The 450469-nt window shown below is 67.3% G+C and carries 398 protein-coding genes, 2 tRNA genes, 1 other RNA gene, 10 pseudogenes, 1 riboswitch and 1 other annotated feature (2 of these 413 only partly in view); of the genes and pseudogenes, 187 read left to right on the forward strand and 224 right to left on the reverse strand.

The genetic code is table 11. The features are described from left to right. Together ACU4E7_RS09965 and ACU4E7_RS09970 are read left to right on the forward strand one after the other, a co-directional pair. Positions 1–386, forward strand: partial view of a CHAD domain-containing protein gene (locus ACU4E7_RS09965; RefSeq protein WP_447021415.1) — the 3' portion only. Its footprint begins 571 nt before the window's first position; 386 of the gene's 957 nt are visible here — the last part of the coding sequence; its start codon lies off the left edge, out of view; the stop codon is at positions 384–386. Positions 387–592: 206 nt separating this feature from the next. Further along, positions 593–2533 (forward strand): PHA/PHB synthase family protein, encoded by a 1941-nt coding sequence (locus ACU4E7_RS09970; protein WP_447021416.1) that lies wholly within the window; start codon positions 593–595, stop codon positions 2531–2533. A gap of 60 nt (positions 2534–2593) precedes the next feature. On the opposite strand, the gene ACU4E7_RS09975 is transcribed toward ACU4E7_RS09970, so the two are convergent. From ACU4E7_RS09975 to ACU4E7_RS09985, 3 genes are all read right to left on the reverse strand, one after another. After that, complete coding sequence (locus ACU4E7_RS09975; protein ID WP_447021417.1) at positions 2594–3583, reverse strand: zinc-dependent alcohol dehydrogenase family protein; 990 nt, start codon at positions 3581–3583, stop codon at positions 2594–2596. 104 nt (positions 3584–3687) lie between these two features. Next, positions 3688–4665 carry an iron exporter MbfA gene (mbfA, locus tag ACU4E7_RS09980; protein WP_238119322.1) on the reverse strand — a complete coding sequence of 326 codons (978 nt, stop codon included), beginning with the start codon at positions 4663–4665 and terminating at the stop codon, positions 3688–3690. A 194-nt stretch (positions 4666–4859) separates the two neighbouring features. Continuing rightward, on the reverse strand, positions 4860–6089 hold the full coding sequence (locus ACU4E7_RS09985) for an argininosuccinate synthase (protein ID WP_447021418.1): 1230 nt from the start codon (positions 6087–6089) through the stop codon (positions 4860–4862). A 270-nt stretch (positions 6090–6359) separates the two neighbouring features. Between ACU4E7_RS09985 and ACU4E7_RS09990 the strand changes: the two genes are divergently transcribed. Next, a complete protein-coding gene (locus tag ACU4E7_RS09990; protein ID WP_447021419.1) occupies positions 6360–8063 on the forward strand; it encodes an AAA family ATPase in 1704 nt (567 codons plus the stop codon). Positions 8064–8190: 127 nt separating this feature from the next. Here ACU4E7_RS09990 and ACU4E7_RS09995 read toward each other — a convergent pair whose 3' ends face one another. After that, positions 8191–9078 (reverse strand): substrate-binding domain-containing protein, encoded by an 888-nt coding sequence (locus ACU4E7_RS09995; protein ID WP_447021420.1) that lies wholly within the window; start codon positions 9076–9078, stop codon positions 8191–8193. Between the two features lie 205 nt (positions 9079–9283). On the opposite strand from ACU4E7_RS09995, the gene mog reads away from it, so the two are divergent. Continuing rightward, on the forward strand, positions 9284–9817 hold the full coding sequence (gene mog, locus ACU4E7_RS10000; protein WP_238119336.1) for a molybdopterin adenylyltransferase: 534 nt from the start codon (positions 9284–9286) through the stop codon (positions 9815–9817). Positions 9818–9838: 21 nt separating this feature from the next. On the opposite strand, the gene ACU4E7_RS10005 is transcribed toward mog, so the two are convergent. From ACU4E7_RS10005 to fabA, 5 genes are all read right to left on the reverse strand, one after another. Further along, a complete protein-coding gene (locus ACU4E7_RS10005) occupies positions 9839–10729 on the reverse strand; it encodes a cation diffusion facilitator family transporter (RefSeq protein ID WP_238119338.1) in 891 nt (296 codons plus the stop codon). Positions 10730–10829: 100 nt separating this feature from the next. After that, a complete protein-coding gene (locus ACU4E7_RS10010) occupies positions 10830–11591 on the reverse strand; it encodes a bestrophin-like domain (RefSeq protein WP_447021421.1) in 762 nt (253 codons plus the stop codon). A 134-nt stretch (positions 11592–11725) separates the two neighbouring features. After that, on the reverse strand, positions 11726–12574 hold the full coding sequence (fabI, locus tag ACU4E7_RS10015; RefSeq protein ID WP_238119348.1) for an enoyl-ACP reductase FabI: 849 nt from the start codon (positions 12572–12574) through the stop codon (positions 11726–11728). 241 nt (positions 12575–12815) lie between these two features. Beyond that, positions 12816–14033, reverse strand: a complete 1218-nt coding sequence (gene fabB, locus ACU4E7_RS10020) for a beta-ketoacyl-ACP synthase I (RefSeq protein WP_238119350.1) — start codon at positions 14031–14033, stop codon at positions 12816–12818. Between the two features lie 188 nt (positions 14034–14221). Then, the gene (gene fabA, locus ACU4E7_RS10025; RefSeq protein ID WP_238119352.1) at positions 14222–14755 is read right to left on the reverse strand and encodes a 3-hydroxyacyl-[acyl-carrier-protein] dehydratase FabA; all 534 of its coding nucleotides are present in this window, start codon (positions 14753–14755) and stop codon (positions 14222–14224) included. A 333-nt stretch (positions 14756–15088) separates the two neighbouring features. On the opposite strand from fabA, the gene mscL reads away from it, so the two are divergent. Beyond that, a complete protein-coding gene (gene mscL / locus ACU4E7_RS10030; protein ID WP_447021615.1) occupies positions 15089–15508 on the forward strand; it encodes a large conductance mechanosensitive channel protein MscL in 420 nt (139 codons plus the stop codon). 63 nt (positions 15509–15571) lie between these two features. On the opposite strand, the gene ACU4E7_RS10035 is transcribed toward mscL, so the two are convergent. The 3 genes from ACU4E7_RS10035 to ACU4E7_RS10045 all read right to left on the reverse strand — a co-directional run bounded on the left by ACU4E7_RS10035 (position 15572) and on the right by ACU4E7_RS10045 (position 18100). Then, a complete protein-coding gene (locus ACU4E7_RS10035) occupies positions 15572–16642 on the reverse strand; it encodes a quinone-dependent dihydroorotate dehydrogenase (protein WP_447021616.1) in 1071 nt (356 codons plus the stop codon). Positions 16643–16646: 4 nt separating this feature from the next. Beyond that, positions 16647–17345: an orotate phosphoribosyltransferase gene (locus tag ACU4E7_RS10040; protein ID WP_238119354.1), complete on the reverse strand. Its 699-nt coding sequence runs from the start codon at positions 17343–17345 to the stop codon at positions 16647–16649. A gap of 137 nt (positions 17346–17482) precedes the next feature. Further along, complete coding sequence (locus ACU4E7_RS10045; RefSeq protein ID WP_447021422.1) at positions 17483–18100, reverse strand: DsbA family protein; 618 nt, start codon at positions 18098–18100, stop codon at positions 17483–17485. Between the two features lie 155 nt (positions 18101–18255). Here ACU4E7_RS10045 and ACU4E7_RS10050 point away from each other — a divergent pair, with 155 nt between their 5' ends. Further along, the gene (locus ACU4E7_RS10050; protein ID WP_447021423.1) at positions 18256–19023 is read left to right on the forward strand and encodes a phosphatase PAP2 family protein; all 768 of its coding nucleotides are present in this window, start codon (positions 18256–18258) and stop codon (positions 19021–19023) included. 4 nt (positions 19024–19027) lie between these two features. On the opposite strand, the gene ACU4E7_RS10055 is transcribed toward ACU4E7_RS10050, so the two are convergent. Both ACU4E7_RS10055 and ACU4E7_RS10060 read right to left on the reverse strand, forming a co-directional pair. Further along, the gene (locus tag ACU4E7_RS10055; RefSeq protein WP_447021424.1) at positions 19028–20842 is read right to left on the reverse strand and encodes an ABC-F family ATP-binding cassette domain-containing protein; all 1815 of its coding nucleotides are present in this window, start codon (positions 20840–20842) and stop codon (positions 19028–19030) included. A 192-nt stretch (positions 20843–21034) separates the two neighbouring features. Then, a complete protein-coding gene (locus ACU4E7_RS10060) occupies positions 21035–21214 on the reverse strand; it encodes a YdcH family protein (RefSeq protein ID WP_447021425.1) in 180 nt (59 codons plus the stop codon). Between the two features lie 406 nt (positions 21215–21620). Between ACU4E7_RS10060 and ACU4E7_RS10065 the strand changes: the two genes are divergently transcribed. Beyond that, positions 21621–21827, forward strand: coding sequence for a YdcH family protein (locus tag ACU4E7_RS10065; RefSeq protein ID WP_238119379.1), 207 nt, complete (start codon positions 21621–21623; stop codon positions 21825–21827). A 44-nt stretch (positions 21828–21871) separates the two neighbouring features. Here ACU4E7_RS10065 and ACU4E7_RS10070 read toward each other — a convergent pair whose 3' ends face one another. Both ACU4E7_RS10070 and ACU4E7_RS10075 read right to left on the reverse strand, forming a co-directional pair. Then, positions 21872–22357 (reverse strand): peroxiredoxin, encoded by a 486-nt coding sequence (locus ACU4E7_RS10070; RefSeq protein WP_238119380.1) that lies wholly within the window; start codon positions 22355–22357, stop codon positions 21872–21874. 87 nt (positions 22358–22444) lie between these two features. Beyond that, positions 22445–23320, reverse strand: coding sequence for a protein-disulfide reductase DsbD domain-containing protein (locus tag ACU4E7_RS10075; protein ID WP_238119382.1), 876 nt, complete (start codon positions 23318–23320; stop codon positions 22445–22447). 156 nt (positions 23321–23476) lie between these two features. Here ACU4E7_RS10075 and ACU4E7_RS10080 point away from each other — a divergent pair, with 156 nt between their 5' ends. Then, positions 23477–24094, forward strand: a complete 618-nt coding sequence (locus ACU4E7_RS10080) for a YqgE/AlgH family protein (protein ID WP_447021426.1) — start codon at positions 23477–23479, stop codon at positions 24092–24094. Positions 24095–24143: 49 nt separating this feature from the next. On the opposite strand, the gene ACU4E7_RS10085 is transcribed toward ACU4E7_RS10080, so the two are convergent. Continuing rightward, a complete protein-coding gene (locus tag ACU4E7_RS10085) occupies positions 24144–27077 on the reverse strand; it encodes an EAL domain-containing protein (protein ID WP_238119386.1) in 2934 nt (977 codons plus the stop codon). Positions 27078–27307: 230 nt separating this feature from the next. Continuing rightward, positions 27308–28330 (reverse strand): NAD(P)H-quinone oxidoreductase, encoded by a 1023-nt coding sequence (locus ACU4E7_RS10090; protein ID WP_447021427.1) that lies wholly within the window; start codon positions 28328–28330, stop codon positions 27308–27310. Between the two features lie 135 nt (positions 28331–28465). Between ACU4E7_RS10090 and ACU4E7_RS10095 the strand changes: the two genes are divergently transcribed. Both ACU4E7_RS10095 and ACU4E7_RS10100 read left to right on the forward strand, forming a co-directional pair. Continuing rightward, a complete protein-coding gene (locus ACU4E7_RS10095) occupies positions 28466–28648 on the forward strand; it encodes a DUF1192 domain-containing protein (RefSeq protein ID WP_238119390.1) in 183 nt (60 codons plus the stop codon). Positions 28649–28964: 316 nt separating this feature from the next. Then, on the forward strand, positions 28965–29414 hold the full coding sequence (locus ACU4E7_RS10100) for a hypothetical protein (RefSeq protein WP_238119392.1): 450 nt from the start codon (positions 28965–28967) through the stop codon (positions 29412–29414). Between the two features lie 111 nt (positions 29415–29525). Here the strand turns inward: ACU4E7_RS10100 and rpmE are convergent, their stop codons facing one another. Beyond that, positions 29526–29750 carry a 50S ribosomal protein L31 gene (gene rpmE, locus ACU4E7_RS10105; protein WP_238119393.1) on the reverse strand — a complete coding sequence of 75 codons (225 nt, stop codon included), beginning with the start codon at positions 29748–29750 and terminating at the stop codon, positions 29526–29528. 109 nt (positions 29751–29859) lie between these two features. Between rpmE and ACU4E7_RS10110 the strand changes: the two genes are divergently transcribed. Beyond that, positions 29860–31683: an ABC transporter transmembrane domain-containing protein gene (locus ACU4E7_RS10110; RefSeq protein ID WP_447021428.1), complete on the forward strand. Its 1824-nt coding sequence runs from the start codon at positions 29860–29862 to the stop codon at positions 31681–31683. Positions 31684–31711: 28 nt separating this feature from the next. On the opposite strand, the gene ACU4E7_RS10115 is transcribed toward ACU4E7_RS10110, so the two are convergent. The 3 genes from ACU4E7_RS10115 to ACU4E7_RS10125 form a co-directional block, all read right to left on the reverse strand. Beyond that, complete coding sequence (locus tag ACU4E7_RS10115; protein WP_447021429.1) at positions 31712–32179, reverse strand: N-acetyltransferase family protein; 468 nt, start codon at positions 32177–32179, stop codon at positions 31712–31714. A gap of 348 nt (positions 32180–32527) precedes the next feature. Continuing rightward, complete coding sequence (locus ACU4E7_RS10120) at positions 32528–33547, reverse strand: peptidoglycan -binding protein (RefSeq protein ID WP_447021430.1); 1020 nt, start codon at positions 33545–33547, stop codon at positions 32528–32530. A gap of 3 nt (positions 33548–33550) precedes the next feature. Beyond that, a complete protein-coding gene (locus ACU4E7_RS10125; protein WP_447021431.1) occupies positions 33551–34594 on the reverse strand; it encodes a flagellar motor protein MotA in 1044 nt (347 codons plus the stop codon). A gap of 210 nt (positions 34595–34804) precedes the next feature. Here ACU4E7_RS10125 and ACU4E7_RS10130 point away from each other — a divergent pair, with 210 nt between their 5' ends. The 13 genes from ACU4E7_RS10130 (at position 34805) to ACU4E7_RS10190 (ending at position 46137) form a co-directional block, all read left to right on the forward strand. Continuing rightward, the gene (locus ACU4E7_RS10130) at positions 34805–35005 is read left to right on the forward strand and encodes a hypothetical protein (protein ID WP_447021432.1); all 201 of its coding nucleotides are present in this window, start codon (positions 34805–34807) and stop codon (positions 35003–35005) included. A gap of 101 nt (positions 35006–35106) precedes the next feature. Beyond that, positions 35107–36396 carry a UDP-N-acetylglucosamine 1-carboxyvinyltransferase gene (gene murA / locus ACU4E7_RS10135; protein ID WP_447021433.1) on the forward strand — a complete coding sequence of 430 codons (1290 nt, stop codon included), beginning with the start codon at positions 35107–35109 and terminating at the stop codon, positions 36394–36396. A gap of 412 nt (positions 36397–36808) precedes the next feature. After that, positions 36809–37678 carry a diguanylate cyclase domain-containing protein gene (locus tag ACU4E7_RS10140; protein ID WP_447021434.1) on the forward strand — a complete coding sequence of 290 codons (870 nt, stop codon included), beginning with the start codon at positions 36809–36811 and terminating at the stop codon, positions 37676–37678. A gap of 6 nt (positions 37679–37684) precedes the next feature. Next, the gene (locus tag ACU4E7_RS10145) at positions 37685–38371 is read left to right on the forward strand and encodes an EAL domain-containing protein (protein ID WP_447021435.1); all 687 of its coding nucleotides are present in this window, start codon (positions 37685–37687) and stop codon (positions 38369–38371) included. A gap of 168 nt (positions 38372–38539) precedes the next feature. Further along, positions 38540–39010, forward strand: coding sequence for a DUF2948 family protein (locus tag ACU4E7_RS10150; RefSeq protein ID WP_447021436.1), 471 nt, complete (start codon positions 38540–38542; stop codon positions 39008–39010). 93 nt (positions 39011–39103) lie between these two features. Then, positions 39104–40408 carry a histidinol dehydrogenase gene (hisD, locus tag ACU4E7_RS10155; protein ID WP_447021437.1) on the forward strand — a complete coding sequence of 435 codons (1305 nt, stop codon included), beginning with the start codon at positions 39104–39106 and terminating at the stop codon, positions 40406–40408. A 4-nt stretch (positions 40409–40412) separates the two neighbouring features. Further along, entirely contained in the window at positions 40413–40895 is a 483-nt protein-coding gene (locus tag ACU4E7_RS10160) for a UPF0262 family protein (protein WP_238119416.1), read from the forward strand. A gap of 4 nt (positions 40896–40899) precedes the next feature. After that, on the forward strand, positions 40900–41373 hold the full coding sequence (locus ACU4E7_RS10165; protein ID WP_238119418.1) for an arsenate-mycothiol transferase ArsC: 474 nt from the start codon (positions 40900–40902) through the stop codon (positions 41371–41373). 159 nt (positions 41374–41532) lie between these two features. Next, on the forward strand, positions 41533–42720 hold the full coding sequence (locus tag ACU4E7_RS10170; RefSeq protein ID WP_447021438.1) for an ABC transporter substrate-binding protein: 1188 nt from the start codon (positions 41533–41535) through the stop codon (positions 42718–42720). Positions 42721–42808: 88 nt separating this feature from the next. Then, on the forward strand, positions 42809–43729 hold the full coding sequence (locus tag ACU4E7_RS10175; RefSeq protein WP_447021439.1) for a branched-chain amino acid ABC transporter permease: 921 nt from the start codon (positions 42809–42811) through the stop codon (positions 43727–43729). An 11-nt stretch (positions 43730–43740) separates the two neighbouring features. Then, positions 43741–44685, forward strand: coding sequence for a branched-chain amino acid ABC transporter permease (locus tag ACU4E7_RS10180; protein ID WP_447021440.1), 945 nt, complete (start codon positions 43741–43743; stop codon positions 44683–44685). Next, complete coding sequence (locus tag ACU4E7_RS10185) at positions 44678–45427, forward strand: ABC transporter ATP-binding protein (RefSeq protein ID WP_447021441.1); 750 nt, start codon at positions 44678–44680, stop codon at positions 45425–45427. Before ACU4E7_RS10180 ends, ACU4E7_RS10185 begins: the two co-directional genes overlap by 8 nt. Next, complete coding sequence (locus ACU4E7_RS10190; RefSeq protein WP_447021442.1) at positions 45424–46137, forward strand: ABC transporter ATP-binding protein; 714 nt, start codon at positions 45424–45426, stop codon at positions 46135–46137. The genes ACU4E7_RS10185 and ACU4E7_RS10190 overlap by 4 nt, the downstream gene beginning before the upstream one ends. Positions 46138–46206: 69 nt before the next feature. Here ACU4E7_RS10190 and rpoD read toward each other — a convergent pair whose 3' ends face one another. Continuing rightward, positions 46207–48207, reverse strand: coding sequence for an RNA polymerase sigma factor RpoD (rpoD, locus tag ACU4E7_RS10195; RefSeq protein ID WP_238119444.1), 2001 nt, complete (start codon positions 48205–48207; stop codon positions 46207–46209). A gap of 188 nt (positions 48208–48395) precedes the next feature. Next, entirely contained in the window at positions 48396–50369 is a 1974-nt protein-coding gene (dnaG, locus tag ACU4E7_RS10200; RefSeq protein WP_447021443.1) for a DNA primase, read from the reverse strand. Positions 50370–50681: 312 nt separating this feature from the next. On the opposite strand from dnaG, the gene ACU4E7_RS10205 reads away from it, so the two are divergent. Then, complete coding sequence (locus ACU4E7_RS10205) at positions 50682–52130, forward strand: alanine/glycine:cation symporter family protein (protein ID WP_447021444.1); 1449 nt, start codon at positions 50682–50684, stop codon at positions 52128–52130. Positions 52131–52397: 267 nt separating this feature from the next. On the opposite strand, the gene ACU4E7_RS10210 is transcribed toward ACU4E7_RS10205, so the two are convergent. Further along, positions 52398–52859 (reverse strand): GatB/YqeY domain-containing protein, encoded by a 462-nt coding sequence (locus ACU4E7_RS10210; protein WP_238119447.1) that lies wholly within the window; start codon positions 52857–52859, stop codon positions 52398–52400. A 353-nt stretch (positions 52860–53212) separates the two neighbouring features. Between ACU4E7_RS10210 and carA the strand changes: the two genes are divergently transcribed. Both carA and ACU4E7_RS10220 read left to right on the forward strand, forming a co-directional pair. Next, complete coding sequence (gene carA / locus ACU4E7_RS10215) at positions 53213–54451, forward strand: glutamine-hydrolyzing carbamoyl-phosphate synthase small subunit (RefSeq protein ID WP_447021445.1); 1239 nt, start codon at positions 53213–53215, stop codon at positions 54449–54451. Between the two features lie 260 nt (positions 54452–54711). Further along, positions 54712–55182 (forward strand): CBS domain-containing protein, encoded by a 471-nt coding sequence (locus ACU4E7_RS10220; RefSeq protein WP_447021446.1) that lies wholly within the window; start codon positions 54712–54714, stop codon positions 55180–55182. A gap of 16 nt (positions 55183–55198) precedes the next feature. Here ACU4E7_RS10220 and pgi read toward each other — a convergent pair whose 3' ends face one another. From pgi to ypfJ, 13 genes are all read right to left on the reverse strand, one after another. Further along, the gene (gene pgi, locus ACU4E7_RS10225; protein ID WP_447021447.1) at positions 55199–56851 is read right to left on the reverse strand and encodes a glucose-6-phosphate isomerase; all 1653 of its coding nucleotides are present in this window, start codon (positions 56849–56851) and stop codon (positions 55199–55201) included. Between the two features lie 513 nt (positions 56852–57364). Beyond that, a complete protein-coding gene (rpsU, locus tag ACU4E7_RS10230) occupies positions 57365–57592 on the reverse strand; it encodes a 30S ribosomal protein S21 (protein WP_234052638.1) in 228 nt (75 codons plus the stop codon). Positions 57593–57912: 320 nt separating this feature from the next. Beyond that, entirely contained in the window at positions 57913–59022 is a 1110-nt protein-coding gene (locus tag ACU4E7_RS10235; RefSeq protein WP_447021448.1) for a 5-(carboxyamino)imidazole ribonucleotide synthase, read from the reverse strand. A gap of 4 nt (positions 59023–59026) precedes the next feature. Then, the gene (purE, locus tag ACU4E7_RS10240) at positions 59027–59509 is read right to left on the reverse strand and encodes a 5-(carboxyamino)imidazole ribonucleotide mutase (protein WP_447021449.1); all 483 of its coding nucleotides are present in this window, start codon (positions 59507–59509) and stop codon (positions 59027–59029) included. A gap of 846 nt (positions 59510–60355) precedes the next feature. After that, positions 60356–61291, reverse strand: a complete 936-nt coding sequence (locus ACU4E7_RS10245) for a lipid A biosynthesis lauroyl acyltransferase (RefSeq protein ID WP_447021450.1) — start codon at positions 61289–61291, stop codon at positions 60356–60358. Positions 61292–61312: 21 nt separating this feature from the next. Continuing rightward, entirely contained in the window at positions 61313–62335 is a 1023-nt protein-coding gene (locus tag ACU4E7_RS10250; protein WP_447021451.1) for a zinc-binding dehydrogenase, read from the reverse strand. A gap of 32 nt (positions 62336–62367) precedes the next feature. Next, the gene (locus ACU4E7_RS10255; RefSeq protein ID WP_447021452.1) at positions 62368–63117 is read right to left on the reverse strand and encodes an SDR family oxidoreductase; all 750 of its coding nucleotides are present in this window, start codon (positions 63115–63117) and stop codon (positions 62368–62370) included. A 31-nt stretch (positions 63118–63148) separates the two neighbouring features. Beyond that, positions 63149–64432 (reverse strand): beta-ketoacyl-ACP synthase, encoded by a 1284-nt coding sequence (locus ACU4E7_RS10260; RefSeq protein ID WP_447021453.1) that lies wholly within the window; start codon positions 64430–64432, stop codon positions 63149–63151. A gap of 262 nt (positions 64433–64694) precedes the next feature. Beyond that, the gene (locus tag ACU4E7_RS10265) at positions 64695–65882 is read right to left on the reverse strand and encodes a beta-ketoacyl-ACP synthase (protein WP_447021454.1); all 1188 of its coding nucleotides are present in this window, start codon (positions 65880–65882) and stop codon (positions 64695–64697) included. Then, positions 65875–66348, reverse strand: a complete 474-nt coding sequence (locus ACU4E7_RS10270) for a 3-hydroxyacyl-ACP dehydratase FabZ family protein (protein WP_238119501.1) — start codon at positions 66346–66348, stop codon at positions 65875–65877. The genes ACU4E7_RS10265 and ACU4E7_RS10270 overlap by 8 nt, the downstream gene beginning before the upstream one ends. 15 nt (positions 66349–66363) lie before the next feature. Then, positions 66364–66645, reverse strand: coding sequence for an acyl carrier protein (locus tag ACU4E7_RS10275; RefSeq protein ID WP_012113283.1), 282 nt, complete (start codon positions 66643–66645; stop codon positions 66364–66366). A 336-nt stretch (positions 66646–66981) separates the two neighbouring features. Further along, positions 66982–68598: an acyl-CoA dehydrogenase family protein gene (locus ACU4E7_RS10280; protein WP_447021455.1), complete on the reverse strand. Its 1617-nt coding sequence runs from the start codon at positions 68596–68598 to the stop codon at positions 66982–66984. A 182-nt stretch (positions 68599–68780) separates the two neighbouring features. Beyond that, entirely contained in the window at positions 68781–69704 is a 924-nt protein-coding gene (ypfJ, locus tag ACU4E7_RS10285) for a KPN_02809 family neutral zinc metallopeptidase (protein WP_238119505.1), read from the reverse strand. 284 nt (positions 69705–69988) lie between these two features. Between ypfJ and ACU4E7_RS10290 the strand changes: the two genes are divergently transcribed. Both ACU4E7_RS10290 and ACU4E7_RS10295 read left to right on the forward strand, forming a co-directional pair. Further along, the gene (locus tag ACU4E7_RS10290; RefSeq protein ID WP_447021617.1) at positions 69989–70594 is read left to right on the forward strand and encodes a ribonuclease HII; all 606 of its coding nucleotides are present in this window, start codon (positions 69989–69991) and stop codon (positions 70592–70594) included. 96 nt (positions 70595–70690) lie between these two features. Next, a complete protein-coding gene (locus ACU4E7_RS10295; RefSeq protein ID WP_447021456.1) occupies positions 70691–73264 on the forward strand; it encodes a sensor domain-containing diguanylate cyclase in 2574 nt (857 codons plus the stop codon). A 2-nt stretch (positions 73265–73266) separates the two neighbouring features. Here the strand turns inward: ACU4E7_RS10295 and ACU4E7_RS10300 are convergent, their stop codons facing one another. From ACU4E7_RS10300 to ACU4E7_RS10310, 3 genes are all read right to left on the reverse strand, one after another. Further along, on the reverse strand, positions 73267–74865 hold the full coding sequence (locus ACU4E7_RS10300; protein ID WP_447021457.1) for an AMP-binding protein: 1599 nt from the start codon (positions 74863–74865) through the stop codon (positions 73267–73269). 328 nt (positions 74866–75193) lie between these two features. Then, on the reverse strand, positions 75194–75724 hold the full coding sequence (locus ACU4E7_RS10305) for a CAP domain-containing protein (RefSeq protein ID WP_238119521.1): 531 nt from the start codon (positions 75722–75724) through the stop codon (positions 75194–75196). 116 nt (positions 75725–75840) lie between these two features. Beyond that, positions 75841–78426, reverse strand: a complete 2586-nt coding sequence (locus tag ACU4E7_RS10310) for a DUF3772 domain-containing protein (RefSeq protein ID WP_447021458.1) — start codon at positions 78424–78426, stop codon at positions 75841–75843. Between the two features lie 323 nt (positions 78427–78749). Between ACU4E7_RS10310 and dapE the strand changes: the two genes are divergently transcribed. Both dapE and ACU4E7_RS10320 read left to right on the forward strand, forming a co-directional pair. After that, the gene (dapE, locus tag ACU4E7_RS10315) at positions 78750–79940 is read left to right on the forward strand and encodes a succinyl-diaminopimelate desuccinylase (protein WP_447021459.1); all 1191 of its coding nucleotides are present in this window, start codon (positions 78750–78752) and stop codon (positions 79938–79940) included. A gap of 14 nt (positions 79941–79954) precedes the next feature. Continuing rightward, positions 79955–80716, forward strand: a complete 762-nt coding sequence (locus ACU4E7_RS10320; RefSeq protein WP_447021460.1) for an alpha/beta hydrolase — start codon at positions 79955–79957, stop codon at positions 80714–80716. 81 nt (positions 80717–80797) lie between these two features. Here the strand turns inward: ACU4E7_RS10320 and ACU4E7_RS10325 are convergent, their stop codons facing one another. The 4 genes from ACU4E7_RS10325 to ACU4E7_RS10340 form a co-directional block, all read right to left on the reverse strand. Continuing rightward, positions 80798–81313, reverse strand: coding sequence for a queuosine precursor transporter (locus ACU4E7_RS10325; protein WP_447021461.1), 516 nt, complete (start codon positions 81311–81313; stop codon positions 80798–80800). A gap of 62 nt (positions 81314–81375) precedes the next feature. After that, positions 81376–81675 carry a 50S ribosomal protein L28 gene (gene rpmB, locus ACU4E7_RS10330; RefSeq protein ID WP_238119558.1) on the reverse strand — a complete coding sequence of 100 codons (300 nt, stop codon included), beginning with the start codon at positions 81673–81675 and terminating at the stop codon, positions 81376–81378. Between the two features lie 157 nt (positions 81676–81832). Then, entirely contained in the window at positions 81833–82627 is a 795-nt protein-coding gene (locus ACU4E7_RS10335; RefSeq protein ID WP_447021462.1) for a DUF1217 domain-containing protein, read from the reverse strand. Positions 82628–82754: 127 nt separating this feature from the next. Further along, positions 82755–83696: a LysR family transcriptional regulator gene (locus tag ACU4E7_RS10340; RefSeq protein WP_447021463.1), complete on the reverse strand. Its 942-nt coding sequence runs from the start codon at positions 83694–83696 to the stop codon at positions 82755–82757. A 212-nt stretch (positions 83697–83908) separates the two neighbouring features. On the opposite strand from ACU4E7_RS10340, the gene ACU4E7_RS10345 reads away from it, so the two are divergent. The 5 genes from ACU4E7_RS10345 (at position 83909) to mmsB (ending at position 87908) form a co-directional block, all read left to right on the forward strand. Further along, complete coding sequence (locus tag ACU4E7_RS10345; RefSeq protein WP_238119564.1) at positions 83909–85405, forward strand: CoA-acylating methylmalonate-semialdehyde dehydrogenase; 1497 nt, start codon at positions 83909–83911, stop codon at positions 85403–85405. Positions 85406–85490: 85 nt separating this feature from the next. Beyond that, positions 85491–85640: a hypothetical protein gene (locus ACU4E7_RS10350; RefSeq protein WP_447021464.1), complete on the forward strand. Its 150-nt coding sequence runs from the start codon at positions 85491–85493 to the stop codon at positions 85638–85640. Further along, positions 85637–85810: a hypothetical protein gene (locus ACU4E7_RS10355; protein WP_447021465.1), complete on the forward strand. Its 174-nt coding sequence runs from the start codon at positions 85637–85639 to the stop codon at positions 85808–85810. Before ACU4E7_RS10350 ends, ACU4E7_RS10355 begins: the two co-directional genes overlap by 4 nt. A 1-nt stretch (position 85811) precedes the next feature. After that, positions 85812–86954 (forward strand): isobutyryl-CoA dehydrogenase, encoded by a 1143-nt coding sequence (locus ACU4E7_RS10360; RefSeq protein WP_447021466.1) that lies wholly within the window; start codon positions 85812–85814, stop codon positions 86952–86954. Between the two features lie 57 nt (positions 86955–87011). After that, positions 87012–87908, forward strand: a complete 897-nt coding sequence (mmsB, locus tag ACU4E7_RS10365; RefSeq protein ID WP_447021467.1) for a 3-hydroxyisobutyrate dehydrogenase — start codon at positions 87012–87014, stop codon at positions 87906–87908. A gap of 77 nt (positions 87909–87985) precedes the next feature. On the opposite strand, the gene ACU4E7_RS10370 is transcribed toward mmsB, so the two are convergent. From ACU4E7_RS10370 to ACU4E7_RS10400, 7 genes are all read right to left on the reverse strand, one after another. Next, on the reverse strand, positions 87986–88429 hold the full coding sequence (locus tag ACU4E7_RS10370) for a DUF805 domain-containing protein (protein WP_447021468.1): 444 nt from the start codon (positions 88427–88429) through the stop codon (positions 87986–87988). 267 nt (positions 88430–88696) lie between these two features. After that, positions 88697–88773 (reverse strand) — tRNA-Met (locus ACU4E7_RS10375). 172 nt (positions 88774–88945) lie between these two features. After that, positions 88946–89686, reverse strand: coding sequence for a DUF4336 domain-containing protein (locus ACU4E7_RS10380; protein ID WP_447021469.1), 741 nt, complete (start codon positions 89684–89686; stop codon positions 88946–88948). Between the two features lie 22 nt (positions 89687–89708). After that, a complete protein-coding gene (locus tag ACU4E7_RS10385) occupies positions 89709–90350 on the reverse strand; it encodes a class I SAM-dependent methyltransferase (protein WP_238119592.1) in 642 nt (213 codons plus the stop codon). A 52-nt stretch (positions 90351–90402) separates the two neighbouring features. After that, the gene (gene mnmA / locus ACU4E7_RS10390; RefSeq protein WP_238119594.1) at positions 90403–91575 is read right to left on the reverse strand and encodes a tRNA 2-thiouridine(34) synthase MnmA; all 1173 of its coding nucleotides are present in this window, start codon (positions 91573–91575) and stop codon (positions 90403–90405) included. 348 nt (positions 91576–91923) lie between these two features. Beyond that, positions 91924–94728, reverse strand: a complete 2805-nt coding sequence (locus ACU4E7_RS10395; protein WP_447021470.1) for a [protein-PII] uridylyltransferase — start codon at positions 94726–94728, stop codon at positions 91924–91926. Between the two features lie 120 nt (positions 94729–94848). Further along, positions 94849–95925 carry a c-type cytochrome gene (locus ACU4E7_RS10400; RefSeq protein WP_447021471.1) on the reverse strand — a complete coding sequence of 359 codons (1077 nt, stop codon included), beginning with the start codon at positions 95923–95925 and terminating at the stop codon, positions 94849–94851. 353 nt (positions 95926–96278) lie between these two features. On the opposite strand from ACU4E7_RS10400, the gene ACU4E7_RS10405 reads away from it, so the two are divergent. Both ACU4E7_RS10405 and yihA read left to right on the forward strand, forming a co-directional pair. Next, positions 96279–98660 (forward strand): transglycosylase domain-containing protein, encoded by a 2382-nt coding sequence (locus ACU4E7_RS10405; RefSeq protein WP_238119599.1) that lies wholly within the window; start codon positions 96279–96281, stop codon positions 98658–98660. Between the two features lie 258 nt (positions 98661–98918). Continuing rightward, a complete protein-coding gene (gene yihA / locus ACU4E7_RS10410; RefSeq protein ID WP_238119602.1) occupies positions 98919–99575 on the forward strand; it encodes a ribosome biogenesis GTP-binding protein YihA/YsxC in 657 nt (218 codons plus the stop codon). Positions 99576–99947: 372 nt separating this feature from the next. On the opposite strand, the gene ACU4E7_RS10415 is transcribed toward yihA, so the two are convergent. Beyond that, positions 99948–100139 (reverse strand): hypothetical protein, encoded by a 192-nt coding sequence (locus ACU4E7_RS10415; RefSeq protein WP_238119604.1) that lies wholly within the window; start codon positions 100137–100139, stop codon positions 99948–99950. A 383-nt stretch (positions 100140–100522) separates the two neighbouring features. Continuing rightward, positions 100523–101176: a cold-shock protein gene (locus ACU4E7_RS10420; protein ID WP_273546034.1), complete on the reverse strand. Its 654-nt coding sequence runs from the start codon at positions 101174–101176 to the stop codon at positions 100523–100525. Between the two features lie 637 nt (positions 101177–101813). On the opposite strand from ACU4E7_RS10420, the gene ACU4E7_RS10425 reads away from it, so the two are divergent. After that, a complete protein-coding gene (locus tag ACU4E7_RS10425; RefSeq protein WP_447021618.1) occupies positions 101814–102383 on the forward strand; it encodes a nitroreductase family protein in 570 nt (189 codons plus the stop codon). A 9-nt stretch (positions 102384–102392) separates the two neighbouring features. Here ACU4E7_RS10425 and ACU4E7_RS10430 read toward each other — a convergent pair whose 3' ends face one another. Continuing rightward, on the reverse strand, positions 102393–102635 hold the full coding sequence (locus ACU4E7_RS10430) for a hypothetical protein (protein WP_238119606.1): 243 nt from the start codon (positions 102633–102635) through the stop codon (positions 102393–102395). A gap of 145 nt (positions 102636–102780) precedes the next feature. Between ACU4E7_RS10430 and ACU4E7_RS10435 the strand changes: the two genes are divergently transcribed. Then, positions 102781–104388: a gamma-glutamyltransferase family protein gene (locus tag ACU4E7_RS10435; protein WP_447021472.1), complete on the forward strand. Its 1608-nt coding sequence runs from the start codon at positions 102781–102783 to the stop codon at positions 104386–104388. Between the two features lie 69 nt (positions 104389–104457). Here the strand turns inward: ACU4E7_RS10435 and ACU4E7_RS10440 are convergent, their stop codons facing one another. Both ACU4E7_RS10440 and ACU4E7_RS10445 read right to left on the reverse strand, forming a co-directional pair. Then, positions 104458–104643 carry a hypothetical protein gene (locus tag ACU4E7_RS10440; RefSeq protein ID WP_238119616.1) on the reverse strand — a complete coding sequence of 62 codons (186 nt, stop codon included), beginning with the start codon at positions 104641–104643 and terminating at the stop codon, positions 104458–104460. Between the two features lie 193 nt (positions 104644–104836). Beyond that, the gene (locus ACU4E7_RS10445) at positions 104837–105424 is read right to left on the reverse strand and encodes a CarD family transcriptional regulator (protein ID WP_238119618.1); all 588 of its coding nucleotides are present in this window, start codon (positions 105422–105424) and stop codon (positions 104837–104839) included. 543 nt (positions 105425–105967) lie between these two features. Here ACU4E7_RS10445 and ahcY point away from each other — a divergent pair. Continuing rightward, on the forward strand, positions 105968–107365 hold the full coding sequence (gene ahcY / locus ACU4E7_RS10450; protein ID WP_238119620.1) for an adenosylhomocysteinase: 1398 nt from the start codon (positions 105968–105970) through the stop codon (positions 107363–107365). A gap of 71 nt (positions 107366–107436) precedes the next feature. Here the strand turns inward: ahcY and rimM are convergent, their stop codons facing one another. From rimM to ACU4E7_RS10465, 3 genes are all read right to left on the reverse strand, one after another. Continuing rightward, positions 107437–107988 (reverse strand): ribosome maturation factor RimM, encoded by a 552-nt coding sequence (gene rimM / locus ACU4E7_RS10455; RefSeq protein ID WP_447021473.1) that lies wholly within the window; start codon positions 107986–107988, stop codon positions 107437–107439. Between the two features lie 73 nt (positions 107989–108061). Then, positions 108062–108487 carry an OsmC family protein gene (locus ACU4E7_RS10460; protein ID WP_447021474.1) on the reverse strand — a complete coding sequence of 142 codons (426 nt, stop codon included), beginning with the start codon at positions 108485–108487 and terminating at the stop codon, positions 108062–108064. Between the two features lie 80 nt (positions 108488–108567). Continuing rightward, positions 108568–109257, reverse strand: a complete 690-nt coding sequence (locus ACU4E7_RS10465) for a GntR family transcriptional regulator (RefSeq protein ID WP_238119626.1) — start codon at positions 109255–109257, stop codon at positions 108568–108570. A gap of 122 nt (positions 109258–109379) precedes the next feature. On the opposite strand from ACU4E7_RS10465, the gene ACU4E7_RS10470 reads away from it, so the two are divergent. The 5 genes from ACU4E7_RS10470 to ACU4E7_RS10490 all read left to right on the forward strand — a co-directional run bounded on the left by ACU4E7_RS10470 (position 109380) and on the right by ACU4E7_RS10490 (position 114895). Beyond that, a complete protein-coding gene (locus ACU4E7_RS10470) occupies positions 109380–110003 on the forward strand; it encodes a TRAP transporter small permease (protein WP_447021475.1) in 624 nt (207 codons plus the stop codon). A gap of 1 nt (position 110004) precedes the next feature. Next, entirely contained in the window at positions 110005–111270 is a 1266-nt protein-coding gene (locus ACU4E7_RS10475; RefSeq protein WP_447021476.1) for a TRAP transporter large permease, read from the forward strand. A gap of 43 nt (positions 111271–111313) precedes the next feature. Then, on the forward strand, positions 111314–112309 hold the full coding sequence (locus ACU4E7_RS10480) for a TRAP transporter substrate-binding protein (protein ID WP_238119632.1): 996 nt from the start codon (positions 111314–111316) through the stop codon (positions 112307–112309). Between the two features lie 83 nt (positions 112310–112392). Further along, positions 112393–113322, forward strand: a complete 930-nt coding sequence (locus ACU4E7_RS10485) for a dihydrodipicolinate synthase family protein (RefSeq protein WP_447021477.1) — start codon at positions 112393–112395, stop codon at positions 113320–113322. A 121-nt stretch (positions 113323–113443) separates the two neighbouring features. Continuing rightward, complete coding sequence (locus ACU4E7_RS10490; protein ID WP_447021619.1) at positions 113444–114895, forward strand: FAD-binding oxidoreductase; 1452 nt, start codon at positions 113444–113446, stop codon at positions 114893–114895. A 37-nt stretch (positions 114896–114932) separates the two neighbouring features. Here the strand turns inward: ACU4E7_RS10490 and ACU4E7_RS10495 are convergent, their stop codons facing one another. The 4 genes from ACU4E7_RS10495 to ACU4E7_RS10510 form a co-directional block, all read right to left on the reverse strand. Beyond that, a complete protein-coding gene (locus tag ACU4E7_RS10495; protein ID WP_447021478.1) occupies positions 114933–116147 on the reverse strand; it encodes an MFS transporter in 1215 nt (404 codons plus the stop codon). A gap of 79 nt (positions 116148–116226) precedes the next feature. Beyond that, complete coding sequence (locus ACU4E7_RS10500) at positions 116227–118284, reverse strand: SpoIIE family protein phosphatase (RefSeq protein ID WP_447021479.1); 2058 nt, start codon at positions 118282–118284, stop codon at positions 116227–116229. Continuing rightward, on the reverse strand, positions 118284–119099 hold the full coding sequence (locus ACU4E7_RS10505) for a hypothetical protein (protein WP_238119655.1): 816 nt from the start codon (positions 119097–119099) through the stop codon (positions 118284–118286). The genes ACU4E7_RS10500 and ACU4E7_RS10505 overlap by 1 nt, the downstream gene beginning before the upstream one ends. Then, positions 119089–119835: a hypothetical protein gene (locus tag ACU4E7_RS10510; protein WP_238125002.1), complete on the reverse strand. Its 747-nt coding sequence runs from the start codon at positions 119833–119835 to the stop codon at positions 119089–119091. Before ACU4E7_RS10510 ends, ACU4E7_RS10505 begins: the two co-directional genes overlap by 11 nt. A gap of 129 nt (positions 119836–119964) precedes the next feature. Here ACU4E7_RS10510 and ACU4E7_RS10515 point away from each other — a divergent pair, with 129 nt between their 5' ends. The 8 genes from ACU4E7_RS10515 (at position 119965) to ACU4E7_RS10550 (ending at position 127375) form a co-directional block, all read left to right on the forward strand. Further along, entirely contained in the window at positions 119965–120660 is a 696-nt protein-coding gene (locus tag ACU4E7_RS10515; RefSeq protein ID WP_447021480.1) for a hypothetical protein, read from the forward strand. Then, positions 120657–122645, forward strand: coding sequence for an MFS transporter (locus ACU4E7_RS10520; protein WP_447021481.1), 1989 nt, complete (start codon positions 120657–120659; stop codon positions 122643–122645). Before ACU4E7_RS10515 ends, ACU4E7_RS10520 begins: the two co-directional genes overlap by 4 nt. Next, positions 122645–123655, forward strand: coding sequence for an ABC transporter substrate-binding protein (locus ACU4E7_RS10525; protein ID WP_447021482.1), 1011 nt, complete (start codon positions 122645–122647; stop codon positions 123653–123655). Before ACU4E7_RS10520 ends, ACU4E7_RS10525 begins: the two co-directional genes overlap by 1 nt. Further along, entirely contained in the window at positions 123652–124323 is a 672-nt protein-coding gene (locus tag ACU4E7_RS10530) for a GNAT family N-acetyltransferase (RefSeq protein WP_238119662.1), read from the forward strand. The genes ACU4E7_RS10525 and ACU4E7_RS10530 overlap by 4 nt, the downstream gene beginning before the upstream one ends. A gap of 109 nt (positions 124324–124432) precedes the next feature. Next, positions 124433–124792, forward strand: coding sequence for an STAS domain-containing protein (locus tag ACU4E7_RS10535; protein WP_238119664.1), 360 nt, complete (start codon positions 124433–124435; stop codon positions 124790–124792). Between the two features lie 9 nt (positions 124793–124801). Beyond that, on the forward strand, positions 124802–125254 hold the full coding sequence (locus tag ACU4E7_RS10540) for an ATP-binding protein (RefSeq protein WP_238119666.1): 453 nt from the start codon (positions 124802–124804) through the stop codon (positions 125252–125254). Between the two features lie 188 nt (positions 125255–125442). After that, the gene (locus ACU4E7_RS10545) at positions 125443–127083 is read left to right on the forward strand and encodes a Na/Pi symporter (protein ID WP_447021483.1); all 1641 of its coding nucleotides are present in this window, start codon (positions 125443–125445) and stop codon (positions 127081–127083) included. Next, positions 127073–127375: an STAS domain-containing protein gene (locus tag ACU4E7_RS10550; protein WP_238119684.1), complete on the forward strand. Its 303-nt coding sequence runs from the start codon at positions 127073–127075 to the stop codon at positions 127373–127375. The genes ACU4E7_RS10545 and ACU4E7_RS10550 overlap by 11 nt, the downstream gene beginning before the upstream one ends. A 66-nt stretch (positions 127376–127441) precedes the next feature. On the opposite strand, the gene epmA is transcribed toward ACU4E7_RS10550, so the two are convergent. Continuing rightward, positions 127442–128509, reverse strand: a complete 1068-nt coding sequence (gene epmA / locus ACU4E7_RS10555; RefSeq protein WP_447021620.1) for an EF-P lysine aminoacylase EpmA — start codon at positions 128507–128509, stop codon at positions 127442–127444. Positions 128510–128653: 144 nt separating this feature from the next. On the opposite strand from epmA, the gene efp reads away from it, so the two are divergent. Further along, entirely contained in the window at positions 128654–129223 is a 570-nt protein-coding gene (efp, locus tag ACU4E7_RS10560; protein ID WP_238119687.1) for an elongation factor P, read from the forward strand. Positions 129224–129332: 109 nt separating this feature from the next. Continuing rightward, positions 129333–129764: a response regulator gene (locus tag ACU4E7_RS10565; RefSeq protein ID WP_447021484.1), complete on the forward strand. Its 432-nt coding sequence runs from the start codon at positions 129333–129335 to the stop codon at positions 129762–129764. A 164-nt stretch (positions 129765–129928) separates the two neighbouring features. On the opposite strand, the gene grpE is transcribed toward ACU4E7_RS10565, so the two are convergent. Continuing rightward, on the reverse strand, positions 129929–130549 hold the full coding sequence (gene grpE / locus ACU4E7_RS10570) for a nucleotide exchange factor GrpE (RefSeq protein WP_238119691.1): 621 nt from the start codon (positions 130547–130549) through the stop codon (positions 129929–129931). 108 nt (positions 130550–130657) lie between these two features. After that, a complete protein-coding gene (gene hrcA, locus ACU4E7_RS10575) occupies positions 130658–131752 on the reverse strand; it encodes a heat-inducible transcriptional repressor HrcA (RefSeq protein WP_238119693.1) in 1095 nt (364 codons plus the stop codon). Positions 131753–131969: 217 nt separating this feature from the next. Between hrcA and rph the strand changes: the two genes are divergently transcribed. The 4 genes from rph to mutL all read left to right on the forward strand — a co-directional run bounded on the left by rph (position 131970) and on the right by mutL (position 136650). Further along, the gene (rph, locus tag ACU4E7_RS10580) at positions 131970–132686 is read left to right on the forward strand and encodes a ribonuclease PH (RefSeq protein ID WP_238119695.1); all 717 of its coding nucleotides are present in this window, start codon (positions 131970–131972) and stop codon (positions 132684–132686) included. Next, on the forward strand, positions 132683–133318 hold the full coding sequence (rdgB, locus tag ACU4E7_RS10585; protein WP_447021485.1) for an RdgB/HAM1 family non-canonical purine NTP pyrophosphatase: 636 nt from the start codon (positions 132683–132685) through the stop codon (positions 133316–133318). The genes rph and rdgB overlap by 4 nt, the downstream gene beginning before the upstream one ends. A 221-nt stretch (positions 133319–133539) precedes the next feature. Then, on the forward strand, positions 133540–134661 hold the full coding sequence (gene hemW / locus ACU4E7_RS10590) for a radical SAM family heme chaperone HemW (protein ID WP_447021486.1): 1122 nt from the start codon (positions 133540–133542) through the stop codon (positions 134659–134661). A 99-nt stretch (positions 134662–134760) separates the two neighbouring features. Further along, positions 134761–136650: a DNA mismatch repair endonuclease MutL gene (gene mutL, locus ACU4E7_RS10595; RefSeq protein ID WP_447021487.1), complete on the forward strand. Its 1890-nt coding sequence runs from the start codon at positions 134761–134763 to the stop codon at positions 136648–136650. Positions 136651–136713: 63 nt separating this feature from the next. Here the strand turns inward: mutL and ACU4E7_RS10600 are convergent, their stop codons facing one another. The 7 genes from ACU4E7_RS10600 to tkt all read right to left on the reverse strand — a co-directional run bounded on the left by ACU4E7_RS10600 (position 136714) and on the right by tkt (position 145202). Next, on the reverse strand, positions 136714–137502 hold the full coding sequence (locus tag ACU4E7_RS10600; RefSeq protein ID WP_447021488.1) for an inositol monophosphatase family protein: 789 nt from the start codon (positions 137500–137502) through the stop codon (positions 136714–136716). A 169-nt stretch (positions 137503–137671) separates the two neighbouring features. After that, a complete protein-coding gene (locus ACU4E7_RS10605) occupies positions 137672–138835 on the reverse strand; it encodes a tetratricopeptide repeat protein (RefSeq protein WP_447021489.1) in 1164 nt (387 codons plus the stop codon). Between the two features lie 47 nt (positions 138836–138882). Next, positions 138883–139533 carry a thiamine phosphate synthase gene (locus ACU4E7_RS10610; RefSeq protein WP_447021490.1) on the reverse strand — a complete coding sequence of 217 codons (651 nt, stop codon included), beginning with the start codon at positions 139531–139533 and terminating at the stop codon, positions 138883–138885. Between the two features lie 172 nt (positions 139534–139705). Continuing rightward, on the reverse strand, positions 139706–140728 hold the full coding sequence (locus tag ACU4E7_RS10615) for a class I fructose-bisphosphate aldolase (RefSeq protein ID WP_447021491.1): 1023 nt from the start codon (positions 140726–140728) through the stop codon (positions 139706–139708). A 151-nt stretch (positions 140729–140879) separates the two neighbouring features. Further along, complete coding sequence (locus tag ACU4E7_RS10620) at positions 140880–142076, reverse strand: phosphoglycerate kinase (protein ID WP_238119711.1); 1197 nt, start codon at positions 142074–142076, stop codon at positions 140880–140882. A gap of 20 nt (positions 142077–142096) precedes the next feature. Next, on the reverse strand, positions 142097–143104 hold the full coding sequence (gene gap / locus ACU4E7_RS10625) for a type I glyceraldehyde-3-phosphate dehydrogenase (protein ID WP_238119713.1): 1008 nt from the start codon (positions 143102–143104) through the stop codon (positions 142097–142099). Between the two features lie 106 nt (positions 143105–143210). Then, positions 143211–145202, reverse strand: a complete 1992-nt coding sequence (gene tkt, locus ACU4E7_RS10630) for a transketolase (protein WP_447021492.1) — start codon at positions 145200–145202, stop codon at positions 143211–143213. A gap of 437 nt (positions 145203–145639) precedes the next feature. Between tkt and ACU4E7_RS10635 the strand changes: the two genes are divergently transcribed. From ACU4E7_RS10635 to ACU4E7_RS10660, 6 genes are all read left to right on the forward strand, one after another. Next, on the forward strand, positions 145640–145945 hold the full coding sequence (locus tag ACU4E7_RS10635) for a DUF4164 domain-containing protein (protein WP_238119717.1): 306 nt from the start codon (positions 145640–145642) through the stop codon (positions 145943–145945). A 5-nt stretch (positions 145946–145950) separates the two neighbouring features. Further along, a complete protein-coding gene (locus ACU4E7_RS10640) occupies positions 145951–146337 on the forward strand; it encodes a cell division protein ZapA (RefSeq protein ID WP_238119719.1) in 387 nt (128 codons plus the stop codon). Positions 146338–146406: 69 nt separating this feature from the next. Further along, positions 146407–146560, forward strand: a non-coding RNA gene (ssrS, locus tag ACU4E7_RS10645) — 6S RNA. A 73-nt stretch (positions 146561–146633) separates the two neighbouring features. Then, a complete protein-coding gene (locus tag ACU4E7_RS10650) occupies positions 146634–147272 on the forward strand; it encodes a 5-formyltetrahydrofolate cyclo-ligase (protein ID WP_447021493.1) in 639 nt (212 codons plus the stop codon). A gap of 10 nt (positions 147273–147282) precedes the next feature. After that, a complete protein-coding gene (locus ACU4E7_RS10655) occupies positions 147283–148107 on the forward strand; it encodes a TIGR00282 family metallophosphoesterase (protein WP_238119723.1) in 825 nt (274 codons plus the stop codon). A 176-nt stretch (positions 148108–148283) separates the two neighbouring features. Next, positions 148284–149030: a YebC/PmpR family DNA-binding transcriptional regulator gene (locus ACU4E7_RS10660; protein ID WP_447021494.1), complete on the forward strand. Its 747-nt coding sequence runs from the start codon at positions 148284–148286 to the stop codon at positions 149028–149030. Positions 149031–149111: 81 nt separating this feature from the next. Here ACU4E7_RS10660 and ACU4E7_RS10665 read toward each other — a convergent pair whose 3' ends face one another. After that, positions 149112–149519 carry a MerR family transcriptional regulator gene (locus ACU4E7_RS10665; protein ID WP_443266059.1) on the reverse strand — a complete coding sequence of 136 codons (408 nt, stop codon included), beginning with the start codon at positions 149517–149519 and terminating at the stop codon, positions 149112–149114. A 618-nt stretch (positions 149520–150137) separates the two neighbouring features. Here ACU4E7_RS10665 and ACU4E7_RS10670 point away from each other — a divergent pair. The 14 genes from ACU4E7_RS10670 to ftsH all read left to right on the forward strand — a co-directional run bounded on the left by ACU4E7_RS10670 (position 150138) and on the right by ftsH (position 165916). Next, entirely contained in the window at positions 150138–152975 is a 2838-nt protein-coding gene (locus ACU4E7_RS10670; protein WP_447021495.1) for a hypothetical protein, read from the forward strand. A 236-nt stretch (positions 152976–153211) separates the two neighbouring features. Then, positions 153212–153739 carry a crossover junction endodeoxyribonuclease RuvC gene (gene ruvC / locus ACU4E7_RS10675; RefSeq protein ID WP_238119734.1) on the forward strand — a complete coding sequence of 176 codons (528 nt, stop codon included), beginning with the start codon at positions 153212–153214 and terminating at the stop codon, positions 153737–153739. A 37-nt stretch (positions 153740–153776) separates the two neighbouring features. Next, complete coding sequence (locus ACU4E7_RS10680) at positions 153777–154229, forward strand: DUF1772 domain-containing protein (RefSeq protein ID WP_447021496.1); 453 nt, start codon at positions 153777–153779, stop codon at positions 154227–154229. A 28-nt stretch (positions 154230–154257) separates the two neighbouring features. After that, positions 154258–154875 carry a Holliday junction branch migration protein RuvA gene (gene ruvA, locus ACU4E7_RS10685; RefSeq protein WP_447021497.1) on the forward strand — a complete coding sequence of 206 codons (618 nt, stop codon included), beginning with the start codon at positions 154258–154260 and terminating at the stop codon, positions 154873–154875. A gap of 108 nt (positions 154876–154983) precedes the next feature. Beyond that, entirely contained in the window at positions 154984–156027 is a 1044-nt protein-coding gene (gene ruvB, locus ACU4E7_RS10690) for a Holliday junction branch migration DNA helicase RuvB (RefSeq protein WP_447021498.1), read from the forward strand. Positions 156028–156068: 41 nt separating this feature from the next. Continuing rightward, positions 156069–156590 carry a tol-pal system-associated acyl-CoA thioesterase gene (ybgC, locus tag ACU4E7_RS10695; protein WP_238119738.1) on the forward strand — a complete coding sequence of 174 codons (522 nt, stop codon included), beginning with the start codon at positions 156069–156071 and terminating at the stop codon, positions 156588–156590. 273 nt (positions 156591–156863) lie between these two features. Further along, on the forward strand, positions 156864–157682 hold the full coding sequence (gene tolQ, locus ACU4E7_RS10700) for a protein TolQ (RefSeq protein ID WP_238119739.1): 819 nt from the start codon (positions 156864–156866) through the stop codon (positions 157680–157682). A gap of 4 nt (positions 157683–157686) precedes the next feature. Next, positions 157687–158145 carry a protein TolR gene (tolR, locus tag ACU4E7_RS10705; RefSeq protein ID WP_238119740.1) on the forward strand — a complete coding sequence of 153 codons (459 nt, stop codon included), beginning with the start codon at positions 157687–157689 and terminating at the stop codon, positions 158143–158145. A gap of 8 nt (positions 158146–158153) precedes the next feature. After that, on the forward strand, positions 158154–159140 hold the full coding sequence (locus tag ACU4E7_RS10710) for a cell envelope biogenesis protein TolA (RefSeq protein WP_447021499.1): 987 nt from the start codon (positions 158154–158156) through the stop codon (positions 159138–159140). A 137-nt stretch (positions 159141–159277) separates the two neighbouring features. After that, on the forward strand, positions 159278–160615 hold the full coding sequence (gene tolB, locus ACU4E7_RS10715) for a Tol-Pal system beta propeller repeat protein TolB (RefSeq protein WP_447021621.1): 1338 nt from the start codon (positions 159278–159280) through the stop codon (positions 160613–160615). 377 nt (positions 160616–160992) lie between these two features. Continuing rightward, complete coding sequence (pal, locus tag ACU4E7_RS10720; protein WP_238119742.1) at positions 160993–161490, forward strand: peptidoglycan-associated lipoprotein Pal; 498 nt, start codon at positions 160993–160995, stop codon at positions 161488–161490. Positions 161491–161878: 388 nt separating this feature from the next. Next, positions 161879–162802, forward strand: coding sequence for a tol-pal system protein YbgF (gene ybgF / locus ACU4E7_RS10725; RefSeq protein ID WP_447021500.1), 924 nt, complete (start codon positions 161879–161881; stop codon positions 162800–162802). Beyond that, entirely contained in the window at positions 162789–163805 is a 1017-nt protein-coding gene (gene tilS, locus ACU4E7_RS10730; protein WP_238119744.1) for a tRNA lysidine(34) synthetase TilS, read from the forward strand. Before ybgF ends, tilS begins: the two co-directional genes overlap by 14 nt. 188 nt (positions 163806–163993) lie before the next feature. Beyond that, on the forward strand, positions 163994–165916 hold the full coding sequence (gene ftsH, locus ACU4E7_RS10735) for an ATP-dependent zinc metalloprotease FtsH (RefSeq protein WP_447021501.1): 1923 nt from the start codon (positions 163994–163996) through the stop codon (positions 165914–165916). A 57-nt stretch (positions 165917–165973) separates the two neighbouring features. On the opposite strand, the gene ACU4E7_RS10740 is transcribed toward ftsH, so the two are convergent. Further along, a complete protein-coding gene (locus ACU4E7_RS10740) occupies positions 165974–166102 on the reverse strand; it encodes a hypothetical protein (protein WP_447021502.1) in 129 nt (42 codons plus the stop codon). A 1383-nt stretch (positions 166103–167485) separates the two neighbouring features. Between ACU4E7_RS10740 and murJ the strand changes: the two genes are divergently transcribed. The 12 genes from murJ (at position 167486) to ACU4E7_RS10800 (ending at position 182391) form a co-directional block, all read left to right on the forward strand. Beyond that, positions 167486–169189, forward strand: coding sequence for a murein biosynthesis integral membrane protein MurJ (murJ, locus tag ACU4E7_RS10745; RefSeq protein WP_447021503.1), 1704 nt, complete (start codon positions 167486–167488; stop codon positions 169187–169189). Between the two features lie 423 nt (positions 169190–169612). Next, on the forward strand, positions 169613–170650 hold the full coding sequence (gene trpS / locus ACU4E7_RS10750) for a tryptophan--tRNA ligase (protein WP_447021504.1): 1038 nt from the start codon (positions 169613–169615) through the stop codon (positions 170648–170650). 398 nt (positions 170651–171048) lie between these two features. Next, a complete protein-coding gene (gene ccoN, locus ACU4E7_RS10755; protein ID WP_443265978.1) occupies positions 171049–172713 on the forward strand; it encodes a cytochrome-c oxidase, cbb3-type subunit I in 1665 nt (554 codons plus the stop codon). A gap of 12 nt (positions 172714–172725) precedes the next feature. Further along, entirely contained in the window at positions 172726–173472 is a 747-nt protein-coding gene (gene ccoO / locus ACU4E7_RS10760; protein WP_238119749.1) for a cytochrome-c oxidase, cbb3-type subunit II, read from the forward strand. Positions 173473–173475: 3 nt separating this feature from the next. Then, the gene (locus tag ACU4E7_RS10765) at positions 173476–173640 is read left to right on the forward strand and encodes a cbb3-type cytochrome c oxidase subunit 3 (protein WP_238119750.1); all 165 of its coding nucleotides are present in this window, start codon (positions 173476–173478) and stop codon (positions 173638–173640) included. 4 nt (positions 173641–173644) lie between these two features. Beyond that, positions 173645–174529 (forward strand): cytochrome-c oxidase, cbb3-type subunit III, encoded by an 885-nt coding sequence (ccoP, locus tag ACU4E7_RS10770; RefSeq protein ID WP_238119751.1) that lies wholly within the window; start codon positions 173645–173647, stop codon positions 174527–174529. A 1099-nt stretch (positions 174530–175628) separates the two neighbouring features. Continuing rightward, positions 175629–177107, forward strand: coding sequence for a cytochrome c oxidase accessory protein CcoG (gene ccoG / locus ACU4E7_RS10775; protein ID WP_238119752.1), 1479 nt, complete (start codon positions 175629–175631; stop codon positions 177105–177107). Positions 177108–177166: 59 nt separating this feature from the next. Continuing rightward, complete coding sequence (locus tag ACU4E7_RS10780; protein WP_238119753.1) at positions 177167–177673, forward strand: FixH family protein; 507 nt, start codon at positions 177167–177169, stop codon at positions 177671–177673. A gap of 394 nt (positions 177674–178067) precedes the next feature. Next, positions 178068–180275 carry a heavy metal translocating P-type ATPase gene (locus ACU4E7_RS10785; protein ID WP_447021505.1) on the forward strand — a complete coding sequence of 736 codons (2208 nt, stop codon included), beginning with the start codon at positions 178068–178070 and terminating at the stop codon, positions 180273–180275. Then, positions 180272–180421: a cbb3-type cytochrome oxidase assembly protein CcoS gene (gene ccoS / locus ACU4E7_RS10790; RefSeq protein WP_238119755.1), complete on the forward strand. Its 150-nt coding sequence runs from the start codon at positions 180272–180274 to the stop codon at positions 180419–180421. Before ACU4E7_RS10785 ends, ccoS begins: the two co-directional genes overlap by 4 nt. Continuing rightward, positions 180418–181542: an MFS transporter gene (locus ACU4E7_RS10795; RefSeq protein ID WP_238119756.1), complete on the forward strand. Its 1125-nt coding sequence runs from the start codon at positions 180418–180420 to the stop codon at positions 181540–181542. The genes ccoS and ACU4E7_RS10795 overlap by 4 nt, the downstream gene beginning before the upstream one ends. Positions 181543–181635: 93 nt before the next feature. Further along, entirely contained in the window at positions 181636–182391 is a 756-nt protein-coding gene (locus ACU4E7_RS10800) for an SDR family oxidoreductase (RefSeq protein ID WP_447021506.1), read from the forward strand. Positions 182392–182397: 6 nt separating this feature from the next. On the opposite strand, the gene ACU4E7_RS10805 is transcribed toward ACU4E7_RS10800, so the two are convergent. The 3 genes from ACU4E7_RS10805 to ACU4E7_RS10815 form a co-directional block, all read right to left on the reverse strand. Then, complete coding sequence (locus ACU4E7_RS10805; RefSeq protein ID WP_238119758.1) at positions 182398–183894, reverse strand: TrkH family potassium uptake protein; 1497 nt, start codon at positions 183892–183894, stop codon at positions 182398–182400. Between the two features lie 201 nt (positions 183895–184095). Continuing rightward, a complete protein-coding gene (gene apaG, locus ACU4E7_RS10810; protein WP_238119759.1) occupies positions 184096–184488 on the reverse strand; it encodes a Co2+/Mg2+ efflux protein ApaG in 393 nt (130 codons plus the stop codon). A 131-nt stretch (positions 184489–184619) separates the two neighbouring features. After that, on the reverse strand, positions 184620–185846 hold the full coding sequence (locus ACU4E7_RS10815; RefSeq protein WP_238119760.1) for an O-succinylhomoserine sulfhydrylase: 1227 nt from the start codon (positions 185844–185846) through the stop codon (positions 184620–184622). A gap of 79 nt (positions 185847–185925) precedes the next feature. Beyond that, positions 185926–186007, reverse strand: a riboswitch (SAM riboswitch). Between the two features lie 85 nt (positions 186008–186092). Between ACU4E7_RS10815 and ACU4E7_RS10820 the strand changes: the two genes are divergently transcribed. Next, positions 186093–187211 (forward strand): 2'-deoxycytidine 5'-triphosphate deaminase, encoded by a 1119-nt coding sequence (locus ACU4E7_RS10820; protein ID WP_238119761.1) that lies wholly within the window; start codon positions 186093–186095, stop codon positions 187209–187211. Positions 187212–187222: 11 nt separating this feature from the next. Here the strand turns inward: ACU4E7_RS10820 and ACU4E7_RS10825 are convergent, their stop codons facing one another. Continuing rightward, positions 187223–189451 (reverse strand): FUSC family protein, encoded by a 2229-nt coding sequence (locus ACU4E7_RS10825; protein WP_447021507.1) that lies wholly within the window; start codon positions 189449–189451, stop codon positions 187223–187225. A gap of 149 nt (positions 189452–189600) precedes the next feature. Here ACU4E7_RS10825 and ACU4E7_RS10830 point away from each other — a divergent pair, with 149 nt between their 5' ends. From ACU4E7_RS10830 to ACU4E7_RS10840, 3 genes are all read left to right on the forward strand, one after another. Continuing rightward, on the forward strand, positions 189601–190242 hold the full coding sequence (locus ACU4E7_RS10830; RefSeq protein ID WP_238119763.1) for a glutathione S-transferase family protein: 642 nt from the start codon (positions 189601–189603) through the stop codon (positions 190240–190242). Between the two features lie 131 nt (positions 190243–190373). After that, a complete protein-coding gene (gene zapE / locus ACU4E7_RS10835) occupies positions 190374–191561 on the forward strand; it encodes a cell division protein ZapE (RefSeq protein WP_447021508.1) in 1188 nt (395 codons plus the stop codon). A gap of 221 nt (positions 191562–191782) precedes the next feature. Further along, positions 191783–192331, forward strand: a complete 549-nt coding sequence (locus ACU4E7_RS10840; RefSeq protein WP_447021509.1) for a superoxide dismutase family protein — start codon at positions 191783–191785, stop codon at positions 192329–192331. A gap of 36 nt (positions 192332–192367) precedes the next feature. Here ACU4E7_RS10840 and ACU4E7_RS10845 read toward each other — a convergent pair whose 3' ends face one another. Then, positions 192368–193789: a glutamate synthase subunit beta gene (locus ACU4E7_RS10845; RefSeq protein ID WP_447021510.1), complete on the reverse strand. Its 1422-nt coding sequence runs from the start codon at positions 193787–193789 to the stop codon at positions 192368–192370. Between the two features lie 276 nt (positions 193790–194065). After that, positions 194066–198769: a glutamate synthase large subunit gene (gltB, locus tag ACU4E7_RS10850; protein ID WP_447021511.1), complete on the reverse strand. Its 4704-nt coding sequence runs from the start codon at positions 198767–198769 to the stop codon at positions 194066–194068. Positions 198770–199367: 598 nt separating this feature from the next. Here gltB and ACU4E7_RS10855 point away from each other — a divergent pair. Further along, on the forward strand, positions 199368–200204 hold the full coding sequence (locus ACU4E7_RS10855; protein WP_447021512.1) for a hypothetical protein: 837 nt from the start codon (positions 199368–199370) through the stop codon (positions 200202–200204). A 12-nt stretch (positions 200205–200216) separates the two neighbouring features. On the opposite strand, the gene ACU4E7_RS10860 is transcribed toward ACU4E7_RS10855, so the two are convergent. Next, a complete protein-coding gene (locus ACU4E7_RS10860) occupies positions 200217–200798 on the reverse strand; it encodes a YqaA family protein (RefSeq protein WP_238119769.1) in 582 nt (193 codons plus the stop codon). Positions 200799–201313: 515 nt separating this feature from the next. Between ACU4E7_RS10860 and ACU4E7_RS10865 the strand changes: the two genes are divergently transcribed. Further along, on the forward strand, positions 201314–202579 hold the full coding sequence (locus ACU4E7_RS10865) for an SAM-dependent methyltransferase (RefSeq protein ID WP_238119770.1): 1266 nt from the start codon (positions 201314–201316) through the stop codon (positions 202577–202579). A gap of 111 nt (positions 202580–202690) precedes the next feature. Here the strand turns inward: ACU4E7_RS10865 and ACU4E7_RS10870 are convergent, their stop codons facing one another. After that, positions 202691–204160 (reverse strand): sodium:proton antiporter, encoded by a 1470-nt coding sequence (locus tag ACU4E7_RS10870; protein WP_447021513.1) that lies wholly within the window; start codon positions 204158–204160, stop codon positions 202691–202693. A gap of 199 nt (positions 204161–204359) precedes the next feature. Between ACU4E7_RS10870 and leuS the strand changes: the two genes are divergently transcribed. From leuS to ACU4E7_RS10910, 8 genes are all read left to right on the forward strand, one after another. Next, positions 204360–207008: a leucine--tRNA ligase gene (gene leuS / locus ACU4E7_RS10875; RefSeq protein WP_447021514.1), complete on the forward strand. Its 2649-nt coding sequence runs from the start codon at positions 204360–204362 to the stop codon at positions 207006–207008. Continuing rightward, positions 206995–207630, forward strand: coding sequence for an LPS assembly lipoprotein LptE (lptE, locus tag ACU4E7_RS10880; protein ID WP_447021515.1), 636 nt, complete (start codon positions 206995–206997; stop codon positions 207628–207630). Before leuS ends, lptE begins: the two co-directional genes overlap by 14 nt. Positions 207631–207634: 4 nt before the next feature. Next, positions 207635–208660 (forward strand): DNA polymerase III subunit delta, encoded by a 1026-nt coding sequence (gene holA, locus ACU4E7_RS10885; RefSeq protein WP_238119774.1) that lies wholly within the window; start codon positions 207635–207637, stop codon positions 208658–208660. Between the two features lie 250 nt (positions 208661–208910). Next, on the forward strand, positions 208911–209354 hold the full coding sequence (rpsF, locus tag ACU4E7_RS10890) for a 30S ribosomal protein S6 (protein WP_238119775.1): 444 nt from the start codon (positions 208911–208913) through the stop codon (positions 209352–209354). Next, positions 209354–209605 (forward strand): 30S ribosomal protein S18, encoded by a 252-nt coding sequence (gene rpsR, locus ACU4E7_RS10895; RefSeq protein WP_238119776.1) that lies wholly within the window; start codon positions 209354–209356, stop codon positions 209603–209605. Before rpsF ends, rpsR begins: the two co-directional genes overlap by 1 nt. A 139-nt stretch (positions 209606–209744) precedes the next feature. Beyond that, entirely contained in the window at positions 209745–210692 is a 948-nt protein-coding gene (locus ACU4E7_RS10900) for a DUF2232 domain-containing protein (RefSeq protein WP_447021516.1), read from the forward strand. A 46-nt stretch (positions 210693–210738) separates the two neighbouring features. After that, the gene (gene rplI / locus ACU4E7_RS10905; protein WP_238119778.1) at positions 210739–211320 is read left to right on the forward strand and encodes a 50S ribosomal protein L9; all 582 of its coding nucleotides are present in this window, start codon (positions 210739–210741) and stop codon (positions 211318–211320) included. A 148-nt stretch (positions 211321–211468) separates the two neighbouring features. Continuing rightward, positions 211469–211594, forward strand: coding sequence for a hypothetical protein (locus tag ACU4E7_RS10910; RefSeq protein WP_273546037.1), 126 nt, complete (start codon positions 211469–211471; stop codon positions 211592–211594). A 233-nt stretch (positions 211595–211827) separates the two neighbouring features. Here the strand turns inward: ACU4E7_RS10910 and ACU4E7_RS10915 are convergent, their stop codons facing one another. From ACU4E7_RS10915 to ACU4E7_RS10925, 3 genes are all read right to left on the reverse strand, one after another. Beyond that, a complete protein-coding gene (locus ACU4E7_RS10915) occupies positions 211828–212418 on the reverse strand; it encodes a hypothetical protein (protein ID WP_447021517.1) in 591 nt (196 codons plus the stop codon). 70 nt (positions 212419–212488) lie between these two features. Further along, positions 212489–215158 carry a pyruvate, phosphate dikinase gene (ppdK, locus tag ACU4E7_RS10920; RefSeq protein ID WP_447021518.1) on the reverse strand — a complete coding sequence of 890 codons (2670 nt, stop codon included), beginning with the start codon at positions 215156–215158 and terminating at the stop codon, positions 212489–212491. Between the two features lie 129 nt (positions 215159–215287). After that, positions 215288–215428, reverse strand: a complete 141-nt coding sequence (locus tag ACU4E7_RS10925; RefSeq protein ID WP_238119781.1) for a DUF3096 domain-containing protein — start codon at positions 215426–215428, stop codon at positions 215288–215290. Positions 215429–215641: 213 nt separating this feature from the next. On the opposite strand from ACU4E7_RS10925, the gene ACU4E7_RS10930 reads away from it, so the two are divergent. Continuing rightward, positions 215642–216541 (forward strand): MBL fold metallo-hydrolase, encoded by a 900-nt coding sequence (locus ACU4E7_RS10930; RefSeq protein ID WP_447021519.1) that lies wholly within the window; start codon positions 215642–215644, stop codon positions 216539–216541. Here the strand turns inward: ACU4E7_RS10930 and ACU4E7_RS10935 are convergent. Both ACU4E7_RS10935 and ACU4E7_RS10940 read right to left on the reverse strand, forming a co-directional pair. Then, positions 216538–218316, reverse strand: coding sequence for a mechanosensitive ion channel family protein (locus tag ACU4E7_RS10935; protein WP_447021520.1), 1779 nt, complete (start codon positions 218314–218316; stop codon positions 216538–216540). The two genes, ACU4E7_RS10930 and ACU4E7_RS10935, sit on opposite strands and share 4 nt — an antisense overlap. Before the next feature lie 114 nt (positions 218317–218430). After that, entirely contained in the window at positions 218431–218931 is a 501-nt protein-coding gene (locus ACU4E7_RS10940) for a TIGR00645 family protein (protein WP_447021521.1), read from the reverse strand. A 266-nt stretch (positions 218932–219197) separates the two neighbouring features. Here ACU4E7_RS10940 and ACU4E7_RS10945 point away from each other — a divergent pair, with 266 nt between their 5' ends. The 3 genes from ACU4E7_RS10945 to ACU4E7_RS10955 all read left to right on the forward strand — a co-directional run bounded on the left by ACU4E7_RS10945 (position 219198) and on the right by ACU4E7_RS10955 (position 222116). Continuing rightward, positions 219198–220190, forward strand: coding sequence for a 2-hydroxyacid dehydrogenase (locus ACU4E7_RS10945; RefSeq protein ID WP_238119785.1), 993 nt, complete (start codon positions 219198–219200; stop codon positions 220188–220190). A 233-nt stretch (positions 220191–220423) separates the two neighbouring features. Next, positions 220424–221089, forward strand: coding sequence for an AprI/Inh family metalloprotease inhibitor (locus tag ACU4E7_RS10950; RefSeq protein WP_447021522.1), 666 nt, complete (start codon positions 220424–220426; stop codon positions 221087–221089). A 199-nt stretch (positions 221090–221288) separates the two neighbouring features. Further along, entirely contained in the window at positions 221289–222116 is an 828-nt protein-coding gene (locus ACU4E7_RS10955) for a TorF family putative porin (RefSeq protein WP_238119787.1), read from the forward strand. 419 nt (positions 222117–222535) lie between these two features. Here the strand turns inward: ACU4E7_RS10955 and ACU4E7_RS10960 are convergent. From ACU4E7_RS10960 to ACU4E7_RS10970, 3 genes and pseudogenes are all read right to left on the reverse strand, one after another. Further along, positions 222536–222697 (reverse strand): annotated as a pseudogene (locus ACU4E7_RS10960) (JAB domain-containing protein); the annotation flags it as partial. A 106-nt stretch (positions 222698–222803) separates the two neighbouring features. After that, the gene (locus tag ACU4E7_RS10965; RefSeq protein WP_447021523.1) at positions 222804–223034 is read right to left on the reverse strand and encodes a helix-turn-helix transcriptional regulator; all 231 of its coding nucleotides are present in this window, start codon (positions 223032–223034) and stop codon (positions 222804–222806) included. A gap of 806 nt (positions 223035–223840) precedes the next feature. Next, positions 223841–224743 carry a LysR family transcriptional regulator gene (locus ACU4E7_RS10970; protein ID WP_447021524.1) on the reverse strand — a complete coding sequence of 301 codons (903 nt, stop codon included), beginning with the start codon at positions 224741–224743 and terminating at the stop codon, positions 223841–223843. A 296-nt stretch (positions 224744–225039) separates the two neighbouring features. Between ACU4E7_RS10970 and ACU4E7_RS10975 the strand changes: the two genes are divergently transcribed. From ACU4E7_RS10975 to ACU4E7_RS10985, 3 genes are all read left to right on the forward strand, one after another. Continuing rightward, on the forward strand, positions 225040–226092 hold the full coding sequence (locus tag ACU4E7_RS10975) for an enoyl-CoA hydratase/isomerase family protein (RefSeq protein ID WP_447021525.1): 1053 nt from the start codon (positions 225040–225042) through the stop codon (positions 226090–226092). A 43-nt stretch (positions 226093–226135) separates the two neighbouring features. Next, positions 226136–226918 carry an enoyl-CoA hydratase gene (locus ACU4E7_RS10980; RefSeq protein WP_447021526.1) on the forward strand — a complete coding sequence of 261 codons (783 nt, stop codon included), beginning with the start codon at positions 226136–226138 and terminating at the stop codon, positions 226916–226918. A gap of 227 nt (positions 226919–227145) precedes the next feature. Further along, a complete protein-coding gene (locus ACU4E7_RS10985; RefSeq protein WP_447021527.1) occupies positions 227146–227991 on the forward strand; it encodes a fumarylacetoacetate hydrolase family protein in 846 nt (281 codons plus the stop codon). A gap of 166 nt (positions 227992–228157) precedes the next feature. Here ACU4E7_RS10985 and ACU4E7_RS10990 read toward each other — a convergent pair whose 3' ends face one another. The 10 genes from ACU4E7_RS10990 to ACU4E7_RS11035 form a co-directional block, all read right to left on the reverse strand. Next, the gene (locus tag ACU4E7_RS10990) at positions 228158–228997 is read right to left on the reverse strand and encodes a universal stress protein (protein ID WP_447021528.1); all 840 of its coding nucleotides are present in this window, start codon (positions 228995–228997) and stop codon (positions 228158–228160) included. A 44-nt stretch (positions 228998–229041) separates the two neighbouring features. Next, positions 229042–230265 carry a multidrug effflux MFS transporter gene (locus ACU4E7_RS10995; RefSeq protein WP_447021529.1) on the reverse strand — a complete coding sequence of 408 codons (1224 nt, stop codon included), beginning with the start codon at positions 230263–230265 and terminating at the stop codon, positions 229042–229044. A gap of 76 nt (positions 230266–230341) precedes the next feature. Further along, positions 230342–231289: an efflux RND transporter periplasmic adaptor subunit gene (locus tag ACU4E7_RS11000; RefSeq protein ID WP_447021530.1), complete on the reverse strand. Its 948-nt coding sequence runs from the start codon at positions 231287–231289 to the stop codon at positions 230342–230344. Continuing rightward, complete coding sequence (locus tag ACU4E7_RS11005; RefSeq protein WP_447021531.1) at positions 231286–231492, reverse strand: DUF1656 domain-containing protein; 207 nt, start codon at positions 231490–231492, stop codon at positions 231286–231288. The genes ACU4E7_RS11000 and ACU4E7_RS11005 overlap by 4 nt, the downstream gene beginning before the upstream one ends. A 19-nt stretch (positions 231493–231511) precedes the next feature. Next, positions 231512–233575, reverse strand: a complete 2064-nt coding sequence (locus ACU4E7_RS11010; protein WP_447021532.1) for an FUSC family protein — start codon at positions 233573–233575, stop codon at positions 231512–231514. Next, positions 233572–234057 (reverse strand): MarR family winged helix-turn-helix transcriptional regulator, encoded by a 486-nt coding sequence (locus ACU4E7_RS11015; RefSeq protein WP_447021533.1) that lies wholly within the window; start codon positions 234055–234057, stop codon positions 233572–233574. Before ACU4E7_RS11015 ends, ACU4E7_RS11010 begins: the two co-directional genes overlap by 4 nt. A 364-nt stretch (positions 234058–234421) precedes the next feature. Further along, entirely contained in the window at positions 234422–236563 is a 2142-nt protein-coding gene (locus tag ACU4E7_RS11020) for a gamma-glutamyl-gamma-aminobutyrate hydrolase family protein (protein WP_447021534.1), read from the reverse strand. 23 nt (positions 236564–236586) lie between these two features. Beyond that, entirely contained in the window at positions 236587–237633 is a 1047-nt protein-coding gene (locus ACU4E7_RS11025) for an AI-2E family transporter (RefSeq protein WP_447021535.1), read from the reverse strand. Between the two features lie 67 nt (positions 237634–237700). Next, positions 237701–241024: an efflux RND transporter permease subunit gene (locus ACU4E7_RS11030; protein ID WP_447021536.1), complete on the reverse strand. Its 3324-nt coding sequence runs from the start codon at positions 241022–241024 to the stop codon at positions 237701–237703. Further along, positions 241021–242241, reverse strand: a complete 1221-nt coding sequence (locus ACU4E7_RS11035; RefSeq protein ID WP_447021537.1) for an efflux RND transporter periplasmic adaptor subunit — start codon at positions 242239–242241, stop codon at positions 241021–241023. Before ACU4E7_RS11035 ends, ACU4E7_RS11030 begins: the two co-directional genes overlap by 4 nt. Positions 242242–242361: 120 nt before the next feature. Between ACU4E7_RS11035 and ACU4E7_RS11040 the strand changes: the two genes are divergently transcribed. The 3 genes from ACU4E7_RS11040 to ACU4E7_RS11050 all read left to right on the forward strand — a co-directional run bounded on the left by ACU4E7_RS11040 (position 242362) and on the right by ACU4E7_RS11050 (position 244492). Continuing rightward, entirely contained in the window at positions 242362–243036 is a 675-nt protein-coding gene (locus ACU4E7_RS11040; RefSeq protein WP_447021538.1) for a CerR family C-terminal domain-containing protein, read from the forward strand. A gap of 72 nt (positions 243037–243108) precedes the next feature. Next, positions 243109–243717: a hypothetical protein gene (locus ACU4E7_RS11045; RefSeq protein WP_447021539.1), complete on the forward strand. Its 609-nt coding sequence runs from the start codon at positions 243109–243111 to the stop codon at positions 243715–243717. A gap of 52 nt (positions 243718–243769) precedes the next feature. Then, entirely contained in the window at positions 243770–244492 is a 723-nt protein-coding gene (locus ACU4E7_RS11050; RefSeq protein WP_447021540.1) for a hypothetical protein, read from the forward strand. Between the two features lie 90 nt (positions 244493–244582). On the opposite strand, the gene styC is transcribed toward ACU4E7_RS11050, so the two are convergent. Then, a complete protein-coding gene (gene styC, locus ACU4E7_RS11055) occupies positions 244583–245185 on the reverse strand; it encodes a styrene-oxide isomerase StyC (protein WP_447021541.1) in 603 nt (200 codons plus the stop codon). A 60-nt stretch (positions 245186–245245) separates the two neighbouring features. Continuing rightward, positions 245246–245953, reverse strand: a complete 708-nt coding sequence (locus tag ACU4E7_RS11060) for an OmpW/AlkL family protein (RefSeq protein ID WP_447021542.1) — start codon at positions 245951–245953, stop codon at positions 245246–245248. Between the two features lie 408 nt (positions 245954–246361). Between ACU4E7_RS11060 and ACU4E7_RS11065 the strand changes: the two genes are divergently transcribed. Both ACU4E7_RS11065 and ACU4E7_RS11070 read left to right on the forward strand, forming a co-directional pair. After that, the gene (locus ACU4E7_RS11065; RefSeq protein ID WP_447021543.1) at positions 246362–247474 is read left to right on the forward strand and encodes an alkane 1-monooxygenase; all 1113 of its coding nucleotides are present in this window, start codon (positions 246362–246364) and stop codon (positions 247472–247474) included. A gap of 145 nt (positions 247475–247619) precedes the next feature. Next, positions 247620–248378, forward strand: coding sequence for an SDR family NAD(P)-dependent oxidoreductase (locus tag ACU4E7_RS11070; RefSeq protein ID WP_447021544.1), 759 nt, complete (start codon positions 247620–247622; stop codon positions 248376–248378). Between the two features lie 183 nt (positions 248379–248561). On the opposite strand, the gene ACU4E7_RS11075 is transcribed toward ACU4E7_RS11070, so the two are convergent. The 7 genes from ACU4E7_RS11075 to ACU4E7_RS11105 form a co-directional block, all read right to left on the reverse strand. Continuing rightward, positions 248562–251357, reverse strand: a complete 2796-nt coding sequence (locus ACU4E7_RS11075; RefSeq protein WP_447021545.1) for a LuxR C-terminal-related transcriptional regulator — start codon at positions 251355–251357, stop codon at positions 248562–248564. Positions 251358–251585: 228 nt separating this feature from the next. Beyond that, on the reverse strand, positions 251586–252890 hold the full coding sequence (locus ACU4E7_RS11080; RefSeq protein ID WP_447021546.1) for a protoporphyrinogen/coproporphyrinogen oxidase: 1305 nt from the start codon (positions 252888–252890) through the stop codon (positions 251586–251588). A gap of 18 nt (positions 252891–252908) precedes the next feature. Continuing rightward, positions 252909–254210, reverse strand: coding sequence for a phytoene desaturase family protein (locus ACU4E7_RS11085; protein ID WP_447021547.1), 1302 nt, complete (start codon positions 254208–254210; stop codon positions 252909–252911). A gap of 127 nt (positions 254211–254337) precedes the next feature. Continuing rightward, entirely contained in the window at positions 254338–255441 is a 1104-nt protein-coding gene (locus ACU4E7_RS11090) for a 2Fe-2S iron-sulfur cluster-binding protein (protein ID WP_447021548.1), read from the reverse strand. 86 nt (positions 255442–255527) lie between these two features. Continuing rightward, a complete protein-coding gene (locus ACU4E7_RS11095; RefSeq protein WP_447021549.1) occupies positions 255528–256919 on the reverse strand; it encodes a coniferyl aldehyde dehydrogenase in 1392 nt (463 codons plus the stop codon). A gap of 407 nt (positions 256920–257326) precedes the next feature. Further along, positions 257327–257674 carry a hypothetical protein gene (locus ACU4E7_RS11100; RefSeq protein WP_447021550.1) on the reverse strand — a complete coding sequence of 116 codons (348 nt, stop codon included), beginning with the start codon at positions 257672–257674 and terminating at the stop codon, positions 257327–257329. A 128-nt stretch (positions 257675–257802) separates the two neighbouring features. Beyond that, the gene (locus tag ACU4E7_RS11105) at positions 257803–258186 is read right to left on the reverse strand and encodes a hypothetical protein (protein WP_447021551.1); all 384 of its coding nucleotides are present in this window, start codon (positions 258184–258186) and stop codon (positions 257803–257805) included. A 507-nt stretch (positions 258187–258693) separates the two neighbouring features. Between ACU4E7_RS11105 and ACU4E7_RS11110 the strand changes: the two genes are divergently transcribed. From ACU4E7_RS11110 to ACU4E7_RS11180, 15 genes are all read left to right on the forward strand, one after another. Next, the gene (locus ACU4E7_RS11110) at positions 258694–259920 is read left to right on the forward strand and encodes an NAD(P)/FAD-dependent oxidoreductase (RefSeq protein ID WP_447021552.1); all 1227 of its coding nucleotides are present in this window, start codon (positions 258694–258696) and stop codon (positions 259918–259920) included. 44 nt (positions 259921–259964) lie between these two features. After that, positions 259965–261206, forward strand: coding sequence for an aromatic ring-hydroxylating oxygenase subunit alpha (locus ACU4E7_RS11115; protein WP_447021553.1), 1242 nt, complete (start codon positions 259965–259967; stop codon positions 261204–261206). Beyond that, the gene (locus tag ACU4E7_RS11120) at positions 261203–261736 is read left to right on the forward strand and encodes an aromatic-ring-hydroxylating dioxygenase subunit beta (protein WP_447021554.1); all 534 of its coding nucleotides are present in this window, start codon (positions 261203–261205) and stop codon (positions 261734–261736) included. The genes ACU4E7_RS11115 and ACU4E7_RS11120 overlap by 4 nt, the downstream gene beginning before the upstream one ends. Before the next feature lie 28 nt (positions 261737–261764). Next, positions 261765–262526: an SDR family NAD(P)-dependent oxidoreductase gene (locus ACU4E7_RS11125; RefSeq protein WP_447021555.1), complete on the forward strand. Its 762-nt coding sequence runs from the start codon at positions 261765–261767 to the stop codon at positions 262524–262526. Between the two features lie 22 nt (positions 262527–262548). Next, positions 262549–262863, forward strand: a complete 315-nt coding sequence (locus ACU4E7_RS11130; RefSeq protein ID WP_447021556.1) for a non-heme iron oxygenase ferredoxin subunit — start codon at positions 262549–262551, stop codon at positions 262861–262863. A 4-nt stretch (positions 262864–262867) separates the two neighbouring features. Continuing rightward, positions 262868–263590, forward strand: a complete 723-nt coding sequence (locus ACU4E7_RS11135) for a TetR/AcrR family transcriptional regulator (RefSeq protein ID WP_447021557.1) — start codon at positions 262868–262870, stop codon at positions 263588–263590. Then, complete coding sequence (locus tag ACU4E7_RS11140) at positions 263587–264483, forward strand: VOC family protein (RefSeq protein WP_447021558.1); 897 nt, start codon at positions 263587–263589, stop codon at positions 264481–264483. Before ACU4E7_RS11135 ends, ACU4E7_RS11140 begins: the two co-directional genes overlap by 4 nt. Continuing rightward, the gene (locus ACU4E7_RS11145) at positions 264480–265337 is read left to right on the forward strand and encodes a VOC family protein (protein WP_447021559.1); all 858 of its coding nucleotides are present in this window, start codon (positions 264480–264482) and stop codon (positions 265335–265337) included. Before ACU4E7_RS11140 ends, ACU4E7_RS11145 begins: the two co-directional genes overlap by 4 nt. A 161-nt stretch (positions 265338–265498) precedes the next feature. Next, positions 265499–266323 (forward strand): alpha/beta fold hydrolase, encoded by an 825-nt coding sequence (locus ACU4E7_RS11150; RefSeq protein ID WP_447021560.1) that lies wholly within the window; start codon positions 265499–265501, stop codon positions 266321–266323. Beyond that, entirely contained in the window at positions 266320–267132 is an 813-nt protein-coding gene (locus ACU4E7_RS11155; protein ID WP_447021561.1) for a 2-keto-4-pentenoate hydratase, read from the forward strand. The genes ACU4E7_RS11150 and ACU4E7_RS11155 overlap by 4 nt, the downstream gene beginning before the upstream one ends. Beyond that, the gene (locus ACU4E7_RS11160) at positions 267129–268070 is read left to right on the forward strand and encodes an acetaldehyde dehydrogenase (acetylating) (RefSeq protein ID WP_447021562.1); all 942 of its coding nucleotides are present in this window, start codon (positions 267129–267131) and stop codon (positions 268068–268070) included. Before ACU4E7_RS11155 ends, ACU4E7_RS11160 begins: the two co-directional genes overlap by 4 nt. Then, positions 268070–269098, forward strand: coding sequence for a 4-hydroxy-2-oxovalerate aldolase (dmpG, locus tag ACU4E7_RS11165; RefSeq protein WP_447021563.1), 1029 nt, complete (start codon positions 268070–268072; stop codon positions 269096–269098). Before ACU4E7_RS11160 ends, dmpG begins: the two co-directional genes overlap by 1 nt. Next, positions 269095–270096, forward strand: a complete 1002-nt coding sequence (locus tag ACU4E7_RS11170) for an amidohydrolase family protein (RefSeq protein ID WP_447021564.1) — start codon at positions 269095–269097, stop codon at positions 270094–270096. Before dmpG ends, ACU4E7_RS11170 begins: the two co-directional genes overlap by 4 nt. 36 nt (positions 270097–270132) lie before the next feature. Then, positions 270133–272040 (forward strand): propionyl-CoA synthetase, encoded by a 1908-nt coding sequence (locus tag ACU4E7_RS11175; protein WP_447021565.1) that lies wholly within the window; start codon positions 270133–270135, stop codon positions 272038–272040. Between the two features lie 255 nt (positions 272041–272295). Then, on the forward strand, positions 272296–273213 hold the full coding sequence (locus ACU4E7_RS11180; protein WP_447021566.1) for a LysR family transcriptional regulator: 918 nt from the start codon (positions 272296–272298) through the stop codon (positions 273211–273213). Here the strand turns inward: ACU4E7_RS11180 and ACU4E7_RS11185 are convergent. The 12 genes and pseudogenes from ACU4E7_RS11185 to ACU4E7_RS11240 form a co-directional block, all read right to left on the reverse strand. Continuing rightward, a complete protein-coding gene (locus ACU4E7_RS11185; protein WP_447021567.1) occupies positions 273177–273434 on the reverse strand; it encodes a DUF2274 domain-containing protein in 258 nt (85 codons plus the stop codon). The genes ACU4E7_RS11180 and ACU4E7_RS11185 overlap by 37 nt on opposite strands. A 2-nt stretch (positions 273435–273436) precedes the next feature. After that, positions 273437–274609 (reverse strand): TrbI/VirB10 family protein, encoded by a 1173-nt coding sequence (locus tag ACU4E7_RS11190; RefSeq protein ID WP_447021568.1) that lies wholly within the window; start codon positions 274607–274609, stop codon positions 273437–273439. Then, positions 274609–275586 carry a P-type conjugative transfer protein TrbG gene (gene trbG / locus ACU4E7_RS11195; RefSeq protein WP_447021569.1) on the reverse strand — a complete coding sequence of 326 codons (978 nt, stop codon included), beginning with the start codon at positions 275584–275586 and terminating at the stop codon, positions 274609–274611. Before trbG ends, ACU4E7_RS11190 begins: the two co-directional genes overlap by 1 nt. Beyond that, positions 275583–276272, reverse strand: a complete 690-nt coding sequence (gene trbF / locus ACU4E7_RS11200; RefSeq protein WP_447021570.1) for a conjugal transfer protein TrbF — start codon at positions 276270–276272, stop codon at positions 275583–275585. The genes trbG and trbF overlap by 4 nt, the downstream gene beginning before the upstream one ends. Before the next feature lie 2 nt (positions 276273–276274). Next, positions 276275–277627: a P-type conjugative transfer protein TrbL gene (gene trbL, locus ACU4E7_RS11205; RefSeq protein ID WP_447021571.1), complete on the reverse strand. Its 1353-nt coding sequence runs from the start codon at positions 277625–277627 to the stop codon at positions 276275–276277. Position 277628: 1 nt separating this feature from the next. Then, positions 277629–277907 carry a putative entry exclusion protein TrbK-alt gene (gene trbK-alt, locus ACU4E7_RS11210; protein WP_447021572.1) on the reverse strand — a complete coding sequence of 93 codons (279 nt, stop codon included), beginning with the start codon at positions 277905–277907 and terminating at the stop codon, positions 277629–277631. Between the two features lie 9 nt (positions 277908–277916). After that, positions 277917–278681: a P-type conjugative transfer protein TrbJ gene (gene trbJ / locus ACU4E7_RS11215; protein WP_447021573.1), complete on the reverse strand. Its 765-nt coding sequence runs from the start codon at positions 278679–278681 to the stop codon at positions 277917–277919. Then, entirely contained in the window at positions 278678–281128 is a 2451-nt protein-coding gene (gene trbE, locus ACU4E7_RS11220) for a conjugal transfer protein TrbE (protein ID WP_447021574.1), read from the reverse strand. Before trbE ends, trbJ begins: the two co-directional genes overlap by 4 nt. 9 nt (positions 281129–281137) lie before the next feature. Then, a complete protein-coding gene (locus ACU4E7_RS11225; protein WP_394020791.1) occupies positions 281138–281419 on the reverse strand; it encodes a VirB3 family type IV secretion system protein in 282 nt (93 codons plus the stop codon). Then, positions 281419–281748 (reverse strand): TrbC/VirB2 family protein, encoded by a 330-nt coding sequence (locus tag ACU4E7_RS11230; RefSeq protein WP_447018888.1) that lies wholly within the window; start codon positions 281746–281748, stop codon positions 281419–281421. The genes ACU4E7_RS11225 and ACU4E7_RS11230 overlap by 1 nt, the downstream gene beginning before the upstream one ends. Continuing rightward, positions 281748–282731, reverse strand: coding sequence for a P-type conjugative transfer ATPase TrbB (trbB, locus tag ACU4E7_RS11235; protein ID WP_447018889.1), 984 nt, complete (start codon positions 282729–282731; stop codon positions 281748–281750). Before trbB ends, ACU4E7_RS11230 begins: the two co-directional genes overlap by 1 nt. Before the next feature lie 225 nt (positions 282732–282956). Then, a pseudogene (locus tag ACU4E7_RS11240) lies at positions 282957–283661 on the reverse strand (DUF1214 domain-containing protein); the annotation flags it as partial. Positions 283662–283729: 68 nt separating this feature from the next. Between ACU4E7_RS11240 and ACU4E7_RS11245 the strand changes: the two are divergent. Together ACU4E7_RS11245 and ACU4E7_RS11250 are read left to right on the forward strand one after the other, a co-directional pair. Next, positions 283730–284877 (forward strand): IS3 family transposase gene (locus tag ACU4E7_RS11245; RefSeq protein ID WP_447018890.1). Its coding sequence is split into 2 segments (ribosomal slippage): positions 283730–283994 and positions 283994–284877, totalling 1149 coding nucleotides; the frame shifts between segments, so codons are not numbered across the junction. Next, positions 284849–285562, forward strand: a complete 714-nt coding sequence (locus tag ACU4E7_RS11250) for a helix-turn-helix domain-containing protein (protein ID WP_447018891.1) — start codon at positions 284849–284851, stop codon at positions 285560–285562. Before ACU4E7_RS11245 ends, ACU4E7_RS11250 begins: the two co-directional genes overlap by 29 nt. Positions 285563–285725: 163 nt before the next feature. On the opposite strand, the gene ACU4E7_RS11255 is transcribed toward ACU4E7_RS11250, so the two are convergent. The 14 genes from ACU4E7_RS11255 to ACU4E7_RS11320 all read right to left on the reverse strand — a co-directional run bounded on the left by ACU4E7_RS11255 (position 285726) and on the right by ACU4E7_RS11320 (position 296179). Beyond that, positions 285726–286163 carry a ribbon-helix-helix protein, CopG family gene (locus ACU4E7_RS11255; RefSeq protein ID WP_447018892.1) on the reverse strand — a complete coding sequence of 146 codons (438 nt, stop codon included), beginning with the start codon at positions 286161–286163 and terminating at the stop codon, positions 285726–285728. Between the two features lie 10 nt (positions 286164–286173). Then, complete coding sequence (locus ACU4E7_RS11260) at positions 286174–288162, reverse strand: conjugal transfer protein TraG (protein WP_447018893.1); 1989 nt, start codon at positions 288160–288162, stop codon at positions 286174–286176. Positions 288163–288193: 31 nt separating this feature from the next. Further along, on the reverse strand, positions 288194–289957 hold the full coding sequence (locus tag ACU4E7_RS11265) for a relaxase/mobilization nuclease domain-containing protein (RefSeq protein ID WP_447018894.1): 1764 nt from the start codon (positions 289955–289957) through the stop codon (positions 288194–288196). Between the two features lie 382 nt (positions 289958–290339). Beyond that, positions 290340–291101: a lytic transglycosylase domain-containing protein gene (locus ACU4E7_RS11270; RefSeq protein WP_447018895.1), complete on the reverse strand. Its 762-nt coding sequence runs from the start codon at positions 291099–291101 to the stop codon at positions 290340–290342. Between the two features lie 3 nt (positions 291102–291104). Beyond that, a complete protein-coding gene (locus ACU4E7_RS11275) occupies positions 291105–291440 on the reverse strand; it encodes a DUF736 domain-containing protein (RefSeq protein WP_394020801.1) in 336 nt (111 codons plus the stop codon). A 45-nt stretch (positions 291441–291485) separates the two neighbouring features. Continuing rightward, on the reverse strand, positions 291486–292031 hold the full coding sequence (locus tag ACU4E7_RS11280; protein ID WP_447018896.1) for a S26 family signal peptidase: 546 nt from the start codon (positions 292029–292031) through the stop codon (positions 291486–291488). Then, positions 292028–292546, reverse strand: a complete 519-nt coding sequence (locus ACU4E7_RS11285; protein WP_447018897.1) for a DUF2840 domain-containing protein — start codon at positions 292544–292546, stop codon at positions 292028–292030. The genes ACU4E7_RS11280 and ACU4E7_RS11285 overlap by 4 nt, the downstream gene beginning before the upstream one ends. Further along, positions 292543–292788 (reverse strand): ribbon-helix-helix protein, encoded by a 246-nt coding sequence (locus ACU4E7_RS11290; protein WP_447018898.1) that lies wholly within the window; start codon positions 292786–292788, stop codon positions 292543–292545. Before ACU4E7_RS11290 ends, ACU4E7_RS11285 begins: the two co-directional genes overlap by 4 nt. After that, on the reverse strand, positions 292785–293438 hold the full coding sequence (parA, locus tag ACU4E7_RS11295; RefSeq protein WP_447018899.1) for a ParA family partition ATPase: 654 nt from the start codon (positions 293436–293438) through the stop codon (positions 292785–292787). Before parA ends, ACU4E7_RS11290 begins: the two co-directional genes overlap by 4 nt. Then, on the reverse strand, positions 293435–294586 hold the full coding sequence (locus ACU4E7_RS11300) for a replication initiator protein A (RefSeq protein WP_447018900.1): 1152 nt from the start codon (positions 294584–294586) through the stop codon (positions 293435–293437). The genes parA and ACU4E7_RS11300 overlap by 4 nt, the downstream gene beginning before the upstream one ends. Before the next feature lie 14 nt (positions 294587–294600). Beyond that, positions 294601–294882, reverse strand: coding sequence for a helix-turn-helix transcriptional regulator (locus ACU4E7_RS11305; protein ID WP_394072803.1), 282 nt, complete (start codon positions 294880–294882; stop codon positions 294601–294603). Between the two features lie 140 nt (positions 294883–295022). Then, a complete protein-coding gene (locus ACU4E7_RS11310) occupies positions 295023–295631 on the reverse strand; it encodes a DUF2285 domain-containing protein (protein ID WP_447018901.1) in 609 nt (202 codons plus the stop codon). Continuing rightward, the gene (locus ACU4E7_RS11315; protein ID WP_447018902.1) at positions 295582–295797 is read right to left on the reverse strand and encodes a transcriptional regulator domain-containing protein; all 216 of its coding nucleotides are present in this window, start codon (positions 295795–295797) and stop codon (positions 295582–295584) included. Before ACU4E7_RS11315 ends, ACU4E7_RS11310 begins: the two co-directional genes overlap by 50 nt. Before the next feature lie 106 nt (positions 295798–295903). After that, positions 295904–296179: a DNA -binding domain-containing protein gene (locus ACU4E7_RS11320; RefSeq protein ID WP_447018903.1), complete on the reverse strand. Its 276-nt coding sequence runs from the start codon at positions 296177–296179 to the stop codon at positions 295904–295906. 288 nt (positions 296180–296467) lie between these two features. Between ACU4E7_RS11320 and ACU4E7_RS11325 the strand changes: the two genes are divergently transcribed. From ACU4E7_RS11325 to ACU4E7_RS11335, 3 genes are all read left to right on the forward strand, one after another. Next, positions 296468–296686 (forward strand): helix-turn-helix domain-containing protein, encoded by a 219-nt coding sequence (locus ACU4E7_RS11325; protein WP_447018904.1) that lies wholly within the window; start codon positions 296468–296470, stop codon positions 296684–296686. Positions 296687–296778: 92 nt separating this feature from the next. Beyond that, on the forward strand, positions 296779–297423 hold the full coding sequence (locus tag ACU4E7_RS11330; RefSeq protein ID WP_447018905.1) for a DUF433 domain-containing protein: 645 nt from the start codon (positions 296779–296781) through the stop codon (positions 297421–297423). After that, positions 297420–297794: a DUF5615 family PIN-like protein gene (locus tag ACU4E7_RS11335; RefSeq protein ID WP_447018906.1), complete on the forward strand. Its 375-nt coding sequence runs from the start codon at positions 297420–297422 to the stop codon at positions 297792–297794. The genes ACU4E7_RS11330 and ACU4E7_RS11335 overlap by 4 nt, the downstream gene beginning before the upstream one ends. 35 nt (positions 297795–297829) lie before the next feature. Here ACU4E7_RS11335 and ACU4E7_RS11340 read toward each other — a convergent pair whose 3' ends face one another. From ACU4E7_RS11340 to ACU4E7_RS11355, 4 genes are all read right to left on the reverse strand, one after another. Continuing rightward, entirely contained in the window at positions 297830–297988 is a 159-nt protein-coding gene (locus ACU4E7_RS11340; protein ID WP_447018907.1) for a hypothetical protein, read from the reverse strand. Between the two features lie 359 nt (positions 297989–298347). Continuing rightward, a complete protein-coding gene (locus tag ACU4E7_RS11345; RefSeq protein WP_394113084.1) occupies positions 298348–298677 on the reverse strand; it encodes a DUF736 domain-containing protein in 330 nt (109 codons plus the stop codon). 611 nt (positions 298678–299288) lie between these two features. After that, on the reverse strand, positions 299289–299729 hold the full coding sequence (locus ACU4E7_RS11350) for a hypothetical protein (RefSeq protein WP_447018908.1): 441 nt from the start codon (positions 299727–299729) through the stop codon (positions 299289–299291). A 144-nt stretch (positions 299730–299873) separates the two neighbouring features. Further along, the gene (locus ACU4E7_RS11355; RefSeq protein WP_447018909.1) at positions 299874–300047 is read right to left on the reverse strand and encodes a hypothetical protein; all 174 of its coding nucleotides are present in this window, start codon (positions 300045–300047) and stop codon (positions 299874–299876) included. 313 nt (positions 300048–300360) lie between these two features. On the opposite strand from ACU4E7_RS11355, the gene ACU4E7_RS11360 reads away from it, so the two are divergent. Further along, the gene (locus tag ACU4E7_RS11360) at positions 300361–300570 is read left to right on the forward strand and encodes a hypothetical protein (protein WP_447018910.1); all 210 of its coding nucleotides are present in this window, start codon (positions 300361–300363) and stop codon (positions 300568–300570) included. A 71-nt stretch (positions 300571–300641) separates the two neighbouring features. On the opposite strand, the gene ACU4E7_RS11365 is transcribed toward ACU4E7_RS11360, so the two are convergent. The 3 genes from ACU4E7_RS11365 to ACU4E7_RS11375 all read right to left on the reverse strand — a co-directional run bounded on the left by ACU4E7_RS11365 (position 300642) and on the right by ACU4E7_RS11375 (position 307271). Beyond that, positions 300642–301604: an SLOG family protein gene (locus tag ACU4E7_RS11365; protein WP_447021622.1), complete on the reverse strand. Its 963-nt coding sequence runs from the start codon at positions 301602–301604 to the stop codon at positions 300642–300644. A gap of 265 nt (positions 301605–301869) precedes the next feature. Further along, positions 301870–302925 (reverse strand): DUF7146 domain-containing protein, encoded by a 1056-nt coding sequence (locus ACU4E7_RS11370; protein WP_447018911.1) that lies wholly within the window; start codon positions 302923–302925, stop codon positions 301870–301872. Then, positions 302925–307271 (reverse strand): strawberry notch-like NTP hydrolase domain-containing protein, encoded by a 4347-nt coding sequence (locus ACU4E7_RS11375; protein WP_447018912.1) that lies wholly within the window; start codon positions 307269–307271, stop codon positions 302925–302927. The genes ACU4E7_RS11370 and ACU4E7_RS11375 overlap by 1 nt, the downstream gene beginning before the upstream one ends. Positions 307272–307455: 184 nt before the next feature. Between ACU4E7_RS11375 and ACU4E7_RS11380 the strand changes: the two genes are divergently transcribed. Further along, positions 307456–307713, forward strand: coding sequence for a type II toxin-antitoxin system Phd/YefM family antitoxin (locus tag ACU4E7_RS11380; RefSeq protein WP_447018913.1), 258 nt, complete (start codon positions 307456–307458; stop codon positions 307711–307713). Then, positions 307710–308099, forward strand: a complete 390-nt coding sequence (locus tag ACU4E7_RS11385; protein WP_447018914.1) for a type II toxin-antitoxin system VapC family toxin — start codon at positions 307710–307712, stop codon at positions 308097–308099. The genes ACU4E7_RS11380 and ACU4E7_RS11385 overlap by 4 nt, the downstream gene beginning before the upstream one ends. 42 nt (positions 308100–308141) lie before the next feature. On the opposite strand, the pseudogene ACU4E7_RS11390 reads toward ACU4E7_RS11385, so the two are convergent. The 11 genes and pseudogenes from ACU4E7_RS11390 to ACU4E7_RS11440 form a co-directional block, all read right to left on the reverse strand. After that, a pseudogene (locus ACU4E7_RS11390) lies at positions 308142–308312 on the reverse strand (antitoxin of toxin-antitoxin stability system); the annotation flags it as partial. Between the two features lie 127 nt (positions 308313–308439). After that, positions 308440–310563: a DNA-binding protein gene (locus ACU4E7_RS11395; RefSeq protein WP_447018915.1), complete on the reverse strand. Its 2124-nt coding sequence runs from the start codon at positions 310561–310563 to the stop codon at positions 308440–308442. 219 nt (positions 310564–310782) lie between these two features. Then, entirely contained in the window at positions 310783–311154 is a 372-nt protein-coding gene (locus tag ACU4E7_RS11400) for a DUF2958 domain-containing protein (RefSeq protein ID WP_447018916.1), read from the reverse strand. Continuing rightward, positions 311151–311381 (reverse strand): annotated as a pseudogene (locus ACU4E7_RS11405) (zincin-like metallopeptidase domain-containing protein); the annotation flags it as partial. The gene ACU4E7_RS11400 and the pseudogene ACU4E7_RS11405, both read right to left, overlap by 4 nt. A gap of 56 nt (positions 311382–311437) precedes the next feature. After that, entirely contained in the window at positions 311438–312340 is a 903-nt protein-coding gene (locus ACU4E7_RS11410; RefSeq protein WP_447018917.1) for an ArdC family protein, read from the reverse strand. Positions 312341–312658: 318 nt separating this feature from the next. Next, positions 312659–314833 carry an integrase gene (locus ACU4E7_RS11415; protein ID WP_447018918.1) on the reverse strand — a complete coding sequence of 725 codons (2175 nt, stop codon included), beginning with the start codon at positions 314831–314833 and terminating at the stop codon, positions 312659–312661. Continuing rightward, positions 314830–316617, reverse strand: a complete 1788-nt coding sequence (locus ACU4E7_RS11420; protein WP_447018919.1) for a hypothetical protein — start codon at positions 316615–316617, stop codon at positions 314830–314832. Before ACU4E7_RS11420 ends, ACU4E7_RS11415 begins: the two co-directional genes overlap by 4 nt. Further along, on the reverse strand, positions 316614–318038 hold the full coding sequence (locus ACU4E7_RS11425) for a tyrosine-type recombinase/integrase (protein ID WP_447018920.1): 1425 nt from the start codon (positions 318036–318038) through the stop codon (positions 316614–316616). Before ACU4E7_RS11425 ends, ACU4E7_RS11420 begins: the two co-directional genes overlap by 4 nt. Positions 318039–318204: 166 nt before the next feature. After that, positions 318205–318942, reverse strand: a pseudogene (locus ACU4E7_RS11430) (ArdC family protein); the annotation flags it as partial. Between the two features lie 321 nt (positions 318943–319263). After that, positions 319264–319743 carry a MucR family transcriptional regulator gene (locus ACU4E7_RS11435; protein ID WP_447018921.1) on the reverse strand — a complete coding sequence of 160 codons (480 nt, stop codon included), beginning with the start codon at positions 319741–319743 and terminating at the stop codon, positions 319264–319266. Positions 319744–320051: 308 nt separating this feature from the next. Then, positions 320052–320330 (reverse strand): hypothetical protein, encoded by a 279-nt coding sequence (locus ACU4E7_RS11440; RefSeq protein WP_447018922.1) that lies wholly within the window; start codon positions 320328–320330, stop codon positions 320052–320054. 331 nt (positions 320331–320661) lie between these two features. On the opposite strand from ACU4E7_RS11440, the gene ACU4E7_RS11445 reads away from it, so the two are divergent. Genes ACU4E7_RS11445 through ACU4E7_RS11465 form a run of 5 tightly spaced genes read left to right on the forward strand, consistent with a single transcriptional unit; the run spans position 320662 to position 325740 of the window. Continuing rightward, positions 320662–320964, forward strand: coding sequence for a type II toxin-antitoxin system TacA family antitoxin (locus tag ACU4E7_RS11445; protein WP_447018923.1), 303 nt, complete (start codon positions 320662–320664; stop codon positions 320962–320964). A 2-nt stretch (positions 320965–320966) separates the two neighbouring features. Next, positions 320967–321479, forward strand: coding sequence for a GNAT family N-acetyltransferase (locus tag ACU4E7_RS11450; protein ID WP_447018924.1), 513 nt, complete (start codon positions 320967–320969; stop codon positions 321477–321479). A gap of 12 nt (positions 321480–321491) precedes the next feature. Then, positions 321492–322820 (forward strand): SIR2 family protein, encoded by a 1329-nt coding sequence (locus ACU4E7_RS11455; protein WP_447018925.1) that lies wholly within the window; start codon positions 321492–321494, stop codon positions 322818–322820. Next, entirely contained in the window at positions 322817–324841 is a 2025-nt protein-coding gene (locus ACU4E7_RS11460; protein ID WP_447018926.1) for an ATP-binding protein, read from the forward strand. Before ACU4E7_RS11455 ends, ACU4E7_RS11460 begins: the two co-directional genes overlap by 4 nt. Beyond that, on the forward strand, positions 324838–325740 hold the full coding sequence (locus ACU4E7_RS11465) for a 3'-5' exonuclease (RefSeq protein WP_447018927.1): 903 nt from the start codon (positions 324838–324840) through the stop codon (positions 325738–325740). Before ACU4E7_RS11460 ends, ACU4E7_RS11465 begins: the two co-directional genes overlap by 4 nt. 455 nt (positions 325741–326195) lie before the next feature. Here the strand turns inward: ACU4E7_RS11465 and ACU4E7_RS11470 are convergent, their stop codons facing one another. From ACU4E7_RS11470 to ACU4E7_RS11485, 4 genes are all read right to left on the reverse strand, one after another. Continuing rightward, entirely contained in the window at positions 326196–327950 is a 1755-nt protein-coding gene (locus ACU4E7_RS11470) for a hypothetical protein (protein ID WP_447018928.1), read from the reverse strand. After that, on the reverse strand, positions 327947–331375 hold the full coding sequence (locus ACU4E7_RS11475; RefSeq protein WP_447018929.1) for a DEAD/DEAH box helicase: 3429 nt from the start codon (positions 331373–331375) through the stop codon (positions 327947–327949). Before ACU4E7_RS11475 ends, ACU4E7_RS11470 begins: the two co-directional genes overlap by 4 nt. A 515-nt stretch (positions 331376–331890) precedes the next feature. Next, positions 331891–333483, reverse strand: coding sequence for a hypothetical protein (locus tag ACU4E7_RS11480; RefSeq protein WP_447018930.1), 1593 nt, complete (start codon positions 333481–333483; stop codon positions 331891–331893). Positions 333484–333842: 359 nt separating this feature from the next. Further along, positions 333843–335495, reverse strand: a complete 1653-nt coding sequence (locus tag ACU4E7_RS11485; protein WP_447018931.1) for a hypothetical protein — start codon at positions 335493–335495, stop codon at positions 333843–333845. Between the two features lie 79 nt (positions 335496–335574). Between ACU4E7_RS11485 and ACU4E7_RS11490 the strand changes: the two are divergent. Both ACU4E7_RS11490 and ACU4E7_RS11495 read left to right on the forward strand, forming a co-directional pair. After that, a pseudogene (locus ACU4E7_RS11490) lies at positions 335575–336326 on the forward strand (IS5 family transposase). A gap of 244 nt (positions 336327–336570) precedes the next feature. Then, entirely contained in the window at positions 336571–339036 is a 2466-nt protein-coding gene (locus tag ACU4E7_RS11495; RefSeq protein WP_447018932.1) for an HD domain-containing phosphohydrolase, read from the forward strand. Positions 339037–339509: 473 nt separating this feature from the next. On the opposite strand, the gene ACU4E7_RS11500 is transcribed toward ACU4E7_RS11495, so the two are convergent. Beyond that, entirely contained in the window at positions 339510–340151 is a 642-nt protein-coding gene (locus ACU4E7_RS11500; RefSeq protein ID WP_447018933.1) for a TetR/AcrR family transcriptional regulator, read from the reverse strand. A 333-nt stretch (positions 340152–340484) separates the two neighbouring features. Here ACU4E7_RS11500 and ACU4E7_RS11505 point away from each other — a divergent pair, with 333 nt between their 5' ends. The 10 genes and pseudogenes from ACU4E7_RS11505 to ACU4E7_RS11550 form a co-directional block, all read left to right on the forward strand. Next, on the forward strand, positions 340485–341660 hold the full coding sequence (locus ACU4E7_RS11505; protein ID WP_447018934.1) for an aromatic ring-hydroxylating oxygenase subunit alpha: 1176 nt from the start codon (positions 340485–340487) through the stop codon (positions 341658–341660). A gap of 92 nt (positions 341661–341752) precedes the next feature. Continuing rightward, positions 341753–343108, forward strand: coding sequence for a type III glutamate--ammonia ligase (gene glnT, locus ACU4E7_RS11510; RefSeq protein ID WP_447018935.1), 1356 nt, complete (start codon positions 341753–341755; stop codon positions 343106–343108). Positions 343109–343128: 20 nt separating this feature from the next. Further along, the gene (locus tag ACU4E7_RS11515; RefSeq protein WP_447018936.1) at positions 343129–343968 is read left to right on the forward strand and encodes a ferredoxin--NADP reductase; all 840 of its coding nucleotides are present in this window, start codon (positions 343129–343131) and stop codon (positions 343966–343968) included. A 64-nt stretch (positions 343969–344032) separates the two neighbouring features. Then, positions 344033–345037, forward strand: coding sequence for an ABC transporter substrate-binding protein (locus ACU4E7_RS11520; protein WP_447018937.1), 1005 nt, complete (start codon positions 344033–344035; stop codon positions 345035–345037). Positions 345038–345252: 215 nt separating this feature from the next. After that, on the forward strand, positions 345253–346074 hold the full coding sequence (locus ACU4E7_RS11525) for an ABC transporter permease (RefSeq protein WP_447018938.1): 822 nt from the start codon (positions 345253–345255) through the stop codon (positions 346072–346074). A gap of 44 nt (positions 346075–346118) precedes the next feature. Continuing rightward, the gene (locus tag ACU4E7_RS11530; RefSeq protein ID WP_447018939.1) at positions 346119–346973 is read left to right on the forward strand and encodes an ABC transporter ATP-binding protein; all 855 of its coding nucleotides are present in this window, start codon (positions 346119–346121) and stop codon (positions 346971–346973) included. Between the two features lie 71 nt (positions 346974–347044). Beyond that, positions 347045–347485, forward strand: coding sequence for a VOC family protein (locus tag ACU4E7_RS11535; protein ID WP_447018940.1), 441 nt, complete (start codon positions 347045–347047; stop codon positions 347483–347485). Positions 347486–347650: 165 nt separating this feature from the next. Next, a complete protein-coding gene (locus ACU4E7_RS11540) occupies positions 347651–348685 on the forward strand; it encodes an alpha/beta fold hydrolase (protein WP_447018941.1) in 1035 nt (344 codons plus the stop codon). Between the two features lie 136 nt (positions 348686–348821). Continuing rightward, a complete protein-coding gene (locus ACU4E7_RS11545; protein WP_447018942.1) occupies positions 348822–349586 on the forward strand; it encodes an SDR family NAD(P)-dependent oxidoreductase in 765 nt (254 codons plus the stop codon). A gap of 341 nt (positions 349587–349927) precedes the next feature. Then, positions 349928–350487 (forward strand): annotated as a pseudogene (locus tag ACU4E7_RS11550) (transposase); the annotation flags it as partial. Then, positions 350212–350328, forward strand: a sequence feature (AL1L pseudoknot). Its footprint overlaps the pseudogene before it by 117 nt. Positions 350488–350515: 28 nt before the next feature. Here the strand turns inward: ACU4E7_RS11550 and ACU4E7_RS11555 are convergent. Then, positions 350516–351409: pseudogene (locus tag ACU4E7_RS11555) on the reverse strand (IS3 family transposase); the annotation flags it as partial. Between the two features lie 63 nt (positions 351410–351472). Between ACU4E7_RS11555 and ACU4E7_RS11560 the strand changes: the two are divergent. Then, positions 351473–352507 (forward strand): IS110 family transposase, encoded by a 1035-nt coding sequence (locus ACU4E7_RS11560; protein WP_447018943.1) that lies wholly within the window; start codon positions 351473–351475, stop codon positions 352505–352507. 255 nt (positions 352508–352762) lie between these two features. On the opposite strand, the pseudogene ACU4E7_RS11565 reads toward ACU4E7_RS11560, so the two are convergent. After that, a pseudogene (locus tag ACU4E7_RS11565) lies at positions 352763–353041 on the reverse strand (transposase); the annotation flags it as partial. 107 nt (positions 353042–353148) lie between these two features. On the opposite strand from ACU4E7_RS11565, the pseudogene ACU4E7_RS11570 reads away from it, so the two are divergent. Continuing rightward, positions 353149–353900 (forward strand): annotated as a pseudogene (locus ACU4E7_RS11570) (IS5 family transposase). Positions 353901–354177: 277 nt separating this feature from the next. Here ACU4E7_RS11570 and ACU4E7_RS11575 read toward each other — a convergent pair. Both ACU4E7_RS11575 and ACU4E7_RS11580 read right to left on the reverse strand, forming a co-directional pair. After that, positions 354178–354978 carry a PP2C family serine/threonine-protein phosphatase gene (locus ACU4E7_RS11575; protein WP_447018944.1) on the reverse strand — a complete coding sequence of 267 codons (801 nt, stop codon included), beginning with the start codon at positions 354976–354978 and terminating at the stop codon, positions 354178–354180. 3 nt (positions 354979–354981) lie between these two features. Continuing rightward, positions 354982–355656: a vWA domain-containing protein gene (locus tag ACU4E7_RS11580; RefSeq protein ID WP_447018945.1), complete on the reverse strand. Its 675-nt coding sequence runs from the start codon at positions 355654–355656 to the stop codon at positions 354982–354984. A gap of 471 nt (positions 355657–356127) precedes the next feature. Between ACU4E7_RS11580 and ACU4E7_RS11585 the strand changes: the two genes are divergently transcribed. After that, positions 356128–356616 (forward strand): thermonuclease family protein, encoded by a 489-nt coding sequence (locus ACU4E7_RS11585; protein ID WP_447018946.1) that lies wholly within the window; start codon positions 356128–356130, stop codon positions 356614–356616. A 170-nt stretch (positions 356617–356786) separates the two neighbouring features. Here the strand turns inward: ACU4E7_RS11585 and ACU4E7_RS11590 are convergent, their stop codons facing one another. From ACU4E7_RS11590 to ACU4E7_RS11615, 6 genes are all read right to left on the reverse strand, one after another. Continuing rightward, positions 356787–358028 (reverse strand): tyrosine-type recombinase/integrase, encoded by a 1242-nt coding sequence (locus ACU4E7_RS11590; RefSeq protein WP_447018947.1) that lies wholly within the window; start codon positions 358026–358028, stop codon positions 356787–356789. A 183-nt stretch (positions 358029–358211) separates the two neighbouring features. Beyond that, entirely contained in the window at positions 358212–358784 is a 573-nt protein-coding gene (locus tag ACU4E7_RS11595; protein ID WP_447018948.1) for a JAB domain-containing protein, read from the reverse strand. Positions 358785–358941: 157 nt separating this feature from the next. Then, positions 358942–359769 (reverse strand): type I methionyl aminopeptidase, encoded by an 828-nt coding sequence (gene map / locus ACU4E7_RS11600; RefSeq protein WP_238119788.1) that lies wholly within the window; start codon positions 359767–359769, stop codon positions 358942–358944. Between the two features lie 106 nt (positions 359770–359875). Beyond that, on the reverse strand, positions 359876–360589 hold the full coding sequence (gene sfsA / locus ACU4E7_RS11605; protein ID WP_447018949.1) for a DNA/RNA nuclease SfsA: 714 nt from the start codon (positions 360587–360589) through the stop codon (positions 359876–359878). Further along, positions 360589–361056, reverse strand: a complete 468-nt coding sequence (locus ACU4E7_RS11610) for a PaaI family thioesterase (RefSeq protein ID WP_238119790.1) — start codon at positions 361054–361056, stop codon at positions 360589–360591. Before ACU4E7_RS11610 ends, sfsA begins: the two co-directional genes overlap by 1 nt. 82 nt (positions 361057–361138) lie before the next feature. After that, positions 361139–362053 carry a diacylglycerol/lipid kinase family protein gene (locus ACU4E7_RS11615; protein WP_238119791.1) on the reverse strand — a complete coding sequence of 305 codons (915 nt, stop codon included), beginning with the start codon at positions 362051–362053 and terminating at the stop codon, positions 361139–361141. Positions 362054–362130: 77 nt separating this feature from the next. Here ACU4E7_RS11615 and ACU4E7_RS11620 point away from each other — a divergent pair, with 77 nt between their 5' ends. Beyond that, on the forward strand, positions 362131–362532 hold the full coding sequence (locus tag ACU4E7_RS11620) for a hypothetical protein (protein ID WP_238119792.1): 402 nt from the start codon (positions 362131–362133) through the stop codon (positions 362530–362532). Positions 362533–362679: 147 nt separating this feature from the next. Continuing rightward, entirely contained in the window at positions 362680–363885 is a 1206-nt protein-coding gene (locus ACU4E7_RS11625) for a diguanylate cyclase (protein ID WP_447018950.1), read from the forward strand. Positions 363886–363894: 9 nt separating this feature from the next. Here ACU4E7_RS11625 and ACU4E7_RS11630 read toward each other — a convergent pair whose 3' ends face one another. The 7 genes from ACU4E7_RS11630 to ACU4E7_RS11660 form a co-directional block, all read right to left on the reverse strand. Then, positions 363895–364782: a transporter gene (locus ACU4E7_RS11630; RefSeq protein WP_447018951.1), complete on the reverse strand. Its 888-nt coding sequence runs from the start codon at positions 364780–364782 to the stop codon at positions 363895–363897. 124 nt (positions 364783–364906) lie between these two features. Next, complete coding sequence (locus ACU4E7_RS11635; protein ID WP_447018952.1) at positions 364907–365758, reverse strand: hypothetical protein; 852 nt, start codon at positions 365756–365758, stop codon at positions 364907–364909. Continuing rightward, positions 365755–368031: a hydantoinase B/oxoprolinase family protein gene (locus ACU4E7_RS11640; RefSeq protein ID WP_447018953.1), complete on the reverse strand. Its 2277-nt coding sequence runs from the start codon at positions 368029–368031 to the stop codon at positions 365755–365757. The genes ACU4E7_RS11635 and ACU4E7_RS11640 overlap by 4 nt, the downstream gene beginning before the upstream one ends. Positions 368032–368107: 76 nt before the next feature. Next, on the reverse strand, positions 368108–370264 hold the full coding sequence (locus ACU4E7_RS11645) for a hydantoinase/oxoprolinase family protein (RefSeq protein WP_447018954.1): 2157 nt from the start codon (positions 370262–370264) through the stop codon (positions 368108–368110). 91 nt (positions 370265–370355) lie between these two features. Continuing rightward, a complete protein-coding gene (locus ACU4E7_RS11650; RefSeq protein WP_238119798.1) occupies positions 370356–370754 on the reverse strand; it encodes an acetone carboxylase subunit gamma in 399 nt (132 codons plus the stop codon). Between the two features lie 5 nt (positions 370755–370759). Continuing rightward, the gene (locus ACU4E7_RS11655; protein WP_447018955.1) at positions 370760–372691 is read right to left on the reverse strand and encodes a hydantoinase/oxoprolinase family protein; all 1932 of its coding nucleotides are present in this window, start codon (positions 372689–372691) and stop codon (positions 370760–370762) included. Positions 372692–373186: 495 nt separating this feature from the next. Further along, positions 373187–375160 (reverse strand): sigma-54-dependent Fis family transcriptional regulator, encoded by a 1974-nt coding sequence (locus tag ACU4E7_RS11660; RefSeq protein ID WP_447018956.1) that lies wholly within the window; start codon positions 375158–375160, stop codon positions 373187–373189. A 522-nt stretch (positions 375161–375682) separates the two neighbouring features. Here ACU4E7_RS11660 and ACU4E7_RS11665 point away from each other — a divergent pair. From ACU4E7_RS11665 to ACU4E7_RS11675, 3 genes are all read left to right on the forward strand, one after another. Continuing rightward, positions 375683–376906, forward strand: coding sequence for a CobW family GTP-binding protein (locus ACU4E7_RS11665; protein WP_447018957.1), 1224 nt, complete (start codon positions 375683–375685; stop codon positions 376904–376906). A 328-nt stretch (positions 376907–377234) separates the two neighbouring features. Then, a complete protein-coding gene (locus ACU4E7_RS11670; protein WP_238119802.1) occupies positions 377235–378113 on the forward strand; it encodes an MBL fold metallo-hydrolase in 879 nt (292 codons plus the stop codon). 57 nt (positions 378114–378170) lie between these two features. Next, positions 378171–378959 carry a sulfite exporter TauE/SafE family protein gene (locus tag ACU4E7_RS11675; RefSeq protein WP_238119803.1) on the forward strand — a complete coding sequence of 263 codons (789 nt, stop codon included), beginning with the start codon at positions 378171–378173 and terminating at the stop codon, positions 378957–378959. Positions 378960–378962: 3 nt separating this feature from the next. Here the strand turns inward: ACU4E7_RS11675 and ACU4E7_RS11680 are convergent, their stop codons facing one another. The 7 genes from ACU4E7_RS11680 to ACU4E7_RS11710 form a co-directional block, all read right to left on the reverse strand. Further along, a complete protein-coding gene (locus tag ACU4E7_RS11680) occupies positions 378963–379667 on the reverse strand; it encodes a Crp/Fnr family transcriptional regulator (RefSeq protein WP_238119804.1) in 705 nt (234 codons plus the stop codon). Continuing rightward, positions 379664–381385 carry a thiol reductant ABC exporter subunit CydC gene (cydC, locus tag ACU4E7_RS11685; RefSeq protein WP_447018958.1) on the reverse strand — a complete coding sequence of 574 codons (1722 nt, stop codon included), beginning with the start codon at positions 381383–381385 and terminating at the stop codon, positions 379664–379666. The genes ACU4E7_RS11680 and cydC overlap by 4 nt, the downstream gene beginning before the upstream one ends. Beyond that, the gene (gene cydD, locus ACU4E7_RS11690; RefSeq protein ID WP_447021623.1) at positions 381382–383157 is read right to left on the reverse strand and encodes a thiol reductant ABC exporter subunit CydD; all 1776 of its coding nucleotides are present in this window, start codon (positions 383155–383157) and stop codon (positions 381382–381384) included. The genes cydC and cydD overlap by 4 nt, the downstream gene beginning before the upstream one ends. A gap of 29 nt (positions 383158–383186) precedes the next feature. After that, on the reverse strand, positions 383187–383309 hold the full coding sequence (cydX, locus tag ACU4E7_RS11695; RefSeq protein WP_447018959.1) for a cytochrome bd-I oxidase subunit CydX: 123 nt from the start codon (positions 383307–383309) through the stop codon (positions 383187–383189). 99 nt (positions 383310–383408) lie between these two features. Then, complete coding sequence (gene cydB, locus ACU4E7_RS11700; RefSeq protein ID WP_238119808.1) at positions 383409–384560, reverse strand: cytochrome d ubiquinol oxidase subunit II; 1152 nt, start codon at positions 384558–384560, stop codon at positions 383409–383411. 27 nt (positions 384561–384587) lie between these two features. Further along, complete coding sequence (locus ACU4E7_RS11705) at positions 384588–386165, reverse strand: cytochrome ubiquinol oxidase subunit I (RefSeq protein WP_238120288.1); 1578 nt, start codon at positions 386163–386165, stop codon at positions 384588–384590. A gap of 367 nt (positions 386166–386532) precedes the next feature. After that, positions 386533–386922 (reverse strand): YARHG domain-containing protein, encoded by a 390-nt coding sequence (locus ACU4E7_RS11710; protein ID WP_447018960.1) that lies wholly within the window; start codon positions 386920–386922, stop codon positions 386533–386535. Positions 386923–387002: 80 nt separating this feature from the next. Here ACU4E7_RS11710 and hyi point away from each other — a divergent pair, with 80 nt between their 5' ends. The 3 genes from hyi to ACU4E7_RS11725 all read left to right on the forward strand — a co-directional run bounded on the left by hyi (position 387003) and on the right by ACU4E7_RS11725 (position 390245). Then, positions 387003–387782 carry a hydroxypyruvate isomerase gene (gene hyi / locus ACU4E7_RS11715; RefSeq protein ID WP_447018961.1) on the forward strand — a complete coding sequence of 260 codons (780 nt, stop codon included), beginning with the start codon at positions 387003–387005 and terminating at the stop codon, positions 387780–387782. Between the two features lie 141 nt (positions 387783–387923). Further along, the gene (gene pyk, locus ACU4E7_RS11720) at positions 387924–389438 is read left to right on the forward strand and encodes a pyruvate kinase (protein ID WP_447018962.1); all 1515 of its coding nucleotides are present in this window, start codon (positions 387924–387926) and stop codon (positions 389436–389438) included. A 279-nt stretch (positions 389439–389717) separates the two neighbouring features. Continuing rightward, positions 389718–390245 carry a CYTH domain-containing protein gene (locus ACU4E7_RS11725; RefSeq protein ID WP_447018963.1) on the forward strand — a complete coding sequence of 176 codons (528 nt, stop codon included), beginning with the start codon at positions 389718–389720 and terminating at the stop codon, positions 390243–390245. Positions 390246–390334: 89 nt separating this feature from the next. Here the strand turns inward: ACU4E7_RS11725 and ACU4E7_RS11730 are convergent, their stop codons facing one another. Then, the gene (locus tag ACU4E7_RS11730; RefSeq protein WP_238119813.1) at positions 390335–391234 is read right to left on the reverse strand and encodes a uracil-DNA glycosylase; all 900 of its coding nucleotides are present in this window, start codon (positions 391232–391234) and stop codon (positions 390335–390337) included. 247 nt (positions 391235–391481) lie between these two features. Between ACU4E7_RS11730 and ACU4E7_RS11735 the strand changes: the two genes are divergently transcribed. Further along, positions 391482–393155 carry an electron transfer flavoprotein-ubiquinone oxidoreductase gene (locus ACU4E7_RS11735; protein WP_238119814.1) on the forward strand — a complete coding sequence of 558 codons (1674 nt, stop codon included), beginning with the start codon at positions 391482–391484 and terminating at the stop codon, positions 393153–393155. Between the two features lie 126 nt (positions 393156–393281). Here the strand turns inward: ACU4E7_RS11735 and ACU4E7_RS11740 are convergent, their stop codons facing one another. The 6 genes from ACU4E7_RS11740 to ACU4E7_RS11765 all read right to left on the reverse strand — a co-directional run bounded on the left by ACU4E7_RS11740 (position 393282) and on the right by ACU4E7_RS11765 (position 401368). After that, complete coding sequence (locus ACU4E7_RS11740) at positions 393282–394124, reverse strand: FkbM family methyltransferase (RefSeq protein ID WP_238119815.1); 843 nt, start codon at positions 394122–394124, stop codon at positions 393282–393284. 36 nt (positions 394125–394160) lie between these two features. Further along, complete coding sequence (locus tag ACU4E7_RS11745) at positions 394161–395555, reverse strand: hypothetical protein (protein ID WP_447018964.1); 1395 nt, start codon at positions 395553–395555, stop codon at positions 394161–394163. Positions 395556–395568: 13 nt separating this feature from the next. Then, the gene (locus tag ACU4E7_RS11750) at positions 395569–396405 is read right to left on the reverse strand and encodes a WecB/TagA/CpsF family glycosyltransferase (protein WP_447018965.1); all 837 of its coding nucleotides are present in this window, start codon (positions 396403–396405) and stop codon (positions 395569–395571) included. A gap of 95 nt (positions 396406–396500) precedes the next feature. Continuing rightward, positions 396501–397337 (reverse strand): polysaccharide biosynthesis/export family protein, encoded by an 837-nt coding sequence (locus ACU4E7_RS11755; protein ID WP_238119818.1) that lies wholly within the window; start codon positions 397335–397337, stop codon positions 396501–396503. A gap of 424 nt (positions 397338–397761) precedes the next feature. After that, positions 397762–399885, reverse strand: coding sequence for an exopolysaccharide transport family protein (locus ACU4E7_RS11760; protein WP_447018966.1), 2124 nt, complete (start codon positions 399883–399885; stop codon positions 397762–397764). A gap of 187 nt (positions 399886–400072) precedes the next feature. Then, complete coding sequence (locus tag ACU4E7_RS11765) at positions 400073–401368, reverse strand: oligosaccharide flippase family protein (RefSeq protein WP_447018967.1); 1296 nt, start codon at positions 401366–401368, stop codon at positions 400073–400075. 316 nt (positions 401369–401684) lie between these two features. Between ACU4E7_RS11765 and ACU4E7_RS11770 the strand changes: the two genes are divergently transcribed. Beyond that, entirely contained in the window at positions 401685–402041 is a 357-nt protein-coding gene (locus ACU4E7_RS11770; RefSeq protein ID WP_238125001.1) for a hypothetical protein, read from the forward strand. Positions 402042–403010: 969 nt separating this feature from the next. Here ACU4E7_RS11770 and ACU4E7_RS11775 read toward each other — a convergent pair. The 6 genes from ACU4E7_RS11775 to ACU4E7_RS11800 all read right to left on the reverse strand — a co-directional run bounded on the left by ACU4E7_RS11775 (position 403011) and on the right by ACU4E7_RS11800 (position 407992). Next, on the reverse strand, positions 403011–403256 hold the full coding sequence (locus ACU4E7_RS11775; protein ID WP_238119822.1) for a hypothetical protein: 246 nt from the start codon (positions 403254–403256) through the stop codon (positions 403011–403013). A gap of 207 nt (positions 403257–403463) precedes the next feature. After that, a complete protein-coding gene (locus tag ACU4E7_RS11780) occupies positions 403464–404249 on the reverse strand; it encodes a succinate dehydrogenase iron-sulfur subunit (protein ID WP_238119823.1) in 786 nt (261 codons plus the stop codon). A gap of 93 nt (positions 404250–404342) precedes the next feature. Then, a complete protein-coding gene (sdhA, locus tag ACU4E7_RS11785) occupies positions 404343–406178 on the reverse strand; it encodes a succinate dehydrogenase flavoprotein subunit (RefSeq protein WP_238119824.1) in 1836 nt (611 codons plus the stop codon). Positions 406179–406181: 3 nt separating this feature from the next. Beyond that, complete coding sequence (gene sdhD / locus ACU4E7_RS11790; RefSeq protein WP_238119825.1) at positions 406182–406580, reverse strand: succinate dehydrogenase, hydrophobic membrane anchor protein; 399 nt, start codon at positions 406578–406580, stop codon at positions 406182–406184. 10 nt (positions 406581–406590) lie between these two features. Further along, on the reverse strand, positions 406591–406992 hold the full coding sequence (gene sdhC, locus ACU4E7_RS11795; protein WP_238119826.1) for a succinate dehydrogenase, cytochrome b556 subunit: 402 nt from the start codon (positions 406990–406992) through the stop codon (positions 406591–406593). 310 nt (positions 406993–407302) lie between these two features. After that, positions 407303–407992, reverse strand: coding sequence for an OmpW/AlkL family protein (locus tag ACU4E7_RS11800; RefSeq protein WP_238119827.1), 690 nt, complete (start codon positions 407990–407992; stop codon positions 407303–407305). A 321-nt stretch (positions 407993–408313) separates the two neighbouring features. Between ACU4E7_RS11800 and ACU4E7_RS11805 the strand changes: the two genes are divergently transcribed. Further along, positions 408314–409435, forward strand: coding sequence for an alpha/beta hydrolase family esterase (locus ACU4E7_RS11805; RefSeq protein WP_447018968.1), 1122 nt, complete (start codon positions 408314–408316; stop codon positions 409433–409435). On the opposite strand, the gene ACU4E7_RS11810 is transcribed toward ACU4E7_RS11805, so the two are convergent. Then, positions 409411–410460, reverse strand: a complete 1050-nt coding sequence (locus ACU4E7_RS11810; protein ID WP_447018969.1) for a MaoC family dehydratase — start codon at positions 410458–410460, stop codon at positions 409411–409413. The two genes, ACU4E7_RS11805 and ACU4E7_RS11810, sit on opposite strands and share 25 nt — an antisense overlap. Positions 410461–410640: 180 nt before the next feature. On the opposite strand from ACU4E7_RS11810, the gene ACU4E7_RS11815 reads away from it, so the two are divergent. Further along, the gene (locus tag ACU4E7_RS11815; RefSeq protein WP_238119830.1) at positions 410641–411540 is read left to right on the forward strand and encodes a cation diffusion facilitator family transporter; all 900 of its coding nucleotides are present in this window, start codon (positions 410641–410643) and stop codon (positions 411538–411540) included. Between the two features lie 9 nt (positions 411541–411549). Here the strand turns inward: ACU4E7_RS11815 and ACU4E7_RS11820 are convergent, their stop codons facing one another. The 10 genes from ACU4E7_RS11820 to smc form a co-directional block, all read right to left on the reverse strand. Then, the gene (locus ACU4E7_RS11820) at positions 411550–411753 is read right to left on the reverse strand and encodes a DUF1737 domain-containing protein (protein ID WP_238119831.1); all 204 of its coding nucleotides are present in this window, start codon (positions 411751–411753) and stop codon (positions 411550–411552) included. Between the two features lie 109 nt (positions 411754–411862). Beyond that, positions 411863–412573 (reverse strand): DJ-1/PfpI family protein, encoded by a 711-nt coding sequence (locus ACU4E7_RS11825; protein WP_238119832.1) that lies wholly within the window; start codon positions 412571–412573, stop codon positions 411863–411865. Between the two features lie 4 nt (positions 412574–412577). Continuing rightward, on the reverse strand, positions 412578–413456 hold the full coding sequence (locus ACU4E7_RS11830) for an HpcH/HpaI aldolase/citrate lyase family protein (protein WP_447018970.1): 879 nt from the start codon (positions 413454–413456) through the stop codon (positions 412578–412580). A 126-nt stretch (positions 413457–413582) separates the two neighbouring features. Beyond that, a complete protein-coding gene (locus ACU4E7_RS11835; protein WP_447018971.1) occupies positions 413583–414785 on the reverse strand; it encodes an SGNH/GDSL hydrolase family protein in 1203 nt (400 codons plus the stop codon). A gap of 517 nt (positions 414786–415302) precedes the next feature. Then, entirely contained in the window at positions 415303–415794 is a 492-nt protein-coding gene (locus ACU4E7_RS11840) for a F0F1 ATP synthase subunit B family protein (protein WP_238119835.1), read from the reverse strand. Positions 415795–415939: 145 nt separating this feature from the next. Then, complete coding sequence (locus tag ACU4E7_RS11845) at positions 415940–416581, reverse strand: F0F1 ATP synthase subunit B (protein WP_238120290.1); 642 nt, start codon at positions 416579–416581, stop codon at positions 415940–415942. Positions 416582–416708: 127 nt separating this feature from the next. Next, the gene (locus ACU4E7_RS11850; protein WP_238119836.1) at positions 416709–416936 is read right to left on the reverse strand and encodes a F0F1 ATP synthase subunit C; all 228 of its coding nucleotides are present in this window, start codon (positions 416934–416936) and stop codon (positions 416709–416711) included. Positions 416937–417017: 81 nt separating this feature from the next. Beyond that, positions 417018–417770 (reverse strand): F0F1 ATP synthase subunit A, encoded by a 753-nt coding sequence (locus tag ACU4E7_RS11855; RefSeq protein WP_238119837.1) that lies wholly within the window; start codon positions 417768–417770, stop codon positions 417018–417020. Positions 417771–417970: 200 nt separating this feature from the next. Beyond that, the gene (locus ACU4E7_RS11860; RefSeq protein ID WP_238119838.1) at positions 417971–418408 is read right to left on the reverse strand and encodes an AtpZ/AtpI family protein; all 438 of its coding nucleotides are present in this window, start codon (positions 418406–418408) and stop codon (positions 417971–417973) included. Between the two features lie 158 nt (positions 418409–418566). Beyond that, positions 418567–422019, reverse strand: a complete 3453-nt coding sequence (smc, locus tag ACU4E7_RS11865; protein WP_447018972.1) for a chromosome segregation protein SMC — start codon at positions 422017–422019, stop codon at positions 418567–418569. Between the two features lie 256 nt (positions 422020–422275). Between smc and ACU4E7_RS11870 the strand changes: the two genes are divergently transcribed. Together ACU4E7_RS11870 and ACU4E7_RS11875 are read left to right on the forward strand one after the other, a co-directional pair. After that, positions 422276–423232 carry a thioredoxin family protein gene (locus ACU4E7_RS11870; RefSeq protein ID WP_238119840.1) on the forward strand — a complete coding sequence of 319 codons (957 nt, stop codon included), beginning with the start codon at positions 422276–422278 and terminating at the stop codon, positions 423230–423232. 10 nt (positions 423233–423242) lie between these two features. Continuing rightward, a complete protein-coding gene (locus tag ACU4E7_RS11875; protein ID WP_238119841.1) occupies positions 423243–423911 on the forward strand; it encodes an LON peptidase substrate-binding domain-containing protein in 669 nt (222 codons plus the stop codon). A gap of 28 nt (positions 423912–423939) precedes the next feature. On the opposite strand, the gene ACU4E7_RS11880 is transcribed toward ACU4E7_RS11875, so the two are convergent. Then, positions 423940–424287, reverse strand: coding sequence for a DUF6476 family protein (locus ACU4E7_RS11880; RefSeq protein WP_238119842.1), 348 nt, complete (start codon positions 424285–424287; stop codon positions 423940–423942). Positions 424288–424328: 41 nt separating this feature from the next. Between ACU4E7_RS11880 and ACU4E7_RS11885 the strand changes: the two genes are divergently transcribed. Further along, the gene (locus ACU4E7_RS11885) at positions 424329–425390 is read left to right on the forward strand and encodes an RluA family pseudouridine synthase (protein WP_447018973.1); all 1062 of its coding nucleotides are present in this window, start codon (positions 424329–424331) and stop codon (positions 425388–425390) included. Positions 425391–425499: 109 nt separating this feature from the next. Further along, entirely contained in the window at positions 425500–426453 is a 954-nt protein-coding gene (rpoH, locus tag ACU4E7_RS11890) for an RNA polymerase sigma factor RpoH (RefSeq protein ID WP_238119843.1), read from the forward strand. A 69-nt stretch (positions 426454–426522) separates the two neighbouring features. Here rpoH and ACU4E7_RS11895 read toward each other — a convergent pair whose 3' ends face one another. The 5 genes from ACU4E7_RS11895 to ACU4E7_RS11915 all read right to left on the reverse strand — a co-directional run bounded on the left by ACU4E7_RS11895 (position 426523) and on the right by ACU4E7_RS11915 (position 432305). After that, entirely contained in the window at positions 426523–427005 is a 483-nt protein-coding gene (locus ACU4E7_RS11895) for a DUF1178 family protein (protein WP_447018974.1), read from the reverse strand. Continuing rightward, positions 427005–427886, reverse strand: a complete 882-nt coding sequence (locus ACU4E7_RS11900) for a carbon-nitrogen hydrolase family protein (RefSeq protein ID WP_447018975.1) — start codon at positions 427884–427886, stop codon at positions 427005–427007. The genes ACU4E7_RS11895 and ACU4E7_RS11900 overlap by 1 nt, the downstream gene beginning before the upstream one ends. A gap of 181 nt (positions 427887–428067) precedes the next feature. Beyond that, entirely contained in the window at positions 428068–428322 is a 255-nt protein-coding gene (grxC, locus tag ACU4E7_RS11905) for a glutaredoxin 3 (protein ID WP_447018976.1), read from the reverse strand. Between the two features lie 67 nt (positions 428323–428389). Beyond that, positions 428390–429187, reverse strand: coding sequence for a ComF family protein (locus ACU4E7_RS11910; RefSeq protein WP_447018977.1), 798 nt, complete (start codon positions 429185–429187; stop codon positions 428390–428392). Positions 429188–429347: 160 nt separating this feature from the next. Continuing rightward, complete coding sequence (locus ACU4E7_RS11915) at positions 429348–432305, reverse strand: heavy metal translocating P-type ATPase (RefSeq protein WP_447018978.1); 2958 nt, start codon at positions 432303–432305, stop codon at positions 429348–429350. A 146-nt stretch (positions 432306–432451) separates the two neighbouring features. Between ACU4E7_RS11915 and ACU4E7_RS11920 the strand changes: the two genes are divergently transcribed. Further along, complete coding sequence (locus tag ACU4E7_RS11920; protein WP_238119849.1) at positions 432452–432727, forward strand: metal-sensitive transcriptional regulator; 276 nt, start codon at positions 432452–432454, stop codon at positions 432725–432727. A 128-nt stretch (positions 432728–432855) separates the two neighbouring features. Here the strand turns inward: ACU4E7_RS11920 and ACU4E7_RS11925 are convergent, their stop codons facing one another. The 3 genes from ACU4E7_RS11925 to ACU4E7_RS11935 form a co-directional block, all read right to left on the reverse strand. Beyond that, complete coding sequence (locus tag ACU4E7_RS11925; RefSeq protein ID WP_238119850.1) at positions 432856–433032, reverse strand: hypothetical protein; 177 nt, start codon at positions 433030–433032, stop codon at positions 432856–432858. Positions 433033–433250: 218 nt separating this feature from the next. Next, positions 433251–433727 carry a hypothetical protein gene (locus ACU4E7_RS11930; RefSeq protein ID WP_447018979.1) on the reverse strand — a complete coding sequence of 159 codons (477 nt, stop codon included), beginning with the start codon at positions 433725–433727 and terminating at the stop codon, positions 433251–433253. 257 nt (positions 433728–433984) lie between these two features. Next, the gene (locus ACU4E7_RS11935; protein WP_447018980.1) at positions 433985–434734 is read right to left on the reverse strand and encodes an SDR family oxidoreductase; all 750 of its coding nucleotides are present in this window, start codon (positions 434732–434734) and stop codon (positions 433985–433987) included. Between the two features lie 322 nt (positions 434735–435056). On the opposite strand from ACU4E7_RS11935, the gene ACU4E7_RS11940 reads away from it, so the two are divergent. Beyond that, positions 435057–435641 (forward strand): TetR/AcrR family transcriptional regulator, encoded by a 585-nt coding sequence (locus ACU4E7_RS11940; RefSeq protein ID WP_447018981.1) that lies wholly within the window; start codon positions 435057–435059, stop codon positions 435639–435641. A gap of 106 nt (positions 435642–435747) precedes the next feature. On the opposite strand, the gene ACU4E7_RS11945 is transcribed toward ACU4E7_RS11940, so the two are convergent. The 4 genes from ACU4E7_RS11945 to ACU4E7_RS11960 form a co-directional block, all read right to left on the reverse strand. Continuing rightward, a tRNA-Leu gene (locus ACU4E7_RS11945) sits at positions 435748–435834 on the reverse strand. A gap of 136 nt (positions 435835–435970) precedes the next feature. Beyond that, the gene (locus ACU4E7_RS11950) at positions 435971–436741 is read right to left on the reverse strand and encodes an enoyl-CoA hydratase (protein WP_447018982.1); all 771 of its coding nucleotides are present in this window, start codon (positions 436739–436741) and stop codon (positions 435971–435973) included. A gap of 108 nt (positions 436742–436849) precedes the next feature. Continuing rightward, positions 436850–437731, reverse strand: a complete 882-nt coding sequence (gene mutM, locus ACU4E7_RS11955; RefSeq protein ID WP_238119855.1) for a bifunctional DNA-formamidopyrimidine glycosylase/DNA-(apurinic or apyrimidinic site) lyase — start codon at positions 437729–437731, stop codon at positions 436850–436852. A gap of 128 nt (positions 437732–437859) precedes the next feature. Beyond that, positions 437860–438999, reverse strand: coding sequence for a DNA recombination protein RmuC (locus ACU4E7_RS11960; protein WP_447018983.1), 1140 nt, complete (start codon positions 438997–438999; stop codon positions 437860–437862). Between the two features lie 80 nt (positions 439000–439079). On the opposite strand from ACU4E7_RS11960, the gene def reads away from it, so the two are divergent. From def to recN, 5 genes are all read left to right on the forward strand, one after another. Next, positions 439080–439598 (forward strand): peptide deformylase, encoded by a 519-nt coding sequence (gene def, locus ACU4E7_RS11965; RefSeq protein WP_238119857.1) that lies wholly within the window; start codon positions 439080–439082, stop codon positions 439596–439598. A gap of 24 nt (positions 439599–439622) precedes the next feature. After that, the gene (gene fmt / locus ACU4E7_RS11970) at positions 439623–440546 is read left to right on the forward strand and encodes a methionyl-tRNA formyltransferase (RefSeq protein ID WP_447018984.1); all 924 of its coding nucleotides are present in this window, start codon (positions 439623–439625) and stop codon (positions 440544–440546) included. Positions 440547–440567: 21 nt separating this feature from the next. Further along, positions 440568–441305 (forward strand): tRNA pseudouridine(38-40) synthase TruA, encoded by a 738-nt coding sequence (truA, locus tag ACU4E7_RS11975; RefSeq protein ID WP_238119859.1) that lies wholly within the window; start codon positions 440568–440570, stop codon positions 441303–441305. A 408-nt stretch (positions 441306–441713) separates the two neighbouring features. After that, positions 441714–442580 carry an outer membrane protein assembly factor BamD gene (locus tag ACU4E7_RS11980; protein WP_443265941.1) on the forward strand — a complete coding sequence of 289 codons (867 nt, stop codon included), beginning with the start codon at positions 441714–441716 and terminating at the stop codon, positions 442578–442580. Positions 442581–442586: 6 nt separating this feature from the next. After that, positions 442587–444281 carry a DNA repair protein RecN gene (gene recN, locus ACU4E7_RS11985; RefSeq protein ID WP_447018985.1) on the forward strand — a complete coding sequence of 565 codons (1695 nt, stop codon included), beginning with the start codon at positions 442587–442589 and terminating at the stop codon, positions 444279–444281. Between the two features lie 21 nt (positions 444282–444302). Here the strand turns inward: recN and arfB are convergent, their stop codons facing one another. Then, positions 444303–444725, reverse strand: coding sequence for an alternative ribosome rescue aminoacyl-tRNA hydrolase ArfB (arfB, locus tag ACU4E7_RS11990; RefSeq protein ID WP_447018986.1), 423 nt, complete (start codon positions 444723–444725; stop codon positions 444303–444305). Positions 444726–444804: 79 nt separating this feature from the next. Further along, the gene (locus tag ACU4E7_RS11995; protein ID WP_447018987.1) at positions 444805–445923 is read right to left on the reverse strand and encodes a GNAT family N-acyltransferase; all 1119 of its coding nucleotides are present in this window, start codon (positions 445921–445923) and stop codon (positions 444805–444807) included. A 348-nt stretch (positions 445924–446271) separates the two neighbouring features. Between ACU4E7_RS11995 and ACU4E7_RS12000 the strand changes: the two genes are divergently transcribed. Next, positions 446272–446862 carry a hypothetical protein gene (locus ACU4E7_RS12000; RefSeq protein WP_447018988.1) on the forward strand — a complete coding sequence of 197 codons (591 nt, stop codon included), beginning with the start codon at positions 446272–446274 and terminating at the stop codon, positions 446860–446862. 106 nt (positions 446863–446968) lie between these two features. Here ACU4E7_RS12000 and ACU4E7_RS12005 read toward each other — a convergent pair whose 3' ends face one another. Beyond that, positions 446969–448501, reverse strand: coding sequence for a YifB family Mg chelatase-like AAA ATPase (locus tag ACU4E7_RS12005; protein ID WP_447018989.1), 1533 nt, complete (start codon positions 448499–448501; stop codon positions 446969–446971). Positions 448502–448704: 203 nt separating this feature from the next. Here ACU4E7_RS12005 and ACU4E7_RS12010 point away from each other — a divergent pair, with 203 nt between their 5' ends. Together ACU4E7_RS12010 and ACU4E7_RS12015 are read left to right on the forward strand one after the other, a co-directional pair. Continuing rightward, positions 448705–449970 carry an MFS transporter gene (locus tag ACU4E7_RS12010; protein ID WP_447018990.1) on the forward strand — a complete coding sequence of 422 codons (1266 nt, stop codon included), beginning with the start codon at positions 448705–448707 and terminating at the stop codon, positions 449968–449970. Positions 449971–450037: 67 nt separating this feature from the next. After that, on the forward strand, positions 450038–450469 hold the 5' portion of the coding sequence (locus ACU4E7_RS12015; RefSeq protein ID WP_447018991.1) for a class I SAM-dependent methyltransferase. It continues 351 nt past the right edge of the window; the window shows 432 of its 783 coding nt (coding positions 1–432); the start codon lies at positions 450038–450040; its stop codon lies beyond the right edge, outside the window.

Here is a 450469-nt window from a genome sequence, read left to right on the forward strand (position 1 = left end):
CCGCCATGCATGAGGCGCGCAAGCGCGTGGTGACCCATCGCTACCAGATGAGCTTCATCGCCAGCCAGTTCGGCGGGCGCGGCGCCAAGCGGGCCGGCCGGGCGCAGCGGCTGCGCGACGTGCTCGGAGCGTATCAGGACGTGGAGACCCTGCGGCCCATGCTGCGGGCGGCGTCCGTCTTGCCGCCGAGCACCCTGGACCGGCTGGAGCTGAGCATGGCCCGCCTGCAGAAGCGCCTGAAGCGGGAGGCGGTGCGCCAGCACCGGGCGCTCTTCCAGCGGGCGCCGGCCGCGTTCGAGCGCAAATTCTCCGATCTTCACCCCGGCCCCGGTCGACGCGCCGATGTGGCGGATGCCGAGCTGGAGCCGGTGGACCGCGACGACTGAGCGCACCCCTGCGGAACCGCGCCGGGCGCAAGACATGACGCCATCTTGCCGGTTCTCGGTGCGCCCTCACATTGTTTCGCCATCATCCGCGGTTGCGGTAGCATGGGGTTCGATTGGTGGTCGCTCGTGTTCCGGGATTGCGGCTGGCGCGGTGTTGACCGGCGCCAGACCCGGAAGGGCGCGGCGCCCGAAAGGCAGGAAGACCGATGTCCGTGGAAACTCCCGTCGCCCGTCCCTCCGAGACGGTGGCTGCCGCGCCGGAACTGGCGCCCGAGCCGAAACTGCCGGCGGTTCAGACCCCTGCCGCGGCGCCGGCCGCTGCCGCGGCGCAGACCTCGGCTCTGTCTTTGGCCCATCCCGGCCAACTGCTGGCGGAAGCGCTGGCGAGCCTGAGCCGGGTGGACGACAGCGATTTCGACCGGGGCAGCGGCCAGGAGGCCTTGCGCGCGGTGGATCGCGCGGCTGCCGCTTATGTGGCCCACCTCACGTCAGGCTTCTCGCCCACGGCGCTCACCTTGGCGTTCCTGGACTGGTGGATGCACCTGTCCGCCGCGCCTGGAAAGCGGGCGGAACTGGCGGTGAAGGCGGCCCGCAAGATGGCCCGCTTCGGCACCGGCGTGCTGGCTGCCGCCCTCGATCGCGAGGCCCAGCCCTGTATCACGCCGCTGGCGGGTGATGATCGCTTCCGGGCGCCGGAATGGCAGGCATGGCCCTATTGCCTCTGGTCGCAGGCGTTCCTGCTGAACCAGCAGTGGTGGCACAATGCCACCCATGACGTCCCCGGTGTCGATCCGCACAATGAGGCGGTGGTGGCATTCGTGGCGCGCCAGCTGCTCGACATGTTCTCGCCATCCAACAACCCCTTCACCAATCCGGAAGTGGTGCGGCGGACGCGCGAGACCCACGGCATGAACTTCGTGCAGGGCTGGCGGAATTTCCTCGATGACATGGCCCGCAAGGCCACCAACCAGCCGCCGCCCGGAGCCGAGGCCTATACGCCCGGCAAGAACGTGGCGGTGACCCCGGGCGAGGTGATCTTCCGCAACCACCTGATCGAGGTGATCCAGTATCGCGCCACCACGGCGGACGTGGCGGCGGAGCCGGTGCTGATCGTGCCGGCCTGGATCATGAAATATTACATTCTCGATCTGTCGCCCCACAATTCCCTGGTGCGCTATCTGGTCGAGAAGGGACACACCGTGTTCTGCATCTCCTGGCGCAATGTGTGGGAGGAGGACCGCGACCTCGGTTTCGACGATTATCGCCGGCTGGGGGTGATGGCGGCACTCGATGCGGTGAGCGCGGTGGTGCCGGGTCGCAAGGTGCATGCGGTGGGCTATTGCCTGGGCGGCACCATCCTGTCGGTCGCTGCTGCGGCCATGGCCCGCGCCAACGACGACCGCCTCGCCTCGGTGACCCTGTTCGCCGCCCAGACCGATTTCAGCGAGCCGGGCGAGCTGCAGCTGTTCGTGGATCCGAGCGAGCTCTACGTGCTGGAAAGCATGATGTGGAACCAGGGTTATCTGTCCGCCGGGCAGATGGCCGGGGCGTTCCAGATGCTGCGCTCCAACGATCTCGTGTGGTCGCGCATGGTGCACGAGTACATGATGGGCGAGCGCACGCCCATGAACGACCTCATGGCCTGGAACGCCGACGCCACCCGCATGCCCTATCGCATGCATTCGGACTATCTGCGCAAGCTGTTCCTGGACAATGACCTGGCGGCGGGCCGCTACCAGGTGGACGGGCGGCCGGTGTCGCTGCTGAACCTGCGGGTGCCGCTGTTCGTGGTGGGCACCGAGCGCGACCACGTGGCGCCGTGGAAGTCGGTCTACAAGATCCACCAATTGACCGACACCGACGTGACCTTCGTGCTCACCTCCGGCGGGCACAATGCCGGCATCGTCAGCGAGCCCGGCCACAAGCACCGCCACTACCGCATCCACGACACCAAGCTCGGCGAGCTGCATCTCGGTCCCGACGAGTGGGTGGAGGCGAATGCCCCCATCGAGGGCTCGTGGTGGCCGGCCTGGGAAGAGTGGCTCACCGCCCATTCCGCGCCGGGGCGTTTCTCGCTGCCGCCCATCGGCGCCCCCGGCTTCGCCCCCATCTGCCCGGCGCCGGGCACCTATGTGATGGAGCGCTGAGGGGTATTGCGAACACGAAAGGCCGGCGCTCCAGGGCGCCGGCCTTTTTCGTGGGGCGGATCAGGGCTCAGGCACCAGCACCGCAGCGCCGGTGAGGCGGCCGGTGCGCAAATCGTCCAGGGCTTCATTGGCCTTGGTGAGGGGATAGGGCGTCACATGGGTGGTGACGCCCACCTGGGGCGCCAGGGCCAGGAATTCGTGGGCATCCTCGCGGGTGAGGTTGGCCACCGACATGATTTTCCGCTCCTCCCACAGCCAGCGATAGGGGAAGGAGGGGATGTCGCTCATATGGATGCCGCCGCACACCACCCGGCCGCCCTTCCGCACCGCCTGGAGCGCCTGCGGCACCAGCTCGCCGGCGGGGGCGAAGATCAGCGCGGCATCCAGCGGCACGGGCGCCGGTGCGTCGGACGGGCCGGCATAGATGGCGCCGAGGCTTCTGGCGAAGTCCTGGGCCTTGGTGTCGCCGGGGCGGGTGAAGGCGTAGATCTCGCGGCCCTGGTGGCGGGCCACCTGGGCGATGATGTGGGCGGCGGCGCCGAAGCCATATATGCCGATGCGCCGGCCTTCCCCCGCCATCTTCAGGGTGCGCCAGCCGATGAGCCCGGCGCACAGGAGCGGCGCCAGGGCCACATCCTCGCCGATCTCACCGAGGGGATAGGTGAAGGAGGCGTCCGCCACCGTGTGGGTAGCGAAGCCGCCGTTGCGGGTGCATCCGGTAAACTCCGGCGTGTCGCAGAGATTTTCCTCGTGCGCCGCGCAATAGGGGCAGGTGCCGCAGGCATGGCCGAGCCAGCCCACCCCCACCCGCTCGCCGAGCTTCAGGTGGGAGACGCCGGCCCCCAGCCCCGCCACCCGGCCGACGATCTCATGGCCGGGAATGATGGGCAGGCGGGTTTCCGGCAGTTCGCCATCCACCACATGCAGGTCGGTGCGGCACACCCCGCAGGCGGTGATCTGGATCAGCACTTCGCCCGGGCCGGGCACCGGATCGGGCCGGGTCTCGCCCACCAGCGGGGTGCCGGTGTGGTTGAGAACCATCGCGAACATGGGCGGCCTCCTTCATTGGGACGCGCCCATGTTAGCGCGGACGCACGCGCAACGGGGCCGCGACGCGCGCCATGCGGGCATCTGTCGCCCGCCCCGCTGGCCGCCTAGCTGCCGCCGATGAAGATGCCGGCGGCCAGCACCAAAGCGCCGCCGAGCACCACCTGCATCACCGAGCGCCAGAACGGGGTTTCCATGTAGCGGTTCTGGATGAAGGCGATGGCCCACAATTCCACGAACACCACGGCAATGGCGATGGCGGTGGCGGTCCAGAATTCCGGGATGATGTAGGGCAGGGCATGGCCGAGGCCGCCCAGCGCCGTCATGGTGCCGGAGGCGATGCCGCGCTTGATGGGCGAGCCGCGGCCGGAGATGACGCCATCGTCATGCACCGCCTCGGTGAAGCCCATGGAGATGCCGGCGCCCACCGCCGCCGCAAGGCCCACCAGCAAGGTGGTGTGGGAATTCTGGGTGGCGAAGGCGGTGGCGAAGATGGGGGCGAGAGTGGAGACCGAGCCATCCATCAGGCCGGCAAGGCCCGGCTGCACCCAGGTGAGCACGAACTGGCGGCGAGCCTTCTCGTTCTCCTCCTCCTTCTTGTCCACGGGCAGGTAGCGGGCGGCGAGCTCGCTGGCGATCTCCTCGTGCTTGGTCTCCTCGCCATAGAGACGCTGCAGCAGGGCCCGGGTCTCGGGATCCTTCGCGTGCTCCTTGGCGTGCAGGTAGAAATTGGCGGATTCATCCTCCATCAGGCCCACTTCCTGACGGATCCGCTCGATGCCGAGGTTGCACACGTACCAGACAGGCCGACGATTATAGTAGCCGGCGATGCTCTCGCGGCGGATCAGCGGCACATGGGGGCCGAAGCGGCGTTCATAGTCGCGGGTGAGCGCTTTCTGGTGGCCGCGCTCCTGGCTGGCCATGGCCTCGAACACTTTCGCGGTGTCGGGAAAGTCCTTGCGCAGGTGCTCCGCATAGTCGACGTAGACCCGCGCATCGTCCTCCTCGGAGGAGATGGCGAGGGCGAGCACCTCCTGTTCGGAGAGGTCGGAAAACCGGCGGCGATTGGGAAACAGGGATTTCATCGCGATTTCCAGTTTAGAATTACTCTAAATATGATCATAGCCCTTGGGGCATTTTTGCAAATAGGTTGCAATGTCGCAGGGTAATCCGGGGTGGCGGCGCCTGCGACCCCGGAATGTTCCGGACACAAAAAAGCCGGTGCGCGGGGGCGCACCGGCGGGTCGTTGTCGAACCGGCCACCCTGAGGTGGCATGGCTCACTCGGAGATCTTGCGGGCCCGGTTGCCCAGGGTGCGCAGGCGCAAAGCGTTGAGCTTGATGAAGCCCGCCGCGTCGCGGTGGTCATAGGCGACCGCGCCTTCCTCGAACGTCACCAGTTCCTGGTTATAGAGCGAGTAGGGGCTCTTGCGGCCGATGACGGTGGCGTTGCCCTTATAGAGCTTCACCGTCACTTCACCGGTCACATAGGTCTGCGAGTGGTCGATGGCGGCCTGCAGCATCTCCCGCTCGGGGGAGAACCAGAAGCCGTTATAGATGAGCTCCGCATAGCGGGGCATCAGCTCGTCCTTGAGGTGGGCGGCGCCACGGTCAAGGGTGATGCTTTCCATGCCGCGGTGGGCGGCGAGCAGGATGGTGCCGCCGGGGGTCTCGTAGACACCGCGGCTCTTCATGCCCACGAAGCGGTTCTCGACGAGATCGAGCCGGCCGATGCCGTTGGCCTTGCCCAGCGCATTGAGGCGGGTGAGCAGCGTGGCGGGGGAAAGGGCCTCGCCATTGATGGCCACCGCATCCCCCTTCTCGAAGGAAATGGTGATGAGGGTGGGCTCGTCCGGCGCCGCTTCCGGGGAAATGGTGCGCTGGTAGACGTATTCGGGCGCATCCTCGGCCGGATCTTCCAGCACCTTGCCTTCGGAGGAGGAGTGCAGGAGGTTCGCGTCCACGGAGAACGGGGCCTCGCCGCGCTTGTCCTTGGAAATCGGAATCTGGTGCTGCTCGGCGAACTCCAGCAGCCGGGTGCGGGAGGCGAGATCCCATTCGCGCCAGGGCGCGATGACGGTGATCTCGGGTTCGAGCGCATAATAAGCGAGCTCGAAGCGCACCTGGTCGTTGCCCTTGCCGGTGGCGCCGTGGGACACCGCGTCCGCCCCCATCTTGCGGGCGATCTCGATCTGCTTCTTGGCGATCAGCGGGCGGGCGATGGAGGTGCCGAGCAGGTACAGACCCTCATAGACCGCATTGGCGCGGAACATGGGGAACACATACTGCGAGACGAATTCCTCGCGCACGTCCTCGATGAAGATGTTCTCGGGCTTGATGCCCAGAAGCTCGGCCTTCTTGCGCGCCGGCTCCAGCTCCTCACCCTGGCCGAGATCGGCGGTGAAGGTGATCACCTCGCAATTGTAGGTGGTCTGCAGCCATTTCAGGATCACGGAGGTGTCGAGCCCGCCGGAATAGGCCAGCACCACCTTCTTCACGTCACGCGCCATCAGGTCTCTCGAAGCGTCTGAGGAAAGGGAAAACCGGCGCGGACTATAGGCCGGCGCGCCGCCGTGGCAAGGCCGCCGACGCAAGGCAGCGGGCCGGCGGCACCTGTTCCGGCGGCGCTCTTGCCCGTGAATTTGATCGAGATCAAGAGCGGCCCGCTTCTTGCTGCGGTGCGGCGGTCCGCGCCGCCCGGCGGTTGAAGCCGTCGCGCCCTGTGGCGGGACCGACAAATTGTCCGGGCCCGGACATCGCTTGCGACTATGGGGTGATCCATGAAACTGATCGTCGAACGGCTGGTGATCGAATCCCTGGTGGACACCTTTCCCGATCAGGCCCACCTCCTGGCGCAGCCGCGCTTTTCCAACCGGGTGGAGGTGGGGCTCGACACCTTGAAACCCGATGCCCTCGCCCATCTGCACGATTTGGTGTTGAAGACCGGCGGCACGGTCATTCGCGGCCAGGAGGAGCAGCTTTCCAATCTGGTGAGGGTGTTCCAGGACGACGGGCCGAAATTCGCCCCCGACGATCTGGAAGAGCTGGCCGGCGCGCTGGCCATCTTCCTGGTGGACCACTGCATCCGCGGCTGGCTGTTCCGCATGAACCCCGGCGGCAAGCCGGAGCCCTATCTCGTCACCCGTCTCGATTATACCCCGCCGGGGGACGAGGAGGCGGGGCGCGTCATCATCGAGCTCAAGGCCAACAACCGCGGCAAGACCCATGTGGAGAACCTGTTGATCCGCTCCAAGGATCTGCGCGGGCTCACCATCCTCGGCACCCTGGCCGCCAAGGGCTGGCTGATGGAGGACGAGGCGCTCCTGAAGTCGTTCGACCAGGAGATGGTGCTCTATTTCGATTGGCGCAGCCGCTACGGCCAGCAATTCTCCGCCACCGGTACCGGCATCTTCGCCGAGGACCCCACCGCCAACCGCCGCGATACCGATTGGGCCCGAAAATCAGTCATCGTGTTGTCTTCCACGGGCTCGGCGGCGCGCCTCGTCAATGACGAGGAGCTGCTGGGCGACCGGGTGCTGGGGGCGGAAACCTCCGGCTTCTTCCTCGACAAGCTGGTGAAGAAGGCGGAGAAGCAGAATTGCTTCGACATGGCGGTGGACGAGGCCCTGAAGACCGCCAAGTCGCGCATCCCCAAGGGGGCCTTCACCGAAATGCCGGTGCACCCCCTGATCCTGATGTTCCACCTGGAACTGCATCACCACGTGTGGGTGCATGTGGATGACATCAAGCCCTATCAATACCATCCGGAACTGAAGCAGAAGCTGGTTTTGCCGCCGGAGCAGACCGACCTCATCGACATTCTCACCGCCGAGATGAACACGCTCATGGCGGACATTGTCGAGGGCAAGTCCGGCGGTACCACGGTGATGTGCGCCGGCCCGCCCGGCGTCGGCAAGACGCTGACCGCCGAGGTCTATTCAGAGATCATCCAGCGGCCGCTCTACCGGGTGCATTCGGGCCAGCTTGGCCTCGACGTCGCCACCATGGAGACGGCGCTAAAGGACGCGCTCACCCGCGCCCAGCGCTGGGGGGCAGTGATGCTGATCGACGAGGCCGACGTCTATATCAAGCGGCGGCAGGACAATCTCACCATGAATGCGGTGGTGGGCGTGTTCCTGCGGGTGCTGGAATATTTCAACGGCCTGCTGTTCCTCACCACCAACCGCGTGGACGATATCGACGAGGCCATTGTCTCGCGCTGCATCGCCCTCATCAAATACCACTCGCCCAGCGCCGATGATCGCCGCAAGATCTGGGGCGTGATGGCCGAGCAGTTCGCGCTGGATCTGGAGCCGGGCCTCATCGACATGCTGGTGACCCAGTTCCCGGACACTTCGGGGCGCGACATCAAGGGGCTCGCCAAGCTGGTCTCGAAATTCTGCTCGCAGAAGAACATGCCGCCCTCCATCGAGATCTTCCGCCGCTGCGCCATCTTCCGCGCGCTCGACGTGCCGCCCATGTGATGAAGCGGCGTGATGCAAGGGGCGTGATGAAGGGGCGTGATGAAGGGGCGTGATGAAGGGGCGTGATGAAGGGGCGTGATGAAGGGGCGTGATGAATGCGCTCTGTGAGGGCGCCCACGCGCGAGGCTCAGTGTCCGTTGAAATGCACGGTTCCGAAGCCGGAGACATCATAGCCGCCCAGGGCGTCGGCCCGGGCGGCAAGGGCGGGGGCCCGGCAGAAGGTGACGAATTTCTGGAAGGACGGCTCGAAATAGGCCTGCCGCCAGACCAGCAGATCGAAGCGTTCCTCCTGCAGGGGCACGAAATCGAGATTGAACTGGCGCGCCGCCGCCTCGATGCCGAGCCCCACATCGGCCCGCCCGGTGGCGATGGCCATGGCGAGGTCGGTTTCGGAGCGCTCCACCGTGTCCACCGGCAGGAGGTCGGCGCGGCTCAGTCCTTCCCGCTGCAGCAGCCGGTCCAAGACCAGCTCGCTGCCTGCTTCCGGCTGGCGCAGCTGAAAGCGCAGGCCGCGGGCCTCCTTGAGGCGGCTGGGCGGGCGGCGCAGATCGGCGCGGCAGATCAGGCCGCGGCTGCGCCGCGTCCATTCCAGCAGAACCCACGGCTCGTGGCCGAACTGATGTTCCACCTGGGAAATGTTCCAGCCGTCGCCATCGGGCATGTGCAGGCCGGCGGCGATGCAGGTCCCCGCCGCCGCCCGGGCGAGGCCATCCAGCGTGCCGTCGAGAAAGGCGGCGATCCCCGAGCGGGACTCGCGCAGCGCCCATTCCAGAAGCGGGTCGTGGCCGCCGGCAACGACCAGCGGGCGGCTGGCCTCCACCGCCTCGCCCGCCTCCTCGGCGGCGCTGCCGCGGGTGCCGGCGCCCAGCCAGGCCTCGATTTCCTTGCGCGGAAACAGCAGCTTGCCGGTGACACGGCGCACCGGGAGGGTGTGCGAGGCCACCAGGTCATAAACCTTGCGTTCCTTGACGCGCAGCAGCGCGGCCAGCTCGCGTGTGGTGAGAAACTCCGACATGGAGATGTCCGGATGGGAAAAGGAGCGGAAAAAACGACACAGAAAAGCTATATCCGCATAAATACGGTGTCATCGGCCAGACGCAATTAAAATGCGCGGCGGCATCCGCCGGATCGCTGCCCGGACGCACGGGGGGCGCCAGGGTGGAGGTGGCCAGACAAGCGTGGCATATGTCTCCCCAAGCTGCGGAAAGAGGATCGCCTGCATGGCAACGGCACGCATCGGCATCGTCACCATCTCGGATCGGGCCAGCCAGGGCACCTATGAGGACAAGAGCGGACCGGCCATCGAAGCGTGGTTGCGGGCGGCGCTGACCAGCCCGTGGAGCGTCGATTACCGCATCATTCCCGATGGGTTTGAAAGCGTGCGCGACACCCTGATCGACATGTGCGACGGGGAGGGGCTGGACCTCATCTGCACCACCGGCGGCACCGGCCCCAGCCCGCGCGACCTGACTCCCGAAGCCATGGCGGCGGTGATCCACAAGCCGCTGGCCGGCTTCGGCGAGCAGATGCGGCGGATCTCCCTCAATGAGGTGCCCACCGCCATTCTGTCGCGGCAGGAAGCCGGGGTGCGGGGCAAGACGCTGATCGTCAATCTGCCCGGCAAGCCGGCCTCCATCGCCGTGTGCCTGGCGGCGGTGTTTCCCGCCATCCCCTATTGCCTGGATCTCATCGGTGCCGCGCGGCTGGAGACGGATCCGCAGGTGGTTACGGCATTCCGCCCCAAGGGCGCTTGAGACGGCAGGCCGGCGGCGCGTTCAGAGCACCACCACGCCGTGCAGCTTGGCTTCCGCCTCCGGCTCCACGTGAATGGTGAGCAGCGCGTCCTTCATGTCCTCGGCGAAGGCGGTCTCGATCCGGTCGCAGATGGCATGGGCGGCCGCCACCGTCATGTCGCCGGGCACAACAAGGTGGAATTCCACGAAGGTCATGCGGCCGGCATGCCGGGTGCGCAGGTCGTGCACCTCCAGCGCCCCCTGGGCGTGGCTGGAGACCAGCTCGCGGATGCGGGCCACCACATCCGCCGGCGCCGCCTCGTCCATCAGTCCGCCCACGGATTCGCGCATCAGGCCCCAGCCCATCCAGAGCACATTCAGGGCCACCAGGGCGGCGATGGCCGGATCGAGCCGCGGCCAGCCGGTGAGCGGCACCAGCACGAAGCCCGCCAGCACGCCCACCGAGGTGATCACGTCCGACAGCAGGTGCTTGCCGTCCGCGATCAGGGCCGGTGAGCGATGCGCCTTGCCCTCACGCAGCAGCACCCAGCACCAGATGGCATTGAGCACCGTGGCGAGGCCGTTGAACACCATGCCGAGGAACGGCTGATCCGGCAGGCGGGGGTTCATGAAGCCGCCGTAGGCCTCACGCAGGATGGTGAAGGCCGCCAGCATGACCAGCACGCCTTCGGCCACCGCCGAGAAATACTCCGCCTTGTAATGCCCGAATTGATGGTTGTCGTCGGCAGGCCGCGCCGAGATCTGGAGCGCGACGAGCGCGCCGAGCGAGGCGGCCACGTTGATGATGCTCTCGAGCGCATCGGACAGCAGCGCCACCGAGCCGGTGACCCACCAGGCCAGGGTCTTGAGGCCCAGCACCACGATGCCGACGAGCACGCTGGTCGCGGCCACCCAAAGGGTCCTGCGGCTCATGCCTCTACTCCTGTGGTGGCGCCGGTGGCGCGAGCGACGTGTTTGTATCTATTCTAAAGTTGCGCTGCAACATTCCCATGGCCGAATGCCCACCACCGGGTCAGCCGCTCATGTGGGCAAGGGCCGTCCGCATGGCGGTGGCCGGCACCTTGATGACGCCCTCAAACGGCCCGCCCAGTTCCAGGATCAGGAACAGGGCGCCCGCCAGCGAGGCCGAGCACAGCACGAACATCACCAGCGAGACCCGGTTGATGGGGGCGAACAGCCCGAAGCTCACAAAGATGAGGGTGAGCCAGGCGATCAGGACGGCGATGAAGACGGGCGGAACCACCGTCTCGCTTTCGGCGATGACGTTCCAGCGCAGCGCGGAAATGGTCTGAAAGCCGGTGATCGCCTCCGCCTTGAGCTCCGTCTGGTCCGCGTCGGTGGGGGTGAGCGCCCGCACCCGCCGGCCAAGGTCCAGCATCAGCTGCTCCGAGGTGCCGCTCTGCACCTGGCTGCGCACGCCGGGGTCATCCGGCCAGGTCTCTTCGAGCGCGTGGCGGGTATAGGCGCGCAGCGCCTGGCGCGCGTCGCCGGCGCCGGGACCATAGGCCCGCAGGGAAACATCAAGGGTGATGAGGGTGGTGGCGAACTGCTGGACGTCGCGGCTGGTGGCGTCGAAATTGCCCTTCACAGAGGCTGTCATCAGCCCCAGGATGAGCGAGGACATGGCCGCCACCATGCCCACCCCCAGCTTGACCGCCTCCTGGGTCTCCTTGGACAGATGCTCGGCCCGTAGCCGCCGCGCGCCCCACATGCCGAGGCCGGCGCCGGCCAAGAGGCTGATGAAGACCAGCGCCGATACCGCCAGTGAAGGCATGCCATTCCCCGCCGCAGGTCCTGACATGGTCATGAACCAGGTTCAGGTACCAAAGTCATGCGCACTCAGCATCGCCGGCGCCCGGCCGGTGGGTCAAGATCGCGGGCGGGGCGCTCCAGGGCGGAAAGCACCGCCTATTCGGCCGCCTTCACCGGTTCTTCGGCGGCGAGCTTGGCCTCGGCGTCTTCCTGGGTCTTGAGCACGTCGGGATGGGGCATGGAGATGATGTTGTAGCCCGAATCCACGAAATGCACCTCGCCGGTGACGCCGGTGGAGAGGTCGGAGAGCAGATACAGGGCGGAGTTGCCCACTTCCTCGATGGTCACCGTGCGGCGCAGCGGCGCGTGGCGCTTCTGATAGTTGAACATCAGCCGCGCATCGGCGATGCCGGCGCCCGCCAGGGTCCGCACCGGGCCGGCGGAGATGGCGTTCACGCGGATGCCCGCCGGGCCGTAATCGGCGGCGAGATAGCGCACGGAGGCTTCCAGCGCCGCCTTAGCCACACCCATCACATTGTAATTGGGCATCACCCGGGTGGAGCCACCATAGGTGAGGGTGATGATGGAGCCGCCATGGGGCATCAGCGCTGATGCGCGCTTGGCGATCTCGGTGAGGGAGAAGCAGGAGATCACCATGGTGCGCGAGAAATTCTCGCGGCTGGTGTCCGCATAGCGGCCCTTGAGCTCAGACTTGTCGGAGAAGGCCACCGCATGCACCAGGAAGTCGATCGACCCCCATTTTTCCTTCAGCGTGTCGAAAACCGCGTCCACGCTGGCGAGGTCTTCCACGTCGCAGGGCAGCAGGATCGACGAGCCGAGGCTCTCGGCCAGGGGCCGGACCCGCTTGGCCATGCCTTCACCCTGATAGGTGAAGGCGAGTTCCGCGCCCTGTGTCGCCAGCGCCTTGGCGATGCCCCAGGCGATGGAGTGATCGTTGGCGACACCCATCACGAGGCCGCGCTTGCCTGTCATCAGCTCCTGCATCACCCACCCTTGAGCGTGATCATTCCTGTTCGCGGCGACCCGCGCACCGCGTTATCGCCGGCGATGTCCCTCCCGCGCATGCCGCAAGGGCATTCGGGAAAGCGGACACTGCGGCGGCGTGCCGCGGTTGCCGCGCGATTGTTCTGGTCAGCCGATAACAGACCTTCGGCCGCCGCGCCACGCCCTTCAACTCACCGTTCACGACCAATCATGACAAAGCGTGTGCGGGCAACGGCCACGCTCAGGCATCCACGTGCTTGATGACGAGGCTCGCATTGGTGCCGCCGAAGCCGAAGCCGTTGGAGAGCACATGGCCGAGGTTCACATTGTCGATCCGCTTGCGCACGATGGGCATGTCCGCGAAGGCCGGATCGATCTCCTCGATATTGGCGCTCTCGCAGATGAAGCCGTTCTGCATCATCAGGATGGAATAGATGGCCTCGTGCACGCCGGTGGCGCCCTGGGAATGGCCCGTCAGCGACTTGGTGGCCGAGATGGGCGGGCAGGTGTCGCCAAACACCGCGCGGATGGCCTCGATCTCCTTCAGATCGCCGATCGGGGTCGAGGTGGCGTGCGGGTTGATATAGTCGATGGGCGCCTTGATGGAGCTCATGGCCAGCTTCATGGCGCGCTCGGCGCCCTCGCCGGAGGGCGCCACCATGTCGGCGCCGTCGGAGGACGCGCCATAGCCGGCGATTTCCGCATAGATGCGGGCGCCGCGCGCCTTGGCGTGCTCCAGTTCTTCCAGCACCAGCACCCCGGCGCCGCCGGAGATGACGAAGCCGTCGCGATTCTTGTCATAGGCGCGCGAGGCCACCTGCGGCCGGTCGTTATAGGCCGAGGACATGGCGCCCATGCCGTCGAACAGCACCGACAAGGTCCAGTGCAGGTCCTCGCAGCCACCGGCAAAAACGATGTCCTGCTTGCCGTACTGGATCATCTCGTAGGCGTTGCCGATGCAGATGTTGGTGGTGGCGCAGGCGGCGGAGATGGAATAGCTCGGGCCCTTGATCTTGAACCAGGTGGAGAGCGTCGCCGAGGCGGTGGAGGCCATGGCCTTGGGCACCGCGAACGGGCCCACCCGCTTGGGGCCCTTCTCACGGGCGATGTCGGCGGCATCCACGATGGTCTTGGTGGAGGAGCCACCCGAGCCCATGATGAGGCCGGTGCGCTCGTTGGAAATCTCGTTCGCTTCAAGGCCGGCGTCACGGATGGCCTGATCCATGGCCACGTGATTCCAGGCGGTGCCGCCGCCGTGGAAGCGCATGGCGCGGCGGTCCACCACCTCTTCGGCGTTCAGGGTCGGGGCGCCCTGCACCTGGGAGCGGAAGCCGAGCTTGGCATAGTCTTCCGCGAAGGTGATGCCGCTCTTGGCCTCGCGCAGGCTGGCGAGCACCTCCTGCGTGGTGTTGCCGATGGACGAGACGATGCCCATCCCGGTGACGACGACGCGGCGCATGTCATATCCCCATTGGAACGCTCGAAACAGACCCTCTCCCCCGCCGTGACCGGCGCCGGCCAGCCTGCGCTGTGGCGTCGTGCGGGGAGCGCAGAGGGCCCGGCTCCACCCGTGAATGGCGGGTCCCGCCTTGCATCAAGGCGCCCGCCGTCACCGGCACTGTGACATCGGATCGTGGCAGCGCCTTGTCAGGCGCCGGCCGCTCCCGGTGCTGCTTCGGCCTGGAACAGGCCCACTTTCAGATCCTTGGCGCGATAGATGATCTCGCCATCGGCGGCCAGCCAACCGTCGGCGATGCCGAGCACCAGCTTCGAGCGCATCACGCGCTTGAAATCGACGCCGTAGACCACCTTCTTGACGCCGGGCAGAACCTGCCCGGTGAACTTCAGCTCACCCAGGCCCAGGGCGCGGCCGCGACCGGACGAGCCGAGCCAGCCGAGGAAAAAGCCCACCAGCTGCCACATGGCATCGAGGCCGAGGCAGCCGGGCATCACCGGGTCGCCCTTGAAGTGGCAGTCGAAGAACCACAGGTCGGGGTTCACGTCGAGCTCGGCGCGCACCATGCCCTTGCCGAATTCACCGCCGGTCTCGGAAATCTCGGAAATGCGGTCGAACATGAGCATGGGCGGCAGCGGCAGTTGCGCGTTCCCTGGCCCGAACAGCTCGCCACGTCCACATGCGAGGAGATCCTCATACCCGAAGCTGGTCTGCCGTTCTGCCATTTTCAGAGCTTAATCGCCTTGCTGCCCGTGAGGGTCGTTTCCACCGGGCCCTGCGGCCCGCCCCCGAAGCCGAGTTCGAGATCGGGGGCGGGCACTCCCTAACATACGCACGGGCGCACTCAAAGTCATGAAAGCGTCACGGCCGCGAAGAAGGCGCAACGCAAGGCGGCCATCGGCGTCATCGAGGCGCGGTGCAGCGCGGGGAACGGGTGGCCAGCACCCGCACGGGGGCCATTCTTGTCCCCTGGGGGCGGTTGAGGTCAGATGTCGCGACGCGGTGATTCTCCACCGCGAACGCCATTCGGGGCGCATGCTGGGAGTTGGTCCATGGGGATTTTGAAGGAATTTCAGGAATTCGCCGTCCGGGGCAATGTGGTGGATCTCGCCGTCGGCGTGATCATCGGTGCCGCCTTCGGCAATATCGTCAGCTCGCTGGTGGGTGATGTCTTCATGCCGGTGATCGGCGCGGTCACCGGCGGCCTCGATTTTTCCAACTACTTCATTCCACTGGCGAAATCGGTCACGGCCGAGAATCTGGCGGACGCCAAGAAACAGGGCGCGGTGCTGGCCTACGGCGCCTTCATCACCATCGCCATCAATTTCGTGATCGTGGCGGCCGTGCTCTTCCTGGTGGTGCGCACCCTCAACGGCCTGCGCCGCAAGCACGAGGCGGCGCCGGCGGCGCCGACCAAGACCGAGGTGCTGCTCACGGAAATCCGTGATCTGCTCGCCAAGCGCGCGCCGGGGGCGTGAGGCGCTACGGCCGGTCCTTCGGGACCGGCTGCCGCGGATGGACCCGCGAGGGCGGCGCGGTGTTCAACGCACGTCTGCGCCCACGGCATCGCTCACATGCGCAAAGCCGTCGGCCTTCAGGCACGCGGCAAGCTCGGCCTTCACCCGGTTGACGAGGCCGGGACCGTGGAACACCAGCGACGAATAGAGCTGCACCAGGCTCGCGCCGGCGCGGATCTTGGCATAGGCATCGGCGCCGGAAGCGACCCCGCCCGCGCCGATCAGCGGCAGGCGGCCGTCCACCAGTCGGGCGAGCGCCGCCAGACGCTCGGTGGAAAGCGCCATCAGCGGCTTGCCGGAGAGGCCGCCGGTCTCGCCCTTGTCCGGGCTCTTGAGGCTGGCCGGGCGCGACAGGGTGGTGTTGCCCATGACGATGCCGTCGACGCCGGTGGTGAGCGCCACTTCGGCCACGTCGGCCAAGCCTGCGTCGTCGAGATCGGGCGCCACCTTCACCAGCAGCGGGGGCCGCCCGGCGGGGTCGGGCATGGAGGCATCGCGCACCGACAGCACCTGGCTCAGCAGGGCCGACATCTCGCTGCGCGCCTGCAGGGAGCGCAGACCCGGGGTGTTGGGCGAGGAGATGTTGCACACCAGGTAGTCGGCCAGCCGGCAGGTGGCGGAGACGCCGAGCACATAGTCCTCGATGGCGTCCTCGCTCTCCTTGTTCTTCCCCACATTGGCGCCGACGATGCCGGTGGCGCCCGCCGCCCGCCGCTGCCCCAGGCGCGACACGAACGGGGCGAGGCCCTGGCTATTGAAGCCGAACCGGTTGATGACCCCTTCATCCGCATCGAGCCGGAACAGGCGGGGCTTGGGATTGCCCGGCTGCGGCCGCGGCGTCACTGTGCCCGCCTCCACGAAGCCGAAGCCGAGCTTCAGCACCTGGTCCGCTACCTCGGCATCCTTGTCGAAGCCGGCGGCGAGGCCGATGGGGTTGGGAAAGTCGATGCCCCACAGCCGCGTGGCCAGCACCGGATCGTCCGGCCGGGCCAGCCGGGGCGCGAGGCCGCGCCGCAGCGCCTTGATGGCGAGGCCGTGCGCCTGCTCCGGCGTGATGAAACGCAGCAGCGGCCGCGCGAGGGCATAAAGGTCCATCATCTCATTCGCCGCTGACGGCGGTGCCTCCGTGGGCCTTGGACCAGCTGTGGGGATCGTGCAGGAACGCCTCGATCTGGCCCACCTGGGCGTTCTCGAAGCGGTTGGAGCGCTTCACTTCCGCCAGGATGTCCCACCAGGTGGCGAGCCGGTGCAGGCTGAGGCCAGCCTCGTCCAGGATGCCGGCGGCCTCCGAGAAGATGTCGTAATAGAAGAAGACAAAGCAGTGATTGCAGTCGGCGCCCGCGGTGCGCAGGGCGTTGACGAAATTCACCTTGCTGCGGCCGTCGGTGGTGAGGTCCTCCACCAGGAGGATGCGCTGGCCGGGGGCGAGGTGGCCCTCGATCTGGGCGTTGCGGCCGAAGCCCTTGGGCTTCTTGCGCACATACTGCATGGGCAGCATCATCCGGTCCGCCACCCAGGCGGCGAACGGAATGCCCGCGGTCTCGCCGCCGGCCACCGCGTCGATCTGCTCATAGCCGATGTCGCGATAGATGGTGGAGATGCCGAAATCCACCAGGGTCTGGCGCACGCGGGGGAAGGAGATGAGGCGGCGGCAGTCGATATAGACCGGGCTCGCCCAGCCGGAGGTGAAGATGAACGGCTCGCCGGACGAAAAGCGCACGGCCTCCACTTCGAGGAGCATCCGCGCGGTCTGCTCGGCAATGGTGGCCTTGTCCGGAAAAGCGGTAACATTCGCCATGGTCGGCTGAGCCTCTCGGGTCGCGGGAAAGAAGGCGGGCGGACACGGGCGGCCCGCCGCGCGGCATATAGCAGAGCCGGCGGCCGCAAACACCCCGCCTGCGACGTCGAAGCCGGCAAAAGATGTGCGCGCGGACCTCAGGCGGCCGCAGCCAGGGTGTGGGCGTGCTCCAGCGCCATCTCCAGTCGGTCATTGCCCCAGAACAGCTCTCCGTCGGCGGTGACGAAGCTGGGGGCGCCGAAGATGCCGCGGGCCCTGGCTTCCTCGGTTTGGGCGCGCAGCCGCTCCTTGGCGGCCGGGGACTGCGCCTCGTCGATCAGCTGCCCGTCACAGAAGTGGCCGAGCCCGCCCAGCACCTGGCTGATGGTGGCGCGATCGGAGATGTCGCGGCCCTCGGCGAACTCGGCATGGAAGACGCCGCGGGTGAAGGCCGGCCGCGAGGCCTCGTTGAGATAGAGCGCCACCCGGGCCGCCAGCAGGCCGTTGGCGGGAAACGGCTGGGGCCGTGTGATGGGCGGCAGGCCGGCGCGGGCGGCCAGGCGATCCATGTCGCGCCACATGTGCGCACCCTTGATGGGATAGACGTTGAAGGGCGAGGTCGTGTACCCCTGGGCGGCGAAGATGGGGCCCAGCAGGAACGGCTTCCAGTGCACCACCACCCCATGCGCCTCGGCCAGAGCGGCGATGCGGGCCGCGGTGAGATAGGAATATGGCGAGGCGAACTCGTAATAGAAATCGAGTGTGGCCCTGGCCATGACATGATCCTCCTTGTACATCGCGCGGCCAAATGTGCGGCCGCCGACCCGGGTGGGGCAAGGGTGTGAATCAAGCATGCACGGAAAACGCGGCTCTCACGCGCGATCCGGCGAGCGTTGCGGAGAGATGACGTGCGGGTGATGCGGTGAGGTGGGTGCTGTTCTTCATGCTGGTGATCGGCGCCGCGGTGGCGATTTTGTTCACCGTGTTCCCGCAATGGGATCTCGCCATCACCGAGTTGTTCTGGGATGCGTCGCGGCGCCATTTCGCCCTGGCGCGCCAGCCCTGGGCCCTGACCTTGCGCGCGTGGGGCAACTATATTCCCTGGATCTTCGCCGTGCCGGCGTTCGCCGCGCTGGTGCTGAAGCTGCTGTTTCCCGACCAGCGCATGTTCATGCCGGCGCGGGCGGCGGTGCTGCTGGCGCTGACCATGGCGCTCGGTCCCGGCCTCGTGGTCAACGGCATCCTCAAGCAGGAGTGGGGTCGGCCGCGGCCCGTGCATGTGGACGATTTCGGGGGCAAGGACACCTTCATGCCCTGGTATGACAATTCCGGCGCCTGCCCGGGCAATTGCTCCTTCGTTTCCGGCGAAGGTGCGCTGGGCTTCTGGATGACGGCGCCGGCCAGCCTGGTGCCCGGTCCGCTCGGGGCGGTGGCGCTGGGCGCGGCGGTGCTGTTCGGGGCGGCGGCCGGCGGCCTGCGCATCGGCTTCGGCGGCCACTTCTTTACTGATGTGGTGTTTTCCGGTGTGCTGGTGGTGTTGATCGTGGTGCTGGCGCGCCTGTGGCTCTACGATCGTCCCCGCGCGCCCACCGATGCCGCCGTGGAGGCGGCCATCGGCCGGGTCGGCTTCGCCTTGCGGCATGGGGTTCTCGCCCTCTGGCGGGGCGCCGCCCGCCTGTTGGCGCGGCGGGCGGGCTGACGCCTCAGCCTTCCAGTTCCTCGCGCAGGATCTCCAGCCGCAGCCATTCCTCCTCGGCCGCATCGAGCTGGCCCTGGGTCTTGGCGAGGGCGGCGGAGGTGGCCTCGAACTTGGCCGGATCGCGGGCATAGAGCTGTGGATCGGTCAGCGCCGCGGCCAGCTTCTCCAGCTCCTTCTTCAGCTTCTCCATGGTCTCCGGCAGCGTCTTGAGGGCGTGCTGCTCATGGAAGGATAGGCGCTTCTTGGCCTGCGGCTTGGCGGCCGCCTCGCCTTTCGCAGAGCTGTCGGCCTTGCCCACAGGGGCCGATGCCTTGGCCTTCGCCTCCACGCCACGGCCGCGCTGGGCCAGCATGTCGGAATAGCCGCCGGCATACTCGCGGAACACCCCGGCGCCCTCGGCCATGATCACGCTGGTGACGGTGCGGTCCAGGAAGTCGCGGTCATGGCTGACCAGGATCACCGTGCCGGGATAATCGGCCACCATCTCCTGCAGCAGGTCGAGGGTTTCGAGGTCGAGGTCGTTGGTGGGCTCGTCCAGCACCAGCACGTTGGAGGGCAGGGCCAGCGCCCGGGCCAGCATGAGCCGGCCGCGCTCGCCGCCGGAGAGAACGGACAGGGGCGTGTTGGCCTGCTCCGGGCTGAACAGGAAGTCCTTGAGATAGCCCATGACGTGCTTGGGGGTGCCGCCCACCATCACGGTGTCGGAGCCGCCTCCGGTCAGGGCATCGCGCAAAGTGGTGGTGGGGGCCAGCGCCGCCCTTTTCTGGTCGAGCGAGGCGATCTCGAGGTTGGTGCCGAGCTTGACGGTGCCGGAATCCGGCCGGATCTCGCCGGTGAGCAGCTTGATGAGGGTGGTCTTGCCGGCGCCATTGGGGCCGACGATGCCGATGCGGTCGCCGCGCAGGATGCGGGTGGAAAAGTCCGTCACCACCGGCGTGCCGTCATAGGCCTTGCTGATGCCCTTGGCCTCGATCACCACCTTGCCGGAGGTTTCCGCCTCGGTGACGGTGATCTTGACGTTGCCCTGGGCCTTGCGCTCCTCGCGCCGGTCCTTGCGCATGGATTGCAAGAGGCCAAGCCGGCGCACGTTGCGCTTGCGGCGGGCGGTGACGCCATAGCGCAGCCAGTCCAGCTCGGCGACGATCTTGCGGTCGAGCTTGTGGCGCTCGGTCTCTTCCTGCTCCAGCACGCTGTCGCGCCAGGCCTCGAAGCCGGCGAAGCCCTGGTCGAGCCGGCGGGTCTGGCCGCGATCGAGCCAGATGGTGGCGCGGGAGAGGTTTTCCAGGAAGCGCCGGTCATGGCTGATAAGCACGATGGCGGACTTGAGCCCCCTCAGCTCGCTTTCCAGCCATTCGATGGCTGGCAGATCGAGATGGTTGGTGGGCTCGTCGAGCAGCAGCACGTCCGGTTCGGGGGCGATGACGCGCGCCAGCGCCGCCCGCCGCGCCTCACCGCCCGAAAGGTGGGCGGGATCTTCCTGGCCGCTCAGGCCGAGCTGCTCCAGGAGATATTGGGCGCGGTAGGCGTCGTCACCGGGCCCGAGGCCGGCCTCGACATAGGCGAGGGTGGTCGCGAAGCCAGCAAAATCCGGCTCCTGCGGCAGATAGCGCACGGTGGCGCCGGGCTGAAAGAAGCGTGTCCCGTCATCGGGCGCCATCAGACCCGCCGCAACCTTCAGCAGCGTGGACTTGCCCGAGCCATTGCGGCCGACCAGGCACACGCGGTCACCCGCCGAGACGGACAGGTCCGCCCCGTCGAGAAGAGGGGTGGCGCCGAAGCGCAGGTGGATGTCTTGCAGCAGGATCAGCGGAGGGGCCATGACGCCCGATTAAAGCCACCGGCGCCGGAACGCAAAGGGTGTGCGTTCCGAAGCCGCAGATCAGGAACGGCATTGTCGTAAATACGACAAATCGAACCGCCGCCGAAGCTGCGTCACGCGCCAGGCTTCAGCCGCATCCCTACTTCCGCCGCCGGGACATTCCCGACGTCGGTCACAGGCCCTGCGGGCGCATCAATGGAGGGTGGTTACGCCGCCCAGGCGGCTCATTTGGTCTTTGAGAACAAGCTTCTTGCGCTTGATTTCCGCCACTCGGACAGAGTCCTTGGCGGGGGAGGCGAGTTCGCGGGCAAGCTCCTGATCGAGAGCCGCGTGGCGACGCTTCAACTCCGAAAGGTGCGACTGGATGGACATGCTGAGCCACTCCCTGTCTGCATCACGCCAGGAAGTGTGTCACGGAGTTGACACTGAGTCGACCACCTTTCTTGCGAGCGGCGCGGCAACTTATCTTGCAGCGCAAAAAGCCCGTGCCATAGTCGACGATGAAGGAAGGGGCTTGCGGCAGGCGGTCCCACGGGGAACTCTAGTGGTGTGAACGGGGGCGGCGCCGGGCGCCGCGGCGTGGACCCGCGGCGGCCGGGCGACTGGCGCGGCCGACGGCTGGAGGACACAGCTGCGTGAGGTGCGGCGCGGTCAGCGCCGGAGTGGGGCGGAAATGGTGAAGGCTTGGCGAGGCGCGCGGCCGCGGCCATGAGGCTGCGGCTCCAACCCTTCAGGGGCGTGTCGCGTTCGTGGGGGCCGTGTTGCGACGGATGGGTGCATGACCAGTGACGAGGAACGGGACCTCAAGCTTCTTCTGGAGCGCTTGAGACAGGAGCATCGCGACCTTGACGCGGCCATCGAGGCCCTGACCGGCGTGACCGGGTCCGATGTGCTCCAGGTGCAGCGGCTGAAGAAGCGCAAGCTGCAGCTCAAGGATCGCATCACGCATATCGAGGATCAGCTGTTCCCCGACATCATCGCTTGAAAAAGCGGGCCGCCCGTCTGGCGGCCCGCATGGTTCGGTGCGGCTCAGAGCTGGGCGAGCATCGCCGCGGCGCTGGAGACGTCCGCCTTGCCGGGGGTCTCCTCGATGTTCAGCGTCTTCACGACGCCATCCTCGACGATCATGGAATAGCGCTTGGAGCGCACGCCGAGGCCGGCGCCCGATCCGTCGAAGGTGAGGTCCAGGGCCTTGGCGAAGCTGGCGTCGGCATCGGCCAGAAACACGATCTTGCCCGCCGCGCCGGAGGCGTTTTCCCAGGCGCCCATCACGAACGGATCGTTCACCGCCACCACCGCGATGGTGTCGATGCCCTTGGCCTTGATGGCCTCCGCCTCGGCCACGTAGCCGGGCAGGTGATTCTTGTGGCAGGTGGGGGTGAAGGCGCCCGGCACCGCGAACAGCACCACGCGCTTGCCCTTGAAGATCTCGTCGGTGGTCTTCTGCACCGGCCCATCGGTGGTCATCACACGAAAGGTGGCAGAAGGCAGCTTATCGCCGACCGAAATGGTCATGGCATTCTCCGCGGCAAAGCGGCCCCAAGCGACCGCGTGCGGACAATACGTGGTTTTACGGAGGAGAAAAGCGCCTTTGGCGCCCCTTCACGGCGCAGGAATCGTCCAGGGCGCGGTGACCGAGCGCGGCATGTCCACCAGCGTGAGGGTGAGGACCGCGCCCGGCAGCGCGGCGTCCGGCGGCACGCCTTCCAGCGGCAGGGTGAAGCGCACCAGCCCATCGGCGAGGGCGACCTTCTGTGGCAGCGGCAGCGCCCAATGATGGTCCGGCCCCTCCGCGAACAGGTCGGCCTTGGGGGTGACGTCGCGCGCATCCACCACCAGCTGCGGCGGCGTCGCGCCCGTGTCCAGGCGCGCCGAGACGATCTGCGGCGTGCCCGCCACACCCACCGCCTGCGGCTCGGGGATCCTGGCGCGGGCGGCGGCGATGCGCGCGGCGGCGCCCGGGTCGGGCTCGGCGGCCAGGTCGAGGGTCAGATCGGCGGTGGCCGGCATGCACAGGGCCTCGCAGACAGCGAAATCCAATCCCAACACCAGCTTTGCCGGCTGGCTGGGGTCCTTGAGGGTCACCGTCAGCGGCAGCACCACCGTGCCCTTGTAGCCGATGGAAAAGCCGCCGGCGCCATCGGCGAAGCGGCGCGGTGCCGGCCAGCCCACCGCCACGTCGGCCACGTTTTCCGATTGCTCGAAGGCCAGCATCGGCGGCACGCCGCTGTCGCCCGGGTAGCGCCAATAGGTCTTCCAATGGGTTTGCAGCTGTAGCTCCAGCCCCACGTCGCGGGTGTCGGCAGTGCCCCCCCCATTGAAGAGGCGGACGGTGACGCCCGGCAGGGTCACGCTGCTTGGCTCGGCCTGCGCCACCGATAGCGCCGCGCCCATCAGCAGCGCGGAAAGCGCCAGCAGGGCGGTGGTCCAGGGCGCTTTCGGCCGCCGGCGGGCACGAGTGGAATGCGGAGCGATCATGTCTCTGCCGGTACCGGTTTTGCCGCTGCGGTGCAAAGCCGGGGCGCGCACAAGGGCGTGAGCCATTGGGACCAGGGCTGCCGCGGCGCGGCTGTGAGGGCGCTGCCCGGCGTCCGCTCCATTCCCAAACGCCACGAGGCGCGGTACCCTCGACCCATGATCGCGACCGATACCCCCATCCCCCCGACTGGCGGCTCGCGCTTCCTCGACGGGCAAATGCTGATCGCCATGCCGACCTTGCGGGACGATCAGTTCGCGCGCAGCCTCGTCTATGTCTGTGCTCATTCGGCGGAAGGCGCCATGGGCATCATCGTCAATCAGCTGGCCAGCCACATCGATTTCGGCGACCTTCTGGTGCAGCTCGATGTGGTGCCGGCGGCCGAGCGCATCCTGCTGCCCAAGAGCGCCGGTGCCGTCAAGGTGCTGAAGGGCGGGCCGGTGGAGACCGGCCGCGGCTTCGTGCTGCATTCGGCGGATTATTTCGTCGAGAATTCCACTTTGCCCATTGATGACGGCATCTGCCTCACCGCCACCCTGGACATCCTCAAGGCCATCGCCGGCGGCAGCGGGCCACGCAGCGCGGTGCTGGCGCTGGGCTATGCCGGTTGGGCGCCGGGGCAGCTGGAAGCCGAGATCCAGGCCAATGGCTGGCTGAACTGCCCGGCGGATCAGGACCTGATCTTCGGACGGGCCATCGAGGGGCGCTATGACGCCGCCCTGAAAAAGCTGGGCATCGACCCCGCCATGCTCTCCAGCGAGGCCGGGCACGCCTGAGGTCGAGGACCCGTGATTGCAGCGCGTGGCGGGTGGGCCGTGCCGACCCTCACTCGCCGGAGGCGCGCTTCTTCTTCTTGGGCTCGGCCGGGGCGGGTTCGATCAGCACCCGGCATTCATCGGCGGTGAGCGGCTCGCCGAACACCACGCCCTGAGCGTATTCGCAGCCGAAATGCGCCATCTCGGCGATCTCGCTCTCGCGCTCGATGCCCTCGGCGATCACGTCCATGCCCAATTGGTGGGCGAGCTCCACCATGGAATTGACGATCACCGGGCGGGCCGCCCGGGCCGGCCCCTTGGCGGTGTCGCGCACGAACCGCTGGTCGATCTTGATGGTGTCGAAGGGGAAACGCTGCAGATAGGCGAGGGAGGAATAGCCGGTGCCGAAATCGTCCAGGATCAGACCGGCCCCCAGTTCGCGCACGCGGCCCAGCAGCACCGCGGCATATTCCGGATTCTCCATCACCAGGGTCTCGGTGATCTCCAGCTTGAGCGAGCTCGGGGCCAGCTGATTGCGGGTGAGCACCGATTTGAGGTCCTGGATGAGATCGTGCCGCAAGAGCTGCCGCGACGACACGTTCACCTGCACGAACAGCGGCGGGTCCACCCGCAGCATGCGCTGCCAGAGGGCGAGCTGGCTCGCCGCCCGCTCCAGCACGAACAGGCCGAGATCGAGGATGAGGCCGCTGTCTTCCGCCAGTGTCAGGAATTCGGAGGCGGCCAGCTCGCCCAGGCGCGGATGGTTCCAGCGCATATAGGCCTCGAAGCCGCCGATGGCACGATCGCCCAGCCGCACCACCGGCTGATAGCGCACGAAGATCTCGCCCTTGTCGAGGGCCTCGCGCAGCTCGGTCTCCAGCGCCACGCGGTCGATCTTCTGCTGGCGCATGGCCGGGCGGAACACCTCGATGCGGTCGCCGCCGATGCGCTTGCCGTAATACATGGCGAGCTCCGCATCTTTCAGCACGTCATCGCGCTTGCCGAGCTCCGGTCCCGACAGCACCAGTCCGATGGACGCGGTGACGAACACTTCCTTCTCGGCGAACGAGATGGGCGCGCGCAGGGAGCGGCGCAGGGTGTCGGCGAAGGTGGTGATGCGCTCGGCGTCGCGCTCCGACATCAGGATGAGGCCGAACTGGTCGCCGGCGATGCGGGCCAGGGTGTCCTGCGGCTTCAGCAGCCGCATCAGCCGGCGCGAGACGGTGAGCAGGATGGAATCCGCCACCGCCATGCCCACCTGCATGTTGATCTGCTTGAAGCGATCGAGGTCGATCACCATCACCGTCGGCTTCACCTTGGAATCGAGGCGGGCGAGGGTGAGGGCCTGGTCCAGCCGGTCGAGGAACAGTTCGCGGTTGGGCAGGCCGGTGAGATTGTCGCGCACCGCGTCGTGCAGCAGCCGTTCGGCGGCGATGCGCTCGCCGGTGACGTCGAACAGGGTGCCGACGCAGCGCACCACCTCGCCATCGGCCCCCACCACCGGGCGGGCCTTCAGGTTGAAGGTGAGGTAATGGCCGTCGATGGCCTTGAGGCGGAAGTCCTGGTCGATGCGGCCGCGACGCTGGTCGATGATGCCGTCGAGGGTGGCGCGGAAGCGGTCGCGGTCGGCGGGGTGCAGCACCTCCAGCCAGCCGGCGGCCTCGGTCTCCAGGGAATGACGCTTCAGGCCCAGGGCTTCTTCCGCCTCGGGCGAGGTGTAGATGCGGTCGGTGTCCACATCCCAATCCCAGACGATGAGGCCCGAGCCGGCCAGCGCCAGGGCACGGCGCTCCAGTTCCGAGGTGGAGCCCTGGATGCCGCCGATGCCGGCGAAGGCGTGCTGCATCACGGTGAAGCCGATCAGCATCACGATCAGCACCAGGCCACCGGAGAGGGCCGGGGCGGCGAGCTCGTTGGAAATCACACCGGCGATGGTGAGCCCGGCCATGAGCACCCACACCAGCAGCAGGCCCCAGGTGGGGATGATGAGCACAGCCCGGTCATAGCCATGCTGGGACAGCCACAGCACGATGCCGAAGCCGGCCACCGCCACCGCCAGCAGCGACAGGCGCGCCACGCCGGCGGCCACCGGCGCATCCAGGAGCGCTACCACCACCAGCGCGGCGAGGAAGGTGAGCCAGCCGGCCGCCACATGCACATAGCGCACGTGCCAGCGGTTGAGATTGAGATAGGCGAACAGGAACACCAGCAGGGTGGCGGTGAGGATCGCCTCACCGGCGGCGCGCCAGAATTGCTCGGCCACCGGGGACAGCCCGAACACCTTGGACCAGAAGGCGAAATCGAGGCCGATATAGCCCAGCACCGCCCACGCCAGCGCCGCCGCAGCCGGGAACATCACCGAACCCTTCACCACGAACAGGATGGTGAGGAACAGGGCCAACAGGCCGGCGATGCCGATGACGATGCCGTGGTAGAGGGTGAAGGCGTTCACCCGGTCCTTGTAGGCATCGGGCTCCCACAGATAGAGCTGCGGCACCGTGGAGCTGCCCAGTTCGGCGATGAAGGTGACAGTGGAACCGGGATCGAGCGTCACCAGGAAGACGTCGGCGTCAGGCGCGTTCTGCCGCTCGGGCTTGAAGCCCTGGCTGGGGGTGAGCGAGACGATGCGGCGGTTGCCGAGATCCGGCCAGAACAGGCCCGAACCCACCATGCGGTAATGGGGGGCGACGATGAGGCGGTCCACCTGCTCGTCGGTATTGTTGGTGAGGGCGAAGGCGATCCATTCGGCGTGCTGGCGCCCGTCGGTGGTCTGCACCTCGATCCGCCGCACCACGCCTTCGGAATCCGGCGCCGTGGAGAGCTGGAAGCGGCCGTTCTCGGTGGTCTCGCGTTCCACCGCCGGGGCGAGGTCCGTCACTTTCGCGTCGAGCCGGATGGCGACGGGCTCCAGGGCCTGGGCGCGCTCCACGGGCAGGAGCAGCGCCGCCAGGATCAAGGCGACCGCGACAGTGCAAAAAGCGGCGAGAAAGGGACGCAACGGCATGTCTCCGGCCCGGCGGCGGCCGGGCGACGATTCGTTCACTAACGAAGCCATACGGCTGGAGCAAGGCGCTCCGGCTGTAACATGGTAGTGTTTTGCGGATCGGGATCCGACGCCGTGCCGGATCGTGCGGAACTTTGGTCGAAGGTTAGAGCACCTCGTCTGCGCGGGGGAAACGGAAAGTCGCCTCTGCCCTTGGGTGAATGGGTACTTCTACACAGATCCACCGGGGTTCAGCGAAGGGTGAGCACGATCTTGCCCACGTGGGCGCTGGCATCCATGCGGGCGTGGGCGGCCGCGGCCTCGGCGAGGGGGAAGGCCTGATCCATCACCGGCCGCATTTTCCCGGAGGTCACCAGCGGCCACACCTGGGCGGTGACGGCAGCGGCGAGGGCGGCCTTCTCGGCGAGCGGGCGGGCGCGCAGGGTGGAGCCGGTGTGGGTGAGGCGCTTCAGCATCAGCCGCATGAAGTCCACTTCCGCCTTGGAGCCCTTCTGGAAGGCGATCTGCACGATGCGCCCGTCCACGGCCGCGGCCTCGTAATTCTTCTGGATGTAGGGGCCGCCGATGATGTCGAGGATCACATTGGCGCCCTTGCCGCCGGTGGCGCTCTTCACCTCCGGCACGAAATCGGTGGTGGTATAGTTGATCGCCACATCAGCGCCGAGGGCCAGGCAGGCGGCGCATTTCTCGTCGGAACCGACGGTGACGATGACGCGGGCACCGAACGCCTTGGCGAGTTGGATGGCCGTGGTGCCGATGCCGCTGGCACCGCCGTGCACCAGCAGCCACTCGCCGGCCTTGAGGGTGCCGCGCTCGAACACGTTGCTCCACACGGTGAAGACCGTTTCCGGCAAGGCGGCGGCCTCGGCGGCGCTGAGCCCTTCGGGCACGGGCAGGGCGGTGGCTTCCGGCGCCGGGCAGTATTGCGCATAGCCGCCACCGGAGACCAGCGCGCAGATGCGGTCGCCCAGCTTGAAGCGGCTGGTGTCGGCGCCCAGCGCCACCACCGTGCCGGACATCTCCAGGCCGGGAATGTCGGAGGCGCCGGGCGGCGGCGGATAAAGCCCCTTGCGCTGCATCACATCCGGCCGGTTGACGCCGGCCGCTTCCACCTTCACCAGCACCTCGCCGGGCCCCGGCCGCGGCACCGGGCGCTGCTCGGGCTGGAGCACCTCCGGCCCGCCAGGCGCGGTGATGGCGATGGCGGTCATGGTCGCGGGCAAAGCGGGCTCTGTCTGCGCGGGCTCTTTCATGGCGAAGCTCCAGTACGGCCGGGCTCTGCTGTATAGCTCCACCATCGTGGTGGACCAAATCCAAAGCGCGCGCCCGCCCATTCCCAGGCCGGTTGCGGGTGGCTACCATCGCCTCGCAAACGCACGGAGGATGTCATGGAGGAGGAGCAACCCGCCCCGCGACCGGACCCGCTGGTGGGGATCGACGTGTCGCGTCTCTCGGTGGCCGAGATCGAGGCGCGGATCGCCGCCCTGAAGGCGGAGGTGCTCCGGCTGGAGGCGGCCCTGGTCTCCAAGCAGGCGTCCCGGGCGGCGGCCGATGCGGCCTTCAAGTTGTGACGCCGGCGGGCGGCGTGCCGCGAGGAGCAAGAAAACACGACCGTTGATTGCAGGGGCGCGGGTTTGTTAACCTTTCGTTAACGATCGAGGCAGACACTCGATCGTGTCCGACGGGTTTCGATTCCTCCCCCGGACTCCTGGCAACTCCCTGTCAGACTGCGAGCCGCCGCGAGGCGGCTCTTCTTTGCAGCGGCCGGCGTGTGCCCGTTATCCCCAGAGCGGCGGCGGCGATCACCCTTTACCTTTGCGCGCCCCCCCGTCTTCATGCCGGCTCGGCTGGGGAGGGTCTGGCGTGGCGCGCAAGCGGGAGGGGACGATGGACGGTCTCGATCCGGTCGTCGAAGGCGGCATGGCGCTGCTGGCGCAGGTGCGCGCGCGGCTGGCCGATCCCACCCTCACCGAAGGCCTGGACGGCGCGGCGCTCGCCGCACTGTCGGCCTTGTCCCTCGATCTGTCCTCGGCCCTGCTGCTGCTGCGCGCCGCCGGCGAGGGCGACCTCGTCGCCAGCCATGCGGTGGGTGAGGCCGCGCGGCTCGATCTGCCGGGGCAGGTGGCCCGCGCCCTGGCGCCGGCGCTGCTCAAGGCGCGCGCGCCTGCCTTGCAGGTGGTGCTGCTGCAGGTCAACGGCCTCGCGGCGCAGGTGCTGGCGCTGCTCGATGGGCTGGCGGAAGCCGCAGATGAGCCGGATGGCCACCCCCAACAGGAAAAGCCGCGACGGCGCCCCACCGGGCGCCCGCGGCTTCATGTGGTTCCATCAGAGGACTGAACGGAACTTTGGACTGAACGGAACTTCTGCGGTGACATCCGCGTGAGGGAAGCTGCGGCCGAGGCGCGCAGCTTTCCCAGAGGCAGGGCCGCCGCCGTCCGGCCTTGGGCCTCAGCCCTTCAGCAGCGCGCCGAACTTGTTCTTGAAGCGGGACACGCGGCCGCCGCGGTCCATGAGCTGCTGGGTGCCGCCGGTCCACGCCGGATGGGTGCGGGGATCGATGTCGAGCTGAAGGGTGTCACCCTCCTTGCCGTAGGTCGACCGGGTCGTGTACTCGGAGCCGTCCGTCATGACCACCTTGATGAAATGGTAGTCGGGATGGATGTCGCTTTTCATTGCTTCAATCCTTTCGCCTCGCCGGGCTCATGAGACGATCCCATAAGACCCCGACGCGCTGAAATTCGTTTCCTGCCGGAAGTGGCGGGTCTATAGCCGAGAGCCTCCGTTGACACAAGCCGACCTCGCAACCGAACTTCCGCCCACCGATGCCGAGCCCGAAACCGCGGGCCGTCCGGGCAAGCGCCGGCGCAACCTGAAACCCTTAAAGGCGCTGTGGCCGCATTTGGTGCGCTATCGCGGCCGGCTGCTGGCGGCGCTGGCGGCCATCCTGGTGGCAGCGCTGGCCACCCTCGCTTTGCCGCTGGCGGTGCGGCGCATGATCGATTTCGGCTTTGCGGCCGAGCATGCGGACCTCATCAATCGCTATTTCGAGCTGCTGGTGGCTGTGGTGGCGGTGCTGGCTGCCGCCTCCGCCGCCCGCTACTACCTCGTCACAACCTTGGGCGAGCGGGTGGTGTCCGATCTGCGCACGGCGGTGTTCAAGCGCTTGGTGACCCTGGACGGCGCCTTCTATGACGGCGCCCGTTCCGGCGAGCTCACCTCACGCCTCACCGCCGATACCACCCAGATCAAGGCGGCGGTGGGCGCCTCGGCCTCCACCGCCTTGCGCAATCTGGTGCTGTGCATCGGCTCCATCATCATGATGGTGGTCACCTCGGCCCATCTGTCGGGCCTGGTGCTCATCGCCATTCCCATCATCGTGCTGCCGCTGGTGGCGGCGGGGCGCAAGGTGCGCTCGCGCTCGCGGCTGGCGCAGGACACCTTGGCCGATGCCTCCGCTTATGCCGCCGAGGCGCTCACCGCCATGCGCTCGCTCCAGGCCTCCACCGCCGAGGATGCGGCGCTGGGGCGCTTCTCCGGCGCGGTCGAACGGGCCTTCGGTGCCGCCCAGGAGGCGAGCCGGGCGCGGGCGCTGCTCACCGGCGTCGCCATCTTCCTGGTGTTCGCCTCCATCGTGGTGGTGCTGTGGGTGGGCGCCCAATCGGTGCTCACCGGCACCATGAGCCCCGGGGCCCTGAGCCAGTTCGTGCTCTATGCCGTGCTGGCCGCCACCTCGCTCGGGGATCTCTCCCAGACCTGGGGCGAGGCGGCGGCCGCTGCGGGCGCCGCCGAGCGCATCGGCGAGCTGCTGCGGGCCGAGCCCGCGGTGAAGGCGCCGGCCCGGCCGGCGGTGCTGCCAGCCCGCATCGCCGGCGCCATCCGCTTCGACGAGGTGAGCTTCGCCTATCCGCGCCGCCCCGGCAGCGCCGCCTTGCACAATATCTCGTTCGAGATCCGGCCCGGCGAGCGGGTGGCCCTGGTGGGCCCCTCCGGCGCCGGCAAGAGCACCGTGTTCCAGCTGCTGGAGCGCTTCTACGATCCCCAGGCCGGGCGCATCCTGTTCGATGGCACCGACATCCACGCCTGTGATCCGGTGGCAGTGCGCCGCCAGATGGCGCTGGTGCCGCAGGAGGTGGCCATCTTCGCCGATACCGTGCGCGGCAACATCCGCCTCGGTCGGCCGGACGCCACCGATGCCGAGGTGGAGGCCGCCGGCCGCGCCGCGCTGGTGGATGAGTTCGTGGCCCGGCTGCCGGAAGGCTGGGAGACCCAGGTGGGCGAGCGGGGCGTGACCCTTTCAGGCGGCCAGCGCCAGCGCATCGTCATCGCCCGGGCCATCCTGCGGGCCGCGCCCATCCTGCTTTTGGACGAAGCCACCAGCGCCCTCGATGCCGAGAGCGAAACCCTGGTGCAGACGGCGCTGGAGCGCTCCATGGAGGGGCGCACCACCCTGGTCATCGCCCACCGGCTCGCCACCGTGCTCTCCGCCGACCGCATCCTGGTGATGGAGGCCGGCCGTATCGTCGACGAGGGCAGCCACGCCGAGCTGGTGGCCAAGGGCGGCCTCTACGCCCGTCTCGCCGCGCTGCAGTTCCAGGGCGCGGCGTGAGCGCCCGTGCCCTGTTGGTGGGGGCCGTTCAGGGCCGCCATTCCATGCGGAAGGTGCGCCGGCCGGACAGGGAGTTCTCGCCCTCGCCGGTGATGGCGAGACCCATCTTCTCATAGAAGCGCACCGCGCGCGGGTTCTCCTGGTTCACGTCGAGGGCGACCAGGGAGGGGGAGATGGCTTTGGCCTCGGCCATCAGCGCTTCCGCCGCGCCCCGGCCCCAGAAGGTGGGGCCGACGGCGATCTGGTCCAGATAGCCGGTGCCCGGGTGGATCACCACGAAGCCCGCCAGCTGACCTTCCGCCGCCGCCACGCGGATCAGCGCGCCGCCGGCGGCCAGTTCGTCGAGATGGCTGTCGAGCCAGGGCCGGCGCGCCTCGAAATCGATCTCCGGCAGGGTCTTCACCCAGCTCGCCACCCACAGATCCGCCATGGCCGGCCGGTCGCCCGCAGTGGCGGGGCGCAGGCTGTAGGCGGGTGAGGGAGAGGTGGCGGACATGGGATGGGCCTGTAGCCGGTCGAGTGCACCCGCGGGGAGAGTGGTGGCGTGGAGGCGCCGCAGAGTACACAGGGAATCACGCCCCCGCATTCTCTCACGCTACGCCCTCCGCAGCCCGCCGACGACCCCGATGCGCGGCGGGGCCCGCCAACCCCCATCGGGGCTCTACAACGCGGCTCCCTCTCCCGCTTGCGGGGGAGGGCCGGGGAGGGGGCAGGCGCTTTCCGTTAGAGCCGCCGCCGGGCACGAGACCACGTGGAGCGCTGGATGCCGAAGGCGGAGAGTTCCCCCTCCCAACCCGCCCCCGCAGGCGGGAGAGAGCTTTCGCCCCTCTGCCATCCCCGCCGCTCAGCGCTCGGTGAGCTTCAGCTCGATGCGGCGGTTGCGGGCGCGGGCCTCGTCGGTGTCGGCGGTGTCGATGGGTTGATATTCGCCGAACCCGGCCGCGATCAGGTGCTTGGGGCTCACCCCCTTGGCGATGAGATATTGCACCACGGCGATGGCGCGGGCCGCCGACAATTCCCAGTTGGAAGGGAACTGGCTGGTGGCGATGGGCCGGTTGTCGGTGTGGCCGTCGATGCGCAGGGTCCAGTTCACGTCCGGCGGGATCTCCCGCTCGAGATCGACGATGGCGGCGGCAAGCTTGTCCAGCTCCGTCAGAGCCTCGGGCCGCAAAGTGGCGGAGCCGGGATCGAAGAACACTTCCGACTGGAACACGAAGCGGTCGCCCACCATCCGCACGTCCGGCCGGTTGCCGAGGATCTGCCGCAGGCGGCCGAAGAATTCGGAGCGGTATTGGGTGAGCTCCTGCACCCGCTGGGCCAGGGCCACGTTCAGTCGTCGTCCAAGATCGGCGATCTTGGACTGGCTCTCCGCATCCTTCTTCTCGGAAGCCGCAAGGGCCTCCTCCAGCGCCGCCATCTGCCGGCGCAGGGCGGCCAGCTGCTGGTTGAGCAGCTCGATCTGCGACAAAGCGCGGGCGGCCACGTCCTTCTGGGCGTCGAGGTCGCGGGCCAGGGACTGGGCGCGGCTGTCGTCCGGGGCGGCGGGCACGGCGGCGAGCTGGCTGCGCAGCTGGTCACGCTCCGCCTCGGTGGCGGCGAGACTGGCCTTCATGGCGGCGAGCTCGCCCTCGGTGGTCTGGCCGGAGGCCCGCTCCAGGGAGAGCAGCTCGGTCAGCTGGCGGATCTGCGCCTGCAGCCGCTGCAGCACGTTATCCTTGCCGGTAATCTCCTGGGTCAGGAAGAACTGCGTCAGCATGAACACCGACAACAGGAAGATGAAGACCAGGAGCAGGGTCGACAGCGCGTCGACGAAGCCCGGCCAATAGTCCACATGGCGGTCGCGGCCGCGCTTGCCGAGGGCCATGGCTCACCCCCGCCCGGCGTCGTCGGTGAGCTGTTCCAGCCGCTGCACCAGTGCGCGCAGCTGCTCGTGCTGGCGGCCCTGGGCCTCCACCATCTGCTTCAGCAGCGCCTGCTCGGAACGCATGTGGGTGACGAGGCCCTGCAGGCTTTCGGCAAGATGCGACATGGCGGTGGTGACGCGCTGGGAGCTCGCCTCCGTCATGGTCTTCTCCAGCCGGCCCATGGCGCCCACCAGCGGCTCGAGATCGAGCTTCGGCGCCGGCAGGGCGAGGGGCGCCGTGGTCGTCACCCCGTGGGCCGAGGCGGCTTCCGCCTCCTCACGCGGGCGGTCGAGATCGCGCACGGTGGTGGAGAGCCAGTCTTCGAGATCGGTATAGAAGCGGTTCTGTGCCTGGGCCGCCTGCAGGTCCAGAAAGCCCAGCACCAGCGACCCGGCGAGGCCGAACAGCGACGAGGAAAAGGCGATGCCCATGCCGCCCAGCGGCGCGGCAAGTCCGGTCTTGAGATCCTCGAACACGGAGCCGGAATCGGATCCCACCTGCAGCGTGCCGATCACCGAGCCGATGGAGGAGACGGTTTCCAGAAGGCCCCAGAAGGTGCCGAGCAGGCCAAGGAACACCAGGAGGCCGGTGAGGTAGCGCGCCATGTCCCGGCTTTCGTCCAGTCGGGTGCCGATGGAATCGAGAATGGAGCGCATGGTGGTCTGGGAAATGGCCATGCGGCCCACCCGATCCCCCAGCAGCGCCGCCATGGGGGCGAGTAGGGTGGGGGACTGGGAGACCGCCAGGCCGGGGTCGGCGAGGCGGAAGGAGTTCACCCATTCCACCTCGGGGAACAGCCGCGCCACCTGGCGGATGGCCAGGATGATGCCCACCGCCAGCACGCCGAAGATGACGCCGTTGAGCCCGGGATTGTTGAGGAAGGCAGCCCAGATCTGCCGGTACAGCACGGCAGCGAGGGCGGCGCATAGGGCCAGGAAGACGAGGATGCGCACCAGGAAGATGCGCGGCGACGACACTTTCAGGAATGGATCGACGACGCGCGCCATGGCTGCTCCAACGTGCTCCTGTTCGGGCGGCTCCGGAACACCGGAAACGGGCGCACGATGGACCGCGCCCCCGCAGGTTCCATTGGTGGCCGAATATGGCACAGCGGGCGGCAAATGAAACCGCATTGCGCGTGCCGATCATGACGCAGGGACCGTCGGGGGACTGTCGCGCCCCTTGCGCCGCCGGGCGCGCGGGATTACTCCGCCGGCATGTCGTCCGATCCGGCCAAGTCCGAACGCCTCGCCGCGGCCCTGCGTGCCAATCTGGCCCGCCGCAAGGCACAGGCGCGCGCCCGCAAGGATGTGCCGGCGGCGGATGCCGCCGATGCCGGCAGCGTCGACGCACGCGAAGGTAGTGGTGCCGCGCCCTCGGGAAATGTCACGATTGTGTCGAAGGACGAGGCGGGCTAGAGCTAGCGTCTTCGGTCGGGCGGTCCGGGAGTGGGTCCGGTGCGACCTCGGCTGCGCGCACGGTGCCGGCTTTGGCAACGGGCCTCTGGGACAGGACCAGCATGGATAAGATTCGGATCGTCGGCGGGAACGAACTCAAGGGCACCATTCCCATCTCCGGTGCCAAGAACGCAGCCCTCCCGTTGATGATCGCGAGCCTCCTCACCGAGGACAAGCTGATTCTGGACAATGTGCCCCGGTTGGCGGACGTGGCGCTGCTGCAGCGCATCCTCGGCAACCACGGGGTGGACATCACCACCAATGGCAAGCGCAACGGGGATGATCCCAATGCCGGCCAGACCCTGGAGATCGACGCCCGGGTGATCGTCGATACCACCGCGCCCTATGACCTCGTTTCGCGCATGCGGGCGTCGTTCTGGGTGGTCGGTCCGCTGCTGGCGCGCATGGGCGAAGCCCGGGTGTCGCTGCCCGGCGGCTGCGCCATCGGCACCCGGCCGGTGGATTTCCACCTGGATGCCCTGCGGGCGCTGGGCGCCGATCTGGAGATCGACGCCGGCTATGTGCGGGCCCGCGCGCCCAAGGGGCTGAAGGGCGCCCGCATCGTCTTCCCGAAGGTCTCGGTGGGCGCCACCCACACGGCGCTGATGGCGGCGACCCTGGCCGACGGCGAAACCGTGATCGAGAACGCCGCCCGCGAGCCGGAGGTGACGGACCTCGCCGAGTGCCTCATGAAGATGGGCGCGCAGATCAGCGGGGCGGGCAGCTCCACCATCCATATTCAGGGCGTGCCGCGGCTGCGCGGTGCCCGCCACGCGGTGCTGCCGGATCGCATCGAGACCGGCACCTATGCCATGGCCACCGCCATGACCGGTGGCGACGTGCTGCTGGCCGGCGCCCGGCCGGACCTTCTGGAGAGCACCATCGACATCCTGCGCCAGGCCGGGGTGGAAGTGGACGCGACCAATGAGGGCATCCGGGTGCGCCGCAATGGCGCCGGCATCCTGCCGGTGGAGGTGAGTACGGCGCCCCATCCGGGCTTCCCCACCGACCTGCAGGCCCAGCTCATGGCGCTGATGACCAAGGCCAAGGGGCGTTCGCGCATCACCGAGACCATCTTCGAGAACCGCTTCATGCACGTGCAGGAGTTGGCGCGGCTCGGGGCGAAGATCCAGCTGGATGGCGATACCGCCACCATCGAGGGCGCCGAGCGCCTCACCGGCGCGCCGGTGATGGCCACGGATCTCAGGGCCTCCGTCTCGCTGGTCATCGCCGGCCTTGCGGCGGAGGGCGAGACCCTGGTGCAGCGGGTCTATCACCTGGACCGGGGCTTCGAGCGGCTGGAAGAGAAGCTGTCCCGCTGCGGCGCCGAGATCGAGCGCATTTCCGGCTGATCCCGCCTTTCGGCTGCCCCGATGGAACCCTGGGGCGCGGCGCCGCGTTGCTCAAGCGACGGAATGTGACACTGTACGTGACGGCGGGCTTTGGTCCGGCGCGCGGCGGGTCATGCGCCCAGCGGGTCATGCGCCGAGCGGGTCATGCACCCATGAGCTCGGATCCTCGAGGTCTTCGCCACGGTGCGGCCGGCTGCTGCCGGTCAGCTTCGGGACAGGTTCGTGTGGCCAGATGACGTCCGTCTTTGTCCGCATTGACAGCTTCCAGCTGCTGTGTGGACATGCGGCGAGATGGCGCTGAAGGTATGCGGTTGCGCGGTTTGCTTGACTGCATCTGGACGTTGCATCCAAAATTGCCTCGACGGCACGTCGGGGTGGGGTCGGAAACAGCGGGGCCGGAGGGCGGTCCAAAATGGTGCGCGCGGATTTTTTTCCGAAGTCCAGGCGGGTCTACTGGAAGATCTATCTTCTCATCGCCGTCGTTTCGGCATGCGCGTTCGCGCTGCTCTACGGCAGCGACGCTTTCGAGAGGATCTATGCGCTGTCACGGCAATACGAGGCCTGGCAGCTGGATGAGCTGTTCTCGTTCTTCGTCATCGCTACGTTTGCGTTGATCGCCACCCTTGTGGTGCACGAGCGCCACTTGCGGGCGGCTCTGGTGGAGCGCAAGCAGGCCGAGCAGCAGGCAGAGAACGCCTCCCGCTACGACGGCCTGACGGGTATTCCCAACCGCATGATGTTCCAGGAAGAGTTCGCTCGGGGCCTGGAGCGGGCCAAGGCCACGCGCACGCGGCTGGCGGTGCTGGTGATCGACATCGACGGCTTCTTCGCGGTCAACGATGCCTGGGGGCATACGGTGGGCGACGGGGTGCTGCGTGAGGTGGCGGAGCGCCTGCGCGGAGTCCTGCGCAAGGGCGATCTGGTGGCGCGGCTCGGCAGCGACGAATTCGTGGTGCTGTTTCCCATGGTGACCGAGCAGACCGACGACCTGTTCCGTCTGGCCACCCGGATCCTTGCCGTTCTGCGCGAGCCTTTCGTGTGTGACGACCGGGAGGTGGACCTGACCGGCAGCATCGGCATCGCCAAGTTTCCGCGTGACGGGGACCAGGACACCGTGCTGCTGCAACGCGCGGAAAACGCCATGATGCAGGCCAAGAGCAGCGGCAAGAACCGCTATGCGCTCTATGACGCGGGTCTGGAGGCGTGCCGGCGCCAGCGCCTGGCTGCGGAAAGCGACCTGCGCGATGGCCTGGAGCGGGGCGAGATCGTTGCCCATTACTAGCCCCTGGTGGATCTCGCGACCATGCGTCCGCGCGGCTTCGAGGCGCTGGCCCGCTGGCAGCATCCCACCCGTGGCCTTCTGGGCGCGCCGGAATTCATCCCCATCGTCGAGGATGCGGGGCTGAGCGAGCGCCTGTTCACCGCCATGCTGCAGCGGGTGTGCCAGGATACGAAGGATTGGGCGCCGGACCTCACCGTCGCCATCAACCTGTCGCCTCCCCAACTGCTGGACAGCCGGTTGGCGGACCACATCCTCGCCCTCCTGGCCGACATGGGTGTGCCGCCTCAAAGGATCGAGATCGAGATCACCGAGACCGCGCTGCTGCTGGATTTCGACACGGCGCGGCGCACCATGTCCGCCTTGCGCGAGGCCGGCGTCCGCATGTCGCTGGATGATTTCGGCACCGGCTATTCCGGGCTGCGCCACCTGCGGGAACTGCCCATCGACAAGATCAAGGTGGATCGCTCCTTCACCCAGCGCATCGTCGGTGATCCGCAATGCCGCAAGATCATCACCTCCATGCTGCATCTGGGCTCGGCACTGGGCATGACCACGGTGGCGGAGGGGGTGGAGACGCCGCAGGAGGCCGATTGGCTGCGCTCCCAGGGCTGCCACCTGGGGCAGGGCTATCTGTTCGCGCGGCCGCTGCCGCCCGAGGAGGCGCTCGGTCTCGGCGGCCTGGTGGCGTTATGACGGAACGGGCGCCCGATGCCCGGTTCGCACTGCGCTGAAGCTCACGCTCCCCCGTGGCGGCATTGGAGGCATGTGTCGCTGACGCATTGAAACCGGGGTCGGCGCTGTCTATCTCGAAAGGGCCGCAAGACGGCGCACGAGCAAGAAGGCAGCGAGAAGGCGAGAGCCATGACCGATCTGAAACTCCTGGCCCTGGACGAGGAGGACCTCGCCGTCGTGTCCGCCCATCTGCAGGATGCGGTGGTGAAGATCGTCGACATGGGCTTTCTGCCCACCGCGCAGCGCTTCGCCCTGCTGTTGAACCGGTTCGACTGGGATCAGCAGGTGGTCGCGGGGGAGAGCGTGCGCCGTCGCACGGGGCTGCATTTCGAGCGCGTGCGTGCCGCCCAGTGCCGGGGCATGGCTGCGGCCGCGCGGGATGGCGTGCTCAATCTTCTGGCCGTCACCTTCCTGCCCACCGATGCGCCGTCCGGCTATGTGCTGCTGACCTTTTCCGGCGGCGCCGAGGTGCGGCTGGAGGTGGAATGCATTGAGGCCGGCCTGAAGGATCTCGGGCCTGCCTGGGGCTGCGCCCACGCGCCCAAGCATGACGGACGCCCGCAGGAGGCGCCGGGTGGCGCCGGTATGCATCCGGCCTGACCGCAAGAAAAGGGCGTTTCCGAAGGCGTCACGGCGGCGCATCCGGTGCGCCGGGGCTTCCCTCCGCCGCCGACCTGATCTAGCAAGACGCCCATGCCCATCCGTCTCGATACAGAAACTTCCGATTTCCCCCAGCGGTTCGCTGATTTCCTCGGCTCCAAGCGCGAGGCCTCGGTGGATGTGCAGGACCAGGTGTCCGCCATCATCGCCGAGGTGCGCGCCCGCGGCGACGCGGCGCTGATCGACCTGTCGCGCAAGTTCGACCGGGTGGACCTCGCCGCCCTCGGCCTGCGCGTGACCGATGCCGAGCTTGATGCCGCCCTCGCCTCCATTCCCGCCGAGACCCGCGCGGCGCTCGAATTCGCCAAGGGGCGCATCGAGAGCCATCACGCCCGCCAGCGGCCCCACGACGAGACCTATACGGATGCGGCCGGCGTCACCCTCGGCCAGCGCTGGACCAGCGTCGATGCGGTGGGGCTCTATGTGCCCGGCGGCACCGCCGCCTATCCTTCCTCGGTGCTGATGAACGCGGTGCCGGCGCAGGTGGCCGGCGTGCCCCGCATCGTCATGGTGGTGCCGGCGCCCGACGGGCAGATCGCTCCGCTGGTGCTGGCGGCGGCCCGGCTCGCCGGGGTGCATGAGGTCTATCGGGTGGGCGGCGCCCAGGCGGTGGCGGCGCTGGCCTTCGGCACGGAAACCATCCGGCCGGTGGACAAGATCGTCGGCCCCGGCAACGCTTATGTGGCCCAGGCCAAGCGGCAGGTGTTCGGCAAGGTGGGCATCGACATGGTGGCCGGCCCGTCCGAGGTGCTGATCCTCGCCGACGGCAATGCCAATGCCGACTGGATCGCTGCTGATCTTCTGGCCCAGGCGGAGCACGACACCGCGGCCCAGTCCATCCTCGTCACCGACAGCGCCGATCTCCTGGCGCGGGTGGACGCGGCGGTGGACGGCATGCTCGCCACCCTGCCGCGGGCCGAGATCGCCCGTGCCTCCTGGCGCGACCATGGCGCCCTCATCAAGGTGAAGAGCCTCGACGAGGCGCCGGCGCTGGTGGATCGGGTCGCGCCTGAGCATCTGGAGATCCAGACCGAGGCCCCCGACACCTTGGCCGAGCGCATCCGCCATGCGGGGGCGATCTTCGTCGGCGCCTATACGCCCGAGGCCATCGGCGACTATGTGGGCGGCACCAACCACGTTTTGCCCACCGCCCGCTCGGCCCGCTTCTCCTCGGGCCTTGGCGTGCTCGATTTCATGAAGCGCACCTCCATCCTGAAGCTGAATGCCGAGGCGCTGGGTGCGCTGGGCCCGGCGGCGGTGCGCCTGGCCGAGGTGGAGCGCCTGCAGGCGCACGGGCGCTCGGTGTCGATCCGCACCAATGCCGGAGGAGGCCAGTGACCCCATGAGCGAGACGTCGCCCGCGCGGCTGTGCGCCGTGACCCTGGACGAAGGCTCCATCGGCCATGCCGGCGCCGATGTGGAGCACGAGCGCGCCACCGCCATCTGGGATCTGATCGAGGACAATGCGTTCCATCCCTGTGGCGATCCCGGGCAGGGGCCCTACAAGCTCCACATCTCGCTCATGGACAACCGCCTGGTGCTGGACATCAAGCGGGAGAATGACGAGCAGGTGGTGCAGCACCACCTTTCCCTCACCCCCTTCCGCAAGGTGGTGAAAGACTATTTTCTGATCTGCGAGAGCTATTACGCCGCCATCCGCACCGCCTCGCCGACCCAGATCGAGGCCATCGACATGGGCCGCCGGGGGGCGCACAACGACGGGTCCGAACTGCTGCGCGAGCGCCTTCAGGGCAAGATCGACGTGGATTTCGATACCGCCCGCCGGCTCTTCACGCTGATCTGCGCGCTGCACTGGAAGGGCTGAGCCCATGGCCTCCGCGCCGGACCCTTCCGTAGCGCATCCGCGTTCGGCTCGGCCCCAGTCGGTGCTTTTCATCTGTGGGCAGAACGCGGTGCGGTCCGTCATGGCGGCCGCGCTGCTGCGCCACCTCTATGGCAAGTCCATTTATGTGGGCTCCGCCGGCGTCATGGCCGGCGAGGCGGATCCGTTCGTCACCGCTGTGATGGAGGAGATCGGCCTCGACGTGCACCGCCATCGCCCGCAGAGCGTGGAGGATCTAGAGGAATATGAGGGGCTTGGCTTCGATCTCGCCATCTCCCTGTGCCCCAGCGCCCATCACCGCGCCCTGGAGCTGACGCGCACCAACGCGCTGGAGGTGGAATACTGGCCGACGCCGGATCCCACCCGCGAAGGCGGCAACCGCGAGCAGCGGCTGGAGGCCTATCGCGCCGTGCGCGACGAGCTCGAAGCCCGCATCCGCGAGCGCTTCCGCCACCTGTGAGCCCACCGATCGGGTCTTCGAGCGGCGCCCGCGCCCGCTTGAGCGTGGGCCGGCTGTCCACCGGACAAGCGGCCGCGGCCTGTTCTTTGACCTTGTGATCGTGTTGGCGCTCTGCAACGGTGCCGAAACGTCATCGCGCCAATCGAGGACCGGGGAACCATGTCGCTGAAGGGACTTCTCGCCGCCACCGCTCTCACCGGAACGCTCCTTGCGGGGGCGCTGGCCAGCTCCGGCGCGGCGCTTGCCGATCCGGTGAAGGTGGGCCTCGTCTCCACCTTGTCCGGCCCCTCGGCGGTGCTGGGCCAGCACATGCGCGACGGCTTCCTGCTGGCGGTGAAGGAGCTGGGCGGCAAGCTCGGCGGCCAGGAGACCGACGTCATCGTGGTGGATGACGAGCTGAAGCCCGACGTGGCGGTGCAGAAGGTGAAGGGCCTCATCGAGCGCGACCACGTGGATTTCGTCGCCGGCGTGGTGTTCTCCAATGTCATGGGCGCGGTGGTGAAGCCGGTGACCGCCAATGACGTGTTCCTGATCTCCGGCAATGCCGGGCCCTCGCCCATCGCCGGGGCGGGCTGCAGCCCGTTCTTCTTCTCCGCCTCCTACCAGAACGATCAGGTCCACGAGGTGCTGGGCCAGTACGCCCAGAACAAGGGCTACAAGAAGGTTGTGCTGATGGCCCCCAATTATCAGGCGGGCAAGGATTCACTGGCCGGCTTCAAGCGCCACTACAAGGGCGAGGTGCTGGACGAGATCTACACGCCACTGGGCCAGCTGGATTTCTCCGCCGAGCTTGCCAAGATCGCCGCCGCCAAGCCCGACGCCATCTTCACCTTCATGCCCGGTGGCATGGGTGTGAACCTCGTCAAGCAGTATCGCCAGGCGGGCCTTGCCGACACCATTCCCTTCCTCTCCGCCTTCACCGTGGACGAGACCACTTTGCCGGCCACCGGCGAGGCGGCGGCGGGCTTCTATTCCGGCGCGCCGTGGGCGCCGAACCTCGACGTGCCGGCCAATAAGGCGTTCGTGGCGGCGTTCGAGAAGGAATACGGCTACGTGCCCGCGCTCTATGCCGCCCAGGGCTATGACGCGGCCAAGCTCATCGATTCCGCGCTGAAGGCCGCCGGCGGCAAGACCGCCGACAAGGAGGCCCTGCGCGCCGCCCTGAAGAAGGCCGACTTCGCTTCCGTGCGCGGCAATTTCAAGTTCAACACCAACCAGTTCCCCATCCAGGATTTCTACCTGGTGGAGGCGACCAAGCGGCCCGATGGCAAGTTCCAGACGCAGGTGGTGGAGAAGATCTTCTCCGACTATGGCGATGCTTATGCCGAGAAGTGCAAGATGAAGTGAGGGCCGGCGCCCTCACCGTGTCGGGACGGGCCGCACAGCGCCCGCCCGTGCTTTTCGTCCCCGCTGTTCCTGGTTCACCGCTCCCCCAATGTCCCTTGCCCTGTTCCTGGTCCAGATCCTCAACGGGCTCCAGCTCGGCATCCTGCTGTTCCTGGTGGCGGCGGGGCTGACCCTGGTGTTCGGGGTGATGGATGTCATCAACCTCGCCCACGGCGTGCAATACATGCTGGGGGCTTATCTGATGGTCACCGCCACGGCGCTCACCGGCAGCTTCTGGCTGGGCCTGCCGCTGGCGCTGGTGGCGGCGCTGGTGCTGGGGCTGCTGCTGGAGCGTCTCGTCATCCGCCAGCTCTATGGGCGCGATCACCTGGAGCAGGTGCTGGCCACCTTCGGCATCATCCTGTTTGTCAATGAAGCGGTGCGGATGATCTGGGGCGCCTCGCCCCTTTCCATTCCCATGCCGCAGGCGCTGTCCGGTTCGGTGCCGCTGCTCGACGGGCTCAATTACCCGGTCTACCGGCTGGCGCTGATCGCCGTCGGGCTGGCGCTGGCGGGCGGTCTTTATCTCCTGGTCACCCGCACCCGCTCCGGCATGCTGCTGCGGGCGGGAGCCTCCAACGCCCCCATGGTTTCGGCGCTGGGGGTGGATATCACCGCCCTGTTCGCCAAGGTGTTCGCCTTCGGCGCCATGCTGGCGGCCTTCGCCGGGGCCATGGCCGGGCCCATCCTCTCGGTGGAGCCGGGCATGGGCGACAGCCTGCTCATCCTCGCCTTCGTCGTCATCGTCATCGGCGGCATCGGCTCCATGCGCGGCGCCTTCATTGCCGCTCTGCTGGTGGGGCTCATCGACACCTTGGGCCGGTCCTTCATCACCGATCTCCTGAAGCTGGTGATGCCCGCCGCCGATGCCAACCAGGCCGGCCCGGCCCTCGCGTCCATGAGCGTCTATCTGCTCATGGCGCTGGTGCTGTTCTTCCGCCCGCGCGGCCTGTTTCCGGTGCCCGCATGAGACCGGCGAGCATGAACCCGAGCAGCGTGAGACGCGCCGCCATTCCCCTCATCCTGTTCGCGCTGCTGGCCGTCGCGCCGCTGGCGAGCGACGGCTACACCTTGTCCCTGCTGGCGCGGGCCATGATCTTCGCGCTGGCGGCGGTGAGCCTTGATTTCATCCTGGGCTATGGGGCGCTGGTGTCGTTCGGCCATGCCGCCACCATGGGCATCGGCGCCTATGCGGTGGGAATCCTGGCGGAGGAGGGCATCGGTGATGCCCTTGTCGCCTTCCCCGCGGCCATGGCGGCAGCCGGCCTGTTCGCCCTGGTCACCGGCGCCATCTCGCTGAAGACCCGCGGCGTCTATTTCATCATGATCACCCTGGCGTTCGGCCAGATGGCCTATTTCGTCACCCAGAGCCTCTCCGCTTATGGGGGCGACGATGGCCTGTCGCTGGCGGTGCGCTCCACCATCGCCGGCCACCGCTGGCTGCGCGATCCGCTCATCTTCCATTATGTGATCCTCGGTCTTCTGGCCCTCACGTTCCTGTTCTGCCGCATGCTGGTGCGGGCGCCGTTCGGCCGGGTGCTGGAGGGGGCGAAGGAGAACGAGCGGCGGATGCGGGCGCTGGGGGTGAACCCCTATCCCTATCGGCTCATCGCCTTCACCTTGGCCGGCGCGCTGGCGGGGCTGGCCGGCGCGCTGTTCGCCAACCTCACCGAGTTCGTGAGCCCGGCCTATCTCTCCTGGTACCGTTCCGGCGAGCTGATCGTGATGGTGGTGGCGGGCGGTGTCGGCACCCTTTATGGCGCCATCCTGGGGGCGCTCGGCGTGGTGCTGGCGGAAGAGGGCTTGTCCCTCATCACCGAGCACTGGCGCATCCTGTTCGGACCGCTGCTGGTGCTGATCGTGCTGTTCACCCGCGGTGGCCTCGCCGCAGTGCTGGGCGGCAAGGGAGGGGCGGATCGTGGCTGAGCCGCTCCTGTCCATCCGCCATCTGCGCAAGGCCTATGGCGCCCTGCAGGTCACCGACGGAGTGAGCCTCGACGTGCGGCCGGGCGAGATCCATGCGGTGATCGGCCCCAATGGCGCCGGCAAGACCACCTTGGTGTCGCAGATCGCCGGCGAGGTGGTGCCCGATGGCGGGCAGATCCTGTTCGCCGGCGCCGACATCACCCGCCTGCCGGTGCACAAGAGGGCGCGGCGCGGGCTCGCCCGCTCGTTCCAGATCACCTCGGTCCTCGCCGGTTTCACGGCGCTGGAGAATGTGGCGCTCGCGGCGGCGGCGGCGCAGGGGCACACCTTCCGCGTCATCCGTCCCGCCCGCAGCGATCGCACCGCCCATGAGGCGGCCGCCGCTTTGCTGGAGCAGGTGGGGCTCGGGGCGCGGGCGCAGGTGCCGGCGGCCGATCTCAGCCACGGGGAAAAGCGCGCGCTGGAGCTGGCCATGGCTTTGGCGGGGCGGCCGCGCCTGCTGCTGCTGGACGAGCCCATGGCCGGCACCGGCCATGAGGAATCCGCCGCCATGGTGCGGCTTCTGGAGCAGGTGCGCGGGGCGGCGGGCATTCTCCTGGTGGAGCACGACATGGATGCGGTGTTCCGCCTGGCCGACCGCATCAGCGTGCTGGTGGCGGGCCGCGTCATCGCCTGCGGCCGCGCCGATGAGGTGAAGGCCGATGCCGGCGTGCGCGCCGCCTATCTCGGGGATGAGGCATGAGCGCCCCGCTGCTCACCGTGCGCGGGCTCAAGGCCGGCTATAGCGGGGCGCCGGTGCTGTTCGGCGTCGACCTTTGCGTGCCCCGGCACGGTGCTCTGGCCTTGCTGGGCCGTAATGGCATGGGCAAGACCACGACCATCCGCACCCTCATGGGCCTTCTGTCCGCCAGTGCCGGCGCGGCGGATCTGGATGGGGCGCGGCTGACCGGCCTGCCGCCGCACAAGGTGGCGCGGGCGGGGCTCGGCCTCGTGCCCGAAGGCCGGCAGATCTTCCCCACGCTGACGGTGGCGGAAAACCTCGTCGCCACCGCCATGGCGCCCCGCGCCGGACTGCCGGCCTGGACCCTGGAGCGGGTTTATGGGCTGTTTCCCCGCCTTGGCGAGCGGCGCCGCCACTATGGCAACCGCCTCTCCGGTGGCGAGCAGCAGATGCTGGCCATCGGCCGGGCATTGATGACCAACCCGCGCCTGCTGATCCTCGACGAGGCGACGGAGGGCCTCGCCCCGCTGATCCGCGAGGAGATCTGGTCGGTCATCAACACCCTGAAGGGCGAAGGGCTGTCGCTGATCGTCATCGACAAGCACATCGGTGCTCTGACCCGCATCTGCGACACGGTGGTGGTGATGGAGAAGGGCCGCGTGATCCACGCCGGCCCCGCCACCGACTTCGCTGCCGATCCCGAACTGGCTGGGCGGTTGCTCGGAGTTTGAGGATGGGCGCGGAAAAGAAAAAGGCGGCCGAAGCCGCCTTTTTGCAGTCTGATTGCGCAGAACGTTCGCTCAATTGTCCAGGAACGAGCGCAGCTTGCGCGAGCGGCTGGGGTGCTTGAGCTTGCGCAGGGCCTTGGCCTCGATCTGGCGGATGCGCTCGCGGGTCACCGAGAACTGCTGTCCCACCTCTTCCAAGGTGTGGTCGGTGTTCATGCCGATGCCGAACCGCATGCGCAGCACCCGCTCTTCGCGCGGGGTCAGCGAGGCGAGAACACGGGTGGTCGTCTCGCGCAGGTTGCTCTGGATGGCCGCATCGATGGGCAGGATGGCGTTCTTGTCCTCGATGAAGTCGCCCAGGTGGGAATCTTCCTCGTCGCCGATGGGGGTTTCGAGGGAGATGGGCTCCTTGGCAATCTTCAGCACCTTGCGGACCTTCTCCAGCGGCATGCCGAGCTTTTCCGCCAGCTCTTCCGGGGTCGGCTCGCGGCCGATCTCATGGAGCATCTGCCGCGAGGTGCGCACGATCTTGTTGATGGTCTCGATCATGTGCACCGGAATGCGGATGGTGCGGGCCTGGTCGGCGATGGAGCGGGTGATGGCCTGCCGGATCCACCAGGTGGCATAGGTGGAGAACTTATAGCCGCGGCGATACTCGAACTTGTCCACCGCCTTCATGAGGCCGATGTTGCCCTCCTGGATGAGATCAAGGAACTGCAGGCCGCGGTTGGTGTATTTCTTGGCGATGGAGATGACGAGGCGCAGGTTCGCCTCCACCATTTCCTTCTTGGCCTGGCGGGCTTCCTTCTCGCCCTTCTGCACCATCTGGACGATCTTGCGGAACTCGGCGATCTCGAGCCCCGTCTCGGTGGCGAGGGCGTGAATCTCGCCGCGCAGGTCCTTGATGCCGTCCTTCTCGTGGGCGACGAAGCCCTTCCAACCGCGCGAGCCCAGCTTGGACACCCGCAGCACCCACTTGGGGTCGAGCTCCGAGCCTTGGTAGTTCTTCAGGAAGTCGTCGCGGCCCACGCCATAGCTGTCGGCCAGCCGCATCAGCCGGCCTTCCAGGGACACGAGACGCTTGTTGATCTCGTAGAGCTGCTCCACCAGGGCGTCGATGCGCGCCTGGTTGAGGGAGAGGCTCTTCACGTCGAGAACGAGATCTTCCTTGAGCTTCTTGGCCTTGCGCTCCTGCGCCGGGGACAAGGTCTCATTCTTGAGCTTCGATTCGACGTTCTGGTCCTGCAGGCGGCGCAGCTTCACGTAAGAGCCGGCGATGCGGTCGAAGGTTTCCAGCACCTTCGGCTTGATCTCCGCCTCCATGGCCGCCAGCGACATGGAATTCTCCATGTCGTCCTCGTCGCCCTCCGGCCCGGCGCCGTCGCCGAGCATGCCGTCCTCGCCGGCTTCCGGGGCGAGCGCGGCCTCGTCACCCAGCGCCGCCGGCGGGTTCTTGCCTTCCGGGCCGGCATAGGTGGCTTCGAGGTCGATGATGTCGCGCAGCAGAACCTTGCCTTCCACCAGCTCATCACGCCAGATGATGATGGCCTGGAAGGTCAGCGGGCTCTCGCACAGGCCGGCGATCATCGCCTCGCGGCCCGCCTCGATGCGCTTGGCGATGGCGATCTCGCCCTCGCGGGAGAGCAGCTCCACCGAGCCCATCTCTCGGAGGTACATTCTTACCGGGTCGTCGGTGCGCTCCGCGGGCTCCGACTTGGTCTCGGAGCGGGCGACGGCGCGCGACGAGGTCTCGGCGATCTCGCCGCCTTCGGCCTCCTCGGGCTCGTCGGGTGATTCGGCCTCCTCGGCGTTCTCCTCGCTCTCGGCCTCTTCCGCCTCGATGACGTTGATGCCCATGTCGTTGAGCATGGCGAGGGTGTCCTCGATCTGCTCGGAGGTGACTTCCTCGGAAGGCATCACCTCATTGAGCTGCTCGTAGGTCACATAGCCCCGGCGCTTGGCGTTCTTGATCATCTTCCGGACGGCCGCGTCCGAGAGGTCGAGCAACGGCCCGTCGGGGGCGTCGGTCTCCTTCTCTGGCGCTTCGGTCGTCTCGGCAGATTGCTTCGCCATGGACATCTCCTGATGGTCTCGCCGGTATACAACGGCGAAGCGGCGACGCAGCCAAAGGGCTCCGCCGCCTGTCGTTCTCATGCTCCGGGCGCGCCTGTTGTTGACGCATCCCCGTTAAGCCCGCCTGAACGGCGGTGCGCCCCGAAGGGCTTATCCCCATTCCGCCGGCCGCCCGGATGCCGCGCCGCTCACATGGAGCGCACCGCGCGGCGGCCCGAGAGGGCGCCGAAGCCTTCCACCAGCGCATCCATCCCCTCCACCGTGGAGAGACGCTCGCGGACATCGCGCAGCCAAGCAAAATTCGCCTCGCTCGGGTCCTCCCCCAGCGACCGCTCGGCTTCCTTCAACTCCCTAGATAGCGCGTAAGCCTTGTGATGCAAGGCCGTCCGCTGCTGCCACCAGAGCCGGACATCCTCTTTTGCGGTATCTGGATAAGCTGGCCAGTCCATTTTTGGATTGGCGAGGGTGCTCACCCGCCGCGAAAGGTCGTCGAGGTCCCCCTGGCCGAGGGCGCCGAGGAGGGTCGCGAAGCCGTCCCGACTCCAGTCGAGCCCCTCCAGATGGGCGCCGATGAGGGCCTGACGCAGCCGGTCCGCCTCGGGATTGGCGAACGGAAGCCGCGCCACCTCCTCGGCCGCCTCGTCGAGCAGGAAAGGGTGGTTGATGAGGCAGAACAGCAGCAGCGCCTCATTGCGCGGCAAGCTCGCCAGCGGCCCGCGCACGGCCGAGCTCTTGGCGATCTCCGAGCCGGGCAGGGGAAACCCGCCATCCCGGGGGGACCCGCCGCGGCCGTTCCGCCGGCCGTTGGTCCAGCCGCCGCCCTGCCATCCCCCGCCTTGCCAGCCGCCCTGCGGACGACCGCCGCCGTCGCGCCAGCCGCCGCGGCCGCTGGCGGGGGCGAGCAGGGCGCGCAGGCGCTCGTTCATGTCCTGACGGTAGTGTTTGCGGACCGTTTCGTCGGCGATGACGCCCACCACCTCATTGAGGCGGGCCTCCAGGGCGGCGCGGCGTTCCGGGGTGTCGATGGCGGCTGTCTCGCTCTCCCGCGCCCACAGTTCGGCGGCGAGCGGGCGGGCGCCGGCCAGCACCTGCTCCATGGCGTCGCGGCCGGAACGGCGGATGAGATCGTCCGGGTCCTGGCCTTCGGGCAGCGCAGCAAAGGCCAGGCTGCGGCCGGCCTTGAGGTGGGGCAAAGCGATGTCCATGGCTCGATGGGCGGCGCGGCGGCCGGCCTTGTCGCCGTCGAACAGCAGCAGCGGCTCCTCGGACATGCGCCAGAGCAGTTGCAGCTGATCCTCGGTGAGGGCGGTGCCGAGCGGCGCCACGGCGCCGGTGAAGCCGGCCTCCACCATGGCGATGACGTCCACATAGCCTTCCACCAGGATCACCCGGGCGCCAGTGTGGGCGGCCGCGCGGGCGCCGAAGCCGTTGTAGAGCAGGCTGCCCTTGTGGAAGAGCGGGGTTTCCGGCGAATTCAGATACTTGGCCGGAACGTCCTTCTCCAGCGCCCGGCCGCCGAAGGCCACCACCCGGCCCTTGAGATCGGTGATGGGGAACATGACCCGGTCGCGGAACCGGTCGTAGGGCACCGGGATGTCGTCGCCGGAGATCAGTAGGCCGGCCTCGATCATGGCCTCCACGCTCACCCCCTGCTTACCCAGCGCCTCCTTGAGGTGGAAGCGCTCACCGGCGGCATAGCCCAGGTGGAAGCGCTGCTGGGTGGCGGGGCCGAGCTCGCGATCGGCCAGATAGCCTCGGGCCTTGGCGCCGGCGCGCGATTGCAGGGTGTCCTCGAAATGCCGGGCAGCCAGCGCCATGACCTCATGGAGCGAGCGCCGGCGCTCCTCCCGGGCGGCGGCCTCGGGGGTGACTTCCGGCAGCGGCAGGCCGGCCATGCCGGCGAGCCGCTCCACCGCCTCGCCGAACGGCACGCCTTCCGTCTCCATCAGGAAGTCGAACACGTCGCCATGCTTGCCGGACGAGAAGCAGTGATAGAACCCCTTCTGATCGTTGACGAAAAAAGAGGGTGTTTTTTCCGGGTTGAAGGGCGACAGGCCGGCGAACTCGCGGCCCTGCTTCCTCAGCTTGACGCGCCGACCCACCACCTCCGACACGGGAAGGCGGGCGCGGATCTCGTCCAGGAACGCCGGTGGGAAGCGCATGCGCGAATCAACTCGATCAAAGGTCTGGCCGGCTATGGTAAGGCGTCCGTCTTGCACAGGATCTGGGCTTTCGTGAGGACGGGGCCGCAGGCGGGCGCGCCGTTCCCGTTGCGCCCGCAATCCCCCTTATCCACACCTGCTGATCGATGCCCGCGCCGCTCGATCCGCCCGGCCTTGCGCGCCGCTCCGCGCCCGCGAACTGCGACTTGCGTGCAACGGAACTCCCGGACACGCGAAACGGCCACGCTTGATCGTGGACCGCAGGGGAAGGCGCGGCTAGCCTGTTGAAAAATCCAGCGTGGGGCCGGGCTGATGGATGCGATCATCGATTTTCTGAACACGGTGTTCTGGGGCTATGTGCTCATCTATGGCCTTCTGGCCGTGGGCATTTATTTCACGCTGCGGCTGAAATTCATCCAGATCCTGCATTTTCCCGAGATGCTGCGCTCGGTGTTGCGCTCCGACGCCAATGACCGCTCCGGCATCACCCCGTTCCAGGCCCTGTGCACCTCGCTGGCCTCGCGGGTGGGCACCGGCAACATCGCCGGCGTGGCGGTGGCGCTCTATCTGGGCGGGCCGGGCTCCATCTTCTGGATGTGGGTGGTGGCGGCCCTGGGCATGGCCACCGCCTTCGCCGAGAGCACCCTCGCCCAACTCTATAAGGTGAAGGACGACGAGGGCCGCTATCGCGGCGGGCCGGCCTTCTACATCGCCAAGGGGCTGAAGGCGCCGTGGGCCGGGGCCATCTTCTCGGTCTGCCTCATTCTGTCGTTCGGCCTGGTGTTCAACGCGGTGCAGGCCAATTCCATCGCCGATGCCATGGATGGCGCGTTCGGCGTGCCCAAGATCGGCACCGGCGTGGTGGTGGCGGCGCTGGCCGGCATCATCATCTTCGGCGGCATCGCCGCCATCGCCCGCACCGCCGAGCTGGTGGTGCCGTTCATGGCCGGCATCTATGTGCTGTTCGCGCTCTATGCGGTGGCCACCAACATCACCGAAGTGCCGGCCATGCTGTATCACATCGTCGCCAGCGCCTTCGGCCTGGAACCGGCGGTGGGCGGGGTGAGCGGCGCGGTGGCCGCGGCCATGATGAACGGGGTGAAGCGCGGCCTGTTCTCCAACGAGGCGGGCATGGGCAGCGCCCCGAACATCGCCGCTGTGGCGACCCCCGATCCGCACCACCCGGTGAGCCAAGGCTTCGTGCAGTCGCTGGGCGTTTTCGTGGATACCATCGTGATCTGCACCGCCACCGCTCTGCTGATCCTGCTGGCGGATGTGCTGGTGCCGGGCAATGGCGTCACCGGCACCCAGCTCACCCAGGCGGCCATGGAAGTGCATGTGGGCTCGGCGGGGCGCTATTTCGTGGCCATCGCCATCTTCTTTTTCGCCTTCACCTCCATCATCGGCAACTATTCATATGCGGAGAATGCGCTGGTGTTCCTCGGCCACGGCCATGTGGGGGGCATCATCGTGCTGCGGCTGGCGCTGCTGGCCATGGTGATCTGGGGCGCGCTCCAAAGCGTCGCCACCGTGTTCAACACGGCGGATGCCGCCATGGGGCTGATGGCCTCCATCAACCTCATCGCCATCGTGCTGCTGTCGGGCCTGGTGTCAAAGCTCGCCGCCGACTATCTCGCCAAGCGCCGGGCCGGCCAGGAGCCGACGTTCGTGGCCAGCGAGATGCCGGAGCTGGAAGGCCAGATCGATCCGCAGATCTGGAGCCGCCGCGAGGGCGCGCCCGATCCGGCCGCCCGCGGCTAGGGCGATCGGCGCTCGAAGAGACGATTGTGGCGCGCGTACCCTCCTCCGCGTGCCGGGGGAGGGGCAGGGCCGCCTGAGTGGCGCGCTTGACCGCGCTGCCCGGTCCGCTTCGCCAACGCCTTGCCCCCGCCCCAACCCTCCCCCGCAAGCGGGAGAGGGAGAGCGCCGGGACGAGGGGCATCGGCTGAGGCCGCGCGCGGCGTCTTCCACGAAGCGTCTTCCACGAAGCGTCTTCTGGGCGGCGTGTTCTGGTGCCGCGGGTGCGCCTCAGCCGGCGGCGGTGAGGGCGTCCTTCACCCACTGGGAAGCCTTGCCGAAGTCGATGGCGCCCACATAGCGCTCCTTCAGCACCGCCATGGTGCGGCCCATGTCCTTGATGCCCTTGGCCTCGATCTCGGCGATCACCGTGGCGATGGCGGCGCGGGTATCCGCCTCGCTCATCTGCTGCGGCAGGAACACCTGGATATAGCCGATCTCTTCCCGCTCCTGGGCGGCGAGCTCGGGGCGGCCGCCCTCGTCATAGATCTTGGCGCTTTCCTCGCGCTGCTTCACCATCTTGGCGAGCAGGGCGCGCAGCTCGTCGTCGGTCAAGGGGTCCTTGCCATGGCCGCGCTGTTCGATGTCGCGATCCTTCAGCGCGGCATTGATGAGGCGCAGGGTGGAGGTGCGGCGCTTGTCCTGGGCCTTCAGCGCCTCCTTGAGGGCGGCATTGATGTCGTCACGAAGCACGGATCGGATTCCTTAAGGGTAGAGAAAAGCCAGTGGGTGGCATCGGGCAGCATCGCTGCCATCGGCGATCCCGTTTCGGGTCGCGACCATCGCTCAGCACATGAGAGTTCTGCAGAACACGAGGGTCTCGAGAGGTCTCACCCGCATCGGCTCGAATGGTTCAGCGTCGGCATGTGCATCCCGCAGATGGCCACATCCCCTTGAAAGGCCCGTCATCGCTGCATTCCGGAAACGGAACACTGGCAGCCGGGTGGACCTTCACGCAGCAGGACCTCCATGCGACCGCATGGACGCACACAAATTCGCGCGCGGACGCTGGAAACGCGGCGCGTGACGCTCTATCTAGGCGATCCATGACGAACGAACAAGACCAGACCCCCACCGATCCGGTTTCCGCCGGTTCCGGGCGCTCCCCCGCGGCTGACGGCTGGAGCGAACCCGTTCCCACCGCCGTCCTCGTCCTTGCCGACGGCACGGTGCTCGAAGGCTTCGGCATCGGTGCCGCGGCCACGCTGGCTGGCGAGGTGTGCTTCAACACCGCCATGACCGGCTATGAGGAGATCCTCACCGATCCGTCCTATTCCGGGCAGATCATCACCTTCACCTTCCCCCACATCGGCAATGTCGGCACCAATGAGGAGGACATCGAGACGGTGTCCATGGCGGCCGCTTCGGGTGTGCGCGGGGTGGTGCTGCGCACCGCCATCACCGAGCCCTCCAATTATCGCGCCACCCGGCATCTGGATGCCTGGCTGAAGGCGCGGGGCATCCCCGGCATCACCGGCATCGACACGCGGGCGCTGACCGCGCTGATCCGCGAGGCGGGCATGCCCAATGCGGTGATCGCCTATTCCCCCGACGGCCAGTTCGATCTCGCCGCCCTCAAGGCGGAAGCCCGCGCCTGGCCGGGCCTGGTGGGCATGGACCTCGTCCCCTCCGTCACCTCCGCCCAGCGCTTCGACTGGGACGAGACCCCCTGGCAGTGGCCGGAGGGCTTCGGCCATGAAGGGGCGCCGCAGCACCATGTGGTGGCGGTGGACTACGGGGTGAAGCGCAACATCCTGCGCCTGCTCGCCGGCGCTGGCTGCAAGGTCACCGTGGTGCCCGCCACCACTTCGGCCGAGGACATCCTGGCGCTGAAGCCCGATGGCGTGTTCCTCTCCAACGGCCCGGGTGATCCGGCGGCGACCGGGGAATATGCGGTGCCGGTGATCCAGAAGGTGATCGAGAGCGGCGTGCCCACCTTCGGCATCTGCCTCGGCCATCAGATGATCGGCCTCGCGGTGGGCGCCAAGACGGTGAAGATGCACCAGGGCCACCACGGCGCGAACCATCCGGTGAAGGACCTGACCACCGGCAAGGTGGAGATCACCTCCATGAACCATGGCTTCGCCGTGGATCGGGACACCCTGCCCAAGAATGCGGTGGAGACCCATGTCTCCCTGTTCGACGGGTCCAACGCCGGCATCGCTTTGGCCGACAAGCCGGTGTTCTCGGTGCAGTACCACCCGGAGGCGAGCCCCGGGCCGCAGGACAGCCACTATCTGTTCAACCGCTTCGTGGACCTGATCGCCAAAACCAAGGCGGCGTGAGACCAGCCGCGCCGCCCGCCGGCGCGCTCTTGCTCAAGAAAGCCGGCCCTCGGGCCGGCTTTTTCATGGGCGCATTTTCATGGGCGCAGCGGCGATGCCCGGGCTGGATTTGGTCTCGATGGGGTGATTTGTCGCAGTTTTCATTGACAGGATGAATTGTCGCACCCCAGCATAGGCGTGGGGTTTCACCGGGCCCGCGCCGCAGAGCGCCGTCGAGCCGCCCGGCCGGCCCCGCCGCAACCGGCGAGGAGGATGCGCCTGTGATCACCGTGAACGATATTCTGCGTGAGAAGCACGACACCCGGCTCATTGCCATCCGCATGACCGAGACGGTGGCGCGGGCGACCCTGCTGATGAAGCGGGAGAATGTTTCCTCCGTTCTGGTGATGGACGATTGCCGCTCCGAACATGGCACGCTGATCGGCGTATTCTCCGAGCGCGACGTGGCGCGGGCGGTGCTGGAGCATGGGCCGGCGACCCCGGGCATGGTGCTGGCCGAGTTCCTGGAGCGGGAGCTGATCTGCTGCGCGCCTTCCGATTCCATCGTCACGGCGCTGCGGCTGATGAACGAGCACCAGATCCGCCACCTGCCGGTGATGGAGGATTTCGCCTTGCAGGGGGTGATCAGCGCCACCGACCTGCTGCGCCATTATCTCAAGGAAGCCGAGAGCCGGGGCGCGGTGGATCCCATGCTCCACCCGACCTCGCCGGAACTCTCCGTGCTGAGTTGAGCGGTGCGGGCGGCGGCTAGCCGCCCGGCGCACGTTCTGCTTGCAGGTGGATCGCCCGCAGGTGGGTGATGAGGCCGGCGGTGGAGCACGAGGCGTCCGGCGGGACGGTGCCCTCGCGCACCGCCGGCAGCAAAGCGGTGGCCAGCTCCTTGCCGAGCTCCACCCCCCATTGGTCGAAGGCGTTGATGTTCCACACCGCCGCTTCCACAAACACGCGATGCTCATAGAGGGCGATGAGCCGGCCCAGGGTGAAGGGGTCGAGGCGGCGATAGGCCAAGGTGACCGAGGGGCGACCACCGGGAAAGACCCGGTGGGGGGCGAGCCGGGCCACCTCGGCCTCGGGCAGGCCCTTGGCCCGGAGCTGGTCCGCCGCTTCCGCCAGGGTGCGCCCGCGCATCAGCGCCTCGGACTGGGCCAGGCAATTGGCCACCAGCAGCTCATGGTGGTGGGCGAGGGCCGGTTCGTGGCTCTCGGCGGCGATGAGGAACTCCACCGGCACGATCTGCGTGCCCTGGTGCAGCAGCTGGAAGAAGGCATGCTGGGCGTTGGTGCCCGGTTCCCCCCAGACGATGGGGCCGGTGGGCTGCGTCACCGGTGATCCGTCCACGGTCACGCTCTTGCCGTTGCTCTCCATGTCGAGCTGCTGGAGATAGGCGGGAAAGCGCGCCAGGCGCTGGTCATAGGGCACCACGGCGCGGCTGGGATAACCGCACACATCGCGATGCCACAGGCCGATGAGGCCGAGCAGCACCGGCAGGTTGTCGGCCAGCGGGGTGGTGCGGAAATGGGCATCCATGGCGGCGGCGCCGGCCAGCAGCTCGCCGAAACGCACCGGACCGATGGCCAGCACCAGCGACAGGCCGATGGCCGACCACAGGGAATAGCGCCCGCCTACCCAATCCCAGAACCCGAACGTGCGCTCGGGGGGAATGCCGAACGCCCCCACCTTGTCGAGGGCGGTGGAGACCGCCGCGAAATGCCGCCCCACCGCGTCCTCGCCGAGGGCGGCGGTGATCCAGGCGCGGGCGGTGCCGGCGTTGCACATGGTCTCGACGGTGGTGAAGGTCTTCGAGGCGACGATGAACAGGGTGGTGGCGGGATCGAGCCCCTTCAGGGTGTCGGCGATGTGGGCGCTGTCCACATTGGAGACGAAGTGGCAGCGGGGCCCGTCGTGATAGGGGGCGAGGGCCAGGGTGGCCATCACCGGTCCGAGGTCCGAGCCGCCGATGCCGATGTTCACCACGTCGGTGAAGGCGGCCCCGGTGGCGCCGCGGGCGGTGCCCTGCCGGACGGAATCGGCGAAGGCCGACACCTGGGCCAGCACCTGGCGCACGTCGTCGCCGACGGCGACGCCATCCACGACGAAGGGCGCGTCGCCGGCGGCCCGCAGGGCCACATGCAGCACCGCGCGGCCCTCGCTGGCATTGATCCGGTCGCCGGCGAACATGGCGTCGCGCTTGCCGGCGACATCGGCGGCCTGCGCCAGCTGCAGCAGCAGCGCCAGGCTGTCGTCGGTGAGGGCGGTCTTCGAGAAATCCAGCAGCAGGTCATCCGCCCGGCGCGAGAAGGCGGGGAAGCGCGCGGGGTCTGCGCACAGGGCGCGCAGCGGCTGCTGGGTGGTGCCGTGGGCGGCGGCAAGAGCGCGCCAGACCGGCTTCAATTCGCTCATGGGCAGAGAAGTCCTCTTCCATCATCGCGCCAGTGTGGACCGGTGTGGGTGAGGATCACGCAGCCCGCCGCAGGCGCGGCGTCGTCCTGTTACGAATTGTCGGCAGCGGTGCGCCGCAACAAGACCTTTGCCTCAACTGTCGAAGGAAGGCAATCCGGCGGAAGGGCGCACGAAAATCTATGGGGACGGCCATACAATGGACGCGAAGACAGGGGTGCGTGCGCCGAATCCGGGAGGTATTCAATGCCGCGCAGAGGGCGGTGCCGGGGTGCGGTGCACGCGCTTCAGGTTGCTGCCATTCGGGCGGGCGCGTCGCGGATCGGATGGGGCCCATAAACGAAATCCGCGCAGGGGGCTGCGCGGATCAAATGAGGCCTGAGATCGCTCTGCGCGGATCGGCTTGGTCGATCAACAGTCGGCATGGCCCGAAGGCGGATCCGAAACCGCGGCGCCCAGGGCGGGCGGATGCCCGCCGGCGGATGCCGCGGCCGAAAAAGTCAGCGGCCGAAAAAGTCAGCGGCTGCGGGGCTTGGACGGCAGCAGGCCTTCGCGCTGGGCGCGCTTGCGGGCCAGCTTGCGGGCGCGGCGGATGGCTTCCGCCTGCTCGCGGGCGCGCTTCTCCGACGGCTTCTCGTAATGACCACGCAGCTTCATCTCGCGGAAGATCCCCTCGCGCTGCATCTTCTTCTTGAGCGCCTTGAGGGCCTGATCAACATTGTTGTCGCGGACGAGAACTTGCACGTGTTTGCCTCTTCGAGCTGTTGCGCCGATCCGGTGCGATCATGAATTGGGTGTCCGGATCCGGAAGCAAAACGCCAAGCGACGTCCCTGCCGTGGGTCCGAAGGAGGCGTTCTCTTATCAGAGCTGAAAAAGGTTGTCCACTCGTCTTCGCTCCCGGCGCGGCGTCGCGAACCCTTGTGCCGGCTCATAACAGCGCCGCCCGCGCCCGCGGGAAGGGGCGTTTCGACCCGGCCCCAGGGGCCAAACCACGTGGCTTGGCCGAAGGCCTCTCCGCGCGGGAATCGCTGCGGCACCCCCAGGCGTGACGGCGCGGTGGCGGTCAGCAGCCGTCTTGGGCGGCACCCGGGCAGCTGGAGCCGTCGGGCCAGATGCGGTTCACATGGCCCATCTTGCGGCCGGCGCGCACCTCGCTCTTGCCATAGAGGTGCAGTCGGGCACCGGGCTCGCTGAGCAGGCCATGCCAGGCGAGCGCGTCCTCGCCGATGAGATTGGTCATCTGCACCCGGCCGAGGCGATCCACCTCCCCCAGCGGCCAGCCGGCAATGGCGCGCACGTGCTGCTCGAACTGGGAGGTCGCCGCGCCATCCTGGGTCCAGTGGCCGGAATTGTGCACCCGCGGGGCGATCTCGTTGACGATCACCCGTTCCTCGCTGCCGCGGCCCACCACGAACAATTCCACCGCGAAGACGCCCACATAATCGAGCGCGCCGGCAATGGCATAGGCCAGGGCATGGGCCTGGCGGGCGGTGGCGGCATTCACTTCGGCCGGCACGGTGGAGGTGTGCAGAATATGGTCGCGATGGACGTTCTGCGTCACCTCATAGGCGACGAAGGCGTCATCGGCGCGGCGCGCGGCGACCACGGACACTTCCCGCTCGAATGGCACGAAGCCTTCCAGAATGGCGGGCTGGGCGCCGATGGCGGTCCAGGCGGCGGCGAGGTCATCGCCCGGCCGGAGCGTCACCTGGCCCTTGCCGTCATAACCGAAGCGGCGGGTCTTCAGCACCGCCGGCAGGCCGATCTGCGCCACCGCGTCATGGAGGGTGGCGAGATCCTCCACGGCGCGGAACGGCGCGGTCTCGATGCCGAGGCCGTTGACGAAGGTCTTCTCCGCCAGCCGGTCCTGGGTGAGCGCCAGGGCGCGGGCGCCGGGATGCAGCGGCACCCGGCCGGTGAGAAACTCGGCAGTGGCCAGCGGCACGTTCTCGAATTCGTAGGTCACCACCGCGACGGCATCGGCGAGGCGGGCGAGCGCCTCCTCGTCCTCATAGCCGGCGCAGATGACGCTGTCGCACACCTGGAAGGCGGGGCTGTCCGCCTCGGGACAGAGCACGACGCTCTTCAGGCCGAGCTGGGCGGCGGCGAGGGCGATCATGCGGCCGAGCTGGCCGCCGCCGAGGATGCCGATGGTGTCTCCGGGCTGCAGCATGGACCTAGGCCGGCTGCTCCGCCACGGCGGCGGTGCGCTCGGCCCGCCAGGCCTCCAGCCGGGCGGCGAGGGCGGCATCGCTGAGCGCCAGCACCGCGGCGGCGAGCAAGGCGGCATTGGTGGCGCCGGCCTTACCGATGGCGAGGGTGCCCACCGGCACGCCGCCGGGCATCTGGACGATGGAATAGAGGCTGTCGACGCCGGACAGGGCCTTGGATTCCACCGGCACGCCGAACACCGGCAGGGTGGTGAGCGCCGCCACCATGCCCGGCAGATGGGCCGCGCCGCCGGCGCCGGCGATGATGACCTTGGTGCCGGCCGCCTTGGCGCCGCGGGCGAAGTCATACATCCGCTCGGGCGTGCGATGGGCGGACACGATCCGCGCCTCGTGCGAGACGCCGAGCACCGCCAGCGTCTCGACGGCGTGACGCATGGTGTCCCAATCGGACTGGCTACCCATGATGACCGCCACGTCAGGCGCGCTCATCCCATTCCACCTCGTGAAAACGGAAAGCGCGGCTTTATCGGATCAGGGCGCGGCGGGCAAGGGGGAGAATGGGAGGGGCGCTTGCGCGACGGGCGCCTCGGGGCGGTCGGGCGAAGGCGGGCGGTGTTGCGGTCCGGGGGCGTCGCGCGGCGGCTGGTGTGGCATTCCCCCTCCCAACCCTCCCCCGCAAGCGGGAGAGGGCTTTCGCGCAGGGACGTGGAAAGGCCGGGCTTTTCTTCCCCGGGGTGGTCGCCGCGCGGCTGTTCTGCTGCACCGCGCTGTCCCCTCTCCCGCTTGCGGGGGAGGGCGAGGGAGGGGGCCGGCGGCGCTGGAGCGTTTGCTGCCGGTTGGCGGAAGGCGGGCGGTGTTGCGGTCCGGGGGCGTCGCGCGGCGGCTGGTGTGGCATTCCCCCTCCCAACCCTCCCCCGCAAGCGGGAGAGGGCTTTCGCGCAGGGACGTGGAAAGGCCGGGCTCTTCTTCCCCGGGGTGGTCGCCGCGCGGCTGTTCTGCTGCACCGCGCTATCCCCTCTCCCGCTTGCGGGGGAGGGCGAGGGAGGGGGCCGGCGGGGTTGGACCGTTTGCTGCCGGTTGGCCGATTGCGGGCGGTGTTGCGGTCCGGGGGCGTCGCGCGGCGGCTGGTGTGGCATTCCCCCTCCCAACCCTCCCCCGCAAGCGGGGGAGGGCTTTGGCGCAGGGACGTGGAAAGGCCGGGCTTTTCTTCGCTGGGTGGTTGGATCAGGGCTCTTCCTACCCGCCGCACTAGTCCCTCTCCCGCCTGCGGGGGAGGGAGGGGGCAGGTGGGACCGGGAAGGACCCGTGGCGGCGTTCAGGCGGGCCTGGGCCGTCTTACCGCCAGCGGCGGTGCAGCCAGAGCCATTGCTCGGGATATTCGCGGACCCAGCCCTCGATCACACTGGTGACCGCCTGCATGGCACCCTGCACGTCGATCTGGCCTTCGCCATCGCGGGGCAGCACCACCTCTTCGGTGATCTCCACCCGGAACCGGGCACCGGGCAGGCGGATGACGCGCATGCCGTGCACCGGGCAATCGAACTGGCGGGCGAGGCGGGCCAGCGTCGGGTTGGTGGCGCAGGGGCGGCCGAAGAAGGCCACCTGCGGCCCGCCGGTCCAATACTGGTCCACCAGCATGCCCAGATGCTGCCCGTCCGCCAGCATGTGGGCCATCATCACCCCCGCCTTGCGGCTGGCGCGGATGAGGCCGGGCATGTTGCCGGCGCGCATCTCCTCGATGAGGTCGGCGGCCTTCTTGTTGTTCGGCGCGCGATAGAGCACGCCGCCGGGCACCTGGAACTTGGCCCCCGCCACCGCGCACAATTCCCAATTGCCGGTGTGGGCAGTGAAAAACAGGGCCGGGCGGCCATCATCGCGCAGGCGCTCGAGGATGTCGGCGCCCTTCACCTCGATGCGGCCGGCATCGGGATGGGCCGGGTCGTAATCCCACAGCTGGTCCTGCTGGGCGAAATCGGCGGCGAGCCGGCCCATATTGGCCCACACCCCGCGCACCATGGCTTCGATTTCGGCCCGGTTCTTGTCCGGGAAGGCGGCGGCGAGATTGCGCCGCGCCACCTTGCTCACCGGGAAGAAGGGGCCGAGAAGGCGCGCCCAGAAGGCCATGCCGCCGGAGGAGAGCCACAGGGGCCACAGCCGCAGCCACCAGATGGAGAAGCGCACATAGCCGCCGACGATGGCCTCGACGACGGGCGCGAACACCGGCCGCAGGCGGTTGCGCCAGCGGCGGAGCTTCTGTTTCAAGGGGGGCACGGCGCGGCTCGGGCTCGCCCGTCAGAACTTCACGACGATCTTGCCGAACACCTTGCGGCTCTCCAGCCGCTCCAGGCCGTCGTTGAAATTCTCCAGCGGCACCACGGTGTCGATCACCGGCTTGATGCCGCGACCCATCTTCTCGAGGCCGTCGGCCACATTCTTGATGGTGGCGCCGAACGAGCCGAAAATCTTGTACTGGCGCTGGAACAGCTGCATCAGGTTCATCTGCACGGTGACGCCCGAGGTGGAGCCGCAGGTGACGAGCCGGGCGCCCGGCTTCATGGAGAGCAAAGAGGCGTTCCAGGTGTCGGCGCCCACATGCTCGAACACCACGTCCACGCCCACCTTCTTGGTGATCTTGCGGACTTCGTGCTCGAACCGGTCCTTGCGGTAGTTGATGACGTGATCGGCGCCGAGCGCCTTGGCCTTCTCGGCCTTCTCGTCATCGCCCACGGTGGTGATGACCGTGGCGCCCACATCCTTGGCGAGGCGGATGGCTGCGGAGCCGATGCCCGAGCCGCCCGCATGCACCAGCACCGTCTCGCCGTCTTCAAGCTTGGCATTGTCGAACAGCATGTGCTCGACGGTGGAGAAGGTGATGCCGGCGCAGCCCGCCTCCTCGAAGGAGACGCCGGCGGGGGCGGGGATCACCAGCCGCTCGGGCATGTTGATCACGTCGCGGGCGAAACCGTCGATGTGGAAGCCCAGCACGCCGCCCACGTTCTGGCACAGGTTGTCGCGGCCGGCGAGGCAGGCCTTGCAGTGGCCGCAGGTCATGGCGCCATACATGGCCACCGTCTGGCCCACCTTCAGGCCGCGCACGTCGGCGCCCAGGGCGACGATCTCGCCGGCGGCTTCCGCGCCCACCACCAGCGGCATCTTGCGCTTGGCGAAGGCCATGCCGCGCCAGCCCCACACGTCGATATGGTTGAGCGCCAGCGCCTTCACCCGGATCTGCACCTCTCCGGCGCCGGGGGCGGCGGGCTCGGGCATGTCGACGATTTCGAGCTTGCGATCGGAGACGAGCTGGAGGGCGCGCATTCTTATTCTCGCGGTTGTCTGATGGGTTCGGATCAGCGATGGGCCGGCAGGCTGGCGGAGAGGCCCCCATCCACCGGCAGGACGGCGCCGGTCATATAGCCCGCGCCGGGGGAGAAGAGAAAGGCCACCACCTGCGCCACATCATCGGGCTGCGCGAAGCGGCCGGCGGGGATCTGCGCCTCCATCTTCGCGCGGTAGTCGGCATATTTCTCCAGCATGGCGGTATCGATGAAGCCGGGCGCCACATAGTTCACCGTCACGCCGCGCCGGGCGCTCTCCACCGCCAGGCCCCGCACATGGGCCAGCAGGGCCGCCTTGGAGGCGGCATAAGCGGCGTTGCCGGGATTGGCCTGGAGCGCCGCCACCGAGCCGATGGCGACGATGCGCCCCGCGCGGGCCCGGGTCATCGGCCGGATGAGCGCCCGGGTGAGGCGCACGAAGGCGAAATGGTTCACCTGCATGACCGCCTCGGCCTTGTCCTGGTCGATCATGGCGGCCAGCGTGTCATAGGAGGCGCCGGCGTTGTGGCAGAAGCCGTACCAGGCCTCTCCTGCCTCCAGCTCCTCGGCGAAGGCGTCCACCGCCGCGCGGTCGGCAAGGTCCAGGGGGCGGGCGGCAATCTGCGCGGCTGGATCCGCAGCGCGGATCTCGGCCATCAGCGCCTCCGCCTCGGCGTGAGCGGAGCGATAGGTGAAGGTGACGGCGAAGCCCGCCGCCGCCAGGCGCCGCACGATGGCGGCGCCGAGGCCCCGCCCGCCGCCGGTGACCAGCACGGGCTTCATGTGAGGTTTCCCGCCGGGTGCGGGGCGCGGCTCACGCCGGCTCCCCGGTCAGCACCAGGCACACGTTCTGGCCACCGAAGCCGAACGAGTTGGAGATCACCCGCTTCACCGTCGCGTCGCGGGCGACGTTGGGCACCACGTCCAGCGGAATGGCCGGATCGGGGATGTTGTAATTGATGGTCGGCGGAATGCGGCCATTGGCGATGGTGAGCAGCGATACCACCGCCTCGATGGCGCCGGCCGCCGTCAGCGTGTGGCCGATCATGGACTTGTTGGAGGAGATGGGGGTGGCCGCCAGCTTCTCCTCGCTGAACACCGCCTTGAGGCCCACATATTCCATGCGGTCGTTCTCGGGGGTCGAGGTGCCGTGGGCGTTGATATAGTCCACGTCGTCGGCGGTGATGCCGGCATCGGCGAAGGCATTCTTCATGCAGCCGATGATGGGCCGGCCGTCCGGATTGGAGCGGGTGCGGTGGAAATTGTCGGCCATCTCGCCGCAGCCTTCCAGCACGCCGAGGATCTTGGCGCCGCGCGCCACCGCGTGGGCATAGCTTTCCAGCACCAGGGCGGCGGCGCCCTCCGCCATCACGAAGCCGTCGCGGTTCTTGGCGAACGGGCGGGCGGCTTCCTCGGGCTTGTCGTTGGCGGTGGTGAGCGCCGACAGGAGCGAGAAGCGGATGAGGGCTTCGGGATGCACCGAACCGTCGGTGCCGAGCGACAGCGCCACCTCGGTCTCGCCGCGGCGGATGGCCTCGACACCGAGCTGGATGGCGGTGGCGCCCGAGGCGCAGGCGGTGGAGAGGGAGATGGGCTGGCCGCGGGTGCCGAACTTGTCGGCCAGCCGGTCGGCCACCGAGCCGAACAGGAAGCGCTCGTGCCAGGGGCGGAACTTGCCGGAATCCGCCGCCGCCAGAAGGTCGTGATAGACGATGGGGTAATGGCCCACCGCGTCGGCCAGCTGGCGGCGCTCCGGCCATTCCAGCTCCACCGGCGGCACGGCGGCGAACAGCGGGCCGGGGAAATCGCCCGGGGTGCCGATGCCGGCCTCGGCGATGGCTTCTTCCACCGCCAGCGTGGCCAGCTTCTCGGAGAGGTCGGGCGCGGGCACCCGGCCGTCGAACAGGAAGTCGACGGTGCCGGCGATGGTGGTGCGCATGCCCTCGATGGGGAAGCGGGTGATGGTGTGGATGCCCGATTCGCCGGCGGTGAGGCGGCGCCAGTTGTCGGCCTTGCCCTGGCCCAGGGAGGTGATGAGGCCGATGCCGGTGACGACGACGACGGGCCGTCCGAACTTGTCCAAATGCGCCTGCGTCATGCCGCGGCTCCCCGATGTGAGGCGCGCCCGCCCCAGGCGCACGTGGATGGCGAAGATCGGCCCGGCGCGAATCGCTTGGGAAGCGCGCTGCCGGCGGCCGATGTCGCCGGAAAATACGCCGAAGCCGCACTCAAGGTAAATGAGGGGCCCGGCAGCGGTCGTTTCGCCCCGATCACCGCACAGCGGCGAGGGGGCTTGAACGGCAAAAGGCCCGGCGCGCATCGCCGGACCCCGGTTCAAGGGTTGCGCGGAGCGGGAAGGATCAGACCTTCTCGACCACGCCCGCGCCTTCGCCGCGCCAGTGGCCGACGCCGGTGACCACCACCCGGTTCACCGCATCGCCGCCGGTCTCGGCGGGATCGGTGGGAAGGGCGGGGAACAGGGCACCCTTGGAGACGCACAGCGCCGCGAGCGCCAGGCCGGCGATGAACTGGGCCTCGAAGCCGTGGCCGAGCCGGTTGGCGATGGAGCGCACCGGCAGGCCGGTGGCGGCCAGCACCTCGGCTTCCGGCGCGGTGGCGCCGCGCGCGCCCGAGGCGCCGGACATGATGGCGGTGCCGGCCGCGGTGCCCGCGGTGGTGAGGAGCGCGCGGACCTTGTCCTTGATGGCCCCTTCCACCTGGCGGCGGGCCCGTTCAGACCACACGCCGGAGATCTTGGCGATGGGGGTGGCGCCGCGCGCGGTGGCGTGCTCGGGCGATTCCAGCACCAGGAAGGCGCCCATGGAGCCGGCGGCAATGCCCGGCTCGGGGCTGCTGAACACCGGACGCGGCGCGCCCTTCATGCAGAAATCGTCGAGATCGTTGAGGAGCAGGGTGTCCTCACGCTCGGCATTGTAGGCGCCGCCGACGAGGCCGATCTCGCTCTGCCCGGAGGCGATGCGCGAATAGGCCACCCGCACCGCGTCCACGCCCGAGCTCTCCTCGCCCATGAAGGTGCGGGAGGAGCCGGTGACGCCGTGCACGATGGAGATGTTGCCGGCGAGCAGGTTGGAGAGCTGCGCCAGCGACAGGGTGGGGCGCAGGTCCGACAGCAGGCGCTCGTTGAGCAGCCGGCCGGCGTCGTTGGAGGTGGCCAGATCGTTGAGGATGGCCGCATCCACCGCGAAGTCGCGCTCGCCGCCGCCCGCCGCCACCACCATGTCGGTCTTCGACAGGATGTCGGCATTCTTGGCGATGCCGGCGGCATCGAGGGCGAGGCCGGCCGCATAGGTGCCGATGCGCTGCCACGGCTCCATCTGCCGCTGATCGCCCCTTTTGGGGATCTGGCTGTCGAAGCTGACCTTGACCAGGGGATGCACCACGTACGGCGCGAACGTGGTCGCGTCGGTGACGGGGGCCTGACCCTGCGTCAGAGCTTCCCAATGGGCCTCAAGGCCCTCACCGAGGGAGGATACGAGACCAATGCCCGTAATCCACACCTCACGCCGTTTGGCGCGCGCTTCAGGCATTGGCGATGTCCGTCAGGGGAAAGTTAACGTGCTCGGCCACCTTCAGGACCACCGCCTTCATCTTGCCTTCCGGCCAGGGGAGCACGCGGAAGGTGAGCTCGGCGTTGCAGATCAGCTTGCCTTCGATGAGGCCCTGGGTGCGGGCCACGACGAAGCCAGAGCCCTCGTGCAGCACCTCGGAATAAAGGTCGAGATTCTGTCCGGGCACCACGAAGGTGCGCAGCTTGCCTTCCTTCACGGTGGCGAGGAAAGGCATCTTCTCGAAGCGGTTGCGCGCCAGGATGAGCCATCCTGTGGTCTGCGCCATGGCCTCGATGAGGAGCACGCCGGGCATGATGGGATGACCGGGGAAGTGCCCCTCGAAGATGGAGCTTTCCTGCGGCACCAGGCCCTGGCAATGGATCTTATTGAGCGCCGGGTCGATAGCCACGACCCGGTCGATCATCTTGAAGACTTCAGGACGCATCAGCTCCGCCTGCCCTCACGCGGCTTTGGCAGCGACCAGCTCGTCGATGCGCGCGCAGAGGTTCTTGAGCACGAAATACTGCTCGGTCGTGGCCTTGCCGTCGTTGACTTCCTGCGTCCACTGCTCCAGCGGCAGCTTGATGCCGAAGGCCTTGTCGATGGCGAAGGCGATATCCAGGAAGTCGAGGCTGTCGATGCCCAGATCGTCGATGGCGTGGCTGTCCGGCGTGATGGTGTCCCGCGGGATATCACACGTTTCCGCGATGATGTTGGCCACCGTGTCGAACGTGGAAGACATGGACTGCTGCCTCTTCGTAAACTCGGCCGCTCCCGCCGCACCGGCTGCAGGCGATGCCGCCCACGGCCGCAGCCGAGGGTGCGGCCCGAGGGCCCTTCGGATGAGTTGACCGCCCCTATAGCGAACGCGCGAGATGGTTTCAATGGTCGGCTCCGCAGGTCCAGACCAAACCGCCAGTCTTCGCCGCGGGGGTGCGGCGATTCCTTCGCATGCCGCGCCGGTTGCCGCAAGTGCTTTGGCAAGTGCCTTGGCAAGTGCCTTGGCAAGTGCTTCGGCAAGGGCTTCAGCACGTGCGTTGGCGCGGACCTTTCGGCTGGCTCGGGCGGCCGCGGCGTCTTAGCTCGCCAGCGCCCGGTCGAGCAGCAGCGCCGCCACGGGGGCGACGTCGTTGGCGCCGAACAGCGCCCGCGACGCCTTCAGCCGGGTGCGGGCGAAGGTTTCGGCGATGGCGGCGGGGGCGGTCTGCACCAGGGCGGCGGTGGCCGCCAGGGTGGCCAGCAGATGGCAGGCGCGGCGGGCGTGGGCCTCCGCGGCGCTGCCGCGCACCAGGGCCGCGATCTCCTCCGCCGCGGCATCCGCGCCGGGCAGGCCGGCGGCCTCCTTCTTCAGCTCCGCCAGCACTTGTTGCAGGCTGTCCGGTTCGTGGGCGGTGGCGCGCAGCAGGTCGAGGGCCATGACGTTGCCGCTGCCCTCCCAGATGGCGTTGACCGGAGCCTCGCGATACAGGCGCGGCAGCATGCCGTCCTCGACATAGCCATTGCCGCCCAGCGCCTCCATGGCCTCGAACACGAAGCCGGGGGCGGCCTTGCATACGGCGAACTTGACCGCCGGAGTGAGCAGGCGGGCGCGGGCGCCCTCCTCGCCCTGGTGGGTGTCGAAGCTGCAGGCCAGCCGCAGGGTGAGCGCGGTCGCGGCCTCCGCCTCCAGGGCAAGATCGGCCAGCACCATGGTCATGGCCGGCTGGTCCACCAGCCGCTTCTGGAACACCGTGCGGTGGCGGGCATGGTGCAAAGCGAGGCTGAGGGCGATGCGCATGACACCGGCGGAGGACACCGCGCAGTCGAGCCGGGTGCGCTGGACCATCTCGATGATGGTGCGGATGCCGCGGCCCTCTTCGCCCACCCGCCAGGCGAAGGCGCGGTCGAATTCCACCTCGGAGGAGGCATTGGCGCGGTTGCCCAGCTTGCGCTTCAAACGCACCAGATGGATGGCGTTGACGCTGCCGTCCGGGCGGAAGCGGGGCATGAGGAAGCAGGTCAGCCCGCGCGGCGCCTGCGCCAGCACCAGGAAGGCGTCGCTCATGGGGGCGGAGAAGAACCATTTGTGGCCGGTGATGGCATATTCGTCTCCCGCCACCGGCTCCGCCCGGGTGATGTTGGCGCGCACGTCGGTGCCGCCCTGCTTCTCGGTCATGCCCATGCCGATGGTCACGCTGGCCTTTTCCCAGAACGGCAGGAAGCGGCCGTCATAGGAGCGCGAGCGGATGCGCGGCAGCCAGTCCCGCAGCAGATGGGGCGCGGCGGCGAGGGCGGCGGGTGCCGCATGGGTCATGGTCAGCGGGCAGACGTGGCCGGCCTCCACCTGGCTCACCAGATAGAGGTGGGCGGCGCGGCGCCCGTGGGCCGGCCCGCCAGCGATCTCCCAGCTGGAGCAGTGCAGCCCGGCGCTCATGCTCTGGGCCATCAGGGTGTGGTAGGCGGGATGAAACTCCACCATGTCGCACCGCCGCCCCTGGGCGTCGTGGGTGTGCAGGATGGGGGGATTCTCATTGGCAAGCCGGCCGAGGGCGAACTGGTCGGCGGCGCCCCATTCGGCCCCGAAGGTCACCAGGTCCTCGCCATTGCCCATGGCCGCCGCGCAGGCCATGAGCGGCAGATCCTGGCTGGCGAGATTAATGTTCTCGAACGGCGGCGACTGATTGAACACGATGTCAGTGGGCAGCTCTGCGGGCATGGCGTTCCCCTATCGCCGGCGCCGCGCGCGTCCCGCCTCGGCCCTGTGGCCCGTGGCGGAGGACACGGGCCGGGCGCGCCAGGCGGGATCGCGGCGGCGTCTTCTGCAACCAAAGATTGCTACAGGCGTCTCGCCTTTCGCAAGGCAGGATGTGCCCGACGCGATACAGCCATGCGTTCAGATCATATCCCGCCGTCAAAGGTATTGCACTGCTGCATGGAGCCGGTCTTGAGCCCGCGGGTGAACCAAGTGACCCGCTGGCGCGACGTGCCATGGGTGAAACTGTCGGGCACGGCATAGCCCTGGGCCTGCTTCTGCAGGCGATCATCACCGATGGCGCTGGCGGCGTTGAGGGCCTCTTCCACGTCACCCTGCTCGAGGATCTTGGCGCGGGCATCGGCGTGGTAGGCCCACACCCCGGCGAGGCAATCGGCCATCAGCTCCACCCGCACCGAGAGGTCATTGGCCTCCGCCTTCGAGGTGGCGCGGGCCTGCGCCTGCTGCACCTTGGGCAGGATGCCGATGAGGTTCTCCACGTGGTGGCCCACCTCATGGGCGATCACGTAGGCGGCGGCGAAATCACCCGGGGCGTTGAAGCGGGTCTTCATCTCCTGGAAGAAGGAGAGGTCGAGATAGACCTTCTGATCCAGCGGGCAATAGAACGGCCCCATGGCCGACTGCGCGCCGCCGCAGGCCGAGCGGGTGGCGCCGGAGAACAGCACCAGCTTGGGGTCCTGATAGGTCTTGCCCTGGGCGCGGAAGATGTCAGTCCACACGTCCTCGGTCTGCGCCAGCACGGTGGCGGCGAAGCGGCCGAGCTGATCCTTCGGCGCCGCCTGCGTGCCGTTGCCCTGGGCCGACGATTGCGGGGCCGATTGGCGCTGCTGCGGGGCATATTGCTGCTGTCCGCCCCCGCCGTTGATGGCTTCCAGCCCGCCGATGAGGATGGCGGGATTGATGCCCAGCGCCCAGCCGATCAGGCCGACCACGATGATGGTGCCGATGCCGAGGCCGCCGCGGCCGCCCGGCATGCGGAAGCCGCCGCCGCCGCCGCTGCCGCGCCGATCCTCCACATTGTCGCTGGAGCGGTAGTCTTCCCAACGCATCCTGAGATCTCCCGCGCGGCGAGCGCGCCCTTGCATGTCTGATCTGGAATTACACCCTGGCAACGCCGCTGCCCATCCCCCGCCACCCCTGCGGCAGGGGGGCGCGCCGGGCCCCTGCCTTTCGTGCTATCAGCCGCTGGCGGCGCAATTGCGCCGGGACCGGGAGCCGAGGGACGATGCGGGCGAAAAGCGCGGGAGCACAGCGCGGCACGGGCCGTGGGCGGGCCGGGCAACGGGGTGATGCGCTGTTTCCACCGCTGGATTTCAGCCACGAGCGGGCGCTGATGGTCCAGGGCCTGGTGCCGGTGGCCGGCGCCGACGAGGTGGGGCGCGGGCCGCTGGCCGGCCCGGTGGTGGCCGCCGCGGTGGTGCTCGATCCCGCGTGCATCCCCGCCGGGCTCAACGATTCCAAGAAGCTGACCGCGGCCCGCCGGGAGGCGCTTTATGCGCAGATCTGCGCCACCGCCGAGGTGGCGGTGAGCCTGGCGCCGCCGGCCCGGATCGACCGCGACAACATCCGCCAGGCCACCTTGTGGGCGCTGGCCAAGGCGGTGGAGGGGCTGCCGCGCCGTCCCGCTCTGCTGCTGGTGGACGGCAACGATCCGCCGCCGGCCCCCTGCGCGGTGGAGACCTTCGTGGGGGGCGACGGGCTGATCGCCTCCATCGCCGCCGCCTCCATCGTCGCCAAGGTGGTGCGCGACCGGCTGATGGCGCGGCTGGGGGCGGCGTTTCCCGCCTACGGCTTTGAACGCCACATGGGCTATGGTACCGCCCAGCACGCTGCCGCCCTGCGGGCGGAGGGGCCGTGCCCGCATCACCGGCAGTCGTTCGCTCCGGTGCGCGCGCAGCAGCTTGCGCTGTTCCCGCCACACCCCGACGCAACTGACTGAACGGGGGCGCCCCGCCTCTTCCGACAGGCGGCGGATTGATGGTATTCCACCGCGGCGAGAGTTGGGCGCCCGATGCGCGCGACAGGGAACCTGGGGATGGCAGATTTGTTTGCGCCGCTGCGGCACCGTGCCCTGCTGCTGTCGGCGGTGGTGCTGGCGGTGGGGGTTGGGGCCAGCGTCGCCGGCCAGCGGCTGGCGGAGCGGGTGATGCACGCCAACGCGCAGGCCCGCTTCGCTTCCGATGCCGCCGCCATGAGCACCGATGTGGGTGAGCGCCTGCGCACCCATTCGGAAGTCCTGGTGAGCATGCAGGGGCTGTATGCCACCGTCGGCCGCATCGATCGCGCCCAGTTCCAGCGTTATGTGGACACCCTGGACCTGATGCGGCGCCACCCCGGCTTCGACTCGCTGCAGGTGCTGCGCAAGGTGGCGCCGGCGGATCTCGACAGCTTCATCGCCGAGGTGCGGGCCGACCGCAGCCTGGCGGACCGCACCTATTTGGACTTCACCGTTCATCCGGCCGGCGCGCGGCCGGTCTATTTCCCCATCGAGTTCGTGGAGCCGCTGCGCGGCAACGAGATGGTGCTCGGCTTCGATCCCGGCTCCAAGCCGCAGGAGCTCGATTCCCTCGCCCGCGCCGCCGACAGCGGCCGCATCGTCGCCACCCCACCGGTGAAGCTGCTGCAGGACCAGAGCGGCGGCCTCGGCTTCATTCTGCGGGTGCCCATCTACCGCGCCGGCCTGACGGTGCAGAGCGTGGAGCAGCGGCGGGCGGCCCTGCGCGGCTACGCCGCCGCCGTCTATCGCATGAATGACCTCATGCGCGGCGTGCTCGACGTGCGGACCCTGCAGCAGATGATCGTTCGGGTGGTGGATCTCGGCTATGCCAAGCTCTCCGCCGAGGGCATCCCCATCTGGGAGCCGGCCGACCCCGACCTGCCGGGGTCACTGATGTTCGACAGCCGGGAGCCCAACCTGAGCCTGGTGACACCGGTGGCCTCGGTGCCCATCGGCATCAGCGCCGAGCGCTCGCTGGTAGTGGGGGATCGCCTGTGGCGGCTGCATTTCGCCGCCCGCGCCGGCTCCGTCTACGAGGTGGACCGCATGACCCCCCGGCTGGTGCTGGCCGGCGGCAGCGTCATCAGTCTCCTGCTGGCGCTGGTGACGTTCGTGTCGCTGCGGGCCAACCGGCTGTCCGGCAACCTCAGCGCCCTTGATGCGGAGCAGCGGGCGCTGGTGGAAAATCCCCTGGCCGGCATCCTGTTCCTGCGCGGCCGAACGGTGGTGCGCGGCAACCAGAGGTTGGCCGCTATGTGCGCCCGTGAGCGCGACAGCCTGGAAGGGCTGGACGTGGAGGCGCTGCTGGACGGCCCGGCCGATGTCGCCGCCTTCGAGAAGGTGCTGGCCACGGTCCAGGCCGGACATGCGAGCCACGCGGTGCTGCATCTCAAGGGGGCCGAGGGTCGCCCGGTGCCGGTGGATGCGTTCGCCCGGCCCCTGCGCGATGGCCGGTCCGGGGGTGGAACCACCCTCTGGGTGGTGCAGGACAAGACCGATGCGCTGAAGCACGAGGCCGAGCGGCAGGAGCACGAGCGCGCCCTCAAGGCAGCCAATGCCCGCCTGACCGGCCTGCTCGACGTGGCCGAGGCCCGTGCCGGGGAGATCACGCTGCTGACCGAGCTCAGCGGCGTTCTGCAATCCTGCCACAGCCTCGACGAGGTGTTCCGCTCTGTCACCACCTATGCCGCCCGGCTCTTCCCGGACGAGGCGGGGGCGCTTTACGTGCTGAACAAGGCCCGCGACCAGGCGGTGCGCGGCAGCCGCTGGGGCGCGCTGAAGGCGGATGTGACGGCTTTTGCGCCGGATGAGTGCTGGGGCCTGCGGCGCGGCCGGGTGTTTCCCGAATCCGAGGCCAGCCGCGGCCTGGTCTGCAATCATGTGTCCGGCTGCTGCGGCGAGGCGGCGCCCGACTATGTGTGCCAGCCGCTGTTCGCCCAGAACACGTTGCTCGGCCTGCTCTATCGCGAGACGCCGGCGGTGGGGGATGCCCATGCCCAGCAGCTCGCCACCATGCTGGCTGAGCAGGTCTCCCTCGCCATCGCCAATATCGAGCTGCGCGAGCAATTGCGCGGCCAGGCGCTGCGCGATCCGCTCACGGGCCTGGCCAATCGCCGTTTCCTGGAGGGCGCGCTGGCGCTGGAGGGGGCGGGCTCCCTGCGCAGCGGCCATCCGCTCGCTTTGGCGCTGCTCGATCTCGACCATTTCAAGCGGATCAACGACACCTACAGCCACGAGGCCGGCGACGCCGTGCTGCGGGCCATGGGCGATGTGCTGCGGGAGCAGACCCGGGCCACCGACATCGTCGGCCGCTACGGCGGCGAGGAATTCCTGGTGCTGCTGCCGGACACCGGGCTCGACGGCGCCATCGCGGTGGCCAATCACCTGCTGTCGGCGGTGCGCCGGCTGAAGGTGCTGTGGCCCGGCGGGGTGCTGGACGAGGTGACCGTGTCCATCGGCCTTGCGGTATTCCCGCAGCATGTGGAACGGGTGGAGGATCTGGTGGCCGCCGCCGATGCCGCCCTCTACCAGGCCAAGGCGGAGGGCCGTGACCGCATGGTGGTGGCCCGCGCCATGGCGCCGGATGCGGCGCCGCCGGCGGGCGGCGGCTGACCTCAGTCGCGCAGGGCGCGGCGGATCACCTTGCCGGTGGTGGTCAGCGGCAGCTCCGGGGCGAAGACGATCTCGCGCGGATATTCATAGGCGGCGAGGCGGGTGCGCACGAAGTCCTGGATCTCCGCCACCAGCGCGTCACTGGGCGCGTGGCCCGGCGCCAGCACCAGCACCGCCTTGACGATTTCCGTGCGCAGCGCATCGGGCTTGCCCACCACCGCCGCCAGCGCCACCGCCGGATGGCGCAGCAGCACATCCTCGATCTCCGCCGGGCCGATACGGTAGCCGGCCGAGGTGATGATGTCGTCGTCGCGACCGAGGAAATGGAAGTAGCCGTCGGCGTCCTGCCGGGCGAGATCGCCGGTCAGCAGCCAGTCGCCGGCATATTTCGCGGCGCTCGCCTCGGGCCGGTTCCAGTAATTGAGGAACATCACCGGATCAGGCGCGCGCACCGCGATCTGCCCCATCTCGTCCACCGCGCAGGCGGTACCGTCCTCGCGCAGCACCGCCACCTCATGGCCGGGAAGGGCCTTGCCGGTGGCGCCGGCGCGGGTGACGCCCAAGGCGGCGTTGGAGCCGATCACGTAATTGCACTCGGTCTGGCCATAGAATTCGTTCACCTGCAGCCCCAAGGCGGCGCGGCTCCATTCAAAGGTCTCCGCGCCGAGCGCCTCACCGGCTGATCCCACGGTGCGCAGATCGAAGCCGAAGCGTGCCTTCGGCTGGGGGACCGCGCGCATCATCTTGAGGGCGGTGGGGGGGATGAAGGCGTTGCGGATGCCGGCCCGCGCCATCAGCGCGAAGGCCGCCTCGGGATCGAACTTGCCCTTGGGCTGCACCACCACCGGCACGCCCAAAACCAGCGCCGGCAGCACCGTGTTGAGCAGGCCCCCGGCCCAGGCCCAGTCGGACGGCGTCCACATGCGATCGCCCGCATGGGGCATGAAATCATGGGTGAAGCGCACCCCGCTCACGTGCGGCAGCAGCACCCGGTGGCCGTGCAGCGCCCCCTTGGGCTGGCCGGTGGTGCCGGAGGTGTAGATCATCAGCGCCGGAGTTTCGGGACCGGTGGCGACGGCGGGCGGAGTGTCGGCGGCGCGCGCCGCCAGCCCGTGGAAATCCAGCACGTCCGCGCGCGCGCCATCCACGTTCACCACCAGCTCCAGCGTCTCGGGCCGGGGGCTGATCTTGGCGAGGCCGGCATCGTCGGTCACCAGGGCGCGGGCCCCGGAATCGGTCAGCCGATAGGCGATGGCGTCGACGCCGAAGGCGCCCGCCAGGGGCACGGCGATGGCGCCGAGCTTGTAGACCGCGAAATGGGTCGCGAGCACTTCCACCGACTGGGGCAGCAGGATGGCGACCCGATCGCCATGCCTGATGCCGTGGGCGGCGAGGGCATGGGCCAGCCGGTTGGAGAGGGCGCACAGGGCACCGTAGGAGACCGCCCGCAGGCCGCCGGCCTCGGGCACGAGCAGGGCCGGCCGGTCCGGGGCGCGCAGGGCCCACTGGTCGCAGGCGTCGGTGGCCATGTTGTAGGTGGCCGGCAGGTTCCAGCGGAAGGCGCGGGTCAGCGCATCATAATCGTGAATGTCCGGCAGCATTCCTCACACCCCGTTCGCCCCTCGCATGACGGGCGCTCGCCGGAGCGGTTGGGCGGTCACGGGACGGCCGGTCCGCTCTCGGTGCCGGGGGTGATGCGCCAAGGCCCCACGCCGGGTGCCGCCGCCGCGGCCAAGCGCTGAGGTGACCCGCCGAACTGCGCCGCTGAAGCGGTGGGCTGCCACGGCAGCTCTTCAACGCGGCATGCCGGTCTGGCGTGTGACGCGCCTTGACCCCGGTCGCCTCGCGTGACCAAGGGTTTAGGGCCTCAGGGGCGGCCGGTCCACGATTGTTTTGCCGCGACGCAACGGAACGTGCGGCGGCGCACCCTCAGCGTTCGTCGGGCTGCGCCAGCACCAGGGCCCAATACACCTTGTACTTGGAGTTCGGCGCGTTGGCGGTGGCGATCCCCATGCGGGTCATGCCGGGGGCAAGCATATTCTTGTTGTGCGAGGGGGAGTCGCGCCAGCCGGAGAACGCTTCCGCCAGGGTGTGGTAGCCGGCGCCCACATTCTCCACCGCCAGCTTGGCATCGTAGCCCGAGGCCTTCATGCGCTGCATGAAGCTGCGCCCGCCCACCTCGTGGGACAGGTTGTCGGCCCGGGCCATGGCATTGGCCTGGTCCTGGGCGATCTTGTTGAGGGCCGGGTCGACGCTGACCGGGGTCAGGCCGCGGGCGGTGCGGTAATCGGAGATGATGGAGGCGGCGGCCTCCGGATCCACCGGTTTCCCGGTCTTCGCCAGGTTGGTGTAGAAGGCCGGCTGGTCGGTGAGGCTGGTGTCGGTGGTGCCGCAGCCGGCGAGCAGCAGGGCGAGCAAGAGACCGAAGCCGGCATGACGACGGGCGAAGGGGGCGCGCATGGCGGCTCCGACTGGCTGAACGAACGGACGGTTGCGCCGGCGAAGGCCGGCTGGCCGGTTGGGCGTCGTTGTGCGCCCAGCCGGGTATAGGAGGCGTTAAAGCAGGACGGCGGGGCTCAGGCCTCGTCGCCCTGGGGTTCCTCGGCCGAAGGCGTCGCGGGGCGCGGCGGCACCAGATCGGCCGGGGCCCGCGCCAGTGATGCCCAGGGCTGGGAGGCCATGCCGATGCCGGCGGCGCGGAACTTGGCCAGCAACTGGAAGTGCAGGTCACTGCGTACGGTGAGGGAATAATCCACGTTCGCCACCACGCAGCGCAGCTCGAACACCATGCCCATTTCCGAGAATTTGGTGAGGAACACCCGCGGCGGCGGCGTCTGCAGCACCTGCGGATGGGTGCAGGCGCAGCCCACCAGGATGTCGCGCACCTCCTCGGGATCCGCGTCATAGGCCACCGAGACGGTGATGATGACGCGGCCGGTGGTGTTGGCATGGGTCCAGTTCTTCACCATGCCGGTGATGAGGTCGGAATTGGGCACGATCACCGAGGCCCGGTCGAAGGTCTCGATCTCGGTGGAGCGCACCGAGATGCGCCGCACATAGCCTTCCTCGCCCTTCACATTGATGGTGTCGCCCACCCGGATCGGCCGTTCCGCCAGCAGGATCAGCCCCGAGACGAAATTCGACACGATGGCCTGCAGGCCGAAGCCGATACCCACCGACAGGGCGCCGGCGAGCAGCGCCAGATTCTCGAGATTGAGCCCCAATTCGCTCATGGAGACCATGATGGCGATGATCACGCCCACATAGCCGACGATGGTGGAAATGGACGATTGCAGCGAGGGCTCGAGCCCGGTGCGGGGCAGGAAGGACACCGAGATCCAGCGCTGCAGGCCGCGCGCCACGGCCAGGCCCACCAGCAGCATGCCGGCGGCATAGAGCACGCCGGTGAGGGTGATGGTGGCGGTGCCGATGCGGATACCGAAGGACAGGCGCTCCACCGTGTCCAGCACGTCGGTGGACGAGGCCCCCCAGCTGCCGACGATGAGGAACACCGCCACCACGAACAGCAGCACCTTCAGCAGGCCGGCGACGATGATGCCCATCAGCTCCAGGTTGGCGGGCTTGAGGCCGAGGGTCTTCGACAGGTGGCGGGCGCGCGTAGTCTCGGACGAGAGGCCCTCGCCGAAGAAGGCATCGATGAGGCCGTAGAGCACGTAGAGCATGCCCAGGATGGCGCTGGCCACCACCACCCGGCCGGCCACGAAGGCGGCGAAGCTCACATAGCCCAGCACCAGTGCGGTGAAGAGCAGCAGCACCACCAGCCACACCAGGAAGCGCACCCAGTGGCGGCCCTCCATGGGGTGGCCGCCGGCCGCCGCGTCAACGGCCGGCGGCGCGGCATCCTCGTCTTCCTCGGAGCGGGCGAGGTGCAGCAGGAACCGGGCGATGAAGGCGCCGATCAGGAGCGCCATGACGGCGCTGGTCACCACTGTCAGATCGAGCGGGGCGAACAGCACCCGGTGCAGGGCATTGAGCACCACCGCCACCACCAGCGCCCACACCGCCCACGAGAAATAGCGGAAGGTGATCATGGCGGCGCGGTCGGAGATGGCCGGCATGCGGCGCCAGGCCTCCCCCGGCGCCAGCATGGCCCGGGCGGCGCCGGTGCCGATGGCCTTGATGAAGACCGCGGCGATGAGGCCGTGCACCAGGTCTTCCACCCGCGGTGGGATCAGCGAGAAGGCGTTGAGGATCATCACGGCGATGATGCTGGCCAGCGGCGCGACGGTGGCTTCCAGCACCAGCACCTTGATCGCCTCGCCCGCGGCGCGCAGGCGCGAGAAGCTGAGGCCATCGGCCGGCGGCGGGGTGCGCAGGCGGTTGCGGAGCCAGCGGCCGACGGCCACCACCAGGCCCACCAGCACCGCGGTGCCGCCGAGAATGCCGGAGAGCGCCAGTGGACCGTGGGTGCGGGTGGCGTAGGCGCTCCAATCGGTCATCAGGAACTGGGTGGCGCGCGCCTCGCCGGCGGTGGCCGCCAGCGCATTGGCCCACAAGGTGGGGTCGAGAATGGAGTCGGAGCGCTCGAACAGCTGGCTGGTGAACATCGCCCGGCGGCGGGTGCTGATGCGGTCGGCGGCCTGGCTGGTGCGCTCCGAGAGCGTGCGGATGGGCCCGAACACCGCATCGAGCTCGGCGACCTGCTTCTGCACCCGCTCGCGGTCGGCGGTGACAGTGGGGTCTTCGGTCGTGTCCTCGGTGGCCTTGGCGGGGATCGACTTCAGCCGCGCGCGGGCATCGGCCAGGCGGGGGGCGACGGTTTCCGACAATTGCTGGAGGTCTCGGCGGATGGGGTCGATCCGCCGGCGCAGGTCATCGAGATCATTGGGGCGCAGCCCCTCCACCGACAGCGCGGCTTCGAGAGCGTCGAGCGCGGCGCGGCTCGATTCGATCTTGTCGCGCGCGCCGGTGATCATGGGGTCCGGCACTGCAGCCGGTGGCTTGGGTGGCTCGGGCGCGGCCGCCGGCGCGGCGGGCTCCGGTGTCGCGGCGGGCGTGGCGGCCGGGGCCTTGTCGCTTGCCGCTGCGACCGGCGCGGCGGCCGGTTCAGCGCCCCCTTGAGCGAAGACCAGGTTCGGGCCACAGGCCAGGACGGCCCACAGGACCAGAAACGCGAGGAGCCCCTTCGACTGCGAACGCATACCTTCCACCTCCGGAGCGGCGTTCCTGTCGCGCGAACACGGCGGCGTCATGGCAGGGCCTTATGGCAAGGCGGCGTGATGGCAAGGCCCTGAGGCACGGCATCATGCCGCTGCGCCGGCTCGGCACCCCAGGGGGCAACCGGAGGGGAGGCGGGTCGCTGCACCCCCGGGATCCTGTCTGTCACCACATGGAACCTGTCACCAGACCAGACTTGCCACCAGACCAGACTTGCACTCGACCAGACTTGCCGCGACGCTGAACTTGCCGCTAATTCGGCCTGCATCCGGCGGGTTCGAGCCGGGTCCGCGCGAGGCATTCCTTGATGACACCCGAAGATTCCGTCAAGTCCGCATCCAGCGTCGTCCTGCCCGATACGCAAGATCCCGTCGCCATCGCCGCCGCCCTGATCCGGGCGCCGTCGGTCACGCCGGATGCGGAGCCGGCGATGGAGATCGTGGCGCGGCTGCTGGAACAGGCTGGCTATCGGGTGGAGCGGCTCACCTTCGCCACCGGCGGCACCCCCATCGTCAACCTCTATGCCCGCATCGGCGAGACGGGCCCCAACCTGTGCTTCGCCGGCCATGTGGACGTGGTGCCGGTGGGCGACGCCGGCCAGTGGACCCACGGCCCGTTCGCCGGCGAGGTGGCCGACGGGATGCTGTATGGCCGCGGCGCGGTGGACATGAAGGGGGCGGTGGCCGCCTTCCTCGCCGCGGCCCTGCGCCATGGCAAACCGGCCAAGGGGAGCCTCTCCTTCCTCATCACCGGTGACGAGGAGGGCCCCGCCCTCGACGGCACCGTGAAGGTGGTGGAATGGCTCGCCGCCAAGGGCGAGACCATCGACCATTGCGTGCTGGGCGAGCCCACCAATCCGGCGGCGCTGGGGGATGCCTTCAAGATCGGCCGGCGCGGCAGCCTCTCCGGCGTCATCACGGTGAAGGGGGTGCAGGGGCACGTGGCGTATCCGCACCTCGCCGACAATCCGGTGCCGCGGCTGGTGCACCTGCTCTCGGCGCTGATCACCGAGCCGCTGGACGCCGGCTCGGACTTCTTCCCGCCCTCCAATCTGGAGGTGGTGTCGGTGGACGTGGGCAATGCCGCCTTCAACGTCATTCCCGCCACCGCCACCGCGCGCTTCAACGTGCGCTTCAACGATCATTATTCCCTGGCGAGCCTGGAACAGGAGATCCGCCGCCGGCTGGATCGGGCCGGGACCGGTTATGCGCTCGCAATCCAGGCCGGCGCCTCGGAGAGCTTCATCACGGCGCCGGGCCCGTTCGTGGACATCGTCGCCGGGGCGGTGGAGGCGGTCACCGGCCGCCGGCCCCAGGCTTCCACCTCCGGCGGCACCTCGGATGCCCGCTTCATCAAGAACCTGTGCCCGGTGGTGGAGTTCGGCCTGGTGGGGCAGACCATGCACAAGGTGGACGAGGCGACGCCGGTGTCGGACGTCACCGACCTTACCGCCATCTACAGCCAGATCATCACCCACTATTTCGCGCAGTTCGCCTGAGCACGGGATCCATCATGAGCGCAGCCGAGACCTCTTTCCACCTCGACTTCGAGGATCGCGACATCGCCGTGCGGACCATTCCGGGCGAGGGCCCGGGCGTGTTCTGGCTGGGCGGCTTCAAGTCCGACATGACGGGCACCAAGGCCCAATATCTGGCCGATCTCGCCGCTGATCGGGGCAAGGCTTACACCCGCTTCGATTATTCCGGCCATGGCGCCTCCGGCGGCCTGTTCGAGGAAGGCACCATCTCCCGCTGGCTGGAGGAGGCGCTGGCGGTGTTCGACACCACCACCGAGGGCGAGCAGATCGTGGTGGGTTCCTCCATGGGCGGCTGGATCGCTCTGCTGCTGGCGCGGGCGCTCAAGGCGCGCGGCGACAGCCGGCTCAAGGCGCTGGTCCTGGTGGCCCCGGCCCCCGATTTCACCGAGGATCTCATGTGGGCCCGCTTCCCGCCACCGGTGCAGGAGCTGATTCTCGGCAGCGGGCAATTCCTCAAGCCCTCGCTTTATGGCGAGGAGCCCTATGTCATCACCCGCGCGCTGATCGAGGATGGTCGCAACCACCTGCTGCTCGGCGCGCCGCTGGCGGTGGGCTGCCCGGTGCGCATCCTGCAGGGGGCGAAGGATGAGGACGTACCGTGGGAGCACGCCATGGCGCTCGTCACCTGCCTCGCCGAGGACGACGTGGTGTTCTCGCTGATCAAGGACGGCGACCATCGCCTGTCGCGCCCCGAAGACCTGGAGCGGCTCGGCGTGGCGGTGGAAGAGTTCTTCTGACGACGCCGGATGCGCTGGGGCTTGAGCGCCCCCGCTTGAGCAACCCCACTTGGGGCCGGTCGAAGACCGGGACAGATGGGCTCAGGCCTCGGCGCGGGCGGGCGACCACATGGGCATGCGGGCGATGAGGTAGCGATAAGGCGCGAGGAACAGCGCCACCATGGCGAGCTTCACCAGGTAATCCACCATCGCCCAATTGGTCCACGGCAGGTCGGTGCCGGAAAAGGCGAGGGAGAAGAACACCACCGTATCGATGGCCGAGGAGACGACGCCCGAGAGGAACGGCGGCAGCCACCAGGCGCGCCGGCGCAGAGTGTTGAACACCGTGGCGTCAAGCAATTGGGCGACGATGAAGGCGGTGCCGGAGGCGAGCGCGATGCGCGGCGTGGCGAACAGCGCCGACAAAGCCAGCGCCAGAGCGAAGCCCGCATAGATCACCTGCCGCGTGCGTGTGAGCCCCAGCCGGCGATTGGTGAGGTCGTTCACCAGGAAGGTGAAGGGATAGGTGAAGGCGCCGAAGGTGAGGTAATCCTGCAGCCCGAACGGGGTGAACGGGAACTGCACCAGGACGTTGGCCGCCAGAACGGTGGCGCACATGGCAAAAACCGCGAGCGCGAACGCCCGCGGTTCGGACCGAACCAGACCAGAAAGGCCGGACATCAGGCGGCGGGCGCTTCCGCGCTCTGAGCCTTGGCAATCTTGCGCTTCAGCTCGAGGGCGCGCGGCGACAGCTCCTCGTCGCGGGCCTTCTTGAGGAACGCGTCGAGGCCACCGCGGTGGTCCACGCTCTTGAGCGCATTGGCAGACACGCGCAGGCGGATCGACTGGTTGAGGGTCTCGCTCTGCAGGGTCACGTTGCACAGGTTCGGCAGGAACCGGCGCTTGGTCTTGCGGTTCGAGTGGCTCACGAGGTGGCCGGTCAGAACCGCCTTACCGGTCAGATCACACCGCCGGGACATGGCAGAAGTCCTTCTAGTCTTGTTGCACGCAGGGAACGCTGAGAGCCTTCGGGCCCTGCCGCACTCACCCGCTGGATCGGGAAGCGGCTCCTATAGGGGCGAAGCGCGCGGGCGTCAAGGTCGCGGCGGTGTCCCGCAGGGGGCGAACAGGGTCCGCTCAGCCCCCATAACGCAGATTGAGCAGGCTCGCGCTCACATTATAGCCGAGGGTGCCGCCGGCGCCGCTGGTATCGAACAATTGCAGCACCGGGGCCGAGGCCGCGTTCTGGGTGGCATCCCAGATGGCGGTGAAGCGGGCCAGCAGCTTGTCGAGCTTGGCGGGGTCCTGCAGGTCGGCCACCTTGAGCTTGGCATCAACGATGGATTTCTGGGTCTTCACATCCACCTTGCCCATGTTCTCGGGCAGGCCAAAAGTGGTCTGCACCACCTTCCAGAGCGCCGAGTCGCCGAGCAGGCCATAGGCGCTCTTCACGCTCGGCGCCACGCGCTTGAAATAGAGCGCGAGCTGCACCCCCTGGTCGTTCTGCCCCAGGGTCTCCTCGATGGATTGCTGCAGATAGGCCTTCACCACGTCATCAGCGCTGGCGGGGGCATAGAGCGCGGCCGAGGCGTTCGGATTGAGATTGCTGAACGCCTTGGCGAAATTGACGAATCGATTGTCCGCCAGCTTGTTGGCGAAGCTCTTGGAATCGCTGAGATCGCTGGTGATCACCTTTTTCATGTAGGCCTTGGCGTGGGTCATGTCGCTGAGGCCGTAGGCGGTCATGGCATAATTGAACAGGCGGTAGTTGCCGATGAGGTCATCCACCGTCTTCACCTTGCCGATGTTGGCGCGGAAATAGGCGGTTTCCGTCTTCACCTGCGGATCCGCCGCCTGCTGCTTCAGGGCGGCGGCGCTGTTCTTGGCGTAATAATTATAGGTCGCGACGGTGGAGCCGAGATAGATGCTCATGGATAGATGCTCATGGATCGATGCTCATGGGACACCCGGTGGAGCGACCGGCGTCGCCCGTTCATCCCTCCACTCTAGGCACGGGGTGCTTTTCGCCTCAAGGGCACCAGCGTCGCCGCCGCAAGCCTCACGCCAGCTTCGCCGGCCCGCCCGGGGGCAGCAGAGTGGCACGGTCCCGGGCCACCGCATCGACAATGAAGTCCGCCGCCACCCGCACCCGGGCAAGGTCGCGCATGTCGGTGTGGCTGAGGAGCCAGAAGGTGCGGGTGAGACTCACCTCGTCGGCCAGCACCGGCACCAGATCGTCATCGCCGGGGCCGGCAAAAAGGTCGCCCATGAAGCAGGGCAGAACACACACGCCGGCACCGCCGCGGGTGGCGGTGAGCTGGGCCACCAGGCTGGAACTCTTCAGCCGCACCCTCAGATCCTTCGCCACCAAGGGCACGTAATCCAGCTCCGGCGTGTAGATGAGGTCATCCACATAGCCGATGAAGGCATGGCGGGAGAGGGCGGCGCGGCTGTCGATGGCGCCGGCGCGGGCGAGATAGCTCCGCGATGCATAGAGCCGCAGCCGGTAGTCGGTGAGCTTTCTGGCATGGAGCCGCCCGGCCTTGGGCCGGCTCAGGGAAATGGCGAGGTCGGCCTCGCGCTTCGATAGAGAGAACAGGCGCGGCATGGCCAGAAGCTGGATGTCGAGATCGGGATGGGTCTCGGCCAGCGCGGCGATACGCGGGGCCAGGAAGAAGGTGCCGAAGCCGTCCGGCGCGCCGATCCGCACCGTGCCGGCAACACCCAGATCCGCGCCGCCAATGGTGCCCTGGGCGGACAGCGCCAGGCTCTCCATGCCCTCCGCCGCCGCCAGCAGCCGCTCGCCGGCGGCGGTCAAGGCATAGCCATGGGGCTGGCGATCGAACAATTGGGCGCCCAGCGCGCCCTCCAGAGCCGCCAGGCGGCGGCTGACGGTGGAATGCTCCACTTTGAGCCGCGCCGCCGCCACCGTGAGGCGCCCGGCCCGCGCCACCGCCAGGAAGAACTTCAGGTCCGACCATTCAAAGTCGCTGGCGCGCACGGGACCTCCGGATGGGCAATGGCGCAATGGGCAATGGCGCATGTGAAAGGGCGCACAGGGATCGTGCAAGAATTGCCCTAGCTGTGCGCAAAAGGATAGGGCATCGTCACCGCAATCAAGGTCGCAGGCAGCGGCCGGAACAGTTTTGGAAACGCAAATGTCCCGGGCCAGACCCCGGGGCCACGGGCCAAGCCCAGGGAAGGACACGCACCATGCGCGACATCGGCCATTTCATCGGCGGCAAGCACGTGCCGGGCACCTCCGGCCGCAAGGCGGATGTGTTCGAGCCCATGACCGGCGAGGTGGTCGGTAAGGTGGCCCTCGCCTCCACCGAGGAGATGCGGGCGGCGGTGGAAAACGCCAAGGCGGCCCAGCCGGCCTGGGCCGCCACCAACCCGCAGCGCCGCGCCCGGGTGCTGATGAAGTTCCTGGAGCTGGTGCAGCGCGAGTATGACGCCCTGGCGGAACTGCTCGCCCGCGAGCACGGCAAGACCGTTCCCGATGCCAAGGGCGACATCCAGCGCGGCCTCGAGGTGATCGAGTTCGCCTGCGGCATTCCCCATCTCCTGAAGGGCGACTTCTCCGACGGCGCCGGCCCGGGCATCGACCTTTATTCCATGCGCCAGCCTCTCGGCGTGGTGGCGGGCATCACCCCGTTCAACTTCCCGGCCATGATCCCCATGTGGAAGTTCGGGCCGGCCATCGCCTGCGGCAACGCCTTCATCCTGAAGCCGTCCGAGCGCGACCCCGGGGTGCCCATGCGCCTCGCCGAGCTGATGATGGAGGCGGGCCTGCCGGCTGGCATCCTCAATGTGGTGAACGGTGACAAGGTGGCGGTGGACGCCATTCTCGATGATCCGGATATCCACGCCATCGGCTTCGTGGGCTCGTCCGCCATCGCCCAGTACATCTATGCCCGCGGCGCCGCCAACGGGAAACGGGTGCAGGGCTTCGGCGGCGCCAAGAACCACATGATCATCATGCCCGACGCCGACATGGACCAGGCGGTGGATGCCCTGATCGGCGCCGGCTACGGCTCCGCTGGCGAACGCTGCATGGCCATCTCGGTGGCGGTGCCGGTGGGGCAGGAGGCGGCCGACCGGCTGATCGAGAAGCTCATTCCCCGGGTCGAGAGCCTGAAGATCGGCCCCTCCACCGACCCCACCGCCGATTTCGGCCCGCTGGTGACCCGCGAGGCGGTGGAACGGGTGAAGGGCTATGTGGGTCTCGGCGTGCAGGAAGGCGCCAAGCTCCTGGTGGATGGCCGCAATTTCACCCTGCAGGGCTATGAGAACGGCTTCTACATGGGCGGCTGCCTGTTCGACAACGTGACGCCCGACATGCGCATCTACAAGGAAGAGATCTTCGGCCCGGTGCTCAGCGTGGTCCGCGCGCCGGACTATAAGGAAGCCCTGCGGCTGCCCACCGAGCATGAATATGGCAACGGCGTCGCCATCTTCACCCGCGACGGTGACGCGGCGCGCGATTTCGCCTCCAAGGTGAACGTGGGCATGGTGGGCATCAACGTGCCGATCCCGGTGCCGCTCGCCTACCACACCTTCGGCGGCTGGAAGCGCTCCGGCTTTGGCGATCTCAACCAGCACGGGCCGGATGGCGTGCGCTTCTACACCAAGACCAAAACCGTCACCGCCCGCTGGCCCTCGGGCATCAAGGACGGCGCCGACTTCAACATCCCCACCATGGGGTGAGACGCACCCGGTTGCGGCCCGCCGCTGGCTCAATTGAGAATGTGCTATCATTTTTGATAGCACATTTGAGAGCATGAGGCGGGCCATGGCCCAGGTGCTGATCCGCAATCTCCTGGAGCAGAGCCGGCCCTATACGCCGGAAGAGCGGGTGGCGATCTCGCGTTATTTCCATTCCAAGACCTTGAAGGTCTCGCCGCCGCTCACGCTCGATGACATCCGCGAAGGCCTCGAATGAGTGACCCCGTCGTCGTGGATGCCAGCGTTGCGGTGAAGGGGCTCGTGAAGGAGGAGGCTGCCCGGCAGCTGGATCTGCCGCTGATCACCGCTGACGCCCGCCTCATCCGCAAATTCGCGGCCTCGCCTTATGCGGCCTCCATCCTTCCCTTATCCGACTGGCGCCCCTGACATGTTCACCCTCACTGACGACCAGAGAGCCATCCGCGATATGGCGCGGGATTTCGCCGCCGCCGAGATCGCGCCGTTCGCCGTGGAGTGGGACGAGCGCAAGCATTTTCCGGTGGAGACCCTGCGGGCGGCGGCGGCGCTGGGCATGGGCGGCATCTATGTGGGCGAGGATGTGGGCGGCTCCGGCCTCAGCCGGCTCGATGCCGCGCTGATCTTCGAGCAGCTGGCCACCGGCTGCCCGGGCACCTCCGCTTATCTTTCCATCCACAACATGGCCACCTGGATGATCGACCGCTTCGGCGACGACGCCCAGCGGGCGGCCTTCGTGCCCCGGCTCACCACCATGGAGCACCTCGCTTCCTATTGCCTCACCGAGCCCGGGGCCGGTTCGGATGCGGCGGCGCTGAAGACCCGGGCGGTGCGCGACGGCGACCATTATGTGCTCGAGGGGCAGAAGCAGTTCATTTCCGGCGCCGGCGCTTCCGACATCTATGTGGTGATGGTGCGCACCGGCGGTGACGGGCCAAAAGGCATCTCCACCTTGGTGGTGCCCGCCGACACCCCCGGCCTGTCGTTCGGCGCCAATGAGAAGAAGATGGGCTGGAACGTGCAGCCCACCCGCGCGGTGATCTTCGAAGGCGCCCGGGTGCCGGTCGCCAACCGGCTCGGGGCGGAAGGCGAGGGCTTCAGGATCGCCATGGCGGGGCTTGATGGCGGCCGGCTCAACATCGGCGCCTGCTCCCTGGGGGGTGCCCAGGCGGCCCTGGACAAGACCCTCGCCTACATGCGCGAGCGCAAGGCGTTCGGCAAAAGGCTCGATGAATTCCAGGCCCTGCAATTCCGCCTGGCCGACATGGCCACCGAGCTGGAGGCGGCGCGCACCTTCCTGTGGCGGGCGGCCGCCGCCCTCGATGCCAAGCGCGCCGATGCCACCCGCCTGTGCGCCATGGCCAAGCGCTTCGCCACCGATGTGGGTTTCAAGGTGGCCAATGAGGCGCTGCAGCTGCACGGCGGTTACGGCTACCTCGCCGACTACGGCATCGAGAAGATCGTGCGCGACCTCCGGGTGCACCAGATCCTGGAAGGCACCAACGAGATCATGCGCCTCATCGTGTCACGATCGCTGATCGCCGAGGGCCATTAAGACGATCTCCCTTTCCCGCAAGGGGCGAGGGGAGGCAAACGATTGGGGAGGAGCCACATGACCACCATCGCATTCATCGGCCTCGGCAATATGGGCGGGCCCATGGCCGCCAATCTCATCAAGGCGGGCCATCAGGTGCTCGGCTTCGACCTCTCGGCGGCGGCCATCGAAGGGGCGAAGGCGCGGGGCGTCGCGGTGGTTTCCAGCGCCAAGGCGGCGGTGGCCGATGCGGACGTGGTGATCACCATGCTGCCGTCGGGCATGCATGTGGTGGGGGCCACCACCGGTGCCGAGGGCCTGTTCGCCCTGGCCAAGGCCGGCACCTTATTCATCGATTCTTCCACCATCGACGTGGAGTCCGCTCGCGCCTTCCACGCGGCGGCCCAGGCATCGGGCCATGAGAGCGTCGATGCGCCGGTGTCCGGCGGCGTCGGCGGGGCGGAGGCGGGCACCCTCACCTTCATGGTGGGCGGCACCGATGGCGCCTTCGCCAAGGCGCGGCCCTTTCTGGAGCTGATGGGCAAGAAGATCGTCCATTGCGGCGGTGCCGGCGCCGGGCAGGCGGCGAAGATCTGCAACAACATGATCCTCGGCATTTCCATGATCGCCGTCTCGGAAGCCTTCGTGCTGGGGGAGAAGCTGGGCCTCTCCCATGAGGCACTCTATGAGGTGGCCTCCACCTCCTCCGGCCAGTGCTGGTCGCTCACCACCTATTGCCCGGTGCCCGGGCCGGTGCCCACCAGCCCCGCCAATCGCGGCTATCAGCCGGGCTTTGCCGCGGCGCTGATGCTGAAAGACCTGCGCCTGTCCCAGGAGGCGGCGGGATCGGCCGGCGCGGTCACCGCGCTGGGCGCGGCGGCCACCGCCCTCTACACCGCCTTTGCCGAGGCGGGGAACGAGGGGCGTGACTTCTCCGGTATCGTGGAGTGGATCCGCACCCGCGACGATACTTGAGCGCATCTCTCCGTCAGGTCATGAAAAAGGGGGCGGATGACCCGGGTCATCCGCCCCCTTTTTATGGTGCCGGCGCCTCAGGGGCGCGGCAGCAGCGGCAGGGGCGAGGGCCCATAGGCATTGTCCCGCGGCTCGGAGGGCTGCACCCACCAGAACAGCAGCACCAGGAAGCCGATGAACGGCAGGAAGAGGATGAAAAACCACCAGCCGCTGCGCCCCACGTCATGCAGCCGCCGGACCATGACGGCGAGGGAGGGCAGGATCAGCAGCAGGTGGACGAGGCCGCTCAGCCAATTGGGGGCGGCATAGACATAAAAGGCGGACATGGACGACATGCCCGGGCCCATCACCACCGCATGCTCGCTGACGGAGCTGGTGAACAGCATGACGCCGATGATGGCCGCAACCACCTCCACCAGGATGGTGAACACCCAGAACCACCAGAACTCACTGCGCGGCGCGCGGCCGCGGAACACGGCATATTTCGACAGGCAGCTTTGAACTGCAGCTCCAAACGTCATCGCCCCCTCCTCACGACGCGGGCACGCCCGCTGTGCCTCAGCCTATAGCGGAGCGCGGCGGCGTTCGCCATGGAGGTCGCTTCACCGCCGAGGCCCGTGCACCCCAGACGGCGCGTGCCAAGGAGCTGACTCGTCAAGGAGCAGACGCGCCAAGGGGCAGACGCGCCAAGGGGCAGACGCGCCAAGGGACAGACGCGCCAAGGGACAGACGCGCTGAAAGGCGGTCTTGCTGAGGGCGGATGTGATGAAGGCGGAGCGCTCGCGAAGTGGTAGCAGCGGGCGGACTTGAACCGCCGACCTCCGGGTTATGAATCCGGCGCTCTCACCAACTGAGCTACGCTGCCTCGACCAACGCGACGGCGCGCCGTCGCTGCGAGAAGGCGCATATAGAAGTGTCGCCTTGCCCCTGTCAAGGAAGGCGCGGGGGCTTTCCCCCGTGGTGAAAAATCCCCTCGGGAACCCCGCCCGCAGCCTCGCGGCCGTGGCACGAAGCCGGTGTTGCGGAGCAAGGGCACGTCAGTCCTGGAGCCAGGCGAAGGCACGTCGCAGCTCGGCGGTGCCGTTCTGTGGATGCCAGCGGCCATGGGCGAGGATGATCCGATCGGGAGCCCAGCCGATCATGGTCTCCACCGCCGCCCGCAGCTCCGGCCGGGGGAAGGTGAGGCGCAGGTCGCGCGGGGTTCCGCCGTGGGGCGCCAGCACCCCGCCGAGCCGCGCCAGCAGCCGCAGCAGCGGCGAGCGCAGATGGCTCGCCTCGAAATTCTCGATGAGGTCGGTGAGGATCAGGGTGCGGCTGGCGCGGTGGAAGAACTCCACCTCGGTCATGTAGCGGCCGGCGATGGGCAAGGTGTCGAGCGCACCATCCCAGGGATAGCCCATCGCCGCCTCCAGCGGCTGCGACGGGCCGGTGATGCGCCCGTGGGCCTGCGCGAGGATGTGCGGGGCGACGTAGATCTGGGCGTCGGGATAGGCGGCGTGCCAATCGGGGATCCACCAATAGTGGATGCGGTTGGGCCCGACGATCCAGCGCGGCGTGCCGAGCGTCTCCACCGCCCGCCGCAGGATGGGCGGCAAGGGCGTGGGCGAATGCACGAACAGGTCGCGCCCCTTGAGGCGGACGATGGTCATGCGGGTGGGAAACGGCATCTTCGGCCAGGGCAGGCCGAAGCGCAGGGCCGGCCCATCGACGATCCACACGTCGTCGGCCACCGGCTTCAGGGTGTCGAGCGGGGGATAGGCGCCGTGATCCGCGTCCATGGCGCCTCCGCTGCCCTCAGCCTCAGGCCTGCTTCTTGATGCGCACCAGCTTGAAGAAGCCCACCGGGAACACGGGGGAGATCTCCACCACGTCCATGTCGGGATATTTGGCCGCCCAGTTGCGCAGCCGGCTCGCCTTGAAGGCGATGGACCAGCCCACCTTCTTCACCAGCGGCGCCAGCGCCTGCTCGATCTGGGCCACCGGGCCGTCATCGGCACCGAGCTTGGAGGCCACCACGATCTCGCCGCCGGGCTTCAGCACCCGGTACATCTCGTCGAGCGCGCCTTCCGGGTCCGGCACCAGGGTGATGACGAACGGCACGGTCACCGCGTCGAAGGTCTGGTCGGCAAAGCCGAGGTTGCAGGCGTCCATGGCGGCCAGCAGGCCGACCTGGGTGAGGTTGCGCCCCACCTTCTTTTCCACCGCCTTGCGCAGCATGTCAGCGGACAGGTCGATGCCGGTGACGTGGGCGCCCTTGGGGTAATAGGGCAGCACCAGGCCGGTGCCCACCCCCACCTCGAGGATGTTGGGGCCGCAGGCGGCGGCGGTGGTGGCCGCCTTGCGCTGGGCATCGGCCAACAGCTTCACATAGACCTTGTCATAGATGGGGGCCCACTTGGCATAAGCGCGCTTCTGGCCCTCAAGATCGTACTGAACCGCCATTCTCGCCCTCTTCCAGCCTGTTCCGCGCGCGGTTGTCTATGGCTGGTGGCCCTCAGGCCACCTCGGCCATGCTGCGCGCGTCCCGCTCCGCCTTCAAAATGGTTCCGCCACCCAGCAGGCGCGCCTGCGCCCCGGCCGCATCGTAAAACACGCAAGCCTGCCCCGGTGCAACGCCTTCTTCACCGAGCGCCAGATGCACCACCGGCTGGCCGGCCGCGTCCCGGCCCAGATGGCCGGGGGCGGGGGCGCGGGTGGAGCGCACCTTGACCTGCACCTCGGTACCGGCGGCGCAGGCCGCGTCAAACGGTGTGTCGCCCAGCCAGTTCACGTCGGCGATGGCGATGGTGCGCACTTTCAGCGCCGCGCGCGGGCCCACCACCACCTGATGCTGGCGCGCATCGATGCCCACCACGTAAAGCGGCTCGGGACTGGCAATGCCGAGGCCTTTGCGTTGGCCGATGGTGTAATGCATCACGCCCCGATGCCGGCCGAGCACCTGGCCGTCCAGGTGGACGATGTCGCCCGGCTCCGCCGCTTCCGGTCGCAGCCGCTCCACCACCTCGGCATAATTGCCGCCCGGCACGAAGCAGATGTCCTGGCTGTCGGGCTTGTCCGCCACCGGCAGGCCCAGCTCCGCCGCCAGCGCCCGCACGTCCGACTTGCGCCGGTCCCCCAGCGGAAAGCGCAGCTTCTTCAGCTGGGCCGCGGTGGTGGCATACAGGAAATAGCTCTGGTCGCGGGCCTCTTCCGCCGCCCGGTAGAGGGCGCGACGACCATCGGGCAGGGCCCGGCTGGAGACGTAATGGCCGGTGGCCAGCACCTGCGCGCCCAGCTCTTCGGCGGTGGCCAGCAGGTCGCGGAACTTGACGGTGCGGTTGCAGTCCACGCACGGAATGGGGGTGACCCCCGAGGCATAGCTGGCGGCGAAGCGGTCGATCACCTCCTCGCGGAACCGGCTTTCATAATCCAGCACGTAATGGGGAATGCCCAGGGTGCGGGCCACTTCGCTGGCGTCATAGATGTCCTGGCCGGCGCAGCAGGCGCCGCGGCGGTGGGCCGCCTCGCCGTGGTCGTAGAGCTGCAGGGTCACGCCCACCACGTCGTATCCGGCCCGGGCCAGCAGGCCGGCCACCACCGACGAATCGACGCCACCCGACATGGCCACCACCACGCGGATGGAAGCCGGATCGCCATCAATATCGAGGAGGGTGGAAGGCGCGTTCATGTCCGCTGTGGGTGTCGCAGGGAAAAGGGGGGTCGAAGCCAGGGGCCGGATCTCAGCTGCAACTTGCTCGCATCTCTCAGGCCATGGGAGCAAGGCGAAAAATGGGCCATCGGCCGGCGCGGGTCCATGGGACGGTCGCGCCGCGGCGGTTTCCGGCGCCGCCGGGTGACATAAAAATCCTCTGCGATCAACGCTCTGCGCCCCTCGGCGCCCCTCGGCGCCGACCCCGGCGCGTGCGGCGGTGGTCGTGATCGAATGTGCAATGCTGTCACGCATCGTGATCATGCGTGTCGTGATCATGCGTGCGGCGCGGGCGGCCGCGGCATCCGCGCTGGCGGTCGGAAGGACTCACGCCCGGGCGGCGCGGCGGGGCGTGTCCTCATCCTCCACGGGCCCCTCGAACACCGCCATGAGCGCCCGCCGAATGGCCGACTGGCGGGCGGCGGCGGTGATCTTCGCGCCCATCAGGTCGGTGACGTAGAACACGTCAACCGCCCGCTCGCCGAAGGTGGCCACATGGGCCGAGGCGATGTTGAGGTTGAGCTTCGACAGGGTGTTGGTGAGGGCGAACAGCAGGCCGGGCCGGTCGAGGCCGGAGACCTCCACCACCGTGTGGCGGTTGGACCAGGCGTTGTTCACCGTCACTTCCGGTTCCACCGAGAAGGTGCGCCGGCCGCTCTTGGGCAGCTTGCGGGCCATCACCTCCGGCAGCCGCACCTCCCCCTTCAGCGCCTGCTCCACCGCCTCGCGCACGCGGGTGGCGCGCCGCTCCTCGTCCTCGTTCATGTCGAAGCCGCGGCGAATGGCGATGGAATCGAGCGCGAGGCCATCGGTGGTGGTGGAAATATGGGCATCCATGATGTTGGCCCCCGCCGCCGCGCAGGCCCCGGCGATGATGGACAACAGCTTGGGATGGTCGGGCGCCAGCACCGTGAGGGTGGTCACGCCCCGCTCGGGCTCCAGGGTGATCTGGGTGGCGATGCTCTCCCCCGCCGCTTCCGTGGCGTCGATGAAGCGGGCGTGGCGCAGCTTGGTCTCCAGGTCCATGCGCAGCCAATAGGAGGGATAGTGGCGGGCCACATAGGCATCCACCTTGGCGTCGGACCAGTCGGTGAGGGCGTGGCGGAACTGCCCCTGGGCGGCGTTGACGCGCTTGCCGCGGTCCACCTCGGAGAAGCCGCCGGTGAGCACCGGCTCGGTCTCATAGTAAAGCGTGCGCAGCAGCTGCGCCTTCCAGCCGTTCCAGGTGCCCGGGCCCACCGCGCGGATGTCGGCGGTGGTGAGGATGGTGAGCAGCTTCAGCCGTTCCAGGCTCTGCACCACGGCGGCGAAATTCTCGATGGTCTTGCGGTCGGAGAGATCGCGGGACTGGGCGACGGTGGACATCACCAGGTGCTGCTCCACCAGCCAGGCCACGGTATCGGTTTCCACCGGGCTCATGCCGAGCCGCGGGCACAGGCGGCGGGCGATGCGGGCGCCGGCGATGGAATGATCCTCCGGCCGGCCCTTGGCGATGTCGTGCAGCAGCATCGCCACATAGAGCAGGGTGCGGTTCTTCAGCGTCGGCATCAGCTCGTTGGCGAGGCCGTTCTCGGGATTGGTCTTGTGCTCGATCTCCGAAAGCACGCCGATGCAGCGCAGCAGGTGCTCGTCCACCGTATAGTGGTGGTACATGTTGAACTGCATCATGGCGACGATCTTCCCGAAATCGGGAAGGAAGCGGCCCAGCACGCCCGCTTCGTTCATGCGCCGCAGCACCGTTTCCGGCGCGGTCTTGGAGGAGAGCACCTCCAGGAACAGGCGGTGGGCCTCCGGATTTTCCCGCAGCTTGGCGTCGATGAGCCCCAGCGAGCGGGCCGCGAGGCGCATGGCGTCCGGGTGGAGCGCCAGGTTGCGCTTGTCGGCCACGTGGAAGATGCGGATGAGGTTGACCGGATCGCGCTTGAACGCCTCGGCGTCGGACACGTTGAGCCGGTCGTGATCGAGGATGAAGTCGGGGCTGTCCTTCAGGGTGCTGCGGCGGTGGCCGCCGCGGAAGCGCTCCACCATGCCGCGCAGGCCCGGGACGGGCTTGGCCTGATGCTCTTCCAAAGCGGCGGACAGGATGGCGGTGAGGTCGCCCACGTCCTTGGCCACCAGGAAGTAGTGCTTCATGAAGCGTTCCACATCCCTCTGGCCGGGGTGCTCCGTATAGCCGAGCCGCTGCGCCATCTCCCGCTGCACGTCGAACGACAGGCGGTCCTCCGCCCGGCCGGTGAGGAAGTGGAGGTGGCAGCGCACCGACCACAGGAAGTCCTCGCAGCGGGTGAAGAGGCGGGCTTCCTCGCGGGTGAACACCTCCTTGGCCACCAATTGGCTGGCAGTCTGCACCCGGTAGACGTATTTGGCGATCCAGAACAGGGTGTGCAGGTCCCGAAGGCCGCCCTTGCTGTCCTTGACGTTGGGCTCCACCAGATAGCGCGACTGGCCGGCCCGGCGCAGGCGCTCCTCCCGCTCGGCCATCTTGGCGGCGACGAACTCGGCGGCGGTGCCGTCCACCACCTCCTTGTCGAAGCGGGTCTGCAGGTCGTCGAACAACGCGCGGTCGCCGGCGAGGTAGCGCGCTTCCAGGATCGAGGTGCGGATGGTGAAATCGGCGCGGGCCTGGCGCAGGCACTCGTCCACCGAACGGGTGGCGTGGCCCACCTTCAGGCCGAGATCCCACAGAATATAGAGAATGGCCTCGGCCACGCTCTCGCCCCAGGCGGTCTGCTTGTAGGGCAGCACGAACAGGATGTCGGTGTCGGAGCCCGGCGCCAGCATGCCGCGCCCGTAGCCGCCCACGGCGGCGATGGACATGCGCTCGGAGCGGGAGGGATTGTCCGCCGGATAGAGGATGGTGGTGGCCACCTCATGGGCGCTGGCGATCATGGCGTCCTGGAAGGCGGACAGGCGCATGGCGCAGCAGCGGCCGCAGCCATCCTCTTTCAAGAGCCGTTCGGCCTCGGTCCGCGCCTCCTGCATGGCGGTCTTCAGGTAGGCGACCACCGCATTGCGCAATTCGAGATCGCGGCCCTGGTGGGCGCGGGCGATCTCGCGGACGTCGGCACGCAGCTTCTGCCCCTCGAAGGGTTCGCCGATGGTGCGGGCTTTGGAGGTACGGACACTGGACATGCGCGGCGATCTGAAACCACTTGGAGAACAGCCGCCATCCTTACCGCAATCCGCGCGCCATCGCGAGCGGTGCATTGCGCGGGCTGGCGCCCCGACCGCACATGGCCGGGGCGCGTGGGCTCAGTTGGTGGTTTTGGGCGCCGCCTTGCTCTCGGCCGCCTTACCCTCGGCCGCCTTGGCCTTCAGCTTCTTGATCTCGTCGCGGATCGGCTGGAATGGCCCGTATTTGTGCTGGGCGGCCGGCAGGCTGTCGGCGAAGGGGCCATAGGCGGCATCCACCGGCTTCTCGGTGAGCTTGGGATAATCCTGGTCGATTCCCTCCCGCTGCGGCCGGTCCATGGCCTCCACATAGGCGGTGACGTCCCAGGCCTCCTCTTCGGTCAGCACCGGCGCGTCGTGGCTGGTGCCGAACGGCATGTTGGCACGCACGAAGCTGGCGGCGGTGATCAGCCGAGCCATGCCGGCCCCGTTGTTGAAGGTGTCGCTGCCGCGCAGGGGCGGGAATTCATAGCCCTTGCCATCGCCCACCGCGCCGACCCGCTTGCCGCGTCCCTCCGGACCATGACACGAGGCGCAGTGCTGCTCGAACACGATGGCGCCCTTTTCCGGGCTCGCCGGACGGTCGAGCTCGGCCAGCTTGGGGGTGCCGCGGCCCGGAGTGGGATGGCCGATGGGCCGGTCGGACGACAGGAACTTGATGTAGCTGACGAACGCCATCATCGGCTCGGAATCCACCGGCAGCGGCTGGCCATCCATGGAGCGGGTCATGCAGCCGTTGATGCGGTCCTCCAGGGAGGCGACCCGGCCCTCGCGCCCGCGATACATGGGAAAATCCGCGAACACGCCGACGAACGGCAGGCCGTATTCCTTGGTGCCGGCCTCCAGGTGGCAGCTCTGGCAGGCGAGATTGTTGCCGGCGAAGCGCATGGCGGGGTCCGCCACCTCCGGTCCCAGGTGGGCGAAGGTCCGCTGGGTCAGCTCGCGGCCTTTGCGCACCATGCGGCCATAGGCGTTGTCCGGCAGCGCATCCACGTCGGGCACGGTCCAGCCGGCCGGCTCTGCCGCCGGCGCGCTCTTCGCCGCCACCTGCTGCACCGGCGGGGCGGCCGGCGCCTGCCGCTGGCCATCGTGATAGGCGAAGTAGCCGAGGGCCACCGCGAAGGCGAATACATAGGAACCGACGACAGGGTAGTCCATTTTTCCTCCGGATTATGTCTTCGATCTTGGAAGGCGCTGAAAATGCCTTCGTCCTATCGAGAAATAAGCTGCCGACTGAAAGCTGTGAGATGCGCAATGCCACCCGTGCGCGGGCACAGGCTTGGACCACCCTGTGAACGGCCAACCTTAAGTGAACCTTAAGGAAGTTGTGCCGGGCTCGGGCGGCCGCTGCGTCGGTGCGCCTTAACGCCCCCTTCATGGCGGCATCGGCACAGTGAAGGTGGGGGCGATGGCCGCAAATGGGGGCGCACAGCCCAGCCACTGCCGTTTTCGCCCCATTTGAGTGGTGGAAGGGGATTCGGAGAGCCGCAGGCGAACGGACAGGACGACGGATGGCGACGCGAGGTTACGGCGAAGGGACAGGGCGCGAGCCCACCACCCCCAAGGGGGAGGCCCATGCGGACTCGCGCTTCGACATCCGGCTGTCGGCGGAGGATCGCCCGGTCGGCGGAACGCGGCCGGCGCGGAAGACGGCGCGGCCGGTCCACAAGGAACCGCCGGCGCTCGATCGCTTCGATCGTGTCCCCCCCTTGAATCCGCCGCCGGACGGGCGGGACACCCCACGGGCGGCGCGGGCCGCGGCGGCACCGGAGCGCGGGGCCCCCGCGCCGGAGGTGCCGGTGCCGGACGCCGCGGGGCGTGGAGCCAGAGGAGATGCGGAGCTGAGCGGTCGGGCGCACAAACGGAGCAGGGCAAAGGCCGAGAAGCCGGCGCGGGCGCGCCCCGTCCGGCGGCGGCGCTCGCTGCTGTGGGGCCTCGTCAAATGGGGCATGGTCCTGGCCGTGTGGGGGGTCATCGCGGTGGCCGGGGTCATCGCCTATGAGGCTTCCAAGCTGCCGCCCATGCAGACGCTGATGATCCCCAAGCGGCCGCCCACGGTCACCATCCAGGGCGCTGATGGAAAAACCTTGGCGACCCGTGGCGACATGGGCGGGGTGGCGGTGCCCATCGGCGAGCTGCCGCCCTATCTGCCCAAGGCGTTCGTGGCCATCGAAGACCAGCGCTTCTACAGCCATTTCGGTCTTGATCCGGAAGGCCTGGCGCGTGCCCTCGTCACCAACCTCACCTCCCGCCGGCTGCGGCAGGGCGGTTCCACCCTGACCCAGCAGCTGGCCAAGAACCTGTTCCTGACCCAGGAGCGCACCGCCTCCCGCAAGATCCAGGAACTGGTGCTGGCCCTGTGGCTGGAACAGAAGTTCAGCAAGAACGAGATTCTCGATCTCTACCTGAACCGCGTCTATTTCGGCGCCGGCGCCTATGGCGTGGAAGCGGCGGCCCAGCGCTATTTCGGCAAATCGGCGCGGCAGGTGACCCTGGCTGAGGCGGCGATGCTGGCCGGCCTTGTCAATTCACCCTCGCGGCTGGCGCCCACCCGCAATCTGAAGGGGGCCCAGGCGCGCGCGGCGCTGGTGCTCCATGCCATGAAGCAGCAGGGGCTCATCACCCCGCAGATGGCCGAGACCGCGCTCGCCCGCCCCGCCCAGCTGGCACCGCCGAAGGCGCCCGATTCCATGGGTTATGTGGCCGACTGGGTGATGGACCAGCTCGATTCCTTCGTCGGGCTCCTGAGCGGCGACGTGACCGTGCGCACCACCATCGACGGCACTCTGCAGCAGACCGCGGAGAAGGCGCTGGATGAGACCTTGGCCAAATCCGGCACCAAATATGGGGTGGAGCAGGGGGCGATGGTGTCCCTCGACACCGATGGCGCGGTGAAGGCCCTGCTGGGCGGGCGCTCCTATGAGAAGAGCCAGTACAATCGCGCCGTCACCGCCAAGCGTCAGCCGGGTTCGGCGTTCAAGCCGTTCATCTATCTCACCGCTTTGGAATCCGGCCTGACCCCGGACACCATTCGCGAGGATGCGCCGATCCAGCTCAAGGGCTGGCGGCCGGAGAACGCCAGCCACGACTATCGCGGGCCGGTCTCCCTCACCACCGCGCTGGCGCTGTCGCTGAACACGGTTTCCGTGCGTCTGGCGCTGGAGGTGGGGCCGAAGGCGGTGGTGGCGACCGCCCATCGGCTGGGCATCGTCTCCAACCTCGATCCCAACCCCTCCATCGCGCTGGGCACATCGGAAGTCTCGGTGCTGGAGCTGGCGGGCGCCTATGTGCCGTTTGCCAATGGCGGCATCGGCGTCATTCCCTATGTGATCGAGACGGTGAAGGATGCCCAGGGCCAGGTGCTGTACCAGCGCGCCGGCTCTGGTCCCGGGCGGGTGATGGACCCGGCCTACGCCGCCGAGATGAACCAGATGCTGACCCAGACCCTGATCATGGGCACCGCCCGGCGCGCCGATTTGCCCGGCTGGGAGGCGGCCGGCAAGACCGGCACATCGCAGGATTATCGCGACGCCTGGTTTGTCGGCTACACCGCCCGCTTCGTTACCGTGGTGTGGCTGGGCAATGACGATTCCTCCCCCACCAAGAGGGCCTCGGGCGCCAACCTGCCGGTGGAGATCTGGAGCCGCTACATGAAGGTGGCGCACAAGGGGCTGCCGGTGGCCGAGCTGCCGGGCGGCACCCGCACCGCCGGTTTCGGCGGTGTCGGCTATGGCGAGCCGGGCGGCTCCTATCTGCCGCCGGAGAACCTGCCGGACGACCGCCCGCCGGCGGTGGTGGGGCAGATCGGCGGTGGGCCGGCGCCGCAGCGTGAGCCACCCATGACCATTGATCGCTGGTTCGCTGAGACCTTCCTCGGCCAGGGCCGGCGCTGAAGCCACGGCGCCGCCCACCAGGATGCCTGTTGGCCCTTGCGTTGTCCGATCCCGGCTCCGGGTCGCTGACCGGGGATGACGCTGCCAGCGACGATACGGCGGAGAGCCCCACCCTCGGCGCTGCCGGCGGTGGTCGAAGTCAAGATATGAGCCCCGGATGGCCGGCGCCGTGCGGCCGGCCACCGGGACGCGCCAGCCGGCGCGGCGCGGGGGCCAGGGGAGGGTTGCGCTTCGCCGCGGGCTCTAGGATAAGGCGGGATGACCGCTTCCGATCCCGACGCCCCCAATCCCTTCATCGAAGCCGGACGGCTGCTGTTCGCCGGAGACTGGCAGTTTCTGGCGGCCGCGCCCACCATCGAGACGCTGCCCGCCATGCTGGGCATCGAGGTGGCGCTGGCGGGGCGCTCCAATGTGGGCAAGTCGTCGCTGGTCAATGCGCTGACCGGGCGCAAGGCGTTGGCGCGCACCTCGGTGACGCCGGGGCGGACGCAGGAGCTGATCTTCTTTCGCGTGGGGCCGCAGCTCTCGCTGGTGGACATGCCCGGCTATGGCTTCGCCAAGGCGCCGAAGGACAAGGTGGACGCCTGGACCCAGACCATCCGGTCCTATCTGCGCGGCCGGGTTAATCTCGCCCGGGTCTTCGTGCTCATCGATTCGCGGCACGGCATCAAGGCGGTGGACGAGGACATTCTCGATCTGCTCGACAAGGCGGCGGTGTCCTACGCCATCGTTCTGACCAAGGTGGATCAGGTGAAGCCGAGTGCGTTGCCGCAGGTGATCGCCGCCATCGAGGACAAGATCCGCAAGCGGCCGGCGGCCTATCCGCAGGTCTTTCCCACCTCCAGCACCACCGGTGCGGGCTTTGCCGAGTTGCGGGCCGCCATCGCCCAATTGATCGCCGAGCGCGCCGGCTGAGGCCACGAGGGCCTCACGCAAGCGGGACCCAAGACAGGCGCGCCTACCCAACGGCGGATGCGCGCGGGACCTGCGGAGCCACGCTGTCGCGGCGCCGGGCCGGCCGATACCGCGGCGTGACTCGATGATCTTGCTTTGGAAGATGGGCGTTAAGGCGCACCGGGATGGCGGTTCCGGCGGCGGCCGCATCATGCGGCATGTCGGCGCTGAAGCGCGCTTTGCGGCGGATCGCCGGGGTGGCCGGGAGGGGCCGCCAGCGCGTGGGCTGGGGGCAAGTTGGCCGCGGGTACGCACCGATGGGTGATCGGCATCCGGCGAGCCAAAATGTATACGTAAAGGGGTAGGGAGACGCGCCGGAAGGCGCGTCGCCAGTCACTGGCTGTCGTGCTCTTCCTGGAGCAGCGCTTCGGTGGCGGCGATGGCGCCTTCGAGTTCAGAGAGCTTCCTCAGCATCCCGTCGGACGGCAGGGTATCCGTCTTGGCGGCCAGGAGCAGCAGGTCGCGCTGGGCAGTCTTGAGACGATCGAGGAGGCGAGATAGGCCGGCCTCTACGGATTGCGTCATGTTGTTATGGAACTCCAAAATGCTTGTTCTGGAGACGGCGGCGCGGCCGCGGTCTCCCTCGTTTCGGCGGACACGGCGGTTGCCCTGAAACCGTCGCCCATGCCGATGATTGCGGAAGTGTCCGACCGGTCGGCGCAGGGGCCCGGGGTGCCAGCTGCCGGATGATCGGTCGTCGGATTATCGCTCACAAGAGCGCGCCGGCACGCCGTTGTTCCGCCCGATCCGCCGGATCGAGCCGCCGCGGCTGCCGGCGCTCATGCCCTTCAGCGCAGAAGGTGCCCCCCACACCGGACGGCGAAGGGCCGTCCGGGTGCGGATGAAGGGGGCTCAAAACAACTGCGCGCACCATCTTGGAGATGGTGCGCGCAGAATGGGAACTGGGATCAGTCCGCCAGCTCGATGCCGCGGGCCTCGGGACCCTTGGGGCCCTGGCCCACCTGGACCACCACCCGCTGGCCCTCGGCCAGGTCGGTGAGGCCGGAGCGGGAGATCACGGTCACATGGACGAACACATCCTTGCCACCGCCCTCAACGGCGATGAAGCCGAAGCCCTTGTCGGGGTTGTACCACTTGACGGTCCCGACGCGCTCCTCGGTGGGGCCGGTGGCTGCCCGGGGGGCAGCGCCGGCGCCGCCGCCCATGCGGGGCGCACCGAAGGCCCGGCGGGGGGCCGCAGCCTCGGCGGTGGAGGTGTCGACATCGAGCACCTCGGTCACCTGGCGGCCCTTCTGGCCCTGGCCGACGCGCACCGACAGCTTGGAGCCGGGAGGCACGCTTTCCTGGCCGGCGGCCTCGAGGGCGCGGGCGTGCAGGAACACGTCACCGGAACCGTCGGAAAGCTCCACGAAGCCGAAACCCTTCTCGGGGTTGAACCACTTCACAGTGGCGTCGATCGGCGGGCCGGACGGAGCGGGGGCGCTGAAGCTGCTCGGCGAAGAAAACGGACGGTCCCCTCCGAAGCCGCGATCACGCGGCGGCGCAAAGTCGTCGTCAAAGCCACGGCGGCGCGGCTCTCGGAAGTCTCGGTTACGGCTCATGTGTATTTCCGTTGAGGTCAATCGCCAATTTGGGCTTAGGGCCATCCACCACTGCTGAATTAAAATGCGTGTTTCGTGCGCTTAAAATGCACGCCTCGGGCGTATTGACTTCCGCCTTCGCACAACGCTCAACCCAGCCACCCGCTTCTTGCCTCGCAGCCTAATGGACAAGGCCGGATTTCGTGTCCAAACAACTCGCTTGAGCGCACTCGACCGGCCAGACGCGAGACTAACACACATTTGGTTCCATTTGGTACATGAATGTTGAAGACTCTTGCTCTCATCGTGATTTTTACCGGGGTGACCGGTTGGTCGGCGCGCCGCCGGCCCCATCGTGGCTTGGCCCGCCCGGTTGTAGCGGGGCGCGGGGCCGGCGCGAGACGGGGCTGTGGGTTGGTGTCATTTCGCGTCGTCTCAGATGCTTGGCGGGCGCGTGGGGTCGATCGCGCGACGACCGGCGCCGTCGCCAGCGCCGTTCACGCGGCTATTTTGCTCACCTCACGAAAAGGTGATCATGCGGGGCGGCGCCCTGGCGGGAGGGGACGTTATGCCTGACAAGATACAGCCCGATGCCGCGCCGCGGCACCACGAGGGGGCGGCCACCGCCTATCCGGAGCAGCCGCTGCCGCTGCGGGCGGTGCCGGCGGCGCTGGAACTGCTGGAGCGGCGGCGATCGGTGCCGCTGCGGGCGCTGCGCGGCCCGGGGCCGGCGCCGGACGAATTGGACCGCATGCTGACCATTGCCGCCCGCGTGCCGGACCATGGGGCGCTGGCGCCGTGGCGCTTCATCGTGCTGGAAGGGGCGGCGCGGGCGGCGGCGGGCGCGGCGCTCGATGCGCTCTACGCCCGGCAAAATCCCCGGCTGCCGGCGGACAAGGCCAGCATGTGGGGCACCTATCTGTCACATGCGCCGGTGACGGTGGTCCTGGTCAGCCGGCCGGACCCCGGCGCCAAGGTCCCGGTATTCAACCAGCTCTTGTCGGTGGGCGCGGCGGGCATGAATCTGGTGCTGGCGGCGGAGGCCATGGGCTATGCGGCCCAGTGGCTGCTCAAATGGCCGGGACGCGACCCGCAGGCCGCCGCGCTGCTCGGGGTGGGGCCGCAGGAGGCGGTGGCCGGCTTCATTCATATCGGCCGTCCGGCGATCCGGCGGGAGGATCGGGCGCGTCCCGCCCTCGATGCGGTGGTGACGCGCTGGCGTCCCTGAGGCGCTGCGTCAGCCGCGCAGCGGCTCGGCGGCGCTGGCTTTGCGGAAATAGGCGAGGCTGCCGTAAAGCGCCACCACGCCGAACACGACCATGAGGGCGTATTCGCCGATCTCGCCGAGGTTGAACAGACCCGCCAGCGCCCAGGCGGCCGCCACGGCGGTGGCCAGCGCCTCGGTGGCGATGAGAATGGTCGCGCTCCCCACGGTGAGCAGATTGTCCCAATGCACCGATCCACGGGGTGCAGGCTGCATCGTCATCTCTCCTCGGCGGCGGGATTTTCCATCGGCCGCGCCTTGCTCTATTGGGGCGGGACCTTGGCCCGCCGGTGCGCCAGGGTCAAGGTCCCGCCCCACGCACACGCCGCGCCGTTGCGCCCGGCGCCTTCGGAGTCGCCCCATGTTGTCCGCCCGCACCCATGAAAGCGTCCACGTTCGCCGCGGCCTCGTCGCCGCGCCCCACGCGCTCGCCGTGGAGGCCGGACGGCAGGTTCTGGCGGAAGGGGGCAACGCCATTGAGGCGGCAGTGGCCACCGCCGCCACCATCGCCGTGGTCTATCCGCACATGAACCATGTGGGCGGCGACGGCTTCTGGCTGATTCGCGAGCCCTCCGGGCGGGTGCGTTATATCGAGGCGTGCGGCTTCGCCGGCGCCGACGCCAGCATCGCCCACTACCATGACCGGGGATGCGAGAGCATTCCCTTCCGCGGTCCGCTCGCCGCCCTCACCGTGCCCGGCGCCGTGGGTGGCTGGCGTCTGGCGCTGGAGGCGGCGCGCGCCCATGGTGGCCGGCTGGATCTGCCGCGGCTACTGGAGCCCGCCATCCGCTATGCGCGCGAGGGCATCACGGTCAGCGGCTCCCAGGCGCGGCTGAGTGTGGAGAAGGCAGACGAGCTGCGCGATGTGCCGGGCTTCGCCGCGGTGTTCCTGCCGCAGGGGGCGCCGCCGAAGGCCGGCAGCCCGCTGCGCCAGGAGCGGCTGGCCGATACCCTCGAGCATCTGGCGCGGGCGGGGCTGGACGATCTCTATCGCGGCGACGTGGGGCGCGAACTGGCGCATGATCTTCAGGCCATGGGTAGCCCAATCCACCGGGCCGATCTGCAGGCCTTTCAGCCGCGCGAGCGGGCGCCGCTGCGGGTGAGCCTGCCGCAGGGCGAGGTGTTCAACGCGCCGCCGCCCACGCAGGGGCTCGCATCGCTGATGATTCTGGCGCTTTACGCGCGATTGGGGCCGGCCCAGGCGGAGAGCTTCGCCCATATTCACGGCCTGGTGGAGGCCACCAAGCAGGCCTTTCTGGTGCGCGACAAGGTGGTGTGCGATCCCGATCGCGTCACCGCCAATCTCGACCACTTGCTGTCGGCGCCGCAGCTCGATGCCCTGGCCGGCCGCATCCGGCCCGACCGGGCGCTGGACTGGCCGCGGCCGGCGCAGCCGGGCGACACCATCTGGCTGGGGGCGGCGGACAGTTCCGGGCTGGTGGTGTCCTACATCCAGTCTATCTTCTTCGAGTTCGGATCGGGGTGCGTCTCGCCGTCCACTGGCATCCTCATGCAGAATCGTGGCGCCAGCTTCGCGCTCGATCCCAAGGCGCTCAACGCGCTGGCGCCGGGCCGGCGGCCCTTCCACACCCTCAATCCGGCGCTGGCGCAGCTGAAGGATGGGCGGGTGATCGCCTATGGCACCATGGGTGGCGAGGGGCAGCCGCAGACCCAGGCGGCGGTCTTCACCCGGCATGTGCTGTATGGGGTGCCGCTGGGCGAGGCCATCGCCCGGCCACGCTGGCTCCTGGGGCGGACCTGGGGGGCGCCGGAGACCCGGCTGCAGCTGGAAAGCCGCTTCGAGGAGGGGCTGGTGGAGCGCCTGCGGGCCGCCGGGCACGATCTGGTGGTGCTGCCGGAAGCCTATTGCGACACCATGGGCCACGCCGGCGCGGTGGTGCTCCACCCCAAGGGCCAGGTGGAGGGCGCGCACGACCCGCGCGCCGATGGCGGCGCCGCCGGCGTGTGAGCGGACGCGCGGATGCGCCGGACAGGCCGGCGCATCCTTCTGGAAACGGGTGTTTAACCGGAGCCGGGCTCAGCGCTGGCCGGGATTGTGCTGGCCGGGACTGCGCTGGCCACCCTGCTGCTGCTGCCGGTCCTTCTGGCCGGGCGTCTGCGCCTGCTGCTGCTGGCGGTCCTGATCCCGACGGGGGTCGGGGTTCTGCGGTTTCTGGCTGGGGTTGGACGTCGAGGGACGCTGCTCCTGATCGCGCATGGTCATCTTCGCTTCTCCAACTTGAGCCCCCGGAGAAGAGAACGCCCCCCACCCGATGCGGTTCCATGGGCGGCAGTGATGGGGCGGCAGTGATGGAGCGGCGCGACTGGGCGGATGGGGCAGGGGGCGCGCCCGCGGCCAGGCCCAAAAATGCAAAAGGCCCGGCGGGTGCCGGGCCTTGCGCAGGGGGAGGGGAGGCTCAGGCGGCCTCTTCCGCCTCGATGTCGCTGTCGACGTCCGCCTCTTCCGCCGCCTTGGCGGCGCCGCGCCGCGGGCCCTTGAGCAGGTTCTGCTCGATGAGCTTCACGGACTCGGTCTCGGTGATGTTCTGCACCGCCGACAGCTCGCGCGCCATGCGATCGAGGGCCGCCTCATAGAGCTGACGCTCGGAATAGGACTGCTCGGGCTGGGTGTCGGAGCGATAGAGATCGCGCACCACCTCGGAGATGGCGACGAGATCACCGGAGTTGATCTTGGCTTCGTATTCCTGGGCCCGGCGGCTCCACATGGTGCGCTTGATGCGGGCGCGGCCCTGCAGGGTCTCGAGCGACTTCTCGACGATGTTGGTCTCGGAGAGCTTGCGCATGCCGACGCTGGCGATCTTGGGCACGGGGACCCGCAGCGTCATCTTGTCTTTTTCGAAGGAGATAACGAACAGTTCGAGCTTGAAACCGGCGACTTCCTGTTCCTCAATGGCCGTGATTCGGCCGACGCCATGCGAGGGGTAAACAATGTGCTCACCCGTCTTGAAGCCGAGACGGGTCTGCGCGTTCTTCTTGGGCGACATGCTTTTGACCACTCCCGATCCGGCCCGGGGGCCGGATCTGTTGGCGCGCGAAAACACTCCGGTCCGGTCACCGGGGGCGTGGCGCGCCGTGCGCTGTCGACATGGGCCGCGGCCGGAACGCCCGACGACCCGCTCTGTCAGCCGAAGGCCATATCAAACTGCCGCGTCACGCCGGTAAGACGGCTGACACGCAAATCTCGCCCCTGTGTCCCGAGAATGCGCGAAGGTGCACGCGCCTGCAGCATTGGTGGAAGCAATCGACTGTAAACGGCTGTATATCACAATTTTTGTAAGAATCAAAGCGCGGGTGTCGTCAATGCGACCAGTGGCTGTCGCATTGCGTGCGTTGCGATGACTCTGGCGGCCCCCTCTGGCGCCGGTTCCGCCGCCTGCCGGTGAGGTCCTTGCTTCAGCATATAAACATTTCTTTATATCCTGATTGCTGCCGTGCCTGCGCCGTGCTAATGCCCCTGCCGAACGTGGTATCGCGGCCGCGGCCATCCTGCGCCCTTTCGAGGCGGCTGATTTCGAGCGGAGAGAGCAATGAGCAACGATTACGTGGTGAAAGACATCAACCTTGCCGACTGGGGTCGCAAGGAGCTGGACATCGCCGAAATCGAGATGCCCGGCCTGATGGCCACCCGCGCCGAATACGGGCCCGCCCAGCCGCTCAAGGGCGCCCGCATCGCCGGCTCGCTGCACATGACCATTCAGACCGGCGTGCTGATCGAGACCCTGAAGGCGCTGGGCGCCGATGTCCGCTGGGCGTCCTGCAACATCTACTCGACCCAGGACCATGCGGCCGCCGCCATCGCCGCCGCCGGCACCCCGGTGTTTGCCGTGAAGGGCGAAAGCCTTGAGGATTACTGGGAGTATACCCATCGCATCTTCGAGTGGGCCGACGGCGGCCTGCCGAACATGATCCTCGACGACGGCGGCGACGCCACGCTGCTGGTCCACCTCGGCAAGCGCGCCGAAGAGGGCGACACCGCCTTTCTCGACGGCGCCACCAACGAGGAAGAAGAAGTGCTGTTCGCGGCCATCAAGCGCCGCCTGAAGCACAAGCCCGGCTGGTACAGCCAGCTCGCCGCCGCGATCCGCGGCGTGACGGAAGAGACCACCACGGGCGTGCATCGTCTCTATGAGATGCAGAAGAAGGGTACCCTGCTGTGGCCCGCCATCAACGTCAATGACAGCGTCACCAAGTCGAAGTTCGACAACCTCTATGGCTGCCGCGAGTCGCTGGTGGACGGCATCCGCCGCGGCACCGACGTGATGATGGCCGGCAAGGTGGCCATGGTTGCCGGCTTCGGCGACGTGGGTAAGGGCTCGGCGGCTTCGCTGCGCAATGCCGGCTGCCGCGTGCTGGTGTCCGAGGTCGATCCCATCTGCGCCCTGCAGGCGGCCATGGAAGGCTATGAGGTCACCACCATGGAAGATGCCGCGCCCCGCGCCGACATCTTCGTGACCTGCACCGGCAATGTGGACGTGATCACCGTGGAGCACATGCGCGAGATGAAGGATCGCGCCATCGTCTGCAACATCGGCCACTTCGACAGTGAGATCCAGGTCGCCGGCCTCAAGAACTTCAAGTGGCACAATGTGAAGCCGCAGGTGGACGAGGTGGAGTTCCCCACCGGCCGCCGCATCATCCTGTTGTCGGAAGGCCGCCTGGTGAATCTGGGCAATGCCACCGGCCACCCGAGCTTCGTGATGAGCGCCTCCTTCACCAACCAGACGCTGGCGCAGATCGAGCTGTTCACCAAGCCCGGCGTCTATGAGAAGAAGGTCTACACCCTGCCCAAGCACCTCGACGAGAAGGTGGCGACCCTCCATCTCGACAAGATCGGCGTGAAGCTCACCAAGCTCACCGAGCAGCAGGCCAAATATATCGACGTGCCCCAGGCCGGCCCGTTCAAGGCGGAACACTACCGCTACTGAGCCCGACATCTTCCAAGTGCAAACGCCGGCCTTTGGGCCGGCGTTTTTATTTGAGCCTCGCGATGGCAGGCTCAGGCGCCGGTATCCTCGCCCGGCTCGGGCTGCTCCTTGCCGGTGTCGATGAAGTCGGCGGCCAGCACCACCCGTCCGGCGGCCACATCCACCACCGGCACGGCAAGGCGGCTGAAGGGCACCATGAGGGTGCGGCCCTTGGTGGCGCCGGTGGGGGCATATTCGAGCACATCACCGGCGCCGAAATCGTGCAGCGCGATGACGGCGCCGAGGGTGGCTCCAGCCTCGTCCTCGACCCTCAGGCCGATCAGGTCCGCATGGTAGAAGGTGTCATCGTCCTCCGTCGCCGGGAGGGCGTCGCGGGGCACGAACAGGTCCATATTGGTCAGCGCCTCGGCGGCGGTGCGGTCGGGGACGCCCTCCAGCCGGGCGACGAAATGGTCCTTGGCCGGCCGCAGGGCGGTGATGCGGAAGGTGCGCCGGCCGCTGGCATCGGTGAGCGGGGCATAATCCAGCACCGCCTCCGGATCCTCCGCGAAGATGAACAGCCGCACCTCGCCCCTCACGCCATGGGGAGCGCCGATGCGGGCGATGAGGATGCGGTCGGTCACGGGAGACTCCAGGCACGGGGGATGGGCGCCCGTTCTTTCCCAATCGGCGACAAAAGGAAAGGCCGAACCGCGGTTAGGGCACCAAAGCGGCGTCGAGGCTGATGTCGGCCTTGAGCACGCGCGAGACCGGGCAGCCGGCTTCCGCCTTGGCCGCGAGCGCCTGGAAGGTCTCGGCCTCGATGCCCGGGATCTTCGCCCGCAGGGTCAGGTGCACGGCGGTGATTGTGAAGCCGTCAGTGCCTTTTTCCAGCGTCACCTCGGCCTTGGTCTCCATCTCCTCGGCGGTGAAGCCGGCGGCGCCGAGCATGCCGGACAGGGCCATGGTGAAGCAGCCCGCATGGGCGGCGCCGATCAGCTCCTCGGGATTGGTGCCAGGCTGGCCCTCGAAGCGGCTGGCGAAGCCATAGGGATAGGCGCTCAAGGCGCCGCTGGCGGTGGAGATGGCGCCCTTGCCGTCCTTGATGCCCCCGCTCCACACGGCCTTCCCGAAGGTCTTCATGATGTCCATCCTCTGGTTTCGGCGCCAACCTGTCGGCGCCTTTCAGGATAACGGTGCCGGAGTGGTGGCGGTTCCGCGCCTCAGGCCTCCGCCGGGGCCGGCCTGCCGGCGACGCCGCGCCGCGCGATCACCTGCAGCAGCTCGGTGTGCACGGTGCCGATATGGGCATCGAGCAGGTGGCAGGCCTCCTCCGCCTTGCCGGCGCGGCACAGGGCGATCAGGGCGGCGTGCTCGGTGCGGGCGCGCTCCATGGCTTCCGGCGTGGAAAGTTGCAGGCGGGTGTAGCGGTCGGACGTCTGCAGCAGCGCGGCGACGATCTGCCGGCTGCGGGGCAGGGGCGCAGGCGCATAGAGCGCCATGTGGAAGTCGGCGTTCAGAAGGCCCCAGCTCGACACGTCGTGGGCGAGGGTCGCGCCCACGAAACGGGCCTGGATGGCATCGAGCCGGGCGAAATCCTCGCCGACGAAGCGGGGCAGGGAGGCTTCCAGCAGGCGGGGCTCCAGCATCCGCCGCAGCTCGAACACGTCGTTGATCTCGTCCACCGACAGATCGGAAACGATGGCGCCCTTCTGGGGCACCATGCGCACCAGCCCTTCCGCCTCCAGCTGGAACAGCGCCTCGCGCACCGGAATGCGGCTGACCCCATAGGCCTCCGCCAGCGCATCCTGGCGCAGCTGGGTGCCGGCGGGATGGCTGCCGTCGAGGATCGCCTGCCGGAGTTGATCAAGGATCGCCGACGACAAGGTGCGGTGCTTCAGGTTCGTCTTCATTGTGCGGCCAAGCTAGCCGGATTTCGCCGGGGAGGGTATTGACGTGTCGATTGTATAAAATCTACAGTTTGGGCGAAAGCACGAAATCGAGACCGAAACGGTCCGTCTTCCAGAGCGTGAACATGACCGAAACTTCCTCCACGACGCCCGGCAGGGCGGCGACGGGCCGGCTCGTGCTGGCCGCATCGTCGGCCTGGCTCAGGGTGGAACGGGTCGCCATCATCGTCCTCATGGCGCTGCTGTGCGGCCTGATCCTGTTGAATGTGGTGACCCGCTACACCGGCGTGCCGCTCTATTGGATCGATGAATCCGCCATTTACACGGTGGTCTGGCTCGCCTTCATCGGCGCCTCGGCCATGACCCGCCTGCGGCTTGATTTCACGGTCGGTCTTCTCACCGAGAAGCTACCGCGCAAGGGCGCGCAGGTGGCGAAGGCGCTGGCCACCGGCTTCACCGTGCTGTTCGGCCTGCTGCTCGCCTATATGTGCTGGCTGTGGATGGATCCCGTCGGCATTGCCGCCGCCGGATTCGACGCCAGGACCTTCGCCGGCGAGAGCTTCAACTTTCTCTATACCGAGCGCACCCAGACCCTGAACTGGCCTACCTGGGCGGTTCAGCTGATCATTCCCATCTTCGCCTGCTCCATGATCCTGCACGGCCTCGCCAATCTCATGGAAGATCTGGGGCTGGTGCCGATGGCGGCGCATGCGGGCTTTCCCATGGCTCATGCGGAGGCGGCGAGCTGAGATGCTGACCTCCGCCGCCTTCCTCATCACCATGCTGGTGGGCGTGCCCATCAGCCTGTGCATCGCGCTTGCCGGCATCGTCTACATCCTGGCTACCGGCAACCCGCTGCTGCTGCAGACCTTTCCCACCCAGCTGTTCGGCGGGGTGGACAGCTATGGCCTCATTGCCATTCCGCTGTTCGTGCTGATCGGCGAGATCATGAACGGCGGCGGCATCACCCGGCGCCTCATCGACATGGCCATGGCCTTCGTCGGCACCATGCGCGGCGGCCTCGCCTATGTGAACCTGCTCGCCAACATGTTCGTCTCCTCGATCCTGGGCTCGGCCACCGCGCAGGTGGCCATCATGGCCCAGATCCTGGTGCCGGAGATGGAGAAGAAGGGCTACGACAAGACCTTCTCCGCCGGCCTCACCGCCTATGCGGGCATGCTCGGGCCCATCATTCCGCCCTCGATCATGTTCGTGGTGTATTCGGTGCTGGCGCAGGTCTCGGTCAGCGACATGCTGATTGCCGGCATCATTCCCGGCGTGCTGCTCACCGGCCTGTTCTGCCTCGTCATCTATGCCATGGGTTACGTCTACGCCTATCCCAAGGGCGAGCCCATGAGCTGGGCCGAGCGCATCTCCATCGTGCTGGGTGCGGTGCCCACCCTGATCATTCCGGTGGTCATCGTCGGGTCCATCCTCACCGGCCTTGCCAATGCCACCGAGGCGGCGGCGGTGGGGGCGCTGGCGGCGGTGCTGATCGGCCGCTACTGGACCCGCGAGCTGTGCTTCGCGCAATTGCCGCAGATGCTGCTGCGGGCGGGGCTCTATTCGGCCGTCATCCTGTTCCTGGTGGCGGTGGCGGCGGTGCTGTCCTGGGTGCTGGTCTACGGGAAGGTGCCGCAGGCGGTGGCCGCCTGGGTGCAGACGGTGGCGACCGATCCGATCACCTTCATGCTGCTGGTCAATGTCATCCTGCTGGTGATCGGCACCGTCATCGACGGCGCGCCCGGCCTCATCATGACGGTGCCCATCCTGCTGCCCATCGCCACCCTGGTCTACCACATCGATCCCGTGCAGTTCGGCGTGGTGGCGGTGATCAACCTGGTGCTTGGCTTCCTCTCGCCGCCGGTGGGCCTGTGCTTCTTCGTCGCCTCCGCGGTCACCGGGGCCAAGACCGGCAAGATGTTCATCGTGACCATGCCGTTCTTCTTCGCCGCCTGTGCCCTTCTGGTGCTGCTGTCGCTGGTGCCGACGCTCTCCACCTTGCTCATCAAGTGAAACAACAAACACGACCTTCCACGAGATCCAACGGGAGCCTGACATGACCTTGACCCGTCGCCACTTCCTCCTCGGTGCCACCGCCGGCGCCGCCGCTCTGCCGTTCGCCGCGCCCCATGTGGCCCGGGCGGCGGACGGGCGGGAATTCCGCCTCGGCATCATCACCCCGGTGGGCCACCCCTGGAACGTGGCCGCCGAGAAGGTGGGCGCGCAGCTGAAGGAGGCCACCGGCGGCCGCCTCTCCATCTCCGTCTTCCCCTCGGGCCAGCTGGGCAACGAGGCGGCGATGATGCAGCAGCTGCAGACCGGCGCCCTCGATATGGGCTGGATCATGACCGCCGAGCTCGGCTCGCGGGTGCCTTCCATCGCCGCCATCAACGCGCCGTGGGTGGTGGATTCCACCGCCAAGGCCGGCCAGCTTGTGCGCACGCCGGTGGCCATGGAGATGCTGAAGGTGCTGCCCAAGGAGACCGGCACGGTCGGCCTCGGCTGGGGCATCACCACCATGCGCGTGGTGTTTTCCGCGAAGCCCATCTCGGGCATCAAGGACCTCAACGGCATGAAGCTGCGCATCAACACCACGCCGGCCTACCGCGACTTCTACCAGTTGCTGGGCGCTGCCCCCACGCCGATCCCCACTCCGGCGGTGTTCGATGCCATGTCCAACGGCCAGGTGGACGGCCTGGAGGCCGATCTCGACTTCTCCTGGAACCAGCGCTTCGACAAGGTCTCCAAGACCATGCTGAAGATGGACGCCATCTTCATGCCGGTGGTGGCGCTGGTCTCCGGCCGGGTGTGGGCCACCCTCTCGCCGGAGGACAAGGCGCTCATCACCAAGCTCACCAAGGACGCCCTCGACGTCCAGATCGACGAGACCGTGGCCAACGAGCCGGTGCTGCTGAAGAAGTTCGGCGAGGTTATCCCGATCAAGGTGGCCGAAGTGGCCGATCGCGAGAAGATCATCGCCGAATACGACAAGATCTGGCTGCCCAAGGCGCCGGTGCTGGGCGAGCTGCGCAAGGTGGGCGCCAGCCTCTGACCTGCGCGGTCTCCCGCGAACGCCTCAGACGGCCGGGCGTGTGCCCGCCGTCCCCCCTCAGATCCCAACAAGGACCAATCAAGATGAAGCCGGCTATCGGGTGGGAAGGCGTCTTTCCCGCCGTGACCACGCAGTTCCGTGAGGACTATTCCCTCGACATCGACGCCACCGCCAAGGTGCTCGAAGGCCTGATCCGCGATGGCGTGTCCGGCCTCATCGTCTGCGGCACGGTGGGTGAGAACACCTCGCTTGCCACCGCGGAGAAGGTGCAGGTGATGGAGGCCGCCAAGTCCGTGGCCGCCGGCCGGGTGCCGGTGATCTGCGGCATCGCCGAATTCACCACCGATTTCGCCGTCGCCACCGCCAAGGAGGCGGCCAGGGTGGGGGTGGATGGCATCATGCTGATGCCGGCGCTGGTCTATTCCTCCAAGCCGCATGAGACCGCGGCCCATTTCCGCACCGTCTCCAAGGCCACCGACGTGCCGGTGATGGTCTACAACAACCCGCCGATCTACAAGAACGACGTGACCCCGGACGTGATCGCCTCACTGGTGGATTGCGACACCATCGTCTGCTTCAAGGAAAGCTCCGGCGACACCCGCCGCTTCATCGACCTGCGCAACAAGGTGGGCGACCGCTTCGTGATGTTCGCCGGGCTCGACGACGTGGTGGTGGAGAGCATCGCCGTGGGGGCGCAGGGCTGGGTGTCCGGCATGTCCAATGCCTTCCCCCGCGAGGGCGAGACCCTGTTCCGCCTCGCCCGTGCCGGCCGCTACGCGGAAGCCATGGCGCTCTATGAGTGGTTCATGCCGCTGCTGCACCTCGATGCCCGCCCCGATCTGGTGCAGTGCATCAAGCTGTGCGAGCACCTTCTGGGCCGCGGCACCTGGCGCACCCGCCCGCCGCGCCTGGCGCTGCTGGATCACGAGAAGGCCGAGGTGGAAGCGCTGGTGGCCAAGGCCCTCGCCACCCGCCCGGACCTCCCCGACGTGGGTCTGAGCCCGGCCGCCTGAGGCGCCGGATCGCCGCCTGCTCGCCATCCCCGTGCCGCCGGCGGGGGGATGGCGAAAATGTCGTGCAGGTGCGGCGCGAGGGCTCTTGCGGGGAAACAAGGGCTGCGGCACTTTCCCGGCCATGTCCATCACCACCCCCGAGCCGCTGGCTCTCGACGCCACCCGCGTCGCCACCCTGCTGGAGCGCGTCGCGGCGCGCATCGGTGCCCCTCACGTGGTCACCGATCCCCAGGAGATCGCCCCCCACCTCGTGGAAGGGCGCGGCCTGTTCCATGGCGCCACCCCGGCGCTGCTGAAGCCCGGCAGCACCGAGGAGGTGGCCTTCATCGTCGCCACCTGCGTGGAGCTGGGCCTGCCGCTGGTGCCCCAGGGGGGCAATACCGGCCTTGTGGGCGGACAGGTGCCGTTCGGCGCCATCCTCATGTCGCTGGGCCGGCTCAACCGCATCCGCAGCCTGGATGCCACCGACCTGACGGTGGTGGCGGAAGCCGGCTGCACTTTGCACCAAGTGCAGCAGGCGGCGGCCGAGGCGGACTGCCTGTTCCCGCTCTCCATCGCCTCGGAAGGCACCTGCCAGATCGGCGGCAACCTCTCCACCAATGCCGGCGGCACCGGCGTGCTGCGCTATGGCAACATGCGCGAATTGGCCTTCGGCCTGGAAGTGGTGCTGCCCGACGGGCGGATCTGGAACGGCCTGTCGCGCCTGCGCAAGGACAATACGGGCTACGATCTCAAGGACCTGTTCATCGGCGCCGAAGGCACTTTGGGCATCATCACCGCCGCCTCGCTGCGGCTGTTTCCGGCGCCGCGCCAGCGGGCCACCTCGTTCGTGGGCCTCGCCGACGCCCATGCGGCGCTCGCGCTGTTCAACCGGCTGCGCAACGTGGCGGGCGATGCCCTGACCGGCTTCGAGATCATGCCGCGCATCGGCCTCGAGATGGTGCTGAAGCACATGCCCGGCACCACCCGCCCGCTCACCAGCGAGCATGAATTCTACATTCTGGCTGAGCTCACCTCGACCCGCCGCGACGATGACCTGGCCGGTCTGGTCGAAGGCGTGCTGGCCGATGCCTTCGAGGCCGGCGAGGTGGAAGATGCGGTGATCGCCTCCAGCGAGGCCCAGGCCCAGGCCCTGTGGAAGCTGCGCGAGACCTTGTCCGATGCCCAGAAGTTCGAGGGCGGATCCATCAAGCACGACGTGTCGGTGCCGGTGTCGCGGGTGCCGGAGTTCATCGTCGAGGCGAGCCGCCTGTGTATCGAGCATATGCCGGGCCTGCGCCCGTGCCCGTTCGGCCACATGGGAGACGGCAATATCCACTTCAACCTGAGCCAGCCCCTCGGCATGGACAAGCAGGCCTATCTCGACACCTGGGAGGAGTTCAACCGCCTGGTGCACGATCTGGTGGCGAGCATGGGCGGCTCCATCTCGGCCGAGCACGGCATCGGCTATCTGAAGCGGGACGAGCTGCCGCTCTACAAGGATCCGGTGGCCCTCGACCTGATGGCGGCGCTGAAGCGCACCCTCGATCCGCGGGACCTCCTCAATCCCGGCAAGGTGCTACCCACCTCGTGACACCGGTGCAGGGCGAAGCGGACCCTTCGCCCGGGCTTCAGGCGGGGCGCCGGCGCACGCCGAAGGCGGTGCCCACGGCCAGGGCCAGCGGCACCGCCGCCGCCAGATAGACCAGGCGCGGGGCGTGGTGATCGAGGATCATGCCGTAGATGACCGGCCCCACCAGACCGCCCACGTCGTAGCCGGAATAGACCACGCCGAACACCTTGCCGGTGGCCCCGGCCGGCGCCGTGCGGCGCACCAGCACGTCGCGCGACGGCATGGTGATGCCGATGGCGAAGCCCACCGCGGCGATGAACGCCACCGTCACTTCCGGCGGCACATGCATCACCGCCGCCAGCACCGCCAGCACGGCGGAGACCGCGAGCCCGCTCATGGCGATGAGGTGGTGGTTCTCCGCCCGGTCGGCGATGTGGCCGCCGATGGCGACCCCCGCCGCGCTGCCCAGCTGATAGAGCGTCACCGCCAGGGTGGCGAGCATGAGCGAGGCGCCGAAGCCCTCCTGCAGCGCCACGATGGAAAAGCTCTGCACCCCGTTCAGGGAGAGTGAGGTGAGCAGGAAATAGAGAAAGGCGACGATCACCACTGGCGTGGTGAGCACGGTGCGGAAGGTCAGCGGGCTGGCCGCATGGGGCGTGCCCGCCGCGGCGGCCGGCGCGGGCGCGCAATGCAGCAGGGCGCGGAACAGGGCGAGGCCGGCCACCACCAGCAGCGCGCCGAGGCCCATGGTGGTCAGCGCCGTGCGCCAGCCGAAGGTGGCGCCCAGGGCACCGCTGATCAGCGGCGACAGGGCAAAGCCGATATTGCCGCAGATCACATGGGTGGCGAACGCCCGGCCCAGGCGTTGGGGGGCCACCTTGTGGCTGAGGATCGACAGATCGGCGGGGTGATAGACGCTGTTGCCGAGCCCGGCGAGGGCGGCGAGGGGTAGCAGCATCTCGTAATGGGGCGCAAATCCCATGGCGGCGGTGGCGCCGCCTTGCAGGATCATGCCGGACAGCAGCAGCCGGTCGGCGCCGAACCGGTCCACCAGCACGCCGGCCATCACCTGGCCGGCCGCCGAGCACAGGAAATAGACCGACAGAACCAGCCCCAGCGCGGTGAAGGAGGTGCCCAGATCATCCCGCATGAACAGGAACAGGGGCGCCAGTGCCAGCTGCAGCATGTGGCTGGTGAAGTGGGCGACGCCCACCGCCCCGATGGTGGCGACCTCGCCCGAAACCTCGGGGGCCGCATCGGCATTCACAGACACCCTGTCCTCCCGTCCGCCTCTTGTCGGGCGGCGGTGCCGTCTCCGATGGATGGGCGTGTGGCTGCGCCGCGGGGGCAGCTCAGTCCGGGCGCTGGGCTCCCTTGCCGTCGAAATAGCGCAGGGTCAAGCAGGTGATGTCGTCCGCCTGGGGCGCGCCGCGCTCGAAAATGTGCACCGAGGCCAGCACCCGCTCGGAGAGTTCCAGCACCGACCAGTCGTTGGCGCCGCTCTGCAGCAGGGTCTCCAGGCGCGTTTCGCCATAGGGATTCTGGTCCACGTCGAAGGCTTCGGTCACGCCGTCCGTGTACAGGAAAAGGGTGTCGCCAGGGGCCAGGGAGAAGGTGCGCTCCACATAGACGAAGCCTTCCAGCACCGCCACCGCCATGCCGCCAGTGGATGGCAGGGTTGCAACTTTGCCGGAGCTGGCCACGTGATACGGCAGGTTGTGGCCGGCGTTCACATAGGTGACTTGCCCGGTGTTGAGATCAAGCACGCCGTAGAGGACGGTCACGAACAGCATCTGGTCGTTCTCGACCGCCAAGAGGTCGTTGAGGCGGCGGATGCAGCGAGCCGGCGAGCGCTCGAACAGCGCGGTGGAGCGTAGCAGGGTGCGCGAGATGGCCATGAACAGGGCGGCCGGAACGCCCTTGCCGGAGACGTCCGCCACCACGAAGCCGAGGGTGTGGTCGTCGATCATGAAGTAATCGTAGAAATCGCCGCCCACCTCGCGGGCCGGGGTCATCTGGCCGTGCACCGCCACCCGGGCATCGGGCGGGAACTCCTTGGGCAAAATGGCGAGCTGCACCTGACGGGCGATCTCCAGCTCCTGCTGCAGGCCGGCCAGCTTGGTCTTGGTGATGAGGGCCTCGCGCAGCTCGACCACCATGGAGGACAGGCGGGTATGCTGCTCGACGATGCGCCGTGAAAGGTCGTGCAGCACCCGCGCCACGCGCCGCAGCTCGTCGTCGCGCTGGTCGTCTTCGGGCTGGGTGGCCAGCAGTGCCAGCACCTCCTCGCGGTCGGTGGGGTCGATGGCGGCGGCGAGGGCCTTGAGCTCGCTGGAGATCACCGCCTCCTGGCGGCGCCGCACCCGCTCGCGCTGGCGGCGGCTTTCGGCCAGCGCCTGCACATGGCCACGCAGCGCCACCACCGCCGAGGCGATGCGGCCGATCTCGTCGGATCCGGCATGGTCCACGGTGACCGAAGTGTCGCCGCGGGCCAGCGCCTGGAGCACGTCGATGGCCGATTCCAGGGGCCGGAAGCTGTACCAGAGGAACAGGTTGAGGCCGATGATGCCCAGCACCATCAGCGCGATCGCCCCCCAGACCGCGGCCTGGCGGATGAGGTTGGAGGTGCGCAGGGTCTCGGTGGTGTCCACCAGGCTGACCAGGGCGCCCACCACGCTGCCGCCGATGGCTTCCACCGGCACGCTGGTGAGGGTGTAGTTGCGACTGTCCACGCTGATGCGCTCGGCCAGGGGGCGGCGCGGGGTCAGGGTGAGCTTGGCCCGTTCCCACAGGCGCAGATCGGTGCTCGTCACCACCCGGCCGCGCACGGTGATGAGGGTGGTGGTGGCGCCGATGCCTCGGGCGAAGCGGTCGATGCCGAGGCTGGCATCGCGCCCGAGCACCAGCACCGCGCTGCCGCCATTGGGCAGGGTGACGGTGCGGGTGGAGATGACGATGATGCGGTCGGCGGCCACCTGCCGCAATCCGCCGAGCACTTCGCCCTTGAGGGCGCGGTCGAGGCTGCTGGCGTCGAGGATGGTGCGCGTGTGCCCGGTGCCGCCGGCGCCGTAGATCAGCTCGCGGTCGCTGCCCACCACCTCGAACGAAGTGTCGGGGTCGCCCACGTCCACGCCGGCGTCCTTGAGCGCGGTGGCGACTCCCGGCCGGTCGGCGAAGCCAAGGGCGATGCGGAACGCCGAGGAGCGGTCGACGCGCTCCAGGATGCGGGACAGGTTGTTGGTCTGGAAGGCGACGATCTCGCGCCACAGCACCGTCTGCCCGGCAATGGCCACCTCGCCCTCGCGCACTTCCGCGACGCGGTCGCGCAACAGCGTCGCGGCCCACACGCCCAGCATCAGCACGAGGAAGCCGAGCGCCACGATGAGGGTGATCCGGGTGCGCAGCAGCATCAGGCGTCGCGCTCCTTGTCCGTGGCGGCCGGCGGGGCCAGCACGTCCTGGCGCAGGCTTTCCACCTCGGGGCGCAGGCTGCCGTCAAAATCCACCGCCAGCAGCTCCTCCGCATAGGCATCGAACACCGCCCGGCGATCGCGCACATGGCGATTGCCGGCGCTCAGGGCCCGGAAGGCGCGGCCCACCGCGCCATAGCGCACGCCGGAGCGGGCGTCCCAGTCGAAATCACCGGCGATGGCGCGGTTGAGGCCGTCGGCCAGGCGCGCTTCGGCGCGGTCGAGGGCGAGCCCCACCAGCAGGCCCGCCGCCAAGGCCGCCAGGGCGGCGCAGATGAACACCACCACCGCCGCCTGCACGGCCACATTGGCGAACGCCTGGGCAAAGGCCACGGGATTGGTGCCCACCTCCACCGTGGCCACGACATTGCCGTCGACCACCACGTCGGCGGTGGCGGAATCGATGCCCGGCTCGCCGTCCATGGCGCTGCGCAACTCGCGCCCGTCGGGTCCGCGCAGGATGATCTGGGTGATGCCGGGGGTGGCGATCACCGTCTCTTCCAGGTGGGCCTCCACCCCCGGCAGCAGCTTCAGGGGAATGCCGAAGCGGGCGGCTTTCTCGAACTGCTGGGCCAGGGCACGGGCGACCGAGGTGCCGATCACCAGAGCGTCGCGCCGGGCGCTGTCCTGCACCTGGGCGCGGTAGGAGGTGGTGAGCAGCGCCGCCGCCGTGCCGCCGATGAGCAGGGTCACGAGGAAGGCGAACACCGCCGTCAGCAGGCGCGCCCGCCCGGGATCCACCGGGTCAGGCCGCATCGTCGAGTGCCCCCAATTGGCCGAGGCCGCGGTCGACCCGGGCTTCGGCGCGTTGCCAGTTGCGGTGGGTGAGGAAGGCGAGGCGCGACAGCTGCCGGTCGGACGTGGCGCTCATGGCCTCGCCGGAGAGGATCCGCGTCACCTGCTCGAACGGGCGGGACATCACATAGGAGAACAGCACGGCGGCGATCACCACGATGATGGCGGCCACCGCGGCGAGGGCGATGGCGAGGCCCAGCAGGCTCAGCCCCAGGGATTGGGTCCGCGCCAGGCGGCTGCGGTCGGAGACGGTGACCGAAAGGCCGCCGGCGACGCCGAGGTCGTTCTCGAAATGGGTGCCGAAGACGGTGTCGCCCCGCTCCACGGTCTGCCAGATGCCGGCATCGGCGAGCCGCTGCACCCAATCCTGCGGCAGGGCCTCACCGATGACGCTGCGGTCGGTGGAATAGATGGCGCGGCCGGCGGCGTTGAAGATGTCGATGGCGAGGATCGACGGGTCGTTGGCCTTCTCGCGCTCGATGCGCGCCTGCAGGGTGGAGATCTGGTCGAGGGTCAGGCCAATGGAGAGGTTGCCCTCGGTGGCGGTGCGCAAGGTGGTGAGCAGATTAGCCACCCGGGCCCGTTCGATCTCCACATTCACCCGTTCGCTGGCGGCAAAGCAAAGCCCCGCGACCGCCACCACAGTGGCGATCACAGCGAGGATCATAACCAGAGCCAAGCGACTTACGAACGTCATGAACCTGCTTCACCGGATCGACGCCGGGGGACGTTAAACGGAGCCGTGGGACCAAACCAGAAAAAAACGGTACGCGATCAAAAAAATCCTGCAATCTCAGGATGCTTTTCATACCGCTGCGAGGTTGACATGGTGGTGGGATCTCCGCTCCGTTCCGGCCTGGACATGACGCGCGCCACCGTGTCGCTGATCGCTGTTTTCGCCTTGATCGCCGCCGCCTGCGTGGCGTTCGGCACCTATTTCGCCAATGCCACCTTGAGCGGTGCCTATGGCACGGCGGTGGAGGCGCGCTTCAAGGTCACCGCCACCCGCATCTCCAGCATCATCGAGCGCGCCGCCTCCCTCGGTATTGCCGTGCCGGTGCAGCGCACCCTCACCGAGGTGCTGCGGCGCGAGGCGCGGCTGGAAGCCGATCTCATTTCCATCGACATTGCCGACGAACGGGGCGCCATCGTCTTTTCGAGTGCCCCCGAGCGGGTGGGGCAGGTGGCTGACGCCGCCGCCCCCCACCAGGTGGTGAGCTTGGTGCGCAACGATTTCGATGCGATCATCGGGCGGGTCATCATGCGCTATGACCCCCGTGCGCTCGCGATGGTGGCGGATGAGATCCACGGCGCCCTGTGGGCGGTGGCCTGGCCGACGCTGGCCGGCGCGGTGGTGGCGACCATCCTGGTGGGCGCGGTGCTGGCGGGGGCCCTGCGCCGGGCAGTGCGGCGCGCGGCGCATCCCAGCCGCTGGCCCGGCGCGGCGCGGGCGGTGCTGGCCGAAATCGAAGGGGTGCACCGGGACGCGCAGACCCCCGGTGCGGCCGGAGGCGGACGATGATCGGTCTGCGCGCCGCGGTCACCATCGCCATCGCCCTCATTCTGTGCGCCGCGCTGGCGGTGATCGGCTGGGGCGCGCAGCGGGTGGCGCAGCGCACCATCGTTCCGGCCATTCTCGCCAAGGCCGAGACGGTGGGCCGCTCGGCCGGAGGGCTGCTGGAGCGGGCGGTGGCGGCGGGCATTCCGGTGCGTGATCTTGTGGACGTCCCCGCATATTTCGACGAATTGCGAGCCCCCAGCCGCGAGTTTGCGGAAATCCGCCTGTCGTTGCCCTCCGGCGAGGTGCTGGCGCGCTCGGGAACCCGGGTGGGGCTCGACGACGCGGCTGTGGTGCGCACCGCGGTGCAAGGCGCAGGGGGGCAGGTGGCGGAGATCGCCATCACCGTGGATCCCACCGTGGTCTGGCAGCAGGTGGGGGCGGTGCTTCTGGATGTGGCCTTCATTGGCGTGGTGGCCCTGCTGGTGGCGCTGGAACTGGTGGCGCTGGTGGTGGGCGGCCGGGCGATCGCCGCGCTGGTGGCGGTGGAGCAGCGCCTGAAGGCGCTGGCGCGGGGCCGGCTCGCGACCCAGCAGGATGACGGCGGCACGGCGGTGCGCGCGCTGCTGGCGCCCATCGACGCGATCACCAGCCGCCTCGGCGCCCGCCATCGGCAGGCCCGGGCGCGGGCGGTCCAGGCCGGGGATGCGGCGCTGGTGGCGCGGCTGGACCGGCTGGCGGAACGCAGCGGTGTCGGCGAGACCGAGGGCACTGAAAGCCGCCTCGCCGCCGCCGTGCGGCCGGCCCTGTTCCTGTTCATGCTGTGCGAGGAGCTCACCCGGCCCTACATGCCGCGGCTGGCCCAGGGGCTGGCCGCGGGGGATGTGGGGCTGAGCCCCAATGTGGCCGCCAGCCTGCCCATCGTCGCTTTCATGGCGGTGGTGGCCCTGTGCCAGATCCCGTTCGCCAGCGTGTCGGAGCGAATGGGGCGGCGCAACGGCTTCCTCGCTGGGGCGCTGCTGGCGGCGCTCGGCTATGCGGTCTCCGCGGTGACCGGAAACTACCACCTGTTCCTGCTGGCGCGGGTGGTCACCGGTCTCGGCTATGCGCTGGTCTTCGTCTCCGCCCAGGGGCATGTGGTGGATCATTCCCATGGGGCTGGCCGCAGCGCGGCGCTGGCGGTGTTCGTGCGGGCCATCATGGTGGCGTGCCTGTGCGGTCCGCCCATCGGCGGTGTCATCGCCGACCGGCTGGGAGCGGAGGTGGCGCTGTTCACCTCGGCGGCGGTGGCGGTGGTGTCGGCGCTGGTGGCCGCCATGGTGGTGCCGAAGGCGCCCCGTGGGGTGGTGCATGCGCCGGCCACCCTGCGGGATCTGGCGCGCTCTGCCCGCGCCCCCCGGCTGATGGCGCTGCTGCTCGGCTGCGCCTTTCCCGCCAAGCTGCTGTTCGCGGCCCTGTGCCTGCTGCTGGTGCCGCTGGAGCTGCAGCGGCAGGGCTATTCGTCGGCGGCGATCGGCCGCTTTCAGATGATCTATCCGCTGCTGATGGTGCTGGCGGTGCCGTTCTTCGCTGCCCTGGCGGATCGCTGGAACGCGCGTGCCGGTTTCGTCATCGCCGGAGGGCTGGTGTCGGGCATCGGCTCCATGCTGGTGCCGCTAAATCCCTCCGCTGTGCTGATCGTGGTGGCGCTGGCGCTGCTGGGGCTCGGCCAGTCCATGTCCATCGCCTCGCAATCGGCGCTGGTGGCCGATACCGCGGCGCACGCCGGGGGGCGTCCGGCCGGCGTCCTGGGTTTGTTTCGGCTGGTGGAGCGCTCCGGCAATGCGGCGGGCCCGGCGGGCGCTGGTGTTTTGCTGGCAGCGGTGGGATTCTCCATTGCAACCGCGCTTTTGGGCGCTGTGGTTGTGGCGGGCGCAGCGGTATTTGCGCTATCGGGACGACGGTCTGCTGCAACGTCCGGTTCGCGCCGCGCCATGCGCGCATCCTCGTCCGAAGGGAGTCCTGTGTGATGGACCGCCGTTCGCTCCTCTCGCTGGGTCTGGGCGCCGGCGCCGCCGGTCTTCTCGGCCGCGCCGCGCGGGCCGACAGCCCGGGCGCCCCCTTCCGCATCCTGATGCTGACCTTCCGTGGCGAGACCGACGTGGAGCGGGGCTTCCGCGACTATTTCGCCGCCAACGAAATCAATGCGGAATTCCTCACCAGGGACGTGGAGCGCGATTCCGGTCGGGTGAAGTCCATCCTGGCCGAGACCCTGCCCACCTTCCGCCCGGACCTCATCTATACTTACGGCACCCCCAACACTCTGGCGGTGGTGGGGCCTTATGATGCGCCACCGACTGCGCCGTTCGTGCGCGACATTCCGGTGGTGTTCGCGCTGGTGGCGGCGCCGGTGCAGGTGAAGATCGCGCCCTCGTTCGCCTCCTCCCAGCGCAATGTCACCGGCGCCGTGCACGTGGTGCCCACCGATGTGCAGATGCGCGCCATGCAGGGCTACAAGCCGTTCAAGAAGGTCGGCGTCATCTATTCGCCCAACGAGAACAACTCGCTGGCCATCATCGAGGAAATGCGGGCCTTCTGCTCGGCGATCAATGTCGAGGTGATCACCCGGCCGCTGGTGATGAACGGGACCCGCGCCACCGGTGACGGCGTCGAAGGCTTCGTGCGTGATCTCAAGGAGCAGGGCGCCGACTGGCTTTATCTGCCGGCGGACACGTTCCTGGCCAGCATCTTCGACCGGGTGGGCGAGACCGCCCTCAAGGTGAAGCTGCCCACCTTCGGCGCCACCGAGTTCTTCCTGCGCCAGGGCCTGGGGCTGGTGGGGCTGGTGAGCCGCTATTACTCGGTCGGCCAGCTGGCCGGCTCCAAAGCGGCCGAGATCCTGGTCAACCATCGCGCACCGCGCACCATTCCCATCGAAACGCTGCGGCGTTTCGCACTCATCATCAACATGAGCGTGGCGCGGCAGCTCGGGGCCTATCCCCCCATCGCCATGCTCAATTATGCGGAGGTCATCACGTGACCAGCGCTGTTGTGGCCAGTGCGCCGGCTCGTCCCCTCACTCAGCGCGAGCTTGGCCCGGCGGACCTCGACGCGGTGGAGGCGCTGCATCGCGTCGCCATCGGGCCCATCGCCCGACCCGAGGTGGTGAAGCCGGAGAGCCGGGCCTATTTCGAGAGCATCCTGGCGGGTCGCGGGCGCACCGTCGGCCTGTGCGACGGCGGCGCCCTGGTGGCCTACGGCATCCTCCAGCATGAGCACACGCCGAAGGACGGCCCGCACCGGCTGCTGAACGTGGCGCCGAGCCGGGCGGTGGGGCGGTTGGCGGGCGCCTCGGTGCATCCGTCCTATCGCGGGCAGGGGCTGCAGAAGGCCCTCATCGCCGGGCGGATCGACCTGGCGCCGGCGGACATGCTGCTGTTTTCCACCGCCGCGCCGGTGAACGTGCCCAGCTGGTCGAACCTGGTGGCGGGCGGTTTTCCCATCTCCGGCATCGAGCTGTTCTTCGGTGGCTATGCCCGCTACGTCATGGTCCGCGACGGTTCGGAGCCCGATGATGGCGCCCGGATCGTGGTCGATCCGCTCGATACGGACCGGCAGAAGGCGCTGTTCGCCGAGGGCTGGCGTGGCTATGGGCGCGGCCGCTCGGACACGGGCGCCACGGGCCTGGTGCTGGCGCGCCCGCGCTGAGGCGCGGGCGCCGCGGCGGGGCTTCCGCTGCGGCTTGCGGCGCTCTAGAATGTGCTGCGCGCTTTGGGGCCCATGGATGGCGCTCGCCGCCGATCGAGAGATCCGACGCATGAAGATGGACACGTCGCCGTTGGCCCTGGATGTGGTGCTGATCGCCCTGGAGGGCCGTCTGGACATCGCTGGCGCCGCCGCGGTGGAAGCCGCCTTCGCCGTCGAGGCGGGCAAGGCCCGGGTGGTGGTGGTCGATCTGTCCCAGACCCCGTTCATCGCGTCGATCGGCATTCGCCTGCTGCTCGCCAATGCCAAGGCGCTGAGCCGCCGCGAGGGCAGTATGCTGCTGTGCGGCTGCGATCCCCAGGTGGAGCGGGTGCTGCGCAGCACCGGCGTCGATCAACTGATCGCCATCGTGCCCACCCGCGAGGCCGCGCTGGCGGAATTGGGCGGCGGGGTTGCGGGCGGAGCAGGCTGACCGGCGCCCATGAGCACCTCGCCTGCCGCTGATACGCTGGTTTCCGCGCTGCAGGTCGGCGCGGAGCTTGCCGCCATCTCCGACGCCACCGCGTGGCTCGGTGCGCTGGGGGCCCGGGAGGGCTGGCCCGATGCGCTGCGCTTCGGTCTGGAGCTGAGCGTGGAAGAGGCGCTGACCAATGTCATCTCCTACGGCTTCGCGGCGGTCGACCATGCCCCGCAGATCCGCCTGGAGGTCTATCGCCAGCCGCACGGGCGGGTGGCCGTGCGGTTGATCGACAATGGCATCGCCTTCGATCCCACCGGCCTGCCCGAGCCGGATCCGGCCGCCTCCATCGAGGAGGCCCGCATCGGCGGGCATGGGGTGCAGCTGATGCGGCATTTCCTCGAAAGCCTCAGCTACCGACGCGCGGGCGGGGAAAACCAGCTGACCCTGGTGGCCGGCCCGAAGGCCGCGGACTGAACCGGGCGCCGGACCTGTCACAGGATCAAGGGGCTGTCGCATGACTGACATGCGCCGCCGCTAGGCTTGCTCATCCTCCCCCGTGCCGGCTCCCGCGCGGGCGGCGTCGCTGTGCGTGTTTTCAGCGGCGGGCGCGGTGGCGTCCGGTTCGGGGCGGGGCGTCGCGCGGTTTGTGAAATGCGTCACTGATGTCCGTTCTTGCTGAGCTTCTGGCCGGCCTCGGCCTTCTGTTCGTCGGGCTGAGCCGCCTGTCGTCGCACCTGCAGCACGCCACCGGCTGGCGGGCCCGGCAATGGATCCGCCGCGCCACCGGCGCGCCGCTCCGGGGCCTTGTCTGCGGCACCCTGGCGGGGGCGGCCACCCAATCCAGCAACGCGGTGGCCGTCATCTGCGGCAATCTGGTGCGCGGCGGCGTGTTCCACACCCGTGACGCCATTCCGGTGGTGGCCGGCGGCAGCGTCGGCACCGCGGCGCTGGTGCTGGTGGCGGCCATCGACTTTCGTCTGCTGGTGTTCTTTGCCCTCGCCGCGGTGGGGTTCGCCATTCATCTGCGGCTCGATCGTCACCCGGGCTGGCGCGACTGGATCGGCGCGGCGCTGGGGCTCACCCTGGCGCTGCTGGGATTGGTCTTCATCAAGCAGGCGCCGCGGGCCCTGGACGCGGCCGCCATGGCCACGTGGATCGGGCCGCTGCTCTCGCCCTGGCTCGGCTTCGCCATCGGCCTCGCGCTGGCGGTGGTGAGCCAGTCGTCATCGGCACCGACGCTCCTGGTGCTGGCGCTCCTGCAGGCGCACCTGCTGGATCTGAGCGCCGCCTTTCCCCTCGTGCTGGGCGCCAATCTCGGTTCCGGCCTGTCGGCCCTGCTGGCGGCCGGCGGGCTGGAGGGCACAGGGCGGCAATTGTGCCATGTCCATGTGCTGGTGAAGGCGGTCGGCTGCCTGCTGGTGGCGGCGCTGTGGGCGGTGGGCCTGGTGAGCGCGCGATTGTGGGGCAGCGCCGAGCCGGCCGACCTGCTGCAGGCGGCCGCCGGCGGCAATATCGCCCTGGCGGTTTCGGTGCTGTTCCTGACCCTGCAATTGGCCGGAGCGCTGCCGGTGACGCTGGCGCGGGGCGCGGCCGAGCGGCTTGCGAGCCGCCTCAGCCCCCCCAGCCTGGAGGATGGCGCCTCGCGGCCCCGCTACATCGACACCCGCGCCCTCGATGCGCCGGCCTCGGCGCTGGACCTCTCGCAACGGGAGATCCAGCGGCTGGTGTCGCTGCTGCCGACCCTGTTGCCCGACCTCGACCAGAGCGACGCGGCCACCCCCGGAGAACGGCTTGCGCTGTGGCGGGGGGCGGGGGCGGTGGTGCGCGACGTGGATCTGTTCCTCGTCGCCCTCATGGGCCGCGGACCGGGGCCGGAGGAACTGGCGGTGGCGCTGCGCCAGCAGGCGCTGGTGGAGATGATTCGCGCCCTGCAGGACACCCTGCACGACTTCTCCGAGGTGGTAGAGAGCTTCGACGCGCTGCCGCCGCTCGGCTTCAACCTTTCCGAATCCCTGCGCACCCTCGTCCTGTCGCTGGCCGATGCGGAGGGGGCGGAGGATCTGTCGGTGCTGGCGGCGCTCACCGCCGATCGCAGCACATTGCTGCATCGCATCCGCCAATCGCTGCTTGGCACCCAGGCGGAAGCGGGCGACGAGATGCGCCGGCTGCTGCTTGCAACCACGCTGTTCGAGCGGGCCGTTTGGCTGATGCACCGCATCGTGGTGGCGTTGCACCCTGTCGAGAATGACGATAATCCGGGACTGTCGTCGGGCGCGGAGCGGAACGAAGTCCATGCACATTGAGCGTGATCTGGTTGGCGGGGACGTGCTCCTGAAAGTGGCGGGGCGGCTCGATACGCCCAATGCCAAGCCGTTCGAGGCGAGCCTGATGGAGGTGGTCTCCACCACCGGCGGCGGCATCGTCGTCAATCTCGCGGGGGTGGACTATGTGTCCTCCTCGGGCCTGCGCGCTCTGCTGGTGGCCGGCAAGGCCATGCGCACGGCCAAGCGCCGGCTGGCGCTGGAGGCGCTGCAGCCGCAGATCCGCGAGGTGTTCGACATCTCCGGCTTCTCGACCCTGTTCGAGATCTCCTGAGACCAAAGCCCGCGCGGCGCTCGAGCGAACACTTTTGGCGCCGGTCGCAGGCCGTGGCCTGCGCCTTCAGGGCGTCGCCACCGGCGCCCACAGCACGTCGTCGATGCGCCGGGCGCCGCTCGCCAGCAGCACCAGCCGGTCGAAGCCCATGGCGCAGCCGGCGGCGTCGGGCATGTGGGCGAGAGCGGCGAGAAAATCCTCATCCAGCGGATAGCTTTCGCCATAGAGCTGCGCCTTCAGCGCCATCTCGTGGGTGAAGCGGCGGCGCTGCTCCTGTGGATCGGTGAGCTCTCCGAACGCGTTGGCCAGCTCCAGACCGCAGGCATAGAACTCGAATCGCTCGGCGAGGCGGGGATCGTCCGCCTTGGGGCGGGCGAGGGCCGCCTCGCTGGAGGGGTAATCGCACAACAGGGTCGGGCGGCCCATGCCGAGGTGGGGCTCGACGCGCTCCACCAGCACTTTTGAAAATATATCGGTCCAGCCGTCATCCTCGGCCACCCGGATGCCGGCGGCGCGGGCGGCGGCGGCGAGCGGCGCGGGGTCGGCGGCCGTCCCCGGCGCCGGCAGCACCGCATCGAGGTTGATGCCGGCGTAACGGGCGAAAGCGTCGATCAGGGTGAGCCGCTCCGGCGCGGCGAAGGGGTCGCAAGCCGCCCCCCGGTAGCTGAATGACGGGCAGCCGCCCACTTCGGCGGCCAGCCGAAGCAGGTCCGCGCAGTCGTCCATCAGCTGCGTATAGGACGCCTCGGCCCGATACCATTCCAGCATGGTGAATTCGGGGTGGTGGGCGGGGCCCCGCTCGCGGTTGCGGAACACCCGGGCGAGCTCGAACAAGCGCGGCTCGCCGGCCGCCAGCAGTTTCTTGGCGGTGAATTCCGGCGAGGTGCGCAGGTGCAGCGGTGCGCTTGTGCCGTCGGCGGCGATGAGATCGGTGGTGAAGGCGTGCAGGTGGGCCTCGTTGCCCGGCGAGACCTGCAGAACCGGGGTTTCCACCTCCATGAAATCGCGGGCCAGGAACCAGGCCCGCACCGCCGCCGTGATCCTGTTGCGGGCGAGGAGGAAGGGCCGGCGGTCGGCATAGACTTCCCGATCCCACCAGGGGCTCTGGGGGCTCTTTGCGGAACCAGATACCATTTTCACGGGCGAAAGTCCTTCACGGGGGCGTTCCGGCGCCAGAAACGGCGACCAAGGGTGGCGCTCGGCGCGAAGATGGGTATGGTGCGCGCCGAAGGTGAAAAGCGGCATGACGCCGCGAGAAAAGTTCAAGGAAGACGCGACGTGGTCAAGGTCATCGCCAGCTCCCTGCGCAAAGGCAATGTGGTCGATATCGACGATAAGCTCTATGTCGTCCTGAGCGCTGAAAACATTCATCCCGGCAAGGGCACCCCGGTGACCCAGCTGGACATGCGCCGCATTTCCGACGGTGTGAAGATCTCCGAGCGCTATCGCACCACCGAACAGGTGGAGCGGGCCTTCGTGGAAGACCGACCCCACACCTTCCTGTACGAGGATTCGGACGGCTACACCTTCATGAATCCGGAGAATTACGACCAGGTCACCGTGCCCAAGGACGTGATGGGCGACCTTTCAGTCTATCTCCAGGAAGGCATGGAATGCATGCTTTCCACCCACAATGGCAATCCCATCGCCATCGAGCTGCCGGCCCGCGTGACCCTGGAGATCGTGGACACCGAGCCGACCGTGAAGGGCCAGACCGCCTCTTCATCCTACAAGCCGGCCATGCTCTCCAATGGCGTGCGCACCATGGTGCCGCCGCACATCTCCGCTGGTACCCGCGTGGTCATCATGACCGCCGACGCCTCCTATGTGGAGCGCGCCAAGGACTGACGACCGGCGCCATTCCGCCGCCGGCGGGATGGCGCTGTGACCAAAGGCGAAGGGAACTTTCACGCCAGCCGCCCGTTATGGGGCGGAAGATGTATTGAAGGCGTGAACGATGAACCTTGCGGGATTGCGGGTGCTCGTCGTGGAAGACGAGTTCCTGGTCGCCCTCGTCTTGGAAGATGGCCTCAGGGCGCTCGGCTGCGCCGTGGTGGGGCCATTTGCGAGCCTCGCCGCAGCGATGGATGCGGCCGAGAACGAGGCGGTGGATGCCGCCCTGCTCGATGTGAACCTCAATGGCGAGAGCGTCTATCCGGCCGCGCGGCTGCTGGCCGAGCGCAACATCCCGTTCGTCTTCTGCTCCGCCTTTACCGGCCGTGAGCGCATGCCGCGTGAGTTCACCCACAAGCCGCGGGTGGCCAAGCCCTATACCAACCGGATGATCGCCACCGCGCTGGCCAACGTCCTTGCGCCCCAGGCCCGTCACCATGGCGCCTCGGGCGCCCTCGGGCTGCGCGGCGTCGGCGAGAGCCCGGGCAGAGCCTGAGGGCGCGCCGGGACGACGCCACCACCCATGCTCTTCCGCACGCGGCTGAACCAGGCCCTACATGGAAACGGCGGCATCTTGCCGATGCCGCCGTTTCAGATGTGTTGGCCCATGGCCTGCCGGGGGATTGGCCTGCCGGGGGATGGCCTGCCGGCTGGGTGCGTTCAGCCCTGCGGCTTGGCGTCCGCGTTCGGCTCTGCCTTCGGACCACCGCGGGAGACGCCCACCATGGCGGGGCGCAGCACCCGGTCGCCGATCACATAGCCGGCCTGCACCACCTGGACCACGGTGCCGTTGGGCACGCTCGCATCCGGCACCTCGAACATGGCCTGATGCAGGTTCGGGTCGAACTTCTCGCCGCGCGGCTCGATCTTGCGCACCTTGTGCTTTTCCAGCGCCTGGGCGAGGCCGCGCTCGGTGATCTCGATGCCTTCCAGCAGCGCCTTCACCGGGCCTTCCGCCTTGTCCTTGGTCTCATCATCCACCGCCGAAAGGGCGCGGGAGAGGTCGTCGGCCACGGTCAGCATATCGCGGGCGAAATTGGCGATGCCATAAACCTTGGCGTCGGCGATCTCCTTGTCGGCGCGGCGCCGCACGTTCTCCGCTTCCGCGAAGGCGCGCAGGAACTTGTCCTTCAAGGTGGCGATTTCCGCCTCCAGGCGGTCCTTCTCGCCTGATGTCTCGGCTCCGGCCTGCGCGGGGGCGGCGGCGGGCGCGTCGGGGGCCGCTGCCGCCGTCGCGTTCACATCGTCGCCGGTCTCGGGCGCGCTCGTCTGCTCGCTCATCCGGTCTTTCCTTTTGGCTGGGATTTGGCCCCGAAGGGGGCCGAGCCGTCTGTCTCACGGCATATCGGGGGGCGGGCGCGAAAAATCAAGCCTGCGCGCGGCTTCTTCTCAGGCCGCATCCACCCCCGGGGCGCCCAGCACCCGGCTCACCAGCCGGGCGGTGAAGTCCACCATGGGCACGATGCGTCCGTAATTGAGCCGGGTGGGGCCGATCACCCCCAGCACCCCCACCACCCGGCCCTGGCCATCGCGATAGGGGGCGACGATGGTGGAGGAGCCGGAGAGGGAGAATAGCCGGTTTTCGGAGCCGATGAAGATGCGCAGCGCCTGCGCCTCCTCGGCGCGGCCCAGCAGGTCCACCACCTCGCGCTTGGATTCCAGATCGTCGAACAGGAGGCGGATGCGCTCCAGGTCCTCCAGCGCATGGAGGTCCTCCAGCAGTTTGGCCTGGCCACGCACGATCAATTTGCGCTCCGCCGGTTCGTCGCCGGACCAGGAGGCGAGGCCGTCCTCCACCACCCGGGCGGTGATGGCGTCGAGATCGCGCCGCAGTTCTGCCAGAAGGTTTTCCATCTCCGCCCGCGCTTCCGCCAGGGTGCGGCCGCGGATGTGGGAATTCAGGAAATTGGTGGCCTCCGCCAGCGCCGACACAGGCAGGCCGGGCGGCAAAGCGAGGGCGCGGTTCTCCACCTGCCCATCCTCCGACACCAGGATCACCAGCGCCCGGCCGGGATCAAGCGGCACGAACTCCACATGCTTCAGGCGCGGATCGGTCTTGGTGGCGGTGACGACGCCGGCGCCGCGGGCAAGGCCCGAGAGCAGGGTTGAGGCCTCCTGCAACACCCCTTCCACCGTGGTGGTCTTGGCGGCGGCCATCACCTGGGTTTCGATATTGGTGCGGTCGCGGGCGTTGACGTCGCCCACCTCCATCAGCGCATCCACGAAGAAGCGCAGCCCGCGCTCGGTGGGCAGCCGCCCGGCGCTGGTGTGGGGGGCATAGATGAGGCCTGCCGCTTCCAGGTCCGCCATCACGTTGCGCACCGAGGCGGGCGACAGGGTCATGGGGATGAGGCGCGAGAGATTGCGCGAGCCCACCGGCTCGCCGGTGGCGAGATAGCTCTCGACGATCTGGCGGAAGATCTCCCGCGCACGGGCGTCGATCTGCGCCAGCGCGCCGGAGGACAGGGACAGAAGAGGATCCATCGCCACGGTTCCACACGCCTCAGGTCAGGGCCCGGCGGGCGCCCCGGATGGCCGGTTTTGCCCGCCGCTCCCCATTATGTGTCGTCTCCGCCGGCCGGCTTCAAGCGGTATCGGTGGCCGACGCCTTGCCGGAAGGCCCGCGCGGCGCCTAAAAGGAGCGCCCGAAAGCCCGCACCGGCGGGCCTTTCCAGAATCTGAAGTCATGAAGGAACATGCCATGCGCCCCAGCAAGCGCGCCAGCAACGAGATGCGCGCCGTATCGTTCGAACGGGGCGTGATGCGCCATGCGGAAGGCTCGTGCCTGGTCAAGTTCGGCAACACCCACGTGCTCGTTTCCGCCACCCTGGAAGAGCGCCTGCCGCCGTGGCTGAAGGGCCAGGGGCGCGGCTGGGTGACCGCCGAATATGCCATGCTGCCCCGCGCCACCCATGATCGCACCCGGCGCGAATCCACCACCGGCCGCCCGTCCGGTCGCACCCAGGAAATCCAGCGGCTGATCGGCCGCTCGCTGCGCTCGGTCACCGATCTCGTGGCCATGGGCGAGAAGCAGATCACCATCGACTGCGACGTGATCCAGGCCGATGGTGGCACCCGCACCGCCTCCATCACCGGCGCCTGGATCGCCCTGCACGACTGCCTGTCGTGGATGTATGCGCGCTCCATGATCAAGGAGATGCCGCTGAAGCAGCACGTGGCGGCGGTCTCCTGCGGCATCTATGAGGGCACGCCGGTGCTCGATCTCGACTATGCCGAGGATTCGGTGGCCGAGACCGACGCCAATTTCGTGATGACCGGCACTGGCGGCATCGTCGAGATCCAGGGCACCGCCGAGAAGACCCCCTTCACCCAGGACGAGCTGCTGGCGCTGCTGGGCCTCGCCAAGGACGGCGTCGACCAGCTGGTGGCGCTGCAGAAGCAGGCGATTGGCAAATGAGCCACCGGCGCCTCACCGGGCGGCTGGTGGTCGCCACCCACAACCCCGGCAAGCTGATCGAGATGCGCATGCTGCTCGAGCCGTTCGGGGTGGAGGCGGTCTCCGCCGGTGAGCTCGGCCTGCCCGAGCCGGAGGAGACGGAGACCACCTTCGAGGGCAACGCCCGCATCAAGGCGGTGGCGGCGGCAAAGGCGGCGAACCTGCCGGCCTTTGCCGACGATTCCGGCCTCGTCATCGATGCTCTGGGTGGCGCGCCCGGCATCCATACCGCCCGCTGGGCGGGGCCGGACCGCGACTTCGAGATGGCCATGGAGAAGGTGGAGGCGGCCTTGCAGAAGGTCGGCGCCACCGCTCCGGAGCAGCGCCGCGCCCGGTTTGTCTCGGCCTTGTGCCTCGCCTGGCCCGATGGGCACCTGGAGGAGTTCCAGGGGGTGGTGGACGGCACCTTGGTGTGGCCGCGCCGGGGCGCCAAGGGCTTCGGCTACGACCCCATGTTCGTGCCCGAGGACCACACGCGCACCTTCGCCGAGATGACCGCCGACGAGAAGCACGCCATGCCCCCCAAGGGCTTCGGCCTCTCGCACCGCGCCCGCGCCTTCCTGAAGCTCTCCAAGGCCTGCCTGGAAGGATGAGCGACTTGCCCGCCGTCATCTGCTCGCCCGATGCGAACCCTCTCCCGCCTGCGGGGGAGGGCAGGGTGGAGGCGTGCGCGGACGGCGCGGCGGAGCATCAGGGAAGGGCGGCGCCTTTCCCCCTCCCGTTTTCTCCTCCTTTCCCCCTCCCCAACCCTCCCCCGCAAGCGGGAGAGGGGGCTACCGGGCAGGGGACCGACGACGGTGGTTTCGGGGTCTATGTGCATTGGCCCTTCTGCCTCGCGAAATGCCCCTATTGCGACTTCAACAGCCACGTGCGGCGTGCGCCGCCGGATCAGGCCCGCTTCCTCGCCGCCTATCGGCGCGAGATCGCCGCCATGCGGGCGCTCACCGGGCCGCGGCGGGCGCAGACCGTGTTCTTCGGCGGCGGCACCCCTTCGCTGATGGATCCGCAGACGGTGGCCGGCGTGCTGGCCGCCATTCATGAGGCCTGGCCACTCACCGCCGATGCGGAGATCACCCTGGAGGCCAACCCCACCTCGGTGGAGGCTGCCCGCTTCCACGGCTACCGGGCGGCGGGGGTGAACCGGGTGTCCCTCGGGGTCCAGGCGCTGAACGATGCGGACCTGAAGAACCTCGGCCGCATGCACAGCGTGGACGAGGCGTTGGCGGCGGTGGCCATCGCCCGCAGCGCCTTCGAGCGGGTGTCGTTCGATCTCATTTATGCCCGTCCGCGCCAGACCCCGGAGGCCTGGGCGCAGGAGCTGAAGCGGGCGCTGGCGGAGGGCTGCGAGCATCTCTCCCTCTACCAGCTCACCATCGAGCCGGGCACGCCGTTCGAGCGGCTCTATGGCGCCGGCAAGCTGATCCTGCCCGATGACGACCTCTCCCGCGCCCTGTGGGACGTGACCCGGGAAGTGACGGCGGAGGCCGGCCTGCCGGCCTATGAGATTTCCAACCACGCCCGCCCCGGCGCTGAGGCCCGGCACAATCTCGTCTATTGGCGCTATGGCACCTATGCCGGCATCGGCCCCGGCGCCCATGGCCGGATTGCCGTCGACGGCGAACGCCGCGCCACCTTCACCGAGCGGATGCCCGACGCCTGGCTCGACCGGGTGGCGACGCAGGGCCATGGCATGGTCTCCGACGAGACGCTGACCCGCGCCGAGCAGGGGGATGAGATGCTGCTCATGGGCCTGCGCCTGAAGGAGGGGGTGGACCTGCGCCGTTATGCGCGCCTCGCCGGCCGGCCCCTGTCCCCCGCCCGCATCGCCGATCTCGCCGCCGCAGGGCTGGTGCGGCAGGCGGGCGACCGCCTCGCCGCCACCGAGGCCGGCTTCCCGGTGCTCAATGCGGTGATTGGCGCTTTGGCTGAGGATTAGAGCGTTTGTGCACGGCCCCGTGCCGTGCCTGCCCGGCGCCATGATCCGCGTTAACATTCCCTTCACCATCCCTTGAGTCGCCCGGAGGCGCCGTGCCTGATGTCCATTCGTCGCCTGCCCCCCGTGCTCATCGACCGTATCGCCGCCGGCGAGGTGGTGGAGCGGCCGGCCGCGGTGGTGAAGGAGCTCATGGAAAACGCCATGGATGCCGGCGCCCGGGCGGTGGAGGTGATCCTCGCCGGTGGTGGCCGGGATCTGGTGCGCATCACCGATGACGGCGCCGGCATGGGGCCGGACGACCTCGCCCTGTGCATCGAGCGGCACGCCACTTCCAAGCTCGCCAGCGAGGACCTGCTGGCCATCAACACCCTGGGCTTTCGCGGCGAGGCGCTGCCCTCCATCGGCGCGGTGGCGCATCTGGCCATCACCAGCCGGCCCAGGGGCGCGCCCCATGCCTTCGAGGTGCGGGTGGATGGCGGGGTGGTGACGCCGCCGCGCCCGGCGGCGCTCGCCGAGGGCACGCGGGTGGAGGTGCGCGACCTGTTCTTCGCCACTCCGGCGCGGCTCAAGTTCCTGAAATCCGACCGCGCCGAGGCCATGGCGGCGGTGGATGTGGTGCGCCGGCTGGCCCTGGCGCGCCCGGATGTGGCGGTGACCCTGGTCAATGAGGACAAGCCGGCCATCACCTGGCCCGCCCGCAGCCGGGATGCCGCCGGCCGAGCCGCCCGCCTTGCCGATGTGCTGGGGGCGGAGGTGGGGCGCAATGTCATCACCATTGCCGGCGAGCGGGGCGGGGTGACGCTGGAGGGCCTCGCCGGCCTGCCCAGCTATTCCAAGGCCAATTCGCTGAGCCAGTATCTGTTCGTCAACGGCCGGCCGGTGCGCGACAAATTGCTGATGGGCGCCATCCGCGGCGCCTATTCCGACCTTTTGCCCTCGGACCGCTACCCGGTGGTGGCGCTGTTCTTCGCGCTCGACCCGCGCGAGGTGGATGTGAACGTGCACCCGGCCAAGACCGAGGTGCGCTTTCGCGACGGCGGCAATGTGCGCGCGCTCATCGTGCGCACCCTCACCGATGCCCTGGCCGAGCGGGTGCCGCGCACCGCCGGCACCATCGCCGATCGCCTCGTCACCCTCGCCCGCGCGCCGGAGCTGGAGTCGCCGCCACCGGCCCTCGGGGTTGCCGCTCCCGGCTGGTCGGTTCCGCCTCGCACGGCCGCCTTCGCGCCGCGCGGCGGCTATGACTGGCGCACGTCACCGGCCCGGCCACTGCCGGCGGACGGCTTCGCCGAGCCTTTGGCGCTGGAGCAGGCGCCAGCGGGGCCGGACGGGCAGGGGCGTCTCGACATCGCTCTCCCCTCGGCCGATGCGCGGGCCGATGCCGCTCCGGTCCATGCCGCCGACCTCGACCGCCCGCTCGGCGCGGCGCGGGCGCAGCTGCACGAGACCTATATCGTCGCCCAGACCCGCGACGGGCTGGTGCTGGTGGATCAGCACGCGGCCCATGAGCGGCTGGTCTATGAACGGCTGAAGGCCGGCCTCGACCGCGATGGCGTCGCCCGCCAGGGGCTGCTCATTCCCGCCGTGGTGGATCTCGACCCGGCCGAGGCGGAGCGGCTCGCCGACAAGGCGGCGGATCTCGCCGCCTTGGGCCTCGTGGTGGAGCCGTTCGGCCCCGGCGCGGTGCTGGTGCGCGAGGTGCCGGCTCTGCTCAAGGATGCGGACGTGACGCGGCTGGTGCGCGATCTCGCCGAGCATGCGGCGGAATGGGACGATGCGCTGCCCCTGGAGCGGCGCCTGCTGCACGTGGCGGCCACCATGGCCTGCCACGGTTCGGTGCGGGCGGGGCGCCGGCTCAGGGTGGAGGAGATGAACGCGCTGCTGCGGGAGATGGAGGCCACGCCAAATTCCGGCGAGTGCAACCACGGCCGCCCCACCTTCGTCACCCTCTCCCTGAAGGACGTGGAAAAACTGTTCGCCCGGCGCTGAGCTGCTCCAACGAAAATGCCCGGCACGGGGCCGGGCATCGAACGTCAGGGATGATCGGACCGCTCAGGCGCTCTTCAAAAGGCGCAGCAGGTCGCGGTGCATCAGCTCGTTGCCGGCCAGCACCTCGCCCTTCTCCAGGGTCTTGTCGCCGCCGTCCATGTCGGAGATGAAGCCGCCGGCTTCCTTCACCATCACCAGGCCGGCCGCCATGTCCCAGGGGGCGAGCTTGCGTTCCCAGAAGGCGTCGAAGCGACCGGCGGCCACCCAGGCGAGATCGAGGGCGGCCGAGCCGGTGCGGCGCAGCCCCGCCACCTGCTTCTGCACCACGGCGAGCTCGGCGTTGAACTGCTCATGGTTGCCGCGGCCCATGTGCGGCAGGCCGCAGCACACCACGCAATCGGCCAGCTTGCGACGGGCCGCCACCCGCAGGCGCCGGTCGTTGAGATAGACGCCCTGGCCCACCTCGGCCACGAACAATTCGTCGGTGGCCGGGTTGAAGATGACGCCGGCCATGGGCACGCCATTGCGCAGCAGCGCCACCGAAATGGCGAACATGGGAATGCCGTGCAGGAAATTGGTGGTGCCGTCGAGGGGATCCACCACCCATTCGTTGGCGGGGTCGGTGCCTTCCACCCGGCCGCGCTCCTCCATCAGGAAGCCATAGCCGGGCCGCGCCTTCGACAGCTCGGCGAACAGCACGTCCTCGGACTTGCGGTCGGCGGCGGAGACGAAATCCGCCGGGCCCTTGGTGGAGACCTGCAACTGCTCCACCTCGCCGAAATCGCGGATGAGGGCGCGGCCCGCCTTGCGGACGGCCTGGACCATGACGGTGATGAGCGGTGAGCGGATCATGCGGGCACTCTGAAGCGGCTGGCCGGCGAGGCGGCGGGGAAACGACGCGGGAGCGCCAGACGGCGCCGGGCGAGGATGCGGGATGTTGGGGGGACGTGTGCCCGCCGGAAACGGCGCCGTCAAGGCACACGCGCCGCGCGCGCCCCGTCAATGCACTTTCAGGCCGCATTCATTTGGCTGCGGCGGGTTTGGCGGCGGGCTTGGCAGGGGCCGTCGGTGCGGTTTTGGGCGCAGGCGCGGCAGCCCCTGGCGCGCCGTTGGCCGAGGATGCCAGATCGGCGCCCCAGCGGTTGGCCAGGGCCTGGGCGCGGGCGCGCTCTTCGGGCGAAAGCTCGGCGACCACCTGGTCGAGCATGGGATCGCCCAGCCCGCGGCTCTTGGCCATGAGGTGCCAGGTGGCGGCAGCCACCCGGTCCTGTGCGGTGCCCCGGCCCACCGCCAGCAGGCGCGCATAGCGGTTCTGGGCGATGACGTTGCCCGCCAGCGCGGCCTTGCGGAACCAGGCGGCGGCCGCCGCCTCGTCCTTCGGCACGCCGTTGCCGTTGAACTGCATGATGGCGAATTCCACCTGCGCCGTGACATGGCCGAGCTTGGCGGCGCGACCCATCAATTGCCCCGCCCCGGGCAGGTCGCGCTCCACCCCATTGCCGGATTTCAGCAGCACGGCGAGGGCGTATTGGGCGTCCTCCACGTCCTGCTCGGCGGCGATCTCGAACCAGTGGGCGGCCTGCCGCATGTCCTGCCGCATCTGGCGTCCCTGCATGTACAGCAGGCCGAGATTATAGGCTGCGGCGCCATTGCCCTTCTCTGCCGCCTTGCGGAACAGCTTGGCCGCCTTCTCCTCGTTGCTGGCGCCGTCCTGGCCGGTGAGCTCCATCATCCCCAAGGCGAAATTGGCATCGTCGGAGCCGAGGTCAGCCGCCTTGTGGTACCACTGCGTTGCCTTCTTCGGGTCATAGGGCACACCCACCCCGTGGCCGTAGAGCTCACCCAGCAGGGTCATGGCGGCCGCGTCCTGGCCGCCGGCTGCGCGGGCCTGGGCGTCCTTCAGGGCGGTCAGGTAATAGCCCCGCTGATAGGCGCCATAGGCGACGTCGCCGCTGGCGCCGGGGCTGTCGAGGTGAGGAAAGGTGGTTGGTGGCGCAATCCCCAGCAGCGGCGCCGGGGCCTTGGCCGAAGCCCCCTCGGGTCCCGGCTTGGCGCCGGGGGGCGCCTCGGGCGCCGCCGGCTTCGGTTTCGGCTGCGGCTTGGCGGTGCTGCGGGTGGCGGGCTTTGTGCGTTCCTCGGCGCGGACCGGGGCGACCATCGAAAAGGCGAGCAGAAGACCGAGCACCGCCACGCCCGTCCTGGCCCACCCGCAAGCGCGGCGCCGCGCCCCGCTCATGGTGCGCGATCCGCGCCGTCGGCCGCGATGATGTCCTGGGCCGCGATGATGTCCTGGGCGGCGCGGATCTGGGCCGGGGCGTCGTCGGCGCCCGTCAGGGGGGCGGCGAGGGCGATGAAGTCGGCGCCGGCGGCGGCGAGGGTGGCGACCGCTTCGAGATCGGCGGCGACGCCCACGCAGGGAATTTCAAACAGCTCGGTCCACCACACAACCATGTCGCGGGTGCGCGGCAAGCTGGCGGGTGCTCCGTCGAGATCGCCGAACAGGACGTAGTCGGCGCCCGATTCGCCGGCCTCCATGGCCTCGTGCCGGCTCTCCAGCCCGCCGGCGCCGACGATGGCCTCGGGCTTCAGGGCCTTGAGGGTGGCGGCGAGCGTGGCCGGGGTGCCCACATGCACGCCGTCGAGCCCGGCCGCGGCGGCAGGCGCGGCATCGGCGGCCAGCACCACGGCGCAGTCGAGGGCTTGCAACGGCGCGGCGAGGGCACGAAGCGCTACCGGATCGAGCGGGGCCGCCGTGGGGGTCAGAATCACCGCCGCCACGTCACCGGCCGTGGCGCAGGCGGTGGCGTGAGCGGGGGTGAGGCTGCCGGTGAGCGGCAGGATCAGCATCAGACGGGCGCCGGGCGGCGGAGCAGGGTGCGACATGGGGTGATCGGTCGGCCAAGAAAGGGGCGAATTGGCGGCAGGAGGGCGGTTCGGGCCCCATTGCCTCGCGGACCGGGATCGAGCCGGCCGCTGCGGAACCCCGGGGCGCGGATGTCCCCGGGCATGAAAAAGGCCGGCGCAGGGCCGGCCTTTCACAAGGGAGGCGCGGCGATCAGGCCGCCTTCTGCTCTTCGCCGGCCGACCACAGGCCGCGCGCCGCCAGGGAGTTCATGCGGGCGCGGTGGGTGAAGGCCGCCTGGGCCGCGGCGACGTTCTCCGCCTTGCCCGACCACGCCTTCTGCGGCGCCGCCTGCAGGGCGCGACCATAGGAATAGGTGAGCTTCCAGGGCAGGCCGCCCAGCTTCACCATGGCGTCGAGGTGGGCCGTGGCCTCCTCGTCCGACTGGCCGCCGGAGAGGAAGGCGATGCCGGGCACCGCGCCGGGCACGCAATTCTTGAGCAGGCGCACGGTCTTTTCCGCCACCTCTTCCACCGACGCCTTCTGGGCGCACTTCTTGCCGGGCACCACCATGTTGGGCTTCAGCACCATGCCTTCCAGGCGGATGCGCTGATGGTAGAGCTGATAGAAGGTCTCCTTCAGCACGAACTCGGTCACCGCATAGCAGCGATCGATGGTGTGGTCGCCGTCCATCAGCACTTCCGGCTCGACGATTGGCACGATGCCGGCTTCCTGGCACAGGGCCGCATAGCGGGCCAGCGCCTGGGCATTGGCTTCCACCGCGCCGCGGGAGGGGATGCCGGCGCCGATATCGATCACCGCGCGCCACTTGGCGAAGCGGGCACCGAGATCGCGATATTCCTTCAGCCGGCCGGCGAGGCCGTCGAGGCCTTCGGTGATGGTTTCGCCCGGGCAGAACGGCAGCGGCTTGGCGCCGGCGTCCACCTTGATGCCTGGCAGCGCACCGGCCTGCTCGATGAGCGCCACCAGCGGGGTGCCGTCGGCGGCCTTCTGGCGGATGGTCTCGTCATAGAGAATGACGCCGGAGATGTAGTTCTGCATCGCCTCGGTGGAGCGGAACAGCAGCTCGCGATAGTCGCGGCGGTTGCCTTCCGTGGACTCCACGCCGATGGCGTCGAACCGCTTCTTGATGGTGCTGGTGCTCTCGTCGGCCGCCAGGATGCCCTTGCCGTCGGCCACCATTTTCTGCGCGTTCGCGTCGAGCTCCGCCGTCATGCCTTGAAATCCTGCTTTGCCGCCACATTGGGCGGATGGAAGGTTTGGGTTTGACCGGCCCGCCGCGGAACCCGAGGTCCACGACGGGCGGTTACGCAACTGAGAAGAGGCCCGGGCCGGCACGCGCCGCTCCGGGCCGAACGATCCGCCGTCAGCGGTGGGAGCACAGGGCCTCGACGCCGGGCAGGGCCTTGCCCTCCAGCCATTCGAGGAAGGCGCCACCAGCGGTGGAGACATAAGAGAACTCGTCCGCCACCGCGCTGTGGTTGAGCGCGGCCACGGTGTCGCCGCCGCCCGCCACCGACAGCAGCTTGCCGGCGGTGGTGAGGGCCGCGACCTCCTTCGCCACCGCCACCGTGGCGGCATCGAAGGGGGTGATCTCGAAGGCACCGAACGGGCCGTTCCAGACCACGGTCTTCACGCCCTTGAGCTTCTCCTTCACCAGCGCGACCGTGGCCGGGCCGGCGTCGAGGATCATCTCGTCGGCGCCCACATGGTCCACGTCCACCACCCGGTGCGGGGCGTTGGCCTTGAACTCCTTGGCCACCACCGCGTCCACCGGCAGCACGATCTCGCACTGGGCGGCCCTGGCCTTCTCGAGAATGGCCCGGGCGGTCTCGCCCAGATCATGCTCGCACAAGGACTTGCCCACGTTGTGCCCCATGGCGGCCAGGAAGGTGTTGGCCATGCCGCCGCCGATCACGAGGATATCCACCTTCTGCACGAGATTGCCGAGCAGCTCGAGCTTGGTGGAGACCTTGGCACCACCCACCACTGCCAGCACCGGACGCTCAGGCGCCTCCAGGGCCTTGGTGAGGGCATCGAGCTCGCCCTGCATGCAGCGGCCGGCGAAGGCCGGCAGCCGATGGGCGAGGCCCTCGGTGGAGGCGTGGGCGCGATGGGCCGTGGAGAAGGCGTCGTTCACATAGACATCGCCGAGCTTGGCGAGGGCCTCGATGAAATCCGGCGCGTTCTTTTCCTCACCCGCGTGGAAGCGGGTGTTCTCCAGCACGATCACATCGCCGGCGGCGAGCCGGGAGATGGCATCGGCCGCCGCCTCGCCCACGCAATCGGAGGCGAAGGCGACGGAATGGCCGAGCTGGGCTTCCAGCGCCTTGGCGACGGGCGCCAGGGACTGGCTTTCGTCACGGCCCTTGGGCCGGCCGAAATGGGCCAGCAGCACCGCCTTGCCCCCCTTCTGCGTGATGGCGCGGATGGTGGGCAGGATGGCCTTGAGGCGGGTGTCGTCGGTCACGCGCCCACTTTCCATGGGCACGTTGAGATCCACACGGACCAGCACCCGCTTCTGGGTGAGGTCCGCATCGTCGAGGGTGCGGTAGGCGGTCATCGGTGCGCCCCCCTGTCCGCTCAGCCGAGCTTGCCCATGGCGACGGCGGTGTCGCTCATGCGGTTGGAGAAGCCCCACTCGTTGTCGTACCACGACAGCACCCGCACCAGCGTGCCGTCCATCACCTTGGTCTGATCCAGGTGGAAGGTGGACGAGTTGGGATTGTGGTTGAAGTCGATGGAGACGTTGGGCTGGTCGGTGAAGCCGAGGATGCCCTTCAGCGGGCCGTTGGCGGCGGCGATGATGGCCGCGTTGATCTCATCCTTGGTGGTCGACCGCTTGGCGATGAACTTGAGGTCCACCACCGAGACGTTGGGGGTCGGCACGCGGATGGAGGTGCCGTCGAGCTTGCCATTGAGCTCCGGCAGCACCAGGCCCACCGCCTTGGCGGCGCCGGTGGAGGTGGGGATCATGGACATGGCCGCCGCGCGGGCCCGGTACAGATCCTTGTGCATGGTGTCGAGGGTCGGCTGGTCGCCGGTATAAGCGTGAATGGTGGTCATGAAGCCCTTCTCGATGCCGACCGCATCGTTGAGGACCTTGGCCACCGGGGCGAGGCAGTTGGTGGTGCAGGAGGCGTTGGAGACCACCAGGTGCTCGGCGGTGAGTTTCTGGTGGTTCACGCCATAGACCACGGTGAGGTCGGCGCCGTCGGCCGGGGCCGACACCAGCACCCGCTTGGCGCCGGCGGTGAGGTGGGCGGCAGCCTTCTCCCGGGAGGTGAAGATGCCGGTGCACTCGAGGGCGATCTCGACGCCGAGCTCCTTGTGGGGCAGCTCGGCTGGGTTGCGCACGGCGGTCACCTTGATGGGGCCGCGACCCACGTCGATGGTGTCACCAGCCACCTTCACCTCACCGGGGAAGCGGCCGTGCACGCTGTCGAAACGCATGAGGTGGGCGTTGGTCTCGACCGGGCCGAGATCGTTGATCGCCACCACCTCGATGTCGGTGCGGCCCGATTCGATGATGGCGCGCAGCACGTTACGGCCGATGCGTCCAAAACCGTTGATGGCCACCTTGACGCTCATGTCTCATCCTCCATAGCCGGCCATGAGGCACGGCTCCTGCATTATGGGCGCGGCGGCGGGACCCATTCCCGCGCCGCTGCGATGTCGCGCCCGCCGCGCGCGGAACTCAAACCTGCCGGAGCTTGTCGAGGGCGGCCTCGGCCACCTTCTCCGCGGTTATTCCGAAATGCGCATAAAGGTCCTTTGCCGGCGCACTGGCGCCAAAAGATGTCATTCCCACGAAGGCGGCATCCGAACCGACGATTTCGTCCCACCCCATGCGGATGGCGGCTTCCACCGCCACCTTGGCCGGAGCGTCCCCGATCACCTTGGCCCGCTCTGCGGCGGACTTTTCGAGGAACAGTTCGAACGAGGGCACGGAGACCACGCGGGTGGGCACACCCTGGGCCTCCAGAAGGGTTCGCGCTTCCGCCGCCACCGAAACCTCGGAGCCGGTGGCGAACAGCGACACCTGGGCCGGGCCGCTGGCGGCGATCAGCTCATAGGCGCCGGCGGCGCTGCGGTTCTCGGCGGTGGCGTCGGTGCGCAGCAGCGGCAGGTTCTGCCGCGACAGGATCAGCGCCGAGGGGCGATCCTGCGCCTCCAGGGCGATCTGCCAGGCTTCGGCGGTCTCCACCGTGTCGGCCGGGCGCAGCACCAGAAGATGCGGAATGGCCCGTAGGGCCGCCAGATGCTCCACCGGCTGGTGGGTGGGGCCATCCTCGCCGAGGCCGATGGAATCATGGGTGAGCACGTGGATCACCCGGGCGCCCATGAGCGCCGCGAGGCGGATCGCCGGGCGGCAGTAATCGGAGAACACCAGGAAGCCACCGGAGAAGGGCACCACGCCCTTGTGCAGCGACATACCGTTCATGGCCGCGGCCATGCCGTGCTCGCGCACGCCCCAGTGCACGAAGGTGCCGGAGAAGTCGTCCGGGGTGATGGACTTGGCGGTCTTGGCCTTGGTGTTGTTGGAGCCGGTGAGGTCGGCCGAACCGCCGATCATTTCCGGCACCACCGGGGTGATGATGTCGAGCACCATCTCCGACGACTTGCGGGTGGCGACAGCGCCACCGGCGGCCACCGCCTGGGCCTTGGCCTCCACCACGGCGGTTCCCAGGGCGGCCGGCAGGGTGCCGGAAACGCGGCGCTCGAACTCAGCCTTGCGCTCCGCCGGGGCGGCGGCGAGGCGCGCCTCCCAGGCGGCGCGGGCGGTGGCTCCGGCGCTGCCCGCGGCGCGCCAGTCGGCCAGCACGTCGGCGGGGATCTCGAAGGGGGCGGCGTCCCAGCCGAGGGCGGCGCGGGTGGCGGCGATCTCCTCGGCGCCCAGCGGCGAGCCGTGCACCTTCTCGGAACCCGCCTTCTTGGGCGAGCCGAAGCCGATGGTGGTGCGGCATGCGATCAGGGTCGGCCGGTTGGAGGTCTTGGCGGTTTCGATGGCGGCGAGGATCGCCTCGGGATCATGGCCGTCCACCCGGGTGGTGGCCCAGCCGGAGGCGGCGAACCGCGCCAGCTGATCGGTGGAGCCGGAGATGGAGGTGGGCCCGTCGATGGAGATGTGGTTGTCGTCCCACAGCACGGTGAGCTTGGCGAGCTTGAGGTGGCCGGCGAGGTCGGCGGCCTCCTGGCTGATGCCTTCCATCAGGTCGCCGTCGGAGCACAGCACATAGGTGCGGTGGTCCACCAGTTCGGGGCCGAACTGGGCGGCGAGGGCACGTTCCGCCATGGCCATGCCCACCGCGGTGGCGATGCCCTGGCCGAGCGGGCCGGTAGTGGTCTCCACGCCTTCGGTGACGAAATTCTCGGGATGGCCGGGAGTGAGCGAGCCGAGCTGGCGGAAGCGCTTGATCTCCGCCATGGGCACGCTGGCATAGCCGGTGAGATGCAGCAGCGAATAGAGCAGCATGGAGCCGTGCCCGGCGGAGAGTACGAAGCGATCCCGATCGGCCCAGCCGGGCTGGCTCGGATCGAACTTCAGGACCTTGGAGAACAGGACGGTGGCGATGTCCGCCGCACCCATGGGCAATCCGGGATGCCCGCTCTTGGCCGCCTCGACGGCGTCCATGGACAGAAACCGGATGGCATTGGCCATGCGATCATGGCGGGTGCGGTTCGACATTAATCCTCTACTCCTGCGGCACGCGCGGCGGGCCGGAACGGCGAAGGTGCGCACCGAATGGCGCGGCCGGAACGGCGACCTTCGGGCCCATGCGGAGCCCATGCCGACCGTGCGGCAGTCTAGATAACAGTGCCTGCCGGGGTGTCAAACCCGCCCGGCTCCGTGACGTCAAGGGGCGAGTGCCATCACGGCCGCGTTTCATCGTCGCTGTGGCGCCCTCTTGTGCAGGGCTATTTGGCAGGCAGGCGCCGATGGTGCTGCGGGAGGCGGTAGTTTCTTGCCGCCGGTGCCCTCTGGCACGGGGTTTGGCCGCCCCGGGGGTGGGGTCAGGCGCATCAACCACTCGCTAACGCCATGCAGAAAAAAGCCGAAAGCATTCTGGTTGACAACTCAAGGAGCAGTGGCGCCGGCCGGGTCGACTCGGCTAAACTTTCTGCATGTACGCGCTGAAGCAACGTCTCCCCATTGAGGACGCCCCCATTGAGGCGGCGACCCGGCGGTTGCATGCCGCCCTCGATTCGCTGGTCGACGCGCTGGAGCGGCGGCGGGACGCGGATCGTCACCAGGAGGCGCTGCAGGCGCAGCTGCATGCGCTGGGCAACGACCGGGCGCGGCTCGCCGCCCAGCTGGACAAGGCGCAGGCGGAGGCCGGCGACGTGGGGGAGGTGGCGCAGGAAGTCATGCGCCGGCTCGATGTCGCCATGTCCACCATCCGCGACGTGCTCGCGACTCACGGCGGCTGATCTTCATGCCTCATGTCTCCGTCACCATCGCCGGCCGTCAGTATCGGATGGCCTGCGACGAGGGCCAGGAGGACCATCTCGTACGCTTGGCGCACGATATCGACACGCGCATTTCGCAGCTGCGAACGGCCTTTGGCGAGATCGGGGACCAGCGCCTGGTGGTGATGGCCGCCATCACCATCGCCGACGAACTGGCCGAGGCGCGTAACCGGATCCGCGCGCTGGAAAGCGACATCGAGGGGCAGCGCGACGCGCGCGCCTCCGCCATCGCCCGCATCGAGGCCAGCGAGGGCGAGGTGGCCCGCACCATTGAGGAAGTGGCCGAGCGCATCGAGCGGCTGGTGGCGGATCTGGTGCCGCGGGAGCGCGGCGGCACCATCGGCATGGGATAACCTCGGGTCGCGTGGTTCCGGTCGCGGGAAGGACTGGCGCCTTGGGGCAAAGCTCCCTAGATATGAGGTGCGGAGCTGCGGGGTGCGTTAGGAGACTATTCCCCGGGGCCTTATCGATCCTTAAGGGAGCTGTCTCTGACCTCGCCTGCGGGCTTGGACACACGGCGCCCACCTACGTTGTAGGTTTCCCGGGATCGACCTCCGACGGCTTTGCGGCCCCGCACTGATTTCAAGGCTCTCGTCGCAGGGCCTTCGCCCGGTGGTTTCACCGCCAGGGCGTGGTGGCCAGGATCCTCATGCCTTCTCCCGTCGATCTTCCGGTCGGTGCCGCTGCAGATGGCGAGGCCTCGCGCGCCGAGAAGGCGCGGCTGCGGGCCCGGGCGCTGGCGCAGCGGGCGGAGATGGGCGTTGTGGCCCGCTCCCGCGCCTCCGCCCAGGCCGCCTGGCTCGCCACATCGCTGCTGGGCCGCGACGGTGACCTGACGGGGCGTCGCATCGCCTTGTTTGCCAGCTTCCGCGATGAGATCGACACGCTGCCCCTGGCCCGCGAGCTATGGAGCCGCAACGCCCAGCTGGCGCTGCCGGTGATCGTCGATCGGGGCGTGCCGCTCCTTTTCCGCTATTGGGCCGAGGGGGCCGCGCTGGCGCCGCAGGGCGCTTTCGCTATTCCGACCCCGGGCCCCGAGTGCGCGCAGCTGGAGCCGGAGGTGGTGTTGGTACCGCTCGCCGCCTTCGACCGGCGCGGGCTGCGCATCGGCTATGGCGCGGGTTTCTATGATCGCACCCTGGCGCGCCTGCGGGAGGCGGGGCCGCTTCTGGCCGTCGGTTTTGCCTTCGCCTGTCAGGAAGTGGAGCGGGTGCCCGCCGAACCCCATGACGAGCCGGTGGATGTGATGGTAACGGAAGCTGAGGTGATCCCCTGCAGCGGACGATGAAGGCCTGACGATGCGTATTCTGTTCCTGGGCGACGTGGTGGGACGGCCGGGCCGGGAGGTGGTGCAGGACCGCCTGCCCGGGCTGGTGGAAGCCTGGAAGCTCGATTTCGTGGTGGTGAACGGCGAGAACGCCGCCGGTGGCTTCGGCATCACCGAGGCCATCTATGAGGATCTGCTCGCCGCCGGCGCCGATGCGGTGACCCTCGGCAACCATGCGTTCGACCAGCGCGAGGCGCTGGTGTTCATCGAGCGGGCGCCGCAGCTGGTGCGGCCGTTGAACTATCCCGCAGGCACCCCCGGTCGCGGCGCCGCGCTGGTGGAAGCCAAGAATGGCGCCCAGGTGCTGGTGCTCAACGTGATGGGGCGGACCTTCATGGATCCGCTGGACGACCCCTTCGCCGGCATCGACCGCGCGCTGGATGGCGCGGTGCTCGGCGAGGTGGCCGATGCGGTGGTGGTGGACGTGCATGCGGAGACCACCAGCGAAAAGCAGGTGATCGGCCATTATTGCGACGGCCGCGCCTCGCTGGTGGTGGGCACCCATACCCATGTGCCGACCGCCGATCACCGCATCCTCACCGGCGGCACCGCCTACCTCACCGATGCCGGCATGTGCGGCTGCTATGACGGTGTCATCGGCATGGACAAAGAAGAGCCGCTGCGCCGCTTCACCCGCAAGCTGGCTTCTGCGCGGTTCGAGCCGGCCACGGGGCCGGGCACCCTGTCCGGGGTGGCGGTGGAGACCGATGACCGGACCGGCCTTGCGGTGCGCGTCAGCGCCGTGCGGCTGGGCGGCAGCCTGGCGGAGACGCGGCCGACCTTCTGGGAGAATTGAGCCATCGGGCGTGCTGACGAAAGGTCAGCACGCCTTTGTCCGCCGGCTTTTCTGCGCCGGCTTTCTTGCCCTTTTCCCTTCCTCCCGACTATAAGGCCGGCTCCAGTCAACGTTGCGGTTCGGGCGGCCTCGTCTTCGGCGGGGCGCGGGGCCGTGTTCAATGGGATGGTGGCGCCATGGCCGGGCATTCACAGTTCAAGAACATCATGCACCGCAAGGGACGCCAGGATGCGGTGCGTTCCAAGCTGTTCTCCAAGCTCGCCCGCGAGATCACGGTCTCGGCCAAGATGGGCCTGCCAGATCCCAACATGAACCCGCGCCTGCGCGCCGCCATTCTGGCCGCCCGGGCGGAGAACATGCCCAAGGACAATATCGAGCGCGCCATCAAGAAGGCGGCGGGCGGGGATGCGGAGAATTACGAGGAGATCCGCTACGAGGGCTATGGTCCCGGCGGGGTGGCGGTGATCGTCGAGGCGCTGACCGACAACCGCAACCGCACCGCCTCGGAAGTGCGCTCCTATTTCACCAAGTCGGGCGGCAATCTGGCGGAGACCGGGGCGGTGTCGTTCATGTTCGACCGGATGGGGGCGATCGAGTTCGATGCCGCCAAGGCGGATGCCGACGCCATGATGGAAGCGGCCATCGAGGCCGGCGCCGACGACGTCTCCTCGGACGAGGACGGCCATGAGGTGCTGTGCGCGGCGGAAAGCCTCGCCGAGGTGCAGAAGGCGCTGGAGGCCAAGTTCGGCGAGCCCCGCAAGGCGGGTCTGGTGTGGCGTCCGCAGAACACCGTGGCGGTGGACGACGAGACCGGCGAGAAGCTGCTGAGGCTGGTCGACAGCCTTGAGGACAATGACGACGTGCAGAACGTCACCGCCAATTTCGAGCTGTCCGAGACCCTGCTGGCCAAGATGGCCGAGTGAGTGGCCAGCTGAGGTTTTAAAATACCACTTTTCTGACATCAGCCACCGCGTCCTCCCGGGGGAGGGCGCGGTGGGCGGGGATCAGGCCGCCAGGCTGTTGGCGATGGACTGCAGCTCGGCGATGGCGCTGTCAATCTCGCCACGCTGACGCTCCAGCTGGGCCAGCTGCTTCAGGCAGCGCTCGCGGGTCAGGGCGAGGCCCTGGGCGGCATCGTGATCGGCGGCGGCGCCGGTGTGGGCGGCCACCAGGGCGCGGATTTCGGCCAAAGTGAAGCCGAGCTGCTTGCCCTTGAGGATCACCTTCAGCCGCTCGCGATCGGTGGCGGAGTAAAGCCGGGTCATGCCGTCGCGGCGCGGCGCGATCAGGCCCTTGTCCTCATAGAAGCGCAGGGCCCGGAGGGTGGTGCCGAACTCGCGGGCGAGGTCACCGATGGTGAACACGTCCTCGGCCTTGCCCAGGGCGTCGACCTTGCCATCGGGCCGGGGCATGGCCACCGGATGGGACAGGCCACGGCCGAGTTCGTAGGTATTCGCGTCCATACAGGGTCACTCCCATGTCATTCAATCTGCGTCCGGCTCGGGCTGGGGGCGGAGCGGGAGCGCGCGGTTCCAGTGCTGCTCGTCATGGCGCCCGGGCGGCGGGCGCCACAGATGGCGGCGGCGAACGGCCCGTTCGCCGGATGGGTGGAGGGGACCGGACCCGTAGCCGCCGGCGCACCGTCGCGCCCATCCCGTGGCATCTGCTGGATCGCCAGGGAGGGGCTGGAGCCGGCCGGAGGGACCACCACCCGTGACATCCGCCCGGATCGACCTTGGCGCAGGGCGCCGCAGTCCCGGGTTGAAAGCGGGCTGGCGGTACAATTCCGCTGGCAAGTTCCGCTCCGTCACGGCAACCTTTGTAGCGTGATGCCGGGCGTCGCCGGGAGAGACAACGGGCTACCGTTAGGGAAAGTAACCGTTACCTGACGTTGAAAATAAACGAAAATTTCCGGCTTAACCCCTCATTTACCACGTTCGCGAGATGCTGCAGATCACGAATCACCGCAGTGCGAGCATGGTAGTTGGGCACCCTCACAGGTTCTCTCCTCCGGCCGCAGGGAGGCGGACATGGAGCGATTTCAGCGCACGACCTGGGCGGGCTCCGCGGCTAAGGCTCAGATCCGCGACGAGGGGTACCCGGCGCGGGAGGGTCGCGCCGGCGACACCGGCGCCGTGAACGATCGGGACTGGAACCCCGCCCCCCGCCCCCCGGCCGCCTGGCCCTCGGGCAAGGCGCGCGGCTCGGCCGGCCCGGACACCTGGGTCGACCCATCATCCTATGATCCGCCCCATGGGGCTCCGGCCTTCGCCATGGGCGCCGTGGAGGCGCTGAAGGCGGAGGTGGCCGATCTGCGGGCGCGCCTCTCGCATGCGGCGCCGCGCCGGGCCGTGGTGGAGATGGACCGGGCCATCACCCTGCTGCATCACCGGGTGGAGGATCTGTGGATCGGCGGGCTCGGCGACGGGCAGGACGATGTGGCGCTGTTGGCCGACGAGCTGATGGCGGTGCGGGCCGGCCTCGACGAGATGCGGGCGCCGGAGCGGTTCGAGGCGCTGTCCGCCGGCCTCGATCTGCTGGCGCGCAAGATCGACATTCTGAACGCCAAGGCCATCGATCCGGTGGAGATGGCGCGGCTGCAGGCGCAGTCGGCAGAGCTCAAGTCGCTGGTCACCCGCACCCTTTCCGGGTCCGCCTTGCAGCCGTTGGCAGAGCGTCTGGCGGCATGTGCCGAGCAGATCACCCGCGCCGGCGAGGAAACCGCCCAGCGGGTGGCCGAGGCCACCAGCGCCCTGGAGCGCAATGCCGAGGCGCTGCTGAGCCGGGTGGACGCCTATGAGGCGCGGGCCCGCGAGGGGCAGAGCGCCAGCGCCGAGGAACTGCGGCGCGATGTGGAAGCCAATGTGCGCACCCTGCATGATCGGCTGGATGGCGTGAGCGCCCAGCTGAGCCGCCTGTCTCCCGCCTTGGGCGCGGATCTGGCGGAGCGGCTCGGGGCGGTGCTGGACCGGCTGGACGTCGCGCAGGGGGCCGGCACGGCCGTGGTTTCGCCGCTGGCCGAGGTGGTGGAACACCATTTGATGGCGCTCACCGAGCGGTTCCAGAGCGCGCAGGTGCATCTGCAGCGGCTCGACGGCATCGAGGACGCGATCGGCGCCGTGATGGAGGAGTTGCGGGGCGTGCGCCACGCGTCCGTCGTGGCCGCCCAGGGAGCGGTGGAGGAGGCCGTGGAAGCGGTGACCCGCAAGGTCTCCACCGACACCGAAGGACCGGTGGTGGTCGGCCTCAAGCGCGGTCTCGCCGCCCTGGAGGCCCGTCAGACCGAGGTGGAGCGCCGCGCCAGCATGCTGATGGGCGAGGGCCCCGGCATGGATCTGCAGGAGGCCCCGGTGGTGCTCGACCGCACCGCCGACGATGTCTGGTCGCCCCAGGTCACTGATCCCCAGGTCGCTGATCCCCAGGTCGCCGATCCTCAGGTCGCCGATCCGCAGGCCCCGGCTGCCGCCGCGCCCCCTGTGGCGCCGGTGCGTGGGGGAAGGGATGCCGGTGGCCAGGATCCGGCGACCCTGAATTTCGTGACGCTGGATGAGGAACGCCTGGATGCGGGGGCCCCGGATGTGGGGTCGCTGGACCGGAACGCGATGGATCTCGACGCGATCGCTGCGGATGCGCGGGACCGGGATGCCGGAGATGCGGCGTGGGCGCCGGAGCCCGATGCCTGGGCCGAAGTCTTCGCCGGCCTGCCGGCCGACGGGCATCCGCAGGAGGCGAGCCCGACAGACGCGGGTCCACAGCAGGCGGCTGCCCAAGAGATGAACCGGGCCGAGCTGCGGGCGGAGCCCCGTGAGCCGGCTGGCGGGTCGCGTCCGCGCAAGACGCTGCGGGTGGAGCGCTCCGGTCGCGAGCGCAAGGACGCCCGCGACGCCGAGACGACCAAGGCGGAGGCGGCCGCCCGGCCACGGGTGGATCGCCATGCGCTGGGGCGCAAGCGGCAGATGTCGCGGGCGACGTCGCGGCCGGCGCGCCGGCGGGTGTCGCCGGCGTTGATCGCCGCCAGCGGTCTCGTGCTCCTGCTGACGGCGACGGGCGCCGCGGCGTGGAGCAGCCGCGATGCGCTGATGGCGCGGGCGACCCAGACCTTCGAGCGGCTCAAGTCCGCCGCGGTGCCCTCGGCGGTGCTCACGCAGGGGCCCACCAGCACCACCGCCGAGCTGCCGGTGCCCACCGGCCCGCAGCCGCTGCGCACGGCGGCGCTGGAAGGCAACCTGGCGGCGGCCTACGAAGTGGGCGTGCGATATGCCGATGGCGTCGGCGTGCCGGTGGACCTGGATGCCGGCATCAAATGGCTCGGCTATGCGGTGTCGAACGGCTTCGCCCCGGCCGCTTACCGGCTCGGCAGCCTTTATGAGAACACGCTGCACAACATGGATGAGGCCTATCGCTTCTATAAGTGGGCGGCGGAGCAGGGCAATGTGCGGGCCATGCACAATCTGGCGGTGCTCTACAGCCAGGGCATCGACGGCGCGCCCGATTGGGGCCGGGCCATCGAATGGTTCCGCAAGGCGGCCAATCTCGGCCTGAAGGATAGCCAGCACAATCTTGGCATCATCTTCGCGCGCGGCATGGCGGGAACCAGCGACCTCACCGAGGCGCTCACCTGGTTCGAGATCGCCGCGGCCCAGGGCGACCAGGACAGCGCCGACAAGCGCGATGCCCTGGTGAAGGAGGCCGATGCCGCCGTGCTGGCGAAGGCCAAGCGGGCCGCGGCCGCCTTCGTGCCTAAGCCGCAGAGCGAAGGGTCCAACCAGGTGGCGGTGCTGCCGGAATGGAACGCCAGTGAGGCCGGCGAGCACATGGCCGCCAATGCCATGCTGTTCTCCAAGAACCGCATCGCCGCCAAGCAGTGACGTGGCGGCGGTGAATGGCGCCGCCACCTGCGGTGCCCGGGCGCAGGGGCGCATGTGTCGGCAGATCTGGTGTCGGCAGATCTGGTGTCGGCAGATCTGGTGTCGGTAGATTCTGCGTCGAGAGGCCTTGCGACGATCGCCGTGGGGCCACCGCCGCGGTGGGGTAGGTTTTATTTGTTCACCATTTGTACGTTTTCGCACTTTTCTCCCGACAGGTGAGGGGGCAGTTTGTGGCCATGACTGCCGCACCGATTCGCGCCACCCGCGCCATTCGCATCCTTGGTCTTGATCCCGGCCTGCGCCGGACCGGCTGGGGGGTGATCGAGGCTGAGGGGCCGCGCCTGCGCTATGTGGCGTGCGGCACCATTCTGCCGCCGGAGACGGCGCCCATGGGCGCGCGCCTCGCCGCGCTCCACCATGGCCTGATGGCGGTGCTGGACGCGCACCGGCCCGATGAGGCGGCGGTGGAGGAGACCTTCGTCAACATGAATCCCTCGTCCACCCTCAAGCTCGGCCAGGCGCGTGGTGTGGTGCTGCTGGCGCCGGCCCTGATGGGGCTGGACGTGGCCGAATATGCCCCCACCCTGGTGAAGAAGAGCGTGGTGGGCGCCGGACGGGCGGAGAAGGCGCAGATCCGCATGATGATTTCCATCCTGCTGCCGCAGGCGACGCCGGAAACCGAGGATGCCGCCGATGCGCTGGCCATCGCCGTCACCCACGCCCACCATCGCGGCGCGGCTGCACGGGCGCGCGCGGCGCTGTAGGATGGCAACGAGGCCGGGGCGGATACAGAGATGGCCGATGGATCGTGGCGAGGGGAACCGGCGGATGGTTCTGGGGCATCTGGCGCTGCTGGTGGCGGCCCTGTTCACCGGGGCGGCACTTTATATCAACGTGGTGGAGCAGCCGGCGCGGCTCAGCCTGGCCGACGGCGCGGCCCTGGGCCAATGGAAGCCCGCCTATGCGCGCGGCTTCGCCATGCAGGCGAGCCTGGCGCTCGCGGGCTTCGCGCTGGGCGCCGGGGCGTTCGCCCAGACCGGCAACTGGCAGTGGCTGGCGGGCGGCGTGCTGCTGCTGGCCAACTGGCCCTATACTTATATCGGCATCATGCCCACCAATCGCCGGCTGATGGCCAGCCGCGAGCCGGGACCGGACACCCGCCTGCTGCTCGCCAATTGGGGTCAGCTGCACATGGTGCGCACCGGGCTCGGCGTGGTCGCCTGCGGGGTCTTTTTGTGGGCGGCGCTGGCGTGAGCGGGGCCGCGACGCCGGGGGCAGGCGCATGATCGGCAAGCTCAAGGGGCTGGTGGACACGGTGGCCGAGGATCACCTCATCCTCGATGTCCATGGGGTGGGTTATCTGGTGCATTGCTCCGCCCGCACCCTGCGCGACCTGCCGCGCATGGGGGAGGCCACCAGCCTCGTCATCGAAACCCATGTGCGCGAGGACCAGATCCGCTTGTTCGGCTTCGGCTCGGACAGCGAGCGGGACTGGTTTCGCCTGCTGCTGACGGTGCAGGGCATCGGCACCAAGATCGCGCTGGCGGTGCTCTCCACCTTGCGCCCCTCGGAGCTGGCGCAGGCGGTGACCCTGGCCGACAAGACCATGATCGCCCGCGCCCAGGGGGTGGGGCCGCGGGTTGCCACCCGCATCGTCACCGAGCTGAAGGACAAGGTGCCCGGGGGCCTCGCCGCCGACATGGGCCTGCCGCAGACCGGGGCCGGGGGCGCCGTGACCCTGGATGGCGGGCCGGTGGCCGATGCCATCTCGGCCCTGGTCAATCTGGGCTATGGTCCGCCCCAGGCCAACACCGCCATCGCCGCCGCCTTGCGCGATGCGGGGGAGGGCGCGACCACCGAGACGCTGATCCGCCTCGGGCTCAGGGAACTGGCGAAGTAGCGGCAGGGATCTGCGGTGGCCCTCCGCCGGGGCGCGTTGGGGGCGAATGTGATTGTCGCGCGGGATCGCACTTGATCCGGCGCGACGCAGGTGCGACAGGGCTCGGACATGAACACCCGCCTTCTTTCGGGCGAAAAGCGCGACGACGACGCCGAGCTCCATCTGCGGCCCCAGATGCTGGGCGAGTTCGTGGGGCAGGCCCAGGCGCGCGCCAACCTCGACATCTTCATCAAGGCCGCCCGCGCCCGCGGCGAGGCGCTGGACCACGTGCTGTTCGTGGGCCCGCCCGGCCTCGGCAAGACCACGCTCGCGCAGATCATGTCGCGGGAGATGGGGGTGGGCTTCCGCTCCACCTCCGGCCCGGTGATCGCCAAGGCGGGCGACCTCGCCGCCATTCTCACCAATCTGGAAGAGCGCGACGTGCTCTTCATCGACGAGATCCACCGCCTGTCGCCGGCGGTGGAAGAAATCCTCTATCCGGCCATGGAGGATTACGAGCTCGATCTCGTCATCGGCGAGGGGCCGGCGGCCCGCTCGGTCAAGATTTCCCTGCCGAAATTCACCCTGGTGGGCGCCACCACCCGCTCCGGCCTCCTCACCACGCCCTTGCGCGACCGCTTCGGCATTCCGGTTCGGCTGCAGTTCTATACGGTGGAGGAATTGGAGAAGATCGTGGTGCGCGGCGCCAAGGTGCTGGGCATCGCCATCGTGCCCGATGGCGCCACTGAGATCGCCCGCCGTGCCCGTGGCACCCCACGCATCGCCGGCCGGCTGCTGCGGCGGGTGCGTGACTTCGCCGTGGTGGCGGGGACCGAGGCCATCGACCGGGCCATCGCCGATCGCGCGTTGTCGGCGCTGGAGGTGGACAGCCTCGGCCTCGATGCCATGGACCGGCGCTATCTCACCGTCATCGCCGAATTCTACGGCGGCGGGCCGGTGGGGGTGGATACGCTGGCGGCGGCTCTCTCGGAGCCGCGGGACGCCATCGAGGAGATCGTCGAGCCCTATCTGGTGCAGCAGGGCTTCATCCAGCGCACGCCGCGCGGCCGCCTGCTCACCGCGCTGGCCTTCCGTCACCTGGGCCTGCCGGAACCCCAGCGGGACCCTGCCACTCTTCCGCCGAACTTGCCTTTGTTCGACGATGAGGGGTAGGTGTGCCGCCGACGCGGGGACCGGCAAACCGGGATGAGGGCATGAAGACGGATCTTTCGGGCGAGCGGGCGGTGACACCAGGCGAGCGCGAGGCCCACCCCCATCTGGCGGGGCGTCTCATTCCCGGCGGTCACGTGCTGGCGCTGCGCGTCTATTATGAAGACACCGACTTCTCCGGCATCGTCTACCACGCCAACTACCTGCGCTTCATGGAGCGCGGCCGCTCCGATTACATGCGCCTGCTGGGCGTGGTGCAGGGCGAATTGTTCGCCGAGGCGGCGGCGGAAGCCCCGGGCTTCCATTTCGTCGTGCGCTCCATGCAGCTCGATTTCCTCAAGCCCGCCAAGATCGACGACGTGCTGGAGGTGGTGACCCTCTCCAAGGACGTGGCGGGTGCCTCCATCACCTTGTCCCAGCAGGTGAAAAGGGGTGGAGAGGTTCTGGTGTCGGCGCTCGTGCGGGTGGCGTTCGTCTCCCAGGGCCGGGCCAAGCGCATTCCCGACGCTCTGCGCCAGGCCACCGCCGCCGATGCCCGCGCCCTCGACGGGCAGGGCGAGGGGTAGCGGGCGGCCGCGGCCCCTGATTCTGCCGCAGCGCCATATTCCCTTGCGAAATCCGGTGTTTTCACCGCCTTGCGTGACCGCGCTAACGTGTCATTAAGCCTGATCATGGCTAGGTTTGCGGTAAGCCTTGCGGCGATTTCTTCGCGCCGCAGCACTTATCGGGGCGCCCGCCAAAGTTTGGACAGAGTCAACCGGTCAAACACCGGATGACTTGTGGACAGCTCCGGCGGAGATGTCCCGCGCGGCCGCGCGCCGCGCGCAGCGGAGCCGAGAATGACCGAACAGATGAGCAGGCATGGCGGGGCGCCTGCGCCGAAGTCGCCCCTTCCCACCCTTCTTTGCCTGACGCTGGGCCTGCTGCTGGCGGGCGCGCTGCCCGCCGCGGCCCAGGACCTGGGCGCCGCGCCGGTGGCGGCGCCGGCGGCGGACATCTCCTTCCTCTCCCTGTTCCTGCAGGCCCATTTCGTGGTGAAGCTGGTGATGATCGGCCTGATCGTCGCCTCCATCTGGGTGTGGGCCATCATCATCGACAAGACGCTCCTGTTCTCCCGCAACCGACGGGAGATGGACCAGTTCGAGCAGGTGTTCTGGTCCGGCCAGAGCCTGGAAGAGCTCTACCGCTCCCTGTCGGGACGTCCCAACCACGGCATGGCCTCCATCTTCGTGGCGGCCATGCGGGAGTGGAAGCGCACCTATGAAGGCGGCGTGCGCTCGCTGGCCGGCCTCAACCAGCGGCTCGACAAGGTGATGAACGTGACCATCGCCCGCGAGGTGGAGCGGCTGGAATCGCGCCTGCTGGTGCTGGCGACGGTGGGTTCGGCGGGCCCGTTCATCGGCCTGTTCGGCACGGTGTGGGGCATCATGACCTCGTTCCAGTCCATCGCCGCCTCGAAGAACACGTCGCTGGCGGTGGTGGCGCCGGGTATCGCGGAAGCCTTGTTCGCGACCGCCATGGGCCTCATTGCGGCCATTCCCGCGACCATTTTCTACAACAAGTTCATCTCCCAGGCGGGCCGCCAGGCTCAGCGCCTCGAAGGGTTCGCGGACGAGTTTTCCGCCATCCTGTCGCGGCAGATCGACGAGCGGGGCTGACGCCATGGGCATGGGAGGAGCAGGGGCTTCCGGGTGGCAGAGCCGCCGCGCGCGCGGCCGCCGCGCCCCGGTGATGGCGGAGATCAACGTGACGCCCATGGTGGACGTCATGCTGGTGCTGCTCATCATCTTCATGGTGGCGGCGCCGATGCTCACCGTGGGCGTGCCGGTGGACCTGCCGCAGAGCCAGGCGAGCGCGGTCAACCAGGACAACAAGGAGCCGCTCATCGTCTCGGTGAACGACAAGGGCCAGATCTTCCTGGGTGACAGCGAGATCAAATACGAGGACCTGGTCGCCAAATTGCAGGCTGTGACCCAGGCACGCGGCGGCATGGAGGAGCGGATCTTCGTGCGTGGCGACAAGAAGGTGGATTACGGCACGGTGATGCGGGTGATGGGCCGCCTCTCCGGCGCCGGCTTCAAGAAGGTGGCGCTGGTCACCGAAGTGGAACAAGGGAGCTAAAGACGGCCATGCAGGTCGGCTTCACGGCATCGACGATCGCTCACGCGAGCATCCTCGTTCTGGCCCTGGTGTCCTTCACCGGGGCGCAGCCGTTTGAGCCCATGCCGGAATCCATGCCGGTGGACGTGATTTCCGCCACCGACCTCACCAAGCTCACCAAGGGCTCGAAGACCGCGCCCAAGATGGAGAAGCAGGTTCAGGTGGCCGAGCAGGTGGGCGAGCCGACCCCGGTGGCGGATGCCAAGCTGAAGGTGAGCAAGGATGCGCCGGTGGAGGCGACCCAGCCGCCGCCCCCGGCTCCGGCGCCCGCCCCGAAGGTGGAGGAGCCCCCGGCGCCGCAGAAGGCCGCCGAGGCGCCGCCCAAGCCGGCGACCCCGCCCAAGCCCGCCGAGGCCCCCCCCAAGGTGGAGCCCAAGGTCGAGGACGCGCTGAAGAGCGAGCCCAAGAAGGAAGAGAAGCCGAAGGACGAGCCGCCGAAGGAAGAGGCCAAGGTGGCCCCGGCGCCGCTGCCGCCCAAGAAGCCGGCGCCGCCCCCGCCGCGCCCCGTGGAGGCGCAGCAGACCCCCGCGCGCGACTTCAATACGGATCAGATCAAGGAACTCCTGGACAAGCGCACCCCGACCCGCCAGGTGGCGAGCGCCAGCCAGGTCTCCAACACCTCCTCCCTGGGCGCGCCCTCGGGCCAGGCCGCGACCTTGAGCATGAGCGAGATCGACGCCTTCCGCGCCCGGGTGCGCCAGTGCTGGAATGTCATGGGCATTCCGGCCGACGAGAAGGTGTACGTGGATATCCGCGTGGATCTCAAGCCGGATGGCATGCTGCGGGCCGAGCCGGTGGTGCTGGGGGGCAGCGCCTCCACCTATGGACCCGCCGTGGGCCGCACCGCCGTTGCCGCGCTCACGCGCTGCCAGCCCTTCACCATGTTCCGCAAGGAGACCTATGCCCAATGGAAGAGCATGGATCTGACCTTCCGGCCGCAGGAGTTCGAGCGGTAGTACCCTCGCCCGATTCAGCCTAAGCGTTTTGTTATGATGCGGTTCCGCATCGCCCGTTAAATCCACTTATCCCTTGAAGGCCGCCGCGCGGGTTCCATCGCAGCGGAGCGGCCGAACCCCAGAGGCCCCGACCCGTGATGCCCCCCTTCGACCGCTTCGGATCCGCGCTGAGTCGCCGCCGCTTCGTCGTCGGTGCCGGTGGTCTTCTCGCAGCCGGCGCCGCGCTGCGCGGCCTGCCGGCGCAGGCCGCCACGAAGCTTGAAATTTCCGGGGGCACACCCCAGCCGATTCCGATCGCGGTGACCGACCTGCTCGGCGAGACCGAGCAGGGGCGCGCCATCTCCGGGGTGATCGCCGCCGATCTCAAGCGCTGCGGCCTGTTCGCGCCCATCGATCCGAAGGCGTTCGTGGAGCAGATCACCAATCCCGACACGCCGCGGTTTCAAGACTGGCGCGTCATCAACGCCCAGGCCCTGGTCACCGGCCGCATCACCCGCCAGGCCGATGGCCGGCTGCAGGTGATGTTCCGCCTGTGGGATGTGGTGGCCGGCCAGCAGCTGGCGGGCCAGCAGTTCGTGGCCCAGGCGGAGAACTGGCGGCGCATCGCCCATATCATCGCCGACGTGATCTATGAAAAGCTCACCGGAGAGCGGGGCTATTTCGATACCCGCATCGTCTTCGTGGACGAGAGCGGCCCCAAGGAGCGGCGGGTGAAGCGCCTTGCCATCATGGACTGGGACGGCGCCAACGTGAGCTATCTCACCCGTGGTGATGCGCTGGTGCTCACGCCGCGCTTCTCGCCCACCAGCCAGGAAATCACCTACATGTCCTACGCCCAGGGCGAGCCCCGGGTGTATCTGCTCAATATCGAGACCGGCCAGCGGGAGATGGTGGGCAATTTCCCGGGCATGAGCTTCGCGCCCCGATTCGCGCCCGATGGCCAGCGGGTCATCATGAGCCTGCAGCAGGGCGGCAACTCCAACATTTTCGTCATGGACCTGCGCTCGAAGGCCACCACCCGCCTCACCGACACGCCGGCCATCGACACCGCGCCGTGTTATTCGCCCGATGGCCGGCAGATCTGTTTCGAGAGCGATCGCGGCGGTTCCTCGCAGATCTATGTGATGAATGCGGATGGCTCCAACCAGCACCGCATCTCGTTCGGCACGGCGCGTTATTCCACCCCCGTGTGGTCGCCGCGCGGCGACTGGATCGCCTATACCCGCCAGGCCGAAGGGCGTTTCGCCATCGGCGTGATGAAGCCCGACGGCTCCGGCGAGCGTGTGCTCACTGAGGGTTACCACAACGAGGGCCCCACCTTCTGCCCCAACGGCCGGGTCATCATGTTCTTCCGCGATCCCGGCGGTGCCTCGGGCCCCTCGCTCTATACGGTGGATGTCACCGGCTATAACGAGCAGCGGGTGCCGACCCCGAGCTATGCCTCGGACCCGGCCTGGTCGCCGCTGCGCTCCTGATCCCCGGGGATGCCTGTTGCTTATGGGCAACAGGTTGGAGCGCGCAAGGGCGCTGGAGGGCTTCGCCGCGCCACCAGCACAACCTTGCCATGATGCCGCCACGGCGCGGCATCAGTGAAGAACCCATTGAGGACGGGGCGGCATGGCCGAGGGTCCTCGCCTTTTCCGAGTCGCAGTGGAGCGCGCGCCCGACCCGTTCGGGGGCTTGGTTTTTGCTGCGTGCCACCTGGGGCGGCAACCGCTTGGAAACCATGACGCCCGGTATTCATCTGGATTGATCCTGCGGGCTCGAAGGCTCCTGTTTGAAGAACCTTCGCTTAACCGGTGGCTGGCTAGATCGCAGCATCCGGTCCGCGTTGAGATAGGGAGTTACCGGGATGCGTTTGCTTGAGATTGTTCGCGGTTTCCGGTTCGTGGCGCTGTTTGGCTTCGCGCTCGCTCTGGCCGCGTGCGCCAACAACCCCAACCAGAACGCCGCTGGCTATGGTGGCGCGGGCGGCCCTCCCGGCTCGCCGCAGGAATTCGTGGTGGCGGTGGGTGATCGCGTGTTCTTCGAGAGCGATCAGACCGACCTCACCCCCCAGGCGCGCGCCACCCTCGACCGTCAGGCCCAGTGGCTGCAGCAGTGGAATCGCTACACCTTCACCATCGAAGGCCATGCCGACGAGCGCGGCACCCGCGAGTACAACATCGCCCTCGGCGCCCGCCGCGCTCAGGCGGTGCGGGACTACCTGACCTCCCGTGGTATCGACCCGGCCCGCATGCGCACCATTTCCTATGGCAAGGAGCGCCCGGTGGCCATCTGCAACGACATCTCCTGCTGGTCTCAGAACCGGCGCGCGGTGACCGTGCTGAACACCGGCCGCGCCTCCTGACCGCACCCGCGCGGACCGGATCTTCCGACCGGATTTTCATCGTGGCCGGCGTCCGCAGGGGCGCCGGCCATGGCGTCTGCGGTGGCGTCCGCCGGGCCGGCCGGCCCTGCCGGCCCCTGTGGCCGCTGCCGGCCGCGGGTCACACTTTGGACGTGATCCGGCAGCTATCCTCCCGCTGATCCTGTGGGATCCGTCCTGTGGGATGCATCCTGTGGGATGCATCCTGGGGCGCAGGCGCGCCGGGGTGGGGCCGAGAGTCCTTGCGCATCACTCCGACCGCCTGTGGTGGTTCGCCTGATCCCGGATGTGTCTTATACCGTCATGTGCCTGCGCCTTCGCGCGCCCGTCGATGGGCGGGCCCAAGCCGCTCCAGCCCCATGCGAGCCCCATGTTGTCGTCTCTGTCCTCGCGTCCGAAGACCAGCTCTTCCCTCACCCGTCTCATGCTGACGGCGGCGCTGCTGGCCGCAAGCCCCTTGGTGGGCCCTCTCGCCGGGCAGCCGGCGGCGGCCCAGGACAACAACCTGTTCGGCAATCTGTTCAAGCCGCCGGGCGCGCCGGCCCAGAGCGAGACCAACGCTGCGGCTGAGGCCGCCATGCGGCTGGATCGCATGGAGAACGCCCTGCGCCAGCTCACCGGGCAGGTGGAGGAGCTGCAATATCGCAATCAGCAGCTCGAGGCGCAGGTGAAGCGCCTGTCGGAGGAGGGCGGTGGCCGCCCCGGCGCGGCGCCACCCGCCGCGCCCGCTGCGGCGCCGCGGGTGGCACCGGCGCCGGCCAGCCCTGGCCGGCGCTCCGATGCGTTCGATCCTCTGGGTGATCCCACGGCGCCGGGCGTGCCGCAGCCGCTCGGCTCGCCGGCCAGTGCCTCCGCCGGCCTTACCCATCCCAATGTCGGCGGCACCCAGGTGGCGGCGCTGCCGCCCTCGGGCAGTGCGCGCGAGCTTTATGACGCCGGCCAGGCGCAGATTCAGCGCCAGGATTTCACCACCGCCGAACAGACGTTCCGCCAGATCATCCAGGCCAACCCGGGGGACCGCCTGATTCCCGACGCCACCTTCATGCTGGGGGAGAGCCTGTTCCTGCGTCACAATTACGGGGATGCGGCGGCCCAGTTCCTGGAGGTCTCCACCAAGTATCCCAACTCCACCCGGGCGCCGGAGGCGCTGCTGCGGCTCGGCCAGTCGCTGGCCGGGCTGGGGGAGAAGGAGACCGCCTGCGCCACCTTCCTGGAGGTGGATCGCAAATATCCCCGGGCTGCCTCCGCAATCCGCCAGGCGGTGGAGCGCGAGCAGAAGCGTGTCGGCTGCTGACGCCGCGCCTCTCGATGCGGCCGCGGCCGCGCGGCTGTTCGCCGGTTTTCTCGATTTTCCCCGCCTTGTGATCGCCGTTTCCGGTGGCCCCGATTCCACCGCCCTGCTGTGGCTCGCCGCCCGATGGCGCGCCGGCCGTGGGGACGGGCCGGAGCTGATCGCCGTCACCGTCGACCACGCCTTGCGCCCGGATTCCGCCGCCGAGGCCCAGGGGGTCGGAGCGCTGTGCGCGCGCCTCGGCATCGCCCACCGCATTCTGGTCTGGACTGGGGAAAAGCCGCGCCAGGGGCTGCAGGCGGCGGCCCGGGACGCCCGCTATGGACTGCTGGGGGAGGCCGCCGCCGCCTTCGCCGCGTCCGCCGTGGCGCTGGCCCATACCCGTGACGACCAGGCCGAAACCGTGCTGTTCCGGCTGGGGCGGGGGTCCGGCCTCACCGGCCTTGCCGCCATGCGGCCGCGGGTCGCACGCGGGGGGCTCACCCTGCTGCGGCCGCTTCTCGATGTGCCGAAGGCGCGTCTTGTGGCCACCTTGGAGGCCGCCGGGGTGCCGTTCGTGCGCGATCCCGCCAACACCAATCCACGGTTCGCCCGGGCGCGCCTGCGTCAGCTGGCACCGCGCCTCGCGGAGGAGGGGCTCGATGCCCGCCGGCTGGCGCAACTGGCGGCGCGGGTGGCGCGCGCTGATGCTGCTCTGGAGGCCGCCACCGACGCCGCGGCACCCCTTTGCACGCCCCAGGGCGAGGCCATCGCGCTCAACGCGGCTGCCCTGGCGTCGCTGCCGGAGGAGGTGGCCCTGCGCCTGCTGGGGCGGGTGCTGGCGCGGATCGGCACCGAGGGGCCGGTGGAGTTGGGCAAGCTCGAGCAGCTCCATGACGCGCTGCGGGCGCGCATGAGCGCCGGCAGCGGGCCGCGTTTCCGCCGCACCCTGGCGGGGGCGGTGGTGACCCTCGGTCCGGATCGCGTGACCGTCACCGCGGCACCGCCGCGGCGGCAGCGCCGTTAAGGGCGGCGCGATTTCCCGGCGATTTGCCGGCCAATCGCGCCCGTCTGCCTTGGCAATGCCAGAGTGCGCACCTAAATTAGCATCAGACGGTACGGGAGGTGTCGTCGGCGCGCGTCCTCGTGGGATCTCTCTTCCCTAGGGGCAAGGTCGCTTAAAGCCGCGCTTTCGGCTGTCCCCACGAGGGTTCAATGAACGCCAACTTACGCAACTTCGCCCTTTGGGTGATCATCGTTCTGCTGCTGCTCGCGCTGTTCTCCCTGTTCCAGAGCCCGGGCCAGCGCACGAGCGCGAACGATATTTCCTTCTCGCAGCTCCTGTCCGACGTGGATCTCGGCCGGGTGCGCGATGTGGTGATCGAGGGGCCGAACATCTCCGGCACCTTCACCGACGGCCGCCAGTTCCAGACCTACGCGCCCAACGACCCGTCGCTGGTGCAGCGTCTGTATGGCAAGGGCGTGCAGATCACCGCCCGGCCGCCGTCCGACAGCGTGCCGTGGTTCGTGAGCCTGCTGGTGTCGTGGCTGCCGTTCCTGCTGCTGATCGGCGTGTGGGTGTTCATGTCGCGGCAGATGCAGGGCGCCGGCGGCAAGGCCATGGGCTTCGGCAAGAGCCGCGCCAAGATGCTCACCGAGGCGCACGGCCGGGTGACCTTCGACGACGTGGCCGGCATCGACGAGGCCAAGAGCGACCTCACTGAGATCGTGGAATTCCTGCGCGATCCGCAGAAATTCCAGCGGCTCGGCGGGCGTATCCCGCGCGGCGTGCTGCTGGTGGGCCCGCCCGGCACCGGTAAGACGCTTTTGGCCCGCGCCATCGCCGGCGAAGCCAACGTGCCCTTCTTCACCATCTCCGGCTCGGACTTCGTGGAGATGTTCGTGGGTGTCGGCGCCAGCCGCGTGCGCGACATGTTTGAGCAGGCGAAGAAGAACGCCCCGTGCATCATCTTCATCGACGAGATCGACGCGGTGGGCCGCCACCGCGGCGCCGGCCTCGGCGGTGGCAATGACGAGCGCGAGCAGACCCTCAACCAGCTTCTGGTGGAGATGGACGGCTTCGAGGCGAACGAGGGCATCATCCTCATCGCCGCCACCAACCGTCCCGACGTGCTGGACCCGGCGCTGCTGCGTCCCGGCCGGTTCGACCGGCAGGTGATCGTGCCCAACCCGGACGTGGTGGGCCGCGAGCAGATCCTGAAGGTGCATGCCCGCAAGATCCCGGTGGCGCCCGACGTCAACCTGAAGACCATCGCCCGCGGCACCCCCGGCTTTTCCGGCGCCGACCTCGCCAACCTCTGCAACGAGGCGGCGCTGATGGCGGCCCGGCGCAACAAGCGCATGGTCACCATGGCGGAGTTCGAGGATGCCAAGGACAAGGTGATGATGGGCGCCGAGCGCCGCTCGCTGGTCATGACCGAAGAGGAGAAGATGCTGACCGCCTATCACGAAGGCGGGCATGCCATCGTCGCCCTCAACGTTCCGGCCACCGATCCGGTGCACAAGGCCACCATCATCCCCCGTGGGCGGGCGCTGGGCATGGTCATGCAGCTGCCGGAGCGCGACAAGCTCTCCATGAGCTACGAGCAGATGACCTCCCGCCTCGCCATCATGATGGGTGGCCGGGTGGCGGAAGAGCTGATCTTCGGCCACGAAAAGGTCACCTCGGGCGCGGCGTCCGACATCGAGCAGGCCACCCGCCTGGCCCGCATGATGGTGACCCGTTGGGGCTTCTCCTCCGATCTCGGCACGGTGGCCTATGGCGACAACCAGGACGAGGTGTTCCTGGGCATGTCGGTGTCGCGCCAGCAGAACGTGTCGGAGGCCACCGCCCAGACCATCGACCGCGAGGTGCGGCGCCTGGTGGACGAGGGCTATGCGGAAGCCACCCGCATCCTCACCGAGAAGAAGCAGGATCTCGAAACCCTGGCCAAGGGCCTGCTGGAATACGAGACCCTCTCGGGCGACGAGATCGTCGACTTGCTGAATGGCAAGGAGCCGACCCGCGAGAGCGTGATCGAGCCAGCCAATCCGCGTGGCTCGGCCATCCCCAACCCGAAGAACCGGCCGAGCCCTGGCGGCGCCGGCGGCTCCATCGAGCCCCAGCCCCAGGCCTGAGTGGCCGACCCTGCCCGGCGCCTGAGGCGGCGGGTGGTTCGCCCCCATCGCACACCGTCAAACGCGCGCCCCTTGGGTGCGCGTTTTTCGTTTGGAGGCTGCGTCGGCCGTGACGCCGGGGGCGCGCCGAGCGCGGCAGACTTTGGCGAAGATCGGCATGTGCTCGGTGCGATCGACTTTCAGCATGGCCGATCGCGGAGGCCCGTTTCCTCTCCCGCGTGCGGGTGAGGGTGAGGGAGGGGGCGTTTCCGTTGGGCAGAGGCTTGAGGGTTCTCGCTTTTGGGCCATCGCGACGCTGCCTTTCGGCTCCGGTGGCGCCATGGTCCCGGCGTTCTGCCCCCTCCCCAGCCCTCCCCCGCACGCGGGAGAGGGGGCGCGACGTGAGGTGCGTTGGCCGGGGCAAGACCGCATCACGTGTGTCGAAATGGGCATGAGCCATCGAAGGGACGGGTCTGTCCGCTTGGCCTCTGGCGCTCGTCACGACCGCGAAGGGGCGCCTCCTTGGTGCGATCGACTTTCAGCGGGGCGGACTGTGGAAGGCCCGTTCCCTCTCCCGCGTGCGGGGGAGGGTGAGGGAGGGGGCGTTTCCGTTGGGCAGAGGCTTGAGGGTTCTCGCTTTTGGGCCATCGCGGCGCTGCTTTTCGGCTGGGCGGCGCCATGGTCCCGGCGTTCTGCCCCCTCCCCAGCCCTCCCCCGCACGCGGGAGAGGGGGCGCGGCGAGAGGCGGGTTGCGTGGGCCGGGGCCGCATCATGTGTGTCGAAGCGGGCATAAGCCATCGTAGGGACGGGTCTTGCCCGCTTGGTCTCTGGCACTCGTCACAACCGCGAAGGGGCGCCCTCTTGATGCGATCGACTTTCAGCGGGACGGACTGTGGAAGGCCCGTTCCCTCTCCCGCGTGCGGGGGAGGGAACGGGCGTTTCCGTTGGGCGGGGGCGTGAGCGTTCTCGCTTTTGGGGCGTCGCGACGCTGCCTTCGGCTCGGGTGGCGCCATGGTCCCGGCGTTCTGCTCCCTCCCCAGCCCTCCCCCGCACGCGGGAGAGGGGGCGCGGCGAGAGGCGGGTTGCGTGGGCCGGGGCCGCATCACGCGTCTCGAAACCGGATGAGACATCGCAGGGGCAGCGGCCTGCTGCTCGCCGCACCGGCTGGCTCGGTCGGGGTGCGCCCTCGCCCGACCTGCCGCCATCTGCTGAACCATCGACGGTCGCGGCGACCACATTGGGATTCTCGACGACCGCATGATCAGCACCTGAGCCATAGACACCTGAGCCATAGACACCGGGGCCATAGACACCTGGGCCATAGACACTTCGGCCAACGGCATCTGGCCAACGGCACCTGGCCAACGGTACCTGGACTATCGAGCCACCGCCCATCGGTCGCAGCACCATAGCACGCCGGGCCGTCGATACAGGGCCCTCCCCGCCGGAAGCATCGACACCGGGGCGGCGGCGGGCCATAGAGCAGGCGCGGCGGGCTGCGGTTCGCTTGCCAAGGTGTCGGTTGTGGGGCCCGGTCCTCCTGTCGATGGCAGGGGTCGGGTGGGCCGCGGCCGGCGCGAGAGGCCCGCCATGTCCATCCTCGGTCGCACCTCCATCGTCTCCGCAGCCACCCTCGCCTCGCGGGTGCTGGGCTTTGCGCGCGATGCCGCCACCGCCGCCATTCTCGGCGCCGGCCCGGTGGCGGATGCGCTGGTGGCGGCCCTGTCCCTGCCGCTGCTGGCCCGCCGTCTGCTGGCGGAGGGCGCGTTCAATCTGGCGCTGATTCCCGCGCTCGCCCGGGCGGAGGGCGAGGGAGCGGTGGGGCATGCCGGCGCGCGCCGGCTGGCCAGCGCCACGCTGCTGGCCCTCGGCGGCCTCCTGGCGGTGCTGGCGCTGCTCGGGGCGGTGTTCATGCCGCAGCTGATCCGGCTGCTGGCGCCCGGCTTCTCGCCCGATGGCGCCCGCGCCGACGTGGCGGTGCTGTGTGGCCGCGTGGCGGTGCTCTATCTGCCGCTGGCGGGGTGGGCGGCGATCTATGGCGGGGTGGCCAACGGGGTGCAGCGGGTGCTGCTGCCGGCGCTGGCGCCCCTGGTCGCCAATCTCACCGTTCTGGCGGTCATTCTGGTGCTGCTGCTGCGCGGGCTCGTCGCCAGCGATCAGGCGGCGCTGGCCATTGCGGTGGCCACGGTGGCCGCCGGTGTCAGCCAGTGGCTGCTGATGCTGCGAGCCGCGCGCGGCTGCGCCGCCGCCCCGGATCGCCACGACCTGGCGGGCGCCCTGCGGGAGGCAGTGGGCTGGCTGCGGCGGCGCATCGCCCGGGCCCACGCGCACGCCCCAGCGGCCGACATCGGCGCCGGACGGGCCGCCTGGGTCGCCAGCCTGGGGGCGCTCCGGGCCGCTTCGCCGGCGCTTCTGTTCGCCGGCCTCAGCCAGTTCCGCATCATCATCGCGGCGGCGCTCGCCTCACAAGTGGAAGGGGCGGTGGCGTCGCTGAATTACGCCCAGCGGCTGATGGATCTGCCGTTGGGACTGGTGGGCGCCAGCGCCGGCGCGGTGCTGGTGCCGCTGCTGGCGCGGCAAGGGGCGCAACAAGGGGCGCAACAAGGGGCGCAACAGGGCGCGCAACAGGGGGAGAACGCCGGTCCGTCGACGGCCGCCCTCGCCGCCACCAACGGGGTGCTCGGGGCCCTGGCCTTCGCCCTGCCGGCCGCGGTGGGCCTCGGGGTGCTGGCCGAGCCCATCGTCGCCGTGCTGTTCGAGCGCGGCGCGTTCACCGCCGCCGATACCAGCCGCACCGCGGCCCTGCTCATCGTGCTGGCGGTGGCACTGCCCGCCCAGGGGCTGGAGCGCATCCTCTCCGCCACGGCCGCCACTTCCGGCCTGGTGCGCAGCGCCGAGCGAATCGCGCTGGGGTCGCTGGTGGTGTGCCTCGGCGTCGGCGCCGTTGGCGTGGCGCTGATCGGCCCGCTGGGCGCGGCGCTGGGGGTGACGGTGTCAGCCGCTGGGTCCATGGCGGTGTTCGCCGGCGTGCTCCATCGCCACCGTGCCCTGGCCCTGCATCCGCGGGCGGTCGCGACCGTGCTGGGCCTCGCCGGTGCGAGCCTGGTGATGGGGCTTGTGGTGGCCGCTGCGCAGGCGGCCTGGCCGGCCCCGCCCGGCGTCGGTGTCGGAGCCTGGGGACGGGTGGCGGCCCTGGTGGGCTGCGGCGTGCTGGTCTATGGCGCCTGCGGCCTGCTGGTGAAGCGCGGCGTGGAGGCCCGTTGGCCCGCCCGCGCTCCGGCGGAATCGGACTGAGACGGCGCCCTGGCCGGAGGCGGCGGGTCCGGTCCACGCCGGCAGCCGCGCCAGGCGCCATGCCGGCTCTCCATGGCCCGTTCAGCGCTGCGCGCAGGGTCTTTCTGCGCACCGTGCAGGCGCTTTGAGCGGACCGCGCATCTTGCATCGCACAGGCGAGGGTGGCATGACGCCCAGCATCTCGCACGGAGTCCGCCGGGCTGCCGCGCGCCCTTCTGCCGTCTTCGGCCTGGTGTCCCGCGCGCCCGGTGCCGCCGTCCCAGGGACGCCGGCAGGGGTGGGGGCCATGGCTCGAACCGCCGGCGCGAGGCGCAGGCACGCGCGGTGGGGCGGGATGCGTGGATGGCCTGGTCGGCGCCCCTGGGCGCGGACGGGGCCTGGGTTCAGGAACAATGGGGCGGCACCGCCCCTCGGGAGGTCGCCATGGCGGCGGTCGCGGAACGTGTCTTTTCCGGCGTGCAGCCCACGGGCAATCTGCACCTCGGCAACTATCTCGGCGCCATCAAGCGCTTCGTGCAGCTGCAGGACAGCCACGACTGCATCTATTGCGTGGTGGATCTGCATGCCATCACCGTGTGGCAGGATCCCGAGGAGCTCAAGCGCCACACCCGCGAGGTGACCGCCGCCTTCATCGCCTGCGGCATCGATCCCAAGGCGCATATCGTGTTCAACCAGAGCCAGGTGTCCGGCCACGCGGAACTGGCCTGGATCTTCAATTGCGTCGCCCGCATGGGCTGGCTGAACCGCATGACGCAGTTCAAGGAAAAGGCCGGCAAGGACCGCGAGAACGTCTCGGTGGGCCTGTTCGCCTATCCCACCCTCATGGCCGCCGACATCCTGCTGTATCGCGCCACCCACGTGCCGGTGGGCGAGGACCAGAAGCAGCATCTGGAGCTGACCCGCGACATTGCCCAGAAGTTCAACACGGACTTCGCCCCCTCCATCGCCGCCTATGGCCATGGGGAAGGCTATTTCCCGCTCACCGAGCCGCTGATCGCCGGCCCGGCGACCCGCGTCATGAGCCTGCGCGACGGCGCCAAGAAGATGTCGAAGTCGGATGCCTCCGACTTTTCCCGCATCAACCTCACCGACGATGCCGACGCCATCGCCGGCAAGGTGCGCAAGGCCAAGACCGATCCCGAGCCTCTGCCGTCCGAGGAGGAGGGGCTGAAGGGCCGGCCCGAGGCCGACAATCTGGTGGGGATCTACGCGGCGTTGTCGGACGGGACCAAGGCCGGCGTGCTGCACGATTTCGGCGGCGCCCAGTTCTCCGCCTTCAAGGCGGCGCTGGTGGATCTGGCGGTGGCCAAGCTCGGCCCCATCGGCGGCGAGATGCAGCGGCTGATGGCCGACGTTTCCGCCATCGACGCCATCCTGGCCGGCGGGGCGGCCCGCGCCCGCGTCATCGCCGATCAGACCATCCGCGACGTCAAGGACATCGTCGGCATGGTGCGTGCTTAGGCTTTCCGGAGCTCCGGGCCCGGTGCCCGGGCTGCTCCACCCGGTGGCACGGCGGATCCTTCTCGCCACGCCATCCGCTTTCCGTCCCGCAGCCCGGCCGAAGGAGGGCCGAGGGACGGCCTGGTGCGACGGGGCCCGATCGGGGTTCGCCGCGCCGTCGAGCAGGTTGAGGTAAAATAGGGTGACGAAGGGGATTTCCTTAGGGTCAAACCTTAGGAAATAGGCGTGAAAGGACGGTGGAAAAGGTCGCTTTTGGCGCGACCCGCCGCCGCAGTGCGCAAGAGCCCCGGGACATCACGTACCTTTGACCTGTATCAAGGAGAAAATGGGGCCGCTGCGCATGGTGCGCTGGAGGCTCCCTGGGTGCATTGTCACGCCTCGGCGCGAGGGGTTTTGTAATGTCGACAATCCAAGATCCGATCCCAGCCCCGGCGAAATCCATGCGGTTTGGTGAGGCCGGGCTGCTGGTGGTCTTCGCCATATTGGCTTTCTGTTCGATCATCGTGGCAGCGAAGGCCTATTCGGCCTCCTACGCCTTCCACGCTTATATCTTCGCGGCTGCGTCCATCGCCGCCGTGTTCGCTATCGGCAACCGCTACATGGATCGACCCGCTGGCCCCGTGCCGCAGGAGATCAACGGCAAGCCGAACTACAATTTCGACGTGGTGAAGGTGGGTACGGTGCTCGCCGTGTTCTGGGGCATCGCCGGCTTCGCGGCGGGCGTCACGGCGGCCTTGCAGCTCGCCTTCCCCATGTTCAATTTCGACACCTCGTGGTTCTCGTTCGGCCGGCTGCGTCCGCTGCACACCTCGGCGGTGATCTTCGCCTTCGGCGGCAACGTGCTGATCGCCACCTCGTTCTACGTGGTGCAGCGCACCTCGCGCGCCCGCCTCGCCGGCGACCTGGCGCCCTGGTTCGTGGTGCTCGGCTACAACCTTTTCATCGTCATCGCCGCCACCGGCTACCTGCTGGGCATCACCCAGTCGAAGGAATATGCCGAGCCGGAATGGTATGCCGATCTGTGGCTGACCGTCGTGTGGGTGACCTATTTCCTGGTCTTCCTGGGCACCGTGCTGAAGCGCAAGGAACCCCACATCTATGTGGCCAACTGGTTCTATTTCGCCTTCATCATCACCATCGCGATGCTGCACATCGGCAACAATGTGACCATCCCGGTGTCGGTGTTCTCGCACAAGTCCTACATCTATTGGTCGGGCGTGCAGGATGCCATGTTCCAGTGGTGGTATGGCCATAATGCGGTGGGCTTCTTCCTGACCGCGGGCTTCCTGGCCATCATGTACTATTACATCCCCAAGCGGGCGGAGCGTCCGGTCTATTCGTACCGGCTCTCCATCGTCCACTTCTGGGCGCTGATCTTCATCTACATCTGGGCCGGCCCGCACCATCTGCACTATACGGCGCTGCCGGACTGGGCGCAGACCCTGGGCATGACCTTCTCGGTGATCCTGTGGATGCCCTCGTGGGGCGGCATGATCAACGGCCTGATGACCCTGTCGGGCGCGTGGGACAAGCTGCGCACCGATCCGGTGATCCGCATGATGGTGGTGGCGGTCGCGTTCTACGGCATGTCGACCTTCGAGGGGCCGATGATGGCGGTGAAGGCGGTGAACTCGCTCAGCCACTACACCGAGTGGACCATCGGCCACGTGCACTCCGGAGCCCTGGGCTGGGTGGCCTACATCTCGTTCGGCGCCATCTATTGCATGGTGCCCTGGCTGTGGCACAAGAAGGAGATGTATTCGCTGCGCGCCGTGTCCTGGCACTTCTGGGTGTCGACCCTGGGCATCGTGCTCTACATCTCGTCCATGTGGGTCGCCGGCATTCTGCAGGGCCTCATGTGGCGCGCCTACACCAGCCTTGGCTTCCTTGAATATTCCTTCATCGAGACCGTCGAGGCGGTGCACCCGCTCTACGTGATCCGCGCCGTTGGCGGCATTCTCTTCCTGATAGGCGGCCTGATCATGGCTTGGAACGTGTGGATGACCATCAGAACGCCCCTGACCGAGGCCGAGCGCGAGCTCGCCCTTGCTCCGGCGGAATGAGGAGAGCGACCCATGGCGTCCCAAGGCACGTCCATCTGGGCCAAGCACCAGATTTTCGAGAAGCACAGCTACTGGCTCACTCTGGGGATCCTGTTGGTGATCTCCATCGGCGGTCTGGTGGAAATCGCCCCGCTCTTCTACCTGAAGGGCACCATCGAGACGGTGCAGGGCATGCGGCCCTACACCCCCCTCGAGTTGGCCGGGCGCAACATCTACATCCGCGAGGGCTGCTACAACTGCCACTCGCAGATGATCCGCCCGCTGCGTGACGAGGTGGAGCGCTACGGCCACTACTCGCTGGCGGCCGAGAGCATGTATGACCACCCGTTCCAGTGGGGCTCCAAGCGCACCGGTCCGGATCTTGCCCGGGTGGGCGGCAAGTATTCGGACGTGTGGCACCAGGAGCACCTGTTCAACCCGCGTTCGGTGGTGCCGGCCTCCATCATGCCGTCCTACCCCTGGCTGTCGAAGACCAAGCTCGACAGCAAGCGGATCGACGAGGACATGCGGGTGCTGCGGCTGGAGGGCGTGCCCTACACCGACGACATGATCGCCAACGCCAAGGCCGACCTGGACACCCAGGCCACCACCGATGCCGACGCCGAGGCCTTCAACAAGCGCTATCCCAAGGCGCAGGTGCGGGACTTCGACGGCAACGCCGCGCAGATCACCGAGGCCGACGCCCTCATTGCTTACCTGCAGATGCTGGGCACGCTCGTGGACTTCAAGCTCTACGACAACAAAGCCAACGTGAGGTGAGCGATGGAGGACGCGACCTACAACGCACTCGCCGCCTTCGCGCAGACCTGGGGCCTGCTGCTGTTCGTGCTCGGTTTCCTTCTGGTGATCGCCTACGCCTTCTGGCCGGGCAAGAAGCGCAAGAAGGAAATGGACGACGCGGCCAACATTCCGCTCAGAGAGGACTGATCCCGTGAGCACGAACCCGAATTCCAGTCACGGCCGCCTCGACACCGTCACGGGCGTCACCACCACCGGGCACGAGTGGGACGGCATCGAAGAGCTGAACAACCCGCTGCCGCGCTGGTGGCTGTGGGTGTGGTATGCCTGCATCGTGTGGTCCATCGGCTACTGGGTCATGTATCCCTCGTGGCCGCTGCTGCGCGAGGCGACCCCCGGCGTGATGGGCTGGAACTCCCGCACCGCGGTGACCGAGCAACTCGACCAGCTGCAGGCCCTGCGCGCCGAGAGCACCGCCAAGCTGGCCAACGCCTCGCTGCAGCAGATCGAGGACACCCCGGCGCTGCTGACCCTCGCCCGGGCCCAGGGCCGCGTCGCTTTCGCCGACAATTGCGCGCCCTGCCACGGCCAGGGCGGTGGCGGCGCGGTGGGCTTCCCCAACCTCAATGACGACGATTGGCTGTGGGGCGGCTCGCTCGACCAGATCTACCAGACCATCAGCTATGGTGTGCGCTCTGGCGACGACAAGGCGCATAGCGGCAACATGCCGGCCTTCGGTCGCGACGGCATCCTCACCCGGCCGGAGATTTCGGCGGTGGCGGGCTATGTTCGGGTGCTCGCCGGGCTCGACAAGCCGGGGCCGACGACGGAGAAGGGCAAGGAAGTGTTCCTCGCCAACTGCGCCGCCTGCCATGGCGACGAGGGCAAGGGCAACCAGGAGCTGGGCGCCCCGAACCTCACCGACGGCATCTGGCTGTATGGCTCGTCGAAGGCGACCATCGAGTACGGCGTCACCAATGGCCGCGGCAACGTGATGCCGGCGTGGCACACCCGTCTGGACCCCACCACCATCAAGGTGCTGACGGTCTATGTGCACTCGCTGGGTGGCGGTCGCTGACCCTCGGGAGTTGCGTCTGCGGCCCACGTCCGCAACGTTCAGAACCGACCCCGGAGCGCCGTGCGCTCCGGGGTTTTTTGTTGCCGTTGCGGTCGACGCGCGTCGGTGCGGCGGGCGAGTTGGTCCCGCGGTGATGGCGATGTCCCGGTGGGCCCCGCACCGGTGGGAACCGGCCGGCACCGATCGGCGGTGCGCGCAGGGGGCGGCCGGGTGCGGCGGGCTCGGCACCACGGGCCGGCGGCGTGCCGCCAGGACGGGCGCAGTCCGGGGCGGGTGAACGGGCGCAATAACGGACGCAGCAAGCGCCTCGGGACGCGACGGCTTGCCACAGAACCGCTTGCGACAGAACCGCTTGGCGAAGGCCCGCTTGGCAAAGACCGGTTGGCAAAGACCGGTTGGCAGCAACTGCTTGGCAGGAGCTGCTTGGCAGTGGCAGCTCGGCTCGGTCCGCTTGGCAGCGGCGGCGCGGCCAGGGGCGTCGCCAAAGGGGCGTCGCTGGGGTCTGTTGCGAAAGCGGCGGGCGCGACGCGGCGGCAGGCATGGACGCTCCGGTGGTGGGGGTGTATCGCTCCGGTGTGCGTGGGCCCGGCGTCGCTTCCGGGCGCGGGTGGCCGGCGGGTTGTAACGGCCCGGGGGCCCGCAGGCCCGCGGAGGTGGCGGAGCGGTGCGAAACGTCGCGCGGCGAAATGTCAGTGTGGCCTTTAGACCACCTGACGACCATCTACATTCTGGAGCATGAATATTGAGAAGCTCCAAGGTGGCTGCAAGGTGGCTGTCCGAGGTGGCTGCAAGGTGGCTGTCCGTACCGACCTTCCACCCGGGGTGATGATATCCGGGACGTTGGTCCGCTGGCAGAGCTTCTGCAGTGCCGCGCCGGTGACCGAGCCACGCGCAGAGGGGCCGTTCGGATGGCCGCTGCGGGCCGAGGTCCGGGAGTGGGTGAGGCCGTCCGCCTCCGTCTGGAGCGGGGGCGGGCGACGACGTTTAGACCGTGCCGGGCAAGAGGTCCGGCGCTGACAGGCTCCACCGCGCGGAGCCGCCCATCCGATGAACGCGCCAACCGGCGTGCGGTTTGGGACCAACATTCGGCGATGTGATCATGACTGCCCTTTCGACGAACACCGACGCCAAGCCTCATGAGGATGCCGACGCCCCCCGTGTGGTGGGCCCGGATGACGACATTCCGCTCTACGAGAGCCGTCAGCAGATCTATCCGCAGTCGGTGCACGGTCGCATCCGCACCATCAAATGGGCGGTGCTGATCGTCGCTCTGGCCGTCTACTACCTGCTGCCGTTCGTGCGCTGGGACCGCGGTCCGGATGCCCCCAGTCAGGCGGTGCTGATCGATTTCCCGGCCCGGCGCTTTTATTTCTTCTTCCTCGAGATCTGGCCTCAGGAATTCTATTACGTCGCCGGCCTGCTGATCCTGGCGGCCCTGGTGCTGTTCCTGATGACGGCGGTGGCCGGCCGTGTGTGGTGCGGCTACATGTGCCCGCAGACGGTGTGGACCGACCTGTTCATGGCGGTGGAGCGCATGGTCGAGGGCGACCGGCGCGAGCGCATGCGCCTGGATGCGGCGCCGTGGAGCCTCGACAAGGTGGTGCGCAAGACGCTGAAGCACAGCATCTGGCTCTTGATCGCCTGGTGGACCGGTGGCGCCTGGGTGCTCTATTTCGCCGATGCGCCGACCCTGGTGAAGGAGCTGGTGACCTTCCAGGCTCCCATGGCGGCCTATATCGCCATCGCCGTGCTCACCTTCACCACCTATACCCTGGCCGGCCACATGCGCGAGCAGGTGTGCACCTACATGTGCCCGTGGCCGCGCATCCAGGCGGCGCTGACCGACGAATACGCGCTGAACGTCACCTATCGCTACGATCGCGGCGAGCCGCGGGCCTCGGTGAAGAAGGCGGCGGCGGCGCGGGCGGCGGGCCAGGCTGCCGGCGACTGCATCGATTGCGGCCAGTGCGTGCACGTGTGCCCCACCGGCGTCGACATCCGCAAGGGCTCGCAGCTCTCCTGCATCCAGTGCGGCCTGTGCATCGATGCCTGCAACACGGTGATGGACAAGATCGGCCGCCCGCGCGAGCTGATCACCTATGAGAGCGAGGCCAACATGGAGGCCCGCATCGCCGGCAAGCCGTTCGTGCAGCGCATCGTGCGCGCCCGCACGGTGCTCTATGTGGTGCTCATCGCCATTGTCTGCGGCCTCATGCTGACGGCCCTGGTGGGGCGTTCCAACGAAGGGGTGGCGGCCATCCACGATCGCAACCCGCTGTTCGTGGCTTTGTCCGACGGTTCCGTGCGCAATGCCTACACCCTGCGGCTCAGCAACAAGATGCTGCAGGAGCGGGCTTTCTCCCTGTCCATCGACGGTGTGCCAGGAGCCAAGCTCGACGTGGTGGGGGATGATGCCGGCAAGCTGGTCATCGGCCCGGACCAGACGCGGGAAATCCGCGTGCTGGTGACCACCAAGGACAAGCTGCCGCCTTCGGCCTCACTTCCGCTCACTTTCCGCATTCGGGATGTGGCGACGGGCGCCTCGGCATCGGTGTCCGACCACTTCATCGGCCCCTGAGGGCCGGGGCCGGCTTCAGCGCCGGCCCGCGCCCGTCGGGGCCGAGAGCGGAGCAGTGCATGACGCGGGTGGACAGCGGCGAGAAGAAGCCGCGGCAGATCACCGGAGGGATGGTGCTGGCGGGGCTGATCGCCTTTTTCGGCACCGTCATGCTGGTGGACTTCAACATGGCGCGGCTCGCCGTCTCCACCTTTGCGGGGCTTGAGACGGAAAGCTCCTACAAGGCCGGCCTGGTGTTCTCCAAGGAGGCGAGCGCCGCGCGCCAGCAGGAGGCGCGCAACTGGCAGGTGAACGTGGACCTCGGCGCCCTGGGTGGCGAGGGGCGCCAGGTGACCGTGCGGGTGGTGGACGCCGAGGGCAAGCCCCTGTCCAATCTGGTGGCGGACGGCCGCTTCGCCCACCCCACCGATGCCCGCCGCGATGTGAAGCTGGAGCTCAATCCGGTCGGTGACGGGCGCTATCGGGCCTCGGCGGAGGCCGGTCCCGGGCAGTGGGACCTGATCATTGATTTTGCGCAAGGCGGAGAGCGGCTGTTCCGGTCCAGGAATCGGGTGCAGCTTCCGTAAGCCGCTTCACGCGCGTAACCCGGCCCTGCGCCGGGACCGAGGGGGCGACGAGACTGCGGATCGAAGCTCCAGGGCCTCGATCCCTGCCTGGAGTACGATCCGGCCCAAGGGTTTGTCGCGCCGGCGGGTCTGACGTACTCATTCTCTTTTCGCCGCCGGCCGTCGCGGTCGGCGGCGTTCTCCTCAGCGGTCACGATGGTCGCGCCCGGGGGACATCGCGTCACCTTGCGCCGCAGCCGCCGAGGTGCGATTCACGCGCATGCGCCGTCGGCCGGGCCGAGGCACATCAGGACAGGCGCAGCTCGGTAAACTGCATCTGCCAAGGTGCGTCGGCTCAAGGTGCGGCGCGCTCGGGCGAACGGGCGGCGGAAGAGGAGCAGCGCTGGAACGGGACATGGCGGAAGCGGTCGATTATTCCATCTTCGTGGCCAAGGATGACGACGGGCTCTCGCAGATGAGCCTCGCCATCGACGGCATCGACTGCGCCGCCTGCATCGCCGACATCGAGCAGGGTGTGAAGGCATTGCCCGGCGTGGTGCGGGCCCGCCTCAATTACACCACCCATCGCCTCTCCGTGGCCTGGAGCGCCGAGGGCTCGCCGGCGGAGGTGGTCGACAAGCTGGAGCAGCTCGGCTATCGCGCCCATCCCTTCACCGGGCGGGTGGAGGAAGAGGAGGCCCGGCGTGCCCAGTGGCTGCTGCGCTGCCTGGGGGTGGCGGGCTTCGCCACCATGAATGTGATGCTGCTGTCCATCTCCGTGTGGTCCGGCAACGTCACCGACATCACCCCGGAGACCCGGGATTTCTTCCACTGGATCTCGGCGCTGATCGCGCTGCCGGCGGCCGCCTATGCCGGCCAGCCGTTCTTCCAGAGCGCCTTGCGGGCGGTGCGCTCGGGCAAGCTCAACATGGATGTGCCCATCACCATCGGCGTGTCCCTGGCGCTGGCCATGAGCGTGTTCGAGACCGCCATGAGCCAGCCTCACGCCTATTTCGACAGCGCGCTGATGCTGCTGTTCTTCCTTCTGGCCGGCCGCTATCTCGACCATGAGGCGCGCCGGCGCACCCGGGCCATGGCCGGCAACATCGCCGCGCTGCGCGGCGAGATGGCCCATCGGCTGGATGCCGCGGGCACGCCGGTGCGGGTGCCGGTGCAGGCACTGGTGCCCGGCGACGTGATCCTGGTGGCCCCGGGCGAGCGGGTGGGTGCCGATGGGAGGGTGGTGGCCGGCCTCTCCAGCATCGACGAAAGCCTTGTCACCGGCGAAACCCTGCCGCGCGCGCTCAAGCCGGGGGCGGAGGTGTTCGCCGGCAGCCTCAATGGCGAGGGGGCGCTGCAGGTGGAGGTCACCGCCGGCGGCCAGAACACCCTGGTGGACGAGGTGCAGCGCCTGCTCGACGGTGCGCTGGCGGCGCGTGGCGGCTACATGCGCCTTGCCGATCGGGCGGCGCGCCTCTATGCGCCCATGGTCCACCTCACCGCATTGCTGTCCCTGGTGGGCTGGCTGATCGCCGGCGCCAGCCTGCACACTGCGGTGATGATCGCCGTGGCGGTGCTCATCATCACCTGCCCCTGCGCCTTGGCGCTGGCGGTGCCGGCGGTGCAGGTGACGGCCACCGGCCGGCTGTTCCGCGCCGGCCTTCTGGTCAATGCCGGCGATATGCTGGAGCGCCTCGCCGAAGTGGATACGGTGGTGTTCGACAAGACCGGCACCCTCACCCTGCCGGACCCGCGGCTGCGGCTGCCGCCGGACGTCGCGCCCGGGCTGGTGGCGCTGGCCGGGCAACTGGCCCTGTCCAGCCATCATCCGCTGGCGCGGGTGGTGGCGACCCGCGCCACGGGCGGCCCGCTGGCGGATGTGACGGAAGTCAGCGGCCAGGGGGTGACGGCCCAGGTGAATGGCCAGGAGGCGCGACTGGGCTCGCTCGCCTTCTGCGCCGTGGCGCCCCCCGATCACCTGCCGTCAGACGTCTCCCTCATCGCCTTCCGCTACGGGATGCACGGCTTTGTGATCGGCGTGGAACAGGCGCTGCGGCCCGATGCCAAGGATGTGGTGGAGGCGCTGCGCGCGCGGGGCTTGGGGCTGCGCATCCTCTCCGGCGACCGGGCCGAGGCGGTGGCGCCGGTGGCGGCCGAGCTCGGCATTGCCGACGCCAAGGCGGGCATGAAGCCGGCGGACAAGATTGCCGCCCTGGAGGCGCTGAAGGCGGCCGGCCACAAGGTGCTAATGGTGGGAGACGGGCTCAACGACGCGCCGGCGCTGGCGGCGGCCACGGTGTCCCTGTCGCCGGCCTCGGGCGCGGCAGTCACCCAGGCTCATGCGGATGCGGTCTTCCTCGGCCGCCGGCTGCGGCCGGTGCAGGCGGCGGTGGAAGGGGCGGGCGTGGCGGCGCGGCTGATGTGGCAGAACCTCGGCCTCGCCGTCGTCTACAACATCATCGCGGTGCCGCTGGCCATCGCCGGGGTGGTCACGCCGCTGATCGCGGCGCTGGCCATGTCCGGCTCGTCCATCCTGGTCACGGTGAATGCCTTGCGCGCCGCGCGGGGCGGGCGCAAGGATGAGGCGACGGACGCCACACCCGCGCAGGAGGTGCTCGCATGAACGTCCTCGTCTTTCTCATTCCCACGGCGCTGCTGCTGGGCTTCATCGGTCTGCTCGCGTTCCTGTGGAGCCTCAAGAGCGGCCAATATGACGATCTGGATGGCGCCGCCGTGCGCATCCTGCAGGATGATGATCTGAAGACATGAGGCGCCAGGCCGAGATCGCCGAACCCCGCGCGGGCATGCTGGTCTGCATTTGCGACCCGCAGCTCGAACCGCCGGCGAACGACAATGGCCCGCGGGCCATTCCCACCTTTGGGCTGGCCCTGGGCTTCGCCTTCGCCGTGCTGGCGCAGACCGTGGCCTCGGCGGCGCTGCCGCTGGCCGGTGCGCAGCTGGCGCCGCAGCCGGCATTCGCCACCTGGCCGTTCGCCGCCATGCTGCTGGGCGCGGCCTTGGCCTCCTTCCCCGCCTCGTTCCTGCGGGATGCATTCGGCCGGCGCACCGGCTTCGCCCTTGGCGCCTCCCTCGGCATCGCCGGCGGCGCCATGCTGGTGATGGCGCTGCTGCAGAGGAATTTCGCCTGGGCCTGTCTCGGCGCCCTGTGGCTGGGCATGGCGCAGGGCTTTTCCTTCTTCTATCGCCATGAGGCGGCGGCCGCGAGCGGCCGGCCGGCGGCGGCCACCGCCGGCGTGCTGGCCGGCGGCGTGCTGGCGGCCCTGGCCGGTCCCACCCTGGCGGGCCTCGCCGAGGATCTGGTGGCGCCCTTCTTCCTGGTGGGCGCGGCAGGCCTTGCCGCCCTCGCCCATGCGCTGTCCCTCGGGGTGGCGGTGACCCTGGCGCCGGATCCCCCGCCGGTGTTCCGGCCCAAGACCAGCGCCCCCTTGAAGGCCATCGTGGCGCCGACCCTGCTCGGGGCGCTCACCTGGTTCGGCATGAACGCGGTGATGTCCGGCGCGCCGCTGGCCCTGGTGGGCTGCGGCATCGGCGAGGCGGCGGTGTTCGGCTTCATCGCGCTGCACGTGGCGGCCATGTATGCGCCGGCGGTGCCGCTGGCCCTGGTGGGCGACCGGGTGCCGCCCGCTATGCTCACGGTGCTGGGCCTGGCGCTGGTGGCGGCGGCGGTGCCGCTGCAATGGCAGGATACGCCGGCCACCATCACCGCCGCGCTCATCGCGGTGGGGGCGGGCTGGTCGGTGGCGACGGTGGGGGCCACCGCGTGGATCTACCGCGCCGGCCGTCCCAGCCGGCTGGCCCTGGCGCTGCACGATGGCGTGCTGTTCACCTGCGCCATCCTCGGCGCCGCCTCGGGCGGGGTTTTGTTCTGAACCGCGTCGGCGCGCGCCGCTGCGCCGGCTGAGGCCCTGCGCGCGGGCGGCGGCGTCTTCCATTCTTTTCCTGCCCTTGCCGGAGGCCCTGCCGTGACCCATCCGTTTTCGCTCGCCGGTCGCACGGCCCTGGTGACCGGCTCGGCGGCCGGCCTCGGCTTCGAGATCGCCGCGGCCCTGGCGGTGGCCGGCGCCCATGTGCTGGTGAACGGGCGGGATGGGGCGCGGCTCGGCGCCGCCGTCACCGCCATCATCCAGCGCGGCGGCCACGCCTCGCCGCTGGTGCTGGATGTGTGCGATCCGGCGGCGGTGAGCGCGGCGGTGGCGGATCTCGGGCCCATCCACATCCTGGTGAACAACGCCGGGGTGCGTGACCGGCGCGCCTTTCTCGACATGCCGGCGGCGGATTTTCACCGCATGGTGGAGCTGGACCTTCTGGCGCCTGCCCATGTGACGCGGGAGGTGGCCAAGGGCATGGTGGCGCGTGGCGCGGGCGGCCGCATCATCAACATCACCTCCATCGCCGGGCCGCTCTCGCGGGCGGGGGATGCGGCCTACACCACCGCAAAGGGCGGGCTTGCGGCCTTCACGCGGGCGCTCGCGGCGGATCTCGGGCCGCACGGCATCACGGTCAACGCCATCGCACCGGGCTATTTCCTCACCGCGCCCAACGCCGAGCTGGCCAACGACCAGGCGGTGGGCGAGTGGCTGTCGCGCCGCACGGCGCTCGGCCGCTGGGGCAAGCCGGAGGAAGTGGCGGGGGCGGCGGTGTTTCTGGCCTCGCCTGCGGCGTCCTACGTCACCGGCACCGTGCTGGCGGTGGACGGCGGCTATCTCGCCCATTTCTGAGCGGCGTCAGCGCACCCAGAAGCGCGGCAGCAGCAGCACCAGGGCGGTGAGGATTTCCAGCCGTCCGAGCATCATGGCCAGCACCAGCACCCACAAAGCGGGGTCGGGCAGGCTGGCATAATTGCTGGAGGGGCCCACCACCGGGCCAAGGCCGGGACCCACATTGGCGAGGCAGGCGACCGCCGCCGAGAATGAGGTGATGAGGTCGAGCCCCATCAGGTTCAGCGTCAGCGCCGCGACGATGAAGGTGGCGAAGTAGAGAAACACGAAGCTCAGCACCGAGGCCACCACGTCATCGCTCACCGAGGCGCCACCGTAGCGGATGGGAAACACGCCGTGGCGAAAGGCGATGCGCTTGAAATGCTGGCGGATGGCCTTGCCGGTGATGGCGATGCGCATGGCCTTCAGGCCGCCGGAGGTGGAGCCGGTGCAGCCGCCCGCGAACATCAGCACGAAGAAGATGGCGTTCGAGAGCGCCCCCCAATTGGTGTAGTCCACCGACATGAAGCCGGTGGTGGAGATGATGGAGGAGACGGTGAACAGGGCGCCGCGGAAGGCGGTCTCGCCGCTGGCGATGCCCTGGGTGGTCTGCTGCAGGAACGAGGCGGCGGTGAACAGGGCCACGATGGTGAAGAACACCCGCACCTCGGGATTGGTGACGAGCCGCCGCACATCGCCATTGAGGGCCCGCACATAGAGCGGGAACGGCAGGGCGGCCACCAGCATGAACACGATGGCGACATAGTCCACCGCCGGTGTCTTGAACACCATCAATGAGTAATCGGAATTGGCGAAGCCCCCGCTGGAAAGGGTGGACATGGCCAGGGTGATGGCATCGAAGGTGCCCATGCCGGCCAGAGCAAAGCTCACGGCGCACAGCACGGTGAGCAGCACATAGGCGGTGATGAGCCCCTTGGCGATGGCCCCGGCGCGGGGCAGGAACTTTTCCGATTTGTCCGACGATTCGGTGCGGAACAGCTGCATGCCGCCGATGGACAGCACCGGCAGCACGGCGATGGCGATGGCGATGATTCCGATGCCGCCGAACCAGTGCAGCAGCGCGCGCCACAGCAGGATTCCCGGATACTGGGCATCGAGCCCCGACATGACGCTGGCGCCGGTGGTGGTGAGCCCCGACATGGCTTCGAACATGGCCTTTGTGAAGGTCAGCTGCGCGTGGCCCCACATCAGCGGCAGCGCCGCGAAGGTGGTCAGCACCACCCACACCGAGGCGGTAAGCAGGAAGGCCTGGCGCAGATCCAGTTTCTGGATGCCGGAGCCGCGGCCGGACATCCACAGCAGCACGCCCACGAAAATGGTGACGGCGGCAGAGCCGACGAATGCGCCCTGGCCGCCCGAGCCGGCGGCGAGGTCCACCAGCGCCGGCAGCAGCATGGCGGCGCCGAGAATGGCCAGGAGAATGCCGAGAGTCGCCGCCACTGGGCGCAGATTGAGGACCGAAAGCGCCTGCGCCTCGACCGTCGGAATACGCGCCGCGTGCATGTGCCCCCGCCTGCCTGTCCCCGCCTGCTGCGTCACCGCGCCGTGCCCGGTGCGCCGCGGGCGCTGCGCAAGGATTAGTGCATTTTCTCATGCGCGCGAAGCCTGAAGCGATCCGGAGCCTCGCGCGGCGGGTTGCGACACGACGCTGGGTGCGACGGCAAAGGTGCGGGGCCGAAGCGTCGGCCCCGCACGGTGGCGCGGCTAGTTCAGGATACGGCGGACATCGGGCACGTCGAGGGAAAAGGCGGGCACCTCGATGGAGAAGCGCTCGCCGCCCTCGGTCAGCATGTCATAGCTGCCGCTCATGATGCCGGTAGCGGTGGTGAGCGGCACGCCGCTCGTATATTCAAACCGGCCACCCGGGGGCAGCACCGGCTCTTCGCCCACCACGCCGGCGCCGTGGACTTCCTCCACATGGCCGTTGGCGTCGGTGATCATCCAGTGGCGGCCCTTCAGTTGCACGGTCTCGTTGCCGAGGTTGGCGACTTCGATGGTGTAGGCCCAAAAATAGCGGCTCTGGTCCGGCTCGGATCGTTCCGCCACGTAGCGCGGCGTGGCGGTGACCTGGATCTGCCGAGTAATGGCGCGGTACATCCCCGCTCAGCTCCCCTCAAGGCGGGGGCTGGCGCCCCCGCAGCCAAAAATGAGTTCGCGATCAGCTCGCGTGCAATCAAACGCGGGCAGCATATCGCGGGGCACCGAGCCGCGCACCCTTCCCGTTGGCCTCAGATGGCGTCGAGCGCCTGGAGGAGATCGGTGACGAGGTCGTCGGGATGCTCCAGCCCCACGGAGAGGCGCAGCAGGCCATCGCTGATGCCCATCTCGGCGCGGGCCTCGGGGGTGAAGCGCTGGTGGGTGGTGGTGGCCGGATGGGTGATCAGGCTCTTGGCATCGCCCAGATTGTTGGAGATGCGGATGACCTTCAGCGCATCCATGAAGCGGAAGGCGGCCGCCTTGCCGCCGGCGATGGTGAAGGTGACGAGGGTGCCGCCGCCGCTCATCTGCCGCCGCGCCAGCGCCACCTGAGGGTGATCGGCCCGGAACGGATAGAGCGCCTTTTCCACGCGGGGGTCTTCGGCCAGCACATCGGCGATGCGGGCCGCGCTCGCCTGCATGCGCTCGACGCGGATGGCCAGGGTCTCCAGCCCCTTCAGCATCACCCAGGCGTTGAAGGGCGAGAGGGAAGGGCCGGTCTGGCGCAGGAACACCTGCAGCTCCTCGTCCATGAACTTGCGGGAACACAGCACCATGCCGCCCAGACAGCGGCCCTGTCCGTCCACATGCTTGGTGGTGGAATAGACCACCACGTCGGCGCCCAGTTCCAGCGGGTGCTGCAGCAGCGGGGTGGCGAACACATTGTCCACCACGAGGCGGGCACCGACCGCATGGGCGATCTCGGCCACCGCGGCGATGTCGACAATGTCGAGGGTGGGGTTGGTGGGGCTTTCCAGCAGGCACACCCGGGTGTTGGGGCGGATGCCGGCGCGCCAGGCTTCGATGTCGGTGCCGTCCACCAGGGTCACCTCCACCGCGAAGCGCGGCAGCAGTTCCTCCAGGATCCAGCGGCTGGAGCCGAACAGGGCGCGGGAAGCGAGCACGTGGTCGCCGGCCTTCACCTGGCACAGGATGGCCGCGTTCACCGCCGCCATGCCGGAGGCGGTGGCCCGGGCCACTTCCGCCCCTTCCAGCAGCGCCATGCGCTCCTCGAACATGGAGGTGGTGGGGTTGGCGTAGCGGGAATAGACGAAGCCGGGCTCGTCGCCGGTGAAGCGCGCCTCGCAGGAGGCGGCGCTGTCATAGACGAAGCCCTGGGTGAGGAAGATGGCCTCGGAGGTTTCGCCGAACGGCGAACGGGCGGTACCGCCATGCACCAGCCGCGTCTCGGGGTGCAGGGTCCGCGGGTCGGCGGGGGTGAAGGTGGTCGGGGTCTTGGCGGGCGCACCGGACGACATGGCAGTCTCCACGGCCGAGGGGATATTGCGTGAGACACCTTGCATTTGGCCGCGTCTTCACGGCACATGCGGTGCGTCGATCCGCTCATCCCCGGCCTTTTAGCAAGTTCGCTTTAACGTGGCTGCAAGCCGGCCGGCTCAAATTGACCACGAGCAGGATCACTAATGCCGGTGTCCCCTTGGCGTCAAGGAATTCGTTCGATAAATCGAACAAGGGGGCCGGCGAAGCGGATGTGAGGACGGCGCGTGGCGGAGTTATTGAAGCCGGGGATCCTTCCCGCCGAGGCCATTTCGGCCCTCAAGGCCCAGGGGGCCATCGCCTGCCGCAAGGCGCTGGATGTGGATCAGATCCAGCCCGCCAGCCTTGATCTCCGGCTGGGACGGGTGGCCTGGCGGGTGCGTGCCAGCTTCCTGCCGGGCGCCGGTGTCGGCGTCGAGGAGCGGCTCTCCGAACTGGCGCTGCACAAGCTCGATCTGAGCAATGGCGCGGTGCTGGAAACCGGTTGCGTCTATGTGGTGGAGCTGTTCGAGCGGCTGAAGCTGCCGCTGGATCTGGCCGCCGCCGCCAATCCCAAGAGCTCCACCGGGCGGCTCGACGTGTTCGTGCGCGTCATCACCGATGGCGCCCGCGCCTTCGATACCATTCCGGCCGGCTACAAGGGCCCGCTCTATCTGGAGGTGTCGCCGCGCACCTTCCCGATTCTGGTGCGCACCGGGTCGCGGCTGTCGCAGGTGCGGTTCCGCCGTGGCGTCGCCCGGCTCAACGACCTGGAACTGCTGAACCTGCAGAACGAAGCCTGCCTGGTGGATGCGTCGCAGCCGGATGTGGCCGCCGGCGGCATCGCCCTCGGCGTCGACCTGGCCGGTGATGCCCTGGGCGGCCTGCAGGGCTTCCGCGCCAAGCGCCACACCGGCGTCATCGACGTGGACCGGGCCGGGGTGCTGGACGTGGAGGACTTCTGGGAGCCCATCCGGGCCCGGGGGCCGAGCCACAATCTGGTGCTCGATCCGGACGCCTTCTACATCCTCGCCTCCCGCGAGGCGGTGCACGTGCCGCCGGACTATGCGGCGGAGATGGTGCCATTCGATCCGCTGGTGGGGGAATTCCGGGTGCATTACGCCGGCTTCTTCGACCCCGGCTTCGGCAATCCCGCCGCCGGCGGGCGTGGCGCGCGGGCGGTGCTCGAGGTGCGCTCGCGCGAGGTGCCGTTCATCCTGGAGCACGGCCAGACCGTGGGCCGGCTGGTCTATGAGCGCATGGCCGGGCGGCCGCAGACCCTCTATGGCGCCGACATGCGCTCCCATTACCAGGGGCAGGGGCTGAAGCTGTCCAAGCATTTCAAGCCGTTCGTGCCGAGCCTCTGAGGCTTGGCCGGTCACGGCGGCGTCATCTGCACGGTGCTGGCGGCCAGCGTGTGCTCCTTGCGCCAGGGGGTGTCGTCGGACAGCACGGTGCGCAGCTCGCGCAACGGCCGCAGCAGGGTTTCCGAATAGGCGAGATAGTCCGCCACCAGCGGCAGCGTGCCCTTCACCTGCGGGTCATCGGCCAAGGTGAGGGCGGTGGAGATGGCGGCATCCACCGCCGGTGCCGCCGCCGCCATGCCCCCCGCGCCGCCCTGGCCCAGCAGGATCTCGAAGGCGGTGAGGGTGCGCGAGCGCGCCGCTTCCACCACCGCCACCACCTCGTCCTTGGCGGCACTGGCGGCGAGGCGGTGGGAGATGTCCTCCAGCAGCGCCAGATAGGTGGTGAGCACGTCGAGGGTGGAGACGATGTTGGCGGCATCGCCGGCGGAATGTCCGAACACCTGCTCGGCGCCCAGATGCGGCACGCGATTGCCGAGCTGGCGGACCGCCTGGGCCAGGGGGGCGAGACTGACCGGCGTGCCGGGGCGCGGCCACCAGCTGGCGAAGGCGTCGCGGCAGCGGACCAGGATGGCGCGCACCTCCGGCCGCAGCTGCTCGGTCAGATAGACCGGCAGCACCACATAGGAGACCAGCAGGGCGATGCCGGCGCCGATGGCGGTCTCGTAGATGCGCGCCAGCATGCCCTGGGCCCCTAGGCCGTCGATGATGTGCAGGCCCAGCACCACGGAAAAGCCGACGGCGGCGGAAGCCACGTCGTAGCGGTCCTTCTGGGTGACGATGGAGGTCAGCTGCGCCAGCATGCACAGGCCGGCCAGCAGCCAGATGCGCTGGCCAAGGGCCAGGAACACGCCGATGCCCATCATGACGCCCACCAGTGTGCCGAGCACGCGATAGCGCACCCGGATATAGGTTTCCCCGACGCTGTTGCCGATGACGAACATCACCGTCATGGTCGCCCAATAGGCGTGGCTGAGGTGGAACCCCAGGTCGAGGCTGGTGGTGATGGAGGTGGCGATGGCCCCCTGGCAGGCCACCTTCAGCGGCGCGGAGAGCCGCACCGCGCCATCGGCCGCCCGCTCCAGGAGCGGGATCGGCCGGGGCGCCGGCAGCTGCACCTCGGTCTCATGCGGGTGGGGCGGCGGGAACGGCGCGGTTTCAGCGGCGGCGATGCCGGTGATGACCAGCGACAGGCGATCGAACGCGGTGAGCGCCCGCAGCAGGGCGAACCGCCCCTCGGGCGGCAGCTCCGGGGAAAACGCCCGCTCCCGCAGCAGCGCCACCGCCCGCTCGAACCGCTCCTCCGACTGGATGTCGCTGATGTGGATGGTCTCCAGCCGGCGGGCGATATGGTCCACCGCCGCCGCGAACGGGCCGCGCCAATCCGGTTGGTTGGCCACGTGCTGGGGGATGCAGCTGGCCAGAAGCTCCACCGCCACCCGCAGCCGGTAGAATTTGGCGCGCAGCGCCTCGAAATCCTCGCGGGCGCCGGGGTCTTCCGCGGTGGCGTTGGCGAGCGCGTTCCACACCCGGCTGCGCAGGCCTTCCAGCGGCGCGGCGGCCTCCTCGGGAAACGGGCGGGCTTCGCGGACCGCATCGGACATGTCCCGCAGATAGGCCGCCACCGCATCCTGGATGTCGATGGTGGAGCGGACATAGGCGGCCACCGCCGAGGGGCGCCACGGCGAGAGCCGCAGCAGCGCCCCCACCATCGCCCCCTGGCAGAAGGCGAGCAGCAGGCAGGCGGCCTGGAACCGGGTGGGGTTGAGAATGGTTCCCACCGTGGCCACCACGATCAGCGCCAGGCCGAGCCGCTGGCCGTCCATGCCGTAGCGCCGCAGCACCAGAGCGGTGAAGGATAGGGGAATGAGCAGCAGCTTCTGCGCCATGGCGGCCAACGGCCCATCCCCCGGGCCGATCAGCGTCAGCACCACCAGGAAGGTGGCCGAGACCAGGAACAGCCGCCCCATGGTGCGCGCCTCTGCGCGGCGGCTGGCAGCGGGGTTGAAGGAGATCATCACCAGGGCGCCGGCGCCCGCCATCATGGGAAAGGTGATCTCCATGCCGAGTTGCAGCGTCCGCGAGGTGGCGAGGCCGCAGAAGATCACGATGATGAAGGCGAGGCCGAGATGGGCCGCCCGCGTGGCATCGATGCCGCCGGGATCATGATCGGCGAGCCAGCCGGCGAGTCGCTGCAGCCAGGGGCTCTTCGGGCGGTGGGGAGGCGGCGGCGGGGAGGACATGGTGGCGGGTCCGGCTCGGGTCACTCGCGGCGGGCGGGTCCGGCACAGGGGCTCGGGGACGGCGGCCAAATTTCATGGTTCGCCGCGGCTGTCCAGTGCGCGATGGTCACGAAGAGGCTAACCTGGCGATATCTTGCGGGAGAGTGCGCGTGCAGCCCTTGAAACTCTATTGCTTCGCCGAATCCGGAAACGCCTATCGCGCGGCGCTGATGCTGCAATTGTGCGACCTGCCCTGGGAGCCGGTGTTCGTCGACTATTTCAAGGGGGAAACCCGCTCCCCCGCCTATCGCCTCAAGGTGAACGAAATGGGCGAGGTGCCGGTGCTGGACGACGGCGGCCTGAAGCTCACCCAGTCCGGCGTCATCCTCGATTATCTCGCCGACAAGACCGGCCGCTTCAAGCCCGACGGGGAGGCCGAGCGGCGCGAGGTGCTGCGCTGGATCCTGTTCGACAACCACAAGTTCACCAGCTACTTCGCCACCCTGCGGTTTCTGGTGGGGCTGTCGGGCCATGACGAGGGGGAATTGACCGCCTTCCTGCGCGCTCGGGCGCTGGCCGCCTATGGCATCGTCGATGGCCATCTGTCCCGCTCCGATTTCCTGGTGGGCTCAACCCCGACCATCGCCGACATCTCGCTGGCCGGCTACATCTATTATCCCGAGCGGGCCGGCGTGGAGCTCGATGCGTTTCCCCATATCGCCCGCTGGGCCGCGCGCCTCGCCGCCTTGCCCGGCTGGATGCATCCTTATGATCTGATGCCCGGCCGCACCTCCTCCTGCGCGTCGACATGAGCCGCGGGCTTCAACTGGCGGCGGAAGTGCAGTAGAGCCCATTTCCGAACGAACAGCTCGGCCGCACGCGGCCGCGACAGCAGGCCCGGGCCGCGCAGGGGCGTGGCATCGGGGCAAGCGGGGATGGGGCCATGGTGAGCGAGACGACGGCGCGGGTTTCGGAGCTCTATGCGGCGCGGCTCGCCGCCGGCGACATCTCCGAGGACCCGGCCCAGGCGGCGGTGGTGGCCGAGTTCGCCCGCCTGGAGCTGGAGCTGCGGCAGCGCGCCCTGGCGCGGAAATCCTCTGCCCTCGGCTGGCTGTTCCAGCGCCGCGCGCCGGTGGTGCCCAAGGGGCTCTACATCTATGGCGAGGTGGGCCGCGGCAAGAGCATGCTGATGGACCTCTTCTATGAGGCCCTGCCGCCCGCCGGCAAGCGACGCGCCCATTTCCACGCCTTCATGGGCGATGTGCACGAGCGCATCTTCAAGGAGCGCCAGGCGCAGAAGGCGGGCGACCGCAAGGCTGCCGATCCCATCGCCCCGGTGGCGGCGGCGCTGGCGGGCGAAGCCAAGGTGCTGTGCTTCGACGAGTTCCACGTCACCGATATCGCCGATGCCATGATCCTCGGCCGCCTGTTCGAGAAATTGTTCGCCGACGGGGTGGTGGTGGTGGCCACTTCCAACGTGGCGCCCAAGAACCTCTATTCGGGCGGGCTCAACCGCGCCCTGTTCCTGCCCTTCATCGGCATGATCGAAGAGCGCATGAAGGTGCTCTCCCTCGAATCACGCACCGATTACCGCATGGAGAAGCTGGAAGGCCTCTCCACCTGGTATACCCCGCTGGGTCCGGAGGCGGATGCGGCCATCGATGCCGCCTGGCTGCGGCTCGCCGGGCCCAGCGGAGGCAAGCCCTCCTGGATCGAGCTGAAGGGCCGGCGCCTGGAAGTGCCGGTGATGGCCCATGGAGCGGCGCGCTTCTCCTTCGCCAATCTGTGCGAGGCGCCGCTCGGCCCCAATCCGGACTATCTGAGCCTGGCGCGCATGTTCCACACCCTGGTGGTGGAACATATTCCGGTGATGGGGCCGGACCAGCGCAACGAGGCCAAGCGCTTCATCTCCCTCATCGACACCCTGTACGACGCCAATGTGAAGCTGATCGCCTCCGCAGCGGCGCCGCCCGAAGGGCTCTATGTGGCGAGCGAGGGCACGGAGGCGTTCGAGTTCGCCCGCACCGTCTCCCGCCTGCACGAGATGCGGTCCGGCGAATATCTCGCCAAGCCCCATGGCCGCCCGGATTCCTCCGCTTCCGGCGATACCACCGGCCTGGTGGAGACCTGACCGGCCGCCGACGGATATGCCCCTCGGTGCCCTGCTGGCCTGCCTTGCTTGTCTACCCTGCGCGTCGCCGGGGCCACCCGCAGCCGTCGCGAAAAGGCCTTGAGGCGCGCGCAGGCTCCGGTCTGCCGAACTGCGTCTGACCTGGGATGAACGACAATGCGCGCCGCGCAATGCGTCGACATCCGGCGGCTGTTTCGCGGCGGTGGAAGGGGAGCTTTGCCATGCGTTCAAGAACGTTGCTTGTCTCAGCTGTGCTCGCGGTCGTCGGCTCATCGACCGGTTTTGCTCAATCCGCTGCGCCGGCCGCTCCGGCGCCGGCGGTGGCCAAGGCCGAGGTGATCGGCAATGCGGGTAAGCCCATCGGCGCGGTGACCGCCACCGGCACCGAGCGGGTCACCATCGTGCGGCTCATGCTCGCGCCCGGAGCGGTGCAGCCGGGCTGGCACGGCATTCACTTCCATGCGGTGGCGGATTGCTCGGACCCGGAGAAGTTCGCCGCTTCCAAGGCCCATGTGAACCACGGCGGCAAGGCCCATGGCCTGCTCAACCCCAATGGGCCGGACGAGGGCGATCTGGCGAACGTGTTCGCCGCCGCCGATGGCTCGGTGAATGCGGAAGTAACGAGCCCCACCGGCCTTGTTGGGCCCCATGGGCTGCTCGATGCGGATGGCTTCGCGCTGGTGATCCACGCGAGCCCCGATGATCACACCAGCCAGCCCATCGGCGGCGCCGGTGCCCGGGTGGGTTGCGCCGCCTTCAAGGCGTCCTGACCGTCTGATTGCGCTCAGCAAAAATCCCTGCCGCGCTCAGCGCGGCAGGGTGGTGGCGCCCATCAGCGCCTTGTCGATGGCATGGGCGGCCTGGCGGCCCTCGCGGATGGCCCAGACCACCAGCGACTGGCCACGGCGCATGTCGCCGGCGGCATAGAGCTTCGGCACCGAAGTGGCATAGTCCTCGTCATTGGCGGCGACGTTGCCGCGCTTGTCGAGGGCGACGCCGGTGTCGGCCAGCATCCCTTCATGGATGGGATGGGCGAAGCCGATGGCCAGGAACACCAGATCGGCACGCAGCACGAATTCGGTGCCGGGAATGGGCTCGCGCTTGGCGTCCACGCGGGCGCACTTCACGCCGGTGACGCGGCCGTTGCGGCCTTCGATGCCCAAGGTGGCGCAGGCGAACTCGCGTTCGGCGCCCTCGGCCTGGGAGGAGGAGGTGCGGAACTTGGTGGGCCAATAGGGCCACACCGCCAGCTTGTCCTCCTTCATGGGGGGCACCGGGCGGATGTCCAGCTGGGTCACCGAGAGGGCGCCCTGGCGGAAGGCGGTGCCGACGCAGTCGGAGGCGGTATCGCCGCCGCCCACCACCACCACATGCTTGCCGCCGGCCAGGATCGGCAGTTCGTGGATCTCTTCGTCGCCTTCGCGGCGGTTGGACTGCACCAGATAGGGCATGGCGTAATGCACGCCCTCGAATTCCTGTCCGGTGAGCTTGGGATCGCGCGGGGCTTCCGAGCCGCCGGCCAGCAGCACCGCGTCGTGGCGGTCCAGCAGCTCCTGCAGCGGGGTGGAGACGCCCACGTTGACGCCATAATGGAAGGTGACGCCCTCGGCCTCCAGCTGCTGCACGCGGCGGTCGATGTGCTTCTTTTCCATCTTGAAGTCGGGAATGCCATAGCGCAGCAGGCCGCCGGCCTTGGGCTCGCGCTCATACAGATGCACGTCGTGGCCGGCGCGGGCCAGCTGCTGGGCGGCGGCAAGGCCGGCGGGGCCGGAGCCGATGACGCCCACGCTCTTGCCGGTCTTCACCTTCGCCGGCTCGGGCTTGATCCAGCCCTTCTTCCAGCCCATGTCGGCGATGGACTGCTCCACCGTCTTGATGGTGACCGGCATGTCCTCGAGGTTGAGGGTGCAGGCTTCCTCGCACGGGGCCGGGCAGATGCGGCCGGTGAACTCGGGGAAATTGTTGGTGGAATGGAGGTTGCGGACCGCCTCTTCCCACTCGCCGCGATAGACGAGGTCGTTCCAGTCGGGGATCTGGTTGTGCACCGGGCAGCCGGTGGGGCCGTGGCAGAAGGGAATGCCGCAATCCATGCAGCGCGAGGCCTGGTTCACCACCTCGGATTCGGGCAGCGGCAGGGTGAATTCGTGGAAGTGGCGAATCCGGTCCGATGCGGGCTGATACTTCTGCTCGCGCCGATCAATCTCCAGAAATCCCGTGACCTTGCCCATAAGAACCTCTTTGGCGAACCTCGTGGCGGGAGCGCCGCGCGCCGCTTTTGCGCGCCTCGTGCTCCATTACAAGAATTAGAACAGCTTGAGGAGGCTGATTTCGCGCGGGCGAGCCCCCCAACCCTGGCTGGAAAAGCCCCCCGCGAGCGTTGCCGAGGCGGGGGAGGGGAGGGGCATGCGCGGCGCGCGGTGACCTGACCGGAGCTGTTCCGCCGCCGTTGGCGGCAGCCCCGCCCCACCGTCTCCCGGGTGGGAGCGGCAGGGAGGGGGACCCGCCTATTCCGCGGCGGCGAGGCCGCGCAGTTTCTCCATGTCGCGCAGGGCGCGCCGGTATTCCACCGGCATCACCTTCACGAACTTGGAGCGATACTCCGCCCAATTGTCGAGGATGGTCTGCGCCCGCGTCGAACCCGTATAGTGCAGGTGCTTGGCGATCAACTGGTGCAGGCGTTCCTCGTCATGGCGCGACATGTCCGAGTGGACGTCGATGCGGCCCTTGAACTCCAGGTCGCCGCCGTGGTGGTGGAGGCGCTCCAGCAGGTCCTCCTCCTCTTCCACCGGCTCGAGGTCCACCATGGACAGGTTGCAGCGCTTGGCGAAGGTCTTGTCTTCGTCGAGCACATAGGCGACGCCGCCGGACATGCCGGCCGCGAAGTTGCGCCCGGTGGGGCCGATCACCACCACTACGCCGCCGGTCATGTATTCGCAGCCGTGGTCGCCGGTGCCTTCCACCACGGCGATGGCGCCGGAGTTGCGCACCGAGAAACGCTCGCCGGCGACGCCGCGGAAGTAGCACTCGCCCTCGGTGGCGCCATACATCACCGTATTGCCGACGATGATGGACTGCTCGGGAATGATGGCGGTGTTGGCCGGCGGCCGGACGATGATGCGCCCGCCCGAGAGGCCCTTGCCCACATAGTCGTTGGCTTCGCCCACCAGATCGAAGGTGACGCCGGTGGCGAGGAAGGCGCCGAACGCCTGGCCCGCGGTGCCGGTGAGGGTGACGTGGATGGTGTCATCCGGCAGGCCGGCACCGCCATGGCGCTTGGCCACCTGGCCGGAGAGCATGGCGCCGGCGGAGCGGTCCACCGAGCGGATCGGCGTCTCGATCACCACCTTCTCGCCGTGCTCCAGCGCCGGCATGGCCTTCTCGATCAGGCTGCGGTCCAGCACCTTCTCGATGGGGTGGTGCTGGCGCTCGGTGTGGCGGATGCCCACGTCGGCCGGCATGTTCGGCTTGGCGAACAGCTTGGAGAAATCGAGGCCCTTGGCCTTCCAATGGTCGATGGCGGTCTGCTGGTCGAGCACGTCGACCCGGCCCACCATGTCCTCGATCTTCCGGAAGCCCAGCTGCGCCATGTACTCGCGCACTTCCTCGGCAACGAAGAAGAAGTAGTTGATGACGTGCTCGGGCGTGCCCTTGAAGCGCTTGCGCAGCACCGGGTCCTGGGTGGCGACGCCCACCGGGCAGGTGTTGAGGTGGCACTTGCGCATCATGATGCAGCCGGCCGAGATCAAGGGCGCGGTGGAGAAGGCGAACTCGTCCGCCCCCATCAAGGCGCCGATCACCACGTCACGGCCGGTGCGGAAGCCGCCGTCCACCTGCAGCGCCACCCGCGAGCGCAGGCGGTTGGCCACCAGGGTCTGCTGGGTCTCGGCGAGGCCCAGCTCCCACGGCGAGCCGGCATGCTTGATGGAGGTGAGCGGCGAAGCGCCGGTGCCGCCCTCGAAGCCGGAGATGGTGATGTGGTCGGCCCGCGCCTTGGCGACGCCGGCGGCCACCGTGCCCACGCCCACCTCGGAGACGAGCTTCACCGATACATCCGCATCGGGGTTCACGTTCTTGAGGTCGTAGATGAGCTGCGCCAGATCCTCGATGGAATAGATGTCGTGGTGCGGCGGCGGGGAGATGAGGCCGACGCCCGGGGTGGAGTGGCGCACCTTGGCGATCACCGCATCCACCTTGTGGCCGGGCAATTGGCCGCCCTCGCCGGGCTTGGCGCCCTGCGCCACCTTGATCTGCATCACGTCCGCATTGACCAGATATTCGGCGGTGACGCCGAACCGGCCCGAGGCCACCTGCTTGATGGCCGAGCGCATGCTGTCGCCATTGGGCAGGGGCTTGAAGCGCTCGGGCTCCTCGCCGCCCTCGCCGGTGTTCGACTTGCCGCCGATCCGGTTCATGGCGATGGCCAGCGTGGTGTGCGCCTCGCGCGAGATGGAGCCGAACGACATGGCGCCGGTGACGAAGCGCTTCACGATCTCCGCGGCGGGCTCCACCTCGGAAATGTCGATGGGCTCGTGGCCGATCTCCTGCGCCTCGCGGATGCGGAACAGGGAGCGCAGGGTCAGCAGCTTCTCGTCATGGGCGTTCACCATGCTGGCGAAGGCGCGGTACTGGTCCTGGGCGTTGCCGCGCACGGCATGCTGCAGGGTCGCCACCGTGTCCGGGGTCCAGGCATGGTCCTCGCCGCGCATGCGGTAGGCATATTCGCCGCCCACATCGAGCGCCATGCGGTAGACCGGGGCATCCGAGAAGGCGAGCTTGTGCCGCAGCACGCTCTCTTCGGCGATCTCGGGAAGGCCGATACCTTCCACCGTGGTGGCGGTGCCGAAGAAATACTTCTCCACCAGCGCCGAGTTGAGGCCCACCGCATCGAAGATCTGCGCGCCGCAATAGGACTGGTAGGTGGAGATGCCCATCTTGGACATCACCTTCAGGAGCCCCTTGTCCACCGACTTGATGAAGCGCTTGACGATTTCCTTGTCGTCCACTTCCTCAGGGATCTCGTCCTTCATGGCGAGCAGGGTCTCGAAGGCGAGATAGGGGTTGATGGCCTCGGCGCCATAGCCGGCGAGGCAGGCGAAGTGGTGCACCTCGCGCGCTTCACCGGTCTCCACCACCAGGCCCACGGAGGTGCGCAGACCCTTGCGGATGAGGTGGTGATGCACCGCCGCGGTGGCCAGCAGCGCCGGGATCGGGATGCGATCGGGGCCGGTCATGCGGTCGGACAGGATGATGATGTTGTAGCCGCCGTGCACCGCCGCCTCGGCGCGGTCGCACAGGTGCGCCACCGCTTCCTCCATCCCCGCGGCGCCCTTCTCGGCGCTGTAGGTGATGTCGAGGGTGCGGGTGTCGAACCGCTCCTCCATCATGCCGATGGAGCGGATCTTCTCCAGGTCCTCATTGGTGAGGATGGGCTGGCGCACTTCCAGCCGCTTGCGCCGGGCGGTGCCTTCCAGATCGAAGATGTTCGGCCGTGGCCCGATGAAGGAGACGAGGCTCATCACCAGCTCCTCGCGGATCGGGTCGATGGGCGGGTTCGTCACCTGGGCGAAGTTCTGCTGGAAATAGGTGAACAGCGACTTCGACTTGTTCGAGAGCACCGAGATCGGCGTGTCGGTGCCCATGGAGCCCACTGCTTCCTGGCCGGTGATGGCCATGGGCGCCATGAGGAGCTTCAGGTCTTCCTGGGTGTAGCCGAACGCCTGCTGGCGATCGAGCAGCGACACGTCGGTGCGCACCTCGCGCGCCTCCACCGGGCGCAGCTCCTCCAGCACCAGCTGGGTGTGCTTCAGCCACTCCTTATAGGGGTTGGCGCGGGCGAGCTCGGTCTTGATCTCCTCATCGGGAATGAGGCGACCTTCCTCCAGGTCCACCAGCAGCATCTTGCCCGGCTGCAGGCGCCACTTGGTGACGATCTTCTCCTCCGGCACCGTCAGCACGCCCATTTCCGAGGCGAGAACGATGGTGTCGTCGGTGGTCACCATGTAGCGGGCGGGGCGCAGGCCGTTGCGGTCCAGCGTCGCGACGATCTGCCGGCCGTCGGTGGCGACGATGGCCGCCGGGCCGTCCCACGGCTCCATGAGCGAGGCGTGATACTCGTAGAAAGCACGCCGCTCGTTATCCATCAGCGGGTTGCCGGCCCAGGCCTCGGGTACCAGCATCATGGCCGCGTGGGGCAGCGAGTAGCCGCCCTGCACCAGGAATTCGAGCGCGTTATCGAAGCAGGCGGTGTCCGACTGACCTTCGTAGCTGATGGGCCACAGCTTGGAGATGTCGGCGCCGAACAGCTCCGAATCCACGCTGGCCTGCCGCGCCGCCATCCAGTTGACGTTGCCGCGCAGGGTGTTGATCTCGCCGTTGTGGGCCACCATGCGATAGGGGTGGGCCAAAGGCCAGGCGGGGAAGGTGTTGGTGGAGAAGCGTTGGTGCACGAGGGCGAGGGCGCTCTCGAAATCCGGATCGTGCAGGTCCGGATAATAGGCGCCCAGCTGGTCGGCCAGGAACATGCCCTTGTAGACCAGGGTCCGGCACGACAGGGAGACCGTGTAATAGCCGGCGGTGCGCGGATCGTTGGCGCCGAACACGATGTTCGACACCACCTTGCGCAGGATGAACAGGCGCCGCTCGAAGCCGTCCTCGTCGCCGGCGAAGTCACCGCGGCCGATGAACACCTGGCTGTGCAGGGGCTCGGTGGGCAGCACGCTCACGCCCAAAGAGGAATTGTCGGTGGGCACCTCGCGCCAGCCGATGAGGGAGAGGCCTTCCTCGGCCACCGCCCGCTCGAAGGTCGCGCGCACGAACTCGCGGCCTTCCGCGTCGCGCGGCATGAACAGGTGGCCGACCGCATACTGGCCGGGCTCGGGCAGGGTGAAGCCGAGGCGCGTGGCCTCCTTCACGAAGAACTTGTGGGGGATCTGCACCAGCATGCCGGCGCCGTCGCCGGCGCGCGGGTCGGCACCCACGGCGCCGCGGTGCTCGAGGTTCAGCACGATCTTGATGCCGTCCTCGACGATCTTGTGGGACTTGCGGCCCTTGATGTCGGCGACGAAGCCGACGCCGCAGGCGTCGCGCTCGTGGGCCGGATCGAACAGGCCGAACGGCGCCGGGCGGCCGACGATCGCCGTGCCTTTCACGGCGGCGGCACCCTGAGCCACGCTTCCGTTCCAGCCATCCTTGCGATCTGAACCTGCCATCGTGTCGTCCCTTTTCATTTGTCGAGCCGAAAGCGCGCCCGCGCGCTGCCGGTCAATTCCACCCTGCCTTGGCATTATCCGCCCGCACCGGTCATGTTTGGCCCATGCACCGGTGGTGTCGCCAAACTGCCGCGACGCCGCCTACCGCGCAATGGGTCTATCCGCAACTCCGTGCTTTGCAACTTCCACGCCACCCCGGCCGTCATCACCGCATCGGACGTGCGTCCGTTGCGTTCTGTCAGGCTTGGGATGCGGGAGATAGGGAAGCACGACTTCCCTATCGCTTGGACGATGCCAGAAAAATGGACGTTTCACAAGCGGCGCATTGGCGGAGATTTCAACTTTCTGATCAAATGTTGCGCATAGCGGGCCTTAGACGAAAGAACGGTACGGGTGGAGTGGGTGCGGCGCAATGGCGTTTCAAGATGCCCGGGGCGTGCACATTGGCTGCTCAGTGCGGGGCCGTTGACCGTTTCTGCGGCCGCTGCATCGCCCGAAGCACGCTGACGTGCGGGGCGCGCACGCCAGTCCCACGTCTGCCGCAATGGAATGATGTCCTCGCCGGCCGTCAAACCCGTTGAGGCAGGTGATCTTGTCCATGGCGTCTTATTCTTCATCCGCGCGCGGCGTCTTTTCCGGTGATCGCGCGGACCCGGCCCGGCGACCTGCGGCGTCGCCCCCATGGCGCGGCATCGCGGCCGGCATGGGCCTGTGCGTGGCGGCGGCCACGGTGGCCAGCTCCGGCGCGGCGCGGGCGCAGTATCTCACCTACGAGCGGCCCTATATCTATGAGCGGCCCTACGTCTATGAGGAGCCGCCGCCGATCCGCTCCTACAGCATGCTGCCGCCCGGCGAGGTGCGCCGGCTGGTGCGCAATCTGGGCTATTGGGATGTCTCAGTGCCGCGCCTCGCGGGGCGCATCTATGTGCTGCGGGCGACCGACGAGGAAGGACCGGTGAGTCTGCGGGTGGATGCGTTTACCGGCCGGGTCGTGACGGTGGATTCCGCCGTGCCACGTTCCGCCCCGCCGGCCTACGGCGCGCTGCCGCGCCCGGCGAGCCCGCCACCGGTGGTGCCGCTGCCGCCGCGCCGGCCCGCCGAAGCGGATCTGGCGCTCACCAGTCCGGCCGCACCCGCACCGGCCATTGCCGCGCCGGCCGCACCACCATCCGCAGCGCCGGCGCCTTCGGCATCCGCACCGCGTGAGCCCGCTGCGTCCGCAGCGCTCCAGCCGGCGCCTTCCGCACCCGCGCCTTCCGCATCTGCGCGCGTTGCGCCGGCCCCCTCGGCGGCGCCTGTCGCAGCGGGTGCGTCGCCGGCGCCTGCGACGCCGGTCCCCGCCGTGGCGCCGGCATTGCCGGCCGCCGGAACGGCGACGCCGGGCTCGGAGGAGGCCGGCTCGGCGTCGGTGCTGTCGCGCGGCACCGGCAACTGAGCGAGGGGCGGCCTACACCACGTAGGCCGCCGCCAGCAGGCCCAGCACCACCACCGCCAGCAGGCCGAGGGTGACGAGGCCGAGGCGCTTCTCGATGAACTCGCGCGCCATGGGCCCGAAATGGTGCAGCACCGCTGCCAGCAGGAAGAAGCGCGCGCCGCGGGTGATCAGCGACAGCACGACGAACCAGAACAGATTGTAGTCGGCGAAGCCCGAGGTGATGGTGACGAGCTTGAAGGGAATGGGCGTGAGGCCCTTCAGCAGGATCACCCAGTGGCCGTAATGGGCATAGGCGGCGCGGAACGCATCCACCTTGTCGCCATAGCCATAGAGATTGATCAGGAACTTGCCGACGCTTTCATAGAGCAGGGCGCCGATGGCATAGCCCACCAGCCCGCCCAGCACCGAGGCGATGGTGGCGATCAGCGCGTAACGCCAGGCCTTGTCGGGGCGCGCCAGCGTCATGGGCACCTGGAGCACGTCCGGCGGAATCGGGAACACCGAGCTTTCCGCGAACGAGACCACGGCCAGGGCCCAGGGAGCGGAGGGCTTCGCCGAATAGGCGAGCACCCAATCGTAGAGTTTGCGGAGCATGAAGGGTTCTCTGCGGAGGTGGCCCCCGCTTAAGGGGCAGACGCGGCGGAGTAAAGGCAGAGCCGGCGCATGGCCGCACGGCGCCACCGGATCCCCTGTTACTTGAACGGCGTGGCCGCCGAAATGCCCGTCGTGTCGCGCCCGGATTGCCGTCTGCGTGAAGGGCCGCGCGTGGGTGGTGGAGTGCCTTTGGCTTGGGCGACCGGCCCGGAAGCTGCTTTTTTATGCGATGGGCGTGCCAGGAATCTTGCCGGCCCGAATTCTTAGTGGTTTCATGCAACCGGTTGCGGCCTTTTGGGCCGAGATTGGGCGAACGTGTCGCAGGGCTTCACCCGGGAGGGCGGGCTGAGTGGGCAGGTTCGAGGCCAATCAAGCGCTGACGATACCGATCCGGTCGCACGAGAAGTGGGGGCTCTCTCGTCGCTGCCGTATGGGGGTCGGCAGAGCCTTTGCGCCGGGTCGCAACGTGGGAAGGATAGGTGAGGAGCCCCGGAACCAGAGCGTGGAGCCGGCCTATGGAGCGGTTGCTTGAGAATGTTTTGCGTCGCTTGGTGATCGACGGTGGCTTGAGGGTGACGACGGCCTCGGGCCGCAGTTTCGTGGTTGGCCATCCGCGGCCGGACAAGCCCGAGATTGCTGTGCGCTTCACCACGGCCGCGACGGAGCGGGACCTGCTGCTCGATCCCGAGCTGAAGCTGGGTGAGGCCTTCATGGACGGCACCTTGGTGCTGGAGCAGGGGTCGATCGCCGACCTGCTGGACCTGCTGATGGCTCAGCCCATGGTCAACAACACGACGGCGGCGTCCAAGCTGTTCTATGCGGTGCGCCGCATGCTGCGACGGGTCGCCCAGTTCAACCCACGGGGCCGCTCGCAGCGCAACGTCGCCCATCACTACGACATCGACGGGCGTCTCTACTCGCTCTTCCTCGACGCCGACCGGCAGTATTCCTGCGCCTATTTCGAGTATCCGGGCCAGTGTCTGGATGATGCGCAACTGGCCAAGAAGCGGCATATCGCGGCCAAGCTCATTCTCGATCGTGATGATCTGAGCGTGCTCGACATCGGCTCGGGCTGGGGCGGGCTTGGTCTGTATCTGGCGCAGATGGCGCAGGCGAAGGTCACCGGCGTCACCCTGTCCAAGGAGCAGCTCGCCCTGTCGCGGGAACGGGCCAACGAGGCCGGCCTCGCCGGCCGGGTCGAGTTCCGCATGCAGGACTACCGGGACGTGCCGGAGACCTTCGATCGCATTGTCTCGGTGGGCATGTTCGAGCATGTGGGGGTGGACCATTATGCGGAGTTCTTCCGCAAGGTGCATGGGCTGCTGAAGGATGACGGGGTGATGCTGCTGCACTCCATCGGCCGCTCGGACCCGCCGGGCATCACCAATCCCTTCATCGCGAAGTACATCTTCCCCGGCGGCTACATTCCCGCCCTGTCGGAGGTGCTGCCGCACATCGAGCGGGCCGGGCTGGTGGTGACGGACATCGAGCTGCTGCGCCTGCATTATGCGGAAACGCTCAAGGCGTGGCGCGAGCGTTTCGTCGCCCGCTGGGACGAGGCGGTGCGCCTGACCGACGAGCGGTTCTGCCGCATGTGGGAATTCTATCTCGCCGGCAGCGAGATGGGCTTCCGCCACCAGGGCCTCGATGTGTTCCATATCCAGCTGGCGCGGCGCCAGGAATCGGTGCCGCTGACCCGCAGCTATATCGAGGTCGCGGAAGAAAAGCTCCGGAAGGTCGAAGCCGCCCAGCGCTCGCCGCTGCGGCTGGCGGGGGAATAGCCGGCCGTCCGCGGTCCCGCCAAGACGACACAGCCCGCCGCGCAGGCCTGCGCGGCGGGCTTTGCTTTGGGGACATCGCCGTGGCGCCGGAGGCGGCGCCACGGCCAGCGCTCACAGGAAATAGAGGAAGGTGAGCAGCACGAAGCAGGGCACCAGGAACACCACGGACCACGCCATGTAGCCGAAGAAGCTCGGCATCTTCACGCCGCGGTGGCGGGCGATGGACAGCACCATGAAGTTGGGCGCGTTGCCGATATAGGTCATGGCGCCCATGAACACCGCGCCGGCCGAGATCGCCTCCAGCGTCACCGCCAGCGGGCCCATCAGCTGGTGCGGGTTGCCGCCGGCCAGGTTGAAGAACACCAGATAGGTCGGGGCGTTGTCGAGGAACGACGACAGGGCGCCGGTGAGCCAGAAGTACCACACGTTCACCGGCTCGCCGGTGGGTGAGGTGACCAGCTGCACCAGCGGCGAGAAGGCGCCGTTGAGCCCCGCCTTCAGGATGGCGATGACCGGGATAATGGTGAGGAAGATGGCGGCGAACAGCTTGGCCACCTCCAGGATCGGCTCCCAATCGAAGCCGTTGCGCTCCCGCAGGATCTTGGGGGTGATGGCCAGCGAGATCAGGGAGATGACCACCAGCAGCACGTCGCGCACGATCCACTGCAGCTCCACATGGGTGCCGAGCACGTCGAACACGATGCCGGGCTTCCACAGCGCGGAAAGAAGGATGGCGCCGATGATGCCACCCAGCAGCGGCAGGTTCTGTGCGCCGCGCAGGCCGAGGCCTTCCGTGTCCGGGGTGGGGTCGAGCTTCAGCTTGCGCCCCTCTTCCTTGGCGTAGAAATACCGATCCAGCAGGTAGAAGGCGATCAGCAGCAGCACCGCGATCACCACGGTGTCGTGCAGGAGGTGGGTGGTGGTCCAGAAGAAGCTCACCCCCTTCAAGAAGCCCAGGAACAGGGGCGGATCACCCAGCGGCGTCAGCGAGCCGCCGATGTTGGACACCAGGAAGATGAAGAACACCACCGTGTGCACGTTATAGCGGCGGTTGTCGTTGGCGCGCAGCAGCGGGCGGATCAGCACCATGGAGGCGCCGGTGGTGCCGATGAGGCTGGCGATCAGCGTGCCGAAGGCCAGGATCGCCGTGTTCATGGCCGGGCTGCCGTGCAGATTGCCGGTGATCAGGATGCCCCCGGACACGGTGAACAATGCGAACAGCAGGATGATGAAGGGGATGTATTCCAGCAACGCGGTGTGCACCACCTCGTGGGTGGTGGCCCCCGGCCCGTATGTGGCGGCGAAGGGGATGACGAAGGCCGCCGCCCAGAACAGCGCCACCTTGCCATAGTGGTGATGCCAGAAGTGGCCGGCCAGCAGCGGAAACAGGGCGATGGACAGGAGCATGCCGGCGAACGGGATGCTCCACAGCGGAGACAGGGTGGCGCCGTTCAGCACCGGTGCGCCATCGGCCGCCAGCGCCGCCGATGTGGAGAGTGCCACGGCTGCGAGGGCGCTGGCGAAGACCGCTGAGGTCGTGGCGACGAGTCGGAGCACCATGGCGCGGCGCACAAATCCCATTCTGCATCCCCTCTTTTGTATGCAGCTTGATGGACGATGGGGCGCCGTGAGGCAAGCCTTGATGGCCGGCTTGATGGCCGGCCTGATAGCCGGCTTGGGCGCCCTTGCGGCATCCTGCGGCCTGCGTTGCGCTGCGATGGTTGACCGGGACGCCGGTTTCTGTCCTAGTCCCGCCGCTTTCCGATCCCTAAACGGCACTATGACCCAAGATCGCACTGCGGAGCGCGCCTCCGACCGCTACAACGCCCGCGAGGCTGAACCCCGTTGGCAGAAGACCTGGGCTGAGCGCGGCATCTTCCGCACCCGCAACGACGACCCGCGCCCAAAATTCTTCGTGATGGAGATGTTCCCCTATCCGTCGGGGCGCATCCACATCGGCCACGGTCGCAATTACGTGATGGGCGACGTGCTGGCGCGCTACAAGCGCATGCAGGGCTTCAACGTGCTGCACCCGATGGGCTGGGATGCGTTTGGCCTGCCGGCGGAGAATGCGGCAATCGAACGCGGCATCCATCCCAAGAGCTGGACCTACGAGAACATCGCCGCCATGCGTGAGCAGCTGCAACTGCTCGGCCTCTCCCTCGACTGGAATCGGGAGATCGCCACCTGCGATCCCTCTTATTATGTCGAGCAACAGCGCATCTTCCTGGATTTCCTCGACAACGGCCTCGCCTATCGCAAGGAGAGCGAGGTCAATTGGGACCCGGTGGACCACACCGTGCTCGCCAATGAGCAGGTGATCGACGGCCGCGGCTGGCGCTCCGGGGCCATCGTCGAGCGCCGCAAGCTCTCCCAGTGGTTCCTGCGCATCACCGATTTCGCCCAGGAACTGCTGGACGCCCTCGAGACCCTCGACCGCTGGCCGGAGAAGGTGCGCCTCATGCAGCGCAACTGGATCGGCCGCTCGGAAGGGCTCGAAGTGCTGTTCGAGTTCGCCAAGGGTTTCGCTCCGGCCGACACCAGCGCCGTGAAGGTCTACACCACCCGACCCGATACCCTGTTCGGCGCCGCCTTCCTGGCGCTTTCGCCCGACCATCCGCTGACCCAGGCCCTGGCTGCCCAGAACCCGGCGCTCACGGCGTTCGTGGCCGACTGCAAGACCGGCGGCACCTCCGCCGAGGCCATCGAGACCCAGGAAAAGAAGGGCTTCGATACCGGCCTCAAGGTGGTGCATCCGCTGGATCCCAAGCGCATCGTGCCGGTCTATGTGGCGAATTTCGTGCTCATGGACTATGGCACCGGCGCCATTTTCGGCTGCCCGGCCCACGACCAGCGCGACCTTGATTTCGCCCGCAAGTATCACCTGCCGGTGGTGCCGGTGGTGCTGCCGCCGGACACCGACGCCGGCGCCTTCGCCATCGACGATGAGGCCTATGACGGCGACGGCACCCTGTTCAATTCCGGCTTCCTCGATGGCATGGGCATCGCCCAGGCCAAGGAGGCGGTGGCGCGCCAGCTGGAGCGCTTCCGGGTGGGGGAGGTTCCCCAGGGCACCCGCAAGGTGAACTTCCGCCTGCGCGACTGGGGCATTTCCCGCCAGCGCTATTGGGGCTGCCCCATCCCGATCATCCATTGCGACAGCTGCGGCCCGGTGGGCGTGCCGCGCGACCAGCTGCCGGTGCGGCTGCCGGAGGATGTGAGCTTCGACAAGCCCGGCAATCCGCTGGACCGCGCCACGGCGTGGCGCGATGTGCCGTGCCCCAAGTGCGGCAAGCCGGCCCGGCGCGAAACCGACACCATGGACACCTTCGTGGATTCGTCCTGGTATTACCTGCGCTATGCCTCGGACAATGTGGAGGTCCCGCTGGACAAGGCCGCGGTGGCCCATTGGCTGCCGGTGGACCAGTATATCGGCGGTATCGAGCATGCCATTCTGCACCTGCTCTATTCCCGCTTCTTCACCCGGGCGCTGAAGCGCTGCGGGCGGGTGGACGTGGAGGAGCCGTTCGCCGGCCTCTTCACCCAGGGCATGATCGTCCATGAGACCTACAAGGATCAGGACGGCAAGTGGCTTTACCCCGAAGAGGTGAAGCTGACCGGCCCCGGCAAGGCGGTGAAGCTCTCCGATGGCTCGCCGGTGACGGTGGCGCCGCCGGAGAAGATGTCCAAATCCAAGCGCAACGTGGTGGCGCCGGAAGTGGTGGCGGATACCTACGGCGTGGATTGCGCCCGCTGGTTCATGCTCTCCGATACCCCGCCCGAGCGCGACAGCGAGTGGACGCAGGGTGGCATCGAGGGCGCCTGGCGCTTCGTGCAGCGGGTGTGGCGCCTGGTGGGCGAGAGCATCGAGCTCGGCGCTGCCCCCGGCGCACCGAAGCCGGAGACCTTCGGCGCGGCGGCGCTCGGCCTGCGCCGGGCCGCCCACGGATTGGTGGCGGCAGTGGCCGAGGACATCGAGCGGCTGCGCTTCAACGTGGGCGTCGCCCATGTGCACGAGTTCGCCAACGTCTATGGCGGCGCCGTGGCTGCGGCCCGTGCTGCCACGGATGGCGTGCCGGCTGATCTCGCCTTCGCGTTGCGCGAGGCGGCGGAGATGGTGGTGGCCGTGGTGGCGCCCATGACCCCGCATCTGGCCGAGGAGTGCTGGGCGGCGCTGGGCCACGACACGCTGGTGGCGGAGGCGCGCTGGCCGGCGACTGAGCCGGCGCTGCTGCGCCAGGACACGGTGACCCTGCCCATCCAGATCAACGGCAAGAAGCGCGGCGACATCGAAGTGTCCCTTGGCGCCACCCCGGCCGAGGTGGAACAGGCGGTGCTCGCCCTCGACAGCGTGCAGCGGGCTCTCGACGGCCGCGCGCCAAAGCGTATCATCGTGGTGCCGCAGAGGATCGTGAATGTCGTTGCCTGACACCCCGTCTTCCGGGACCGCTCCGGTCTCCCCCGCGCTCCGTTCCCGCCGCGCCGCGCTTCTGGCGCGCTTGGCGGTGGTGGGGCTGTTGTCCGGCGGCCTCGCCGGCTGCTTCCAGCCGATGTATGCGGAGAATTCCACCGTCGGCGGCCCCGCCCTGCAGGAAAAGCTGCAGGACGTGGAAGTGGTGATGATCCAGGGCCGGCTCGGCAACGACCTGCGCAACGCCCTGATCTATGACCTCACCGGCGGCGCCGGCAATCCCAAGGGTGCGCCGCTGCAGCTGCTGATCTCGGTGGAGACCTCGAGCTCCACGGCGTTGGTGAACTCGTCCTCGGGCCTGCCGGAGAATCAGGTCATCCGGGTGGGAGCCAACTGGCGCCTGGTGAAAGCGGGCGACGAGAAGAAGAAGCCGCTGGCCCAGGGGCAGGCCTCCGGCACCACCACCATCGACGTGAGCGACCAGCGCTACGCCAACTACGCCGCCCGCAAGAATGCGGAAGAGCGTGCCGGCAGCGAGGTGGCCGCCCAGATCAAGGTGCAGCTCGCCGACTATTTCATCCGCAATCCCAATGGGGTGCCGGCCGGCGGCAAGGAGCCCACCAAGACCCCGGGCAGCTGATCCCATGGTGGCGGTGCGCCCGGGGGACGCCGAGGCGGCCCTCGCCAAGCGCGACCCCAAGCGGAATGTGGTGCTGATCTTCGGACCCGACGTGGGGCTGGTGCGCGAGCGCGCCGCCGCGCTGGTGAAGCGCGCCATTCCCGATGCCCATGATCCGTTCGCCTTGGTGCGGCTGGAGGGCGATGAGCTCTCCTCCGACCCGCGCCGGCTGATCGACGAAACCTCCACCATCGGCCTGTTCGGTGGTGAACGGGTGGTGTGGGTGCGCGCCGGCAGCCGCAACATCGTGCCGGCCCTGCAGCCGGTGCTGGAGAGCGGCAGCTCCACCCTGGTGGTGGTGGAGGCGGGCGACCTCAAGCGCGGGGCGCCGCTGCGCAATCTGTGCGAATCCTCCCCCAATGCCCTCGCCATCGCCTGCTATGCGGATACCGAGCGGGACCTCGCGCGGCTGGTGGATACCATGATGGCCGAGGCCGGCCTTGCCATTGATCGCGATGCCCGCGAGCTGCTGGTCTCGCTCATCGGCGGCGATCGCCTCGCCTCGCGCGGCGAGGTGGCGAAGCTGGCGCTCTATGCCCAGGGGCAGGGGCGGGTGACCAGCGAGGATGTGCGGGCCATCGTGGGCGATGCCTCGGCGTTGGCCCTGGACGACGTGGTGGATGCGGCCCTGAGCGGCGCCACCGGCGATGCGGTGGAGGCCCTCGGCAAGGCGTTCGGCGCCGCCACCCGGCCCGATGCGGTGCTCGGCGCGCTGTTGCGCGGCCTTTCCAGCCTGCATGCCATGACCCTGCAGGTGGCGGCGGGCTCCAGCCCGGACCGGGTCATCGACCAGGCGCGCCCGACGGTGCACTTCTCCCGCAAGCCGAAATTGCAGCGGGCGCTCAACGGTTTCAGCCCCGATCGCTGCCTGAAGGCGCTGCTGGCGGTGGATGAGGCCGTGCTGGCCGCCCGCCGCCATGCGCCGCTTGCCCCGGCCATCTGCGAGCGGGCGGTGCTGCAGGTGGCCCAGCTGGCCGGCCGGCGGCGCTGACGCCCCACCCGTGGGGCCGCGCCCGCCACCTTGCCTTTCCCGACAGACCTGCTATACGCCCCGCTTCCGTCGCACCCGGCCGGGGGCTGAACGGACGGCTTGTCTTTGCCGGACCTCAGGGTCCGAAAGGGCGGGCAGGGCGAGAGCCCGTCGTCCCGTGTCCCCGCCTTCCGAGCTTCGCGCCTTTCCGAAAGGCAAGAAGGGCTTGGCGCCGGTGGGCGGAAGATGAAACTGAAAGGCAGACGAACACATGCCGCTTTACGAGCACGTGTTCCTCGCGCGCCAGGACGTCACGGCGCAGCAGGTCGAGGAACTCACCACCCGTTTCAAGGGTGTCATCGAGGCGAATGGCGGCTCGGTCGGCAAGACCGAGTATTGGGGCGTGAAGTCCCTCACCTATCGCATGAACAAGAACCGCAAGGCGCACTTCACGCTCATGAACATCGACGCCCCGGCGGCGGCGGTGCAGGAGCTGGAGCGTCAGCAGCGCATCGACGAAGACGTGCTGCGCGTGCTCACCCTGCGCGTCGAGGCGCATGAGGAGGGTCCCTCCGCCATGCTGCAGAAGCGCGACCGTGAGGATCGCGGCGAGCGTGGCGAGCGTGGTGACCGCGGCTTCGGTGGTCGTGAGGACCGCCCGCGCCGTCCGCGTCCCACTGAAGAGACCCAGGCCGAAGCCGGGGAGGAGAACTGATGGCTTTCGCTCCGGCTGGTGGCGGCGCGCGCCGCCCCTTCTTCCGTCGTCGCAAGACCTGCCCGTTCTCCGGCCCCAACGCGCCGAAGATCGATTACAAGGACGTGCGGCTGCTGCAGCGCTACATCTCCGAGCGCGGCAAGATCGTGCCCTCGCGCATCACCGCCGTTTCGGCCAAGAAGCAGCGCGAGCTGGCCGCGGCCATCAAGCGCGCCCGCTTCCTGGGCCTGCTGCCGTTCGTGATTCGCTGATCACGATCCACGTTTGACCGGGCCGCCCGCGGGCGGCCCGTGTCTTCAAACGACACGTCGCGGGGAATGGTCCCCGGGGCGCTTGGCTGAGCCGGCCGCGGGCCGCCTCTAACCGCAGATCGCGGGACAGCTCGTCGCAATGGGACTGCTTTTCCTCATCGCCATCGCCGCCGCTGCGGCGTCCGCTCTGCTGGCCGCCGGTGTCGCGGCCGGGTCGATGCTGGCTGTCCCCTTGTTCTATCTCGCGCCGCTGCCGGTGATGATCGCGGGCGTCGCCTTCTCTCCCCTTGCTGCTCTCGTCGCCGTGGTGCTGGCCAGCGCCGCGCTCGGCTTCTTCTACAGCGGCTCCTTCCTGCTGGCCTATGCGGTGGGCATGGGGCTGCCGGCCTTCGCCCTTTCCTATGCGGCGCTGCTGGGTCGCCCCCTCGCCGAGGCGCAGGGCGGGCTCGCCTGGTTCCCCGTGGGGCGCCTGGTGCTGCTGGCCGCCGGCTTCGCCTCTCTCGGTGTGTGGGTGGCCCTGTTCGCCATGGCTACCGACTATGAGACCTATCGCGCGGCGGTGACCGAGGCGTTCGAGGCCATGACCGGCGGCGCTGCCGCCGGCGCCGGGCACGATGGGCAGGCAATGGGCACCTTCGTCGCCCATGTCATGCCGCCCATGGCTGGCACCATCTCCATGGTCTCGCAGCTGCTGTGCCTGTATCTGGCGGGCCGCGCGGCACTGGTGTCGCAGCGGCTGGCGCGGCCGTGGCCGCAGCTCTCCGCCTTCCGTCTTCCGCCGCTGGCCGGCTTCGCGCTGGTCGGCGCCCTGGTGGTCAGCCTGGTGCCGGGCATGCCGGGCCTGTGCGCCTCGGTGCTGGCGGCGACGCTGCTGCTCGCCTACGCCCTCGCCGGCTTCGCGGTGGTGCACGCCGTGACTCTGGGCCACGGCGCCCGTTTCCTCATCCTCGCCGGCCTGTGGATCACCGCTCTGGTGCTGGGCTGGCCGATGATCGCCATGGCGGTGCTCGGCATCGCCGATGCGCTGTTCGATTTCCGCTCCCGGTTCGCCACAGGGCTCGGCCCGCCGGCGGCCAACGACCGGTGAACGGAGCCTCTTCCCCTCAGTCAGATTCCAATTCCAGGAGACAAAAATGGACGTCATTCTTCTTGAGCGCGTCGCCAAGCTCGGCCAGATGGGCGCAGTGGTGAGCGTGCGCGACGGTTTCGCCCGCAACTTCCTGCTGCCCAAGGGCAAGGCCCTACGCGCCACCAAGGCCAACAAGGCGCGCTTTGATTCCATGAAGATCGAGCTCGAGGCGCGCAACCTGGAGCGCCGCAAGGACGCCGAGGCGGTGGCCGAGAAGCTCAACGGCCAGATCGTCACCATGCTGCGCCAGGCGGGCGAGAGCGGCCAGCTCTACGGCTCGGTGTCCACCCGCGACATCGCCGAGGGCCTGACGGCCGCCGGCTTCGCCGTGGACCGCGCCCAGCTCGACCTCAACCACCCCATCAAGACCCTGGGTCTGCATGAGGTGCCGGTGCACCTGCACCCCGAGGTGGCCGTGACCGTGTCGGTCAACGTGGCCCGCAACGCCGACGAGGCCGAGCGTCAGGCCCGCGGCGAGGACGTGCGCACCGCGCGCGATGAGGATGCGGAGATCGAGGCCGAGCTGGCGGAAGCCCGCGCGGAAGTGGTCGCCGAGCTCGAGGCGGAAGAGGCCGTCGAAGGCTGATCAGCGCCTTCCCCCGCGACGGAGCGTCGCGCAGATTTCTGTGCGACGTTCATCGTCCATTTGGGTTTGGGGGATTAGAAAACGCTTCGGTTCGGGATTCGGCGAGGGGGCCGCGACCCGGACGAGACGTTTGGGTCGGGGTGACACGATGTATAAGCGCATTGCCGTGTTCGCGGTTCTGGTGCTCGGCTACGTTCTGACCGGCATGGCGCTCAACGCCAGCCAGCCGGAGAACGCCGGGGCTCCGGTGGCCGCTGACGCGATCGTGGAGTGAGGGCGTGGAGTGAGGGCCGCCCGCTGCGGGCCCGCCATGTTCCTTTGAACGCTTGATCTTCAAACCGCCCGTCGGGACCGCCCGGCGGGCGGTTTGCGTTTTCAACGCCAGTGTCCCGCCGGCGGTGCCGCTTTCTCCCTCACATTGCGCGAACAGGGTTAACGAAGTGCGCACGATGCCAAGGCCGCGCCAAGGCCGTGCCATCGCCGGGGCGCGGCGGGAGGAGGGGGCCCTCAGGTGGACCAGTCGCAGAGAATGCGGCCGGGCTCCTCGGTGGGGATCTCGGCGAAATAGCCGGCACCGTCCTGGCCCTGCTCTTCGCCCTTCTTGTTGCCGCGCGCCACCGAGGCGCCGAAGGCCTTCACCACATCCGCCCGGCTGGCGCTGAACACCAGGGTGGCGGCATTGATGCCGTTTTCATTCCCGAAGGCGAATTCCAGACGGCTCACCGCCAGACCGCCAAAACTGCCCTTGAGGGGCACTGTGACGAGGGTGTGGTCGCCCTGGTTCTGGCTCTTGGGGCGGCCGATGGCGCTGGCGAGCTCTGGCGGCACCACGATCGCCAACTCGGCGCGCTCGGCGGCGCGGGCCGGGGCATCGGTGAAGGGGTTGCCATAGCGCTCCGCCAGGGAGTGGACGAAGCGCTCGAAGGGGTCGCCTTCATCAGCATAGTCGCAGGCGCGGAAGCCGGAGAGGAAGCCGTCGAGGCCGGCCGCGTGCGCCGCGGTGACCGGAAGGAGCGCGGACATGAAAATGGCGGCGCCGGCCAGAAGCCGCGCCGCCATGGAATGAGTGTTCAATCTGGACTGAGCGTTGAACAGCATGGGTGTCCCCTCCAGGGTCCGCCGATGATACGTCGGCATCAGCGGCGGGCCAATGGGGAGACGGGGCGCCTCAGCCCTTCTTGTGGGCCAGGGCGGCCTGGGCGGCGGCCAGGCGGGCGATCGGAACCCGGAACGGCGAGCACGACACATAGTCGAGGCCGATGCTGTCGCAGAACTTCACCGAGGCCGGATCACCGCCATGCTCGCCGCAGATGCCAAGCTTGAGGTTGGGCCGGGTGGCGCGGCCGCGCTCGGCGCCGAGCTTCACCAGCTGGCCCACGCCTTCCACGTCGATGGAGACGAACGGATCGGTCTCCATGATGCCCTTCTGCACATAGGTGCCAAGGAAGGTGCCGGCGTCGTCACGGGAGACGCCGAAGGTGGTCTGGGTCAGATCGTTGGTGCCGAACGAGAAGAATTCGGCGCTCTCGGCGATCTTGTCGGCCTGCAGCGCGGCGCGCGGCAATTCGATCATGGTGCCCACCTGGAAGGTGAGCTTGGCGCCGGTCTCGGCTTCCACATCGGCCGCAGCCTTGCGGATCACCGCGCCGACGATGTCCAGCTCGGCCTTGGTGGCGATGAGCGGTACCATGATTTCCGGCACCACGGTCTCGCCGGTCTGCTTGGCGGCGATGACCGCCGCCTCGAAGATGGCGCGCGCCTGCATCTCGGCGATTTCGGGGAAGGCGATGGCGATGCGGCAGCCGCGGAACCCGAGCATCGGGTTCATCTCGTGCAGCTCCTTGTTGCGCCGCTCGATGCGCTCCACGTCCACGCCCAGGCTCTTGGCCACCTCCAGGGTTTCCGCCTCGGTGTGAGGCAGGAACTCGTGCAGCGGCGGGTCGAGCAGGCGGATGGTGACCGGCAGGCCCTTCATGATCTCGAACAGCTCGACGAAGTCGGCCCGCTGCATGGGCAGCAGCTTGGCGAGCGCGGCGCGGCGGCCGGCCTCGTCATCGGCCAGGATCATCTCGCGCACGGCCAGGATGCGGCCGGCATCGAAGAACATGTGCTCGGTGCGGCACAGGCCGATGCCTTCGGCGCCGAACGAACGGGCGACGCGGGCGTCGGCCGGGGTCTCGGCATTGGCGCGCACCTTCAGGCGGCGCACCTTATCGGCCCAGCTCATGAGGGTGGCGAACTCGCCGGAGAGTTCCGGCTGCTGCATGGCCACCTCGCCCTTCAGCACCTGGCCGGTGCCGCCGTCGATGGTGAGCAGATCGCCCTTCTTGAAGGTCTCTCCGCCCACCGTCATGGTCTGCGCGGCATAGTCGATGCGCAGGGCGCCGGCGCCGGAGACGCAGGGCTTGCCCATGCCGCGGGCCACCACCGCCGCGTGGGAGGTCATGCCGCCCCGCGAGGTGAGGATGCCTTCGGCGGCGTGCATGCCGTTGATGTCCTCAGGCGAGGTCTCGGCGCGCACCAGGATGACCTTGCGGCCCTTTTCCTTCCAGGCCTCGGCCTCGTCGGCGGAGAACACGATGGCACCGGCGGCGGCGCCGGGGGAGGCCGGCAGGCCGGTGGTGAGCACCGTGCGCGGGGCCTTGGGGTCGATGGCGGGATGCAGCAGCTGATCGAGGGCGCCGGCCTCGACGCGGCCCACCGCTTCCTCCTGGGTGATCAGGCCCTCATTGGCCAGCTCGACGGCGATGCGCAGCGCGGCCTTGCCGGTGCGCTTGCCGGAGCGGGTCTGCAGCATCCACAGCTTGCCCTTTTCCACCGTGAATTCCATGTCCTGCATGTCACGGTAGTGGTTCTCGAGGATGTGCGAGATGCGCTCGAACTCCTTGAAGGCGTCCGGCAGGGCGCTTTCCATGGAGGGCTTGTCGGAGCCGGAGGCAATGCGGGCGCGCTCGGTGAGGTCCTGCGGGGTGCGGATGCCCGCCACCACGTCCTCGCCCTGGGCGTTCACCAGGAACTCGCCATAGAGCGCGTTCTCGCCGGTGGACGGGTTACGGGTGAAGGCGACGCCGGTGGCCGAGGTCTCGCCCATGTTGCCGAACACCATGGACTGCACGTTCACCGCGGTGCCCCAACTCTCCGGAATGGCGTGCAGCCGGCGGTAGGTGATGGCGCGATTGTTCATCCAGGAGCCGAACACGGCGCCGATGGCGCCCCACAGCTGCTCGCCCGGGTCCTGCGGGAAGGGCTTGCCCAGCTCAGCCTCGTACTTGGCCTTGTACTTGGTGATCAGGAACGCCCAGTCGTCCGCCGAAAGCTCGGTGTCGAGGGTGAAGCCCTTCTCGGACTTGTAGTCCTCGAGGATCTCTTCGTAATGGTGGTGGGCTACCCCCATCACCACGTCGGAATACATGGTGATGAAGCGGCGGTAGCTGTCGTAGGCGAAGCGCCGGTCGCCGGCGAGCTTGGCCACGGCCTCCACGGTCTCGTCGTTGAGGCCGAGGTTGAGCACGGTGTCCATCATGCCCGGCATGGAGGCGCGGGCGCCGGAGCGCACCGAGACCAGCAGCGGGTTGGTGGCGTCGCCGAACGACTTGCCGGTCAGTTCGCCCACCTGGGCGAGGGCCTTCTCCACATCACCCTTCAGCTCGGCCGGATAGGTCTCGCCGTGGGCGTAGTAATAGGTGCACACTTCCGTGGTGATGGTGAAGCCGGGCGGGACGGGCAGGCCGAGGTTGGACATCTCGGCGAGGTTGGCGCCCTTGCCACCGAGCAGGTTCTTCATATCGGCTTTGCCCTCGGCCTTGCCGTCGCCGAAGGTGTAGACCCATTTCGTCATCTAAGAGATCCCTTGTGGAGGGGCGCGGGACATGCGGGATGGGCGGATGCTTTAGCTCGCAGTGCACAAAGCATCAACCGCAGCGGCACGTTCCAAGGCGCTCCTTTCGTCTTTTCTTTCGAGAGTCGCCTATTGGGCCAGCAGCCCCGTGAGCCCGACGATGATCAGATAGAGGGCGACCAGAACGTTGAGCAGGCGCGGAAAAACGAGGATCAGCACACCTGCGATCAGCGCCACCGCCGGCTGGATGATGACCATGTTGAAATGCATCGTGAACGCTCCGCCCCTGCGCGGGCTTCGTTCTGCACCCTTGCGCATGATTTCTCAAGGTCAGATGCCGGAGCCAATCTTGGTCTTTGTGGGGCATGCCCATCTCACGCCGGTGTGAGTCGCCACTGCATTGCGGAATGGGTGTATTTGCTGAAGATTGAGGCGTGCCTGTTCTTTGGTCTGGTGGTGGCTTGACCGCCGCGCGGAGGCGCCATGACGAGAAGACGCGGATGCCGGGGCCTCGCGGCCCTGTTCCTCTTCGCCGCGATACTCTTTTCCGTCCCCGCCTGGGCGGTACCGGAGAAGTGTCCGCGCCTGGTGGCGGGCGCGCCCATCCCCACTCTGCTGGCAATGGCGCGGCCCCGACTGGCCGCCTGGAGCCCGGCGGATGCGGGGCGTCCCCTGGACCGGCTGCGCCAAACGCAGGCGGATGTGCAGGCTTATGTGCAGGCGGATGCGGCTGCGGGTCAGGTGGCCGTGACTTTTCTCGGCCATGCGAGCTTCCTCATCGAGAGCCCCGGCGGGGTGAGCATCGTCACTGACTACAATGACTACGTGCCGGTGCCGCGGGTGCCGGATGTGGTCACCATGAACCACGCCCACGACACCCATTACAGTTTCGCGCCCGACCCGCGCATTGCCCACGTGCTGCGCGGCTGGAATCCGGACGGCGGGCCGGTGCGCCACGAGCTGACCCTGGATGACGTGTGGATTCGCAACGTGCCCACCAACCTGCGGGATGGGGCCGGCACCGAATATGACGGCAATTCCATCTTCGTGTTCGAGGTGGCCGGGCTGTGCATCGCCCATCTCGGCCATCTGCACCATCTGCTGACGCCCGAGCATCTGGCCGCGCTCGGCCGCATCGACGTGGTGCTGGCACCGGTGGATGGCTCCTATACCCTCGACCTCGACGGCATGGCGCAGACCCTGGCGCAGATCGGCGCGCCGCTGGTGATTCCCATGCATTATTTCAGCCGCTGGGGGCTGGAGCGGTTCCTCGACCGGCTCGGAACCCGCTACGCCATCACGTCTGCATCGGAACCCATGGTGCGCCTCAGCCGGACCGAGCTGCCAAAACGCCCGACGGTGCTGGTGCTGCCCGGGCGCTAGCCGGGCCCGTCCGGCGCCGGTGCGGCGGCATCGAACCGGTCGCGCAGGGTCGTGTCGATGCCCGGGTCGCGGGCGAGATAGGTGGTCTGGCTGGGGAAGGCGAAGCCGGTTCCCGCCGCGCCCACCAGCCGCATGATCTCCAGCAGCAGCTCGTGTTGCACCGCCAGGAACACCGGCAGCTCCGCCGTCAGCACATAGACGCGCACATGCACGTTGATCGCCGAGCTGGCGAAATCGGTCACCACCACCCGCGGGAAGCCGGGCGCCTGCTCCACCATGGGGTGGGCGGCGAGCCGGTCGCGGATGGCGCCGATCAGCGCCTCGACCTGCGCCGGCGAGGTTTCGTAGCGCAGGCCGATGTCGTGATCGAACAGGCTGCGGGTGCGCCGGGTAATATTCCGTAGCGGCATGTTGGCCAGTTCGCCGTTGGGCACGGTGATCAAGGTGCCATCCAGGGCGCGGATGCGGCAGGAGCGTGAGCCGATGGCTTCCACCCAGCCGCCGCCCACGGGGCCATAGTCGATATAGTCGCCCACCCGAAATGGCCGGTCGGCGAAGATGGCGATGCCGCCGAATAGATTCTCGACGCTGGATTTGGAGGCCAGCGCCACGGCGAAGCCGCCGATGCCGAGGCCGGCCACCAGGCCGAGGGCGGGGATGCCGATGGCATTGGCGCCATAGACCAGGATGATGGCGGCGGAGATCGCCGCCGCCAGCCGCGCGGCAAGGCGCAGCAGGTGAGCGTCATAGCTGTGGTCGGGAATGCGCGGCGAAGCGATCACGGCTTCCGCGAGGAAGAAGCAGCCGAGCCAGGCGGTCCAGGCGCCGGCGCAATAGAGGACAATGGCGGTGAAATAGCCTTCGCCAATGGCGAAGGCGCCGGACAGGTTCACCTGGCTGCGGATGAAGACCACCGCCGCGAAATAGGTGATGAGGAACAGCACCGGCACCGACAGGCGCCAGCCCAGCCGACCGGCGGCGCCGGCGCGCCGGGCGAGGCGCCGGGCGAGGCCGGCCCACAGCCGCACCACGGTGAAGACCGCGACCACCAGGGCGAAGCTCAGCAGCACCTTCCAGAGCGGGGTGTCGAGCACATTGCGCAGCAGCGGCGCCGGCAGCCGCCGCAGCCAGTAGTCGGAGAACACCGGCCCGGTGAAATTCACCTGCTCCATGTGCCAATTGGCGAACAGCACCGGCCGCAGGGGCGGCTGGCCGATGATGCGGCTGTGAAAGTCTTCCAGTTGCTCCACAGTGTCGGCGGAAAACAGATATTCGCCAGCCCGCGGACCCTCCTTGACCTTGGCGATGGTGATCTCGGTGCCGGGGATGCGCCATTTGTCCGGCAGCGTGCCCCAGTCGCGGCCGGCGGCGCCGGGGATCTGCGCGGCGGGCACCTGTGGCAGCCGCTCCAGGATGTCGGCCAGATAGCCGATGGCCAGGGCGCTCACCTTGAAGCGGGTGGCGCGGGGCAGGGGATCGAGATCCAGCAGCTGGCGCAGCCGGTTCATGTCCGCCAGCAGCGTTTCCGCGCCGTCCAGGGTCTTGTGCCCGAGATAGGCCTTGAAGGCGATGCCCAGCGCCCGGCTGCCGCTCATCAGGCTCTGATAGGTGGCGCTGGGGCTTGAGGTGTCCATGGGCTGGAGCGGATTGACCGGCGCCGCGTCGGCCGGCGCTTCCGGGGCCAGCGGATCAGGCGCGGTGTCGGCTCCGGCGGGGGCGAGGCACGCCAGCAGCAGCCCGGCGACGAGAACCAGTGCACGCAAAACGTCGGACATCGACGGCGGGGCCTCCTCGGGGCCGGGCATTCGCGGCCGCGTTCGCACGGCTGCCGTCAAGAGGTAGACGGCGCGGCCGGCGATGTCATCTGCGGCAAGCGGGGCCGCCGTGCCTTAGTGCTTGTCGCTGGAGAGTTTGTCGCTCCAGGCGAGCAGCAGGCTGGAGCCGACGAACACCACATGGATCACCACCAGCCAGGTCAGCGTGTCCTGGCTGTAGCCCTTCGGCAGGTTCATGAACGCCTTCAACAGCTGGATCGCGGAGATGGCGACGATGGACGCCAGGAGCTTCTGCTTGAGGCCGGTGAAGTCGACCTTGGTCATCCACTCCGGCCAGTCGGGGTGGCCGGCGGGATCGATCTTCGACACGAAGTTCTCGTAGCCGGAGAAAATGACGATCAGCACCAGGTTGCCCGTCAAGGTGAGGTCCACCAGGGCCAGGATGCCGAGGATGATGTCGCTCTCGGAGGCGGACACCGCATGGCCGATGAAATGCACCAGCTCGGCGCCGAACTTGAACAGCAGCACCAGCAGCGCCACCGCCAGCCCCAGATAGAAGGGGGCCATGATCCAGCGGCTGCGAAACAGGATTGATTCGATCAGCCGTTCGACCATGGTGTCGTTCCTTCGCCTCGTCCCGTGGGGAGCGGCCACGCCCCCGGCACGGCGCCGGGCGGGGCCAAATCCAGCAAGGGGTGCCATGGCCGTGAGCGTCGGGCAAGCGGTCAAAGCCCCGCAGGCCCCGCCCGGAGCGGCCCGCGGGTGGGGGGCCGCGCCAGGGCGGGCGCCTTGAGCGGGCGCGGGGCGCGGCCTAAACAGCCTGACCTGTCCCCAACCCAGCCGTTGGCCCCCGTGGCTGTCGGCGCAGCCCCCACAGGCCGATGCCGCACCCCGCTCCGGTTTCCGATCCTTCGTCCCGTCCCCTGGTGCTGCTCACCGGCGATGTGATGCCCACGGTCGTGGAGGCGCAGCTCGCGCCGCGCTGCCGCCTGCTGGGGCTCACCGCGCTCGACGCCGAAACGGCGCCCGCCGTGCGCGCCATCGCCACCCGTGGCGGGCAGAAGGTGGATGCCGCCTTGATGGCGCGGCTGCCGGCGCTGGAGATCGTCGCCAATTTCGGCGTCGGCTACGACACGGTCGATGCCGCCGCCGCCGCGCGCCAGGGGGTGATCGTCACCCATACGCCCGATGTGCTGAACGAGGAGGTGGCCGACCTCACCCTCGGGCTGCTGCTGGCCACCATCCGCCAGATTCCCCAGGCGGATGCCTTCGTGCGCGCCGGGCGCTGGCCGGCCGGGCCGTTCCCGCTGACCGGCACCCTACGGGGCCGCACCATCGGCATGGTGGGCATGGGCCGCATCGGGCGGGCCATCGCCCACCGCCTGGAGGGCTTCGGGGTGGCCATCGCCTATCACGCCCGGCACCCGCAGCCGGATCTGGCCTATGCCTATTACGCCGACCTCATGGCCATGGCCCGCGCGGTCGACACGCTGATCGTCATCGTGCCCGGGGGCGCGGCCACCCGCAACCTGATCAATGGGGAGGTGCTGGCCGCGCTCGGGGCCGATGGCATCGTGGTGAACGTGGCGCGCGGGTCGGTGGTGGACGAGGCGGCGCTGCTGGCGGCGCTCCTGGAGCGCCGGATCCGCGGCGCCGGGCTCGATGTGTTCGCGCGCGAGCCCCACGTTCCTGAAGCCTTCTTCGCCCTCGACAATGTGGTGCTGCTGCCGCACGTGGGTTCGGCCACCGGCTTCACCCGGCAGGCCATGGGCCAGCTGGTGGTGGACAATTTGCTGGCCTGGTTCGACGGGCGTGGACCGCTGACCCCGGTGCCCGAGACCCCCTGGCCCCGCGCGCCTGCGCCCATCGCCTGAGGCCCATTTCCCGTCCCGCCGCTGCGGTGGCACACTGCGTCGCCGCGCCGGGACTTGTCTCGAGGGCGCGGGCAGGATGGCGCCGGCTCGCCTCGGGCCCGCCGCCGATGAGGTCCGGAGATCAGACCATGTGCCGCCGCCGATGGACTGCAACCCTACTTCTGGTGGTGGCCGCCGGGGTCCCCTGGTGTCACGCCCAGGAGTTGAATTCGGCGGAACGGGCTGTGGCGCAAATGCAACAGCCCGATGAGGGGGCATCTGCGGTCCCCTCCGGGCCGTCGCGGGCCTCCGTGGAGGCGCTGGCGCGGGCCTACTGGCTCACCAGCGCCGACGGCGCGCGGCGCTGTGAGATCACCCTTTCCGCGTCTCCTACGGCGAGCGGCTTCGCGCTCGCACTGGACCGTGCGGCCTGTGCGCCCATCGCCTTCACCGGCCATTTGGTGGCCTGGGTTCCCGACGAGTCCGGGGCGATCCGTCTGGTGGATGCCAAAGGCCACGTGGTGGCGGAATTCACCGGGGCCTCGGAAGGGAGCTTCGAGGCGCTGCGGGAGGGCGACGGAGTCTATTTTCTCGGCCCACCGGTGGCCGCCCGGGCCGAGATCGCCGATCCCGCCGAGGTGGTGGGGGACTGGGTGCTGTGGCGCGAGGGCCCAGAGCCGGTGTGTCGCTGGCGCCTCACCGATCAGCCTGCGGCGGGAGGTGGTAGCCAGGTCTTGGTTGCGCCCGAGTGTGACGTATTTCTCGTGCGTTTCGCGCCCTCCAGCTGGCAGATCGTCGGCGGCAACGTCCTGGTGAAGGGTGCAACCGATGGTTCCACGATTCGCTTCGCCCGCCAGGAAGACGGCACCTGGGCGCGGATTCCGGAGCGCAGCCGGCCCCTGCACATGACCCGTCCGTGAGCCCGAAACCGGCGAGTTTTCTCGTGAAGAAGGATGCTTGCTTCAACTTGAGGGCGATGCGTTGCGAAATGGCAACATTGAAAATGAGGGTTTACAACGGTTTGTATAATTTTTAGGCAGGTTGTGCCTCATTTTTCTCAGTAGACTTGAAGCCCTCTCCCCCTTTTTATCGGTTCAAAGCTCTTCGGGGGTCACACTTATGAAAAAGATCGCTCTGGTTGCCGCGTCCATGCTCATCTCCGGCGCCGCTTCGGCTGCCGACCTGTCCTATCCCACCAAGGCCGCGGTCGAGCCGCCGGCTCCGGCGTGGGATGTCGCCTTCGGCACCAAGCTGACCACCGATTACGTGTTCCGCGGCATCACGCAGACCAACGGCAACGCGGCCGTGCAGGGCTATGCCGAACTGCAGCTGTTCGACTGGGTCTATGCGGGCATCTGGGCGTCGAACGTCAGCTTCCTCTATGACGGTTCCGCCGAAATCGACCTGTACGGCGGCCTGCGTCACACCTGGGGTGGCCTGACCCTGGACCTCGGCTTCGTCTATTATGCGTATCCGGGCGGCACCAACCCGGTGACCCTGTGGGACGACACCGACTACAATTACTGGGAAATCTACTTCAAGCCGACCTACGCCTTCAATGACGTGGTCACGGTGGGCGCCAACCTCTACTACGGCGACAGCTATGCCGGCTCGGGCGCCGATGAGACCTACCTCTCCGGTACCCTCAAGCTCGACTTCAGCAAGTGGAGCGTGGTGAAGGACGTGGGCGTCTACGCCTCCGGTGAGCTCGGCTATCAGTGGCTCGGCACCACCACCAAGTTCTTCCCGAACTATGCCATGTCCGATTACACCACCTGGAACGTCGGCGTCGGCTTCACCTACAAGGCGATGACCCTCGACCTGCGCTACTACGACAGCGATCTCGACGGTGCCCAGTGCGCCCTCATCAGTGGCGCGTCGACCGCCTGCGGCGATCGCTACGTGGCCTCGCTCTCCTTCGACACCAGCCTCAACAAGCTGAAGTGATCTGAAGCACCACGACTGACAATCCGGCGCCGCGCTCCTGCGCGGCGCCTTTTTTGTGTTCAGCCGTCGGTGGCGGGCCCAATCGCGAGGCGGGGGCGTCGTCCACCCATGCACCCATCCTGTGCCCACCCATCCCGTGCCCACCCATCCCATGCCCACCCATCCCATGCCCACCCATCCCATGCCGCGTGCGAAACCCTGCCAGCGCTGTCGGTGTTACCCGCGGGCGCTGCCCGCCGGCTGAGCGCGGCCCTCCGTCAGGCCTCTGCCTCAGGCCGGCACGGGGTGATCCCCTGGACGTTGCCGGGGGACGGGCGATAGCTGAGCGTGCTTGGGGCATGGCGGCCGTCGTCGCAGCCGGTCCGGGCCGGCCACGGCCTGGGAGTTTGGCCCGAGGCCCGTTCTCCGCGGCCGGCGGCTCAGATGAGGCGCAGGCCCTTGAGGCTGGCGTGGCCGTCCTTGCCGACGATGATGTGGTCGTGCACCTCGATGCCCAGGGGCTTGGCCACGTCGATGATCTTGCGGGTCATGTCGATGTCGGCCCGCGACGGTGTCGGGTCGCCGGAGGGGTGATTATGGCCCACCCGAAGAGATTTCATAATATGATGAAATTTATTAGATTTTTCCAGCTCAATGAGTGATTGGTGCCGGAGAGTGGGGTATGTCTGCAATGCCTGATCGTGATCATCACGAGCGATCATCGACATGCTCGTTGACGCGCTGTGGAGCACGGCATTGAACTCTGTTCCTTTCGTCCCATGCTTCAAGCGCGTCGATCGGATAGAGGACGGCCTTGCCGATTTTGACGAACGACGGGCCAATTTTCATGGCACGCCAATTTCGAAGTGTTCCTACGGACACTCCTCCACGATAGCGCTCGCTAACCTCTTCGGGCGTGAGGAATTTGGTCTCCAACATGCTGTCTCCTGCGAGTGGCGGCGCGTCAGCGTTTCACTGCCGATCATGGCGTGATTGTCGAGCGCAAGGTATTTCCTCTGGGCGTGGCCGTCATTCAGGATCACCGACGGTCTTGGTGGTCTCCGGCTGCACACGCTGTTGCATGGGTATCGATGCAACATGAGCAGGCGAGGAGGGAAGGCCTTTTCGAAAGGCATAGGTAGGAGGGCTATCTGCGGATAAAAATAGGCGGGGGGCACCTTCGGATTCAGCGCGCCGGTTATTTTCGATGGCTGGGATCGACTGTTGCTCTCGGAAGGCGTTGCTACACGTTTGAATCGTGTCTTGTGCGCGATTGCAATCAAAAATCTTGGTTGGAGTTAGCCTCTCATAATCTGAATCTTCGTTGGCACATTGAACTACGAATCTGGGGGTCGGGAGTTCGAATCTTCCCCGGCGTGCCATCTAACTAGATGAAATTGTTTAGATTTCCGGGCTTCCTCTCGGAGGGCGTCGGTTGAGTTTTGTGGGTTCAGCCGGTTTTTTAGCCGGTTTTGGACGGGCGGATATCCGATCGTACCAGATCGCAGCGTGGCGCATGTCCCGAGAGCCGGACGAGCAGAGAAGCCGCGCTTGATCCGGTCCCCATTGTGCCTGTCCGCAACAGCCCGAAGCATCGACCTGACGGGTCCTCCGTCGTCGCAGACCCTTCGGCGCGGGTGACAAATCCGGGATGGCGTTCGGATTGCTCGGCCCTTCCAGTAGGACGTCGCGGGCTCGCTTAGGGTCGGACAGCGCAGGTGTGGTCGGGGCGACGTTGCTGATCTCTATTGGGGCAGGAACATGTGTCGCGCGGACTTCACGGTGTCGACGATGAAGTCCGATGTGATCCGGACGCGCGCCAGCTCGCGCAGATCGGAATGGACGATCAGCCAGAATGAGCGAACGAGGGACACGGCGCCCGCCAGGACCTGTTCCAGGCGCGCGTCCTGCTGCGCCATGAAGGTGGGCAGCACGCAGAGACCGTGGCCAGCGAGCGTCATGTTGTACTGGGCGATGAGGTTGGAGCTGGCGATCGACGGGGAGAGGTTCTTCTCGATGAGCGGGATGTAGTCGAGCTCGGGGGCATAGATCAGCTCCCCGATATAGCCGATGAGGCGATGGTGGCGCAGGTCCGTCCGCCGCTTGGGCACGCCGTGGCGCGCAAGGTAGTCCCGCGAGGCATAGAGGCCGAGGTGATAGTCGGTCAGCTTCCTGGCGTGCAGCCGGCCTTCGCGCGGCGGGGCAAGGCCGATGGCGATGTCTGCCTCGCGCTTCGTCAGGCTGAAGATGCGGGGCATGGTCACCAGCTCGAGCAGGAGGTCGGGATGGGTCGCATTGAGGGCAACGAGGCGCGGCGCCAGGAACGTCGTGCCGAAGCCGTCCGGCGCGCCGATACGCACCGAGCCAGCGATCTGAAGCTCTGAATCGGGCACTTCGGCCAGGACGCCGAGCGCGATGGATTCGATGGACTGCGCCGAGTTGAGCAGCTTCTCACCCTGTGGGGTCAGCGCGTAGCCCTGCACGCTGCGCACGAACAGCTTCGTGCGCAATGTCCGTTCCAGCTCCGCGATGCGCCGGCTCAGCGTCGAGTGGTCGACGCCCAGCCGGCGCGCCGCTGTCGTGAGCCGCCCCGTGCGGACGACGGCGAGGAAGGATTGCAGGGTGTTCCAGTCAAAGGCCGGCTTCATATGGGAATCTACACACAATCAGATGGGAAATGATGGCATATACGTGCGAAAATTTTAATGCTTAACGTCATGAAAAAGGGGCTCTGGCGGGGAAACGAAAGCGATAAGCGGTGCGCGCGTAATGCCATCGGCAATGTAGGTGTCTGGAGGATCAGGTGTCAGCGGGACTCCGTTCTCCTTGCCATTGCGCCCCAGGCTGAAACGCTGCGCACCGACTTTTTCGCCATCGCTGCTTCCGTCGGGAGCCGTGGGACCCGACGGTCCCGCGGCTCGTCGCCCCCTGTGGGAGATCGACGTTGAGCAGCATTCTGACTGAAACGGCCGGCGCTCTGGGCCACATCACCCTCAACCGGCCGGCGGCGCTCAACGCGCTGACCCTGGAGATGGTCCGGGAGATCACGGCCGCCCTCAACGCCTGGGTCGACGATCCCGCAGTCGCGGTGGTGCTGCTCGACGGCGCTGGGACGCGCGGCTTCTGCGCCGGCGGTGACATCCGCGCGCTCTATGATGCGGCCAAGGCCGCCGACTGGGAGGGGCCAGAAGTCTTCTTCCGCGAGGAGTACACGCTCAACGCCTTCATCGGACGCTATGGGAAGCCGATCGTCGCGGTGATGGACGGCATCACCATGGGCGGGGGGATCGGACTTGGTGGGCACGCCTCCCATCGAGTCGTGACCGAACGGTCCTCCATCGCTATGCCCGAGGCGCGCATCGGCTTCTTTCCGGACGTGGGCGGAACCTATCTCCTTGGGACTGCGCCCGGCGAGCTTGGCACCCATGTGGCGCTCACCGCCGGCCGGCTCGACGCTGCCGACGCCATCGCCTGTGGGCTGGCTGACGTGCTGATCCCCGTGGAGCGGTTGGCGGAACTGCCGCGCCGGCTCGCTTTGTGCCGGACCGGCGAGGAGGTGGCACAGGTCCTCGCCGGCCTCGGCGGCGTCCCGCCCGACAGCGGCCTTGCTGCGGACCGTACGTGGATCGACCGGTGCTATGCCTTCGAGAGTGCGGAGGCGATCTTCGAGGCCCTTTCGTCCGCCCCGGAGCCCGGAGCTCGCAAGGCGGCAGGGGAGATCGCCGGTAACTCGCCCAGCTCGGTCAAGATTACGCTGGCTGCCTTGCGGACAGCCCGCCGGCTGGGCCAGCTGGAACCCTGCCTCGATCAGGAGTTCCGCCTCACGCTCTCGGTGATCCGCGATGCCGACTTCGTAGAAGGCGTGCGCGCCGCCGTGGTGGACAAGGATCGCAGCCCGCGCTGGTCGCCGGCAATCCTCGAAGGGGTCTCTGAAGAGGCCGTCACGCGCCATTTCCGTCCGCTGACCCATACCCGGGAACTGGGCCTCGCCATCTGACCGGAAGGCCAGTCCGCCGGTCCCTGCCACAAGGACAGACGACATGAGTGAGACGTCTTACGAAACCATCCTGCTGGAGCGCCACGACCGGGTTGCCGTTGTCACGCTCAATCGACCGCAGGCCTTGAACGCCCTCAACTCCCAGGTGATGCGGGAGCTGACCGCTCTATTGCTCGATCTCGATCAGGACCCGGGCGTCGGCTGCGTGGTGATCGCCGGCTCGGAGAAGGCCTTCGCCGCCGGCGCCGACATCAAGGAGATGCAGCCGCAGAGCTACATGGACATGTACAGCGCGGACTTCTTCGCTGGCTGGGATGCCCTGGGGCGGGTGCGTAAGCCCATCATTGCCGCGGTCTCGGGCTTTGCCCTCGGCGGCGGCTGCGAGCTGGCGATGATGTGCGACTTCATCATCGCCAGCGAGACCGCAAGGTTCGGCCAGCCGGAGATCAAGCTGGGCGTCATGCCGGGCATCGGCGGCTCCCAGCGCCTGACCCGCGTCATCGGCAAGGCGAAGGCGATGGAGATGTGCCTGGCCGGCCGGATGATGGATGCGGCGGAGGCCGAGCGCTCGGGCCTCGTCACCCGCATCGTGCCGGTGGCGGATCTCCTGAAGGACGCCCTCGCCACCGCGGCCACCATCGCCGGCATGTCCACCCCTATCGCGATGATGGTGAAGGAAAGCGTCAACCGCTCCTACGAGACGTCGCTGGCCGAGGGCATCCGCTTCGAGCGACGAGTCTTCCACGCCACGTTCGCGACGGCGGATCAGAAGGAGGGCATGGCGGCCTTCGTGGAGAAGCGCCCACCCCAGTTCTCAAATGTTTGAGTGAGGATCAACATCTACGCGCGCGGGTGATTTTTTGCAAATATTTATTGGCATAAATACGTGTATATTACGACTTGAAATAAAATTATATTTATAATATATTGCTGCCGCGTCACAAATCAATACATTTTACTAGTTCCATTTGAACAATGGGCGCCGGATTTGCGGTTCCGTGATCTGCGGCGCCGACCATTTTTCTTCAACTCAGTCGTGGGAAAGCCTGACTCATGAAGCTCTGCCGCTATGGTGCGCCCGGTGCGGAAAAGCCCGGTCTGATCGATCGCGAGGGGCGCTTACGCGACCTCTCAGGCATCTGCGCCGACATCGGCCTTACGGAGATTTCACCGGAGGGCCTCGCCGCGCTCGCGGCCATTGATGTCGCAAAGCTGCCTTTGGTCACTGGCACGCCGCGCTTTGGTGTGCCTTATACCGGGCTTTCCAAGTTTATCTGCATCGGCCTTAACTATTCCGACCATGCTGCCGAGGCGGGCATGGCAGTGCCGAGCGAACCCATCATTTTCTTGAAGGCGCCATCGGCCTTGTCAGGGCCCAACGACCCTATCGTCCAGCCGCCGCATTCCACCAAGCTCGATTGGGAGGTTGAGCTGGGTGTGGTCATCGGCAGCACGACGCGTTTTGTGGACGCGGCGGATGCGCTCGCGCACGTCGCCGGTTATTGCGTGGTGAATGATGTGTCTGAACGGGCTTTTCAGCTTCAGTCGTCGCAGTGGGACAAGGGAAAGGGCTGTGACACATTCGGGCCAGTAGGCCCCTTGCTCGTTACTGCCGACGAGGTGCCCAATCCCCAGGATCTCGACATGTGGCTGGACGTAAATGGTCGGCGCATGCAAACCGGAAACACACGCACGATGATCTTCAGCGTGCAGGAGATCGTTGCCTATTGCAGCCGCTACATGACGCTTCTGCCGGGCGACATCATCGCCACGGGCACGCCTCCGGGCGTCGGAATGGGGATGAAGCCTGATCCCGTCTGGCTCAAGCCAGGAGATTTGGTCGAGCTGGAGATCGCCGGCCTCGGGCGGCAGAACCAGCAGGTTGTAAGAGCAGGATGACGCGCAAAAATTCGGATCACTGAGGGGTGTGCCGCTAAAGGAGCACCCCGGCACATCCGAATTAGCGCATTGTCCCATTCCTGGTAGTTACCGACCTCGAAATTTGCGCGCATTTCGGCACGCAGCGTTATGGCTCAAGCGCACCGCCCCGGATCCTCCGCATTTTTCAGTGGGAGATGAGCAAAGGGACCGGCGACTGTCTCAGGAGCGAACGCGTCACCCCGCCGAACATGATCTCCCGGGTGCGGGCATGGCTGTAGGCGCCGAGCACGATCAGGTCGTGGGCGTTGGACGTGGCATATTCCAGGATGACCTCAGGGATCGCCCGCCCGTGCGACGGCACGGGATCGACGGTCAGGCGCACGCCGTGGCGCAACAGGAACATCGCCACTTCCATTCCCGGCTCCTCTCCGGCGGGGAGGCTTGCCTGCGGATCCACGATCAGCACCGTTACCGAAGACGCGAGCGCCAGCAGAGGCAAGGCGTCGCCGATGGCCCGGCGCGATTCCCGGCTGCCATTCCAGCCGATCAGAATGCGCTGTGGCAGTTCGGTATTGTGCCAGTTCTCCGGCACGAGCAGGAAGGGGACGCCGGTGGCCAGCTGCACCACATCGGCCGGGGGTCCGTCCTCGATCCAAGATTCGTGCGGAGGCGCAGCGACGACGAGATCCGCGTGCAGGGCGCCGATGCGGCGTTCATCTTCTCCATGGGGCGTGTGGACGCGGAACTCGCAGCGCACATCCTGCCGGGCAGCGTGCTTTTCGAAGCTGTCCTGCGCTTGCCGGATCATGTCGTCCTTGCGGACCTGCTGATGGTGTAGGAGGTCGGCGATTGCCACCTGCCCGCGGACATGGGAGGCGGCCGCCCGGCCGCCGCTGTCCGGGGGAAGCAGGAAGATGCCGATGAGATGGGCGCCGTGGCGCCGCGCGAGATGGATCGCGTAGTCGATCCGCGTTTCGCGCGACGGGCTGGTATCAATCAGAACAGCGATCGTCTTGATGTCCATGTCTTTCACCCTGGGGAGCCCGTGTGTCCTATCGTGCGCCTGCCCTACGGGACTGCGCGTCTTGGTCGCCCGGCGATCCAGAAGGCTGCCTGGGCGATGATGCCGGAGCCGGCCAGCACGAGAGCGGCGGCCAAAGCGGGGTCGGACCCGACACCGGCCAAGGCCGTGCACAGGGCGCCGACCGCCATCTGCATGGCGCCGTAAAGACCTGATGCGGAGCCGGCGACGCGGGGATTGACGCCGAGGGCCTCGGTCAGCGCTGCGGGCGCCGCGGTGCCCACGCCGACGGAGAAGGTGAACACGGTGGCGATGGCGAGCGGCACGGTGAGCTGATCCATGAGCACGACGGCGAGCAGGATGAAGGCGGCGGCCACGCTGACCTCGTTGGCGCCCACCAGCAGCCGGCCGATGGAAACACGGGTGATCAGCCGGCTCGCCAACATGCTGCCCACCCACACGCCCAGAACCAGGAGCGCGATGTAGCCCCCGACGCGGGCCGCCGGCTGGTGCAGTTCGCCGATGAAGATGAAGGGGGCCGCCGCGACGAAGCCGTAGAGGGAGGTGGTGGCGCAGCCGCCACCCACCGCATAGCCCCAGAAGGCGGGCGCCCGCAGCAGCTGGCCGTAGCTCTCCATGATCCCGATCGCGTCGCCCTCATTGGTCCGCCCGGTCTCCGGCAGGAGACGCCAGGTGAGCAGGAGATTGACCACGCCGAGCAAGGTGAGGGCAACGAAGATGGAGCGCCATCCCGTCGCATCGGCGAGAAGGCCGCCCACCAGCGGTGCCGCGCCCGGGCCGACGGTGATCATGAGGTTCATCAAGGCGAGGCGGCGGGTGGTGTCCGCCGGTGCCGAGGTGTCGCGCACGATGGCGCGGGCGAGCACGAGGCCGGCGCAGCCGCCCAGCGCCTGGAACAGCCGGGCGACGATGAGGGCGTTGATGCTGGGGGCGAGCGTCGCCGCGAGGCTGGCGGCGGTGTAAAGCGTCAGCCCCGCCATCAGGACGGGCCGGCGCCCGAACCGGTCGGCCAAGGGCCCATAGACGAGCTGCCCGCCGGCGAGGCCGAGGATGTAGAGGCTTATGGTGAGCTGCATGGCCGCCATCCCGCCGCCGAGGTCGGCCTGGGCGATGGGCAGCGCCGGCACGAAGATGTGCATGGCCAGGGTGCCGGAGAAGGCCAGGAGCGCCAGCAGCCAGAGCGGCACGGTCCGGCGGGGCGTGTCCGCCTTGGGCTCTGACGTCAGCGGCGCATTCACGGGCGCGTTCATGGCATTTCGTCCCGAGCCTGCTTCCGCAGGGGGAGTGGCCTTTGGAGCCACCGGCTGGCGGCAAGGCGCATTGCGCTCACCGGAGCGGCCGGGAGGCTTGCGCGGACCGGGTGTCCGAAGTGTCCGCGCGCGCGGCCTTTCCGGCCGCGGAGGGAGGCTCGATCTCCACGGTGGCGGTGAGGCCGGCCACGAGGCGGATATCGGGCGGGACCTCCTCGATCGCGATGCGCACGGGCACGCGCTGGGCAAGGCGCACCCAGTTGAAGGTGGGGTTGATGTTCGCGAGGAGGCCGGTGCCGACGACACGCTCGCGGTCCTCGATGGCCGCTGCGACGCTCTGCACGCGGCCGCGCAGCAGGGTTGGCTCCCCCATCAGCCGGATGGTGACGGCATCGCCCACATGGATGCGCGGAAGCTTGGTTTCCTCGAAATAGCCCTCGACCCGGAGCGAATCCGTATCCACCAGCGCCACCACCGCCTTGCCGGTGGAGACATAATCTCCCCGCCGCAGCTCCAGATTGGTGACAATGCCATTGGTCGGCGCCTTGATCTCCGAGCGCTCGAGGTTGAGCCGGGCAATGTCGCGTTCACTGACCGCCTGCTGGTAGGCGGCGTCGGCCTGGGTCAGGGTGGTCTGGGCCTGCTCGGCATTCTGCGGCGAGACCACCTGCCGCTCGCGCAGTTGGGCGTAGCGCGTGAGATCGCGCTTCGCCTGGTCGAGCGTCGCGGCGCGGCCTTCCACCGCGGCCTCGGCCTGTTTCAGGGCGAGGGTGAAGCGCTCGCGGTCCACCCGGAACAGGACGTCGCCCTTCTTCACGGGAGCGTTGTCCTGCACCAGGACCTCGCTCACCAACCCTGAGACGTCCGGGGCGATGCCGACCACGTCGGCGCGCACGCGCGCGTCCCGCGTCCAGGGGGCGTTCATGTAGGTGTCCCAGAGCGCGTGGCCCACGAGGACCGCGCCCGCGAGCACGCCGAGGGTGACGCAGGCGCGGCCCCACTTCGCGACGTCGATCTTCATCATGTGATCCGTTCAAGAAGGAAGTAGCCGGCACCGGTGACGAGGATGAACACGGCGAGGTCGAACAGCGCCCGGTGCCAGATGAGCCGGCCGAGTCCGGCGCGGGTGAGGCCGCGGGAGATGAGCCGCGTGACCGCCATGGCGACGGGGGCGAGGAGGAGAAAGGTCGGCAGATAGACGCCGAAAATGTCGATTTCCGCGGGCATCGTGCTCTCCTGCATCCTCTCACTCGGCCGCGAGCAAAGGCGGGGCGCCGGCGGCTGCCACCGGCGGGAGGATGGGCGCTGCCGCACAGGGGAACAGGGCCTGTCTGAGACCCACTAGCGCCTGGAGGGCATTGTCCGCGGCCAGCCCCTCCCGCCGCGCCAGCACAGCGGCGATGGCGTGGTCCACCTGATCCAGCAGCGGATGAGGCGGGGGCAGTGCGGCGCCAGCCGTGGCCTGCGCGCGGAAATGCCCGGCCACTCCGGCGAGGACGGCATTGAGGGCATCCTTCGCGGCCCCCGGCAGGGCCCGGCGATCGCGTTGGAGGTCGAGGACATTGTAGCCGATGCGCAGGTCCCTCAGCCCGTCCGTGGCGAGGTCGTCGCCGATGGCGCCGGCCGCGAGGCGAGGCACCAACTGGCCGAGATGGTCGAAGATGCGGCTCACCAGCACGCGATGGTCCTGCAGGCGGCTGCCGGCGGCGCAGGCGGCAAGGTCCGCCCAGCCGGAGCGCACGAGGCGGCGGGCGGCAATCTCGGCGCCGAAGGGCTTGGTCGCCAACGCCCAGATCCAGGCGAACAGGAAGCCGCCGGTCACCGCCAGGCTTTCATTCACATAAACGGTGAAGTCCGCATTGTAGTGGCTCTGGACCGAGAGGGAGCCCGAACCGGTCGCAGCGAGTAGGAGGGTCACGAGGCCGAGCTCCGGCCGGGGGATGAGGGCCCCCACCAGCAGGAACGGCGGCGCAAGGACCAGAACGAGCGTCACAAAATCGTGGACCTGGGGCACCACCGCGAACAGCAGGAGCCCCGCGATCGCCTGCGCCGCTGTGCCCCAGATGACCATCATCCAGATAAACGGAGCCGGCCGGTCCTGGGCGCCGAAGAAGCAGCAGGCGACGGCGGCCATGGCCACGAAATTGGCGCCGCCGGGCCATCCGCTCATGATCCAGATCAGGCTCGCCGTCAGGGTCGCGAGCGCGGCGGAGGCGGTGGAGAACAGCAGCAGGCCGTGATCGTGGTGCCGCGCGGTGCCGATGATGGGCCGGTGGTGCAGCACGGGCGCCCAGTGTCCCGCAGCGGGGCCTCCAGCAATCTGCCGACGCAAGGCGAGGCAATCCTGCCAGAGATCGACGAGTTCCTTGAGGCGCGCGCACAGGTTGGCACGCAGCAGGCCGGCCCAGTCCTCAATAGCGCCGGGATCGGGCGTCAGAGCGGCGATCCGCGCGCGCAGCCGCTCCGGCGTGTCGGGGGCGCCGGTGATCCAGTCCGCGATCTCATGGGCGAGAGCGACGAGATCGTCCCGCGCGCTGCCCATCGCCTCCTCACGGCTGATGGCGCGCAACCTGTCATTGAGGGAGGACAGCACCGGGAGCAACAGCAGTAGGCGCCCCCGGAGCTCTCCGGCCCCGCGGGCAAAGGCGCGCCCTTCGGGATCATGCGCCAGCTGCGTGATAAGCGCGTCGAGGGCTGCGACGTCCACGGCGAGCTTCTGCCGGACCAGGGGCACTGCCTCACCCGTCACCTCGCCGCGCAGCACCTCGCCGGCCCAGGCGCCGGCATCGCGCAGCCAGCCGCCGACCCGCGCGGCGAAGGCCGGCCCGACGCTCACCGGGAACACGATGGCGCCCACGAGGCTCGCGCACAGGATGCCGAGAATGATCTCCTCGCTGCGGGCGAGCGCCACATCGAAGATGGTCTCGGGCGCCGTGACCACCGGCAAGGCGATGATGGGCAAAGTGTAGGCCGCCAGCATGAACACGTAGCTGCGGGGCGTGCGGTCGAGCAGGGAGAAATAGAGCAGGCCGCCGACCCAGAGCGCGACGGCGATGCTCAGAAGCTCGGGCGCGGTCACGAACGTCGGCAGCAGCACCACCGCGCCGGTGGCGCCGATGAGGGTGCCCAGCACGCGGTAGAGGGCCTTGGAGGTGGTGGCGCCGGTGAGCGGGTGGGACACCACGTAGACTGTGGTCATGGCCCAATAGGGGCGCGGCAGGTCCATGGCCAGGGCCACGTAGAGCGCCAGCATGGCGGCGGTGAAGGCCTTGGCGGAGAACAGCCAGTCCCGTGCCGCGGGAAGCCTCACGTGCCCGCCTCCGAAAAGGCCCTCGCAAGGGAGGGGGCCTGCTGGAGGCGCGCGTGGGCCTGCTCGATGGTGTCCAGCACCCGCAGCGTCGCCTCCACGTCCGCATCGCTGATCTCTCCCAGGATGCGGACCCGCAGCCCGGCGATGGTGCGCTCGATGCGTTCCGCCAGTTGCTCGCCCGTCTCGGTGAGCCACAGGGTCTTGGCGCGGCGGTCCTCCGGATCGTCCCGGCGCACCACGAGCCCGGCATCGCAGAGGTGGTCCAGCAGGCGGACGAGGGAGGTCCCTTCGATGCCCACATGGGCTGCGAGTGTCACCTGTCGCACGCCGCCGCCGAGCCGACGCAGCCAGACCAGAGGAGAGGCACAGGCCTCTGAAATGTCATCGGCCGCGAGCGCGGCTTCCGCCAGCCGCCGCCACTGCCGGCCCGCCTGCAGCAGCCCGGAGGTGAGCCGCCGACGGTTTGCCTGTAGGTTATTCATGAGCACATAATGTGTCAGAAAATAATTCTGATGCAATCAATTATGGCGGATGGGATCAGGTAACATGGTAGTGGCCCAACCTTGGAGGTGAAGATCCTTTTAGATGCGACGAACCAAGCCTGTTGCAGCTAGCCTAAAGAATGGGTCCCTCTCGGCGTTTGCGCGTTCCAGGAATGGAAGCGATGCGAAGCAAGAAGCGAGCGCAGTCGTCTACTAGACGAGCCTAGGTTGGGCTGGAGCATGGTCGTAGGTTGGCTTCGCATGGGAGCGCTACGGCCTCTTTCCCGTGGCGCGAGATCCGGCTCCCGCTCCTTGCAGGATCGGAGGGATCAGCCGTGATTGGCTTTGGCAATGGCAAGCGCGGTCATATTGGGACGGATACGCCATCTGCGAGTTGTGCACGACGGGACCGCGCGGCCTCCACGAGGGAATGAAAGATCCGGCGGGCGAAGGCGCGGTGCAGCAGAAATTCGGGGTGGAATTGTACGCCTACACAGAAGGACCGGGTTTCGTGCTCGATGGCCTGGATGAGGCCATTGGCCTCCGCCGCTATCACCTTGAATCCGGCGCCAAGATCTTTCAGCGCCTGGGTATGAATGGAATTGACCTCTATTTTCTTGCTGCCGGATATGCGGGCGAGCCAGCAGCCGGGTGCCAGAAATGCGGTCTTGCGATAGAAAATGCGGTGCAGAAAGCTGGTCGGATATCTCTCCACATGGTGGTTGAGGTCTGGGTAGAGCGTGCCGCCTTCAAGCACGTTGAGCATCTGCATGCCCCGGCACACGCCCAGCACGGGGATGTCGTGCGCCAAAGCGGCCTCGGCCCAGGACGCTTCCATGTCGTCGCGAGCGAGGTCATAGTGATGGCCGGCCTTCTGCTCGCCGCCATAGCGGCCGGGGAAAACGTCGGAACCGCCTCCGAACAGCAGCCCGTCTATGGAATGGGGGTCACGTGGCGCCTTCGACGTGATGGTTACGGCCTCGCCTCCCGCCATCCAGATGGCGAAATGCAGGGCGTAATAGGCTAGCCATTCACCTTTGTCCGGTTTGGTCACGCCGATGATGGGCCGTCCGCGGCGTTCATAGCGGCGGGAGATTGCAGAGCTGCCAGGGCGGCGCGAGCGGGCCTTGTCGGCAGCCTGAGGAACCGCATATCTGAATTCCGCCGGCAGTTCGTGGTGCTTCAGCAGGCTTGACACCACGAACAATATTCCAAGGCCAACGGCGGGGTCGTCGTCGAAATCGAGCTCGGTGGGCAGGTCCTTGTGCACCTCCAGGCGCTTGCGGAAATCCTTGAAGACGCGCGCGCCCTTCGCTGCGGCGCTGGCTGATTCCAGCAGGCGGTTCGCCGCCACGAGGACCTCCTTGCGCGAGGCGTGACCGCGGCTTTGCGCCCAGGCTTCCGCGGCGCGCTCTAGATCGGGGTCGGAAGCGGCCAGATCCTCGGCCGCGGAGAGGATCCATGCGCCTGGCGTGCGGGTGCGGTGCCCCTGCCGGACGGCGTGGGGATCGGCTGGTGGCAGTGGACGGCCCGCCGCAAGCTGGAAGGCGAGCCAGGGGAAATCGACGCCCGAGGACATGGAATGATAGAGCCCGGCCCAATAACGCGGGTTCATCTCGATCATCCTGGGTGGCGTCGACGGATCGCCGTTCCAGCGGAAATCGATCTCTCCCACGCCGTTCCACTGCGTCGCCCTGAGCAGCGCCTGGGTCGCGCCCTCGAAGGGTGTCTCGGCGACGGTCTCGCGGATGGCGCCGGCGCCCACGTCACGGGGGAACTGGGCAAGGTTCCGATAAACGACCATCCCCGCCAGCTTGCCATGATCGGCGATAATGGAGACGCAATAATCGTCACCTTCGACGACGTCTTGCAGCAGGATGGGGCTGCCCGGATCTGCGCCTTTCAGATAATCGTTGAGCTCGTCCAAGTCCTTGATCTTGGTCACGCCGCGTCCACCGACACCGTCTGTCGGCTTGGCCATGACCGGAAACGCCAGGGGGGCATCGGCGGGAACGCCGTTCGCAAACGTGCCCGGTTGCAGGATGCGGGTGGCGGGGCCGGGCAGGTCGGCTTCCGCCAGAAGACGGGCGAAGTGATCCTTGGGCGAAACCATCTCGATGGAGGCGATGTCCGGCGCGGCGACCCGGATCAAGGGCTCGAACCGCTCGCGGTATTTGGCAAAGAGGCGTGCATCGCGGAAAGCTGGCATCAGCACGTAGGGTCGACCGTCTTCCGGGGCGTATTTGCGCACGGCCGCTTCGAAATCGCTCAGCGCCTGTTCTTCGTCGTCCTCGAATGCGGTGTGGGTAAAGTTGTCGATCACATGGCGCGAGAAAGACAGAACGGTCATGTTGACGTCGTCGCAGCCGATCACCTCCACGCAGTGTTCGTGCAGAGAGCGCGCGATCGCCAGCGCCATCAGGCTGCGGCCGTAGGTGACGATCACTCGACCGGCTGACAGAGGTTCGTCGGATCGCGACATGCCAGATACGGAAAGTCTGGACATCGGGTCGTTTCCTTTCGCTAAAGTTACGGTTCGTCATCGTTGACAAGTGACCAGACGGCGACGAACAGGGCGACAATCAGCGGGCCGAGAACAAATCCGTTCATGCCGATCAGCGAGAGGCCGCCCACCGTGGAAATGAGCACCGCGTAGTCCGGGAGCATGGTGCCCTTCCCCACCAAAGGGGGTCGCAGAAAGTTGTCCACCGTGCTGATCACCAGCGTGCCGATGGCGAGCAGGATGGCGCCCTTCAGATAGGTGCCGGTCAGCAGCAGATAGGCGGCCGCCGGCACCCAGACCAGCCCGGCGCCAACGGCGGGCAACAGGGAGAAGACGGCCATCAGGACGCCCCACAGGAGCGCAGCCTGGATCCCCAGCATCCAGAAGGTGACCCCGCCGATGGCGCCCTGGATGGCGGCGATGGTGACATTGCCCTTGACCGTGGCCTTCACCACGGAGGCGAACTTCTCGATCAACTGGTCGGTTTCGCGCGCGCCGAGGGGGCTCGCCTTGCGGATGTGGACGGCCAGGGCCACGCCGTCGCGGAACAGGAAGAACAGCAGGTAGAGCATCACCCCGAGGCTGATGATGAACTGGGCCGTGTTCTGCCCGATGATGACCGCCCTGTTGGCAACGGTCTGGCTGAATTCAAGCAGGAACGATGTCAGCCGGGCCTGGAGCTGGGCCATGTCGCCGAGATCGAGGGCGGCAAGGGCTTTCCAGACGAAGGATGGCAGTGCGCCCTGGAGCTGCGCCAGCATGGTGCCCGGATCGAATTCGCGCGTGCCGATGCGGGTGTAGAGGCCGGCGGCTTCGTTGGCGAGGGCAGCGAGGATCAGCGTGCCCGGGATGACGACGACGCAGATGCAGGCCAGCACGCTGAGCGCCGCCGCCAAGTTGCGCCGGCCGCCGAGCCGCCCCTCGAGCCTGTGCTGGAGCGGATCGAACAGGATCGCCAGGATCACCGCCCACAGGATCGCGCCGTAATAAGGCGACAGCAGCCAGAGGAACGCCACCGTCACCAGGACGAGGGTAGCGAGAAAAGCGAACTCCTGAATCTTCGTCCGCGCCATGGGCGGCATTGCCTCCGTGGTTGCAGGTTCCCTCTCTCGCCTATTCCGGCCCGGCATGTCCAAGCAATCAGGGTTTGGCCCCGCCCCCTGCCGGTTGGATTTCGTCGCCGGCCCCGAGGTGCCGCGCCCGCCGCCTTGCATCGAGATCATAGAGGATCGGGACCACGAACACGGTGAGCGCGGTGGACACCACCGTTCCGAAGATCAGCGAGATGGCAAGCCCGCCGAAGACCGGGTCTGTCACCATGATCGCCGAGCCGAGGATGATGGCGAGCGTCGTCAGGAGGATCGGGCGCAGGCGCACCGCGCCGGCCTGCCGTACGGCGACGTCGAGCGGCATGCCGTGTTTCAGGTTGTCCTGGATGAAGTCGATGATCAGCAGCGAGTTGCGGATCACCACGCCGGACAAGGCGATGATGCCCACCATGGAGGTGGCCGAGAAATCGGCGCCCGCCAGCCAGTGCCCGGGAAAGATGCCGATGATGCCGAGCGGCACCGAGGACATGGCGATCATGGGAATGAGGAATGACCGATAATAGGCGACGAGCAGGAAGTAGACCGTGAGGAGGGCGCCGCCGAGGGCCACGCCCATGTCGCGATAGATGTCGAGGGTCATGCGCATCTCACCGCCCCACAGGAGCTGGTAGCCGCCGATGGTGTCTGGCACGTCCTGGACAAAACCGAGATTGCCGGTGCGCAGCTTCTGTCCGTCCGGCGCAGTGATGCCCGAAAGGCGCCGCTGCAGATCCAGCACCGCATAGAGCGGCACGGAGTTGGAGAGCTCCGCCCCCACGAATGTCACCTTCTCGTTGTCCCGGTGGAGGATGGGACGGTCCGCCTCGGCGGGGGTCACCGTCACCAGTTCGGAAAGGGGCACTGGCCGCCCGTCCGCATTGTCCACGAACACGCGGTCGAGCCGGGTCGGGTCCACTTCGAAGCGACGGGGCACGTAGGCGCGCACGTCCACCGGATTCTTCTCGTCCGGCAGATGGGCGCGGCTCAGCACCTTGCCGCCATGGATCAGGGAGAGTGCTTCCGCGATCTGGGCGGTGGAGACCTTGGAGAGGGCGGCCTTCTCCTTGTCCGGAACGATGCGGTGCTCCCGCACGTCCTGTGGCTCGGTGTCGATGAGATCGACCACGTCGTAGGTCTCGGCGAAGGCCTTGCGCACCTCGCCCGACAGCACCCGCAACCCTTCGGAGTCGGGGCCGTAGAGCTCGGCGAGGATGGTTGAGCGCAAGGGTGGTCCCGGCGGATCCTCCACCAGGGAGACCTCGGTGCCGGGATAGGCTCTGGCAAGGGCGTCCACCTTGGGCCGCAGATTGCGCACGATGTCGATGGAGCTTTCCGAGCGGGCGTGCTTGTCGGTGAGGTTTACCCGGATCTCGGCGATGTTGCTGCCGCTGCGGCCTGCCGTGCCCTTGAACAGGCCGTTGAAATCCTCGACGCCCGCCTGCCCGATCCAGGTCTGGGTATTGGCGACCTGCGGCTCCTTCGCGAGCAGCGCCGTGATCTCCCGCGCGAAGCGGTCGGTGGCTTCGAGGGGGGTCGTCTCCGGCGTCTTGATGACGACGTTGAAGGTGTTCTTGTTGTCCTTCGGCAGGAAGCCGAGGGGCACGCCCAGCGTGGAGACCGCCCCGCCCACGCCGGACGGGCGGATGAACTGCCACGCCCCCTGCATCATCGAGGCGACCATCAGGAGGAGCACGGCCGCGGCGAAGAGGCGGCGGGCGCCGCGGCTCTGCTGCAGCGGCGCGATGAGCCGGAGATAGAGGCGCTCCATCCACCCCGGCTCGCCGTGGCGCGCGGCCTCCGCGTGGGCGTCCTCGTCCTGCACCGCCTGATGGTGGAGCCAGCGGTTGGCCGCCCAGGGCGTGACGATGTAGGCCACCACCACCGACGCCGCCATGGCGATGGGCACGTTGTAGGCGATGGGATAGAAATAGTCGCCCGGCATGTCGGTGATGAGGAACAGGGAGGCGAACACCAGCATCACCGCGAAGGTGGCGAGGTTGGTGGCGTTGCCGATCTCGTTGGTGGCCTCGACCGTGATCTGCTCCTTGTCGGCGCTGACGCGCTTGACGCCGTAGTGGCGGTGGATGTTCTCGATCACCACGATGGCCGCGTCCACCAGCAGGCCGAGGGCGAGGATCAGGGCGAACAGCGTCACCCGGTTGATGGTGACGCCCCCGAGCAGGTCGGCCGCAAGGGTGATGGACAGGATGAGGGGCACCGTCACCATCACGATCAGCGCCTCGCGCCAGCCCAGGAAGAAGATCAGCACCAGCCCCACCGTGGCGAGGGCGATCAGCAGGTGCTCCAGCAGCAGGTTCACCGCCGCATCGGCCTTCTCGCCGTCGTCGCGGGTGACCACCACCTGGACGTCCTGGGGCACGAAGGCCGCCTGCATCTGCGTCACCCGGCCGATGACGGCATTGGCCACCGTGACGGCATTGGCCCCCTTCTTCTTGGCGACCGCGATGGTCACCGCCGGCAGGTCCGCCGCGTCGGGGCCGGCGAAGCGCGGGTCGCCGGGGCCGAAGGAGAAGCGGCTCAGGGTGGAGATTTCCGCTGGCGGCCCGTCGGTCACCGTCGCCACGTCGCGCACATAGACCGGGCGGCCGTCATGGATGGCCACGATCTGGTTCAGCACGTCGTCCGCCGAGGTGAAGTCGGCCGAGAGCTTGATGGCCTCCGCCCTGCCGCCGCGCACGGTGGGCGCAAGGGGCACGGAGAGGTTGCTGGCGCCGAAGGCCGCATAGGCCTGGCTCAGCGTCACTCCGAAGGCCTGCAGGCGGTCGGGATCGAGCTCGATGGCGATCTCCCGCGTCTGCCCGCCCTTCACCGAGACCACGGAGACATTGTCGGTGCTGCGCAAGTGCTCCACCATGCGCTCGGCGAGCCGCTTCAGCGCGTAGTCGTCATAGCGCGGCGAGGCGACGGTCACGGTGACGATGGGCACGTCGTCGGCATCGATGCTCCGCACGAAAGGCGTGCCCGCATCAGCCGGCAGGCGGGCACGGCTCGCCAGGACCCGGTCGTAGAGCTTCACCAGCGAGGCTTCCTTCGGCTGGCCCACCTTGAACTGGACCTGCACCATGGCGAGGGCGTTCTGCGCCGTGCTCTCCACATGGTCGACGCCGGACATCTCGCTCATGATACCTTCGAGCGGCCGGACGACGAGCTGTTCCACCTCGGACGCCGACGCCCCGGGCAGGCTCACCGTGATGAGGGCTGCCGGCACGATGATCTGCGGGTTCTCCTCCCGAGGGGTCTTCAGCACCGCCACGACGCCGATCAGCGCGACGGCGATGATGAAGACGATGGTGAGCTTGGAGGTGATGAAGGTCTGGGCCAGGCGCCCGGCCATGTTGAGACGCGAATCGCTCATTTCCGACCCTCCGTGAGGTCGACGCTCGCGCCGTCGCGCAGCGTGCCGGTGACGCCGAGGAGAATGGTCTCGCCAGCGGTGAGCCCGGCATTGACTTCCACGGAATCGTCGATCTCCTTGCCGGTGCGCAGCCAGCGGAACCGGGCCGCGTTGCCGTCCAGCACGAACACCCCGTCGAGCCCGCCACGATGGACGATGGCGGCGCGCGGCACGAGCAGCGCCTTGCGGGTGCCGAAGACGAAGTCCGCGCGGCCGAACATGCCCGGCACCAGTGCCGGATCGGATGGCAAGATCACATTGATCTCATAACGTCGCGTGATGTCGTCTCCAGACGGGACGATGCCGCGTACGCGACCAAGGAAAACCCTGCCCTTCAGCGTATCGATCCGCACCTTGATCTCGGCTTTCGGATCGATCTGTGCGAGCCTGCTTTCGGCGACGAATGCCTTGAACAGGAGGACTTCCCGGGACTCCACTGTCAGGAGCGGCGTTCCAGCGGTCGCCATCTCGCCGGTGCGCCGCATGACCGCCACCACCACCCCATCCACGGGGCTGGTGATGGCGGCGTAGCCTTTCTGGGCCCTGGCAGCGGCGAGAGCGGCCTGCGCCTTGTCGAGAAGCGCTTGGGCGACATCCACGCGTACCTTGGCCTTGCGCAAGGTCTCCGCAGCGATGGCGCCCGTGACGGCAAGCTTGGAATATTTCTCCACGTCCGCCTTGGCGTCGTCGAGGTCCTCCCGGCTGGCCCGCACGCCAGCCTCCGCCTGCCGGATGGCTTCGTCGATATCGGAGGGATCGATGCGCACGAGGAGATCCCCGCGCGACACCCTCTGCCCCTCGCGCACGTCGAGCTGCTGGATGAAGCCGACAACCCGTGAGGATACGTCGATGCGCCCGTCCGACACCACCGAGCCGGGAACGCTGTAGGTCACAGGCACCTCGCTTTCCACGACGGCCACTGCGGAAAGGCTCGTGGACGGTTCGGCGGCGGCCACCGCCGAGATGGCGACAACAGGCGAAAGGAGAAGGAACAGCGCCGCAAGGCAAGTCGCACGCAACATGGTGGCACGCCACATAGGCGCCGCGTGGCACGCCGTCCGTCCGGCCGCTGGTACGGGCTGCCCGAGCGGCATGATTGCGCCCCGCGTGGTGGCGCCGCGGCGGGTGGACTCTAGCGCCAAGGCCGCCGCGAGATCAGGCAAGGTCAAGGGCGACATGACGTATCCTTTTGGTAAGGCATCAGAATTCTTGAGCTTAAGCGGACCGGTCGCGAACGCGTCGAATGGCCACTTGATAAGTTCATTCGAATGAACTAATTATTCAGTGAGGAAATTGCAATGCCATTGAAATCGAAAGCACCGAGCGGCCACGACGCCCGCAGCGCCAAGACACGCGAGCACCTCTTGGAGGCGACGATCGAGGTGATCGGGTCGGTCGGCTATGAGGCGGCCAGCACACGCATCCTGGCCAAGGCTGCGAATGCGAACCTGTCGGCCATTCCCTATCACTTCGGGGGAAAGAAGGAGCTCTACCTCGCAGCAGCGCAGATGATCGCCGACTATGCACGCGCTCGCTTCAAGGAAGTCGATGCTGTGTTGGACGAGCGCGCGGATGTCGACCCGAGGCGCCGGTTCGAGGGCGCCCTCATCCATCTGCTGCACATCGTCCTGGAGGATGCGGAGCCGCACTCTTGGACGTCGTTCCTCGCCCGCTGCACGTACGACAATGACGAGGCATTCGAGCTCATCCACGCGCAGGCCATCAAGCCACTGGTGGACCGGCTCGTTCTCGCCGCACGCGCGACATGCGGCCCGAAGGCAGAGGACGAAGCGATCCGGCTGCGCGTCAGCGCAATCGTGACGGCGATCATGAGCTTCAGGTTCCTGCGCGGCATCGTGCTTCGCAGCATCGGCTGGCCCGGCTTCCAAGGGGGGCACGTCGCGCAGTTCGAGGCCATGGTTCGCGATCTATGTCGAAGCAATTTTCTCGTAAACTTTAATATAGATCAATAACTGCGACGCACAAATATCTATATATATCATAAAATGTAGATATTATTCTACAACAACGAGAATAGGTGCACGATGGGTGAAAAATCATACCCTCACGAAACCATCGCATGGGCGAAGCAGCGGCTCGATGAGCTGGACACGATCATCTCCGAAGTGGAGAAGACCTCCCGCGAACTGAGCGGCAGTGTCCGTGCGGAAGCGGATGCCGCGCTGGCGCGTCTTGAGGCGTCCCGCGCCAGCCTGCAACGCTCATACGATGAGCTTCGCGCCGAAGCGGAGGATCTCGAGCGCACCACGGAAGATCTCCAGGATGCTCTCGACGCCGAGTGGGTCGAGGTCGAGACATCCTTCCAGTCCTTCCTCGGGGCGCTCGCCGACCAGGCGGACACGGTGCGTGGTCTGGTGGCGGCGCGTGTCGAAGCGCAGCGCCAGGCCTGGGACAATTCGCTGAAGGGGCTGCGCGATCAGGCCGCCGAGACGGTGGACACCGCGCGCGGGGAACTGGACGCGGCCATCAATCGTCTGTCCGAGGAGGCCGAGAGGTTCCAGGCAAGGATCGGTGAGGTCAAGGACGCAGGAGATACATCTTGGGAGGCTGTGAAGAGCGGTCTTGCGGAGGCAAAAGCGGTTCATGACCGCACCATCGACAAGATCAAGGGTGCGTTCGTCAAGTTGTTCTGACGCATGTGACGTACGGGCTTTCCGACACCTTCCTCCTGCTGCGGAGATCACAATGAAGAACATGCGCGCCACCATCGCCGGGATTGCGTTCCTGGTTCCCGCTCTCGCGTTCGCCACCCCGCCCGCACGTGCCGAGGGCGCTGCGCCGCCGGCGCAGGACGTCGATAAGACTTCGGCGGCCCGCCAGGCCATCCAATGGACCCAGGATCGTCTGGCGGAGGCCGATGCGACCATCGCCGCGCTAGAGCGCAACGCCGCAGCGCTTACGGGCGAGGCGCGCGCCAAGGCGGATGCCGCAATCAAGACGCTGCGCGAGCAACGCGACGCTTATCGAGCGCAGGCCGACACGTCGATCGCCAACGCGAAATCCTGGACCGATGCGCAGGTCAGCGCGGCTCAAGAACGGCTCGATGCAAACTGGACGGCATTCCAATCCGCGCGCGATTCCTACCTGGATTCCGCCAAAGCAGACCTCGCGACGCGCCGGGCCGTGCTCCAGGCGGAATTGGACGCCAGGCGCACAGCTTGGCTGCAATCGGTCGAGGACTTGCGCGCACGGGCGGAGAAGGTCGGGGCCGACCAGCGCGTAGCCATTGAAGCGCGCATCGCCGCATTGAAGGCGCAGGTCGATGATGCCCAGGCGAGGCTCGCACGGCTCGAAGAAGGTTCCAGTACAGCCTGGAAGGCCGTCCAAAAGAGCTATACTGACGCCAGGACGCTTTTCTACGAGACCTATCGCTCGATTCGAAAGGCGATCGACGACGCGTCAAAATAAAGATGTCCTGGCACTGCCCACTGATGGTTCGGCAGGCAGTGCCAGCGCCCTTTCAGCCAACCTGAACGGCTTCCCACAATGAAGTCATCTCTACCCCGCAGAGCGGAAGGCTTGGCGAGCAATCGCCGCTACGGCGACGAGAGAAACGATTGCGAAAATCAAACCTGGAACATACCCGATGATGGACGCGAGCGTTCCGTGACCGAATGGGTTCGCTCCGATCGTCAGCGCTCGGTTCGGAGCGAGGAGCGCAGCCCAGTAGAAGAGCGTATTGGCCCAGCCGGTTCCGACGAGAGCCCAGCCGATCCGGCGTGCGGCACGGTCGGAAAAGCCGAGCCCTGGCAGGACGAGCGCCACGGCGATCACCAGCAGGGCGTTGAGGATACCGCCCACGTGCGTTCGCGCCCAAGCTGCCGGCTCGCCCGGCAGGGTGAGAGGATGGATCTGGCCGGGCGTCACCTCGAGCCCGCCCACAAGGCTGACCAGCAGGCAAATGCCTGCCACCAGGGCCACGAGAAGGATGAGCGCCGCATGGCCGATCATGATTTTCTGCCGGCGATCCAACATCTGATCGTCCTCTTTCGGGTCCTTCGCGATGAAAGAATAAGGAAACCTCCAGAACGGAGGTTTCCAGTTGGCGTGCTCGGACACGCAGGCCGGGAGGTCGGCCGAAAGCCTAGACAACACGAGCATCGTGATTTCAGTAGGGAGCCGTTTCAGCAGCGAGATTCAGCGGGCGCCCCCAAACTTGCATCAGAAGCGATAGGTGATGCCGGTCGACACCACGAGCGGATCCAATGTGATATCGGCCGTCACCGGTGCGGGACCAAGAGTTCCGGTCGCGTTCACTTGCAAATAAAGCTTCTTGACGTCGAGATACATGCCCCAATGTTGATCAAGCATGATGTCGAATCCAGCCTGAAGCACGAGCCCCGGCGCACCCTTGATGCTGAGATTCTTCGTTGCCGCGTCCTCGGAATTAAAGATGATCGCATAGGCGAGTCCGCCACCGAGATAGGGCTGGAATGCGCCAAACTCAGCAAAATGGTACTGGGCGGTAAGGGCGGCAGGGCCATAGACGGTCCGTCCGACGACACCGAGGGCGGTGGCCGTGCCTTGGCCGGTGAGAGCCGTGGTGGGTGGGTAACCGCCCGTGAACGTCACAGAAATGCGATCGTAGAGATAATAGCCCACATCAAATAGGAAGGTGTAGTTGTCATCGGCGGTGGCCGTCGCGCCGAGAACAGGAGTTCCCGCGGCTTTCAAAGAAGCGCTTGAATCGAAATAGATCCCACCCGCACCCAGTCGGACGAACCAGGGAGAGCGGCTTTCGATAGGCGTCACCTTCGGTTGAGCATCGTCCAGATCTGCACCATAGCATTGGGAGGCAAGGCACCCCCACATCAATGCCGCAATGATGGAAAGCCGAGTTGCTATTCTTTTTTTCCACAGATACTGCATAACTCCTCCCCAGGATATGTATTGAGCCGCATAAGCGGATGACAATGCATTTTGTTCTTAAGCTTGGGGTGGCCAATCCGAGCAACGCACGGGGCTTTGCTGCCGGGGAAATCCGGTCGAAATGGATTCGTCACGCTTCGCTCTCGGGGAGTCGATACGGAGGGGAGAGGTGGCGCCCTGTACTTTTGTATGGCCTGGCCACCGATGCCGCGATCCGTTGCAGAATTGATACAAGGGTCGGCAGTCGGGCGCGCTTCCTATGGGAGAGAAGCGCCGAAGTGGTGCGACCCGCACTTTGGTACGGCCTTCCTCACCCAATAGGGCTCCAACATCAAGCCAACGTCGAAAGTGTGGATTGCAGGCGCCGCGCCTGTCGTCGGCTTTGGATGACCCTAAGGGAGAAGCGCCATGTCATACCTTCTGTATTATCTGCCGATACTGGTGCAATTGATTGCGGGCTATGGTTTTTATCAAGGCGGGAACTGGGTCTATGCAGCGATTCTGAGCTTTCCGATCCTGATGCTCATCGACACCATCCTGCCGCGCGACTATTCCGTTCGAAAAATCACAAGCCGTTTTTGGGCGACGGTGCCGCTTTATCTCGCGTCCTTCGCGGGACTGGGGCTGTATTTCGTGTTCGCCTGGCGCGTCGGCCAAGAAGACCTGACGGGCTGGCAGGTGGTGGGGTCGGTGGTCGGTCTGGCGTGGCTCTCGGTGGTGCCCATGGTGCCTGTCTCGCACGAGCTCTACCACTACCGGAATTCCCTGTCCCGTTTTGTGGGTCAGGTGGCACAGCTGTGCTATTTCGATGTCACCCGCGACATCGCGCATGTCATGGGCCATCATATCGACGTCGCCACCGCGCCGGATTCCGATACGGCGGATCGGGGGCTCAATCTCTATAGCTTCACCGCGGGCGCTCTGGTGGAAAGCACCCGGACGTCCATGCGGGCAGAGTGTGCCGCGCTCGAGAAGCGCGGCAAGGGCCGCTGGTCGCTCGGCCACCGGATCTACAAGTTGATCCTGGCGCAGCTCATCATCCAAGCGGCCTTCTTCGCCATTGGAGGATGGAAGGCCGTGCTGGCTTGCCTTACCGCCATGCTGATCGGTCGCATCTGGGCCGAATCCTTCAACTACTTTCAGCACTATGGATTGATCCGCGTCCCAGGCGCCCCCATCCAGAAGCGCCATGTGTGGAACCACCTGCATCCACTGAGCCGCATCTTCGGATGGGAGATCGTCAATCACGCGGACCATCATCTGGACGCCTACAAGCCCTACTACGTTCTTGTGCCCGACACTAAGGCGGTGAAGATGCCGAGCGTCTTCATCTGCTTCGCAACAGCACTTGTGCCCCCGGTGTGGACCAATCTGGTGGCCAAGCCGGCGCTCAAGGAGTGGGACCTGACGCAAGCCTCTCCAGAAGAGCGACGCATCGCCCGGGAAAAGAACCGCGCAGCCGGCTGGCCCGATTGGTTCGATGAGGCGGCGGGCCGCCCTGCGAGCATAGCGGCGGAATAGCGCCCGCCATCGGCCTGATGCGGACGCCGAACTGACAGCGTCGATGCGTCAGGCCGCAAACGCCGCTGCGATGCCGACAACTGCCGACATCGTAACGCCGGTGACGCGACAACAACCACATTGGGCGAGGATGCCTGGAGGCGTGATGAGACTGAAAGACAAGGTGGCGATCATTACGGGTGCCGCGACCGGCATTGGCAATGCAATCGCGCAGACATATCTAAATGAGGGTGCAAAAATTGTCGTTGCCGATGTTAAGGGGGCCGAGGAAGCGGCCGCGAAATTCGGTGCCGACGTCGCATTGGGGCTGTTCACCGATGTCTCGGATCCCGAGAGCACCAAGAGAATGGCAGAGGCCACGCTCGAGCGCTTCGGGAAGATCGATATCTTGGTGAACAATGCCGGTATCTTCACGGGGCTCAGCTATGTTCCTATGGACGCAATCTCCATTGCGGACTGGGACAAGTTGTATGCTGTGAATGTCAAGGGGCCGTGGCTTTGCTCCAGCGCCGTGTCCAAGGCGATGCGAGAGGGCGGCGGGGGCAGAATTATCAATATCGCGTCGGTCATTGCGCATATGGGCGTGCCTTTCATGCTGCACTACGTTTCGAGCAAGGGCGCGGTGGCGGCGATGTCCCGGGCTATGGCGCGGGAGTTTGCGGCGACCAAAGCAAACATCCTGGTCAACTCCATCTCGCCCGGATACACCCATTCGGCCAACGCGGTCGCCAATGCGCAGCAGCACGAACAGTTTGAGGGTGTAGCCTCGTCCATGCGTACTGTCGAACGGCCGCAGGTTCCGGAAGATATTGCCGGCGCGGCGCTGTGGCTGGCCAGCCACGAGGCGTCCTATGTGAATGGACAGAACATCATCGTGGACGGTGGGATATTCATGAGCCTGTAGGCTTAGAGCCCGCGCCGATCTGATCGCGCCGCGATCAGATCGGATAATCCCGTCTCTACCAACAATTTAGTGGGCGAAGCGCGGTCGGCAGTCTTGCTGCCGACCCGCAAGGCGGGAGTTCGTTGGCCGTTTCGGTCGTTGAAGGGGCACTCGCCGGCCCATTTGGGCGCTCGCGGAATAAGTTCAATGCCGAAGCAACCGCAGCGTGCGCGCTTTGGCCACTGCGGAGGATCGATTTTTCACATCGAGCTTCGCATAAAGGTTGGACAGGTGCCACTTGATGGTCCGCACCGTCACCGCCAAGCGGTCTGCAAGCTGCGCGTTGTCGAGCCCGCTTTCCAGAAGATGGAGCAGTTCGATCTCCCGTGGGGTGAGTGGGTCGGCAAAGTTCTCGAACTGATTGTCCGACTCGTGGGCTGAGGGCTGGACGCCCAGCCGGCTGAGGATTTCGCCATAGGCGGCGAGTTCTTCGCGGTTGGTGAGCCCAAGCTCTTTCACGCGTCCGTTCTCAAGCACATGCGCCAGAAACGCCCTCCTTTCCACGAAAGGGCCAAAGAGGTTGCGTTTCGCAGCCGTGGCGATAGCACGCGACAGGAAGCGGAGGGCGGCTGGACGCGCGTTGGCGTGCATCTGGATTTCGGCGCTTAACAACAGCCATTCTACCTGCGCCTTCCGTCGGCCGGTCTCCTGGGCGCGGCGCAATTCCTCCTGCGCTAGATTCGCTGCCGCCGGATGGTGGCCTGAAGCCATCAGCAGGCTCGCCGATGTAAAGGCCGCCGCAGCCATCACCATGGGGGAAACGTCCTCGAGCAGTACTGCCGGCCAGCCGACGCGTGCATCCCAGCCGAGATTCCGCGCCAGATCGAAGGCGTCTTCCAACCGGCCCAGTAGCAGGTCGCGCTGGATCAGCTTGAACTCCGTCAGGATGCTCACCCGTTTGGTGTAGTCGCGCGCGATGCGGCGGAGGTCGGAATCGGTAAACTGGGGTGCACCGGCAACGGCGCAGGCGAGCGCCGCCTCGATTCCGAGCCAGGCCGTATCAGGGATCTCGTTGTGCGCCGCCCGTTCGAGATTGGCCGTGACAAGGATGCCGGCTTCGCCGTGGTGGCCGAGGTCGCACAAAGCGGCAGCGCGAACCAGGGCGATGATGGCGGCGATGCTTGCGAACGGGGCGATCTCGCGCCGAGCCTCGGCCTCCATTGCCAAGAGGCGTTCCTCCACCATCAGCGGATTGCCCTGGGAGATCTCCAGGATTGCCGTCGCCACCTCCACCCAGCATCGCCCATAGACCGCCGTGGAGCGGGCAATGGTGGCATTGGCCATGAGAAGGGAGCTGCGTGCCTCCGCGAACTCGAACCGGGCGAGGCGGGCGAGCGCCACCGACGTGGCGGCCACCGCCACGTCGAACGCATCCTCGTGAGGGTAGGTCGCGAGCCAGGAGGCGGCTTCATTCAATATGTCGGAGGTCGTGTCGAGCTGAACTGCGACGATGACGTCGACGATGCCGAGCTTGGTTTTGAAATCGGCCGAGAAGGATGCAGGCTCGGCTGACTCGAGCGCCGCTGCGGCTCGACGCGCTTCTTTTCTGGCCGCCTCGAACCGCCGCTCGAAAATGAGCGCCCAGACATACCAGAATGTTGCTTGAGGTCCCTTGCTCACCCCCGCATCTTCGGCGCGCTTGAGCCAGCCGATGAAAGCCGTCGTATCGCCCTGGTCGCGCACGAGAAGGCAGGCGACCTGCTCCAGCAAGAGGGCGGCCGCTGTCAGCTCCTTCGCGTTGAGGGCAAGGTCGAGGGCGCCGAGATAGTCGCCCCGCTGGGAAAGCCAAGCGATTGCCTTGCCATGGACCTCGGAGCGGCGCGAAGCCGTTACGTGGCGGCGGGCTTCCTTCGTGAGGAATTCACGTAGCAGCGTATGGAAGCGATACCATTGCCGCTTTTCGTCGAGGGGGATGACGAGGAAGTTATGCTCGACGAGAAAGTCGACCCACATGGGCGCTCGCTCCTCGCCCGTCACCTCCTCTGCAAAGGCTGCCGAGAAGCGTCGGAACTCGCCGATCTCGTAGAGAAAGCGGGCGAGATCCGGCTCGAGCGACGCCATGAGCCGCCGTGACAGAATATCCGCGATGTGGATGTCCCTGCCCGAAAGAAGCGCGATCCCGCGGTCGAAGGAGTTTTCATTGTCGACAATGAGCTGCAGGAGACGTACCGCGGCTGGCCAGCCTTCCGTCTTCTCCACGATGGTGTCGAGAGCGCCGGGATCGGCGATGCTGAGGCCGGCTTGGGCGAAAAGGGCTGCTGTGGAATCCTGGTCAAAGGACAGCTCGGTGGCGCCCACCGCCCGAAGGATGCCCTCGCATCTGGCCCGACCCGCGTTGAAGGGAACCGGCGTCGACGCCGAGGAGACGTAAAGCGTGACGGTTTCCGGGGTATCGAACACAAGCGCGTCGACGAGTTGGTCGACAGCGGGATCCTTGCAGACATCGATATTGTCGATGAAGACCGCCAACGGCGCTTTCTGGTCGCGCAGTTGCTTGCGGACCGCCTCGATCCGGTCGAAGGAGTCGGTCGGCTGCAGGGACGCAGCGAACGGGCGGGTTTTCGCCGAAAGGTCTAGTGCGTGTTCCAGCAAGGCGAGAACCGAGCCGAGGCCGTTGTCGCCCTCCTGCAGGCCAAGCCAAAGACAGCCGTGCCCCCCCCGCCGGAAGTGGTGGTAGAGCTGGGACAGAATGACCGTTTTCCCGTAGCCGGGCGGCGCCACCAAAGTGGTGATCTTCTTTCCCGCCTCCCGCTTTGCGAGCACCGCGAAGAGCGACGTCTCCACGGGCTGAAAGGAATAGACCGGGGGACGAAAACGCTCTGGTCGCTCGCTCTGCGGGGGGAATCGCATCACGGAGGTGGCATCGGGCGACGAGATGGACCCTCCGCGCCCGTCGAGCGGAGGGGCAAGAACCCCTCGCCGGCCGGCAATGTCCGTCATCTGGGCATTTCCTCATTGAATTGTTTTTAGAACAATTATCGGCTCTGAAATATGGGAGGGTCCTGTTCGAAAGTACAGGCTACCTCGTGGCTGAAGGTAAAATAGGAAGCGGCGTTGGAGCCTGGAGCTGCGGTGTCGGAGGAGTGCCGAAATGGGTTGTATCGGACGCGCGGCCGCAGCGCGCTGGCCGCGTTTCCTCCACGGCGCCTGGCCGGCTGCTGAATGCGATCAGATGGCTTTGCCCATGGCCCTCAGCGCAGCACGCTCGCCGCTCAGGACCGCCGCCTCGACACCAGCGTGGGCGAAAGAGTCGCCGGCGAGATAGATGCCCTCGGGCATCTGGGCGTGCAGGCCGTCCATAGTCTTGTAATGTCCGGGTGCGGCGATGGACAGGCCCCGGCGGTAGCGGAACAGCTCCACGAAGTCGGGCTCCGGCGCCGCCCCAAAGACCTCGGTCACCGCCATCAAGGCCTCCCTCTTGATCTCTTCATCGCTCATGTTGCTGAGCGGCGGGGTGTAGAAATAAACCCCCACGGCCTCGGCGCCGGGCGGCACCGCGTCCGGATGGCGGCGGCTTTGCAAAACGCAGGCGCCCCAGTTGCGCAAGTCGGTCGCGGGGAGCGCGATGCTCACGGGAAAGTTGGGCCAGGGATTTTTCTTATAGCACACCTGCACATGGGCATATTCGCTGTAGAGGCATTCCTGCAGGGTGGTTTCCGCTCGGTCCGGAATGAGCCCGCCGAGAAGCTGGGCGGCAACGCCCGGCTCGCACGAGACAATGATCTTGTGCACGTCATAGGTCTCGCCATTGGCCTTGATGCGGTAGCCATCGCCCCGGCGGGTGATGGTGTGGACCGGGCTGGCGAGATGAAGTTTCAGCCCTTGGCTGCCCTCGATCAGCCAGTCGCAGATCTGGCCCATGCCCTTGGGCGGTACGGCAAGCGAAAGCTTGTAGAACTGCTGAATGATCGCCTTGTAGAGGGCCATCGACAGCCAATGCAGGGGCACGGCATAAAGAAAGCCCATATAGGGGTAGGTAATATAGGTGGTGCCTTTCTTTCCCAAAACCTTTTCGGACCAGACTTCCAGCGACTCTGCCTCATCGAACTTGGCAAGCTCCGCGCCGTCGAAACAGGATTTCGGGCCGGGCTTGACCAGCTCACGCAGAACGCCCCAGCTCAAGCGCAGCTTTTCAAGCAGGGAGAAGATCGGCAGCTTGAGGAAGCTCATCACCTGATCAAAATCTACGGTGTAGCGCTGGTGGTCCCAGTCGATGACGTGGGTCTTGGCATCCCAGGGCACGAGCTCGCCATACCTGCCCAGTTCCTTGAGGAGGGCGTTGGTGCGCGGATAGATGCCGCCCATGAGGAACAGCGCGCCGGAGCCGAGATTGAACCCCTCTTTGCGCACCTGGGCCGTGCGGCCGCCCACATGATCCTGCGCCTCGAAGAGATGCACCTGGTGGCCGTCCCGGCACAGCTTATACGCGGCGGTGCAGCCCGCAGGGCCCCCGCCGATCACAGCAATCTCCACGTTTCCTCTCCCGTAAGATCATTCTTGCCGCAAAGCGCCGAGCGGGTAGTCCCGCAGGATCCTTTCCACCACGAGCCGCGCCGTCTCCGAGCAGGATGCCGTTCCCGCCTGGCCATAGGGCTTCGTGCCGTCGCCCACGTTCCAGAGATTGGCCACGGGCGTGTCATTGGGAAGATCGTAGCCCGTGATGGCGCGCTGCGCCGGCCAGTCATGGGCGGTCACGTCGATGGCCTTGACCATGCTTTCGTCAAAGCCCGGGAAATAGTCTCGAATGTCGTGGAGCAGCAGCTTGGTCTCAAGGTCCTCGTCGAAGTCGCCGGTCGCGGGGCGCGGAACGGAGGCGGCGCAGTAGAGGTGCCAATCGGGCGGGCAGCGGCGGAGCGACGGCTCGCTGAAATTGGCCGCGTAGACCATCCGGCGCGTCTTGGCATAGATGGCGAGCCCGTCAAACTTCGCCAGCGGCTTACGGCTGGCGAAGTGAACGGTGATGATCGAGGCCGGATCGGTCTTGGCCTCCACATCCCGGCCATAGCCGTCGGGCAGGTTCTGCTCTCCGGCCAGCCTGACCGTGGCCAGCGGGCCGGCATTGCTGATGGCGAGGCGCGCCTGAACCTCGATGGCGTCACCATCGCGGTCGACAAACGCGCCGTTGACCTTGCCGTCATTGCCGAACGTGAGCGACCGGACGGTCGAGTTCAACCAGATCTCGCCGCCATTCTCCTTGATCACCGCCGCCATCGGCTTCCACACCTCGATGGTGCCGCCCCTCGGGACGCCGATCTTCTTGAAGGCGGAGCCTTCTGTGAAATAGTAGAGGAAGACTTCAGCTGGAAAGACGTCGAGCGTGGCGGCGAACATGGCACCGACCACATTGTCCAAAAGATCATGGATCGCTTTGTTGCGGGTAAAGCGGTTCAGCCAATCCCGTGTCGACTGCCCCGGCTTCGGCCGGATGGCGGGGACGATCCGGCTCAGGCGCGTCAGGAACCCGGGAACCACATCGCGAAGGAGCGGCACGAGGCCGGAATCCATGGAGATTTCCCGGCGACCCCAGATGAGCACGGTTTCCGGCTTGGGGATGTAGAGGTCAAGCGACTTTCCCACCTTGGTCAGGGTCTGCTCCACCATCCCACCGCGTTCGATGACGAGGGCGCCGGTGTTCAGCAGGAAGCCGTCCACATCGCGGGTCGAGGCACGCCCGCCGATGCGCTCGCGCGATTCCACCACGAGAGTCCGATAGCCCGCATGGGCGAGGCGCGCCGCCGCAGACAGGCCGCCCGCCCCGGCTCCGATGATGATGGCATCGAATCGAGCCTGCATTTCCTTCCCCTATAATTGTATATTTTATGTGATTGCGACACTTATACTTTAACTAAACTACATACGTTCGCGGCTCAGATCGAAACCCGCGGATCCGCCCCGTGCGGGACGAAGGGGTGGAGCTCTCTCAGGATGCGCGTGTCAGCTCCGGCGGTTGGGGGGAGCCTTGATGCGGCCGCGCATCGGTGAACTTGTCGTAGTGAATGCAGCCGATGTCGACCCCGCCGGCCGTGAGCACGGATATCGCCTGGTCGATCATGGGCGGAGGGCCGCACATATAAGCCTGCGCCGGCATCGGGCTGGACTCCACTACGGCGGGGAGAAGCGCGCTCAGCGCCTCTGTCACCAGTCCACGCCGTCCGGGCCAAGCTGATGCTTCGGGCTCTGCGCTGAGCACCGGAACGAAGCGGAAGTCCGCTAGCCATTCTCGCGCCAACTGCTCGATTTCCTCCACCTTGTAGAGATCTGCCGCCGTCCGCGCGCCGAACAGCAGGATACCTGGCCGGCGAATGTTCTTCTTGCGGGCGTCCGCGAGAAGGCTGAGCAGCGGCGCAAGCCCGCTCCCACCGGCAACGCAGATGATGGGTCCGTCGCCGGGGCGCAGGAAGAAGGTGCCGTGCGGCCCCTCCACCTCCAGCGGCACGCCGTCGAATGCGCCCGCAAACAAGGGCTCGGTGAAGGCCCCACCCGGTGTCAGCCGGATGAAGAAGCTGATGTCGGTGCGTCCGTTGCGCTCAGGCGGATCTGCGAAGGAATAGGAGCGCGGCGCGAGTGCGCCGGCACGCAACGTGGCGAACTGGCCGGCCGCGTAGCGGATCGGCCGGTCCAGTTCCACCATTACCTGGAGGATGTCGTGAGTGAGGGCGATCCTGCCCGTGATCCTGCCCTGAAAGTGCTCCGGCGGGGGCGCATCGGCGCCGGCGGCTTCCACCTCCACCACCGCATCCGACGTCAGGTTGGCCTGGCAAGCGAGGATATAGCCTGCGTCCAGTTCCTCCTTGGACAGGGTGTAGCCGAAATCCATGGCCGGCTTGACCTGTCCGGAGACCAGGCGGCACTTGCAAGAGGCGCAGGTGCCGACCGTGCAGCTATGAGGGAAGGCGATGTTGTGCGCCAGCGCCGCCTCGAGCAAGGTCTGGCCCGATTCCACGGGAACATCCACCCCGAAGGGCAAGAACGTGACCTTTCTTGGCTCGGCCTTGGTGAACCAGCTTTTCCAAAACGGAGTCATTCCGATGATCTCGACTTCTCGGGCGCTTGCCGGCCCCGCGGGGCCGGCAGATGAGGTGCGGTATCTCCAGGCGCCCTGCATAGGTTTCAGCGCGCGATCGCCGCGGTGAGGAACTGGCGCAGGGGTTCGCCGAACGGCGGGCGGATCATGTACTCGGCTTCCACCGTCCGGCTCTGACGATAGATGGAGCGGGCGTGGCTGAAATTGGTGAAGCCGGCCTTGCCATGATAGGCGCCGGTGCCCGAGGGACCCACGCCGCCGAACGGTAGGCTTTCCGCAAAAGCGTGGGTCATCACGTCATTGAGGGTCACGCCGCCCGAGCGGGTATGGTCGAGTACGTAGCGCTCCTCCTCCTCGCTGTCGCCGAAATAATAGAGCGCCAGGGGTGCCGGCTTGCCGTTGATGTAGGAGACCGCCTCGTCGATGGAATCATACGGTTTGACCGGCAGCAGCGGGCCAAAGATCTCGTCCTGCATGATCTGCATGTCGTCGGTGGCGCCGAGCACGAGGGTCGGCGGAATGCGGCGGGAATTGCCCGCGAAGGCTTCCCCGGCGGGGTTGATTTCGATGACCGTGGCCCCTTTGGCGCGGGCATCCGCGAGGTAGCCTTGCAGCCGGTCGAAGTGCCGCTGATTGACGATGGATGTGTAGTCGGGATTCTTTTCGAGGGTGGGGAACATGCTGGCCACCGCCCCCTGTGCCGCTGAAACGAAGGCATCTACCTCACTTGCGGGGGCGAGCACATAATCGGGGGCGAGGCAGATCTGGCCGGCATTCAGCCCCTTGATGGTCATGACGCGCGCCGCCACATCGGCGATGGAGGCGGATTTGGAAACGACCACGGGGCATTTCCCGCCCAGCTCCAACGTCACGGGAACGAGGTTGTCGGCCGCCGCCCGCAGGATATGGCGCGCCACCGATCCGCCACCGGTGAACAGGAGATGATCGAAAGGCAGAGCGGCAAACGCCTGAGCCACATCGGAGCCGCCTGTCACCACGGCGATCTCCGACGGGTCGAAAGCCGAGGAGATCATGCGCGCCATGAGGGCGGACGAAGCCGGCGTGAATTCCGATGGCTTGATGAGGCAGCGGTTGCCGGCGGCCACGATGCCGGCGAGAGGCGCGAAGGTGAGATTGAAGGGAAAGTTCCACGGGCTGATGACGCCCACGACACCCAGCGGTACATATTCCACCCACGCTTCCGCGTCGGGAAACATCCCTTCATGGGGCACGGGCTGCATCCATTCCGCCACATGCGCCTTGGCAAGCTTGAGGGAACTGACGACCGCGAGGACGTCCGCCATCAGGGAAGCTTCCCGGCTTCGCCCACCGAAATCGTCGTTCATCGCGTCGGCGATCTCGTGCTGATGATCCACCATGAGACCGATGAGACGGTCGAGCCATTCGATGCGCTGCGCCGCGGTCAGGGGCACTGAGGCGAGGTGGGCGGCGCGCTGGCGTTCAAGAAGGTCTTTCATGCTGCTTGAGCTCTCCCTGTGTGGTTTCATCCCCGCGGTGGCGCATGTGACGTGTTGCTCGCCCCGCGCAGATTGATTTTGAGGCCGCTTGAAAACGGCTCTTGCCGGCTCATCCGCCGCGCCGAGTGGCCTGGCGAACACTTGGTGAACGGTGGCGGCGGACCGTCGGCGGCAAGAAGGGGGCGGAAGGCGTGTCCTCCTAAGCCTCGATCCGCTTCGATCATGTCGTCTGCGGCCACCCTTCGGTGCTTGCGCGTCCGATTTCACCGCGCCGGAAAACCCCCCACCTTTCGACAGGGACGCATTTTCCCTTAGTCTCCGGTGGCGTCCCCCGTCCCGGACCTTAGTACGGGGCCGGCGTGCGGGGTGCGGATACGCGATCGGGCGGCGGGGTATCCTCTCGCTGCTCAAAAGGCCGCCAGATAGAGCAGGACGAGACCGATCACCCCGAGCGATCCATGCCCCGCGATGAGCAGAAATGGTCGAGCGCGACGGTACATCAGGCCGAAGAACAGGCCGCCACCGAGCAGGCCCGCGGCAAGCACGCCGAAGGCCCACCACGCTTCTGGAGGGAGTGGAGCGGGGGCGGCAAGATTGGCGTAGAGCAGCAGCCCGGCCGCCGTCAGTCCGCCGAGGCCGTGCAGCGGGGGAAGGACGGCGGGCACCGGTATCCGGCACAGATGAAGGATGGCAATCAGAAGCCCTCCGAGCGCGATGGCGCAGAAGAGGACGAACGCGATTTGCGGTAGGGTCATGGGGCAGAAATTCCCTATGTTTCGCCTTTGGCCGATCACGGAAAGAACTCTTGTCCCTTTCGCGAGCAGTGCCTTTGGCGCCTTCGGGCCTGGACGCCCGTGTGGAGAAAACGCGTCGCCGAAATGCTCTAGGCGCGCTGATCCAGGGGGATAGCCCGCATGGCGAGGCTGAGAAGCAGCACTGCTCCAAGTCCCAGCCCGCCATAGGCCAACCGTGTGTTTGCGTTGGCATGGAACAGCGCGAAGATCGTATCCCCCGGCGACAAGGCGCCGGCCAGTGCGAGACTCACAAAAACCGCCGCCGCGATGGACAGCCCAGCCAGCGGCCGGCCCAGGAGCCCGAGCAGGCACAGGACGAGGCCGACGCCGAGAGCGAGAATGTCATTGGGCTGGTTGGCATCGAACATTGCCCCGGTGCCAATGTAGGCGTTGGGCACGTAGCTGGCGGTATACCAGGTGCCGATGAAGAACAGGCCCGCAAGGATGATGAGCACAGAAAAGGCGGTCCGCATCTTTCTTCCCTATTGCGTCTGCCTGGCGGAATTTTCCCGGCCGTCGTCCGAGCTGTGACATCCGCACAGGTCTCTTGATCGTTTAGCTCCGCCGGTCCTCCATGAGTGGTCCGGCACGGGCCAGACTGGCGCCAGGGCCTCGGCATCGCCCCGACCGAAAGTACAGTGACTGTCCCGCGAAATCGGCGCGTGTTGGATCGCGCTGAACCCGCCCGAACGTCGGGGAGCTGCCCACCGTCTCTTCGGAGCTGATGGGCAACAAAAATCATTGGAGGAGACGGGCTGTGAGAGGCTATCGCCAAATCAGAAGCTATCGGTCATTTGCACTATTTAACGACACAGTTGTTGTGGCGAATTCGTTCAACTGTTCGACAAACCGTATGTACGCTTTTTAAGCGAGCAGAAGTGGCCTAATATAAATATATATATCTATAAATATTACATGGAAACCACTCCTGGCGCCGTGCCGGAGCGAAAGCTTCATGTGCGGCCTGAACGGAAACGGTAATGACGTCATCTCAGAACCAAGCTGATGGACGCGATCGGATCGTCATTGTCGGCGCCGGCCAGGCCGGTGCCCGCGCTGCCGAAGCACTGCGGACGGCAGGCTACAAGGGATCTATTGCTCTCGTCGGCGACGAGATTCATCTGCCCTATGAGCGCCCCCAGCTGTCCAAAGAGGTTCTTCTGAAGCCGGAAGAGCCCGTCGTTCTGGTCAAGACCGCCGAGGCGTGGCGCGAGATCGGCGTGGACGTTTATGTCGGGGCGAAGGCGGAAGCCGTCGATGTGGAACATCGCATCGTGCGCCTCAGCGACGGGCGTGAACTGCAATACGACAAGCTGCTGCTGGCCACGGGAACCGTCGCCCGGCACCTGCCGGTCTTGGAGGCAGGACCTGTTCCCGTGCGATATCTGCGCACCATCGAAGACGCCGTTTCCTTGCGGGAGGCTCTCATCCCAGGCGCCCATGTGGTTCTGATCGGCGGCGGGGTGATCGGGCTCGAGGTGGCGGCGGCCGCCGTGGCTGCCGGGGCAAGCGTAACTGTGATCGAGGCGGGTAAGACCCTTCTCGCCCGGGCTCTGCCCGGCGTCGCCAGCGATTTCTTGCTGCAACGGCATCGCGCCGCGGGTGTTGATTTCCGTTTCGGGGTGACCGTATCCGCGGTGGAAGACGGCGGGCTCGTGCTGTCCGATGGCTCACGGGTGCCGGCAAGCGTGGTGGTGGTTGGCATCGGGGCCGAGCCGCAGACGGCGCTTGCGGTGCAAATGGGGCTCGATGGTCCGGACGGAATCAAGGTGGACGCTTGCGGCCGCACGCCCATCGATGGGGTTTTTGCCGCGGGCGACGTAACGCTCCAGCGCTGTTCGCGTACCGGCCGGTGGCGCCGGGTGGAGACCTGGGCCAACGCGCAGAACCAAGCCATTGCCGCCGCCAAGACCATGGCGGGGATCGAGACACCATATGACGATCCGCCGTGGTTCTGGAGCGACCAGTACGACGTCAATCTCCAAGTTGTCGGCGACATGGGGGCGGGAGACCTCATCGCCCGGGGAGATCTCGCTTCGGACCGTTTCACACTCGTCGCGGTCGAGGATGGTGTCGTGCGCGGCGGCGTGACCGTGAACCGCCGCCCGGACATGGCGGCGTTGAGAAAGCTCGTTGCGTCAGGTCATCGGGTCACACGCGATGACCTCGAAAACCCAAAAGTCGACCTGCGCAAAATCGTCAACTGAAGTCCAACGGGGAGGTCCCTATGTTCATCGCACCAGGAGAAGTCGTGAGGATCGATCCGGAGCTGCAGAGTTTCTGTGTGGCGCGCCGGGCTTTCGCGGAAGAGGATATTCTTGCTGCCGAGCGCGAGAACATCTTCAATAAGTGCTGGCTTTATCTCGGCCATGAGAGCGAGCTGAAGAAGCCTGGTGAGTTTCTGACGCGCTCGGTGGGCGGCCGCGAGATTCTCTTGACCCGCGATGCCAAGGGCGAGCTCCACGCTTTGCTCAACACCTGTCCCCACCGCGGCGCGCGCGTGTGCCGGGAGCGCAGCGGCAGCGCCAAGTCTTTCCAATGCTTCTACCACGGCTGGGTGTTCGGGCTCGACGGCGCGCTGCGTAATCTGCCGGGCGAGGAAGGTTATCCGGCGGGCTTTGCCGCGCGGGCGACGTCCCATCTGCAGCCGGTGCCGAAATTCGGCAATTACCGGGGCTTCCTCTTCATCTGCTTCGATCCGAAGGCCGTCTCGCTGCCGGATTACCTTGGCAACGCGAAGGACTATATCGACCTCGTGGCCGATCAGTCCGAGGCCGGTATGACCATCGTCGGCGGCACGCAGGAGTATTCCATCCGCGCCAATTGGAAGCTGCTCACCGAGAACAGCTTCGACGGCTACCACGCAGCCACCAACCACGCCACCTATCTTGACTATCTTCGCAGTAGCACGGGTGGGCTCGTTCCCGTCAAGCTGGAGGGCATCGCGCGAGACCTCGGTAACGGACACGGCGTCGCCGAATATAGCGGCCCGTGGGGGCGCCCCATCGCGCAGTGGATCCCGGCCTGGGGCGACGATGGCAAGGCGCGGCTCGACGCCATCTATCGCGGGCTGGTGGACCGGTTCGGGCCCGAGCGCGCGCAGCGGATGGCCTTCACCAACCGCAACCTGCACATCTTCCCGAACCTCGTGATCAACGACATCATGGCCATCACGGTGCGCACCTTCTATCCGGCCGCGCCGAACGCCATGAACATCAATGCGTGGGCGCTGGCGCCCGGCGACGAGGCGCCGGTGGACCGGCAGACCCGCCTGTTCAACTTCCTCGAGTTCCTGGGGCCGGGCGGCTTCGCCACGCCCGATGACATCGAAGCCCTGGAGCAGTGCCAGGCGGGCTTCTCCAATCGTGGGGAAGTGGGCTGGAACGACATCTCCAAGGGCATGGGCAAGAACGTGCCTTCCTATGACGACGAAGCCCAGATGCGCGGCTTCTGGAACGAATGGAACAAGCGCATGTCGGGAGCAAGGGCATGACCACCTCCGTCTTGAAACCCGTCCTCGTCCCATCCGCGGTCACGACGGCAACGCTCTCACGCGCTGATGTGGAAGATTTCCTCTTCGTCGAGGCTGATCTCATCGATACGTGGCAATTGCCGGCCTGGCTCGAACTGTTCACCGAGAACGGCGTCTATTACGTTCCCTCGACGGACGTGGCGCCGGATGCGAGCCCGGACGACAATCTGTTCTACATCGCCGATGATCGTTTCCGCCTCGGCGAGCGGGTGAAGCGGCTCATGAAGCGCACGGCCCATGCGGAGTTCCCCCGCTCGAAGCTGCGCCATCTGGTGAGCAATGTCCGCATTACCGAGCGCAACGAGGATGAAGTGCGGGTGACCTCCGCCTTCATCACCCACCGCACCAAGGACGGCGTCACCGACGCCTATTTCGGCACCGGGCTCTATCGCCTCGTGCTGGGCGAGGGACGCCTGCGCATCCGGGAGAAGCGCTCGATCCTGAGTTCGGACGGTCTGCGCACCCAGGGGCGCGTCAGCTTCATCCTCTGAAGGCGAGAACGGAACTCAGGAAATCTCCATGTCCGGCATGTTTCAAGACCAGGTGGTGCTCATCACCGGCGCGGCACGCGGCATCGGGTTCGCCATTGCCGAGCGCTTCGCCCGCGAGGGTGCCGCGCTCGCACTGTCGGATGTGGATGCCGACGGGCTTGCCGGCGCGAGCGCCAAGCTCGCGGAACGCCACGGGCGTGAGGCCGTTGCGGTGCCGGGCGATCTTTCCCAGGAGGATGTGAGCCGGGCTCTGGTGGACCGCACCGAAGCGGCGTTCGGCGCCATCCACATCCTCGTCAACAATGCGGGGGGCGGGGTCATCCGCCCCTTTCTCTCCCACACGCCAGAGACGCTGAAGGCGACGGTGGATCGCAATCTGTGGACCACTTTGTGGGCCTGCTGGCACGTGCTGCCGATCATGCGCCGGCAGGGCTACGGCCGGATCGTCAATCTCGGCGCGGATTCCGTGCGCAACGGGCTGTGGGATCACGCCGCCTACAACGCGGCAAAGGGCGGTGTGCATGCGCTGACCACCGGGCTGGCGCGGGAGTTCGTCGGGGACGGCATCACCGTCAACACGGTGGCGCCGTGCGCGGTGAACACGCCGCAGTTGGATGCCTTCGTCGAGAAGGCGCCGGAGCTCGCGGCAAAATTCCTGAGCGTCATCCCCATGGGACGCGCGGCGGAGATGGACGAGGTCGCCTCCATGGTGAGCTACCTCGCCTCGAAGGAGGCGAGCTTCGTCACAGGACAGGTGATCAGCGTCAACGGCGGCAGCGCGATGTTGTGAGCAGGCAGAGATGCGGACAGACATGACTGAACTGGTTCCCTTTTTTCCGGCGGCAGAGCTCGAGGTGGGAGAAATGCGCCAAGTCCTCCTGCCTGACGGCACGGCGGTCGCGCTCTACAATGTGGACGGGCGCATCTATGCGACCGACGATTGCTGCTCCCATGGCGCCGTATCCCTCAGCGAGGAAGGAACGCTCACCGGGGCGACCGTTGAGTGCAGCTGGCATTTCGGCACGTTCGACGTGACCACCGGCGCCGCCACCGGCATGCCTTGCGAGATCCCGTTGAAGACCTATGAGGTTCACATCAAGGACGGTATCATCCATGTCGAAGTCTGAGACCATGGTGCAGTCGCGCCGGGTCAGCGGCGTGGACGCCTCCGGCGACCCGGAGAGGACGGTGCCGCGACGCCCCGTCCGCCGTGCCCAGGCGGAGCGCAGCGATGCGACCAAGCGCCAGATTCTGGAGGCCACCGCGCGCCTCATCGTGCGCAAGGGCTACTCCGAGCTGCGCGTCGCCGATGTGGCGAGCGAAGCCGGCGTGTCGGTGGGCGCCCAGTTGCACCATTTCCCCAGCAAGGATGCTCTTCTGGTCGCGATGATCGAGCACGCCTTCGCGCAGGCCGCGGTGGCGGGTCAGTTGCGGGCGGCGTCCGAGGGGACGGTGCGGGAAAAGGTGCGCGCAATCATCGATGACGCGAAGTCTTTCTTTTTTAGCGAGCATTTTCTCATCGCCACGAATATCGTCCTGTCCACGCGATCATCGGCGATCCGCGACGAGGTGCTCGAACTCTCCAGGCGTTCGCGTCTTCCGCTGGAAGACGCCTGGCGGGATGCCATGATCGCTGCGGGCATTCCCGAAGATCTTTGCGCCGAGCTTTTGACGCTCACCTTGTGCATCATCCGCGGCTTCACCGTGCGCCGGCTATGGGACGATGACGCCCTCTGGCAGAGCCAGTGCCTCGCCTTGTGGGAGGATATGATCGAGCTTCTGCTTGCGAGCCGGGAGCGATCGGCTGAACACGCAAAGGCCGGGCGCGGCCGGGTAAAGGGCGCGAAGCCATGACGAAGCCACTCCTCCAAACCATCGCCTATGTCCGTCTGCCGGCCCGGGATGTCGAGGCGAGCGCATGGTTCGCCGCCGACCTCTGCGGCCTGGAGCGCAGTGTCGTATCCGGAGAGGATGCCGCATTCCGCGCGGACGAACGGTACCAGTCGCTAGTGTTCCTGAAGGATAGGAACGCCGTGGGAACCGTCGGGATCGAGCTTTACGACGAGGACGCCTTCACGCGCGCGGAGGCCGTGCTGCGCGACGCTGGGGCGGAGGTTGCGGTCGCAGACGCCGAGGCTTGCGCCGCGCGCGCGGTGCGCCGCGCCCTGCTGACCCGTGATCCTTCGGGCAACCCCGTCGATCTCGTATTGGGGCCACGCCTGACGGCGCGTCGCTTCTTCCCAACCCGGGACTGCGGGGTGCGCGGCCTTCAGGGCGCTGGGCTGCGCAGCACGAACATCACGACGGATGTCGCCTTCTGGACGGATTTGCTCGGAGCTCGGGTCGCCGATCGCATCGGGGATATCACCTATATTGGCATGGATGAGAGTCATCATCGCCTTGTTCTCTACCCCGCCGCGCATTCCGGCCTGTTCAACCTGGTTATGGAAGTCGAGTCCCTCGATCTTCTGATGCAAAACTACTATCTGATGCTGGAGCGTCAGGTGCGTATTCATCAGGGTCCGGGCCGGGATGTCGCTTCGGGACAGGCCTTCATGCATTTCGCCGGACCGGATGACGTGGTCTTCACCTTGGCGACCGGCGTGCCGCGGGCTGATGGGGCGAGACGGCCGCGGCAGTTCGAGCGCAGTCGGGAAACCCTCTGCGCCTGGGGCAGCGAATGCCTCGACCTGCCCGAGCTCGCGGCAGATGGACCATCCATTCATGTGCAAAGGAGAGCGTCATGATCCAGTTGAAGGACCTGACCTATGTCCGGCTCGGCACCCGTGACCTCGCTGGTGCGGAGGATTTCTCAACCCGTGTCATCGGCTTGCAGGTGGGCGCGCGGGCCAAGGATGCGATCTACCTGCGGTCGGACCAGCGTGCCCATTCCCTCTGCTATTTCGAGGGCGATCCCGGCGAGCAGGTCGTGGGCTTCGAGGTGGACAACGAGGACGCCCTGACCGGCGCGGCCGATGCGCTCGACCGCATCGGGCACCCGGTGCGCCGCGGCACCGCTGAGGAGGCTGAGCAGCGCTGCGTGACGTCTTTCATCGCCTTCCAGGATCCCACCGGCAACCGCATCGAGCTCGTCACCCGCCCGGCACTGAGCGGCCGGCGCTACTTCCCCAGCCGAGATGCCGGCATTACCGGCTTCAACCATGTGGGCCTCTTCTCCACCGACGTCGTGCGGGACGAGCAGTTCTGGACCACGGTGTGCAATGCACGTGTCAGCGACAGGATCAGCGACATCCCGTTGATGCGTATCAACGCCATTCATCACACGCTCGCATTGGTGAAGTCGCAGCATGCCGGCATCCAGCATATCAACCATCAGGTCGAAACCATCGACGATGTGCTGAAGTCTTTTTACCACCTCGGCAATTTGAGCGTGCCCATCGTCTTCGGCCCGGGCCGCCACCCCACCTCCGGCGCGCGGTTCCTGTACTTCAAGGGGCCGGACGGGATGGTGTTTGAATATTCCTGCGGTGTCGGTGAGATCGAAGACGAGGCCAGCCATCGCCCCCGTCAATTCGGCCTTGAGCCCACCAGCTTCTGCATGTGGGGCGCACGGCCGGGCGGCCTGATCCCGGGGACCTGACCCGGATCCGCGACGGCTTGGGCTGTCCGTTACGAGGGGATTCAAGCGTTGAAAATGAGCCTTCCCGGCGGGCCGGCGAAGGACGGGAGAACTTTGTCTGTCCTGGCTCGTCCAGGTGCCCCCGTGCGCCCTGAGGAGCCTCATCCATGAGGAGGAATGCCGTGACGGCGCACACACCGGAAATTGCTGCATTCGTGAAGACCGGAGCCTTCAACACCAACTGCCACGATGTGGGGAGCGGGAAGCCTGTCGTCCTCATCCATGGTTCCGGTCCCGGTGTCACCGCCTGGGCAAACTGGCGGCTCGTCATTCCGGAGTTCGGAAAGTCGATGCGCGTCATCGCTCCCGACATGGTGGGCTTCGGCTATACCGACCGACCGGACGGCATCAGCTACACGAAGGACACCTGGGTACAGCAGGTGGCTGATCTCCTCGACGCGCTTGGCGTCGCCCAGGCTGATTTCATCGGCAATTCCTTCGGCGGGGCCATCTCCCTCGCCTTCGCTTTGCGCTATCCCGACCGGGTCGGCAAGATCGTGCTCATGGGCAGCGCGGGCCTGAGCTGGCCGGTCACCGAGGGCCTTGAGGCGGTGTGGGGTTATGAGCCTTCCATCGAGGCTATGAAGGGTCTCCTCGACATCTTCGCCTATGACCGCACGCTGGTGACCGACGAGTTGGCGAAGCTGCGCTACGAGGCCAGCATTCGCCCCGGCTTCCAGGAGTCGTTCTCCGTCATGTTCCCGGCCCCGCGCCAGCGCTGGCTCGATGCGCTGGCGACCTCGGAGGAGGAGCTCAAGGCGCTGCCGAACGAGGTTCTCATCATCCATGGACGGGAAGACCGGGTCGTTCCGCTCGGATCCTCTCTGCGGCTGCACCAGCTCATTCTCAAGTCCCAGCTCCACGTCTTCGGCCAGTGCGGCCACTGGACCCAGATCGAGAAGACGAAGGAATTCATCCATCTCGTCGAAAACTTCTTCACAGCATGAACTCCGGACAGGCCATGACCACACAGCTTCAGGAGGTTGCTGACCTCCTTCACGCGGCCGGCGAAAGCCGCCGTGCCCTGGAGCCGATCCATGCCCGCATCGGCGCGGGCGATCTCGATCGCGCCTATATCGTCCAGAACATCAACGTGCAGCGGCGCGAGGCCGCCGGCGGTCGGGTGGTCGGGTGCAAGATCGGTCTGACTTCTGTGGCGGTGCAGAAGCAGCTCGGCGTCGATCAGCCCGACTTCGGCGTCCTGTTCGACGACATGGCGGTGCCCGACGGCGGCGAGGTGCCGCTGGGCAAGCTGATCCAACCCAAGGCGGAGGCGGAAGTCGCGTTCGTCCTGGGCCGGGACTTGACGGACGACCACATCACCGCGGCAGACATGATCCGCGCGGTGGAATTCGCCCTCCCGGCCATCGAGATCGTGGATTCGCGCATTGCCGACTGGCGCATCAGCATTGTCGACACCATCGCGGACAATGCCTCGTCGGCACTTTACGTGCTCGGTTCGTCGCCGCGCCGGCTGGAGGCGTTCGACGTCGTCGGCTGCCAGATGACGTTCCAGGCGGATGGCAAGGACGTGTCGTCCGGCTCCGGCCATGCCTGTCTCGGCAGCCCGATCTCGGCTGCGCTCTGGCTGGCGCGGACCATGGCCCGCATGAGTCGTCCCCTCAAGGCAGGGGACACCATCCTGTCCGGAGCCCTTGGCCCCATGGTTCGGGTTGAGTGGGGCCGCCGGATGGAAGCGCACATCTCCGGCCTCGGCTCGGTCCGGGTGTCGTTCGCCACGGAGACCAACTCATGAAGAAGATTTCCTGCGCCATCATTGGGTCTGGGAACATCGGCACCGACCTGATGATCAAGATCATGCGCACGTCCCGGCATCTTGAGATGGGCGCCATGGTGGGTATCGACCCCAAGTCGGACGGCCTCGCCCGGGCGGCGCGCCTCAACGTGCCGGTCACCCACGAGGGCATCGAGGGGCTCCTGAAGCTGCCCAACTACAAGGACATCCGCATCGTCTTCGACGCCACCTCGGCGAAGGCGCACATGCACAACAACGCACTGCTCCAGAAGGACGGCAAGAAGGTCATCGATCTCACCCCCGCCGCCATCGGCCCCTTCACCATCCCGGTGATCAACGGCGAGACCAATCTCGACGAGCCGAACGTCAACATGGTCACCTGCGGTGGCCAGGCGACCATCCCCATGGTCTATGCGGTGAAGCGGGCAACGAAGCGCCTCGTCTATGGCGAGATCGTCGCCTCCATCTCCTCGAAGTCCGCCGGGCCCGGCACCCGCGCCAACATCGACGAGTTCACCGAGACCACGTCGAAAGCCATCGAGGTGCTGGGCGGGGCCGAGCGCGGCAAGGCGGTGATCATCCTCAACCCGGCCGAGCCGCCCCTCATCATGCGCGACACGGTCTTCACCCTCTCCCAGGGCGGCGATCGCGAGGCCATCGCCGCCTCCGTCGCGGAGATGGCCGTCGAGGTGCAGAAATATGTGCCCGGTTATCGACTGAAGCAGAAGGTGCAGTTCGAATCCATCGGCGGCAACGCGCCGCTGCGCATTCCAGGCGTCGGCCCCTGCGAAGGCCTCAAGACCACCATTCTTCTGGAGGTGGAGGGCGCTGCACACTACCTGCCGGCCTATGCCGGCAACCTCGACATCATGACATCCGCCGCGCTGACCACCGCCGATCGCTGGGCCGGCAGCGTGCTTGCCAAGGAGGCCGCGTGATGGCCCGTCCGAACCCCGACAAGCTCTATATCCAGGACGTCACCCTGCGCGACGGCATGCACGCCGTCCGCCACCAGTATGACCTGGAGACGACCCGGGCCATTGCACGCGCCCTCGACAGGGCGAAGGTGGATGCCATCGAGATCAGCCACGGCGACGGCCTCAGCGGCTCGACCTTCAACTACGGCTTCGGCGCCCATGACGATGCCGAATGGATCGCCGCGGTGGCGGAGGAATGCCAGCATGCGGTGGTCACGGTGCTGCTGCTGCCCGGCATCGGCACGGTGCATGACCTGAAGCATGCCTATGAGGCAGGAGCCCGCTCGGTACGGGTGTGCACCCATTGCACCGAGGCCGATGTGTCGCGCCAGCATATCGAGGCCGCACGCGAGCTTGGCATGGACACCGCCAGCTTCCTGATGATGGCCCACATGATCCCGGCCGAAGCCCTCGCCGAGCAGGCGAAGCTTATGGAGAGCTACGGTTCGGAGTGCATCTATGTGACGGATTCCGCCGGCGCCCTGTTGCCGGAGGACTATACGCTGCGGGTGAAGACGCTGCGGGATGCACTGAAGCCCGGAACGGAGATCGGGGTCCACACCCACCACAACCTCACTCTGGGCGTCGCTAATGCGGTCGCCGGCATCGAGGCGGGGGCGGTGCGGGTGGATGCGTCGCTGGCCGGCATGGGCGCCGGCGCCGGCAATGCGCCGCTGGAGGCGCTCATCGCCGTGCTCAACCGCAAGGGCATCGACACCGGCTGCGACCTCTATGCCTTGATGGACGCGGCCGACGACCTGGTGCGCCCCCTGCAAGACCGTCCGGTGCGGGTGGACCGCGAGAGCCTCGCGCTCGGCTATGCCGGGGTCTATTCCAGCTTCCTGCGCCACGCCGAGAACGCGTCCAGGACCTATGGCGTCGATACCCGCGAGATCCTGGCCGAGCTCGGCCGCCGCCGCATGGTGGGCGGGCAGGAGGACATGATCATCGACGTGGCGCTGGACATGCAGGCAGGCGCCGGGAAATGACCGGCGCCGTCGACATCCATGCCCACGTGGTGCCGGCCGACTTCCCCCGCTATGCTGGCCGGCACGCCGACCACGCTTGGCCCTCCATGTGCCCTGTGGGCTGCGGACACCGGCACATTATGATCCGCGGCAGCGTCTTCCGCACGGTCTCGGAAGGGTCCTGGGATGCGGCGCGGCGCATCGCCGACATGGACGCCGCCGGCATCGCGGTGCAGGTGCTTTCCCCGATGCCGGAGCTGTTGTCCTACTGGTTTGACGCGGACGACGCCGTGGCCATGGCCGAGGTGGTCAATGGCACCATTGCCGACATGGTCGACGCCCGGCCGGGCCGCTTCACCGGGCTCGGCATGGTGCCGTTGCAGGCGCCGGAGCGTGCCGTGGAGGTCTTGCAGGCCCTGATGCGAGATGGCCGGTTCCGGGGAATCGAGATCGGCACAAACGTGAACGGGGTTCCCATCGGCGACGCGCGTTTCGCGCCCCTGTTCGCCGAGGCCGAGTGCCTCGGGGCGGCGGTGTTCGTGCACGCGCTTCACCCGGTGGGCGACGAGCGACTGGTGGGCCCGGCGCTGCTCAAGGCCATCGTCTCCTTTCCCTGCGAGACCGCCTTCGCGGTAGCGAGCCTGATGACGGGTGGCGTCCTTTCGCGGCATCCGGGGCTCAGGATTGCCTTCAGCCATGGCGGCGGCGCCTTTGCCAGCGTCCTTCCGCGCCTGCAATACGGCTGGGAGACCCTGAAGCCCGTCGGCGGCCTGATGGCGGAGGCGCCGCGGGATATCGCCCGGCGGCTCTATTGCGACACCCTGGTCTACGACGCGCCCACGCTGCGCCATCTCGCCGATGTGTTCGGGCCAGACCGTCTCCTCGTCGGCACCGATTATCCTTTCGACATCCAGGATCGCGATCCCCTCGGCAGCTTGGCCGCTGCGGGTTTTTCCGAAGATGTCCGCGATCTCGTCACCCGCCGGAATCCTGCCCGCTTTCTCGGGACCGGCGATTGACCCGCTCAACACAGAAAAGAACGCAGAGGATGCCCCATGGACAGCCGCTATCACGAGATCTATGCGCGCTGGCGTGCCGAGCCGGAGGCCTTCTGGCGCGAGGCGAGCCGCGATGTCGCCTGGATCAAGCCGCCTCAAACCATCTTTGATCCCGCCTCGGGGGTCTATGGCACCTGGTTCCCGGACGCCACGTGCAACACCTGCTACAACGCCATCGACCGGCACGTGGAGGCCGGACGCGGCGACCAGGCAGCCCTGATCTACGACAGCCCGCTCACCGCCCAAATGCGGCGCTTCACCTATCGCGAGCTGCAGGAAGAAGTCGCGGTGCTGGGTGCCGTCCTTCAGGATTTCGGTATCGGCCCGGGCGATCGCGTGGTGCTCTACATGCCGATGGTTCCTGAGGCGGTGTTTGCCATGCTTGCCTGCGCACGCATCGGTGCCGTGCATTCGGTGGTGTTTGGAGGATTTGCCGCCCACGAGTTGGCCAAGCGTATTGACGATGCGACGCCCAAGGCTGTGCTTACCGCCTCCTGCGGTCTCGAGCCGGGGCGCATCGTCCAGTACAAGCCGCTGCTCGACATTGCCATCGATCTTGCAGCCACCAAGCCTGACACCGTGCTGCTGCTGCAGCGCGAGCAGAGTCAGGCAGAAATGAAGGCTCCCCGGGACCACGACTGGGCCGAGGCGGTCGCCTCCGCGCGTGCCGCCGGACGGCGGGCGCCGTGCGTCGAGCGGCGCGCCAGCGATCCGCTCTACATCCTCTACACCTCGGGAACCACCGGCGTCCCCAAGGGGGTGGTGCGGGATAATGGCGGGCACCTCGTGGCCCTCCACTGGACCATGAGCAATATCTACGGAATCGCGCCAGGTGAAGTGTTCTGGGCCGCCTCGGACATCGGGTGGGCGGTGGGCCACAGCTACATCACCTATGCCCCGCTGTTCTATGGCGCGACGGCCCTGCTTTATGAAGGCAAGCCTGTGGGAACGCCGGATCCCGGGGCCTTCTGGCGGGTGATCGCCGAGCACAAGGTGGCGAGCCTGTTCACCGCGCCCACGGCGCTACGCGCCATCAAAAAGGAGGACCCGGCCGGAACGCATCTGCAGCGCTACGACATTTCCAGCCTGAGGTCCCTGTTCCTCGCTGGCGAGCGAGCCGATCCGGACACCGTCCAGTGGGCCGAGGGCATGCTCAAGGTGCCGGTGATCGATCATTGGTGGCAGACGGAGACCGGCTGGCCGATCGCCGCCAACCCCGTTGGTCTCGGACTGTTGCCGGTGAAGCACGGATCGCCCACCGTTCCCATGCCCGGCTACGACGTGGTGGTGGTGGATGATGCGCACCAGGAAGTGGGGCCGAACACGATGGGCTCCATCATCATCCGGTTGCCGCTTCCGCCCGGAAACCTGCCCACCTTGTGGGGGCACGACGATCGCATGAGGACCAGCTACCTCGAAGATTTTCCGGGCTTCTATTCCACGTCGGACGCGGGTTTCAAGGACGAGGACAGTTATCTTTACATCATGGGCCGCACCGACGACATCATCAATGTTGCCGGCCACCGCCTGTCCACCGGCGGCATGGAAGAGGTCGTCGCCTCCCATCCGGCGGTTGCAGAATGCGCGGTCGTCGGCGTGAGGGACGCCCTGAAGGGCGAGGTGCCCTGCGGCTTCGTGGTCCTGAAGGCCGGGGTCGATCGTCCCCACGAGGAGATCGAGCGGGAGGTGCTCGGCTTGGTGAGGGAGCGAATTGGCGCCGTCGCGGCGTTCAAGATCGCCATCGTGGTTCCGCGCCTCCCCAAGACGCGTTCGGGGAAGATCCTGCGGCGTTCTATCAAATCCATCGTCGACGACGGGCAATGGAGCGTCCCCGCGACGATCGACGACCCTGCCATTCTAGATGAGATCGCCGGCCTCGTGCGTCCGAAGATCTCCGGACCATAGATGTGAATGGGGCAGGCGCTACACGTTAGCTAAAAATATCAGAGACCAATAATAATCATCTTACGCTCATATTGGGTTGGTGCGATTATGTATAAAATACAATTGATGTAATAATTATGTTTCGCACCAGCTAAGCCGATATATAATTTGTAATTCTTAGTGGAGGCGACTATATGTTATCGTATACAATATAGTTAAGTTATATATAGATATATGTACAATATAAACTTACATAGTGCATATTGGATATATGCCATGCCAGTTGAGCTTCGTGATATGCGCTGGGCAATCGTAGCTGCCGAGCATAGCAGCTTGAGGCGAGCAGCGGAGGCACTCAATGTCCGCGAGTCGACCCTGAGCCGTCGCCTCCGGGACCTTGAATACCGCCTTGGCGCAGAACTGTTCGAAAGGAGCTCGAATGGAACGTGTCTCACTGCTGCCGGTGAGGAGTTCATCGCGGCTATAAAAGAAATTCTAGCGGAGATAGATGTAGCGTCTGAGCGGATCAAAGCGCACGGGCGAAGCGAGAATGGTGATCTCGTCATTGGCATTTGCATGGCCTTCTCCGTGGGCAATCTTCGGGCGGCACTTGAGGAGTACAACCTCCGGCATAGTGGAGTGAATGTTCACTGCGCTGACGGATCGCGCTCCCTGCTGTTTGCAGCTCTCAAGTCGGGGAGCATTGACGTCCTCTTCTCCGCGGAAGGGCGTTCAGCTTGGGGTGGGGCCCTGCTGCCCCTTTGGAACGAACGGGTTATGGTCGCACTGTCGGGAGACCACGCCCTTTGTGACAGCCCCATTGTTCGCTGGCCAGATCTCTCTGGAGCACGCTTCCTGGTCAACCGGCGCGATCCGGGGCCGGACTATGAGACGATGCTGCGGGCAAGGCTTGGTGACCGGCGCGGCTGCGCTTTCGTCGGCCATGATGTTAGCCTGGATCGCTTGTTGGCGCTTGTCGCAGCAGGTCTCGGGTTGACGCTGGTCTCAGAAGGTGCGACCGGGATTATCCATTCTGGGGTCACCTATCGCGAATTGCACGATGACGACGGTCCAGTCCGCATCCGGTTCGCCGCCTATTGGAAAGAGACCAACCGCAATCCCACGCTGCGTCCCTTCCTCGACCTGCTGCGCGAGCGTTATTCCGACACGGCTCCCGCCTTATTATCGGAATGAGCGATCGGCCCGCGCTTGGCCTTGGCGAAACCACGATCCGTGGAGATGAACCGCTCCAGCATCGGAGCGATCAGCCGAGACGGATCACCGACTGGCTGTCCCGTCTCGCGGGCCAACACCTGTGCATAGGCAACCAGGTCGCGATAAAGCGCGGCGGGTAATTCCAGCGCGACCTTGACCGGCTTGTCGTCGGCAATCGGACCCAGCTTCAGCTTCGTCATGGTCAACCTCCATAGGGTTCCAGGACCAAATCACGCGGGACGATGACCCGGACAGGAAAGCCCGGCCGGATCGTCAGCGTCGGCGGCACGTTGAGCTGCCGGCGGATGATCTGTTGGCCGGCATCGTTGATGGTGTCCTGGCCTCCGTTGCGGATTGCGCGCAAGAGACGGTCCTCATCGTCGACGGCAAGCTCGGCGCCAACGCTGAGAAGAGTGGACATCGCGGCGGCCTTGGCGAGTTCCCACCAATGGTAGTCGACGCCGTCCTCGAGGCCCGCATAGCCCTGGGTGTCGGCGCCGGGCTGGCGCTCCAGCACGATCGAGCGCCCATTGGGGAAGATCAGCCGGTTCCAGACCAGCAGGACGCGACGCTGGCCGAAGCCGACATCGTCGCTGTACTCGCCGACGAGGCGGGCGCCCTGGGGAATGAGGAGGATCCGTCCCGTCGGGCTGTCGTAGATGTGCTGCGTCACCTGGGCAGTGATCTGGCCCGGCAGGTCCGAGCGAATGCCGGTGATGAGCGCGGCCGGGATGACGGCGCCCGCCTGAAGCACATAGGGCGAGGTCGGCGCCATCACCCGATCCGGTGCGACGGTCCGTCGGTCGACCGCGGCATTGAGGAAGTTGAGCTGCCGGTCCTGCGCGGACGGGGCCGGGGGCAGGCCATTCAAGCCCGGGACGCCCATGCCAGAAGTGCCGGCAAGCGCGGATGCCGGTGCCCCCGACCTCGGCTCGGTCTGGAAGAACACCCGGGAGGTCCTGGCAGCCTCCTGTTCGGCATGGCGGCGTTGCTCCTCCGGATCGACGGTGGCGGCCGGCATGGCCGGCGGCACGACCGGCTGCCCACGGCTCTGGGCATCAACGATGGGCCGCCCGAGGTCCCCTGGCAGCGGCGGCCCGAGGATGGGCCCAGTATAGTCGCGCGGCAGGCCAGCAAGGCCATCCGCGGTCGGCCGGTTCTCGGTGGAGTAGAGCTCTTCCGAGCCCGTTCCGGCATTGCGGGTCTGCAGGGCGTAGATGAGCGCTCCGCCCAAACCCAGGCCGGCCACTAGGCCGACGCCGGCGAGCACCTTGCGGGAGATGCGGGTCACGCGTGGAGGCTCTGCCCGCAGACGCATGGGCGCGGCGGCCTCCTCGGATGGCCGGTCCTGAACGGGCGTGGGGGTGTCGGTCATCAGGCGGGCCTCCCGTCGGTGCGCACGATCCGAACCTTCTGCTGGCGTTCGCCGCTGCCGAGGCGCAGCTCGGCGGCACCAAACAGGCGGTCGACGATCAGGATGTTCTGGTGGATGCGGCTGTTGACGATCTGCGCCTCGCCCTCGGGGCCGATGACGAAGAGGGGCGGCATCTCGCCCTGCACGATGCCGCGCGGGAAAACCACATAGACCCGTCGGCCGTCGTCATAGATTTCGTCCGGCCGCCATGGTGGCGTGTCGCCGGTGAGGCCATAGCGGTAGTTGCGCGCCTCGAGCGCGGGGATGAGCGGGGCCGCGGGAACAGCCTGCCGCTGGGAGGCCGGCGGCTGGGGATAGGCCCAGGCCACCGCCGGCATGTACGGCTTCTCGCCGGAGCGCAGCTCGATCATGTAGGTGCGCCGGTCGGTGGTGAGGACGAGGTTGGTGGTGATGTCCGGGCGGGTGGGCTTCACCAGCACGTGGACCCGCCGGGTCACGCCGGACCCGCTCTCGGTGTCGCCGATGACCCAGCGGGCCGTGTCGCCGGCGGCGATGGGCCCCGAGCCGGTCAGGCTCTCGCCGGGCTCGAGCCCGATGTCCGTGATCTGCCCGGGCGCCGCATAGACCTGGTAGAGAGCGCCTTCGCTGAAGGGGAAGATCTGGATGGCGTTGTAGTAGCCCTCCTTCTTCGGCTCGACGCGGGCAGCGGCATTGGCGTTCTCCACCCGCGCGGTCGGCGCACCGGCGGCGGCGCCTCCCCGGCTCGGAGTCCAGGCCGGCGGGATATGCAGCGGCCTCGGACGCCCATCGGCGATGGCGGGAATGGCCGGCAGCGGCGGCACGTCTGCATCGTAGCTGATCTCGGGCGGCTTCTGTGCTGTGGCGCACCCGGCGAGCGCCGATGCGGACAGGAGCAAAGCCGCCAATACGGGACTGCGGAAACCCGTGCTTCCGGCTTTACGGACAGGCGGTGTCATTGGGCAAGCTCCCGCGACCAGCTGATGGCATGAACGAAGATCCCCAGCGGATTGGCCCGTAGCTTCTCGGCGTCGCGCGGCGGCTGCACCACGAGGGTGAGGATGGCGGTCCAGCGGGTGGTGTCGGCCAGCGCCCCGTCCTGGTAGCGGCGCTCGCTCCAGGCGACGCGGAAGGAGTCGCCCGAAGCACGGATCACGCTGGAGACGTCGACGGCGATCTGCTGCTTGCCTACCTTGGTGAATGGGTCGTTGGAGCGGGCGTAGTCGTTGAGGGCCTGGGCTCCGCGGTCGGTGGTGAACTGGTAGGCCCTCAGCCAGTTCTCCCGCACGATGACGGGATCTGCCGGCACGCTCCGCACCTGTTCGATGAACCGCGCCAGGTGCCAGGCGATCTGTGGATCGCTCGGCCGATAATCGGCCGTAGCAGCGGCGACGGTTTGCGCCTGGCCAAGCTTGTCGACCTGAACCACCCACGGTACGACAGTGCCGCGGGCCGATTGCCAGACCAGGGCCGCCGCAAAGCCTCCAGACAAGATCAGGCAGCCGAAGGCCATGAGGCGCCAGTTCTTGGCCTGGACGCGGGCGGAACCGATCCGTTCGTCCCACACCTGGGCGGCGCGCTGGTATGGCGTCTCCGGCTGCGGGGTCGTGCCGTAGTGGACGAAGGGTCGCTTGAAGAGGCTCATGATCAGTCGCCCTCGGACAGGTTGACGGAATGCCCGCCGCCGTGACTGTCGCCGGAGCGCACGGCGTGGGCAGCGGTCTGGACGCCGTGGCTCATCTGCTGGGCGCGTTTCATACGCTTTGCCCAGCCGGGCGGGCCCTCGCGACCGGAGCCGGAAGCGGAAGCTCCCTCGTTGATTGCTCCTGTGCCGCTTATGGTGGAGCCGCCGCCGGCGGGTTCCGACACGGCGCTGGCGCCGGCGGCATAGCTGGCGCGGAGCGAGTCTGCCGCACGGACGACCGCGCGCTTCAGTGGAGAGGCCGCGGCCCGCCCGCCCGCGGCCGCGACGCCCCCGAGACCGGAGGCGACCCCGGCGGCCCCGGTCTTGCTGCCGGCACCCTGGCTGTAGGCGGCCGACGCGCCACCGGCGAGCGCTGCTCCACCACGAGCGGCCGCAGCGGTGCCCGACAGTGCCGCCATGCCGCCGCGCAGGGCCATGCCACCCGCGGCGCCGGCAGCCATCATCGCACCCCCTGCGGCAAGGCCGGTGCCGACCGCGGCGCCGGCGCTGAGCTGCGGGCCACCGCTCACGAGGCCATTGGCGATGCCGGGACCGAAGATGCCGAGGCCCAGCAGGGACAGCGCAGCGAGGACGATGGCCATGGCCTGGTCGATGGTGGGCGTCGTGCCACCAAACCCGGCGGTGAACTCGGAGAACAGCGTCGAGCCGATGCCGATGATGACGGCGAGCACCAGGACCTTGATGCCGGAGGAGATGACGTTGCCCAGGACCCGTTCCGCCATGAAGGCGCTTTTCCCGAACAGGCCGAACGGGATCAGCACGAACCCCGCCAGGGTGGAGAGCTTGAACTCCACCAGCGTCACGAACATCTGGACGGCGAGGATGAAGAAGGCGAGGAGCACCAGGGCCCAGGCCAGCAGCATGACGGCGATCTGGATGAAGTTCTCGAAGAAGGAGATCCATCCCATCAAATCGGAGATGGATTCCAGCAGCGGGCGCGCGGCATCGAGCCCGGTCTGCGCCACCCGCCCGGGGCGCAGGAGGTCGGCGGTGCTGAACCCCGTTCCCGACGCCTTGAGGCCGAGCCCGGCGAAGCTCTCGAAGATGATCCGGGCGAGGCTGTTCCAGTTGGAGATCAGATAGGCGAAGACGCCGACGAAGAGCGTCTTCTTGACGAGGCGGGCGATGATGTCGTCATCCGCGCCCCAGGACCAGAACAAGGCGGCCAGCGTCACGTCGATGACGATGAGGGTCGTGGCGATGAACGCCACCTCGCCACCGAGCAGGCCGAAGCCGGAATCGATGTAGCGGGTGAAGACCTCAAGGAAATGGTCGATGACGCCGGTGCCGCCCATGTCAGCGTGCCTCCTGCGGGTTGCTCGGCTTCGACACCAGGAAGCGGGCGCGGTTCTGCGCCCAGGCATTGAGGCAGCTGGGATCGCGCCCGCCGGCCTCGCCGAGGCGGGCGCAGCGGTGCAGGTCCTCGCTCAGCGGATCCGGCTCCGCCCTTCCGGGCGGTCCGGCAAGGTGTGGGGCCGGCTCTTCCCCTTTCCGGGTCATCTCGATCGCCGTGGCCGTGATCGCCAGGGCGACGAAGACCACGGCGCCGAGGCGGACCAGCATGCTGGTGTCCATGGCGTTGGCTCAATTGTTGAACATGCGCGCGTTGCCGGGCTGGTAGCCCGTGCCCGGCGTCAGGAAGCGCCGGCGCTGCTCGCGGCCCTGGTCGGCCGCGGCCGCGCGCTCGGCCTCGGTCAGGGCCCGGGCCCGCCCATTGGCCGCAAGAAGCGCGGTGAGGTCCGTGAGCTGCTGGGCCTGCAGCGCGAGGAGCTGGTTGCCGGCCTGGGTCGCCTGCAGGGCGCCGGTCGCGCCCTGACTCTGGCCAACGAGAGCCGACATCTGGGTCCGGTTGGTGTCGATGTTGCCGACGACGCCGGCCTGGACGCGCATGGCATCCTGAAGTCCTGCCACCGAGGTCTGCCAGCGCTCCTTGGCCTGGGCGACGAGCTGTTGGTCGGAGGCGGTCAGCGAAGCGTTGCCATAGGTGGTCTGGAACGCCCGATCCACGCTCTGGACGTCGTAGGCGATGCGCTGCGCCTGGTTCAGGAGCTGCTGGGTCCGTTGGATCGACTGCTGGACCTGCTGGAGCGAGGAGAATGGCAGGCTCGCGAGGTTGCGGGCCTGATTGAGCAGCATCTGCGCCTGGTTCTGCAGGCTGGTGATCTGGTTCTGGACCTGCTGGAGGGCGCGGGCCGCCTGAAGCAGGTTCTGCGCGTAGTTGCTGGGGTCGTAGACCACGTATTGCGCCGTGGCGGGTTCGATCAGCATGGGGGCAAAAGCACCGGCGCCCGTGAGAAGCACAGCGCTGATGTGCAGGGCGCGCGACGGGGAAAGGACAGGACGGCTCATGGCAGGGCCTCCGGATCGGGAGCGAGGTTGACGAGATCGGGGATGAGGTCGGCGGCCCAGGCGAGGCCGCGGGCGGCGAGCCATTCATCAAGGAAGCGGCCAGGCTCAGAGCGGGCCTCCACCTCGGTGATGAGGGCCTGGTCGGATTTCGAGGAGGCCCCGCACAAAGCGAGCGCGATCTCGGACAGGCCAAGCTCGAACAGGCGGTTGCCGCGCCGCGACTGGCAGTAATAGTCCCGCTTCGGAGTCGCCCGGGCGATCAGCTCGATCTGCCGGTCGTTCAACCCGAAGCGACGGTAGATGGCGGCGATCTGCGGCTCGACGGCCCGGTCGTTGGGCAACAGGAGCCGGGTATGGCAGCTGTCGATGATCTCCGCCGCGATCCGGCTCTTCTCGATCTGGGCGAGGGACTGGGTGGCGAAGATGACGGATGCATTCTTCTTGCGCAGGGTGACCAGCCATTCGGTCAGCTGCTTCGAGAAGCCGGGATCGCTGAGCGCCAGCCAGCCCTCGTCGACGATGATGAGGGTGGGCCGGCCGTCGAGGCGATGGGTGATGCGGTGGAAGAGATAGGCCAGCACCGGGGCCGCGGCTCCGGTCTCGATGAGGCCCTCGGTCTCGTAGACCTGGACCGCGGCATCGCCGAGCTCTTCGCTCTCGGCATCCAGCAGCCGGCCATAGGGACCGCCCACGCAATAGGGCTGAAGGGCCTGCTTCAGCGGGTTGGACTGGAGAAGAACGGCGAGGCCTGTGAGGGTCCTCTCGCCGGCTGGCGCCGAGGCGAGCGAGGTCAGGGCCGACCAGAGGTGCTCTTTGACCTCGGGCGTGATCTCGATGTTCTCGCGCAGCAGGATCGACACCACCCAGTCGGCGGCCCAGGCGCGCTCGGGAACATCCTCGATGCGGGCGAGCGGCTGCAGCGACACGGACAGGGTGGAGCCGCCAGTCAGGCGGCCGCCGAGGTCGTGCCAGTTGCCGCGCATGGCCAGCGCTGCCGCCCGGATCGAGCCGCCGAAGTCGAACGCGAACACCTGGGAACGCGCGTAGCGTCGGAACTGCAACGCCATCAGCGCGAGCAGCACGGACTTGCCGCTGCCCGTGGGGCCGACCACCAGCGTGTGGCCCACATCTCCCACGTGAAGAGAAAACCGGAACGGGGTCGAGCCTGCGGCCTTGCCGAACAGCAAGGGGGGAGCGCCGAAGTGCTCGTCCCGTCCCGGCCCCGCCCACACGGCGCTGAGGGGGATCATGTGGGCGAGATTGAGGGTCGAGACCGGGGGCTGACGGACATTGCCGTAGAGGTGTCCGGGCAAGGTGCCGAGCCAGGCATCGACCGCATTGATGGTTTCGGTGATGGTGGTGAAGTCGCGACCCTGGAGCACCTTCTCCACGGCGCGGAGCTTCTCGTCGGCGGCGCGGGGATCTTCGTCCCAGACCGTCACGGTGGCGGTGACAAACGCGATGCCGGCGAAATCCGCGCCGAGCTCCTGCAGCGCGAGGTCGGCATCCATGGCCTTGTTGTCGGCATCGCTGTCGACCAGGACCGACGCCTCGTTGGTGAGCACCTCTTTCAGGATCGCGGCGATGCTCTTGCGCTTGGCGAACCACTGCCGCCGGATCTTGGTCAGCAGCCGGGTGGCATCGGTCTTGTCGAGCAGGATCGCCCGCGTCGACCACCGATAGGGGAAAGCGAGCTGGTTCAGCTCGTCGAGGATGCCAGGCGTGGTGGCGCTGGGAAAGCCGACGATGGTGAGGATGCGCAGATGAGCCGTGCCCAGCATCGGCGCGAGCCCGCCGGTCAGCGGTTCGTCGGCGAGGAGCGCATCGAGATACATGGGCGTCTCGGGCACACGGACGCGATGGCGTTTGGTCGAGACGCAGGAATGCAGGTAGGTCAGGGTCTCCCCGTCGTCGAGCCATCGGCACTCCGGCATGGTGCCTTCGAGCAGTTGGAGGACGCGATCCGTCCGATCGATGAACGACCGCAGGACGTCATGGGGATCGACGCCGGCCTGCTCCCGGCCCTCATAGAGCCAGCTCTCGGTGCGGGCGGCGTCGTCCGCCGGCGGCAGGAAGGCGAAGGTGAGGACATAGCTCGACTCGAAATGGCGGCCGGCCTCCTCGAAATCGGCCTTGCGCTCGGCATCCACGAGCGCCGCGGCGGCATCCGAGAACACGCTTGAGGGATAGGCGCCAGCAGGATGGCGCTGCGCCTCGACGAAGATGGACCAGCCGGAGCCGAGGCGCCGGAATGCGTTGTTGAGGCGGCTGGCGAAGGCGATGAGCTCGGCGGGCACCGCGCTGTCGAGGTCCGGCCCGCGGAACCGGGCGAAGCGTTGAAATGATCCGTCCTTGTTGAGGACGACGCCGTCACCCACCAGCGCCGCCCAGGGCAGGTAGTCGGCGAGGCGCGCGGCGGTGCGGCGATATTCGGCGAGGTTCATCATGGGCGTCGCTCACACCGACAGGTGGCTGGAGATGCGCAGGTGGCGCCGGGTGACCTCGACGAACATCGGGTCGCGCCGGGCGGCCCACACCGCCGCGAAATGACCGATTGCTCCAAGCGCGACGCCGACAAGCCAGAGGCGCAGGCCGAGGCCGAGGGCCGCCGCCAGCGTGCCGTTAAGAATCGCGATGCTGCGTGGGGCGCCGCCGAGCAGGATGGGCTCGGTCAGCGCGCGATGGACCGGGACGCAATAGCCCGGCAGCTCGGCGGAGGGATCGGTCAGGGAGGTCATCAGATGGTAACCCCGCCGCCGAAGCTGAAGAACGACAGGAAGAAAGAGCTGGCGGCGAAGGCGATCGACAGGCCGAAGACGATCTGGATGAGCCGCCGGAAGCCACCCGAGGTATCTCCGAACGCCAGTGTCAGACCCGTCGTGATGATGATGATCACCGCGATGATCTTGGCGACGGGTCCCTCCACCGAGGTCAGGATCTGCTGCAGCGGCTGCTCCCACGGCATGGAGGAACCGGAGGCATGCGCAGCGGGCGCCAGCATGGTACTGGCGAGGACACCCAGGGTGGTCGAACCAAGGTGACGAAGACGGCGGACACGCTGGATCATCAGATTTCTCCGGTCTGGTGGGAGGCTTCGGCAGGGGTGACGAGATAGTCGCCGGTTGGCCCGAGCCCCTCGACGCGGGCGAGCTCAGCAAGGCGCCGAGCCGAGCCACGCCCAGTGAGCACCGCGACGAGGTCGATGGTCTCGGCGATCAGGGCGCGTGGCACCGTGACTACGGCCTCCTGGATCAGTTGCTCGAGGCGGCGCAGGGCGCCGATGGCGCTGCCCGCATGGATGGTGCCGATGCCGCCGGGGTGGCCGGTGCCCCAGCACTTGACGAGATCCAGCGCCTCGCTGCCGCGCACCTCGCCGATCGGCACACGGTCGGGACGCAGCCGCAGGGACGAGCGGACGAGGTCGGAAAGGGTGGCGACACCATCCTTGGTGCGCAGCGCCACCAGGTTGGGCATCAGGCATTGAAGCTCGCGGGTGTCCTCGATGAGCACGACACGATCGGAGCCCTTGGCCACCTCGGCGAGGAGCGCGTTGGCGAGCGTGGTCTTGCCCGTTGAAGTCCCGCCGGCCACGAGGATGTTGCGGCGCTCGGCGACGGCGCGGCGCAACACGCCGGCCTGCGCCGCGGTCATGATCTGTTCGGCAACATATACGTCGAGGTTGAACACGCCGGAGGCCGGCTTGCGGATGGCGAAGGCAGGCCCCGTCGTGATGGGCGGCAGCAGGCCCTCGAACCGCTCCCCGGTCTCCGGCAGCTCAGCGGAGACACGCGGCGCGTTCGCATGGACCTCAGCCCCCACATGGTGGGCGACGAGACGGACGATGCGCTCGCCATCGGCGAACGAGAGCCGCTCCCCCGTGTCGGCGAGGCCCTCGGACAGACGGTCGACCCAGAGGCACCCGTCCGGATTGAGCATGACCTCGACCACGGCGCTGTCTTCCAGGAAGCGCGCAATGGCCGGCCCGAGCGCGGTGCGCAGCATGCGCGCGCCGCGTTGGCTCGCCTCGGAATTGCGATGTGTGGCTCCCATCCCGTCCCCCGCCTCGGTAGGGGACGCCATCTGCAATCCCCGGATCGGGGATGATTAAGAGAGCCAGAAATCAGGCCGGCTCAACACATTTCCGGCGTCGTAGGGCTGTGGCGTGCAAAGACAGGAGGACGGCGAAAATGAGGGTGCTGGTCTGTTCAGGCCCGCAGCGGCTCCCAACGGCGGCAATCAAGCTGGCTCGCGTGCCGCCGTCTGCTTGTTATCCGATCACTCGACCGGTTCGATTTCGCTTGGACGCCAGCTCTTGTCGAAGAACGACGGGAGCGGGCTGTAGAGGCGAAGGATCGTGAACCAGCCTTTCTTGGGATCGGTCTGGATCCAGTTGCCGCGCGCGACGCCCTTCGGCTGGGTGGGGCCGAAATAAACCATGGTGGAACCATCGCTGGCCGCTTCCGCCGCTGGCGAGGGGTAGCTCTGGCTGCCGGCGCGCGGGTATTTCTGCGGGGTTTGCAGCATCGAGCGCGTCTGGTTGTCGTAGAGCGTGAAAGACCAGAATGCCGCTGCCGGAATATCCTTGGGCAAGATGACCCTGTAGGTCTTCGCGCCGTCGAAGGGGGTTCCATCGGCATCAAGGAAACCCATCAGATACTGCGAGCCGACACCGGGGATGCGCATGATCATGCCCGGCGAGTCCAGCGTGTAGCGGTAGTAGAAGGCCGCGCGGGAATCGAGGGTTCTGGCCCCGGTCGGCGGCAGCGGCTTGAACATGCCGGCTTCGAACACCGGCGGAGGCGTCTCGAAGAAGGCCCCGCCCTCCCACAGCATGTTGCCCCAGTGCGAGCCCTCGTAATAGGCCCATTCCGGATGCTTCATCGCGAAGCGCCAGTTGAGCGCCCGGCCCGTCGCCTGTCCGACCGCAGCGGCGTCGGAGAGGATCTTCTTCATCCGCTCGTCCGGCTTGAATGCCTTGCCATGTGGCCTGCCCCCTGAAAAGTGGTCCTCCGTGAAGTAGGCTTTTTGAGCCTTTGGAGGATGGCGCGATGGCGCAGAAGAAGCACAAGCCGGAAGAGATCGTCGCGAAGCTTCGGCAGATCGACGTTTTGGTGTCGCAGGGGCGTCCGGTTGCGGAGGCGATCCGGGCCATCGGGGTGACAGCATTCACCTATTATCGCTGGCGCAAGGAGTTCGGCGGATTGAGGAGCGACCAGGTGAAGCGGCTGAAGGATCTGGAGAAGGAGAACGAACGGCTGCGTAAGGCGGTTTCGGACCTGACGCTGGAGAAGTTGGTCCTGAAGGAAGCCGCGTCGGGAAACTTCTAAGCCCCTCCCGTCGCCGTCGCTGCATCGCGCACGTCGTGGCCAAGCTCGGCGTATCGGAGCGGCTCGCGTGCCGGGTTCTGGGGCAGCATCGATCCACGCAGCGCAAGATGCCGATGGGCCGTTCCGATGAGGCGGAATTGACCGCCGACATCATCGAACTCGCCACCCGATACGGTCGCTATGGCTATCGGCGGATCACGGCATTGCTGCAGGCGTCCGGCTGGGCGGTGAACGTGAAGCGGGTCGAGCGGATCTGGCGGCGGGAAGGGCTCAAAGTGCCGTGCAAGCAGCCGAAGAAGGGGCGCCTGTGGTTCAACGACGGGTCCTGCCTGCGGCTGCGGCCGGAGCATCCCAACCACGTGTGGTCCTATGACTTCGTCGAGGATCGCACCCACAACGGGCGGAAGTTCCGCATGCTGAACGTGATCGACGAGTTCACGCGGGAGTGCCTGGCCATCCGCATTGACCGCAAGCTGAACTCGACCGCGGTCATCGACGTGCTGACGGACCTGTTCGTGCTGCGGGGCGTGCCCAGCCATATCCGTTCCGACAATCGCCCGGAGTTCATCGCTAAGGCGGTGCGGGACTGGATCACGGCAGTCGGGGCCAGGACAGCCTTCATCGCGCCCGGCTCGCCGTGGGAGAATGGCTATTGCGAGAGCTTCAACTCCAAGCTCAGGGATGAACTGCTCGACGGCGAGATCTTCTACAGCCTGGCCGAGGCGAGGATCGTCATCGAGGGCTGGCGCCAGCACTACAACACCGAGCGGCCGCACTCAGCGCTCGGCTACAAGCCTCCGGCACCGGCCGTCATCGTGCCGCCGGTGCCGCCAACATCAAATGCGGCCAACAGGCCCACAATGCATTAGACTCAAGCCGGACCACTCAATAGGGGCACGCCACGGCGAAGTCCGATATAGTTACGCATCTTCCCTGGCCGGCGCCAAAGAATACGCCGCTGTGGCCAGCGCCGCAGCCGGTGAGCTGCTCAGTCTCTTCAGGGCATATTTGCCCGAGAGCTGGCGACCCTTGCGCATTGAGCTCGACATCGAAACTCCGCGCCAGGCGGCTCTTTTCGAGGACGTGTTTCAGTGCCCGGTGCTTTTCAACGCGCCAGCGGTGACGGTCGTTGCCGAACAACGCCACCTGATGGCGGGCTCCAAGCGCACATCGCGGCCAATCGTGACCTTGGAGGATGTGGCGTGGGACCGGCCTGGTGGCGCTCCGAAGAGCCTGCTCGGCGTGGCCGTCGAGCAGATCCGTACCCAGGTTCTCGCCGGCGACGTGGCGATCGACGATATCGCCCGATCGATAGACACCAGCGTTCGAACATTGCAGCGAGAGTTGCACAATGCTGGAACTGACTTTCGTCGCCTCACGACTGCGGTCAGAGTTCAGCGCGCCACCGAGCTGTTGCACCACACGAGCGGGTCGGTGACCGATATTTCGGCAGAGTTGGGATATTCCTCTTCCGCCAATTTCGCTCGTGCTTTTCGAAAGGCGACTGGCCTTGCGCCGCGCGAATTTCGCGCGAAGAAGCAGCCTGGCGGATGAAAGCCTGGAGCGCATAGGCGCGATCTGAAGCCGATATTCTGCATGGCTGAGAGCTGGTTTCCGGAACCGGGAATGCTCAACGAGAATGCCGGCTTTGTAACGGGGCACCTGCTATCCGGTTCTGATGCAAAGGGCGAACATAGGTCCTGAAAAGGCCTGAGCATCAACTATCTTCTCCCTCTTGCGTGGGCTTTGCAGGGGACCCGACATCATCCGGGATATCATGCAGGAAGCTCTGCCCCTTCTGCAGCCGTTTGCCGAGCGTCTCGATGAAGCCCTCGTAACGCTCCCGCCCCTTGATCTGGGCGGCGGCCTGGGCATCGTGCGGCAATGGCGGGGTGATGGTGAGCCAGAAGCGGATGTAGAGCGAGAGCGCATCGGCGGTGACGCGCACGTCGCGCTCAATCCGCTGGACCTGCCGCGACAGGCGGTCGAGGCGGCGGGTGAAGGCCGCCTCCCGCTGGTCGGCCGCGTCAGGCGACAGGAAGGAGGCAACCGCCGCCTCGACGATGGCCGAACGGGGGAGCCTCTTGCGGTCGGCAAGCTCATTGATGCGGCCGATCATCTCCACCGGCAAGGTCAGGTTCAGCCGGTTGCGCATGGGAAATCTCCTAGAGGTCGATGCCGTCATGGGGGTCGAGCGCGGCCTGCCGGGCGACGCCGCGCATCTGCTGGCGCAGCACGCGGGCCTGCTGGGCCGTGTCGTCCGGCCCATCGTCGAGGACGATGGCGAACTCGTCCGCCGGCCGCGGCGCGGTGGACTCGCTGGCGATGGCCACATGTTCCGGCAACTCGGGCTCCCGGCGCAGGCCGCTGTTGGCCTTGTCCTCGGCCTTCTCGATCTCGGCTACCAGCGCCGCGTCGGGCCTGATGGGTGCCAGCGCTGACCAGCTGTCGGTGCGGGATGTACGCGGAATCCTGCCAAGATCAGGCGGCGATAGGACACGTTCGGTGAAGCGCTGGTCCTCGAAGTAGCGCGCCTTCTTCGCCCGGACCGGCGGTGCCGCAGCCACCATGACGATCTCGTCGGAGGGTGGCAGCTGCATGATCTCGCCGGGGGTAAGCAACGGGCGCGCCGTCTCCTGCCGGGAGACCATCAGGTGCCCGAGCCACGGGCTGAGGCGGTGGCCGGCATAGTTGCGCATGGCGCGCATCTCGGTGGCGGTGCCGAGGGCATCGGAGATGCGCTTCGCCGTCCTCTCGTCATTGGCCGCGAACGACACGCGGACATGGCAGTTGTCGAGGATGGAGTTGTTGGCCCCATAGGCCTTCTCGATCTGGTTGAGGGACTGGGCGATGAGGAAGCTCTTGATGCCGTAGCCAGCCATGAAGGCGAGGGCTGACTCGAAGAAGTCCAGCCGCCCCAAAGCGGGGAACTCGTCGAGCATCATCAGGACGCGATGGCGCCGGTCCCTGGCCTGGAGGTCCTCGGTCAGGCGCCGGCCGATCTGGTTCAGGACGAGACGGATGAGCGGCTTGGTGCGGCTGATGTCGCTGGGCGGAACGACCAGATAGAGCGAGACCGGCCGTTCGTCGGCGATGAGATCGGCGATCCGCCAATCACAGCGCCGCGTGACCTCGGCGACCACGGGGTCGCGGTAGAGGCCGAGGAAGCTCATGGCGGTGCTCAGCACGCCTGAGCGTTCATTGTCCGACTTGTTCAGCAACTCCCGCGCGGTCGAAGCCACCACGGGATGCGGCCCCGCCTCGCCGAGATGCGGGGTCGTCATCATGGCCCGGAGCGCGGTCTCGATGGGTCGGCGTGGATCGGAGAGGAAGCCCGCCACCCCGGCGAGGGTCTTGTCCTGCTCGGCGTAGAGCACGTGCAGGATCGTCCCGACCAGGAGCGAGTGGCTGGTCTTCTCCCAGTGGTTCCTCTTGTCCAGGGAGCCTTCCGGGTCGACCAGCACGTCGGCGACGTTCTGCACGTCGCGCACTTCCCATTCACCCTGGCGGATCTCCAGCAGGGGATTGTAGGCCGAGGAGGCGGGATTGGTGGGATCGAACAGCAGGACGCGGCCGTGCCGGGCCCGGAAGCCGGCGGTGAGCTGCCAGTTCTCTCCCTTGATGTCGTGGACGATGCAGCTGCCGGGCCAGGTCAGGAGCGTGGGCACGACGAGGCCCACGCCCTTGCCGCTCCGCGTCGGGGCGAAGCACAGCACGTGCTCGGGGCCATCATGGCGCAGATAGTCCCGGCCGAGCCGGCCGAGCACCACGCCGTCGGGACCGATGAGGCCGGCCGCCTTCACCTCGTGCGGCTCGGCCCAGCGCGCCGAACCATAAGTGGCGACGGCCTTTGCCTCGCGCGCCCGCCACACCGACATGGCGATGGCGGCGGCGATGGCGATGAAGCCGCCGGACGCGGCGATGAGGGCCCCCTTGCCGAGGATCTCGGGGGCATAGGCGTCATAGGAGAACCACCAGGCAAAGAAGGCGGGCGGGACGTAGACTGGCATGCCGACAAGATGGAACCACGGCGGCCCCAGCTGGGCCTGGAAGCCGAGCTGCCAGGCGACATACTGGGTCGCGCCCCAGGTCGTGGCGAGCACGATCAGGAAGACGACGATGATCTGACCCCACAGGATCCTGGTGGCGGACATGAGAGCGCCCCTTTGTGAGCATGGGTGGCAGCTAGAGCCCGAGGTCGCGCTTTCGACCGAGGCTCCACTCGATGCCGCCGCCGTCCTTCGCGGTGCCGGTGACATGCTGGCCGAGCCTCTTCTCGATCTCCCGCGACCATGGGACGAGCTGGAAGCCGAGGCCGTCATCGATCATGGCGTACCGGCCCGAGGCCAAGGTCAGGCGCTGGCGGTAGATGCCGGAGACATGCTCTCCCGCAGCGGTCTTCACCTGCGGCAGGCCGGTCTCGGCGGCGATCCCCGCGCCGACGGTGTCGAGCTCGCGCCGACGCAGGGTGGCGAGGAGATCCCGCTGGAGGATGATGCGCGGGCCCTGCCGGCGGGCGAGCCCTTCCGCGACGAGGTGCTCGGCTCGCGCCTGCATCGCCTCGCGCGCCTCGCGGCCGAAGCCGCCCATGGCCAGCGCCAGGGGCTCGCGCTCGACGAGGCGGTGATCGAGCCAGGTGGCCCCTCGCGCGGAGACCTGGCGGGCGAGGTCGAAGTCGGAGCGGGTGGCGAGCACCAGGGTCGGATGGGTGTCGTCAGCACCGCCAAAGCGGCGGACCTCGACGATGCCGCCGAGGGGCGGCGCATGCGCGAAGGCCTCCACGCCGGGGAAGCGGACATGGTGGGCGCGACCATCCAGGCCGTCGATCACGGCATAGGCCTCGCCGGTCAGCTCGTTGTGCAGCCCCTTGTTCACCAGCCGGCCGATGATGGGAGAGGATGTGTCCAGGCCGTCGATCACATAGTCGGCGACGCCGCGCTCCTCGCCCCGTTCGATAAAGGCCCGGTGCATGGTCTTGATGATGTCGCCGCGCAGGCCGAGGTCGCGCAGGTGCCGCTCGGCCTCGAGCCCCACCATCCACTCGCCGGGGCTCGCGGGAGCGGCGAGCCCCATCTTCTCCAGATGCTGCAGCCGGCCGATCATCAGCCGCCGGATCTCGGGATCGGCGGGGCCAGTTGTCTGCGGCCTGAGGTCGAGATAGCCCACATCGTCCGCGGCAAACCGGATCTCGCAGTCGAGCCGGGTCCAGCGCTCGGCGGTGATCTCCGTCTCAAGCGCGTGCCGGATCTCGTGCTCGGGCCTGGGGCCGAGCTCGAGGGAGACGAGGTCCTCCGCCCGGGAGCGCAGGCCTTGGCTGATATAGTCCCGGGAGATGACGAGGTCGGCGCCGGTCTCGTCCACCCCGCGCACCAGCAGGTGGACATGGGGGTTGTCGGTGTTCCAATGATCCACCGCGACCCAGCCGAGGCGGCTGCCGAGATCGGTCTCCATCTGCTGCACGAGATCGCGGGTGAAGGCCTTGAGGTCGGTCATCTCGCCGGCGTCCTCCGGCGAGATGATGAAGCGGAAATGGTGCCGGTCGTCCTCGCACCGTCCGGTGAAGGCGAGGTCGTCGGCACGATCAGAGACGGCGTCGAACATCACGCCCTTTTCCCCGTCCCGGCTCACCCCCTCACGCTTGAGATAGGCGAGGTGCGTGGACAGCGGTGCCGAGCGGAAGGACCGCCCCTTGTGGCGCACGACCCGGGCCTTCACCACGACCCGGCGGTCCGGACTGAACAGGCGCGAACGGCTGAAGCTGCCGCGACCCCGGCCGAAGGTCGAGCGGCCGTAACCGGAGCGGCCCGCCCCGCCCGGTGAGGCGCTCGATGTGTGGCCAGCCTTCTGGGCGGCCCGCAGGACCTGGTTGATGAAGCTCTTCGGGCGCGGCGCGCGGGTTGAGCGGATGCGGCCGGGCCGGATGCGGATGTCGCTGTCGCCCTCGCTCACGGCAGGCCCCTCGGCGGTGCCAAGAAAGGCTCGTGCATGCGGGAAGCTTGTAATCCCTCATGAAAACCGGGCAGCATGCCCGCGACCGGCCGGCATGCACGGAAAAGCGCGAGCCACGTCAGTGGCTTGGCGCGATACGGGCATGGGCTTTTATCTCGCCCTCCTAATCGGCCGTGTTTCCACTGCTCTTGCCATCCCGCCCTCCCTATCCAGGGGAGCGCGTGAGGCCGCGAGGGTACGAGCGCGACCATCGGGGCTCCCCTGCCGCCGTTCGGCGAGTCGGATTGCGCCGGGTCGCATCCGTGGTGCCTTCCTGCAGGAAGAACTTCTGTAGGAAGGAGCGTGCGGGGGCGACGGTTGGCAACGACATGAGCGTGCGCGATCACAGCCGTCCTCCCGCACTCGGAAGCGCAACAAAGAGACCCGTAGGCTGCGATGCGAGCCTGGGTGCCGCTACCGGTGCCCGAGCGTTCGGCGCGCTGCCGATTGGTCTGGTAGTCGCCGCCGCATCGGCCGAAAGAGCGTGCTCCAGTCGAGAGACGAACAGCGGTGCGCCACGCCAGGATTGCGGCTCGGCGTCAGGTGTGGCCGTCGGAGCCTGTAGCTCACGGCCGCCGAAGGCCGGCGCGAGCATGGCGACATAGGCGCGGGTCTCGGCCGGCAGCGGGCGACCGGCGAGATACGCTCCGTAGCGCGCCGACCCCGCATGGTAGGCGGCGAGCAGGCCCGGTGCGCCATAGCGGTCGTTGAGTTCGCGCAGATAGGCGGCGCCGGAGAGGATGTTGTCGCGCGGATCGAAGGGATCATCGCCGAGACGGTGGCGACGGCGCAGCTCCGCCCAGGTCTCGGGCATGATCTGCATCAGTCCCATCGCCCCCTTGGGAGATACGGCGGTCGCATCCACGGCGCTCTCGGCCCGCATGACGGCCCGGATCCAGGCCGCCGGAATGCCGAAGCGCTGCGAAGCCTCGGCAATGGGAGCGCCGAAGGGATCACTCGCTTCCGGCAGGGAGACGGGTACGTCCTGCGCACGCAAGCCGGCCGGCGCGATCATGATGGCCAGCAGGCCGGAAAGGAGAAGAAGGCTCAGGCGGCGGGCTGCGGAGGAAGGGCCAGCCCATGGGTATCGGCGAGGGACAACCATTGCTCAGTCCCGCTCGCCGCGCTTCGACGGGCGGCTCCAGTGCAGGCCCCATGTGCTTCGGTCGACGACGGACTGGAACAGGAAGGCACGAATAGGCTGGAGAAAGACCGGATCGTCGATCACCAGCGAGACGTAGTCGCCGGCCTTCTCGCCGATGCGCTTCCATCCCGCACCGATCTCCGGCCCGTCGTCGTCCAAGAGATGAATGCGGTAGTCCGGCGCATGCTCGGCGTCAGATTGCTCCGCCGGCACGAGGACGATCTCCGCGTCGATGGAGAGGGTGCGGATATGCCCGGCATAACCGTTGCGGGTGCGGCTGAACTGACCAATCAGGGACATGGGGTTGCTCCTTCGATGTGTGGGGAAAGGGTCGTGGAGGCGGCATCACCGCGTCGGCGCGCGCCAGACGAAATGGCCGTCGCCGTCTTCGTCGGTGTAGAGCGGCATGGCCTTGCCGATGACGGCGCTGGCCGGAAGCGGCCCGAAGTAGCGCCCGTCCAGGCTGTCGTCGGACTGCCAGTTCATAAGGAAGAGCTCCCCGTCGGCGACGACGTGGCAGCCGCTCCATGTGGGCAGGTCCCGGCCTTGGTGGTCGCGGTCCAGGGTCCGTCCCATGGCGATGCCGTCGACGGTGATCTCGCCACGCAGCCGGCAGACACGCTGTCCCGGCAGCGCGGCGACGCGCTTCATCAGCGGCACCCCCTCGGCCAGATAGCCACGCGCCGCCAGGAAACGTCCGAGCCAGTCGGGCGCGGCGACGGCGACGAGGTCGGTCACCTCCAGGTGCTCCGCGGGCCCGATGGTGTAGAGACCGATCGGCACGCTCGGTGAGGCGTTCCAGACCAGCTTCAGCGAGGTCGGGACGAATGCCGCGCCGGCGACGCCCATGGTCACGAAGTAGGTCGCCATCACGTAACCGAAGCGCGTCATGGCTGCGCCCTCCGGCGCAGCAGGAAGGCGCGGTGCTGCTCGATGGTGTAGGCGCGCGGCTCCTGGCCGGCAGTCAGGCGATTGTGGACGTGGCGCCAGTAGTCCGGCGAGACATCGGCCGGATCGATGCCGCGCGTCTCAATGGAGTCGATCGCCTGCAGGGCGCTCCAGACTTTGGGCCAGCCGCTGACGCGCAGCAGGATCTCCCCGCCCGGACGGACGAAGGACAGGGTCTGGAACGGCGTCCCTTCATCGACCGCGCGGACGATGTCGAGCCGCGAGAGGATGGTGCCGTAGTCGTTGGCGGCCCAGCGCACGAAGCAGAACACCGTGTTCGCGGGAAACCCGAGGACACGCCGGTGGCGGTTGATGATCTCTTCGCAGGTGCTGCGGCCGAAGCGGATCCAGGTCTCGATCCGCCTCTCGACCCAGGTCAGCTCGACGAAGGTGATCGCGGGGCGAGGGCCGTTCGGCCGCAGGTCTTCACGCCCGCGGGGCGTGGCGGAGCCGCTCATGGGGTGTCTCCTTCGGGAGCGGGCGGGAACTCGCGCGCGAGGAGGTCGCGCAGCATGTCGGCGACGGTGACGCCGCGCTGGAAGGCCGCGATCTTGATGCGGGCGCGCTGGTCGGGTGTGACGTCGATGGTGAGCCGCGCCGTGAAAGCGCCATCCGGCGCCTCGCGCCTAGGTCGCGCTTCGGGCGCCTTGATCCAGGTTTCGGCATCGCCTGGGCGTGCCGCGAAGCCGCGCCGGCTCATGCCGCGATCCTCCCGATGCGCAGGCGGTCGATCTCGTCGACGAGGGCAGAGATCTCGCGCGCGGCCGGGCTTGCCTCGTCGATCTCGAAGGCGAGCCGGCCGGTCTGCGCGGCGTCGGCGAAGACGACGCGCTGGCCGATGGTGGTGGTGAGCACCGGCGGATCGTGGTCGGCCAGCGTCTCGGCCGTCTCGCGGGCGATGACGGTGCGGGCGCCGCAGCGGTTCAGAAGGAACCGTGCGGCGAGTTGCGGCCGGTAGATGCGCGCTTCCCGCAGCAGCCCGAGCATCTCCGCCGAAGCCCAGCCGTCGAGCGGGGATGGCTGGACGGGGACTAGCACCAGGTCGGACGCCAGCAGCCCCGAGCGCATGAGGCTGGCGATGCGGGGCGGCCCGTCGATGATGACGCGCTCGACATCACGAGCGATCTCCGGCGCCTCGCGGTGCAGCGTGTCGCGTGCAAGCCCGACGACGCCGAACAGGCGCGGCAGCCCTTCACGGGCGCGCTGCTGCGACCAGTCGAGGGCCGAGCCTTGGGGATCGGCGTCGATCAGAGTGACGCGCTGGCCTTGGCGCGCCCAGGCCCCTGCAAGGTGCAAGGCGAGCGTCGTCTTGCCGACGCCGCCTTTTTGGTTGGCCAGCATGACGATCATTGCCGGCCTCCGGGCTTGGGTCCGGAGGGATGCTGAAGAGCGTCGCGAGCATCGACGAGCGTAAAGCCGTCTTTACGGAAAGACGTATCGGACCTATCCTTCAAGACAGGCGGTGGAGAGGTGTATTGGGGATGGTTATCCACATCGCGTGCGCGCGTCTTAAAGTTAGATTCTGTGTTAGATACTAAGTTAAGGGCGCGATTTCGTTTTTGACCTCTGCGGCTTAAGCCCTGTTTTGGTTCCTGATGGCACGTGGGGGCGGTTCCCGATGTCACGTGCCTCAAGGTTCCTGAAGGCACGAAGCTTTCCACAGCTTGTCCACAGGGTGCCGTCGGCTCGAACGCGAGCAGAGCGTGGCCGCCGGCATCCGCCTCGAGGAACAGCGTGTAGCCGGGGAGCGGCTGGCGGCGGATCGCGTCGCGCAGCTCGAACGCGAAGCGCTTGAAGGGTGAGAGGCTGCCCGACTTCTGGTGGAGGTGGCGGAAGTCGAAGCGCCATCCGGCGCGCTGCTTGCCGCCATGCCGGCGCACCACGCGGTAGAGCCAGCGGTCGAGGCCCCCGGTCAGGCTGAAATAGGCCTGGTCGATGGTCAGGATCAGGGCATCGTCCAGCACCGCGCGGTAGAACCAATCCGGCAGGATCAACTCGATGCCGAGCGGCTTGCCGGAGGTGTCGATGCGTTCCTTCCACTCGTTGATCCACGAGAACCGATGGCGGCGCCCTTCGGCCGGCTGGCGGATGGACGTGACCACCGTCGTGGACTGGAGGCGGTCGAGCGCCGCCTTGAGGCGCTGGTAGTCCCGCAAAGACACCCCGCGCCGGATGAAGGTGAGGATCTCGTAGGGCGTCGCCGCCATCAGGCGCGAGGTTTTCAGTCCCGCGTCGCGCGCCTCGACGATCTGGCTCGCAGCCCAAATCAGAATGTCGGCGTCCCAGATGGTCGCCATGCCATGGTCCGGCACGGCTTCCACCCGGATCCAGACATTGCCGGCGGAAAAGTCGATGGGCACCGTGCGGTGCGATTTGGACAGCGAGAAGAACGGGAAGCTCATGAGATCCTGCGCGTCGCGGGGCGCGAATGCGCCGGGACGCGCGTGGAACAGGTCGAGCTGCCCACGCTCCGGGGAAGGACGGTGGTGCGCCGGCATCTGGAAACCGCCGATCAGCGCGCGTAGCGGCCGGCATGCGCCGGCGGCGCGGGCTCATGACGCTTGGCGGGCAGCACAGTGCCTCGCGGATCGGAGGTGGAGGTGACGGCGCCGCGCTCGGCCCAGGCCCTGAGGTCGTCGACAGCATAGACGACACGGCCGCCAAGCTTGCGATAGGCGGGGCCGGTCCCGTAAGTGCGGTGCTTCTCCAGAGTGCGGGCGGAGAGGGAGAGGAATTCCGCGGCTTCCTTGGTGCGCAGGTAGCGCGGCGGCAGAACGGCGAGATCGGGTCGCATGGATCGGGCCTCCGTGAGGGTCGCTGAGGCCGCCGGGGAAAAGCGGCCGATGGCGGTCACGATGGCGAAGCGCGGCTGGCGAGATGCAGTGGGATTTTAGGGGAGCTAAGTTTCCACACCGCCGCGGGTGCCGAGCGGCGTTATGGTCGGCGCCTATGATGAAGCAGCTTGCGATAGCCGCCGGCGATCATGTCGCGGGCCCCGCGCAGCAGGTCCATGACGGCATGACGGGCCGAAGAGGCCTGCCATTCGTCACGGGAGAGCTGGCCGGTTTTGAAGATCACCGCGGCGATCTCCTGTTGTGTGGCGCCGTTGCGGCGTCCGTCGGCTGCCTGCAGCATGCGACGGGTCCGGGCCAGTTGCTGCTGCGTCAGGCGCGTATCGCGGGGCACCTCGCGACCGTGCAGCGAGGCGAGGAGCCGGGCGACCGCTTCGAGACGGTCGAAGCCGTCCGGCCCCAGCGGAACGATGGCCGCAAGCGGCCGGCCCGGCACTGCGTCGGATGGAAGGATGAGGTGGAGGCGCTGGCCGCCGGCCAGGTCGCGCAGATGGTGAAGCCCATCATCGGCGCGGACGAGATCCGAGCCGTTCAGCAGCGAGAGCACGTCGCTGGAGGAACGAAAGACCGGCAGCGCGAGGGCGAGGATAACGCTGCTGGTGTCTTCCTCGGGCAGCCAGAAGATGGTCGCGTCGGTTGCCCTATGCGCCGGATCGACCGGGAAATCGCAGTCCCCACTTTCGTGCCGCACCGTCCGCCAGCGCTGGTGCGGGATGTTCGACCAGGCTGAACGCGGCGTAGCTGCTTTGGTAATCCTCGTTGCGCCTCAGCCATTCCCATCCGATGTCGGGGGCTGTCAGCGTGTCGACGTAGTCATAGATCGACGATGATCGCCAGCGGGACGTGTCCAGGGACATTGCATTCTCCGACCGTCAGTCTGGGGCAGACTCAGCCGGCTACAATTTCGACGTGTGCAACGCAGCGGAAGCCCCAAATTCTGCAACAGCTGTTGCGCTCCGCGCATCACGACGGCGGGCCGCGATGGCCCTCGCGAACGAGCAGGCGATAGCCGTGGGTGGTCATCCAGCGGGCGCGGGCAAGATGGCTGTCATGGACCCGGCGTGCCCGTTCGGGCTCCCGGGCCGGATCGAGGCCGAACAGAACCGAAACCACCTCACGCCAATCGGCGCCGTCCGTCGCGGCATCCATGACGCGCAGATAGAGCTTCATGTGGGTGCGGTCGTAGTCCGTGAGCTTCGAACTCTCCGGTGGCTCGTCGAGGAAGGCTGCGTCGCTCATCCCTTTGGTCCCAAGGTTTTCTTGAGCTCCGGTGCAGGTTGGGACCCAACACCCACCGTCTCGACCTCGTCGTTGAGGAACCGGCGAATGCGGTGCCCCTGGCATGAAACCGCGGTTGTTCGTTTTGTCATGTAACCAGGGTCCCCATTCCCTGATTGATAGCGGGATACGCTCATCTTATTCCCGCTCGATCATCGCCTATGCACCATACGCTTATCCTCTTTGAATAGCGAGATTACATATTAAAGTTGATAAACCCAAAGTATGTAAATTGCCATCCGTCTGTGCATGGACATGCGCAAACTGGTTGGACGGAACTTCGCCCGCCTGCGTCGGGAGAAAGGCCTGACCCAGGAGGAAGTCGAAACGCGTTCCGGCTTCAGTCAGCAATATCTCAGCGGCCTCGAGCGTGGCAGGCGGAATCCGACTGTCATCACGCTCTACGAACTGGCTCAGGCTCTCGATGTCAGCCATGTCGAGCTGGTCAAGCCGGACGACGAGACCTGACAGGCAACTCCCGCCGGCGAGGGGGGATTGAGGCGGAGGTCTTTACCGTCTAGGCGCACCCACCTATATTCTTCTCTCTGAGGCGAATGATTATGGCCGAAGCTGCCCGCATCTACACACCGGCTGAAGCCGCAGCCGTCAGTGGCATCGCGGTGAAGGCGGTCCACAATGCCATCGACAAGAAGATCGTCGAGACGAAGCCCGATCCCCGGCCGCGCGGCACGGCTCGGCGCGCGCTGACCCGTGAGGGGCTGCTGCGCCTTACGCTCTGGCACGGCATCGGATCGGCCCTGAGCGCCGAGCGGCGCGAGAAGCTGTTCGAGGCGATTGCAGCAACGCCGAATGCCAGGACGGTGCGGGCCGATGATCTGTTGATCGTGGATGTGGCCACGGCGCGCAAGCAGCTCGACGCGCGCATCCGGGCCCTCGACGAAGCGGAGGCTGCGATTCATCGCGACAGGGGCACTCTCGGGGGCGAGCCGGTCTTCAGGGGAACCCGCATCCCGGCGCGCGCAATCGCGGCGATGGTGGCGCAGGGGGCGAGCACCGAGGAGATCCTCGAAGGCTATCCGGCGCTGACGCCGCGCATGCTGGACTTGGCGGCGATCTGGGCGACCGCGCATCCGGCCCGCGGGCGGCCGAAGACGCTTCATGAGCAGGGATTGTCGCCGAAGTCCACACGGCGCCTGGCGCTCAAGAGCGATCCGCAACCGCGCCGGCCGGGCGCGGCCGGATGAGGTTTCTGATCGACGAGTGTCTGCACACGTCTCTCGTCGGGGTAGCTCAGGCCCGCAGCCATCAGGCCGATCATGTGACCTGGCTCGGCCTCGGCGGCGAGACGGATTGGGACCTCATGCCCCGGATCGTCGCCGGCGACTTCACCTTCGTGACCAACAATGCCCGCGACTTCCGCAAGCTCTACGCCAAGGAGGAGATCCACGCCGGTCTCGTGATCATCGTGCCGCAGGTGACACCGGCGCGCCAGCGCGCGTTGTTCGACGCCCTGCTGGAGGCGATTTCGACCGAGGCGGCGTTGGTCAACGAGGTGATCGAGATCGTCGAGGACGTCGGCGAGGCCGTCCTGTTCAGATATTCGCTCCCCATTTGAACCGAAGGGCAAGCTGTGGAGATAGGAGGGAGGGGTCACCCTCCCTCCGCCTCGTCGCGGGGCTGCGCGACCGCCGCAAGCAGATCCTCGATGCGGCGAAGGGCGTCAGCGCGCTCCTTGCGGGTGAGGAAGCAGGCCGAGAGCTCGGCGCGCAACTCGGCGATTTCGACGTGGATGTGGGTGAAGTCGGTCATGGGAACCTCCGTTGTCTCGATGACGGAGGCGGGGGACCGGGTGCCGGAGGGCCGGGTCAGGGATCGCGCAGCGACCGGCAGCGCCGGCGGGTGGGGGAGCTGATTTTCCGGTTCGGCCGCAGGCCAGGGAGGAAAATCGGGGGACCGCCCGTCCTTGACGCGGCTCGACGGCCGGTAGGATGGGTGGGTTGAGAGACAAAAACGTCCTGGCACAACGGTCGTGCTGGGCTCCCGTTGCTGCGCCGGGGGTAAAGCGGCGCGGTGTTGGAGCGCACGAACGCCGTCTGGGGATGGCCACCGTTCGTCGCTGGCGAGGACGCCCCGCCCGGGATGACCGGATGGGGCGTTTCGGTTGGGCCTCAGTCTGCGCTGCGCCGGCCGTTGGGGCGGGACCAGATGAGGCTGAAGCTCTCGCCGTCCTCGTCCTCGAAGAGGTTGGCGTAGATGGGGGCGTTGAAGCTCGGGTCGTCGAGCTTGAGGCCCAGATAGTCCCGGCCCTCGTTGGAGCGCTTGCTCCAGGCAGCGCCGATCTCGACGCGGCCGACGAAGACCCGGTGGGAAGGGGCGTTCTCGCCGGTGGTCCGGACCTCGGGGAGGATGCGCACGCCCCGCGCCTGGACGCTGAGGGTGACGATCTCGCCGGTGAACTCGTTCGCAGCGGTCTTCTTGAAGGTGCCGATGGTCGCCATGTTCCGTCTCCTGATGTCTGTCCCGAGCCCGCACCATTGCGGCCTCGATGGGGATCGAGGGGCCGGAGGCGACCGGCGCCGCAACCCCGCAGGGGCCTGCTGCACAGGAGGAGCTTTCTTGCTGCGCGAGGAATGGGTGATCCGGGGCCCCGCGCGGCCTGCCGCGTGGGGTGGTCGCCCAGGGGAAGAAAGTTTCGACGACGCTGTTGTGGCATAGCCGGTCGAGGCGTAGCCGGCTTCGGCCATAGATCAACCCATCGAAGAGGCCGCTTCGGTGCGCTCGGACCGACAGGGATCAGACAGAAGGCATGGCGAGGCTCGTCCCACCGCCCCGGGACCGGCACGATGTGCGCCGGATCAGCCGCCCGCCCAGGCATTGGAATGACCTGCATCGTTCCCGATGCCCTGTCGGCCCACGGGCCCGTTCCCACAGCCTGGGCCTCGGACGATCGAGCTATAGACCGCCCCCGGAGCTTTGCCTCAATGGGCCGGCCTTGCGGTCGACCTCGCTCTCGGCCCGAGCCTCGCAGCTCCATCGCCGAGCGCCACCATGAGGAGGACGCATGAGCCTGAAGCCGGCCTGCGTCCGTCACCCCCGCCGGACATGAGAATCAGGCGCCGGCGGAGCCCCGTCCGGACCCTTCGGGCGGGAACAGCGTCGTCAGCCGAATGAACGCAACGATTCCGACCGCCAGCGCGCCGACGCCCGAGAAAATGAGCTGCCAGGTCTCCGACGGCATGGTGTGCTTCACGATGCCATGGGTGGCCGCATAGCCGGCAACGACCGCCGGGGCGACGAAGGCCAGCACCACGAGGAGCTTCAGCCACAGCGGCCGCGCGAAAAGGAGCAGGAGCTGGCCGATGGCGAAGGTCGCACCGGCGGCGAGAAGGCCGATGACGATGGCGCCGAGCCAACCGGTGCCGGTGCCGTAGACCCAGGTGCCGGCGGTGACACCCATGAAGAAGGGCAAGGCGAAGACGGCGAGCGTGAACAGCAGCCAGCACAGGACGCCGATGGCGGCGAGCGATCCGAGGATGGAGAGGAGGGTCATGGCGGTGGTCTCCGAGCAACGGTTTGCCGGTTGCGCCTTCCACCACCACCACGGCGCGATCGGGATCATAGCGTCAGACCGACGCGAGCGGGAGCGGAAATCCCTGCAGAGTTCCGCCCGCCGCCGCAACGCGGTCTTGCCTCCTCATGTCCGGAAGGGATCGAATTCATGGACCACGGCGCCGACATCGCCGTCATATTCGTCGGCCGGCATGACCCCGTAGGTGTCGGCATCGGCAAGAAAGACGACGACGCAGACCATGAGGGTGGTGGCGAGGTTCCAGCCACGGGCCTGCGCAAGAGAGAGGGCTTGAGACATGGATCCGGCTCCTGTGCTGCGGCGGGGGACATCCCCGCGCGACAGGCGCCCGATGGGTCCGGCCCGGGGCCGCAATCACCGCGCAGGTGGAGCCGGAGCGGCGGCACGCTTCGCGTAGCCGACCCCTCGTGGGTTGAGGGCGCCAGGCCCCCGACCGGATCGAGGATCAGCGCCCAGGACGCGGGATGTCTTTCGCCGACAGGAGCCGTGGCTCGGAGCCCCGGTCGGCCGCATCGTGCCGCGCGGTCGCCTCACCCACCCGCGGCTGATCCGCTAAGATGGGGTACGAAGGGGCATTGGGGGGTGCGAAGTCATGCCGGAGATCACGGGGCGCGACCTGCATCTGGTGAAGAAGGCGCTGGCCATCGCGGTGTTGGCGATCGAGCGGCAGCCCGGGCCGTTCCAGTCGGTCTCGGACCAGAACGACATGAAAGCGCTGCTCGATGCCCTGATCGAGAACGACGCGGAGCTGGCCCATTATGCCCGCGCGGCGCGGATCGCCGTGACGGGCGAGGCGGGCTGAAAGGCGGGTCTGCGGAAAGGCGCAGATACGCCAAGCTGGCCGAGCGACCTTTTGCGAATGGAAAGCGGCGCCTAGGCGCCGCCGAACCGCCAGACCGGGATGCCGAGCGTCTTCGCCTTGTCGGCGAGGTTCTGCTGGATGCCGGTGCCCGGGAACACCATGACGCCGATGGGCAGCACCGCGAGCATCTGGTCGTTGCGCTTGAAGGGGGCGGCGCGGCCGTGCCTCATCCAGTCGGGGGCAAAGCCGATCTGCGGTACCTTGCGGTGGTCGGCCCAGCGGGCGGCGATCTTCTCGGCGCCCTTCGGCGACTTGCCGTGCATCAGCACCATGTCGGGATGCTTGGTGTGGACCCTGTCGAGGGCATCCCAGATGAGGCGGTGGTCGTTGAAGTCGAGCCCGCCGGTGAAGGCGACCTTCGGCCCCGGCGGCAGGAGCACCTGTTGCTCGGCGCGCTTCTTGGCCATCAGGAAGTCGCGGCTGTCGATCATCGCAGCGGTCATGGCCTTGTGGTTGACCAGGGACCCGGTGCGCGCCCGCCAAGGCGTTCCGGTGTGCCGCTCATAGTGCTCGGCGGCTTCGTCGCGCATCAGCTCGAACGCATCTCTCCGCTCGATGAGCGTCTGCCCTTCAGCGGTGAGGCGCTCCAGCTCGACGGACCTGACCTCACTGCCGTCCTGCTCCTGCTGGGAGCGGCGCTGGGCCTGCTCGTTGTCGTCGAGTTCGCGTGCGATCCGGCCTATGGCGCGGTGGAAGAGGTTGACCTCAGACCACAACACCTCGTCGAGGTCCGGCTCGAGGCACGTGTCGGCGAGGGTGGCGATCAGGGCATCGAAGATATCGGTGACGGCGCCCGCGAGATGGGTGTCATCGGGCACGGGCCGAGGGTCGGGCTCGTCGGGGAGGGGCCGATAGCCATAAAGCTGAAGCTCGGTCAGGACATGATCGGTCGGGGAAGAAGCGTGGTGCGGCTCGTCGTCGTGCTCGCTCATGGGATGCTCCGTCGGCTGGACCGCGACCGTCGCGGCCTTCATGGCGGCGGAAGCCCACAGGCGGGACGGCTTGGCAGCCCTCGCGCTCGCGCGGGGGCCCTGATGGCCAAGGCCGGCGATTTTGCTTCGCGGTGGAAAGCGCGGGCTTTGCCCGCGCGCCGGAAAATCGTCGGCCGCCGCCATTGCCGGGCCGGCCCGTTTGTGGGCCCGATCGCCCTCTCGGAAGGCCACGGCGCGGTCCTCTCTGACGGCGGGATGCCTCCGGGCGGGACCGACGGCGCTCGCCGCCCCCTCGATCCCCTTCCGGCTATGCGGCCGATGCCAGGAAGCGGCCGACATCCTGCGGGGCGAGCTGGACCCGCGCGCCGGCCCGAAGCGACTCAATGCCAAAGGTGCACAGATCCTCGTTGAAGTCCCCGAGTTCCGGCGACAGCACAATGGCCTCGATCCCGGCTGCGTCCGCCCGCTCGATGAGGCGGTCCCGCGCCCCGTCGCCGGCCGGATCGTTGTCGCGCACGATGTAAAGCCGGCGGAGCGTGTCCGGGAACAGGAGCGTGGCGAGATGAGCCGCCGAGAGCGCCGCGGCCATCGCCATGCCGGGCAGGACACAGCGGAGCGAGAGCACGGTCTCGATACCCTCGCCGGCCGCCATGACATCGCCCGACACACCGAACCGGACCGCATTGCCGAGCAAATCGCCCATGGCCCGCCGTGGCGTGTCGATGGGCGCCTTGCCGAGCCGGATGGCGTCGAAGCCGTCGGGGTCGAGCCAGGTGCGGTGGGCGCCGGTGAGCCTGCCGTGGGGATCGGTGACGGCGGCGATCATGGCCGGCCAGATCTCGGTCGGCGCATGCAGGTCGGGCCGGTAGTAGCAGCGCGGATGAAAACGCAAGCTTTCGGTTCCGTGCAAAGCCGCAATGCCGCGGTTCCGCAGATACGTTTCCACGATTGTGCCCGAAATCGGCTGCGTCATTGCGATGAGCCGACGTGCTGCGTCTGCCGAGCCGGCCTGTGCCGAGGCTACGGGTCGCCGGGCGTTCTTCGGTTCTGGCTCGGTCCGTGGCAGAGTGAGGAAGGTGCGGGCCTCCTCGGCGACGTTGCGGAAGTCGACGAGGCCCAGGGCCTCGCGAATGACGTCGAGGAGATCGCCATGCTCGCCGGTGGCGGCGTCGGTCCACTTGCCGGCACGGCCTTTCGGAGAATCCCTGAGCCGTACGAACAGGGAGCGGCCCGGCGTGTTGCGGACATCTCCCACGAGCCAATAATGGCCCTCCCGCCGTCCGTTGGAGAGATAACGCCGGCACACCGCCTCGGCATGCTGCCCGAGGCGGTACGCCAGGTCCGCGGCATCGGGACGGGACATCACGCCGCCTCCCGCTCGCCGACGCGCTCGATCGGATAGCGGTGAAGCACGCGCGCGAGCACGGCCGGGCCCTGGGCATCGGTCGGCACGAACATGCGCAGCTTCCAGGAGATGATCTCGTGGAACAGGCCGTAGGCGGTGAGCCGTTCGCGCATCGCGTCGGTGAAGCCGCTGAGCTCGATGCGGTGGGTACCCATGACGCGAACGCGGCGCAGCTGGAGGCCCTCGGCGAGATCGAGGATGGTCCGACCACTCATCAGCGCGGTGAAGGCGTCGTCCGGCGTGAGCGTGGACGCGCCGGTCGCGGCGGCCTGGGCGACCCAGGCGGGCGAGACCCGGCGGCCGATGATCCGCTCGCCCTCGTCGGTCTGGAGACGATAGACTCGGGTGGACTCATCCGGCAGGCGCTTCCAGATCGGCAGCAGCAGCCCGGTGACCATGTGCAGCGCGGCGTCGGAGAACTCCGGCACCTCGGCGACCTCGGTGTTCCAGGCCGAGGTGAACGCCTCGCGGTCGGCATCGACCCAATGGGTCTCGGCCATCATCCTGACCGGGACGTTCTGAGCTTCCATCGGCCGGATCAGCCGGACGCGGCGCTCGATCTCGCCGTCATCCAGCATGATGCTGGTGGTCGGGATCTGCACGGCGGCGCGGCCCGACCGTTCGTTGACGAGGAGCATCGCGCGCGGATCGCCGAGATGGCCGAGCGCCTCGGCGAGCGTGACCGGGCGGTTGCGCCTGCGCTCGGTGATGGTCAGCAGCCGGGTTTCCGCGCCCGTGCGCGGATGGGTGTAGATGGTCCGGCGATCCGTGACGACGAAGCTCTCGGCGCGCAGCGTCTCCAGCCCGGCGTCATATGTGCCGGACGCGATGGCGCCCTCGATCCTCGCGGCGAGGAGCTGCTCGAAGGCGGTGAACAGCACGCCCTGAAGCTCGATGGTGAGCGCCAGCATGCGATTCAGGAACGTCGTGATGCCGGGAAGCTCGTCCTTGATGCCGCCCGCGTCCATCAGTTTGAGGCCGGTGGCCGCCTCGAAGGTCTGCAAGGAGCAGCCTTCGACCTTGCCGCGCACGAGAAGGAGATAGAGCTGGCGCAGCGCGTCGCGGGCGTAGCGGCTTTCAAGATTGTCCTCCGGCCTGAAGAGGCCTGCGCCTCCGGTCTGTCGTTGGCCGCGCGTGATCGCGCCCAGCGTGTCGAGGCGACGGGCGATGGTCGAGAGGAAGCGTTTCTCGGCCTTCACATTGGTCGAGATCGGCCGGAACAGCGGCGGTTGCGTCTGGTTGGTGCGGTGCGTCCGGCCGAACCCCTGAATGGCGGTGTCCGCCTTCCAGCCGGCCTCCAGCAGGTAGTGGACGCGCAACCGCGTGTTTCGTGCCGACAACTCGGCATGATAGCTGCGGCCGGTCCCGCCGGCGTCGGAGAACACCAGCACGCGCTTCTGGTCGTCCATGAAGGCCTGGGTCTCAGCGAGATTGGCCGAGCCGGCACGGGTTTCGACGATGAGCCGGTCGGGCCAGGTTGCGCCGCCCGGCTTGCGGACAATGCGGCGGGAGCGGCCGGTGACCTCGGCGACAACGTCCGTCCCGAAATGCTGGACGAGCTGATCGAGCGCGCCAGGAACCGGCGGCAGGCTGGCGAGCCTCGCGATCAGCTCATCGCGCCGGGCGACGGCCTCCCGGCTTTCGACCGGCTGGCCGTCGCGATAGACCGGCCGCGACGACAGGTTGCCCTCGGAGTCCGTGAAGGGTTCGTAGAGCTGCACCGGGAAAGAATGAGCGAGATAGTCGAGGACGTATTCCCGCGGGGTGATGTCGATGCGGACATCGTTCCACTCCTCCGTCGGGAGCTCGGCGAGACGGCGCTCCATCAACGCCTCGCCGGTCGAGACGATCTGGACCACGGCGGCATGGCCCTCCGCCAGATCGCGCGTGATTGAGCGGATTAGCGTCGGCGTCTTCATCGAGGTGAGTAGATGGCCGAAGAAGCGCTGCTTGGCGGCCTCAAACGCCGAGCGAGCGGCGGACTTGGCCTGCCGGTTCCGCGTGCCCGTGCTGCCGGTGATGTTCGCGGCCTCCATCGCGGCGTCAAGATGGTTGTGGATGATGGCGAAGGCGCCGGCATAGGCGTCGTAGATGCGGGTCTGCTCGGGCGTCAGCTCGTGCTCGACGAGTTCATATTCCACGCCCGCGAAGGAGAGCGAACGGGCGGTGTAGAGGCCGAGCGCCCGAAGGTCGCGGGCCAGCACCTCCATGGCCGCGACGCCGCCGGCCTCGATCGCCTCGACGAACTCGGCCCGGGTGGCGAAGGGGAAGTTCTCCCCGCCCCAGAGGCCGAGCCGCTGGGCATAGGTGAGGTTGTGGACCGTGGTGGCGCCCGTGGCCGAGACATAGACGATCCGGGCGGCAGGCAGCGCGTGCTGCAGGCGCAGCCCGGCACGGCCCTGCTGCGAGGCGGCGACATCGCCCCGCTCGCCGTTGGCACCGGCGGCGTTTTGCATGGCATGGGCCTCGTCGAAGATGATGACGCCGTCCCAGTCGGCGCCCAACCATTCGACGATCTGCCGAACCCGCGAAACCTTCTCGCCGCGGTCGTCGGAGCGTAGCGTGGCATAGGTCGTAAACAGGATGCCTTCCGGCAGCGTGATCGGCTTGCCTTGCGGGAAGCGCGATAGCGGCGTGACCAGCAGGCGCTCCATGCCGAGCGCCGACCAGTCGCGCTGGGCGTCCTCGATCAGCTTGTCGGATTTCGAGATCCAGACCGCCTTGCGACGGCCTTGCAGCCAGTTGTCGAGGATGATGGCGGCGGACTCGCGGCCCTTGCCGACCCCGGTGCCGTCGCCGATCATGAAGCCCTGGCGGAAGCGGACAGCGGCCTCAGCGTCTTCCGGCGCGGCGGTGACGACATCGAAGGTGGCGTCGACAATCCAGGCGCCGGCGAGATGATCGCAATGGGCCTCGCCCGCATAGATCACGGTCTCGAGCTGCGCCTCGGACAGCAGGCCGAGGACGTTGCCCGGCAGGCGCGGCCGGTAGCCCGGCCTCGGCGGGGCGACGCTCGCCATGGCGGCCGACTGGACGAGCTGGGTCGGATGCGCCGTCGCGCCGGGAATACGGATCGCCTGAAGCCCGTACTCTTCATAGATGGCGTCGGTGATGTGGCCGGCCTCGGCAGGCCGCCAGTCGACGGTCTCATAGGTGAGCTCGACGCCGTCCGGCTCGGAGAGCGGGACCGGCGGCGCGGCCTTGGCGGAGCGGCTGACAGAACCGCGCACGGTGCGGGGCGTCGCGGCGGCCGTTGCCGCGACCGGAGCGGCAGGCAGCACGACCGGCGTCCGCGCCGGAACATGCGCGCCAACCCATGCCATGAGCGTAGCGGCATCGGGGGCGATGCCCAGCGGGCTCGGAAAGGCGGCAGGATCGTCGGCCGGCAGCTTGTCGATGACGGTGAGCCGCGTCGGGAAGGTCGTGCCGTGCCTAGCGTAGACCGAGCCGTCGATCGCCGCGGAGAAGACGACGCGGCCGAGCTCCTGCAGCCGGGCGAAGGCCGCGGTCCAGGCGGGATTGTCGAGGGTGAGATTGGCGCCGGTGATCGTCACTAGGCGCCCGCCCGGCGCAAGGCGTGCCAGCGCCGAGGCGACATGGCGCCATGCGGCCTCCCGCACGTGGCCCTCCACATGGGCCAGGACTGAGAACGGCGGATTCATCAGCACGACGGAGGGCACGGCTGCGGGACCGAGATGATCGTGGATCTGCGCGGCGTCGAAGCGGGTGACGGCAACGGCCGGAAAGAGGGAGGAAAGAAGATCCGCGCGGGTGTCGGCCAGTTCGTTGAGCATGAGCCCGGCGCCGGCGATCTCGGCCAGGATGGCGAGGAGCCCGGTGCCGGCGGAGGGCTCCAGCACGACGTCATCGGGCGTCACCGCCGCCGCCGTCAGCGCGGCGAGGCCGAGCGGGATCGGGGTGGAGAATTGCTGGAGCGCCTGGCTTTCCGCGGAGCGCCGGGTGTGGGTCGGCAGCAGCGCGGCGATCTTTGTCAGTGCGGAAAGTCGTGCAGCCGGAGACGCGGCTTTGCGGAACAGCGCCTTTCCGTATTTGCGCAGCATGAGGACGGTGGCGGCCTCACAGGCGTCATAGACCGCCTTCCAGTCCCAGACGCCGGCGGCATCGGAGGCGCCGAAGGCGGTCTCCATGGCCGCGCGCAGGGTAGCGGCGTCGACGGGATGCCCGCGTTCAAGATGGGGGAGGAGCTGCTGGGCGGCGGTCAGGATGGCCGCGGCGGATGACCTCTCGGAGGCACGCGGGAGCGGTGCGGCCGGGGCGGCCGCGCGAAGCGAGGCAGGGAGCATGGAGCAGATCTCGGGAGAGCAGGTCACGGGCGAGCCCGCCGGCGCTCTCTCTGGGACCCGCGGGGCTCAAACCCGTTCCGGCCGGCCTCTCCCTCTCGGCCGCAGCGGCGCGTTGACATGGACCATGTAATGGTCCATTTCTCCCATGGAATGTGGAGCCCGAAGGGCGCCAGAGGGAGCTTCAATGCGCATCTCCGTCACCGAGGCCAAGGGACAGCTGACCGAGCTGGTGCGGCGCGCCGAGGCCGGTGACGAGGTGGTGCTCACCCGACACGGCCAGGCGGCAGTGCGGCTGGTGCCGGTCCGCGCCGTTCCGGATGCCAAGGGGCGGCGCAAGCTGCTTGAGGCGGTGCGCGCTGCCGGTGCCGCCAAGGCGAAGGCTGGGCCGGGTGCCGCGCGCAGCCAGGACTTTCTCTATGGCGACGGCGGCCTGCCGAAATGATCGCGGTCGATACCTCTGCCCTGATGGCCATCGTGCTGGGGGAAGCGGAGGCAGACGCTTGCATCGCGGCGTTGGAAGTCGAAGACGAGATCGTGATCTCGGCGGGCACCGTCGCCGAGGCGCTGATCGTGTCGGCGCGGCGGGATGTCGGCGAGGAGATGATCCGTCTGATCGACGGCCTCGGCTTCACCATCATGAATGTCACGCCGGCGGCGGCGCGCCGGATCGCCGAGGCCTATGCGCGCTGGGGCAAGGGCGTGCATCCGGCGGGGCTCAATTTCGGGGACTGCTTCGCCTATGAGGTGGCGAAGGAGGAAGCCTGCCCGCTGCTCTATGTCGGCGGGGACTTCGCGCAGACCGATATCGTGTCTGCGCTCCGATCCTGAAGGCCGCCGGCTGCAACAGAGTGCCGGAAGCTCGAGGAAGGCTCAGCCGAAACGACGGCCGGCTTCAGTGAAAGTGTAGCCGTTGGCGCGGATGGCCTCGTCGATCTGCTCGTCCGAGGTCAGATAGGCGTATTCGCGCTCGAGCTGGCGATAGAGCCAGTGAGCCAGGTCGCGCAGCGCCTCGCTCACCGCATCCTTGGCATCGGCGGTCAACCCATCGGCCGATCAATCGAAGAGCTGCGGGCGTCTCCGGAAACAAAAAGGCCCGGGGGGATGCCGGGCCTTGGAGGTGATTGGGGGGACCAGAGGTCGGACGAACGGTCCGTCCCGCCGGTGAGCGCTACTCGGCGGCGTTCAGGTGTTCGTGAGCGTCGTCGGTGCCCGCTGGCGCTTCCTCGTCATCGCCGGTGAGGAATTCGGGTAAGGCGTCGGCCTCCTGCTCCGTGGGGTTGTCCACGGACGGCTCGTCCGCGCCGAGGCGCAAGGGCTCCGGCAGCCAGCCGGTATCGGCAAGGAGCCTCTCGGCCTCCTTGGCCATGTCGCCCTTCTTGAGGTGGGCGATCAATGTGGCGGCGCGTTCACCGGCACCCTCGCGCACCGCCTCGAGGATCCTCGGCTTGGTGACGCGGTTGAGGTAGTTGGCGAAGGTCGGCCGCCAGCCCGCCTCGACCATGTCGAGCCCGGTCGCCCGCGCCAGCCGGTCGGCCTGGGCGAGGCGGACCTGCAGGCCATGGGTGCTGACGCCGTTGCCGCCATAGGGGTTCGGCTTCTCGTGGAGCGCGTTCACCCCGTAGCTCACGCAATGGGAGAGGAGCGCCATGCGGCTGGTCTCGTCGAGCCCGGCGAGCCAGTCCCACAGCGCGTCATCATCGGCCGGGACATCGAGCTTCCACGCCTCATGCCTCTCGGCGATGGTCTTCGCCGAGAGGCTGTCCTTCAGGTCGTCGGCCTGGGCAGGGAAGAAGACGTGCCGGACGCTCGCTTCCAGGCAACCCGCCGCGGAACGGTGCTCGAAGGTGTCGCAGACCAGCTTGTGGAGCAGCAGGGTCAAGGCGACATGCGGGGTGTGCGCCACCGCGTCCCGCAGGGCGAGGGTGCGGTGGGCGGTCAGCTCCATGACGAGACGTTCCGGCAGCGGCCTGATGGCCTCGTCGTCCTCTTCGGGATCGGTGGGCTGGCCGCCGACGGTGATGACCGCGCGCTGCACGGCCGGCGCCGCCGGATCGTCATCGGTGGTGTCCTCGTCCGGCGTCTCGCTGCCTTCGGGCTTGGCCGGAGCTTCGTCTTCGGGACGGACATAGCCGCGATCGACCGAGAGCGCGCCCTCCGCGTCGATGCTGACGAAGACGCCGGCGCGGGCGATGTCGGCGAGCTCGTAGCGGAGTGGCCGCTCGTCGAGACGCGCGAGCGCGGCTTCGATTTCGCCGAGGCGTTCATCGACCGCGTCGGGCAGTTCGTCCACCGCTTCGTACTCCGCCTCGAGCTTGGCGTATTCGGCATTGAGCGCGTCGATGGTCGCCTGGTCCTCGGCGGTCAGCGGAACCGGCGTGCCGGGGAGCCTGCGCAGGCCGTTCGTCGCGCCATAGGGGAAGCTGATCGCGGCTTCGATCCACTTCCAGCCTTCCTCGGCGATCTGGTGGGCCAGCATGTTCAGCTTTTCGGCCACGAGGCGATCGAGGAGCGCGACGTCATCGAGCCAGCCGCCGTCGTCCGCCTGGAACAGGTCGCGCATGACGGTGCCGCCGGCCGCCTCATAGGCGCCGATGCCGACGAAAAGGACACGTTTGTCGGAGGCGCGCACCGAGGTCTCGGTCAGCATCCGCCGGATCTGCCAGGGTTCCTTCTGCCAGGTGTTGCGGATCGCCTCGAAGACCTGTTCCTGGCGGGCGTGGTCGGGATTGACGGTGAAGGCCATCAGCATCTCCAGCGTCATGCCGTCCTCGGCATAGACGTCAAGCAGCGCCGGCGACACGGAGACGAGCTTGAGCCGCTGTTTCACTACCTGGACCGGGACGAAGAAGGCGGCGGCGATCTCCTCCTCGGTCATGCCCTTTTCCAGCATGTCCTGGAAGGCACGGAACTGGTCGAGGGGGTGCAAAGGCGCACGCTCGATATTCTCGGCGAGCGAGATCTCCTCGGGCAGGACCGCGCTGTCGCGCTCGCGCACCACGCAGGGGACGGGTGAGGTCTTCGTGAGCCGCTTCTGCTTCACCAGCATCTCCAGGGCCCGGAAACGCCGGCCGCCAGCTGGGACTTCGAACATGCCGGTCTCGTTGCCCTCGGCATCCACCACTGGGAAGACGCTGAGGCTCTGGATGAGGCCGCGGCGGGCGATGGAGGCCGCGAGGTCCTCGATCGAGACGCCGGCCTTCACCCGCCGCACGTTGGACTGGGAGAGGACCAGCTTGTTGAAGGGGATGTCGCGCGAGGACGACAGGGTGATCTTCTGAACGGCAGGTGCCATCGGGATTTGCTCCGCGACGGGCGCCGAGAGCCTTTCTCTCGGGCTGAAACCCGTCACGACGCGAAGCGCCGCCCTCTTCCTCTCAGAGGGCAGCGCCGCGGTTCCGGAGAACCGGACTGTCGTGAAGCCGGGTCTCCAGGTTTATGCGCTTGCGGGTTTCCGGTTGTGCGGTTCCACGGGTCGAGATCACGGTCGCCGCCGGTCCGCCGCGGAAGGGCATCAGGTGCTGTTCGGCCGGTCCTTCGCGATGGCAGAGAGGACTTGCTCCGCTGCGCGGATGCTGCCGGCATGGCGGGCGGTCTCCGCCCAGATCGAGATCGGAACGCGGCCGGTGAAGAGGAGGTCGCGCTCGATCCCGAGGCCGAACGGCAGGCGGATCGACGCCATCTCCTCCAGCGAAAAGCTGCCGAGCTCGGGACAGCCGAGATCGGCGAGGCCGAACAAGGTGTCCCCGTCCGCTGCCAGCTCGGTGGCGAGCCACACGCCTTCACCGAGCGGATTGAAGAACTTGACGACCGGGATGTGGTCGACGTCGTGCTCACGGCCATTGGCGATGAGGCGCTCCCGCAGGTCAGGGGTGAGGAGGATCATGCCACCCTCCTGTCCATGGAGGCCTCAACCGCGACGCCTTGGGGCTCATCGTCCGGCAGGAAAGAAAGCAGCCAGTCCGCCGCCTTGCTCGCCTGGGAGGCGGCGCGGACGATGGCGCGATTGTCCTCGCGAAGGACCTCCAGCCAGGAGCCTATATAGTCGGCATGGCGCACGGTCGGCACGATGCCGAGCGCGGCGCAGCAGAAGGCCGCATTCATCTCGGCGATATATCCTGACAGTCCAGCCCCAATCTGAAATTTTTCCGCAGTGAAGATGAGGCTGATCATGCTGCCATCTCCTCTGCCTGGGGCTGCTGGGCGTGCATCCAGTCGGCTGCCTGCTGCGCCTTGCTCGCTGTGGTGAAGATGGCCTTAGGATCGTCCTTCAGGACCTTTAGCCACGAGGCGACATAGGCGGCGTGGTCGGGGCGCGGATGGTGGGCGACGCCAAGGTCAGCGAGGACGAGCCCGCTGAGAATTTCCACGCAGCATTCTTCGACGGCATAGGCGGCCGAACCGAAGCGCCCGGAAAGATCGCGGTCGAGCCTGTGCTTGGAGCCGCTGGCGTGCCCACATTCATGGAGCCACACCCCATAAAACGATGCGGCGTCGCGGAAGGAGGAGAACGGTGGCATGAACACGGTGTCGGCTGACGGGCGGTAGTAGGCTTCCGACCCACCGAACTCAGTCTTGACGCCCAGGTTCGCGATGAACGCTTCGGCATGGGCGAGACGTTCAGCCTCGGGCAGCATGGGCGTATCCGGGCGCTCGTAGCCGTCAACCTGCGCGATGTTGAAGACGGAAAATGCGCGGGCGAACATACGGCGATGGTCGTCATCGTCGTCTTCTTTGTCGGCCTGCCGGGAAGCCTGAATCTCCCGCCACAACACGACAGTGGTGGAACGCTCTCCCTCCCGCACCTGCGCACCGGCATCCTGCCATTGCTTGTAGGTGCCCCACAGGCCATCGCCATATCCGGCGGCAAAGCCCGCTGCCCAGAGGGCCAGCGTATTAATCCCGCGATAGCGCTTGCCAGAGGAGAGGTTGGTCGGGCGCGCGATGCTGGACCCGTTATGGAACCAGGGCGCACGCCATTCGCCGGCGCCTTGCTCGATCGCGGCGATGATCTCTGCGGTGACGCGGGAATAGACGTCGGCGCGCTGGACGGATGACGAGGTATTCCTCATTGTGGAATCTCCGTGGCCGGCGGCGCGAGCCTCTCTCGCCCCTTCAACCGACCGCCCGACTCCGGCAGTCCTCTTCCTCTCCTGCCGCCCGTTCGGGCGGCTGTTCCTGATTTTTTCTCTTGTCATGATTGTTGCTCCTTCTCCGCCGGGGCCTGTCCCGGCGTCGGAGCAGCGGATTGCGATGTCTCAGGCGCGGCCGCGCACTCGCAGAGCCGAAGCGCGAGCGGAGGACGGCGTCAGCCGTTGCGCGGATGCGTCGGGCATCGCGCGCTCCGAGCACGCCGGGCGGGCCACCGGCGAATGAGCACCCAGCTCCCCTCAGGAGCCGGGCGCGGATTGGTCCTTGTCGATGCTGTCGAGGACCGTCTTCGCCCGCTCGAGATCCTGCTGAAGGATGCGCCGTTGAAGCGTAGACAGCCGCTTCTCCTTCAACAGGTCTGCGGCTTCCTGGGCGGAACGTGCCCATACTGGCCGGTGCCTCGCGGTGATGCAGGCATTTGGACAAAGAGTCGGCTGGCAAAGCGCGGTCAGCGGGCCTTTGGCTCCGGTGGCCTGCTTCAAACAGGCGGCCGTACCGGGATCGAAGAAGCAATCGGCCAGCACGCCGACATGCAATGTTCGCGCGAGGCTCGCGAGCATGGTGCGCAGCCGGGCCCGATCGGCGATCATGGCCGGAAGCGGGCCTAGATCATCCGATATGCTGTCGAGCGTCTTTGCGATACGTGCCGCCGCAGGCCCCGACAGCTTGGCCCCGGCCTGTCGTTCGTCGAAATAGACCAACAGGTCATCGAGCTGGCCGAGACTCCGCTGGTTCTCGACTTCGGCCCGAAAGCCGGATCGGCTGGAGCCGGCATATCCCTCGAACGCCGCGACTGACGCATGCTTGTACTGGATCATGCCGGCGATGGTGCCGAACGGACGGTTGGCGATGTGCCACGCGATCGTGCGTCTGAACTGCCGCGTCGTGATGCGCCATGGCTGTCCACTTGGCCCGTCAGGGATCGCTGGCGCGTCAGACGTGCCGAACAGGTCGTTGAGGTGGTCCCGGAAGAGGTTGAGCTGGCGAACTACCTCAGCCGAGAGGTGATCCTTGCAGACCGATTTGGCCGCGAGCACTGGCCAGAGCGTCGTCAGCCCACGCGCTGATGTTGCCCGAAGGGATAAGCGTTCCAGAACATCGACAGCTTTAGCGACAGGTTCGATGGTGACCCACTCGGCAGGCTCACCTCGGGCGGACTTGCCCTTATAAGCGACGGATCGCACGCGATGGCGCATGATCATGCCGTCTTCGCTGCGCGCCAGCGAAAGACATCCATGCTGCATCGCCTGGACTTCGCAGTCCCGCATGCCGGTCAGATAGGCGCACAGGATGTAGGCCGCCGACTGCAGCATGCGCTCTTCCGCAGCGAGGGTCTTGGTGTCGAAGCGGGGTCGCCACGGCTTGCCGGTCTCAGGCAGAATGGCGATCGGCGTATCCATCCCTCCAGCTTCCACGCCGAGTTCGCGTAGAGCGGCATCGATGAGATCGGGCGCACCACTTGCGAGTTGAACATGCATTCGCTTCTCGGCGCGGGCGTCGATGCCGATATGCAGATGAAGCAGGTGGGCGTTGACAGGTGGCGACACGTCTCCTGTCTCGGGATGCCGGAGCAATATGCCGTTATGGGCGGTACCCCAGATTGGCACCCCGCGACCTTCATTGCGAAGCCGCCTGAAATAATCCTCAAGCCGCTTGCGCTGCTCGCGCCGTCGGCCATGACGGTCGAGGGGGCTGTCCTGCTCGACAAGCATGGCGCGATGCGCTTCGAGACGATCCATCTCCTCGCGGGCCGCGAAGATATCGGCAGCAAACTCGGTGACATATCGGATCGACCAGGCCAGCAGCGGCGATATGATCGCCTCAGGAATGCGCGGCGTCCGGTTCTCGGGAGCATGACGATAACCCGCGACGCGCGCAGGTGCGCGTCCTGCCCACGGTTGGAATGCCAGGCCGCCAGAGGGAAGATAGTCCCGCAACACATGGAGGTCGAATGGGATCTCCAGCAAGTGAGCGACGATGATCGGGCGACGGGCACGATCATCCCTGAGATGGCGGGCATATCGGTCCAGAAGGGACTGGTCGACCCGGTGTAGATCGACAACGCCAAGTTCATCGCGCACGAAATCGAAGAAGCGCCGCGCGCGGTTGAATATCTGCCGGACACTTCCGGGAGGAAGGATCTTGCGGTGACCTGGCAGGTCGACGTTGAGGCGGGCGTAGAGGAACTCGCGCAATGCGTCGCGGACACACGCGTCCTCGACCGACGTGAAATGCACGGTGACGTGACAGCGGCGGGCGTTCTCACGAAACACGGCCGGCCCAAGATCCCAGCTTGGATCGCCGTAGCGAGAGAGGGAATCCCGATCAAAGCCAGGCTTCAACGGAGCGGTTGCAAGAACCGGGCGCTGATCGAGTTGCAGGGAGTTGGAAGCTGCTGGCGACAATCCCTTCATTGCCGGGCCTCCGGTGGCAGATAGAGCGCATGCACTTCCGCCTCACGGCGGGCTGCGGCAACCATGCTCTCGGGAAATGCCGGCAGAACCTGCCCGGCAATGCGAGCATGGGCGCGGCCAAACTTCATGGCCCAGTCTGAGGCGGACAGACTGGCCCGTTGCTCCTCGATAAACTGCTGGAACGCTATGATCGCTGGCAGCTTACGCGCGGTGATGACCGCATTGCGGCACTCCAGACAGCCCCAGAACGGCTGCGGGCACGGCGTTCCCGGCGCCCCGAAGGGGCTACGGTCAAAACCGGAGCATGCCGCCAGCCAAACGTCCTGCTCGCCACGCAGGATACCGTCGCGTTCCTCATGCTCCTCAGGCGCTGCATCGCATTGCCGCCAGGACACTTCATCGGCAGGTGCCAGAATAATCGGGGTGGCCATTGCGGCAACTTCCGAAAACGTGTCGGCAATGGTGGCTTCGTGCAGCGGCCGCAGCGAGGGGATATCCGCGTAGTGGCGAGCGGCGATCTCCGGCGTATGCCCGATGGCGAAGCGGGTCATATGCCCCTCGGTCTTCAGATACCAAAGCGCCTTGTGGGTCTTGCGCAGCCTGGAGAGAACGAGACGAAGAGGTTCACCATTGTCATCGACGATGCCATGGCCTGCGGTCCATCGGTCGACGAGCTCATGTGGATGCTCGATACCCGCCCGGAGCTGCGTAGGCCCGGTATAGTAATAAAGCCAAAGGTTATCACTCGGGACAAACTGCCTGGTGAAGGCCGTGGCCTCGATCAGCTTACGGATCAGACCGCCCGGTGTTCCGATCCCGCCGTCACGAACGCGAATGCGTTTGTGCTCAGCGCCGCGGGCACGGCGCTTCACATAGGAGATCTCGATCGTGCCGGGTCCGGGGTTCTGAAGGCAGTTGATCGTCAAGGCTTTGCAGCACTCGATCTCAAGGCCGGTCTCCAGTGACAGGAAGGTCAGTAGAGGCGGAATATCCATTGCGCACAGATGGAAACGTGCGTGCAGATCCTCGGACAGGTTGGAAACCGGCAGACCGCGACGCAGCCTCATGAAATAGAGGCTCTTGAAGGCGCGATCCCCACTGCTGAGCCTGCCGGAGGCGATGATCCGGGCATTGGCCTCATCGGTCACTCTGCGAAGGTTGGGATAGTTGTCGTCTTCATCGAGCGGCTTCCCGATCCGCCGGAATATCCTGGCGATATCGCGGCGGGCAGCGTCCCGAAGTTGCCGCGCGACAAACGGGCTATAGGCATCCCGCGGTCGGGATCGTCCGGCCGATTGTGCGCTGGTGTAGCTCAACCGGTAACGGACCCCTTCAACCAGAAGGCCAGGTTGGTCGGCATCGATCGAGCGCAGAGCGAGGATGGCTTTGGCGAGAACGGTGTGCCGGTGGATCGGGGTCATCCCGCCAGCTTCGAGGAAATGCTCATACCCATCGAGATCGTCAGCACGCAGATCGGCGGGCGTCTTTGCCGTGGAGTGCTCACGCAGATATGCGAAAAACCGAAGGTACGCAGCGAGATGCTGCTTGATGGTGCTCCGCGCGCCGAGCGATCCGCCAAGCTCGGACTGCCGCCGGAGGGCACCTGCAAACGCGACAGCGATGGCTCGCGGACGCTCGCTGACAAGATCAACCTCGACGGTTCCGCCATAGCGCGCCTCGATGTTGAAGCGCAGACCGAGCACCGGATCGCCTGCGTGCGGGGGAACAGCGCCATCGGCGCGCGCAAAGCGCACCGCGGTTCCTTTGCGCGGACGCCCCCTCATAACGAGGCCTCCGAGGGGAGCAGCCCCAGGAGTTCCTCGACGGCCGCATCGACGGTATCGGCGCGCGTCGCAATGTGGTCGAGGTAAATATAGGTCGTTGTCAGGCTGGCATGGCCGAGAAGCCGTTGCACCTGCTGGAGAGGATCGCCAAGAACTTGCCGATATCCCTCCATCGGCCCGGCAGGCAAGGTAGCATCGCGGAGGCGGTGCTGGATAAGCATCGCCAGCATGTGAACGGCGAAGGTGTGGCGGAGCTGGTGCGGGCTGATGTTGATATCGAACCCGAAGGATCTGCACCGGCTGGAGGCACGGGCAAAAGCGACTTCCCAGGAGTTCGGCTGCACCGGCAAGCCGATCTCCGAAAGCCATAATATCGCCGGTTCGCTCGGTGTGCCGTCGCTGTCGCAGACAATGAACCGACCGCGTTCCTCCGGGTCGAGCAGGTCGAGTGCCACATCGCCGCCATCAATCAGCCGCAGCCGGGTAGCATGCTGATCCCGATGAACGAAGATCGGTCGGTCGATCGACCGCCACGCCGAGCGCTGCCGGAACTTCCCGACGGCATGAGCACGTTCGACATCGACATAGGCGCGCACCTGTTCGAGCAGTCGAGCGGGAACGAGGATCTGGCGACCGCGATCACCCTTGGTCTGTGCATCCGGCAGGTCCAGCCAGACCTGACGGCCCGAATGCTGATCGGCGAAAACGAGATCGGAGGCGAAGAGAGATGATGCTTCTTCCAGCCGAAGCCCTGTGGTTACGAGGAGATCGGCGAAGAGCGCATTGCGGATACCGTTGCGATCTCGGGCGCCGGGGCGTGTGCTGCCGTCAGGCAAAAGCGCCTTCAGGCCGACATCCCGAAAGCGCCGATAGTCTTCGAGCGTGACGAAACTGACGTCCGCTCGACGCGCGGCAGGTTCATAGGCATCGTTCCGCGCTGCCACCTGCGACCGGCGCCCGGTGTACCCCTGCCTCCAGACCGAGCGATGCGTGAAGGGGGCTTCCGCAATCAGTCCTTCCTGCACACCCCAGCGATATAGCCGATCGAGACAGGCAACGGCGCGATTCCAGGACGCAGCGGAAATGCGTTGTCCCGCGTCGGCGCGGCGGCGGACGCGATGATAGGCAAGGACATCATGCCGGTCGGCTTGCCATATCGTCTTGGCGCGGGCCTCCGAAAGAAAACGAGCCCAGACGAGAACATCGTAGCCATAGGCGCGAAGGGAATGACGGGAGCGAACGCCGTTGAGAGGAAGGTCGCGGAAAAAACGATCCAGATCAGGATCGTATAGCACCCCGTCCCGGAGGATCATCGGGACATGGGTATCAAGACCCTCCGCCGATCTGCGCTCCTGAATCGTAATGCTCGAAGCTGCGATTACACTGTCCACAAGTTGTTCAACCTTCCCCCGGACCCCCATCCGGGGAGTCCAGCATCAACGAAGGAGTTCAACTTGCCCGGCGCTATCCAGGCCGGCCTCCGCCAGCTATGTGGGAGCGCTGCGGCCGGCCTGGATAACGCCTCCGTCAGTCCTGTTGCATCGACTTCAGAATGACACTGGCAATCGGTGCAGACTGTCAAGATAAGGCGATCAATTCCTCGAAGGCATATTTCCGCGTGCCGAAGGAGCGGGCGAACTCCCGGTTGAGCCGTGAGGGATGGCTGGTGGCATGTCCCAGCTCGTGCAGTGCGGTGCGATGCCAATCGATGGGCTGGAAATAGGCCTGGGGCGGCGGGACCATCACATAGTCGTCGGACGGGACATAGTAGGCTTCGTTGCCGCCGATGCGGAAGTCGATGCCGGTCGCCTTGATCAGCGCCTCGACCCTGGGCTCAATCAGGCCGGGCGGTGGCGGCGGCGCGGTGGCTGCGATGTCTTCGGGCAATCCCTCGCACTGCGCCGCGTTGAAGACGGTGAAGCGTTTCAGGAAGGGGACGGCCTGGGCCTCCTCTCCGGATTCGCGGGCGCGGCGTTTCTCCTCGCCCGGCACGAAGCGGTCGGCATAGACGACGGTGGTGCCGCGTTCCCCCTTGCGCACATTGCCGCCGAGCGACAGGGCCTGGCGGAAAGTGAGCCAGCTCTGGCCCGGAAAGCCGTGCTCGATGACGGCGCCCCAGAGGATGAGAATATTGATGCCGCTGTAGGTCCGGCTCGTGGTGGCGTTCCGCGGCAGATCGAGCGGCGCCTTCGCCACGGATGTGCCCCACGGCTGGACCCAGGGCACCCGGCCGGTCTCCAGCTCGGCGATGATCTTGTTGGTGATGTCGTCATAAAGGCTCGCCCGGTTGGAGCCGGCGCGGCCGCTGCAGTGATGTCTCGTCATCGCGGTTCTCCGCGACGGGCGCCGGAGACCTCCTCTCCGGCCCTCAACCCGTCACGGAAACCCGGTCCGCACTCTCACTCTCAAGGGGGCGTTGCGGAGTCTCCCCGCGAGACAAGAGTCGGCTGAGAGACCCTGGGCCCGGCAGCCGGAGAAGGCTTTCCCCTCAAAGCCGGCACTACACCGAAGCGTGGCCCCGGATTTCAGGCCGTCTTGGTGCTCAGGCCACAATGGAATTGTGACGTGCCTGGCTTGAGCGACACGCGAGCGGACGGCAGGCGCCCTCCGCGAGCCATCTTCTCCAATGAAAGACCGCTTCCGCAATCAGCCGGCGACGGTCTTACGCCGCGCGGGGGTCTTCCGTGCTGGCGGGGCAGGCTCTTCAGCCTTCTTGCGGACCTGCCCCAGCCCCATCGTCTTGGCAAGCTGCGAACGCGCCGCGGCATAGGCCGGGGCGACCATCGGATAGTCCTTCGGCAGGCCCCACTTCTCGCGATAAGCCTCCGGCGTCAGATCGTAGACGGATCGCAGATGCCGCTTCAGCGACTTGAACTTTTTGCCGTCTTCGAGACAGATGATGAAGTCGGGCGTCACCGACCGCTTGACGGGCACGGCGGGCTTCAACTCCTCGACGACAACGCTTTCAGGTGCCGTCCCGAGCTTGCCCAGTGTCGCATGGACGCTCTGGATCAGAGCGGGGAGCTCCGCTGTGGAGACAGTGTTGTGGCCGACAAAGGCCGCCACGATGTCGGCGACAAGTTCAAGATGATTATTCTCTTTGGTTTCGTCGGAAGCCTCGACCACGGCGCACCTCATTGCAAGTCACGGCCTTGTTTGAAGCTCATTTTCCTCTGAGCGGCAAGCAGTGTGAATTGCGAGGGAAGTTTCTGCCCAGTCGGAGGTTGTCACGCGATGTCTTGTATCGGCTTGGTCGGATGGACATCTGATTCTCCGTGACGGGCGTCGGAGGCCTCTCCTCCAGCCCTTATCCCGTTGCGGCAAACCCGGTCAGTGCTCCCACTCTCAGGGGGCGTTGCGGGGGCTCCCCGCAGCAGGGGCGTGCCGGCAACGAAGTGCCGGCCAGGGGGAAAGCTTTCCCCCTCCAGCATTGCTCAAGGATTCTGATGTTTCCGTATTTCCTCGTCGGCAATGGCCTGCACGACCTTTATGTCCATTTCCGCGATGGGCGACAGTCGCGCCACTTTCGACGCCACTTTGGCCCAATGCCAGAAGCCGGAGTTGTCTCCTTCAATCCGGCTGCGCGCGGCCAAGCGCTGCGCTTCGTAGTAGGCAAGGCGTCCGTGCCTCTCGATCGTCACCCGCGCGTCCCGCTGCCAGCGGTGGCGGATCTGCCTGCGTTTCTCGATCCAGCTGATAAGGGCACTGAACATTCGGCCTTGTCTTCTCATTTCGTTCGGGAACAAGCACGAGGCGCACCAGATCCGGATGCGCCGCCTGAGCACGGATATCAGGGAAAACACGCGGCCTTTCGGGGCCCACCCGATCCTAGGAAAGCAAGATCATGGCTCTACGGCGTTTGTGCAACAACCTGCCGCACAATTTTTGAGTTGGGCCGGCGTTGCCGGGTTCGTGGCCGACCGCTCGATGAGATCAGCTCGTCCGCTTCATGTCCGGCGGCGCAGTCGTGTTCGTCGACCGGCCCCGCATCTTGATTTATCCGGCCATTGGCCGTACGTTTACCGGGTAAATTGGAGGTCGAAAATGGCTGAAGCAGCAAAGGGGCCGGCGACTGGCCGTGTCCGAGGGGAACGCCTCGAGACGCGCGTAACCGCTGACCAAAAGCGCCTGATCGAACATGCCGCTGCCTTGCAAGGACGCACCGTGACGGATTTCGTTTTGGCAAGCGTACAGGACGCGGCGCGGCGTGCCATCGAGGAACATCAACATCTGGAACTTTCGGTGCGGGACAGCCAGGCGTTCGTCCAAGCCTTGATTGAACCACAGCCGGTCAATGAACGACTGCATGACACCGTTCGCCGCTATCGTGAGAGAACGGGCGTCTGAGCGTGGGGCAAGAAGCGGATGACGTTCTGCGGGTCGAGGTTCTCGGCGCGCAGCATGACCGATCGGGATTCGTAAGCGGTGTAGAGCCACTCGACCGATATTTCCATACGCAGGCCGGGCAGGACGCCCGGAAGAAGATGGCGGCCCCGTTTGTCCTCGTGCTGAAGGACGGCAGCATCGCCGGATACTACACGCTCTCGTCGACGGCGGTACGGCTTCCGGAACTGCCCGCGGCCGTCGTTCGCAAGCTGCCGCGCTACCCTCTGATCCCGGCAACATTGCTAGGTCGCCTCGCTGTCGATCAGCGCTACCAGGGAAGAGGCTACGGTCGGTGTCTCCTTGCTGATGCGCTCTACCGGGCCGTGCGCAGCGAGATCGCATCCTTTGCGGTGATCGTGGACGCCAAGGACGAGAGCGCGAGGCGCTTCTATGAGCGAGAAAGCTTTCTACCGTTTCCGGATCAGCCGTTGAAATTGTTCCGGCCAATGTCGGACATTGAAGCGTTGTTCAAATGAGGGGGGAAGTTCGTGGCGGATTCCGGTGGAGAAGAATCTCAGAAATTGACATTCAACTTCCTGCGGGGCGCCGAGGGTGATCCCGGTGTGCTTGAATGGCCGGCTGGCGCCGATGTCGTCAGGAAGGCGCTGTCGGAATCACTGAACGCCAAGAATGTCGCCTTCCTGCTGGGAGCCGGATGCTCGTCTAATTGCGTCAAAGAGAAAGATGCTGCGGGAAATGATGCCTGGCGGGAGCTTGGCATTCCGACCATGGCACCCCTTGCCGCCGAATTCACCAAGGCGCGCACTGCCGACGAGGCGGGATTCCCGACCGGCGCGGAGCGAAAGGTCCTCGCCGACGAGCTCGGGATCGACATCGGGGACAAGGAATATGCCCGCAACCTTGAACGGTTGATGGAGCTGCTCTTCAGCCTTCGGTTCTCGCTGGCTCGAAGCACACTCCCCAAGAGCAAGGATAATCTGAAGGTTGTCAATTCGCTCATCGAGAAAGTGCAGGCATTCCTATGGGGCAAATGCACCAACGGAGCATTCGCCAATGGGGACAGCACCGTCGGGGCACTCTACGAGACTTTCTATAGAAAGCTGGTGCTGCGTGACCGCTCGCTGCCGCGTCCGTGGATTTTCACCACCAACTACGACCTTTTCAACGAGACAGCGATGGATCGGCTCGGCCTGCCTTACGCCAATGGCTTCTCCGGTGTGGTCGAGCGTCGCTTCAATCCGGCGACATTCCGCTATGCACTTGCCGAGCAGCTCGATCTGACCAACCGGAAATGGTCCGCGGTGGATGGCTTCGTCTATCTCTGCAAGATCCATGGATCGATTAGCTGGACCGAAGACGACCATGGCCTGTTCCCGATCCGTGAGACGGCCGTCTCGAAGGCGCAGGGATCGGGCAAGGTCATGATCTATCCTACCCCGGCGAAGCAAAATTCCAGCCTCGGATCGCCCTACGCCGACCTGTTTCGCGAGTTCCAGTCGCGGATCGTGAGGGAACAAAGCGTTCTCTTCACGATGGGATACGCCTTCGGAGACGAGCACATCAACAACATCATCTATCAGGCGCTCACCATACCGACCTTCCGCCTGATAATCTTCGTCGATCCGATGCTTGAGGGAGAGGTGGCCAAGCTCCGCGCTCTGAATGATCCCCGCATCTGGGTCATTGGTGGCAACGGCCCGGAAGCCGGTCGCAAGGCGCATTTTTTCGATACGATCATCGAGCACTTCATGCCGCAGCGGCCGAGCGAGCGCATCGATGACGCGATCCGGAGGGTGCTGGAGGTAATGTCTCCCCGGAAGGCGGAAGCTCCTTCCGTCGATGGAGAGAGCAAATGAGCCGCGATGACCGCAAACGCGCCATCGGCAAGGTGGTTTCCGTCGCGGCTGATCGCTTCGTCGTCGAGATGCACGCCGGCACGGACAATTTCACCGTCGTTGGGTTCGATGACGTTCATTATGTCGCTCGCCTTGGCTCGTTCCTGATGATTCCGGTCCAGACGGAATATGTCGTGGTCGAGGTTGTCGGCCTGCGGGAGCGGGACATCGCCAGCCCCGGTCGCGGCGAGGGGGAGTTGGACAAGGCGGCGTCCGCGAAATACCTCGACGTCGTGCCGGTCGGGATGCTGCCGCAAGACCGCAACGCGAAGTTCCGCTTCGGCGTCTCTGTCTTTCCCTCGCTATATGCCGATGCGCTCTATGCTCTCGATGCTGAGCTTGACCGTGTGTTCGAGACGGACAAGCCAAGCGAACCTGCTCTGGGCCTCAATGGCGCTGCACCAGTGCCTAAAGATGCGACGCGCTTTCGCGCCCTGTCGATCGGTCGTTCGGTGGTGTTCGAGGGATACGACGTCAAAGTCCGGATCGATGATTTTTTCGGTGGCCATACCGCCGTTCTTGGGAATACGGGCAGCGGCAAGTCCTGCACCGTGGCCTCGGTCCTTCAATCGTTGTTCGACAAGGTTGACGAGTATCATGCACGAGGTGCGACCTTCGTCGTGTTCGACGTGAATGGCGAGTATGCCAATGCGCTCAAGCCGCTCGCCAAGGCGAGTCGTATCGGCGTCGCTCATGTCGTGCTCGATGGGACCGCATCCGACGGGAAGTTCCGCCTTCCGCATTGGTTTCTGGAACAATCCGAATGGGAGCTGCTGCTTCAGGCCAGCGAGCGAACCCAACTGCCGATTCTGCGAATGGCACTTGGCCTTGCAACGCTATTTTCTGCCGGAGCAAGCGCAGAGTTGAAAGGCATAAAGAACCATATCCTGGCTACGTGCCTGAGCCAGATTCTCCGTGACGACACCGGCAGCCCTTCGAAGCACGATCGAATGGTCGGCCTTCTACAACGGTTCAACACTACAGAGATCAGCACGGCAAAGATCAAGCCGTATATAAAGATCAGCTATGGTCAGATGGCCGATTCGGATGGGCTGACAAAATATCTGCTAGGCGATGCAAATGGTGGAGGGTTCATCATCGATGGGCTGAAGCTCCCAGCCTACTCCAACCTGCCATTCGAATTTTCGGCATTGGGTGAGGCGCTGGACCTAGCGATACTTTACGAAGAGGCACATGGGAACAGGCAGATTCGAGACTATTGCTCACAGATGCTGACACGCTTCAAATCCTTGGAGGAGCGTCCGGAGTACGAATTTCTTCGTCACAACGCGGCAGGCGGGCAGGCCGAACTGTCCCGCGATAAGTTTCTGGAAGGGCTCCTGGGTCTGGAGCGCAACGGAGCGAACTGGCTCAAGCGAGATCAGATCATCATCGTAGATATGAATGCGGTTGAGGATGAAGTCGTGGAGTTGGTGGCGTCTGTTCTCGCACGGATGGTGTTCAGATTGCTGCGGCAGGCTGAACCGCGAAATCGTTTTCCAGTGCATTTGCTTCTCGAGGAGGCGCATCGCTACATCTCCGAATCAATCTCACGATATGCAATCGATGCCAGTAAGATCTATGAACGTATAGCCAAAGAGGGACGAAAGTACGGGCTTTTCTTGCTAGTTGCCTCGCAACGACCGAGCGAATTGTCGAAAACGGTCCTGTCGCAATGCTCGAATTTCGTCATCCATCGCATACAGAATCCGGATGATCTTTCTCAGATTCGGCAGATGACGCCATTCATCTCGGAAGCGGTTCTGAAGCGTTTGCCTTCTTTGCCGAAGCAGCACGCGCTCGTCTTCGGCACATCGGTGAACCTCCCGACCACCTTCAAGGTACGAGAGGCGAATCCACTTCCGAAAAGCGATGATGCGAAGATCGGGGAACTCTGGTTCCACGAAGAAGGCCGGGCAGCTTTGGTCAATATCGCACCGACCGCCACGGGCGGCGGCGTCCGCGGCGCGACCACAGCATGATAGGCCAACCGGATGCCGCAGCGCTGGAGGCGGCGGCAGCCCTCCTGGAAGCAAGCCAGGACTATCGGGTTCTTCGTCGTTTGCGGCCACGTGCGCCAGTGACTGGAATACCTGAACAGGACACCCGCCTCGGGCTTTTCGTGGACGTAGAAACAACGGGCCTCGATCCGTCGAAAGACGAGATCATCGAACTCGCCATGTTGCCGTTCCGGTATTCGCTCGATGGCATCGTTATCGATGTTGGGGAGCCGTTCGATCGGCTGCGAGAGCCATCGGCTCCCATACCTCCCACCATAACCGCTTTGACGGGCATTACCGACACGATGGTGGCCGGCAAAAAGATCGATCCGGAGGAGGCTTGGCAGTTTGCGCTCCCTGCCGCCGTTGTCATCGCCCACAATGCTGCTTTTGATCGCAAGTTTCTGGAACGCTTCTGCCCCTCATTCTCGGTCAAGCCCTGGGCCTGCTCCATGTCAGAGATTGATTGGGCCGCGGAGGGATTCGAGGGTACAAAGCTCGCATATCTCGCGGTGGGATGCGGCTTCTTCTACGATCGGCATCGTGCGGCAAATGACTGTCTCGCAGCGGTGGAGGTGCTGTCGCGCCCACTTCCGAAATCCGGCGTGAATGCACTTGGCCACTTGCTCGCGCGTGCTCGACGGCCGACATGGCGCATCTGGGCAGAAGGCTCTCCGTTCGAGTTTAAGGATCAGCTTAAGTCACGGGGATATCGTTGGAATGGAGAGGAGAACGGCCGCCCCCGTTCCTGGTACATTGATGTCGCGGATGAACAGAGGGATCCAGAACTGGCCTTCCTGAAGGGGGAAATCTATCAGCGGGATATTGACCTGAAACCTTCCCGTATCACAGCCTATGAACGCTTCTCTGAAAGAATGTAGGGAATAGCGCTTACCTTGGCGCGACGCCTGTAAGCTCGGCTACCACTATCATTATCTCAATGCCAGAAAGGAGCGGTTGGACGTGGCGCTTGTTTGGACATCCGCGTGGCCCGACAGGCGCTTCATCCGTTGTTTCAGGAGAAGCACGGGGAGTCCCGAAGTAGATTTTCGGGACGGTTCGACCTGTGCTGAAACAGCAAGCGCCGATCGTCCACAAAGTCTGCGTCAAATATCTGGAGCGGTGAACACTCGATAAATTTAGGATGGCCTCCGCTAAAAGATCGAGATAAGGAGTCTAGCGGTCGCAGTGACGATGCAAGGCCTCTATTATGAATAATATTATACATATAATCGTCGATTTTTGTGTTAAATTATGAATTTTGGAAATTATATCATAATAAATTTAACGATAAATGTTTAGAAAATTTTTATTTTTCGCAAAATGGTATCGAATCTCATGGCATATTAATATTTATAATTGATTCAAATTTCTCTAAGAGGGACGTCGCAAGATCGGGGCCTCTCAAGTACAGACCGATCTCGTCGAGCCGGTTGTCGGGCAAGCCCGATTGGGATCCCCAGTTCATGCTGCTTATGACGATGTGATCCTTGTCCCAGGCGAGAAACTTCGCGTGGAGCTGCGGATCGCGGACCGCCAGGAGGTCGACGAGATCGTGCAACCGCTCACGGTGTGCCACCACATGCCGGCGTTTCGTGGGGCCAGTGTAACGGGAGAAGTACACCCTGACATCCGAAATGCGGCGGCCCGCCACTTCTGCCGGATTGAAAAGTGCCGGCACCATGGGCGCCCCAACCTTGTTGGTGCAACATACGAAACTTTCAGTCGCTTCATGCGCCGCCGTTCGCAGCACCCGCTCGTGGTCATCAGCATAGAGCACCGTCAACTCAGCCTGGGGGCACTTCGTCGCCTGTCCGCCGGGAGTCATGTCCGTCCGGCTCCGCCGCAGGTCGGACGCCATGAACTGCAGGATTTCTACCGAACGGCGGGCGCTTGCGAGGCCCGCCACGATCGACCGCAGGAGATCCAACGCGATCGCCGCCGCCTGGTTCTCGCGCAGTTCGGCCGAGACCTCCACCGCCGAAAACGGCGATGACAGCCAGTTGCACGACCCCAGCAGGGCAACCGCGCCTCCATGACCGTCGTCGGCCGCGACGATCTTCGCGTGACTGCCGACGGAATCGCGCTGCGCAAGCACAATCCCGCGCGCCGAACGCACTGTCGAGAGGCGTGTGTTGAGCTCCTGCATCGCAACCGCATTGCGGGCGCCTTCATCGAGGGATGTCCCGCAGAACAGGTGGCACTGCACTCCCCTGTTGACAGCGTCCTCCAGCGCACGCCAGATGCGCTCCCGCTGCTCCTTGCCCCGTTCATCCGCCTGCGCGGCGACAAAGGTAGAGAGAACAAAGACATCGGATCTCGCGCCGGCGACGATCTGCTCGAAGCGCTCCAGATGCTGTTCCGATCCCACGATCAGCTGGTTGGCGTCGAACGCAATCGTGGTCGAGGGGGAAGGGTCCCGTTGCGGACTCGCGATCGGTGGAAGCACCCCTGTTGTGATGGTCGTCTGCAGGGCCGCAATCAGGAGATCGCTTGCTCCGTCGGGCAGCATGCCATTTGCCACGTCGTCCAGATCGAGAACCAGATACTTCTGCTCGATCACCGAGCTGATTGCCTGGACGCCGCGCAACCATTCACCCGGACGGAGTGTGCCCGCCATGAAGCGATGGACACGTTGCGCCATCGTAGCGTCCGTCTCGGGGGCTTCTCCCTGCGGAAACGGCACGGCGTGCCCGGAAGAAGGGAGCTTGCGGAGCGGGATGGTCATCACATCCCGGTTGCGAAGAATGGAGTGTCCGACCTTCTCGAAGATGAGGCTAATGCCAACTTCCCGATCTTCGGTGCGCTCCGGCAGCGCGCGGTTGGAACGAAGGAAGTCGTGGCCGACGCTGCTGCTGGTCAAGAGCGGCACCGGCGCAAGACGTACTTCGATCAAACCAAATTGCATCAAGCGCGCGACGGTTGAGGCCGCGACTTGCCTGGGAATTTTTAGGGACGCCGCCACCTGCTCGATGGTTCCCGGCGTCCGGTCGAGCGTGAGCAGCACCATCTCCTCAACCGGGCTCCAGCCCCAGATCCTCTGGACGATGGCGCGCGCCCGGTAGTGCCACGCGGGAAGGAAGATCTTCACAGGAGCAGCTTCCCCTCTGCGTCGCCCCTGATGATGGCGGCGCCTTTGCCGACGGCCTCGAACTCAGTCTGGCTCAGACGGTCGATCTCGCCGAGCATCGTGCGAAGGAACGCCAGCTCGCCGCCACGGCGATCGGGGTCCACGCCGTCAACTGCCTCCGCAATGAATTGCCGGCTGGTGGCGAGCACCAGCTTCTGTCTGGCGCGGCTCAGGAGAACGTTCATACGCTGCGGATTTCTGATGAAGCCAAGCGCGCGGGTCCCGACGAGCAAATTGTTCCGGACGAGGCTTGCGACCACGACATCCGCCTCTCCGCCCTGGAAACTGTCGCTCGTGTAGATGAACTTCCCATTCCTCCGAGGGCTCTCAAAGCCAAACAGGGTGCCGGTGTCGAGATCCACCTGGTCTTTCAGAAGCCGTTCGAAATGATCGACCTGGGCGAGATAGGGCGACAAAATCACCAATGTCGGCAGGCATCCATCTGCATCCCGGACGGGGCGCAGATGCTTCAGCGCCGCCAGCAGTGCGGCGGCCTCGGTTTCATTGCGGTACGACCGCCGCACCGGTTGTTCGAACGCGCGCTTCTTGACCACACTGAGCGCCGGTAGGTCGAGGACAATGATGGGCGCGGTGGGAAAACCCGCGTCCGACGCCACCGTCAGCGGGCGCGTCGTCACCCGTTCTGACGGAATCAGCTTACCCTTGTAGAACGTGTTGGAGACCAGCTCGCTGATCGCCGGGTGCATGCGGCTCTGCTCGAGCAGCGTCGTGGCGATCGAGCTCGGGCGGCCCGTCGTCTTTTCCCGATCTTCTTCCCGCTCGGCAATGGATCGGAACGCTTCCTCAAGCCGGTTGGCGGTGGCAAGGACATCCGCCAGGAGCGGTTGATCGGTCTTGATCAGCTCGAGCGTGGATTCGATCTCGGGCGGCAGATCCGGTATCGTTACGATCTGTTCCTTGGCATCGCGCAACAGCTCGGCCGCGACCGCAGCATTGTAGAATCTTTGCCGGTCGACGACGTCGAACGGGGAAAGCTGATTGTGATCCCCGATCATCACCCGGCGGTTGCCGAGCAGGAGCGCGCCGATCAGCTCCGCCCCATTCGCCCGCGCCGCCTCCTCGATGATGACCCAGTCGAACTGCTCCCCATCGGCGATCATTTCCTCGATCACATACGATGATGTCGTCGCGAGCGTCACGTCGGATGATCGCAACAGAAGATTGTCCGTGTCCCGAAATACCTGGTCGGCGACGGCCTGCTCCGGCTCACCGGACGGTCCGAGGGCCAGCTGAATCAGGCCGTGCTGGCTCGACAGGATGGCGGCGCCGTGGCCCGTCATGGCCAATGTTGACTGCAGAAGCGCGACCGACGCCTCCCGCAATATGCCGGTCTTCTCGTCCACGCCGGAACGCTCGACGCGGACGACGATCGTCGTCTGTGCGGGCAGTGTTCGCGCGAGCGCTTCCTCCATCTGAACGAGCGTCTCGTGATTTTGCGCCGAGATCAGTACGCGCGCATCCGGCGTGTGGGATAGGACGCCCTGCACCAGATGCGCGATCAGGTAAGTCTTGCCGACGCCGGGAGGGCCGACGACGACATTGATGGACCTCCCGGCCGCGATCGCCTCCCACGCACGCTTCTTTGTCGCATCCAGGCCAGCCGGCGGAACGCCCGGGGCGGCAATGTCACGAAGCGCGTCATCCAGCGCCACCTGCGCGGGATCGTCGAGCGCTCGCAGCAGCTCAACATTGCTTCGCGCCGCAACAATATTCTGAAGCCGGCGGCTGATGGCGCGTTCGAAGCCTGTATCCCGCTGCGGGCGAAAATAATAACCTGCGCCGGCGACGATGGGCTGGTTCGTGGCGAAAGCGAAGGCTTGTTGACCTTTATATTCGCCGTTCCCGAGATAGCGCAGCTGCGGAAGCCGTTCCCGTCCGCCGGCGGGCGTGTCGAATTCTGCAACTGTCCATTCGGTTCTGCCGTCATCGTCGCGCAGCTCGCGCTTGAGGGCTTCGGCCGCCGGGCGCAACCCAATTCGTCCGCGCCGTTGGTCCCGGCCGGTCTCTTCACGCGGCAGGAGCCAGACCAAGCTCGCGTCATCGTTCGGTGAGGCCGGAAGAATCTCGACGGGGTAGATGCGAAACCGTTCCCGCAGCCAGGTAAAGGCCTCGAGAATGATCAGCGCATACCAGGACGTCACGTCCCGCGCCGTGTCGGGCAAGGAACCTTGCTCGCCGAGGTCGGCCCACCGCATGGCACCAGGACCGAGCTTACGCACACGCTCCTCGGAACCGCGGCGGTTGTTCGAGAGGTAAAGCCGGTGGTTCAGCTCGACCGCGTTGTAGACCCGGTCGTCGGGCCGTCTCTTGTCGGCCCTGACCAGCAGGCCGATCCGATCATCGACAATCCTCACGCCGTATGTCGCCAAATCGGTGACGATCTTTACCGAATCGCGGCCCGTGACCACGGCCCGAACATCCGGTCCGAGCAGATCCTCCTCGACGAACCGCAGCACAGCCTGGGTGTCGTCCGCCGCCAGCGCGCCAGATGTCAGCTGCGGGAGGTCGCTTTGCATGACCTGTTGGGAAGGGTAGAGCACAAGCTCCCCTTCCGAGCCCGTTCCCACGCGCTCAAGTTCGGCAGCAAGCTCCCGCAGTTCGCGCAAGACCACCGAGCCGTCGAACAGTTGATAGTGCGGCGGACTGGCAAGGCGATCCAGCATCCGCCGCTCGATCGCGAGCAGCGCGGGGCCGCCGTCGGCCGTGACGCCGAGAATCCTGGTGGCGGCGCCTCCCAGATCCATCCAGTCCTGGCGGAACGAGATCACACCGGACGGCCGCAGCGGATGACCGGCGCCGCCGAGATCGCCGTCGCCGATGTGCACGCATGCCTCGTATCCGCCAAGGCGATAATCCTCGCGATCATCGCCGTGGGAGAACATTGCATGTTCACTGACGGCGCCGTGAACGATCCCCGCATCGTGACAAATCGCCAAGGCCTCGGCGACACGCGCGATGTTGCGCCAGAACAATTTCCTCCCCGTTGCCGTGAGGAAGAGATTTTGCCTGGCGCGGATAGCACGCGATGAGCCGGCGATCGGGCTTCCGGGTTCGAGCATGACGATCGCAAGCTCGTGACGGTCTTCCACGACATCCCGCACCTCGACCAGCAACTCGCGGGACCGGCGGGACGACAGAACGCGGCGGATGCGGCGCAGTCCCCGCGCGATCAGGCGGCTCAGATCGTCGTCAAGCGGCGTACCGGACTTCTTGAACAGGCGAAGCAGATAGCGTTCGCCGTCGTCGACGCCCACCCCAAACCGAAGATGCGAATCCCAAGCGCCAGCCGCACCGGGAAACGAATCCTCGGCAAACCGAAAGCGGTCATCAAGAGTGGCTTTTGCTGTCTTCGAGGGCTGCGTCATATCCTTTGTTCTCAACGAAGCTTGACTCTAAGGGTGGGCGATTCGGGCAACCCAGTCATTATAGCTGCAGTCGCCGGCCAGTGGATGAGTAAGGGCTTATGCCGGAAAGGTTTTCCACGTTTCGCCTCGATCGTCGACAGCATTGTATAATCCAAGTATATAGCGATTTGCGGTTCTCACATGTGGCAGGATTGGCGCCTATCGGTGGACCTCCTGCCTGAGCCCAAAACGGACGAACGCCCGCGCGTTATTTACTTGATTTTACGGTGAAATTCCGCTGGTCTGTCCGATCGCTGTTGTATGCTCCGAAGCGGAGACTCCCGATGTCCCTTCTGATGGGAATGGGGCCTGTTCGGTGGTGAAGCTCGGCCGAGCACTCGCAAACATAGGTTCCCAGAGTCCGAGATGGGGCCGGTGTAGGACGACCAAGCGGTGGGACCGTCACGCGCCACGAACGCAGTCTGTGTCGGACGCAGCCCAAGATTCAGTCGAGCTAGAGCTGCCCGGTTGCTCCTTTATCTGGCCTTGAGGCTCGCCACGAAGCGCTTCATTCGCACGCGGTCCTCTGGCTGCATGTGAAAAGAGGTGACGGTAAATTTCGTCCCCAATGTCTTGCTGACGCGCTCATCGGGAATTTGCGATGCGGCGTGTTCGAACGCCGGATTGAAGCGGCGCTCATCCCATCCGGTCTGCGCGAAAATCTTTTCAGCGCTGACGCTGTCGGGTCCGGACAGAGCAAGCTCCGCGACGGTCACCGTATCGGCAATCGAATCACGATCGAAGGCCGGTCCGTCGAAGGTCAGGTAGAGGTCCAGCGAGGGGCGGAATTGAAGGAGCCCGCCCCCGATCGTGTGCGACACCGTCGCGAAGCCGTCCACTTCCAGCTCCGCGATGGCTTCCTCAAGCTCCACATCAGCGCTGTCCTTGAATGCCTCGCGCAAGCTGTCCGGGTCAACGAAATTGCGCCTGCCGTCGGCATCCTGTTGGGCGACCCAAACGGCAATCTTGCGCGCGAGTAGCGACAGTTGCAGGTCCATTCCCATGAGGTTTTGCGGGTCCTCGGGATGTACCGTGGGCTCCTTTACGGTAAGGAGAAGGGGCGCCTGTTTTATCGTCGGCGATGGTGAACCGCCGAGCCAAGCGTCGAGCTTGTCGATGACCTTCTGGCTGATGGCGGCAAACTGGCGGATGTCCTCACCGACAAGATGCACCGTCTCGCCGACCCTGGCGTCGCTGGCGTGGGTCGCGAACTTGTCGTCCACGATGCCGAGATTGTGCCCGATGATGTGGCGCTTCTGAATGTTCAGCTTGAGCGCTCCCATCTCCGCATCAGTCAGGCCTTCGAATGGATCGCAGCTGAACTCCGCGAACCGCTTGAGTCCTTTGTCGACATTCTGGAAGTCGTTGCCGATCTTTGGGAGCGGGGTCGTGCTGGCCTGTCTTTTGCCGTAGAGATAGACGGCCTTGAGTGTTGCCTCGAACGCCGTGAGAACGTCCTCGTGAGCGTTCCCGAGCAGTCGGTAGGCGAGTTCTTCCTTCTTGGAGCCGATCTCCTCGGCGAGCGAGACTTGATCATCAACGAGTTCGGCTTCGCGCGCGAAATGAAGCCGCAGGTTCGGCGCGCCACAGTCGGGGCAGAATAGACCGATGGCGAAGACACCATAGTCGCGTCCGCAATGATCACAGATCAGCTCGCGCATCAGGTCCTGTCGGGCGAAGCGGGGTTTCGGCTTGGGCGAGCCGCGCTTCACGTTCGTCGTGATCTTGATAAAGCCCTTGCTTGAGGAACTGCCTTTGAACGCGTCCTTGAACATCTGTGCAACCGCGTCCTCGATGTCTTGGGCAGCCTCGTGCTTCACCATCTCCAGTGCGGCTCTCTGATCGTCCGGATGGGTGAATGCCTCGTCATCCGCAACAGTGCCGCTGTAGGGACAGACGGTCTTTGGGATATGCGGCTCGTGCTTCATCCGGGCGCACAGTGCTTCAGTCAGGGGTATATCCGCGACGACGTTGCCGAGAACGAAGTGGCGAGGCTGCGCGTCCTCATTCGGCGAGAAGCGGTAGACGCGCCCGTCGGGTGTACGCGGCAGCGGTAAGCTGAGCTTCATGTTGCCGGTCGTGCCACCCGTCCGGTAGCGGCTGAGTCGTGGGAATTTCATAAGGCTAAGATTGGCCCGCGCTCGGAATAAATCAAGAACGCGGATGGCGCGCAGATATCCAACTCCGGGACGTTCGCGCTAAGCGATAGCTCTTTGCGCTCAGAGCCACGACGGCCCTCGTTGTGGTCAGGTCTTCCGAGCCCCACGTCGCAAGATCTGAGGGCTTATCTTTCATTGCGGCGCCACCGTTGTGGGGGGCGCCGTTTCCAGAACCAGCCTTTTCCACAGCAAGAGCAACATACTGAAGTTAAGGGCGAGACAGCTAAATATCGTCATTATGTCAACATGAGATATCTCTTCACTATCGGCTATCTCAGAGCCTCTAACTCAGTCGCGGCTTCTTTCACTGCCAAATGAGCAAATTCAATTCTTTGACGTAGGCGAGTTCTGGCTGCCAGAATTTCCATTCGCAAGCGATTGAGCTCCGCTGCGCCTCCCGCAAGCTCAGCTTCTAGAGCCTTCCGCGCAGCAAGAATTTCTTGCTCGACTTGTTGGATGTCACGAGGGTCGATGGCTTTGTTCGAATCGAACACAAACCGTTTCTCGATCGCGGATCGCCAATCCAAGAGCTTGGATTGCAGTACCGGACCAAAGCCAGGCACATGTTGCAACGCGCTTTTGGTAATGTCCAGTGCGGTCTCGATGCCGAAAGACTCCAATGTCTGTTTGCGTCCGGGGCCAATTGAATCGATCTTTGCGTCGGAAATTTCGAATTTATCGAGAAATTTATTCATCTGAATACGACGCTGATCGCGCTTCAATTGATCCATTCGCTGCTGCCGCAGCGCCGGAAGTTCCTCCAGGCTGAGACGTCGCTCGCGCAATGTGGATAGCCTCTCGTCGAATAGCTTGGGCCCGGCTTTGTTGTCCCATTCTGAAGACGCATTTCTCCATTCGACGTTCACGCGTCGTAGTCGCTCTTCGGCCATTTTCACTTTCTCTCGGTCGGGACCGATGAGCTTGGCGCACAGAAGCCCAGCAACAGGTGCTGCCAGAACTATCCAACCACCCCCACCGTTCACACCGATCAGCAACAAGATTACGGCGACCACCCAAGGTGCCAGCCATCTGGGCTTGAATCCCGACGAATCGACGTATGAAGGTGGCGCTTTCCCATCGGCAATAGGTGGTGCGCTGCCAGGGTGCTGCACCGCCTCGATGGCGGACCATATGGCTGTGAGATTGAAATTGCTGAGGGTTGGCTGCTTGGCGGCCCGCAGCTGGAACAGCTGGATTCCGGTAACCCTTTCGATCGCGCACCATGGACATACTGTGCTTGTATGATGCCAATGGGCTTGGTTCGCCGAGCAGTATCGCAGTTCCTTCTCCATCAAGGAGAGGGCATTCACCCAATCTCGCGCGGACGGTCGTCCTCGCTGGATGGCGTCGCTCGCGAATGCTCTTTCGAAAAGGCCGCCAACGTGCGGACCGACAATCGACAGCGGTGCGGATGCGGGCGGGCGCTGCATCTGAACCGATTGGTTCTGGCCGCCGTAAGCAAAACGAAACTGCTCGATCGCTTTTCCGATCGGCATATCGCCGGGGCCGGAATAAACCCCCGCAAAGGGATGACGCCCCATGAATAGGAGCAGGAAGGCCATTACTGCCAGGCCGAAATTGTCATGATTTGGTGTCCGGAGAAGACCGGAAAATGATTTACCCTGAAGCTCCGGTGGTGTAAACGTTTCGACTCCTACCTCGCAAAGATATCGGTTCCCAGCATGCGTGACCTGAAAGGAATCGCAGTCTATCAGTTTTACTGTTGCATCCAGACCAACCAGTACTCCACCGTGATTGACATCGCCGATGACGCAGCCTGCATCGTGAATCGCTGCAAACGCCCGGGCCGTGTTTCCCGCCGCTCGGATTAGGAAGCGCCAATCCGTTCCAGGGAATTCGTTGGCTCTGCTTTTTGGACTGTATAATTGGTGAATGTCTTTCTTGCCATCGACACGGGGCATTAGGGTCGAAACCCAATCATGGGGTTGAGGAGGGGCGGTTTTCCTGATTCACAGGGGCATGGATCACGGGAGGCGGCGTATGGCATTGTTCTGGTTGTCGGATGCGGCGTGGGCGGCGATCGAACCGCATCTGCCGAAAAACCAACCCGGTGCGCGGCGTGTTGATGACCGGCGGGTGATCTCCGGCATCCTGCACGTCCTCAAGGTCGGCTGCCGCTGGTGCGATTGTCCGGCCGACTACGGGCCATCGACGACGGTCTACAATCGCTTCAATCGCTGGTCTCGCCGGGGCTTCTGGCTCCAGTTGCTCGACGCGCTGGTGGAGGCCGGTGCGGTCACGAAAAGCACAGCAATCGACAGCACCTACATCAAGGCGCAGCGCGCGGCATTCGGGGCAAAAGGGGGCGGACAGCGCAGGCGATCGGCCGCTCGCGTGGCGGCTGGACAACCAAGATCCACGCGCTCACCGACGTCATCGGCCGTCCCTACGCGCTGATGCTGACACCCGGAAACGTGAGCGACATGAAGGCCGCCCCCGAGCTTCTCGAACGGGCCGGGCCCATGCGTTACCTGCTGGGCGACAAGGGCTACGATGCCGACCGCTTACGCCACCTGGCTCGCGAAGCGGGCGCCACGCCCGTCATACCGGGCCGTCGCAACCGCAAACGTACCATCCGATATGACGAAGCGCGCTACCGGGGCCGCCATCTGATCGAGAATGCCTTCTGTCGCCTCAAGGACTTTCGGCGCGTCCACACCCGCTACGACAAACTCGCTGTCAACTTCCTCTCAGCCGTAGCGCTCGCCACCGCCGTCGCCTTCTGGCTCTGATCGAGTCTCAGCCCTAAGACTGGGGAGGTATGGCCTCCCGAACAGAGGAAGCTGTGGCTTGAGCTATTGGAAGGCAGCTTCCGGCTCATTTACAAGGACACACCTAACTGACGGAAAAGCCCGGGCCAGCGCCGGGCTTTTTCATATGCGCCAACGGCTTTCGTCGGCATCGACCATTCTAGGTGAGCTTGCTACCTAATACCGCATCGACCCGCCGCAGGGGGCCGCCTTCCTGCTGCAGACCGTGACCCTGGACGAGCAGGGTGTGCCGGTCGGCGAATGGCGCTTTTACGGCGACCGGATGCAGCTTCTCAGCTTCAAGGTCATGCCGGATTACACTTTCGATCCGCGCACGCGCCCCTGGTTCCGCGACGCCGCCCAGGGTCAGGGAATGCAGCTGACCGCGCCTTACGTTTTCTTCACCACCCGCGCCATCGGCATGACCATCAGCGAACGGCCGAAGCTGGGGGATGCGGTGGTTGCCCTTGATGTGGAGCTGTCGGAACTCAGCGCCCAGCTCGGGGAGCTGCGTCCGACGCCGGGGACCGAGATCGTCATCGCGCGCGGCGATGGCAGCGTCGTGGCCCATTCTGATCCGGACGAGGTGCTGGATTGGCGCGACGGCAAGCCGGTCTTCCGCCGCCTTGCCGATCTTCGTGAGCCGGCGCTGGCCGCATTCGCGTCCCGCGACGTCAAGGCCGGGGAAACCCTGCCGCTCGATATCGATTCAGAAACCTGGTTCGGCATCAAGATCCCCCTCTCGGGCATCAAGGGCGCCGATCTCAATCTCTATCTCGCCACGCCGGATCGCGACCTGTTCCAGGCCACCCGCGACGGCCTTGCCCGCCACGCCGTCGGCGCGGCGGCCCTGAGGCTCCTGCTGATGGCCGCGGGCTGGATGGGGGGCAAGCGGATCGGCCGAGATCTCACGCAAGTGACGGCGCGCGCCCAGCAATTGTCGCGGTTTGATTTCTCTCGTCCGCTGAAGTCGCCGAGCCGCCTCAGCGAGGTGCAGGCGCTTGAAGTGGTGCTGGACGAGGTGTGCACCACCATCGAGGGTTTCCTGCTCACCACCGAGACCATCGGCCGGGAAGCCGACCTCGAGCGTATGCTGGGCAAAGTGCTGCGGCAGATGGTTGGCGCCACCGGCAGCCGTTTTGGCGCGGTCTATCTTTTGGACGAGTGCGGGGGGACATTGCAGCTCAACGCCGTGGCGCAGGCGGCCTCGGCGGAGCCGATCCTGCCCGATCCGGAACTGCCGCTCGATTGCATCGCGCGCCCGGGGGCCGTGCTCGACGACATCGGTCCGGAGATCGTGCAGCTGGCGGTGCCGCTGACCGATCGGCAGCGCCGGCCGATCGGTCTCCTCATCCTCGCCCACCCGCTCGATCTGTGGCACTCCAGCGCCGATTTCCGGGTGTTCGTCGAGAAATTGTCCGGGGCGCTGTCGGCGGCGATCGAGGCGCGGCGGATGGCCGAGGCCCAGCAGCAGCTGCTGGAGGGCTTCATCCGCCTGATCGCCGGCGCGATCGACGCCAAGAGCCCTTACACCGGCGGGCATTGCCTGCGGGTGCCCGAGCTCGCCACCACGATCATCGCCCGCATGGCGGGCGAACGTGACGGCCCTTATGCCGCCTACCAGCCGACCGCCGATGACCTTTACGCCTTCCACCTCGGCGCATGGCTGCACGACTGCGGAAAGGTGACGAGCCCCGAGCATGTCATCGACAAGGCCACCAAGCTGGAGAGCCTCTACAACCGCATCCACGAGGTCCGCGCCCGCTTCGAGATGCTCTGGCGGGATGTCGAGATCGCCCATCTGCGGCGGCTGCTCGCCGGCGAGGACGAGGCGGCCTCGCAGCAGCGGCTGAAGAGCGAGCAGGACAGGCTCAGGGAGGATTTCGATTTCGTCGCGCGTTGCAATATCGGGGGCGAGTATATGACCGATGAGGCGATCAGCCGGCTGAACGAGATCGGCCGCCGCACCTGGCAGCGGCATTTCAGCGACCGGCTGGGCCTGTCGCGGGACGAGGCGGTGCGCCTGGACGCCATCCCCGAGGCATCGCTGCCGGTGACCGAGCAGCTGCTTGCCGACAAGCCCGAGCACCGGACGCCCTGGGGCGAGCGCCGGCCGCCAGTGGAAAAGGGCGACGGCGCCAATGTCTACGGTTTCGACATGAAGCTGCCGCCCTACGCTCTCGACCACGGCGAGCTGCACAATCTCTCCATCCGCCGGGGCACCCTGACCGATGAGGAACGCTTCAAGATCAACGATCACATCGTGCAGACCTACATCATGCTGCGCAGCCTGCCGTGGCCGCGCGCGCTGCGGCGGGTGCCGGAGATCGCCGCGACCCACCATGAGCGGATGGATGGCAAGGGCTATCCGCGCCGGCTGACGGCGAACGAGATGACCCTTGAGGACCGCGTGATGGCGATCGCCGACGTGTTCGAGGCCCTCACCGCTGCCGACCGGCCCTATAAGCCGGCGAAGACCCTGTCGGAAGCGCTCGGCATCATGCTGGGCATGTGCCAGGGGGGTCATCTCGATCCCGAGCTGTTCCGCTACTTCCTCCAGAGCCGGCTTTGGGCTGACTATGCCGCCCGCTTCTTGAAGGAGGAGCAGCGCGATCTCGACGACATCGGGCCTTTGCTCACGGCTCTCCCGATGGGTGCCGGGGCTGAGGACCGACACCGCCAGGTGAATTGAGCGGCCGTGGTCAGGATCCCCGCCCCCCGGGGACTGAAGGGCTGCCCGATCAACTGCACACGGCGGCGGGAGCGACTGATCGCGTCCGTGCCTGTTCGGATCTGCCTTGGCGCTTGATCCAGAGCATTTCAGCGTTTCATAGAAACACTGAAATGCTCTGGATTCTTGAGTTATCGCGTTTTCTTCACGCGAACCGGTGTCCACTTCGCTCGAAAACGCTCTAAAGGATGACCGACAAGCCTGCCACCTCAGGCCGTGTCGGATCGCGGCATCGCCACGACGGCGTGCGGCGTCCCGATGAGATTTTTCCCGGTCAGAGCCGCGGCGCTGGCAGTGAGATGGCCTTGTTTTCAAACGCGCTCTGAAATTCAGCGCAGACCCCCGACAGGGCGGTGAGTGCAGAAATCCCGGCCAGCTCATCACGCAAAGTGCGCCTCTACAGCAAACCCGACACCCGCCCAGCCCTGGGATCTTCATTCCGGTGCGAGATAATCAAGCACCACGCTGCGCATATGGTGAACCGCCGCCGGCTGGTCGAACTCCTGCGGAAAGAGCACTGCGCGGATCAAGGAGCCATCCAGGAAAGTGGAGATGAACGTGATGGTTTCCTCCACGTTCCGCGGTCGAAATATCCCCTCCGCCATGCCGCGCTCCAGCGCGCTTCCAAGCACCTCCGCTTCCATGCGGTAGAATTTATGGATTGCGGCATCGATGCGCGGCGAGCGGCCGTGCGCGGTGGCGTAATCCAGGCTGATCTGGATCAGCTTCTGCATCAGCTCGAACTGCAAGATGTGATTCTCGATCCACAGGGAGACAACATCCACAGGGGCGACCGTATCGTGACGAATAGCCTCGAACGTATCGAAGGCCTTGTTGGCTGTCGCTTCCACCACCCGCAAAAATAGATCTTCTTTGCAATCAAAATAATAATGAACAAGGGATGGGTTAACGCCTGCCGCGCGCGCGATATCCTTGATTGTGACCGCAGAATAGTTCTGTGCGGAGAAGAGCTCCAGGGCGATGCGCAGGATCGTCTCAAGATTGTCTCCTGAGGAATTTCGCGGCCGCCCAATCCGGCGCTTGGTCCGCGGCGCTGTATTCTCGATTTCAGTCACGACCTTGCCCTGTGCGCACACCGACCTGTCGCCGCGTCAACGGTACCCTCAGGTCTATCTGGAAACGGTGCCAAGCACTAGCAATTCCGTCGGATTGCCGCAACCTGAAGCGACCGTGCATAAGCCCGCTGCAGAGCCGCGCATAAAATATGACCACCATGAACATAATATAATCAATTGAGAAAAAAATTAATGGGCTGACCAATTATATATTGCGCTGCCACCGAGGCTTGCTAGCATCTCGTCAATCGGCGCCAAACGCCGCGGAAGTCGAGCTGCCAAACCGGACGCGCCTCAGCCCGGCCCGTCACAGCGAGAGCGAGGGGTTAGACCATGGATACGTTGACTGGACCCATGCCGCGACAGGACAACGAAATTGATCTTGAAGACCTTGTGAAAGCTGTGGCCAGTGGCGGCGGTCGCGATCTCGCCCACTCGGAAACCCTGCCGCCGGCAGCCTATACATCTCAGTCTTTTTTCGATCTCGAGGTGGAGAAGATCTTCAAGCCTGGCTGGGTCTGCGTTGGTCATATCTCGCAAATCCCCAATGCGGGTGACTATTTCTCGATCGATCTGTTCAAGGAAATGCTTGTCGTGGTGCGCGGCAAGGACGATGTCGTCCGCGTCCTCTCGCGCATCTGCACCCATCGCTGGGCGCCGCTCACCAATGGCTGCGGCAATGCGAAGCTGTTCTCATGCCCCTTCCACAAGTGGGGCTTCGACCTCGCCGGAAACCTGCTCGGCGCGCCGCTGATGGATCAGGTGGAGTTCGAGACCTCCAAATACAACCTGCCCAGTTTCGCGACCGAGGTGGTGGATGGCTTCATCTTCACCAATCTCTCGAATGACGCTGAACCCTTCGCGCCTCAGATCAAGGATTTCAGTGAGAAGATGAAGAAATTCGGCTTCGGCGAGCTCGTCATGGCCGGGGGCATCGAATACGAATGTCAGTTTAATTGGAAGATCATGGCGGAGACATTCATGGAATGTTACCACCATATCGCCGCTCATGAGAAAACCTTCGAGGCACAGTTTCCGGCCCGGCTCTCTTATATCGAAGAGGGTTCCGCCGCCTGGACTTATGGCGTCGTGCCCGCCAAGAGCACGGTGTCGACGGGGGAGATCGAGCTCGGCCTACATCCCCTGGCTGATGATCTCTCCGAGCTCGAGCGCCGCAGCTTTTTCCTCTATTTGGTCTACCCGCAGCATCTGCTCGCGGTCTGGTCCGACCGCGTCTATTGGTTCCGCTCCCAGCCGGTGGGGCCGGACAAGACCCTCCTGCAGACCTATGTGCTGGTTCATCCCGAGGCGAAGAAGCAGCCCGACTATGAGGAGATCATGAAGCGAGAGATGGAGTTCATGGACATGTTCAACAATGAGGACATCACCGTGAACACCATGCAGCAGCGGGGTGCGGAAACTGCATCTGCGCTGCCTGGTCGCCTCAGTCATCTTGAGAAGGCGATCTGGCAGCTGTCCGATTACATCCGCTCCAAGACCGCGGACTGAATTTTACGCACAATCTGAACCCAGCGCCGCCGGCAGCTTGCCGGCGGACGGGAAAGTCTTGCCTCGAAACGAGGGTCCAGGAGTGAGATGAAATGAATCTGATGGTGTCCCAGCCCAACATGCTTGAGACGACGATCGCGGAAAAGAAGATCGAATATCTTCTGGCGAGCTATGTCGACATGCACGGCGTATCCAAGGGGAAGATCGTGCCGGTCGGTCATCGCGACCAGATGATGATGGGCTCGGAACTGTTCACCGGTGCCGCCCTTGAGGGGGTGCCCCAGAGCGTGCATGACGACGAGGTGGCCGCTCATCCGGATCCCAGCTCGGCCACCGTGCTGCCGTGGCGGCGCAACGTGGCCTGGCTCGCTTCTGACCTGTGGCTGAATGACAAGCCGTTTTCCGCCTGCAGCCGGGGCATTCTCAAGCGCCAGCTCGCCGACGCCAAGAGCCTGGGCTACCGCTTCAATCTCGGCATCGAGGCGGAGTTCTACGTGCTGCGCCGGGGCGCGGATGGCAAGCCCGACCTCGTCACCAACCGCCGCCTCGCCAAGCCCTGCTACGACATCGGCGCGGCGCTCGACAATTTCGACTGGCTGAGCGAGCTCGTCGATGCCATGAACGAACTTGGATGGGACGTCTATTCTTTCGATCAGGAAGATGGCCAGGGCCAGTTCGAGATCGATTTCCAGTATGCCGACGCCCTCACCTTGTCGGACCGTTACGTCTTCCTGCGCATGATGGCGAACCAGATCGCCCGCAAGCACGGCTGCTTCGCCTCCTTCATGCCGAAGCCCTATTCTAACCGGTCCGGATCGGGCGCCCACTTCAACATGTCGCTCGGCGATTTCTCAAGCGGCAAGAACCTGTTCGCCGACAAGGCGGATCCGCGCGGCTGCGGCCTCTCCACCCTCGGCTATCACTTCATCGCCGGCGTGGTGAAGCATCTGCCGGCGATCTGCGCCGTCGTTTCGCCTACGGTGAACAGCTACAAGCGCCTGGTGAAGCAGGGCTCCATGTCGGGCTTCACCTGGGCGCCCATCTTCGCTTGCTACGGCAACAACAACCGCACCAATGCCGTGCGCATTCCCGGCGGCGGAGGACGTATCGAGCTACGTTCCGCGGACAGCGCGTGCAATCCCTATCTGGGCGCCGCCATGGTGCTGGCGGCGGGCCTGGAAGGCGTGCGCGCGGCGGCCGATCCTGGCGAGCCTAACCGGCAGAACATGTATCAGGCCACCGAAGCCGAGCTCGAAGCCAAGGGCATCCGCCAGCTGCCGCGCACGCTCGGCGAGGCGCTGGAGGCTTTCGCCGCTGATCCGCTCTCCGAGACTGTGTTCGGCTCCGAGATGAAGAAGGCGTGGCTCGACTACAAGCAGGACGAATGGCTCTCCTACATGGCGCATATCTCGGAATGGGAAACCGAGCGCTATCTTGAATTCTTCTGAGCGCTCGGGGCTTGAAGACAATGGCTCATTCCGCAGCGCGGCCGGCGCCGGCGAGCGGCGCGCCCCCCGCAAAGGCGCCCGCCAAGCCGAATGCCTTTTCCAGCGAAACAGTGCTGTCGGTGACGCGCTGGACCGAGCGACTATTCAGCTTCACGCTGAGTCGTGATCCGTCTTTGCGTTTCGAGAACGGGCAATTCGTGATGATCGGCCTTGAGGTGGAGGGTCGCCCGCTGCTGCGGGCGTACTCCATCGCCAGTGCCAATTACGAGGATCATCTGGAATTCCTCTCCATCGTCGTCCCCGACGGTCCATTGACCTCGCGCCTTCAGCACATTGCGCCGGGCGATCACGTCCTGGTGGGCCGGAAGCCCACCGGAACTCTCGTCACCGACAGCCTTTTGCCGGGGCGCAACCTCTACCTCCTATCCACCGGAACGGGGCTCGCCCCGTTCCTGTCCCTGGCCCGGGCGCCGGAGGTCTACGAAAAGTTCGAGAAGATCATCGTTGTCCATGGCTGCCGGCAGGTGGCGGAATTCGCCTTCCGCGACATGCTCGGGGGTGGGCTCGCAGCCCATCCCTATCTGGGCGAGCTGGCTGATGCACAGCTCCTCTATTACCCGACCTGCACCCGGGAGCCCTTCGTGCATCAGGGACGGGTCACCGAGCTGATCGAGGGAGGACGGCTCATGTCGGACCTCGGCTTGCCCTCCCTCGATCCGGACAGTGACCGCGCCATGATCTGCGGGAGCGAAGCAATGCTGGCGGATACTGTCCGCATCCTGGAAAGCCGCGGCTTCATCGAAGGCGGCAATGCTGCACCCGGGTCCTATGTCGTCGAGAAGGCGTTCGCGGAACGCTGAACGCCCGACTTTTTCGCCTCCCGAGACCCTTTCTTTGCAACCGATTGAAACGGAGCCTCACGACATGAAGCACTTTGTTCAGGCCCTGTGCACCGTGGCGAGCCTTGCTCTCGTCGGGCCGACCTTTGCCACGCCGAGCTTCGCCGGCGACATCCCCGCGAAACCTGAGCCGGGGGTGGTCAAGATGAGCATCATCCCCTGGCTCGGCTACGGCCCCTGGCTGATCGCGCAGGATAAAGGTTACTTCAAGGATGAGGGCCTGGAAGGGGTGGATATCATCACCTTCAATGCCGTGACTGAGGTCTTTGCAGGTTTCACTTCCGGTCAGGTCCAGGCCGCGAACATGTCGAGTAATTCGGCACTCCTGCTTTCAACCCTCTCCGACGACGTCGCAATTGTGATGATGGAAGACTTCTCGCTGAAGGCCGATGCCATCCTCGCCGGCAAGGACATCAAGAGCATCAAGGACCTCAAAGGCAAGCGGGTCGCCTATGAGGAGGGTGACACCTCCGACGTGCTGCTCAACTATGCGCTCAAGGCCAACGGCATGAGCCTTGATGACATCATCAAGGTGCCCATGTCGCCGGCCCAGGCCGCCACTGCGGTCATCGCCGGGCAGGAGCCGGTGGGTGTCAGCTACGAACCTTATCTCACCACGGCCCTCAGCCAGAACAAGGATGTGCGCACTCTCTATACCGCAGGCGAAGACCCTGGCCTCATCTCCGATGTTCTTGTGGTGAGCAAGAAGATGATCAAGGAAAAGCCTGGCCAGGTGCTCGCGCTGGTGAAGGCCTGGGATAAGGGGATGCATTTCTACCGTGCCCACACGAAGGAAGCCCGCGCGATCATCGCCAAGGGCGTCGGCGCCAGCCCCGAAGAGCTGGAGACGGCCTTCGATGGCGTCGTCTATTACGACCTCGCGGAGAACAAGGCGCACTTCCTGGGCGAATACATGAACGTGACCCTGCCCAAGGTGCAGGACGGCATGCTCGGCGCCAAGCAGATCAAGGCGAAGGCGGACGCCAAGGCGTTGATCGACGGCCGCTTCGTGGAGGCCGCCGGCAAGTGAACGCGACGCGGTCGCCAAGCCCCCTCTCCCGTTCACGGGGGAGGGGGTAGGGGGGCGGACGCCCGGCTTCCGCGGCGCTTCTCACCCTCCCGCTGAGCGCGACGAGGCGCAGCACAATCCCTCTTCCCGCGACGAGCTGAGGCACGCCGGCGCACCGTGTCGGCAGCCGTTTCAAGTCCACCCCGCCGACGCCGATGTTCGGCATGGAGATGCAGATGGCTTTTGCAGCGAAACGGACCGAGGCGCGAAAGCCCATCATCCTTTCGGCCTTCTGGAGCGAAAAGGCGCGCACGTTGGGCGTCAGCCTTCTGAGCTTCCTGGTGATGCTCCTGATCTGGTCCGTCGTCAGCGGTGCGGGATTGGTCAAACCCATCTTCCTGCCCGGGCCGCAGGCGGTGTTGAACCGCCTGATCCAGGTGGCCGCGAGTGGTCAACTCTGGAGCGACCTGTCCATCAGCCTGTGGCGCATCTCGTTCGCTTTCGTGCTGTCGGCCGCCATGGCCATTCCCGGCGGCATCATGATGGGCGTCTATGGGCGGCTCAACACAGCGGTCGAGCCGGTGATCGACTTCATCCGCTACATGCCGGTGGTGGCCTTCGTGCCCTTGTCGATCCTGTGGTTCGGCACCAACGAGATCCAGAAATACGCCATCATCTGGATGGGCACGTTCTTCCAGCAGATTCTCATGGTGCAGGACTGCGTGAAGCGCGTCCCGCGCGATCTCCTTGACGTGGGCCGCACGCTGGAGATGTCGCGCCCGAAGATCATGTGGCGCATCGTGCTGCCGGCGGCCGCGCCCGGCATCTGGGATGCGCTGCGCATCACCATGGGCTGGGCCTGGTCCTGGCTGGTGCTGGCCGAGCTTGTGGCCGCTACCAACGGCCTTGGCTATCGCATTACCATCGCCCAGCGCTATCTCCAGACGGACCTCATCATCGGTTACGTGCTGGTGCTCGGCTTCCTTGGCCTCATCACCGATCAGATCATGCGCCGCGCCGAGCATCGCATGTTCCGCTACCTGCGGCCGCGGCCATGAGCGCGACGCCCCGCAGCGCCCTCCGCCCCGCAAGGAGCCCTTCGATGACACAGACCGCGAGCCTATCCCTGCCGGCGTCGGCGACCGGCGCATCTGCTGCCCGCACCTTTCCGAAGCTGAAGGTGGAGGATGTGTCCAAGTCCTATGGTGAGGGCGACAAGCGTGTCACCATCGTGGACAAGGTCAATTTCTCTCTGGCCGACAATGAGTTCGTGGCCCTGGTCGGAACCTCCGGCTGCGGCAAGAGCACGGTTCTGTCCATCGTCGCGGGCCTCACTGAGGACTATGAGGGCGTGGTGCTCGTGGACGACCGGCAGGTGGTCGGACCCGGCGTCGATCGCGGCATGATTTTCCAGAGCTATTCCTTGATGCCCTGGCTCACCGCGCTCGGCAATGTGGAGTTTGCCCTGGAGGCGGTGGGCGTGCCGCGCAAGGAGCGGCGCGAGCGAGCCATGGAGACGCTGGCCCTGGTCGGCCTCGACCGGTTCGCGGATCGCTTCCCGGCCCAGCTCTCCGGCGGCATGAAGCAGCGGGTGGCCATCGCCCGCGCGCTCTCCTACCGCCCCAAGATGCTGCTGATGGACGAGCCCTTCGGCGCCCTCGACGCTTTGACCAAGCGCCATCTGCACGAGCAACTCACCACCATCTGGGAGAAGCACCGCCTGACCGTGCTGTTCGTGACCCACGATGTCGAGGAAGCCATCTTCCTTTCCGACCGGGTGATGATCATGAGCACCATGCCGGGGCGCATCAAGCAGGTGGTGGATGTAAATCTGCCGCGCCCGCGGAATGGCGAGATGATCTCGAGCCCGGAATTCACCGCATATCAGAAGGAGATCCTCTCCTCTATCCGCGAGGAAACCTTGAAGCTCGCGCGCCTCGACGGATCCGCCCAATAAAGAGGCCGATCATTCCAATGAACTCGAACGGGTGCGCGTGCAAGCGCCGTTTGCCCTGAACGGAGAAGGCCATGCATTACCTGCACACCATGATCCGCGTCCGTGACCTCGATGCGGCTCTGACCTTCTTCTGCACCCATCTCGGGCTCAAGGAGGTGCGGCGGATGGACTCCGAGGCGGGCAAGTTCACCTTGGTCTATCTCGGCGCGCCTGCAGACGTGAACGACGCTGGCGAGAACGCCCCCCTTCTGGAGCTGACCTACAATTGGGGCTCGGGCGAGGACTATGGGTCGGCGCGTAATTTCGGCCATCTCGCCTTCGAGGTCGACGACATCTACGCCACCTGCGCCAGGCTGCGGGTGGCTGGCATCACCATCAACCGCCCGCCGCGCGACGGCTGGATGGCGTTCGTGCGCTCGCCGGACCTGATCTCCATCGAACTCCTGCAGAAGGGCGCCCCTCTGCGGCCGGAGGAGCCGTGGGCGTCCATGCCCAATACCGGAGATTGGTAAGTTATCGGCGGATTAAGCCTCGCATATGCCCATTGGCTTGGCAGTATTCTAGCTCTATGACCTATCGATCGGATGGAAAGTTAGGAACTTTCCATCTTCGACAGCGCCGCTTTTCGAATTTCGCGTTTCAAAAACATGATTGTTGCTTGCTCGAAGGCAGATGCCATGTCTCCCGCCATTTCGCCCAGCCTTGCTGCGCCCGAGGCCGTCACGGCCTATTTCAAGCTCGGCGATGTCTCGCTCACGTCGGGGAGCGTGCTGCCCGACGCGCGGCTCGCTTATGCGACCCATGGCCGGCTGAACGAGGCCGGCGACAATTGCATCTTGATGCCCACCTATTACACCGGGACCCATCGCTCCTACGAACCCATCATCGGCCCCGGCCGCGCGCTTGATCCCGAGCGCTGGTTCATCGTCATTCCCAACATGTTCGGGAACGGCGAATCCACCTCGCCGAGCCACGGCCTCGGCGCCGATTTTCCCCAGGTCTCGATTCTCGACAACGTCCGCTGCCAGCGCCGGCTGTTGATCGAAAAGTTGGGTGTGCGGCGGATTGCGCTCGCTACCGGCTGGTCCATGGGCGCTGTCCAGTCGCTGCATTGGGCTGCGGCCTATCCGAGGTCCGTCAAGGCCGTGCTGGCGGTGTGCGGCACCGCCAGCTGCTGGCCCTTGAACCGGGTCTTCCTCGAAGGTGTGAAGGCCGCCCTGACCGCGGATGCCGATTTTCAAGGCGGGCGTTATGTTCACCCGCCCCTGAAGGGTCTTCGGGCGTTCGGGCGCGCCTACGTGGGCTGGGCCTATTCGGCCACCTTCTTCCGCGAAGGCCTCTATCGCCAGCTTGGTGCCAGGAGCCTCGATGCCTTCCTGAGGGCCTGGGAACTGGAGCACGAGGTGTGGGACGCCAACGATCTCCTCGCCATGCTCACCACCTGGGCGGAGGCGGACATCGGCGCTGCGATTGGAGGTGAGGCGCATGCGGCGCTGAGGGAGATCACGGCCCGCACTGTCCTCATGCCCGGCGCCCACGACGCCTATTTCACCTTGGAGGAGGCCGCCATGGAAGCCTCCTTCATTCCCAATGCGGAAGTGCGGCCGCTGCTGTCTCCCTACGGCCATTGCGCCGGCGCGCCGGGCCGCTTTGCCGAGGAAACCGCCCTCATCGAACAGGCCATGAGCATGCTTCTGGCCGCCTCGGAATGACACCGCATCCCGTTTTCACCTCATGAGCCGGCGCAGTGACGTCGCCGCCGGCGCTCCTCAGCCCCGCTCCGGTGCGCAAGTGCCGGCGCGGTAGATCATCGCGACGCAGCAGCTGAACCAGAAACGGACAGGAAAAATGTCGATCACCTTTGATTTCACGGGCCAGGTTGTTCTCGTTACCGGTGGCTACAGCGGCCTCGGAAAGACCGTAGCGCTCGCTTTTGCGGACTTCGGTGCGGAGGCGGTGGTTGTCGTCGGGCGCAATCCTGAGCGCTGCCAGGCGATGGAAACCGAGCTTGCGGCCAAGGGCGTCAAGGCGGCCGGCATTGCCGCCGATGTGCGCAAGCCCGCTGAGATCAGGGCGGCGGTGGGCGAAGCGCTGACGCGTTTCGGGAAAATCGACGTGCTGGTGAATTCCGCGGGCATTTTCCGCATGGGCCCTGCTCTCGAGACCAGCGACGAGGAGTGGCAGGATGTCCTCGACACGAACCTCACTGGCCCCTTCATCTTCTGCCGCGAAGTGGGTGCGGCCATGGTGGAGAAGGGCTATGGCCGCATCGTCAATATCGCGTCGACGGACGCGATCTCCGCAATCCCCGACGAGGTGGCCTATTGCTCCAGCAAGTCGGCGCTGGTGGCCATGACCCGGGTGATGGCCGTGGAATGGGTGAAGAAGGGCATCAATGTCAACGCCGTATCGCCCAGCGACTTCGCCACCCCGATGACTGCCCCCTTCCTGTCGGATCCCGCCGTTCTCGCGGCGCAGATGGCCGGAGCGCCGGTGGGCCGCGTCGGCCGGCCGGAAGAAATCATCCCGGTGGTGCTCTATCTCGCCTCGCCTGAAGCGGAGATGGTCGTGGGGCACAATTTCGCCATCGATGGCGGTCGCTCCGTGATTTGAGCGACCTCGTCTCAACCGCCGGAGCGCTCTGGCTACTGCGAGACGACCGGCGGCGGGGATCAGCAACCAGGGACGCCCGGCACTGGAATTGGGCGTCCTTCTTCGACGAGGATATTCAAGGCTCACGAGCGGGCTCGCCCATCAAAGCCGCGAGCTCCGTTCAGCTAGGCGATTCCCCGTCCAAACGTTCTGGCGTTCTCGGCAGCGTTAGCTTGGCTAGCCGCGGCGTATAGCTTTGAGCCGTTCGCAGGCATCCAGGGGCGCGAGGAGAGCGGAGAGGGTGGAGGCATCTGAACCGCCCCGGCTTTGCCGGAGGCCCCAACTCCTGAGAGGATGGGGCTATGACGAGCAAGACGACGAACAAGTTCTCGCCTGAGGTGCGTTCGCGTGCGGTGCGGATGGTGCTGGATCACGAGGCTGAACACCCTTCGCGCTGGCAAGCGATCGTGTCGATTGCGGCGAAGATCGGCTGCTCGGCGCACTCACTGAACGAGTGGCTGAGGAAGGCCGAAGTCGATGCCGGCAAGCGGGCTGGCGTATCGACAGATATGGCGGCGAAGCTGAAGGCCCTTGAGCGCGAGAACCGCGAGCTGCGGCAGGCGAACGAGATCCTGCGCAAGACGTCGGCGTATTTCGCCCTGGCGGAGCTCGACCGCCGGTCGAAGACATGATCGCGTTCATCGACGATCATCGCGGTGCGTATGGGGTCGAGCCGATCTGCAAGGTCCTGCCGATCGCCCCATCGACCTATCATGCGCATGTCGCCCAGCGGCTTGATCCCTCGAAGTGCTCGGCACGGGCGAGGCGGGACGCAGCCTTGCGGCCCCAGATCGAGCGCGTGTTCGCCGAGAACTTCGAGGTGTACGGGGCACGCAAGGTCTGGCGGCAGATGGTGCGGGAGTGATCTTCCCCCGGAAAAGTGGACGGGGTTAAGCCGCTCTGCGTTCCATCTCGGCTGGGCTGATGTAGCCGAGGGCCGAATGCAGGCGGCGGGGATTGTAGAAGCCCTCGATGTACCCGAACAGGTCCCGTCTCGCCTCGGCCCTGGTGGCATAGAGGCGATGATGAACCCTCTCGGTTTTCAGGGTGTGGAAGAAGCTCTCCATGGGTGCATTGTCCCAGCAATCGCCCTTGCGGCTCATGGATGGGGTGATGCCTGCGGTGGCAAGTGCCCCGCGGTAGGCCTCGGCCGCATATTGGATGCCGCGGTCCGAGTGGTGGATCAGGCCGGGTGCCGGCCTCTGGCGCGCGATGGCCATGGCGAGGGCCTCCAGCGCGATCTGTGTGTGCAATGTCTCGCGCATGGACCAGCCGACCAGCTTGCGGGTGTGCATGTCGAGCACGCCGGCAAGGTAGAGCCAGCCCTCGCCTGTGGGGATGTAAGTGAGGTCCGCCAGCCAGACCTGGTTCGGTGTTGAGGTCGCGAAGTTGCGGGCGAGCCGGTTGGGAGCGATCGGATAGGAATGGCAACTGTCGGTCGTCCGCGTGCGCCGTGGCACGGCGGCCAGGCCCCTTATGCCGGCGCGGCGCATCAGCCGCTCGATCCGGGACCGGCCCACGCGCCGACCGTGCCCCCTCAGGACCGCATGGATCCGGGGGGCGCCATAGGTTCGGCGGCTCTCCGCGTGGATCAGCCGGATGTCGTCGGTGAGTGCCCGGTTGGTCTGCGCGCGCAAGCTCTCCGGCCGTGCGCGCCAGGCATAATAGCCGCTGGCGGACAGCCCCAGGGCCGCGCACATCACACGGACCGGCCACACAGCGCGATGCTCATCGACGAACCCGAACGTCATCGGGCGGCCGCTCCGAAGATGAGCGCGGCTTTTATGGAATGGCCCGCCCCTCACTTCCCGGCATGATGACGATGTCGGATTTGGAGGAGAGGACCGATGACGAAGCCCCCTATCGCCGTGCTCGGGATCGATCTGGGCAAGAATAGCTGTAGCTTGGCGGGCATGGACGCGACCGGTGCCGTGGTGATGCGCAAGCGGCTGACGCGCGAAGCGATCGTGGCGTTCGCGGCGACGTTGCCCGCATGTGTCATTGCGATGGAGGCGTGTTGCGGCGCGCACTTTCTCGGCCGGACGCTAGCACTGCACGGACACGCGATCCGGCTGATGTCGCCGGAATATGTGCAGCCCTATGTCAAGGCGCAGAAGACCGACGACCGTGACGCCGAGGCGATCGCCGAAGCGGCGACACGGCCAACGATGCGCTTCGTCTCGCTGAAGAGCGAAGCTCAGCTCGATCTCCAGATCCTGCACCGGGTGCGGGAGCGGCTGGTGAACGCGCGCACCGCGCTGATCAACCAGTTGCGGGCGGTGCTGCTTGAGCGCGGCATCGTCCTGCCAAAGGGGCGTGTCAACCTGATGGGTCGCCTCGAAGAACTCATGGCTGGCGATCCGGCTGTCAGTGCGCGTACGCGCACCTTATTGGCTGACCTCCACAAGGAATGGGCGGGGCTCGACCAAAAGATCAAGGCCTATGACGATGAGCTCGCCGCGCTGACCCGCGAGGATGAACAGGCCCGGCGCCTGGCGACAATCCCCGGCATCGGCGTCATCAACGCGACCGCATTGCTGGCGGCTATCGGCGACGGTAGCGCGTTCGCCAAGGCAAGGGATCTGGCCGCATGGCTCGGCCTGACGCCTCGGCAACACTCGACCGGCGGCAAGACGAAGCTTCTCGGGATCAGCAAACGCGGGAACGGCTATTTGCGCAAGCAGCTGATTCACGGTGCCCGAGCCGCCATGCCGCATCTCGCGGCGAAGCTGAACCCCTTGGGCACTTGGCTCAAGACCATGCTGACCCGCGCGCATCCCAATGTCGTGGTTGTGGCGCTGGCGGCGAAGCTGGCGCGCATCGCATGGGCGGTGTTGCATACGCAGAAGGACTTCGATCGGCACGCGCTTGACGCCGCCTAATCACCCGGAACAGCGGGCGGGGAACGCCGCACGCTCAAGATGTCTGCGAGAGGTGAAGTAAAGATGGCATAACAGGTCGTACCGGCAGCCTGAAAACCTGATCTTAAATGTGGTGCTCGGCACCGGCGCTTTTATGAGGATCAGGCCGCGCGGATATCCATCTTGGCCGAGGCTTCAGCCTTGAGACCGGATACGTTGATGCAGACCACCTTGCCATCTTCGACACCCCCCTTGCGGACGGGGCGGGCCATACGTTTTTAAGATGTCGCGCTCCATCCGCAACCGCTCGTTCTCCCGCCTGAGCCGGGCGTTCTCCGCAGCAAGGTCGGCCGGCGACGGGGCCGCCACCTGCGGGATCGGGCGCCGCGCCGGCCCCGTCGCCTGGGGTGCGAGATCTCTCACCCATCGGCGCAGAACCGTCTCGTGCAGACCCTGTTCCTGTGCCACTTGTGAGGCGGAAAGGCCGCTGGAGGTCACCCGCTCAACCGCCTCTCGCTTGAACACCTCCGGAAACACCCGACGCCGTGTGCCCATCAGACACTCCTGTGAAGCTCGCAAAAGCTAGGATCGAAACCCAATCATGGGGTTGAGGAGGGGCGGTTTTCCTGATTCACAGGGGCATGGATCACGGGAGGCGGCGTATGGCATTGTTCTGGTTGTCGGATGCGGCGTGGGCGGCGATCGAACCGCATCTGCCGAAAAACCAACCCGGTGCGCGGCGTGTTGATGACCGGCGGGTGATCTCCGGCATCCTGCACGTCCTCAAGGTCGGCTGCCGCTGGTGCGATTGTCCGGCCGACTACGGGCCATCGACGACGGTCTACAATCGCTTCAATCGCTGGTCTCGCCGGGGCTTCTGGCTCCAGTTGCTCGACGCGCTGGTGGAGGCCGGTGCGGTCACGAAAAGCACAGCAATCGACAGCACCTACATCAAGGCGCAGCGCGCGGCATTCGGGGCAAAAGGGGGCGGACAGCGCAGGCGATCGGCCGCTCGCGTGGCGGCTGGACAACCAAGATCCACGCGCTCACCGACGTCATCGGCCGTCCCTACGCGCTGATGCTGACACCCGGAAACGTGAGCGACATGAAGGCCGCCCCCGAGCTTCTCGAACGGGCCGGGCCCATGCGTTACCTGCTGGGCGACAAGGGCTACGATGCCGACCGCTTACGCCACCTGGCTCGCGAAGCGGGCGCCACGCCCGTCATACCGGGCCGTCGCAACCGCAAACGTACCATCCGATATGACGAAGCGCGCTACCGGGGCCGCCATCTGATCGAGAATGCCTTCTGTCGCCTCAAGGACTTTCGGCGCGTCCACACCCGCTACGACAAACTCGCTGTCAACTTCCTCTCAGCCGTAGCGCTCGCCACCGCCGTCGCCTTCTGGCTCTGATCGAGTCTCAGCCCTAGAAGCCCGATGGGGCTGCCGCTGCGCTCTTTGAGAAGATCTAGCGGCCATGCAGAAAGTTGAACGACATTCTGATTGGCGATCGTCGTCATGGCCGTGATCTTGGCGGTCCGGTCGGCGGAAAGCGCTCTATGATAGACCTTAGCTACTGTTTCTTTCTTATCTGTCACCTCATATACAGCACCTTCACCACCTTGTCCGAGGCGAGCGCCCAACGGAACAGGACGGCCAGCGCTATCGATAACTGCAGGCGGCCGCTTGTTCATTTTTGCTCCACTGAAGGCGCCATGCGCGAGGCCAATATCAACGTCTTGTCGTCATCCGTCCTGGCGCAAAGCGAGGGCGAAGACAGGTACGCCGACAAGCCGCGGCACAGCCTATCGTCAAGCCCCATACTCGGAGAAGCTCTGACGGGTGCCATCATGGCGTCGAAGAAGGGAGCATGGACTGTACGCGATGCAAGGTGCAGGACGACATTTTCAATACCGTCAGAAAACATCGCCAACTCGTCGATGCGTCTGGGTGCGATCTCGAACTCAAGAGCATCCGCCGCGTTTGGGGAGATAACGAAGTTGGTGGAGTTGGCGTACTCGCCGTGTTGCGGCCAGAAGACGTAGCTCCAGCCGTCCGCTTCTCCGTGCGTGACCACGATTGCACCGTCGCCGATCTGCATAAAAGCAGCTTCGGAGGGACCAGCGATGGCGGCCAATAAGGTGCAGGCGTAGTCGCGCACGGCGTGTGCACTGATTTGAGCCCGCGCTGCGAGCGCATCTGAGATTTCGGAAATCCAGCCTTGTGCGATGTCCCGGGAAAGATCCCGCAGCAACCCACCGCCGGTGACGTACAACTCCACCAGCTCCAAGAGCGTCTGCGAGGCAAGCTCCGCTGCGACATCGGAATAGGCTGCGCTGCCGGCGCCATCGCAGACGACGGAAACCAGATAGGTTGCGTGAGGCGTTTCGAGGACCTCACATAGCGAGCGATCCTGGCACGGCAGGCCGCTTGCGACATGAGAGGTGCCAATCGTAGACGCCAAAGCGAATCGCCATGGCTCCTGCGACATGCTTCAGACCGAGGACCAACCAGTCGGAGTCGGCAGGGCGACAGAATCTCCGACTTGAGAACGGGAAACCCCACTAAGTGAAGCTGAAAGCCACTGGAAAAGTTCACGGAACTTCAACCCCGAAAGTTGAAGCGGCGCCCTCACCGAAAGTTTCGATAGGGAGTCCATGTCGGCGCCTTTGACGCCCACTGCAAAGAAGGAAAGAGCCTTGCTTTCCTCCCCCTCCCTGACAAGCTGGCTGGCGTGCCCGATGCTGTCTGTGGGACTCCCGTCTGTAATCAGGAAGACCCATGGACGGTAGTAGGCGACGCCGTTTGCCTTGTAGGCAGTCTTGCGCTGCCGAAGCATCTCCAGGCCTTGCTCGATCGCGGCACCCATAGGGGTATCACCCGTTGTGGGCAAAGCCGTAGGGAAGAACATATCAGGGGTAACGAAATCGGTGATCACATTGACCGGGCCGAAGGTCACGACGGCAATTTCCACCCGCTTCATTGCCATCGCGTCGGCTGCCAGCTCCTCTTTGAAGGTTGCAACGCCAGCGTTCAGTTGGCTGATAGGTGCCCCGCTCATTGAATGTGAGGTATCGAGGAGAAGAAGGCAGGGACAGCGCGGTTCGGGATTGTCGACTAGACCTGGGTCAGTCGGGAATGGGATCTGATCGAACTCGGACGAAGACATGCATCCCCCCTGAATGATGGCGCCACCGAAAACTGCCGTTAACGCACCATTCTCGCGTATCGATGGTCGCCTTGGCTAGGCTTGAGTTGCCACAATCCCGCGGCGTGGGCACCCATCGGTGCGATCGGCGCCAGCCCTGCCTAACGACCTAACTCCCGTACGCCATCGCGCGGTGGGCGAAGAGAAGGGCTACTCTTTACCTATGGACAGTAGGCGGCGAGTTCCGCAACCATAAGCTACGCGTTTCGGCCCGATGCAGGCGGGAGCGGGGAATAGATGGGGGAATGTCATGAGGGGATTTTTCATCGCCAGCATCGTCGGTTTGCTCGGGGTGAATTCGGGAGCGGAGGCCCATATTTTATCCGTTCCGGCCATTTCGGCTGGTGTTGTCGCTAAGGCCGCCCGGGACTTTTCTCAGCAGGTCGCTTGCGGCTCTCGTGGCGGGCCGAGCTACAGGAAATCCAACGGCAAATGCGCATCCTGGCGTCGCTGATCGTCTTTTCGCTAATAGCAAATTCAGGTTCCGCTGCGGCTGGAGAGCCGATCGCCGGGCAAGCGTCCGTGATCGATGGAGATACTTTGGAAATCCATGGTACCCGCATTCGGCTGGAAGGGATCGATGCACCTGAGAGCCGACAAACCTGCGTCGATCGGGCGACGGGCGAGGCGATTCGTTGTGGGCGGAACGCAGCCTTCTTTCTCGCTGACATGCTGGGCGAGCACACGGTGACATGTGTGGCGGCGGGTCGGGATCGATACGGGCGTATGCTCGCGCATTGCGAGGTAGCGGGGCAGGACGTGGGCGCGTCCATGGTTCGTGCCGGCTGGGCGCTCGCCTTCGTGCGGTACAGCCGGGAATATCTGCCCGAAGAGGAGGAGGCACGGATAGCGGCCGCAGGCATTTGGGGGACGGAGTTCATCGCGCCATGGGAGTGGAGAGCCGCCAGGCGGGCGAAGTGATGCCGGAATCGCGGACTTCGCCAGATGCCGCGCGGTGGAAGCGCGCCGCCGCTTACGGTGGTTGGCGAGATGCTGCGCCTCGGCCATCTTTTGCTTGAGATCGGCGACGAAGGCCGTCGGCGCGGGAGTTGTCTTGGCGCGGCGAGAGTTGGGTATGGACGGCCGGGAGGTCATGCGGCCGCCTTCAGGCGCTTCTTCGCCAGCATGGCGCGGACGAACTTGTCCCATTTCGCTATACCGGCGCGCTTTTCTACCATGTAGTGCCAACGGTCGTAGTGCTTGGAGCTGACATCCTGCAAAGCATGGTTCTGGAGGCGATCGCGGATTTCCTTCGAGACGCCCGCCTTACCGGCCAGCGTCTTGAAGGTCCGGCGCAGGTCGCGGTTCGTGACATAGGGGATTACGCCGCGATCCCGCTGGCGCCACATGAACGAATAGAGCGTGCCATGGCTGACCGGTTTCGACGGGTCTTTGGCTGACGGGAAGAACCAGCCGTATTCGTTGACGTTGATGGATGCGAGCAGTTCTGCAGCCAACTCCGGCACCGGAATGGCATGAGGTAGATCGTTCTTGGTCTTAGACCAGTCGATGATTTTCTCCTTAGCGTCCCATTGGTCAATGTGGAGCTTGGCAATTTCCTCGACCCGTTGGCCTGTCAGCATGATGATCCTGACGGCGCGGGCATAAGGTGGATGAACCGGCGTGTCGGGGCATTCGAGCCAGCGATAGAGTTGGACGAACTCGTCTTCGTCGAGCCAGCGTGTGCCTCGGACCTTGGGTTCGGTCGGAATGCCCGCCGCTGGGTTGAAGGGGATGCGGAAGCGGCGAGAGGACTGCTGCCGGTAGTCGTTGTCGGACTTCATCCCCCAGCTAAAGGCAGCATGGATATAGGTGCGCACATGGTCGGCCATCGATTTGGCACCGCGATCGTAGATAGGGCGGATCAATTCGATGATTTCCTCCGCTTCGATCTCACGGGCGAGGCGGTTGCGCCCGAGTGTGTCCGCGATCTTGTTGAGGCCCTTTTCGGTCTCCTTCCAGGATGATTTCCCGGCGGTCTTGAGCGCTGCAACGTAGCCGGCGAACAGATCGGCGATCGTGCCGGGTCGCGTGTCGGTCGCGATCTTGATGCTCCGGCCCTTCTGGATTACGTCAGCGAAGTCGCGCTTGTAGATCTCGCGGGCCTGGGCGAGCGGCATCGATGGATAGGCGCCGATCTTCTTCTTGGTACGTTTGCCGTCACGCCATTGCTGCGCCATCCAGTCGGCAGTGACGCGCTTTGGCATGGGTTTCAGGACGAGGACGAGACGGCCGGTGCCGCGCCCTTCGCCATCGACGAGGTTCTCTTGCTTGCGGCTGATCTCGACCCGCTTCAGCGCATGTCGGATCGCGGTATCGGTCAGGGCAGGCATGGCGTTTCCTCCTTTCCGGAACTGGGATCGGTCGAGGAGAAACGGGGGGCGTTAGCTGGGAGCGGGAGGCCGGTTTCTACCCCTTTTACAACCCCCAATTTGCCGTAACCGCCCCCTGTACGCAATGCTAAAACTGCACGAATTTCTTAGTGATTAAGCTGGTTTGAGCGTGATCCGGCGGGATCAAAATGAGTAAGTGGGATGGTTGTGGCACAGGATGAGGGCGGAGGCGGAGACCTCCAGCGCCCGCTTCACCACCTCGCGCGGGTAGACGGGGGCATGGTCCACGGTGCCGGTCTGCAGCACCTCGTCGGTGATCAGCTGGTTGCGCTTGTCGAGGAACAGCACCCGCACCTGCTCGCGATCGGCATAGGCCATGGCGGTGCGGCAATAATCGATGACGGCGCTCCATGAGGAGAGGGCCGGGCGCCGCTTCACCTGGCCCTTGGCCAGCCGCTGGGCGGCGGCTTCGGCCACCTTCAGCTCGGTGATGATGGCATCCTTCACCCCCGGCACCTCGGCGAGGCGTGGCACCGGCGCGGTGATCACCTCGGCGAACGAGCCGAACCGGTCCAGCAGGGCCTTGGCGAGGGGCTTCACATCGCGGCGCGGCACGGCGCGGAACAAGAGCAGTTCCAGCAACTCGTAATCGGCCAGGGCGGCCGCGCCCACCTCACGGAACCGCGCCCGCAGCCGGTCGCGATGGCCGTGGAAATGGGGAGCATCGTTGAGGCCGTCTTCAGGCTCGTCCGCCATGACGCCGTTTCCGCCGGTGGGCTGCCACAAGGCCGTCATCACCGCGCTACCCCCGGTCGGGGGCGCGGTGATGAGGCGAATCATTCCAAGGTCATTCCAGGTCCATGGTGCGCACTTTCGGCACGTTCGGCCATGGCTGAGCGTGCCGTTTTGCGGGTCATGGAATGTTGTAGGGCGGCTTGTGGTAGCCCTTCGGGCTGATGGTGAAGATCTCCACCCCGGTCTCGGTGACCCCGACCGCATGCTCGAACTGGGCGGACAGGGAGCGGTCGCGGGTGACGGCGGTCCAGCCGTCGGAGAGCACCTTCACGTGGGGGCGGCCGAGGTTGATCATCGGCTCCACGGTGAAGATCATGCCCGGCACCAGCTCCGGCCCCTGGCCGCGCTCGCCCACGTGGACGATATTCGGCTCGTCATGGAACACCCGGCCCACACCGTGGCCACAGAAGTCGCGCACCACGCTCATGTGCTGGGGCTCGACGAACTCCTGGATGGCGGCGCCGATATCGCCCACATGGCCGCCGGGCTTGATGGCGGCGATGCCGCGCATCATGGAGTCATAGGTGGCGTCCAGCAGCCGCTCGGCCCGGCGCGGAATGGCGCCGATGGCGAACATGCGGCTGGAATCGCCATACCAGCCGTCCAGCACGATGGTGACGTCGGCATTGACGATGTCGCCTTCCCGCAGGGGCCGGGAATTGGGCATGCCGTGGCACACCACGTGATTGATGGAGGTGCACACCGAGTAACGATAGCCGCGATACATCAGCGTCGCCGGATAGGCGCCGTGGTCCACGGCATAGTCATAGACCAGCTTGTCGACAGCGGCGGTGGTCACCCCGGGGCCGATCATCTCGGCGATGGCGTCGAGAATCTCCGCCGCCAGCCGGCCGGCGCGGCGCATGCCCTCGAAGCCCTCTGGCCCATACAGCTTGATATGTCCGGTCTTTCGCAGCGGCGCGTCCGCCGCTTCCACATAGCTCATGATGTCGCCTTCTGCCGGGCGCGCCCGTGGCGCCCCGATGTCTGTCTCCAGATTTAGGCCAACTTGCCGTCAACGCAAGCGCGGGCGCGGGCATGGAGCTCCCGCGTCAGCCGATCATCGGGATGTCACCAATCACCTGGATCCCTTCTGGCGATAGCGCACAGGTGAGGGCGATGGCCTCCACACCGGCCGCACGGGCGGCATCGAAGGCGAGGCCGTAGGCCGGATCGAGATCGCGCGCGAGGGCGATGCTGCGGGCCGAGCCGATCTGGCTGATATAGACCATCACCGCGCGCACTCCCGCGCGGGCCTGCGCCGCCAGTTCCACCAGATGCTTGGCGCCGCGGGCGGTGACACAATCGGGAAACTCCGCGGCGCCGGGCGCGCGCATGAGGTGCACGTTCTTCACCTCCACCAGGCAGAGGGGGCGATGGTCGGCTTCCAACTGGATGTCGATGCGGCTGTTGACGCCGTACTTCACCTCGCGGCGCAGCCGGTCATAGCCGGCCAGGGCCGGCACCTGGCCGGCGGTGATGGCCTCCGCCACCAGGGCGTTGGGGTGCATGGTGTTGACCCCCACCAGCTCCGGCCCGCCGCCGAAATCCGCTTCCACCAGCTCCCAGCTATAGGCGAGCTTGCGGGCGGGGTTGGGGCTGAGCGACAGCCAGACGCGGCTGCCGGGGGCGGCAAGCCCGGTCATGGCGCCGGAATTGGCCACGTGCACGGTGGTTTCAGAGCCATCCTCCAGCACCACATCCGCCAGAAAGCGCTTGTAGCGGCGGACCAGCCGCGCGGGAACCAGTGGCGTGGGAAAGCGCATCAGGAGGCCGCCGTCGGGGCATCGCTGCGGCCCATCAGGCAGATCAGGGTCTGGGTGGCGGTCGCGCAATGGGTGCGCGCGCCGTCCGCCTCGGCATAGACATCCACCCGCGTGACAGTGAGCGTGCGGCCGGACCGGGTCACCTCGCCCACCGCCACCAGCCGCGCGCCGCGGCCGGGTGCCATGATGTTGATTTTGTACTCCACCGTCAGCACTGTGGAATCGGCAGGGAACAGGGTGAAGGCGGCATAGCCGCCGGCGGTATCGGCGATGGCGCCGATGGCGCCGCCGTGGAAGAAGCCGTGCTGCTGGGTGATGCTGTCCTGATAGGGCAGCACCACCTCGACCCGCCCGGGCTCCACCGCGCCCAGCGCCGCCCCCAGGGTGGCCATGAAGGGCTGGCGGGCGAAGCTCTCGCGCACGCGCGCTTCATAGGCGGGATCGCTGGGATCGAAGGGGAGGCTCATGGGGGCGTGTGTTTCTTCGGGCGTGTGTTTCTCGGGGGCGGGTGAGGCAGCATAGCCGGGAAGCGGTGCGCCCGCGAGCCGGTCAGGTGATGTCGGTGGCCTGGGCCGCCTGCCAGTGGGGCGAGCCGCGTGGCACCAGCAGGTTCAAGGCGCGCGGGGCGATGGCATAGCGCAGGGGCAGGCTCTCCCGGGTGACCTCGCCATCGGTGGCCACCCACGCCCGGTGGCGTCGCGCGTGGATGGTGACGCGCGGGGTGGAGAACAGGTGGATGCCCGGATTGTCGCGCCACGCCCCCACCAGCACGTCGGCCCCGGCCTTGAGCCGGGCGAAGGCGCCGCGATCCTCCGCCACCAGCACCTCCAGCAGCCCACCGTCGAGGCGCGAGCGGTGCAGGCCTGGCGCGTCGAAGGCATTGACGGTCACCAGCGCCGCATAGGCTTCGATCGGCTGCCGGGCGCCCGCCAGCTCCACCTCCAGCGACATGCGGCCGGCGCGGAAGGCGGCCTTGCCCAGGGCGATGAGCCAGCCGAGCACCCGCCCGTGCCGCTCGCGCTCCTGCTCGCGGGCGAGGGCCATCTGGCTGAAGAAGCCGACCCCGGAGACGCCGTGGAACGGCCGCCCGTTGACCAGCCCCAGGTCCACCTTCATGGGCGCCGCCTGCGCCAGGGCGGCGAGGGCTCCGGCCAGATCGCGCGGGATGCCGATGTCATGGGCGAGCAGATTCATGGTGCCGAACGGCAGCACGCCGAGCACGGTATCGGAATTGGCGTAAGTGGCGGCGGCGAGGGACAAGGTGCCGTCGCCGGCGCCCACCACAACCGTGTCATAGCCATCGAGGGGCGCGCGGCGGATGAGGGCCGCCAGCTCGGCGCCGGCGGCGACCGCCACCTGAACGTCGAGATCGGCTCGCGTCAGGCTGGAGTCCACCTGCCGGCGAAGCGGCTCGGCGCCGAAGTCGGTGACACGGCCGGCTTTGGCATTGAGTACGACGAGCATTCGCCGCATCGTGGGCATCCTTGTTCGGCCGGCGCGGGAACTGTCGCGCCGCGCCATCTCACGTGAGGAAGGGTTTCATGTCCAGTCCATCGCCCGCGACGTCCAAGGTCGGCATCCTGCGTCTGCGCGCCGGGCTGTTGCTGCTTGTCGGTTTCGTGCTCCTGTGCGCCGTCGGTGGACATTTCGTGGCGCGGCAGTTCGGCCTGGGCTGGGGGTGGGTGATCCTCATCGCCGTCATCATCTGGGTGGGCGTGGGCATCACCCTCGCGCGGCTCGATGCGCGCATCTATTTCGCCGTGGCGGCGGCGGTCACCGCGCTGCTCGCCTATCTGGTCTATGATTTCTGCGCCTCGGCCCTGGAATGGCCGGCGACGATCTCGGCGATCCTCGCTTTGGCCGCGACGGCGCTGCTGGCCTTCACCTTCTATGACTTCCTGCGCCTGAAGCAGGAGCTTCGTCGCTGGATCTACCGGCGCTGAGCGCCCCGCGCCTTGACTTTGTGCGGCACTCGTCTAGGTGGAGCCACGCGCGGCCCGCCTGAACGGCGTGTGACTCCTTGCGGGCGGTGATGTCTAAGATGTCGGTCATCTAAGGGTGCTGATCCGAGCGCGGGGGTGGAGCGGGCGATGACGTCGAGCGGCCTGTACATGTACACGGGGCCGATCGTCGCGCTGTTCTTCGCGCTGCTGTATTTCTTCGCCTGGCTCTATCGCCGCGCCCGCCTCTACCTGCTGATCCTCGCGCTGGCCTTCTTCTGCTACACCGTGGCAGCGCTCACGCAGATGGCCCATGTGCCGGCCGATGCCGGGCTGAATGCGGTGCTCTCCGGGGCGGGCTACACCTTGTGCATCCTCCTGCTGGTGAAGGGTATCGAGGGGCGATTCGGTGAAACGCGGCGCGAGGTCTTCAGCCTCGCCATGGCCATCACCGTGATGCTGCTCACCGTCCATTTCTATTACGTCGACCGCAGCCTCATCTCCCGTATCTATGCGCAGAATTTCGGCTATGGGCTGATCTGCACGGTGGCGGCGCTGCGCCTGCGGTTCCACGGCCAGGTGCGCACCCCCCTGGATCGCGCCTTCTTCTGGATCTTCCTGGCGTTCGGCCTGCAGTTCTTCGTGCGCACCGCGCTGACGGTGCCGCTGACCGGTGAGCTTGCCCAATATGAGCAGCTGCTGCAGGCCGGGGTGGAGCGGCGCCAGCTGCTGGAGGTGTTCCGCACCTCGCCCTTCTGGCAGGTGCTGAACTTCACCATCTTCATCAGCGGATTGCTGATCGGCCTCCTGCTGTTCGTGGCCGTGGCCCTCGATGTGATCGAGGATTTCCGCCAGGAAAGCAGTGTCGACCCGCTCACCGGCCTTCTCAACCGCCGCGGCTTTCAGCTGAAGGCGGAGCCGCTCTGGCGCGATGCCGCCATGCGGCCGCTGAGCCTTGTTTATTGCGACATCGACCACTTCAAGACCATCAACGACAGCTTTGGTCATCCCGCCGGAGACGTGGTGCTGCACGGGGTCGGCGAGCTGCTCTCCGGCGAGCTGCGCCATTGGGACGTGGCGGCCCGGTTTGGGGGCGAGGAGTTCGTGCTGCTGCTGCCGCGCGCGTCCGGCGAGAGTGCGGTGGGCCTCGCGGAGCGCATCCGCACACTGCTGCAGGCGACCACGTTCGACGTTCTCGGCGATGGACGGAAGGTGACCGCGAGTTTCGGTGTGGCGGAGGCGGGCGCGACGGAAACTCTCGCCGAGGTGATCCATCGCGCCGACCTCATGGTCTATGAGGCCAAGAGGTCCGGCCGCAATCGCAGTCTTCTGGACCCGGACACCCCCGCGCCCTGAGCCGCGGCTCTAGAACACCTGCAGCAGTCGCACCGTGCCGCGGAAGTCTTCCGGGAAGCCGCCGGAGGTGTTGAAGTCGCGCTGCACCAGACCCAGCACCTGGAAGGTGGGGGTGATGAATTTCGACAGTTCCAGCCGCACCTGGTCACGCTCGGTGGCGTTGCCGGTGGCGACGCCGCCCAGATATTCGGTGCCGCCCCAGAAGCGGGAGTAGCCCACCGCCGCCCGCCAGGTCTCGGCAAAGCCATAGGAGAACCAGGCCTGGACCTGGTAGGTGTTGTCCTGGCTCAGGGTCTGGGTGCCGTTGCCGGCGGATGTATTGTCCCCATACCAGATGACGTCGCCGGTGAGCTGCAGGGCGAAGCCTTGGCCGAGGCCCTGGTACCAGCCCGCCTGGAGATCCAGTTTCCAGCGGTTTTCGCCGAGGTTGAGTGCCTCGCCGGAGGAATATTGGCCGAGCGGCACGAACAGGTAAGGCATGAGACCCACATAGGTCTCGGTGGCCTTGTTGTTCACCACCCACACGGTGGTGGCGAGGATGGGATCGCCAAGGCCCGCTGCGGCATTGAGATCGGTGCCGGCGATGCGCCCGTTATAGAGGGTTCCGGCGGGCAGGAGCACCTGCGGCGCGATGAGGATGCCGCCGATGTCCATGTAATGGACGTAACGCAGAATATCGACGTAGGAATCAAGGCCGGTCTTGCTGGAAATCGTCTGGCCGGATGTGCTCATATATTCCGAGCGGGTGGCGTATTGGCTGTAGAAGACCAGAAGATTGGTGCCGGCCGGCGCCGGCAGGTAATCGGTGGAATTCACGTCGGCGCCGTGGGCGCTGCCGAGCATCAGGGGCAGGGCGCACAGGCCCGCCGCCAGCGCGCGCTGGATGGTGGTGGTCATGTTTCCTCCGGGACTCTTTTGATTTTGAGTTTTGTCCGATAGCCCCCTCCCGCCCGGGAATACGGCGGCAGGGGGCGGTCCGAGGCCGGAGGGTCGCGCGCTCCAGCCTCGGCGAGGGTGCAGCTCAGCCGCGCAGCCGCGCGAGATGGTGCAGCACGGCTTCGGGTTCCGCCCCCACCGGGATCTCGGCGAAGTAGAACTGGCCGGCGGCCAGCGGCGCCAGCTCCGTGCCGTCCCACAGCGTGTTGCTCACGTCGAGGCCGAGGGCCACATCGCCGTGGGCGTCGCTGTCGGTCGGGCGCGGGGCGATGAGGGTGTCGAAATCCCCCGTGGCGGCGCCCGCCCTGCCGCGCAGGGCGAGGCCCCAGCGGTAGTGGCGGGCCACGTTCACCAGCGGCCGATAGCCGGCGCGGTCAGTGGCAGGCGTATCGGCGCCCTCTTCCAGCAGCAGGCCGCCGATGGGCAAAGCGGAAACGGCGCGCATGAGGTCGGCCATATACATGGCGGCGTCCTCCACCATGTCCGCGTCCACGTCGATGCCGTCGCGGCCGGCCATCTGCGCCGCCTCGGTGAGCCAGCGGCGGGGGGCAGGCGCGGCCAGCACCAGGGGCGTCTGGCCGCGCAGGCTTGCGGCCACCGCTTCCACCACCTCGGCCAGGAGCCTGCGCGGGCCCTCCTCCTCCAGCATACGCTTCAGGGGAAAGGCGGCGCGCTTCTTCGATCCCATCTCCGCGGCGAGCGCCGGGTGGCGCGTGGCCCAGGAACGGTAGAGATCGCCCACATCCACCACCCCCACATCGGGGCGCAGCAGGCCGTGGGCCTGGTTGAAGAAGGCGAGATAGCCGGCGGCGCTTTCCCAGGGGTCGCCGGCGGCGCCCAGCAGAAGCCGCCGGGCATAGCCCGACGACTTCAGCCACACGCGGATGCCGGGCACCCCGGATGGCCGGGGCAGGTCATCGGCGAGGCGGGGGCTCATTGCTTCTCGCCTCCCATGCCGCCCAGCGCCGCCAGCCGCACTTCCAGCTCGGCGATACGCACATCCTTGGGATGGGCCATGTAATTGGGTCGGGGCGTGGCGGCGTCGCGCGTTTTCTCGGGTGAACCCATGTAGAGCACCGACACGTCATCGCCCCAGGCGCCGAAATACTGGAGGTGGGACGGCGGGGTCGGCTTGCTCCAGCTCTTCACGAACTCCGAATAGGGCGTGGAGCGGGCGATGCGGGCCTTGCGCTCGGCGGCGCGGGCCTCGGCGGTGGCGGCCTCGTCGATGGCGAGGGTCACGGGATCGAACACCACCTTGTAGAGTCGCGCCGCCACCTCCGGCGACATCAGCCCGTCCTCGATGTCCTTGATGACGCTCGTGGGGTCGCGCTCCAGAAGGTCGCCATAGCCGGCGCCGGCCCCCTGGGAAATCATGAACAATTCACCGCGCTTGGAGATCTCGAAGCCCATGCCCATGTGGTGGGTGGTGTAGCTCGCCCCCTCGAACGGCTGCTCGTTCATGATCTCCTCGATGGAGTGCTTGAACTTCTCCGGCGTGTTCATGAGCACGTCGTAGACGTCCACGCCCTGAACCTTGGAGAGCGGATAGGTGCCGCAGGCATAGCCGCCGAACAGGCCCTGCAGCGGGGGGATCTTGGCGCCCTGTGCGGTGGTCATGAAGCCCCACTGCTCGCTGTCCTTGGTGGCCACCATCATGGTGTAGCCCTGGCCGCCGCGATACTTGCCGGGGGCGATGGCATCGCGCGTCATCTTCTTGGACACGAGCTGCAAGAAGGGCACTTCCTCTTCGTTCAGCTCCTGCTCGCCGATGTCGGCCATGGTGGCGAAGATGGGCGCCAGCGCATGCTCGCCGTCCCGATCGATGGTGGCGCCGGCGCCCATGCCGTTCAAATCGGCGCAGAGATTGCCCAGCGTCTCGCCATGCTGGGAGACGCCGCCCCAGATGAAGGTGTTGATCATGTTGAAGGTGGGCGCATGCACCTTCGTGAACTTCTCCGGGCACGAGTAGAGGAACTTCGCCACCGCGTGCTGGCCCGCCGTGAAGCCCGTGAAGATGGACATCAGCGACTGAGAATTGGGCGCGTCATAGGAGCAGTTGACGATGGAATGGGGGTCGGTGATGACCTCGATGGGCGCGAACGCCGCCTGGCCGCGCGGCAGGTCCGGCCACACATAGCACAGGAACACCTGGGCCAGCATGCCCTTGAGGCCGGCGACGATGGTGTTGGTGGCGCGATTGGTGAATTCGGGCGCCGAACCGCGGAAATCGAAGATCAGCCGGTCACCGGTCTTGGTGAGCTTGCAGTTGATCTTGACCACGCAATTCTCGCGCAGGGTCGAATCCTGGATGATGTAGGTGCGCACCGTCATGTCCGGCCATTGGGAAATGCGGCGCTTCACCTCGGCCCGCACGTTCTCCATGGTCAGGCGCAGGGTGGAGATGAGGGCGTCGGCGCCATCGGTCTTCAGCGTCTCTTCCAGCCGCTGCTTGATGCGCAGGCAGGCGAACAGCTTCACCTTCATGTCTTCATACTGCAGCTTCGGCTCACGCACCGAATTCTGCAGGAAGGTGAGAATGTCGCGCTTGATCTGGTAGTTCTCGACCACCTTGAACGGGCTCATCTTGAGGCCTTCGTCCGAGGGGCTCTCGGCCATGGAGGGCATGCCGCCCGGCTCGATGGCGCCGTTCTCGCCCTCGTGCACGGTGGAGGCCACCCAGCACACCAGCCGGCCCTCGTGGAAGATGGGCAGGATCATGGACTGGTCGGTGTTGTGCACGTTGCCGTAACGGCTGTCGTTATGGATGAAGCCATCACCCTCGCGCACGCCGACGGTGGGATCGTTCATCCAGTTCTTGATGATGAACTTGATGGGGTGGTGCACGAGCGCGGAGAAGATCAGCACGCCGCCGGCGGACGCAATGGCCAGGTCGCCGGACGCCGAATAGACGCCGGTGATGACATCGCCCCACTTGGCGCCGGGGGCGGCGCCCATCTGCTCCACCATCTCATAGCCTTCGTCACAGCCCGACTGGATGCGATCGCGGATCTTGGCGATGGTGTGGGCGTCGCAGGAGGTGGCGATGGCCGCTTCCTCATCCGCCGAGCGCGGCATGAGATCATGGTTCTGCATGATCTCGGGATCGGGGCCGAGGAACAAGGTGGTGTCGTTCAGGAACTTCTGAATGAGGGCCACGTCTTCGCTGCTGGGCAGCTTGCCGTGACCGGTATTGCTCATGTCGTTCATGGGGTGTCCTCCCGGACCATATTGGTGGCTTCTCGCGCCAGGGCGCGTGTCCCCCCGCCGTGGCGGGGGGAGGGCATCAGTGGGTGGTGTCCGGCGTCTTGGCGCGCAGGAACCAGGAGGCGCCCTGCTTGGCGGCGACGAAGGTCCAGCCCGGATTGACCAGGAAGGTGGTCACCTCCGAGGCGACGATGGCCGGCCCCTCGATGGCGACGCCGGGGGCGATGGCGGCGCGGCTCCACACCGGGGTTTCCACCGGCCCGTCCTGGCCGACGAAGTGGCACACCCGGACCGAGGCGGGGGCGGGCGGCGCCTTGCGCTCCGCTTCCGGCACCGGCTTGATGTCGTCGAACTGCACCGTCTCGTGGTGCACATAGGCGGCGACGCGGATGGTGTTGATGCGGATGCCCGCTTCCGGTGCCTGCGACCCCTCGCCGAAGCGCTTGCCGTAGTCGTTCGAGAACTGGGAGATGATGGCGAGCACGTCGCCCGCCCCCTGCACCTCGTGTTTCCCGATCACCGCGGTGGTCTGCACCAGTTGGTTGCCGTAGCGCATGTCCAGTTCGAGGTTGTGGCGGATGTCAGCCAGCGGCACGCCCTGGCGCAGCAGGTCCTGGGTGCCGCGCTCCTTCAGATCGGCGACGATGGCGTTGAAGCGGTCATAGTCGTCGAACAGGGCCCGGGTGTTGCTGTCATACAGCACCATGTAGAGCGACTGCTCGTGGATATGGAGCTGGTGCATGTTGCCCGCGCCCACCGCCGAGAAGACGGAGGAGAGCGGCGGGGCGAGGATGCGGTCGATATTGAGGTTCTGGGCGATGCCGCAGCAGTGCAGCGGGCCGTTGCCGCCATAGGCGAGCATGGTGAAGTCCTTGGGGTCGTAGCCCCGGGCCCGCAGCTCGGTGAAGAGCCCGTTGGCCATGTTGTCGTCCACCTTCTCGCGGATCAGCAGGGCCGCTTCGATCACCGAGCAGTCGAGGTCATCGCACAGCGCATCCTCGATGGCCGCCTTGGCGCGGCGCGGGTTGAGCGGGATGGAGCCGCCCGCATAATTTTCCGCATCGAGATAGCCGAGCAGCAGATCGGCGTCGGTCACCGTGGGGCGCATGCCGCCGCGGTCGTAGCAGGCCGGTCCCGGATCGGAGCCGGCGCTTTCCGGGCCGCACTTCACGGTCTTGTACATGCGGTCGTAGGAGGCGATGGAGCCGCCGCCGGCGCCCAGCGTCACCAGATGCACCATGGGCACCGAGACCAGCCAGCGGTCGATGACCGGGTTGAAGTCGTAATGCTTCACCCCGCCTTCCACCACGATGCCGATGTCGTAGCTGGTGCCGCCCATGTCGGTGGCCACCACATTGCCGAGGCCGGTGAGCATGGCGAGATGCTCGGAGGCGCCGATGCCGGAGACCGGGCCGGAATGGATGGTCTGCAGCGCATCGGTGGAATTGAGCTGCGCCATGCCGCCGGAATTGTGGATCACCAGCATGGGCTTCTCGTAACGATGGGCCCGCAGGTTCTGCTCCAGCGCCGAGAGGGCGTGATACATGGTGGAGTGCAGGTAGCCGTCGACGATGGCCGAGGTCGCCCGCACATATTCGCCTTTGCGCCCCGCCACCTGGTGGGAGAGGATGACCGGAATGGCGCCGAGCAGGTGCGAGGGATATTCCTCCAGCAGGATCTCCTCGATGCGCTGCTCGTGGGCCGGGTTCACCACCGCGTTCACCAGCGCCACCACGATGATCTGCGCGCCGCGGTTCACCAGCTCGCGGATCTGGGTGCGCACGTCCTCTTCGTCCAGCGGCATGACGAGCTTGCCCTGGAAATCCACCCGCTCGCGGATGCCGCGGATCATGTGGGCTTCCACCAGCGGGTCGGGCCGCTGGGCGTTGGGCATGTCCTGCTGGCCGAGATTGTCCAGCCCCTCGCCATAGCCGCGGGCGCGGCTGAGCGGCACCGTGGCCTCATAGCCGGCGGTCACGAGCATGCCGATCTTGGGGCCCTTGTGTTCGATGAGGGCGTTGGTGCCCAGCGTGGTGGCGTAGCGCACGCTGTCCACCGCGCCGAGGATCTCTTCCAGCTCGAGGCCCAGCACGCCGCAGGCCTTGCCCAGCGCCTCGTTGAAGCCCATGGCGAGGTTGTGGTGGGTGGTGAGGGCCTTGGCCTCGATATATTGCTTGTCCCAGACCACGAAGCAGTCGGTGAAGGTGCCGCCGATGTCCACGGAAACGCGTTTCATGTGTCCTCCCTAAGGCGTGTGGCGCCGTTGTCGGTGCTGCGGGCCGCGCGGGCGCTCAAGGGCGCGTGTCCCGGCACCCGCGCGGTTGGCGTCAGTGGCTGTGGCCGTCGTCGCGGGTGACCGCCGGGCCGGCATAGGGCGCGGCCGCCTCGCCGCGGGCGGCCCACTGGGCCTTCAGGGCGTCGAGGTCCACGTCCATGTCGTGCAGGGGCGGATGGCCGGGAATGGCGTATTCGGTCTCCACCTGGGTGCCGCAGTGGGGGCAGCAGAATTCCAGGATGCGCACCCATTCCGGATCCGGGCTGAAGGTGAAGCGATACTTCTGCGGATCGATGATGGGCGGGTGGATCTCGGTGGGGTCGCGATTATAGACGAGGAGGCCTTCCTTGTAGTTCCCGCGGGCCGAGGCGATCTCATGGTCGCAAACCCGGCATTCCCACTTTTCCGACTGCGTATCGATGCGCAGATATTCGGTCATGGCGATTTTCATGTTTTTCAATCCTCCCGGCTCAGCAGGATGTCGCCTGCGTCGCTGATGACGAACTGCCAGCCCCGGGGGACGCGGCAGGTGAAATAGTCTTCTTCCAAGATGGCGGGCCCGGCGGCGAAGTCGCCGGCGGCAAGGTCCGCGAGGCGATAGACCGGCACGTCCATGCGGCCATGCTCGCGCACCAGCACGTTGCGCTTGCCATGGGCGGTGGCGGGGGCCTTGCGGGCAAAGCTGGCCGCGGTTTCCGCCGCCGAGCGCAGCGCCTTCACCGCCTTCAGTTCGAGATCCAGGCTGCGCGCCGCCGCGAAGGCGGTGGGCACCACCGGTTGGTCGCCCAGCGGCAAGGCTTCCGTGCGGCCTTCACCGAAATCGGCGACCAGGCGGGCCTCCACCGTGTAGGTGCCTTCGGCGCAGCCTTCCGCGAACATGTCGCGGGCGGCCTTCACCTTGAGCGTGCGCAGCGTCTCCTCCAGCGTCGCCGGATCGGCAAGGCTCACCTGGTAGCGCTGGGAGATGTCGCAGGCGCCGATGCCGTAGGCAGAGAACACGGCGGCCATCTGCGGAATGGCGACGCGGCGGATGCCGGCCTTGTCGGCGACCCCGCAGGCATTGAGCGGGCCGGCGCCGCCAAAGGCGAGCATGACCGTGTCCGGGCTGATGTGGGTGAAGCGGTGCAGCTCCGCCGCGATCTTCTCCTCATAGGCGAATTCCATGCGCATCAGCGCCTCGTCGAGGCTGATGCCCAGCGGCGTGGCGATGTTGGCGGTCACCGCCGCCGCCGCGCGGTCCACATCGAGCCCCATGCCGCCACCGAAATAGGAGGTGGGATCGAACAGGCCGCTGAGCAGGCTCGCGTCGGTGATGGTCGCCTGCTGGCCGCCACGGCCGAAGCAGGCCGGCCCCGGCACCGCGCCCACACTCTCCGGGCCGATGACGATGCGCCCTTCCACCGCCTTGAAGATGGAGGAGCCGCCGGCGCCGGCGCTGAGGATCTCGCACAGGGGGAAGGAGACGGAGATGCCTTCCACATGGCCGCGCCGCACCTCGGCCACCGTGCCATCCCTGTACTGGCCGATGTCGGTGGTGGTGCCGCCCACGTCGATGGAGACGCTGTCGGTAAAGCCGTAGCGGCGGGAGAAGGCCTTCACCCCTTCCATGCCGCCCCGGGGGCCGGAGGAGTAGGTCTTGATGGCGATGGTCTTGGCGACGCGGGAGGCGTCCCCGTCATTGCGGAAGATGAGCAGCGGATTCTTGGTGCGATAGGCCCGCAGCCGGTTTTCGGCGTTGAAGAGGAAGGCCTCCATGGAGGGGTGGAGGAAGGAGTTGATGAGGGCGGTCCAGGTGCGGCGCTCGCCATCGGCATCGGTGGTGATGTCGGAGCCGTAGAGGATCGGCACCGCGCCCAGCAGGTGGCGGGGATATTTGCGCAGGGCGACGAGGCGGAAGCGATCCTCCAATGCCTGGAAATCGGCGCCGGCGAAGCTCACCACCAGGCGGTTGGCGCCGGCGGCGGTGAGCGCGTTGATGGCCTTCACCACGTCCACGTCGGCGTTCTCGCCGGTGACGGCGGCGGCATCGAGGAACACGATGCGGTCGCCCACCAGGGCCTCGAACACGTCCGCGTCATGGGCGGCGAGCCGGCTCGGCAGATCATGGGCGGCGGCATCGAGGATGAGGCCGAGACGCGGCCCCTTGCGCTCGCAGATGGCGTTGGTGCCCTGGGTGGTGGAATAGCGGATGAGGTCCACTTCCTCGAGCAGTCGCTTCACATCCGGGGCGCCGTACAGCACGCCGGAGGCCTTGGTGAGGCCCTCGAAGAAGCATTTGCTCAAATCATAGGGAGTGGTGAGCACCTTGGTCTTCTTCACCGCGTCATCCGCCATGATGCAGATGTCGGTGAGGGTGCCGCCATTATCGATATTGATCTGCAGGGCCATGCGAGAACAGTCCTCCCTTTTCTTTTCCATGCCCGCCGGATGTCTGCCCCGCCCCTTCGGGCACCCGGTCGGCGCGCGGCCGGGCTGGAGCATGTGAAACGGATTGCAGGGGGACGATCGCAAGCGATGTGCCAAGTGACGGCGACCAGCGCAAAACGAATATTTTCAAGGAATCCGCATCGACTGAAAAAGATTCGCGCTGTGGCGCCTCATTTCAGGAGACGTCTTTGCGAATACACGTTCGGATTTCGGTCGGCATGCTGCGACGCAGGCGAGAGAGTGTTGCGATGCAAAACGTATGAAGGCAAAAAAGAACGCCGCAGACCAAGGCCTGCGGCGTGGAGGAGGTCTTTCGGGGGAGTCGAAAGCCGTTGGGATTTTTGCAAAAGCCGTGCCGATTGCGTGAGGCCGATACTGTAGTGGGATTTTTCTATCGTTTAAAATTGAAAGTGTTGGCCAGTTCGGCGGATGAGTCCGAAAGACTGGTGGAATGTTCTAAGCCGAGGTGCGCCGCACTTCGTCCACGGCGCCTTCCAGGCCATAGCGGCGCAGCTTGGCGTAGACGGTGCTCTTGGCGATGCCGAGGCCGCGGGCCACCGCGGTGACATTGCCCCGATGCGCCTGCATGGCCCGCACCAGCGCCACCCGCTCGGCGGCTTCCATGCCGGTGAGGCCGCTCACGGTCGGCGTCGGGCCTGTGGCATCGTCCGCTGGCGCGACGATGCCGTCGCCGGCCGTCCAGATTTCGTCCGGCACGTCCGCTTCGGTCAGCACGCTGCCTTCGCTGGTCAGAAGCATGCTCTCGATCACGTTGCGCAGCTCGCGCACATTGCCGGGCCAGCCATAGGCGGCGAACAGGTCCAGCACCCGGGGCGCCAGGGGCAGCGCCGGCACCCCCTGGCGGCGGGCCAGCTCCGCCACCAGGTGGCGGGCGATGAGGGGAATATCCTCGGCCCGTTCGCGCAGCGGCGGAATGGTGATGGAGGTGACCGCCACCCGGTAGAACAGATCCATGCGGAACCGGCCGGCGCGCACCTCCTGCCGCAGGTCGCGGTTGGTGGCGGCGACAAGGCGGAAGTTCACCTTGCGCGGCCGGGTCTCGCCGATGCGGTAGACCTCGCCGGATTCCAGCACCCTGAGGAAATGGGGCTGCAGGTCCTTCGGCATCTCGCCGATCTCGTCGAGGAACAAGGTGCCGCCGTCGGCCGCCTCGATCTTGCCGGTCATGCCGCCGCGCCGGGCGCCGGTGAAGGCGCCTTCCGCATAGCCGAACAGCTCGCTGGAGAGCAGCTCGCGGGAAAGGCCGCCGCAGTTCAGGGCCACGAACGGACCCTCAGGGGTGGTGCTGGCGGCGTGCAGGCTCTGGGCGAACACATCCTTGCCGACGCCGGTCTCGCCCAGCAGCAGCACCGGAGCGCGGCTTTTGGCCAGCTGGCGGGCGCGGGCGATGGACTGGCGCAGGGCCGGCGCATCACCCACGAGGCGCGAGAAGGCGGCGGTCTGCGCGGCCGGCGGCGGTTCCGGGGTGGCGCGGGCGATGGGGGCGGGCGCACGGCGGATGGGCAGGGAGAGCACCGCACCCAGCCGTTCGCCGTCCACCTCCACCGGTTCCAGCCATTCCCGGCGGACCCAGGCGGGCAGCTCGCGGGGCAGGCTGTCGCCCTTGCGCCAGTGGAAGCGCAGGGCGCCGACATCGTCGGGCGCCGGCAGGTCGGGGTGGCGACGGCGCAGCTCCATCAGCGCATCGGTGGCGGTGGCATTGGTCTTCACCGCCCGGCCGTGGCGATCGAACACGATGACCCCATCGGTGGTGCCGGCGCCGAGGCGGTCCATGCAGCGTTCCAGCAGGCGGAAGCGCGCATCCATCTCGATCTGCGCCAGCCGGTTCTCGATGCGGCCGGCGGTGGCCACCACCAGCGCCAGGCTGTGCCGGTTGAATGTGTCGGAGAGGCCGGAGACGTCCACCACGCCGAGGATGGTGCCATCGAACGGGTCGCGGATCACGTCGGCGGAGCAGGACCAGCGCTTGATACCGGAACAGAAATGCTCGGCGGAATGGATCTGCACCGGCTGGCCCACCTCGATGGCCGTGCCGATGGCATTGGTGCCGCAGGTCATTTCGCTCCAGGTGGCGCCGGACAACAGGTGGATGTTCTCCGCCGCGTCGCGCAGGCGGGAATCCCCTTCGAGGTTGAGGATGACCCCGGCCTCGTTGGTCAGCACCATCACCGTGCCGGTTTCCGAGAGCAGCTCGCGGGCCGAGGCCATCACCGGGGCGCTGGCTTCCAGGAGGTCGCTGCAGTCGTCCCGCAGGGAGAACAGGGAATCCTCCCGCATGGGCGGCGGCGCCTGATCGCGGCGGGGATCCACGCTGCCGCTCGCGCAGCGGCGCCAGGAATCGTCCACCAGGCGGCGCAGCGCGTCGGAGCCCGGCTCGTTGCCGTGCAGGAAGCGCTCCCACGAGGCCATGATCTTCTCGTCATTCTCGGGGACCGAGAATTTCTGTCCGGGCCTTGAGAAAGGCATGCGGTCGTCCTCCCCTTCACCGGGCCGGCTGGGCCGACCGAGCCTTTCCCCGGACAGATCTGACGTCTGGCTCTGCGGGCAGGCGGCGGTGATGTTGTTTCGGCATCGCAGGGCGCGGCCGCACGGTTCCAAGCATGCGTTCCCAGGCCGCGGCGCTGGCGATGACACGGCCCGCCGCCGTTGGGACGTGCGTGCCGTGCTGAAGAGCGCACTGTAGCATCGTTCGTGCCAATAGGCGCGGTGGTGCAGCGCGCCGCCTGCGGCCGGATCTCGGTGTGCGGGGAGGTAACTTTCTGCTGGTGTGACCGGCGCCACGGGCGGGGCCGTTCGATTTTCGGTCGATCGGGCGGCTGAAAATCGAACGGATCAGGCCGGCTGTGAGGCGCATGGTCTATGGCTGCGACGCTGGCATGGCGGTTGCTGCGGTAAGCCAACCTCAGAACACACAAGATCCGGAGGAACGCCATGGACCATGACGTCGATGCGGCTGGCCCGCAGGTGCAGATGCCGCTCGCATCGGAAGGCGACGGCCGCATTCCGGTGCTGCTGCTCACCGGCTTTCTCGGCGCCGGCAAGACCACCTTGCTGAACCACCTGGTCCGCCAGCCCGCATTCGCGGGCACGGCGCTTCTCATCAATGAGTTCGGCAGTATCGGTATTGATCATCACCTGGTGCAGCACCTGGGGGAGACCATGGTGCTGCTCGAGTCCGGCTGCGTGTGCTGCGCGGTGCGCGGCGATCTCGTGGCGGCGCTGCGAGATCTGCACGATCGGCTGGCGCGCCAGCAGATTCCTCAGGTGCGCCGGGTGGTGATCGAAACCACCGGCCTTGCCGATCCCGTGCCGGTGGTGTGGACCTTGATGCAGGAGCGCTTTGTCAGCACCCGCTTCCGCTGCGATGGGGTGGTGACGGTGGTGGACGCCGGCCGGGGCGCGGCCCAGCTCGACACCCATGAGGAAGCGCGCCGGCAGGTGGCCTTGGCCGATCGGCTGGTGATCTCCAAAGGCGACTGTGCGGATCGCTCCACTCGCGAGGCGTTGGATGCGCGGCTGGCGGCGCTGAACCCCAGCGCCCTCCGGGTGGAAGCCTGCCATGGGGTGCTCGACGCCACGCTGCTGGCCGGCGCCGGCGTCTATGCGGTGCCGCCCGGCGGGGCGGCGCTCGCCCAGTGGCTGGGGGGCGATGATCCGCAACAGGACGCGCCCGTGGCGCGCCACGGCGCCCATGTTTCCAGCTTCAGCATGACATTCGATCGGCCGCTGCCCTGGCGGGGGTTCGCGGTGGTCCTGGGCGAGATCCTGGCCAGCTATGGCGCTGCGCTGCTGCGGGTGAAGGGGGTCATGAACATTGCCGGCCTTGCCGGGCCGGTGGTGGTGCAGGCGGTGGGAGAGGTGGCCTATGCCCCGGTGCGCCTGCCGCGCTGGCCCAGCCACCGCGGGCGCTTCGACATGCGCGGCCGGCTGGTGATCATCGCCGAGGGGCTGACGCCGGCGCAGGAAGACGACATGCGCGCCCGGCTCGCCGATCTGCCCACCGATGCCGCCGCCCTGCGGCAGGCGGCGCGCCTGCCGCTTTTGCCCACCCGCTGCTGGCTGAGCGCGCGCATGCCGGGGGCTGGCGGAACGATGGAAACGGAGGGCTGGCAGATTTCTGCCTTTCGGCCCGGCCGGGGCGCGGTGCGGGCCTGAGCAAAAAAAGTCAGCCTGACGACCTGCGGGGGAAGGCCGTCAGGCTGAACGCGACCCGGGAGGACCGGACGAACTCGCGTGACACCTTCATCCTACGAAAGCGGTCGCGCCGACATCCCCAAAATGGTGGATGCGCGGTCGTTTTCGCGACGGTCTGCCGGCATTGCTGGGGCGGCGGGCGGAGGCTGCGGCTGCAGGGGACTTGAGTTTGCCGCTGGCGCGCCTATATCGGTCAAACATTCATAGTCATGAATGAATGGAGTGACGGCTCGCGCACCATTCATTCCCCCGGGCCAGGCTGCTGGCCGGCCTCCAGGATGGCGTGTTCATGTCCCCTTCCGCTCCGTTGCGCCCCGAGGTGACGGGCTTTTTCGATCCCGACACCAACACCATCAGTTATGTGGTGAAGGATCCGGCCTCGTCCGCCTGCGCCGTCATCGACAGTGTGCTCGATCTCGATTACGCGGCCGGCCGCCTCGCCACCTCCTCCGCTGACCGCATCATCGCTTTCGTGCGCGGCCATGGCCTGACCGTGGAATGGCTGATCGAAACGCACGTGCACGCCGATCACCTCTCCGCCGCGCCCTATCTCCAGCGGGAACTGGGTGGCAGGATCGGCATTGGTGCGCAGATCACCGTGGTGCAGGACACCTTCGGCAAGGTGTTCAACGAGGGCACCGAGTTCCGCCGCGACGGCAGCCAGTTCGACCATCTGTTCGAGGACGGGGACCGCTACACCATCGGACGGCTCGAGGGCCAGGCGCTGCATACGCCCGGTCACACCCCCGCCTGCATGACCCATGTGATCGGCGACGCGGCCTTTGTGGGCGACACCCTGTTCATGCCCGATGGCGGCACCGCGCGGGCGGATTTCCCGGGTGGCGACGCCCATGTGCTCTATCGCTCCATCCAGAAGGTGCTGTCGCTGCCCGACGAGACCCGGCTCTTCATGTGCCACGATTACGCGCCCGGCGGGCGGGAGGTGCGCTATGAGACCACGGTGGCGGAGGAGCGCGCGCACAACATCCATGTGCACGAAGGGGTGAGCGAGGCGGCGTTCGTCGCTTTGCGCACCGCCCGCGATGCCACGCTCGGCATGCCGCGGCTGATCCTGCCCTCGCTCCAGGTGAACATGAAGGCCGGCCAGCTGCCGGAGCCGGAAGCCAATGGCAAGCGCTTCCTCAAGGTTCCCCTCGATACCCTCTGACCGCGCAGGCGGCCGCCTCCCCCGGCCTGCGCCGGGGTTTTCCGTTCAGGTTCGCCCGTGCTGTTCCAGACCGTTTCCGCCGTCCTGTCCGGCGCCCTTTCCGGCTTCATCCTCGGCCTCATCGGCGGTGGCGGGTCGGTGCTGGCGACGCCGCTGCTGCTCTATGTGGTGGGGGTGGGCGAACCCCATATCGCCTTCGGCACCGGCGCTTTGGCGGTGTCGGTGAATGCCTATGCCAATCTCATCGGCCATGCCCTCAAGGGCCATGTGATGTGGCGCTGCGCGGTGGTGTTCACGGCGGTGGGCACCCTTGGCGCGCTCATCGGTTCCACCATCGGCAAGCTCACCAATGGCCAGGTGCTGCTGTTCCTGTTCGGCCTCGTCATGGCGCTGATCGCCGCTTTGATGCTGCGGCCGCGCGCGGTCACCTCCGCCGACATGCCGGTCATCACCCGGAGGCTGTGCGTGAACGCGGGGGTGGCGGCGCTCGCCACCGGCATGGCGTCCGGCCTGTTCGGCATCGGCGGCGGCTTTCTGATCGTGCCGGCGCTCATCTTCTCCACCGGCATGGCCACCATCTATGCGGTGGGCACCTCGCTCCTGGCGGTGGGCACGTTCGGCCTTGCCACAGCGGTGAATTATGCCGCGTCCGGCCTCGTGGATTGGCGCGTGGCGGCGGAATTCCTCGGCGGTGGCCTCATCGGTGGCGTGGCGGGCATGGCGCTCGCCACCCGGCTGGGGGCCAACAAGAACACGCTGAACCGCATCTTCGCCGTGGTGGTGGCCTCGGTGGCCGTCTATGTGCTGTACCGCTCGGGCAGGGCGCTGCTGGGCTATGGCGCCTGAGCCTCAGGGCTCCACCAATTGGCGCAGGCGCGGCAGGTCGCAGACAATCTGATTGGGCTTCGGCTCCCGGATGAAGCCCTGCCGCTTCAACTCCGCCATGGTGCGGCTGGCAGTCTCGGTGGTGAGCCCCAGCAGGGCGCCCAGGTCCTCGCGGCTGAACAGCTCGCAGCGGGCGCCCTCCTCCGGCTCGGCGAGCCAGATGAGGAAGCGCACCACCCGTTCGCGCGCCGCGCCGGTGGAGAACTCGGTGATCCAGCGGTCGGCGCTGGACAGGGCCTTGTGCCAGCGCGCCATCAGCTCGTGATAGAGCCCGCTGTTGCCGTGGGAAAGCGCGCGCACCACGTCCACGGGCAGCCGGCATAGCTCGGTGGCGTGCAGGGCCGTGGCGGTGTGCGGATAGCTGTCGTCGATCAGCGCCTCCAGCCCGAACAGATCAGTCTTGCGCAGCAGCCGGACGATGCGCTGGGTGCCGTCGGGCAGGTATTGGGTGAGCTTCACCAGCCCGCTGCGCACCGTATACAGGGTGTGGGCCGGGCCGCCGGCGCTGTAGATCTCCGTCCCCGGTGCATAGACCAGTTGGTCGATCGGCCGGTGCAACTGGTCGAAATCCGCCTCCTTCAGCCCGGCGAACAGCACCGCGTTGCGGATGGTGCAGTGCCTGCAGTCCGCAACGCCGGTCCAGGCTTCGGCAAGGGCGACGTGCTTCACCCGGCGCCTCCCGGGGCCCGCTCCATGTGGCGCAGCATCTCGGCCGGCGCACCACGGGCGGTGATGCGGCCCTCCTCCATCAGCAGCACCTCGTCCATCGCCTCCAGACGGGCACGGCGATGGGTGATGAGCAGCAGGGCCTGATCGGCGGCGAGGGCACCCATCACCCCGTCCATCACCCGCCGCTCGGTCTCGCCATCGAGGCCTTCGGTGGGTTCGTCGAGGATCAGGATGGGTGCATCCTTCAACAGGGTGCGGGCGAGGCCCAGGCGGCGGGCCTCGCCGCCGGAGATCTTGGCGCCATGGGCCCCCACGAAGGTGTCGAGCCCGGCCGGCTGGGCGGCGACGAAGGCGGTCAGCCCGGCCCGCTCCAGCACCGCCGCCAGCTGGGCGTCGGTGGCCTCGGGGGCGGCGATGCGCAGGTTGTCGCGCAGGGTGGCCGAGAACAGGTGATCGTGCTGGGACAGCACCGCGAGGCGCTGGCGCCAGGCATCGGCCCCATAGGCGTCAAGGTCCGTGCCGGCGAAGCTCACCGTGCCGGCGCTGGGCGCCCGGAAGCGCAGGGCCAGCGCCACCAGGCTCGACTTGCCCGAGCCGCTGGCGCCGATGAGGCCGATCCGCCGGCCGGGCTCCAGGGAAAGGCTCACGTCCGTCACCGCGGCGCTGCCGGCGCCGGGGTAGGTAAGGCCGGTATGGGTGAAGGTGAGGGCGCCCGCTGCCGGCACATCGCGCGGCGTCACCGGCTCGGCCACCGGGGCGGGGCGGTCCACCAAAGAGAAAATGCGGCGAGCCGAGGCGAGGGTGCCCGGCAGGGTCTGGAAGGCGAGGGGGAGGGGCGCCACCGCCTCGAACAAAGCGAGGGAGAGCAGGGCCAGCATGGGCAGGTCGGCGCCGGGCAGGGTCCCGGCCAGCACCTGCGGCGCGCCGATCAGGATCACCGCCAGCAGGCTCAGCTGGGCCGCAAGGCCCACCCCCGCGCCACCGAAGCCGGCGATGCCTGCGAGGCGCTTTTCGTCCGTGATGAGGGCATCGCTGGTGGCGTCGAGGGCGGCGCGGTGGCGCCGCTCAGGATCATAGATATCGAGTTCCGCGCGCCCCTCCAGGTGATCAACCAATTGGGCGTTGAGCTCGGCAGTGCGGGCCGTCACCTGCCGCGCTGCCGGCGCCGCGAGGCGCTGCAGCAGTGCGGGCAGGCCGAATCCGGCGCTGAGGGCCGCCACCAGCAGCACGCCGGCGATGGCCGCGTCATAACGCGCCACCACGCAGAGGCCGACGATGAGCACCAGCACTCCCGCCAGCAGCGGCGAGAGGATGCGCAGGAAGGCGAATTCGAGCCGGTCGATGTCGCCCTTGAGGCGGGCCAGGAGATCGCCGCTGCGCTGGTCTTCCAGGGCGGCGGGGGCAAGCGGGGTGAGGCGGATGAAGAACCATGGCCGCAGCCGCGCCACGAATTTCAGCGTCGCCTCATGCCCCACCAGCCGCTCCACATAGCGCCCGGCGGTGCGGGAGATGGCGAAGCCGCGGATATAGGCGGCGGGGGTGAAATAATTCATGGAGACGCCGGCCGCCCCGGCCAGCGCCATGGCGGTGATGAACCAGCCGGAGGTGGCCATCAGCGCAATGTGGGACAAGGTGGCGAGGGCCGAGAGCAGCACAGCCAGGGCCATCCACCCCGCCTGCGGCCGCATGAGACTGAGAAGGCGCTTGAGATCGCTCATTGGGCGGCCTCCCACAGCTCGGTGTCGCCGGAGGCCAGCCGGGCGAACAGGCCGCCCTTGGCGAGGAGGGCTGTGGCCGCGCCTTCCTCGGCGATGCGGCCGTGGTTCAGCACGACGATGCGCCGGGCGCTGGAGATGCTGGCGAGGCGATGGGCGGCGATGAGGCCGCTGCGGCCCGGCAGCAGGCGGGCGAGGGCGGCTTCCACCTGCGCCTCGCTCTCATGGTCGAGGTGGGCGGTGGGCTCGTCGAGCACGATCATGGGCGCATCGCGATAGAAGGCGCGGGCAACCGCAAGGCGATGGGCCTCGCCGCCCGACAGGCCGGTCCCACCCTCGCCGAGGGTGCCGTCGAGGCCGCCGGGCACGGCCGCCACCACATCGGCAAGGCCGGCCTGGGCCACCGCCTGCCGAAGGCGCTCGCCATCGGGCGCGGCCTCGCCGGGGGCGATGTTGGAGGCGAGGGTGCCGGCGAAAAGGCGCGGGCGCTGCGGCACATAGCCGATGCGGCTGCGCCATTGGGCGAGGTCCAGCTCGGCCAGCGGCACGCCATTCACCAGCACGCGGCCGGACGTGGGTTTCACGAAGCCCAGCAGCAGATGCAGCAGGGACGACTTGCCGGCGCCGGAGGGGCCCACCAGCGCCACCGTCTCGCCCGGCGCCACGGTGAAGCTGACCCCGTCGAGGGCGCGGCGGCCATCGGGGAAGGTCAAGTGCACATCCTCGAAGCGGATCTCGATGCGCTCGGGATGGGGCAGAGGCGTGCTGCCGCCGGTTTCCGCCAGCGCCGGCAGGTCGTCGAGGGCGACCATGCGCTCGGCGGCGCCGATGGCCTCCATGCGGGCGTGGTAGGCGGTGCCCATGGCCCGCAGCGGGGCATAGAATTCCGGCGCCAGCAGCAGGATGAACAGGCCCTCGAAAAAGGCCATTTCGCCCCACAGCAGGCGGAAGCCGATGAACACCGCCACCAGGGCGATGGAGACGGTGGCGAAGAATTCCAGCACCAGGGAGGAGAGGAAGGCCACCCGCAGCACCGCCATGGTGTCGCGGCGATAGGCATCGGCGACGCTCGCCACCTGCCGCGCCATGCGGCCGGCGGCGTTGAAGGCCTTCAGGGTGGCAAGGCCCTGCACCGCGTCGAGCAGGTGGCCGGACATGCGCGCAAGGCGCCGCCACTGCTTCTGGTTCAGCGCCTCGGCCCCCTTGCCGATCAGGATCATGAACACCGGGATCAGCGGCGCGGTGACGAGGAACACCAGCCCCGACAGCCAGTCGAGGGGAAACACCACCACGATAATGGCCAGCGGCAGCACCACCGCCAGGACGGAGGCGGGAATGTAGCGGGAATAATAGGGCTCCACCGCCCGCACCCCGTCGGCGAGGGCGGCCACCATCTCGCCGGTGCGGGTCTCGGCAAGGCCCACCGGGCCGATCTTCTCCACCCGGTCCAGCAGCTCGGCGCGCAGCGCCCGCATCACCTTGCCAGCGGCGGAAAAGCCGAAGCGCTCGGTGGCCCAGACGGTGAGGAAGCGGGCGGCGATGGCGCCGAGAAGGGCGGCGATCTCCACCGGAAAGGCGGCAACGGGGAGCTTTTGGAACAGCACCCCGTTGAGGATCCGCGCCACCAGGAACGCCTGGAGGATGATGAGGAGACCCGTCACCAGCGACAGCGTCATGGTGAGGTTGAGCTCACGGCGCGCCGAGGGGCGGAAACGGGACAGGAAGGCGGACAGCTTCTTGCGGTCAGGCCTCTGCTCTAACTCGCGGTCGGTGATGACGCCTTCTCCCCGTGATCAGCGCGAGATCACGGGGCCTTCTGGTCACCCTTGGTCTCGTCGAACTCGTTCTGGAACTCGAACCACATGACATTGATGACGCCCATGGCCAGCGCGGCCGTGACGCCGAGGACCCATGCGAAATACCACATGTCCGCCTCTCCTTCACTGCGATCAAAAGACCGATCGCGGTTGATGGGAATTCGCACGCCCCGCGCCCATCGGGCCGGGGCGTGTGCTGATCGCGGGCCTCAATAGGCCTGGTGCTTGCGCTCTTCGATGTCGGCCACCGTCACCTTGCCCCACATGGTGCGGTAGCACCACAGGGTGTAGAGCAGGACGAGGGGCAGGAAGATCACCACGGCGCCCAGCATCACCTTGAGGGTGAGCGCCGAGGAGGCGGCGTCCCACAGGGTCAGCGACGAGTTGAGGCTCATGGTGGAGGGCATCACGAACGGGAACATGGACACGCCCGCGGTGCCGATGATGCCCGCCAGGGCGAGGCCGCTCGCCACGAAGGCGAAGCCCGGCCGGCCGGCCCGGGCCAGCAGCGCCACCAGCAGCGGCCCGATGAGGCCGAGGGCCGGCACCACCATGGCGATGGGCAGGGTGCGGTAGACGGTGAGCCAGGCGCCCGGCTCGCGCACCACTTCCTTGGCCAGCGGGTTGGGCAGGCCGGTGAGCGGCGGCTGGGAGACGATGCGATAGCCATCGATGCCGAACGCCACCCACACGCCGGCGAGGGCGAACAAAGCGGTGACCACCAGCGGCAGCCAGCCGAGCACGCCGCGGGCGCGGGCCTGGATCTCCCCTTCCGTGCGCAGCTGCAGCCACACCGCCCCGTGCATGGTGAGCATGCCGACGGAGATGATGCCGGCCAGGAGCGCGAACGGGTTCAGAAGGCCGAGCAGGGCCCAGATGAAGGTAGCGCCGTAATGGGGCTTCAGGAAGCTGTCGAGGTAAAATGGCACCCCTTGCAGCACATTGCCCATGGCCACGCCGAAGATGAGGGCCGGCACCAGGCCGCCCACGCACAGGCCCCAGTCCCAGGCATTGCGCCAGCGCGGATCGGCGATCTTGCTGCGGTAGTCGAAGCCCACCGGCCGCAGGAACAGCGCCATGAGCACCACCAGCATGGCGAGATAGAAGCCGGAGAAGGCGGCGGCATACACCGCCGGCCAGGCGGCGAAGATGGCGCCGCCGGCGGTGATCAGCCACACCTGGTTGCCGTCCCAGTGCGGGCCGACGGTGTTGATGATCACCCGCCGCTCGGCGTCATTCTTGCCAAGGAAGGGCAAGAGCGTGCCCACGCCCATATCCATGCCATCGGCGATGGCGAAGCCGATCAGGAGGGTGCCGACCAGGACCCACCAGATCAGGCGAAGGGTTTCGTAATCGAGCATGGCTCGGTTCCTTTCAGGGGTTCCGGTTCATTCGGCGGGCTGGGCGGAAAGAGCCGCCTTCTGCTCGTGGTAGTAGCGGCCGGTGTGCAGCGAGCTGGGTCCCTGCCGGGCGAAGCGGAACATCAGGAAAATCTCGATCACCAGCAGCACCGAGTAGAAGATCAGATAGCCGGCGATGGAGAAGATGAGGTCGGACACGGTGAGGGCCGACGTGGCCAGGAAGGTGGGCAGCACCTCGCCGATGGCCCAGGGCTGGCGGCCGAACTCGGCCACGAACCACCCCATCTCCGCGGCGATCCACGGCAGCGGGATGGAATAGACCAGCAGGCGCAGCAGCCAGCGCTTGTTCTCCAGCGTGCCCTTGGCCAGGAAGTAGAACGAGGCCAGGAAGTAGCCCAGCAGCAGGAAGCCGAGGCCGACCATGATGCGGAAGCCCCAGAACACGTAGAACACGTCGGGAATGGAGCTCTTGGCGGCTTCCAGCACCTGCGCATCGGTGGCGCTGGCGGGGTTCTCCACATAGCGCTTCAGCAGCAGGCCATAGCCGAGGTCGCGCTTGTGCTGCTCGAAGGTCGCGCGGGTCGCTTCGGACTTGTCGCCGCTGCGCAGGGCTTCCAGGGCGCCATAGGCGATCATGCCCGAGCGGATGCGGGTCTCGTGCTGCTTGATGAGGTCATCGAGGCCGGTCACCTGCTTGTCGAGGGAGCGGGTGGCGATCAGGCCCATGACGCCGGGGATCTTGATGGCGTATTCGGTCTCCATGTCCTTCTGGTCGGGAATGCCGATCACGGTGAAGGCGGCGGGGGCCGGTTCGGTCTTCCACTCGGCCTCGATGGCCGCGAGCTTCACCCGCTGCACGTCGCCGAGCTCGTAGCCGCTCTCGTCACCCAGCACGATCACCGCCAGCGCCGCGGCGACGCCGAAGCCGGCCGCCACCGCGAACGAACGCTTGGCGAAGGCGAGGTCGCGCCCCTTCAGGATGTACCAGGCAGAAATGCCGATCACGAACATGGAGGCTGTGACATAGCCGGCCGCCACCGTGTGGATGAACTTCACCTGCGCCACCGGGTTGAACACCACGGCGGCGAAGTCGACCATCTCCATGCGCATGGTCTCGGCGGAGAATTCGGCACCCACCGGATTCTGCATCCAGGCATTGGCGACCAGGATCCACAGCGCCGAAAGGTTCGTGCCCACCGCGGTGAGGAACACCACAGCGAGGTACGCCTGCTTGCTCATGCGGTCGCGACCCAGCAGCAAGAGGCCGACGAAGGTGGATTCGAGGAAGAAGGCCATCAGCCCTTCGATGGCCAGCGGGGCGCCGAACACGTCGCCCACATAGTGCGAGTAATAGGACCAGTTCGTGCCGAACTGGAACTCCATGGTGAGACCCGTGGTGACGCCCAGCGCGAAATTGATGGCAAACAGCTTGGTCCAGAACCGCGACATGTCGCGGTAAATCTCGCGGCCCGTCATCACATAGACCGCTTCCATGATGAAGAGGATCCAGATCAGACCGAGGGTGAGCGGCACGAAAATGAAATGGTACATGGCGACGGCAGCGAACTGCCATCGCGAAAGTTCGACAAACAGCGGGTCGATCATTGGGGTCTCCTTCGACACCTCATCGGCATCGCGCGCCGGCACGCAGGGCGTACGGCCGGGCGCACAGGTCTCCTGCTTCTCATGCACGGGCCATTCCCGTGCCACATTGCGATGTCGCAATGGGAACGTGCGGCCTACAGCCGCGCATCGGCCCACATTCGCGACGGCGCAATCTGGTCGTGCCGGACCGGCGTGCAGACGTGAGGGGGCCGGCCCGTGACCGGCGCCACGTTAATCCCTTACCGACCCGCGGCAACCCCGATGTGCCCGAGGTGGCCGGGACATGAGGCCGCTGAGACAACTCCGCGCATTGGTGGAATGAACTGTGCCGGGCGCAGCGGGCCGCGGCCCGTCGCCGACGATGACCTCAGCGGCAGCCCTTCCGGCTCTCCCAATACTTCACCTGATCCACATAGCGCTGCTGCTCGGGCGTGAGCTGGCCATAGGGCGGATAGCAGCGGGGGCCGAACGTGGCGAGGGCATCCGCAGTCTTGAAGCAATAGCCCTGTTCGGCATAGGCCGCGTTGCGCTGAACCCAGAGCGCCCGGCACGACAACTGGCTGAGAGGCGTCTGCTGCGCCCGCGCCATGCCGGGCGCGGCGAGGCCGGCGCAGAGGACGAGGGCCAGCGCCAGGGCGAAGGAGGTTGCGCAGGCGGCCGCGCGGACGGTGGGCCGTGAGCGGGCAGGGCGCCAGGGGAGGGCGCTGCGGCATCCGGCGCGTGATTGAAGCCGCCAGGCTTTGCGATACCCTGCCATTTCAGCCTCCCGATCCCGAAAGCCCCATGCGGGGCCTCAGGATACCTCGGGGAGCAGCTCTCGCAAGGGTGGTGGTTTAGATGCCGAGATTTGCCGCCAATATCAGCCTGCTGTGGCCGGAGCTGGGGTTTCCCGAGCGCATCGCGCAGGCGTCCGCGGCCGGCTTTCAGGCGGTGGAATGCCAGTTTCCCTACGCCTTCAGCGCGTCCGAGCTGGCCGAGCGGCTGGCTGACCATGGCCTGGTGCAGGTCCTGCACAATCTGCCGGCGGGGGATTGGGCGGCGGGCGAGCGAGGCATCGCCTGCATTCCCGGCCGCGAGGCGGAGTTTCGGGATGGGGTGGGGCTTGCCCTGACCTATGCGCAGGCGCTCGACGTACCGACGCTCAACTGCCTTGCCGGACTGACGCCGCCGGGGGTGCCGGCCGAACGGGTCCGCGAGACCCTGGTGGAGAACCTGCGCTTCGCCGCCGCCGCCCTCGCCGCCGTGGGCCGCACGCTGACCGTGGAGCCCCTCAACACCCGCGATGTGCCGGGCTTCCACCTCCATGGCTCGCGCCAGACGTTGGAACTGCTGGACCAGGTGGGTGCCGACAATGTGCGGTTGCAGTATGACGTCTATCATATGCAGGTGATGGAAGGGGACCTGACGCGCACCCTGCAGCGGGAGATGCCGCGCATCGGCCATATCCAGATCGCCGACAATCCCGGGCGGGGGGAGCCCGGCACCGGGGAGATCCATTTTCCCTTCCTGCTCGCCGCCATCGATGCGGCTGGCTACACCGGCTGGATCGGCTGCGAATATCTGCCGCGCACCACCACCGGAGCGGGCCTCGCTTGGTTCGACCCCTACCGGCCGTGATGCGGGGTGGGCTGCGCAAAGCCTTGGTGCGACAGTCTTCCTGACCCTTGTGCGACTTTATGCGGAGACGCTCTAAGGGCATGATGCCGTTAAGCGAGAGCAAGCCGCGCGCGACGTCGCGGCGCCGGAGGAAGCCCAGCCATGCCCCACAAGCGCCCTCTCACCCGCCGCGAGCGGGCCACCAAGATCGTGGCCACGGTCGGCCCGGCCTCCAACAGCGAGGAGAAGCTGGAGGCCCTGTTCCGCGCCGGCGTGGATGTGTTCCGGCTCAATTTCAGCCACGGCACCCAGGCTGACCACGGGGTCGTGCTCGACCGCATCCGGCGGTTGGAGAAGACGGTCAATCGCCCCATCGGGGTGATCGCCGACGTGCAGGGCCCCAAGCTGCGCATCGGCCGCTTCAAGGATGGCGCCATCACCATCGCCCCCGGGGACGTGCTCAGCTTCGATGCCGAGACCGAGCGTCTGGGGGAAGGCAAGAGAGTACCCATTCCCCACCCCGACATTCTGGAAGCCCTGCCCGTCGGCGCCACGGTGCTGTGCGACGACGGCAAGGTGCGGCTGAAGGTGGTGGGCAAGAGCGCCGGGCATCTGGAGGCTCAGGTGGTGGCGGGCACGCGCCTGTCCAACAACAAGGGCTTCAACATTCCCGACGTGGTGCTGCCCATGTCGCCTTTGACCGAGAAGGATCGGTCCGATCTCGAGTTCGCCTGCGCCGCCGGGGTGGAATGGATCGCCCTGTCGTTCGTCCAGCGGCCGGCGGACATTCACGAGGCGCGCGAGCTGATCCAGGGCCGCGCCGCGGTGATGCTGAAGATCGAGAAGCCCTCTGCGGTGGAGCATCTCACCGAGCTGGTGGAACTGGCCGACGCCATCATGGTGGCGCGCGGCGACCTCGGCGTGGAGATCTCCCTGGCGGAGGTGCCGGCGCTGCAGCGGCGCATGATCGCCGAGGCGCGTAAATATGGGCGGCCGGTCATCGTCGCCACCCAGATGCTGGAATCCATGATCCAGGCGCCGGTGCCCACCCGCGCCGAGGTGTCGGACGTGGCCACCGCCGTCTATGAGGGCACCGATTGCGTGATGCTCTCGGCGGAAACCGCCGCCGGCCAGTATCCGGTGGAGGCGGTGAGCGTGATGGACGACATCATCCGCCACGTGGAGCGTGACCCCGGCTATCGCAAGGTTCTGGGCGCTTCGGCGGCGGACTGGGGCGAGACCATCGGCGATGCCGTGATCAAGGCCAGCTACCAGGCGGCGGTGGCGGTGGATGCGGCGGCGCTGGTGGCCTTCACCCTTTCGGGCACCACCGCCCTGCGGGCCGCCCGCGAACGGCCGGAGATCGCCATTCTCGGCCTCACCCCCCAGCTCGAAACCGCGCGGCGCCTGGCGCTCTCCTATGGCGTGCATGCGGTGCACATGAAGGAGGACATCCACTCCTTCGGCGACATGGTGGACACCGCGGTGCGCACCACCGTGGTGCAGGGACTGGGGCGGCCGGGCGACCGGCTGGCCATCTGCGCCGGCGTGCCGTTCGCGCAGCCCGGCACCACCAACATCATGCGCATCACCATCATCGGTGCCGACGATCCGCCCTCGCGCTACGACGTGGATGTGCACACCCCGCGTCCGGCCCGCCGCGCGGCCCGCAGCTGACCGCCGGGCGGAACTGGCGGAGTGCCGGTTCCGCCACGCGCGCACGCCCTTCAGGCAGGCAATTGTGCGGAAGGTCTTCGGGTTCGAAAAATGATCATTGTCGCTTATTGGCGCGCATAGGTTGTATTGTGCCCGCGATGGCGCCATTGTTGCCACGCTTTCGCGACGGCATGCGAGATATACATAAATGCATGGCATTGATTGTGTGATGATTTTTTAGGTCGAAAACGTTTTCTACTGCGGAATGCCACTGAAAGCGGCATTTCTGAGTCTGGACGGATGCGCGCCCAGCCGCTTTACTTCGGCCGCCTTTCTCATGGCTACGGCTGGATCATGGCTGTCGAAGTCGAGCGCAAATTCCTCGTGACGTCCGATGCCTGGCGGGCCGGTGCGCAGGCTTGTGTCATTCGCCAGGGCTATCTGTGCCTGGGCTCGGGTGCCACCGTGCGGGTGCGCATCGCCGATGCCACCGCCTTCATCACCGTGAAGGGCACCACCCGCGGCATCTCGCGGGACGAGTATGAATACCCCATCCCCCTCATCGATGCCGAGGCCATGCTGCGGGACCTGTGTGCCCGGCCGCTGATCGAGAAGATCCGCTATGCTGTGCCCCATGCGGGCCGGCTGTGGACGGTGGACGTGTTCGGCGCCGACAATGCCGGGCTGGTGCTGGCCGAGGTGGAGCTGGGCGATCCGGAGGATGCGGTGACGCTGCCGCCCTGGGTTGGCGAGGAAGTCACCGAGGATCCGCGCTACCGCAATTCCGCTCTGGTGCGCGCGCCATTGGGCGCCCTCTGCGGCGCCTGAGCCACCCGCGGGGGGCAAGCCAGGCCGGACAAGCCAGGCCGGGCAAGTCAGGCTGAACAGGTCAGGCTGAACAGGTCAGCCCGTGAAAGTCAGCCGCCGGCCAGGGCGGCTTCGATGGCCAGAAGATCGCGCCACGCCAGCCGCTTGCCGATGGGGGTGCGCAGCAGATACGCCGGATGGAAGGTGGCGATGGCGCGGATGGTGCGCGTGCCCGTCTCATAGGGCATGAAGCGGCCCCTCAGCTTGGTGATGCCCTCGGTGGTGGCCAGCAGCGCCTGGGCCGACTGGCCGCCGAGGCACACCAGGATGTCCGGATTGGCGAGCTCGATCTGGCGGGTGATGAAGGGCAGGCAGATGGCCGTTTCCTGCGGCGTCGGCGTACGGTTGCCGGGCGGGCGCCAGGGGATGATGTTGGCGATATAGGCGCTCGAGCGGTCGAGGCCGATGGCGCCGAGCATGAGATCGAGAAGCCGGCCGGCGCGACCGACGAACGGCACGCCCTGCTGGTCCTCATCCCGCCCCGGAGCTTCGCCCACCAGCATCACCCGCGCCTGCGGATTGCCATCGGCGAACACCAGCCGGCTGGCGGTGCGCTTGAGCGCACAGCCCTCGAACTGCTCCAGCAGTGCCCGCAGCTCATCGAGGCTGGCGGCCCCGCGCGCGGCATCGCGGGCGGCCATCGCCGCCTCGTCGGGGGTGTGGGACACCAGCGGGTGCCCGGAGGCGCTCCCGGTCGCCGCCTTCGCGGGCGCCTGGCGCGCGCGCGCCGGTTCTTGGCTCGGATGTTGGCTCGGATGTTGGGCGAGCCCCTGGCGCTGGGGGGCCGCGGGCTCATCCTCCTGCCGCGGCGCGCGGCTGCCCCGCGCCACCGCTTCGGCGGCGCTTTCGGCAAACCGATCCACCGGCGCCTCGCCCACGGCCAGGTCGACGCCTGCGTCCCAGTGGAAGGCGAGGATGTCGGCCCAATCGAGCTGCGGCAGATCGGTCATGGTGTTGATATAAGATTCGCGCTTGGTGTCGGCACCGGAGCGTGCCGCGTTCTGCAGTGCAAACCTATGGCACGATCAGCCGTGCGGGTGAAGCCGCAGAAGGGCGGCGCGGCACCCATGGATATGGGGAAAAGCGCCATTCCTGGTCAAGTCGTCGCAGCTGTGGCCCATCTCCTGAATTGTCAGAACGGCTCAACCGTGGAAGAACTCCAACGAAAGCACGATGACGTAAACGGGAGTTGTGGGGATGAGCGCGGCTGAGCTGCCTGAACGCGAAGGCATGGATTACGACGTGGTGGTGGTGGGTGGTGGTCCCGCCGGCCTGGCCACGGCCATCCGCTTGAAGCAGAAGGCAGCGGAGAGCGGCGCGGACATTTCCGTCGTGGTGGTCGAAAAAGGGTCCGAGGTCGGTGCGCACATCCTGTCCGGCGCGGTGGTGGATCCGGTGGGGCTCGACCAACTGCTGCCCGAATGGCGCACCGAGGACGACCGTCCGCTGGTGACCGAGGTCAATGACGACCACTTTTATCTGCTCGGCCCGGCCGGCGGCGTGAAGCTGCCCAATTTCGCCATGCCGCCGCTGATGAACAACCACGGCAACTTCATCGGCTCCCTGGGCAATGTGGCGCGCTACCTGGCCCGCAAGGCCGAGGAGCTGGGGGTGGAGATCTACCCCGGCTTCGCCGCCAACGAGGTGCTGTACGACGAGAATGGCGCGGTGAAGGGCATCGCCACCGGTGATATGGGCATCGGCAAGGATGGCGAGCCCAAGCCGGAATTCACCCGCGGCATGGAGCTGCGCGGCCGCTACACGGTGTTTGCCGAGGGCGCCCGGGGCCAGCTCTCCAAGCAGCTCATCGCCAAGTTCGGCCTGGATGCCGGCCGCGAGCCGCAGAAGTTCGGCATCGGTCTGAAGGAGCTGTGGAAGGTCAAGCCGGAAAAGCACAAGCCCGGCCTGGTGCAGCATGCCTTCGGCTGGCCGCTCGATTCCAAGACCGGCGGCGGCGCCTTCCTCTACCATATGGAAGATGAGCAGGTGATGGTGGGCTTCGTGGTCCACCTGAACTACCAGAACCCCTGGCTCTCGCCGTTCGACGAATTCCAGCGCTTCAAGACCCACCCCATCTTCAAGGACACGTTCGAGGGCGCCACGCGCATCTCCTACGGCGCCCGCGCCATCACCGAGGGCGGCTGGCAGAGCGTGCCGAAGCTGTCCTTCCCCGGTGGCGTTCTGGTGGGTTGCGCGGCGGGCTTTGTGAATGTGCCGCGCATCAAGGGCAGCCACAATGCGGTGCTCTCGGGCATCCTCGCCGCCGATCATCTGGCCGAGGCGCTGGCCGCTGGTCGCAGCCAGGATGAGCTGGCGAGCTACGAGGACGCCTGGCGCACATCGCCGGTGGGCGACGACCTGAAGAGGGTCCGCAACGTGAAGCCGCTGTGGTCCAAGCTCGGCACCTTCATCGGCATTCCGTTGGGCGGCCTCGACATGTGGGCCAACACCCTGGGCTTCTCGCTGTTCGGCACCCTCAAGCACGGCAAGCCGGATTATGCGTCCCTGAAGCCGGCGGCCCAGTGCAAGAAGATCGTCTATCCCAAGCCGGATGGCGTGCTCACCTTCGACAAGCTGTCGTCGGTGTTCATCTCCAACACCAACCACGAGGAAGACCAGCCGGTGCACCTCAAGGTGGCGGACATGGCGCTGCAGAAGGCATCCGAGCACGACATCTTTGCCGGCCCCTCGAACCGCTACTGCCCGGCCGGCGTCTATGAGTGGGTGGAGGAGGGGGCCGATGCACCCCGCTTCCAGATCAACGCGCAGAACTGCGTGCACTGCAAGACCTGCGACATCAAGGACCCCAACCAGAACATCACCTGGACCGCCCCCGAAGGCGGCGGCGGCCCCAACTATCCCAATATGTGAGCGGGCTCTGCGCCCACTGTCGGCCGGCCGCTGTGCTTGGCCACCGGTGGGCGCGGACAGCATGAACAAAAGGGGCCGGCGCGGGTTTCGCGCCGGCCCCTTTTCGCTGGAAAACTCCGAGGCGGCTCAGGCCGCCCGCGAGGGGTGGCGGGCGACGATGTTGCAGAAGTCGGTGGGTCGGGTGGGGAGGGGCTGCAGGGTGCCGTCCCACTGCAGGCGCGCGAAGGTGTAGCCCAGCTCCGCCAGGGTGTTCCACGGCGCCGCCGGATCGCCACCGCTGGACAGCAGCGCGGGACAGTTCATCTCGAAGATGATCAGCGGATGGTGGGTGGAGATGGTGGCCATGCCCCCGGCCAGGACGCGCTGCTCGGCACCCTCCACGTCGATCTTGATGACGTCCACCCGCGGCAGGGAAAGATCGGCCACCAGCTGGTCGAGGGTGGTGATCTCCACCTCTTCGGCCTCGGTGGCGGCGCCGTCGTTGACCAGGGAGAAGGCCTGCGGGTCATCCCCCACCGGGTTGTGGAACAGGCTCGCGCGGCCGGCGGCATCCGCCAGGCCCTTGCGGACCAGGGTGACATTCTTGAAGCCGTTGAGGCCCACGTTCTGCACCAGCAGGTCGCCGGCTTCCTTGCCGGGCTCCACCGCGACGATGCGACCGGCGCGGGGCGCCATCTTGAGGGTGAACAGGCCGATGTTCGCGCCCACGTCGACGAAGATGTCGCCGGTGTGCACGAACTTGTCGATATACTTCAGCTCCGGCTCCACCTCATCTCGCAGAAGGTATGTGGAAACCGTCGTGTAACGCAGATTGGCGGGGGCCTCCATCTTCACGCCCGGCACCAGATGGAATAGCGGCTTGCGGCCGAGACCCACCAGCATCGCGAGAGAGGCGACGCGCCCCAGCACCGTGATGGGGGCTTCCTGGAACGCGGGTTCATTCAGAAGCTTCTTGATCCGCTTGAGCATTCTGGTTCCTGCAGTCCTATGCGGCTGAAAAGGCGCCTATTCGGGTTTGGGCCTTGCAGCTCCGGATGGCACGTTGGCAACGGGTGGGCCTGGAGACGGTCGGGTCCCCAGATAGATGGCGAGGGCCAGGGCGACACCGAATTCGCCCGGCAGGAAGACGAGAGAATAGACGGCAGACGTCAACAACAAGTAGAGCAAGTAGTCGGATAAGGCCAGGATGAACGGGTCATGGTGCTTGGCGCCAAGCCGCGCCGTGATGAAAAAGCCCCAGGCATGCACCGCGAAGATCAGCAGAGCGCCGATGAGGCCGTACTCAAACACCACTCCCAGCCATCCCAGGTCGGCGATGAAGAATTGATCATAGCCGAAGATGTCCGCCAGCGTGACCGAGCCGAAGCGCGTGGTGGCGCCCACGCCGAAGGTCCAGCGCAAGGTATGGTCGCCGAGATAATGGCTGGCCAGCGCGGCGGAGTTCTGCCGCACCGACAGCGAGCCGCCGAGGCTCTGCTGCAGGTTGTCCAACCCGCCCCCCAGCAGCACCCAGGCCGCGACCGCCACGGCCGGCACCGCCAGGAGCAGGCCGAGCCCGATGGCGAGCTGCCGCATCCGCCGTGGCAGCGCCATGACGATGCCGTAGCCGGTGACCATCATGGCCATGAGGATCGCCGTGCGCTGCTTGTAGATGACCATCAGGATGAGGAAGGCGATCGGAATGGCGATGAGCCGCCACACCTTGCGCTCGATCACGAAGCTGCGGCCGAGATAGAAGATGAAGAGCATGCCGAAGAACATGGACAAATAGACGCGGTAGCCGCGGTCCACGTCGTATTGCAGCAGCTTGCCATCCTCGGGATTGGTCACATACCAGGACGTGGGCGCCGCAATCCAGATCAGCACCAGCAGCGCGAAGGTGCCGGCTCCGTAGCCCAGGCAGATGGCCCGCACCCGCTCGGCTGGCAGCGCCAGCAGCGACAGGAGCGCCGACAGGCCGAAATAATAGGTGAAGGGCCACGCCTTCACCGTTGTCGTCAGCGCATCGAACAGCCCGTTGCCCAGCTGGATGATGGACACCAGCGGCGTGAAGCCGAGCAGATAGGCCAGAAGCAGCAGGAACAGGTTGTGTCCCGGCAGCTTCATCCGGATCAGCCCGTACAGCGTGAGCGGAAACACCAGGATCGGCCACGCCTTGGACAGGAAATAGGGCGGCGGCAGCTCGTTGAGATAATGGAAGACCTGCGCGAAGAACGGCAGCGCCAGGATCAGGGCGAGGCTGGCGATGCGCGATACCGTGGCGGCGGCCGGCGCGGCGCGGCGCGCCGCCATGCGCAGCGGCATCTCCACCTGATGTACCCGTGGCGGCCCGCGTCGCAGGGCGCCGCGCGGAACCCGCCCGCGCGGTGACCCGCCGCCGGGTTGCCAGATGCCGGTCATGGCCGGACGGGCCTCATGGCGCCCGGTCCGGGGGTTTGGCCATGCCGTAGGCCGCCGGGTTCAGCTTTGCCTTGGCCACGGTGAGGAAGATCGGCATGGAATCGATGAAGATGCGCTTCACCTGAACCTTGGGATCCTGCAGCAGGCGGTGCAGCCACTCCATGCCGCGGCTGCGATAGGAGATCGGTGCGCGCTTGGAAAGGCCGACCAGGAAGTTTAGGGAATTGCCCACGCACAGGCCGGTGCCCACCGCCGCGCCGGTCTGGTAGACGCGGCGCGTGACATATTCCGAGCGCGGCGAGCCCGTGACGAAGAACACGTAGCGGGCCGGGTGGGCCAGCACGAAGGCCACGCACTTCTCCACTTCCTCCGGCTTGTTGATGAAGCCCATGGGCGGCACGTGCATGGCCACGTTGGTGAGGTGGTAGCGCGCCTTGAGGCGCTCCAGCATCTCATCGGAACCGCCGATGATGGTGATGGGGTCATCGGGCTGGATAAAGGTCTCGAACAGCTCGGCGGTGATGTCGCTGCCGGGCGCGAGCGGAATCTGCAGGCCGAACACCTTGCGTGCCAGTGCCCGGGGCACCGCGCCATCCAGCGTGTGCAGCCAGGCGTTCTGGTAGATCTCGATGAAGATCGGATCCTTGAGCTCGTTGAGCCGCGTCAGGTTGGAGGCGTTGGGGGTCACCACATATTCAAACGGCGCCCCCACCGGGCGCGCCGCGATCTGCGCCGCCGCACCCTTCACGTCCAGGCACGCGAACGGGACATTGAGGAAGGTGATGGTCTTCGGCGGCGCCGGCGTGATGGCCGGGGAGGTGGCGTGAGACATGATCTTTGCCCGTGTCATGCCGGAGGCTCCACCGCCCCGGTTCGCACCGTGCGGTTGGCCCTCCGTCTGCGGCGCGCGGCCGGCTCGCACCAGCCGGCGGCGGAATGGCGTCGTCAGGGGAGGACGGACGTGGAGCCGCCGCCATACTGCGTGTAGGTCCCGACGGTATAGCTGAACTGACGCTGGAACGGCACCACCCGGTTGATGAACTGGTCGATCCAGAGGTTGAGCTCGGCGATGTTGGTGCGCGGCACGAAGATGACGTCGCCGGTCATCAGTGGCACGTCGAGATCGGTGGCGCCGGTCTCGATGATCTCGCGCACGTCGATCAGCCGCAGCATCGGCTCGTTGTGCGGGCCGCGGCGGATCAGCGCCACCTGGCCGGTGCGGGCGTTTTCGGAGAAGCCGCCGGCGATCATGATGGCCTGCAGCACGCTGGTGCCCACATTGTCGAGCTTCACCACGCCGGGCTGCTGCACCATGCCGCCCACATAGACCTTCGGCGCGGATGCGCTTTCCAGCGCCACCACCACCTTCTGGTCCACCAGCTCCTTGCGTGAGGCCTTGCGGATATAGTCTTCCACGCCGGCGAGGGTGGAGCCCTCCACCCGGATCTGGCCGATGGCGCGGGGCGCGATGGTGCCATCCGGACTGACGGTGAGGTCCTCGTCCATGTCGCGGGTGATGAAGTACTTCACCTTGAGCTTGTCGCCGGGGCCCACCCGGTAGAGGGCGGGCGCATTGCTCCAGGGCCGGAAGCGATCGGCATTGACCTCGGTGAAGCGGTATTCCTGGCCGGTGGAGAGGGCGGGCGTGTTGGTATCCTGGGAGGTGCCGGTGGTGGTGCAGGCCGCAAGGCCCATCACGCTCACGCCGAGCAGCAGCGCCGTGCGCAGGTCTCGCACCAATTCGCGAGCGGATGTGATCCAACCGCACTTGGGCAAGACCATCGAAGACTCCCAGGGTCACGCGCTAAGAATCAGTTAACGCGCAGCCGGACCAGGGTGCTCAAACCGGAGTCCTCCGGTCAAGCAAACCCGGCAGCGGCGCATCAACCGCAAATCATGGTAAAGGCACGCTAAAGGGTTACGGTTAAGAACTCCTTATGCGCCGCACCCGGTGCCGGCTGCGGGCTCATCCCACCCCGGTGCCGCCCAAGCGCCATCGCGCGCCCCCCGCGGGAACGCTCTCGCCTTGTCTGTCAAATGGTTGTGGTGAGGCGGCCGCCTGCCCGGCAGCCGCAGAGGGCAGGGCCGCGGCCCGCGCCACGACGACCGCACCGCAGCGCGGGGCGGTCGCCTGATCGGCGTCGACATCCTGTGGACAAGCCTTGCCGCCCGGCGATCGGCGCGGGGGCGAAGCGCGGACCGGGGCTCAGGCGATGCGGTAGAGCCAGGACGGCAGGTAGTAGCGGCGGCCGAAGAAGACGAGGCCGAGCAGGGCGCCATCGGCCTCCACCACGCTGTCGCGCAGATGCAGGGCGGCGGGCTTGCGGGTTTCCTCCGCATGCACGGCGAGAATGTTGCCATCGGCCAGCTGGCTGAGTCGCTGGCGGATCAGTGCCGTGCCCTTCAGGTTGGAACAGATGATGATGCACTCGAACTCGGCCTTGAGCTCGCGCAGCATCAGTTCCCCCTCCTGCTCCGGCAGGCGCACGCTGAGCAGGGGCGAATGGGCGGTGTCGTCGGCCATCCACAACAGCGGCGCCGGCGTGGTGGTCACCGCCAGCCCGCCCACCATGCGACCGTGCCCGGTGTGGAGCGGGTAGGGGTTCTCCGAGCACAGGTCCACCAGCAAGGTGCGCCGGCCGCGCTGCACGGCGAATTCCTCGGCCAGCCGCCGGCCGAACCAGGGCAGGGTCTCGTCGGCTTCGGCGGACTGGATGTGGATGGTGCGCAGCGGCCGCCCGTCGACCCGCGTATCGAGCAGCAGGGTCGCGCAGCTGCCGATGGCCTGGTCCACATTCAATCCGGCGTGCTCCTCGGCCCCGGCATCCAGGGTGGCGAGGTTCGGCAGCTCGAGCAGCCGCTCGGCCTCGCTGGGCATGATGAAGGTGGTGCGCAGCACCGAGGCGATGGCGCCCGCCGCCGCGCCGAACAGCAACCCGGCGAACACGCCGCCGGCCAGCAGTGGCAGGGCCAGAGAGCGCTTGGTGACATCGGCGCCGGCCTCCTGCACCAGCCGCACGTTGGATTGGCGGGTGCGGGCGGCGGTTTCCTCGATATTGGCGGCCACGGCGCGCCGCAGATATTCGCGATAGCCCTCGCTGAGGGTGTCGCGCTGGCGGTTGAACTCGATCAGCTGGGTCTCGGCGTCCCGCAGGGTGGCGATGCGCGCTTCGGCCGCCTTCTTCTGCTGCTCCAGCTCGCCGCGCTGCCGATCGATGGAGTCCTTCTCCACCGTGAGGTTCAAGATCAGGTTGTCGACATAGTTGAGCGAGGGATTACGCGAGGCGCGATCGGTATAATAGGGGGTCTCGCCGCGCTGGGTGATGCGCTTGCGCACCGTGTCGATCTTCTTCTGGATCTCCCGCAGCAGCGGGCTGCCGGGCGCGTACTGGGCGGCGAGCCGATCGCGTTCCAACAGCAGCTGGGTCAGGAGATTGCCAGCTTCGTCGCCCTGCAGGGCATCGGTCTTCTCGGAGAAGTCGAACACCGAATCCGGCATGGCCTTGCGCTGGCGCTGGGCCTCGGCCAACTGCGCCGTGAGGGTGGCGTCACGCTCGTCCACCTGGCGGATGCGCTGCACGATATTGTCGAGCTGGTTGGAGGCGAGGATGGCCTCCTGGTTGAAGTCTACCACGCCAACCTTGGCCTTGAGCTTGGCGATGTCTTCATCCACCGAGGTGAGGTCGCGCTTGAAGCGTTCCACCTCGAGCATCAGGATCTTGGCGGTGGGGTTCTCGAACACCTTGCGGCGGGTGGCGAGATAATTCTGCACCAGCGCGTTTGTGGTTTCGACGGCGAGCTCGCGGTCGGGATTGGTGAAGGACACCTCGATGACGTTGGAGCCGGACAGCACCCCGGCTTTCAGATTGCGCCGGAAGCGCTCAATGGCCTGATCCATCACGTCGTTGCTGGAGCTGAGCCAGCGCGACAGGGTGGTGAGCGGACCCGGCGGGAACAGCCGGTCCATGCCGATCTGCTCGATGGTGGTGCGGATGACGTCGGCGCTTTCGATGATCTGCACCTCCGACTCCACCTGCTTGAGGCCCTCCACGGAGAGCACCGCCGGGCCGGAATCGGTGACGCTGCTGGCGGTCGACACCTCGCGGCTGACGATGGCGAGCAGCATGGAGCTGGCGGTGTATTCCGTCTTCATCACCAGCGCCGCCGCAGTGCCGATGACGAGCGGCACCAGCGCTGCCAGCAGCACGACCCGGATGTGGAAGAAGGTGGCGATCAGGAAGTCGCGCAGGGTGAACCCCGGGGTGGCCTCTCGGCTGGACGGAACGAGCGGGACTTCATCCGCCAGGCCGGCCGGTTGCGCCATCGACATGCTTCCCCCTCAGGCCCTTCGTGTCCATGCGCCGACCCGTGCCCGCGCCCCACTGGTGCGGCGTGTGCCGCGATGCGCCAAACCCGCCGGCGCCGGCCCGCATGAGGGCGCCGACGCATGCCGCAGCATCCGTGCCGCAGAATCATGGCGCAGCCCCATTACTTTACGGTTAAGCGAGGGTTGCGCCTCAATAGGCCCGGGGCATCAGCTTCAGCACCGCCAAAGTGGTGCCGATGCCGCCCTGGGCGATGAACAGGGCGGTGGCGATGGCGGCGCCCATCATGCCGAACGGGGGAATGAGCGCGAAGCACAGCACGCAGCAGCTGACCAGCTGCGCGGCATTCAGCCAGCGCAGCACCCGGCCATGGCCAGTCATGGCCAGCATCACATCCTGGGTGGGCAGCAGGCAGTTCACCAATTGCCCGAGCGCCATGATCATCAGCGCCGGTGCCGCCATCTCGAAGCCGGGGCCGATGAGGTGCAGGAGCGGCGTCGGGGCGATCAGCATGATGGCGATGGCCGGTACGCCGCAGGCCGCGATGGCGAGCCGCGCCTTGCGGTTGAGCGCGCGCAGCTGGTCGAAATCACCCACCCGGTGGGCGGCGGCGAACGAGGGCGCGGCGATGGTGGAGATGGCGATGATGACCACCCAGATCAGCACCGTGATGCGGTTGGCCACGCTGAAGGCGCCCACCGCCGAGGCGGCGGCGAAGGCGGCCAGCACCATGGTGGGAATGGAGTTCAGCGCCGCCTGGACATATTCGACGATGGCGAGCGGCCAGGCGGTGCGCCACAGGGCCGGCAGGTTCTCCACATGGCCGCCGGCCGGCGGCGCGGTGTCATGCAGGCGCCGGCGTTCGTGGAGGAGCAGCACCACGCCCCATACGGCGCCCACGAGATTGGCGAAGGCGAACGCATAAAGGATGCCGCTGAGGGAATGAATGCCGACCGCCAGGGCAGCGAAGGTGATGATGGGCCACAGGCCGTTCTGCACGAACTGGCCGGCGACCCCGCGATTGAAACCGGTGAGCGCGTGGGCGGTGAAGATGCACAGGGTCTGCGGCAGAATGGACGCCGCCGAGATCATCAGCGGGACGGTCAGCTCGTGCTCGTGGAACACCAGTGTGGCGAGGGGCTCGGCGAACAGCACGGTCAGCAGGCTGATGAGAATGCCGCCGACGGTGACCCACAAGGCGCCGCCCAGCAGCGCCCGGCGGGCCTCGATGCCCCGGCCCACCGCCAGCTCGGCCGCGATATGGCGCATCACTGCCTTCTCAAACCCGGCGCGGGCGATGGTGGAGCTGGCGCTGACCCAGGTGTTGCACAAGAAGAACAGGCCGGCCTCGAACACACCGAGAATGCGCGCCGCCAGCATGTAGAGGCCGAGCTTGCCGACCACCTCCAATCCCCGCACCACCAGGGCGGCGCCAAAGGCCCAATGGGCCTTGAGCAGGCTCAGGAGGGTGTGACCGGTCAGCTTCATGGGCATATTGGAAGCCTGTGCGGGCTCATGTAGAAGCGCAGGAAGGAGGGGCCCTGGTCATCGCTGTGACCCGGGGATCCGCTTGGATTCACAGGCCGAATGCGCAGGGTGTTCGCGGGACAGCAAGGATACCGCCTTCATGAAGCATGCGCAGCATGCGGCCGCAAGGGCCGCTGGTGAGGTTGCCGCTGGTGAGGTTGCCGCTGGTGAGGTTGCCACGCAGCTGTCGGGGCCGGGCTGGTTTCGGCTGGGCCGGCGACAATGTTCGGCGCCGTGGCGCGGCAGGGGGCTTTGGCGCGCGCTTCCCCTGATGTTGGTGGCCCTCGCAAGCCCCGCCGCCGCGCAGATGGCGATCCAGGATCTCAATGATCTGCCGGGCCAGCGCACCCTCACGCCCATGAACCGCCTGTTGCCGACCGATCCCCATGTGGTGATCCGCGCCTTTCTGCGCGATCGGCTGCCGAGCATGTGGTGGGGCCGCGAGTTCAGCTACAGCCCGGGCCGCATCGCAGCCGAGGTGCACATTCCCACCGGCTGGCAGGGCAACCCCACCTCCGCCATGATGAATCTCTGCCCGCCGCCCAACGACAATTTGTGGCGCATCTTCCGTGAGATCGAGCTCAAGCCCTATTACGACAAGAAGTTGTGGCCGAGCTACACCTGTCGCGGCTGAGCGCGCGCTCAAGGACGCGGCCGGCAGTTGCCCCGCTCGCCGTGCGGCTATCATCGTCGCAGCGTGACGGGACACCTGTCGTGTGGGCTCCCGGGCAAAGGCTCTTGCGCGACAGATGGCGCCCGGCGCGGAGGGCCCGCCGTGTTGGAAGGGCCAGGGGCCCTCCGCTTGGCTGCGAACACGGGACGATTCCCGCCAAAGCGTGCGAGGGGGGCATCGGGCGAGCCGTGAGCCGCGCCGCAAGATCTCATCCGGCAAGATCCCACTCGGCAAGATCCCACTCGGCAAGAACCCACTCGGCCACACCTCACTCAGTCACACCTCACTCGCACGGCATGAGCGCGCGGACTCTGCGCCGACGGACGGAGCCAGATGTCGCTGCCGCCTTTGGAGGCGGATGCGTAGGGTGGCGGGGCGGGCAGGCCGGGGGAAGGGGAAGTGTCCACATCGCGACGGGGCGCAGGGGGCTACCACAGGCCCGTGGAGCCGCATGCGGGGTGTGGGGCCGGCACAGCCGTGCGCGGGTACCCAGGCCCGAGTTCGGACCGCAGGCCAGAGCCGACGACCGGCGCCGGAACTCGGTCCTCGGCGGGATCACCCATTCTGGCGCTGCAGCGCCTTTCACTGTGGGCGCTCCGAAGGATGCCGAGACCGCGACCCGAGGCCTGCGTCAGCCGGTGTGGCCGGCCGTTGGGACCGGCTGTGCCGGTGCTGCGGGATGCCGGGGAAGATGCGTGTGCTGGACAGCCCATCAGCGCCATAGACCCCGCCAAGAGAATTCACGGCAGGGAGAATTCACGGCAGGGAGAATTCTCAGCAGGAAACGGCTCGGCTGTCGTGGCAGCGAAAGCCATCACACTGCACGTCGGCGCCTCGCGTGAGCGACGCCCGTGCAGTCACCGGCACGGCATTCCGCCACTTAACCCGATCACGTCGCCCGCGGCGGACAAGGGCGCTGCGGCGACAGCCTCAGGCGACGAACTGATCGCCGAGCGAGCGATGGGCCGGCTCCGCCTGGGCCACCTGGCGGCGGCTGGCGTGATCGAATCCGATGACCAGGGCAGTGATGGCGAAAGCGAAGAAGATCAGCGTGCTGGCGGTGCTGAAGATCAGCAGCATGCCGGCCGCCAACTCAAAGCTGCCTTCCGGATATTTCAGCAGCAGCGGCACCAGGGCGGCGATGGCCACGGCGAAAATGATGAGACGACGAAACATCGCACTTCCCCTGTGCGGCCGGAAGCATCCCCCAGCGGAAGAACCGTTACTGTCCTTTTTACCATGCGCCGGGAATTCCGCAAGCTGTCAGCTGCGGCGCCACAACGCCCGCGCGCAGCACCGCCCGGCTGCGGTGGGAGCGGGGCGCGAAAAACAAAAGGCGCGGACCGGGGCCCGCGCCTTGAAATGCTCTACTGGCCTGCGCGCTCAGATGCGGCGTTCCACCATCATCTTCTTCACTTCGGCAATGGCCTTGGCCGGGTTCAGGCTCTTCGGGCACGCCTGGGCGCAGTTCATGATGGTGTGGCAGCGATAGAGCCGGAAGGGATCTTCCAGATTGTCGAGCCGGGCGCCGGTGCGCTCGTCGCGGCTGTCCTTCAGCCACCGGGTGGCCTGCAGCAGGGCCGCCGGGCCGAGATAACGGTCGCCATTCCACCAATAGCTGGGGCAGGAGGTGGAGCAGCAGGCGCACAGGATGCACTCATAGAGGCCGTCAAGCTTCTCGCGGTCATCCTTCGACTGGCGCCACTCCTTCTCGGGGGCGGCGCTGTCGGTCTGCAGCCAGGGCTCGATGGAGGCGTGCTGCGCATAGAAACGGGTGAGGTCGGGCACAAGGTCCTTCACCACCGGCATATGCGGCAGCGGGTAGACGTTGATGATGCCCTTCACCAGCACCTCGTCCATGCCCTTGGTGCAGGCCAGGGTGTTGGTGCCGCCGATGTTCATGGCGCACGAGCCGCACACGCCTTCACGGCAGGAGCGCCGGAAGGTCAGGGTCGGGTCGATCTTGTTCTTGATGTAGATGAGGCCATCGAGAACCATGGGGCCGCAATCGTCGCGGTCCACATAATAGGTGTCGATGCGCGGGTTGCGCCCATCGTCCGGGTTCCAGCGATAGATGCGGAACTCGGTCACCTTCTTGGCATTGGCGGGCTTCGGCCACACCTTGCCCGGCGTCATCTGGGAGTTCTTGGGAAGGGTGAGCTCAACCATGGGAGGTCCTGGATCGCTGGAGCGGGAGCCGCCCGCAGGAATTCTGGCCATGGCCGCGCGCTCCGATGCCGGGGCGCGCGGTCGAGAAATGGATCAGTACACGCGCTTCTTGGGCTCGATGTACTGGATGTCGCTGGACAGCGTGTAGGTGTGCACGGGACGATCGTCGAGCCGCACCGCGCCGGTCTTGGTGTCCAGATAGGCGAGGGTGTGCTTCATCCAGTTCACGTCGTCGCGATCCGGGAAGTCCTCGCGGGCGTGGGCGCCACGGCTTTCCTTGCGGTTGGCCGCGCTTTCCATGGTGACCACCGCCTGGCCGATGAGGTTGTCGAACTCCATGGTCTCCATGAGGTCGGAGTTCCACACCAGGCCGCGGTCGGTCACGCCGATGTCGCTCGCGTGGTCGAACACCTCGTGGATGAGGGTCTTGCCTTCTTCCAGAACCTCGCCGGTGCGGAACACGGCGCAATTGTTCTGCATCACCTTCTGCATGCTGAGGCGCAGCTCGGCGGTGGGGGTGCCGCCCTTGGCGTAGCGGAACTTGTCGAGCCGCGACAGGGCGAGCTCGGCGCTGTCCGCCGGCAGGGGGGTATGCTTCTCACCGGGCTTCACCAGCTCGGCGGCGCGCAGGCCAGCGGCGCGGCCGAACACCACGAGGTCGATCAGCGAGTTGGAGCCGAGACGGTTGGCGCCGTGCACCGACACGCAGGCCGCTTCGCCGATGGCCATCAGGCCGGGCACCACCTTGTCCGGATCGCCGCCGCGCTTGTCCAGCACCTCACCGTAATAGTTCGTGGGGATGCCGCCCATGTTGTAGTGCACGGTCGGGATGATCGGGATCGGCTCGCGGGTCACGTCCACGCCGGCGAAGATCTTCGCGCTCTCCGAGATGCCGGGCAGACGCTCGTGGAGGATGGCGGGGTCGAGATGGTCGAGGTGCAGGAAGGCGTGGTCCTTGTTCTTGCCCACGCCCCGGCCTTCGCGGATTTCCATGGTGATGGAGCGCGAGACCACGTCGCGGGAGGCAAGGTCCTTGGCCGAGGGGGCATAGCGCTCCATGAAGCGCTCGCCTTCGGAGTTGGTCAGGTAGCCGCCTTCGCCGCGGGCGCCCTCGGTGATGAGGCAGCCCGAGCCATAGATGCCGGTGGGGTGGAACTGCACGAATTCCATGTCCTGCAGGGGCAGGCCGGCGCGCAGCACCATGCCGCCGCCGTCGCCGGTGCAGGTATGGGCCGAGGTCGCAGAGAAATAGGCGCGGCCATAGCCGCCGGTGGCGAGTACGGTGAGGTGCGCGCGGAAGCGGTGCAGAGTGCCGTCGTCCAGCTTGAGGGCCACCACGCCGCGGCACTTGCCATCCTCATCCATGATGAGGTCGATGGCGAAGTATTCAACGAAGAACTCGGCCTTGTGCTTCAGCGCCGCGCCATAGAGCGTGTGCAGCATGGCATGGCCGGTACGGTCGGCGGCGGCGCAGGTGCGCTGGGCGGTGCCCTGGCCGAAATGGGTGGTCATGCCGCCGAACGGGCGCTGGTAGATCTTGCCGTCCTCGGTGCGGGAGAAGGGCACGCCCCAATGCTCCAGCTCGTAGACGGCGGCCGGCGCGTTGCGCACGAGGTACTCGATGGCGTCCTGGTCGCCCAGCCAGTCCGACCCCTTGACGGTGTCGTACATGTGCCATTCCCACTTGTCCTCGCCCATGTTGCCGAGGGACGCGGCGACGCCACCCTGGGCGGCGACGGTGTGGGAGCGGGTGGGGAACACCTTGGTGATGCAGGCGGTGCGCAGGCCGGCTTCGGAACAGCCCACCACGGCCCGCAGGCCGGCGCCGCCGGCGCCCACCACCAGCACGTCATAGGTGTGGTCTTCGATCGGATAGGCGGCGCCCAGCTTCGAGGGCGCGGCGGCTCCGTTGGTTGCGGTATCGGCCATGTGTCAGCCTCCCAGGCTGATCTTGAGCACGGCGAAGGCGCCGGCGAGAGCGATCGCGGTCGTGAAGAAGGTGTTGCCGATGATCAGCAGCACCTTCAGGCCTTCGGTGTGCACGTAGTCCTCGATGACCACCTGCATGCCGAGGCGCATGTGGGTACACACCGAGAGCAGGGTGAGGAGAATGATGATCGCCACCAGCGGCTGGCCGAGCACCGCGCGGGCTTCCGCGTAGCCGGCGCCGGCGAGGCGGATGACGATGCAGATGAAGGCGATCATCAGCAGCAGGTTGGCGAGGGCCGTGACCCGCTGCAGAAAGAAATGCTCGGTGCCGGACCGGGAGGCGCCGAGGCCGCGCACGCGGCCCAGGGGAGTGCGCATGGGGGTGTGAGTGGAATCGCTCATGGCAGTGTCCTCAGGCCTTCAGCGCGAGGCCGATGGCCCACAGCACGATGGTGAGCACCACGGAGCCGGCCAGCGTCGCCTTGGCGAGCAGCACGCGCTCATTGGGCCCGAAGCCGTGGATGAAATCCCAGAGAAAATGGCGGATGCCGCCCAGGGCGTGATGCAGCAGGGCCCAGGTCAGGCCGAACAACACCAGCATGCCGATGAACGAGCCGGCCAGCCAGCTGAAGGTGGCATAGGCGGATGCCGTGGAGGCGGCGGCCAGCAACCACCACACGAAAAGCACCATGCCGAAATACAGCCCGATGCCCGTGATGCGGTGCACGATGGACATCATCATCGTGAACAGGGGGCGGTAGATCTGCAGGTGAGGCGAAAGGGGGCGCGCGACGCGCGAAGGACTATCGGCCATGGGCCTCCTCCAAAAATTGACCGATCAGGTATCCCAATCGTGGCCTGTTCGCAACGATTCCAAAGCGGAAAAGCGTCGGTTTAATGCGCCTGGCACCGATGTTCGGCAATTCACACTAGGTCGCATGGGCCCTTAGGGCTTGATTCCACTCTACTGCCGGCCGCGGGGGAATGGTGCGCAGCATCATGGCCGCTCGCCGCTTTTTTTGCATGACGCAGCGTCATATTGTTGGGTGGCGTGGCCGGGTGCACAAAAACGAACGGCGCCGACCAGGGGTCGGCGCCGCGCGCATCATGAAAGGCAGGTGGGATCAGAAGCGGTAGGTGACACCGGCGCCGATCAGCCAGGGATTGAGGTCGGCCGAGCCGCTGACCGCGCCGACGCCCGACACGGTGGCATCGAAGGACGGCTCGAGGAAGATCTTCTTCACGTCGACGTTGATACCCCAGTGGCGGTCGAACATGTAGTCGAAGCCGGCCTGCAGGGCGAAGCCCCAGGCGTTCTTCACCGAAAGGTCGGTGGTCGGCAGGTCCGCGCTCTGGCTGTAGAAGATGGTGTAGTTCACACCGGCGCCGATATACGGCTTGAAGGCGCCGAAGTTGGTGAAGTGATACTGCAGGGTCAGCGTGGGGGGCAGGATCCAGGTGGAGCCGATCTTGCCGAGGCCGTTGATGGTGCCCGCGCCATAGACGTTGGACTTGGTGGTGCCCAGGATGAGCTCGGCCGCGAAATTCTCCGTGAAGAAGTAGGAGATGTCGAGTTCGGGCGTGATCGAGTTCGAATAGTTGAGGTCCGAACCCATGATGCCGTTCACCGAGCCGCCATCGGTGGGCAGCACGCCGAGGGCGCGCACGCGGATCATCCAGGGGCTGAGGGGAGCTTCCACCGGCGCCTTGTAGGCCGCCTTGTAGCTCTCGGAGAGGTCGGCCGCGACCGCTTCACCGGCCACCAGTGCGCCAAGCCCCGCCGCCAGCGCCACGCCCAAACCGAACTTCTTCATGCCCCGAACTCCCGAACCTGTGATGTGTCTGCGGCAAGACATCGGCCCGCCGCGGAGGAATGCGTTTGATCTGAATCAAGCGTTAATCGGATCATGCCCGATCTGTGGCGTGCGTGCCACAGCGCTGCCGTCGCCCCGCCTTATTCTGCAGCACAGGCTAACGATGGTCGTTCGATGCGGGCGGACGCTGCATTTTTCCCGTCAGATCAAGGACATTAGAACGATATGAAGGTGGGTTTGACGGGCGCCGGACTCGACATTCGAGGGAGCAGTCGGCGCGGTGCGCCGCACCTTTCTCGCCGATTGTGGCGTGCAAGCCACATGGTGTTCGCCCTTTGGCTGATGGCCCTGGGGACAAGTGGCGCGCAGGCGCTGGAACTCACCCGGGGCCGCCTGATGGTGGGGGGCGAGGCGCGGACCTATCTGCTGCTGCGGCCGGAGGGGAGCAGCGGGCCGTTGCCGGTGGTGATCGCGCTGCATGGCGCGGCGCAGAGCGCCCAAGGCTTCCGGGATTATTTCGGTCTCGATGCCGCCGCCGCGGCCCACGGCTTCGTCGCCGTCTACCCGCAGGGGGAGGGGCGCGTGTGGAACGACAGCCGGCCGGCGGCCATGCGGCTGAAGGCGGTGCTGCGCCCCGGCGATGACGTGGCGTTCCTGGTGGCGCTGGTGCACCGGCTGGTGGCCGAGGGCATCGCAGATCCCGCGCGACTCTATCTCACCGGCATTTCCAACGGCGGCTTCATGGTGGAGCGCATGGCCTGCGAGCAGGCGCAGCTGTTCGCCGCCTTCTCCGTCATCATGGCCACGGCGCCGGCCAATGCGCGGGAAGAGTGCCGGCCGAGCCGGGCGGTGCCGATTCTCTTCATCCATGGCACGGCCGATGCGGTCATTGCCTACAGCGGCTTCTGGACCCCCATGGGCGCCACCCTTTCGGCGCCTGACAGCGCCGCGCTGTTCGCCCGGCTCAATGACTGTGGCCCGGCATCGACCCGCAATCTGCCCGATCTTGATCCTCTCGACGGCACCTCCGTGACCGAGCGGAGCTGGGACAGTTGCCGCGATGGCAGCGTGGTGCGGCTGCTCAGCGTCGAGCGCGGCGGCCACCAGTCCCCGGCCCGGGTGGAGACCAAGCCGGATCTCGCCACCCCATTCCTTGGGCTGCGCAACCACGACATCGACGCGGGCGAGGAAGTGTGGGCGTTCATGTCCGCCTTTGCCCTCGCCGCGCCGGTCCTGTCCGGGCCGGCGGGCGTCGCCCCGGCCGCCGGCCCGATGGGCGGCCAGCTTCCGGCCCAGGCGAACGGTGGCCTCTCGGGTCGGGGGGTGGTGCCGCTGCCGGTCCCCTCGCCGCTGCGGGCGCGAGCAGCGCCGCCCGCCGGGCAGCGCTCCTCCCTCGATCGCGAGGGCGGGCCGTGGGGTCAGCGGGGAATCAGCACCCAGTAATCGAGGTCGAGAATGACGCTCGGGTCGTAGGTGTCGCCCGCCTTGAAGGGGAAGTCGTCGGTCGGGCGGTCCTTGGTGGCGATGGTGCGCACCCGCAAGGCGCCAACATCGTCGCGGCCGGGCAGGGGCTGAGCATCGAGGATCTCGCTCCAGGCGAACACGGTGAGGCCGGCGAACAGCGGCGCCACATGGCGTCCGCCATTGATGGCGGCCACATGGAACGCGTTGGCGAGGCCGTTGAACGACAGAGCCCGCGCCAGCGAGATCACATGCCCGCCGTAGATGAGCCGGCGGCCGAAACGGCCTTGGCCCTCGGTGAACTGGTTGAAATGCACCTTGGCCGTGTTCTGGTAGAGGCGGGTGGCGAGCATGTGCTCGGCCTCTTCCACGGTCATGCCGTCCACGTGGTCGATGCGCTCGCCCACCTCATAATCCCCGAACCGGGCGGAGGAGCCGGACAGATCATCGCGCCAGCCCTCCAGGTCCAGCACCGGCACGGCACTGCCGAGGGCGTCCGGGGCGAGGGCGGCGGGCAGCTTGGGCACCACGGCTTCCGGCGCGGGGGCCGCGGGGTCGGCCTTGCGCACCATCACCCAGCGCACATAGTCCAGCACTTCCACGCCGTCCTGGTTGAAGCCCGTGGAGCGCACATAGACGACGCCGCTCTGGCCGTTGGAATTCTCCTTGAGGCCGATCACCTCGGAAACGGCGGTGAGCGAATCGCCGGGGAACACGGGAGCGAGGAAGCGCCCGCCCGCATAGCCGAGGTTGGCCACGGCGTTCAGTGAGATGTCGGGCACGGTCTTGCCGAACACCACATGGAAGGTGAGCAGATCGTCGATGGGGGCGCGGGGATAGCCGAGGGCCTGGGCGAAGCTGTCGGCGGACTGAACCGCGAAGCGGGTGCCGTAAAGGGCGCTGTAGAGGCTCGCATCACCCACCGTCACCGTGCGCGGCGTGGCGTGGCGGATCACCTGGCCGATGGTGAAATCCTCGAAGAAATTGCCCTTGTTGGTCTTGCTCATCGCTCTCCCCCACGGTGGTGTCGCATGTTGGCAGAGGGAGCGCGCGGCTGGCAACCGGGCGGGCCAACCAGCAATGCGGGTATCCCAAGGCTTTTCGCGCTGCGGCAATACCCGCTGAGGATGCTTGACGTCACGGCGTCGGCCGGTGCTCATGGCACGCGGGCAATGGGGGGAAATGCGGTGTCCCAGTCGGAAAGCCAGAAGCTCTCGTTTCAGGCCATGGTCTTCACGGCCTGCCTGTTTCCATTCTACATCCTGGCCGCGACGCTCACCAATTCGGCGGCGATCCTCACCGACCTTCTGGCCACGTCGTTCGATCTGACGGCGCTGACCGCCTGCTGGCTGGTGCTGCGGCTGGCCCACGGGGCGAACACCGGCAAATACGCCTATGGCCTGGGCAAGCTCGAAAACCTGGCCGAGCTGATGATCGCCGTGCTGCAGAGCGTGCTGGTCATCATCGCCGGCACGCGGGCCATTTCCCGCATCATTCAGCCCGAGGGCGTGAGCGGGGCGGAACTGGGCCTGTTCGTCACCGCCGCGGCGGTGATCGGCAACGTCATCCTCAATCGCAAGGCGCTGCGGCTGGCGGCGGAGACCCGCTCGCCGGTGCTGGCGGCGCAGGCGCGGGTGCATCTGGTCTCGGCCATTTCCTCGGGCGCGGTGTTCATCGTTACCGTCGTCACCTCGATTTTCAACGATGTCTATTGGATCTTCTATCTCGATCCCATGGCGTCGTTCGTGGTGATCGGCTTCATGATCTACAACATCCTGGCCATGCTCTCGAATTCCGTCGCCTCCCTGCTCGATCAGGCGATCGACGAGGCCGGCCAGCTGCGCATCCTGCGGGTGCTCACCTCCCATTTCGACGATTTCGCCGAGCTGGGCGAGATCCGCACCCGACAGTTCGGGGGCAAGATGTTCGTGGAACTGCACCTCGGCTTCGAGGATGGCTGGACCATGGCCCACACCCGCGGCGTCGTCGCCGAGCTGGTGGAGGCGGTGCGCAAGGAGTTCGCGGCGGCCGGCGACGATGTGGAGGTGGCGGTGGTGCTCATCCCGGGCACCGGCGCCGCGGTGTGATCGCCCGGCTCAATAGTCGGACAGCTTCACATCCTCGCTCCACTCGCCCGGCACGTCCTTGACCAATGCCTGCCCGCAGATGACCCGGCCCTTGACGGGGTCGAAGGTGAGGGTGGGGGCGCCATGCAGCTGCCAGCCCTTGTTGAGGGCCGCGGTGACGCGGTTGCAGAACGAGGTGTCGTCGGGACCGGTGAGGTAGCGATAGAGCTTCATGGACGAGCGGGCTCAGCGTTTCGATGGCGCGCCCCGTGGGCGCCTGGCCACCCGACCATAGAGCATTTCCCCGCCGCTGGGCATGGCGCAGGCGCACCGCCCCGCCTCGTCACGCGGGGGTGGCGGCGTCCCCATCCGGCGGCGTGATGCCGAGCCGGGCGCCGGCGGCGCGGGCGGCGGCAATGCGGCGCGCCTGGAACGGGGCCGTGCGCGCGCGCACCTCGTCCACCAGGCGCGCATCGGTGGTGGCGGGCGGAAAGGGTGGATCGGGATCGTATTCGAGCGCCAGGGCGATGCGCCGGGCCTCGTCCTCTCCGGCGAGCTGCCCCGCCAGGGCAAGACCGAAATCGATGCCGGAGGTGACTCCCGCGCCAGTGATGCGATTGCGGTCCACCACCACCCGTTCCGCCACCGGCACGGCGCCCAGCAGGGCCAGCTGCGGCAGGGAGAGCCAGTGGCAGGTTGCGCGGTAGCCCTTCAGCAGGCCGGCCGTGCCCAGCAGCAGCGAGCCGGTGCACACCGAGGTGATGAGGCGGGCCTCCTGCGCCATGCGACGCAGGAAGTCGATCGTCTCCACATCCTCCATCAGGTCGAGCTGGCCGGGGCCGCCGGGCACGAACAGAAGATCGCAACCGGCGAGCCCGCCGAACGCGGCGGTGGGCATGATCTTGAGGCCGGAGGCATCCTCCACCGGCTTGCGCCACTTCTTCCAGGCAAGCTCGATCTGGACATCCGGCAGCCGCGAGAGCACCTCGAAGGGGCCGGTGAGATCGAGCTGGGTCAGGCCCGGATAGAGCAACATGACCACACGCAGCGTCATGGCATCAGCCCCGGGCGGCGATGGCGTCGGCCACGGCGACGGTGCGCTTGGCCATGTCCGCGTGCAGCAGCTCCACCATCCGTCCGTCGAGGGTGATGACGCCCTTGCCGGCATTCTCCGGCAGCGCGAAGGCGGCGATGATGGCGCGGGCGCGGGCCACCTCCGCCTCCGGCGGAGAGAAGGCGCGGTTGCACGGCTCGATCTGGCTCGGATGAATGAGGGTCTTGCCATCCATGCCGAACTGCGCGCCCTGCAGGCATTCCGCGTCGAAACCCTCGGTGTCCTGATAGGCGTTCCACACGCCATCCAGCACCTCCACGCCATAGGCGCGGGCGGCGGCGACCACCAGGGTCAGCCAGGCCACCATGGGCGCGCGGCCGGGCAGCAGCGCCGCGCGGGTTTCCTTGGCCAGGTCGTTGGTGCCCAGCACGAACACCGAAAGGCGGGTGACCGGGTCCTTGGCCGCGGCGGCGATGGCCTTGATGTCGAGGATGGCGAGCGGCGTTTCGATCATCGCCCACACCCGGGTGGCCGGCGAAACACCCAGCGCCTCCAGCCGGCGGCCCACGGTCACCAGCTGCTCCACGCTCTGCACCTTCGGCAGCAGAATGGCATCGGGCGCGGCGCCGGCGGCGGCATCCAGATCATCGGAGCCCCAGGGGGTGTCGAGGCCGTTGATGCGGATGACCACCTCGCGGGGGCCGAAGCCACCGGCCTTCACCGTCTCCACGATGCGGCCGCGCGCTTCCACCTTGGCGTCGGGCGCCACCGCGTCCTCCAGGTCGAGAATCACGCCGTCGGCCGGCAGGGTCCGCGCCTTCTCGAGGGCGCGGGCGTTGGAACCCGGCATGTAGAGAACGCTGCGGCGCGGGCGAATGCTCATGGAAAACTCCCCTAATGTCCCGAGCGGAACTTAAGGCGTCGGCGCCGTCGCGGGAAGCGCGACTGTGGGCGGAGGGGGAGGCGGTCGGCGCACCGCCACGCGGCAGAGTGTCTCGACGCGCGGACGTCAATTGGCGGCCGGCGCTTCCAGGCCGGGGGGCGGCCAGGAAAAGTCATCGGTGCGGCCGCGCAGGGCCGGGGGCGGCACGCCTTGCCGCAGCGCCTCGGTGGCGGCCCGCGCGGGGTCGGCGGAGAGGCTCGCCGGTTCCGGCTTCAGGTCCTTGTCGCGCATCGGTCCGCCAATCAGGGTGAGGGGGGCACGCGCGCCCTCCACCGAGGTGCTGGGCTTGGCGGGGTCCTCCAGCAGGCGGTTCAGGTCTTTCTCCACGAAGAACGCCAGCTTGCGCCCGCCGGCCCGCGTAAAGCGGATGCCGTCATTGTAGCGCAGGCGGCGGCGTTGGCCGTCCACCGCCGGCCCGGTGGCCAGATACTTGCCGTCCTCATCCACGAAGCCATCCCAGACATTCACGAATGGCAGTCCGGCGCGCGCCGCGCGGGCGCGCAGGATCTCGTTGAGACGGGCATAGTCTTCCGAAACGCCGGTGTTCGAGACCGGCGCGAGGCCCACCACGATCACCCGGCCCGCCTTCTCCCGCAGTGCGGCAAGCACGTCGTCCACGCGCCGGCTGTAGGCCTCGGTCCAGCGGTCGGTCAGCGGCTCCAGCACGAGGCCGTTCTCGGTGATGGGCTTCAGGTCCTCGGCGCCGAGGCCGAGCACGGTCACATTCGGTCGCCCGGAGGCGATGGCGCCGGGCGCCTTACTGATCCAATCCACCGGCGGGGCCAGGAACCCACTGTCGTCCACGGTGTATTCGACGATGGCGACACGGTCCCGCTCGGGCAGATAGGCGTCCGCCAGGCCCTGGGCCAGCTGCCCGGCCATGCGATCGCCGAGCACCAGCACGAATTGCGACGGCGGCTGGCGCCGCCCGCGGCTGGCCGCTTCGGCGCTGGGATAGACCGTGCCTTCCGGTTCGGCGGGCTTGCGGGCGACGGGTGGGGCCGGGGCGGCCGGCGGCGGAGCTGCGCGCCGGGGCTGCGCGGGCTGGAAGATATTGCCCGGCCACCAGCCGTTGTTCCGCTCCCTGGGGGCCTGGGGAACCGAGGCGGGCGGGCGCAGGAAGAAGAAGAAATCGTCCTGCGCCGCCGCTGGCCCCGCACCGGGCAGGCCCAGGGCCACGGCCGCGAGCAGCAGCCCGGCCGCGACCCTCCGCTTGGCGCCATGGCCGATGCACGCGAGGGAGCGAAAGATGGCGGGAGCCGAGATCATGCGCCAGCATTGCGCTGGCCTGCCCCGGATTTCAAGGCCCCGCCGCGGGGGGCAGTGTCTCCCCGCCGTCACCATCGCCGGTGCACGCTTCCGCGCTGGCGCCGATTGGCGCTGCCGGCGGCGGGATGCCGTGCGGCGTGCTGTGCGGCTCTTCGTCGAAGGGGTGACCCTGCGGGCGCGCGGACGCTCGGACCGATGCGGCGTCCGTGAGCGCTCCCATTGTTCATCGGGCGGGCAAGCCGCTGCGTGAGCGGCGCGAGGGGCGGGGCCACCGGCCGTCGCGGCGCGGGCCGCGCATCCGCTCCAACGGGGCAACGGCGCGGCGAAGTGCCGGCTCCGCAGTCAATGCCTCCGTCTTGGACCGCTGCTGGCGCTATGTGGCGGGAGCCGACACACGCGCAGGGGTGGGCCGATAGGGCGGACGCTCCGGAGCAGCCGGCGTAGTGGAGGAGGAGCCGGCCGTTCAGGCGCAAAAAAAGCCGCCCTCCCGGGCGGCTTTGATGGGCGTCCGTCCGGCTCAGTTGAGCTTGGACTTCACTTCCGAAATGGCGCCGGTGATCAGCCGGTCAGCCACGCTGCCGACAGCGGCGGCGCCGAGCAGGCCTTCCGCGGCGCGGGCGGCGGCGTCGGCGGCAATCGCCTTGACGTCGTCGATGGCCTGCTTCTCAGCCTGGGCGATCTTCTCTTCCGCCATCTTGGTGCGGCGGGCGACGAAATCTTCCATCTTGGTCTTGGCTTCGGCGGCCAGCCGCTCGGCCTCGGCCTTGGCCGCGGTGACGATGGATTCGGCTTCCGCCTCGGCCTCGCGCTGTTTGCGCTTGAATTCGGCGACCAGCTTCTGCGCCTCTTCCTTCAGCCGGCGCGCCTCTTCCAGCTCGGCGGCGATCCGCGAGCCGCGCTTGTCGAGGGCGGAGGTGATGGCGCGATGGGCGCCGGCGTAGAGCAGAATGCCCACGAATACCAGGAAGGCGATGGCGACCCAGAGTTCCGCCAGTTCCATCTCGCTCATGACACGGTCCTCAGATCCGTCGGCCCGCCGGCCCCGGGTGGCGAGGCGGGAGGCAATCTATGGGTCATCCCGGTGGGCGCTGCGCGCGGCGCCCGGGGGCTGAACAGGGCCGCCGAACCATCGGCGGTGTGGGCGGACGCTGCGCTCAGGCGGCATCCTTGGCGGTCAGCGCCGCGTCCACCGCGCGCTCCACGTCGGCGGAGGCCGGGGTGGAGCCGATGAGCGTGTTGACGATCGCCTGCGTGGTATCCACCGCAATGCCGCGCACGTGGCTCATGGCATCGCTCTTGGTGCTGGCGATGCGCTGCTCGGCGGCGGTCAGCTTCGCGGCGAGATCCGCCTCGAGCGACTTGCGGTTGGTGTCGGAATCGGCGGCCAACCGGTCGCGGGTTTCGCCGGCGATGGTGTTGGCCTTGGTGCGCGCCTCGTTGAGTGCCTTCTCATAGGCGGCCTGAGCGGCTTCGCTCTCGGTGCGGTGCTTCACCGCTTCCTCGAGGTCGTCGGCGATGCGGTCGTGGCGTTCTTCCAGGATGCGGCCGATGCGCGGCAGCGCCACGCGGCTCATCAGCAGGTAGAGCAGGCCGAAGGAGATGGCCAGCCACAAAAGCTGGGAGGGGAAGGTGGTGGCGTCGAACGGCGGAAACGTCACCGCATGCTCGTCCACCACATTCTCGTGGCCACCGGCGACGGCATGGCCGCCGGGGGCAGTTTGCGCGGGCGCCGCCTCGGCCACGCGGACCGGCTCGGCATATGCCGCCTTCGGTGCGACGGCGAGCGGCGCAGCCAGGAGGCACACGCCCGTCACCGCCAACGCGACAGAAAACTTCCACGGCTTCATCATGGCTCGCCCGCCTGACTTGAACTAGACCAAAGCCCCGCGCCCCGTGGCGCGAGGCTCCCTGCCCCTGCCTGAATCAGGCCACGAACAGCAGAACGAGCGCCACGACGAGCGAGAAGATGCCGAGACCTTCGGCGAGCGCCGCGCCGATGAAGGCCCGGGCGAACTGGCCATCGGCGGCCGACGGGTTGCGCAGCGCGCCGGACAGGAAGTTGCCGAAGATGTTACCGACGCCGACGCCGGCGAGACCCATACCGAGGCAGGCGAGGCCGGCACCGATGAACTTTCCAGCTTCCGCTTCCATTGGACTGCTCCTTGAGAAAACCGTTTGGATTGGTGAGACGGGTGAAACTTGAACGGATCAGCGCGTCACCGCGCCCGGCCGTCAGTGGCCGGGGTGGATGGCGTCGTTGAGGTAGATCGAGGTGAGCACCGCGAACACATAGGCCTGCAGCACCGCCACCAGCAGCTCGAGCGCGGTGAGCGCCACGATCATGAAGAACGGCAGCGTCGCGCCGAACCACCCGACCACGCCGGCCGAAGCCAGGCCCACCACGAAGAAGGCGAACACCTTCAGGGCGATATGGCCCGCCAGCATGTTGGCGAACAGACGCAGCGAGAGGCTGATGGGGCGGGAGAGGAAGGAGATGACCTCGATCACCACCAGGAACGGCAGCAGGAAGGCCGGCACGCCCGACGGCACGAACAGGTGCAGGAAGTGCGAGCCGTGCTTCAGGAAGCCGTAGACGATGACCGTGCCGATCACCAGCAGCGCCAGGGCGGCGGTGACGATCAGGTGTGCGGTCACCGTGAAGGTGTAGGGGATGAGGCCGACGATGTTCGCCACCAGCACGAAGGTGAACAGCGAGAACACGAAGGGAAAGAAGACCATGCCTTCGTTGCCCGCCGAATCGCGCACCATCTTGGCGATGAATTCGTACCCCATCTCCGCCACCGACTGCGCCCGGCCCGGCACCAGCGTGCGGCCGCGGGTGGCATAGGTGAGGAAGAAGAAGACGATGGCCACGATGGCGAACATGAAGATCGCGGAGTTCGTGAACGAGAACTGCACGCCGCTGACATTCAGCAGGTCCGCAAAGCGCTTGATCTGGAATTGATGGATCGGATCGACGGTCATCCGAAACGCGCCCCCTGCCATGCGGCGCTGACGCCGCGGTCAATGCATTGCGGCCGAGGCCGCGCCAAACTGAGCGGCCGGAGCCGCGTGAAACTCGTGCGGCCGGAGCCGCGTGAAGCTGATGCGGCCGAAGCCGCCAGGAAACCTTCTGGCCCGAAGGCCCAAATGCCGTGCCGCCACAGCGCTGCCGCGCGGCGGCGTCAGTTCCCGGTCTGGCCGTCGCGACCCTTGGCGGGCGGCGCCGAAGCCGTTCCGGGAGACGCGCGCTTGGGGCCTTCGCCGGCGGCACGCATCATGTTCAGCACCCCGGCGCCGAAGCCCACCAGGGTGAAGACGATCAGCCCCCAGGGCGTGATCGCCAGCAATCGGTCCAAACCGTAGCCGAGGAGCGCCCCCACCAGCACGCCCGACACGAACTCCGCGCCCAGGCGGAAGGCGAGAGCGACGCCCGACCGGGAGGAGGTGTCACCGGCGGGCCGTGCGGCCGCGGGTGCTGCTCCCTTGGATCGAGCCTGGCTCAACGACGAGTTGAGCTGCTCCAGCCGAGCGCCGAGCTCGGAATCGGTCGGCCGGGGTGCCTGCGTCGCGTCCGCGGCCCGGTGGCGCTCTCCTTCTGGAGAATGTTCAGGCTCGGACATGGCACAGACCTCGGCTCTGGAGCAGGACACAGGCCCTACCCCATGAAACCGGGGCGCACCATAGTTGTGTCAAAATTGGGTGTCAAGGCGGAGGTGATTTTACTTAAGTCTATGAAATAAAATCGAAAAAATGTGGCTGCGACAACGTGGAATGGGGGCTATCCCGCCTCGCGCATGCGCTCGGCTCCCTGAAGGTCAACGGACACCAGTCGCGAGATACCGCGTTCGGCCATGGTGACGCCGAACAACCGGTTCTGGTGCGCCATGGTGATGGGGTTGTGGGTGATGGTGAGGAAACGGGTGTCGGTGCGCCGCGTCATCTCCTCCAGCATCAGGCAAAAGCGCTCCACATTGGCGTCGTCGAGGGGCGCGTCCACCTCGTCCAGCACGCAGATGGGGGCCGGGTTGGTGAGGAACACGGCGAAGATCAGCGCCATGGCGGTCAGCGCCTGCTCGCCGCCGGACAGCAGGGAGAGGGTCTGCGGCTTCTTGCCCGGAGGGCGGGCGATGATGTCGAGGCCGGCTTCCAGCGGGTCCTCGGCGTCGGTCAGCACCAGATCCGCCTCGCCACCGCCGAACAGGGTGTCGAACAGCGATTTGAAGTGCGCGTTCACCACCACGAAGGAGGCCTGAAGCCGTTCGCGCGCCTCGCGATTGAGGCTCTGGATGGCGCCGCGCAGGCGCTTGATGGCCTCGATCAGGTCGTCCCGTTCGGTGACGAGGCCGGTGTGGCGGGCGTCCGCCTCCTCCAGTTCCACGTCGGCGCGCAGATTCACCGCCCCAAGCCGGTCCCGGTCGCGCTTGGCCCGGTCCAACACGGCCTCGATTGCGGCGACATCCGGCAGCGCGCCGTCGTCCCCTAGACCGGCCTGCTCGCGGGCGGTCTGCGGGGGGCCGTCGAGGGCCTCGAGTATCTCGCGCTGCAGGTCGTCGCGGCGCTGGCGGGCGGCCTCCAGGCGGGCTTCGGCGCGGGCGGCTTCGGCGCGGGAGTTGGACATGGCCTCGATCGCCGCACGGGCGGCCTTGTCGGCGGCGGCCTGGGCCGCCTCGCCTTCGGCCAGGCGGTCGGCGGCGGTGCGGCGGGCGGCCTCGGCCTCTTCCAGGCCGGTCATCAGGGCGCGGCGTTGGCGGATCAGTTCGGACGGGGCATCCTCAATGTCGGCGAGCTCGGCATGGGCTTCCTCGGCGCGTGCCTCGATGGCGGCGAGGCGCTCCCCGGCGCCGCCGGCCCGCTGCTGCCACGAGCGGCGCTCCCCGGCGATCGCCTCCAACCGCTTGATGCGCTGGGCCGAATCGCGACGTAAAGCCTCCGCCGCGGCGCGCGCTTCCGCCAGTGCGGCGCGGCGCTCGCCGGTCTCAGCGCGGGCGCGGGAGAGCTCGGCTTCCAGGATTTGCGGGGTGTCCAGGGCGGCGAGGCTCGCCTGGGCTTCGGCCAGGTGTTCCTCCGCTTCTTCCCGCACCGCCGCCAGGCGGGTGCGGGCTTCGGCGATGGCGGCGAGGCGCGCCATGTGCTGGGCCGCTTTGCGCTCGGCGGCGTCCAGCACCGAACGGGCGGTTTCGGCGGCGCGCTGGGCGGTGCGGCGGGCCTCGCGGGCCTGGGTTTCTGCAGCGCCGGCGACCCTGAGGCCGGCTTCCCGCTCCGCCAGGGTGGCCCGCATTTCCTCAACGACCGCAAGTGCTTGCTCGGCCTCTTCGGCGAGATCGGCGAGCCGGTTGCGCTCCGCCAGGCGACGGGCGGCGGCGGTGGGGGCGTCGGCGGCGGCGACCATGCCGTCCCAGCGCCACAGGTCGCCGGCGCGGGAAACGAGGCGCTGGCCGGGCTTGAGCTCGCGGGCGATGCGCGGGCCGTCTTGCGCCGCAACGATCCCCACCTGGGCCAGGCGCCGGGCCAGGGCCGGGGCGCCGGAAACGTGCGCCGCCAAAGGTTCGGCGCCCAAGGGCAGCAGCGGATCGGCGGGGAGCGAGGCGCTGCCGGCCCAGCGGGCGGGGGCGGCGGGGTCCACTGGCAGATCGAGGTCGTCGCCGAGGGCGGCGCCCAGCGCGGTCTCATAGCCCTTGTCCACCGTGAGGAGGTCGACGACGGGCGGGAAGCGGTGGTCGGAGGCCTGCAGAAGCTTGGTGAGGGTGCGCACCTCGGCGTCGAGGCGGCCGAACCGCTTCTCGGCTTCCCCCATGGCCGGGCGCAGCTCCTCCACCGCGCGGCGGGCAGCGGCATGCTCGGCCTCGGCGGCAAGGGTCGCCTCCTCCGCCTCGGCCAGGGTCTCCCGGGCGATCTCCGCCTCGAGCCGCACCCGCTCCAGACTGTCGGTGCCGGCCTCCCGCTTCAGGCGGCCTTCCTCGGCCTCCACCGAGGCGCGCTCGGCGGCGTTGCGCAGCAGCCGGTCGCGGATCTCGCGCACGCTCTGGTCAAGGCTGGAGCGGCGGGCGCCGAGATCGGCGAAATGGGCGGTCTTCTCCTCCAGGAGGCGCTCGGCGTCCTCCAGCAGAGCGGCGGCTTCCTCGCGCCGCTCGGTGGCAATCGCCTCGTCCTCGGCGGCGTTCTCCTGCTCGGCCAGCAGGGTGTCCGCCTCGGCATCGAGCCGCGCCAATACGCCTTCGGCATCGGCGGAGAGGGCGCGCTCGCGCTCCAGGTCCTGGGCCAGCTGCACCAGGCGGCGCTCCAGCTCCTGGCGGCGGGCGGCGAGGCGGGCCTCTTCCTTGTCCAGCTCATTGCGGGCGAGGGTGAGGCGCTGCAGGGTCGCGGCGGCTTCCGCTTCCGCCTGCCGCAAGGGCGGCAAAGCATGGGCTGCCAGCGCCTGGAGCCGGGCCGATTCGGCCTGCACCCGGGTGAGCTCGGCATCGTCGCGCTGGGAGGCGGCGAGGGCCTGCTCGGCCTCCGCCAGGGCCCTGGTGACGTCGCCCCAGCGCAGCCACAGCAAGGTGGCCTCGCAGCGCCGGATGTCGGCGGCCAGCGCCTTGTAGCGGGTGGTCTGGCGCGACTGGCGGCGCAGGCTCTCCACCTGGGCGGCCATCTGGATGATGACATCCTCCACCCGGGCGAGATTCTGCTCGGCCCCCTTCAGCCGGATTTCCGCCTCGTGGCGGCGGGCGTGCAGGCCGGCGACGCCGGCGGCTTCCTCCAGGATGCGGCGGCGGGCGTTGGGCTTGGCGCCGACGATCTCGCCGATCTGCCCCTGGCGCACCAGTGCCGGCGAGCGCGAGCCGGTGGAGGCATCGGCGAACAGCAGATGGACGTCGCGCGCACGCACGTCGCGACCATTGATGCGGTAGGCGGAGCCGGAGCCGCGCTCGATTCGCCGCACCACCTCCAGCTGTTCCCACTCGTTGAAGGCGGCGGGGGCGGTGCGATCGGCATTGTCGAGGTGCAGCGCCACCTCGGCGGTGTTCCGCGAGGGCCGGCCGGTGGTGCCGGAGAAGATGACGTCGTCCATGTCCTGGGCGCGCATGGCCTTATGGGAGCTTTCCCCCATCACCCAGCGCAGCGCTTCCACCAGGTTCGACTTGCCACAGCCGTTCGGTCCCACCACCCCTGTCAGGCCGGGTTCGATGACGAGTTCGGTGGGCTCGACGAAGGTCTTGAAGCCGACGAGCCGGAGGCGGTCGAACTTCATGCCCGTCGCGCGCCGGCGCGTCTCCTGAGACAGATCATGGAACGGATCATGGCAAGAGGTGTGCCAGTGGCGGCGGCTTCCGTCAAATGGTGGCAAGACGAAGGCATCGCCGCCGGGTTTGCGGGGCGGACGCCTTACGCTGGCGCGGGGAAAAGGGTAGAAGGCACGGACAACGATTGCATGCGGCGGGCAGGGCCCCATCTATGGGGGCGAAGCTGGGCCGCGCGGCCACGGGCAGGGATCGAGGAACCGACATATGCTGTTCAATCAGCCGGGCGCCGCGGGCGTCCCTCTGGGCAATGGGGCGGCGGGCCAGGCCGCGGCCGCGCCGAGTGGCGACATCATCGACGTCACCACCGAGAGCTTCATGACGGACGTCATGGAGGAATCCAAGCGCCGCCCGGTGCTGGTGGATTTCTGGGCGCCCTGGTGCGGGCCGTGCAAGAGCCTCGGCCCGGTGCTGGAAAAGGTGGTGGCCGCGGCCAAGGGCAAGGTGCGCCTCGCCAAGCTGAACATTGACGACCATCCGGTCATTCCCGGTAAGCTCGGCATCCAGTCGGTGCCCACGGTCTATGCCTTCGTCGGCGGCCAGCCGGTGGACGGCTTCATGGGCGCGCTGCCGGAGAGCCAGGTGAAGGGTTTCGTGGACCGGCTGCTGGCCGGCGCCGGCGGCGCCGCCGCGGGTCCCGATCTCGGCGAGATGCTGGCCATGGGCGAGGCGGCGCTGGCGGAAAAGAACCTGACCGGCGCGGCGGAAGTGTTCGCCGCAGTGCTGGGCCAGGATCCCGAGAACCTGCCGGCCCTGTCGGGCCTCGTGCGCAGCCAGGTGGCGGCGGGCGCGCTGGAGCAGGCGAAGGCCATTCTCGCCTCGGTGCCGGCCGAGAAGCAGAACGATCCGGCCATCTCCGCCGCGCGGGCGGCGGTGGACCTGGCCGAGCAGGCGGCGGCCCTGGGCGATCTCGCCACCCTGGAAGCCAAGGTGGACGTGGACCCGGCCGATCATCAGTCCCGCTTCGATCTGGCCCTCGCCCTCAATGGCCGGGGCCGGCGCGAGGAGGCGCTCATCCACCTGCTCGACATCGTCAAGCGCGACCGCGCCTGGAACGAGGATGCCGCCCGCAAGCAGCTGCTGCAATTCTTCGAGGCCTGGGGGCCGGCCGATCCGCTGACCCTCAAGGGGCGCAAGAAACTGTCGGCGATCATGTTCGCCTGAGGAAAGATCTGTGGCGTCCAACAAGACCTATCTGACACCGGCGGATCTGCCGCCGGTGATTCCCGTGTTTCCGCTGACCGGGGCGCTGCTGCTGCCGCGCGCCGAGCTGCCGCTCAACATCTTCGAGCCCCGCTATCTCGCCATGGTGGATGCCGTGCTGGCTGGACCGCGCCTGATCGGCATGGTGCAGCCGGACGAGACCCTGCCCTCGGTGCCGCAGGGGCCGGGCCTGTACAAGGTGGGCTGCATCGGGCGGCTGACCGAGTTCAGCGAGACCGGTGACGGGCGCTATCACATCAGCCTCACCGGTATCTGCCGGTTCCGCATCGCTGAGGAGCTGGTGGTGACCACCCCCTATCGGCAGGTGCAGATCGACCCCGGCGCCTTCACCCAGGACTTCCAGCCGGCGGGCGAGAAGGAGGTGGACCGCTCCGCGCTGCTCGATGCGCTGGCCGCCTTCCTCGACGCCAACAAGCTGGAAGCCGATTGGGAAGGCATCCGCGAGGCGGGCACCGAGACGCTGGTCAACGCCCTGTCGGTGATGTCGCCTTACGGCTCGCTGGAAAAGCAGGCCCTGCTGGAGGCGGAGACGCTGAAGGCGCGGGCCGACATGCTGGTGGCCATCACCCAGATGATGCTGGCGCGCATGCCGGGCGACGGCGAAGGCTCGCTGCAATAGGCCGGAGAGCGGGCGGGGCGCGCCCCGCTCACGGCTCCACGGCGAAGCGCAGCTTGCCGGCGGGCGCCAGGGTGCGCAGATCGAAGGTGCGGATTTCGGTGGCGCCATTCACATCCAGCACCACCACCACCACATCGCCGGAGACGGTGGTGGAAGCGATCTTGGCACCCTTGGGCAACAAAGCGGTGACCTCGCCGGTGGCCAAGGGCGCGGTGCGCATCATGCGATAGCCGATCACGCCCAGCACGGCGGCCACCCCCAGCACCATCACCAGGATGGAGATGCTGGAGAAGCGGCGGAACTTGGCGAGCACCCGCTCCTGATCCGGCGTCAGAGGCTGGTCGGTGGTGTCGGACGGGGGCGGCTGGTGGAACATGGCGCACCTGGTGCTGACGGACGAAGGAGACGGACACGATTATGACGGCCCGGGACAGCGCTGACGACAGCCTCGAGGAGAGTTCTGCCGAAGAGCCTATGCTCACTTTGGCGGCGGCGCCGGAGGATGCCGGCGCACGGCTCGACCGCGTGCTGGCCCGCCTTGCCCCGGATCTCAGCCGCACCCGCATCCAGCGCCTGGTGGGCGAAGGGCGGGTGCTGCTCGGCGGGCGTGTGGTAGGCGACGCAGCGACACGGGTCAATGCCGGCGACGTCTTTACCGTGCTGCTGCCGGCGCCCGAGCCGGCCGAGCCGGTGGCGGAAGACCTGCCCCTCAATGTGGCTTATGAGGATGACCACCTCATCGTCATCGACAAGCCGGCTGGCCTAGTGGTGCACCCCGCGCCCGGCCATGCCACCGGCACGCTGGTGAATGCGCTGCTGTATCACTGCGGCGACAGCCTCTCGGGCATCGGCGGGGTGAAGCGCCCCGGCATCGTGCACCGTATCGACAAGGACACCTCCGGCCTGCTGGTGGTGGCGAAGTCCGACAAGGCGCACCAGGGCCTGGCCGCCCAGTTCGCCGACCATGGCCGCACCGGCCCGCTGGAACGGGCCTATCTGGCCTTCGTGTGGGGCGTGCCCGAGCTGCGGGGCACGGTGGATGCGCCCATCGACCGGCATGCGACCCATCGCCAGAAGATGGCGGTGCGCGCCAGTGGGCGGCACGCCATCACCCATTGGCACGTGCTGGAGACCTATGCGGGCAGCGACGGCACGCCGGTGGCGAGCCTTCTGGAATGCCGGCTGGAGACCGGGCGCACCCATCAGATCCGCGTCCATATGGCACATGTGGGCCATCCGCTGATGGGGGACGAGGTCTATGGCCTCGGCTTCCGCACCAAGGCGTCGCGGCTGGCGCCGGAGGCGCGCGAGCTGCTGGCCGGGCTCGGTCGGCAGGCGCTGCACGCGGCGCGGCTGGGGTTTGCCCATCCTGTGACGGGGGAACACCTCTCGTTTGAGAGCGAGCTGCCGGAGGACCTCGCGGCGCTCAGGGCCGCGCTTCAGCTGCTGCAGCGCACTCGCGGCGACGTGAGGGGATGAAACCTATTCCACCGGTCTTGTGTTCTGTATGATGATGAGTTGCGGCGGGCATCAGGCAGCCGCATGCGGTCGCCCGGATCGGGGGCTGCTGGAACAGGAGGCGTCATCCATGGCCCAGGCCAAGAGCATGCCCATTCCCTCTGCAGAGGGCGGGCTGACGCGGTATCTCGAGGAAATCCGCCGGTTCCCCATGCTGGAGCCGCAGCAGGAATACATGCTTGCCAAGAGCTGGCGCGAGCACGGCGACCGGGACGCCGCCCACCAGCTGGTGACGAGCCATTTGCGCCTGGTGGCGAAGATCGCCATGGGCTATCGCGGCTATGGCCTGCCCATTTCCGAAGTCATCTCCGAAGGCAATGTGGGCCTCATGCAGGCGGTGAAAAGGTTCGAGCCCGAGAAGGGCTTCCGCCTCGCCACCTATGCCATGTGGTGGATCCGCGCCTCGATTCAAGAATATATCCTGCGGTCGTGGAGCCTCGTGAAGATGGGCACCACGGCGGCGCAGAAGAAGCTGTTCTTCAACCTGCGCAAGGCCAAAAGCCAGATCTCCGCCCTTGAGGACGGAGATCTCAGGCCCGATCAGGTGCAGCAGATCGCCACCAAGCTCGGCGTCTCCGAGCAGGACGTGGTGGACATGAACCGGCGCCTGTCCGGCGACGCCTCCCTCAACGCCCCCATCCGCGAGGATGCGGACGGCGGTGGCGAGTGGCAGGACTGGCTGGTGGACGAGCGCCTCGACCAGGAGGAGCAACTCGCCGAAAGCGAGGAGCTGGACAACCGGCGCACCGCGCTGGCCGGCGCCCTCTCGGTGCTGAACGAGCGCGAGCGCCGCATCTTCGAGGCGCGCCGCTTGTCGGAAGACCCCATCACCCTGGAGGAGCTGGCGGCCGAGTTCGGTGTGTCCCGCGAGCGGGTGCGGCAGATCGAGGTGCGCGCCTTCGAGAAGGTGCAGAAGGCGGTGATGGAGCGCATGCGCCAGACCGAAGGCGAGCCGCCGGCGCTGCCCGGCGGCAAGGCGGAGGGCGGCCGCTCCGGCAAGCCCGCCGCGGCTGCGGCGCTCTGAGGCGCACCATGCCGCGGTGGGGCTAACGCAGGTCGTTCTGCGCCAGGGGGCCGGCGCGCGTCTGGTCGCTCAGTTGCGGTCTTCGGGCAGGAGCGGCAGGGGGAAGACTTCGATGTCGTCCTCGTGCAGGGCCTTCACCTCATCGGCGCTGGCTTCCCCATAGATGGCGCGGTGCTCCACCTCGCCCTCGTGCATCTTGCGGGCGAGATCGGCGAACTCGGTGCCCACATAATCCGAGGTCTTCACCACATGCTCGCGGAGCTTGCGCATGAGGCTGCGCAGCTCCGCCTCCGGCTGGGACATGACGGGCAGCGGCGTCTCCGGAGCCGGGGCCTCGGCCAGCGGCGCGGGGGCCGGTTCGGTCGGCACGGATGCGCGCGGGCGGTCGGTGCGGGCGACGGAAGGGGCCATGATGGCCTTGTCCACGGCGCTCGATCCGCAGTCCGGGCAGGTCACGAACCCCCGCTCGCGCTGGCTCTCATAGCTGGAGGAGGAGGGGAACCAGCTCTCGAACCGGTGCCCCGCCGCGCATTGCAGGGTGTAGCGGATCATCACACGCCCCCGACCACGTGCAGCCGGCCCACCGGCACGCTCTCCGCCACCTCGAACCGCCGGCCGTTGGTGAGGGAGGGGATGCGGGCGCGGGCGGAGGCCACTTCCTTCAAGTCGATTTCCGCCAGCACCACGCCGGGATCGGTGCCGCCCTCGGCGATGACGCGGCCCCACGGGTCCACCACCAGGGAGTGGCCATAGGTCTCGCGGCCGTTCTCATGCTTGCCGCCCTGGGCGGCGGCCAGCACATAGGCGCCGTTCTCGATGGCGCGGGCGCGCAGCAGCACATGCCAATGGGCTTCGCCGGTGGGGCGGGTGAAGGCGGCCGGCACCGTCAGCACCTTGGCGCCGGCTTCCGCCAGCGCGCGATAGAGCGAGGGGAAGCGCAGGTCGTAGCAGATGGTGAGGCCGAACGGGATCTGGTCCACCTCCGCCGCCACCGCCCGCTCGCCGGGACGGTAGGCGCTGGATTCGCGGTAGCTCTCGCCATTGCCGAGATCCACGTCGAACATGTGGATCTTGTCGTAGCGAGCGGTGATGTCGCCCTCCGGGTCGATCAGGAAGCCGCGGTTGACCGCCTTGGCCTCGGCCACCTTGAGGGCGAGGGAGCCGATGTGCAGGTGGATGGACAGGTCCCGGGCCAGCTCGCGCAGGGCCGCGAGGGTCTCGTCGTCCGCCTCCTCCTTCAACTGCTCGAACAGGCGGGGCCGCTCCAGCTCCATGATGTTGGTGGTCTCGGGGGTCTGCACATAGCGCGCGCCCTCGCGCGCCGCCTCGCGGATCAGCGCGGCGGCGGCATCGCGATTGGCGGCGACGTCTCGGCCACTCCGCATCTGAACGAGGCCGATGCGCAGGGCCTGGGCGGTTTCAGGAGAGGTCATTCAGCATCTCTCATCTCGGGCGGGCCACCGGCGGCGGTGATGTGAACCGCGCGCGATGCCCTGTCTTTCCAGAGATAGAGAGCGCCGGCGCCATTTGCAGGGGGAGCGAGGCAATTGCCCGCTCCTTCACCGGCATTTTATGCGCAGCGGCGCGGGCTGTCACAGCCCACAGCGGCGTCGCTCAGGCCGCCAGCGCGTCCAGCCGGCCCTCGCGGTCGAGGGCGTAGAGGTCGTCGCAGCCGCCCACATGGGTGTCGCCGATGAAGATCTGGGGCACGGTGGTACGGCCATTGGCCTTGCGGGACATCTCCTGCTGGCCTTCCGGATCGGTGGTCACGTCCACCTCGGTGAAGGTCCAGCCTTTGCGCCGCAGCAATTCCTTGGCGGAATGGCAATAGGGGCACCAGCTCTTGGTGTAGATGACGATGGGCTTCATGGGGCGTCACAGAAAGGGGCTGCGCGACGGCGGGAGCACCGTCACGAAAGTGACGTATCATAAGGCTTCAGCCGAAGTCGACAACCCGCGCGAAGGTGAGCGCGTCCACATGGGCGGCGCCCGCCCGGCGCAGGGCGCGGGCGCAGGCATCGAGGGTGGCGCCAGTGGTGGCGACGTCATCCACCAGCAGCACCCGCTGTCCCGGCAGCACCGATGCTGCATCGCCGCACGATGCAAAGGCACTGGCGACGTTGGCGTGGCGTTCGGTGCGGCTGAGGCGCGTCTGTGACGTCGTGACGCGTCGGCGTCGCAGCAGGTCGGTCCGCACCTTCACGCTTTCCGCCGGTGCCAGCCGCCGCGCCAGCAGCGCCGCCTGATTGAAGCGCCGCCGCCACAGCCGCAGCGGATGCAGCGGCACCGGCACGATGATGTCGGCCTCGGCGATCAGCTCCCGCCCGGCCTGGGCCATCAGCCGCGCCATAGGGCCGGCCAGCTCCAGGCGGTCGGCATATTTGAGATTGTGGACCATGCCGCGGGCCACATCGGTGAATTCCACCGCCGCCCGCGCCCGGTCGAAGGCGGGGGGATCGGCCAGGGCCGCGGCGCTGATCAGCGGCGCGCCGGGCCGGGTGGGGTCGGGCAGGGCATCGGCCATCGGCACGCCGGTGCGCTCGCAATAGGGGCGGGTGATGAAGGCCAGGCCGCTCCAGCACGGGCCGCACAGGCCGCCGGCCTCGCCCACCACGGTGCCGCAGGCGCTGCAGGTGGGCGGCAGCGCGAAGCCGAGCACGCCTCGGCCGAGCCCCGCGCCCCAGCCCTTCACATGCAACCCCGCCGCCTTCAGGCGGCCCGCGACGCCCGCCATCTCCCGCTCCCCACAACCGCCTGAGGGCCATGATCGCGCCGCCGCCGGCGAAGTAAAGCCGGCAGCGGGGCTTCGACCTTCGGCCGGAGCCTGTCGGGTCCGCTCAGGCGCCGCGCGGCCTCGAGCGAAAGGCCCTGAGGCAAGCTCAGGGCCTTCGGTCCTATTCTGGCCGCCAAGTGCGCAGCAGCAAGGCGTTGGTGATCACGCTCACCGACGACAGGGCCATGGCCGCCGCCGCCACCATGGGCGACAGCAGCAGCCCGATGACCGGGTAGAGGATGCCCGCCGCGATGGGCACGCCGGCCGCATTGTAGATGAAGGCGAACAACAGGTTGCGGCGGATGTTGGCCATGGTGGCCTTGGAGAGGGAACGGGCATGGGAGATGCCGGCGAGATCCCCCTTCAACAGGGTGATGCCGGCGCTCTCCATGGCGATGTCGGTGCCGGTGCCCATGGCGATGCCCACGTCGGCCACCGCCAGAGCGGGGGCGTCGTTGACGCCATCGCCAGCCATGGCCACCACATGGCCTTCCTTGCGCAGGCGCTCCACCACCTCGGCCTTATGGTCGGGCAGCACCTCGGCTTCCACCTCGTCGATGCCGAGGCGCTTGGCCACCGCCAGAGCGGTGGTGCGATTGTCGCCGGTGAGCATCACCACCCGCACGCCATCGCGGGTGAGCCGCTTCAGCGCCGCGTCGGTGGTGTCCTTGATGGGATCGGCGATGGCGATGACGCCGGCCGCGTGGCCGTCCACCGCCACCAGGGCCGCGGTGGCGCCCTCCTTCTGGTAGCGCTCGGCAGCGGCGGTGAGGTGATCGGTGTGGATATTGTGCTCGCCGAGGAAGGCGGCATGGCCCACCACCACCTGGTGCCCGTCCACCAGGCCGACGATGCCCTTGCCGGCCGGGCTTTCCACCTGGGAGGGCTCGGAGAGGGGAAGCTCGCGGGCCTTGGCCTCGGCCAGCATGGCGGTGGCGAGGGGGTGCTCGCTGGAGCGCTCCAGGCTGGCGGCGAGGCGCAGCACATCCGCTTCATTGGCGCCGCGCAGGGGATGCACGGCCACCACCTTGGGCTTGCCCACGGTGAGGGTACCGGTCTTGTCCACCACCACCACGTCCACCTTTTCCATGCGCTCCAGCGCCTCGGCATTTTTCACCAGAACGCCGAGCTGGGCGCCGCGCCCGACGCCCACCATGATGGACATGGGAGTGGCAAGGCCGAGGGCGCAGGGGCAGGCGATGATGAGCACGGAGACGCCGGCCATGAGCGCGAAGGTGAGGCTCGGTTCCGGCCCCACCGCCAGCCACACGGCGAAGGCCACCGCGGCGGCGGCCACCACCGCCGGCACGAACCAGCCGGAAACCTGATCGGCCAGGCGCTGGATGGGCGCGCGGGAGCGCTGGGCTTGGGCCACCATCTGCACGATCTGGGAGAGCACGGTGTCGCGGCCCACCTTGTCGGCGCGCATCACGAACACGCCGGCGGAATTCACCGTGCCGCCGATGACCCGTTCGCCCGCCTCCTTGGTGACCGGCATGGATTCGCCGGTGACGAGGCTTTCATCCACCACCGCGCGGCCCTCGGTCACGAGGCCATCCACCGGCACCTTCTCGCCCGGGCGCACCCGCAGCATGTTGCCGGGGGCCACCAGCTCCAGGGCGATCTCCTCGTCGGAGCCATCGGCGGCGATGCGCAAGGCGGTCTTGGGGGCGAGGGAGAGCAGCGCCTTGATGGCGCCGGAGGTCTGGTCGCGGGCGCGCAATTCCAGCACCTGGCCGAGCGCCACCAGCACGGTGATGACCGCCGCCGCCTCGAAATAGACCGGCACCGCCCCATCATGGGTCTGGAAGGTGGTGGGGAACAGGCCGGGCAGGAAGGTGGCCACCAGCGAATAGACATAGGCCACGCTGGTGCCCATGCCGATGAGGGTGAACATGTTGAAATGCCGGCTCTTCAGCGAAAGCACGGCGCGTTCCAGGAAGGGCCAGCCCACCCACAGCACCACCGGGGTCGCCAGCAGGAACTGCACATAATTGGAGATCTGCTGCGGCAGCAGGTGCAGGCCGGCCAGATGCTGGCCCATCTCCAGCACGAACACCGGCAGGGTGAGGACAAGGCCGATCCAGAACCGGCGCGTCATGTCCTTCAGCTCATGGTTGGGGCCCTCGTCGAGGGTCACCAGCTCCGGCTCCAGCGCCATGCCGCAAATGGGGCAGATGCCCGGGCCGATCTGCCGGATCTCGGGATCCATGGGGCAGGTATAGATGGTGCCTTCGGGCACTTCGGCGGGCGGCGGCGCCGCCTTCTCGCCGGTATAGACGCCGGGGTCCGCCTTGAACTTGGTCTCGCAGGCGGAGGAGCAGAAGAAATAGGTCTTGCCGGAATGGCGGGCGGCATATTTCGCGCGGCCCGGCTCCACGCTCATGCCGCACACGGGGTCGATCACCGGCGCGAGATACTGCTCGGGGTTGGCCTCGAACTTGGTCTTGCAGCCGTTGCAGCAGAAATAGAAGGTCTTGCCGTTATAGGTGGCGGTGGGCTTGGCCGCCTCGGGGGAGGTGTCCACGTCCATGCCGCAGACGGGATCTTTGGCCTTGGCGGGGGCGCTGGCGGCGGCGTGGTCGTGCCCTCCGTGCGCACCGTGAGCGCCGCCGCAGCAGGCGCCGGCCGGCTCGGACATGTCCGGCTCAGCCTTGGCGAGATACTGCTCGGGGTTGGCTTCGAACTTGGTCTTGCAGCCGTTGCAGCAGAAATAGAAGGTCTTGCCGTTGTAGGTCGCGGTGGGCTTGGCCGCCTCGGGAGAGGTGTCGACATCCATGCCGCAGACGGGATCTTTGGCCTTGGCTGCGGGCACCGCATGGTTGTGCCCCGCATGTGCGTCATGGGTGCCGCCGCAGCAGGCGCCGGCGGGCTCAGCCTTGGCGAGATACTGCTCGGGGTTGGCTTCGAACTTGGTCTCGCAGCCCTTGCAGCAGAAATAGAAGGTCTTGCCGTTATAGCTGGCGGTGGGCTTGCCCGCCTCGGGGGAGGTGTCCACGTCCATGCCGCACACCGGGTCCTTGGCCGTGGCGCGGGCCGGGGTGTTCTGCGAGGGATGCGAGGGATGATCCTGGGCCATGCGGCGCCCTTTCGGCCTGCAGTCGGGCTTGAGCCTCCACTCCTTCGGCCCCCTCGGCCTTGAGCTGGCTCACGCCCGGAAGAATTCCAAACCCCTGGGGGGTATCTGGCTTGTTAAATATACCCATGGGGGGTATATGACAAGCCATGCGCAGTCCGACGAAGGAACAAGTCCTCAAGCGCCTGAGCCGTATCGAAGGCCAGGTGCGTGGCCTCTCCCGCATGGTGGAGGAGGATCGCTACTGCATTGATGTGATCACCCAGATTTCCGCCGTGCGCGCGGCCCTGAAGCGGGCGGAGCAGGAGGTGCTGCGCGATCACGTGGCGCACTGCGTGGAGCACGCGATCCGCTCGGGCGATGCGGAAGACCAGCGGCGCAAGGTGGCCGAGCTGATGGATGTGATCGTCCGCAGCGAGCGCTGAACGCGGCGCCGGTGCCGCGCCATCCTTCGATACCCGCGCAAAAAACGCCCGGAGACGGGCGGCCGGCTCCGGGCGTTGGTTTCCTGTCGATCGTGATGTGACCATGCGGCAGTTGATCTGCCGCGCCGTCACGACATGGTCACGACAATCAGGGCAATGAACATCAGGAAGGTGGAGGCGAGGCCGATGGTCCACAGGATGGCGGGGCCGATGGCCAGCCAGCCGACCACGAACGCGGCCACGACGACAATGAAAACAAGAAGGGCAAACAAGGGGTTGCCGCGAGCGGCTGTGGCTTCCGCCATGAGCTGTGTTCCTTTCCGGAAGGCAAGGTGAAGGCCATCAGGGGCGTCATCGGGCCATCGCCGGCGGAAGGTATGGCGTTCGTCCGCGTCGTCAATCTCCGGAGGCACCGCACGCTTGCGGCAGCGTGTCGCGCAGGCGCGGCTGGCGGGAGGCGGCCCATGGGCCGGCGCTTGCGCCACGGCTCGGCGCCCCGATGCGGCCGCGCCTTCGGCCGTTGTCACGTGGCGCGTCGGAACAGCGAAACCATCTGAGCCGCCACGCCGATGAGAAAGAGCGCGAGCACGGTGCCTTGAGCGCCAAGGACAAGCGGCGCGGCCGGGCTCGCCGCCCAGGGATGACCGTCCGGCACGCGGGTCAGAGTTTCGGTGACCGTGGGCACCATCAAAAGCAGGACCGAAAAGCTGAGGCTGAAGGTTTGCAGGGCGCTCAGGAGCCGTCCCGGGCTTTCGAGCCGTGAGATGCCGTAGCCAACGGCCAGCGCCAGCAGCGTCAGCGTCGCGATCGCGGAACTGACCGGGGCCTTGGCGACGGCATAGGCGCTGAGCGCCCCGATGGTCATCGCGACGAGGTAGCCGCTCCCAGCGCGGGACTGCGGCACGATCCGCCCGTGGCGCGCAAGCATCCAGGCTGCGAGGGGAATGGCCGGCAGGCTGCCGAGGGTGTGAACCCAGCCGATGGGGGAAATGCCGAACATCTGTCTGTCCTTGACCTTGGACCGGGGCGCACATGCGCCTCTTGTCCGAATGCCAATCTACCTATCAGAAGGTAGGTATCACAGCAAGCCCGCCGACACGTCGTCGGCGGACCTGAGGCCTGCGCGATCTGGGGTCTGCGCGATCTGGGGTCTGCGCTGCCCGCACGGCCGCCTGCCCCGGGCTGGCCAGGCGGAAAGCTAGCGCATAAGCGGCGGGGGAGCGTGCCCCGGGAACCGGGAACGACGATCCCGGGTGATCAGGCGGGGTTCATCGCGGAAAAGATCTCCGCATAGGTGCCGTCGCGTTCGGCCCATCGGCGCGCGCGATCCCGTTCCAGCAGCAACTCACCTTGCGGGTGGTCGCCGCGGCAGAGCATGGCCAGGACTTCGGCCACATAGGCTTCCGGGGGCATGGCACGGGGGTCTTGCGCCTGCGCGGGCCCCGTCAGCCCGGTCCGCACATAGGGCGGCGAGAGCTCAAGCACCTCCACGGGCACGTCGCGCAACTGGTGGCGCAGGGACACCAGCCAGGAATGCAGGAAGGCTTTTGTGGCGCAATAGGTCGGGAAATCGGCGCGCGGAACGAAAGCCAGAGCCGAACCGGTTGCCATGATCGTCGCATGGGGCTGCGCCTTGATGATCGGCAGCACCGCAGCGGTCACCCGGAGAACCCCCAGGATGTTGGTCTCGACCATCGCCTCGGCCGTCCTTGCCGTCCAGCTGTCGGAGCGCAGGTCCTCCGGGCGGGAGATGCCGGCGTTGGCGATCAGGACATTGAGGGTCGGGAACCTGTCGCGCAGTTGCTCCGCCAGGGCGGCGACGGATCTTGGGTCGTCCAGGTCGAGGTGCAGGCCGGTGATGCCGGGACGTTCGGCCGCGATCGCCTCAAGCAAAGTGGTCTGGCGCCCGGTCACGATGACGCGGTTGCCGAGATCGTGGAACGCTTCCGCCAGCGCACGGCCGATCCCGCTGCTGCCACCGGTGATGAGAAGGGTGTTGCCGGTCATCTTCATGGATGAAACCTTTCCAAAGCTGCTTCAGGAAAGGCTGCGGCATAGCTGTCCGCCGGAGCATGCCCTCGACGCCCGACCTTGCGGTCGTCGTGATGGAACCGTCCGGGCGATAAGGAGGCAACCTGCCACGCGCCTTTGACATCGAGTTCTCCCGGCTGGGACCCTCTCGACCAAGGACGCGTTGGATGACGGTAACGCCTACGACACCCCCGTTGCCGGGGCTGTGCGCGGAAGGTGGCGATGATGGCGCCAGATATCAAGCTGAAATGGCATCGCGCAGCTTGAACGTCGACCCATCAGAAGGTAGCTGCGGTCCATGAGCGACAGCATCCCGACCCAGGACCAGATCCTCGCCTGCGCGCAATCGCTGATCGAACGCGGGGGATACAACGGCTTCAGCTATGCCGACATTGCCGCCACGGTCGGCATCCGCAAGGCCAGCATCCATTATCATTTCCCGGCCAAGGCCGACCTGGTGCGGGTGCTGGTCGAGGGGTATCGCAAAGCCGCCGAAGCCAGCGCCGGCGCGTTCGCCGCCAGCGGAATGGGGCCGGTGGAGCAGTTGCGCGCCTACACGGACTACTGGGCGAAGTGCATCCAGGAGGGGGCGAGGCCCTATTGCCTGTGTGCCATGCTCGCCAGCGAGCTGCCCGTCCTGCCCCTCGAAGTTGCCGCCGAGGTCCGCAAGTATTTCACCGTCCTCTCGGGATGGCTGGAGACGACGCTAGCCCAGGGTGCTGCAAGCGGCGTGTTGCGACTGTTGGATACGCCGAAGATCGAAGCGGAAGTCCTCATGGCGACAGTCCACGGCGCCATGCTCTCCGCCCGCGCCGAGGGCGATGCCCGGGTATTCGAAATTGTCACCGACGCCTGGCTCAGGAGGCTTTCGGATCAAGGCTGACACCTCTGCCGACGGTCCCCTCAGCCACCTTGGACCGCATTGGGCCAAAGAGTTCAGCGGTTACAATGATGTTGGGGAGTTTTTGGCACCACCCTAGAAGGGTAGATGGTGCCCAGGAGAGGACTCGAACCTCCACGGCCGTTAAGCCACTGGCACCTGAAGCCAGCGCGTCTACCAATTCCGCCACCTGGGCCCGGACGACGCAGCGCGCCGTCGGGAGCGACACCACTAAGGAGGAGGCGGGGGCTTGTCAATCGCGCCTCCAGCCCGTTGCTGCAGAAAATGAATTGTCCACAGGTCCCTGCGCGCAGGGACCTGTGGAGCCGGGCTCAGTCGTGGAACTTCGCCGGCCGCTTCTCGATGAAGGCGGTCATGCCTTCCTTCTGCGCCGGCACCGCGAACAGCGCCTGGAACACCCGGCGCTCGAAGCGGACGCCTTCGGCGAGGGTGGTCTCATAGGCGCGGTTGACGCTCTCCTTGGTCTGCATGGCGACGGTGATCGACATGTCGGCGATGGTCTTCGCCACCTTCAGGGCCTCGTCCACCAGCTCGGCGGCCGGCACGATCCGCGACACGAGGCCGGCCCGCTCCGCCTCCTGCGCATCCATGAAGCGGCCGGTCAGGCACATTTCCATGGCCTTGGACTTGCCGACGAAGCGGGTGAGCCGCTGGGTGCCGCCGGCGCCGGGCATGACGCCCAGTTTGATCTCGGGCTGGCCGAACTTGGCAGTGTCGGCGGCGAGGATGAAATCGCACATCATCGCCAGCTCGCAGCCGCCGCCCAGGGCGAAGCCGGCCACCGCCGCGATCACCGGCTTGCGCGCGCGCGACACGCGCTCCCACGAGGTGATGAAATCGCTGTCGTAGCTCTCGGGATAGGTGAGGTCGTGCATCTCCTTGATGTCGGCCCCGGCCGCGAACGCCTTTTCCGAACCGGTGATCACGATGCAGCCGATCCCCTTGTCGGCCTCGAACGCATCCAGCGCCGCGTTGATCTCGCTGATGATCTGCCCGTTGAGGGCGTTGAGCGCCTTCGGCCGGTTGAGCCGGATCAGCCCCACCCGCTCGTGGGTTTCCACCAGGATCGTTTCGTATGCCATCCCAATGCCTCCTCGTCGCCGCCTGATCCTCAGGCGGTCCATGTGTCGTTTCCACTTAAGACCCGGCTGCTCTAACCCGACTTGGCCGTTTCGCAAATGGCCAAGGCTTCAACGCTGGCAGTGCGGGCAGAAGAAGGTGGAGCGACCACCCTGCACGATGCGCTGGACCGTGCCCTTGCAGTGCAGGGTGGGGCAGGGCTTCCCCTCGCGGTCGTAGACGCGGAAATTGTGCTGGAAATAGCCGAGCGCCCCATCCACCTGGCGGTGGTCGCGCAGGGAGGAGCCGCCGGCCTGGATGGCCTCGCGCAGGACGTCGCGGATGGCGGTGACCAGCCGCTCGGCCCGCAGATTGGGGCTGCCATCGCGATTGGCCAGGGTGTGGGCGGCGCGACGCGGCGAGAGCCCGGCCCGGTGCAGAGCCTCGCACACATAGATGTTGCCGAGCCCGGCCACCAGCTTCTGATCCAGCAGCGCCGATTTCAGGCAGGTGTTGCGATGGGCGCACGCGTGGGCGAGGTAGGCGGCATTGAAGCTGTTGCCCAACGGCTCGGGCCCAAGGCCCTGCAGCAGCGGGTGGGTGTCGAGCCGGTCATAGGGCACGATCAGGATCGCCCCGAACCGGCGCGGATCGTTATAGGTGACGGTGGCGCCGCCGGCGAGGTGCAGCACCACGTGGTCATGGGCGCCGCCGGCCGCCTTGGGATGGTGGAACAGGCCCGGCTGGCCCTTCACGCGAGCGCCATCGATGCGGATGGAGCCGGACATGCCCAGGTGTAGCAGCATGACCTCGCCGCCGGAGAGGTCCGCCAACAGGTATTTGGCGCGCCGCCCCACCGCCTCCACGCGCCGGCCGGCGAGGCGCTCCGCGAAATTCTCGGGCAGCGGCCAGCGCAGATCCGGCCGTCGGGCCTCGGCACTCTCGATGACGGCGCCCTGCAACACGGGCAAGAGGCCGCGGCGGACTGTCTCCACCTCGGGCAGTTCAGGCATTCGTCTTTGGCTCAGCCACGCAGCGCGGGCGCTCAGATTCGGTCACGGCAACCCAGAATTACGCTACGGCCGGCTTCGCGCAAGATGGGGGCTCTTGCGGAACGGGCGCCGCGGAGGAGGGAGAGGTATCAGCGGGGCGGATCGGTGGCGTCGAACTCCAGACTCTCCAGGCGGATGCCCCGTTTGGCGATCTTGTCGGCGGAGATGAGCACCTTCGCCACGTCGTCGCCGACCTGGCCGAAATGGCGCGACAATTCGCCGACCCGTTCGCGCAGGCGGGCCACGTCCGCCACCAGCGCTCCCACCTCGGCGCGGATGCGGTCGGCCTCGGCGCGCATGCGCGCATCCTTGGCGATGGCCTGCACCAATTGCACCGCCAGCATGAGGAGAGAGGGGGAGACGAGGACGATCCGGGCGCGGAAGGCGGCCTGAATCACGGCGTCGAAATGCTCGTGGATCTCCGCATAGACCGATTCGGAGGGCACAAAGATCAAGGCGATGTCCTGGGTCTCCCCGGGCACCAGATAACGCTCCGCCACATCGGTCACATGCTTCATCAGGTCGGCCTTGAGCCGCGCCGCCGCCGCCTTGCGGGCCTCGATGGTGGGGGCCTCGCGGAACAGGGTCACCGATTCCAGGGGGAATTTGGCGTCGATCAGCAGCGGCCGCGGATCCCCGGGCAGGAAGATGGCGCAATCGGGCCGCCGGCCGCTGCTCAAGGTATATTGGAAGGCGTAGGCCTCCTTGGGCAGGCCGTCGGCGATGAGCGCTTCCATGCGGGCCTGGCCGAAGGCGCCGCGGGCCTGCTTGTTGGCGAGCGTGTCGCGCAGGGACACCACCTGGGCCGACAGCTCCGACAGGCTGCGCTCGGCGGTCTCCACCATCACCAGGCGCTCGGCGATGCGGGTGAGGCTCTCATGGGTGGCCCGGGCCGCCTGGGTCATGCTCTGGCCAAGGCGGAAAGAGGTGGCGTCGAGCCGCTCGGACACCGCCCGCGCCAGCTCGCTCTGGCGCTGGGACAAGACCTCCGCCAGGCTCTGCACCCGCCCGGCGGTTTCGCTCTGCCCGTGCGCCAGCTCGCGCATGCGCCGGTCCATCTCTTCCGCCCGCAGCACTTCGGCCTGGAGCAGTTCCGCCTGCAGGGCGCGAACGGAAGCGCCCCGCCACAGGCTCAGGGCCAGCAGCACCAGCACCGCCGCGCCCAGCGCCACGAGCGCGGCGCCCAGGGTGATGGCCGTGCCGCCAAGGGTGAAAAGCACATCGGACATGGGTCTGCATTACGCGATTCGATATCAGAACAAAATATGAACATATTGACCGCGGCCGCGCTATCGCTTATTTCCCTGGAATGACCACGCGACCCATCCTCATCATTCCCGACCATCAACTGCGGACCACATCGGCCCCCGTGGGCAAGATCGATTCCGAGATTCGCAAGCTGGTGGAGGATATGTTCGAGACCATGTACGACGCGCCGGGCATCGGCCTCGCGGCGATCCAGGTGGGCGTGCAGAAGCGGGTCATCACCATCGACGTGGCCCGTGAGGGCGAGGACAAGAAGCCGATCGCCTTGATCAATCCGGAGATCATCGCCGCCTCCGACGAGACCTCGGTCTATAGCGAGGGCTGTCTTTCCATCCCCGATTATTACGAGGAGGTGGAGCGTCCGGCCCGGGTGGCGGTGCGGTTTCAGGATCTGGACGGCGCGGTTCGGGAGGTGGAGGCGGAGGGCCTGTTCGCCACCTGCGTGCAGCACGAGATCGACCATCTCAATGGCGTGCTCTTCATCGACCATATCTCGAAGCTGAAGCGCGATCGGGTCATCAAGAAATTCACCAAGGCGGCGCGGCACACGGCCGCGATCTGACCGCCGCTGGCCCCGGATCATTCCATGCGCATCGTCTTCATGGGCACGCCGGATTTCGCCGTGCCCACCCTTACCGAACTCGTCGGGCGGGGCCACGAGGTGGTGGCCGTCTACACGCGGGAGCCGGCGCCGGCCGGGCGCCGCGGGCTCGATCTCACGCCCTCGCCGGTGCATCAGGTGGCGGTGCGCCTGGGCCTGCCGGTGCTCACCCCCAAGACCCTGCGCAGCGAGGCGGCGGCCGAGACCTTCCGCGCCCATGAGGCCGATGTGGCCGTGGTGGTGGCCTATGGCATGATCCTGCCGGCGGCCATCCTGGCGGCGCCGCGCCTGGGCTGCGTCAATCTGCATGGCTCGCTGCTGCCGCGCTGGCGCGGTGCGGCGCCGATCCAGCGCGCCATCATGGCCGGCGATGCGGAGACCGGCGTGGCGGTGATGCGGATGGAGGAGGGGCTGGATACCGGGCCGGTGGGTCTGGTGGAGCGCATCGCCATCACACCCGAGATGACCGCCGGCGACCTGCATGATCGCATGATGGTTCTCGGCGCGGATCTGATGGCCCGGGCCCTGGCTGCGCTGGAGCGCGGCGGTCTCGTCTTCACCCCGCAGCCGGCCGATGGGGTGACCTATGCGGCCAAGATCGGCAAGGGTGAGACGCGCATCGACTGGTCGCGCCCCGCATCGGAGGTGCACGACCATATCCGTGGGCTGGCGCCGTTCCCCGGCGCTTGGTTCCCGCTCGGTGCGGCGGAAGCGCGGGTCAAGGTGCTGCGGTCCGCCATACACGCCGGTGCTGGCGCGCCGGGCGAGGTGTTGGATGACCGGCTCACCATTGCCTGCGGGAGCGGCGCGGTGCGGCTCGGCGAGCTGCAGAAGGCGGGCAAGCAGCCCATGTCGGCGGACGTGTTCCTGCGCGGCAATGCCGTGCCGGTGGGGAGCCGGCTCGCCTAAGGGCGGGCCTCGCCGCCGCTGATGCCGCGCTACAAGCTCCTCATCGAATATGACGGCACCTCGTTCTGCGGCTGGCAGATCCAGGCCGGCCAGCCCACCGTGCAGGGGGTGCTGGCGGAGGCGTTCGCGCGCTTCTGTGGCGAGAGCGTGCATGTGGCCGGCGCGGGGCGCACCGATGCGGGGGTTCACGCCACCGGCCAGGTGGCCCATGTGGATCTGACGCGCCACTGGCGCGCCGACACGGTGCGCGATGCCATGACCGCGCAATTGCGGCCCCACCCCGTGGCCGTGCTTCATGCCGAGCAGGTGGCGGACAGTTTCGATGCGCGCTTTTCCGCCGTGCGGCGGCACTATCTTTATCGCATCGTCAACCGCCGGCCCGATCTGGCGCTCGATCGCAACCGGGCCTGGCGTGTGCCGCAGCGGCTGGATGCGCGGGCCATGCACGTGGCGGCGCAGCGCCTGCTGGGCAAGCATGACTTCACCACCTTCCGCGCCGCCGAATGCCAGGCCGCATCGCCGGTGAAGACGCTGGACCAGCTGGACGTGACGCAGCAGGGTGACGAGATTCGCATTGTCACCTCGGCTCGGTCCTTCCTGCATCATCAGGTGCGTTCCATGGTGGGGTCGCTGATGCGGGTGGGGGAGGGGCGCTGGAGCGCGGACAATCTCGAGGCTGCGCTGCTGGCGGCGGATCGGGCGCGCTGCGGCCCCATGGCGCCGGCCTGCGGCCTCTATCTGGCGGCGGTAGGCTATTGATGAGCGTGGTGGCGATGCCACAGGTCCGGTGGGATAGTGGCGCGGCGGTGACCTCCGCCATATTGCCGACGGAAAAGACCGATACCGCGGTCAGATCCTTGAGGCGTGCCGCGGGCGGCGGGCATGGCGCGAGCGGGTCGAGGAGGGCGAAGCGCCCGCGCGAGGGGCGCCAGGGCCCTTGGTCCGCGCCTGGAGGGAGACGCCGTGCGGACGGCGGTGAAGGGGGCGAAGGTCTCGGCGGCGCGTGGCGCCGAGGGGTCGCCTTGAGCGGGTCTCTACGCTACGTGGCTCCGGCGGCGGGTGTGGAAGGCGGGGTTCACACAGAGACTTGGCGATTTTCGCGTTTCCTTGAGCCGTGAAAATGCCTAGAAGAGCGGCGCCATCGGCGCGGGACGGAACCTGATCGTGATGACACTCATCAACGAAGCGCGGCGCATGTACGCGATCGTCAAGGCCAAGGGTTGGGCGATGGGCCTCGCCCTGATGCTGGTCAGCGGCACCCTGCTGGCCGGCTGCGCCAGCGACAAGGATGACGTGATCGCCCCCGACGAGCCGGCGGAGAAGATCTACAACGAGGGCCTGACCCTGCTGCGGCGTCAGCAGCCGGACAAGGCCGCCAAGCGCTTCGAGGACGTGGATCGTACCCATCCCTATTCGGAATGGGCACGTAAGTCCTTGATCATGACAACCTATTCCTATTTCGAAGCGGGCAAGTACGACGAGGCCATCGCCGCCGGCCGGCGCTATGTCTCGCTCTATCCCGGCTCGCCCGATGCCGCCTATGCGCAGTATCTGGTGGCGTCCTCGCTTTATGAGAACATCCCCGACATCACCCGCGACCAGCAGAAGACCCGCCAGGCCCTCGATGCCTTGGAAGAGGTGATCCGCAAGTATCCCAATACGGAATATGCGGCCACCGCCAAGAAGAAGATCGAGGTGGCGCGCGACCAGCTGGCCGGCAAGGAAATGATGATCGGCCGTTATTATCTGGAGCAGCGCAACTACACCGGTGCCATCAATCGCTTCAAGGTGGTGGTGACGCAGTACCAGACGACCCGCCAGGTGGAAGAGGCGCTGTTCCGCCTCACCGAGGCCTATATGGCGCTCGGCGTGGTGAACGAGGCGCAGACGGCGGCCGCGGTTCTGGGCTACAATTTCCCCGATAGCCGGTGGTATAAGGACGCCTACAAGCTGGTTCAGTCCAAGGGGCTGGAGCCGCAGGAAAACAAGGCGTCCTGGATCAGCCAGGCGTTCAAGAAGATGGGACTCGGCTGATCCTCCATGCTGGCATCGCTCTCGATCCGGGACATCGTCCTTATCGAGAAGCTCGATCTCACCTTGTCGGACGGGATGACCGTCCTCACCGGTGAGACGGGGGCGGGCAAATCCATTCTGCTCGATTCGGTCTCGCTCGCCCTGGGCGGGCGGGGCGACGGCGCCTTGGTGCGTCACGGCCAGTCCAAGGGCCAGGTGACGCTCGCCTTCGATTTGACGCCGGAACATCCCGCCCATGCGGTGCTGGCGGCGGCCGAGCTGCCCGACGAGGATCAACTGGTGATCCGCCGCATTCAGATGGCGGACGGGCGCACCCGCGCCACCGTCAATGGTGAAGCCGTGAGCGTGCAGACCCTGCGTACCCTGGGCGCCAGCCTGGTGGAGCTGCACGGTCAGCATGCCGACCGGGCGCTGGTGGACCCGACCCTGCACCGCACGCTGCTCGATGCCTTTGGCAGCGTCGGCGCGGATGTGGCGGAGGTGGGGCAGCGTTGGCGGGTGTGGCGCGCCGCGCGGGAGGCCGCCCGCGAGGAGCGGGGCCGGCTCGCGGAGGCGGAAAAGGAAGCCGATTTCGTCCGCCATGCGGTGGAGGAGCTGCAGGCGCTGGGGCCGGAGGCGGGCGAGGAAGCGGCCTTGTCGGAGCGGCGCACCGCCATGATGCGGGCGGAGAAGATCGCCGCCGACCTGTCCGAGGCGCTGGACGCGGTGGGCGGCGGCAGCTCGCCCATTCCCTCCCTTTCGGCGGCGGTGCGCCGCCTGGAACGCCGGGCCGGCGAGGCGCAGGACGTCATCCGCCCGGCGGTGGAGGCCATCGACCAGGCGCTTGATGCGCTGGAGCAGGCGCGGGGCCATCTGGAAAGCGCGCTGGCCGAGGCGGATTTCGAGCCGCGGGAGCTGGAGCGGATCGAAGAGCGGCTGTTCGCCCTGCGGGCGGCGGGCCGCAAATATGCGGTGACGCCCGATGCGCTGCCGGAGGTGGCGGCGCGCTTTGTGGCGCAGCTGGAGCATCTCGACCAGTCGGAGGCCCGGCTGGCGCGCCTCGACGCGGCGGCGGCCGAGGCGGAGGCGACCTATCACCAGGCCGCGACGGGGCTTTCGGCGGCGCGACACGCGGCGGCCGCGGCCCTCGACGCCGCCGTGGGCGCCGAACTGCCGCCGCTCAAGCTGGAGCGCGCCGAATTCCTCACCAAGGTGAGCGGGGACGCGCAGACCGCCGGGCCGGAGGGCTATGACGCGGTGGAATTCTGGGTGCGCACCAATCCGGGCAGCCGGCCGGGACCGCTGATGAAGGTGGCCTCCGGCGGTGAGCTTGCCCGCTTCCTGTTGGCACTCAAGGTGGTGCTGGCGGATCGCGGCTCCGCCCCGACGCTCATTTTCGACGAGATCGACACCGGCGTGGGCGGGGCGGTGGCCGATGCCATCGGCCAGCGGCTGGCCCGGCTCTCCGCGCGGGTCCAGGTCTTGTGCGTGACCCATGCCCCGCAGGTGGCGGCGCGTGCGCACCATCATCTGCTGATCGCCAAGGCGCCGGCACCGGCGGAGGTGGGCGAGGATGCCGCCGCCGAGGCGCCGGTGACCACGCGCGTCGCCGCGTTGAACCCGGCCTCGCGGCGCGAGGAGATTGCCCGCATGCTGGCCGGCGCCACGGTCACCAGTGAGGCGCGCGCGGCGGCCGAGAGGCTGCTGAAGACCCCGCGCTGAGCGGGCGCCGGGTGGGGCGAATCAATCGAACGAGGGCTTGCCCTGCCGCAGGCTTTTCACCTCGCCCCGGCGCGCCTTGGCGGCCAGGCGGCGCTGCTTGGAGCCGAGGGTAGGGCGGGTGGCGCGGCGCACCGGCGCCACTTCGGTGGCGCTGCGGATGAGCTCAACCAGACGGCCGATGGCGTCCTCGCGGTTGCGCTCCTGGGTTCGGAAGCGCTGGGCCTGGATGAGAATGTCGCCATCCTGGGTAAGCCGGCGGCCGGCGAGGCGGGCGAGGCGCTCCTTCACCCGCTCGGGCAGGTCGGCGGAGCGGGCCATGTGAAAGCGCAGCTGCACCGCGCTCGACACCTTGTTCACATTCTGCCCGCCGGGGCCTGAGGCACGCACGAAGGCGAACTCGATGTCGTCCTCGGAAATGGAGAGGCGGGCGGTAATCTCGATCATGACACATCCGGCGCGTGGTGGCGCACGATACTGCGGCGCGGCGGCGAAGGAAACGCCGCGCCGTGCGCCGCCGGCGGCCTCAGATGGCGTGGCGGTTTGCGGTGGGGCCGAAATGCTCCACATAGCGGGCGCTGATGACCGAGACCGGCAGGATCACGAGAACGTCCGTCGTCCCGAACTGATGGTCCACGACGGCGCCGTCCCCCACGAAACCGCCGAGCCGGAGGTAGCCCTTGATCATGGGCGGCAGCGCCTGCAACGCCGCCTTGGGCGAAATCGCCTCTTTGGCCATGCGGTTCATATCCACGTAGCGGCCGGGCACCGCGTGGGTGCGCCACTCCTGTGGTGCGAGGGCGTTGTGATGCAGGAAGGAGAGCGGCAACGCCAGGGCGTCAGGATCGGTGCCCTCCAGGCTGGCGCAGCCGAACATCACGTCGATCTTGTTGCGCAGGATGTAGGTCCACACCCCGTGCCACAGCAGCTCCACCGTGCGCTTGTTTCGATAGGGCTTCAGCACGCAGGAGCGGCCCAGCTCCAGGAAGCGGAGTTGGGGATGGGCGGCGATCATGCGCGCCACGTCGAACTCGCTCTGGGTGTAGAAGCCGCCGTGCCGGACCGCCACGTCCTGCCGCAGCAGCCGGTAGGTGCCCACGACCTTGGGCTGGCGGCGGCCGAACACCACCTTGCCGGCATCATGGTCCAGCACCAGCAGGTGCTCACAGATGGCGTCGAAACTGTCCATGTCGCGGCGCGCGATCCGCGCGGCGGCATCGGGGACCGCCGACATTTCCTCGTAGAACACCTTGTAGCGCAGGCGCTGGGCGCGGCGCACATCCCGCGCGGTGCGGGCGAGGCGCACCTCCAGCGCGCCGAGGCGGCCGAGGGCGAGGGAATCATCGCCCGGCGGCAACGCCTCGCGGTGGCGGATGCCGGAATAGGCGCGCAGGTCGGCGACGAGCTTCTGCGGCGCGGGCCAGGCGGGCCGGCCCGGCTCGGGCGCGCCGAACAGGAGGGGCGCCGCCGTCGCACGGTCGAACAGGGGCCCGCCCTGATTGGTCACGCCGTCGGCCGGGCGCAGGCCGGGCCAGCGGGCGAAGCTCTCCTTCGCCAGGTCAAGGCCGCCGCGCGCCACATCCAAGCTGCGGCCCACCAGGGCCGGCAGATTGAAGCCGGGCTCCATGTCTCCGATGCGCTTCATACAACGAGCCTCCCCCCCGAGACGCCGCTGGTGATGAGCCTGTCATCTTGCGGGCCGCTCACCCATCGACCTTCGATGCGCGAAGACCCCATGCGCTGGCAGCCTTCACGTCTCCCGCACGAGTTTTGTGACGGTGCGAATGTGAACGTCACATTCACCATAGTTTTCCAACGCCGATGTGACAATGGCGTCACCTGCCAGACAGCCATCTGTGATAACAGGCTTTCTTAAGGATAGGTCGAGATTTCGCCATGGCGCGGATGTGAGCAGGCCGTCAAATCTGGCTTTATCGGCTGCGACCGCGACGGCAGGCGCTGCGCCTCTGCGCTCGCGGCATTGGGGGAAGAGATGAAGGCACGTCTTGTCGCGGCGGCACTGGCCGCGCTGGTGGTCACGGGCGTCCATGAGGCGAGCGCGCAGCCGCAGCCCACGGCGGTGGAGCAGGTGACCATCGCCGGCGTGGGCACGGTGCCGGTGCGGGTGTTCCGGGCGCAGTTCGTCTCCGCCGATCCCGCCACCCGGCGGGTGGTGCTGGAACTGCCCAATGGCCGGCGCTGGGCGGTGATCGCGCCGCTGATCGTCGGGGACCTGAGCGCCTTCCAGAACGGCCAGCGTCTGCTCATCCGCGTGGTGCCCGGCGTGGTCACTGGCCTTGGCAAGGCCCGCCAGGGCACGCCCGGCGAGGTTCTGAGCGAGGTGGCCATCAACGACGGCCTGCCGGGCTGGCCGGAAGGCTTCGGCGTGCGTGCGGTGACGCTGACCACCATCTTCGTGGACGTGAACAAGCAGGCCGGCACCGTGACCTTCGAGGGGCCGGAAGGCGGCGTGCGGACCATGCGCGCGGTGGACCCCAAGGTTCTGGCGGATCTGCAGCAGGTGGAGCCGGGCGACCTGTCCCAGATCAGCTATCTGGAAGGCATCGCCATCAACGCCGAGTGAGCGGGCGCACCCGCTCAGCCGTGTCATCCCTGCCTCCGGCGCACGCTCGGCGCCCGGAGGCAGCGGAGGTCTGCGGGGGGTGCCCGACGCCTCCAGGGCGCCCGCACTATGCAGCGGCGCGCGGGCGTTCAGCCGCCGCGCGATAGGCGAGGGCCTCCGCCAGATGGCGGCGCCCCACGCCATCGGCGCCGTCGAGATCGGCCAGGGTGCGGGCCACCTTCAGCACGCGGTGATAGCCGCGGGCGGTGAGGCGCATGGCATCGGCGGCGTCGCGCAGCAGGGTCGCCCCCGCGGCGTCGGGCGTCGCCACCTCTTCCAGCAGGGGGCCGGAGGCCTCCGCATTGGTGCGCACGTCCGGCCGACCCAAAGCGATGTAGCGCTCGCGCTGGATCTCCCGGGCCATGGCCACCCGCGCCCCCACCTCCCGCGAGCCTTCGGTGGGGGTGGGCAGCACCAGGTCGGAGGCGCTCACCGCCGGCACCTCCAGATGAAGGTCGATGCGGTCGAGGAAGGGGCCGGACAGGCGGGCCTGATATTCATCGGCGCAGCGCGGGCCCCGCTTGCAGGTGTAGCCCGGTTCCCCCGCCCGCCCGCAGCGGCACGGGTTCATGGCGGCGATCAGCTGGAAGCGGGCCGGATAGGTCACCCGATGGTTGGCGCGGGCGATGAGCACTTCGCCGCTCTCCAGCGGCTGGCGCAGGGAATCGAGCACCTGGGGCGAGAATTCCGGCAGTTCGTCGAGGAACAGCACGCCGTTGTGGGCCAGCGAGACCTCCCCCGGCCGCGCCTTGGCGCCGCCGCCCACCATGGCGGCCATGCTGGCGGAGTGATGGGGCGCGCGGAACGGCCGCCGGCTCACCAGCGCCCCGTCGTCGATGGCGCCCGCCACCGAGGCGATCATGGAAACATCCAGCATCTCCGCCGGTGACAAGGCTGGCAGGATGGAGGGCAGACGCTGGGCCAGCATGGATTTGCCGGCGCCCGGCGGGCCGATGAACAGGAGATTGTGTCCACCGGCCGCGGCCACCTCCAGCGCCCGCTTGGCGGTCTCCTGACCCTTCACGTCCCTGAGGTCGAGGGCGATGGCCCCGCTCTCCTTCATGCGCGGCTCGGGGCGGGTCATCAGCTGTCGTCCGCTCATATGGTTGGCAAGCTGGATCAGGGAGTCGGGGGCCAGGATCTCCATCTCGGGGCTGGCCCAGGCGGCCTCGGCGCCGCAGGGCGCGGGGCAGATGAGGCCATGGCCACGGGCGTTGGCGCCGATGGCGGCGGGCAGCACCCCCGCCACCGCGGCGATGGTGCCATCGAGGGCAAGCTCCCCCACCACCGTGAAGCCCAGCAGCGCATCGGCCGGAATGGCGCCGATGGCGGCCATCAGCCCCAAGGCGATGGGCAGGTCATAATGGGAGCCTTCCTTGGGCAGGTCGGCGGGGGCGAGGTTGATGGTGATGCGCCGCGCCGGCAGCGCGAGCCCTGAGGCGATCAGGGCCGCGCGCACCCGTTCCCGGGCCTCGCTCACCGCCTTGTCGGGCAGGCCGACGATGGTGAAGGCAGGCAGGCCGGAGGCCACGTGCACCTGCACATCCACCGGGCGCGCCTCCACCCCCGCGAACGCCACCGTCGCCACCCGCTGGATCACCGCTGGCCCCCTGTTCAGCCGTGGATTGCAAAAAGCCTAGCCGAGGGTCCCGTTGCGCGCAAGAACGAAATGGGAACGTTGGCGTCCCCCCGCCGCACCGGCGTGGCCGTCGCCGATATTCGGCAATTGGCGCTTGAAGCCGCCGCGGCGGGCTGCCAGACCTGGAGGCGACCTGGAGGCGCGCGGGACGAGGAGGGCGGACAATGGCGGCGACGCGGTTCCGGTTCGTGGTGGTGCTGTTGCTGTTCGCCATCACGGTGGTGAACTATATCGACCGGGCGGCCATCGCCTATGCCATTCCGCTGATGGAGCAATCCCTCGGCCTGTCGAAGTTCGATGCCGGCACCATCCTCGGCGCCTTCGGCCTCGGCTATGCCATCACCACCCTGCTCAGCGGCTTTGCCGTAGACCGCTGGGGCGCGCGCATCGTGCTGGCGGTGGCGGCGGTGCTGTGGAGCCTCTCCATCGGCCTCACGGGGGCGGCCACCGGCTTTGCCGCCCTTTATGCGGCACGGGTGCTGCTGGGGGTGGCCGAGGGGCCGAACTTTCCCGCCCTCACCGGCGCGGTGAGCCGCTGGCTGCCGCCCCAGGAGCAGGCGCGCGCGCTGGCTTATGCGCTGGTCTCGGTACCGTTGGCGCTGGCCATCGGCGGGCCCATCGTCACGCAGCTGCTGGCGGTGCTCGACTGGCGCTGGACCTTCGGCGTGCTGTTCCTCATCTCGGTGGCCTGGGTGCCGCTCTGGGTGATGCTGTTCCGCAATGATCCGGCCCAGTCGCGCCATGTGAATGCGGAGGAACTGGCCCGCATCCGCGCCGGCGCGCCGGCGGCCCCTGCCGGCCATGCGGGCGGGGGCGGGGTGGTGCGGGTGCTGCTCACCAATCCGACCCTGGTGGTGAATTACTGGGCCTTCTTCGTGTTCGGCTATTTCCTGTTCTTCTTCATGACCTGGCTGCCGAGCTACCTGCACCAGGCCTATGGGCTGGATCTCACCACCGTGGGCGCCTTCACCGTACTGCCGTGGCTGGCGGCGGCGGTGGTGCTGTGGGCGCTGGGCCATTGGTCCGATCACCTGTTGAAGACGACGGGGCGGCTGCGGGTGGCGCGCTCCTACCTCATTGCCGGCACCCAGTTCATCGCCGCGCTGGCGGTGCTGCCGGTGGCGTTCGGGGTGAGCCTGCCGGTGGCGGTGGCCTGCATCACCGTGGCGGTGGCGGCCTCCATGGGGGCCAACGCGGCCTATTATGCGGTGAATGTGGATATCGTGCCGCAGCGGGCGGCCACCGCCCTCGGCATCATGGATTTCGGCTTCGCGCTGGCCGGCTTCCTGGCGCCGGCGCTCACCGGCTGGGTGCTGCATCTGCGCGGCTCGTTCGCCGACGGCTTCCTGCTGATGGCGGCGCTGGGGGCCTCCTCGGTGGTGCTGGTGCTTCTCTTCCACCATCCCGACCGCGATCGCGCCGCGTCCTGACCGATCGTGATCTTGCTCCGCGCCGGTGGATCTGCCACCCAGGGGCACGAACCACAGGGAGGACGCCATGACCGCCGAAGCCAAACGCAGCGTCAACGTGCAGGATCTGGTGGCGCAGCAGTTCGGGCCGCAGGCCGCGGCTTATGTGGCGAGCGCCGTGCACGCCCAGGGTGCTGATCTCGAGGCCTTCGCCGCGCTGATGCAGCGCGAGCAGCCGGCCCGCCTGCTGGATCTGGGCTGCGGCGGCGGCCATGTGAGCTTCACCGCCGCGCCTTTCGCGGGCGAGGTGGTGGCCTATGACCTGTCCGACGCCATGCTGGCGGCGGTGCGGGGCGAGGCCGCGCGGCGGGGCCTTGCCAACATCACCACCACCCAGGGTGTGGCCGAGAGCCTGCCGTTTCCCGATGCCGCCTTCGATGCCGTGGCCTCGCGCTACAGCGCCCACCATTGGCGCAGCCTGGAGGCGGGCCTCGCCGAGGCGCGGCGGGTGCTGAAAGAG

Source organism: Xanthobacter sp. ZOL 2024 (genome assembly GCF_052932325.1).

What these genes read in the sequence shown, in the direction of transcription:
- ACU4E7_RS09970 (WP_447021416.1), top strand. Translation starts at nt 593, where the DNA reads ATGTCCGTGGAAACTCCCGTCGCCCGTCCCTCCGAGACGGTGGCTGCC.
- ACU4E7_RS09975 (WP_447021417.1), bottom strand. Translation starts at nt 3,583, where the DNA reads ATGTTCGCGATGGTTCTCAACCACACCGGCACCCCGCTGGTGGGCGAG.
- mbfA (WP_238119322.1), bottom strand. Translation starts at nt 4,665, where the DNA reads ATGAAATCCCTGTTTCCCAATCGCCGCCGGTTTTCCGACCTCTCCGAA.
- ACU4E7_RS09985 (WP_447021418.1), bottom strand. Translation starts at nt 6,089, where the DNA reads ATGGCGCGTGACGTGAAGAAGGTGGTGCTGGCCTATTCCGGCGGGCTC.
- ACU4E7_RS09990 (WP_447021419.1), top strand. Translation starts at nt 6,360, where the DNA reads ATGAAACTGATCGTCGAACGGCTGGTGATCGAATCCCTGGTGGACACC.
- ACU4E7_RS09995 (WP_447021420.1), bottom strand. Translation starts at nt 9,078, where the DNA reads ATGTCGGAGTTTCTCACCACACGCGAGCTGGCCGCGCTGCTGCGCGTC.
- mog (WP_238119336.1), top strand. Translation starts at nt 9,284, where the DNA reads ATGGCAACGGCACGCATCGGCATCGTCACCATCTCGGATCGGGCCAGC.
- ACU4E7_RS10005 (WP_238119338.1), bottom strand. Translation starts at nt 10,729, where the DNA reads ATGAGCCGCAGGACCCTTTGGGTGGCCGCGACCAGCGTGCTCGTCGGC.
- ACU4E7_RS10010 (WP_447021421.1), bottom strand. Translation starts at nt 11,591, where the DNA reads ATGCCTTCACTGGCGGTATCGGCGCTGGTCTTCATCAGCCTCTTGGCC.
- fabI (WP_238119348.1), bottom strand. Translation starts at nt 12,574, where the DNA reads ATGCAGGAGCTGATGACAGGCAAGCGCGGCCTCGTGATGGGTGTCGCC.
- fabB (WP_238119350.1), bottom strand. Translation starts at nt 14,033, where the DNA reads ATGCGCCGCGTCGTCGTCACCGGGATGGGCATCGTCTCGTCCATCGGC.
- fabA (WP_238119352.1), bottom strand. Translation starts at nt 14,755, where the DNA reads ATGGCAGAACGGCAGACCAGCTTCGGGTATGAGGATCTCCTCGCATGT.
- ACU4E7_RS10035 (WP_447021616.1), bottom strand. Translation starts at nt 16,642, where the DNA reads ATGGACCTTTATGCCCTCGCGCGGCCGCTGCTGCGTTTCATCACGCCG.
- ACU4E7_RS10040 (WP_238119354.1), bottom strand. Translation starts at nt 17,345, where the DNA reads ATGGCGAATGTTACCGCTTTTCCGGACAAGGCCACCATTGCCGAGCAG.
- ACU4E7_RS10045 (WP_447021422.1), bottom strand. Translation starts at nt 18,100, where the DNA reads ATGGCCAGGGCCACACTCGATTTCTATTACGAGTTCGCCTCGCCATAT.
- ACU4E7_RS10055 (WP_447021424.1), bottom strand. Translation starts at nt 20,842, where the DNA reads ATGGCCCCTCCGCTGATCCTGCTGCAAGACATCCACCTGCGCTTCGGC.
- ACU4E7_RS10060 (WP_447021425.1), bottom strand. Translation starts at nt 21,214, where the DNA reads ATGTCCATCCAGTCGCACCTTTCGGAGTTGAAGCGTCGCCACGCGGCT.
- ACU4E7_RS10065 (WP_238119379.1), top strand. Translation starts at nt 21,621, where the DNA reads ATGACCAGTGACGAGGAACGGGACCTCAAGCTTCTTCTGGAGCGCTTG.
- ACU4E7_RS10070 (WP_238119380.1), bottom strand. Translation starts at nt 22,357, where the DNA reads ATGACCATTTCGGTCGGCGATAAGCTGCCTTCTGCCACCTTTCGTGTG.
- ACU4E7_RS10075 (WP_238119382.1), bottom strand. Translation starts at nt 23,320, where the DNA reads ATGATCGCTCCGCATTCCACTCGTGCCCGCCGGCGGCCGAAAGCGCCC.
- ACU4E7_RS10080 (WP_447021426.1), top strand. Translation starts at nt 23,477, where the DNA reads ATGATCGCGACCGATACCCCCATCCCCCCGACTGGCGGCTCGCGCTTC.
- ACU4E7_RS10085 (WP_238119386.1), bottom strand. Translation starts at nt 27,077, where the DNA reads ATGCCGTTGCGTCCCTTTCTCGCCGCTTTTTGCACTGTCGCGGTCGCC.
- ACU4E7_RS10090 (WP_447021427.1), bottom strand. Translation starts at nt 28,330, where the DNA reads ATGAAAGAGCCCGCGCAGACAGAGCCCGCTTTGCCCGCGACCATGACC.
- ACU4E7_RS10095 (WP_238119390.1), top strand. Translation starts at nt 28,466, where the DNA reads ATGGAGGAGGAGCAACCCGCCCCGCGACCGGACCCGCTGGTGGGGATC.
- ACU4E7_RS10100 (WP_238119392.1), top strand. Translation starts at nt 28,965, where the DNA reads ATGGACGGTCTCGATCCGGTCGTCGAAGGCGGCATGGCGCTGCTGGCG.
- rpmE (WP_238119393.1), bottom strand. Translation starts at nt 29,750, where the DNA reads ATGAAAAGCGACATCCATCCCGACTACCATTTCATCAAGGTGGTCATG.
- ACU4E7_RS10115 (WP_447021429.1), bottom strand. Translation starts at nt 32,179, where the DNA reads ATGTCCGCCACCTCTCCCTCACCCGCCTACAGCCTGCGCCCCGCCACT.
- ACU4E7_RS10120 (WP_447021430.1), bottom strand. Translation starts at nt 33,547, where the DNA reads ATGGCCCTCGGCAAGCGCGGCCGCGACCGCCATGTGGACTATTGGCCG.
- ACU4E7_RS10125 (WP_447021431.1), bottom strand. Translation starts at nt 34,594, where the DNA reads ATGGCGCGCGTCGTCGATCCATTCCTGAAAGTGTCGTCGCCGCGCATC.
- ACU4E7_RS10130 (WP_447021432.1), top strand. Translation starts at nt 34,805, where the DNA reads ATGTCGTCCGATCCGGCCAAGTCCGAACGCCTCGCCGCGGCCCTGCGT.
- murA (WP_447021433.1), top strand. Translation starts at nt 35,107, where the DNA reads ATGGATAAGATTCGGATCGTCGGCGGGAACGAACTCAAGGGCACCATT.
- ACU4E7_RS10140 (WP_447021434.1), top strand. Translation starts at nt 36,809, where the DNA reads ATGGTGCGCGCGGATTTTTTTCCGAAGTCCAGGCGGGTCTACTGGAAG.
- ACU4E7_RS10150 (WP_447021436.1), top strand. Translation starts at nt 38,540, where the DNA reads ATGACCGATCTGAAACTCCTGGCCCTGGACGAGGAGGACCTCGCCGTC.
- hisD (WP_447021437.1), top strand. Translation starts at nt 39,104, where the DNA reads ATGCCCATCCGTCTCGATACAGAAACTTCCGATTTCCCCCAGCGGTTC.
- ACU4E7_RS10160 (WP_238119416.1), top strand. Translation starts at nt 40,413, where the DNA reads ATGAGCGAGACGTCGCCCGCGCGGCTGTGCGCCGTGACCCTGGACGAA.
- ACU4E7_RS10165 (WP_238119418.1), top strand. Translation starts at nt 40,900, where the DNA reads ATGGCCTCCGCGCCGGACCCTTCCGTAGCGCATCCGCGTTCGGCTCGG.
- ACU4E7_RS10170 (WP_447021438.1), top strand. Translation starts at nt 41,533, where the DNA reads ATGTCGCTGAAGGGACTTCTCGCCGCCACCGCTCTCACCGGAACGCTC.
- ACU4E7_RS10175 (WP_447021439.1), top strand. Translation starts at nt 42,809, where the DNA reads ATGTCCCTTGCCCTGTTCCTGGTCCAGATCCTCAACGGGCTCCAGCTC.
- ACU4E7_RS10180 (WP_447021440.1), top strand. Translation starts at nt 43,741, where the DNA reads ATGAACCCGAGCAGCGTGAGACGCGCCGCCATTCCCCTCATCCTGTTC.
- ACU4E7_RS10190 (WP_447021442.1), top strand. Translation starts at nt 45,424, where the DNA reads ATGAGCGCCCCGCTGCTCACCGTGCGCGGGCTCAAGGCCGGCTATAGC.
- rpoD (WP_238119444.1), bottom strand. Translation starts at nt 48,207, where the DNA reads ATGGCGAAGCAATCTGCCGAGACGACCGAAGCGCCAGAGAAGGAGACC.
- dnaG (WP_447021443.1), bottom strand. Translation starts at nt 50,369, where the DNA reads ATGCGCTTCCCACCGGCGTTCCTGGACGAGATCCGCGCCCGCCTTCCC.
- ACU4E7_RS10205 (WP_447021444.1), top strand. Translation starts at nt 50,682, where the DNA reads ATGGATGCGATCATCGATTTTCTGAACACGGTGTTCTGGGGCTATGTG.
- carA (WP_447021445.1), top strand. Translation starts at nt 53,213, where the DNA reads ATGACGAACGAACAAGACCAGACCCCCACCGATCCGGTTTCCGCCGGT.
- pgi (WP_447021447.1), bottom strand. Translation starts at nt 56,851, where the DNA reads ATGAGCGAATTGAAGCCGGTCTGGCGCGCTCTTGCCGCCGCCCACGGC.
- ACU4E7_RS10235 (WP_447021448.1), bottom strand. Translation starts at nt 59,022, where the DNA reads ATGCTGCAGCCCGGAGACACCATCGGCATCCTCGGCGGCGGCCAGCTC.
- purE (WP_447021449.1), bottom strand. Translation starts at nt 59,509, where the DNA reads ATGAGCGCGCCTGACGTGGCGGTCATCATGGGTAGCCAGTCCGATTGG.
- ACU4E7_RS10250 (WP_447021451.1), bottom strand. Translation starts at nt 62,335, where the DNA reads ATGCGCGCCCTCCAGCTCGTCTCCGATCGCAAGCTCGAAATCGTCGAC.
- ACU4E7_RS10255 (WP_447021452.1), bottom strand. Translation starts at nt 63,117, where the DNA reads ATGAAGCCCGTGCTGGTCACCGGCGGCGGGCGGGGCCTCGGCGCCGCC.
- ACU4E7_RS10260 (WP_447021453.1), bottom strand. Translation starts at nt 64,432, where the DNA reads ATGACGCAGGCGCATTTGGACAAGTTCGGACGGCCCGTCGTCGTCGTC.
- ACU4E7_RS10265 (WP_447021454.1), bottom strand. Translation starts at nt 65,882, where the DNA reads ATGCCTGAAGCGCGCGCCAAACGGCGTGAGGTGTGGATTACGGGCATT.
- ACU4E7_RS10270 (WP_238119501.1), bottom strand. Translation starts at nt 66,348, where the DNA reads ATGCGTCCTGAAGTCTTCAAGATGATCGACCGGGTCGTGGCTATCGAC.
- ACU4E7_RS10275 (WP_012113283.1), bottom strand. Translation starts at nt 66,645, where the DNA reads ATGTCTTCCACGTTCGACACGGTGGCCAACATCATCGCGGAAACGTGT.
- ACU4E7_RS10280 (WP_447021455.1), bottom strand. Translation starts at nt 68,598, where the DNA reads ATGCCCGCAGAGCTGCCCACTGACATCGTGTTCAATCAGTCGCCGCCG.
- ypfJ (WP_238119505.1), bottom strand. Translation starts at nt 69,704, where the DNA reads ATGCGTTGGGAAGACTACCGCTCCAGCGACAATGTGGAGGATCGGCGC.
- ACU4E7_RS10290 (WP_447021617.1), top strand. Translation starts at nt 69,989, where the DNA reads ATGGTCCAGGGCCTGGTGCCGGTGGCCGGCGCCGACGAGGTGGGGCGC.
- ACU4E7_RS10295 (WP_447021456.1), top strand. Translation starts at nt 70,691, where the DNA reads ATGGCAGATTTGTTTGCGCCGCTGCGGCACCGTGCCCTGCTGCTGTCG.
- ACU4E7_RS10300 (WP_447021457.1), bottom strand. Translation starts at nt 74,865, where the DNA reads ATGCTGCCGGACATTCACGATTATGATGCGCTGACCCGCGCCTTCCGC.
- ACU4E7_RS10305 (WP_238119521.1), bottom strand. Translation starts at nt 75,724, where the DNA reads ATGCGCGCCCCCTTCGCCCGTCGTCATGCCGGCTTCGGTCTCTTGCTC.
- ACU4E7_RS10310 (WP_447021458.1), bottom strand. Translation starts at nt 78,426, where the DNA reads ATGCGTTCGCAGTCGAAGGGGCTCCTCGCGTTTCTGGTCCTGTGGGCC.
- dapE (WP_447021459.1), top strand. Translation starts at nt 78,750, where the DNA reads ATGACACCCGAAGATTCCGTCAAGTCCGCATCCAGCGTCGTCCTGCCC.
- ACU4E7_RS10320 (WP_447021460.1), top strand. Translation starts at nt 79,955, where the DNA reads ATGAGCGCAGCCGAGACCTCTTTCCACCTCGACTTCGAGGATCGCGAC.
- ACU4E7_RS10325 (WP_447021461.1), bottom strand. Translation starts at nt 81,313, where the DNA reads ATGTGCGCCACCGTTCTGGCGGCCAACGTCCTGGTGCAGTTCCCGTTC.
- rpmB (WP_238119558.1), bottom strand. Translation starts at nt 81,675, where the DNA reads ATGTCCCGGCGGTGTGATCTGACCGGTAAGGCGGTTCTGACCGGCCAC.
- ACU4E7_RS10335 (WP_447021462.1), bottom strand. Translation starts at nt 82,627, where the DNA reads ATGAGCATCTATCTCGGCTCCACCGTCGCGACCTATAATTATTACGCC.
- ACU4E7_RS10345 (WP_238119564.1), top strand. Translation starts at nt 83,909, where the DNA reads ATGCGCGACATCGGCCATTTCATCGGCGGCAAGCACGTGCCGGGCACC.
- ACU4E7_RS10350 (WP_447021464.1), top strand. Translation starts at nt 85,491, where the DNA reads ATGGCCCAGGTGCTGATCCGCAATCTCCTGGAGCAGAGCCGGCCCTAT.
- ACU4E7_RS10355 (WP_447021465.1), top strand. Translation starts at nt 85,637, where the DNA reads ATGAGTGACCCCGTCGTCGTGGATGCCAGCGTTGCGGTGAAGGGGCTC.
- ACU4E7_RS10360 (WP_447021466.1), top strand. Translation starts at nt 85,812, where the DNA reads ATGTTCACCCTCACTGACGACCAGAGAGCCATCCGCGATATGGCGCGG.
- mmsB (WP_447021467.1), top strand. Translation starts at nt 87,012, where the DNA reads ATGACCACCATCGCATTCATCGGCCTCGGCAATATGGGCGGGCCCATG.
- ACU4E7_RS10370 (WP_447021468.1), bottom strand. Translation starts at nt 88,429, where the DNA reads ATGACGTTTGGAGCTGCAGTTCAAAGCTGCCTGTCGAAATATGCCGTG.
- ACU4E7_RS10380 (WP_447021469.1), bottom strand. Translation starts at nt 89,686, where the DNA reads ATGGACGCGGATCACGGCGCCTATCCCCCGCTCGACACCCTGAAGCCG.
- ACU4E7_RS10385 (WP_238119592.1), bottom strand. Translation starts at nt 90,350, where the DNA reads ATGGCGGTTCAGTACGATCTTGAGGGCCAGAAGCGCGCTTATGCCAAG.
- mnmA (WP_238119594.1), bottom strand. Translation starts at nt 91,575, where the DNA reads ATGAACGCGCCTTCCACCCTCCTCGATATTGATGGCGATCCGGCTTCC.
- ACU4E7_RS10395 (WP_447021470.1), bottom strand. Translation starts at nt 94,728, where the DNA reads ATGTCCAGTGTCCGTACCTCCAAAGCCCGCACCATCGGCGAACCCTTC.
- ACU4E7_RS10400 (WP_447021471.1), bottom strand. Translation starts at nt 95,925, where the DNA reads ATGGACTACCCTGTCGTCGGTTCCTATGTATTCGCCTTCGCGGTGGCC.
- ACU4E7_RS10405 (WP_238119599.1), top strand. Translation starts at nt 96,279, where the DNA reads ATGGCGACGCGAGGTTACGGCGAAGGGACAGGGCGCGAGCCCACCACC.
- yihA (WP_238119602.1), top strand. Translation starts at nt 98,919, where the DNA reads ATGACCGCTTCCGATCCCGACGCCCCCAATCCCTTCATCGAAGCCGGA.
- ACU4E7_RS10415 (WP_238119604.1), bottom strand. Translation starts at nt 100,139, where the DNA reads ATGACGCAATCCGTAGAGGCCGGCCTATCTCGCCTCCTCGATCGTCTC.
- ACU4E7_RS10420 (WP_273546034.1), bottom strand. Translation starts at nt 101,176, where the DNA reads ATGAGCCGTAACCGAGACTTCCGAGAGCCGCGCCGCCGTGGCTTTGAC.
- ACU4E7_RS10430 (WP_238119606.1), bottom strand. Translation starts at nt 102,635, where the DNA reads ATGCAGCCTGCACCCCGTGGATCGGTGCATTGGGACAATCTGCTCACC.
- ACU4E7_RS10435 (WP_447021472.1), top strand. Translation starts at nt 102,781, where the DNA reads ATGTTGTCCGCCCGCACCCATGAAAGCGTCCACGTTCGCCGCGGCCTC.
- ACU4E7_RS10440 (WP_238119616.1), bottom strand. Translation starts at nt 104,643, where the DNA reads ATGACCATGCGCGATCAGGAGCAGCGTCCCTCGACGTCCAACCCCAGC.
- ACU4E7_RS10445 (WP_238119618.1), bottom strand. Translation starts at nt 105,424, where the DNA reads ATGTCGCCCAAGAAGAACGCGCAGACCCGTCTCGGCTTCAAGACGGGT.
- ahcY (WP_238119620.1), top strand. Translation starts at nt 105,968, where the DNA reads ATGAGCAACGATTACGTGGTGAAAGACATCAACCTTGCCGACTGGGGT.
- ACU4E7_RS10460 (WP_447021474.1), bottom strand. Translation starts at nt 108,487, where the DNA reads ATGAAGACCTTCGGGAAGGCCGTGTGGAGCGGGGGCATCAAGGACGGC.
- ACU4E7_RS10465 (WP_238119626.1), bottom strand. Translation starts at nt 109,257, where the DNA reads ATGAAGACGAACCTGAAGCACCGCACCTTGTCGTCGGCGATCCTTGAT.
- ACU4E7_RS10470 (WP_447021475.1), top strand. Translation starts at nt 109,380, where the DNA reads ATGACCGAAACTTCCTCCACGACGCCCGGCAGGGCGGCGACGGGCCGG.
- ACU4E7_RS10475 (WP_447021476.1), top strand. Translation starts at nt 110,005, where the DNA reads ATGCTGACCTCCGCCGCCTTCCTCATCACCATGCTGGTGGGCGTGCCC.
- ACU4E7_RS10480 (WP_238119632.1), top strand. Translation starts at nt 111,314, where the DNA reads ATGACCTTGACCCGTCGCCACTTCCTCCTCGGTGCCACCGCCGGCGCC.
- ACU4E7_RS10485 (WP_447021477.1), top strand. Translation starts at nt 112,393, where the DNA reads ATGAAGCCGGCTATCGGGTGGGAAGGCGTCTTTCCCGCCGTGACCACG.
- ACU4E7_RS10490 (WP_447021619.1), top strand. Translation starts at nt 113,444, where the DNA reads ATGTCCATCACCACCCCCGAGCCGCTGGCTCTCGACGCCACCCGCGTC.
- ACU4E7_RS10500 (WP_447021479.1), bottom strand. Translation starts at nt 118,284, where the DNA reads ATGCTGCTGCGCACCCGGATCACCCTCATCGTGGCGCTCGGCTTCCTC.
- ACU4E7_RS10505 (WP_238119655.1), bottom strand. Translation starts at nt 119,099, where the DNA reads ATGCGGCCTGACCCGGTGGATCCCGGGCGGGCGCGCCTGCTGACGGCG.
- ACU4E7_RS10510 (WP_238125002.1), bottom strand. Translation starts at nt 119,835, where the DNA reads ATGACGTTCGTAAGTCGCTTGGCTCTGGTTATGATCCTCGCTGTGATC.
- ACU4E7_RS10515 (WP_447021480.1), top strand. Translation starts at nt 119,965, where the DNA reads ATGGTGGTGGGATCTCCGCTCCGTTCCGGCCTGGACATGACGCGCGCC.
- ACU4E7_RS10520 (WP_447021481.1), top strand. Translation starts at nt 120,657, where the DNA reads ATGATCGGTCTGCGCGCCGCGGTCACCATCGCCATCGCCCTCATTCTG.
- ACU4E7_RS10525 (WP_447021482.1), top strand. Translation starts at nt 122,645, where the DNA reads ATGGACCGCCGTTCGCTCCTCTCGCTGGGTCTGGGCGCCGGCGCCGCC.
- ACU4E7_RS10535 (WP_238119664.1), top strand. Translation starts at nt 124,433, where the DNA reads ATGAAGATGGACACGTCGCCGTTGGCCCTGGATGTGGTGCTGATCGCC.
- ACU4E7_RS10540 (WP_238119666.1), top strand. Translation starts at nt 124,802, where the DNA reads ATGAGCACCTCGCCTGCCGCTGATACGCTGGTTTCCGCGCTGCAGGTC.
- ACU4E7_RS10545 (WP_447021483.1), top strand. Translation starts at nt 125,443, where the DNA reads ATGTCCGTTCTTGCTGAGCTTCTGGCCGGCCTCGGCCTTCTGTTCGTC.
- ACU4E7_RS10550 (WP_238119684.1), top strand. Translation starts at nt 127,073, where the DNA reads ATGCACATTGAGCGTGATCTGGTTGGCGGGGACGTGCTCCTGAAAGTG.
- epmA (WP_447021620.1), bottom strand. Translation starts at nt 128,509, where the DNA reads ATGGTATCTGGTTCCGCAAAGAGCCCCCAGAGCCCCTGGTGGGATCGG.
- ACU4E7_RS10565 (WP_447021484.1), top strand. Translation starts at nt 129,333, where the DNA reads ATGAACCTTGCGGGATTGCGGGTGCTCGTCGTGGAAGACGAGTTCCTG.
- grpE (WP_238119691.1), bottom strand. Translation starts at nt 130,549, where the DNA reads ATGAGCGAGCAGACGAGCGCGCCCGAGACCGGCGACGATGTGAACGCG.
- hrcA (WP_238119693.1), bottom strand. Translation starts at nt 131,752, where the DNA reads ATGGATCCTCTTCTGTCCCTGTCCTCCGGCGCGCTGGCGCAGATCGAC.
- rph (WP_238119695.1), top strand. Translation starts at nt 131,970, where the DNA reads ATGCGCCCCAGCAAGCGCGCCAGCAACGAGATGCGCGCCGTATCGTTC.
- rdgB (WP_447021485.1), top strand. Translation starts at nt 132,683, where the DNA reads ATGAGCCACCGGCGCCTCACCGGGCGGCTGGTGGTCGCCACCCACAAC.
- mutL (WP_447021487.1), top strand. Translation starts at nt 134,761, where the DNA reads ATGTCCATTCGTCGCCTGCCCCCCGTGCTCATCGACCGTATCGCCGCC.
- ACU4E7_RS10600 (WP_447021488.1), bottom strand. Translation starts at nt 137,502, where the DNA reads ATGATCCGCTCACCGCTCATCACCGTCATGGTCCAGGCCGTCCGCAAG.
- ACU4E7_RS10610 (WP_447021490.1), bottom strand. Translation starts at nt 139,533, where the DNA reads ATGTCGCACCCTGCTCCGCCGCCCGGCGCCCGTCTGATGCTGATCCTG.
- ACU4E7_RS10615 (WP_447021491.1), bottom strand. Translation starts at nt 140,728, where the DNA reads ATGACGGCGGAGCTCGACGCGAACGCGCAGAAAATGGTGGCCGACGGC.
- ACU4E7_RS10620 (WP_238119711.1), bottom strand. Translation starts at nt 142,076, where the DNA reads ATGACCGCCTACCGCACCCTCGACGATGCGGACCTCACCCAGAAGCGG.
- gap (WP_238119713.1), bottom strand. Translation starts at nt 143,104, where the DNA reads ATGAGCGTCAAGGTGGCCATCAACGGTTTTGGACGCATCGGCCGTAAC.
- tkt (WP_447021492.1), bottom strand. Translation starts at nt 145,202, where the DNA reads ATGTCGAACCGCACCCGCCATGATCGCATGGCCAATGCCATCCGGTTT.
- ACU4E7_RS10635 (WP_238119717.1), top strand. Translation starts at nt 145,640, where the DNA reads ATGTACGCGCTGAAGCAACGTCTCCCCATTGAGGACGCCCCCATTGAG.
- ACU4E7_RS10640 (WP_238119719.1), top strand. Translation starts at nt 145,951, where the DNA reads ATGCCTCATGTCTCCGTCACCATCGCCGGCCGTCAGTATCGGATGGCC.
- ACU4E7_RS10650 (WP_447021493.1), top strand. Translation starts at nt 146,634, where the DNA reads ATGCCTTCTCCCGTCGATCTTCCGGTCGGTGCCGCTGCAGATGGCGAG.
- ACU4E7_RS10655 (WP_238119723.1), top strand. Translation starts at nt 147,283, where the DNA reads ATGCGTATTCTGTTCCTGGGCGACGTGGTGGGACGGCCGGGCCGGGAG.
- ACU4E7_RS10660 (WP_447021494.1), top strand. Translation starts at nt 148,284, where the DNA reads ATGGCCGGGCATTCACAGTTCAAGAACATCATGCACCGCAAGGGACGC.
- ACU4E7_RS10665 (WP_443266059.1), bottom strand. Translation starts at nt 149,519, where the DNA reads ATGCCCCGGCCCGATGGCAAGGTCGACGCCCTGGGCAAGGCCGAGGAC.
- ACU4E7_RS10670 (WP_447021495.1), top strand. Translation starts at nt 150,138, where the DNA reads ATGGAGCGATTTCAGCGCACGACCTGGGCGGGCTCCGCGGCTAAGGCT.
- ruvC (WP_238119734.1), top strand. Translation starts at nt 153,212, where the DNA reads ATGACTGCCGCACCGATTCGCGCCACCCGCGCCATTCGCATCCTTGGT.
- ACU4E7_RS10680 (WP_447021496.1), top strand. Translation starts at nt 153,777, where the DNA reads ATGGATCGTGGCGAGGGGAACCGGCGGATGGTTCTGGGGCATCTGGCG.
- ruvA (WP_447021497.1), top strand. Translation starts at nt 154,258, where the DNA reads ATGATCGGCAAGCTCAAGGGGCTGGTGGACACGGTGGCCGAGGATCAC.
- ruvB (WP_447021498.1), top strand. Translation starts at nt 154,984, where the DNA reads ATGAACACCCGCCTTCTTTCGGGCGAAAAGCGCGACGACGACGCCGAG.
- ybgC (WP_238119738.1), top strand. Translation starts at nt 156,069, where the DNA reads ATGAAGACGGATCTTTCGGGCGAGCGGGCGGTGACACCAGGCGAGCGC.
- tolQ (WP_238119739.1), top strand. Translation starts at nt 156,864, where the DNA reads ATGACCGAACAGATGAGCAGGCATGGCGGGGCGCCTGCGCCGAAGTCG.
- tolR (WP_238119740.1), top strand. Translation starts at nt 157,687, where the DNA reads ATGGGCATGGGAGGAGCAGGGGCTTCCGGGTGGCAGAGCCGCCGCGCG.
- ACU4E7_RS10710 (WP_447021499.1), top strand. Translation starts at nt 158,154, where the DNA reads ATGCAGGTCGGCTTCACGGCATCGACGATCGCTCACGCGAGCATCCTC.
- tolB (WP_447021621.1), top strand. Translation starts at nt 159,278, where the DNA reads ATGCCCCCCTTCGACCGCTTCGGATCCGCGCTGAGTCGCCGCCGCTTC.
- pal (WP_238119742.1), top strand. Translation starts at nt 160,993, where the DNA reads ATGCGTTTGCTTGAGATTGTTCGCGGTTTCCGGTTCGTGGCGCTGTTT.
- ybgF (WP_447021500.1), top strand. Translation starts at nt 161,879, where the DNA reads ATGTTGTCGTCTCTGTCCTCGCGTCCGAAGACCAGCTCTTCCCTCACC.
- ftsH (WP_447021501.1), top strand. Translation starts at nt 163,994, where the DNA reads ATGAACGCCAACTTACGCAACTTCGCCCTTTGGGTGATCATCGTTCTG.
- ACU4E7_RS10740 (WP_447021502.1), bottom strand. Translation starts at nt 166,102, where the DNA reads ATGCTGAAAGTCGATCGCACCGAGCACATGCCGATCTTCGCCAAAGTC.
- murJ (WP_447021503.1), top strand. Translation starts at nt 167,486, where the DNA reads ATGTCCATCCTCGGTCGCACCTCCATCGTCTCCGCAGCCACCCTCGCC.
- trpS (WP_447021504.1), top strand. Translation starts at nt 169,613, where the DNA reads ATGGCGGCGGTCGCGGAACGTGTCTTTTCCGGCGTGCAGCCCACGGGC.
- ccoN (WP_443265978.1), top strand. Translation starts at nt 171,049, where the DNA reads ATGTCGACAATCCAAGATCCGATCCCAGCCCCGGCGAAATCCATGCGG.
- ccoO (WP_238119749.1), top strand. Translation starts at nt 172,726, where the DNA reads ATGGCGTCCCAAGGCACGTCCATCTGGGCCAAGCACCAGATTTTCGAG.
- ACU4E7_RS10765 (WP_238119750.1), top strand. Translation starts at nt 173,476, where the DNA reads ATGGAGGACGCGACCTACAACGCACTCGCCGCCTTCGCGCAGACCTGG.
- ccoG (WP_238119752.1), top strand. Translation starts at nt 175,629, where the DNA reads ATGACTGCCCTTTCGACGAACACCGACGCCAAGCCTCATGAGGATGCC.
- ACU4E7_RS10780 (WP_238119753.1), top strand. Translation starts at nt 177,167, where the DNA reads ATGACGCGGGTGGACAGCGGCGAGAAGAAGCCGCGGCAGATCACCGGA.
- ACU4E7_RS10785 (WP_447021505.1), top strand. Translation starts at nt 178,068, where the DNA reads ATGGCGGAAGCGGTCGATTATTCCATCTTCGTGGCCAAGGATGACGAC.
- ccoS (WP_238119755.1), top strand. Translation starts at nt 180,272, where the DNA reads ATGAACGTCCTCGTCTTTCTCATTCCCACGGCGCTGCTGCTGGGCTTC.
- ACU4E7_RS10795 (WP_238119756.1), top strand. Translation starts at nt 180,418, where the DNA reads ATGAGGCGCCAGGCCGAGATCGCCGAACCCCGCGCGGGCATGCTGGTC.
- ACU4E7_RS10805 (WP_238119758.1), bottom strand. Translation starts at nt 183,894, where the DNA reads ATGCACGCGGCGCGTATTCCGACGGTCGAGGCGCAGGCGCTTTCGGTC.
- apaG (WP_238119759.1), bottom strand. Translation starts at nt 184,488, where the DNA reads ATGTACCGCGCCATTACTCGGCAGATCCAGGTCACCGCCACGCCGCGC.
- ACU4E7_RS10815 (WP_238119760.1), bottom strand. Translation starts at nt 185,846, where the DNA reads ATGTCGTCCGGTGCGCCCGCCAAGACCCCGACCACCTTCACCCCCGCC.
- ACU4E7_RS10825 (WP_447021507.1), bottom strand. Translation starts at nt 189,451, where the DNA reads ATGTCCTCCCCGCCGCCGCCTCCCCACCGCCCGAAGAGCCCCTGGCTG.
- zapE (WP_447021508.1), top strand. Translation starts at nt 190,374, where the DNA reads ATGGTGAGCGAGACGACGGCGCGGGTTTCGGAGCTCTATGCGGCGCGG.
- ACU4E7_RS10840 (WP_447021509.1), top strand. Translation starts at nt 191,783, where the DNA reads ATGCGTTCAAGAACGTTGCTTGTCTCAGCTGTGCTCGCGGTCGTCGGC.
- ACU4E7_RS10845 (WP_447021510.1), bottom strand. Translation starts at nt 193,789, where the DNA reads ATGGGCAAGGTCACGGGATTTCTGGAGATTGATCGGCGCGAGCAGAAG.
- gltB (WP_447021511.1), bottom strand. Translation starts at nt 198,769, where the DNA reads ATGGCAGGTTCAGATCGCAAGGATGGCTGGAACGGAAGCGTGGCTCAG.
- ACU4E7_RS10855 (WP_447021512.1), top strand. Translation starts at nt 199,368, where the DNA reads ATGGCGTCTTATTCTTCATCCGCGCGCGGCGTCTTTTCCGGTGATCGC.
- ACU4E7_RS10860 (WP_238119769.1), bottom strand. Translation starts at nt 200,798, where the DNA reads ATGCTCCGCAAACTCTACGATTGGGTGCTCGCCTATTCGGCGAAGCCC.
- ACU4E7_RS10865 (WP_238119770.1), top strand. Translation starts at nt 201,314, where the DNA reads ATGGAGCGGTTGCTTGAGAATGTTTTGCGTCGCTTGGTGATCGACGGT.
- ACU4E7_RS10870 (WP_447021513.1), bottom strand. Translation starts at nt 204,160, where the DNA reads ATGGGATTTGTGCGCCGCGCCATGGTGCTCCGACTCGTCGCCACGACC.
- leuS (WP_447021514.1), top strand. Translation starts at nt 204,360, where the DNA reads ATGACCCAAGATCGCACTGCGGAGCGCGCCTCCGACCGCTACAACGCC.
- lptE (WP_447021515.1), top strand. Translation starts at nt 206,995, where the DNA reads ATGTCGTTGCCTGACACCCCGTCTTCCGGGACCGCTCCGGTCTCCCCC.
- holA (WP_238119774.1), top strand. Translation starts at nt 207,635, where the DNA reads ATGGTGGCGGTGCGCCCGGGGGACGCCGAGGCGGCCCTCGCCAAGCGC.
- rpsF (WP_238119775.1), top strand. Translation starts at nt 208,911, where the DNA reads ATGCCGCTTTACGAGCACGTGTTCCTCGCGCGCCAGGACGTCACGGCG.
- rpsR (WP_238119776.1), top strand. Translation starts at nt 209,354, where the DNA reads ATGGCTTTCGCTCCGGCTGGTGGCGGCGCGCGCCGCCCCTTCTTCCGT.
- ACU4E7_RS10900 (WP_447021516.1), top strand. Translation starts at nt 209,745, where the DNA reads ATGGGACTGCTTTTCCTCATCGCCATCGCCGCCGCTGCGGCGTCCGCT.
- rplI (WP_238119778.1), top strand. Translation starts at nt 210,739, where the DNA reads ATGGACGTCATTCTTCTTGAGCGCGTCGCCAAGCTCGGCCAGATGGGC.
- ACU4E7_RS10910 (WP_273546037.1), top strand. Translation starts at nt 211,469, where the DNA reads ATGTATAAGCGCATTGCCGTGTTCGCGGTTCTGGTGCTCGGCTACGTT.
- ACU4E7_RS10915 (WP_447021517.1), bottom strand. Translation starts at nt 212,418, where the DNA reads ATGCTGTTCAACGCTCAGTCCAGATTGAACACTCATTCCATGGCGGCG.
- ppdK (WP_447021518.1), bottom strand. Translation starts at nt 215,158, where the DNA reads ATGACGAAATGGGTCTACACCTTCGGCGACGGCAAGGCCGAGGGCAAA.
- ACU4E7_RS10925 (WP_238119781.1), bottom strand. Translation starts at nt 215,428, where the DNA reads ATGCATTTCAACATGGTCATCATCCAGCCGGCGGTGGCGCTGATCGCA.
- ACU4E7_RS10930 (WP_447021519.1), top strand. Translation starts at nt 215,642, where the DNA reads ATGACGAGAAGACGCGGATGCCGGGGCCTCGCGGCCCTGTTCCTCTTC.
- ACU4E7_RS10935 (WP_447021520.1), bottom strand. Translation starts at nt 218,316, where the DNA reads ATGTCCGACGTTTTGCGTGCACTGGTTCTCGTCGCCGGGCTGCTGCTG.
- ACU4E7_RS10940 (WP_447021521.1), bottom strand. Translation starts at nt 218,931, where the DNA reads ATGGTCGAACGGCTGATCGAATCAATCCTGTTTCGCAGCCGCTGGATC.
- ACU4E7_RS10945 (WP_238119785.1), top strand. Translation starts at nt 219,198, where the DNA reads ATGCCGCACCCCGCTCCGGTTTCCGATCCTTCGTCCCGTCCCCTGGTG.
- ACU4E7_RS10950 (WP_447021522.1), top strand. Translation starts at nt 220,424, where the DNA reads ATGCAACAGCCCGATGAGGGGGCATCTGCGGTCCCCTCCGGGCCGTCG.
- ACU4E7_RS10955 (WP_238119787.1), top strand. Translation starts at nt 221,289, where the DNA reads ATGAAAAAGATCGCTCTGGTTGCCGCGTCCATGCTCATCTCCGGCGCC.
- ACU4E7_RS10965 (WP_447021523.1), bottom strand. Translation starts at nt 223,034, where the DNA reads ATGTTGGAGACCAAATTCCTCACGCCCGAAGAGGTTAGCGAGCGCTAT.
- ACU4E7_RS10970 (WP_447021524.1), bottom strand. Translation starts at nt 224,743, where the DNA reads ATGAAGCCGGCCTTTGACTGGAACACCCTGCAATCCTTCCTCGCCGTC.
- ACU4E7_RS10980 (WP_447021526.1), top strand. Translation starts at nt 226,136, where the DNA reads ATGAGTGAGACGTCTTACGAAACCATCCTGCTGGAGCGCCACGACCGG.
- ACU4E7_RS10985 (WP_447021527.1), top strand. Translation starts at nt 227,146, where the DNA reads ATGAAGCTCTGCCGCTATGGTGCGCCCGGTGCGGAAAAGCCCGGTCTG.
- ACU4E7_RS10990 (WP_447021528.1), bottom strand. Translation starts at nt 228,997, where the DNA reads ATGGACATCAAGACGATCGCTGTTCTGATTGATACCAGCCCGTCGCGC.
- ACU4E7_RS10995 (WP_447021529.1), bottom strand. Translation starts at nt 230,265, where the DNA reads ATGAACGCGCCCGTGAATGCGCCGCTGACGTCAGAGCCCAAGGCGGAC.
- ACU4E7_RS11000 (WP_447021530.1), bottom strand. Translation starts at nt 231,289, where the DNA reads ATGATGAAGATCGACGTCGCGAAGTGGGGCCGCGCCTGCGTCACCCTC.
- ACU4E7_RS11005 (WP_447021531.1), bottom strand. Translation starts at nt 231,492, where the DNA reads ATGCCCGCGGAAATCGACATTTTCGGCGTCTATCTGCCGACCTTTCTC.
- ACU4E7_RS11015 (WP_447021533.1), bottom strand. Translation starts at nt 234,057, where the DNA reads ATGAATAACCTACAGGCAAACCGTCGGCGGCTCACCTCCGGGCTGCTG.
- ACU4E7_RS11020 (WP_447021534.1), bottom strand. Translation starts at nt 236,563, where the DNA reads ATGTCCAGACTTTCCGTATCTGGCATGTCGCGATCCGACGAACCTCTG.
- ACU4E7_RS11025 (WP_447021535.1), bottom strand. Translation starts at nt 237,633, where the DNA reads ATGGCGCGGACGAAGATTCAGGAGTTCGCTTTTCTCGCTACCCTCGTC.
- ACU4E7_RS11030 (WP_447021536.1), bottom strand. Translation starts at nt 241,024, where the DNA reads ATGAGCGATTCGCGTCTCAACATGGCCGGGCGCCTGGCCCAGACCTTC.
- ACU4E7_RS11035 (WP_447021537.1), bottom strand. Translation starts at nt 242,241, where the DNA reads ATGTCGCCCTTGACCTTGCCTGATCTCGCGGCGGCCTTGGCGCTAGAG.
- ACU4E7_RS11040 (WP_447021538.1), top strand. Translation starts at nt 242,362, where the DNA reads ATGCCATTGAAATCGAAAGCACCGAGCGGCCACGACGCCCGCAGCGCC.
- ACU4E7_RS11045 (WP_447021539.1), top strand. Translation starts at nt 243,109, where the DNA reads ATGGGTGAAAAATCATACCCTCACGAAACCATCGCATGGGCGAAGCAG.
- ACU4E7_RS11050 (WP_447021540.1), top strand. Translation starts at nt 243,770, where the DNA reads ATGAAGAACATGCGCGCCACCATCGCCGGGATTGCGTTCCTGGTTCCC.
- styC (WP_447021541.1), bottom strand. Translation starts at nt 245,185, where the DNA reads ATGCTCGTGTTGTCTAGGCTTTCGGCCGACCTCCCGGCCTGCGTGTCC.
- ACU4E7_RS11060 (WP_447021542.1), bottom strand. Translation starts at nt 245,953, where the DNA reads ATGCAGTATCTGTGGAAAAAAAGAATAGCAACTCGGCTTTCCATCATT.
- ACU4E7_RS11065 (WP_447021543.1), top strand. Translation starts at nt 246,362, where the DNA reads ATGTCATACCTTCTGTATTATCTGCCGATACTGGTGCAATTGATTGCG.
- ACU4E7_RS11070 (WP_447021544.1), top strand. Translation starts at nt 247,620, where the DNA reads ATGAGACTGAAAGACAAGGTGGCGATCATTACGGGTGCCGCGACCGGC.
- ACU4E7_RS11075 (WP_447021545.1), bottom strand. Translation starts at nt 251,357, where the DNA reads ATGACGGACATTGCCGGCCGGCGAGGGGTTCTTGCCCCTCCGCTCGAC.
- ACU4E7_RS11085 (WP_447021547.1), bottom strand. Translation starts at nt 254,210, where the DNA reads ATGCAGGCTCGATTCGATGCCATCATCATCGGAGCCGGGGCGGGCGGC.
- ACU4E7_RS11090 (WP_447021548.1), bottom strand. Translation starts at nt 255,441, where the DNA reads ATGACTCCGTTTTGGAAAAGCTGGTTCACCAAGGCCGAGCCAAGAAAG.
- ACU4E7_RS11095 (WP_447021549.1), bottom strand. Translation starts at nt 256,919, where the DNA reads ATGAAAGACCTTCTTGAACGCCAGCGCGCCGCCCACCTCGCCTCAGTG.
- ACU4E7_RS11100 (WP_447021550.1), bottom strand. Translation starts at nt 257,674, where the DNA reads ATGACCCTACCGCAAATCGCGTTCGTCCTCTTCTGCGCCATCGCGCTC.
- ACU4E7_RS11105 (WP_447021551.1), bottom strand. Translation starts at nt 258,186, where the DNA reads ATGCGGACCGCCTTTTCTGTGCTCATCATCCTTGCGGGCCTGTTCTTC.
- ACU4E7_RS11110 (WP_447021552.1), top strand. Translation starts at nt 258,694, where the DNA reads ATGACGTCATCTCAGAACCAAGCTGATGGACGCGATCGGATCGTCATT.
- ACU4E7_RS11120 (WP_447021554.1), top strand. Translation starts at nt 261,203, where the DNA reads ATGACCACCTCCGTCTTGAAACCCGTCCTCGTCCCATCCGCGGTCACG.
- ACU4E7_RS11125 (WP_447021555.1), top strand. Translation starts at nt 261,765, where the DNA reads ATGTCCGGCATGTTTCAAGACCAGGTGGTGCTCATCACCGGCGCGGCA.
- ACU4E7_RS11130 (WP_447021556.1), top strand. Translation starts at nt 262,549, where the DNA reads ATGACTGAACTGGTTCCCTTTTTTCCGGCGGCAGAGCTCGAGGTGGGA.
- ACU4E7_RS11135 (WP_447021557.1), top strand. Translation starts at nt 262,868, where the DNA reads ATGGTGCAGTCGCGCCGGGTCAGCGGCGTGGACGCCTCCGGCGACCCG.
- ACU4E7_RS11140 (WP_447021558.1), top strand. Translation starts at nt 263,587, where the DNA reads ATGACGAAGCCACTCCTCCAAACCATCGCCTATGTCCGTCTGCCGGCC.
- ACU4E7_RS11145 (WP_447021559.1), top strand. Translation starts at nt 264,480, where the DNA reads ATGATCCAGTTGAAGGACCTGACCTATGTCCGGCTCGGCACCCGTGAC.
- ACU4E7_RS11155 (WP_447021561.1), top strand. Translation starts at nt 266,320, where the DNA reads ATGAACTCCGGACAGGCCATGACCACACAGCTTCAGGAGGTTGCTGAC.
- ACU4E7_RS11160 (WP_447021562.1), top strand. Translation starts at nt 267,129, where the DNA reads ATGAAGAAGATTTCCTGCGCCATCATTGGGTCTGGGAACATCGGCACC.
- dmpG (WP_447021563.1), top strand. Translation starts at nt 268,070, where the DNA reads ATGGCCCGTCCGAACCCCGACAAGCTCTATATCCAGGACGTCACCCTG.
- ACU4E7_RS11170 (WP_447021564.1), top strand. Translation starts at nt 269,095, where the DNA reads ATGACCGGCGCCGTCGACATCCATGCCCACGTGGTGCCGGCCGACTTC.
- ACU4E7_RS11175 (WP_447021565.1), top strand. Translation starts at nt 270,133, where the DNA reads ATGGACAGCCGCTATCACGAGATCTATGCGCGCTGGCGTGCCGAGCCG.
- ACU4E7_RS11180 (WP_447021566.1), top strand. Translation starts at nt 272,296, where the DNA reads ATGCCAGTTGAGCTTCGTGATATGCGCTGGGCAATCGTAGCTGCCGAG.
- ACU4E7_RS11185 (WP_447021567.1), bottom strand. Translation starts at nt 273,434, where the DNA reads ATGACGAAGCTGAAGCTGGGTCCGATTGCCGACGACAAGCCGGTCAAG.
- ACU4E7_RS11190 (WP_447021568.1), bottom strand. Translation starts at nt 274,609, where the DNA reads ATGACCGACACCCCCACGCCCGTTCAGGACCGGCCATCCGAGGAGGCC.
- trbG (WP_447021569.1), bottom strand. Translation starts at nt 275,586, where the DNA reads ATGACACCGCCTGTCCGTAAAGCCGGAAGCACGGGTTTCCGCAGTCCC.
- trbF (WP_447021570.1), bottom strand. Translation starts at nt 276,272, where the DNA reads ATGAGCCTCTTCAAGCGACCCTTCGTCCACTACGGCACGACCCCGCAG.
- trbL (WP_447021571.1), bottom strand. Translation starts at nt 277,627, where the DNA reads ATGGGCGGCACCGGCGTCATCGACCATTTCCTTGAGGTCTTCACCCGC.
- trbK-alt (WP_447021572.1), bottom strand. Translation starts at nt 277,907, where the DNA reads ATGGACACCAGCATGCTGGTCCGCCTCGGCGCCGTGGTCTTCGTCGCC.
- trbJ (WP_447021573.1), bottom strand. Translation starts at nt 278,681, where the DNA reads ATGAGCCGTCCTGTCCTTTCCCCGTCGCGCGCCCTGCACATCAGCGCT.
- trbE (WP_447021574.1), bottom strand. Translation starts at nt 281,128, where the DNA reads ATGATGAACCTCGCCGAATATCGCCGCACCGCCGCGCGCCTCGCCGAC.
- ACU4E7_RS11225 (WP_394020791.1), bottom strand. Translation starts at nt 281,419, where the DNA reads ATGACCTCCCTGACCGATCCCTCCGCCGAGCTGCCGGGCTATTGCGTC.
- ACU4E7_RS11230 (WP_447018888.1), bottom strand. Translation starts at nt 281,748, where the DNA reads ATGATCCAGCGTGTCCGCCGTCTTCGTCACCTTGGTTCGACCACCCTG.
- trbB (WP_447018889.1), bottom strand. Translation starts at nt 282,731, where the DNA reads ATGGGAGCCACACATCGCAATTCCGAGGCGAGCCAACGCGGCGCGCGC.
- ACU4E7_RS11250 (WP_447018891.1), top strand. Translation starts at nt 284,849, where the DNA reads ATGCGGCCAACAGGCCCACAATGCATTAGACTCAAGCCGGACCACTCA.
- ACU4E7_RS11255 (WP_447018892.1), bottom strand. Translation starts at nt 286,163, where the DNA reads ATGCGCAACCGGCTGAACCTGACCTTGCCGGTGGAGATGATCGGCCGC.
- ACU4E7_RS11260 (WP_447018893.1), bottom strand. Translation starts at nt 288,162, where the DNA reads ATGTCCGCCACCAGGATCCTGTGGGGTCAGATCATCGTCGTCTTCCTG.
- ACU4E7_RS11270 (WP_447018895.1), bottom strand. Translation starts at nt 291,101, where the DNA reads ATGGTTGTCCCTCGCCGATACCCATGGGCTGGCCCTTCCTCCGCAGCC.
- ACU4E7_RS11275 (WP_394020801.1), bottom strand. Translation starts at nt 291,440, where the DNA reads ATGTCCCTGATTGGTCAGTTCAGCCGCACCCGCAACGGTTATGCCGGG.
- ACU4E7_RS11280 (WP_447018896.1), bottom strand. Translation starts at nt 292,031, where the DNA reads ATGACGCGCTTCGGTTACGTGATGGCGACCTACTTCGTGACCATGGGC.
- ACU4E7_RS11285 (WP_447018897.1), bottom strand. Translation starts at nt 292,546, where the DNA reads ATGAGCGGCTCCGCCACGCCCCGCGGGCGTGAAGACCTGCGGCCGAAC.
- ACU4E7_RS11290 (WP_447018898.1), bottom strand. Translation starts at nt 292,788, where the DNA reads ATGAGCCGGCGCGGCTTCGCGGCACGCCCAGGCGATGCCGAAACCTGG.
- parA (WP_447018899.1), bottom strand. Translation starts at nt 293,438, where the DNA reads ATGATCGTCATGCTGGCCAACCAAAAAGGCGGCGTCGGCAAGACGACG.
- ACU4E7_RS11300 (WP_447018900.1), bottom strand. Translation starts at nt 294,586, where the DNA reads ATGCCGGCGCACCACCGTCCTTCCCCGGAGCGTGGGCAGCTCGACCTG.
- ACU4E7_RS11305 (WP_394072803.1), bottom strand. Translation starts at nt 294,882, where the DNA reads ATGCGACCCGATCTCGCCGTTCTGCCGCCGCGCTACCTGCGCACCAAG.
- ACU4E7_RS11315 (WP_447018902.1), bottom strand. Translation starts at nt 295,797, where the DNA reads ATGTCCCTGGACACGTCCCGCTGGCGATCATCGTCGATCTATGACTAC.
- ACU4E7_RS11320 (WP_447018903.1), bottom strand. Translation starts at nt 296,179, where the DNA reads ATGAGCGACGCAGCCTTCCTCGACGAGCCACCGGAGAGTTCGAAGCTC.
- ACU4E7_RS11325 (WP_447018904.1), top strand. Translation starts at nt 296,468, where the DNA reads ATGGACATGCGCAAACTGGTTGGACGGAACTTCGCCCGCCTGCGTCGG.
- ACU4E7_RS11330 (WP_447018905.1), top strand. Translation starts at nt 296,779, where the DNA reads ATGGCCGAAGCTGCCCGCATCTACACACCGGCTGAAGCCGCAGCCGTC.
- ACU4E7_RS11335 (WP_447018906.1), top strand. Translation starts at nt 297,420, where the DNA reads ATGAGGTTTCTGATCGACGAGTGTCTGCACACGTCTCTCGTCGGGGTA.
- ACU4E7_RS11340 (WP_447018907.1), bottom strand. Translation starts at nt 297,988, where the DNA reads ATGACCGACTTCACCCACATCCACGTCGAAATCGCCGAGTTGCGCGCC.
- ACU4E7_RS11345 (WP_394113084.1), bottom strand. Translation starts at nt 298,677, where the DNA reads ATGGCGACCATCGGCACCTTCAAGAAGACCGCTGCGAACGAGTTCACC.
- ACU4E7_RS11350 (WP_447018908.1), bottom strand. Translation starts at nt 299,729, where the DNA reads ATGACCCTCCTCTCCATCCTCGGATCGCTCGCCGCCATCGGCGTCCTG.
- ACU4E7_RS11355 (WP_447018909.1), bottom strand. Translation starts at nt 300,047, where the DNA reads ATGTCTCAAGCCCTCTCTCTTGCGCAGGCCCGTGGCTGGAACCTCGCC.
- ACU4E7_RS11360 (WP_447018910.1), top strand. Translation starts at nt 300,361, where the DNA reads ATGCCGGAGATCACGGGGCGCGACCTGCATCTGGTGAAGAAGGCGCTG.
- ACU4E7_RS11365 (WP_447021622.1), bottom strand. Translation starts at nt 301,604, where the DNA reads ATGAAGGCCGCGACGGTCGCGGTCCAGCCGACGGAGCATCCCATGAGC.
- ACU4E7_RS11370 (WP_447018911.1), bottom strand. Translation starts at nt 302,925, where the DNA reads ATGTCCCGTCCCGATGCCGCGGACCTGGCGTACCGCCTCGGGCAGCAT.
- ACU4E7_RS11375 (WP_447018912.1), bottom strand. Translation starts at nt 307,271, where the DNA reads ATGCTCCCTGCCTCGCTTCGCGCGGCCGCCCCGGCCGCACCGCTCCCG.
- ACU4E7_RS11380 (WP_447018913.1), top strand. Translation starts at nt 307,456, where the DNA reads ATGCGCATCTCCGTCACCGAGGCCAAGGGACAGCTGACCGAGCTGGTG.
- ACU4E7_RS11385 (WP_447018914.1), top strand. Translation starts at nt 307,710, where the DNA reads ATGATCGCGGTCGATACCTCTGCCCTGATGGCCATCGTGCTGGGGGAA.
- ACU4E7_RS11395 (WP_447018915.1), bottom strand. Translation starts at nt 310,563, where the DNA reads ATGGCACCTGCCGTTCAGAAGATCACCCTGTCGTCCTCGCGCGACATC.
- ACU4E7_RS11400 (WP_447018916.1), bottom strand. Translation starts at nt 311,154, where the DNA reads ATGATCCTCCTCACCCCTGACCTGCGGGAGCGCCTCATCGCCAATGGC.
- ACU4E7_RS11410 (WP_447018917.1), bottom strand. Translation starts at nt 312,340, where the DNA reads ATGAGGAATACCTCGTCATCCGTCCAGCGCGCCGACGTCTATTCCCGC.
- ACU4E7_RS11415 (WP_447018918.1), bottom strand. Translation starts at nt 314,833, where the DNA reads ATGAAGGGATTGTCGCCAGCAGCTTCCAACTCCCTGCAACTCGATCAG.
- ACU4E7_RS11420 (WP_447018919.1), bottom strand. Translation starts at nt 316,617, where the DNA reads ATGAGGGGGCGTCCGCGCAAAGGAACCGCGGTGCGCTTTGCGCGCGCC.
- ACU4E7_RS11425 (WP_447018920.1), bottom strand. Translation starts at nt 318,038, where the DNA reads ATGGGGGTCCGGGGGAAGGTTGAACAACTTGTGGACAGTGTAATCGCA.
- ACU4E7_RS11440 (WP_447018922.1), bottom strand. Translation starts at nt 320,330, where the DNA reads ATGTTCAGTGCCCTTATCAGCTGGATCGAGAAACGCAGGCAGATCCGC.
- ACU4E7_RS11445 (WP_447018923.1), top strand. Translation starts at nt 320,662, where the DNA reads ATGGCTGAAGCAGCAAAGGGGCCGGCGACTGGCCGTGTCCGAGGGGAA.
- ACU4E7_RS11460 (WP_447018926.1), top strand. Translation starts at nt 322,817, where the DNA reads ATGAGCCGCGATGACCGCAAACGCGCCATCGGCAAGGTGGTTTCCGTC.
- ACU4E7_RS11465 (WP_447018927.1), top strand. Translation starts at nt 324,838, where the DNA reads ATGATAGGCCAACCGGATGCCGCAGCGCTGGAGGCGGCGGCAGCCCTC.
- ACU4E7_RS11475 (WP_447018929.1), bottom strand. Translation starts at nt 331,375, where the DNA reads ATGACGCAGCCCTCGAAGACAGCAAAAGCCACTCTTGATGACCGCTTT.
- ACU4E7_RS11480 (WP_447018930.1), bottom strand. Translation starts at nt 333,483, where the DNA reads ATGAAGCTCAGCTTACCGCTGCCGCGTACACCCGACGGGCGCGTCTAC.
- ACU4E7_RS11485 (WP_447018931.1), bottom strand. Translation starts at nt 335,495, where the DNA reads ATGCCCCGTGTCGATGGCAAGAAAGACATTCACCAATTATACAGTCCA.
- ACU4E7_RS11505 (WP_447018934.1), top strand. Translation starts at nt 340,485, where the DNA reads ATGGATACGTTGACTGGACCCATGCCGCGACAGGACAACGAAATTGAT.
- glnT (WP_447018935.1), top strand. Translation starts at nt 341,753, where the DNA reads ATGAATCTGATGGTGTCCCAGCCCAACATGCTTGAGACGACGATCGCG.
- ACU4E7_RS11515 (WP_447018936.1), top strand. Translation starts at nt 343,129, where the DNA reads ATGGCTCATTCCGCAGCGCGGCCGGCGCCGGCGAGCGGCGCGCCCCCC.
- ACU4E7_RS11520 (WP_447018937.1), top strand. Translation starts at nt 344,033, where the DNA reads ATGAAGCACTTTGTTCAGGCCCTGTGCACCGTGGCGAGCCTTGCTCTC.
- ACU4E7_RS11525 (WP_447018938.1), top strand. Translation starts at nt 345,253, where the DNA reads ATGGCTTTTGCAGCGAAACGGACCGAGGCGCGAAAGCCCATCATCCTT.
- ACU4E7_RS11530 (WP_447018939.1), top strand. Translation starts at nt 346,119, where the DNA reads ATGACACAGACCGCGAGCCTATCCCTGCCGGCGTCGGCGACCGGCGCA.
- ACU4E7_RS11535 (WP_447018940.1), top strand. Translation starts at nt 347,045, where the DNA reads ATGCATTACCTGCACACCATGATCCGCGTCCGTGACCTCGATGCGGCT.
- ACU4E7_RS11540 (WP_447018941.1), top strand. Translation starts at nt 347,651, where the DNA reads ATGTCTCCCGCCATTTCGCCCAGCCTTGCTGCGCCCGAGGCCGTCACG.
- ACU4E7_RS11545 (WP_447018942.1), top strand. Translation starts at nt 348,822, where the DNA reads ATGTCGATCACCTTTGATTTCACGGGCCAGGTTGTTCTCGTTACCGGT.
- ACU4E7_RS11560 (WP_447018943.1), top strand. Translation starts at nt 351,473, where the DNA reads ATGACGAAGCCCCCTATCGCCGTGCTCGGGATCGATCTGGGCAAGAAT.
- ACU4E7_RS11575 (WP_447018944.1), bottom strand. Translation starts at nt 354,978, where the DNA reads ATGTCGCAGGAGCCATGGCGATTCGCTTTGGCGTCTACGATTGGCACC.
- ACU4E7_RS11580 (WP_447018945.1), bottom strand. Translation starts at nt 355,656, where the DNA reads ATGTCTTCGTCCGAGTTCGATCAGATCCCATTCCCGACTGACCCAGGT.
- ACU4E7_RS11585 (WP_447018946.1), top strand. Translation starts at nt 356,128, where the DNA reads ATGCGCATCCTGGCGTCGCTGATCGTCTTTTCGCTAATAGCAAATTCA.
- ACU4E7_RS11590 (WP_447018947.1), bottom strand. Translation starts at nt 358,028, where the DNA reads ATGCCTGCCCTGACCGATACCGCGATCCGACATGCGCTGAAGCGGGTC.
- ACU4E7_RS11595 (WP_447018948.1), bottom strand. Translation starts at nt 358,784, where the DNA reads ATGGCGGACGAGCCTGAAGACGGCCTCAACGATGCTCCCCATTTCCAC.
- map (WP_238119788.1), bottom strand. Translation starts at nt 359,769, where the DNA reads ATGAGCTATGTGGAAGCGGCGGACGCGCCGCTGCGAAAGACCGGACAT.
- sfsA (WP_447018949.1), bottom strand. Translation starts at nt 360,589, where the DNA reads ATGCGCTTTCCCACGCCACTGGTTCCCGCGCGGCTGGTCCGCCGCTAC.
- ACU4E7_RS11610 (WP_238119790.1), bottom strand. Translation starts at nt 361,056, where the DNA reads ATGAGCCTCCCCTTCGATCCCAGCGATCCCGCCTATGAAGCGCGCGTG.
- ACU4E7_RS11615 (WP_238119791.1), bottom strand. Translation starts at nt 362,053, where the DNA reads ATGCTCGTCGTACTCAATGCCAAAGCCGGCCGTGTCACCGACTTCGGC.
- ACU4E7_RS11620 (WP_238119792.1), top strand. Translation starts at nt 362,131, where the DNA reads ATGTCCAGTCCATCGCCCGCGACGTCCAAGGTCGGCATCCTGCGTCTG.
- ACU4E7_RS11625 (WP_447018950.1), top strand. Translation starts at nt 362,680, where the DNA reads ATGACGTCGAGCGGCCTGTACATGTACACGGGGCCGATCGTCGCGCTG.
- ACU4E7_RS11630 (WP_447018951.1), bottom strand. Translation starts at nt 364,782, where the DNA reads ATGACCACCACCATCCAGCGCGCGCTGGCGGCGGGCCTGTGCGCCCTG.
- ACU4E7_RS11635 (WP_447018952.1), bottom strand. Translation starts at nt 365,758, where the DNA reads ATGAGCCCCCGCCTCGCCGATGACCTGCCCCGGCCATCCGGGGTGCCC.
- ACU4E7_RS11640 (WP_447018953.1), bottom strand. Translation starts at nt 368,031, where the DNA reads ATGAACGACATGAGCAATACCGGTCACGGCAAGCTGCCCAGCAGCGAA.
- ACU4E7_RS11645 (WP_447018954.1), bottom strand. Translation starts at nt 370,264, where the DNA reads ATGAAACGCGTTTCCGTGGACATCGGCGGCACCTTCACCGACTGCTTC.
- ACU4E7_RS11650 (WP_238119798.1), bottom strand. Translation starts at nt 370,754, where the DNA reads ATGAAAATCGCCATGACCGAATATCTGCGCATCGATACGCAGTCGGAA.
- ACU4E7_RS11655 (WP_447018955.1), bottom strand. Translation starts at nt 372,691, where the DNA reads ATGGCCCTGCAGATCAATATCGATAATGGCGGCACCCTCACCGACATC.
- ACU4E7_RS11660 (WP_447018956.1), bottom strand. Translation starts at nt 375,160, where the DNA reads ATGGCCTCGTGGGAGCGCTTCCTGCACGGCAACGAGCCGGGCTCCGAC.
- ACU4E7_RS11665 (WP_447018957.1), top strand. Translation starts at nt 375,683, where the DNA reads ATGGACCATGACGTCGATGCGGCTGGCCCGCAGGTGCAGATGCCGCTC.
- ACU4E7_RS11670 (WP_238119802.1), top strand. Translation starts at nt 377,235, where the DNA reads ATGTCCCCTTCCGCTCCGTTGCGCCCCGAGGTGACGGGCTTTTTCGAT.
- cydC (WP_447018958.1), bottom strand. Translation starts at nt 381,385, where the DNA reads ATGAGCGATCTCAAGCGCCTTCTCAGTCTCATGCGGCCGCAGGCGGGG.
- cydX (WP_447018959.1), bottom strand. Translation starts at nt 383,309, where the DNA reads ATGTGGTATTTCGCATGGGTCCTCGGCGTCACGGCCGCGCTGGCCATG.
- cydB (WP_238119808.1), bottom strand. Translation starts at nt 384,560, where the DNA reads ATGCTCGATTACGAAACCCTTCGCCTGATCTGGTGGGTCCTGGTCGGC.
- ACU4E7_RS11705 (WP_238120288.1), bottom strand. Translation starts at nt 386,165, where the DNA reads ATGATCGACCCGCTGTTTGTCGAACTTTCGCGATGGCAGTTCGCTGCC.
- ACU4E7_RS11710 (WP_447018960.1), bottom strand. Translation starts at nt 386,922, where the DNA reads ATGGCAGGGTATCGCAAAGCCTGGCGGCTTCAATCACGCGCCGGATGC.
- hyi (WP_447018961.1), top strand. Translation starts at nt 387,003, where the DNA reads ATGCCGAGATTTGCCGCCAATATCAGCCTGCTGTGGCCGGAGCTGGGG.
- pyk (WP_447018962.1), top strand. Translation starts at nt 387,924, where the DNA reads ATGCCCCACAAGCGCCCTCTCACCCGCCGCGAGCGGGCCACCAAGATC.
- ACU4E7_RS11725 (WP_447018963.1), top strand. Translation starts at nt 389,718, where the DNA reads ATGCGCGCCCAGCCGCTTTACTTCGGCCGCCTTTCTCATGGCTACGGC.
- ACU4E7_RS11730 (WP_238119813.1), bottom strand. Translation starts at nt 391,234, where the DNA reads ATGACCGATCTGCCGCAGCTCGATTGGGCCGACATCCTCGCCTTCCAC.
- ACU4E7_RS11735 (WP_238119814.1), top strand. Translation starts at nt 391,482, where the DNA reads ATGAGCGCGGCTGAGCTGCCTGAACGCGAAGGCATGGATTACGACGTG.
- ACU4E7_RS11740 (WP_238119815.1), bottom strand. Translation starts at nt 394,124, where the DNA reads ATGCTCAAGCGGATCAAGAAGCTTCTGAATGAACCCGCGTTCCAGGAA.
- ACU4E7_RS11745 (WP_447018964.1), bottom strand. Translation starts at nt 395,555, where the DNA reads ATGACCGGCATCTGGCAACCCGGCGGCGGGTCACCGCGCGGGCGGGTT.
- ACU4E7_RS11750 (WP_447018965.1), bottom strand. Translation starts at nt 396,405, where the DNA reads ATGACACGGGCAAAGATCATGTCTCACGCCACCTCCCCGGCCATCACG.
- ACU4E7_RS11755 (WP_238119818.1), bottom strand. Translation starts at nt 397,337, where the DNA reads ATGGTCTTGCCCAAGTGCGGTTGGATCACATCCGCTCGCGAATTGGTG.
- ACU4E7_RS11760 (WP_447018966.1), bottom strand. Translation starts at nt 399,885, where the DNA reads ATGTCGATGGCGCAACCGGCCGGCCTGGCGGATGAAGTCCCGCTCGTT.
- ACU4E7_RS11765 (WP_447018967.1), bottom strand. Translation starts at nt 401,368, where the DNA reads ATGAAGCTGACCGGTCACACCCTCCTGAGCCTGCTCAAGGCCCATTGG.
- ACU4E7_RS11775 (WP_238119822.1), bottom strand. Translation starts at nt 403,256, where the DNA reads ATGTTTCGTCGTCTCATCATTTTCGCCGTGGCCATCGCCGCCCTGGTG.
- ACU4E7_RS11780 (WP_238119823.1), bottom strand. Translation starts at nt 404,249, where the DNA reads ATGGTTGAGCTCACCCTTCCCAAGAACTCCCAGATGACGCCGGGCAAG.
- sdhA (WP_238119824.1), bottom strand. Translation starts at nt 406,178, where the DNA reads ATGGCCGATACCGCAACCAACGGAGCCGCCGCGCCCTCGAAGCTGGGC.
- sdhD (WP_238119825.1), bottom strand. Translation starts at nt 406,580, where the DNA reads ATGAGCGATTCCACTCACACCCCCATGCGCACTCCCCTGGGCCGCGTG.
- sdhC (WP_238119826.1), bottom strand. Translation starts at nt 406,992, where the DNA reads ATGGCCGATAGTCCTTCGCGCGTCGCGCGCCCCCTTTCGCCTCACCTG.
- ACU4E7_RS11800 (WP_238119827.1), bottom strand. Translation starts at nt 407,992, where the DNA reads ATGAAGAAGTTCGGTTTGGGCGTGGCGCTGGCGGCGGGGCTTGGCGCA.
- ACU4E7_RS11805 (WP_447018968.1), top strand. Translation starts at nt 408,314, where the DNA reads ATGGTGTTCGCCCTTTGGCTGATGGCCCTGGGGACAAGTGGCGCGCAG.
- ACU4E7_RS11810 (WP_447018969.1), bottom strand. Translation starts at nt 410,460, where the DNA reads ATGAGCAAGACCAACAAGGGCAATTTCTTCGAGGATTTCACCATCGGC.
- ACU4E7_RS11820 (WP_238119831.1), bottom strand. Translation starts at nt 411,753, where the DNA reads ATGAAGCTCTATCGCTACCTCACCGGTCCCGACGACACCTCGTTCTGC.
- ACU4E7_RS11825 (WP_238119832.1), bottom strand. Translation starts at nt 412,573, where the DNA reads ATGACGCTGCGTGTGGTCATGTTGCTCTATCCGGGCCTGACCCAGCTC.
- ACU4E7_RS11830 (WP_447018970.1), bottom strand. Translation starts at nt 413,456, where the DNA reads ATGAGCATTCGCCCGCGCCGCAGCGTTCTCTACATGCCGGGTTCCAAC.
- ACU4E7_RS11835 (WP_447018971.1), bottom strand. Translation starts at nt 414,785, where the DNA reads ATGATCTCGGCTCCCGCCATCTTTCGCTCCCTCGCGTGCATCGGCCAT.
- ACU4E7_RS11840 (WP_238119835.1), bottom strand. Translation starts at nt 415,794, where the DNA reads ATGAGCGAGATGGAACTGGCGGAACTCTGGGTCGCCATCGCCTTCCTG.
- ACU4E7_RS11850 (WP_238119836.1), bottom strand. Translation starts at nt 416,936, where the DNA reads ATGGAAGCGGAAGCTGGAAAGTTCATCGGTGCCGGCCTCGCCTGCCTC.
- ACU4E7_RS11855 (WP_238119837.1), bottom strand. Translation starts at nt 417,770, where the DNA reads ATGACCGTCGATCCGATCCATCAATTCCAGATCAAGCGCTTTGCGGAC.
- ACU4E7_RS11860 (WP_238119838.1), bottom strand. Translation starts at nt 418,408, where the DNA reads ATGTCCGAGCCTGAACATTCTCCAGAAGGAGAGCGCCACCGGGCCGCG.
- smc (WP_447018972.1), bottom strand. Translation starts at nt 422,019, where the DNA reads ATGAAGTTCGACCGCCTCCGGCTCGTCGGCTTCAAGACCTTCGTCGAG.
- ACU4E7_RS11870 (WP_238119840.1), top strand. Translation starts at nt 422,276, where the DNA reads ATGCTGTTCAATCAGCCGGGCGCCGCGGGCGTCCCTCTGGGCAATGGG.
- ACU4E7_RS11880 (WP_238119842.1), bottom strand. Translation starts at nt 424,287, where the DNA reads ATGTTCCACCAGCCGCCCCCGTCCGACACCACCGACCAGCCTCTGACG.
- ACU4E7_RS11885 (WP_447018973.1), top strand. Translation starts at nt 424,329, where the DNA reads ATGACGGCCCGGGACAGCGCTGACGACAGCCTCGAGGAGAGTTCTGCC.
- rpoH (WP_238119843.1), top strand. Translation starts at nt 425,500, where the DNA reads ATGGCCCAGGCCAAGAGCATGCCCATTCCCTCTGCAGAGGGCGGGCTG.
- ACU4E7_RS11895 (WP_447018974.1), bottom strand. Translation starts at nt 427,005, where the DNA reads ATGATCCGCTACACCCTGCAATGCGCGGCGGGGCACCGGTTCGAGAGC.
- ACU4E7_RS11900 (WP_447018975.1), bottom strand. Translation starts at nt 427,886, where the DNA reads ATGACCTCTCCTGAAACCGCCCAGGCCCTGCGCATCGGCCTCGTTCAG.
- grxC (WP_447018976.1), bottom strand. Translation starts at nt 428,322, where the DNA reads ATGAAGCCCATCGTCATCTACACCAAGAGCTGGTGCCCCTATTGCCAT.
- ACU4E7_RS11910 (WP_447018977.1), bottom strand. Translation starts at nt 429,187, where the DNA reads ATGGCGGGCGTCGCGGGCCGCCTGAAGGCGGCGGGGTTGCATGTGAAG.
- ACU4E7_RS11915 (WP_447018978.1), bottom strand. Translation starts at nt 432,305, where the DNA reads ATGGCCCAGGATCATCCCTCGCATCCCTCGCAGAACACCCCGGCCCGC.
- ACU4E7_RS11920 (WP_238119849.1), top strand. Translation starts at nt 432,452, where the DNA reads ATGCGCAGTCCGACGAAGGAACAAGTCCTCAAGCGCCTGAGCCGTATC.
- ACU4E7_RS11925 (WP_238119850.1), bottom strand. Translation starts at nt 433,032, where the DNA reads ATGGCGGAAGCCACAGCCGCTCGCGGCAACCCCTTGTTTGCCCTTCTT.
- ACU4E7_RS11930 (WP_447018979.1), bottom strand. Translation starts at nt 433,727, where the DNA reads ATGTTCGGCATTTCCCCCATCGGCTGGGTTCACACCCTCGGCAGCCTG.
- ACU4E7_RS11935 (WP_447018980.1), bottom strand. Translation starts at nt 434,734, where the DNA reads ATGACCGGCAACACCCTTCTCATCACCGGTGGCAGCAGCGGGATCGGC.
- ACU4E7_RS11940 (WP_447018981.1), top strand. Translation starts at nt 435,057, where the DNA reads ATGAGCGACAGCATCCCGACCCAGGACCAGATCCTCGCCTGCGCGCAA.
- ACU4E7_RS11950 (WP_447018982.1), bottom strand. Translation starts at nt 436,741, where the DNA reads ATGGCATACGAAACGATCCTGGTGGAAACCCACGAGCGGGTGGGGCTG.
- mutM (WP_238119855.1), bottom strand. Translation starts at nt 437,731, where the DNA reads ATGCCTGAACTGCCCGAGGTGGAGACAGTCCGCCGCGGCCTCTTGCCC.
- ACU4E7_RS11960 (WP_447018983.1), bottom strand. Translation starts at nt 438,999, where the DNA reads ATGTCCGATGTGCTTTTCACCCTTGGCGGCACGGCCATCACCCTGGGC.
- def (WP_238119857.1), top strand. Translation starts at nt 439,080, where the DNA reads ATGACCACGCGACCCATCCTCATCATTCCCGACCATCAACTGCGGACC.
- fmt (WP_447018984.1), top strand. Translation starts at nt 439,623, where the DNA reads ATGCGCATCGTCTTCATGGGCACGCCGGATTTCGCCGTGCCCACCCTT.
- truA (WP_238119859.1), top strand. Translation starts at nt 440,568, where the DNA reads ATGCCGCGCTACAAGCTCCTCATCGAATATGACGGCACCTCGTTCTGC.
- ACU4E7_RS11980 (WP_443265941.1), top strand. Translation starts at nt 441,714, where the DNA reads ATGACACTCATCAACGAAGCGCGGCGCATGTACGCGATCGTCAAGGCC.
- recN (WP_447018985.1), top strand. Translation starts at nt 442,587, where the DNA reads ATGCTGGCATCGCTCTCGATCCGGGACATCGTCCTTATCGAGAAGCTC.
- arfB (WP_447018986.1), bottom strand. Translation starts at nt 444,725, where the DNA reads ATGATCGAGATTACCGCCCGCCTCTCCATTTCCGAGGACGACATCGAG.
- ACU4E7_RS11995 (WP_447018987.1), bottom strand. Translation starts at nt 445,923, where the DNA reads ATGAAGCGCATCGGAGACATGGAGCCCGGCTTCAATCTGCCGGCCCTG.
- ACU4E7_RS12000 (WP_447018988.1), top strand. Translation starts at nt 446,272, where the DNA reads ATGAAGGCACGTCTTGTCGCGGCGGCACTGGCCGCGCTGGTGGTCACG.
- ACU4E7_RS12010 (WP_447018990.1), top strand. Translation starts at nt 448,705, where the DNA reads ATGGCGGCGACGCGGTTCCGGTTCGTGGTGGTGCTGTTGCTGTTCGCC.